Source organism: Streptomyces peucetius (genome assembly GCF_025854275.1).
Classification (GTDB): Bacteria; Actinomycetota; Actinomycetes; order Streptomycetales; family Streptomycetaceae; genus Streptomyces; species Streptomyces peucetius_A.
On the sequence record NZ_CP107567.1, the window covers coordinates 2215407 to 2676779 of the forward strand.

390 protein-coding genes, 9 tRNA genes, 14 pseudogenes and 2 riboswitches (2 of these 415 running past the window's edge) are annotated in these 461373 nt (G+C 71.3%); of the genes and pseudogenes, 188 read left to right on the forward strand and 225 right to left on the reverse strand.

Annotated features, from left to right (window positions below):
- The 3 genes from OGH68_RS10175 to OGH68_RS10185 form a co-directional block, all read right to left on the reverse strand.
- On the reverse strand, positions 1-450 hold the 5' portion of the coding sequence (locus OGH68_RS10175; RefSeq protein WP_264243048.1) for a thiolase C-terminal domain-containing protein. 741 nt of this gene lie to the left of the window's left edge; the window shows 450 of its 1191 coding nt (coding positions 1-450); the start codon lies at positions 448-450; its stop codon lies off the left edge, out of view.
- A 97-nt stretch (positions 451-547) separates the two neighbouring features.
- Positions 548-1726 carry a hypothetical protein gene (locus OGH68_RS10180; RefSeq protein WP_264243050.1) on the reverse strand — a complete coding sequence of 393 codons (1179 nt, stop codon included), beginning with the start codon at positions 1724-1726 and terminating at the stop codon, positions 548-550.
- On the reverse strand, positions 1723-2787 hold the full coding sequence (locus tag OGH68_RS10185) for a hypothetical protein (RefSeq protein WP_264243051.1): 1065 nt from the start codon (positions 2785-2787) through the stop codon (positions 1723-1725). Before OGH68_RS10185 ends, OGH68_RS10180 begins: the two co-directional genes overlap by 4 nt.
- Before the next feature lie 259 nt (positions 2788-3046).
- Here OGH68_RS10185 and OGH68_RS10190 point away from each other — a divergent pair, with 259 nt between their 5' ends.
- The 3 genes from OGH68_RS10190 to OGH68_RS10200 all read left to right on the forward strand — a co-directional run bounded on the left by OGH68_RS10190 (position 3047) and on the right by OGH68_RS10200 (position 5671).
- Complete coding sequence (locus tag OGH68_RS10190) at positions 3047-3700, forward strand: class I SAM-dependent methyltransferase (RefSeq protein ID WP_264249997.1); 654 nt, start codon at positions 3047-3049, stop codon at positions 3698-3700.
- Positions 3701-3739: 39 nt separating this feature from the next.
- Entirely contained in the window at positions 3740-4681 is a 942-nt protein-coding gene (locus OGH68_RS10195; protein ID WP_264243052.1) for an N-acetylmuramoyl-L-alanine amidase, read from the forward strand.
- A gap of 150 nt (positions 4682-4831) precedes the next feature.
- A complete protein-coding gene (locus tag OGH68_RS10200; protein WP_264243053.1) occupies positions 4832-5671 on the forward strand; it encodes a DUF5336 domain-containing protein in 840 nt (279 codons plus the stop codon).
- A 60-nt stretch (positions 5672-5731) separates the two neighbouring features.
- Here the strand turns inward: OGH68_RS10200 and OGH68_RS10205 are convergent, their stop codons facing one another.
- Complete coding sequence (locus OGH68_RS10205; protein WP_264243054.1) at positions 5732-7402, reverse strand: IS1182 family transposase; 1671 nt, start codon at positions 7400-7402, stop codon at positions 5732-5734.
- A 157-nt stretch (positions 7403-7559) separates the two neighbouring features.
- Here OGH68_RS10205 and OGH68_RS10210 point away from each other — a divergent pair, with 157 nt between their 5' ends.
- Positions 7560-8570 (forward strand): LLM class F420-dependent oxidoreductase, encoded by a 1011-nt coding sequence (locus OGH68_RS10210; protein ID WP_264243055.1) that lies wholly within the window; start codon positions 7560-7562, stop codon positions 8568-8570.
- Positions 8571-8623: 53 nt separating this feature from the next.
- Complete coding sequence (locus OGH68_RS10215; RefSeq protein ID WP_264243057.1) at positions 8624-8914, forward strand: hypothetical protein; 291 nt, start codon at positions 8624-8626, stop codon at positions 8912-8914.
- A gap of 399 nt (positions 8915-9313) precedes the next feature.
- Here the strand turns inward: OGH68_RS10215 and OGH68_RS10220 are convergent, their stop codons facing one another.
- From OGH68_RS10220 to OGH68_RS10230, 3 genes are read right to left on the reverse strand one after another with little or no spacing between them, the layout of a single operon-like run.
- A complete protein-coding gene (locus OGH68_RS10220; RefSeq protein ID WP_264243058.1) occupies positions 9314-10393 on the reverse strand; it encodes a prenyltransferase in 1080 nt (359 codons plus the stop codon).
- A complete protein-coding gene (locus OGH68_RS10225; RefSeq protein WP_264243059.1) occupies positions 10390-11133 on the reverse strand; it encodes a class I SAM-dependent methyltransferase in 744 nt (247 codons plus the stop codon). Before OGH68_RS10225 ends, OGH68_RS10220 begins: the two co-directional genes overlap by 4 nt.
- A 39-nt stretch (positions 11134-11172) precedes the next feature.
- Positions 11173-12498, reverse strand: a complete 1326-nt coding sequence (locus tag OGH68_RS10230) for a glycosyltransferase family 4 protein (RefSeq protein WP_264243060.1) — start codon at positions 12496-12498, stop codon at positions 11173-11175.
- 178 nt (positions 12499-12676) lie between these two features.
- On the opposite strand from OGH68_RS10230, the gene OGH68_RS10235 reads away from it, so the two are divergent.
- Positions 12677-13381 (forward strand): TetR family transcriptional regulator, encoded by a 705-nt coding sequence (locus tag OGH68_RS10235; RefSeq protein WP_264243061.1) that lies wholly within the window; start codon positions 12677-12679, stop codon positions 13379-13381.
- 171 nt (positions 13382-13552) lie between these two features.
- Here the strand turns inward: OGH68_RS10235 and OGH68_RS10240 are convergent, their stop codons facing one another.
- Positions 13553-13786, reverse strand: coding sequence for a ferredoxin (locus tag OGH68_RS10240; RefSeq protein WP_264243062.1), 234 nt, complete (start codon positions 13784-13786; stop codon positions 13553-13555).
- Positions 13786-15246 carry an aldehyde dehydrogenase gene (locus tag OGH68_RS10245; protein WP_264243064.1) on the reverse strand — a complete coding sequence of 487 codons (1461 nt, stop codon included), beginning with the start codon at positions 15244-15246 and terminating at the stop codon, positions 13786-13788. The genes OGH68_RS10240 and OGH68_RS10245 overlap by 1 nt, the downstream gene beginning before the upstream one ends.
- 80 nt (positions 15247-15326) lie before the next feature.
- On the opposite strand from OGH68_RS10245, the gene OGH68_RS10250 reads away from it, so the two are divergent.
- The 6 genes from OGH68_RS10250 to OGH68_RS10275 all read left to right on the forward strand — a co-directional run bounded on the left by OGH68_RS10250 (position 15327) and on the right by OGH68_RS10275 (position 22544).
- The gene (locus OGH68_RS10250) at positions 15327-16391 is read left to right on the forward strand and encodes an MBL fold metallo-hydrolase (protein WP_264243065.1); all 1065 of its coding nucleotides are present in this window, start codon (positions 15327-15329) and stop codon (positions 16389-16391) included.
- A 68-nt stretch (positions 16392-16459) separates the two neighbouring features.
- A riboswitch (cobalamin riboswitch) is annotated at positions 16460-16534 on the forward strand.
- A gap of 143 nt (positions 16535-16677) precedes the next feature.
- Positions 16678-17910 carry a prenyltransferase/squalene oxidase repeat-containing protein gene (locus tag OGH68_RS10255; RefSeq protein WP_264243066.1) on the forward strand — a complete coding sequence of 411 codons (1233 nt, stop codon included), beginning with the start codon at positions 16678-16680 and terminating at the stop codon, positions 17908-17910.
- On the forward strand, positions 17910-18548 hold the full coding sequence (locus OGH68_RS10260) for an SCO2322 family protein (protein ID WP_264243067.1): 639 nt from the start codon (positions 17910-17912) through the stop codon (positions 18546-18548). The genes OGH68_RS10255 and OGH68_RS10260 overlap by 1 nt, the downstream gene beginning before the upstream one ends.
- Entirely contained in the window at positions 18521-19843 is a 1323-nt protein-coding gene (locus tag OGH68_RS10265) for an energy-coupling factor transporter transmembrane protein EcfT (protein ID WP_413471100.1), read from the forward strand. The genes OGH68_RS10260 and OGH68_RS10265 overlap by 28 nt, the downstream gene beginning before the upstream one ends.
- Positions 19840-21705: an ABC transporter ATP-binding protein gene (locus OGH68_RS10270; RefSeq protein ID WP_264243069.1), complete on the forward strand. Its 1866-nt coding sequence runs from the start codon at positions 19840-19842 to the stop codon at positions 21703-21705. The genes OGH68_RS10265 and OGH68_RS10270 overlap by 4 nt, the downstream gene beginning before the upstream one ends.
- Positions 21702-22544: an ECF transporter S component gene (locus OGH68_RS10275; RefSeq protein WP_264243070.1), complete on the forward strand. Its 843-nt coding sequence runs from the start codon at positions 21702-21704 to the stop codon at positions 22542-22544. The genes OGH68_RS10270 and OGH68_RS10275 overlap by 4 nt, the downstream gene beginning before the upstream one ends.
- 207 nt (positions 22545-22751) lie before the next feature.
- Here OGH68_RS10275 and OGH68_RS10280 read toward each other — a convergent pair whose 3' ends face one another.
- Positions 22752-23921 carry a steroid 3-ketoacyl-CoA thiolase gene (locus tag OGH68_RS10280; RefSeq protein WP_264243072.1) on the reverse strand — a complete coding sequence of 390 codons (1170 nt, stop codon included), beginning with the start codon at positions 23919-23921 and terminating at the stop codon, positions 22752-22754.
- 328 nt (positions 23922-24249) lie between these two features.
- Between OGH68_RS10280 and OGH68_RS10285 the strand changes: the two genes are divergently transcribed.
- Complete coding sequence (locus tag OGH68_RS10285; protein WP_264243073.1) at positions 24250-25494, forward strand: cytochrome P450; 1245 nt, start codon at positions 24250-24252, stop codon at positions 25492-25494.
- Between the two features lie 160 nt (positions 25495-25654).
- Here OGH68_RS10285 and OGH68_RS10290 read toward each other — a convergent pair whose 3' ends face one another.
- On the reverse strand, positions 25655-25906 hold the full coding sequence (locus OGH68_RS10290; RefSeq protein ID WP_264243075.1) for a DUF397 domain-containing protein: 252 nt from the start codon (positions 25904-25906) through the stop codon (positions 25655-25657).
- Positions 25878-26723 (reverse strand): helix-turn-helix domain-containing protein, encoded by an 846-nt coding sequence (locus OGH68_RS10295; protein ID WP_413470958.1) that lies wholly within the window; start codon positions 26721-26723, stop codon positions 25878-25880. The genes OGH68_RS10290 and OGH68_RS10295 overlap by 29 nt, the downstream gene beginning before the upstream one ends.
- A gap of 91 nt (positions 26724-26814) precedes the next feature.
- Between OGH68_RS10295 and OGH68_RS10300 the strand changes: the two genes are divergently transcribed.
- Positions 26815-27240, forward strand: a complete 426-nt coding sequence (locus OGH68_RS10300; RefSeq protein WP_264243076.1) for an ATP-binding protein — start codon at positions 26815-26817, stop codon at positions 27238-27240.
- Positions 27241-27294: 54 nt separating this feature from the next.
- Here the strand turns inward: OGH68_RS10300 and OGH68_RS10305 are convergent, their stop codons facing one another.
- Positions 27295-29331 (reverse strand): bifunctional glycosyltransferase 87/phosphatase PAP2 family protein, encoded by a 2037-nt coding sequence (locus OGH68_RS10305; protein WP_264243077.1) that lies wholly within the window; start codon positions 29329-29331, stop codon positions 27295-27297.
- Positions 29332-29783: 452 nt separating this feature from the next.
- On the opposite strand from OGH68_RS10305, the gene OGH68_RS10310 reads away from it, so the two are divergent.
- The 3 genes from OGH68_RS10310 (at position 29784) to OGH68_RS10320 (ending at position 33075) form a co-directional block, all read left to right on the forward strand.
- Positions 29784-30455: an O-methyltransferase gene (locus tag OGH68_RS10310; RefSeq protein WP_264243078.1), complete on the forward strand. Its 672-nt coding sequence runs from the start codon at positions 29784-29786 to the stop codon at positions 30453-30455.
- A gap of 555 nt (positions 30456-31010) precedes the next feature.
- Positions 31011-32681 (forward strand): IS1182 family transposase, encoded by a 1671-nt coding sequence (locus tag OGH68_RS10315; RefSeq protein ID WP_264243054.1) that lies wholly within the window; start codon positions 31011-31013, stop codon positions 32679-32681.
- 61 nt (positions 32682-32742) lie between these two features.
- Positions 32743-33075, forward strand: a complete 333-nt coding sequence (locus OGH68_RS10320; protein ID WP_264243079.1) for an antibiotic biosynthesis monooxygenase family protein — start codon at positions 32743-32745, stop codon at positions 33073-33075.
- Between the two features lie 23 nt (positions 33076-33098).
- Here OGH68_RS10320 and OGH68_RS10325 read toward each other — a convergent pair whose 3' ends face one another.
- Both OGH68_RS10325 and OGH68_RS10330 read right to left on the reverse strand, forming a co-directional pair.
- Positions 33099-33584, reverse strand: coding sequence for a hypothetical protein (locus tag OGH68_RS10325; RefSeq protein WP_264243080.1), 486 nt, complete (start codon positions 33582-33584; stop codon positions 33099-33101).
- The gene (locus tag OGH68_RS10330; protein ID WP_264243081.1) at positions 33584-34231 is read right to left on the reverse strand and encodes a hypothetical protein; all 648 of its coding nucleotides are present in this window, start codon (positions 34229-34231) and stop codon (positions 33584-33586) included. The genes OGH68_RS10325 and OGH68_RS10330 overlap by 1 nt, the downstream gene beginning before the upstream one ends.
- A 116-nt stretch (positions 34232-34347) precedes the next feature.
- Here OGH68_RS10330 and OGH68_RS10335 point away from each other — a divergent pair, with 116 nt between their 5' ends.
- A complete protein-coding gene (locus tag OGH68_RS10335; RefSeq protein ID WP_264243082.1) occupies positions 34348-34836 on the forward strand; it encodes a GNAT family N-acetyltransferase in 489 nt (162 codons plus the stop codon).
- A gap of 53 nt (positions 34837-34889) precedes the next feature.
- On the opposite strand, the gene OGH68_RS10340 is transcribed toward OGH68_RS10335, so the two are convergent.
- The gene (locus OGH68_RS10340) at positions 34890-36959 is read right to left on the reverse strand and encodes an MDR family MFS transporter (protein WP_264243083.1); all 2070 of its coding nucleotides are present in this window, start codon (positions 36957-36959) and stop codon (positions 34890-34892) included.
- A gap of 158 nt (positions 36960-37117) precedes the next feature.
- Here OGH68_RS10340 and OGH68_RS10345 point away from each other — a divergent pair, with 158 nt between their 5' ends.
- Complete coding sequence (locus OGH68_RS10345) at positions 37118-38419, forward strand: peptidoglycan-binding protein (RefSeq protein ID WP_264243084.1); 1302 nt, start codon at positions 37118-37120, stop codon at positions 38417-38419.
- A 119-nt stretch (positions 38420-38538) separates the two neighbouring features.
- The gene (locus tag OGH68_RS10350) at positions 38539-39195 is read left to right on the forward strand and encodes an HAD-IA family hydrolase (protein ID WP_264243085.1); all 657 of its coding nucleotides are present in this window, start codon (positions 38539-38541) and stop codon (positions 39193-39195) included.
- 49 nt (positions 39196-39244) lie between these two features.
- Here OGH68_RS10350 and OGH68_RS10355 read toward each other — a convergent pair whose 3' ends face one another.
- Positions 39245-39829, reverse strand: coding sequence for a TMEM165/GDT1 family protein (locus OGH68_RS10355; protein WP_264243086.1), 585 nt, complete (start codon positions 39827-39829; stop codon positions 39245-39247).
- Positions 39830-40079: 250 nt separating this feature from the next.
- Complete coding sequence (locus OGH68_RS10360) at positions 40080-40832, reverse strand: ABC transporter permease (protein ID WP_264243087.1); 753 nt, start codon at positions 40830-40832, stop codon at positions 40080-40082.
- 166 nt (positions 40833-40998) lie between these two features.
- Between OGH68_RS10360 and OGH68_RS10365 the strand changes: the two genes are divergently transcribed.
- The 4 genes from OGH68_RS10365 to OGH68_RS10380 all read left to right on the forward strand — a co-directional run bounded on the left by OGH68_RS10365 (position 40999) and on the right by OGH68_RS10380 (position 45718).
- On the forward strand, positions 40999-41685 hold the full coding sequence (locus OGH68_RS10365) for an HNH endonuclease family protein (RefSeq protein ID WP_264243088.1): 687 nt from the start codon (positions 40999-41001) through the stop codon (positions 41683-41685).
- 570 nt (positions 41686-42255) lie between these two features.
- On the forward strand, positions 42256-43983 hold the full coding sequence (locus OGH68_RS10370) for an alkaline phosphatase D family protein (RefSeq protein ID WP_264243089.1): 1728 nt from the start codon (positions 42256-42258) through the stop codon (positions 43981-43983).
- A 375-nt stretch (positions 43984-44358) separates the two neighbouring features.
- Positions 44359-44826 carry a DoxX family protein gene (locus OGH68_RS10375; protein WP_264243090.1) on the forward strand — a complete coding sequence of 156 codons (468 nt, stop codon included), beginning with the start codon at positions 44359-44361 and terminating at the stop codon, positions 44824-44826.
- Positions 44827-45052: 226 nt separating this feature from the next.
- Positions 45053-45718 (forward strand): DedA family protein, encoded by a 666-nt coding sequence (locus OGH68_RS10380; RefSeq protein ID WP_264243091.1) that lies wholly within the window; start codon positions 45053-45055, stop codon positions 45716-45718.
- Here OGH68_RS10380 and OGH68_RS10385 read toward each other — a convergent pair.
- Positions 45672-45992 (reverse strand): DUF2277 domain-containing protein, encoded by a 321-nt coding sequence (locus OGH68_RS10385; protein ID WP_264243092.1) that lies wholly within the window; start codon positions 45990-45992, stop codon positions 45672-45674. The genes OGH68_RS10380 and OGH68_RS10385 overlap by 47 nt on opposite strands.
- Before the next feature lie 189 nt (positions 45993-46181).
- Here OGH68_RS10385 and cbiE point away from each other — a divergent pair, with 189 nt between their 5' ends.
- The 3 genes and pseudogenes from cbiE to OGH68_RS36145 form a co-directional block, all read left to right on the forward strand.
- Positions 46182-47420, forward strand: coding sequence for a precorrin-6y C5,15-methyltransferase (decarboxylating) subunit CbiE (gene cbiE, locus OGH68_RS10390; RefSeq protein ID WP_264243093.1), 1239 nt, complete (start codon positions 46182-46184; stop codon positions 47418-47420).
- On the forward strand, positions 47417-48169 hold the full coding sequence (cobM, locus tag OGH68_RS10395; RefSeq protein WP_264243094.1) for a precorrin-4 C(11)-methyltransferase: 753 nt from the start codon (positions 47417-47419) through the stop codon (positions 48167-48169). Before cbiE ends, cobM begins: the two co-directional genes overlap by 4 nt.
- A 93-nt stretch (positions 48170-48262) precedes the next feature.
- Positions 48263-48466 (forward strand): annotated as a pseudogene (locus OGH68_RS36145) (DoxX family membrane protein); the annotation flags it as partial.
- 229 nt (positions 48467-48695) lie between these two features.
- Here OGH68_RS36145 and OGH68_RS10405 read toward each other — a convergent pair.
- A complete protein-coding gene (locus OGH68_RS10405; RefSeq protein ID WP_264243095.1) occupies positions 48696-49820 on the reverse strand; it encodes a cobalt-precorrin-5B (C(1))-methyltransferase in 1125 nt (374 codons plus the stop codon).
- 12 nt (positions 49821-49832) lie between these two features.
- Between OGH68_RS10405 and OGH68_RS10410 the strand changes: the two genes are divergently transcribed.
- Positions 49833-50573, forward strand: a complete 741-nt coding sequence (locus tag OGH68_RS10410) for a cobalt-precorrin-6A reductase (RefSeq protein WP_264250000.1) — start codon at positions 49833-49835, stop codon at positions 50571-50573.
- On the opposite strand, the gene OGH68_RS10415 is transcribed toward OGH68_RS10410, so the two are convergent.
- From OGH68_RS10415 to cobG, 3 genes are read right to left on the reverse strand one after another with little or no spacing between them, the layout of a single operon-like run.
- On the reverse strand, positions 50561-52057 hold the full coding sequence (locus tag OGH68_RS10415; protein ID WP_264243096.1) for a precorrin-2 C(20)-methyltransferase: 1497 nt from the start codon (positions 52055-52057) through the stop codon (positions 50561-50563). The genes OGH68_RS10410 and OGH68_RS10415 overlap by 13 nt on opposite strands.
- The gene (locus tag OGH68_RS10420; protein WP_264250002.1) at positions 52054-52680 is read right to left on the reverse strand and encodes a precorrin-8X methylmutase; all 627 of its coding nucleotides are present in this window, start codon (positions 52678-52680) and stop codon (positions 52054-52056) included. The genes OGH68_RS10415 and OGH68_RS10420 overlap by 4 nt, the downstream gene beginning before the upstream one ends.
- Positions 52681-52691: 11 nt before the next feature.
- Positions 52692-54014, reverse strand: a complete 1323-nt coding sequence (cobG, locus tag OGH68_RS10425; RefSeq protein WP_413470959.1) for a precorrin-3B synthase — start codon at positions 54012-54014, stop codon at positions 52692-52694.
- A 136-nt stretch (positions 54015-54150) separates the two neighbouring features.
- Positions 54151-54223: riboswitch (cobalamin riboswitch) on the forward strand.
- A gap of 55 nt (positions 54224-54278) precedes the next feature.
- Between cobG and cobN the strand changes: the two genes are divergently transcribed.
- Entirely contained in the window at positions 54279-57917 is a 3639-nt protein-coding gene (gene cobN / locus OGH68_RS10430) for a cobaltochelatase subunit CobN (RefSeq protein WP_264243098.1), read from the forward strand.
- Between the two features lie 18 nt (positions 57918-57935).
- On the opposite strand, the gene OGH68_RS10435 is transcribed toward cobN, so the two are convergent.
- Entirely contained in the window at positions 57936-58238 is a 303-nt protein-coding gene (locus OGH68_RS10435; RefSeq protein WP_264243099.1) for a hypothetical protein, read from the reverse strand.
- 84 nt (positions 58239-58322) lie between these two features.
- The gene (locus OGH68_RS10440) at positions 58323-58994 is read right to left on the reverse strand and encodes a hypothetical protein (RefSeq protein WP_264243100.1); all 672 of its coding nucleotides are present in this window, start codon (positions 58992-58994) and stop codon (positions 58323-58325) included.
- Positions 58995-59218: 224 nt separating this feature from the next.
- Here OGH68_RS10440 and OGH68_RS10445 point away from each other — a divergent pair, with 224 nt between their 5' ends.
- From OGH68_RS10445 to OGH68_RS10460, 4 genes are all read left to right on the forward strand, one after another.
- Positions 59219-59854: an NADPH-dependent F420 reductase gene (locus OGH68_RS10445; RefSeq protein ID WP_319020192.1), complete on the forward strand. Its 636-nt coding sequence runs from the start codon at positions 59219-59221 to the stop codon at positions 59852-59854.
- A gap of 116 nt (positions 59855-59970) precedes the next feature.
- On the forward strand, positions 59971-60381 hold the full coding sequence (locus OGH68_RS10450; RefSeq protein ID WP_264250005.1) for a four-helix bundle copper-binding protein: 411 nt from the start codon (positions 59971-59973) through the stop codon (positions 60379-60381).
- Positions 60382-60502: 121 nt separating this feature from the next.
- Positions 60503-61330 carry an SAM-dependent methyltransferase gene (locus OGH68_RS10455; RefSeq protein WP_264243101.1) on the forward strand — a complete coding sequence of 276 codons (828 nt, stop codon included), beginning with the start codon at positions 60503-60505 and terminating at the stop codon, positions 61328-61330.
- 345 nt (positions 61331-61675) lie between these two features.
- Positions 61676-62428, forward strand: a complete 753-nt coding sequence (locus OGH68_RS10460) for a class I SAM-dependent methyltransferase (protein WP_264243102.1) — start codon at positions 61676-61678, stop codon at positions 62426-62428.
- A gap of 34 nt (positions 62429-62462) precedes the next feature.
- Here OGH68_RS10460 and OGH68_RS10465 read toward each other — a convergent pair whose 3' ends face one another.
- Positions 62463-62828 (reverse strand): PH domain-containing protein, encoded by a 366-nt coding sequence (locus OGH68_RS10465; protein ID WP_264243103.1) that lies wholly within the window; start codon positions 62826-62828, stop codon positions 62463-62465.
- 215 nt (positions 62829-63043) lie between these two features.
- Between OGH68_RS10465 and OGH68_RS10470 the strand changes: the two genes are divergently transcribed.
- Positions 63044-63385, forward strand: a complete 342-nt coding sequence (locus OGH68_RS10470; protein WP_264243104.1) for a hypothetical protein — start codon at positions 63044-63046, stop codon at positions 63383-63385.
- 34 nt (positions 63386-63419) lie between these two features.
- On the opposite strand, the gene OGH68_RS10475 is transcribed toward OGH68_RS10470, so the two are convergent.
- The gene (locus OGH68_RS10475) at positions 63420-64223 is read right to left on the reverse strand and encodes a maleylpyruvate isomerase family mycothiol-dependent enzyme (protein WP_264243105.1); all 804 of its coding nucleotides are present in this window, start codon (positions 64221-64223) and stop codon (positions 63420-63422) included.
- Positions 64224-64488: 265 nt separating this feature from the next.
- Between OGH68_RS10475 and OGH68_RS10480 the strand changes: the two genes are divergently transcribed.
- Positions 64489-65097, forward strand: coding sequence for a maleylpyruvate isomerase family mycothiol-dependent enzyme (locus OGH68_RS10480; RefSeq protein ID WP_264250006.1), 609 nt, complete (start codon positions 64489-64491; stop codon positions 65095-65097).
- A 49-nt stretch (positions 65098-65146) separates the two neighbouring features.
- Here OGH68_RS10480 and OGH68_RS10485 read toward each other — a convergent pair whose 3' ends face one another.
- Positions 65147-65806, reverse strand: coding sequence for a class I SAM-dependent methyltransferase (locus OGH68_RS10485; RefSeq protein ID WP_264243106.1), 660 nt, complete (start codon positions 65804-65806; stop codon positions 65147-65149).
- 115 nt (positions 65807-65921) lie between these two features.
- Positions 65922-67247, reverse strand: coding sequence for a phosphatase PAP2 family protein (locus tag OGH68_RS10490; protein ID WP_264243107.1), 1326 nt, complete (start codon positions 67245-67247; stop codon positions 65922-65924).
- A gap of 945 nt (positions 67248-68192) precedes the next feature.
- Between OGH68_RS10490 and OGH68_RS10495 the strand changes: the two are divergent.
- The 4 genes and pseudogenes from OGH68_RS10495 to OGH68_RS10510 form a co-directional block, all read left to right on the forward strand.
- Positions 68193-68428 (forward strand): annotated as a pseudogene (locus tag OGH68_RS10495) (bifunctional DNA primase/polymerase); the annotation flags it as partial.
- 395 nt (positions 68429-68823) lie between these two features.
- On the forward strand, positions 68824-69429 hold the full coding sequence (locus OGH68_RS10500; RefSeq protein ID WP_264243108.1) for a hypothetical protein: 606 nt from the start codon (positions 68824-68826) through the stop codon (positions 69427-69429).
- 390 nt (positions 69430-69819) lie between these two features.
- Positions 69820-70374, forward strand: coding sequence for a hypothetical protein (locus tag OGH68_RS10505; protein ID WP_264243109.1), 555 nt, complete (start codon positions 69820-69822; stop codon positions 70372-70374).
- Between the two features lie 1116 nt (positions 70375-71490).
- On the forward strand, positions 71491-73095 hold the full coding sequence (locus tag OGH68_RS10510) for an IS1182 family transposase (protein ID WP_264243110.1): 1605 nt from the start codon (positions 71491-71493) through the stop codon (positions 73093-73095).
- 549 nt (positions 73096-73644) lie between these two features.
- On the opposite strand, the gene OGH68_RS10515 is transcribed toward OGH68_RS10510, so the two are convergent.
- Entirely contained in the window at positions 73645-73809 is a 165-nt protein-coding gene (locus OGH68_RS10515; protein WP_264243111.1) for a DUF4265 domain-containing protein, read from the reverse strand.
- An 828-nt stretch (positions 73810-74637) separates the two neighbouring features.
- Between OGH68_RS10515 and OGH68_RS10520 the strand changes: the two genes are divergently transcribed.
- Positions 74638-75381, forward strand: a complete 744-nt coding sequence (locus OGH68_RS10520) for a transposase family protein (RefSeq protein ID WP_413471087.1) — start codon at positions 74638-74640, stop codon at positions 75379-75381.
- Positions 75382-75959: 578 nt separating this feature from the next.
- On the opposite strand, the gene OGH68_RS10525 is transcribed toward OGH68_RS10520, so the two are convergent.
- Both OGH68_RS10525 and OGH68_RS10530 read right to left on the reverse strand, forming a co-directional pair.
- Positions 75960-76235 (reverse strand): hypothetical protein, encoded by a 276-nt coding sequence (locus OGH68_RS10525; protein WP_264243112.1) that lies wholly within the window; start codon positions 76233-76235, stop codon positions 75960-75962.
- Between the two features lie 45 nt (positions 76236-76280).
- A complete protein-coding gene (locus OGH68_RS10530; RefSeq protein WP_264243113.1) occupies positions 76281-77483 on the reverse strand; it encodes an IS110 family transposase in 1203 nt (400 codons plus the stop codon).
- Positions 77484-78148: 665 nt separating this feature from the next.
- Here OGH68_RS10530 and OGH68_RS10535 point away from each other — a divergent pair.
- The gene (locus OGH68_RS10535; RefSeq protein ID WP_413470960.1) at positions 78149-79957 is read left to right on the forward strand and encodes an IS481 family transposase; all 1809 of its coding nucleotides are present in this window, start codon (positions 78149-78151) and stop codon (positions 79955-79957) included.
- Between the two features lie 86 nt (positions 79958-80043).
- Positions 80044-80493 carry a nuclear transport factor 2 family protein gene (locus OGH68_RS10540; RefSeq protein ID WP_264243114.1) on the forward strand — a complete coding sequence of 150 codons (450 nt, stop codon included), beginning with the start codon at positions 80044-80046 and terminating at the stop codon, positions 80491-80493.
- A gap of 22 nt (positions 80494-80515) precedes the next feature.
- Here OGH68_RS10540 and OGH68_RS10545 read toward each other — a convergent pair.
- Positions 80516-81394, reverse strand: a pseudogene (locus OGH68_RS10545) (IS5 family transposase).
- Between the two features lie 667 nt (positions 81395-82061).
- On the opposite strand from OGH68_RS10545, the gene OGH68_RS10550 reads away from it, so the two are divergent.
- Complete coding sequence (locus tag OGH68_RS10550; RefSeq protein WP_264243115.1) at positions 82062-83201, forward strand: hypothetical protein; 1140 nt, start codon at positions 82062-82064, stop codon at positions 83199-83201.
- Between the two features lie 445 nt (positions 83202-83646).
- Positions 83647-84207: an HD domain-containing protein gene (locus OGH68_RS10555; RefSeq protein ID WP_264243116.1), complete on the forward strand. Its 561-nt coding sequence runs from the start codon at positions 83647-83649 to the stop codon at positions 84205-84207.
- On the opposite strand, the gene OGH68_RS10560 is transcribed toward OGH68_RS10555, so the two are convergent.
- Together OGH68_RS10560 and OGH68_RS10565 are read right to left on the reverse strand one after the other, a co-directional pair.
- A complete protein-coding gene (locus OGH68_RS10560; protein ID WP_264243117.1) occupies positions 84195-84665 on the reverse strand; it encodes an NUDIX hydrolase in 471 nt (156 codons plus the stop codon). The two genes, OGH68_RS10555 and OGH68_RS10560, sit on opposite strands and share 13 nt — an antisense overlap.
- A gap of 34 nt (positions 84666-84699) precedes the next feature.
- Entirely contained in the window at positions 84700-85431 is a 732-nt protein-coding gene (locus tag OGH68_RS10565) for a helix-turn-helix domain-containing protein (protein WP_264243118.1), read from the reverse strand.
- A 165-nt stretch (positions 85432-85596) separates the two neighbouring features.
- Between OGH68_RS10565 and OGH68_RS10570 the strand changes: the two genes are divergently transcribed.
- From OGH68_RS10570 to OGH68_RS10620, 11 genes are all read left to right on the forward strand, one after another.
- Positions 85597-85953, forward strand: coding sequence for a hypothetical protein (locus tag OGH68_RS10570; protein ID WP_264243119.1), 357 nt, complete (start codon positions 85597-85599; stop codon positions 85951-85953).
- Positions 85954-85955: 2 nt separating this feature from the next.
- Positions 85956-87311 carry an FtsK/SpoIIIE domain-containing protein gene (locus tag OGH68_RS10575; RefSeq protein ID WP_264243120.1) on the forward strand — a complete coding sequence of 452 codons (1356 nt, stop codon included), beginning with the start codon at positions 85956-85958 and terminating at the stop codon, positions 87309-87311.
- A gap of 88 nt (positions 87312-87399) precedes the next feature.
- On the forward strand, positions 87400-88062 hold the full coding sequence (locus tag OGH68_RS10580) for a DUF2637 domain-containing protein (RefSeq protein ID WP_264243121.1): 663 nt from the start codon (positions 87400-87402) through the stop codon (positions 88060-88062).
- 19 nt (positions 88063-88081) lie between these two features.
- A complete protein-coding gene (locus tag OGH68_RS10585; protein WP_177150014.1) occupies positions 88082-88273 on the forward strand; it encodes a mobile element transfer protein in 192 nt (63 codons plus the stop codon).
- 14 nt (positions 88274-88287) lie between these two features.
- Positions 88288-88482 carry a hypothetical protein gene (locus OGH68_RS10590; RefSeq protein WP_159692395.1) on the forward strand — a complete coding sequence of 65 codons (195 nt, stop codon included), beginning with the start codon at positions 88288-88290 and terminating at the stop codon, positions 88480-88482.
- Between the two features lie 16 nt (positions 88483-88498).
- Entirely contained in the window at positions 88499-88840 is a 342-nt protein-coding gene (locus OGH68_RS10595) for a SpdD-like protein (RefSeq protein WP_264243122.1), read from the forward strand.
- A gap of 89 nt (positions 88841-88929) precedes the next feature.
- The gene (locus OGH68_RS10600) at positions 88930-89118 is read left to right on the forward strand and encodes a hypothetical protein (RefSeq protein WP_264243123.1); all 189 of its coding nucleotides are present in this window, start codon (positions 88930-88932) and stop codon (positions 89116-89118) included.
- Complete coding sequence (locus OGH68_RS10605; protein WP_264243124.1) at positions 89115-89342, forward strand: hypothetical protein; 228 nt, start codon at positions 89115-89117, stop codon at positions 89340-89342. Before OGH68_RS10600 ends, OGH68_RS10605 begins: the two co-directional genes overlap by 4 nt.
- Entirely contained in the window at positions 89339-90718 is a 1380-nt protein-coding gene (gene repSA / locus OGH68_RS10610) for a replication initiator protein RepSA (protein ID WP_264243125.1), read from the forward strand. The genes OGH68_RS10605 and repSA overlap by 4 nt, the downstream gene beginning before the upstream one ends.
- Positions 90715-90903: a helix-turn-helix domain-containing protein gene (locus tag OGH68_RS10615; RefSeq protein ID WP_264243126.1), complete on the forward strand. Its 189-nt coding sequence runs from the start codon at positions 90715-90717 to the stop codon at positions 90901-90903. Before repSA ends, OGH68_RS10615 begins: the two co-directional genes overlap by 4 nt.
- Entirely contained in the window at positions 90903-92057 is a 1155-nt protein-coding gene (locus OGH68_RS10620) for a tyrosine-type recombinase/integrase (protein ID WP_264243127.1), read from the forward strand. Before OGH68_RS10615 ends, OGH68_RS10620 begins: the two co-directional genes overlap by 1 nt.
- 68 nt (positions 92058-92125) lie before the next feature.
- Here OGH68_RS10620 and OGH68_RS10625 read toward each other — a convergent pair.
- Positions 92126-92200: transfer RNA gene (locus OGH68_RS10625), tRNA-Val, on the reverse strand.
- 200 nt (positions 92201-92400) lie between these two features.
- Between OGH68_RS10625 and OGH68_RS10630 the strand changes: the two genes are divergently transcribed.
- The 4 genes from OGH68_RS10630 (at position 92401) to OGH68_RS10645 (ending at position 95951) form a co-directional block, all read left to right on the forward strand.
- Positions 92401-93189 (forward strand): DUF4097 domain-containing protein, encoded by a 789-nt coding sequence (locus tag OGH68_RS10630; RefSeq protein ID WP_264243128.1) that lies wholly within the window; start codon positions 92401-92403, stop codon positions 93187-93189.
- A gap of 227 nt (positions 93190-93416) precedes the next feature.
- Positions 93417-94751, forward strand: coding sequence for a hypothetical protein (locus OGH68_RS10635; protein WP_264250008.1), 1335 nt, complete (start codon positions 93417-93419; stop codon positions 94749-94751).
- Between the two features lie 203 nt (positions 94752-94954).
- The gene (locus tag OGH68_RS10640; protein ID WP_264243129.1) at positions 94955-95722 is read left to right on the forward strand and encodes a DUF4383 domain-containing protein; all 768 of its coding nucleotides are present in this window, start codon (positions 94955-94957) and stop codon (positions 95720-95722) included.
- Between the two features lie 10 nt (positions 95723-95732).
- On the forward strand, positions 95733-95951 hold the full coding sequence (locus OGH68_RS10645; protein ID WP_264243130.1) for an FmdB family zinc ribbon protein: 219 nt from the start codon (positions 95733-95735) through the stop codon (positions 95949-95951).
- 58 nt (positions 95952-96009) lie between these two features.
- Here the strand turns inward: OGH68_RS10645 and OGH68_RS10650 are convergent, their stop codons facing one another.
- On the reverse strand, positions 96010-96654 hold the full coding sequence (locus OGH68_RS10650) for a response regulator transcription factor (protein ID WP_264243131.1): 645 nt from the start codon (positions 96652-96654) through the stop codon (positions 96010-96012).
- Positions 96645-97895, reverse strand: coding sequence for a sensor histidine kinase (locus tag OGH68_RS10655; protein WP_264243132.1), 1251 nt, complete (start codon positions 97893-97895; stop codon positions 96645-96647). Before OGH68_RS10655 ends, OGH68_RS10650 begins: the two co-directional genes overlap by 10 nt.
- Before the next feature lie 109 nt (positions 97896-98004).
- On the opposite strand from OGH68_RS10655, the gene OGH68_RS10660 reads away from it, so the two are divergent.
- A complete protein-coding gene (locus OGH68_RS10660; RefSeq protein ID WP_264243133.1) occupies positions 98005-98640 on the forward strand; it encodes a DedA family protein in 636 nt (211 codons plus the stop codon).
- A gap of 125 nt (positions 98641-98765) precedes the next feature.
- On the opposite strand, the gene OGH68_RS10665 is transcribed toward OGH68_RS10660, so the two are convergent.
- From OGH68_RS10665 to OGH68_RS10675, 3 genes are read right to left on the reverse strand one after another with little or no spacing between them, the layout of a single operon-like run.
- Complete coding sequence (locus OGH68_RS10665; protein WP_264243135.1) at positions 98766-99623, reverse strand: HAD family hydrolase; 858 nt, start codon at positions 99621-99623, stop codon at positions 98766-98768.
- Positions 99620-102082 (reverse strand): phosphoribosyltransferase, encoded by a 2463-nt coding sequence (locus OGH68_RS10670; RefSeq protein WP_264243136.1) that lies wholly within the window; start codon positions 102080-102082, stop codon positions 99620-99622. Before OGH68_RS10670 ends, OGH68_RS10665 begins: the two co-directional genes overlap by 4 nt.
- Positions 102083-102140: 58 nt before the next feature.
- Positions 102141-103304, reverse strand: a complete 1164-nt coding sequence (locus OGH68_RS10675) for an HpcH/HpaI aldolase/citrate lyase family protein (protein ID WP_264243137.1) — start codon at positions 103302-103304, stop codon at positions 102141-102143.
- Between the two features lie 202 nt (positions 103305-103506).
- On the opposite strand from OGH68_RS10675, the gene OGH68_RS10680 reads away from it, so the two are divergent.
- Entirely contained in the window at positions 103507-104289 is a 783-nt protein-coding gene (locus OGH68_RS10680) for a TerD family protein (protein WP_264243138.1), read from the forward strand.
- A 66-nt stretch (positions 104290-104355) separates the two neighbouring features.
- Here OGH68_RS10680 and OGH68_RS10685 read toward each other — a convergent pair whose 3' ends face one another.
- From OGH68_RS10685 to OGH68_RS10710, 6 genes are all read right to left on the reverse strand, one after another.
- Positions 104356-105099, reverse strand: a complete 744-nt coding sequence (locus tag OGH68_RS10685) for a TerD family protein (protein WP_264243139.1) — start codon at positions 105097-105099, stop codon at positions 104356-104358.
- A 99-nt stretch (positions 105100-105198) separates the two neighbouring features.
- Positions 105199-106344, reverse strand: coding sequence for a DUF475 domain-containing protein (locus OGH68_RS10690; protein ID WP_264243140.1), 1146 nt, complete (start codon positions 106342-106344; stop codon positions 105199-105201).
- A 69-nt stretch (positions 106345-106413) separates the two neighbouring features.
- Entirely contained in the window at positions 106414-106989 is a 576-nt protein-coding gene (locus tag OGH68_RS10695; RefSeq protein WP_264243141.1) for a TerD family protein, read from the reverse strand.
- Positions 106990-107112: 123 nt separating this feature from the next.
- A complete protein-coding gene (locus tag OGH68_RS10700) occupies positions 107113-107688 on the reverse strand; it encodes a TerD family protein (protein ID WP_264243142.1) in 576 nt (191 codons plus the stop codon).
- Between the two features lie 135 nt (positions 107689-107823).
- Positions 107824-108282: a peroxiredoxin gene (locus OGH68_RS10705; RefSeq protein WP_264243143.1), complete on the reverse strand. Its 459-nt coding sequence runs from the start codon at positions 108280-108282 to the stop codon at positions 107824-107826.
- Between the two features lie 136 nt (positions 108283-108418).
- Entirely contained in the window at positions 108419-108859 is a 441-nt protein-coding gene (locus OGH68_RS10710) for a DUF3052 domain-containing protein (RefSeq protein ID WP_264243144.1), read from the reverse strand.
- Positions 108860-109300: 441 nt separating this feature from the next.
- On the opposite strand from OGH68_RS10710, the gene aceE reads away from it, so the two are divergent.
- The 3 genes and pseudogenes from aceE (at position 109301) to OGH68_RS10725 (ending at position 113485) form a co-directional block, all read left to right on the forward strand.
- Positions 109301-112033, forward strand: a complete 2733-nt coding sequence (gene aceE / locus OGH68_RS10715; protein ID WP_264243145.1) for a pyruvate dehydrogenase (acetyl-transferring), homodimeric type — start codon at positions 109301-109303, stop codon at positions 112031-112033.
- Between the two features lie 93 nt (positions 112034-112126).
- On the forward strand, positions 112127-112894 hold the full coding sequence (locus OGH68_RS10720) for a potassium channel family protein (protein ID WP_413470961.1): 768 nt from the start codon (positions 112127-112129) through the stop codon (positions 112892-112894).
- A 68-nt stretch (positions 112895-112962) separates the two neighbouring features.
- Positions 112963-113485: pseudogene (locus tag OGH68_RS10725) on the forward strand (GNAT family N-acetyltransferase).
- 46 nt (positions 113486-113531) lie between these two features.
- On the opposite strand, the gene OGH68_RS10730 reads toward OGH68_RS10725, so the two are convergent.
- Both OGH68_RS10730 and OGH68_RS10735 read right to left on the reverse strand, forming a co-directional pair.
- The gene (locus OGH68_RS10730; RefSeq protein ID WP_413470962.1) at positions 113532-113918 is read right to left on the reverse strand and encodes a peptidase inhibitor family I36 protein; all 387 of its coding nucleotides are present in this window, start codon (positions 113916-113918) and stop codon (positions 113532-113534) included.
- Positions 113919-114067: 149 nt separating this feature from the next.
- Positions 114068-115678: an MFS transporter gene (locus OGH68_RS10735; RefSeq protein ID WP_264243147.1), complete on the reverse strand. Its 1611-nt coding sequence runs from the start codon at positions 115676-115678 to the stop codon at positions 114068-114070.
- Positions 115679-115792: 114 nt separating this feature from the next.
- On the opposite strand from OGH68_RS10735, the gene OGH68_RS10740 reads away from it, so the two are divergent.
- The 7 genes from OGH68_RS10740 (at position 115793) to OGH68_RS10770 (ending at position 123419) form a co-directional block, all read left to right on the forward strand.
- Positions 115793-116443 carry a TetR family transcriptional regulator gene (locus OGH68_RS10740; RefSeq protein ID WP_264243148.1) on the forward strand — a complete coding sequence of 217 codons (651 nt, stop codon included), beginning with the start codon at positions 115793-115795 and terminating at the stop codon, positions 116441-116443.
- A 185-nt stretch (positions 116444-116628) separates the two neighbouring features.
- A complete protein-coding gene (locus tag OGH68_RS10745) occupies positions 116629-117831 on the forward strand; it encodes an alpha/beta hydrolase family protein (protein WP_264243149.1) in 1203 nt (400 codons plus the stop codon).
- An 84-nt stretch (positions 117832-117915) separates the two neighbouring features.
- Positions 117916-118803, forward strand: a complete 888-nt coding sequence (locus tag OGH68_RS10750) for a DUF4429 domain-containing protein (RefSeq protein ID WP_264243150.1) — start codon at positions 117916-117918, stop codon at positions 118801-118803.
- Positions 118804-119033: 230 nt separating this feature from the next.
- A complete protein-coding gene (locus OGH68_RS10755; protein WP_413470963.1) occupies positions 119034-120389 on the forward strand; it encodes a sensor histidine kinase in 1356 nt (451 codons plus the stop codon).
- A complete protein-coding gene (locus tag OGH68_RS10760; protein ID WP_264243152.1) occupies positions 120386-121069 on the forward strand; it encodes a response regulator in 684 nt (227 codons plus the stop codon). Before OGH68_RS10755 ends, OGH68_RS10760 begins: the two co-directional genes overlap by 4 nt.
- 134 nt (positions 121070-121203) lie before the next feature.
- Positions 121204-122232 (forward strand): alpha/beta hydrolase family protein, encoded by a 1029-nt coding sequence (locus tag OGH68_RS10765; RefSeq protein ID WP_264243153.1) that lies wholly within the window; start codon positions 121204-121206, stop codon positions 122230-122232.
- Positions 122229-123419 (forward strand): acyltransferase family protein, encoded by a 1191-nt coding sequence (locus OGH68_RS10770; protein ID WP_264243155.1) that lies wholly within the window; start codon positions 122229-122231, stop codon positions 123417-123419. The genes OGH68_RS10765 and OGH68_RS10770 overlap by 4 nt, the downstream gene beginning before the upstream one ends.
- Before the next feature lie 332 nt (positions 123420-123751).
- Here OGH68_RS10770 and OGH68_RS10775 read toward each other — a convergent pair whose 3' ends face one another.
- Positions 123752-124765 (reverse strand): aldo/keto reductase, encoded by a 1014-nt coding sequence (locus tag OGH68_RS10775; RefSeq protein WP_264243156.1) that lies wholly within the window; start codon positions 124763-124765, stop codon positions 123752-123754.
- A 7-nt stretch (positions 124766-124772) separates the two neighbouring features.
- The gene (locus OGH68_RS10780; RefSeq protein WP_264243157.1) at positions 124773-125228 is read right to left on the reverse strand and encodes a MerR family transcriptional regulator; all 456 of its coding nucleotides are present in this window, start codon (positions 125226-125228) and stop codon (positions 124773-124775) included.
- A gap of 87 nt (positions 125229-125315) precedes the next feature.
- Here OGH68_RS10780 and OGH68_RS10785 point away from each other — a divergent pair, with 87 nt between their 5' ends.
- Together OGH68_RS10785 and OGH68_RS10790 are read left to right on the forward strand one after the other, a co-directional pair.
- Positions 125316-125801, forward strand: a complete 486-nt coding sequence (locus tag OGH68_RS10785; protein ID WP_264243158.1) for a GNAT family N-acetyltransferase — start codon at positions 125316-125318, stop codon at positions 125799-125801.
- Positions 125802-125821: 20 nt separating this feature from the next.
- Positions 125822-126637: a serine hydrolase domain-containing protein gene (locus tag OGH68_RS10790; RefSeq protein ID WP_264243159.1), complete on the forward strand. Its 816-nt coding sequence runs from the start codon at positions 125822-125824 to the stop codon at positions 126635-126637.
- Here the strand turns inward: OGH68_RS10790 and OGH68_RS10795 are convergent.
- From OGH68_RS10795 to OGH68_RS10815, 5 genes are all read right to left on the reverse strand, one after another.
- Positions 126634-127275 carry a hypothetical protein gene (locus OGH68_RS10795; RefSeq protein WP_264243160.1) on the reverse strand — a complete coding sequence of 214 codons (642 nt, stop codon included), beginning with the start codon at positions 127273-127275 and terminating at the stop codon, positions 126634-126636. The two genes, OGH68_RS10790 and OGH68_RS10795, sit on opposite strands and share 4 nt — an antisense overlap.
- Positions 127272-128750, reverse strand: a complete 1479-nt coding sequence (locus OGH68_RS10800) for a sensor histidine kinase (RefSeq protein ID WP_264243161.1) — start codon at positions 128748-128750, stop codon at positions 127272-127274. The genes OGH68_RS10795 and OGH68_RS10800 overlap by 4 nt, the downstream gene beginning before the upstream one ends.
- Entirely contained in the window at positions 128747-129430 is a 684-nt protein-coding gene (locus OGH68_RS10805; protein WP_264243162.1) for a response regulator transcription factor, read from the reverse strand. Before OGH68_RS10805 ends, OGH68_RS10800 begins: the two co-directional genes overlap by 4 nt.
- Before the next feature lie 44 nt (positions 129431-129474).
- Positions 129475-131058, reverse strand: a complete 1584-nt coding sequence (gene murJ / locus OGH68_RS10810) for a murein biosynthesis integral membrane protein MurJ (protein ID WP_413471101.1) — start codon at positions 131056-131058, stop codon at positions 129475-129477.
- 83 nt (positions 131059-131141) lie between these two features.
- The gene (locus OGH68_RS10815; protein WP_413470964.1) at positions 131142-132314 is read right to left on the reverse strand and encodes a lipid II:glycine glycyltransferase FemX; all 1173 of its coding nucleotides are present in this window, start codon (positions 132312-132314) and stop codon (positions 131142-131144) included.
- Between the two features lie 186 nt (positions 132315-132500).
- On the opposite strand from OGH68_RS10815, the gene OGH68_RS10820 reads away from it, so the two are divergent.
- Positions 132501-133691 carry a L,D-transpeptidase gene (locus OGH68_RS10820; protein ID WP_264243164.1) on the forward strand — a complete coding sequence of 397 codons (1191 nt, stop codon included), beginning with the start codon at positions 132501-132503 and terminating at the stop codon, positions 133689-133691.
- A 42-nt stretch (positions 133692-133733) separates the two neighbouring features.
- Here OGH68_RS10820 and OGH68_RS10825 read toward each other — a convergent pair whose 3' ends face one another.
- The 3 genes from OGH68_RS10825 to OGH68_RS10835 form a co-directional block, all read right to left on the reverse strand.
- A complete protein-coding gene (locus OGH68_RS10825; protein WP_264243165.1) occupies positions 133734-133892 on the reverse strand; it encodes a hypothetical protein in 159 nt (52 codons plus the stop codon).
- Positions 133893-133936: 44 nt separating this feature from the next.
- On the reverse strand, positions 133937-134671 hold the full coding sequence (locus OGH68_RS10830; protein ID WP_264243166.1) for a hyaluronoglucosaminidase: 735 nt from the start codon (positions 134669-134671) through the stop codon (positions 133937-133939).
- Between the two features lie 93 nt (positions 134672-134764).
- Positions 134765-135067 (reverse strand): ATP-binding protein, encoded by a 303-nt coding sequence (locus OGH68_RS10835; RefSeq protein ID WP_264243167.1) that lies wholly within the window; start codon positions 135065-135067, stop codon positions 134765-134767.
- Between OGH68_RS10835 and OGH68_RS10840 the strand changes: the two are divergent.
- A pseudogene (locus tag OGH68_RS10840) lies at positions 135054-135158 on the forward strand (XRE family transcriptional regulator); the annotation flags it as partial. The gene OGH68_RS10835 and the pseudogene OGH68_RS10840 sit on opposite strands and share 14 nt — an antisense overlap.
- Before the next feature lie 224 nt (positions 135159-135382).
- Here OGH68_RS10840 and OGH68_RS10845 read toward each other — a convergent pair.
- Positions 135383-139630, reverse strand: coding sequence for a ricin-type beta-trefoil lectin domain protein (locus OGH68_RS10845; RefSeq protein ID WP_264243168.1), 4248 nt, complete (start codon positions 139628-139630; stop codon positions 135383-135385).
- Between the two features lie 477 nt (positions 139631-140107).
- On the opposite strand from OGH68_RS10845, the gene OGH68_RS10850 reads away from it, so the two are divergent.
- On the forward strand, positions 140108-140830 hold the full coding sequence (locus OGH68_RS10850) for a VOC family protein (protein ID WP_264243169.1): 723 nt from the start codon (positions 140108-140110) through the stop codon (positions 140828-140830).
- A gap of 95 nt (positions 140831-140925) precedes the next feature.
- On the opposite strand, the gene OGH68_RS10855 is transcribed toward OGH68_RS10850, so the two are convergent.
- Positions 140926-141612 carry a TetR/AcrR family transcriptional regulator gene (locus OGH68_RS10855; protein WP_264243170.1) on the reverse strand — a complete coding sequence of 229 codons (687 nt, stop codon included), beginning with the start codon at positions 141610-141612 and terminating at the stop codon, positions 140926-140928.
- A gap of 91 nt (positions 141613-141703) precedes the next feature.
- On the opposite strand from OGH68_RS10855, the gene OGH68_RS10860 reads away from it, so the two are divergent.
- Together OGH68_RS10860 and OGH68_RS10865 are read left to right on the forward strand one after the other, a co-directional pair.
- Positions 141704-142420: an NAD(P)-dependent oxidoreductase gene (locus OGH68_RS10860; RefSeq protein ID WP_264243171.1), complete on the forward strand. Its 717-nt coding sequence runs from the start codon at positions 141704-141706 to the stop codon at positions 142418-142420.
- A gap of 190 nt (positions 142421-142610) precedes the next feature.
- On the forward strand, positions 142611-142919 hold the full coding sequence (locus OGH68_RS10865; protein WP_264243173.1) for an SMI1/KNR4 family protein: 309 nt from the start codon (positions 142611-142613) through the stop codon (positions 142917-142919).
- A 147-nt stretch (positions 142920-143066) separates the two neighbouring features.
- Here OGH68_RS10865 and OGH68_RS10870 read toward each other — a convergent pair whose 3' ends face one another.
- Complete coding sequence (locus OGH68_RS10870; RefSeq protein WP_264243174.1) at positions 143067-143726, reverse strand: pirin family protein; 660 nt, start codon at positions 143724-143726, stop codon at positions 143067-143069.
- A gap of 93 nt (positions 143727-143819) precedes the next feature.
- Between OGH68_RS10870 and OGH68_RS10875 the strand changes: the two genes are divergently transcribed.
- The 5 genes from OGH68_RS10875 (at position 143820) to OGH68_RS10895 (ending at position 148715) form a co-directional block, all read left to right on the forward strand.
- Complete coding sequence (locus OGH68_RS10875) at positions 143820-145004, forward strand: PucR family transcriptional regulator (protein WP_264243175.1); 1185 nt, start codon at positions 143820-143822, stop codon at positions 145002-145004.
- Between the two features lie 89 nt (positions 145005-145093).
- Entirely contained in the window at positions 145094-146011 is a 918-nt protein-coding gene (locus OGH68_RS10880) for an ACP S-malonyltransferase (RefSeq protein WP_264243176.1), read from the forward strand.
- Positions 146012-146027: 16 nt separating this feature from the next.
- Positions 146028-147059: a ketoacyl-ACP synthase III gene (locus OGH68_RS10885; protein ID WP_264243177.1), complete on the forward strand. Its 1032-nt coding sequence runs from the start codon at positions 146028-146030 to the stop codon at positions 147057-147059.
- A 65-nt stretch (positions 147060-147124) separates the two neighbouring features.
- Entirely contained in the window at positions 147125-147373 is a 249-nt protein-coding gene (locus OGH68_RS10890; protein WP_010987188.1) for an acyl carrier protein, read from the forward strand.
- 79 nt (positions 147374-147452) lie between these two features.
- The gene (locus OGH68_RS10895) at positions 147453-148715 is read left to right on the forward strand and encodes a beta-ketoacyl-[acyl-carrier-protein] synthase family protein (RefSeq protein WP_264243178.1); all 1263 of its coding nucleotides are present in this window, start codon (positions 147453-147455) and stop codon (positions 148713-148715) included.
- 356 nt (positions 148716-149071) lie between these two features.
- Here OGH68_RS10895 and OGH68_RS10900 read toward each other — a convergent pair whose 3' ends face one another.
- Positions 149072-149566: a DUF3145 domain-containing protein gene (locus OGH68_RS10900; RefSeq protein ID WP_264243179.1), complete on the reverse strand. Its 495-nt coding sequence runs from the start codon at positions 149564-149566 to the stop codon at positions 149072-149074.
- A 264-nt stretch (positions 149567-149830) separates the two neighbouring features.
- Here OGH68_RS10900 and OGH68_RS10905 point away from each other — a divergent pair, with 264 nt between their 5' ends.
- From OGH68_RS10905 to bla, 4 genes are all read left to right on the forward strand, one after another.
- A complete protein-coding gene (locus OGH68_RS10905; RefSeq protein ID WP_413471102.1) occupies positions 149831-150751 on the forward strand; it encodes an SGNH/GDSL hydrolase family protein in 921 nt (306 codons plus the stop codon).
- A gap of 123 nt (positions 150752-150874) precedes the next feature.
- Positions 150875-152182 carry a pyroglutamyl peptidase gene (locus OGH68_RS10910; protein ID WP_264243181.1) on the forward strand — a complete coding sequence of 436 codons (1308 nt, stop codon included), beginning with the start codon at positions 150875-150877 and terminating at the stop codon, positions 152180-152182.
- A 7-nt stretch (positions 152183-152189) separates the two neighbouring features.
- Positions 152190-152957 (forward strand): carbon-nitrogen hydrolase family protein, encoded by a 768-nt coding sequence (locus OGH68_RS10915; RefSeq protein WP_264243182.1) that lies wholly within the window; start codon positions 152190-152192, stop codon positions 152955-152957.
- Between the two features lie 95 nt (positions 152958-153052).
- The gene (bla, locus tag OGH68_RS10920; RefSeq protein WP_264243183.1) at positions 153053-154003 is read left to right on the forward strand and encodes a class A beta-lactamase; all 951 of its coding nucleotides are present in this window, start codon (positions 153053-153055) and stop codon (positions 154001-154003) included.
- Positions 154004-154106: 103 nt separating this feature from the next.
- Here the strand turns inward: bla and OGH68_RS10925 are convergent, their stop codons facing one another.
- Positions 154107-154910 (reverse strand): EI24 domain-containing protein, encoded by an 804-nt coding sequence (locus OGH68_RS10925; protein WP_264243184.1) that lies wholly within the window; start codon positions 154908-154910, stop codon positions 154107-154109.
- Positions 154911-155040: 130 nt separating this feature from the next.
- Here OGH68_RS10925 and OGH68_RS10930 point away from each other — a divergent pair, with 130 nt between their 5' ends.
- Positions 155041-157587, forward strand: a complete 2547-nt coding sequence (locus tag OGH68_RS10930) for a M14 family zinc carboxypeptidase (protein ID WP_264243185.1) — start codon at positions 155041-155043, stop codon at positions 157585-157587.
- Between the two features lie 97 nt (positions 157588-157684).
- Here the strand turns inward: OGH68_RS10930 and OGH68_RS10935 are convergent, their stop codons facing one another.
- Both OGH68_RS10935 and OGH68_RS10940 read right to left on the reverse strand, forming a co-directional pair.
- A complete protein-coding gene (locus OGH68_RS10935; RefSeq protein ID WP_264243186.1) occupies positions 157685-158107 on the reverse strand; it encodes an organic hydroperoxide resistance protein in 423 nt (140 codons plus the stop codon).
- Positions 158108-158185: 78 nt separating this feature from the next.
- A complete protein-coding gene (locus OGH68_RS10940; protein WP_264243187.1) occupies positions 158186-159202 on the reverse strand; it encodes an NADP-dependent oxidoreductase in 1017 nt (338 codons plus the stop codon).
- A gap of 89 nt (positions 159203-159291) precedes the next feature.
- Between OGH68_RS10940 and OGH68_RS10945 the strand changes: the two genes are divergently transcribed.
- The gene (locus OGH68_RS10945) at positions 159292-159744 is read left to right on the forward strand and encodes a MarR family winged helix-turn-helix transcriptional regulator (protein WP_264243188.1); all 453 of its coding nucleotides are present in this window, start codon (positions 159292-159294) and stop codon (positions 159742-159744) included.
- A 21-nt stretch (positions 159745-159765) separates the two neighbouring features.
- On the opposite strand, the gene OGH68_RS10950 is transcribed toward OGH68_RS10945, so the two are convergent.
- Together OGH68_RS10950 and OGH68_RS10955 are read right to left on the reverse strand one after the other, a co-directional pair.
- On the reverse strand, positions 159766-161436 hold the full coding sequence (locus OGH68_RS10950; RefSeq protein WP_264243054.1) for an IS1182 family transposase: 1671 nt from the start codon (positions 161434-161436) through the stop codon (positions 159766-159768).
- A gap of 534 nt (positions 161437-161970) precedes the next feature.
- The gene (locus OGH68_RS10955) at positions 161971-162729 is read right to left on the reverse strand and encodes a hypothetical protein (RefSeq protein WP_264243189.1); all 759 of its coding nucleotides are present in this window, start codon (positions 162727-162729) and stop codon (positions 161971-161973) included.
- 131 nt (positions 162730-162860) lie between these two features.
- On the opposite strand from OGH68_RS10955, the gene OGH68_RS10960 reads away from it, so the two are divergent.
- The 6 genes and pseudogenes from OGH68_RS10960 (at position 162861) to OGH68_RS10985 (ending at position 169561) form a co-directional block, all read left to right on the forward strand.
- On the forward strand, positions 162861-163421 hold the full coding sequence (locus OGH68_RS10960; RefSeq protein WP_264243190.1) for a hypothetical protein: 561 nt from the start codon (positions 162861-162863) through the stop codon (positions 163419-163421).
- A 106-nt stretch (positions 163422-163527) separates the two neighbouring features.
- The gene (locus OGH68_RS10965) at positions 163528-164571 is read left to right on the forward strand and encodes a rod shape-determining protein (protein WP_264243191.1); all 1044 of its coding nucleotides are present in this window, start codon (positions 163528-163530) and stop codon (positions 164569-164571) included.
- Between the two features lie 185 nt (positions 164572-164756).
- Positions 164757-165519, forward strand: a pseudogene (locus OGH68_RS10970) (GAF domain-containing protein); the annotation flags it as partial.
- Between the two features lie 275 nt (positions 165520-165794).
- A complete protein-coding gene (locus tag OGH68_RS10975; RefSeq protein WP_264243193.1) occupies positions 165795-166436 on the forward strand; it encodes a LysE family transporter in 642 nt (213 codons plus the stop codon).
- Between the two features lie 307 nt (positions 166437-166743).
- A complete protein-coding gene (locus OGH68_RS10980; protein ID WP_264243195.1) occupies positions 166744-168189 on the forward strand; it encodes an acyl-CoA synthetase in 1446 nt (481 codons plus the stop codon).
- Positions 168182-169561, forward strand: coding sequence for a carboxyl transferase domain-containing protein (locus OGH68_RS10985; RefSeq protein WP_264243196.1), 1380 nt, complete (start codon positions 168182-168184; stop codon positions 169559-169561). The genes OGH68_RS10980 and OGH68_RS10985 overlap by 8 nt, the downstream gene beginning before the upstream one ends.
- A gap of 58 nt (positions 169562-169619) precedes the next feature.
- Here OGH68_RS10985 and OGH68_RS10990 read toward each other — a convergent pair whose 3' ends face one another.
- The gene (locus OGH68_RS10990; RefSeq protein WP_264243197.1) at positions 169620-170015 is read right to left on the reverse strand and encodes a hypothetical protein; all 396 of its coding nucleotides are present in this window, start codon (positions 170013-170015) and stop codon (positions 169620-169622) included.
- Positions 170016-170476: 461 nt separating this feature from the next.
- Between OGH68_RS10990 and OGH68_RS10995 the strand changes: the two genes are divergently transcribed.
- Positions 170477-171265 (forward strand): VOC family protein, encoded by a 789-nt coding sequence (locus tag OGH68_RS10995; RefSeq protein WP_264243198.1) that lies wholly within the window; start codon positions 170477-170479, stop codon positions 171263-171265.
- On the opposite strand, the gene OGH68_RS11000 is transcribed toward OGH68_RS10995, so the two are convergent.
- On the reverse strand, positions 171258-173234 hold the full coding sequence (locus OGH68_RS11000) for a ricin-type beta-trefoil lectin domain protein (RefSeq protein ID WP_264243199.1): 1977 nt from the start codon (positions 173232-173234) through the stop codon (positions 171258-171260). The two genes, OGH68_RS10995 and OGH68_RS11000, sit on opposite strands and share 8 nt — an antisense overlap.
- Before the next feature lie 432 nt (positions 173235-173666).
- Between OGH68_RS11000 and OGH68_RS11005 the strand changes: the two are divergent.
- From OGH68_RS11005 to OGH68_RS11020, 4 genes and pseudogenes are all read left to right on the forward strand, one after another.
- Positions 173667-173765: pseudogene (locus OGH68_RS11005) on the forward strand (VOC family protein); the annotation flags it as partial.
- A gap of 138 nt (positions 173766-173903) precedes the next feature.
- Complete coding sequence (locus tag OGH68_RS11010; protein ID WP_413471087.1) at positions 173904-174647, forward strand: transposase family protein; 744 nt, start codon at positions 173904-173906, stop codon at positions 174645-174647.
- Between the two features lie 7 nt (positions 174648-174654).
- Positions 174655-174978: pseudogene (locus tag OGH68_RS11015) on the forward strand (VOC family protein); the annotation flags it as partial.
- Positions 174979-175309: 331 nt separating this feature from the next.
- Positions 175310-176233 carry a histone deacetylase gene (locus tag OGH68_RS11020; RefSeq protein WP_319020193.1) on the forward strand — a complete coding sequence of 308 codons (924 nt, stop codon included), beginning with the start codon at positions 175310-175312 and terminating at the stop codon, positions 176231-176233.
- Positions 176234-176433: 200 nt separating this feature from the next.
- On the opposite strand, the gene OGH68_RS11025 is transcribed toward OGH68_RS11020, so the two are convergent.
- The 3 genes and pseudogenes from OGH68_RS11025 to OGH68_RS11035 all read right to left on the reverse strand — a co-directional run bounded on the left by OGH68_RS11025 (position 176434) and on the right by OGH68_RS11035 (position 179349).
- Positions 176434-177885, reverse strand: a complete 1452-nt coding sequence (locus OGH68_RS11025) for an MFS transporter (protein ID WP_264243200.1) — start codon at positions 177883-177885, stop codon at positions 176434-176436.
- Positions 177886-178010: 125 nt separating this feature from the next.
- Positions 178011-178517: a nuclear transport factor 2 family protein gene (locus tag OGH68_RS11030; protein ID WP_264243201.1), complete on the reverse strand. Its 507-nt coding sequence runs from the start codon at positions 178515-178517 to the stop codon at positions 178011-178013.
- A gap of 391 nt (positions 178518-178908) precedes the next feature.
- A pseudogene (locus OGH68_RS11035) lies at positions 178909-179349 on the reverse strand (LLM class flavin-dependent oxidoreductase).
- 342 nt (positions 179350-179691) lie between these two features.
- On the opposite strand from OGH68_RS11035, the gene OGH68_RS11040 reads away from it, so the two are divergent.
- Together OGH68_RS11040 and OGH68_RS11045 are read left to right on the forward strand one after the other, a co-directional pair.
- The gene (locus OGH68_RS11040; RefSeq protein ID WP_264243202.1) at positions 179692-180099 is read left to right on the forward strand and encodes a nuclear transport factor 2 family protein; all 408 of its coding nucleotides are present in this window, start codon (positions 179692-179694) and stop codon (positions 180097-180099) included.
- A 113-nt stretch (positions 180100-180212) separates the two neighbouring features.
- The gene (locus tag OGH68_RS11045; RefSeq protein ID WP_264243203.1) at positions 180213-180713 is read left to right on the forward strand and encodes a MarR family winged helix-turn-helix transcriptional regulator; all 501 of its coding nucleotides are present in this window, start codon (positions 180213-180215) and stop codon (positions 180711-180713) included.
- A 436-nt stretch (positions 180714-181149) separates the two neighbouring features.
- On the opposite strand, the gene OGH68_RS11050 is transcribed toward OGH68_RS11045, so the two are convergent.
- Both OGH68_RS11050 and OGH68_RS11055 read right to left on the reverse strand, forming a co-directional pair.
- A complete protein-coding gene (locus tag OGH68_RS11050; RefSeq protein WP_264243204.1) occupies positions 181150-181287 on the reverse strand; it encodes a hypothetical protein in 138 nt (45 codons plus the stop codon).
- 248 nt (positions 181288-181535) lie between these two features.
- A complete protein-coding gene (locus OGH68_RS11055) occupies positions 181536-182180 on the reverse strand; it encodes an isochorismatase family protein (RefSeq protein ID WP_264243205.1) in 645 nt (214 codons plus the stop codon).
- A 186-nt stretch (positions 182181-182366) separates the two neighbouring features.
- Here OGH68_RS11055 and OGH68_RS36390 point away from each other — a divergent pair, with 186 nt between their 5' ends.
- The gene (locus OGH68_RS36390; protein WP_413470965.1) at positions 182367-182936 is read left to right on the forward strand and encodes a VIT1/CCC1 transporter family protein; all 570 of its coding nucleotides are present in this window, start codon (positions 182367-182369) and stop codon (positions 182934-182936) included.
- 58 nt (positions 182937-182994) lie between these two features.
- Here the strand turns inward: OGH68_RS36390 and OGH68_RS11060 are convergent, their stop codons facing one another.
- From OGH68_RS11060 to OGH68_RS11100, 10 genes and pseudogenes are all read right to left on the reverse strand, one after another.
- Positions 182995-184881: an AMP-dependent synthetase/ligase gene (locus OGH68_RS11060; RefSeq protein ID WP_264250013.1), complete on the reverse strand. Its 1887-nt coding sequence runs from the start codon at positions 184879-184881 to the stop codon at positions 182995-182997.
- A 361-nt stretch (positions 184882-185242) separates the two neighbouring features.
- Positions 185243-185500: pseudogene (locus OGH68_RS36395) on the reverse strand (zinc-binding dehydrogenase); the annotation flags it as partial.
- 355 nt (positions 185501-185855) lie between these two features.
- Positions 185856-186419: an SUKH-4 family immunity protein gene (locus OGH68_RS11065; protein ID WP_264243206.1), complete on the reverse strand. Its 564-nt coding sequence runs from the start codon at positions 186417-186419 to the stop codon at positions 185856-185858.
- Between the two features lies 1 nt (position 186420).
- Positions 186421-187371 (reverse strand): hypothetical protein, encoded by a 951-nt coding sequence (locus OGH68_RS11070; RefSeq protein ID WP_264243207.1) that lies wholly within the window; start codon positions 187369-187371, stop codon positions 186421-186423.
- Between the two features lie 125 nt (positions 187372-187496).
- Complete coding sequence (locus tag OGH68_RS11075) at positions 187497-188240, reverse strand: hypothetical protein (RefSeq protein WP_264243208.1); 744 nt, start codon at positions 188238-188240, stop codon at positions 187497-187499.
- A 344-nt stretch (positions 188241-188584) separates the two neighbouring features.
- Positions 188585-188992, reverse strand: coding sequence for a hypothetical protein (locus OGH68_RS11080; RefSeq protein WP_264243209.1), 408 nt, complete (start codon positions 188990-188992; stop codon positions 188585-188587).
- A gap of 155 nt (positions 188993-189147) precedes the next feature.
- A complete protein-coding gene (locus OGH68_RS36400; RefSeq protein ID WP_413471103.1) occupies positions 189148-189507 on the reverse strand; it encodes a nucleic acid/nucleotide deaminase domain-containing protein in 360 nt (119 codons plus the stop codon).
- Between the two features lie 48 nt (positions 189508-189555).
- Positions 189556-190081: pseudogene (locus OGH68_RS36405) on the reverse strand (SUKH-4 family immunity protein); the annotation flags it as partial.
- Between the two features lie 64 nt (positions 190082-190145).
- Positions 190146-191200, reverse strand: a pseudogene (locus OGH68_RS36410) (hypothetical protein).
- 140 nt (positions 191201-191340) lie between these two features.
- Positions 191341-191414 (reverse strand) — tRNA-Gly (locus OGH68_RS11100).
- Positions 191415-191631: 217 nt separating this feature from the next.
- On the opposite strand from OGH68_RS11100, the pseudogene OGH68_RS11105 reads away from it, so the two are divergent.
- A pseudogene (locus tag OGH68_RS11105) lies at positions 191632-192224 on the forward strand (transposase).
- A 1203-nt stretch (positions 192225-193427) separates the two neighbouring features.
- On the opposite strand, the gene OGH68_RS11110 reads toward OGH68_RS11105, so the two are convergent.
- Complete coding sequence (locus tag OGH68_RS11110; RefSeq protein ID WP_413470966.1) at positions 193428-194831, reverse strand: IS1380 family transposase; 1404 nt, start codon at positions 194829-194831, stop codon at positions 193428-193430.
- Positions 194832-194964: 133 nt separating this feature from the next.
- Positions 194965-196155: an IS110 family transposase gene (locus OGH68_RS11115; RefSeq protein ID WP_264241780.1), complete on the reverse strand. Its 1191-nt coding sequence runs from the start codon at positions 196153-196155 to the stop codon at positions 194965-194967.
- A gap of 366 nt (positions 196156-196521) precedes the next feature.
- Between OGH68_RS11115 and OGH68_RS36150 the strand changes: the two genes are divergently transcribed.
- Positions 196522-197445 carry a hypothetical protein gene (locus tag OGH68_RS36150; RefSeq protein ID WP_319020195.1) on the forward strand — a complete coding sequence of 308 codons (924 nt, stop codon included), beginning with the start codon at positions 196522-196524 and terminating at the stop codon, positions 197443-197445.
- Between the two features lie 9 nt (positions 197446-197454).
- Entirely contained in the window at positions 197455-197784 is a 330-nt protein-coding gene (locus OGH68_RS11125) for a hypothetical protein (protein WP_264243212.1), read from the forward strand.
- 492 nt (positions 197785-198276) lie between these two features.
- Here OGH68_RS11125 and OGH68_RS11130 read toward each other — a convergent pair whose 3' ends face one another.
- Genes OGH68_RS11130 through OGH68_RS11145 form a run of 4 tightly spaced genes read right to left on the reverse strand, consistent with a single transcriptional unit; the run spans position 198277 to position 206525 of the window.
- Positions 198277-199539 (reverse strand): TIGR02679 family protein, encoded by a 1263-nt coding sequence (locus tag OGH68_RS11130; protein ID WP_264243213.1) that lies wholly within the window; start codon positions 199537-199539, stop codon positions 198277-198279.
- Positions 199540-199564: 25 nt separating this feature from the next.
- Positions 199565-203698 (reverse strand): TIGR02680 family protein, encoded by a 4134-nt coding sequence (locus tag OGH68_RS11135; protein WP_264243214.1) that lies wholly within the window; start codon positions 203696-203698, stop codon positions 199565-199567.
- Positions 203695-204924, reverse strand: coding sequence for a TIGR02678 family protein (locus OGH68_RS11140; protein ID WP_264243215.1), 1230 nt, complete (start codon positions 204922-204924; stop codon positions 203695-203697). Before OGH68_RS11140 ends, OGH68_RS11135 begins: the two co-directional genes overlap by 4 nt.
- Positions 204921-206525, reverse strand: coding sequence for a TIGR02677 family protein (locus OGH68_RS11145; RefSeq protein ID WP_264243216.1), 1605 nt, complete (start codon positions 206523-206525; stop codon positions 204921-204923). Before OGH68_RS11145 ends, OGH68_RS11140 begins: the two co-directional genes overlap by 4 nt.
- A 164-nt stretch (positions 206526-206689) precedes the next feature.
- Between OGH68_RS11145 and OGH68_RS11150 the strand changes: the two genes are divergently transcribed.
- Together OGH68_RS11150 and OGH68_RS11155 are read left to right on the forward strand one after the other, a co-directional pair.
- Complete coding sequence (locus tag OGH68_RS11150) at positions 206690-206947, forward strand: type II toxin-antitoxin system VapB family antitoxin (RefSeq protein ID WP_264243217.1); 258 nt, start codon at positions 206690-206692, stop codon at positions 206945-206947.
- Complete coding sequence (locus OGH68_RS11155; protein WP_264243218.1) at positions 206944-207357, forward strand: PIN domain nuclease; 414 nt, start codon at positions 206944-206946, stop codon at positions 207355-207357. The genes OGH68_RS11150 and OGH68_RS11155 overlap by 4 nt, the downstream gene beginning before the upstream one ends.
- 47 nt (positions 207358-207404) lie before the next feature.
- Here OGH68_RS11155 and OGH68_RS11160 read toward each other — a convergent pair whose 3' ends face one another.
- From OGH68_RS11160 to OGH68_RS11175, 4 genes are all read right to left on the reverse strand, one after another.
- Positions 207405-209087: an SWIM zinc finger family protein gene (locus OGH68_RS11160; protein WP_413470967.1), complete on the reverse strand. Its 1683-nt coding sequence runs from the start codon at positions 209085-209087 to the stop codon at positions 207405-207407.
- A gap of 500 nt (positions 209088-209587) precedes the next feature.
- A tRNA-Ile gene (locus tag OGH68_RS11165) sits at positions 209588-209661 on the reverse strand.
- A gap of 200 nt (positions 209662-209861) precedes the next feature.
- Positions 209862-209934, reverse strand: a tRNA-Asn gene (locus OGH68_RS11170).
- A gap of 5 nt (positions 209935-209939) precedes the next feature.
- Positions 209940-210012 (reverse strand) — tRNA-Asn (locus tag OGH68_RS11175).
- A 173-nt stretch (positions 210013-210185) separates the two neighbouring features.
- On the opposite strand from OGH68_RS11175, the gene OGH68_RS11180 reads away from it, so the two are divergent.
- From OGH68_RS11180 to OGH68_RS11195, 4 genes are all read left to right on the forward strand, one after another.
- Complete coding sequence (locus OGH68_RS11180) at positions 210186-210485, forward strand: YtxH domain-containing protein (protein WP_264243220.1); 300 nt, start codon at positions 210186-210188, stop codon at positions 210483-210485.
- A 64-nt stretch (positions 210486-210549) separates the two neighbouring features.
- On the forward strand, positions 210550-211995 hold the full coding sequence (locus tag OGH68_RS11185) for an FGGY family carbohydrate kinase (protein WP_264243221.1): 1446 nt from the start codon (positions 210550-210552) through the stop codon (positions 211993-211995).
- A gap of 119 nt (positions 211996-212114) precedes the next feature.
- Positions 212115-213848: an ABC transporter ATP-binding protein gene (locus OGH68_RS11190; RefSeq protein WP_264243223.1), complete on the forward strand. Its 1734-nt coding sequence runs from the start codon at positions 212115-212117 to the stop codon at positions 213846-213848.
- Entirely contained in the window at positions 213845-215767 is a 1923-nt protein-coding gene (locus OGH68_RS11195) for an ABC transporter ATP-binding protein (RefSeq protein WP_264243224.1), read from the forward strand. Before OGH68_RS11190 ends, OGH68_RS11195 begins: the two co-directional genes overlap by 4 nt.
- 462 nt (positions 215768-216229) lie before the next feature.
- On the opposite strand, the gene OGH68_RS11200 is transcribed toward OGH68_RS11195, so the two are convergent.
- The 6 genes from OGH68_RS11200 to OGH68_RS11225 all read right to left on the reverse strand — a co-directional run bounded on the left by OGH68_RS11200 (position 216230) and on the right by OGH68_RS11225 (position 224492).
- A complete protein-coding gene (locus tag OGH68_RS11200) occupies positions 216230-217408 on the reverse strand; it encodes an RNA polymerase sigma factor (protein ID WP_264243225.1) in 1179 nt (392 codons plus the stop codon).
- Positions 217409-217801: 393 nt separating this feature from the next.
- Positions 217802-219712: a DNA primase gene (dnaG, locus tag OGH68_RS11205; RefSeq protein ID WP_264243226.1), complete on the reverse strand. Its 1911-nt coding sequence runs from the start codon at positions 219710-219712 to the stop codon at positions 217802-217804.
- A 34-nt stretch (positions 219713-219746) separates the two neighbouring features.
- Positions 219747-221027 (reverse strand): NAD(P)/FAD-dependent oxidoreductase, encoded by a 1281-nt coding sequence (locus OGH68_RS11210; RefSeq protein WP_264243227.1) that lies wholly within the window; start codon positions 221025-221027, stop codon positions 219747-219749.
- Positions 221028-221164: 137 nt separating this feature from the next.
- A complete protein-coding gene (locus tag OGH68_RS11215; RefSeq protein WP_264243228.1) occupies positions 221165-222496 on the reverse strand; it encodes a deoxyguanosinetriphosphate triphosphohydrolase in 1332 nt (443 codons plus the stop codon).
- Positions 222497-222567: 71 nt separating this feature from the next.
- Positions 222568-223338 carry a sirohydrochlorin chelatase gene (locus OGH68_RS11220; protein WP_264243229.1) on the reverse strand — a complete coding sequence of 257 codons (771 nt, stop codon included), beginning with the start codon at positions 223336-223338 and terminating at the stop codon, positions 222568-222570.
- A 434-nt stretch (positions 223339-223772) separates the two neighbouring features.
- Positions 223773-224492 (reverse strand): hypothetical protein, encoded by a 720-nt coding sequence (locus tag OGH68_RS11225; RefSeq protein ID WP_264243230.1) that lies wholly within the window; start codon positions 224490-224492, stop codon positions 223773-223775.
- Between the two features lie 68 nt (positions 224493-224560).
- On the opposite strand from OGH68_RS11225, the gene OGH68_RS11230 reads away from it, so the two are divergent.
- The 3 genes from OGH68_RS11230 (at position 224561) to OGH68_RS11240 (ending at position 228109) form a co-directional block, all read left to right on the forward strand.
- The gene (locus tag OGH68_RS11230) at positions 224561-225217 is read left to right on the forward strand and encodes a vancomycin high temperature exclusion protein (protein ID WP_264243231.1); all 657 of its coding nucleotides are present in this window, start codon (positions 224561-224563) and stop codon (positions 225215-225217) included.
- A 62-nt stretch (positions 225218-225279) separates the two neighbouring features.
- Positions 225280-225861, forward strand: coding sequence for a TIGR03086 family metal-binding protein (locus tag OGH68_RS11235; protein ID WP_264243232.1), 582 nt, complete (start codon positions 225280-225282; stop codon positions 225859-225861).
- A 121-nt stretch (positions 225862-225982) separates the two neighbouring features.
- Positions 225983-228109, forward strand: coding sequence for a molybdopterin oxidoreductase family protein (locus OGH68_RS11240; RefSeq protein WP_264243233.1), 2127 nt, complete (start codon positions 225983-225985; stop codon positions 228107-228109).
- Here OGH68_RS11240 and OGH68_RS11245 read toward each other — a convergent pair.
- The 5 genes from OGH68_RS11245 to OGH68_RS11265 form a co-directional block, all read right to left on the reverse strand.
- Positions 228057-228539, reverse strand: a complete 483-nt coding sequence (locus OGH68_RS11245; RefSeq protein WP_264243234.1) for a gamma-glutamylcyclotransferase family protein — start codon at positions 228537-228539, stop codon at positions 228057-228059. The genes OGH68_RS11240 and OGH68_RS11245 overlap by 53 nt on opposite strands.
- A complete protein-coding gene (gene cutA / locus OGH68_RS11250) occupies positions 228536-228838 on the reverse strand; it encodes a divalent-cation tolerance protein CutA (protein ID WP_264250016.1) in 303 nt (100 codons plus the stop codon). The genes OGH68_RS11245 and cutA overlap by 4 nt, the downstream gene beginning before the upstream one ends.
- Positions 228839-228995: 157 nt before the next feature.
- Positions 228996-230861, reverse strand: coding sequence for an ABC transporter ATP-binding protein (locus OGH68_RS11255; protein ID WP_264243235.1), 1866 nt, complete (start codon positions 230859-230861; stop codon positions 228996-228998).
- On the reverse strand, positions 230858-232591 hold the full coding sequence (locus OGH68_RS11260; RefSeq protein WP_264243237.1) for an ABC transporter ATP-binding protein: 1734 nt from the start codon (positions 232589-232591) through the stop codon (positions 230858-230860). The genes OGH68_RS11255 and OGH68_RS11260 overlap by 4 nt, the downstream gene beginning before the upstream one ends.
- An 8-nt stretch (positions 232592-232599) precedes the next feature.
- Complete coding sequence (locus tag OGH68_RS11265; RefSeq protein ID WP_264243238.1) at positions 232600-233202, reverse strand: NADPH-dependent FMN reductase; 603 nt, start codon at positions 233200-233202, stop codon at positions 232600-232602.
- 188 nt (positions 233203-233390) lie between these two features.
- Here OGH68_RS11265 and OGH68_RS11270 point away from each other — a divergent pair, with 188 nt between their 5' ends.
- The 5 genes from OGH68_RS11270 (at position 233391) to OGH68_RS11290 (ending at position 236695) form a co-directional block, all read left to right on the forward strand.
- A complete protein-coding gene (locus OGH68_RS11270; protein WP_319020196.1) occupies positions 233391-233996 on the forward strand; it encodes a Uma2 family endonuclease in 606 nt (201 codons plus the stop codon).
- Between the two features lie 328 nt (positions 233997-234324).
- Complete coding sequence (locus tag OGH68_RS11275; RefSeq protein ID WP_264243242.1) at positions 234325-234828, forward strand: hypothetical protein; 504 nt, start codon at positions 234325-234327, stop codon at positions 234826-234828.
- A 201-nt stretch (positions 234829-235029) separates the two neighbouring features.
- A complete protein-coding gene (locus OGH68_RS11280) occupies positions 235030-235722 on the forward strand; it encodes a class F sortase (RefSeq protein ID WP_264243243.1) in 693 nt (230 codons plus the stop codon).
- Positions 235719-236222 carry a MarR family winged helix-turn-helix transcriptional regulator gene (locus OGH68_RS11285; RefSeq protein ID WP_264243244.1) on the forward strand — a complete coding sequence of 168 codons (504 nt, stop codon included), beginning with the start codon at positions 235719-235721 and terminating at the stop codon, positions 236220-236222. Before OGH68_RS11280 ends, OGH68_RS11285 begins: the two co-directional genes overlap by 4 nt.
- A gap of 2 nt (positions 236223-236224) precedes the next feature.
- Positions 236225-236695 (forward strand): hypothetical protein, encoded by a 471-nt coding sequence (locus tag OGH68_RS11290; RefSeq protein WP_264243245.1) that lies wholly within the window; start codon positions 236225-236227, stop codon positions 236693-236695.
- Positions 236696-236701: 6 nt separating this feature from the next.
- Here the strand turns inward: OGH68_RS11290 and OGH68_RS11295 are convergent, their stop codons facing one another.
- Entirely contained in the window at positions 236702-237490 is a 789-nt protein-coding gene (locus OGH68_RS11295; RefSeq protein ID WP_264243246.1) for a sulfite exporter TauE/SafE family protein, read from the reverse strand.
- 801 nt (positions 237491-238291) lie between these two features.
- Here OGH68_RS11295 and OGH68_RS11300 point away from each other — a divergent pair.
- Genes OGH68_RS11300 through nirD form a run of 3 tightly spaced genes read left to right on the forward strand, consistent with a single transcriptional unit; the run spans position 238292 to position 242446 of the window.
- Complete coding sequence (locus OGH68_RS11300; RefSeq protein ID WP_264243247.1) at positions 238292-239488, forward strand: NAD(P)/FAD-dependent oxidoreductase; 1197 nt, start codon at positions 238292-238294, stop codon at positions 239486-239488.
- 10 nt (positions 239489-239498) lie between these two features.
- On the forward strand, positions 239499-242090 hold the full coding sequence (gene nirB / locus OGH68_RS11305) for a nitrite reductase large subunit NirB (protein ID WP_264250017.1): 2592 nt from the start codon (positions 239499-239501) through the stop codon (positions 242088-242090).
- The gene (gene nirD / locus OGH68_RS11310; protein ID WP_264243248.1) at positions 242087-242446 is read left to right on the forward strand and encodes a nitrite reductase small subunit NirD; all 360 of its coding nucleotides are present in this window, start codon (positions 242087-242089) and stop codon (positions 242444-242446) included. The genes nirB and nirD overlap by 4 nt, the downstream gene beginning before the upstream one ends.
- Positions 242447-242579: 133 nt before the next feature.
- Here the strand turns inward: nirD and OGH68_RS11315 are convergent, their stop codons facing one another.
- On the reverse strand, positions 242580-243002 hold the full coding sequence (locus OGH68_RS11315; RefSeq protein WP_264243249.1) for a VOC family protein: 423 nt from the start codon (positions 243000-243002) through the stop codon (positions 242580-242582).
- A 254-nt stretch (positions 243003-243256) separates the two neighbouring features.
- Between OGH68_RS11315 and OGH68_RS11320 the strand changes: the two genes are divergently transcribed.
- The gene (locus OGH68_RS11320) at positions 243257-244417 is read left to right on the forward strand and encodes a PhoX family protein (protein ID WP_264243250.1); all 1161 of its coding nucleotides are present in this window, start codon (positions 243257-243259) and stop codon (positions 244415-244417) included.
- Here OGH68_RS11320 and OGH68_RS11325 read toward each other — a convergent pair.
- The 4 genes from OGH68_RS11325 to OGH68_RS11340 all read right to left on the reverse strand — a co-directional run bounded on the left by OGH68_RS11325 (position 244383) and on the right by OGH68_RS11340 (position 250971).
- Positions 244383-245408, reverse strand: coding sequence for an ArsR/SmtB family transcription factor (locus OGH68_RS11325; protein ID WP_264243251.1), 1026 nt, complete (start codon positions 245406-245408; stop codon positions 244383-244385). The two genes, OGH68_RS11320 and OGH68_RS11325, sit on opposite strands and share 35 nt — an antisense overlap.
- 775 nt (positions 245409-246183) lie before the next feature.
- Positions 246184-248892: a pyruvate, phosphate dikinase gene (ppdK, locus tag OGH68_RS11330; protein WP_264243252.1), complete on the reverse strand. Its 2709-nt coding sequence runs from the start codon at positions 248890-248892 to the stop codon at positions 246184-246186.
- Positions 248893-249356: 464 nt separating this feature from the next.
- Positions 249357-250511: a tRNA dihydrouridine synthase DusB gene (gene dusB, locus OGH68_RS11335; RefSeq protein WP_264243253.1), complete on the reverse strand. Its 1155-nt coding sequence runs from the start codon at positions 250509-250511 to the stop codon at positions 249357-249359.
- Positions 250512-250743: 232 nt separating this feature from the next.
- Positions 250744-250971: a DUF6243 family protein gene (locus OGH68_RS11340; protein ID WP_264243254.1), complete on the reverse strand. Its 228-nt coding sequence runs from the start codon at positions 250969-250971 to the stop codon at positions 250744-250746.
- A gap of 290 nt (positions 250972-251261) precedes the next feature.
- On the opposite strand from OGH68_RS11340, the gene OGH68_RS11345 reads away from it, so the two are divergent.
- On the forward strand, positions 251262-252281 hold the full coding sequence (locus tag OGH68_RS11345) for an aldo/keto reductase (RefSeq protein ID WP_264243255.1): 1020 nt from the start codon (positions 251262-251264) through the stop codon (positions 252279-252281).
- 53 nt (positions 252282-252334) lie between these two features.
- A complete protein-coding gene (locus OGH68_RS11350; RefSeq protein WP_264243256.1) occupies positions 252335-252943 on the forward strand; it encodes a TetR family transcriptional regulator in 609 nt (202 codons plus the stop codon).
- A 96-nt stretch (positions 252944-253039) separates the two neighbouring features.
- Here the strand turns inward: OGH68_RS11350 and OGH68_RS11355 are convergent, their stop codons facing one another.
- Together OGH68_RS11355 and OGH68_RS11360 are read right to left on the reverse strand one after the other, a co-directional pair.
- On the reverse strand, positions 253040-253252 hold the full coding sequence (locus tag OGH68_RS11355; RefSeq protein WP_264243257.1) for a hypothetical protein: 213 nt from the start codon (positions 253250-253252) through the stop codon (positions 253040-253042).
- Between the two features lie 112 nt (positions 253253-253364).
- Positions 253365-254747, reverse strand: a complete 1383-nt coding sequence (locus tag OGH68_RS11360) for a glycine--tRNA ligase (protein WP_264243258.1) — start codon at positions 254745-254747, stop codon at positions 253365-253367.
- A gap of 141 nt (positions 254748-254888) precedes the next feature.
- On the opposite strand from OGH68_RS11360, the gene OGH68_RS11365 reads away from it, so the two are divergent.
- From OGH68_RS11365 to OGH68_RS11380, 4 genes are all read left to right on the forward strand, one after another.
- Positions 254889-255872, forward strand: coding sequence for a metal ABC transporter substrate-binding protein (locus OGH68_RS11365; RefSeq protein WP_264243259.1), 984 nt, complete (start codon positions 254889-254891; stop codon positions 255870-255872).
- 29 nt (positions 255873-255901) lie between these two features.
- Complete coding sequence (locus tag OGH68_RS11370) at positions 255902-256666, forward strand: metal ABC transporter ATP-binding protein (protein WP_264243260.1); 765 nt, start codon at positions 255902-255904, stop codon at positions 256664-256666.
- On the forward strand, positions 256663-257580 hold the full coding sequence (locus OGH68_RS11375) for a metal ABC transporter permease (protein WP_413470968.1): 918 nt from the start codon (positions 256663-256665) through the stop codon (positions 257578-257580). Before OGH68_RS11370 ends, OGH68_RS11375 begins: the two co-directional genes overlap by 4 nt.
- A 92-nt stretch (positions 257581-257672) precedes the next feature.
- The gene (locus OGH68_RS11380; RefSeq protein ID WP_100107081.1) at positions 257673-258104 is read left to right on the forward strand and encodes a Fur family transcriptional regulator; all 432 of its coding nucleotides are present in this window, start codon (positions 257673-257675) and stop codon (positions 258102-258104) included.
- Between the two features lie 103 nt (positions 258105-258207).
- On the opposite strand, the gene OGH68_RS11385 is transcribed toward OGH68_RS11380, so the two are convergent.
- From OGH68_RS11385 to recO, 3 genes are all read right to left on the reverse strand, one after another.
- Positions 258208-258750, reverse strand: a complete 543-nt coding sequence (locus tag OGH68_RS11385) for a YcxB family protein (protein WP_264243261.1) — start codon at positions 258748-258750, stop codon at positions 258208-258210.
- 103 nt (positions 258751-258853) lie between these two features.
- Positions 258854-259699: an isoprenyl transferase gene (locus tag OGH68_RS11390; protein ID WP_264243262.1), complete on the reverse strand. Its 846-nt coding sequence runs from the start codon at positions 259697-259699 to the stop codon at positions 258854-258856.
- 22 nt (positions 259700-259721) lie between these two features.
- A complete protein-coding gene (gene recO, locus OGH68_RS11395) occupies positions 259722-260468 on the reverse strand; it encodes a DNA repair protein RecO (RefSeq protein ID WP_264243263.1) in 747 nt (248 codons plus the stop codon).
- A gap of 116 nt (positions 260469-260584) precedes the next feature.
- Between recO and OGH68_RS11400 the strand changes: the two genes are divergently transcribed.
- Positions 260585-260842, forward strand: coding sequence for a type II toxin-antitoxin system VapB family antitoxin (locus OGH68_RS11400; protein WP_264243264.1), 258 nt, complete (start codon positions 260585-260587; stop codon positions 260840-260842).
- Entirely contained in the window at positions 260843-261256 is a 414-nt protein-coding gene (locus OGH68_RS11405) for a PIN domain nuclease (protein ID WP_264243265.1), read from the forward strand. It abuts the gene before it with no gap.
- A 3-nt stretch (positions 261257-261259) separates the two neighbouring features.
- On the opposite strand, the gene OGH68_RS11410 is transcribed toward OGH68_RS11405, so the two are convergent.
- Together OGH68_RS11410 and OGH68_RS11415 are read right to left on the reverse strand one after the other, a co-directional pair.
- Complete coding sequence (locus tag OGH68_RS11410; RefSeq protein ID WP_264243266.1) at positions 261260-261481, reverse strand: hypothetical protein; 222 nt, start codon at positions 261479-261481, stop codon at positions 261260-261262.
- On the reverse strand, positions 261478-261720 hold the full coding sequence (locus OGH68_RS11415) for a hypothetical protein (RefSeq protein ID WP_264243267.1): 243 nt from the start codon (positions 261718-261720) through the stop codon (positions 261478-261480). Before OGH68_RS11415 ends, OGH68_RS11410 begins: the two co-directional genes overlap by 4 nt.
- A gap of 114 nt (positions 261721-261834) precedes the next feature.
- Here OGH68_RS11415 and OGH68_RS11420 point away from each other — a divergent pair, with 114 nt between their 5' ends.
- From OGH68_RS11420 to OGH68_RS11430, 3 genes are all read left to right on the forward strand, one after another.
- On the forward strand, positions 261835-262668 hold the full coding sequence (locus OGH68_RS11420; RefSeq protein ID WP_264243268.1) for a helix-turn-helix domain-containing protein: 834 nt from the start codon (positions 261835-261837) through the stop codon (positions 262666-262668).
- A complete protein-coding gene (locus OGH68_RS11425) occupies positions 262650-262850 on the forward strand; it encodes a DUF397 domain-containing protein (RefSeq protein ID WP_264243269.1) in 201 nt (66 codons plus the stop codon). Before OGH68_RS11420 ends, OGH68_RS11425 begins: the two co-directional genes overlap by 19 nt.
- Positions 262851-262953: 103 nt before the next feature.
- Positions 262954-264321 carry an FAD-dependent oxidoreductase gene (locus OGH68_RS11430; RefSeq protein WP_264243270.1) on the forward strand — a complete coding sequence of 456 codons (1368 nt, stop codon included), beginning with the start codon at positions 262954-262956 and terminating at the stop codon, positions 264319-264321.
- 87 nt (positions 264322-264408) lie between these two features.
- Here OGH68_RS11430 and OGH68_RS11435 read toward each other — a convergent pair whose 3' ends face one another.
- From OGH68_RS11435 to leuA, 5 genes are all read right to left on the reverse strand, one after another.
- Positions 264409-265083 (reverse strand): response regulator, encoded by a 675-nt coding sequence (locus tag OGH68_RS11435; RefSeq protein ID WP_264243271.1) that lies wholly within the window; start codon positions 265081-265083, stop codon positions 264409-264411.
- Positions 265080-266321 carry a sensor histidine kinase gene (locus tag OGH68_RS11440; RefSeq protein ID WP_264243272.1) on the reverse strand — a complete coding sequence of 414 codons (1242 nt, stop codon included), beginning with the start codon at positions 266319-266321 and terminating at the stop codon, positions 265080-265082. Before OGH68_RS11440 ends, OGH68_RS11435 begins: the two co-directional genes overlap by 4 nt.
- 61 nt (positions 266322-266382) lie before the next feature.
- Entirely contained in the window at positions 266383-268461 is a 2079-nt protein-coding gene (locus OGH68_RS11445) for an MMPL family transporter (RefSeq protein WP_264243273.1), read from the reverse strand.
- Positions 268462-268635: 174 nt separating this feature from the next.
- The gene (locus OGH68_RS11450) at positions 268636-269310 is read right to left on the reverse strand and encodes a TerB family tellurite resistance protein (protein ID WP_264243274.1); all 675 of its coding nucleotides are present in this window, start codon (positions 269308-269310) and stop codon (positions 268636-268638) included.
- Positions 269311-269532: 222 nt separating this feature from the next.
- On the reverse strand, positions 269533-271296 hold the full coding sequence (gene leuA / locus OGH68_RS11455) for a 2-isopropylmalate synthase (RefSeq protein WP_264243275.1): 1764 nt from the start codon (positions 271294-271296) through the stop codon (positions 269533-269535).
- Positions 271297-271588: 292 nt separating this feature from the next.
- Between leuA and OGH68_RS11460 the strand changes: the two genes are divergently transcribed.
- Together OGH68_RS11460 and OGH68_RS11465 are read left to right on the forward strand one after the other, a co-directional pair.
- Entirely contained in the window at positions 271589-272644 is a 1056-nt protein-coding gene (locus tag OGH68_RS11460; protein WP_264243276.1) for a M4 family metallopeptidase, read from the forward strand.
- Between the two features lie 59 nt (positions 272645-272703).
- On the forward strand, positions 272704-272970 hold the full coding sequence (locus tag OGH68_RS11465; RefSeq protein ID WP_264243277.1) for a protealysin inhibitor emfourin: 267 nt from the start codon (positions 272704-272706) through the stop codon (positions 272968-272970).
- Positions 272971-273003: 33 nt separating this feature from the next.
- Here the strand turns inward: OGH68_RS11465 and era are convergent, their stop codons facing one another.
- From era to OGH68_RS11490, 5 genes are all read right to left on the reverse strand, one after another.
- Positions 273004-273945 carry a GTPase Era gene (gene era, locus OGH68_RS11470; protein WP_264243278.1) on the reverse strand — a complete coding sequence of 314 codons (942 nt, stop codon included), beginning with the start codon at positions 273943-273945 and terminating at the stop codon, positions 273004-273006.
- Between the two features lie 172 nt (positions 273946-274117).
- A complete protein-coding gene (locus OGH68_RS11475; protein WP_264243279.1) occupies positions 274118-274378 on the reverse strand; it encodes a hypothetical protein in 261 nt (86 codons plus the stop codon).
- A gap of 139 nt (positions 274379-274517) precedes the next feature.
- On the reverse strand, positions 274518-274751 hold the full coding sequence (locus OGH68_RS11480; RefSeq protein ID WP_264243280.1) for a hypothetical protein: 234 nt from the start codon (positions 274749-274751) through the stop codon (positions 274518-274520).
- A gap of 262 nt (positions 274752-275013) precedes the next feature.
- Positions 275014-275370 carry a cytidine deaminase gene (locus OGH68_RS11485; RefSeq protein WP_264243281.1) on the reverse strand — a complete coding sequence of 119 codons (357 nt, stop codon included), beginning with the start codon at positions 275368-275370 and terminating at the stop codon, positions 275014-275016.
- 26 nt (positions 275371-275396) lie between these two features.
- Positions 275397-276263, reverse strand: a complete 867-nt coding sequence (locus OGH68_RS11490) for a helix-turn-helix transcriptional regulator (protein ID WP_264250019.1) — start codon at positions 276261-276263, stop codon at positions 275397-275399.
- A 138-nt stretch (positions 276264-276401) separates the two neighbouring features.
- Between OGH68_RS11490 and OGH68_RS11495 the strand changes: the two genes are divergently transcribed.
- Positions 276402-277805 carry an MFS transporter gene (locus OGH68_RS11495; RefSeq protein WP_264243282.1) on the forward strand — a complete coding sequence of 468 codons (1404 nt, stop codon included), beginning with the start codon at positions 276402-276404 and terminating at the stop codon, positions 277803-277805.
- A 191-nt stretch (positions 277806-277996) separates the two neighbouring features.
- On the opposite strand, the gene OGH68_RS11500 is transcribed toward OGH68_RS11495, so the two are convergent.
- The 6 genes from OGH68_RS11500 to OGH68_RS11525 all read right to left on the reverse strand — a co-directional run bounded on the left by OGH68_RS11500 (position 277997) and on the right by OGH68_RS11525 (position 284351).
- Positions 277997-278353, reverse strand: a complete 357-nt coding sequence (locus OGH68_RS11500) for an MmcQ/YjbR family DNA-binding protein (RefSeq protein ID WP_264243286.1) — start codon at positions 278351-278353, stop codon at positions 277997-277999.
- Positions 278350-279654 carry a hemolysin family protein gene (locus OGH68_RS11505; RefSeq protein WP_264243287.1) on the reverse strand — a complete coding sequence of 435 codons (1305 nt, stop codon included), beginning with the start codon at positions 279652-279654 and terminating at the stop codon, positions 278350-278352. Before OGH68_RS11505 ends, OGH68_RS11500 begins: the two co-directional genes overlap by 4 nt.
- A complete protein-coding gene (gene ybeY, locus OGH68_RS11510; protein ID WP_264243288.1) occupies positions 279651-280148 on the reverse strand; it encodes an rRNA maturation RNase YbeY in 498 nt (165 codons plus the stop codon). The genes OGH68_RS11505 and ybeY overlap by 4 nt, the downstream gene beginning before the upstream one ends.
- A gap of 12 nt (positions 280149-280160) precedes the next feature.
- A complete protein-coding gene (locus OGH68_RS11515) occupies positions 280161-282263 on the reverse strand; it encodes a PhoH family protein (RefSeq protein WP_264243289.1) in 2103 nt (700 codons plus the stop codon).
- 129 nt (positions 282264-282392) lie between these two features.
- Complete coding sequence (locus OGH68_RS11520) at positions 282393-283442, reverse strand: carbohydrate kinase family protein (protein WP_264250021.1); 1050 nt, start codon at positions 283440-283442, stop codon at positions 282393-282395.
- Positions 283443-283703: 261 nt separating this feature from the next.
- Entirely contained in the window at positions 283704-284351 is a 648-nt protein-coding gene (locus OGH68_RS11525; RefSeq protein ID WP_264243290.1) for a TetR/AcrR family transcriptional regulator, read from the reverse strand.
- A 161-nt stretch (positions 284352-284512) separates the two neighbouring features.
- On the opposite strand from OGH68_RS11525, the gene OGH68_RS11530 reads away from it, so the two are divergent.
- The gene (locus tag OGH68_RS11530; RefSeq protein ID WP_264243291.1) at positions 284513-285775 is read left to right on the forward strand and encodes a YncE family protein; all 1263 of its coding nucleotides are present in this window, start codon (positions 284513-284515) and stop codon (positions 285773-285775) included.
- 76 nt (positions 285776-285851) lie between these two features.
- Here the strand turns inward: OGH68_RS11530 and OGH68_RS11535 are convergent, their stop codons facing one another.
- The 5 genes from OGH68_RS11535 to OGH68_RS11555 form a co-directional block, all read right to left on the reverse strand.
- Positions 285852-286853, reverse strand: a complete 1002-nt coding sequence (locus tag OGH68_RS11535; RefSeq protein WP_264243292.1) for an adenosine deaminase — start codon at positions 286851-286853, stop codon at positions 285852-285854.
- Positions 286854-286933: 80 nt separating this feature from the next.
- Entirely contained in the window at positions 286934-287845 is a 912-nt protein-coding gene (locus tag OGH68_RS11540) for a ribonuclease Z (RefSeq protein ID WP_264243293.1), read from the reverse strand.
- A gap of 16 nt (positions 287846-287861) precedes the next feature.
- The gene (locus OGH68_RS11545; RefSeq protein ID WP_264243295.1) at positions 287862-288221 is read right to left on the reverse strand and encodes a histidine triad nucleotide-binding protein; all 360 of its coding nucleotides are present in this window, start codon (positions 288219-288221) and stop codon (positions 287862-287864) included.
- A 313-nt stretch (positions 288222-288534) separates the two neighbouring features.
- Positions 288535-291738, reverse strand: a complete 3204-nt coding sequence (locus OGH68_RS11550; RefSeq protein ID WP_264243297.1) for a S41 family peptidase — start codon at positions 291736-291738, stop codon at positions 288535-288537.
- A gap of 45 nt (positions 291739-291783) precedes the next feature.
- On the reverse strand, positions 291784-292221 hold the full coding sequence (locus OGH68_RS11555) for a hypothetical protein (protein ID WP_319020197.1): 438 nt from the start codon (positions 292219-292221) through the stop codon (positions 291784-291786).
- Between the two features lie 215 nt (positions 292222-292436).
- Here OGH68_RS11555 and OGH68_RS11560 point away from each other — a divergent pair, with 215 nt between their 5' ends.
- On the forward strand, positions 292437-292829 hold the full coding sequence (locus tag OGH68_RS11560) for a hypothetical protein (RefSeq protein ID WP_264243300.1): 393 nt from the start codon (positions 292437-292439) through the stop codon (positions 292827-292829).
- A 20-nt stretch (positions 292830-292849) separates the two neighbouring features.
- Here OGH68_RS11560 and OGH68_RS11565 read toward each other — a convergent pair whose 3' ends face one another.
- From OGH68_RS11565 to hrcA, 4 genes are all read right to left on the reverse strand, one after another.
- Positions 292850-293593, reverse strand: a complete 744-nt coding sequence (locus OGH68_RS11565; RefSeq protein WP_264243301.1) for a 16S rRNA (uracil(1498)-N(3))-methyltransferase — start codon at positions 293591-293593, stop codon at positions 292850-292852.
- Entirely contained in the window at positions 293593-294666 is a 1074-nt protein-coding gene (locus tag OGH68_RS11570) for a nitronate monooxygenase (protein ID WP_264243302.1), read from the reverse strand. The genes OGH68_RS11565 and OGH68_RS11570 overlap by 1 nt, the downstream gene beginning before the upstream one ends.
- A gap of 639 nt (positions 294667-295305) precedes the next feature.
- A complete protein-coding gene (gene dnaJ / locus OGH68_RS11575; protein WP_264243303.1) occupies positions 295306-296442 on the reverse strand; it encodes a molecular chaperone DnaJ in 1137 nt (378 codons plus the stop codon).
- Positions 296443-297468, reverse strand: a complete 1026-nt coding sequence (gene hrcA / locus OGH68_RS11580; protein WP_264243304.1) for a heat-inducible transcriptional repressor HrcA — start codon at positions 297466-297468, stop codon at positions 296443-296445.
- A 190-nt stretch (positions 297469-297658) separates the two neighbouring features.
- Here hrcA and OGH68_RS11585 point away from each other — a divergent pair, with 190 nt between their 5' ends.
- Together OGH68_RS11585 and OGH68_RS11590 are read left to right on the forward strand one after the other, a co-directional pair.
- The gene (locus tag OGH68_RS11585) at positions 297659-298381 is read left to right on the forward strand and encodes an MBL fold metallo-hydrolase (RefSeq protein WP_264243305.1); all 723 of its coding nucleotides are present in this window, start codon (positions 297659-297661) and stop codon (positions 298379-298381) included.
- A 26-nt stretch (positions 298382-298407) separates the two neighbouring features.
- Positions 298408-299214 (forward strand): DUF3097 domain-containing protein, encoded by an 807-nt coding sequence (locus tag OGH68_RS11590; protein WP_264243306.1) that lies wholly within the window; start codon positions 298408-298410, stop codon positions 299212-299214.
- A gap of 15 nt (positions 299215-299229) precedes the next feature.
- Here the strand turns inward: OGH68_RS11590 and hemW are convergent, their stop codons facing one another.
- From hemW to lepA, 4 genes are all read right to left on the reverse strand, one after another.
- A complete protein-coding gene (hemW, locus tag OGH68_RS11595; RefSeq protein ID WP_264243307.1) occupies positions 299230-300462 on the reverse strand; it encodes a radical SAM family heme chaperone HemW in 1233 nt (410 codons plus the stop codon).
- Between the two features lie 14 nt (positions 300463-300476).
- On the reverse strand, positions 300477-302660 hold the full coding sequence (locus OGH68_RS11600; RefSeq protein ID WP_264250022.1) for a SpoIIE family protein phosphatase: 2184 nt from the start codon (positions 302658-302660) through the stop codon (positions 300477-300479).
- A gap of 249 nt (positions 302661-302909) precedes the next feature.
- A complete protein-coding gene (locus OGH68_RS11605; RefSeq protein WP_264243308.1) occupies positions 302910-304799 on the reverse strand; it encodes an AMP-dependent synthetase/ligase in 1890 nt (629 codons plus the stop codon).
- A 269-nt stretch (positions 304800-305068) separates the two neighbouring features.
- The gene (gene lepA, locus OGH68_RS11610; protein WP_264243309.1) at positions 305069-306934 is read right to left on the reverse strand and encodes a translation elongation factor 4; all 1866 of its coding nucleotides are present in this window, start codon (positions 306932-306934) and stop codon (positions 305069-305071) included.
- Positions 306935-307191: 257 nt separating this feature from the next.
- Here lepA and rpsT point away from each other — a divergent pair, with 257 nt between their 5' ends.
- The gene (gene rpsT, locus OGH68_RS11615; protein WP_264243310.1) at positions 307192-307458 is read left to right on the forward strand and encodes a 30S ribosomal protein S20; all 267 of its coding nucleotides are present in this window, start codon (positions 307192-307194) and stop codon (positions 307456-307458) included.
- Positions 307459-307835: 377 nt separating this feature from the next.
- Here the strand turns inward: rpsT and holA are convergent, their stop codons facing one another.
- The 3 genes from holA to OGH68_RS11630 form a co-directional block, all read right to left on the reverse strand.
- Positions 307836-308819 carry a DNA polymerase III subunit delta gene (holA, locus tag OGH68_RS11620; RefSeq protein ID WP_264243311.1) on the reverse strand — a complete coding sequence of 328 codons (984 nt, stop codon included), beginning with the start codon at positions 308817-308819 and terminating at the stop codon, positions 307836-307838.
- 134 nt (positions 308820-308953) lie between these two features.
- Entirely contained in the window at positions 308954-309199 is a 246-nt protein-coding gene (locus tag OGH68_RS11625) for a hypothetical protein (RefSeq protein WP_264243312.1), read from the reverse strand.
- Positions 309200-309256: 57 nt separating this feature from the next.
- The gene (locus OGH68_RS11630) at positions 309257-310120 is read right to left on the reverse strand and encodes an arylamine N-acetyltransferase family protein (RefSeq protein WP_264243313.1); all 864 of its coding nucleotides are present in this window, start codon (positions 310118-310120) and stop codon (positions 309257-309259) included.
- 124 nt (positions 310121-310244) lie between these two features.
- Here OGH68_RS11630 and OGH68_RS11635 point away from each other — a divergent pair, with 124 nt between their 5' ends.
- Complete coding sequence (locus OGH68_RS11635; protein WP_264243314.1) at positions 310245-310697, forward strand: pyridoxamine 5'-phosphate oxidase family protein; 453 nt, start codon at positions 310245-310247, stop codon at positions 310695-310697.
- Between the two features lie 62 nt (positions 310698-310759).
- Here OGH68_RS11635 and OGH68_RS11640 read toward each other — a convergent pair whose 3' ends face one another.
- From OGH68_RS11640 to leuS, 5 genes are all read right to left on the reverse strand, one after another.
- Positions 310760-313306, reverse strand: a complete 2547-nt coding sequence (locus OGH68_RS11640; protein ID WP_264243315.1) for a ComEC/Rec2 family competence protein — start codon at positions 313304-313306, stop codon at positions 310760-310762.
- Positions 313303-314076 (reverse strand): ComEA family DNA-binding protein, encoded by a 774-nt coding sequence (locus tag OGH68_RS11645; RefSeq protein WP_319020198.1) that lies wholly within the window; start codon positions 314074-314076, stop codon positions 313303-313305. Before OGH68_RS11645 ends, OGH68_RS11640 begins: the two co-directional genes overlap by 4 nt.
- Before the next feature lie 769 nt (positions 314077-314845).
- Positions 314846-315691 carry a DegV family protein gene (locus OGH68_RS11650; protein ID WP_264243316.1) on the reverse strand — a complete coding sequence of 282 codons (846 nt, stop codon included), beginning with the start codon at positions 315689-315691 and terminating at the stop codon, positions 314846-314848.
- Between the two features lie 211 nt (positions 315692-315902).
- Positions 315903-316670: a hypothetical protein gene (locus OGH68_RS11655; protein ID WP_264250024.1), complete on the reverse strand. Its 768-nt coding sequence runs from the start codon at positions 316668-316670 to the stop codon at positions 315903-315905.
- 124 nt (positions 316671-316794) lie between these two features.
- Positions 316795-319647: a leucine--tRNA ligase gene (leuS, locus tag OGH68_RS11660; protein ID WP_264243317.1), complete on the reverse strand. Its 2853-nt coding sequence runs from the start codon at positions 319645-319647 to the stop codon at positions 316795-316797.
- 541 nt (positions 319648-320188) lie between these two features.
- Between leuS and OGH68_RS11665 the strand changes: the two genes are divergently transcribed.
- Together OGH68_RS11665 and OGH68_RS11670 are read left to right on the forward strand one after the other, a co-directional pair.
- On the forward strand, positions 320189-321727 hold the full coding sequence (locus OGH68_RS11665) for a hypothetical protein (RefSeq protein ID WP_264243318.1): 1539 nt from the start codon (positions 320189-320191) through the stop codon (positions 321725-321727).
- Complete coding sequence (locus tag OGH68_RS11670; RefSeq protein WP_264243319.1) at positions 321724-323319, forward strand: NADH-quinone oxidoreductase subunit NuoF family protein; 1596 nt, start codon at positions 321724-321726, stop codon at positions 323317-323319. Before OGH68_RS11665 ends, OGH68_RS11670 begins: the two co-directional genes overlap by 4 nt.
- A 63-nt stretch (positions 323320-323382) precedes the next feature.
- On the opposite strand, the gene OGH68_RS11675 is transcribed toward OGH68_RS11670, so the two are convergent.
- The 8 genes from OGH68_RS11675 to OGH68_RS11710 all read right to left on the reverse strand — a co-directional run bounded on the left by OGH68_RS11675 (position 323383) and on the right by OGH68_RS11710 (position 328387).
- Positions 323383-323455, reverse strand: a tRNA-Ala gene (locus tag OGH68_RS11675).
- 155 nt (positions 323456-323610) lie between these two features.
- The gene (locus OGH68_RS11680; protein ID WP_264250025.1) at positions 323611-323784 is read right to left on the reverse strand and encodes a hypothetical protein; all 174 of its coding nucleotides are present in this window, start codon (positions 323782-323784) and stop codon (positions 323611-323613) included.
- 410 nt (positions 323785-324194) lie between these two features.
- Positions 324195-324267: transfer RNA gene (locus tag OGH68_RS11685), tRNA-Ala, on the reverse strand.
- A gap of 258 nt (positions 324268-324525) precedes the next feature.
- Positions 324526-325203, reverse strand: a complete 678-nt coding sequence (locus OGH68_RS11690; protein WP_413471104.1) for a histidine phosphatase family protein — start codon at positions 325201-325203, stop codon at positions 324526-324528.
- Positions 325200-325634, reverse strand: a complete 435-nt coding sequence (gene rsfS, locus OGH68_RS11695) for a ribosome silencing factor (RefSeq protein ID WP_264250028.1) — start codon at positions 325632-325634, stop codon at positions 325200-325202. The genes OGH68_RS11690 and rsfS overlap by 4 nt, the downstream gene beginning before the upstream one ends.
- A 95-nt stretch (positions 325635-325729) precedes the next feature.
- On the reverse strand, positions 325730-327532 hold the full coding sequence (locus OGH68_RS11700) for an LCP family protein (protein ID WP_264243320.1): 1803 nt from the start codon (positions 327530-327532) through the stop codon (positions 325730-325732).
- A 19-nt stretch (positions 327533-327551) separates the two neighbouring features.
- Positions 327552-328187 carry a nicotinate-nucleotide adenylyltransferase gene (nadD, locus tag OGH68_RS11705; protein ID WP_264243321.1) on the reverse strand — a complete coding sequence of 212 codons (636 nt, stop codon included), beginning with the start codon at positions 328185-328187 and terminating at the stop codon, positions 327552-327554.
- Between the two features lie 38 nt (positions 328188-328225).
- A complete protein-coding gene (locus tag OGH68_RS11710) occupies positions 328226-328387 on the reverse strand; it encodes a hypothetical protein (protein ID WP_264243322.1) in 162 nt (53 codons plus the stop codon).
- A gap of 221 nt (positions 328388-328608) precedes the next feature.
- On the opposite strand from OGH68_RS11710, the gene OGH68_RS11715 reads away from it, so the two are divergent.
- Positions 328609-329709: a M48 family metallopeptidase gene (locus OGH68_RS11715; protein ID WP_264243323.1), complete on the forward strand. Its 1101-nt coding sequence runs from the start codon at positions 328609-328611 to the stop codon at positions 329707-329709.
- Here the strand turns inward: OGH68_RS11715 and OGH68_RS11720 are convergent.
- The 5 genes from OGH68_RS11720 to proB all read right to left on the reverse strand — a co-directional run bounded on the left by OGH68_RS11720 (position 329694) and on the right by proB (position 334921).
- Positions 329694-330773: a hypothetical protein gene (locus OGH68_RS11720; RefSeq protein WP_264243324.1), complete on the reverse strand. Its 1080-nt coding sequence runs from the start codon at positions 330771-330773 to the stop codon at positions 329694-329696. The two genes, OGH68_RS11715 and OGH68_RS11720, sit on opposite strands and share 16 nt — an antisense overlap.
- A 122-nt stretch (positions 330774-330895) precedes the next feature.
- A complete protein-coding gene (locus OGH68_RS11725; protein WP_264243325.1) occupies positions 330896-331513 on the reverse strand; it encodes a hypothetical protein in 618 nt (205 codons plus the stop codon).
- Between the two features lie 90 nt (positions 331514-331603).
- The gene (locus OGH68_RS11730; protein WP_264243326.1) at positions 331604-332896 is read right to left on the reverse strand and encodes a glutamate-5-semialdehyde dehydrogenase; all 1293 of its coding nucleotides are present in this window, start codon (positions 332894-332896) and stop codon (positions 331604-331606) included.
- Positions 332897-332988: 92 nt separating this feature from the next.
- Complete coding sequence (locus OGH68_RS11735) at positions 332989-333651, reverse strand: hypothetical protein (RefSeq protein WP_413470969.1); 663 nt, start codon at positions 333649-333651, stop codon at positions 332989-332991.
- 148 nt (positions 333652-333799) lie between these two features.
- Complete coding sequence (gene proB, locus OGH68_RS11740; protein WP_264243327.1) at positions 333800-334921, reverse strand: glutamate 5-kinase; 1122 nt, start codon at positions 334919-334921, stop codon at positions 333800-333802.
- Positions 334922-335265: 344 nt separating this feature from the next.
- On the opposite strand from proB, the gene OGH68_RS11745 reads away from it, so the two are divergent.
- Positions 335266-337341: a glycosyltransferase family 2 protein gene (locus OGH68_RS11745; RefSeq protein ID WP_264243328.1), complete on the forward strand. Its 2076-nt coding sequence runs from the start codon at positions 335266-335268 to the stop codon at positions 337339-337341.
- 25 nt (positions 337342-337366) lie between these two features.
- Here the strand turns inward: OGH68_RS11745 and rfbC are convergent, their stop codons facing one another.
- The 18 genes from rfbC to OGH68_RS11835 form a co-directional block, all read right to left on the reverse strand.
- Positions 337367-337963, reverse strand: a complete 597-nt coding sequence (gene rfbC, locus OGH68_RS11750; RefSeq protein ID WP_264243329.1) for a dTDP-4-dehydrorhamnose 3,5-epimerase — start codon at positions 337961-337963, stop codon at positions 337367-337369.
- Between the two features lie 31 nt (positions 337964-337994).
- Complete coding sequence (locus OGH68_RS11755; RefSeq protein ID WP_264243330.1) at positions 337995-339998, reverse strand: glycosyltransferase family 2 protein; 2004 nt, start codon at positions 339996-339998, stop codon at positions 337995-337997.
- A gap of 149 nt (positions 339999-340147) precedes the next feature.
- The gene (locus OGH68_RS11760; protein ID WP_264243331.1) at positions 340148-340942 is read right to left on the reverse strand and encodes a class I SAM-dependent methyltransferase; all 795 of its coding nucleotides are present in this window, start codon (positions 340940-340942) and stop codon (positions 340148-340150) included.
- Between the two features lie 82 nt (positions 340943-341024).
- Complete coding sequence (gene rfbD / locus OGH68_RS11765) at positions 341025-341897, reverse strand: dTDP-4-dehydrorhamnose reductase (RefSeq protein ID WP_413471105.1); 873 nt, start codon at positions 341895-341897, stop codon at positions 341025-341027.
- A gap of 29 nt (positions 341898-341926) precedes the next feature.
- Complete coding sequence (gene rfbB, locus OGH68_RS11770) at positions 341927-342913, reverse strand: dTDP-glucose 4,6-dehydratase (RefSeq protein ID WP_264243333.1); 987 nt, start codon at positions 342911-342913, stop codon at positions 341927-341929.
- Positions 342910-343977, reverse strand: a complete 1068-nt coding sequence (locus OGH68_RS11775) for a glucose-1-phosphate thymidylyltransferase (protein WP_264243334.1) — start codon at positions 343975-343977, stop codon at positions 342910-342912. The genes rfbB and OGH68_RS11775 overlap by 4 nt, the downstream gene beginning before the upstream one ends.
- A gap of 70 nt (positions 343978-344047) precedes the next feature.
- The gene (locus OGH68_RS11780) at positions 344048-345280 is read right to left on the reverse strand and encodes a glycosyltransferase family 2 protein (RefSeq protein ID WP_264243335.1); all 1233 of its coding nucleotides are present in this window, start codon (positions 345278-345280) and stop codon (positions 344048-344050) included.
- Between the two features lie 196 nt (positions 345281-345476).
- A complete protein-coding gene (locus tag OGH68_RS11785; RefSeq protein WP_264243336.1) occupies positions 345477-347555 on the reverse strand; it encodes a hypothetical protein in 2079 nt (692 codons plus the stop codon).
- Between the two features lie 137 nt (positions 347556-347692).
- Complete coding sequence (locus OGH68_RS11790) at positions 347693-349192, reverse strand: bifunctional cytidylyltransferase/SDR family oxidoreductase (protein ID WP_264243337.1); 1500 nt, start codon at positions 349190-349192, stop codon at positions 347693-347695.
- A 200-nt stretch (positions 349193-349392) separates the two neighbouring features.
- Entirely contained in the window at positions 349393-351423 is a 2031-nt protein-coding gene (locus OGH68_RS11795; RefSeq protein ID WP_264243338.1) for a glycosyltransferase family 4 protein, read from the reverse strand.
- 223 nt (positions 351424-351646) lie between these two features.
- The gene (gene obgE, locus OGH68_RS11800) at positions 351647-353083 is read right to left on the reverse strand and encodes a GTPase ObgE (RefSeq protein ID WP_264243339.1); all 1437 of its coding nucleotides are present in this window, start codon (positions 353081-353083) and stop codon (positions 351647-351649) included.
- Positions 353084-353202: 119 nt separating this feature from the next.
- The gene (gene rpmA / locus OGH68_RS11805; protein WP_100107140.1) at positions 353203-353457 is read right to left on the reverse strand and encodes a 50S ribosomal protein L27; all 255 of its coding nucleotides are present in this window, start codon (positions 353455-353457) and stop codon (positions 353203-353205) included.
- A 14-nt stretch (positions 353458-353471) separates the two neighbouring features.
- Positions 353472-353792 carry a 50S ribosomal protein L21 gene (gene rplU / locus OGH68_RS11810; protein WP_256523109.1) on the reverse strand — a complete coding sequence of 107 codons (321 nt, stop codon included), beginning with the start codon at positions 353790-353792 and terminating at the stop codon, positions 353472-353474.
- Between the two features lie 549 nt (positions 353793-354341).
- The gene (locus OGH68_RS11815) at positions 354342-358529 is read right to left on the reverse strand and encodes an Rne/Rng family ribonuclease (protein ID WP_264243340.1); all 4188 of its coding nucleotides are present in this window, start codon (positions 358527-358529) and stop codon (positions 354342-354344) included.
- 232 nt (positions 358530-358761) lie between these two features.
- Positions 358762-359541 carry a TIGR03936 family radical SAM-associated protein gene (locus OGH68_RS11820; protein ID WP_264243341.1) on the reverse strand — a complete coding sequence of 260 codons (780 nt, stop codon included), beginning with the start codon at positions 359539-359541 and terminating at the stop codon, positions 358762-358764.
- A gap of 123 nt (positions 359542-359664) precedes the next feature.
- Positions 359665-360843 carry a hypothetical protein gene (locus tag OGH68_RS11825; RefSeq protein WP_264243342.1) on the reverse strand — a complete coding sequence of 393 codons (1179 nt, stop codon included), beginning with the start codon at positions 360841-360843 and terminating at the stop codon, positions 359665-359667.
- A gap of 242 nt (positions 360844-361085) precedes the next feature.
- Positions 361086-362351 carry an aldehyde dehydrogenase (NADP(+)) gene (locus OGH68_RS11830; RefSeq protein ID WP_264243343.1) on the reverse strand — a complete coding sequence of 422 codons (1266 nt, stop codon included), beginning with the start codon at positions 362349-362351 and terminating at the stop codon, positions 361086-361088.
- Positions 362352-362540: 189 nt separating this feature from the next.
- The gene (locus tag OGH68_RS11835; protein ID WP_319020199.1) at positions 362541-363203 is read right to left on the reverse strand and encodes a 5-dehydro-4-deoxyglucarate dehydratase; all 663 of its coding nucleotides are present in this window, start codon (positions 363201-363203) and stop codon (positions 362541-362543) included.
- On the opposite strand from OGH68_RS11835, the gene OGH68_RS11840 reads away from it, so the two are divergent.
- From OGH68_RS11840 to gudD, 3 genes are all read left to right on the forward strand, one after another.
- Complete coding sequence (locus OGH68_RS11840) at positions 363183-363464, forward strand: LysR substrate-binding domain-containing protein (RefSeq protein WP_264243344.1); 282 nt, start codon at positions 363183-363185, stop codon at positions 363462-363464. The two genes, OGH68_RS11835 and OGH68_RS11840, sit on opposite strands and share 21 nt — an antisense overlap.
- Before the next feature lie 225 nt (positions 363465-363689).
- Entirely contained in the window at positions 363690-364601 is a 912-nt protein-coding gene (locus OGH68_RS11845; protein WP_264243345.1) for an MFS transporter, read from the forward strand.
- Positions 364598-365944: a glucarate dehydratase gene (gene gudD, locus OGH68_RS11850; protein ID WP_264243346.1), complete on the forward strand. Its 1347-nt coding sequence runs from the start codon at positions 364598-364600 to the stop codon at positions 365942-365944. The genes OGH68_RS11845 and gudD overlap by 4 nt, the downstream gene beginning before the upstream one ends.
- A gap of 65 nt (positions 365945-366009) precedes the next feature.
- On the opposite strand, the gene OGH68_RS11855 is transcribed toward gudD, so the two are convergent.
- From OGH68_RS11855 to OGH68_RS11905, 11 genes are all read right to left on the reverse strand, one after another.
- Positions 366010-367935, reverse strand: coding sequence for a TIGR03960 family B12-binding radical SAM protein (locus OGH68_RS11855; RefSeq protein ID WP_264243347.1), 1926 nt, complete (start codon positions 367933-367935; stop codon positions 366010-366012).
- Positions 367936-367986: 51 nt separating this feature from the next.
- On the reverse strand, positions 367987-369504 hold the full coding sequence (locus tag OGH68_RS11860) for a CYTH and CHAD domain-containing protein (RefSeq protein WP_264243348.1): 1518 nt from the start codon (positions 369502-369504) through the stop codon (positions 367987-367989).
- 131 nt (positions 369505-369635) lie between these two features.
- Complete coding sequence (gene rodA, locus OGH68_RS11865; protein ID WP_264243349.1) at positions 369636-370835, reverse strand: rod shape-determining protein RodA; 1200 nt, start codon at positions 370833-370835, stop codon at positions 369636-369638.
- A 3-nt stretch (positions 370836-370838) separates the two neighbouring features.
- A complete protein-coding gene (mrdA, locus tag OGH68_RS11870; RefSeq protein ID WP_264243350.1) occupies positions 370839-373004 on the reverse strand; it encodes a penicillin-binding protein 2 in 2166 nt (721 codons plus the stop codon).
- A 16-nt stretch (positions 373005-373020) separates the two neighbouring features.
- Complete coding sequence (gene mreD / locus OGH68_RS11875) at positions 373021-373692, reverse strand: rod shape-determining protein MreD (RefSeq protein WP_264243351.1); 672 nt, start codon at positions 373690-373692, stop codon at positions 373021-373023.
- Between the two features lie 13 nt (positions 373693-373705).
- A complete protein-coding gene (gene mreC, locus OGH68_RS11880) occupies positions 373706-374746 on the reverse strand; it encodes a rod shape-determining protein MreC (protein ID WP_264243352.1) in 1041 nt (346 codons plus the stop codon).
- Positions 374747-374895: 149 nt separating this feature from the next.
- Positions 374896-375915 (reverse strand): rod shape-determining protein, encoded by a 1020-nt coding sequence (locus OGH68_RS11885; RefSeq protein ID WP_264250030.1) that lies wholly within the window; start codon positions 375913-375915, stop codon positions 374896-374898.
- 409 nt (positions 375916-376324) lie between these two features.
- Entirely contained in the window at positions 376325-376738 is a 414-nt protein-coding gene (gene ndk / locus OGH68_RS11890; protein WP_264243353.1) for a nucleoside-diphosphate kinase, read from the reverse strand.
- Positions 376739-376844: 106 nt separating this feature from the next.
- Positions 376845-377198, reverse strand: a complete 354-nt coding sequence (locus OGH68_RS11895; protein ID WP_264243354.1) for a DUF4233 domain-containing protein — start codon at positions 377196-377198, stop codon at positions 376845-376847.
- Positions 377199-377205: 7 nt separating this feature from the next.
- Positions 377206-378741 (reverse strand): bifunctional tetrahydrofolate synthase/dihydrofolate synthase, encoded by a 1536-nt coding sequence (gene folC / locus OGH68_RS11900; protein WP_264243355.1) that lies wholly within the window; start codon positions 378739-378741, stop codon positions 377206-377208.
- 128 nt (positions 378742-378869) lie between these two features.
- Entirely contained in the window at positions 378870-381491 is a 2622-nt protein-coding gene (locus tag OGH68_RS11905; protein ID WP_264243356.1) for a valine--tRNA ligase, read from the reverse strand.
- A gap of 137 nt (positions 381492-381628) precedes the next feature.
- On the opposite strand from OGH68_RS11905, the gene OGH68_RS11910 reads away from it, so the two are divergent.
- Entirely contained in the window at positions 381629-382603 is a 975-nt protein-coding gene (locus tag OGH68_RS11910) for a hypothetical protein (RefSeq protein ID WP_264243357.1), read from the forward strand.
- A gap of 68 nt (positions 382604-382671) precedes the next feature.
- Here OGH68_RS11910 and clpX read toward each other — a convergent pair whose 3' ends face one another.
- The 5 genes from clpX to OGH68_RS11935 all read right to left on the reverse strand — a co-directional run bounded on the left by clpX (position 382672) and on the right by OGH68_RS11935 (position 387369).
- Positions 382672-383961, reverse strand: a complete 1290-nt coding sequence (gene clpX, locus OGH68_RS11915) for an ATP-dependent Clp protease ATP-binding subunit ClpX (protein WP_264243358.1) — start codon at positions 383959-383961, stop codon at positions 382672-382674.
- A gap of 149 nt (positions 383962-384110) precedes the next feature.
- Positions 384111-384785, reverse strand: a complete 675-nt coding sequence (locus OGH68_RS11920; RefSeq protein WP_264243359.1) for an ATP-dependent Clp protease proteolytic subunit — start codon at positions 384783-384785, stop codon at positions 384111-384113.
- 47 nt (positions 384786-384832) lie between these two features.
- Positions 384833-385438 (reverse strand): ATP-dependent Clp protease proteolytic subunit, encoded by a 606-nt coding sequence (locus OGH68_RS11925; RefSeq protein ID WP_264250032.1) that lies wholly within the window; start codon positions 385436-385438, stop codon positions 384833-384835.
- A 316-nt stretch (positions 385439-385754) separates the two neighbouring features.
- Positions 385755-387143 carry a trigger factor gene (gene tig, locus OGH68_RS11930; protein WP_264243360.1) on the reverse strand — a complete coding sequence of 463 codons (1389 nt, stop codon included), beginning with the start codon at positions 387141-387143 and terminating at the stop codon, positions 385755-385757.
- Between the two features lie 149 nt (positions 387144-387292).
- Positions 387293-387369: transfer RNA gene (locus OGH68_RS11935), tRNA-Pro, on the reverse strand.
- Between the two features lie 140 nt (positions 387370-387509).
- Here OGH68_RS11935 and OGH68_RS11940 point away from each other — a divergent pair.
- Positions 387510-387583, forward strand: a tRNA-Gly gene (locus OGH68_RS11940).
- Between the two features lie 162 nt (positions 387584-387745).
- Here OGH68_RS11940 and OGH68_RS11945 read toward each other — a convergent pair.
- Positions 387746-387940: a hypothetical protein gene (locus OGH68_RS11945; RefSeq protein WP_264243361.1), complete on the reverse strand. Its 195-nt coding sequence runs from the start codon at positions 387938-387940 to the stop codon at positions 387746-387748.
- Positions 387941-388363: 423 nt separating this feature from the next.
- Here OGH68_RS11945 and OGH68_RS11950 point away from each other — a divergent pair, with 423 nt between their 5' ends.
- Positions 388364-389527 (forward strand): acyltransferase family protein, encoded by a 1164-nt coding sequence (locus tag OGH68_RS11950; RefSeq protein ID WP_264243362.1) that lies wholly within the window; start codon positions 388364-388366, stop codon positions 389525-389527.
- A 113-nt stretch (positions 389528-389640) separates the two neighbouring features.
- Here OGH68_RS11950 and OGH68_RS11955 read toward each other — a convergent pair whose 3' ends face one another.
- Together OGH68_RS11955 and OGH68_RS11960 are read right to left on the reverse strand one after the other, a co-directional pair.
- Positions 389641-390096, reverse strand: a complete 456-nt coding sequence (locus OGH68_RS11955; protein WP_264243363.1) for an HD domain-containing protein — start codon at positions 390094-390096, stop codon at positions 389641-389643.
- Between the two features lie 41 nt (positions 390097-390137).
- The gene (locus tag OGH68_RS11960; protein WP_264243364.1) at positions 390138-391283 is read right to left on the reverse strand and encodes a PP2C family protein-serine/threonine phosphatase; all 1146 of its coding nucleotides are present in this window, start codon (positions 391281-391283) and stop codon (positions 390138-390140) included.
- Positions 391284-391388: 105 nt separating this feature from the next.
- Here OGH68_RS11960 and OGH68_RS11965 point away from each other — a divergent pair, with 105 nt between their 5' ends.
- On the forward strand, positions 391389-392618 hold the full coding sequence (locus tag OGH68_RS11965; RefSeq protein ID WP_264243365.1) for a GNAT family N-acetyltransferase: 1230 nt from the start codon (positions 391389-391391) through the stop codon (positions 392616-392618).
- 202 nt (positions 392619-392820) lie between these two features.
- Here the strand turns inward: OGH68_RS11965 and OGH68_RS11970 are convergent, their stop codons facing one another.
- The 3 genes from OGH68_RS11970 to OGH68_RS11980 form a co-directional block, all read right to left on the reverse strand.
- A complete protein-coding gene (locus tag OGH68_RS11970) occupies positions 392821-393636 on the reverse strand; it encodes an Fpg/Nei family DNA glycosylase (protein WP_264243366.1) in 816 nt (271 codons plus the stop codon).
- Complete coding sequence (locus tag OGH68_RS11975) at positions 393636-394124, reverse strand: ribose-5-phosphate isomerase (RefSeq protein ID WP_264243367.1); 489 nt, start codon at positions 394122-394124, stop codon at positions 393636-393638. Before OGH68_RS11975 ends, OGH68_RS11970 begins: the two co-directional genes overlap by 1 nt.
- Before the next feature lie 141 nt (positions 394125-394265).
- Positions 394266-394850 carry a biotin transporter BioY gene (locus OGH68_RS11980; RefSeq protein ID WP_264243368.1) on the reverse strand — a complete coding sequence of 195 codons (585 nt, stop codon included), beginning with the start codon at positions 394848-394850 and terminating at the stop codon, positions 394266-394268.
- Positions 394851-395321: 471 nt separating this feature from the next.
- Between OGH68_RS11980 and OGH68_RS11985 the strand changes: the two genes are divergently transcribed.
- A complete protein-coding gene (locus tag OGH68_RS11985) occupies positions 395322-396737 on the forward strand; it encodes an amino acid permease (protein WP_264243369.1) in 1416 nt (471 codons plus the stop codon).
- 201 nt (positions 396738-396938) lie between these two features.
- Positions 396939-397574 (forward strand): superoxide dismutase, encoded by a 636-nt coding sequence (locus OGH68_RS11990; RefSeq protein ID WP_264243370.1) that lies wholly within the window; start codon positions 396939-396941, stop codon positions 397572-397574.
- A 123-nt stretch (positions 397575-397697) separates the two neighbouring features.
- Here the strand turns inward: OGH68_RS11990 and OGH68_RS11995 are convergent, their stop codons facing one another.
- Positions 397698-398336 carry a DsbA family protein gene (locus tag OGH68_RS11995; RefSeq protein ID WP_264243371.1) on the reverse strand — a complete coding sequence of 213 codons (639 nt, stop codon included), beginning with the start codon at positions 398334-398336 and terminating at the stop codon, positions 397698-397700.
- A 116-nt stretch (positions 398337-398452) separates the two neighbouring features.
- On the opposite strand from OGH68_RS11995, the gene pepN (OGH68_RS12000) reads away from it, so the two are divergent.
- Both pepN (OGH68_RS12000) and OGH68_RS12005 read left to right on the forward strand, forming a co-directional pair.
- Entirely contained in the window at positions 398453-401014 is a 2562-nt protein-coding gene (gene pepN / locus OGH68_RS12000) for an aminopeptidase N (protein WP_264243372.1), read from the forward strand.
- A 426-nt stretch (positions 401015-401440) separates the two neighbouring features.
- A complete protein-coding gene (locus tag OGH68_RS12005; RefSeq protein ID WP_264243373.1) occupies positions 401441-402481 on the forward strand; it encodes a hypothetical protein in 1041 nt (346 codons plus the stop codon).
- Here OGH68_RS12005 and OGH68_RS12010 read toward each other — a convergent pair.
- The gene (locus tag OGH68_RS12010; protein WP_264243375.1) at positions 402457-402924 is read right to left on the reverse strand and encodes an NUDIX hydrolase; all 468 of its coding nucleotides are present in this window, start codon (positions 402922-402924) and stop codon (positions 402457-402459) included. The two genes, OGH68_RS12005 and OGH68_RS12010, sit on opposite strands and share 25 nt — an antisense overlap.
- 196 nt (positions 402925-403120) lie before the next feature.
- On the opposite strand from OGH68_RS12010, the gene OGH68_RS12015 reads away from it, so the two are divergent.
- On the forward strand, positions 403121-406450 hold the full coding sequence (locus OGH68_RS12015; RefSeq protein WP_264243376.1) for a S8 family serine peptidase: 3330 nt from the start codon (positions 403121-403123) through the stop codon (positions 406448-406450).
- Here OGH68_RS12015 and OGH68_RS12020 read toward each other — a convergent pair.
- A complete protein-coding gene (locus OGH68_RS12020) occupies positions 406440-407084 on the reverse strand; it encodes an MBL fold metallo-hydrolase (protein ID WP_264243377.1) in 645 nt (214 codons plus the stop codon). The two genes, OGH68_RS12015 and OGH68_RS12020, sit on opposite strands and share 11 nt — an antisense overlap.
- A 98-nt stretch (positions 407085-407182) precedes the next feature.
- Between OGH68_RS12020 and OGH68_RS12025 the strand changes: the two are divergent.
- The 9 genes and pseudogenes from OGH68_RS12025 to OGH68_RS12065 form a co-directional block, all read left to right on the forward strand.
- Positions 407183-407809, forward strand: a pseudogene (locus tag OGH68_RS12025) (helix-turn-helix domain-containing protein); the annotation flags it as partial.
- A 174-nt stretch (positions 407810-407983) separates the two neighbouring features.
- Entirely contained in the window at positions 407984-409012 is a 1029-nt protein-coding gene (locus OGH68_RS12030) for an aspartate-semialdehyde dehydrogenase (RefSeq protein ID WP_264250034.1), read from the forward strand.
- A gap of 176 nt (positions 409013-409188) precedes the next feature.
- Positions 409189-411759 (forward strand): aminopeptidase N, encoded by a 2571-nt coding sequence (gene pepN / locus OGH68_RS12035; RefSeq protein WP_264243379.1) that lies wholly within the window; start codon positions 409189-409191, stop codon positions 411757-411759.
- A gap of 750 nt (positions 411760-412509) precedes the next feature.
- Positions 412510-414042, forward strand: coding sequence for a sensor histidine kinase (locus OGH68_RS12040; RefSeq protein ID WP_264243380.1), 1533 nt, complete (start codon positions 412510-412512; stop codon positions 414040-414042).
- A complete protein-coding gene (locus tag OGH68_RS12045) occupies positions 414039-414455 on the forward strand; it encodes a roadblock/LC7 domain-containing protein (protein ID WP_264243381.1) in 417 nt (138 codons plus the stop codon). Before OGH68_RS12040 ends, OGH68_RS12045 begins: the two co-directional genes overlap by 4 nt.
- Complete coding sequence (locus tag OGH68_RS12050; protein ID WP_264243382.1) at positions 414452-414811, forward strand: DUF742 domain-containing protein; 360 nt, start codon at positions 414452-414454, stop codon at positions 414809-414811. Before OGH68_RS12045 ends, OGH68_RS12050 begins: the two co-directional genes overlap by 4 nt.
- Positions 414792-415412, forward strand: a complete 621-nt coding sequence (locus OGH68_RS12055; protein WP_264243383.1) for a GTP-binding protein — start codon at positions 414792-414794, stop codon at positions 415410-415412. Before OGH68_RS12050 ends, OGH68_RS12055 begins: the two co-directional genes overlap by 20 nt.
- 352 nt (positions 415413-415764) lie before the next feature.
- Positions 415765-416859, forward strand: coding sequence for a selina-4(15),7(11)-diene synthase (locus OGH68_RS12060; protein WP_264250035.1), 1095 nt, complete (start codon positions 415765-415767; stop codon positions 416857-416859).
- Between the two features lie 26 nt (positions 416860-416885).
- Positions 416886-418244, forward strand: coding sequence for a cytochrome P450 (locus OGH68_RS12065; RefSeq protein ID WP_264243384.1), 1359 nt, complete (start codon positions 416886-416888; stop codon positions 418242-418244).
- Positions 418245-418257: 13 nt separating this feature from the next.
- Here OGH68_RS12065 and OGH68_RS12070 read toward each other — a convergent pair whose 3' ends face one another.
- The 5 genes from OGH68_RS12070 to OGH68_RS12090 all read right to left on the reverse strand — a co-directional run bounded on the left by OGH68_RS12070 (position 418258) and on the right by OGH68_RS12090 (position 423163).
- A complete protein-coding gene (locus tag OGH68_RS12070) occupies positions 418258-419163 on the reverse strand; it encodes a LysR family transcriptional regulator (protein ID WP_264243385.1) in 906 nt (301 codons plus the stop codon).
- Between the two features lie 10 nt (positions 419164-419173).
- Complete coding sequence (locus OGH68_RS12075) at positions 419174-420163, reverse strand: DMT family transporter (RefSeq protein ID WP_264243386.1); 990 nt, start codon at positions 420161-420163, stop codon at positions 419174-419176.
- Between the two features lie 224 nt (positions 420164-420387).
- Positions 420388-420618 (reverse strand): hypothetical protein, encoded by a 231-nt coding sequence (locus OGH68_RS12080; protein ID WP_264243387.1) that lies wholly within the window; start codon positions 420616-420618, stop codon positions 420388-420390.
- Positions 420619-420639: 21 nt separating this feature from the next.
- Positions 420640-422871: a 4-alpha-glucanotransferase gene (gene malQ, locus OGH68_RS12085; RefSeq protein ID WP_264243388.1), complete on the reverse strand. Its 2232-nt coding sequence runs from the start codon at positions 422869-422871 to the stop codon at positions 420640-420642.
- A gap of 10 nt (positions 422872-422881) precedes the next feature.
- Complete coding sequence (locus OGH68_RS12090; RefSeq protein ID WP_264243389.1) at positions 422882-423163, reverse strand: hypothetical protein; 282 nt, start codon at positions 423161-423163, stop codon at positions 422882-422884.
- 242 nt (positions 423164-423405) lie between these two features.
- Between OGH68_RS12090 and OGH68_RS12095 the strand changes: the two genes are divergently transcribed.
- Positions 423406-426360, forward strand: a complete 2955-nt coding sequence (locus OGH68_RS12095; RefSeq protein WP_264243390.1) for a beta-N-acetylglucosaminidase domain-containing protein — start codon at positions 423406-423408, stop codon at positions 426358-426360.
- A 246-nt stretch (positions 426361-426606) separates the two neighbouring features.
- Here OGH68_RS12095 and OGH68_RS12100 read toward each other — a convergent pair whose 3' ends face one another.
- A complete protein-coding gene (locus OGH68_RS12100; RefSeq protein WP_100107195.1) occupies positions 426607-427143 on the reverse strand; it encodes an HNH endonuclease in 537 nt (178 codons plus the stop codon).
- A gap of 211 nt (positions 427144-427354) precedes the next feature.
- Between OGH68_RS12100 and OGH68_RS12105 the strand changes: the two genes are divergently transcribed.
- The 14 genes from OGH68_RS12105 (at position 427355) to OGH68_RS12170 (ending at position 446873) form a co-directional block, all read left to right on the forward strand.
- Complete coding sequence (locus OGH68_RS12105; protein ID WP_413470970.1) at positions 427355-428473, forward strand: mechanosensitive ion channel family protein; 1119 nt, start codon at positions 427355-427357, stop codon at positions 428471-428473.
- A 289-nt stretch (positions 428474-428762) separates the two neighbouring features.
- Positions 428763-429971 (forward strand): ROK family transcriptional regulator, encoded by a 1209-nt coding sequence (locus OGH68_RS12110; protein ID WP_264243392.1) that lies wholly within the window; start codon positions 428763-428765, stop codon positions 429969-429971.
- Positions 429972-430167: 196 nt separating this feature from the next.
- Entirely contained in the window at positions 430168-431505 is a 1338-nt protein-coding gene (locus tag OGH68_RS12115; RefSeq protein WP_264243393.1) for an ABC transporter substrate-binding protein, read from the forward strand.
- A complete protein-coding gene (locus OGH68_RS12120; protein WP_264243394.1) occupies positions 431505-432467 on the forward strand; it encodes a carbohydrate ABC transporter permease in 963 nt (320 codons plus the stop codon). The genes OGH68_RS12115 and OGH68_RS12120 overlap by 1 nt, the downstream gene beginning before the upstream one ends.
- A gap of 12 nt (positions 432468-432479) precedes the next feature.
- Positions 432480-433385 carry a carbohydrate ABC transporter permease gene (locus OGH68_RS12125; RefSeq protein WP_264250037.1) on the forward strand — a complete coding sequence of 302 codons (906 nt, stop codon included), beginning with the start codon at positions 432480-432482 and terminating at the stop codon, positions 433383-433385.
- 12 nt (positions 433386-433397) lie between these two features.
- Positions 433398-434663, forward strand: coding sequence for a 6-phospho-beta-glucosidase (locus tag OGH68_RS12130; protein ID WP_264243395.1), 1266 nt, complete (start codon positions 433398-433400; stop codon positions 434661-434663).
- A complete protein-coding gene (locus tag OGH68_RS12135) occupies positions 434654-435658 on the forward strand; it encodes an N-acetylglucosamine kinase (protein WP_264243396.1) in 1005 nt (334 codons plus the stop codon). The genes OGH68_RS12130 and OGH68_RS12135 overlap by 10 nt, the downstream gene beginning before the upstream one ends.
- Before the next feature lie 323 nt (positions 435659-435981).
- Positions 435982-437364 carry a hypothetical protein gene (locus OGH68_RS12140; protein ID WP_413470971.1) on the forward strand — a complete coding sequence of 461 codons (1383 nt, stop codon included), beginning with the start codon at positions 435982-435984 and terminating at the stop codon, positions 437362-437364.
- 11 nt (positions 437365-437375) lie between these two features.
- Positions 437376-438431, forward strand: a complete 1056-nt coding sequence (locus OGH68_RS12145) for a glutamate ABC transporter substrate-binding protein (protein ID WP_413470972.1) — start codon at positions 437376-437378, stop codon at positions 438429-438431.
- 60 nt (positions 438432-438491) lie between these two features.
- Entirely contained in the window at positions 438492-439835 is a 1344-nt protein-coding gene (locus OGH68_RS12150) for a hypothetical protein (protein WP_264243397.1), read from the forward strand.
- Positions 439832-442492: a serine/threonine-protein kinase gene (locus OGH68_RS12155; protein WP_264243399.1), complete on the forward strand. Its 2661-nt coding sequence runs from the start codon at positions 439832-439834 to the stop codon at positions 442490-442492. Before OGH68_RS12150 ends, OGH68_RS12155 begins: the two co-directional genes overlap by 4 nt.
- Positions 442493-442495: 3 nt before the next feature.
- The gene (locus OGH68_RS12160) at positions 442496-444061 is read left to right on the forward strand and encodes a PP2C family serine/threonine-protein phosphatase (RefSeq protein ID WP_264243400.1); all 1566 of its coding nucleotides are present in this window, start codon (positions 442496-442498) and stop codon (positions 444059-444061) included.
- 162 nt (positions 444062-444223) lie between these two features.
- Positions 444224-445582 (forward strand): vWA domain-containing protein, encoded by a 1359-nt coding sequence (locus OGH68_RS12165; protein ID WP_264243401.1) that lies wholly within the window; start codon positions 444224-444226, stop codon positions 445580-445582.
- Positions 445583-445643: 61 nt separating this feature from the next.
- A complete protein-coding gene (locus OGH68_RS12170; RefSeq protein ID WP_264243402.1) occupies positions 445644-446873 on the forward strand; it encodes an FHA domain-containing protein in 1230 nt (409 codons plus the stop codon).
- A gap of 67 nt (positions 446874-446940) precedes the next feature.
- On the opposite strand, the gene OGH68_RS12175 is transcribed toward OGH68_RS12170, so the two are convergent.
- Entirely contained in the window at positions 446941-447927 is a 987-nt protein-coding gene (locus OGH68_RS12175; protein WP_264243403.1) for a methyltransferase domain-containing protein, read from the reverse strand.
- Between the two features lie 107 nt (positions 447928-448034).
- On the opposite strand from OGH68_RS12175, the gene OGH68_RS12180 reads away from it, so the two are divergent.
- The 4 genes from OGH68_RS12180 to OGH68_RS12195 all read left to right on the forward strand — a co-directional run bounded on the left by OGH68_RS12180 (position 448035) and on the right by OGH68_RS12195 (position 455731).
- Entirely contained in the window at positions 448035-448439 is a 405-nt protein-coding gene (locus tag OGH68_RS12180; RefSeq protein ID WP_264243404.1) for a globin, read from the forward strand.
- A 191-nt stretch (positions 448440-448630) separates the two neighbouring features.
- Positions 448631-451990, forward strand: coding sequence for an ABC transporter permease (locus tag OGH68_RS12185; RefSeq protein WP_264243405.1), 3360 nt, complete (start codon positions 448631-448633; stop codon positions 451988-451990).
- 1 nt (position 451991) lies between these two features.
- Positions 451992-454787, forward strand: coding sequence for an ABC transporter permease (locus OGH68_RS12190; protein ID WP_264243406.1), 2796 nt, complete (start codon positions 451992-451994; stop codon positions 454785-454787).
- Positions 454784-455731 (forward strand): ABC transporter ATP-binding protein, encoded by a 948-nt coding sequence (locus OGH68_RS12195; RefSeq protein WP_264243408.1) that lies wholly within the window; start codon positions 454784-454786, stop codon positions 455729-455731. Before OGH68_RS12190 ends, OGH68_RS12195 begins: the two co-directional genes overlap by 4 nt.
- 216 nt (positions 455732-455947) lie before the next feature.
- Here the strand turns inward: OGH68_RS12195 and OGH68_RS12200 are convergent, their stop codons facing one another.
- The 6 genes from OGH68_RS12200 to OGH68_RS12225 form a co-directional block, all read right to left on the reverse strand.
- A complete protein-coding gene (locus OGH68_RS12200; RefSeq protein WP_264250041.1) occupies positions 455948-456631 on the reverse strand; it encodes a hypothetical protein in 684 nt (227 codons plus the stop codon).
- Positions 456632-456639: 8 nt separating this feature from the next.
- The gene (locus OGH68_RS12205) at positions 456640-457089 is read right to left on the reverse strand and encodes an acyl-CoA thioesterase (RefSeq protein ID WP_264243409.1); all 450 of its coding nucleotides are present in this window, start codon (positions 457087-457089) and stop codon (positions 456640-456642) included.
- Between the two features lie 8 nt (positions 457090-457097).
- On the reverse strand, positions 457098-458762 hold the full coding sequence (gene ettA / locus OGH68_RS12210; RefSeq protein ID WP_264243410.1) for an energy-dependent translational throttle protein EttA: 1665 nt from the start codon (positions 458760-458762) through the stop codon (positions 457098-457100).
- Positions 458763-458988: 226 nt separating this feature from the next.
- Positions 458989-460326, reverse strand: a complete 1338-nt coding sequence (locus OGH68_RS12215) for an LAETG motif-containing sortase-dependent surface protein (RefSeq protein WP_264250042.1) — start codon at positions 460324-460326, stop codon at positions 458989-458991.
- Positions 460327-460658: 332 nt separating this feature from the next.
- Positions 460659-461102 carry a single-stranded DNA-binding protein gene (locus tag OGH68_RS12220; protein WP_264243411.1) on the reverse strand — a complete coding sequence of 148 codons (444 nt, stop codon included), beginning with the start codon at positions 461100-461102 and terminating at the stop codon, positions 460659-460661.
- Positions 461103-461237: 135 nt separating this feature from the next.
- A protein-coding gene (locus tag OGH68_RS12225; RefSeq protein ID WP_264243412.1) for a GTP-binding protein crosses the window boundary here: on the reverse strand, positions 461238-461373 show its 3' portion. It continues 1673 nt past the right edge of the window; the window shows 136 of its 1809 coding nt (coding positions 1674-1809); the start codon falls outside the window, past its right edge — the gene reads right to left on this strand; its stop codon occupies positions 461238-461240.

A 461373-nucleotide genomic window follows, 5' to 3' on the forward strand; every position in this document is an offset into this window, starting at 1 on the left:
CGCGGTCGGCGGGGTCTCGGCGAAGCCGTGCCGGGCGGCCATGACCCCGTAGTGGCGGGCGACGGGCGAGGCGGCGAAGTCGCCCTGCCCGGCGTCGCCGCCGAGCGCGCCACGGGTCATCTTCTCGAAGCCCAGCGCCAGTACGCAGTCGCCGGCGCCGCCCTCGACGAACTGCCGGGCCAGCATCAGCGCGGTCGCACCGGTGGCGCAGTTGTTGCTGACGTTGTAGACGGGCACACCGGTGAGCCCGAGCTCGTACGCGGCCCGCTGCCCGGCGGTGGACGCCTGAAAGCAGTACCCGACGGGCACCTGCTCGACCTGCTCGTACGCGACACCCGCGTCGTCGAGCGCGGCGGCGCCGGCCTCCCGGGCCATGTCCCAGTACTGCCACTCGCGGGTCCCGGGCTTCTCGAACTTGGTGGTGCCGACGCCGACGATGTACGCCTTCATCTCTGGCACTCCTTCCGTCTCGCGGGCAGGGCCGAGGAAGCGCGTGCCAGAGTAGAACACGTTCCATTCTGACGGAAGGTCAGGAGGCACGGTCCGGTCAGGAAGCCGCCGGTGTCACCTTCACCGGGCCGCAGCCGATGCGCTCGGACTCCGCCTCGACATAGGCGGGCAGCAGGTCCCGGACGAAGTTCACGTCGCTGCGCAGCAGATCGATGTCCTCCACCACCATGACCACCGGCCCCGTCTGGCACGAGAGCCGGTACACGGCGCGGGTCGGACCGATCATCCCGCCCCCCTTCGTCCCCTTGACGCGGGCGCCGCCCTTGCGCAGCTCCAGTGAGTAGACCTCGGCCACCGCGGGATCGACGACCGTCGACATCCGTATCCCCCGGTAGCCGTCACGGCCCGAGTCGCACGTCCGGGCCGCCCCGCCCTCGCCGCCGAGGCGGTTCAGCTCCAGGCTCTTGCGGTACGCGGCGGGGAGTTCGAGGCCCTTCACCCCGCAGAAGGCGTCCGGCCGCACCTTCTCCCACTCGGGAAGAGCCGGCAGTTCCTCCGGCGCCCGGTAGGTGCCGGTGCAGCCCAGCTCGCGGATCACACCGTTGGCCGCGTCGACGACCACGCGGGTCATGGCGTCACGGTTTTCCCCGTCGTATTCGCTCTGCGTGTCGAAGTCGTGCTCGCCCAGGGCCACATCGACGACGGTGGCGCCCTCCGACAGGCCGGGGCGACCCACGCAGCTCTGCGGCAGGGCGAGCCACGCGCGGGAGGCGGACACCATGCCGGGCAGCCCGTCGCCCAGCGCGACCATGCGGCTGGAGAGGAACTCGGCCGGCCAACGCCGGCCGTCGTTGCCGTACAGACCGTCCAGGGAGTGCACCCGCACGACCGCCTGCCGGCGCGCCTCCTCGCCCTTGAAGCTGGTGATCCGGCACTGCCCGTACGAGAGGGACGCGGTGCTCGGGTCGCGTCGCAGCGCCTGCTCGTCGACCTCGAGCCGGCGGTCGCCGAACAGCGCGGAGACGCTGGAGTCGCGCAGCGAGTCCCAGCAGGGGTCGGGCTTCAGCAGCGGGAGCGTGTCCGTCCGCCAGGCCACCGTCCCCGCCCCGAGCAGCACGCCGACGAGCCCTGCGGCGGTCGCGGCGAGGACGGTGCGGTTACGGAGGAGACGGCGCAGCGGCGACGGCCTCGCGGGACCGGGCGAGGTGTCACGTGTCGTGCCGGGCGGCACCGGCGGACCGAACTCCCCGGGCCTTCCTTCGTTGTCCGTGGTCATGCCCTGCCCCCTGTCCCGCACCCGATGCGGTTGCCCACGGACGCGACGAAGTTCTTGAACGACCGCTCGGCAGCGGCCTTGTCGGCAGCGAGTCCGCCCCGGACGTGCCCGTAGAACACGGTCGGCCGGCCGTCGCACACGGCGCGGGACAGGCCCTGGCCGGCCCCCTCGGGCAGCCCTGCGAACAGCGCGACCGTACGCGGCTCACCGGCCATCACGTACTGCGCGGCCGGCTCGTCCGGCTCCCCGCGGGACTTCCACACCACCGAGCAGGTCTGCAGTCGTGGCGTCACGGCGCCCACCTGCTGCTCGTAACGGGCGCCGTCGCCGAAGGCGAAGCGCACGCCGGGTATCCGGCAGAGCGGGTCGCCGGCGCTCTCCTGGGCCTCGGCGACGGTGACGAGCGGCGACGTGGTGCGCAGCGGCTCGTCCGGGGCGCACCCCGCCTTCTCCATGCCCATGTTGGCCACCTCCAGCAGCATCCGGGTGACACCCGAGTACGTGGCGATGGTGAACGGCATGGCCAGCTTGCCCAGGTGGCCGTCGCCCCAGCCCTCGCTGCGGAGCGTCACCACGGACGGCCGGCCGTCCACGTCGCACGCCTTCGGCAGCACGAGCATCGCCCGGTCGCCCGCGACCAGTCCGTCGAGACCGTCGGGCAGGGGGGCGGCGGAACCGTGGAGGTAGTGGGCCAGCCACGCGCGGCGTTCCTTCGCGGCCTCGGGCACCGGACCGTAGTCGACGACGACCCGCTCGTCGAAGGTCAGCGGCTCGTCGGAGTCGCTGTCCTCGACCGTCGAGGACACCGCGACCGTGCAGGTCGCCTGCGGCCGTTCGGCCGACGGCGGCTTGGACTCGGTTCCGCTGCGGACGGAACCGGACTTCCCGAGTGCTTCCTCACCGAGGAAGGACGGGCCGCTGTTCTCCTGCCACGCTCCCCAGCAGTAGCTGTCGCGGAACGGCGGACTGTCCGTGGCGTACAGCCCGATACCGGTCGCGAACACCGCCCCCGCCAGCAACCCACCGACCACACCGAGGCGTTTCCGCCCTCCGCCGGCCATGACTTTCCCCCTTGCGAACTCGCCAAGTCAGAGCAAACGCACCGATGCTACGTGCCGAACTCGCAGGTTCGGCGGGGTGGGGTCGGAGCCGGTCGCCGGACAAGGCGACCGCCCCGTTCGCGAACATCTCCCAGCCCGCCGTGATCAGCCCGCCGCGTTCCGGTGAGGTGGATCACGCAATCGGCCTCGGCCGAGGGAAGCCGCTCGCGCGTAGGGCACGATGGCCCCCACCAGCACGTCCGCCCAGGAGGACCCGCCCATGGCCGCCACCGCCCCCGAGCCGGAGACCCTCGCAGCCTTCGAGGCCGCCAAAGGCTTCATGCCCGTGAACGAGGGTCTCGCCCTCTACGCGGCCGCTGTCGAGGCGGGCGCGCTCGGGCTGCCGCTGCTGGAGGTGGGGACGTACTGCGGGCGCTCGACGATCCTGCTGGCCGACGCGGCGCGCGAGGCCGGCACGGTCGCCGTGACCGTGGACCACCACCGGGGCAGCGAGGAGCAGCAGCCCGGCTGGGACTACCACGACCCTCAGACGGTGGATCCCGAGGTCGGCCTGATGGACACGCTGCCCTCCTTCCGCCGCACCCTGCACAAGGCGGGCCTGGAGGACCACGTCATCGCGGTCGTGGGACGGTCACCGCAGGTGGCGAAGGTGTGGGGCGGGCCGGCCGGCCTGGTGTTCATCGACGGGGGCCACACCGACGAGCACGCGACCAACGACTACGAGGGCTGGGCCCCGCACGTCGCCGAGGGCGGCCTGCTCGTGATCCACGACGTCTTCCCGGACCCGCTCGACGAGTGGACCGGCCAGGCCCCGTACCGCATCTATCTGCGAGCGCTGGCGTCCGGCGCGTTCACCGAGGTCTCGGCCACGGACTCCCTCCGCGTACTGCGCCGCACGGGTCCCGGCATCTGATCCCCGGGCCGACCGCCCGCGGGCGCTAGCATCGCGACCGTGTCGTACGACGAGAACCAGCACCACGATCCCCGGCCGCACCGCTCCCGTCGCGGCCTTGTCGCCGCCGTCACGGCCGCGGCACTGGTCGTGGGGGGAGCGGGCGGGTGGCTGGCCTGGCAGGCGGACGGTTCCGACGGCGGCACCCCCGCCGGCAGCGCCACGACGGCGGGCAAGCCGGGTGACTCCCCCACTCCCACCCCGTCGGCGGCCGCCTCTCCGCCCGCCACGTCGAAGCCCCCGGCGACGACCCCCTCCAAGAAGTCAGGACCACTGACAGGCAAGGTCGTCGTCGTGGACCCGGGGCACAACCCGGGGAACTTCTCGCACACCCGCGAGATCAACCGGCAGGTGGACATCGGCACCAAGCGCAAGGAATGCGACACGACGGGTACGGCGACCGACGCCGGCTACCGGGAAGCCGATTTCACCCTCGATGTTTCACGACGTCTTCGCACACTGCTCGAAAAGCAGGGCGCACAGGTCGAATTCACCCAGGACGCCGATCGCCCGTTCGGTCCGTGCATCGACGAACGGGCACGGTTCGGCAACGAAGCGAATGCCGACGCGGTCATCTCGATCCACGCGGACGGCTCCGCGGTCGGCAACCGCGGGTTCCATGTGATCCTCCCCGGTCGGGTAAAGGCGGGCGCCGCCGACACCTCGGAGATCGTGGGCCCTTCGCGCGAGCTCGGCGAGCGCATCGCCGGCAAGTTCCTGCGCGCCACCGGAAGCTCCCCCTCCAATTACGTGGGCGACGGCACCGGACTGGACGTTCGCAGCGATCTGGGCGGGCTCAACCTTTCGACCGTGCCCAAAGTCTTCATCGAATGCGGCAATATGCGGGATCCTGAGGACGTCGCTCTGCTCACCAGCGCGAGCTGGCGGCAGAAGGCAGCCCAGGGAATGGCGGACGGCATCAGCAGCTACCTCCAGCGGTGAGTGCGATACCGGGCGGACGTCCGGAACCGGCAGACGATAGATTCACCTCTACGATGGGGAGTCACCCCCGAGCTCCGCGTCAGCGCACACCGCCGAACAGGCGGCGGCGAAGACCGCCCCGATGATGAGACGACGACGAAGGATTTTTACGTGAACATCCGCTCCCTCACTCGAGGCGACGGCGTGGTGATCGGAGCAGCGGTGGTGCTGTTCATCGCCTCGTTCCTCAACTTCGTGAGCACCGACTGCCCCAGCGGCGTCGAGTGCAGCACCTACAACGCCTGGGACTCACTTTCCACGGTGATGTCCATCTACGTCGCCGGGATCATCGGCGCGGGGCTGCTGGTCCTCAGCCGCTCCATGCCGGGCCGCAAGGTCGTCGGTCTCGAGCTCGGCCAGTTCGGTGTGGCCCTCACGATCTTCGCCCTCTGGACGATGTTCTGGACGATCATCGACATGAACAGCGCGGGCGCCGGCGCCATCCTCGGTCTCCTGGGCACCATCGCCCTGGCCGGCGGCGCCATCGCCACGCCACTGGTCCCGGCACTCAAGGCCCCGCTCGTCGGCGCCCCCAGGCCGGCCCCGGCCGTCGGTCAGCCGTACGGCATGCAGCCCCAGCCGCAGGGTGGTTACGGCTACCCGGGCGCCGGCGCCCAGCAGCCGTCGTACGGTGGCCAGCCGGGTCAGCCCCAGCCCTACGGCGCCCAGCAGGGTGTGCCGCAGCCGCAGGATGCCGGCCAGCCGGCCGCGGCCGCGGCTCCGGCCGACGCCTCGCAGGGCGGCGCGGCGTCGGACTTCGCCCCGTTCTGGTTCGCCGTGCCGGTGGCCCGTCCGCTGTACGGCGAGGACGGTTCGCCGACGCCGATCGCCGAACTGGCGCCCGGCACCTGGTACCTGGCGGTCGAGCAGCGCGGTCCGGGTCTGGTGGCGCAGACGCAGGACGGGCGTCGTGGTGTCCTGCAGGACACCACGGGCATCCAGCGCGGCTGACCTCTCCGCACAGCGCACAGCGCACCGCACGGCCCCTCGCCCTTCCTGGGATGCCGTTGGCTAATTCGCCCCGTTGAGCTTGTGCTCGGCGGGGCGAAGTGCTGTCAGGTGGGAGGTGCGGGTTCGGGCTCGGGGCCTGTTGGTGCTCCAGGCGTCCATGCGTGCGAGGTTGATCGCGGTCGCGGTGAGTTGGTGCTGGAGCCGGGTCTTGGCGAGCCCGTGGTAGCGGCATTGGCGCAGGCCGGTGACTCGGACGGCGTGGGAGATGGTGCCCTCGATGCCGTTGCGGGCCGCGTAGCGTTCCCGCCACTCGGGGGTTCCCTCTGCGGCGCGGGCCTGCCGGATTGCTTCGTGTTCGGCGCGGGGCCGGAGCGTGATCTCCCGGTGGGGCCGGGTGGTTGAGTTGATGCACTGGGGCCGGGAGGGGCAGGAGCGGCAGTCCTTGGGTGAGAACTGGATCCGGATGACAGGGGTGCCGCGGTGCGAGAGCGCGTCACGCCACTGGCTGGTGGTCATGCCGTTCGGGCAGGTCACGGTCTTGTTGTCCCAGTCCACGGTGAACGCATCCTGCCCGTAGGGTCCGGCGGCCTGGGCGGTGGTGTTGCCTGCGATGGGGCCGGTCAGGGTGACGTCGTGCCGGGTCTGGGCGGTGACGATGCGGGGACCGTCGAGGTAGCCCGCGTCCAGCAGGTGTTCGCCGGGCAACAGGTCTTTGTCGGCGAGACTGTCGTGGACGGTGTCGGTGGCCTTGATGTCGGGGACGGTGGCGTCGCTGGTCAGCACGTTCGTGATCAGGTGAACAGTGTCCGGGTCGCAGGTCTCGGTGAGATGGACTTTGAACCCGTCCCATTTGATGTCGCGCTTCACGCTCGCGCGGGCCTCGGTGTCATAGGGACTGACCAGGCGCAAAGCGCCCGGCGGGCACTCTTTTGGGTCCCGCCACCTCACCTCGCCCTCCATGTCGACCGCGTACTGCTGCACCCACGCGCGACGCAGAATCTGGACGGCGGGCAGCTCGCGCAGCCAGCAGGGCGCGTGAGCGGCGTGCACGTTGGTGAGCAGGCGCATTCCGTCCCGGCCGGTCTGTTCCGCCAGCTCAGTGCGCCTGCCGCGGCCCGAGGGCAGCCAGTAGTCCTCCGGCCGGGCGGCATACCGGTCGAACCATGCCGGATCGGCATGGCCGGTCAGCCACTCAGGGGCGGCTGCCGCGACCGCGTTGAGCGCCGCCCGCAGTGTCTCGATGACGAACTCCAGCCGGTTCAGCGACCGGATCGCGGCCAGCACATGCGTGGAGTCCGTCCGCGCTCGCCCCGGCGGCTTCAGCACACCCGCCTGCCGGGCGGCGTCCAGGACCCGGTCGAAGACCATTTGCCCGGCCTCGGCCTCGACCAGCCGGGCACGGAACTCGCACAGCACGGAGTAGTCGAACCCCGCATCGGTCAGTTCCAGGCCCAGGGCGTACTTCCAATCGATCCGGGCCCGCACCGCCAAGGCCGCCTGCCGGTCGGGCAGGCCCTCGGCGAACTGGAGCACCGACACCAGCGCCAGCCGGCCCGGCGACACCGCGGGCTTCCCCCGGGCCGGGAACAGACCGGCGAACTGCTCATCGGTGAACAGCACCCCCAGCTCGTCCCGGAGCCGGATCGCCAGACTCCCCTTCGGGAATGCCGCCCGAGCCACCCGCACCGTCTCCGCCGGAACATCCCCCGGCTCCTCCGGCTGCATCGACATCGACACCCTCCCCAAACGACAACGTCGGCCTTCAAGACCACAACCAGGTTTTGAAGGCCGACGTCACGCCCGGCCCCGGATTAGCCAACGGCATCCCCTTCCTGGCGGGGGGCCGTTGGCGTACCCTGACGCCCCGTCAGACAACCGGGAGGCAGGCATGCGGCTCGGACTCGCCCTCGGCTACTGGGGCCGCGGCCCCGACCCCGGCCACCTGGAACTGGCCCGCGAGGCCGAACGGCTCGGCTACGACTCGGTGTGGACGGCGGAGGCGTGGGGGTCGGACGCGTTCACCCCGCTCACCTGGATCGCGGCGCACACCTCCCGCATCCGGCTGGGCACGGCGGTGGCGCAGATGGCCGCGCGCACGCCGACGGCGACGGCGATGCACGCCCTCACGCTGGACCATCTCTCCGGCGGCCGGATGATGCTGGGCCTCGGCCTGTCCGGGCCGCAGGTGGTGGAGGGATGGTACGGCCGCCCCTTCCCCGGGAGCCCGCTCACCGCGACGCGCGAGTACGTCGACGTCGTCCGGCAGGTCATGGCCCGCAAGGGGCCGGTGGAACTGGCGGGCCGCTTCCACTCCCACCCGTACGCGGGCGGCGACGGCACCGGCACCGGCAAGCCCCTCAAGCCGATCACTCACCCGCTCCGGGCGGACCTCCCGCTCCTCCTCGGCGCGGAGGGGCCGAAGAACATCGCGCAGACGACCCGTATCGCCGACGGCTGGCTCCCGCTGTACTGGTCGCCGCTGCGGACGGACGTGTACGAGGCGTCCCTCGCGGACCTCCGGGAGGGCTTCATGGTCGCCCCGATGGCCCGCGCGCAGGTCTGCGACGACATCGCGGAGGGGCTGCTGCCGGTGAAGGCGATGCTCGGCTTCTACATCGGCGGCATGGGCCGCGCGGTCCGCAACTTCCACGCCGAACTGATGGCCCGGATGGGCTTCGAGGCCGAGGCCCGCCGGATCCAGAATCTGTTCCTGGCGGGCCGCCGGGAAGAGGCCGTACGTGCCGTGCCGGACGACTTCGCGGACGAGATCTCGCTCGTCGGACCGCCCGAACGCATCGCGGAACGGCTGGAACTGTGGCGCACCGGACCGGTGACGGACCTGCTGGTCACCGCGCCCGACATGCGTACGCTGCGGGTGCTGGCGGAGCTGAACGCATAACGCGGCGGGGCATCGCAGGGTTTCACACGTGCACAAGCGGCAAGACGCCGTACATGACAACACGCGCGAGCAACACCACCACCGCGGCGAGGATCATCGCCGTCGTCGCGGACGTCATCGCCTTCGTCATCGGCCTGTGGATCCTGATGTACCTGCTGGAGGCCAACCGCGCGAACGAACTCGTGGAGTTCGTCCGCGAGTCGGCACGGTGGCTGGCGGGCTGGTCGCACGACTTGTTCACGTTCGAGGAGGAGTGGGCGAGGGTCGTGTCCGGCTACGGTCTGGCGGCGGTCGTCTACCTCTTCGCGGGGCATGCGGCGGCGGGCGCGCTGCGGCGCCGCTGACGCGTGCGGCGGGTCCGCTGCGCGGAGCCCACCCCGCCCCTTCCCGAAACCGGGCTCCGCCCGGACCCGTTTCCGGGGGCTCCGCCCCCGTACCCCCGCGCCTCAAACGCCGGCGAGGCTGGATGTGGCCGCCAAGGGCTGGTGTGCCGCGCAGCGGCACACCAGCCCGGCCGCCGATTGAGGCCACCGCGCGAAGCGCGGTACCGGGGCCCGGGGCGGAGCCCCGAACACCGCCCGGAGGGCGGACCGCCGGCCCAGGGCGCAGCCCCAAACGGGGCCCGAGGCCGAGCCCGGTACCCGGGGCCCGGGGCGGAGCCCCGAACACTGCCCGGAGGGCGGGCCGGGGTCCGGGGCGGGGCCCCGGTTTCGGGGAGGGGCGGGGTGGGGGAACGGCCCGCGTCAGTGGGTGCCGCAGCAGTCCGGGGCCAAGCCCCTCGGCAGCCGCTCTCCCCCGAAGACCGCCACCGTCGCCTCCTCGCCGCCCAGCGCCGCCACCGCCAGCAGCAGTGAGCCCGCCGTCCAGGTCGTCAGTTCCTCGGGCCACACCGCCCGCTCGCCCTCGAAGACGTAGCCGGTCCAGTACAGCCCGCCGTCGGCGCGCAGGTGCTGGACGGACTGCAGGATCTCCAGGGCGCGGTCCGACTCGCCCGTCGCCCAGAGCGCGAGCGCCAGCTCGCAGCTCTCGCCGCCCGTGACCCACGGGTTGGGCAGCACGCACCGCACTCCCAGCCCCGGCACCACGAACTCGTCCCAGCGGGACTCGATACGCGCCTTGGCGTCCACGCCGGTCACCGCGCCGCCCAGGACCGGGTAGTACCAGTCCATGGAGTAGCGGTCCTTGTCGAGGAAGCGCTCCGGGTGGTGGCGGACGGCGTGCGCCAGTGCGCCCGCGGCGAGTTCCCAGTCCGGCTGGGGCTCCTCGCGTTCCTCCGCGACGGCCAGCGCGCAGCGCAAGGCGTGGTGGATGGAGGAACTCCCGGTCAGCAGCGCGTCGTTCACCGCCGTCCCGTCCGGCTCGCGCTTCCAGCCGATCTGCCCGCCGGGCTGCTGCAGCGCGAGGACGAACTCGATCGCCGCGTACACCACGGGCCACATCCGGTCGAGGAAGATCTCGTCCCCGGTGGCGAGGTAGTGGTGCCACACGCCGACCGCGACGTAGGCGCAGAAGTTGGTCTCCCGGCCGTGGTCGGTCACGGCGTCCGCGTCGCCGTCGTGGTAGGCGGCGTACCAGGAGCCGTCTCCGTTCTGGTGCCGGGCCAGCCACTCGTAGGCCCGGGCCGCGGCGTCGTGTTCGCCGGCGGCGTCGAGGGCCATCGCGGCTTCCGTGTGGTCCCATGGGTCGAGGTGGTGACCCCGGAACCAGGGGATCGCGCCGTCGGCGCGCTGCGCGGCGAGGATCCCGGCGACGGTCTCCGCGGCCTGCTCGGCGCTCAGGACCCCGGGCAGGACAAGGTGCTCTGTACGTCCCGGCAACGTCACTTGGCTGCGTCCACGGCGTCGGAGGGCAGGTGCGGCTTGGTCGCGTACGCCACGAAGCTCTTGCCGATCAGCGGGTTGAGCGCCTGCTCGGCGACCCGGGTGGCCAACGGCTTCTTCATGATGTCCCAGACCAGGAGCTTGTGGTACGCCTTGACCGGCAGGGCCTTGTCGTTGTCGACCCCGAAGGCGCACTTGAGCCACCAGTACGGCGAGTGCAGTGCGTGCGCGTGGTGAGTGCCGTAGGGCCGCAGGCCCGCCTGCTTCATCTTGGCGAGCAGTTCGTCGGCCCGGTAGATGCGGATGTGGCCGCCCTCGACTTCGTGGTACGCGTCGCTGAGGGCCCAGCAGATCTTCTCGGGGCCGTAGCGCGGGACGGTGACGGCGATACGGCCGCCGGGCCGCAGCACGCGCACCATCTCGGCGAGCACACCCTTGTCGTCGGGGATGTGCTCCATCACCTCGGAGATGATGACGACGTCGAACGACTCGTCGGGGAAGGGCAGGTTGAGAGCGTCGCCCTCCATCGCGGTGGCCGTCGCGCCCGCCGGGGCCTCGCCGGCCTCCTTCATCGCGGCGAACCACTTGGCGACCTCGCGGATCTCCTCACCGTTCTGGTCCAGGGCCACGACCTGGGCGCCGCGCCGGTAGCACTCGAACGCGTGCCGGCCTGCGCCGCAGCCCAGATCGAGCACGCGGTCGCCCGGGGCGAGCGGGAAGCGGGAGAAGTCGACGGTCAGCACGGGGGTCTGCCTTCCTGGGGGGCGGGGCGAAGAGGGGTTTCAGGAGGTACGTACCGAGGCGCGGGACGCCGCGATCGCCTCGCGGTAGCGCTCGGCGGTGCCGATGGCGGCCTGCTTCCAGGTGAAGCGCGCCAGCACCCGGGCACGGCCCGCGTCGCCGAGGCGGGCCCGCAGGCCGGCGTCGCCGAAGAGCCGGCGCAGTGCGGCGGCCAGCGCCTCCGCGTCGCCGGGCGGCACGGCCAGGCAGGTCTCGCCGTCGGGGCCCGCGACTTCGGGGATCGCGCCCCCGGTGGTGGCGACCAGCGGGGTGCCGGTGGCCATGGCCTCGGCGGCGGGCAGCGAGAAGCCTTCGTACAGCGAGGGCACGCAGGCGATCTGGGCGCTGCGCACGAGGTCGACGAGTTCGGCGTCGGTGATGCCCTTGACGAACTCGACCGCGTCCCGGAGTCCGTAGCGCTCGATCAGCTGCGCCACCGGGCCGTCCTCGGCGCGCTTGCCGACGACGACGAGGTGGGCGTCCGGGTTCTCGGTGCGGAGCTTGGCGAGCGCTTCGACGAGGTGGACGAGGCCCTTGAGAGGGACGTCCGCGCTGGAGGTGGTGACGATCCGGCCGGGGACCTCGGCGACCGACGGGTCGGGCGAGAAGAGGTCGGTGTCGGCGCCGATGTGGACGACGTGGACCCGGTCGCGCCGTACGCCGAGGTGGTCGACGATCTCCTGCTGCGAGGAGCCGGAGACGGTGAGCACGGACGGCAGCCGGCGGGCGACGCGCTTCTGCATGCGGGTGAAGCCGTACCAGCGGCGTACGGACGCGCGGCGCTTCCAGTCGCCGGCGGCGTCGAGGTCGAGCTGCCGGTCGACGGTGATGGGGTGGTGGATGGTGGTGACCAGCGGCGCGCCGATGTCGCCGAGGAGGCCGTAGCCGAGGGTCTGGTTGTCGTGGACGACGTCGAACTCGCCGCGCCGGGCCCGCAGGTGGCGACGCGCGCGCAGCGAGAACGTCAGCGGCTCGGGAAAGCCGCCGGTCCACATGGTGGCGACCTCGAGCGCGTCGACCCAGTCGCGGTACTCGTCGCGCTTCGGCGTGCGGAACGGGTCGGGGCTGCGGTACAGGTCGAGGCTGGCCAGTTCGGTCAGCGGCACGCCCTCGTCGAGGACCGGGTAGGGCTGGGCGCCGATCACCTCGACGTGGTGGCCGAGGCGGGCGAGTTCGCGTGACAGATGGCGTACGTAGACACCCTGGCCGCCGCAGAACGGGTTCCCTTTGTACGTCAGGAGAGCGATCCGCAGCGGAGCGTCACCACCGCCGCCGGACGTGCCGGACGTGCCCGCACGGGGGCCGGCCTCTATGGCCTCTGCGGTCACCCGGGGCCCCCTTCTCACTGCGTTTCGGCGGAGCGTAATCGGTCGCGCTAATCTAGAACAAGTTTCAGACTTGATCGTTCAAGGAGCTTCGAATCTACCGGGCGGTAGCGCAACTGTGACCGGCGGATCAGGTGATTCCCGCCACGGCGGGCACGTGAAGGAACGGACTACGGGACTGATGACAGCGGAAGCCGGGCCGGCGATCCCCCCGACGCCGCCCCTCACGGAGCGGCAGGAGGCGCGCCGCCGGCGCATCCTCCACGCGAGCGCACGCCTCGCGAGCCGGGGCGGATTCGACGCGGTACAGATGCGCGAGGTCGCCGAGTCGTCGAGCGTCGCGCTCGGGACGCTGTACCGCTACTTCCCCTCCAAGATCCATCTGCTGGTCGCCACCATGCAGGACCAGCTCCAGCACATGCACGCGACGCTGCGCAAACGCCCGCCGGGCGGCGACAGCGCCGGGGAGCGGGTCGCGGAGACACTGATGCGGGCCTTCCGCGCATTGCAGCGCGAGCCGCATCTGGCGGACGCGATGGTGCGGGCGCTGACGTTCGCGGACCGCAGCGTGAGCCCGGAGGTGGACACGGTCTCACGGCAGACGACGGCGATCATCCTGGACGCGATGGGCATCGAGCGCCCGACGCCGGAACAGCTGTCGGCGGTCCGAGTGATCGAGCACACCTGGCACTCGGCGCTGATCACCTGGCTGTCGGGGCGGGCGTCGATCGCACAGGTGAAGATCGACATCGAGACGGTCTGCCGCCTGATCGACCTGACGGCCGCGGACGCCACGGACGCTGCCCCGACCCCGGAGCCGGGCGCCGCGGACGCCGCGCCGCGTCCGGCCGCGCGCGGGAAGGGACGCGGCCGGACGCGGGCGTGACACCTGCGCGATCGACCAAGACGCCTCGCACGTGACCTGTCGACGGCGTTCGCAACGGCTCGTCCCCGGCCGGCCCTTCGGCCGGTCCAGGCTGGTCCTTCGGCCGGTCCAGGCTGATCCGCGGCTGGTCCAGGCTGATCCGCGGCTGGTCCTCCGAGGGAGGAAACCGCACTAGTCCTCCGGGGGAAAGACCGTCTCGCCGCTGTCCGCCAGCCTCAGCGTGATCGCCTCGACCGGGCAGTTCTCCGCCGCCGCGAGCAGCTTCTCGTTCGCGTCGGCCGTCGTGGCCCGCGCGTGCGACTGGCGGGCGGAGTCGAGGTCGAAGCCGTCGGGGGCGTGGCCCACGCACATGCCGGAGCCGATGCAGATGCTGCGGTCGACCTCGATGTGCCAGCGGTCTCCCATCAGTTGCTCCCGTGGCCGGCGGGCAGGTGGATCATCTTGTGCTCGAAGTACTCGCCGTAGCCCTCGGGGCCGAACTCCCGGCCCATGCCGCTGTTCTTGTAGCCGCCGAAGGGGCCGAGCATGTCGAGGCTGAAGGTGTTCACGTTGTAGGTGCCGGTCCGCACGCGGCGGGCGAAGTCGATGCCGTGCTCGACGTCGGCGGTCCAGACGCTTCCGCTGAGGCCGTAGTCGGAATCGTTCGCGATCGCGGCGGCCTCGGCCTCGTCGCCGTACGGCAGCAGGCAGACGACCGGGCCGAAGATCTCCTCACGGGCGATCCGCATCACGTTGTCGACACCGCCGAAGAGGGTCGGTTCGACGTACCAGCCGTGCTCCTGGGCGGCCGGGCGGCCTCCGCCGCACAGGACCTTGGCGCCCTCCTCCTGGCCGATGCGGATGTAGTCGAGCGAGCGCCGCTGCTGGCGCTCCGCGACGAGGGGACCGACCTGGGTGGCCGCGTCGAGCGGATCGCCGACGACGAGCGCGGAGGCCGCGGCGGCGAGGGCCTCGGCGACCTCCTCGTAGCGACCGCGCGGCGCGAGGACCCGCGTCTGAGCCACGCACGCCTGGCCGTTGTTCATCCAGGCGGCGGGAACGATCCCGGCGACGGCGGTCTCCAGGTCGGCGTCCGGGAGGATCACGGCCGCCGACTTGCCGCCCAGTTCCAGCGTCACGCGGGTGAGATGGCGGGACGCGACCTCCATGACCCGGCGGCCCGCCGCGACCGAGCCGGTGAAGGAGACCTTGTCGACGCCGGGGTGCCCGACCAGGTATTCGCTGACCTCCCGGCCCGCGGGCAGGATCGACAGCACCCCCTCCGGCAGCCCCGCCTCGCGCGCCATCTCGCCGAGGAGGTACGCGTCGAGGGGCGTCTCCGGCGACGGTTTGAGGATCACCGCGCAGCCCGCGAGCAGCGCGGGTCCGAGCTTGGCGGCGGCGGTGAACTGGGGGACGTTCCACGGCACGACGGCCGCGACGACACCCACCGGCTCGCGCCGCACGAGGATCGGGCCGAGGACGCCGTCGCGCCGCTCCTCGTACGTGAAGTCACGGGCGACGGCGATGGCCGAGTCCCACACCATCATCGCGCCGAGCGCCTGCGCGAGGACGCTCCACGAGTACGGGGAGCCGTTCTGCGCGCTGATGGTGCGGGCGATCTCCTCGTGCCGGACGGCGATCGCGTCCTTGATCCGGGTGACGACCGCGATCCGTTCGTCGAGCGTCATACGCGGCCAGGGGCCTTCGTCGAAGGCCCGGCGCGCGGCGGCCACGGCGCGGTCGACGTCCGCCGGTGAGGCGTGCGGGACCCGGCCGACGACCTGCTCGCTGTGCGGGGAGATCACCTCGATCACGTCCGTGCCCAGCGGAGCTGTCAACTCGCCCCCGATGAACAGTTCTCCGTGTTCCACGAGCTCGGTCATGACTGCTGCCTCCCGCCGGGGCGTACTGTCTGACACAGTTTCAGAACTGATACCAGTTCTAGTTATAGGGGGCAATGGGCATGACGCCGACGACAGACGAGGCCTCGGTCCCGCTCGCCCACGACCACGGCGGCGGTGTCCACTCCCTGCGCGTCCCGATCCCGGACAACCCGCTCGGCCACACCCTGGTCCATCTGCTCGACACCGACCGCGGGCCGGTCCTCGTCGACACCGGCTGGGACGACCCCACCGCCTGGGAGGCGCTCACCGCGGGCCTGGCCGCCTGCGGCACCTCGCCCGCCGAGATCCACGGCGTCGTCGTCACCCACCACCATCCGGACCACCACGGCCTGTCCGGCCGGGTCCGCGAGGCGTCCGGCGCGTGGATCGCGATGCACGCCGCCGACGCCGGCGTCGTACGCCGCACCCGCGACGCAGAACCGGGCCTGTGGCTCGACTACCTCGCCGGCAAACTCCAGCGCGCCGGGGCACCCGAGGCACACATCGCCCCGCTGTGCGCCGCACGCGCCGCGGGCAGCACCGGCGGACTGCCCGGACTGCGCCCCGCCCTCCCCGACCGGGACATCGTCCCCGGCGAACTGCTCGACCTGGCGGGCCGCCTGCTGCGCGCCGTGTGGACACCCGGCCACACCCCCGGCCACGTCTGCCTCCATCTGGAAGAGACCCACCCGGCGGGCCGCCCCGGCAACGGCCGCCTCTTCTCCGGCGACCACCTGCTGCCCGGCATCACCCCGCACATCGGCCTCTACGAGGACCCCGACGACGCCACCGTCACCGACCCCCTCGGCGACTACCTCGACTCCCTGGAACGCGTCGGCCGTCTCGCCCCCGCCGAGGTGCTCCCCGCCCACCAGCACGCCTTCACCGGCGCCGCCGGCCGGGTACGGGAACTGCTCGCCCACCACGAGCAGCGCCTCACCGGACTGCTGGCGCTGCTGGCCGAGCCGCTCACCCCGTGGCAGGTGGCGGAGCGCATGGAGTGGAACAGGCCCTGGGAGCAGATTCCGTACGGCTCGCGCAACATCGCGGTCTCGGAGGCGGAGTCGCATCTGCGGCGGCTGGTGAAGCTGGGCCGGGCGGAGCCCGCGGCCGGCGGGGAGCCCACCCGGTACGTCGCCGTGTGACCAGCGCCCCACGTTCACGTCTGCGACCGGCCGGTAGAGTGGCGCCGTCGTCATCATTACCCGTACGGGGGGAAGCCGGTGCGAATCCGGCACTGATCCCGCAACCGTGAGCCGCCCGTCGAGGGCGGTGAGTCGGAATGCCCCGTACGCGGTCGTGACCGGCTCGTGTCACCGGCAGCCCGCCGGTGACCGGCACCGTCGAGGCATACGGAGCCGGAGCCCAGGTGCCAGAGCGTGCCCGTGCCCGGTTCCCGCCGGGAGTACCGCAGGAGAGGCACCGCCCGCCATGACCACCGTTCGCCGCTGCGCAGCCGCGCTCGTCGCCTCGGCCGTGCTCGGCCTCACCGCCGCACCCGCCGCCCTCGCGGCCCCCTCCCCGTCGCCGTCCGCCGACCTGCCCACCGGTCTGTACGGCACCGGTGACCCGACGTACGACGGCGTCTGGCGGCAGTCCCTCGCGCTGCTCGCCCAGGACACGGCCGATGTGCGGCCCGCGAAGTCGGCCGTCGGCTTCCTGACGGGGCAGCAGTGCGCGAGCGGAGGCTTCCCGTCGTACCGCGCCGACACGGCGAAGGACTGCGACGCCGAGCTGCCGCTGGACACCAACGCCAGTGCCGCCGCCGTGCAGGCGCTCGCCGCGCTCGGCGGGCAGGACGCCGTCGTGAAGAAGACCGTCGACTGGCTGAAGTCCGTCCAGAACAAGGACGGCGGCTGGGGCTACAACCCCGGCGGCGCGAGCGACGCGAACTCCACGTCCGTCGTCATCGGCGCGCTCGCCGCGGCCGGCGGGCGCCCCGCCGACGCGAAGTCCGAGGCGGGCAGGACCCCGTACGACGCACTGTTGACGTTCGCGAAGCCGTGCGGCGGCAAGGACGGCGGCGCGTTCGTCTACCAGGTCGGGACTCCCGGCATCGTCGCCGACTCCACGGCCGCCGCCGTGCTCGCCGCCCACGGCAAGGGACTGGCGGCGACCGGCGACGATGCCACGGACGCCAAGGGAACGGCCTGCGAGAAGACCACGAGCCTCGAGGGCGCGGCCCACAACGGCGCCGCCCACCTGGCGAACGGCCTGGCGAAGACCGGCCACTTCGACACCCCGCCGATGCCCGGCGCCGACGACACCTCTCCCAAGCCCGACTTCGGCAACACCGCCGACGCCGTCGTGGCACTGTCCGTGCAGGGCCTCACCGAGCAGGCAAAGAAGCCGCTGGAGTGGCTGCGGAAGAACTCGGCCGCCTGGGCGAAGGAGAACGGCCCCGCCGCCTACGCCCAGCTGATCTTCGCCGCGCGGGCCGCCGGCGCCGACCCGAAGGACTTCGGCGGCACGGACCTGGTCACGGCGCTGTCCGCGACCGGCCCGGCGCCGCAGGCGGCGGCGACCGCGTCCCGGGCCGCGGAGGACGAGAAGAAGGCGGACGACTCGTCCTCCTTCAGCACCTGGTGGATCGTGGCCGTGTTCTTCGTCGCCGCCATGGGCGCGGGCTTCCTGCTCAGCGGCCGCAGGAAGAACCAGAGCTGATGCGGCGCACCCGCTTCCTCGTCCTCCTCGGCCTCGGCACCCTGCTCACCGTGCTGGTCGCGGTTCCCGCCCAGGCGGCGGGCTACCGCTACTGGTCGTTCTGGCAGAGCGGCGACGGCCGGTGGACGTACGCCACCGAGGGCCCGGCCACCGCACGCCCCGCCGACGGGTCCGTGCACGGCTTCCGCTTCTCGGTGAGCGAGAACAGCGGGGACGCCGCGAAGCCGCGCAGGGCACCCGACTTCGCGGCGATATGCGCGAAGACGCCCGCGAAGGACGGCACGAAGCGGGTCGCCCTCGTCATCGATCCCGGTACGGTGAAGGACGCCCCCCAGGGCGAGACCCCGCCGGCCCTGCGCACCGCATGCGCGCAGGTCGCCGGGACGGCGACGACGGCGGAAGCCCTGGCGCAGGTGGCGAAGCCGCTGCGCTACAACAGCCAGGCCCTGCTGTGCGCGATCTCGGGCTACCCGAAGTCGGGCTGCGGCGAACAGCTCTCCGGCCCGGCGGCGAAGCCGGACCCCGCCGAGGCGAGGACGGACGACGACGGCCCGTCCCTGGGCGTCTACGCGGGCGTCGCGGCGATCCTGACCCTGGCCGCGGCAACGCTCTGGCAGTCCCGCCGCCGCAAGCGATGACCCACGACGACGCGACGCAGCCGGCGGAGGCGACTCCAGCCCCGCCGGCGTTTGAGGCGCGGGGTACCGGGGCGGAGCCCCGTAGAACGGGGCCCGGGGCGGAGCCCCGGTTTCGGGAAGGGGCGGGGAGGGGAACAGCTCCGCGCAGCGGCCCCGCCCCCACCCCGGCCGCCCCCACCCCACGCCTGCGCGCCCTCCACCCACCCCCCGCCACCCGCAGCAACGCCCTCCCCGCCGCCGCCTGGTGGCTCTGGGCCCTCGGTCTCGCGGTCGCCGCTTCCCGCACCACCAACCCTCTCCTCCTCGGCCTGCTCGTCGGTGTCGCCGGTTACGTCGTCGCCGCCCGCCGCACCGACGCGCCCTGGGCCCGCTCCTACGGCGCGTTCGTGAAGCTCGGGCTTCTCGTCATCGCCGTACGCGTCGTCTTCTCCGTCGCTCTCGGCTCCTCCATCGCCGGGACGCACGTCCTGTTCGCGCTGCCCGAAGTGCCGATGCCCGGCTGGGCGGACGGGATACGGATCGGCGGGCGGGTGTTCGCCGAGCAGGTCGTCTTCGCCCTGTACGACGGCGCGAAACTCGCGACGCTCCTCATCTGCGTCGGCGCCGCCAACGCGCTCGCGAACCCGGCGCGGCTCCTCAAGTCGCTGCCCGGCGCGCTGTACGAGGCGGGCGTGGCCGTCGTCGTCGCGATGACCTTCGCGCCGAACATGGTCGCGGACGTCCTCCGGCTGCGCACGGCCCGCCGGCTGCGCGGCCGCCCGACCGGCGGCGTGCGGGCCGTCGCGCAGATCGGACTGCCGGTGCTGGAGGGCGCGTTGGAGCGGTCGGTCGCGGTCGCCGCGTCCATGGACGCCCGCGGTTACGGGCGCACCGCCCAGGTCCCGCCCGCCGTGCGCCGCACCACGAACGTGCTCACCCTCGGCGGCCTGCTGGGCGTGTGCGCGGGGTCGTACGGGCTGCTCGCCGCCCAGGGCGCCGAGTACGGCCTGCCGCTGCTGGGCGCGGGCCTCGTCGCGGCGGCCGGTGGGCTGTGGTTGGGCGGCCGGCGTTCCGTCCGCACCCGTTACCGTCCCGACCGCTGGGGCGGCCGGGCCTGGCTGGTGGCCGGTTCCGGCGTGGCGGTCGCCGGGCTGATGATCCGGGCCGCCGTGTACGGGGGTGAGGCGCTGCACCCCGGGGTCGTACCGCTGACGGCGCCCACCCTGCCGCTGTGGCCCGCGCTGTCCGTGCTGATCGGCCTGCTTCCGGCGTTCGTCGCGCCGGTCCCCGTAGGAGCCAAGGAGTCGACCCGGTGATCCGCTTCGAGAACGTCTCCGTGACGTACGGCGACGGCGACGGCGACGGCGACGCCACCGCGCCCACGCTGGAGAACGTGGACCTCACCGTCCCCGAGGGCGAACTGGTGCTGCTCGTCGGCCCGTCCGGGGTCGGCAAGTCGACACTGCTGGGTGCGGTGTCCGGGCTCGTGCCGCACTTCACGGGCGGCACGCTGCGCGGCCGTGTCACGGTCGACGGCCGTGACACGCGGACGCACAAGCCGCGTGAACTGGCCGACCTGGTCGGCACGGTGGGCCAGGACCCGCTCGCCCACTTCGTCACCGACACCGTCGAGGACGAGCTGGCGTACGGCATGGAGTCGCTCGGCCTCGCCCCGGACGTGATGCGCCGCCGGGTCGAGGAGACGCTCGACCTGCTGGGCCTGGCGGAACTGCGGGACCGGCCGATCGCGACGCTGTCGGGCGGCCAGCAGCAGCGGGTCGCGATCGGCTCGGTGCTCACCCCGCACCCGAAGGTGCTGGTCCTCGACGAGCCGACGTCCGCGCTGGACCCGGCGGCGGCCGAGGAGGTGCTGGCGGTGCTGCAACGGCTCGTCCACGACCTCGGGACGACGGTCCTGATGGCGGAGCACCGCCTGGAACGGGTCGTGCAGTACGCGGACCGGGTCGTTCTCCTGCCGGCGCGCGGCGCGCGTCCGGTCGTCGGTGATCCGGCGACGGTCATGGCCGGTTCCCCGGTCCATCCGCCGGTGGTGGCGCTGGCACGGGCGGCCGGCTGGGCGGCGCCGCTGCCGCTGTCCGTACGGGACGCCCGTCGGCGCGCGGGTGCGTTGCGTGAACGGCTGGAGGGCCTTTCCCCCATCCCGCCCGGCACCGAAACCGGGACGCCGCCCCGGACGTCGTCGGCACCCGAGCCACCCGGCCCTCACCGGGCCCCGTCGGCGCTCGGGGCGCGGGAGGCGGGGGTCGGCGCCCCTGAATCGGGGTCTGGGGCGACGCCCCGGTCTCGGGATGGAGCACCCCCGCACAGCGGCCACGGCCCCGCCCGCCGCCTGCTCGCCCGCCTCCGCCGCAGCGCCCCCGCCACCGCACACGCCCCGGCGCCCGCAGACGCCACCGGCACCGTTGCCACCACCACCCGCCTCACCGTCCGCCGCGCCCGTGTCGAAGCGCTCCGGGGGGTGGGCCTGACCGTCGCCCCGGGCGAGACCGTCGCCCTGATGGGCCGTAACGGCGCCGGCAAGTCGACCCTGCTCTCCACCTTGGTCGGCATGGTCGAGCCCACGAGCGGCACGGTGCAGATCAGCGGCCGCGCCCCCCACCGCACCGACCCCCGCGACCTGATCCGCCACGTCGGTCTCGTCCCCCAGGAGCCGCGCGACCTGCTCTACGCGGACACGGTCGCCGCCGAGTGCGCTGCGGCGGACAGCGACGCGCAGGCGGCGCCCGGCACCTGCCGCGCGCTCGTCGGCGACCTGCTCCCCGGCGTGCCGGACGGCACCCATCCCCGTGATCTGTCCGAAGGCCAGCGGCTGGCTCTCGCGCTGGCGATCGTGCTCACCGGCCGGCCGCCGCTGCTGCTCCTCGACGAGCCGACCCGTGGCCTGGACTACGCGGCGAAGGCCCGGCTCGTGGCGATCCTGCGGGGCCTCGCCCGCAACGGGCACGCGATCGTCATGGCCACCCACGACGTGGAACTCGCGGCCGAGCTGGCGCACCGGGTGGTGATCCTCGCCGACGGCGAGGTCGTCGCCGACGGCCCGACGGCCGAGGTCGTGGTCTCCTCCCCCGCGTTCGCCCCGCAGGTCGCCAAGGTCCTCGCGCCGCAGCAGTGGCTGACCGTCTCCCAGGTCGAGGCGGCCCTGGGGGCCGGGCGATGAGGAAGCCGACCGGCACCGACCGCCCGGTCCGCCTGGGGCCCCGTTCCGTCGCCGCGCTCGTTCTGATCAGCGGGATCGGTGCCGTCTTCTTCGGCTGGCCGCTGCTCGCCGACGCGCAGTCGGGGCTGGCCGCGCACGCCGGTGACGCGCCGTGGCTGTTCGGTGCCCTGCTCCCGCTCCTCGTGGCGGTCGTCGTCGCGACGATCGCCGACACCGGGATGGACGCGAAGGCCGTGGCCATGCTGGGCGTGCTGGCCGCGGTCGGGGCGGCACTGCGGCCGCTGGGCGCGGGCACGGCCGGGCTGGAGCCCATGTTCTTCCTCATGGTGCTCAGCGGGCGGGTCCTCGGCCCGGGCTTCGGGTTCGTGCTCGGGGCGGTGACCATGTTCGCGTCCGCGCTGCTCACGGGCGGCGTCGGACCGTGGATGCCGTTCCAGATGCTCTCGATGGGCTGGTTCACGATGGGCGCGGGCCTGCTGCCCGGGCCCGACCGGATCCGCGGACGGGCCGAGCTGCTGATGCTCGCCGCGTACGGGGCTTTCGCGGCGTTCGCCTACGGCACGGTGATGAACCTGCACGGCTGGACGCTCATCACGGGCATGTCGTCGGGGATCTCGTTCCACCCCGGGGACGCGCTCCACGAGAACTTGGTGCGCTTCGTCGCGTACTGCGCGGCGACCTCCCTCGGCTGGGACCTCGGCCGTGCGGTGCTGACCGTGGTGCTGACGCTCACCCTGGGGGCGACGCTCCTGAAGGCACTGCGGCGGGCGACGCGGCGGGCGGCCTTCGACGCACCGGTCGCCTTCGAGGGCAATCGGGACCAGGCACAAACTCCATGAGGACGAACGAACCCTGCGTGCGTCAGTCCACGGAGCAACAGCCGGAATCCGAGGTCCGGATCGCCGTCAGCCGCTTCCTTCACCGCTTCGCCCACCGCCGATGTGGCAGCGGCGGGGGTGAAGGAGGGGTCGTCGCGCCGGAACCTGCCGGTACGGATGTCCGCGATCCGGCGCAACGAAGCTTCCCCCGCACCGCCTCCCCCGGTCTCAGATCCGCTGAATGATCGTGCCGGTCGCCTGCGCGCCCCCCGCGCACATGGCGATCAGCGCGAACTCCTTGTCCCGGCGCTCCAGCTCGTGGAGCGCCGTCGTGATGAGCCGGGCGCCCGTCGCTCCGACCGGGTGGCCGAGCGCTATCCCGCCGCCGTTGACGTTGACCTTCTCCAGATCCTGGTCGAAGACCTGCGCCCAGCTCAGCACCACGGACGCGAACGCCTCATTGATCTCCACCAGGTCGATGTCCTTGACCGACATGCCCGCCCTGCCGAGCACCGCCCGGGTCGCGTCGATCGGGCCGTCCAGGTGGTAGTGCGGGTCCGCGCCGACGAGCGCCTGGGCGACGATCCGGGCGCGCGGCTTGAGCTTGAGGGCCCGCGCCATGCGCTTGGACGCCCACATGACGGCAGCCGCGCCGTCCGAGATCTGCGACGAGTTGCCGGCGGTGTGGATCGCCGTCGGCATGACCGGTTTCAGTCCCGCGAGCGCCTCCGCGGAGGTGTCGCGGAGCCCTTCGTCCCGGTCGACGAGCCGCCACATCCCCTGCCCCGCGGCCTGCTCCTCCTCCGTCGTCGGCACCTGCACGGCGTACGTCTCCCGTTTGAAGCGCTCCTCGCTCCACGCGGTCTGCGCCCGCTGCTGGGACAGCAGCCCGAGCCGGTCCGCGTCCTCGCGCGTCAGCCCGCGGCGGCGCGCGATGCGCTCCGCGGCCTCGAACTGGTTGGGCAGGTCGACGTTCCACTCCTCGGGGAACGGCTTGCCCGGCCCGTGCTTGGACCCGCTGCCGAGCGGCACCCGCGACATGGCCTCGACGCCGCAGCTGATGCCGATGTCGATGACCCCGGCCGAGATCATGTTGGCGACCATGTGGCTCGCCTGCTGCGAGGAGCCGCACTGGCAGTCCACGGTCGTCGCGGCCGTCTCGTACGGCAGGCCCACCGTCAGCCAGGCGGTGCGTGCGGGGTTCATGGACTGCTCGCCGGCGTGGGTGACGGTGCCGCCGACGATCTGTTCGACGCAGTCGGCGTGGAGGCCGGTCCGGCCGAGGAGTTCACGATAGGTCTCGCCCAGCAGATAGGCGGGGTGGAGGTTGGCGAGCAGCCCTCCCCGCCTCCCGATGGGGGTGCGTACGGCTTCGACGATGACGGGTTCCGCGGCCATGAGCTCGTCCTCTCTGGCGGGCCGTACGGGCGTCCCGGCGCCCTTACGGGCCGAACTCTGGAGACACTCGAACTAGTACGCGTTCTAGTTCTGCCAGAAGTCTTATGAGTGCTACCGCCGGTACGCAAGGGTCTTGCACGCCTCTTACTGGGACCTCCACAGGCAACAGTTCCCGCTGTGGGCCTTGCCACTTGTAGAACCCGTTACTACCTTTCGGCCACTTACTGATGACTCGTCAGGTCATCGGGGCAACACTCCGACCCGCACCGAAACCCCCGCACCGGAATCCCACACCCGTCCGCGACCGAAGCTGAAGCGGGAGCTGCCGATGTCCTGCCCCCATCTCCCCCAAGGGTTCGACTTCACCGACCCCGACCTCCTCCAGGCCCGCGTCCCCCACCCCGAGTTCGCCGAGATGCGGCGCACCGCGCCCGTGTGGTGGTGCGAACAGCCCGCCGGCATCTCCGGCTTCGACGACGAGGGCTACTGGGCCGTCACCCGGCACGCGGACGTACGGCACGTCTCCACTCACCCCGAGCTCTTCTCGTCCAACACCAACACCGCCGTCATCCGCTTCAACGAGTCGATCAGCCGTGACCAGATCGAGGTCCAAAAACTCATCATGCTCAACATGGACCCGCCCGAGCACACCCGGGTCCGCCAGATCGTCCAACGCGGTTTCACTCCGCGTGCGGTGCGCTCCCTGGAGGCCGCGCTGCGCCGCCGCGCACGCTCGATCGTCGAGACGGCCGTGGCCGGCGCGGAGCCCGACGGCAGCTTCGACTTCGTCACCGAGATCGCGGTCGAACTCCCCCTCCAGGCCATCGCCGAACTCATCGGCGTCCCCCAGGAGGACCGGTCCAAGATCTTCGACTGGTCCAACAAGATGGCCGCGTACGACGACCCCGAGTACGCCATCACGGAGGAGGTCGGCACCGAGGCGGCGATGGAGATCGTCTCGTACGCGATGAACCTCGCGGCGGCGCGCAAGCAGTGCCCGGCCGCGGACATCGTCAGCCAGCTGGTCGCGGCCGAGGGCGAAGGGAACCTGTCCTTTGACGAGTTCGGCTTCTTCGTCATCCTGCTCGCGGTCGCCGGCAACGAGACCACCCGCAACGCGATCAGCCACGGCATGCACGCGTTCCTCACCCACCCCGATCAGTGGGAGCTCTACAAGCGGCTGCGACCCCAGACGACGGCCGAAGAGATCGTGCGCTGGGCCACCCCGGTCGTCTCCTTCCAGCGCACCGCGACCCAGGACGTGGTCCTGGGCGGCGCCCGCATCAAGAAGGGCGACCGGGTCGGCCTCTTCTACTCCTCCGCCAACAACGACCCCACGGTCTTCGACCACCCCGAGCGCTTCGACATCACCCGCGACCCCAACCCCCACCTCGGCTTCGGTGGCGGCGGCCCGCACTTCTGCCTCGGCAAGTCCCTGGCGGTCATGGAGATCAACCTGATCTTCGACGCCATGGCAGACGCCCTCCCCGACCTCCGCCTCACCGGCGAACCACGCCGCCTGCGCTCGGCCTGGCTGAACGGCATCAAGGAACTCCGGGTCAGGAGGGCTTGAACCCGACAGCCGGGAGGGGCGGGGGCAGGCCGGGGCCGTTGGTGCGGCGCCGACGCTCCTCCGCCTGCCCGGTTGTTTCGCTTGGCGTGGGGCCGCCCCACACCTGCTCGAACGGTTCGGCTGCGCGGCGCCTTCGCCCCCGTCCGAAAAAGGCCGCGTATCACCGCAGCGAGTCGACGAAGACGGCGAAGGCCGGGCGGGAGACGTGGAGGGCGGGGCGGGTGGTTTCCTTGGAGTCGCGGACGGCGACCGCGTGGGTCACCTCGGCGCACTCGACGCAGTCGCCGCCCTGGTCACCGCTGTAGCTGGACTTCCGCCAGGCGGCGCCGCCGAGCGGGGCGCACTCGACGCAGTCGCCACCCTGATCACTGCTGTAGCTCGACTTACGCCACTGTGTCGTGCTGCTCTCCATAGCGCTCCTCCAGGACGTCTCGGATCAGCTGCGCCGAGTCCTTGATCGAGAGGGCTGCGGCCTGCAGGTGATCGTAACGGAGCGAACAGTCCTTGACCGTGGCCGGGTTGGCCGTCGGATGCCCCGTCCCGTAGCCCTCGGTGTAGAGGATCGTCGGGTCGCTCGCAAAGCGGTAGAGGTTGAAGGAGCCAGTCAGCCCCGCATGTGCGCCGGCCCGGTACGGGAGTACCTGGACGTTCACCCGGGGGTCCTCCTCGTAGGCCAACAGGCGCTCCAGTTGAGCGCGCATCACGCCCGGCCCGCCGACCTCCTGGCGCAGCGCCGCCTCTCCCAGGATGGCCCACAGCACCGGCGGCTCCTCCTTCTCCAGGATGCGCTGGCGAGCGAGGCGCACCGCCGTGCGGTCGTCGAGACCGGCGGGGTCCAGTGTGCCGAGCACCGCTCGGGCGTAGCCCGCGGTCTGCAACAGCCCGTGCACCATGTGCGTCTGGAACGTCGAGATCTCCGTCGCCCGCGCCTCCAGCTCCGCGACCTGCTGGAACCACGCCGGGAGTTGGCTCCTGAGCACCAGCCCCAGCAGCCGTGACAGCATCCCGCCCGTCCCCAGCGCCGCGTCCACGCGCTCGCTGAACTCCGCCGTCGGCAGCTTGCGCGCCGTCTCGACCTGGCCCACCAGCGAGCCCGTGTAGTTGACGATCGCGCCGAGCTGTTTCTGCGTCAGGCCGGCCGTCTCGCGGTACCGGCGCAGCTCGTAACCGTAGTAGTCGAGCGGTGAAGCGCTCGGGTCCAGTGCGTTGATGTGTCTGATGTCGGCCATGGAGGGAGCCTCTCGTTCAACTCCGGAAACTCCACAGCACGTTGCGTACGTTCGGTGGCCGAGCGTAGTCGCCGCACGTCACGCTCGTGGCGTGAACGAAGACATTCCCCAGTACGGTATGCGCTTCACCGCAGGCGCCCACTCCGCGCGGCACGTCCGGCGGATCGTCCGCTGCTGTCTGATCCTCTGGAAACTGCGGGAGCTGACCGACGCCGTCGAGCTGGCGGTCACCGAGCTACTGGCCAACGTCGTGCGTCATGTACCGGGCGGGCGTTGCGGGTTGCTGATCCTGCGGCATCCGCAGGGCGTGCGCGTAGAGGTGTCGGACGGGTCCGCCGACCTGCCCGTACCGCAACAGGCGGGCCCCCGCGACGAGTCCGGGCGGGGGCTGGCCCTGCTGGACGCCGTCGTCGACAAGTGGGGCGTGGACCTCGGCGACGGCGACGCGCCGGGCAAGACGGTCTGGTTCGAGGTCGCCCGAATGGCGGGACCACCGGACCTGACGGACCATGAATGAACGCGACGATCCACCCCGGTGGGCGCGGGCGCAGACGCCCGCACCCACTGGGGCTCATGTGCGGGTGTCCGCCACTTCCTTGTTCGGCGCGTCCGTGTGTGACCTCGCCGCCGGCACCGACTTCGCCGGGACGAGCAGTTGCCTGCGCCCTGCCAGCAGGTGGGTGAGGCCGAAGCCCGCGCCGACGACCGCCGCGCCGCCCACCGCGTCGAGGACCCAGTGGTTCGCGGTGGCGACGATCGCGCAGACCGTGAACAGCGGGTGCAGCAGCCCCACCAGCTTCATCCAGAGCTTCGGCGCGAGCAGCAGCACCACCAGTCCGCACCACAGCGACCAGCCGAAGTGCAGGGACGGCATGGCCGCGTACTGGTTGGTGACGGCCGTCATCGCCCCGTAGTCGGGGTTGGCGAGGTCCTGCGGACCGTGGACCGTGTCGACGAAGCCCATGCCGGGCATCAGGCGCGGCGGTGCCAGCGGATAGAGCCAGAACCCGAGGAGCGCGAGCAGCGTCGCGAAGGCGAGCGACGTGCGCGCCCAGCGGTAGTCGGACGGCCGGCGCACGTACAGGACGCCGAGGACGGCCAGCGGGACCACGAAGTGGAACGACGTGTAGTAGAAGTCGAAGAAGGCCTGTGCCCACTCCGCCTTCACCACCGCCTGGTTGACCCAGTGCTCGATGTCGATGCCGAGTGCGCCCTCGAGGGAGTGGATCTGCCGGCCGTGTTCCTCCGCCGCGCCCACGCTGCCGGTCGCGGCGACGCGGATGTGGGAGTAGACGGAGTAGCCGACCCGTATGACCAGCAGTTCCAGGAGCAGGTTCGGGCGGCTGAGGACGCGCCGCCAGAACGGCAGCAGCGGTACGCGGCCCCAGCGGGCCGGCACGGGTGCGAAGTGGCCGGTCGGGACGGGGCGGCGGAAGTGCGGTGAGGCGAGCGGCAGGAAGGGCACCGCGCAGGCCGCCGCGAGGGCGGCGACGAGGAGGACGTTGTCCCGCACCGGGTGCAGGACCGTGATGTTGGGCAGCAGCATCCTGCCCGGCAGCGTGATCGCGAGGACGACGAGCACCGGCCACAGCATCCGGTCGGAGGCGCGTCTGCCGACGCGGCCGACGACGGCGAGCAGTACCCACAGGAGCTGGTGCTGCCAGGCGGTCGGTGAGACGGCGACGGCGACGCAGCCGGTGACGGCGACCGCGAGCAGCAGCTGCCCGTCGTGGGCGTAGCGGACGGCACGGCGCAGACCGAAGAAGACGACGACGGAGGCGAGGAGCAGATAGACGGCGATCTCGACGGCGCCGTGCAGCCCGAAGCGCAGGAGCGCGCCGTGCAGGGACTGGTTGCCGAGGCTGTCGGGGCTCTCGCCGAGCCCGGCGCCCGCGACGTGGTGCACCCAGTACGCCCACGAGTCGCCGGGCATCGCCGCCCAGCCGAGCGCCGACAGGGCGGCGAAGGCGCCGGCGGAGGTGACGGCGGCCCGGCGGCGGCCGGTGAACCACAGCAGCGGCGCGAACAGCAGCACGGTCGGCTGGAGGGCGGCGCCGATACCGAGGAGCAGCCCCGCGGGTCTCTGGCCGCGCACGGCGAGGCAGCCGAGGAGGACCAGCAGGACCGGGATGACGCTGGTCTGACCCAGGTGGAAACTGTTGCGGACGGGCAGCGACAGCATCAGCAGGCTGATCGCCACCGGCGCGGCCAGCAGGGTGCTGCGACGGGACACGGGGATCGGCAGCGCGCGGGCGGCGACCAGTCCGACCAGCACCACGAGCAGCAGCGTTCCGAAGGTCCACGCGACGCCGAGACCCTGCTCGGCGGAGTTGGCGAGGGGTCTGAGGACGAGCCCGGTGAACGGGGTGCCGGTGAACCTGCCCTCGTCGTAGAGGGAGCCGGGGACGTGCAGGACGCCGTGCTCCCCGGTCCACGTCCCCAGGTCGATGAGCCGCTCACCCGGCGGCAGGGTCAGCACGGCTGCCGTCTGCCGTACGGCGAGGACCGCCGCGAAGAGCCACAGCGCGGCCCTGGCCGTGCCGATCCGCGCGTCCGCCGTCGCTGTCGCCGCCGCACCGCTTCGCGGGTTGTGTTCCGCGTTCGCCACGTCGCGCCGAGCCTCCCCACAGTTCCATTCGTCCTGTTGTGTGCGGTTCCGGTGTCCACAGGGCGTCCGCAGAGCGTCGCACCGCCCCATGGGGAAGACCCACGCAACCCTCTGTTCGCCTGACTGTCACCCCCTCCGTCCACGCGCAACGGCCGAAATGTGCCGTGCCGGTCGTGTGGGGAACGGCTCCGTCCGGGCCGGGACCGCTGCTGTTCACGGTGCCGTCACAGAAGGTATGCGGGGGAACATACAAGAATTCGGGTCACGCGCGCGGCTGGTCACGGCGGCGCCGACGGCGCTGATGCTCCGGATCGGTTCACCGGTCGGCCCGGCCCGTGCCGGTGCATGGGGAGCGCCGGAGGTGGTCGTCGTGGCTCTGCCGGTGTGATGCGAACGGGTGAGACGACTCGGGCAGGTACCGGTGGCCGCGCCGTGAACGTAGGTTGCACGGTATGACCAACGATCAATGGCAGGCCGTCGACGGCTACATCAGCGATCTCCTCGTTCCCCAGGACGAGGCCCTGACCGAAGCCCTCGCCGCGAGCGACGCGGCGGGGCTGCCCGCGATCAGTGTGGCGCCCAACCAGGGCAAGCTGCTGCATCTGCTGGCCCGTACGCAAGGCGCGCGCACGGCGCTGGAGATCGGCACGCTGGGCGGCTACAGCACGATCTGGCTGGCGCGGGCGCTGCCGGCCGACGGGCGGCTGATCTCGCTCGAGTACGACCCGGCCCACGCGGACGTCGCCCGCGCGAACATCGCGCGGGCCGGCCTGGACAAGGTCGCCGAGGTCCGCACCGGCGCGGCCCTCGACACCCTGCCCCGCATCGCCGCGGAACCCGGCGCCGGCCCCTTCGACCTCGTCTTCATCGACGCGGACAAACGCAACAACCCGCGTTACGTGGAGTGGGCGCTGCGCCTGACCAGCCCCGGCAGTCTGATCATCGTCGACAACGTGGTGCGCGGCGGGGCCGTCGTCGACGGCTCCAGCGAGGACCCGTCGATCGTCGGGACGCGGGAGATGTTCGAACTCGTGGCGCGTGAGCCGAGGCTGGACGCGACGGCGGTGCAGACGGTGGGGGTGAAGGGGTACGACGGGTTGCTGGTGGCGCGGGTCATCGCGTGACGGGCGCGGGGGCGGGGCCTGGGCCTGGACGCCTGCGGCGGTCTCTGTCCCCCCACCCCCCGCCCCTTCCCGAACGGAGGCTCCGCCGCGGACCCCGGCCGGTGGGCCGATGGCCCGGCCCCCAGGGCGCGGCACCGTGACCCGTTCGGCCTGGCTGCCGTGCGCGTGCCGCTGCACGGCAATCCCGCCCGCCCGACCGTCGGAAACCGATCAGGCCACGCCGACGATCGAGCGCCGCGCGGAGCGCGGCCCGGCGTCCGGGTGGCACAGGGCGACGCCACGCCGGGGCTCGGGAGCGCCGGGTGGCACAGGACTCGGGCGTGGCCCGGGGCAGGGAGGACCCGTGGTCCGGGACGGCACGGATCCGAACGGTCCTCGTGGCACAAGGCACCGGGCCGGGAACGGGGTTCGGGGCGGGGTCCGACGCACCAAGGACACGCGCGGCCCCCGTCCGGGGAGGGATGCCGTTGGCTAATCCGGGGCCGGGCGTGACGTCGGCCTTCAAAACCTGGTTGTGGTCTTGAAGGCCGACGTTGTCGTTTGGGGAGGGTGTCGATGTCGATGCAGCCGGAGGAGCCGGGGGATGTTCCGGCGGAGACGGTGCGGGTGGCTCGGGCGGCATTCCCGAAGGGGAGTCTGGCGATCCGGCTCCGGGACGAGCTGGGGGTGCTGTTCACCGATGAGCAGTTCGCCGGTCTGTTCCCGGCCCGGGGGAAGCCCGCGGTGTCGCCGGGCCGGCTGGCGCTGGTGTCGGTGCTCCAGTTCGCCGAGGGCCTGCCCGACCGGCAGGCGGCCTTGGCGGTGCGGGCCCGGATCGATTGGAAGTACGCCCTGGGCCTGGAACTGACCGATGCGGGGTTCGACTACTCCGTGCTGTGCGAGTTCCGTGCCCGGCTGGTCGAGGCCGAGGCCGGGCAAATGGTCTTCGACCGGGTCCTGGACGCCGCCCGGCAGGCGGGTGTGCTGAAGCCGCCGGGGCGAGCGCGGACGGACTCCACGCATGTGCTGGCCGCGATCCGGTCGCTGAACCGGCTGGAGTTCGTCATCGAGACACTGCGGGCGGCGCTCAACGCGGTCGCGGCAGCCGCCCCTGAGTGGCTGACCGGCCATGCCGATCCGGCATGGTTCGACCGGTATGCCGCCCGGCCGGAGGACTACTGGCTGCCCTCGGGCCGCGGCAGGCGCACTGAGCTGGCGGAACAGACCGGCCGGGACGGAATGCGCCTGCTCACCAACGTGCACGCCGCTCACGCGCCCTGCTGGCTGCGCGAGCTGCCCGCCGTCCAGATTCTGCGTCGCGCGTGGGTGCAGCAGTACGCGGTCGACATGGAGGGCGAGGTGAGGTGGCGGGACCCAAAAGAGTGCCCGCCGGGCGCTTTGCGCCTGGTCAGTCCCTATGACACCGAGGCCCGCGCGAGCGTGAAGCGCGACATCAAATGGGACGGGTTCAAAGTCCATCTCACCGAGACCTGCGACCCGGACACTGTTCACCTGATCACGAACGTGCTGACCAGCGACGCCACCGTCCCCGACATCAAGGCCACCGACACCGTCCACGACAGTCTCGCCGACAAAGACCTGTTGCCCGGCGAACACCTGCTGGACGCGGGCTACCTCGACGGTCCCCGCATCGTCACCGCCCAGACCCGGCACGACGTCACCCTGACCGGCCCCATCGCAGGCAACACCACCGCCCAGGCCGCCGGACCCTACGGGCAGGATGCGTTCACCGTGGACTGGGACAACAAGACCGTGACCTGCCCGAACGGCATGACCACCAGCCAGTGGCGTGACGCGCTCTCGCACCGCGGCACCCCTGTCATCCGGATCCAGTTCTCACCCAAGGACTGCCGCTCCTGCCCCTCCCGGCCCCAGTGCATCAACTCAACCACCCGGCCCCACCGGGAGATCACGCTCCGGCCCCGCGCCGAACACGAAGCAATCCGGCAGGCCCGCGCCGCAGAGGGAACCCCCGAGTGGCGGGAACGCTACGCGGCCCGCAACGGCATCGAGGGCACCATCTCCCACGCCGTCCGAGTCACCGGCCTGCGCCAATGCCGCTACCACGGGCTCGCCAAGACCCGGCTCCAGCACCAACTCACCGCGACCGCGATCAACCTCGCACGCATGGACGCCTGGAGCACCAACAGGCCCCGAGCCCGAACCCGCACCTCCCACCTGACAGCACTTCGCCCCGCCGAGCACAAGCTCAACGGGGCGAATTAGCCAACGGCATCCCGGGGAGGGGCGAGGCAGGAGGGAGGGCTGCTTGCGGGAAGATGGGCGCATGAGCATCGTGAAGATCAACGTCCTGACCGTCCCCGACGAACAGCGTGACGTCCTCGAGAAGCGTTTCGCCTCCCGCGCCGGCGCCGTCGAGAGTTCCGACGGGTTCGAGTGGTTCGAGCTGCTGCGGCCCGTCGAGGGGACCGACCAGTACCTGGTCTACACGCGCTGGCGCGACGAGGCCTCGTTCCAGGCGTGGATGGAGGGGCCGATGAAGGCCGCCCACCAGGGCGGCGGCGCGCAGGGCGGTGGCGGCGAGCGTCCCAAGCCCGCCGCCACCGGGTCCACCGTGTGGTCGTTCGAGGTCGTGCAGCAGGCCGCGCCCAAGGCGTGAAGGCATGACCGGCCGGCTGCCCGTCAGGTCCGCAGCAGCCGCTCGGTCACCTCGCGATACCTGCGCAGCGCGATCCGCAGCTCCTCCGTGTCCTCCGCGGCCGTGGACGCCCGCAGCGCCCGCCGGCGTTCCGCGAGGGACTCGGTGAGCCGGTCGCCGGTGTCGTCGAGGATGTCGGCCGCCTCGGCGACGGCGCGACGCGGATCGTCGACGAAGCCGGCCTGCGCGTGGTGAAGGCGCTGTTCGATCCGGTCGCGCTCGTCCGTGGGCAGCAGCCCCGGGCCGGGGGCGGTGGCCGGGGTGTCCCCGCCCGGTTCGAGGACGGGCTTCAGCGGCTCGTCCACGGGGCCGGGCCGGGCCGTGTGGGACGCGGTGCGTTCGCTGCGGTCTGCGGACTGCCTGCCGTCCCGCCCGCTCGGCGCGGCGGGGACGTGGGTTTCACCCGCGTCGCCGAGGGGGCCGGGCGGAACGGCAGTCGGAGGCAGGTCCTCGCGGTGCTGGTGTCGCATCACGCGCCACTCCCCCTCGGCCGCAGCAGGTGCCCTCGCCCGTGGCCGCGGCCCTGGCTCTGCCCGTGGCCGGGCCGGTGGCGGCCGTGGTCCACGGCACGGTCCGCGACCAGGTCGTCGAAGAGTTCACGCGCGTCCACCATCGCCTCGCGCAGCCCCTCCGTGCTCGCGCCGGAGTCGGCGCGTGCGGCACGGTGCACTTCGCGGTAGCCCTCGATGTGGCGGGGGTGGTGGACGGAGAGCGCGGCGAGTTGGTCCTCGTAGCGGCCGGCGTCCGGGAAGCCGCGGTCGGCGGCGAGGCGGCCGAGGAGCTGGTCGGCGTCGGCGACGGCCCTGCGCGGGGAGTCGACGAAGCGTTCCTGCACGGCGGCCCATTCGGCGTCGTACTGTTCCCGCACTCCGGGCGCGAGCGGCCGGGGCGTGAGGTCTCCGTGGCGCCGTACGCGGTCCTGCAGTTCGCGGTCCGTCGCCTTGGCGTCGCCGTCGTGGCGGGCGAGGACCCGGTCGTACTCGGGTCCGAAGCGCCGGTGCAGCGCCCGGCGGCCGCCGCCGTGTGCACTGCGGCGGCGTGCGTAGAGCGCACCGGCGATGATCAGGAGAACGGCGACCACCGCGACGACGATCAGAACTGAGGTCAGTGTTGACATGAGTCACCTTCCGGGTCTGACCCTTGGGCGGACGCTCGCTGTTCGCGAGCGTGCATAGCTGCGAGTAACCGGGAAATGGTTGGCCAAACAACGACCGCCCGGGATACAGAAGTCGCATGACCCTCTGGACCCTGGCCGCCGAGCCGTTCGACTCCCCCGACGCCACCGCGCTGCGGCGCGCGTACTACCACGATGTGGCGAGCCGATACTGGGGCCGGCCCGCGACCACCGAAGAGGTCGACGACGGGCTCACGGGCGACGGCGCCGAGCAGCTGACACCGCCCACGGGCCGGTTCGTCGTCGGCCGGTACGGCGGCGAGGCGGCGGCCTGCGGCGGGGTGCTGATGCTGGACGACGAACGCGCCGAACTCACGCGGGTGTTCCTGCGGCACGACTTCCGCGGCCGGGGCGGCGCCGGTCTGCTGATGGAGAGGCTCGAGCACGAGGCCCGCGTGCTCGGCGCCCGCCGGATGGTGCTCAACACCCGCCTGGATCTGGTCGAGGCCCGCGCGCTGTACGTCCGGCACGGCTACGCGGAGATACCGGCGTACTGCACCGGCCCGTACATGGAAATCTGGTACGGCAAGGAGCTCAAGGATCTCTGAGCCCGGTACGAGCGGGGTGCGGGCCGGGTGCGAGCCGAGCGTGGGCCGAGAGGTCAGACGACCGGGTGGCCTCGGTGCGGGGCCTCGTGGTCGCGGCGCGGCTCGGGGCTGTGCGGCCGCTCGTCGTCGGAGCCGCACAGTTCCAAGTTCAGCTCGTGGACCAGCTGTACGAGGTCGGTCGGCCGGTCCGGGCCCCACCAGTCGCCGAGCAGTTCGGCGAGCGAGTCCTCACGCGCCTGCGCCAGGCGCACGGCCGCCTCCGCTCCCCGGTCGGTGAGCATCAGCTCGAGGCCCTCGCGGCGGGCGAGGCCACTCCCCTCGACCTGGCGGGCGGCCTCCGTGATGGCCCGCAGCGGCACCGGCGTGGCCTCGGCGAGCAGGGCCGGTTCGACGACGCCGTGGCGCTTCATGCGCAGCAGCAGCCAGCTCGAGGCGGGCAGCAGGTCGTAACCGGCCCGTTCGGTGATCTTCTCGTAGATGTGCCGCCGGCCCTCGCGGGAGCCGAGCAGCGACAGGGCCCGCGCGACCTCGTCGTGGGAGGAGCGCTCGACGGGGTTGGAGGCCAGCGTCTCCGTCGGGTCGGGTGCGGTCACCGAGGCGCGCAGCTTGTCCTCCTTGAGGAACCAGGCGATGAGGAAGGCGAGCACGACGACCGGCACGGCGTACAGGAAGACGTCGGTGATGGACGTGGAGTACGCGTGCAGCACCGACGGACGCAGGTCGGCCGGCAGCTCCGCGATGGCACGCGGGTCGGCGGCCAGCTCAGCGGGCCCGGCGCCGGGCGGGACCGGGCGGCCAGCGAGGGCGTCGGTGAGCTTGTGCTCCAGCCGGTTGGTGAAGATCGTGCCGAAGATCGCGACGCCGAACGAGGCACCGATGGAACGGAAGAACGTCGCACCGGACGTGGCGACGCCGAGGTCCTCGTAACCGACGGCGTTCTGCACGACGAGGACGAGGACCTGCATGACGAGGCCGAGTCCGGCGCCGAAGACGAAGAAGAACAGGCTCGTCTGCCAGGTGGAGCTGGACTCCCGGAGCTGGTGGAGCAGCAGCAGTCCGAGGGCCGTGACCGCCGTGCCCAGGATGGGGAAGACCTTCCAGCGGCCGGTACGGCTGACGATCTGCCCGGACGCGGTCGAGGTGATCAGCAGGCCGAACACCATCGGCAGCATGTGCACGCCGGACATGGTCGGTGAGATGCCCTGGACGACTTGGAGGAACGTCGGCAGGTACGTCATCGCGCCGAACATCGCGAAGCCGATCACGAAGCTGATGACGGCGACGAGCGTGAAGGTCCTGATCCGGAACAGCTTCAGCGGCAGGACCGGTTCGGCCGCGTTGCGTTCGACGGCGACGAACACGGCGAGGAGCACGGCTCCGAGGACGGCGAGAGCGATGATCTGCGCCGAGCCCCAGGCCCAGGTCGTGCCGCCGAGGGAGGCGACGAGGACGAGGCAGGTGGCGGCGGAGGCGATGAGGAAGGTGCCGAGGTAGTCGATGGTGTGACGGGTCTTCCGTACCGGGATGTGCAGCATGGCGGCGATGACGAGCAGGGCGACGACGCCGATGGGCAGATTGATGTAGAAGACCCAGCGCCAGGTGAGGTGTTCGGTGAAGAAGCCGCCGAGGAGTGGCCCGAGGACGCTCGTGGCCCCGAAGACCGCGCCGAACAGCCCCTGGTACTTGCCGCGTTCACGGGGCGGTACGAGGTCCCCGACGATGGCCATCGACAACACCATCAGCCCGCCGCCGCCAAGGCCCTGGACCGCGCGGAAGACGATCAGCTGGGGCATGTCCTGGGCGATGCCGCACAGGGCGGAGCCGATCAGGAAGATGACGATGGCCGTCTGGAACAGCTTCTTGCGGCCGTACTGGTCGCCGAGCTTTCCCCACAGCGGAGTGGCGGCGGTCGCGGCGAGCATGTAGGCCGTGACCACCCATGAGAGATGGTCCATGCCGCCGAGTTCGCTGACGATCGTCGGCAGCGCGGTGGCGACGATCGTCTGGTCGAGGGCGGCAAGCAGCATTCCCAGCAGCAGCGCGCCGATGGCGACGAGGACCGTCCGCCGTGCCTGCCCCTCGGGGGCGGGCCCCACCTGAGCGGTGCTCACTTCCTGGGCCATGCCGTTCTCCTCGGTCCGGTGACGCTGCGTTCCCTCCCCATCGTGGTGGGTCTGCCCGCTTATGGCCCGCCGAGAGGCGCGCGGAGGCCGGTGGGGCGTTGGGTGCCGCATGGGACGGCTGCATAATCGGCGGCATTCGAAGGGGAGGGGAACCGGCAATGACCGGAAACAGATGCCCGAAGTGCGCCAGACCGCGGAACCCGGACGGCAGCGCCGGGCCCGGCTGCGACTGCTCCGAGCGCGCGGGGGCGGCGCTCCGTGCGGAGCGGGAGGCGGAGATCGCGGCGGCGGAGGACTTCGACCCGCTGCGGATCAGGCCGTACGTGACACTGGAGAGCCTCCAGGCGGACCCGCCACCGGCCGCGGGGGCGCAGGGCATGGGGGACGGTCCGGCGCCGGGCGCGCCGGTCACGGGAGCGGAGGGATACGCGCCGACCGCCGACGGCGCGCCGCGTCCGGCGCAGCCGGCAGGCGCACCGGACGGGTACGGGGCGGGGCCCGTGGCGGGGCACGGGCCGGGCGCCGAGACGGTGGCGCCTCCGCCGACGGCGCATCCGGGCGGTCGGGGGCCGCATGCGGACGCCGGGACGGCGGCCGGCGCGGTGTCCGGGTCCGGCACGGACGCGAGGCCGGCGGCCGGGGCGGCGGCCGGCGCCCATGGGCACGACCGGGCCGGGGCGGGCGCCGTGCCCGGGGCCGGGCACCCGGACGGCGCGTCTCGGCGCGCCGATGACGACACCGCGGTGCTGCGGGTCGTCGGCCCGGGGCCGATGCCCGAGGCCGTGGGGGACACCACGGAGCCGCTGGACCTCTACGTCGCCGGCTCCGCCGCGCAGCCGCCTCCCCGGCGACGCCGCGCGCTCGCGGGGATCGTCGTCGGGGCGGCGGCCGTCGCCGTGGTGGGGACGGCGGCGTTCGCCGGCGGGCTGTTCTCCGGCGACGACGAACGGGACCGCGCCCTGCCGCCGGACACCCGCAGCAGCGCCCCGAGCGGCAGCGCCGAGCCGGACGCGCCGTCCGAGTCGGTCTCCCCCAGCGCGTCGGCGTCCGCGTCGCCCTCGGCGTCCCCGTCGGTTTCGGCGTCCCCGTCGACCTCCGCCTCGGCGAGCGCCACGCCGACGCCGACGGCTTCGCCCACGACGGCTTCCGCGGCCCCGCCGCCGCCCTCCATGCCGACGTCCACGGCGCGGGAGAACGGCACGGTGTCCGAGTCACCGAGGAGCAGGCCGGACGACGTGGGCACGCTGCGCCGGGGCGACAGCGGACCAGCCGTCACGGAGCTTCAGTTGCGACTCGCCCAGGTGGGGCTCTTTCGGGAGGAGGACGCGGACGGCCGGTACGACGGCGACGTCGAGGAAGCCGTGCGGCGCTTCCAGTGGTGGAAGGGCCAGAACAACCCGGACGGCGTGTACGACCCCCCTACCCGCCGCGCGCTGGAGGCCGAGACGCGCGAACCGTGAGCCGGGGTTGGCGTCTCGGCCCCTGTTTTTGTATCGTGAAGGAACAAAGTGGTTCCGCCCGTACTCCCTGACCGGCGGGCGGAGCCACTTGTTCCCTTTCGTCGCGCTCTGGAGCCCGTATGACGACCGCCCTGACCGCTCGCGCCCTCCTGCTGGACATGGACGGCACCCTCGTCAACTCGGACGCCGTGGTGGAGCGTGTCTGGCGGAACTGGGCGACCGAGCACGGGCTGGACGCCGACGAGGCGCTCAAGGTCGTCCACGGCCGGCAGGGCTGGGCCACGATGGCGGCGCTGCTCCCGGACCGCCCCATGGAGCAGAACCGCGCCGACAACCTCGTACTGCTCGCCCAGGAGACGTCCGACACCGACGGTGTGATCCCCGTCGCCGGCGCCCCCGCCTTCATGGCCGCCGTCGCCCGCCTGCCGCACGCCCTGGTCACCTCGGCCGACCTCGCGCTGGCCACGGCCCGCATGAACGCGGCCGGGCTGCCGATGCCGCAGGTGCGCGTGACGGCCGAGTGCGTCGGTGCGAGCAAGCCGGATCCCGAGGGCTTCCTCAAGGGCGCGGCCGAACTGGGCTTCTCTCCTGCGGACTGTGTGGCGTTCGAGGACTCGGAGGCCGGCATCACGGCCGCCCGCGCTGCGGGCATGCGCGTGGTCGGTGTGGGGCCCCGCGCGCTGGCGATGGCACCGGACCTCCACGTACCGGACCTCACACACCTCGCCGTGACCGCGCACGCGGACGGCACGATCACACTGAGCGCCACCGCCTGAGACGCGCCGGCCGGGCCGTCGCGGCCCGGCCCCGTCCGCCGTCGCGGCACTAGCCGGCGATCGCCTCGAAGAGGCTGAAGCCCGCCAGCGCCAGCATCAGGCACGCCCCGACCCTGGTGATCAGCTTCAGCGGTACGTACTTCATCAGCGTGCGGCCGCCCACGATTCCGATGCCCGCGACCGCCCAGAGCGCCAGTACCGCGCCGATGCCGACCGAGACGGGGTTGTCGTAACGGGCGGCGAGATTGGCGGTCATGATCTGGGTGAGGTCGCCGAACTCCGCGACGAGGATCAGCATGAAGCCCGCTCCGGAGACCTTCCAGAAGGACTGGTCGGCCGGGGCCTTGATGGTCTCCTCGTCATCGTCGTCCTTCTTCAGCAGCAGCATCAGTGCGCCCGCCAGGAAGAGGAGACCCACCACGGCCTGCACCAGGCGGTGCGGCAGCAGGGTCAGCACGCTGCCCGCGGCGATGGCGAGCGCGACATGGACGGCGAACGCGGCCGCGACGCCGGCGAAGACGTAGGAGGCGCGGTAGCGGGTGCCCAGCATCAGACCGGCGAGCGCGGTCTTGTCGGGCAGTTCGGCGAGGAACAAGACGCCGAAGGTGATCGCCATGACGGTGAAGCTGATCACGGGGTGAACCTCAATCGGTCGGGCGCGGCCCTGCCGAGAGTCCTGAGCGTTTCAGGGGTCGCTTCGGCACGGCAGCACCATGAATACGTCCATGCATGGGCACTGCGGCCGAAGGTCTCGCTGGCCGTCCTCCGATCGAGGCGGCCTCCGGGCGCCGGCCGGGCACGAGGCCCAGCAGTGTGTCGACGGTCCGGCGAAGAGCTACTCCCCTTCTGCACCACACAGCCTACGCGATGCCCCCGTACGGCCGTCAGGGCCCTTGGTCCCGGGACGAACGGTGCAGACGTCCCCTCGCCACCAGCTCCAGGACCAGCGACACGGCGACCGCCTGCACCGCCATCAGCGCGACCAGCACGAACAGCTGGACGGCGCCCGCCTCCACCGGTGACGCGCCGCCCAGGAGCATGCCGACGAACGCGCCCGGAAGAGTGACGAGGCCCACGGTCCTGGTCTGGTCGAGGCCGGGGAGCATCGCGTCGGAGGCGGGCTTCCGGGCGACCTCCAGGCGGGCGTCGCGGTCGGCGAGTCCGAGGGCCAGGCCCGCCTCCACCTCGCCGCGGCGCTGCTCCAGCTCGTCCAGCGCCCGCCGGCCGCCGACCGCCGTCACGGTCAGGGCCCCGCCGATGAGGATGCCGGTCACGGGGATGAGCGTGATGCCCTTCACCGGTACGAGTCCGGTGAGCAGCAACGCGGTCACGACGGGCAGCACGCCCGCGGCGATCGGCAGTCCGGCCCACCACCAGGTGCCGTTGGCGGTGATGCGCCGGCCGGCGGTCCGGACGGCGACCGCGTACATGAGGACGAGGAAGGCGAGCAGCAGCGGTACGGAGCGGACGACCCAGCCGATCACCGCGGAGACGGCGGCGAGTTGGACCGCGGCGCGCACGCCCGCGACGACGATCTCGCGCGAACGCCCGAGGTGGGCAAGAGCCGCCACGGTCGCCGCGGCGGCCAGCAGGACGGCCAGTACGGCCCCGAGGGTGAGGTTGACCGGCAGGAGCACGCGGCAACCCTACGACGCCGCACGTGCCGTGCTGGTGCGTCAGAACCCTTGATGTGACGTGTTCATGTCGCCACTCTGTTACCTGGCGCCCATCCCCAGGCAACCCTGCGCCGCCAGCATGGCCATGCCCGCACGGCCAAGCTCCCCCCACCTCAGAGGAGTTCACATGTCAGGTGTCTACGCGCGTCGAAGCCGCGGCGCCGGTGCCGGTTCCGGTTCCGCCGCCCGCCGAATAGGCGTGCTCGCCGCCGCCTCGGCCCTCGCCACGACCGGCCTGCTGGCCACCGCCCCCACCGCGCAGGCCGCACCGCCCACCCCCGTCAGTGCCTCCACCGCCCGCAGCTACCTCAGCCAGCTGACCGTGTCGGCGGAGGGCTCCTCCTCCGGCTACAGCCGTGACCTCTTCCCGCACTGGATCACCCAGTCGGGCTCCTGCAACACCCGCGAGGTCGTCCTCGAGCGCGACGGCACGAACGTCGTCCAGAGCTCCACCTGCGCGGCGACCAGCGGCCGTTGGTACTCCCCCTACGACGGCGCCACCTGGTACGCGGCCTCCGACGTCGACATCGACCACATCGTCCCGCTGGCGGAGGCCTGGCGCTCCGGCGCGAGCAGCTGGACCACGTCCAAGCGCCAGCAGTTCGCCAACGACCTGACCCGCCCTCAGCTCATCGCCGTCACGGACAACGTCAACCAGTCCAAGGGCGACCAGGACCCGGCGGAGTGGATGCCGCCGCGGAGCTCGTACCACTGCTTCTACGCGCGGATGTGGGTGCACACGAAGTACTACTGGAAGCTGAAGGTCGACTCGGCGGAGAAGAGTGCGCTGCAGTCGGTCCTGAACGGCTGCTGACCCCGCCCGGGGCGCCGCCCCCGGGCCCCCGCGCCTCGATTGGGGCCACCGCGCGAAGCGCCGCCCCGGGGTCCGGGGCGGCGCGCGGCACGGGCCCGCGGGCGGAGCGCCGAACACCGCCCCGAGGGCGGATCGGGGCGGAGCCCCAGCACCGCACCCGAGCGCGTACCGGAGTCCGGGGCGGAGCCCCAGCACCGCACGCGGAGCGCGGTGCCGGGGTCCGGGGCTTGCCCCGCCACGCGGCGGAGGCGCCAGCGCGCACGCGGAGCGCGTACCGGGGCCCGGGGCGGAGCCGCCAGCCCCGCACCCGAGCGCGTACCGGAGTCCGGGGCGGAGCCCCAGCACCGCACGCGGAGCGCGGTACCGGGGTCAGGGGCTTGCCCCGCCACGCGGCGGAGGCGCACATCGGTACAGCGGGGAGGGGCAGGGTGGGGGACAAGCCCGCCGCAGGCGCCACGCACCCGCACCCGCGCCGCCCACCCCCACCCGCAAGGACACGCGCATCCCGCGGAACCCCTCCACCCCCCTGGCTCGTTCCGTACCGTACGGGGCGACAGGAAGGGGCACGACATGACCCGGCTGCGCCTGGGACCACTGCTGCGGCACGTCGACTGGGAGACGGGGACCGCCGCGACCGTCTGGGTCGAGGCCGACCGCGCCTGCACCGCCGAGGTCCGCTGCGACCAGGGCGGATCGGGCTCGGCGCGCACGTTCCTGATCGCCGGGCACCACTACGCCCTGGTCCCGGTGACGGGCCTGACACCGGGCTCCTCGACCGCGTACGAGGTGCTGCTCGACGGCGAGCGCGTCTGGCCGCCGGAGGACTCCGCGCTCCCGCCGAGCACGATCCGCACCCCGGCCCCGGCCCCGGACGCTGACACCGTGCGCGTCACCTTCGGCTCCTGCCGCTGGGCGGCACGCCCCGCCCGCGGGCACGACCCGGTGGGACCGGACGCCCTCGACACGCTCGCGGTACGTCTCGCCGCCGCGCCGGAGGGCGAGCGCCCGGACGTGCTGCTCCTGCTCGGCGACCAGGTGTACGCGGACGAGACGTCCGACGCGACCGGCGCCCGGCTGGCCGCCCGGCGCGACCTCGACGTGCCGCCGGGCAGCGGGGTGGCCGACTACGAGGAGTACACCTGGCTGTACGACGAGTCCTGGCGCGACCCGGACGTCCGCTGGCTGCTCTCCACCGTGCCCAGCTGCATGATCTTCGACGACCACGACGTCATCGACGACTGGAACACCAGCACGGCGTGGCTCGCCGACATGCGGGCGACTCCTTGGTGGCAGGAACGGATCGTCAGCGCGCTGATGTCGTACTGGGTGTATCAGCACCTGGGCAACCTCTCCCCGACCGAGCTCGCGGCCGACCCGCTGTACGAGGCGGTGCGGTCGGTGCCGGACGGCACCGCGATCCTGCGGGCCTTCGCGGAGAAGGCCGACCGTGACGCGACCTCCGTGCGCTGGAGCTACCGCCGTGACTTCGGCCGCACCCGGCTGCTGATGATCGACACCAGGGCCGCCCGGGTGCTGGACGAGCAGAGCAGGTCGATGCTCGACCCGGGCGAGGCCCAGTGGCTGCGAGAACAGGCGCTGGACGCACCGGGCTCGTTCGACCATCTCCTCATCGGCACCTCGCTGCCCTGGCTGCTGCCGCCCCTGGTGCACCATGCGGAGGCCTGGAACGCGGCCCTGTGCCGCGGCGCGAGGGGCGAGCGGTGGGCGCGCTTCGGCGAGCAGCTGCGCCGCCATGCGGATCTGGAGCACTGGTCGGCGTTCCCGTCCTCCTTCGAGAGACTGACGCGGCTGATCACGAAGGTGGGCAGCGGCCCCGACGCGCCGGCGACGGTGTGCGTGCTGTCGGGCGACGTCCATCACGCGTACGTGGCGGAGCCGGACTGGGTGCACGGGCCCGATCGCCCCGATTCCGTGGCCCGGCCGGACGCGCGAGTGCTCCAGCTGACGTGCTCGCCCGTGCACAACTCCATCCCCCGCCCGGTGAGGCTCGGCTTCCGGTTCGGCTGGAGCGGTGTGGGGCGGCGCCTCGGGCGCGTCTTCGCCCGGCACGGGCGCACCGGCATGCCTCTCGTGCGCTGGCGCCGTACGGGCGGGCCGTGGTTCGGCAACCAGCTGATGACGCTGACGCTGCGCGGGCGTTCGGCGTCACTGCGTCTGGAGCAGGCACGCGCGGAGCGCGGGGACGGCAGCCGCGGCCGGCTGACGACTCTCTTCGAACGCCCGCTGACGGAGACGGACGGCACCCAGACGACAGACCGGCCGACGGACGGCTCCTGACGTCCCGCGCCGCCCGTACGGACCGCGCCTCCCAGCCCCCGGCGAACCGGCCGGGCGGGCGGCCGGCCTCACACGTAAGCGCCGGTTTCCCGCCAAAACACGGTGCCCTTGGCCAAGGCGGCCCCCTGGGCGACGTGCCCGATATTCCGTGGGCCGAGGTCACGAAACCCGGAGAACACCGGATCACCCCACGTCGTGGGCCGTGCCGTGCCGGGCCCGGCCCGCCGGTACGGCCGGAACACGAGATGACGAAAAGGAGAAGCCGCGGCCGGAATCAGCCGACCAGGAGATGTTGAACTTGCAAGTAATGATAAGGTCTGCCTAACCTGTAGCTCCCCTCATCGGTTCTGTCCCCGAAACCGAAGGAGCCACGACGTGGCCACCCCCACCCTTCCGACCCGCCTGAACCAGGCCCAGCCGTATGCGCTCGGCCTGTTCCGTGCCGTCGTCGGCCTGCTGTTCCTCTGCCACGGAGCCGCGTCCCTGTTCGGCGTCCTCGGCGGCGCCATGGGCGGCGGCACCGTACCGGCCGGCACGTGGCCCGGCTGGTACGCCGCGGTGATCCAGCTGGTCGCCGGCGCCCTGGTGATGCTCGGCCTCGGCACCCGCAGCGCGGCGTTCGTCGCCTCGGGTTCGATGGCGTACGCGTACTTCAAGGTGCACCAGCCCGAGTCGCTGTTCCCGCTCCAGAACGGCGGCGAGGCGTCGGCGATGTTCTGCTGGGCGTTCCTGCTGCTGGTCTTCACCGGCCCCGGCGCCCTGGCGCTGGACCGGCTGCTGACGCCGCGCGGCGCGGGCCGCCCGGCCGAGCAGTCCGAGGAGCGGGCGACCGCCGCCGCCTGATCCGTGGACACGCCCTGACGCCCGGCCCCGTCGTCTTTCCGCAAGGGGCCGGGCGTCGGCGTGTCACGCCACGGTCCGTCCGTACGAGCGGTTTCGGCCCGGTGAGGGGCCGGTGAACGCCCTCTGCCGATCTCCCCCGGCGTCCGGGCGTACGCTGTACAGCTGTCCGGCAGCCCAGCCGCTCTCCGCGAGAGCCGTGGCCCTGCGACGAACGGGGAGAGTGAAGGTGCTCGAGAGTATTGGGTCGCTGACCGGCAGCCCATGGATCTACGCCGTCGTGGCGTTGTCCGTGCTCCTCGACGTCTTCCTGCCGGTACTGCCCAGCGGAGTGCTGGTGATCACCGCCGCCACGGCGGCCGCCGCCGGATCGACCGCCGAGGCGGCAGGCACCGCCGCGGTCGCGGGTGCGGCCGGCCAGGTGCCGCGCGAGGTCCCCTCGCTGCTCGTCCTGGTGCTGTGCGCGGCGACCGCCTCCGTGCTCGGCGATCTCGTCGCCTACCGGCTCGCCTGGCGGGGTGGGGACCGGCTCGACCGCGCCATCGCCCGCTCACGCCGGCTGACCCGGGCGCAGGAACGTCTCGGCGCCGCCCTCAGCCGCGGCGGCGGCGCCCTGGTCGTCATCGCACGCTTCGCGCCGGCCGGCCGTTCCGTCGTCTCCCTGGGCGCGGGCGCCGCGCACCGCAAGGTGAAGGACTTTCTGCCGTGGTCGGCCCTGGCCGGTGTCGCCTGGGCCGGATACGCCGTCGGGCTCGGCTGGTTCGGCGGGCAGTGGCTCGGCGCGAGCTGGACGGGCGCGGCCGTCTCCGTGCTCGCGCTGTTCGGTGCGGGGTCCCTCGCCGCCTATGTCATGCGGCGTCCGGCCGATGCACCGGCTCCCGAGCCGGCCGCTTGACGGCGTCCGGGGCGGCGGCCTGCCGCGCCTCGCCGGGGCGGGCGGCCTGCCCGGAGCGCCCGCCCGAGCCGCGCACCTCGAGTCCGTCGAGGAGTCTGCGGGTCGCCTCCGCGATCTCGTCGACGGCCTGCTCGAAGACCTCGCGGTTGTGCGCGGCGGGGGCGCGGAAGCCCGAGACCTTGCGCACGTACTGCAGGGCGGCGGCCCGGACGTCCTCCTCCGTGGCCTCTTCGGGAAGGACGGGTGGACGGAGAGTCTTGATGCTGCGGCACATGCCTCCAGTGTGCCGCGCGCCACTGACACACGGACGGTCCGGCACCGACGGGCGGCGAGCGACAACCACGCGGCAGCCACCCGGCAGCGTGCGGCACCGCCGGTAACCCGGGGGCCCGGAAGGGCCGCGCCGGGCGGCCAGTAGAGTGCGGCTCCGTCCCCTGCCGTTCCGTCGACGAGGTACCGCTCAGTGACCCGCGCACCACGCTCACCAGCAGTAACCGTCGTCGGGATCGGCGCGGACGGCTGGCCCGGACTGTCTCCCGGCGCGCAGGACGCGCTGCGGGACGCGGACGCCGTCATCGGCGCCGCCCGGCAGTTGGAGCTGCTGCCCGCCGGCTGCCCCGCCGAGCGCGTGACCTGGCCCAGCCCGCTGCGCCCCGCCGTCGCCGGCCTGCTCGCCGCGCACGAGGGCCGCAGGCTCGCGGTACTGGCCAGCGGCGACCCGATGTTCTACGGCATCGGCCGGGCGCTGGCCGAGGAACTCGGCCCGGACTCCCTCCGCGTCCTCCCGCACCCTTCCTCCGTCTCGTACGCCTGCGCCCGGCTCGGCTGGCCCGTCGAGGACACCGCGACGGTCACGCTCGTCGGCCGCCCCGCCGGGCAGTTGACCGCCGCGCTGCACGACGGCCGCCGGCTGCTGGTGCTCAGCGCCGGCGCGGACACGCCCGCCGAGGTGGCGGCACTGCTGCGGGACCGCGGCTTCGGCCCGACCCGGATGCGCGTCCTCGAACAACTCGGCGCGCCCGCCGAACGCGCCGTGGACGGCCACGCGGCGACATGGACCGCGCCGCCCGGCGACCCGCTGAACGTCATCGCCCTCGAATGCCGCCGCGACGAAGGCGCGTTGCGGCTGTCCGGCGTACCCGGACTGCCCGACGAGGCGTACGAGCACGACGGGCAGCTCACCAAGCGTCACGTCCGGGCCGCGACGCTCGCCGCGCTCGCCCCTGCCCCCGGCGAACTGCTGTGGGACATCGGCGGCGGCTCCGGCTCCGTCGCCGTCGAGTGGATGCGCACCCACCCCTCCTGCCGGGCCGTCACCGTCGAACGCGACCCGGCGAGGGCCGCGCGCATCGCCCGCAACGCCGACACCCTGGGCGTCCCCGCGCTGCGTGTCGTCACCGGCGCGGCGCCAAACGCGCTGACCGGCCTGCCCACGCCCGACGCGGTGTTCATCGGCGGTGGGCTCACCGCACCGGGGCTGCTGGACGCCTGCTGGGACGCGCTGCCGGCCGGGGGCCGTCTCGTCGCCAACACGGTCACCCTCGAGTCCGAGGCGCTGCTGGCCCGCCGGTACGCACGCCACGGCGGCGAACTCGTCCGCCTGGCCGTCTCGCACGCCGTGCCCGTCGGCGGCTTCACCGGCTGGCGCCAGGCCATGCCCGTCACCCAATGGTCCGTCACCAAAGCAGGAGAGCCCACATGACCGTGTACTTCATCGGGGCGGGCCCCGGCGCCGCCGACCTGATCACCGTCCGCGGGGCGCGCACCCTCGCGTCGTGCGGCGTCTGCCTCTACGCCGGCTCCCTCGTCCCGCGCGAACTCCTCGCCGAGTGCCCGCCGGACGCCCGCCTGGTCGACACCGCCCGGCTCGACCTGGACGCCATCACCGCGGAGGTCGTCCGCGCCCACGAGGAGGGCCACGACGTGGCCCGGCTGCACTCGGGCGACCCGTCGGTCTTCAGCGCCGTCGCCGAGCAGATGCGGCGCCTGGACGCGGCGGGCGTGCCGTACGAGATCGTGCCGGGCGTCCCGGCCTTCGCGGCGGCGGCAGCGGCGCTCAAGCGGGAGCTCACGGTCCCGACCGTCGGCCAGACCGTGATCCTCACCCGCATCGCCCAGCAGGCCACGCCCATGCCGGACGGCGAGGACCTGGCCACCCTCGGCCGCAGCGGCGCGCTCCTCGTCCTCCACCTCGGCGCGCGCTACGTCGACCGGATCGTGTCCGAGCTCGTCCCCCACTACGGCGCCGACTGCCCGGCCGCCGTGGTGGCGATGGCCAGCCGCCCGGACGAGCTCGTCCTGCGCGGAACCCTCGAGGACATCGCGGCCCAGGTGAAGTCGGCGGGCATCACCCGCACCGCGGTCATCCTCGTCGGCCGCGTCCTGGCGGCGACCGGCTTCCGCGACAGCCACCTCTACTCCCCGGAACGCGACCGCCACGAGTGCGCCTGAGACCGGGACCGGACCCGCCGGAGGGGCGGGCCCGGTCCCGCGCAGTAGCCTGAAAGAGGCCATGCGGTGTCAACCCCCGGCCGGACGTCGCTCATGGACGTCCTGGTCCTGATCGGACGCATCCTCTTCGTGGTTCTCTTCCTCGGCTCGGCCCTCAACCACCTCACGCACACGAAACAGACGGCCGGCTACGCCGAAAGCCGCGGCGTCCCCGCCACGCCGGCCGCCCCGCTCACGCTCGCCACCGGCCTGCTGCTGCTGGCCGGCGCGCTGAGCGTGCTGCTCGGCATCTGGGCCGACCTCGGGGCGCTGCTGCTCGCGGTGTTCCTACTGCCGACGCCGTTCGTCATGCACGCGTTCTGGAGGGAGGAGGCGACGCCAGGAGGCGGAGATGCTCCACTTCATGAAGGATCTCGCCCTGTCCGGTGCGGCGTTGATGCTGCTCGCCTTCTTCTCGTACACGGGTCACGAACTGGGCCTGACGCTCACCGGCCCTCTGTTCGGCATCTCCTGGCCTGCCGTCGGCTCACGCTCCCCGCGGCTCCGCCTGCCCCACCACCGTCCCGCCGCGGTCGATGCACACCACGTCCACCGCCACCGGCGCACCCCGCAGCACCGCCAGCGCCTGGTCGCGCGCGGCCGCCGCCACCAGGTCGCCGAGCGGGACGCCGGCCGCACGGCACATCTGCAGCGCCGCCAGCCCCGTGTTGGCGACCGCCACCTCCGCCGCCAGCGCCTCGTCCGCGCCACCCTGCCGGGCCAGCTCGGCCAGGAACGACTTGTCGACCTGGGAGCGGCCGGAGTGCAGGTCCAGATGGCCGGCGGCGAGCTTGGAGAGCTTGGCGAATCCGCCACAGACGGTGAGGCGTTCCACAGGGTGGCGGCGTACGTACTTGAGCACCGCGCCCGCGAAGTCGCCCATGTCGAGCAGCGCGTCCTCCGGCAGCCCGTACAGGGCCACGACGGTCTTCTCGGACGTGGAGCCGGTGCAGCCGGCGAGATGGGTGCGGCCCGCCGCGCGGGCGACGTCCACGCCGCGCCGGATGGAGTCGATCCAGGCCGAGCACGAGTAGGGGACGACGATCCCGGTCGTGCCGAGGACGGAGAGCCCGCCCAGGATGCCGAGCCGGGGGTTCCACGTGGAGCGGGCGATCTCCTCGCCGTGGTCGACGGAGACGGTGATCTCGACGTCCGAGCCACCGCCGTGCCGCGCGGCGACGGCGGCCACGTGGTCACGCATCATCTGCCGCGGTACGGGGTTGATCGCGGGCTCGCCGACGTCGAGGGGCAGCCCGGGCCGGGTGACCGTGCCGACCCCCGGCCCCGCGCGGAAGACGACGCCGGACCCGGCCGGCAGCGGCCGTACCGTCGCGCGGACCAGCGCGCCGTGGGTGACGTCCGGGTCGTCGCCGGCGTCCTTGACGACGCCGGCCATGGCGGAGCCGCCGGTCAGGGACTCGGCGGCCAGCGCGAAGGCCGGGGTCTGCCCCTTGGGCAGGGTGATCGTCACCGGGTCGGGGAAGTCGCCGGTCAGCAGCGCCGTGTACGCCGCGGTCGTCGCCGCCGTCGCGCAGGCACCGGTGGTCCAGCCGGGCCGCAGACCGGTGTGCTTGAGTTGGGCGTCACGCCCGCCACCTGTTCCCGAGCTCATGGACGGACTCCGATGCACGTACTGATCCTCGGCGGTACGACCGAGGCCCGGCGTCTCGCGGAGTCGCTGCACGCCACCTCCGGCGTACGCGTCACGAGCAGCCTCGCCGGCCGGGTCGCCACTCCCAGGATGCCTCCCGGCGAGGTCCGGGTGGGCGGCTTCGGCGGGGCCGGGGGCCTGGCGCGATGGCTGTGCGAGCACGAGGTCGGCGCGGTCATCGACGCCACCCATCCTTTCGCCGGAACGATCAGTTTCAACGCGGCCCGGGCCGCGGCCGACGCCCATGTTCCCCTGCTGGCGCTGCGCCGCCCCGGCTGGGTCCCGGCCGACGGGGACGACTGGCACCCGGCCGGCTCCCTGGAGGAGGCCGCGGAGGCGGCCCGCACGCTCGGCCGCAGGGTGTTCCTGACCACCGGCCGCATGGGCCTCGCCTCCTTCGCGCACATCGACGACGTCTGGTTCCTGGTGAGGTCCGTCGACGCCCCCGACGGCCCGTGCCCGCCGCGGCTGGAGGTGCTGCTGGACCGGGGGCCGTTCACCCTCGACGGCGAGCGGGACCTGCTGCGCCGCCACCGGATCGACGTGCTCGTCACCAAGGACAGCGGCGGCGCGGCGACCGCGCCGAAGCTGACGGCCGCGCGGGAGGCGGGCGTGCCCGTGGTGATCGTGCGCCGCCCGCCGGTCCCGGACGGGGTGCCGGTCGCGGCCGGCCCCGAGGAGGCCGCCGCCTGGCTGGCGGCCTACTCCGGGTAGCGCCGCGGCGTCCAGACGATCTCCTCGCCGTCACCCCTGCGCACCACCTGCGTCTGCGAGGATCCGATCAGCAGGATCGTGCGCATGTCGACCTGCGCCGGATCGAGTTCGCCGAGCCGTACGATCCGTACGCTCTCCTCCGGCCCGCCGATGTCCCGGCCGAGCACGACGGGAGTGTCGGGCGCCCGGTGCCCGAGGAGCAGTTCGCGGGCCTTGCCGACCTGCCAGGTGCGGCTGCGGGAGCCGGGATTGTAGAGGGCGAGGACCAGATCGGCGGCGGCCGCGGCGGCCAGCCGTTCCGCGATGACCTCCCACGGCTTGAGCCGGTCGGACAGGGAGACGACCGCGTAGTCGTGGCCGAGCGGCGCACCGGCCTTCGCGGCGGCGGCGTTGGCGGCGGTGACGCCGGGGAGCACCCGTACGGGCACGTCCTTGTACGCGTCCTGGGACGCCACTTCCAGCACGGCGGTGGCCATGGCGAAGACGCCCGGGTCGCCGCCGGAGACGACCGCGACGCGCCTCCCGCGCCTGGCGAGGTCGAGCGCGAACTCGGCACGCTCGGACTCGACCTTGTTGTCGGAGCCGTGCCGGATCTGTCCGGGCCGCTGCGGCACCCGGTCCACGTAGGTGGTGTAGCCGACGAGTTCGTCCGCGTCGGCGAGCGCGCGCCGGGTCTCGGGGGTGAGCCACAGGGGGCCCGCGGGCCCGGTGCCGACGACCACGACCTCGCCGCGGCCGGCGGCCGGGCGGGGGTTGGCGATACGGCTGGGCACGACGGCCACGGAGAAGTAGGGAACCGACTCCGGGTCGATGTCCGCGAGTTGCCCGGTGCGCTCGCCGCTCATGGTGGCGCGTTCGACGTAACGGGCCTCTTCGAGGCGTCCGGACGTCTCCATCGCCCGGCGGACGGCGGGGAAGGTGCGGCCGAGTTTCATCACCACCGCCGAGTCGGTCGCGGCGAGGCGAGCGGTCAGCTCCTCCTCCGGCAGGGTGCCGGGGATGATCGTCAGCACCTCCTCCGCCTCGCACAGCGGCGTACCGAGCCGGGCCGCCGCGGCGCTCACGGAGGTGACGCCGGGGACGACCTCGGTCGGGTAGCGGTGTGCGAGCCGCTTGTGCATGTGCTGGTACGAGCCGTAGAAGAACGGGTCTCCCTCGGCGAGGACGGCGACCGTACGGCCGGCGTCGAGGTGTGCCGCCAGCCGGGCGGCGGCCTGCTCGTAGAAGTCGTCGAGCGCGCCTCGGTACCCGCCGGGGTGGTCGGTGGTCTCGACCGTGATCGGGTACATCAGGCGCTCCTCGATGTGCTCGGGGCGCAGATGCGGGGCGGCGATCGACCGGGCGATGGACCGGCCGTGGCGGGCGCAGTGGTACGCGATCACGTCGGCCTCCGCGATGACGCGTGCCGCGCGCAGGGTCATCAGCTCCGGGTCGCCGGGGCCGAGCCCGACGCCGTACAGCCGGCCTGTCTTCTGCTCGCTCATTCCGCCTCGCTCGCGATCGCGTTGACTGCGGCGGCGGCCATCGCGCTGCCGCCGCGGCGTCCGCGCACCACCAGGTGCTCGAGGCCGGACGGGTGCGCGGCGAGCGCCTCCTTGGACTCGGCGGCGCCGATGAAGCCGACGGGCACTCCGATGACCGCCGCCGGGCGCGGTGCGCCCTCCTCGATCATCTCCAGCAGCCGGAACAGCGCGGTGGGCGCGTTGCCGACGGCGACCACGGAGCCTTCGAGACGGTCGCGCCACAGTTCGAGGGCGGCGGCGGACCGGGTGGTGCCCAGCTTCGCCGCCAGGTCCGGCACGGACGGGTCGGACAGCGTGCAGATCACATCGTTGTCTGCGGGCAGCCGCTTGCGGGTGACGCCGCTGGCGACCATCTGCGCGTCGCACAGGATCGGCGCGCCGGAGCGCAGGGCGGCGCGGGCGCGGAGGACGACGTCCGGGCTGTGGGCGAGGTCGCGGACGAGATCGACCATTCCGCAGGCGTGGATCATGCGGACCGCGACCTGCGAGACCTCGGCCGGGAGCCCGGCGAGGTCCGCCTCCGCGCGGATCGTGGCAAAGGACTGGCGGTAGATGGCCGCGCCGTCCTTCTCGTACTCGAACACGGTGCTCTCGCTCACTTCGTCGGGGTCTTCGTGGTGGTCTTCGTCGGGGTGGTGGTGCGCGCCGCCGCGAGGGCGCCGGCGAGTTCGGGGAGGGGGACGGTACGGGGCGGCGCGCCGGGCGCGGACACCTCGTAGTGGCCGTCGCCGGTCGCGACGACGTCGGCCCAGTCGCCGCGGGGGTGGCCGCAGCGGCGTTCGCAGCCGGACCAGTGGACGGGCAGGCCGCCGGCGCCGGCGGTGAGGAGGGCGGTGGCGTCGGCGCGTACGTCCGCGAGGGACTTGGCGCAGCCGGGGCGCCCGGTGCAGGCGCCGACGCCGAGCCACGGCGAGTCAGGACCGGTGACGAGCCCCGCGTCGGCGAGCGCGGCCGCCTGCTGCCGGCCCGCGCCGGCCACGACGACGCCGCGCCAGGGCGTGACGCGCAACTCCCCGGTGCCGTGCGCGTCCGCGGTGGCGGCGACGAGCCGCCACTGGGCGGCGGTCAGCCGTCCGAGAGGTGCGACCGCGTAGACCCAGCCGGTGCCTGCCCCGGGTGCGGGCGGGCGCTCTCCGCCACCGGCCCGGTCCGCCCCTGGCAGCGCCCCGGCGGGAAACGTCTCGATACCGGCCGACGCGATCCGGCCGACCAGGTCCGCGGTCGACAGCGCGTGCGCCGCCGGGAGTTCGCGGACCCGCCACGCACGCGTGGCACTCGCGGCCGCCGCGTCGAGGAAGGCGTCGGCCGCAAGCAGCATGGCGCGGGGGCCGTCGCCGGCCCGGACACGTACCGCCGCGTCGCCGGCGTCGACCCGCACCCACGCACCGTCCGGTTCTGCGAGCAACATCACATCGGCCGCGAACTCGGCCATGTCCCCCCGGCCGTCGTCCAGGGCGAACAGGAAGCGGCCCGAGAGCTCCGGCGCACGCTCGCTCGCGCACAGCAGCGCGTCCAGTTCCCGCACGAGCGGCTGCACGTCCGGGTGGCCCCGGCCGTCGAGACCGGACAGCGGGGAGGCGACGACATTGCGCACCCGTTCGTGGCGGGGTGCGGGCAGCAGGCCGCAGGCGTCCAGCAGCCGCGCCAACTCCCCTCCGCAGCCCGCTTCGAGGCCCCGCAGCTGAAGGTTGCCCCGGGAGGTGATGTCGAGTGCGCCGTCGCCCAGGCGCTCGGCGGCGTCGGCGAGCACATACGCCTGCGCCGCGCTCAGGACGCCCGCCGGGATGCGGACGCGCGCCAGCGCACCGTCGTCCGCGGTATGCAGACGCAGTGCGCCGGGGCAGGCATCACTGCGGTCCCGGACGGGAGTTACGGGCGTTTCGTCCGTGTCCGGGCGGTTCGAGGGGGCCGGAGGCATGGCGGCGAGCATACCGACCATCACACAGGCCGCCCTCGGCCCCGGCCTGCTCGGGCGCCCTACCCGGCAGGTGACCGCCCCTACTATGCTGCTCGACGGGTCGAACGGCCCACCACCGCCGAAGACGGCGTCAGGGGAGGAAGCCCGGTGAGATTCCGGCGCGGTCCCGCCACTGTGAGCCCGGCACCTGTCGGGTGAGTCAGGAACTCCCGCCGTCCTCCACCAGCCCGGGGCGCGGAAACCCCGAGGAAGGCCAGACGCCGCATGTCGCACCCGTCCGAGGGACGCCCCGCACAGCCCAGCCCCAGCGTCCTGCTCCTGTCGACGTCCGACACCGATCTGCTGAGCGCACGCGCCGCGACCGGCCCGGTCCCGTACCGCTTCGCGAACCCCACCCGCCTGGCGCTCGAGGATCTGCCGGCCCTGCTGGAGGGCACGGACCTCGTCGTCGTCCGCCTCCTCGGCGGACTGCGCGCCTGGCAGGACGGCATCGACCTGCTGCTCGCGCAGGACCGCCCCGTCGTCGTCCTCACCGGCGAACAGGCCCCCGACGCCCAGCTGATGGAGGCCTCCACGGTCCCGATCGGCATCGCCGCGGAGGCCCACGCCTACCTCGCGCACGGCGGCCCGGCGAACCTGGAGCAGCTGGCCCGCTTCCTGTCGGACACCGTGCTGCTCACCGGTCACGGCTTCGAGCCACCGGCCGCCGCCCCCACCTGGGGCCGGCTCCCCCGCACGCCCCGCTCCGAGAACCCCGGCGGCCCGCTGATCGCGGTGCTCTACTACCGGGCCCACCACATGAGCGGCAACACCGCCTTCGTGGACGCCCTGTGCGGCGCGATCGAGGACGCCGGCGGCCGCGCACTGCCGCTGTACGTGGCGTCCCTGCGCGCCCCCGAGCCGGAGCTGCTGGAGCAGCTGCGGGAGGCCGACGCCCTGGTGACCACGGTGCTCGCCGCGGGCGGCACCCGCCCGGCGGACGCGAGCGCCGGCGGCGACGACGAGTCGTGGGACGCGGGCGCGCTCGCCGCCCTCGACGTACCCGTCCTGCAGGCGCTGTGCCTGACCGGGTCGCGTGCGGCGTGGGAGGAGAACGACGAGGGCCTGTCCCCGCTGGACGCGGCGAGCCAGGTGGCCGTGCCCGAGTTCGACGGCCGGCTCATCACCGTCCCGTTCTCCTTCAAGGAGATCGACGAGGACGGCCTCCCGTCGTACGTCGCCGATGCCGAGCGCGCCGCCCGCGTCGCCGGGACCGCGGTCCGCCACGCCCGGCTGCGCCACATCCCGAACAGCGACAAGCGCCTCGCGCTGGTGCTGTCGGCGTACCCGACCAAGCACTCCCGCATCGGCAACGCGGTCGGCCTGGACACCCCCGCCTCCGCGGTGTCGCTGCTGCGCCGCCTGCGCGAGGAGGGCTACGACTTCGGGCACGAGCCGGTCCCCGGACTCGAGTCCGGTGACGGCGACGAGCTGATCTACGCGCTCATCGAGGCCGGCGGCCACGACCAGGAGTGGCTGACGGAGGAGCAGCTCGCCCGCAACCCGGTCCGTATCCCGGCCGCCGACTACAGGCGCTGGTACGCGACGCTCCCCGAGGAGCTGCGCTCGGGCGTCGAGCGGCACTGGGGCCCGCCGCCCGGCGAGATGTTCCTCGACCGTTCCCGCAATCCCGAGGGCGACATCGTGCTCGCCGCGCTGCGGCGCGGGAACCTGCTGATCCTGATCCAGCCGCCGCGCGGCTTCGGCGAGAACCCGATCGCGATCTACCACGACCCCGATCTGCCGCCCTCGCACCACTACCTGGCCGCCTACCGCTGGATCGCCGCGTCGGCGGACGACGGCGGTTTCGGCGCCGACGCGATGATCCACCTGGGCAAGCACGGCAACCTGGAGTGGCTGCCCGGCAAGAACGCCGGCCTGTCCGCGGCCTGCGGGCCCGACGCCGCGCTCGGCGACCTGCCGCTGATCTACCCGTTCCTCGTCAACGACCCGGGCGAGGGCACCCAGGCCAAGCGCCGCGCGCACGCGACGCTCGTCGACCACCTGGTGCCGCCGATGGCGCGCGCCGAGTCGTACGGCGACATCGCGCGCCTGGAGCAGCTGCTGGACGAGTACGCGCAGATCTCGTCCATGGACCCGTCCAAGCTGCCCGCGATCCGCGCCCAGATCTGGACCCTGATCCAGGCCGCGCGGCTCGACCACGACCTGGGCCTGGACGACCGCCCCGACGACGACGGCTTCGACGACTTCCTGCTGCACGTCGACGGCTGGTTGTGCGAGGTCAAGGACGCGCAGATCCGTGACGGACTGCATGTGCTGGGCGGCGCGCCGACCGGCCCCGAGCGGGTCAACCTGGTGCTGTCCATCCTGCGCGCCCGGCAGATCTGGGGCGGCTCGCAGTCCCTGCCCGGCCTGCGTGAGGCGCTGGGCCTCGACGAGTCCGCGGCGACCCGTACGAGCGCCGACGAGGCGGAGGCCACGGCCCGTGCGCTCGTCGAGGCGATGGAGGCGGCGGACTGGGACCCGGACGCGGTGCCGCACTCGCACGGCCGGGACGTCGCGGCGATCCTGCGTTTCGCGGCGACGGAGGTCGTGCCGCGGCTGGCCCGCACCACCGACGAGATCGACCACGCGGTGCACGCCCTGAACGGCGGTTTCGTCCCCGCCGGTCCGTCGGGCTCTCCGCTGCGCGGGCTGGTCAACGTCCTGCCGACGGGCCGCAACTTCTACTCCGTCGACCCGAAGGCCGTCCCCTCGCGGCTCGCCTGGGAGACCGGCCAGGCCCTCGCGGACTCGCTCCTCGAGCGCTACCGCGCCGACAACGGCGCCTGGCCGACCTCCGTCGGCCTGTCCCTGTGGGGCACCAGCGCCATGCGCACGGCCGGCGACGACGTCGCCGAGGCGCTGGCACTGCTCGGTGTCCGCCCCGTGTGGGACGACGCCTCCCGCCGGGTGACCGGCCTGGAGCCCGTACCGCTCGCGGAGCTGGGCCGCCCCCGGATCGACGTCACCCTGCGCATCTCGGGCTTCTTCCGTGACGCGTTCCCGCACACGATCGGTCTCCTGGACGACGCGGTCCGCCTCGCGGCCTCGCTCGACGAGCCGGCGGCCGACAACCTCGTCCGCGCCCACGCGCAGGCCGACCTGGCGGAGCACGGCGACGAGCGCCGGGCCACGACCCGAATCTTCGGCTCCCGGCCGGGTACGTACGGCGCGGGCCTGCTCCAGCTGATCGACAGCCGCGACTGGCGCACGGACGCGGACCTGGCCGAGGTCTACACGGTGTGGGGCGGGTACGCGTACGGCCGCGGTCTGGAGGGCCGCCCGGCGCGCGCCGAGATGGAGAGCGCGTACAAGCGGATCGCCGTCGCCGCGAAGAACACGGACACCCGCGAGCACGACATCGCCGACTCCGACGACTACTTCCAGTACCACGGCGGCATGGTCGCCACCGTCCGCGCGCTGCGCGGCACGGCCCCCGAGGCGTACATCGGCGACTCCACCCGCCCGCAGACGGTCCGCACCCGCACGCTGGTCGAGGAGACCTCCCGCGTCTTCCGCGCCCGAGTGGTCAACCCGCGCTGGATCGAGGCGATGCGCCGCCACGGCTACAAGGGCGCCTTCGAGCTGGCGGCCACGGTCGACTACCTCTTCGGGTACGACGCGACGACGGGCGTCGTCGCGGACTGGATGTACGACAAGCTCACCGAGACGTACGTCCTGGACCCGGAGAACCGCGCGTTCCTCCAGCAGGCCAACCCGTGGGCGCTGCACGGCATCGCGGAGAGGCTGCTGGAGGCGGAGTCCCGGGGCATGTGGGCGAAGCCGGACGCGGCGGTGCTGGAGCAGCTGCGGCAGGTCTTCCTCGAGACCGAGGGCGCCCTGGAGGACGACGAGGCGTAGCGGGCCGGGCGGGCCGCGTCAGCGGGCGGCGGCGCGGGCCGGCCGCTGCGCGGCCCAGATCATGCCGGGCGCCACCAGCATCACGGCGAGGCCCGCGAACCGTACGTACCCCTGGGCCGCCGGGTCCGTGACCAGGACCACGGCGGCCACCTGCAACGCGAGCCCGGCGGCGACGAGCAGCTGCGCCCAGCCGAACAGCCGCGGGCGCACGACGTGCTTCCGCTGCGCCGGCAGCAGCCACCCGGTGCGTACGGCGACGACTCCCAGGGCGGCCACGACCAGGGCGAGAACGCCGACCGGGATTCCCACGTACACGTTCATCGCCACCCCTGCTGTGCTGCCGGCGGTCCGCCGCGGACCGAAGTCAGCAGATCATGCCACAGCGCACCGGCCGCCCCGCGGCCCCTACGGCTCGGTCAGGGTCAGAGTCCAGTCGCCTTCCGAGGTCACGTTGACGTAGTACGGACCCTCTCCCGGCATCCTGGCGACGGCCGATCCCTCGAAGTCCCGGATCTCGTTGAAGACCAGGTCCTGGGCCCTGCCCCGCGCGTCGATGACCGCGACGACGAAGTTGCTGTCCCCGGTGTGGTTCGCCGTCACGGTGACCACCTGGTCCGCGGCGAAGGGCCCTTCGAGGCGGTCCCCGTTCCCCGACCAGGTCTGCGGCAGCCGGGCGGCCGACGGCTGGTTCCCCGGCTGCGTGATCTCGACGGTCCAGGGAGCGTTCGCGTTCACCTGGAGCACATGGTCCCCCGCGCTCACCCCGACACCCTTGGTGCCCTCGTACGACCCGACCCGGTTGACGACGAGGTCCTTGACCTGGCGTTGGTCGTCGAGAAGCTCGACGATGAAGTTCTCCGTGCACGAGGCGCACTCCGACCGTACGACGGCCAGCCCGCCGGTCAGCGCGAACTCCTCGGTCACCTCCTGCCCGGTACCGCTGAGCGTGATCGGCGGTACGGACGGCGTCGGCTGCCGGACGCCCGCAGTCGCCCCGCCCTGCCAGGCGGTCAGCGCCACGACCAGCAGCACCACGACGGCGACCACGCCCCGTACATTCCTGCGGCGTTCGGCCATGCCCCGGCTCCCTTCCACTCCCCGGCGCCGGCCCGCACCGGCCCGCACCGGCAACCGGCACCACCTCCACCATCCGCCCCCCACGGCCCCTCGCAACTCGGCCCTCCCCCGGTGCCCGGCCGACCCGGCCACACCGTCGTTTCCGCGTCGGCGGCCCGGGCACTCGTCGCTGCGCGGCCCCGGTCGGGACGACGGCTCAGGAGCGTTGCGAGAAGGAGACCCTCATGAAGATCGGCATCATCGGCGCAGGTCACATCGGCTCCACCCTGGCCCGCCACTTCGTGCGCATCGGCCATGGCGTGGTCATCAGCAACTCCAGGGGGCCGGACACGCTGGCCGGGCTCGTGGAGGAGATCGGCGGCGGGCTGCGTGCGGTCACCGTGCGGGAGGCGGCCGGGTTCGGCCAGGTCGTCGTGGTGAGCATTCCGTACGGGCGTTACAAGGAGCTGCCGGCGGACGCCCTCAAGGACAAGGTCCTGATCGACACCTGCAACTACTCTCCCGAGCGCGACGGGCACGACCCCGACCTGGACGACGACAGCACCACCTCCAGCGAGAAGATCAGGGCCCACACGGACGCCGACCTCGTGAAGGCGTTCAACGCGATCCACTGGCAGAACCTTCGCGACCGGGGCCGCGGCAAGGGCGAACCGGGCCGGCTGGCCATTCCCGTCTCCGGGACCGACACGGAGGCCAAGGCCGTGGTCGCGGGACTCATCCGGGACATCGGCTTCGACCCGGTGGACGCCGGCGACATCGGCCACGGTGGCCGCAGCCATCAGCCGGGGTCGCGCCTGTACGGGGCCGAGATGTCCGCACAGGAGATGAACGACCTGCTCCGGGCCGGCGCCGCGGCGTGAAGCCGGGCCGACGCCCTCCTGTCCTGTTTGGAGACGCCCGCACCGTGCTACCCGTCCCGCGCGCCGTTGCCCCGGCGCGCCGTCCGACGAGCACGAACCAGGAGGTCACCATGGCCATGACCACGTCCGTGAAGGACATGCTGAACACCTACCCCGCCGACCTCGGCGGCGTCGACCGGGAGGCCCTCGCCCGGTGCATCGAGGAGTGCGTCGCCTGCGCCCAGGCGTGCACCGCCTGCGCGGACGCCTGTCTGTCGGAGGGCATGGTGGGCGATCTGACGAAGTGCATCCGCACCGACATGGACTGCGCCGACATCTGCGCCGCCACCGCCGCCGTCCTCTCCCGCCACACCGGCTACGACGCCAACATCACCCGCGCGATCGTGCAGGCGTGCGCCACCACCTGCAAGGCGTGCGCCGACGAGTGCGAGAGCCACGCCGACATGCACGAGCACTGCCGCGTCTGCGCCGAGGCGTGCCGGAGCTGTGAGCAGGCGTGCAACGAGCTCCTGGCGTCCCTGGGGTGAGACGGGGCAAAACCACTGGCCGGCACACGAGTTGAACCGCCGCGGCACAAGCCTCGCCGAGCCTGCTTGGTCTAGGTTGGGAGCCAGGTCGAGGAATCGTTCGTGCCCAGGAGGCCCTCTCGTGTCTGAACACGCCCACCAACTCGCCGCCACCGAGGACATACGCGCCCGGATCGACACGACCAAGCCGCACTCCGCCCGCTTCTGGAACTACTTCGTGGGCGGCAAGGACCATTACGAGATCGACCGTGAGACCGGCGACCACATCAAGGCGATCTTCCCCGGTCTGGTCGACGTCGCGCGCACGAGCCGCCAGTTCCTCGGCCGTGCCGTCCGGCACCTGGCCGGCGAGCAGGGCATCCGCCAGTTCCTCGACGTGGGCACCGGCCTGCCCACCGCCGACAACACCCACGAGGTGGCGCAGCGCGTCGCCCCGGACGCGCGCATCGTCTACGTCGACAGCGACCCGCTCGTACTCACCCACGCGCGGGCCCTGCTCACCAGCACCCCCGCGGGCAGGACGGCGTACCTGGACGCCGATCTGTACGACCCGGAGAGCATCATCAAGGCCGCCGGGGGGACGCTGGATCTGTCGCAGCCCGTCGCGCTGATGATCCTCAACACCCTCGGCCACGTCGCCGAGTACGACCGGGCCAAGGAGCTCGTGGGCCGGCTCATGGCGGGCCTGCCGTCGGGCAGTTACCTGGTGATCAGCGACAGCACCGCGACCAGCGAGGGCATGATCGCCGCCTCCGCCGCGTACAACTCCAGTGGCGCGGTGCCGTACTACGTGCGCGGCGTCGACGAGATCGCCGGGTTCTTCGACGGCCTGGACCTGGTGGAGCCGGGCGTCGTCCAGGTCACCCGGTGGCGCCCGGAGACTGACGACCCGTCGGCGGCCGAGGCGCCCGCGGTGGACGCGTACGGAGCGGTGGGCCGCAAGCCGTAGGCGTGGGCGGGACAACGGTCCGGGGGCGGTCCGGGCGACAACGGCGCTCGCCCCCGGGCCGGTTCGGGCCGACGGCCCCCGGTCGGCGGGCGTGCGGAGCCCGGTCGGCGGGCTGCGGGGCCGTACGGAAACCAGCACGGAAACCGGTCCCGGCGCCGCCCGGAAAGCTTCCGCGACGGCCCTCGGCGCCGCCTTGCGGCGTAGTGCGCGCGACGCGTGGGGTGAGACCCCGCCCGCTGCCGTCAGAGCCTCGCCATCGGGCGCCTGCACCCTCGCCGCACCTGCTCTGAGCTGGGCTTTCACCCTTTCCGACCGTATCGTTGCGGTGACGCGGAAGGGGCCCGGATGCACCGGAACATACGCACGGTCGACGACGTACTGAAGCTCATGGACGAGTTGTTCGCGCCTGAGGCCGACCGCTGGACGGCCGGGGGATCCACCTGGTGGGACGACTTCTACACCGACCGCACCAAGCCGGTGCCGTTCTTCGTGGACAAGGCGGACGAGAGCCTGGCCGCGAACCTCGAACGGGGCCTGATCAGGCCCGGCCGGGCGCTCGACCTGGGGTGCGGTCCCGGGCGCAACGCCGTGCACCTGGCGGCGGCCGGTTTCGACGTGGACGCCGTCGACCTCTCACCGACGGCCCTCGGCTGGGCCGAGGAACGCGCCCGTGAGGCAGGGGCGGACGTCCGTTTCCACTGCGGCGACGCCTTCGAGCTCACCGCCGCGGAACTCGGCGGCCCGTACGACCTGATCCACGACTCGGGGTGCTTCCACCATCTGCCGCCCCACCGCCGGGTCAGCTACCTCGCCCTGCTCGACCGGGTCCTCGCACCCGGCGGCCACTTCTCGCTCACCTGCTTCGCGTCCGGCGCGATGGGCAGCGAGCTCCCCGACGCGGACTTTTACCGCGGCGGCCGCCCCGGCCTCCACGGCGGCCTCGCCTACACGCCGGAGTCGCTGCGCCGGATCTTCTCCGGCCTGACGGAGGTCGAACTGCGCCGTATGCGCGACGAGGCGCCCGGCTCCGAGTACTTCGGCGAGCCCTTCCTGTGGACGGCCCTGTTCCGCCGCGACGACGCCCCGGCCACCGGGTAGCCGGCCGGGGCGTCCGGTGGACGCGTACGGGCGGCTAACGTGCCACGAACTGCGTCAGGATGGCCTGCACCTCGTAGATGTCGACGCCCTTGGTGAACGTCTTCTCGATGGGCACCGAGTTGCCGGAGATCCAGATCTTAAGTTCCGCGTCGAGGTCGAACGTACCGGCGGTCTCGACGGCGAAGTGCGTGATGCTGCGGTACGGGACCGAGTGGTACTCGACCTTCCGGCCGGTGATTCCCTGCTTGTCCACGAGGATCAGCCGGCGGTCGGTGAACAGGATCGTGTCGCGTATGAGCATGTACGCGGCCTGCACGCGCTCGCCCTGCCCCAGGAGTCGCGCGTACTCCTGCTGCGCCTGCCCCGGATCGATCGTGTGCGCGTTCCCGAAAAGTGCCACGAAGGCCCCCACCCGTTGAAGTTGCAAGATTTTCACACTGTATAGCCGAGTCCGCCACAAGTGGGCCACCATGGCCCCCCGTTCCGGCTGCCGGGCTCACGGCGTCCCATGGGGCCGGCGTTACCCCGCCCGGCCGCTCCCCGGATGCCCTGGCCCGGACGAAGCGGCAAGGTGGCCTTCGCCAGGACCCTTACCGACCGGACGAGGAGCACCCCATGTCCGTGACCCCCTACCGGCATGCCGCCGTCGCCGCGGGGACCGTGCTCCTCGCCCTCACCGCCGCGGGCTGTTCGGGCCTCGACCGGACCGCCGTGGGGACGATCGTCTACGAGGGCGAGCACGGGCACCACACGACGGTGACGAGCCCCCGGATCACGGGCTGCCACCATTTCGAGTCCCCCGGCGCGGTCGCGGTCGAGAACAGCACGGAGGCCGACGCCCTCGTCTACCCGACGGACGACTGCTCCGGCGACGAGTCGATCTACGTACCGTCGGGGACGTCCGACGTCCCGGCCCCCGGAGCGGGCCCCTGGCTCAGCTACAGCTTCGTCCACTGACCGCGGGCGGCCCTCGCGGAACGCGGAACACCGCTCAGAACAGGACGCGTGCCGTGACGAGCGCCGCCACCCCGTCCTCGTCGCCCTCGTACCGCAACTCGCCGCGCGGCTGCCGCCCGGACAGGTGCCGGGCGAAGTCCACCGCGTCCGCGCGCAGGGTGGCGACCGGCGGGCCGCTCCCGAGCCGGTGGCGTCCCCCGGCCGGACCCGACAGCTCCAGCAGGCAGGGCGGGCCGGTCCAGTCGAGCGCCAGGTCCAGCACGACCTGGTTCATGATCTCGCGGTCGTGCTCGTCGAGCACCAGCTCGACGCCGGTGGCGTCGCTGATGTCCACCCGGTGCATCCAGGTGTCGCGGGCGACGAGGACACTGTTCAAGTACTCCATGGAGTCTTCCGGCAGCTCCTTCCCTTCGGGAAAGATCATGCTGAGCCTCATCCGCCGCCGCATCGGAGCGGGCATCCGCCGCAGCGACCGGGCGCCCCGGGGGGCCAGCCGCGCGAACTCCTGGACCAGCTCGGGGCCGGACGTCCAGCCCCGTTCCTCGACCTGGGTCTCGTTGTGCCCGTCGAGCGCCCCGAGCCCCGGATGCGTCCGCCGGGCATGCCGGACACGGCTGACCATCAGCCACGGCTTGGGCAACTCCTCGTACTGCCCGACCTCGTGGGCGACCATGTCGCGCACGGTCCAGCCCGTACACGCGGTGGGCTTGGACCACGCGTCGGCGCCCAGCGACCCCATGATCGCGAGCGAGGCGCGGATCTCCGCCTCGTTGACCTCGCGCGCCCGCGCGGCGGAGGTCCGGGGAATGTCACGCGCGGCGACGGTCGGCGTGCCCATGCTGCAGCCTCCTCACGCCCCCCGTAACGCCCCGTCTCTCAGGCTACGCCGGGCTCCGGGACGCTCAACCGGGCCGAATGCCGCCCACGGCAGCCGGCGGCCCATGGACTCCGCCGCCGGCGCAGCGCAGTCCGTGCCCGGCCCGGTCGCGCGAGCGAGCGCTGTCCGGCTCACAGTAGCGATGAGTTCGGACCGTGCCGCGAGTCTCGCCTTGCGGACCGTGCCGTCGGGCGAAGGAGGAGCCGTGAAGGACGATGTCTGGTCGATGGTGCACGCGGAGCGCGCGGCGCTGATCGACGACCTCGCCCACCTCGATGACGAGCAGTGGGAGAAGCCGTCACTGTGTGAGGGGTGGACCGTGCACTGCGTGGTCGCCCATCTGATCGACACGGCGAAGACGACGCGCCTCGGTTTCGCGGCCGGCCTCGTCCGGGCGGGGTTCGACTTCCACCGTCAGAACACACGCGGTGTGGAGCGGGAGCGCTGCGCCTCACCGCAGGAGACGTTGGAGCGGCTTCGTCGGGTGGCCTCCCGGCGGTCGACGCCTCCGGCGCCCCTCGACAGCCGACTCGTCGAGGAGGTCGTGCACGGTGAGGACATCCGTCGGCCCTTGGGTCTCACCCGCTCCTACCGGCAGGAGGCCGTGGCCAGAGCGCTCCGCCTGCAGACTCGCACGCCGGCGTCGTTCGGCGGGGCCAAGGAGCTGATGACCCGCGTACGGCTGACGGCAACGGACGTCGACCTGTCGGTCGGAGCCGGTCCGGAGGTGAGCGGAACCGCGCTCTCGCTGCTCCTGGCCGTATCCGGACGACGGGTCGCGCTGAACGAACTCGACGGGCCGGGAGTCACGACGCTAACGACGACGCCTGCCTGACGTCTCTGCGGTCAGGGCTGGTCGTACCCGCCGAACGCTACGGCTGAGCTCACGGCTCTTCAGGTCTGCGCGCCAGAAAGGTGGCGGCAGTCCTCCTGCTTCCCTCGTCGGGCGCCTGCACGAGTCGCGCGGTGACGACGAGTCCGGCGCGTTCCAACAGCTCGGCGATCCGATCCGGCGACAGCAAGTGGGACTCGTAGGACACCGGGTGGCCGCCGTACGCCCGGGTCGGGCGGAGATGCTCGTCGTCCCCCACATGGCCGGCCAGCATCAGATGGCCGCCGGGGGCGAGCGTGCGACGGAATTCGGCGAACACGACCGGCAACAGCTCCGGCGGCGTGTGGTGGGCGGAGTAGTAGGCCAGGATGCCGCCGAGCTCGTTGTCCCGGATCTCCAGCCCGGTCATCGACCCCACTGCGAAGCTCAGGCCCGGATACGCCTTCCGGGCCAGCTCGATCATCTTCGGGGACAGGTCGATGCCGAAGGCGGACACCCCCAGCTCCGCCAGATGCGCCGTGATCTTGCCCGGCCCGCACCCCAGGTCCGCGACCGGCCCGCGTCCGGACACCTGCACGACCTCGGCGAACGCGGCCAGCATCGCCCGGGACACAGGGTCCAGCTCTCCCGGGTTCTTGACCAGTTCCGCGTAGTCGGCGGCAACGGTGTCGTACGACTCCCGGACCGCGGCGAGGTAGGAGGGCTCAGTCACGCGGGCGACTCTAGAGCAGGCCGGCGCCGTGCCGACCGTCCCCCTCCATGGCGTGCGGACCGCGCCCCGAGTCGCGCACGGCAGCGACTTGCAGCCGCCACCAGATGGTCGCGCCCTAGCCGACTCGGTCGGCGGTGACTGTACCGGCCCCGCTCGACTCGACCGGTTCGGGCTGCGGTTCGCGTCGCGGTCCCGGCAGATGCACCGACGCGCCCTCCCGTTCCCACCGCTTGGTGGTCCGTACGTAGCCGTAGACCACTGAGGCGGTCGCCAGGACGAGCAGCGGCCCGAACACCCACGGCTGTCCGGCCATCTCCACCGGCAGATAGCGGTACGACACCAGGAGTGCGATGAACACCGCGGTGCCGTGGACCACCAAGCGGACACCCGACCGGTCCCAGCCGCGGTCCATCGCGCGCAGCGCCGTCTCGATCGTGAGCGTGAAGACCACACCGGCGATGATGTCCGCGCCGTAGTGGTAGCCGAAGCCCAGCGTTGCGCCGAGCGTGGCGGTCAGCCAGAACGTGCCCAGGAAGCGCAGAGCCCACGGGCCCTTGAGGGAGTGGATGAAGATCGCGGTGGCCCACGCCGTGTGGAGACTGGGCATGCAATTGCGTGGGGTGATCCCGTCGAAGGGCATCGGGAGCGGGGTGCCGACCGGCGGCGGCGTGTTCGGCCACAGGTCGGCCAGCGCCCACTGGCCCCCGTCGGCACCGTAGGCGTAGATCGGTCCGACCACCGGGAAGATCATGTAGATGCCCGGCCCGAGCAGGCCGATGACCAGAAACGTGCGCACCAGATGATGGCCCGGGAAGCGGCGCTCGACCGCCACGTTCCGCAACTGGTACAGCGCGACGACGACCGCGCCCACCGCGAGCTGGATGTAGACCCAGTCGAGGACGTGGGCGCCGACCGACCCGGTGGCCTCGACGATCCGGCCCACCACCCACGACGGGTCGCCCAACGCGTGATCGGCGGTTGCCACGTACTGGTCGAGCACCGTCGGGCGCGTCTCCGACGTGATCAGAAGCCAGGTGTAGCCGGTCTTGCGGCCGGCCACCAGCAGCAGGGCCAGTCCGACGCCTTTCAGCAGCAGGACGCGCTCACGCCCGGTGCGCCGTGTGACGGCGATGACGGCACAGGCCAGCGTCACCCACAACGCGCCGTTGCCCATCATCATCTCGGCGCCGACAGCCCACCGCACAAGCCAGAACACGCCGTCGATGCCGAGCGCGGCGCCGAGCGCGATGATCCGCTGCCGCCAGGTGAGCACCACCATCATCAGGGCCATGCTGACGTACAGCACGGTCCCCGACATGGGGGCGAATATCAGCTCTCGCGCCTGGTCGGTGATCGGCCCGCGCTCGCCGTACCGACGCGCGGCGATCTCCAGTGCGACGAGGAATGCGAGGCCCACCGCACTCACCGCGACCCACAGCATGACGCGTGGTTGCCGCCATGCAGCCGACCGAGGGCTGCCGTCTTGCCGCGAAGACCCTCGCGTCAGTGTGGATGTCATTATTTTCAGCCGATTTGTGATTTTTCAATATGACCGTCGATAGCTCGAACACCCTAGCGGACGGGCAGGCTTCGCTGACCACGGGTAGGTCAAACCGGACGCTCGACTCCCTCCTTCGCCCCGGGCACGACCACGTCGGTCACGTAGCGCCCCGCGGCCCCGGTCCGGGGCGTGGCGGGCGGCTCCACGCGTGCGGAGTGGGGCTTGATCAGCAACACGGGAGCGACTCCATCACCCGGTACAGAGCTTTTGCATCAGGGCCGTAGGCGTAGGTCCCAACCTCACCGCCACCGAACTCAACCCGTAGTTCTCCGCCGTGGAAGACCCATGGAGAGCATGCGGAAGTGGGGGGTGGGGCCATGGATCCCCATTCCAGTCCCGAGCTGGATGCCGGGGACATTCCTACCCACCCCCCATGGCCGCGAGTCCCTACCGATCTCCGTCCGGCCGAGCGTTTCGCACAGTAGCCGAGCCACCGACAAGCCCTGCGGCCTGACCGTCTGTCGCTTGTGGCGTCGGCCACAAGCAGGGCGGCCCTGGGTGGCCCAATGAGGGCCGGCCGGCTTGTGACCTGAAAGGCGACCAGCGACAAGACAAGGGGTCTGCCGCACGACAAGGCAGACGGGGAGCGACACGACAAGCAGGGCACCGGGCAGCACCCGGTGCTGCCCGCCGTCGTTGAAGGGACCCCGTTGTCCACTCCCAGCCCCCGTACGAGATCACCACCGTCCCCCAGACGCCGACCACAGCGCAGGAGGAGATGCTGCCGCACGAACTGCCACCCGGCGTCCGACTCGTCACCCTGCCCGGGAGGATTCGGACCCTCACCCACACCCGGCCCACACGACCGCGTCCGCGCCGCAGCCGGTGCCCGTCCTGCCCCTGCGGCTCGGCGGCAAGCGCCCCACACTGCACGGAGAGCCCGCCTGCACTCGCACCGGCCAGTGCGCCGGCGGGCACGTGAAACGGGAGCAGCGCGCCACCACCGACCCCGACCGCATCCGCGCCGCACGGCCCACGGGCGCGTTCAACGTCGGCATCGCCACCGGCCCGCCGGGCTGCTCGTGGCCGACCTCGACAAGCCCAAGACCAACAGCAGTTCGGAGTAAGTTCGATCAGAGGGGCGTAACGGCACTCAGGGACGCGGGACGCACGGTCGTCGGGGGTCGCTCTTGGCTGCTGGCGACTGGCGTCGTTGATGTCAAGCCTGGATGTCAGGGCGAGGCTGGAGCCTCGGATATCGCCAAGTGGTAAAGTCCCGCTCTTCGCCAGTTCCCCTGTGCGGAGTCCCCTCGGCAGGTCGTACCATGTCCGATCTCCTTGACCCCGATCCGTACACGATGTGGCGGCACGCGCTGGCCGAGGCTGATCGGGTCTTCGCGTACCTCCCGAGATTGACCGCCCGGTGGACGGCTGCACTTACTGCACCCCGGAGTCGGAGCTGCGCATTCTTGGTGGCGATCCCGCTGCCGTACCAGACGATCTCCTGGGGCATTTCATGCGTGAGGTCGTCAGCCACTGGGAAGCGGACCAGTACCCCGTCCTGTGGCGTCGTCTCATGCCCCGTGCGCTGCGCTACTGGGGGCCGGAGGGCCATGGCGCCGATCCGTCTGGGGAACTCAGTCATCTCGACCAGCACGGGGCCAAGTTCGTGGACCGGCCTGCACCCGAACGTGCCGTTGTAGAACAAGCCTTCCGAGCCCTGCTGGCGATCGCTCTGGTTGACGGTCGGCCCCCTTCTGATATCACCGACCTTTTGGAAGGAATCGCCCACGCAACGGGTGGTATGGAGCCGTGGCTGGAGCACATTGGTGGGCTTGCCGGCCCCGAGGCGGACGCCGGGCTCGTCCGCCTCGCCCTCGACTGGGCAACCGACCTTCTCTGGGAGGAACTCCAGTTCACGTGGTGGTATGGCGGCGACCCCCAGGTGATCGCCGCCTGGCTGCCCACCCAGCGAGCCCGCATCGCCACCTTTGCCACGCGGCATCCGCGCTGCAAGACCGCGGCCGACGCGCTGATCGCGGTGGACCGACTCCAAGCCGGTGGCCTCAGCCCATGGCTGTACCCGTACGGCATGAACGAGTTCCTCAGGCTGGCCCCATGAGCAGACTGAAGTGTCGTCGGCGGTCAGCACCGGTCGATTTTTCCTGACACAGACGACATCAGCCGCGCGTATGCCCTCTTCATCGATGGGCCGACGCGCTCATCGTCACGGCGGGCGCCCTGTTCTCACAAGTGCGCGCTAGCCACGGCAGGCGACGCCTCATGGTCACGTCCAAGTGTCGGCACAACGGACTTGGAGCCCTAGTTTGGAAGACGCCGTATGCGGATGGCGGCTGAGCTGCGGATGGCTTTGTCCACGAGGTTGGACAGCGCATTGACACCGATTCTGGAGGCAGCAAGCCCATGAGACCGGAGCGCAATGTTCACGAGATTCGACAGCACCAAGGGGCGGTTGGGTCGGCGCTCCGGGCCCTGACGTACGTTCGGGCCTATGACGCACCCTGAAATCCCGGCTGGTGGCCCAGTGAGCAGCTGGTGGGCCTACCTGGAGGAACGGACCTGTCGGGAGGTCGACGCCGACGTGCTGCGGGATCGTCGACTGTCGGCGGTCAAGTGCGTCTGGGAGGCATTGCGTCCGCTGGGGGTAGGCCTGCACGAGGCCGAGCGGGTGGTTCACGCGCGATACGAGGCCCTCGGCGACCGAGTGCAGCGCACACCGCCCGATCCGCTCGACCTTGCGTCACTCGCAGCGCGCGCCGCAGCCCTCCCGGGCCGTGTGGTGGCGGTGGAGGCGTTTTGGGACGGCGATACCGTGCACGACTGGTTCGTGCTCCTGGTCGCGGTCCTGGACTCCCCAGACGGGGAGAGCCACCTGGCGACCGTCTACCACCACCCTGACGGCTCTCCGCCTGGCGTTGCCGTCGCCAAGGCAGGCCGGGCGCTGGCCGACCATCTTGATGTGCCGTTTCACTTCGCCTCCCCGGACGTCCCGGATGACGAGGCACCACGCTGGCGGACAATCCGGCGGCTGGCGGAAGGGCCGTGACCCCGGAGCGAAGGGTCAATCACGGTGGCTCAACGAGGCCGGACTTTCCGGTGCCTCCCGTTCTCATGAACATCGCCTCAGGGCGCATCTGGGTGCCTCCCGAGACGGTGAACAACTGCTGTCGATACTCGTGAACAAAGCCATGCGGATGAGCCGACCTGGGCGTGTGTGTCGGTGACCCTGCACTTCCCCGCCCGTCAACCGGCCGATCGGGCACGCCTCGGGCACGAGAGTTACATCAAGGCAAAGGCGACTTGGCCAACCATCACGGCGCTGAGTACGCCGCATGTGAGCTGGACAGTGATCGGAGTGAACATGCGACTCACTCCGACAGTGTTGGCGAAGAACCCATGCACGCGCCACGCGGAGTCCCGGACGTTGCAGGCCACCGCCAGCAGTGCCGCCCCTACGACTAGATCGAACCCCACTGCTGCCCAGCTCATCCCAGCCCCATCCGCTTACGTCGGCTCGTTGTGTCCTGAGGCGTGACCGCCTGAGCTGGCGCACTGAGGTCGGTGGAGTCTTAAAGCCTGCCTAAAACCGGCTAAAGCCGTGGAGCCGACCGGGCCCAGCCACAGCGGGCTACCGTCCACTGCATCGGGTGTGCTCGCTCCAGCCGCGCGGCCGGCGGAGCCGGGGCCGGGAGCAGGGCGGAGACAGGGGCGTCGGGGCCCGGCGCTGGAGCCGGGGCCGCGCGCGGCGAGCGGAGCGAGCCGCCTTGAACCTCACTGCCCCGCCGCCGGCGGCCACTCCCCATCACGCCTACCCCGATACACCTGCACCGGCAGATGTCGGCGGGGTACTCATCGAGATCGAACTTCGCATGCCTGGCGAGCTCAGAAGCCGCAAGGGGCTTTCCTGCCGCAGCGCCACCGATGCCTTGTGACATGGAAATGGCACGCGAAGGGGCCGACCGTGTCTGACGCTGACTCTGTCGGGGATCTTGAGGATCCCCGGCGGGGCAGCGTGATCAACGGGCATGCTCGGCTCTGTTCAAGGACCGATGCAGTTGTCGAGGTGCCCGTTGTCGCTCCGTGCCCGTTCTGGTGAGCAAGTCCCTTCTCTGACCGTGCGGATGCACGAGCGAGCAACCCGGGCGGTACGACGGCGATGTGGGTGAGAGACCGCCTGGGCGGGCTGTGGCGGGACGAGGACTTCGCCGACTGGTATCCGCGCGGTGGTCGTCCGGGGCTCTCGCCCGCCCAGCTTGCCACCGTCTGCGTGCTGCAGTTCCTGCTCGGTCTGTCGGACCGGCAGGCGGCCGAGGCGGTCCGCTGCCGCATCGATTTCAAGTACGCGCCGGCCATGGAACTGGACGATCCCGGCTTCCACCACAGCGTGCCGGCCGACTTCCGCGAGCGTCTCACCGAGGGCGGCCGAGCCGACCGCCTCCTCGACCTCGCGCTCGCGCGCCTGAAGGACGCCGGTCTCGTTGGCGAGCGCACCACCCAGCGCACGGACTCCACCCACGTCCTGGCCGCGGTGCGCGAACTGACCCGGCTGGTACTGGTCACCGAGGCCGTCCGCGCCGCGCTGGAAGAGCTGGCCGGCACAGCTCCGCATCTGCTGGCCGCTCTGGTCGACGAGGAGTGGGGGCGCCGCTACGGCCGTCCGGTCCGTCTGGGCAAGAACCCCACCCGCCCCAAGACCAGGATCCTTGCCACAGGCGGCGACGCCGTCCGGCTGCTGGAGCACGTCGGGGAGCACGGGGCGGATCGCCTGTCCGGTCTCCGGGTCCAGGCCCTGCGGCGGATCATGGTGCAGAACCACTACCGCGACGGGGCCGGCCGCCTGCGCTGGCGCACCACCGAGGACGGCGGGCTGCCGCCTTCGGCCGTCACAGTCGTCTCGCCCTACGACACGACGGCCCGCTACGCGCGCCGCCGACATGTCACCCGTTGGACAGGGTTCGTCGCACATCTCACCGAGACCTGTGATCCTGACGGCGTCAACGTGATCACCGATGTGGCCACCACCGACGCCACCGGCTACGACGCGAAGGCGCTGCCCGGCATCCACACCCGGCTCAAGCGCCGCGGGCTGCTGCCTACCGAGCAGCTGGTCGACGGCGGCTACACCTCCCTGGCCCATCTGGAACAGGCAGCCCGCGAACACCAGGTCACGATCACCGGACCGCTGCCGGTCAACTCCACCCGCCAGCACCGCAGGAACGACGGCTTCGGCCGCGACGACTTCCACATCGACTTCGACCGCCGGCAGGTCACCTGCCCGCAGGGCGAGACCAGCGCGGGATGGCACGGCCCCTATCCGACCTCCTCACCCACCGCGGCACCTCTGATCGTGGCACGGTTCACCAAGAGCCAGTGCCTTCCCTGCCCGGCCCGCACCCGCTGCACGACCACCACCGACAGCGCCCGAACCGTGGGCTTTCCCCCGCGAGAACTCCGTGACCTGCAACTCCGAGTCCGCGCCGAGCAACAGACACCCGAATGGCAGGCCCGCTCCGCGGTCCGCTCCGGAGTGGAAGGCACCATCAACGAACTCGCCCACGGACACGGCATGCGCCGCTGCCGCTACCGGGGACAGCACAAAACCCACCTACAGCACGTGTTCACAGCCATCGCCGCGAACATCGAGCGCCTCAGCCGACGGCCGCCGACCAGAGAAGCACCTTCGTCCCGGCCACCGACCGCCTTCCAGAACTACCTGGACCAGCACGGAATCACCCGGCCGAGGTCTTGGCGGTCCGCCAGAAACTGAGCAGACCGCCAAGATCCCCGACAGAGTCAGCGTCGTGTCGGTCGGGCCCCTTCGGCTGGTGGGCGCGGACGGTTTCGAACCGCCGACATCTGCTTTGTGAGTTCGATCAGCCGGGCTTGGCGACACATGGATGTACATGAGACTGGGTCGTTGTCGACTGCTCGTTGCCGCTGCTGTCCGCCGTCGTTGATGTCAGGGGTGGATGTCAGGCAGGACGGTGAACAGGGCTGCCGAAGAGTTTCGGAGCCAGCGACGGTAGCTAGCCGTTAGGTCCGCGTGCATGGGTGCCGCCACAGCTGCCATGGTCACTGCCATCGTCGGAGTACTTGGCACGCCTTGGAACCTCTAACAGAATGATCGGCTGGTCTACGAGTCGACCTCCCAGAAGAGAGCGCCTTGCCTCCGCGGATCCTTGAGTTTCGGTCAGAGGATCCGGGTCTGTTCCGGGCGGGAGGTCGACGGCGAGATAGGTGCCCTGCAGCCATTCGTGGGCCAGGCCCAAGGCGACACCGTGTAGCCGCTCGTGAAGCTGATCAAATTGAGGGGTGGTCACGAGCCCGACTTCGTGACCACGATGCTGACCATGTGCTGGTCGTCGATGGTCACGACATCTCGATGGCAGATGCCGTAGGTGAAGAACGGCAGGCAGGCGCTTTCGAACGACCCTCCGTTTGTCCTGCTGCCTCCATGACCGCCGTTGTTCTCTTCCAGCACCTGCCTGCCGGCAGCATCAGCTCAATGTGGCGCACTCCGCGACGGCGAAGAAGGCGGCGTCATCTTCGCCTTCGATGGTCACTTGCCACGAGTCGCCAGGGCCCCTCTGGGTCTCAATGAGCTGGTATGCGACATCGGTCCCCGGCTCGTTAACGACGACGAACCCGCCGCCTGTGACGACACTTCCGGCGGGACACGTCGCGGTGGATGTCGCCGTGCCGCCGCCGCCCTCAGCTACTACGACCGTTCCCTCCACCTGGACGGTGGTGAGAACGCCGGTCGCACCCTGAGCCCCCTGAGCACCCTGAGCACCCTGAGCCCCCTGAGGACCCTGGGGGCCTTCAGCACCCTGAGCCCCCTGAGGACCCTGGGGGCCTTCAGCGCCCTGAGGACCCTGGGGACCCTGGGGACCTTCAGCACCCTGAGGACCCTGGGGACCTTCAGCACCCTGGGGGCCCCGCTTGCCCTGCGGGCCGCGCTTGTCACGGTCCCTGTCCTTGTCGCGGTCGGCACTCACGGCGCCGTTCGGACCCGGCAGTCCCAGGGTGTGGTCGCTGCCGGACCGGTGGATCGCGTCGGCGATGGCCGTAGTGCTCGAGACGACGTTGAGCACTACCGCGAGCGTGCCCACCGAAACGAGCGTGGCCGCTTTCACGCCGTACCTACGGATGGTTTTATTGCTCACTGAACGCTTCTCATCCTGTGGTTCGCGGGTGATGACGGCTGGCGGTCGGGGGCCGTAACGCGGCAGGGCTCCTGGTCGTTTCGGCTGGTGATCTCACTCGCCAACGTCTCGACACAGGAGCCCTGTTGGTCCCGCATCGTGCCATGCTCGACGTCCCGCACGAGGTCGTGGAGCACGTTTCCTGGCTCATCTACGCCCGAAGGTGTGAGCTGAACTCCCGCTGGCGCAGGCTGGGCTGCTTCCGGCAGGCCCTGCTTGTCCTGGTGCACCTGCGCAAGAACGAGACTCTGGCCCAGGTCGCAGCGGGGTTCGGCGTCTCCACCGCGACCGCCGGCCGCTACGTGAGCGAAACGGTCGACATCCTCGCCGAGCGCGCCCCGAGCCTGCACGAGGCCCTGCGCGAGTTGCCGCCGGAGGGGTTCGTCATCCTCGACGGCACCCTGATCGCCACCGACCGCATCGCGGCGGACGAGCCGTACTACTCGATGAAGCACCGCCGTCACGGGATGAACGTGCAGGTCGTGGCCGCGCCGGACGGGACACCGCTGTGGTTCTCGCGAGCGTTGCCCGGCCGCACGCACGACCTGACCGCAGCCCGCGCACACGGTGTGATCCAAGCCTGTCTGTCCCGTCAGCTCCTCGTCCTTGCCGACCGGGCCTACCGCGGAGCCGGAGCCACCGTCCGCACCCCCTACTACGGCCGAGACCTTCCCGAGAAGTACGCCCAGTTCAACCGGGACCACGCCCGGCTGCGGGCGCCGGGCGAACGTGCCTTTGCGCGCCTCAAGCAATGGCGGATCCTCCGCAAAGCCCGCTGCAGCACCAACCGCATCGGCCGCACGGTCGCCGCCGTTCACGCCATCGAGATCGCCTGGAGCTCAGGATGAGAAGCGTTCACTGGAGAACCTTTCCTCATGGAACCTCGAGTGACCACACCGCAAGCGCGCGCATGCCATGAGCACACTAAACTCACGTGCGCATCGTCGCTGGTAGCCGGAGGGGGATTGTTCACTCTTCGCCTTGAGGTAACTACGAGATAACCCCAGCAGCAAGCCGGAGATCGCCTGGACGGCGGCAATTACTGGAAATCTGATCGAAGATGGGATTCGAATGCGTTCGCGATGCGGTCGCTGTGACCCTTCCCCGAACGTTTCCTTCCGGGCCCTCCAGGCCCTTACGACGCACGACCGTGAGCAGTAGACGGCGTTCGAAGGCCTGCCCACCCCCGCCACCCAAGTGGCCCCGCACTCTGGTCACTCGGCCGGCCGACACCGCTCAACTCCGCGGCACCCGCTTGTGCACCCGCTGCTCCCAGCGCCACTGCCTGAAACGACATGCCGCCGAGCCGCTGATGTCACACGCCTTCGGTCGCCTCTGCTTCCTCGTCCTCGTTGCCACCCACGGCGTCGAGGGCGGTGGAGTCTTAATGACCGAGTCAAGGGGGCTGAGGACGGCCCCGATGCTGTCAGAGGTCTTCGCTAGCGGCCCCCAGGCCCTCCATGACCTGGTTGTGGAAGTCGCGCTCGGCCTGGCGGCAGGGGGCGGTGAAGAACATGCGTCCTGCCTCGGCAAGTCCGCAGTGCAAGAGACCCATGGTGACGAGCACGGCATCGGCCCCGTGGCAGTTGTGGTCCTTCAGCCACTGCTGCAGCGAGTCGGCGTCGTGCGTTGCCTCCCAGACTGATCGGGCCGATTCGACCGTGGCTGCGATGCGGGCTGATCGTTCTGGTCCGACGGTCACTGGCTTTGGCCTCCTGGGTCGACCGCAGCTTACTGAGGCCCCTTGTCAGGCCGGGCGGACGGATGGTGGCTGCATGGAGAAGGGCCGTCCGTCCCGGAGTAGGGCCCAGCGAACGTTGACGCGTCGGCGGGCGAGGGCGATCACGGCTTGGACGTGTTTGCAGCCCTCGGCTCGCTTCTTCAAGTAGTAGTCGCGGTTGGGGCCTTCGCGGATGATGCTGGTCTGGGCGGACAGGTAGAAGACCCGGCGCAGGCGTCGGCTGTAGCGCTTTGGGCGGTGGAGGTTGCCGCTTCGTCGACCGGAGTCCCTGGGAACGGGGACGAGGCCGGCGGCAGAGGCGAGGTGGCCGGCGTCGGGGTAGGCGGCCAGGTCGCCCGCGGCGACGATGAACTCGGCGCCGAGGATGGGGCCCATGCCCGGCAGGGACTCGATGATCTCGGCGTGAGGGTGAGTGCGGAAGGTCTGCCGTATCTGCTGGTCGATGTGCTTGAGCCGATCGTCCAGGGCCAGGATTTGCTCGGCGATGTCCGCGACGATTTTGGCGGCGAGGTCCTGGCCAGGCAGCTCGGTGTGCTGAGCCTTAGCGGCTTGCATTGCGGTGGTGGCGACCGCGTCGGCGTTGCGCACGTTCCGGCCTGAGAGCCAGGCGGCGAGGCGGGTCTGGCCGCGGCGGCGTATGGCTGCCGGGGTTTGGTAGCCGGTCAGCAGGATCAATGCGCCTTTGTGGTCGGCGTAGTCGAAGGCGCGTTCCAGCGCGGGAAAGATGCCGGTGAGCACGTCGCGGAGGCGGTTGAGCATGCGGACCCGGTCGGCGATCAGGTCAGATCTGTGGGCGGTCAGCAGGGCCAGGTCGGCGGCGAGCTGGGCGGGCACCTCGATGGAGGTGAAGTCTCGCCGCAGGCGCGCGGTGTCGGCGATCACGTAGGCGTCGCGAGCGTCGGTCTTGGCTTCACCACGGTAGGCGCCGGACATGCGGTTGACCGTGCGACCGGGAACGTAGACGGCCTGTTGGCCATGGGCGGCGAGTAGGGCCAGCAGCAGCGCGGACGCGGTGCCGGCAATATCCACGGCCCAGTGCACCTCGTCCGCAAGGGCGAGGATCTCGCCGAGCGCGGTCAGAATCGCGCTCTCGTCGTTGTGAACCTTCCGGCTCCATGCCGTCGCCCCGCTGTCGTCGCCCGCGACCAGCCAGTGATGGGCCTTACCTGCATCGATCCCGACCCAGAGCTGGGTCAAATGCTCGGCCATGTGCGTCTCCTCGGTTCAGGCAGCATGCCGTTCGGTCCGAGGAACACCCGCCGTCAGCTCCGTAAACAGCGACTAATGCGCACATCTCAATCAGCGGCCAGGGCGTCCCGGAGAGCCGGGCGGCCACTCCACCGGAGCCATCTGCGGCAAGCGGTTTTAGAGCCACACCCGACTCTCCCGGACCGCCGAACAACTTACGGAGCGGCTTTGGGCGGGAGCTGCCATGGGGCGAGAGATCATGGCCCGTACGCTGGTCAGCTATCGGGCAGTCTGTGGACCTGCCCGGTAAAGCACGACGTTGGGGCCATGATCTTCGAGGCTCGCCCCATGGCGGCTGCCTAAAGCCGTGGAGCCGACCGGCCCCAGCCACAGCGGGCTACCGTCCACCGCATCAGGTGTGCTCGCTCCAGCCGCGCGGCCGGCGGAGCCGGGGCCCGGAGCGGGGCGGAGACAGGAGCGTCGGGGCCCGGCGCTGGAGCCGGGGCCGCGCGCGGCGAGCGGAGCGAGCCGCCTTGAACCCGTAGAGAAACTCTTACCGCGCTGATCCCACGGCCTGCTGTCCGATCCCGGGAGATGCTTGACACTTCGGTCCCAGCTGATGGTTGACAGTGGCCGTGTTCGGCTTTTCTGTGCACGTCGTTGCGGCGTGTGGCGGGAGGCCGGGATTGGCGCTGGTGGAGTTGTCGGTTGTCGAGCAGAGATACCGGGCTGTCCTGGCCGTGCTGGCGGGTGCGACGGTGACGGAGGTCGCCGCTTCGCTGGGGGTGTCGCGGCAGACGGTCAGCGGGTGGAAGTCCCGGTATGCGGCCTCGGGCCTGGCGGGTCTGGCGGACCGGTCGCGTCGGCCGGCGTCGTGTCCGTATCAGGCCTCTGCCGAGGTGGAGGCGGCCGTGTGCGAGCTTCGACGTCAGCATCCTCGGTGGGGTCCGCGGCGGATCGCTCATGTGCTGGAGCGGTCCGGGGCAGTCACGCCGGTGCCGTCGCGGATGACCGTGTATCGGATCCTGGTCCGCCATGGGCTGGCGGAACCTGGGGTCCGGCGCCGGAAGCGGTCGGAGTACAAGCGCTGGCAGCGGGACCGTGCGATGCAGCTGTGGCAGATGGACATCGTCGGCGGCGTGATGCTGGTCAACCCGGTAACGGGTGAGTTGTCCGAGGCAAAGATTGTGACCGGTGTGGACGATCATTCCCGGTACTGCGTGATCGCGTCGGTGGTTGAGCGGGCGACCGGGCGGGCGGTCTGCGCAGCCTTCGCCCGGGCCTTGCAGGCGTTCGGGGTGCCGGAGGAGGTGCTGACGGACAACGGCAAGCAGTTCACCGACCGGTTCGGGCACGGTGGTGAGGTGCTGTTCGACCGGATCTGCCGGGAGAACGGGGTCGCTCACCGGCTCACCCAGCCGGCGTCGCCGACCACGATGGGCAAGGTCGAGCGGTTCCATCAGACGCTGAGGCGCGAACTCCTCGACGACTGCGGTGCGTTCGAGAGCATCGAGGCGGCTCAGGCGGCGCTGGATCGTTGGGTGGAGGAGTACAACTCCGTGCGGCCGCACCAGGCGCTGGACATGCAGTCGCCGGGCGATCGGTTCACGCCGGTTCCCGAGGAGGAGCGGGATGTTCTGGGGCTGAGGGTGCCGGGGGTGCTCGCGCTGGTGCCGCAGCAGCGGGCTTCCCCTGCGGCGCCGGATCCGGCCGAAGCGACGTCGGCTCCTGTCCCTCTTCCCGAGGCGGTGCAGGTGGACGAGGGCGGGCCGGTGGAGTTCGAGCGGGTGGTGCCTGCGAGTGGGAATCTGCAGGTCGCGGGCAAGCAGTTCTGGCTCGGTCCGGCCCGCTCAGGCCTGACGGTGACGTTCTGGGCCGACACTTCTGTGATTCATCTGCTGATCGCCGGAACGCGGATCAAGAGCGTGCGTTCGCACCTGTCCGTGGCGGACCTGGGACAGCTGGCCGCCCGCGGTGGACGTGCTGCCGGGCCGCCGCCGCTGCCTGCCGGGGACGGAGCCGCGTTCGAGGTGGACCGGGTGGTGAACAACAGCGGCCTGGTGGGCCTGGGCGGGCATCAGGTGCTGGCGGCGAAGATCCTGGGCGGTCGTGCGGTGAGTATCCGGATCGACGACGAGACGCTGTCGTTCTTCGATCCGTCGTCGCGGAAGCTGCTGAGGGTGCGGCCCAACCCGCTGACCAGCGAGGAAGTCAGTCGGCTGCGGGGCCTGCGTCCGGCTGGCCCGCCGCCGCGGCCGGGCGTCGAGCCGGTGCGGGTGCAGCGGCGGGTCAGTGCGGTGGGCACGGTCATGGTCTGCCGTCAGGTCGTGTCCCTCAGGCGCCCCTACGCAGGTCAAACGGTGACAGTGCACGTCTCGGACACGACGATCAGCGTCGAGCTGGACGGCCAGGTCCGCGTCATCCGGCGCACCACCGACATTCCCGTCCGCCACGTGAAAGCGAACAAGCCCTACAAGGTTTCCGATGTGGTCTAGGGCGTGTTGCGGAAGTGCCGACCGTGCAGCACAACGATGTCTGATTACCGCCAGCAAGGTCCTGCTGTGGTCCTCATGCTGGCGGCATGACGATGTCATCCACTACGGAGTCAGCAACAGTTCTCACCGGCATGTATGCGGCTGAGGCGGAGTACCTGGCGGCGGGAGGCCCTGGCGAGGCTTCGTTCGACCTCCTCGCCCCCTTCTTTGCGCCGGATGTCGAGCTGCATCAAGCAGATGCCCTGCCCTACGGAGGCACTTGGCGTGGGCACAACGGCATGACGCAGTTCTTCCTCATGATGGGAGAGGTGTGGGAGTCGTTCGAGATGGTGGAACAGGAGTTCCTGGCCACCGGTGAGACTGCGGTCGTGCTCACAAAGGTCCGTGCTCGCGCTCGCGCGACCGGCCGTGAACTCAGCTTCCCCATTCTGCAAGCGATCACGGTCAAGGACGGGCGGATCACCGAGGTCCGTCCGTTCTACTGGGACACGCGGGCTATCGCCGATGCCTGCGCCGTGCCGACACCGACAGACTGAGGTCGACGGCAAAACCCACTGGTCACAGCCACTCGTTGAGGAGGACTGCCACCAGCACGGTCGCCTCGTAACGGACGGCAAGCTTGTCGTATCTCGTGGCCACGGCCCGGTGGCGCTTGAGGCGGTTGATCCCGCGTTCGACCGCGTGGCGCTCGCGGTAGTCGGTCTTGTCGAACTTCGGCGGCCGACCGCCTCGGGAGCCGAGTTTCTGGCGGTTGCGAACTCGGTCCGCCGGGACCGGGATGGTCGCCTTGATACCGCGTCTTCGCAGGTAGGCCCGGTTGCGGCGGGAGTCGTACGCCTTGTCGGCCCGCACACGGTCCGGTCGCTTACGGGGTCGACCAGGACCGATCCGCGGCACCCGGATCGCGTCCAGGACGGACTCGAACTGCGGAGAGTCGCCTCGCTGCCCGGCCGCGATCAGCACCGACAGAGGCTTCTGCCCCCTGCTCGACGGCAAGGTGGATCTTGGTCGTCAGACCGCCTCGGGAGCGTCCGAGGCCGTGGTCGGCCGGCTCGACGGCAATGCCGCCGGGCGGCTCCTTTTGCAGGTCCCCCTTTTCGCCGCCCCGGCCGCGTGCTGGTGGGCCCGGCAGACGGTGGAGTCGACGTTCACGTCCCAGGTGATCAGGCCCTTCGCATCCGCCTCGGCCTGGAGGAGGGTGACGATCCTGGCCCAGGTGCCATCCCGCTGCCAGCGGCGGAACAGGTCATAGACCCGGTCCCAGGGCCCGTAGCGTTCCGGCACATCGCGCCAGGGAGCACCTGTCCGGGTCCGCCACCGTATGCCGTCTATCAGCTGCCGCCGCGTCCACACCGGCGGACGGCCCGGCTTGATGCCCTGCGGCAACAACGGCTCCAGCCGGGCCCACTGGCCATTCGTCAGATCACCACGTCCCACAGAGCGTGATCATCAACGAACAAGATCCACTTTCGCAACAGACCCTAGGCCCACCGTCAAGCATCAGCTGAGACCCGAACGTCAAACATCACGTGGGACTAGACACAGCCAGCTGCTATCACCGAGTCTGAGGGACTGCCGTCAAGACCTACCGTCAACGCCCCCGCAGCGGCTCGCTGCGGGGGCGTTTCGGCTGGTGGGCGCGGACGGTTTCGAACCGCCGACATCTGCTTTGTAAGTTCGCCCGGGCCGCCGTCGCACCTGGGCGAGTCACAGGCAACGGCGCTGCTGATAGCCGCTCGATGTTGCTGCTGTCCACTGCCGTTGATGTCAGCTATGGATGTCAGGCGCCCCCTCGATGCGAACTATCGGCGGGGCGGTCTCTTCTCTGAGGTCTGCGAGGCTGCACGGCCAGCGCCTCAGGTGCCCTGAAGGTCTACTACGGTCGGCGTGGTTGCTGTACTCCGCTGATGTACAACACGTCTGCTGACCACCGCGCCCTCTACCTCAGGTAGCGCAGATCTCCGCTGGTGGATGGCCGCAGGTGAGATTCACCCGAATGGAGTAACCGAGTTGGTGAACAGTAGAGTCAGGCGCCCACCATGAGTAACAGGCGACCGCGCAGAGATCTCTCTTCATTCGCAATACACGGGACGAGGCGATCCGCATGGTTGAGATAGCTGTCCCCATCATCGCTGCCCTCCTCGGTGGTACAGCAGCATTCTGGCTGACAACGTGGTGGAATCGCCCGCGACTAGACCTCACCCTTGTATCGATCGCAAAGGATCGAGACCCGGATGATCAAATAGAGATCAGCCCTCGAACCAAGGAAATATCGGATTCTTTTCTCGTAGGCCCGAGTCTCCAAAATATATCACCCTGTTCCGACGTTACAGAGACACGTAACCAGTCTGAGCAACTTCGAGACGGGGCCTCATCTCAAATTGAGCTGGCGAAGGAATTCAAGAGAAGACTTCGCAATTGCCACAATAAGGAGGAAAAGGTTGAATTCATTGAGGAATTGCTCAGTCCGCCAAGCTCCCTCATCTATATGGAGATTCGGTCAGGCCTCCGCCGTCGCGCACTTTCACCCTCGCCGGGACAGGCGCGAGAGCGGGAGCCGCTCTTCGACTTGCATGAGAAGGAGATGAGTGATCGCAGCATCATGTATCTGGAGCTACCGAATTTCTATCACCCCATATCGTACGACTCGCCGATAGGTGACGTGGACCTACAGAGGATTAGGCCGCTGGTTGAGGCGATGAGGTTCTTCGATCGCGATGCGCTGCGTGAGTGCCTAGAATTTGCCATTCAGGGGATCAGGGCCGACCAGGCCAGGGCGGACACACTAGTTACGAAGCTAGGGGATGCCCTTGAATCTGGCCCCTACAGGATATCCATGATTGTTGTAAATAAGGGGGCGCACACCGCGCTGTTGAGCCCCTACGGGGCCCTCAAAACGAGTGGCGCAACATTTGCGTTGGAGCCACTGCCGCTACGGGCCACAAAAATGATTGACGGGAAGGGCAATTGTCACCGCATCTCCGAGTCTTCGTATGTTTCCCTCGAACCGAAGTCGGCGAATACGGTGATTCTGGAGTCCGATCCGATGGATGGGGCGTCACCGCTAGGTGCAGCTTTTAACAAGAGACTTCTGAACTGCTCGGCCGTCGTCGTTCAGATAAAGAGGGGGATTCGGGGTAAACCTAAGAAGAAGACAATTTGGACCACGACTAAGGAATTTGGCGCCAACCTTTCCGGGGAACTTCGGCAGCACGCCATGGAAGTCGCGAAGCCATCCTCCTAGATCCCTTCCACGCGGAAGAGAGATCCTCTAGGTCGGCGGGAGCGGCTTTGGGCGGGAGCTGCCATGGGGCGAGAGATCGGGGCCCGTACGCTGGTCAGCGAAATCGGGCAGTCTGTGGACCTGCCCGGTAATGGCCCGATGTGGGCCCCGATCTTCGAGGCTCGCCCCATGGTGGCTGCCTAAAGCCGTGGAGCCGACCGCCCCAGCCCCGTACCGGCCTCGTTCTCACCTCGGGCAAGACGTCTCGCTCTAGCCGCGCGGCCGGCGGAGCCGGGGCCCGGAGCGGGGCGGAGACAGGAGCGTCGGGGCCCGGCGCTGGAGCCGGGGCCGCGCGCGGCGAGCGGAGCGAGCCGCCTTGATCGAGTAGAGAAACTCTTACCGCGCTGCTCCCATGGCCTGCGGTCGGTCTGTCGGCCTGTCCGTCTGCTGCGTTACGGTGCTGGTCATGCCTTCTGCGCTGGATACGCCCCAGGGAGCGGCCGAGCTGGCCGAGTCGTTGTTGCCACCGCTCGGGAACCGTTGGCTGCACACTCAGGCGGTCGCAGCTCGGGCTGTCGAAGCCTCGCAGGCTCTGCCCGAGAACGAACGGGACCTCCTCGTCGCGGCGGCCTGGCTCCATGACATCGGGTATGCACCCGAGCTGCGTGACACCGGATTCCACCCGCTTGACGGTGCCCGGCATCTGGCCTCGCTCGGTGCGCCTGATCGTCTGGTTCGGCTCGTTGCCCATCACTCCGGTGCTGTGTACGAAGCAGAGCAACGTGGGCTCTCGGCTGAGCTGGCCGTGTACGAGCGGGAAGACTCCCCGGTCCTGGACGCGCTGATCTTCGCCGACATGACCACCGGCCCCGCCGGGCAGCGCTTCGACTTCGATAAGCGCATCGACGAGATCCTGGTGCGCTACGAGCCCGGCAGCGAAGTGCACAACGCGATCAGCAAGGCTCGGCCCTACCTCGGGGGCGCTGTCGAGCGGACTCTCGCGCGGCTCGGCGATCAGCCGATGTAGGGCGTCGTTTCGCCGGAGAGTCCGCGATCGATCCGCATCCGCATCGACGGATGGATATTCAGCTCGTCGAGCCGGTCCGGCCGGACGAAGGCGACTTCCTTGCTCTCGCTGCTGGTGCGCAATTCTCCGCCGGTGATCTTCGCTGTGAAGCAGATCGAGAACTGTTGCCGTACCTCGCCGTCGTCGTACGCCATGACGTGCGCCGGGTTGGTGTACAGGCCGACCAGACCGATCACCTCGACCTCGAACCCGGTCTCTTCCTTCGTCTCACGTACCGCGGCGTCTGCGGCAGACTCGCCGACATCGACGCCGCCGCCGGGCAGGGCCCACAGATCGTTGTCGGTCTTGTGGATCAGTAGCACTTCGCCAGCCTCATTGCGGGCAACGGCGGTGACGGACGGGACGATGCTGTTCGCCTTCGGAGCGTTCGGATCGTTGAAGTAGTCGATGCGGGCCATGACTCCAGCGTCGCATGCCCGTCGCCGACTGCGGTTACGACGGGGTGCCCTGCTCCCACGCATAGTCGAAGCTCTTCATGTAGTGGCGGAACGTCCGGGCCCCGGGGATGTACCGGAAGTGCAGCACCGGGTTCTGTCCGGCCGGTGCGCCGAGAACGTGTGGGTTCACCAGGACGTCGTCGTCGAACCGGTAGATGGAGTTGTAGAGGATCGTGTCGTGGAGCCGGACCTCGACGCCCGGTGTCCTGGTTGCTGGTTCGAGGTAGCGGCGGGTGATCCGTGCTCGGGCGGCAAGGTCGCTACCGATGCCCTCTTCCTCGCCACGCTGGCGGACCATGTCCGACTCGGGGTCACCAAGGAGTACCCGGACCTGGGCTCCTGCCTTGGCCTTGTCCGTGAGCTGGTCCGGCAGGTCGGGGTGGCTGTCGAAGAGGAACAGGCCCGCGTACACGAGGATCTCGACGTGGCTGGACGCCTGCTCGATCAGCGATGACCAGAGGGTGGCCGGCACTGCTCCGCGATGCGGGTAGTACGTCACCAGTTCCGAAGTGCTGGCCGTCTCCGCCTGCTTCGTCACCGCGGGCCAGAGGTAGACCTCGTCCACGCCGAGGAAGCTGGACGCCTTCCATCGGTGACCTCGGTGTGGCGTGCGGTCCGTCGTGATCCAACGCTCGACGCTCTTGGGGTCCACTCCGACGTGCTGCGCGACCGACTGAACGGTCTCGCCCTTCGCCGAAATCGTCGCGCGCAGACGCTCGTTCGCCATCTCGGTACCGCCCTCACCTGGGGGACGCTAGGGACGTTTTGACGATAGCTCAGACGTCCCCAAACGTCCATACGGGCCGTGATGTGTCCATCCCTTCCTGCGGTCTCCTGATCTCACCGCCCGATACGGCGGCCCGAATCACCCTCAACCACAGGAGACAAGACGATGCGTCAGATTCCCGTCGACACCACCGGCGCCGTCGTGATGGTGGCCCAGCCCCCGCAGCCGAAGATTGCCAACCGTCAGACCGGAGAGGTCGCCACTGACCGGGACACCGGTGCACCGCTGATGACGGTCGACGTCATGTTCGTCATGAACGGCAACGCCGAAATCCTGAGCCTGACCGTTCCGGAGACCGGGTTCACCGGCGAGCTGACCACCGGCACCCCGGTCGGCCTCACTGGCGTGGTGGCCCGGCCATGGGAGAACGAGTTCAACGGCCAGAAGCGCCACGGCATCAGCTTCCGCGCGATCGCCGTCACCTCCCTGGCCGCGGACGCCGGCAAGCCGAAGGCGGCCTGATCGTGACCGGGACAGCGATCGGCCTGCTGGCCGTCGTCGGGCTGGCGCTGCTGCTCAAGTGGCGCCGCCCCGCCTGGTACTGGCTCGCCTTCGGCATCGCCCTCGCTGCCGTTCGGGTCCTGATCCGGTACTCCTCGGTCATGGACGCCTGCGGGCTCACGGTCCCGCCGTCCCGGCTGCGGTTGGCCTGGGCCCGCATCGCCCACCGGCCCATCCCGGCCCCCCGGCCGCCGCGCATCCTGGCCATGCGCCCGACCCGCACCGGATTGGTGCTGCGGCTGGGTCTCCGGCCCGGTCAGGACGCCTTCGACTTCGCCGCCTCCACCGACCGGCTGCGGCACTCGCTCACCATGCAGGGTGTCACCTCCCGCGAGATCAAGTCGGGTGTCGTCGAGCTGCGGATGACCGGATACGACGTGCTCAAGCGGGTGCAGATGCCCGCGAGGGTCGAGCGTGAGGGCCTACGCATCCCCGTCGCCCTGCGGGAGGACGGGGAGGTTCACTACCGCGACTACCGCCAGGTCCCGCACGCCCTCAACGTCGGTGCCACCGAGTCCGGAAAGTCCGTCTACCAGCGGCAGTTGGTCAAGGAACTCGCTGCACTCGACGTCGCCCTGGTCGGCATCGACTGCAAGGAAGGAGTAGAGCTCTACCCGCTCGCCCGACGCTTCTCGGCGCTTGCCGACAATGCCGACGATGCTGCCGACCTGCTCGACGTCCTCGTGGAGAGGATGGCTGCGACGTACCGGATCGTCCGTCGCGAGCAGCGCATCAGCTCGGACGTCCCGGACGCAGAGATCACCGCCGACATCTGGGGCCTGCCCGACCACCTTCGTCCCGTCCCTATCGTGCTCCTGGTCGACGAGGTCGCCGAACTGTCGCTGTTCGCCAACGCGGCAGAGAAGAAGCGCCGCGAACGGATCGTCACTGCACTGGTCCGGCTCGTCCAGCTCGGCCGCGCTGCCGGCATCTACGTCGAAATCTGCGGCCAGCGCTTCGGCTCCGAACTCGGCGACGGAATCACCATGCTCCGCGCCCAGCTCACCGGCCGTACGGCACACCGGGTCAACGATGAAGCCTCCGCCAAGATGGCGTTCGGCGACATCTCCCCCGATGCAGTATTCGCCGCCACCCAGATCCCCGCGAACCGCCCCGGCACCGCCGTCGCCGGTGACTCGACCGGCGGCTGGGTCCGCATCCGCACCCCGTTCACCTCGCTGCGCCAGGCCGTGAACGTCTGCAACGCCAACGCACACCGCACGCCGGACCTGCCGGAGCTGGCTCCGTTCCGGCCGCTGCCCCCCACGGTCTCGCTCGCCAAAGTGCCGGCCCAGGCAGAGGCACCCGCCTCCGTCTGACCCGCCCCCGCATCCCGGTCGGCGCGACCGCCTCGTGCCAGCTCCCTACCCCTGCCATGCCCAAACGCCCTGCAAAGGAGGTGAAGACATGACCCGCAAGCTGCGCGTCGACGCCGTCCTGGTGCAAGCCGTGATCGCCGGGGCCCTGTCCTTCGCCCACCTGCACGACCTCGCCGCCGCTGCCGGACAGACCGGATGGAAGGCATGGGCCTATCCCGTCTCGGTCGACCTGCTCCTGGTCGCCGCCTGGCGTCGGCTGCGCAACGACGGCCCGTCCAGGCTCGCCTGGTGCTGGTTCCTGATCGCCCTGGTGGCCTCGCTCGGCGCGAACGTCGCCACCGCCGGATTCCTCGACCTCCAGCACCCGCCCGCCTGGCTGCGCTTCGGCATCGCCGGATGGCCCGCACTCGCTTTCCTCGGCGGCACACTCCTCGCCCACTCACCCGCCGCGACCGACCCCGCCCATGAGTCGGAGCCGGAGCCTGAGCCGGTCGAGGTTGTGCCGGCCGAACCCGCCCCCGCCTCTGAGCCCGAGCCGGTCGAACCTTCGGACCCTGCTCCGGCCCTGCCCGCCGCTGAGCCTGCTGCCGCTCCGGCTCCGCCGGTCCCGGCCGCGCTAGTCGACCACGCCCGCAAGGTCGCCGACGACCACCACGCCCGTACTGGCACACCGATCGACATCGACACCCTGCGAGCCCGCCTCGGCGTCCCGGCCCCCATGGCCGACGCCATCGCCGCCCAACTTGCCTGATCAGAAAGGACAACCCGTCATGTCTGCCCGCGACTTCTTCCACTCCGTGATGCGGATCGGCCCGGTACAGGTCGGCACCCACCGCGACCGGCACGGCCGCACCAAGCACGCCGCCGTCTGCACCGCCGACCGCTGCGGCTGGTCCTCGGACTACACCAGCCGCTCGGCCGCCACCCTCGCCGCGCGCACCCACCGCTGCCGCATCGCCTGACAGGAGACCAACCGATGAACGTCGAACTCCCGCTGATCCTCGTCATCGCCGTCTTCGGCTACTTCGGCATCCGGCTCTTCCGCCCGCCGACCTGGCTGATCGTCGTGTTACTCCTCGGCGGCTTCCTCCTCGCCGACACCTTCCTGGCACCCGCCATCGAGTCCGGCACCCGCACGGGCGTCGACGTCGTCAACGAAACCCAGAAGTAAGCGAAGGGAGACCGTCATGCTCCGCCCGCGCATCCCCACCATGCCGACCCCGACCGGCATCGTCACACCGCTCGCCGTCCAACCGACCCGCATCGAGCAGCAGCATTCCGCTCCGGCCTGCACCTGCCAGCACACCCCGCCCGCTGCTCACGTGCCTGCGCCCGTCCCGGCTCGGCCCGCCGTCCAGATGACTCCGGGCACCCTCCTCGCCCTGATCGCCGGTGGTGCCGGAGTCGTGCTCGTCGTCGGCGCGGTCCTGGTCTCGATGCTCCTGGCGGTCGCCGTCACTGCGGCCTCGGTCGCGGTCTGCGCGCTCGTCGTCCGCTCACTGCTCAACAACCCGCGCAAGCGCTTCTGACCAGCTCCGGGGCGGTCGTCAACCGCCAAGTCACCGCCGCCCCGGAGCCGCACCCAACCCATCCCGAAGGACAGGAAGGAACACCCATCATGACCGACCGCATCACCGCCCCCGCGCGGGTCTGCTCGAACTGCGACGGCTTCCCCACCGTCCGCGTCACCCTCGGCGGCCGCGACCGACACGGAAACCTGCGCACCATCACCGTCCACTGCCCCGCCTGCCACGGCACCGGCACCCGCCCCGTCCGCACCGCCCAGCTGGTCGGGGGCCGGGCATGAACGACATCACCGTCACCGCGCACCTGACCACCGACACCCGCACGCGCGTCGTCGTCTTCGCGGACCACGAATTCGTGAGCCTCCGGATCGGCGGCGGCCCCGTCGACATCGCGCTCATCGCCCCCGCCGGCACCGCCGACATCCTGCGCGCCATCTCCGCCGCAGCCGACCAGGCCGCCCGCGAACTCGACGCCCTGCCGAACCTCGACGAGGAGAGCGCGTGACCGACACCGCCACTGCGGCGGGCCTGGACCCGGCCACCCTGGACGATGTCCTCCGGGTGGCCGGGTCCCCCGGCTTCGACCGCTGGAAAGACCAGGTGCACCGCACCGGCGGCTGCTCCGACCCGATCCACCTGACCGGCTGGACTCTCGCCAAGGACAAGACCACCGGCGAGACGCTGCGCCGCTACTCCACCGACACCGAACCGGACGGACGGCTCCGCGTCGCCTGCGGCAACCGCCGCGCCTCCCGCTGCCCCACCTGCGCCTACACCTACGCAGGCGACACCTACCACCTCATCCGCGCGGGCCTGGCAGGCGACGAGTCCAAAGACATCCCCACCACCGTCCGCGACCACCCCCGCGTCTTCGCCACCCTCACCGCGCCCTCGTTCGGCCCGGTCCACAACCGGCCCGACCGTGGCGTCTGCCGCTGCGGCGCCCGCCACCCCGAGGACGACCCCGCCCTGGGCACCGCCCTCGACCCGACCACCTACGACTACGCCGGGACGGTCCTGTTCAACAACCACGCCGGACAGCTCTGGCAGCGCTTCACCACCCGGCTCCGCCGAGAGATCGCCGCCCGCGCCGGACTCACCCAGCGCGAGCTGAAAGGCGTGCTGCGCCTCTCGTACGGGAAGGTCGCCGAGTTTCAGAAGCGGGGCGCGATCCACTTCCATGCCGTGATCCGCCTCGACGGGCCAGACGGCCCCGATACGGCCCCGCCGTCCTGGGCGAGCGTGCAGCTGCTCGAGGACGCTATTCGCGCCGCGGTCGCCCACTCGTACACGACGATCACGGTCCCGGCCGCCGGAGACCAGCCCTGCCGGCCTTTCCGCTGGGGCCGCCAGCTCGACATCCGCCCGGTCAAAGCCTTCGGTGACGGCTCCGACATCACCGAGAAGGCGGTGGCCTCCTACGTGGCCAAGTACGCGACCAAGGCGGCCGAGTCGACAGGCAGCCTCGACCGCCGGATCGGGAACCGAGAAGTGCTCGACCTCCTGGACGTGCCCGACCACCCCCGCCGCCTCATCGAGGCCTGCCTCGACCTCGCACCCCTCTACCCCGACCGGAAGCTGGGCGCCTGGGCGCACATGCTCGGCTTCCGCGGCCACTTCTCCACCAAGTCCCGCCGCTACTCCACCACCCTCGGCGCCTTGCGCCAGATCCGCGCCGACTACCGCGCCGCCCAAAACCACGACGCCCTCGGCGACCCGGACACGGTGCTGGTTCTCGCCTCCTGGGAGTACGCGGGGCACGGCCACACCCCCGGTGAGTCCGCCCTCGCCGCCTCGATCGCCCGAGACATCCAACTCAACCGCGAAACCGCCCGCGAAGCACTGCAAGACCAACTCGCCCTGGAAGGAGCCGCAGCATGACCACCGCCCCCGCCGAACTGCTGACCGTGCCCGAGGTCATGGCGCGGCTCAAGCTAGGACGCTCCACGGTCTACGACCTCATCCGATCGCGCCGCTTGACCTCCATCACCATCGGACGAGCACGGCGCGTACCGGCCGACGCTGTACGGGACTTCATCACCCGCGAGATCGAGGAGGCTGCCTGATGGCCTCCCAGCGCAAGCGCAACCCCAACGGCGCGGGCACCATCACCAAGCGCAAGGACGGCCGCTATCAGGCTGCCGTCTACGTCCTCCAGCCGGACGGCACCCGCGCCCGCAAGTTCGCCTACGGCAAGACCTGGGCCGAGTGCGACGCCAAGCGCCGCGAACTCCTCGACAAGGTCGCCCAGGGCGTGCCCGTGCCCACCAAGTCGGCCAAGCTCTCCGAGTGGCTGCCGTACTGGCTGGACAACATCATCAAGCCGCGCAGGAAGCGCACGACGTTTGCCAAGTACGAAGTACACGTGCGGCTGTACCTGGTCCCGATGCTCGGCTCCAAGCGGCTCGAATCGCTGAGCGTCGCCGACGTCCGACGCTTCCTCGTCCAGCTGGAGAAGAAGACCACCGCCGCGACCGCCAAGGAGTCGCACCGCGTGCTGCGGACCGCCCTGACGGCTGCCTGCCGCGAGGAACTGGTGACGAGGAACGTGGCGACGCTCGTCGAGCCGCCCTCGGTCGACGCCCGCGACTTGTCGCCGTGGTCGTTGGACGAGACGTTGGGCTTCCTGGCCGCTGCTCGTACCGACCCGCTTTATGCGGCTTTCGTGCTCGCCATCGCGCTCGGATTCCGGCGTGGCGAGATCGTCGGTCTTCGCTGGGAGAACCTCGACCTCGACAATCGGGAGATCCGCGTACGCACCCAGCGTCAGAGGGTCCGCGGGGAGGTGTACGAGGACGATCCCAAGGGACGCCGGCGGAAGCAGACTCTGCCCCTCCCCGCCATCTGTGTTGCTCCCCTGCGCTGGCAGCGTCTGCGGCAGGCTGCTCAACGGGAGCGCGCCGGTGCCGACTGGCAGGAGACCGGTTACGTCTTCACCACACGGACCGGGCAGCCGATCGAGCCGCGGAACCTGTACCGCTCCTTCACCCGCGTCGCCGATTCGGCCGGCATCCGCGTCATCCGGCTGCACGATGCCCGGCACGGCTGCGCGACCCTGCTGACCGCGGCCGGGGTCGCTCCCCGCGTCGTGATGGAGATCCTCGGGCACAGCCAGATCGCGGTGACGATGAACGTCTACACGCACGTCGTCCAGGACACGCAGCGCGAGGCTGTCAGCCACATGGACCGGATGCTCAAGAGGCGGCCCGGCCGTGAGTGAACGCCACCGTTGATGTCAGAAGTAGATGTCAAAGGCCCCCAGCCATGATCGGCTGGGGGCCTTTGCACTGGTGGGCGCGGACGGTTTCGAACCGCCGACATCTGCTTTGTAAGAGCAGCGCTCTACCCCTGAGCTACGCACCCGTGGATGAGGCAACAGCGTACATGGCGTACAGCGTGCAGCTCCAAACCGTTCCGCCGGTGCCGTTGCCGTCGGCGGCCCTCGTGGCGGTGTACGGGGGATAGCCCCAGCCGGGAGACGGTGGGCGGCCGGATCGATCGGGGCCGGGTGCGCTCGTAGTGTGAAGGGACATCACAGAGAGCTACCTGGGGGAACGATCGCCATGACCAGCAGACTCCGTCGCCATCACCGCCGTGCCGTACGGGGCGGGCTCGCCGCGTCCGGGGTTCTGCTGCTCGGGGTGGGTCTCGCCGGGTGCGGGAGTGCGGACGCGAGCGAGGCACCCGTGGAGAAGAAGTCCTTCCCGCTCAGTGGCAAGGCCCTGACCATCGACTCCGACAACTCGGACATCGAGCTGGTGCCGGCCGATGTCGAGGAGGTGGAGGTGACCCGGCAGGTCGACGGGTGGGTGTTCCTCGGGAACGGGCCGGACGCCACGTGGAGGATGAAGGACGGGACGCTCACGCTGAAGGTGAAGTGCGACGCCATCGCCAGTGACTGCGTGGCGCAACACATCGTGAAGGTGCCGCGGGGTACCGCTGTGACCGTGGACGACGACAACGGGAGCGTGCGGGCGAGCGGGTTCGGCACCCCGCTGAAGCTGCGGTCGGACAACGGCAGCGTGAAGGTCACCGACTCCAGCGGGGCGCTCGAGCTGGACAGCGAGAACGGCAGCATCGTCGCGGAGCGGGTGACCGGGAAGAGTGTCGTGGCCAAGTCGGACAACGGGTCGGTGCGGCTCGAACTGGCCGGGGTGCCGGATCTGGTGGACACGGTGAGTGACAACGACCGGGTCGAGATCCGGCTGCCCGCCGCCGGGGCGCCGTACGCGGTGGACGCCAGGAGCGACAACGGGGACGTGGATGTCGCCGTGCCGACCGACGCCGCCAGCGACCACGTCGTCAAGGCCGTCAGCGACAACGGCGAAGTCGTCGTGCGCAGCGCGAACTAACGGACCCGTGTGTTCGTCCTTACCTGGTGGGAGAATTAACCGCACCGGGACCGGGCAGGGCGGACACAGCACGGGAGAGGGATGTGACGGCGAGAGACGCACGGCCGCGCCATGAGGCACGAGCGATCGCCGTCCGGGGTGTTTCCCTGACTGTGCCCAGGGGCCCCTGGGATGCGACGAGGCGTGCCAGGCGCGCGAGGAGCGTTGCCGGGGGTGTTCGCCGCGACCTGCGGGCCGTTGTGGCGCTGATGCTCGTCCCGGTGCCGGTGTTCGTCGCCGCAGCGGCGCTGCTGCCGGCCGCGTTCGCCGGAGGTGGAGGGACGCGACGCTGGTTCGGCGGACGGGGCGAGAGCCAGCGGGCGGACGCGCAGGCCGCCAAGGACGCCGCCGCGGCGGCGTTCTACGAGCTGGACACGGCGCAGCGGGATCTGCGGATCTCCATCGAGACGATCACGGCCGTGGACAGTTCGCCGGGGGCGCGCCGCGCCGTTGAGGATTTCGCCGCTCTGGGGCGGCGGATCGACGAGGTGAGCCACGCCTACATCTCCGCCGTCGACGCGCATGACCTGGACCGGGACGACCTGGAAGCATCGGTCGCGGCTCAGGCGCGTACGCAGTTGACCCGGGCCAGGGACGACCTGGTGCGGGTCAAGGGGGATCTTGACCGGTTCGAGCAGGGGCTGGGGCCGCTGCTCGACAAGGCGGAGACGCAGCTGGCCAGGCTGGCGCCGGCGGTGGAACGGGCGCGACAGGCGCTCCTTTCCGCGAGCAATGCTCTCGATTCGGTCCGGGGTTCCGGCTTGAGAGCGGACGATCTCGCCGCCCGCCTCGCCGCCCTCGGCCCCGAGCTGACCAAGCTCAACGAAGGCGCCGGCCGGCACGGCGTCCCCGAGACCCTCCAGCGCGCCGACCGCGTGCTGCGCGACGCCGAAGCCGTACGGGCGGAGGCGGAACGGCTGCCCGAACGCGCCGCCGAGATCGACAAGCGCCTGGTGTCGCTCCGTACCCGCGCGCAGGCGCTCACCAACCGGTCCGCGCAGGTCGAGCCGGTGCTCAGCGAACTGCGTCGCCGGTTCACCGCCGCCTGCTGGCAGGACCTCCAGCCCGTCCCCGAGCAGGCGGCGCTCGCCGTCCGCCAGGCCGAGGAGAAACTGGCGGAGGCAGGCAAGGCCCGCGAGGAGCAGCGCTGGCCGGACGCGACGGCGCTGCTGAGCACGGTACGCGCGCTGCTGAACTCGACGGACGAGGCGGTCTCCGCGGCCGGTGACCGGCTACGGCGCCTCAACGCCGTCGCCAAGGACCCGCAGCAGGAGATCGAGCGGACCCGGTTCGCCATCCGCGACGCCCAGCGCCTCGCGATGGCCGGCCGCAACACCCCGGACCCGCGTCACGCCCGCCCTCTGGACGACTCGGTGGCCCGGCTGGACCGTGCCGTCGCCGGACTCGAGGGCAGGCACCCCGACTACTGGCATTTCCTCACCGAGACCGAGGGTGTGCGGCGGACGGTGGCGGGCGTGGTCGAGCAGATCCGCGAGGACCGGGGCGCCGCCGGCGGCGGCTGACCGGGCGAGCCGCTGTCCACCGCGCCCGGGCACCCGCGCGCGACTCGGCAAGTCGGCGACAGGTGTGCCCCGGCCGACCGGCGACTCGGGTGCACCCGGCACCCCCGCGGACGCCGTCCGTCCGCGCGCCGGTTGTACCGCCGCGGCGTCGGGCGGATCCTGAGATCTCCGGGGTGTACGCGCACGTACGAAGGAGGCCGGCGATGGCCGCACACGTACTGCACTCGAGGAGAACGGACCGGGGCGGCGAAGGGCACGGCCGACGTCATGGCCCGGCCCGGCGCCGTATCAGGCTGGACGAGCACCTGCCCGTCGACCACCGGCTCAGCCGCTTCTACCGCGTCGGCGCCGGGCTGATGGGGCTGGTCCTGGTCGCGTTCGGAATCCTCGGGCTCATCGACCGGATCGGCTTCTTCGACACCCGCGGCGACACCGTCGCAGGGCTGAACACCAACGGCGCGCTGAGCGTGCTGTCCATCGCCGTCGGTCTGCTGCTCTTCGTCGGCATGGTGATCGGCGGCAACTTCGCCTCGACGGTGAACATGGTGCTCGGCATCCTGTTCATCCTCAGCGGCTTCGTGAACCTGGCCCTGCTCGACCGCAGCTTCAACCCGCTCGCGTTCCGCATCCAGAACGTGATGTTCAGCTTCGTGGTGGGCGTGATGCTGATGTTCTTCGGTATGTACGGGCGGGTCAGCGCGACCCTGCCGCACGACAACCCGTACTGGAAGGCCCGCCACCCCGAGGAGGCCGAGCGGGAGCAGCGCGCGAGCAGGCGCCGCGCGGACCTCGCGGCAGGCCAGCCGCTCGCCCGGCCGCCGTCCTCCGCAACCACGGCCCGGCGCTCCCCGGAGGCCGCGGCCGGACCCGCGGGCCACACCGCCGCCGAACCCGCCGCCGGACCCCCCGCCGGTACGAGCCGGAGGACCGGCCGACGGCTGCTCTCCCGCAAGCCGCGCGCACGCCGCTAGCCTTACCGGCATGCCTCGTTACGAATTCCGCTGCCGGACCTGCGGCGACACCTTCGAAGTGAACCGCCCGATGGCCGAGTCCTCCGCCCCCGCGAACTGTCCCGAGGGCCACGGCGACACCGTCAAGCTGCTCTCCGCCGTCGCCGTCGGCGGCACGGCGTCCGCCGCGCCCGCACCGAGCGGTGGCGGTGGCGGCGGGGGCTGCTGCGGAGGCGGCTGCTGCGGCTGACCCGACCGGGCCCTGGCCGCGGCCCCACCCCGGACCGGGCGCCCCCGGTCGGCCCGCCTCACGTACCCAGGTAGCGCAGCACCGCCAGCACCCGCCGCGAGTAACCGGCCGTCCCCGTGAGCTCCAGTTTGTCGAAGATCGCGTTGATGTGTTTCTCGACCGCGCTCAGCGAGACATGGAGACGGCCGGCGACGGCCGCGTTCGTGTGGCCCTCCGCCATCTCCGCCAGTACGTCGCGTTCCCGTGGCGTCAGCCGCGCCAGCGGGTCGGTGCGCGTGCTGCGGGCCAGGAGTTGTCGTACGACCTCCGGGTCGAACGCGGCCTGCCCCCGTCCGACGCGTTCCAGCGCGTCGAGGAACTCGTCGACCTGTACGACACGGTCCTTGAGCAGATAGCCCACGCCCCCGCTGTCGGCGGTGAGCAGTTCGGTCGCGTACCGCTTCTCGACGTACTGGGACAGCACCAGTACGCCCACCTCCGGCCGGTCCCGCCGGATCTCGACGGCGGCGCGCAGTCCTTCGTCGGTGTGCGTGGGCGGCATGCGCACGTCCGCGACGACGACGTCGGGCGGCGACGCGTCCACGGCGGCCAGCAGCGCGGCGGCGTCGCCGACGGCGGCGAGCACTTCATGGCCCTCCTCCGCGAGGAGCCGTACGAGGCCCTCCCGCAGCAGGGTCGAGTCCTCGGCGATGATCAGGCGCACGGCAGCTCCGCGGTGACGACGGTCGGACCGCCGGCCGGGCTGTCCACCCGGAAGCGGCCGTCGAGAGCGGCGACCCGGCTCGCCAGTCCGGTCAGTCCGCCGCCTGCCGGGTCGGCGCCGCCCGCCCCGTCGTCCTCGACGCGTACGACGAGCGTCGGGCCGTCGCGGCGTACGGCGACGTTGATACGGGTGGCGCCCGAGTGCTTCACGACATTGGTGACGGCCTCGGAGACGACGAAGTACGCGACCGTCCCGACCTGCCGGGAAGCGGGCGGCCCGTCCACGGTGAAGGCGAGGTGCACGGGCAGCGGCGTGCGCTCGGCGACGGTCTCGAGGGCGGCGCACAGCCCGGCCTCGTCGAGGACGGTCGGGTAGATGCGCCAGGCGACCTCCCGCAGTTCGGCGAGGGCGCGGCGGCTCTCCTCGTGGGCCTGGAGCAGGAGCCGGCCGGCCCGGTCCGCGTCCCGGCTGCGGCGGGCGCGGCCGAGGAGCATGCCGAGGGCGACGAGTCGCTGCTGCACGCCGTCGTGGAGGTCGCGTTCGATACGGCGGCGTTCGCCGTCGACGGCGTCCATCATTCCGGCGCGGGTGGTGGCGAGCTGGGCGATGCGCCGCTCGAGGTCCTCGTGGTGACCGGGGCCGAGGAGCCGGCGGGCCACGTGCCCTTCGAGCAGGGCGATCCCGAAGACACTCTGGCCCGCGAGGAAGACCAGGAACAGGCCGAGGAGACCGGTCCCGGCGACTGCCCAGGGGTACTCGATCTCGTGGACGGTCCAGCCGAGCGCGGCGTATCCGACGTACAGCAGGCCGACGAGCACGCAGAAGATCACGAGCCCGCCGAGCAGCCCCAGCGGCCAGCGGGCCGCGACGTACCGTGCGGCACGCTCGTTCCCGTACGAGCCGTACGAGCCGTACGAGCCGTACGACGCGGACGACGCGGACGACGCGGACGAGGAGGACGAGGAGTGCGGGGAGGACGAGGAGGACGAGGAGGACGAGGAGGACGCGGCGGAGACGCGCGTTCCGAGGAAGCGGCCGAGCCTGCGCCGCTCGAGGCCCGCAAGGCGAGCGGCGACAGCGCCCAGCGGCCCCTGCACGGCGCGCCGGCCCCGTGGCCAGCCGAGCACCGGCAGCAGAGCCAGCCCGCCGAGCAGCGTGAAGAGCAGCCCTGCCACGGCGGTCACGGTCCCGAGCACGAGACCCACCGCGTAACGGGCGCCCTGCGCCGCGATCCCCTTCATGATCCGCCACGCTAGCCGCTGACGTCCGCCCGGCACACTGCGGAAAACCGCAGGAAGGTGTGCGGCTGCCCTCAGGGTGGCTTCAGCTGCGGTTGTCCAGCATGGGGCCATGAATTCCGCGATTGAAAGCAGCGCCCCGGGCTGGGTCAACAGCCTCATGGAGACCTTCGGCGCACCGGGTGCCGGTGTCGCCATCGCCCTGGAGAACCTCTTTCCGCCGCTGCCGAGCGAGGTCATCCTTCCGCTGGCCGGCTTCGCCGCGAGTACCGGGCAGTTGGGCCTGCTCGCGGTGCTGCTGTGGACGACGGCCGGTTCGGTGGCCGGCGCGCTGGCGCTCTACGGGATCGGGGCGGTGCTCGGCCGCGACCGTACGGTGGCGATCGCGGCCCGGCTGCCGCTGCTGAAGGTCGCGGACATCGAGCGCACGGAGGCATGGTTCGCCCGGCACGGGGCGAAGGCGGTGTTCTTCGGGCGGATGATCCCGGTCTTCCGGTCGCTGATCTCCGTCCCGGCCGGTGTGGAGCGGATGCCGCTGCCCCTGTTCCTGACGCTCACCACACTCGGCAGTGCGATCTGGAACACGGCCTTCGTCCTCGCCGGTCACACGCTGGGCGAGCGGTGGGAGGACGTGACCGGCTACGTCTCGGCGTACTCGAAGGCGGTGCTGGTGGCTGCGGTGATCGCGGTGTTGGTGTTCGCCGCCGCCCGGCTGCTCAGGCCGGGGGCGGGATCACGACGGGGCTGACGCGCCCACGGGCCCGGCAGCGCACGCCGGGCGACGGCGACGGGCGGCCGAGGGACCTGTCGGCCCGCTGCCCCACGGCTCCGCTGCCGCTGCCCGCGCCCCACTGCCCCCGCCCCGCTGCCGCCTCACGCCAGGGGCGGGATCACGACCGAACTGATGCCCTGCCGCTCACGGCGGAACCGGCGCGCCTCCTGCCGCAGCAGCCGCAGGATCTCCTCGCCCGCCGCCACACCCATCTGCGGCAGCGCGACGACGTGCGGCGCCTGCCAGGCGGCCTCGGCGAGCTCGCCGTGGCCGGGCCGCCAGGCACGGTCGGCGTCGAGCAGCAGGTCGGCGTCGAGGAGCGAGTCGCCCGCCGCCAGGGTCAGCGCGGCGCCGGTGCGGCGGGCGACCTCCCGTACGGCGGCGCTCTTCGTCAGCGGCTTCGGCACCGCGTAGATCTTGCGGCCCTGGAGCGAGACGGTCCAGCCCCGGGGCTCCGCCCATCCGGCGAGTTCCTTGACCCAGTCGTCCGGCAGCAGCGAACGCTCGACGACGAGGTACGCGAAGAGGTCCTCCGCGACCCGTTCCTTGCGCAGCCAGGCCGGGTCGGCGGTCCTGTTGAGATGGGCGCGGACCTCACCGAGGGGCGCGCACTCGGCGGCGAGCCGGTGCGCGACGGCTTCGCGCCAGTCGCCATCGCTGACGCCGTCGACGAGCAGATGCCCGCCGTTGGCGCAGATCGCGTACTTGGGCGGCAGGCCGGGCAGGCTGATGCGCTGGTACTGCTTGCGGGTGCGGGTCGTCGTCGGGACGAAGACCGTGTCCTGGGCGAGCTTGGTGAGCAGTCCGGCGGCGCGCTCGGTCATGTACGACAGGGGTTTGTGCTCGTGCACCTCGACGCACAGCAGCCGGGGGGCGACGGCGTCGGGCATGCCGAGACCGAGCGCCGCGTTCGAGTAGATGAGCGTGCGGTCGAGGTCGCTGGCGACGAGAACGGTCACTGGGACACCGCCCTGCCGTCGGCGCCGGTGGCGCCGCGGGTGTACTTGGGGTGGATCAACCCGACGCAGCTGTAGGGGAGTTCGTCGACCTCCTCGACCGGCACGCCGCGCTGCTCGGCCAGCAGCCTCACGTGGTCGAGGTCGGCTCCGGCGCCGCGGCTCGCGAGGATCTTCCACGGGACGCGGCGCAGCAGGACGCGGGTCGTCTCGCCGACGCCGGGCTTGACGAGGTTGACGTCGTGGATGCCGTAGTCCTCGCTGATCCGCTCCACCGCGCCCCAGCCCTCCCAGGTGGGGGTGCGGTCGGCGGACAGCAGTTCCTTGACGTCGGCGTCGACGGCCGAGGTGACCTCGTCGAAGCGGGCGGCGACGGTGTCGAGGAAGTGGCGGGACACGTCGGAGCCGGCGAGTTCGCGGTAGAACTTCGCGCCGTGGAAGTCGTCGGGGCCGACCAGGTCGGCGCGCAGGACGGTACGGGATATCAGGCCGGAGACCGTGGAGTTGAGGCAGGCGGAGGGGATGAGGAAGTCCTCGCGGGTGCCGTAGGTGCGCACGCAGCCGCCGGGGTCGGCGAGGACGGCGATCTCCGGGTCGAAGCCGGGGAAGTCCCGCAGCGCCTCGGCGAGTTCGCGGGTGATGGCGCCCTTGCCGGTCCAGCCGTCGACGAAGACGACGTCGGCCGGGTCGTGGTTCTCGGCGAGCCAGCGCAAAGCGTTGGCGTCGATGCCGCGGCCGCGCACGATGGAGACGGCGTAGTGGGACAGGTCCAGGCCGTGCCGGTGCCGGGCCCAGCGGCGCATCAGCACGCCGACGGGCGTGCCGGCCCGGGCCAGCGAGACGAGCACGGGGCGCGGTGTCCGTTCGGCGAGGACGGTGTCGGTGACGGTTCCGACGGCGCGGGCGATACGGGCGGCCGACGCCGTGAGCGCGGTCTCGAAGAGCTGCTGGTACTGCTCGCTCGGCTGGTACTCGACGGGCAGCGACTCCGCGTAGTGCGCGCCGCCGCTCTGGATGGCTTCCTCGCGCTCCTCCGTGGGTGCCTCGAGCTCCACCTCCGAGAAATCCTGGAGCAGCCAGCCGACCTCCTCCGGCGCGTAGGAGGAGAAGTCGGGTCCGCGGAGCGGCTGGGGCAGCATGGAGGGCCTTTCAGGTCCTTCGGGCGCGTGGTTTTCCGGCGCGTGGCCGGGGAGTGCCGGTACGTAGCTGGGGACGACGGCGAGCACGACGCGGCCGGTGTGGGCGGCGAGCCTCGCCAGCAGGCCGTCGGGCGCGTGCAGTTCCGGGGTGTCCGCGGCCGAGTCGACGACGGCGACGACGGCGTCGAAACCGGCGCCCGCCACGTTGTAGGCGTAGCGCTCGCCGGGGCCGTCTGCCGGGTCGTCGTGGGCGGGGAACACCAGCCGGGTGCGTATCGCGTAGCCGGGGTCGTCGACGGCGAGGACGGGCGAGCGGGTGGTGGTGGAGTAGTACACCTCCGGAACGGCGCCGGCCTCCTCCATGGCGAGGGCGAGGCGCAGGGGCGCGTACATCAGCTCCTCGCAGCCGAGGACGAGCACCCGGCGGGCCTCGCCCACGGCGTCGGCGACCTGGGCGGCCATGCCGGGCAGCGCGGCCTCCAGGGCGGCGCGGTGGGCCGGGCCGAAGCCGTGCCGCCCGCCGTCGGGGACGCCCGCGGGCCAGTCGAGGCCGACCCGGACATGGCGGGGTTCAGCGGCCGAGGGCGTGTCCCAGGCCGCCTGCTCGTGGTGTGCGACCAGTGCCCGGCCCTTCTCCAGGACACCGTCCGGCAGGCTGACCGTGCCGGACGCCAGGGCCACCAGGTCGACGCGGGCGCCGATCTCCTTGGCGAAGGCGTCCAGCCGGCCGAGGTCGGCCGCGGAGCGCATGTCGACCAGGGCCACCACCACATAACGGTCGCGCGGGTAGCGCTCGTGCAGGTCCCGGATGGTGTTGAGGACCGTGTTGCCCGTGGAGAACTCGTCGTCGACGAGCACCAGCGGGCCCGTCCCGGACAGCAGTGCCGGGTCCTCGGGAAGCAGGAGATGGGAGGTGGCGTGCGAGTGGGACTCCTCGAAGCCGCCCGCGGGGGTCACGCCGTCGACCGGGCGGCGCGTGGAGTGCAGATAGGGCGCGAGCCCGATGCCGTCCGCCACCGAGTGGCCGAGTCCGGTCGCGGTCTCGGCGTACCCGAGGACGACCGCGCGCCGGCACTCGTCCGCGCCGAGCAGGTCACGAACGCGTGCGCCGAGGTCGTAGCCGGCCTGCCGGACGACCGCCGGCCGCTGCGGGACATGCTTGCCCAGGACGTTCGACACCAGCAGATGCGCCCGCTTGGGGTTGCGGCGCAGGGCCAGGCCCAGCAGCTCCCGGAGCCCCTCGTCGCCGACGAGTGCGACTCCGAGCCGCTCCGCGACCCAGCTTCCCGACCACACCACGTTCTCTTCGCCCCTTGTCGTCATCGGTCGTCCGCCGTCACCGGTCGTCCGCCGTCATCGGTCCGCCGCCGGTTGGCCGTCATCAGTCGGTCAGCCCGGCCGCGAGCAGTTCCACGAAACCGACATCCTCCTTGGCCACGCCGAAGACGTCGGCCCGCAGCAGTGTCCGCTCCGCCCAGGCGCGGTGCGGCTTCACCTCGTTCATCTTGTTCGTGTACGACGAGCGCAGCACTCCGCCGCCGTCGCGCTCCGGCCGCAGGATGTCCTGTGCGTCGCTGAACTCCTCGTGGCTGACGACGGACAGTGCGTGCACCGGCAGCACGTGGGAGGGGTGGATGCAGGTCTTGCCCATCAGGCCGTTGGCCCGGTCCAGCTCGATCTCGCGGAGCAGACCGTCCAGGTCGTGCGCGATCAGCGCGGTGCGCAGTTCCTCCGCCCGGCCCTCCAGGAAGGGGCTGCGGCGCAGCTGCGGTTTGAACATGCGCTCCTGGGACCTGAAGTACTCCCACACCGGTCCGGTGATCGTGAAGCCCGTACCGTCGGAGCGGCCGAGCACATTCACCACGTCGGCGATGACGGACGTCACGATCCGTACGTCGTAGGCCGTCATGTCGGGCGAGCGGCGCAGCCCGTACGCGGAGCAGAAGTCGGTGACGCCGAGGCGCAGGGCGAGGACCCGGTCACGGTACTTGTCGACGGTGCGGGCGATGCCGGTGAGCGCCTCGGTCCTGGTCTCCAGGTGCAGCAGCTCGGGCGACTCGAGGACGGGCATGGCGAACAGCCGCCTCCCGCCGGCGGCCTCCGCCGTGGCCGCCGCCTCGAGGAAGGGCACGCCGCGCTCCTCGGTGAACTTCGGCAGTACGAATCCGGACAGCAGGCGTCCCGACGGTCCCAGGCGCCTCACGAGATCCGGAATCTGCTCGGGGGTGCGGACCCTGATGAAGAGCAGCGGTGCTTCCACGCCACGCGCGTCGAGCTCGACGAACTGCCGGACGAGGTTCTCCTCGGCGTCGACCACCTCGGCGTCGTCGATGGAATCCTCCAGGCACAGCACCATGGAGACGACCCCGCGGGCAGCCTGCTTGAGCACGTCGTCGGCCAGCCGGGGCCGGGTGGCCGGGCTGTAGAGGGTGGCTCCCAGGGCGGCGGCCAGCGTCCTGGCAGCCGAGTCGGCACCGAAGTCGCACGGCTCCTGGTGGAACAGCCTCGCCCGGTCAGCGGGCGGGATGTGCCCGAAATGACGCATAAGAATCCCCTGTACTGCCGGTTAGGGCCTGACAACATGTGGCCGGTAATAGTACGTAAGCACAGGTGTCAAGAGTTCCCCAACTGCATGAAATCGAGGTAACTCGTCCGCTTCTCGCCCGTGCCCCCGACGTGGCCGGGCGAGGGACGCCACGGCCCGGAACTGGGCCCCACGTTGTCCCGGCGCCCCTCGTACAGGCAGGATGACGGGCATGACGCACGCGATGCTGAAGGGCTCGAACGTCCCTCTTGATGCCACGGCGGTACGGGCCGTGCTGCGCTGGACGCCGGGCGCGGGAGTGCCGGATGTCGACGCCTCCGCCCTGCTGCTCGGCAGCGACGGCCGCGTGCGCTCCGACGAGGACTTCGTCTTCTACAACCAGCCGCGCCACCCCTCCGGGCTGGTGCGGCGGCTCCCTAAGAAGCGCGTCGCCGAGCATCTGACCGACACCGTCGAGGCCGACCTGGCGACGCTGGACGCGTCGGTCGACCAGGTGGTGATCGCGGCGTCCTCGGACGGCGGCACCTTCGAGCACGTGCACGACCTGCGGATACTGCTGCACGACACCGGTGCGGCGGACGGCGAGCCGCTGGCCGTCTTCGACGTGAAGCCGGAGACCGGCGAGGAGACGGCCATCATCTGCGGCGAGCTGTACCGGCGCGGTGACGGCTGGAAGTTCCGTGCCGTGGCGCAGGGCTACCCGACGGGGCTGGTGGGGCTGGCGACGGCGTTCGGCATCTCGGTCGAGGAAGCGGGAGCGCCCGAGGCGCCCGCGGCCCCGGACGCGCAGCCCGCACCGGACGCGCAGCCCGCACCGGCGTACGGCTACCCGCCCTCGGACGTGACACAGCCCGCGCCCGCGCCGTCGTACGCCCCGGCGGCGCCGCCGGCCTACGGCTACCCGCAGCCGGCCGCGGCTGCGGCGTACGCCCCCGATCCCGCCTTCCGGCTCCCCCCGATGGGCCCACAGTTCCAGCGGCCGTAGCAGCCCCCGTCCCCCGCCGGGCCGCACCCGGAAACCCGACGGCGCCCCGATGGCAGCCGCCCGGGGCTATGCGCGGGACTGGGACTTGTAGCCGCGGCCCCACTGGAGGCCCCAGCCGTACAGCCGGTCCAGTTCCGCCTGGAAGCCGTAGACGAACTTCACCTCACGGCGCACGATCAGGTCTCCCTTGACGTTGTCGACCGAGAACACCGCGCAGGAGCGGGCCTGCGGTGCCCGTTCGTCGAGTTCTATCTCCACGCGGGGGCCGTTGCTCGGATAGAGCGTGACGTGTGCGTGGGTGCGGTCGAAGGCCGGGGTCTGGTCGTAGATGTAGACGAAGAACAGCAGGCGCTTGATCGACTCGCGGTGGTCGAGGTTGACGAAGATCGTCTCGCCGGACGGTGCGCCGAAGCGGTCGTCACCGCTGAGCTTCACGAACGGCGGGCCGTTCAGGTCGCCGAAGAAGCTGCCCAGCGGCTGTACCACGCCCTTGCTGCCGTCGGTCAGCTCGTACAGACAGCCGAGGTCCAGATCGACGTTGACCACACCCTGCGTGTGGGCCTGGACCACGTCCGGCTGGAAGAGCTTCATCGGGTTGCGCAGCAGCCGGCCGCTCTGGCGCGAGCGGCCCTCGATGTCGGAGGTGCGCATCCGCCAGGACAGGTTGACGCGCAGGTTGCCGGTGGCCGCGCCCTGTTTGGTGAGCGAGACGGACGGGTTCCGCCTGGTCAGCGCGATGGAATTGGTCGCGGCACTGCCCGAGTCGAACTGCGCCGCACTGCCCCGCCACAGGTTGTCCCAGAAGGCCATGCCCCACCCCTAGTCGTCCGTTGTGCTCCGTGCACACGCCACGGGGCGGCCGGGAGCACCCGGCCGCCCCGTCAGAAGCGTTCCTCAATGGTGGGGGCGTCACACCCCGGAGGAGACCCCTGCCTTCTCCTCAGGGCCGCCCCCCGCTTTTCCCTCTGCTTCGATCGCCTTGTTGCGGCGGACCGAGGCCAGGAAGGACGCGGCGATCAGGAACACACCGACGAGTCCGGTGATGATCTCGCTGATCTCGTGCTGGATGGTGATGAGCAGGATGACGGCCAGCGCACCGATCGCGTAGTGGGCGCCGTGCTCCAGGTAGACGTAGTCGTCCAGAGTGCCCTGGCGGACCAGGTAGACCGTGAGGGACCGGACGTACATGGCGCCGATACCGAGGCCGAGCGCCATCCAGAAGATGTGGTTGGTGATGGCGAACGCGCCGATGACGCCGTCGAACGAGAACGACGCGTCGAGCACCTCGAGGTACAGGAAGAGGAAGAACGCCGCCTTGCCGGCGAGGCCGACCGCGGAGACGGGCTTGCCCTCCTTCTTGGCCTGCTCCTCCTCCTCGTGCTCGCGCTCCTCCTCTTCCTCGAGCTTGTCCTCGAAGTAGCCGGAGAGACCGCCGACGACGAGATACGTGATCAGACCCGCGACGCCGGAGAGCAGAACGGTGGCCGACTTGTCGGCGTGGCCGGTGCTGGTGTGCGCGTTGGTGGCGAAGGTGATCGCGGTGACGAGCAGGACGATCAGTGCGGTGCAGACCGACAGCATGTCGATCTTGCCGAGCTTGGCCAGCGGCCGCTCCAGCCAGGCGAGCCACTTGTGCTCGCGCTCCTCGAAGATGAAGTCCAGGAAGATCATCAACAGGAACATGCCGCCGAACGCCGCGATCGCGGGATGCGCGTCGGTGACCAGGGCCTCGTACTGCTCCGGCTGGTCCATGGCCAGCTCGACGGCCTCGATGGGCCCGACCTTGGCGCTGATGGCGACGATGACGACGGGGAAGACCAGCCTCATGCCGAAGACAGCGATCAGAATGCCGATCGTCAGGAAGATCTTCTGCCAGAAGGCGTTCATCTTCTTGAGGATTCCGGCGTTGACGACCGCGTTGTCGAACGACAGCGAGATCTCGAGGATCGACAGGATCAGTACGATCCCGAACGCCTCCCAGCCCCATTGCCAGGCGGCGAATGCTAGGCCGGCCGCCGTGACGGCGAACGACCAGCCGAAGGTTTTCAGAACCACTGGCTACCCAATCGTGTAATTGTCCCCCGGGTGATGCCTGGGGGAACCTCCCCCGCACCGCACGCGGCTTTACGAAACGTTGACTCCGAAGTCTAGAGCGATGCCCCGCAGCCCCGACGCGTACCCCTGCCCCACGGCGCGGAACTTCCACTCGCCGCCGTAGCGGTAGAGCTCACCGAAGATCATCGCGGTCTCCGTGGACGCGTCCTCGCTCAGGTCGTAACGGGCGAGTTCCTGGCCGTCCGCCTGGTTGACCACACGGATGAAAGCGTTGCTGACCTGGCCGAAAGTCTGGCCGCGGTTGTCAGCCTCATGGATGGAGACGGGAAAGACGATCTTGTCCACATGGGCGGGCACCTTGGCGAGATCCACGAGCAGGGACTCGTCGTCGCCGTCACCCTCGCCGGTGAGGTTGTCACCGGTGTGCTCGACGGAGCCGTCAGGGCTCTTGAGCTGGTTGTAGAAGATGAACCACTCGTCGCCGAGCACCCGCCCGTTCTGGCAGAGCAGCGCGCTGGCGTCGAGGTCGAAGGGTGCGCCGGTGGTGGAGCGCGCGTCCCAGCCGAGCCCTACGAGCACCTGAGTGAGATTGGGTGCGGCCTTGGAGAGGGAGACATTGCCTCCCTTGGCGAGCGTGACGCCCATGTTGGTGAGTCCTCCCCTGGTGGCTTTGTGCCGAGGGCCCGGTAGGGGCCCAGGCGCGTCCGGCGCCGCACGGAGAGTGCGGCGCCGGACGCGGAGACTGCTGCCTGTGTCAGACGTTCATGGTCAGACGTTCACGCCGAAGTCCTGCGCGATGCCACGCAGGCCCGAGGCGTAACCCTGGCCGACGGCACGGAACTTCCACTCCGCGCCGTTGCGGTACAGCTCGCCGAAGACCATGGCGGTCTCCGTGGAGGCGTCCTCGCTCAGGTCGTAGCGGGCAAGTTCGCTGTTGTCGGCCTGGTTGACGACGCGGATGAAGGCGTTGCGCACCTGGCCGAAGGACTGCTGGCGGCTCTCGGCCTCGTAGATCGAGACCGGGAAGACGATCTTGTCGACGTCGGCCGGGACCGAGGCCAGGTTGACCTTGATCTGCTCGTCGTCGCCCTCGCCCTCGCCGGTGAGGTTGTCACCGGTGTGCTCGACGGAGCCGTCAGGGCTCTTGAGGTTGTTGAAGAAGACGAAGTTTCCGTCGTTGGTGACCTTGCCCTCGGTGTTCGCCAGCAGGGCGCTGGCGTCGAGGTCGAAGTCGGTACCTGTGGTGGTCCGGACGTCCCAGCCCAGGCCCACGGTCACCGCGGTCAGGTTCGGCGCGGCCTTGGTCAGCGAGACGTTGCCGCCCTTGCTGAGGCTGACTCCCACGAGTCCCTCCATTGGTTTCAAGGGGCAGCGCCCCCGTAGTGCGTGGTTATTCGGATCAACGAACGGATCCTAGTGACCGGTTCCCGCTCGCCGTGTCATTTCCGGGGGACAACCGCTGAAACCCCACGTGGGGGATCAGAGGGAGTCCAGCGCCTTGACGTAGTCGTTCAGGTCGCGGGCGTCGGGCAGACCGTTGACGACGGTCCAGCGCACGACGCCCTCCTTGTCGATGATGAAGGTGCCGCGCACCGCGCAGCCCTTCTCCTCGTCGAAGACGCCGTAGGCGCGCGAGGTCTCGCCGTGCGGCCAGAAGTCGGAGAGCAGCGGGTACTCGAGGCGCTCCTGCTCCCCGAAGACGCGCAGGGTGTGGATCGAGTCGCTGGAGACGGCCAGCAGCTGGGTGTCGTCGTTGACGAACTTCGGCAGCTCGTCGCGCAGCGCGCACAGCTCGCCGGTGCACACGCCGGTGAAGGCGAAGGGGTAGAAGAGGAGCACGACGTTCTTCTCGCCGCGGTAGTCCGCGAGCGAGACGGTGCGTCCGTGGTTGTCCTTGAGCTCGAACTCCGGCGCCTTGTCGCCGACCTCGATCGCCATGGAGAGCGTTTCCCTTCTGTAGCCCTGTGAGTCTGCAGCCCTGTGAGCCGTTGCGGTGCGGGAACAGCCTACGCAGAAGGCCCCCGCCGGCTCGCGCCGGTGGGGGCCTGGTGCCTGCTCTTCGCGGCTCGGCGGCTCAGCGCTTCCCCGACTTGGCCCCCTTGGGGGTGACCAGCCGGCTGCCACTCCAGTCCTTGCCGGCGGTGATGCTCTTGGTCTGGGAGAGACCCGCTGTCTGGGCGGCCTCATTGATGTCGCTGGGCTCGACATAGCCGTCACGGCCGGTCTTGGGAGTCATCAGCCAGACGACCCCGCCCTCGTCGATCAGACCGATGGCGTCCACCAGTGCGTCGGTGAGGTCCCCGTCCTCGTCGCGGAACCACAGCACGACGACGTCTGCGACGTCGTCGTAGTCCTCGTCGACGAGTTCCTGGCCGGTGACGGCCTCGATGCCCTCACGGAGTTCCTGCTCGACGTCGTCGTCGTAGCCGATCTCCTGGACCACTTGTCCGGGCTCGAACCCCAGCCTTGCCGCCGGGTTGGTCCGCTCCTCCGCGTGGTCCGCGGTCGCGCTCACGGCTTGCCTCCTGATCGTTTTCGACAAATGCTTCGGCCGCGCGCGTACGCGCGGCATTGGCCGTAGTCCACACGGGCGGGGCGGATCGCGCAAGTACCCGGCCGTACAGACCGCCGAAACGGTGACGTTTGCGGCTGTCTCGACGCAACTCCAGGCAAGCGACGGGTCCCCGCCACAACGGTGGCCACACCCTTCGGCCGCCTACGCGGCATTCCTACCCTTTCACATCCTCATCGGAACCGAACGACCGAACGAAACGCATGGACGGCTCGGGCGTAAGGTTGCGATTCGGTGCGGTCCGTACGCCGGGTACGCGCCGGATGTCGCTCAGACACAAGGGTTACCTCCGGGTAGAGATGACGTCAGCCTCCCCGCGGTACACGATGGGAGGCGGTGCGACAGCTCTGCCGACCGAGTGCCCCCGAACAGCGAAGGAACAGCGTGGCTTCCGGATCAGATCGCAACCCGATCATCATTGGCGGCCTTCCCAGCCAGGTCCCGGACTTCGATCCTGAAGAGACCCAGGAGTGGCTGGACTCCCTCGACGCCGCCGTCGACGAGCGGGGCCGGGAGCGGGCCCGCTACCTGATGCTCCGCCTGATCGAGCGGGCGCGCGAGAAGCGCGTCGCCGTGCCCGAGATGCGCAGCACGGACTACGTCAACACCATCGCCACCAAGGACGAGCCGTTCTTCCCCGGCAACGAGGAGATCGAGCGCAAGATCCTCAACGCGACCAGGTGGAACGCCGCGGTCATGGTCTCGCGCGCGCAGCGCCCCGGCATCGGCGTCGGCGGGCACATCGCCACCTTCGCCTCCTCCGCCTCCCTGTACGACGTGGGCTTCAACCACTTCTTCCGCGGCAAGGACGACGGCAGGGGCGGCGACCAGATCTTCTTCCAGGGGCACGCCTCCCCCGGTATCTACGCCCGCGCCTTCCTGCTCGACCGGCTCAGCGAGCAGCAGCTCGACGGCTTCCGCCAGGAGAAGTCTAAGGAGCCGTACGGGCTCTCCAGCTACCCGCACCCCCGGTCCATGCCGGACTTCTGGGAGTTCCCGACGGTCTCCATGGGCCTCGGCCCGCTCGGCGCCATCTACCAGGCGCGCATGAACCGCTACATGGAGGCGCGCGGTATCGCGGACACCTCCGACTCGCACGTGTGGGCGTTCCTCGGCGACGGCGAGATGGACGAGCCCGAGTCGCTGGGCCAGCTGTCCATCGCCGCGCGTGAGGGCCTGGACAATCTGACCTTCGTGGTCAACTGCAACCTCCAGCGCCTCGACGGCCCGGTCCGCGGCAACGGCAAGATCATCCAGGAGCTGGAGTCGCAGTTCCGCGGCGCCGGCTGGAACGTGATCAAGCTGGTCTGGGACCGCTCCTGGGACCCGCTGCTCGCCCAGGACCGCGACGGCGTGCTGGTGAACAAGCTGAACACCACCCCCGACGGCCAGTTCCAGACGTACGCCACGGAGACCGGCGCGTACATCCGCGAGCACTTCTTCGGCGGCGACCAGCGGCTGCGCAAGATGGTCGAGAACATGACCGACGACCAGATCCTGCACCTGGGCCGCGGCGGACACGACCACCGCAAGGTCTTCGCCGCGTACACGGCGGCCAAGGCGCACAAGGGCCAGCCGACGGTGATCCTCGCCCAGACCATCAAGGGCTGGACGCTGGGGCCGAACTTCGAGGGCCGCAACGCCACGCACCAGATGAAGAAGCTGACGGTCGACGACCTGAAGCGCTTCCGGGACCGGCTCCACCTGCCGATCACCGACCAGCAGCTCGAGAGCGGCCCGCCGCCGTACTACCACCCCGGGCGGGACTCCGAAGAGATCCAGTACATGCACGACCACCGCAAGTCCTGCGGCGGATACGTGCCGACCCGGGTGGTGCGGGCGAAGCCGCTGGCGCTGCCCGAGGACAAGACGTACGCAGCGGTGAAGAAGGGCTCCGGTCAGCAGTCGATCGCCACCACCATGGCGTTCGTCCGACTGCTGAAGGACCTCATGCGGGACAAGGAGATCGGCAAGCGGTTCGTGCTGATCGCGCCCGACGAGTACCGCACCTTCGGCATGGACTCGTTCTTCCCGAGTGCGAAGATCTACAACCCGCTGGGCCAGCAGTACGAGGCCGTGGACCGTGAGCTGCTGCTCGCGTACAAGGAGTCGCCGACCGGTCAGATGCTGCACGACGGCATCTCGGAGGCCGGCTGCACCGCCTCGCTGATCGCCGCCGGTTCGGCGTACGCCACGCACGGCGAGCCGCTGATCCCGGTGTACGTCTTCTACTCGATGTTCGGCTTCCAGCGCACCGGCGACCAGTTCTGGCAGATGGCCGACCAGCTGGCACGCGGCTTCGTGCTCGGCGCCACCGCCGGGCGGACGACGCTGACCGGCGAGGGCCTCCAGCACGCGGACGGCCACTCGCAGCTGCTCGCCTCGACGAACCCGGCGTGTGTCGCCTACGACCCGGCGTTCGGCTTCGAGATCGCGCACATCGTCCAGGACGGTCTGCGCCGGATGTACGGCCCCGACGCCGAGGACGTCTTCTACTACCTCACCGTCTACAACGAGCCCATCCAGCACCCGGCGGAGCCCGCCGACGTGGACGTCGAGGGCATCCTCAAGGGCATCCACCGCTTCAAGCAGGGCGAGCAGGGCTCCATCCCCGCGCAGATCATGGCGTCCGGCGTGGCCGTGCCGTGGGCCGTCGAGGCGCAGCGCATCCTCGCCGAGGAGTGGAACGTACGCGCCGACGTGTGGTCGGCGACGTCGTGGAACGAGCTGCGCCGCGAGGCGGTCGAGGTGGAGCGGCACAATCTGCTGCACCCCGAGGAGGAGCAGCGCGTCCCGTACGTGACGCGCAAGCTGTCCGGCTCCGAGGGCCCGTTCGTCGCGGTGTCCGACTGGATGCGAGGGGTGCCCGACCAGATCGCCCGCTGGGTGCCCGGCACCTACCAGTCGCTGGGCGCCGACGGCTTCGGCTTCGCGGACACGCGTGGCGCGGCCCGTCGCTTCTTCCACATCGACGCCCAGTCGATCGTGCTGGGGGTGCTGACCGAGCTGGCCCGCGAGGGCAAGGTCGACCGCAGCGCCCTGAAGCAGGCGGTGGACCGCTACCAGCTGCTGGACGTGGCGGCGGCCGACCCGGGGGCGGCCGGCGGCGACGCGTGACGGCCTCGGCCGGCCGAGTCACGGCTACGGCCCGGTAAAGGGCGGCGGACCCGACGGGTCCGCCGCCCTCGCCGTTTCCTTACGATGCATGCCATGAAGCAGCAAACCGCCCAGGTCCGCTGGGAGCAGCGCCTGCAGACGCCTCTGCTGTCGCTCTCCCTCGTCTTCGCGGTCGCCTACGCGGTGCAGATCGTCACCCCGGGCGCGCCGGACTGGGTGCACAAGACGTGCCAGGTGGCCGAGTGGGTCGTCTGGGGCGCGTTCGCCGTCGACTACGTCGTACGGCTGGCGCTGGCACCCGGGAAGTGGCTGTTCGTGCGCAGCCACCCGCTCGATCTGGTCGCGGTGCTGCTGCCGCTGGTGCAGCCGCTGCGACTGCTGCGGCTGGTGTCCACGCTGCTGCTGGTCGGCCGGCGGGCCCGGATGGCGCCGCAGATCACGCTGACCACCTATGTCGGCGGCGCGGTCGTCGGGCTGATGATGTTCGGTTCGCTGGCGGTGCTCCAGGTGGAGCGGGACGCTCCCGGCGGGAACATCAAGACGCTCGGCGACGCGGTGTGGTGGTCGTTCACGACGATGACGACGGTCGGGTACGGCGACCTCTCGCCGACGACGGGACTGGGCCGGGTGCTCGCGGTCGGGCTGATGATCTCCGGCATCGCGCTCCTCGGTGTCGTGACCGCCAACATCGCGGCCTGGTTCATCTCCCGCTTCGAGCGGGACGACGCGGCGGAACGGCGGCAGACGGCGCTGCTGGAGGCGCTGACGGCCGAGGTGCGGGAGCTGCGGGCGGAGGTGGCCCGGCTGTCGGACACGCAGGGCACCGCCGCCGTGCCCGAGGCGCCCGCGCCGAGGGTGTGAAGGGCGGGCGGTGACCGCCCGGAGCGTGAGGGGCGGGCGGGTGACCGCCCGGAGGAAAGGTGTGGCTCATGGGGAACGGGACGGGCCCGGACCTGGCGGGGCCGGCGCGAACGACGTCGGCGCACGGCGCGGGATGGACGCTGCGTTCCGCGGTGGCGGCGGACATCGAGCCGATCGCGGAGTTGCGGGCCAGGGTCATGCGCGCGGACCTGGAGCGCCTCGGGCGCTACGACGAGCACCGGGTGCGGCAGCGGCTGCGCGACTCCTTCTCCGCACGGCACACCTCGGTCATCATGATCGACCGCGAACTCGCGGGATGCGTCACGGTCCGGCCCTGCGAAGGCAGGCAGTGGCTGGAGCACTTCTACCTCGATCCGCGTCATCAGGGCCGCGGGCTGGGATCAGCCGTCCTGCGCACGGTGCTGCGGCGGACCGACGCAGGGGACGACCGTGGGTCTGAACGTCCTGCAGGGCAGTGCCGCCCGCCGGCTCTACGAGCGCCACGGATTCGTCGTGGAGGCCCAGGACCCGGTCGACGTCTTCATGGTGCGCCCACCGGCCACAGCGGCGGGCACCGCTGCGAACGCCTGACCCGCCCCGGGCAGGGCGGGCCCGTGCCCGTGGCACGGGCCGGGTCCTAGTTCTCCCAGATCTTGAACGCCCTCGCCCGGTAGGGCGACCTGGGCACCCACGTACCGCCGCCCGGGTAGGTCTCGAACTCGCCGGTCTCCGCGCACTCCCGCGACTGGTAGGTCGTGACCGGCCTGCCGGTGCGGTTGGCCAGGGCCTGCGCCGAGGTGCCGGAGGGCAGCGGCACACAGCTCTCGATGTCGGTCCCGGCGAGCTCATGGGTCTGGCGTGCGCCGCTGAAGTCGGTCCCGGCCCACAGGCACAGCTCGCCGGCCGCGCACTCCCCGAGGCGCGGTGGCGCCGCGGCGGACGCGGTGGCGGTCGGGAGCGGCTGCAGCAGCATCGGCAGCAGTACGGCGGCGGCGGTCAGGGTCGCGGCGGTGGTCCTGCGCATGAATGGTCCCCGTGGGTCGTACGAAGCGGTCGACCGCAGCCTGACCTGCGGTGTCCCGGTCGCGGAAGGGGCGGCGGGGCGAATCATCCGGATAGGCGACAGCCCCGTCGCGGGGTGCCCGGCGGGGCTGTCGGTGCGGGTGGTTGACGTCAGATGTGGGCCGCGCCCGCACCGGCCTCCGCGTTCTCGCCGCGCTTGGTGAGCAGGGCGACCAGCGCGGCGACGACCGCCACGATCCCGGCGACGGTGAACGCCATGCCCATGCCGGACATGAACGTGTCGTGGATGACGTCACCGATCCTGGTGACGAGATCGGGCGTCATACCGGGTGCCTGGGCCAGCTCGCCGGGCACGGCGCCGAACTCGGCGGCCTGCTCCAGCCGGGGGTCCGGCGGGACCGGGATGCCGGCGTCCTGCCAGTTGCCCGCGAAGTCGGCGTTGACCTTGGAGGTCATCACCGCGCCGAGGACGGCCGTGCCGAGCGCGCCGCCGACCTGCATCGCGGCCTGCTGGAGACCGCCCGCGACGCCGGAGAGCTCCAGCGGGGCGTTGCCCACGATGACCTCGGTGGCGCCGACCATGACCGGCGCGAGGCCGAGGCCGAGCAGGGCGAACCACAGGGACATCGCGAGGGTGCCGGTGTCCTCGGTGAGCGTGGTCATGCCGAACATGGCGGTGGCGGTGCAGACCATGCCGCCAACGAGCGGGACACGCGGCCCGAACTTGGTGATCAGCACACCGGCCAGCGGCGAGGAGACGATCATCATGCCCGTCAGCGGCAGCAGCCGCAGGCCACTGTCGACGGGGCTCATCTCCTGGACGCCCTGGAGGAAGAACGTCACGAAGAACAGGCCGCCCATGAACGCGAAGGCCATCAGGACCATCAGGACGGTGCCCGCGCTGAGCGGGACGGAGCGGAACATCGCGAGCGGGACCAGCGGCTCGGCGACCTTGGTCTCCCAGACGGCGAACAGCAGGAAGAGGACCACTGCCGCGACCAGCCAGCCGACGGTGCTCGCGGAGCCCCAGCCCCACTCACCGGCCTTGATCAGCGGCCAGACGGTGCTGAACATCGCGCCCGACAGCAGCACGATGCCGAGGATGTCGAACGACTTCGGCGCGTTCTCGGCCCGGTGGTCCTTCAGGATGACCAGTCCGAGGACCAGGGCGAGGATGCCGACGGGCACGTTGATGAAGAACACCGACTGCCAGCTGACGTGCTCGACGAGCACACCACCGAGGATGGGGCCGCCGGCCGTGGACGCTCCGATGACCATGCCCCAGATGCCGATCGCCATGTTCAGCTTCTCGGCGGGGAAGGTGGCGCGCAGGAGGCCCAGCGCAGCCGGCATCAGCAGGGCGCCGAAGAGGCCCTGCAGCACGCGGAAGACGATCACCAGGGCGATCGAGTCGGACAGGCCGATGGCCGCGGAGGCAGCGCCGAAGCCCGCGATGCCGATCAGGAAGGTCTGGCGGTGGCCGAAGCGGTCACCGAGCTTGCCCGCCGTGATCAGTGCGACGGCCAGGGCGAGCAGATAACCGTTGGTGATCCACTGCACGTCGGCGAGCGAGGCGCCGAGGTCCTTCTGGATCGCGGGGTTGGCGATCGCGACGATCGTGCCGTCCAGCGCGACCATCATCACGCCGATGGCCACGGAGAACAGGGTCAGCCAGGGGTGGCCGCGAAGCCCCTTGACCGGTGCCGGAGCGGAATCCCGGGGATCCCTCGGCGCCTTTTCGACGGTGGTCTGACTAGTCATACGAGGAGGTTAATGTCAGCCACTGACAGTTGACAAACGAGTTCACTAGTCGGTAAGTGTCACGTGACTCGGCGATAGCCTGAGCAGGCAAAGCGCCGAAAAGAGGACGATGAAGTGACGACGGCAGAGCCGACCGGGCTGCGCGCCCGCAAGAAACAGCGCACCCGTGACGCCCTGGTGCGCGTCGCCCTCGAGCTGTTCACCACCCGGGGGTACGAACGGACCACCGTCGACGAGATCGCGGACGCGGTCGAGGTGTCCCAGCGCACCTTCTTCCGGTATTTCGCCTCCAAGGAAGAAGTCGCCTTCGCCGTCCAGGAGATCGTGGAGTCGCACTATGTAGCGGCCCTGCGCGGGCGGCCCGCGGAGGAAGGCCCGCTCGAAGCGCTCCGCAACGCCGTGTTCGAGGCATGGGACACCATCGGAGAAGCCGTCGAGGAGATCGTCCCCCTCGACCTCCACATGCGCAGCTTCCAGATGATCGAGTCCACCCCGGCACTGCTCGCCGCGCACCTGCGACGCTCCACCGTGATGGAGGAGGCCCTCGCCCGGCTCGTCGCCGAACGGGAGGGGCTCGACGTGAACGCCGACGCCCGGCCACGGGTCGCGGTGGCCGCGTTCAGCGGCGTGATGCGGGCCACGGGGCGGCTGTGGGGCCAGGGACAGGACCCCAGTTTGGAGGCGATCCGCTCGCTCACGGAGACGTTCCTCGACCAGCTCGGCCCCGCGCTCGCACAGAACTGGCGCACCCCGGCCGGACCATGAGACGCGGGTGACAGGACAGACGTCCAACAGGGCCCGTACGCACCGGAAATGCGCCGGCATGACACCGGCGGACGTACGCGACGCGCACGGAACGTCACCCTCCTCCCCCGCGATCCGCCGTCCGACACGTGATCTGCCTCACGCTGATCGTCTGCACCCGCGCCCTTCTCCTAGGGTGTCCCGCAGTGACTTCCTTCGACACCTCCCCCACCTCGACCGCGTGGCGCGCCGTGCTGGCCCTCGCGGTGGTGTTCGTGATGCTGGCGACCACCGGCTGGACCGCCGTACGGCATCAGCGCGGGCCACGCGACGTGCTCGAGGCCGAACTGGCCGGCTGGAACAAGGCGCGGGTCGGGGCCCGGGAGCTGCCCGGTCTGAACACTCCACCGCATGAACTGGCCGCGTTCTTCGAGTGGCTCGGCAGCGCACGCAGCGCCCGGCTCGCCGAGAAGTACCCGCACATCGTGGGCAACCTCAACGGCGCACCCGTCACGCTCCGTTATCAGGCCAACCGCGTGGCGCTGGCCGCCTCCCTGGTGCGTGAGCGCCAAAGGGTCGCCGGACCCGGTCTGACCGCCGCCGGTCACCACCAGGCCGTGCGCCGGATGCACCGGTTCCAGTCGCTGATGAACCCCGACCGGCAGATCCTCGCCTTCGACCCGTCCGGCTCCGGCCGGGTGGCCGAGGTCTTCGGCGACCTGGACCGGGCCCAGCGCGTCTCGGTGATCGTGCCCGGCGTCGACACCAACCTGCTCACTTTCCAGCGCACCGCCCGCAAGTACACGGCCCCGGTCGGGATGGCCCAGTCCCTGTACGCGGCGCAGCGGGCGGCCGCACCCCGGCTCCGTACGGCGGTCATCGCCTGGGCCGACTACACCTCCCCCGTCGGCATCGGCATGGAGTCCGCCATCGGGCGGCTCGCGGAGAACGGCGCGGTACGGCTGGTCGCGCTCACCCGGGCGCTGCCCGGCCGCTCACCCGTCTCGCTGTTCTGCCACAGCTACGGCTCCGTGGTGTGCGGGGTCGCCGCGCGGCAACTTCCCTCACGGGTCCGTGACGTGGCCGTCGCCGGCAGCCCCGGCATGCGCGCCGAGAGCGTCGCCGGACTGCACACGACCGCGCGCGTCTGGGCCATGCGCGACGCCGACGACTGGATCGAGGACGTCCCCCACCTGGAGGTCGGCGGACTCGGCCACGGCGAGGACCCGGTGATACCGGAGTTCGGTGCGCGACTGCTCTCGGCGAAGGGCGCCGTCGGCCATACCGGCTATTTCGAGCCGGAAACCGAGAGCGTCCACAACTTCGCCGACATAGGCGTCGGCGCATATGCCAACGTGAGCTGCGCAGCCGGTACCGACACCTGCCGAAGTGGTATTTCCGGTGCCTGAGCGGGCTGACGCGCGTAGAGCCCGGTCAAAAGGGACGGCCGCCGAGGGGCGACGCGCGGGCCCGAGCCGCATACGATGAGGCACATGGGTGATGTGCTGGCCGGAATTCAAGCCACCTGGGAGTTCGAGACCGACTCCGTGCTCATCCGCTTCGAACGGGGGATCCGCACGCCGAAGCTTCTCTCCTCGCTGCGCGAACGACGCGTTCCGCACGAGGCGTTGGCATCGGTGACGCTCACCCCGGGCAAGCGCGGCACGGTGGTGCTGCATGCTGTTCCCAGACCCGGCGCGGATCCGCTGATGGAGGCGGCCGCCGGGCAGCTCAAGGAAGGGTGCGATCCGTACCGGCTGGTACTGCCGGCGGAGCGGGAGACGCTCGCCGAGTACTACGCCGACGAGCTGCGCGCCGCGCTCGGCCCGGACGCCGGGCGGCCCGCGGAGCGCTATCTCGTCTCCGCGCCCCAGGCGCCGATCGGCTTCAAGGCGTACGACGGCAAGGCGTCCTTCGACGGCTCGAGCGTGGCGTTCCGGTGGTTCTGGACCGGTGCGTCGTCCGCCAAGTGGAAGGCCGGCGATCAGACCTTCGCCGTGTCGGAGCTGAGCGGCGTCGAATGGCGTTCGCCGGAGGTCTTCGACGGCTATCTGAGGCTGCTGCGGCGCGGCGACGCGGATCCCACCGGCCCGGCGGCGGCTGCTGCCGCGGTGGCCGCGGCGCAGGCGGACCAGGACCCGGCGGCGGTCGTCTTCGGGCTCGGGTACGGGCCGGTGCACGAGTCCCTGCCGTTCGCGGCGGCGGTCCTCGAGTCGATCCGCACGCAGACCCCGGCCCCGGCCCTGACGGCCCCCGCGACCCGCCGCGACCCGGCGGACATCGCGGACCGGATACGGCACCTGGGGGACCTGCATCTGGCGGGGCTCGTGACGGACGAGGAATTCACGCGCAAGAAGGCGGAGCTCCTGGCGGAGCTGTGACGGCCTCGCGGCGCGGGCGCGTACCCGCTGCGCGGGGCCGTTCCCCTACCCGCCCCTCGCCGAAACCGGGGGCTCCTCCCCCTAGGCCTGGCGGCCTGGGGGACCCCCACGGACCCCCGGTACCGCGCTTCGCGCGGTGGCCTCAATCGCCGGCCGGGCTGACTGTGTCAGCCCCGCCGGCGCCGCGCACCCGTCGCACCACGGTACGACCCACCACCCCCGCCCCCGGTATGACGCGCACGACCGCCCACCCCACCTACGCTGACCCCGTCATGCCTCGAACCCCCGCCCCCCACCACCCCCTCGCCACCGCCGCCAAGCGCGGTGCCCGGCTGATCGCCGACGAACTCAGGACGCCGTCCCGGTCCACCGCCCCCCTCCTCGGCCGCGCCGGAAAGCGGTGGCTGCGCATGCTGCCGTACACCATCGTGTTCGGCTTCGTCGCGACGCTGCTGCCGGTCACGGCCACCGTGCTGATTCAGGACTACCGGCTCGGCGGCGCCCTCGCCGGTGCGCTGGCGACCGCGCAGACCGCGCCGCTGCTGCTCGCCGTGACGCGGCCGCTGCAGGCCTGGTGGATCGTGTTCACCGCCGACTTCGCGGGCGCCCTCGCGCTGATGGGCGCGGCGGGCACGGCCGGCCGGAGCTGGCCGTGGACCCCGATGGTCGTCGTCGGTTACCTGCTGCTCATGGCGTGTCTCGGCCTGCGCGAACCGCGCCGCAAGCTCGTCGCCGTGTGGTTGACGACCGGCGCGGCGGGGCTGCTGTTCGAGCTGGTCCCGCGAGACCGCGGCGACGGCGTGCATCTGCTGCTGTTCGTGCTGAGCGGCGTCGTACTGGTCGTCACCGGCGCACTGCGCGAACGGGGCGACGCCCAGCGGCGGCTGGTCGTGCAGGAGACCATCAGCGAGGCGGAGCGTGCCCAGCGCACCCTGCTCGAGGAACGCGCCCGGATCGCCCGTGAACTGCACGACGTCGTGGCGCACCACATGTCGGTGATCACCGTGCAGGCGGACTCGGCTCCGTACCGGATCGAGGGACTGCCCGACGCCGCCCGCGACGAGTTCGGCTCGATCGCGGCGAGCGCGCGCGAGTCGCTGACCGAGATGCGGCGGCTGCTCTCGGTGCTGCGGAGCGACGGCACGGAGGGCGAGCGGGCCCCGCAGCCGGGGCTGGACCGGGTGCAGCAGCTGGTGGAGGCGACGGTACGGGCCGGTGTGCCGGCCGAGGTGTCGCTCGCCGCCGATCTCGGCGAGGTGCCGCAGACCGTGGACCTTTCCGCGTACCGGATCGTGCAGGAGGCCCTGGCGAACGTCGTACGGCACGCGCCCGGCGCGGCCACCCGGGTCTCCGTGACGTCCGACGACGGCCATCTGACCGTGCTGGTCGTCAACGGCCCCGCCGGGGAACGCACATCACCGCTGGAGACCACCGGTACCGGACACGGCCTGGTCGGCATGCGGGAACGCGTACGGTTGACCGGCGGCACGCTCGACACCGGGCCGCTGCCCGACGGCGGCTTCCGTGTCGCGGCCCGCCTTCCCCTGACGACACAGCCCACCGAGAGTGCCGAGGACCCGAGTTGACCATTCGCGTGATCATCGTCGACGACCAGGCCATGGTGCGCGCCGGGTTCGCCGCGCTGCTCGCGGCGCAGAGCGACATCGACGTGGTGGGCGAGGCACCGGACGGCCGCAGGGGCGTCGAGGTGAGCCGCGCCGCGCACCCGGACGTGGTGCTGATGGACGTACGGATGCCGGAGATGGACGGCCTCGCGGCGGCGCGCGAGCTGCTGAACCCTCCGGTGGGTATCGTGCACCGGCCCAAGGTGCTGATGCTGACCACGTTCGACGTGGACGACTACGTGTACGAGGCGCTGCGCGCCGGTGCGTCCGGCTTCCTGCTCAAGGACGCGCCGCCCGCGGACCTGATCGCCGCCGTACGCATCGTCGCCGCCGGCGAGGCGCTGCTCGCGCCGTCGGTGACCCGCCGGCTGATCGCGGACTTCGCCGCGCAGCGGCCCGCCCCGCGCAAGGATCCGTCGCTGCGGCGCAGTGGGCTCACCCCGCGCGAGACCGAGGTCCTGGAACTGATCGCCCGCGGCCTGTCCAACCAGGAGATCGCCGGGCACCTGGTGCTGGCGGAGCAGACGGTCAAGACGCACATCGGCCGTGTGCTGGCCAAACTCGACCTGCGTGACCGGGCACAGGCCGTGATCTTCGCGTACGAGTCGGGCCTCGTGCGCCCCGGGGACGCCGCGAGCTGACCCCCGGGGACTCGTCCCGGTGATACCCCGGTACGACACCGGAGTTGGCCCCCCGGTGTGACGTGCCGTCACCCGTCCTCTTCCTACCTTCCTCTCCGCCACAGCAACGGAGTGAGAGAGAGGGAGGCGGGCGGATGCGCCGCTTCAAGAGGACCCTGGTCGCCGTCGCGCTCGCGACGACCGTGGCCGCGGGGACCACCGGCTGGGCCTCGGGGAACACCCAGCGCCCGGTGACCGGCCCCCCGCCGGGCAGCGCCGCCTGGGTGGCGGACACCTCGCTGGGGCGGGCGCTTCCCGACTCGGCCGTCGCGACGCCCGCCGAAGTCGCGGCCTTCTTCGGCTCGTTGAGCGACCGCGAGCGGCGAGATCTCGTCCGCCGCCACCCGCTCGTCGTCGGCAATCTCGACGGCGCCCCGGTGGCCCTGCGGTACCGGGCCAACGCCCTTGCCCTGCACGGCACTCCGTACGAGCATCTGGTCGGCCGGCAGATCCTGGCCTTCGACCCGCGCGGCCGCGGGCAGGTCGCGGAGGTGTACGGAGACCTGGAGCGGGCCCGGGAGGTGTCCGTCGTCGTCCCCGGCTCCGACATCGACGCCGCGACCTTCGACCGGGCGAACGACCCGTACGGCACCCCGGCCGGCATGGCGAAGTCCCTGCGGGCCGCGACCGGCACCGGCACGGCCGTCGTCGCCTGGGCCGGTTACACCACCCCGGTCGGTGTCGGCCTCGACGCCGCTACAGGCGACCTCGCGGAGGCGGGCGCGGACCGGCTGACCCGGTTCACCGAGGGGCTCGCCGCCACCGGCACGGCGAAGCCCGCGCTGTTCTGCCACAGCTACGGCTCCGTCGTGTGCGGTCTCGCCGCCGACAGCGTCGACGCCCGCGACATCGTCGTCCTCGCCTCGCCGGGCATGCGCGCGGAGAACGTGCGCGACCTGGGCACGGACGCGCGGGTGTGGGCCGCGAAGAACCCCTCGGACTGGATCTCCAAGGTCCCCCATGTGCGCTTCGCGGGCCTCGGGCACGGCGCCGACCCGGCCGACCCGTCCTTCGGCGCGCGCCGCGTCCCCGCGGAGCTCGCCGAGGGCCACACCGGCTACTTCGCGCCCGGTACGGACTCGCTGCGCGCCTTCGCCGCCATCGCGGAAGGACACGTCCGATGAGACTCGCGGAGCTGATCGAGGCACGCACCCCGGCCCACCGCGACCGGGCCGTCGACGGGCTGCGGGCGGTCGCGCTGCTCGCCGTGCCCACGGGGCACTGGCTGCTCGGCGGGTTCACCCTCGACGCGGACGGCGCGCTGCACAACGCCAGCCCGCTGTCGGCGTTCGGCTTCTTCGCGCCGGTCAGCTGGGTGCTCCAGATGCTGGGGATCTTCTTCCTGGTCGGCGGGTACGCCTCCGTGCTCTCGTACCACCGCCGTACGGGCACCACCGGCGCCTGGCTCCGGCAGCGCGTCACCCGTCTCGGCCGGCCCGTGCTCGGCGTGACGGCCGTCTGGGCGGTGCTGATCCCGGTGCTGTGGTGGCTCGGCGTTCCCGACGACACGCTGCGCACCGGTTCGACGCTGGTGGTGCAGCCGCTGTGGTTCGTGGGCGTCTACACGCTGGTCACCGTCCTGACCCCGTACTGCGTCCGGGCCGCGCGCCGGCTGGGCGCGTGGGCGGCCGCGCCGCTGCTCGGCGCGGTGGCAGTGGTCGACCTGCTGCGCTACGGCCCGTACGCCGACGTCGTGCCGGCGTGGGTCGGCGTCGTCAACATCCTGCCCGGGTGGCTGTTCGCCTATCAGCTCGGCGTGAGCTGGGGCGAGGGGCGCGTCGGCCGCCGGCCGGCGTGGGTGCTGCTGGTGGGCGGGGGCGCGCTGTTCGCGGCGCTGCTGCTCCTCTTCGGCTACCCGGCGTCGATGGTCGGTGTCCCCGGCGAGGCCCGCACCAACTCCCATCCGCCGTCCCTGCTGGTCCTGGCGCTCGCCGCCGCGCAGAGCGGCGCGGCGATCCTGCTCCGGGAACGGCTCGGCCGGCTGCTGACGCGGCGGCCCGCGGTGTGGGCGCCGGTCGTCGTGATCAACCTGTCGGCGATGACGATCCTGTGCTGGCACCAGACGGCGATGCTCACGGCCGCCGTGCCCGCGGGCCTTCTGGGTGAGGTCCCCGGACTGACGACAGCACCGGACTCGCTGGGCTGGGTCGCGGCGAGGGTGGCGTGGTTGCCGGTGTTCGCGGGACTGCTGATGCTGATCGCGCGGCGTGTGCGGGGGTTCGAGGAGCCGTGGCCACGGAGGGCGGGGGCGCGGGTGGTGGCGGGGGTGCTGGCGGTGGGGTTCGCGGTGTACGCGTTCGGCTTGGCGTGAGCGTCGGGCGGGGGCGGGCGAGCGGGCCGCTGCGCGGAGCCTGTTCCCCACCCCGCCCTTCCCGAACCGGGCTCTGCCCGGACCCGTACCGCGCTGCGCGCGGTGTCCTCAATCGCCGGACGGGCTGGATTTCGCTCCGCGAAATCAGCCTCGCTGGGGGTACTCCCCCTGCGCCTGGCGGCGTGGGAGGTACTCCCACGCCGCCAGGCGCAGGGGGAGTTTGCGGCGCGGGGTTCGGTGGGGGTCCCCCAGGGCCGCCAGGCCCAGGGGGAGGAGCCCCCGGTTCGGGAAGGGGCGGGGTGGGGTGGGGAAACGCGTCCCACGGGTGGGAGCTACTCGCGGACCGTCGACGTCGACGACATGTCCGGGTAGCGGTCGCCCGCGACCCGCCCCGCGATCGGCTCCAGCGTCGCCAGCTCACCGTCCGTCAGGACGACCCGTGTCGCCGCCAGATTCTCCCGCAGCCGCGTCACCTTCCGCGTGCCCGGGATCGGGACGACCGTCAGCCCGTGGACGCCGGCCCGCTGCTGGACCCACGCCAGGGCAACCTGCGCCGCCGTCGCGCCGTGCGCTGCCGCGATCTTGTGGACGGGCTCCAGGAGCGCCGCGTTCGCCCGGGCGTTCTCGCCCGTGAAGCGGGGCTGGTACCGGCGGAAGTCGCTCTCGGACAGGTCCTTGGCCGCGTCGGTGAACGCGCCCGTCAAAAAGCCGCGGCCGAGCGGCGAGTACGGCACCAGCGCGACGCCTAGTTCCACCGCCGCGCCGACCGCGCTGCGTTCCACGTCGCGGCTGAAGAGGGACCACTCCGACTGCAGGGCCGCGATGGGGTGCACGGCATGCGCCTCGCGCAGTTCCGCGCCCGTCACCTCGCTCAGACCCAGGTGCTTGACGAGTCCTCGCTCGACGAGTTCCGCCATCGCGCCGACGGACTCGGCGAGGGGCACGGCCGGGTCGCGGCGGTGCATGTAGTAGAGGTCGACGACGTCGACGCCGAGCCGACGCAGGCTGCCCTCCACTGCCCGGCGGATGTACGCGGGGTCGTTGCGCACACCCCGGTAGTGCGGGTCGTCGGTCCGCTCGATGGCGAACTTGGTGGCGAGTGTGATCTCGTCCCGGTGCGCTCGGACGAACGGCGCGAGGAACTCCTCGTTGGCGCCCCGCCCGTACACGTCGGCGGTGTCGAAGAGGGTGACGCCCTCCGCGAGCGCGACCTCCAGCGTCTCGCGTGCCGCGGCCTCGTCGGTGTCGCCGTAGAACTCGCTCATGCCCATGCAGCCGAGGCCCTGTACCCCGACGAGCGGGCCTTCCGTGCCGAGGCGCACCTGTGCGATCTTGCTGTTGCTCATCAGGGTTTCAGGCCCTCTCCGGCGCCCGGCGGGCGTCCGCATAGAATTCGATCTTGTGGTCCAGCACCGCGAGGGTGTCCTGGAGTTCGGCGATCCGGTCGAGCACGTCGCGCCGGGTGCGCTGCAGCAGTTCGGCGCGCGCCTCGAAGGTGTGCTCGCCCTCGCGGACCAGCTCGGCGTATCTGACCATGTCGGCGACGGGCATCCCGGTCAGCCGCAGTTTGCCGACGAAGCCGAGCCAGTCGAGGTCGCGGTTGCTGAACCGCCGCTGGCCGGTGTGCGACCGGTCGACGTGCGGCATCAGACCGATCCGCTCGTACCAGCGCAGGGTGTGGGCGCTGAGCCCGGTGAAGGCGGCGACCTCGCTGATCGTGTAGCGGTCCTGTCCTTCGGGGCGCGGGTGGGCGCGGGGAGCGGCCTTGCAGAGATCGGTCCTGGCCGAACTGCTCTCGATCACCGTCATGCGTTCCACGCTAAAACGTTGGAGTGCACTCCAAGCAAGCTCTATCGGCTGGCTTTTCCGCAGAGCCCGGAATTAGCCTGACCGATCATGAGCATCTCCCGCCGCGCCACCCCCGCCGACGCCGAAGAACTGGTCCGCCTGCGCAAGGTCATGGCGGATTCCGTCGCCGGGCCGAACCCCGACCTCAGCTGGCAGCCCGCCGCGGTGGCGACCTTGCGCGACCGTCTCGGGGACCCGGCCGGCAGTCTGACGGCGTACGTGGTCGACCGGCCGGCCGCAGGGCCCGGCGCCGGGCCCGCCGGGCTCGCCGCGTGTGCGGTCGGCACCATCGAGTACCGGCTCGGCAGCCCGGGGAACCCGGAGGGCACCTGCGGCTATGTGTTCAGCGTCGCCACGGACGAGGACATGCGCCGCCAAGGCCACTCGCGCGCGTGCCTGGAGGGACTGCTCGGCTGGTTCCGTGAGCGTGGCGTCCGCAGGATCGATCTGCGGGCCTCCCCGGAGGGCGAGCCGCTGTACACGTCCCTGGGCTTCGTCCGCACCCCCGACCCGGCGATGCGGCTGCGCCTCTAGCACCGTTTAGGCTCGTAGCCATGCAGAGCCTGGCGTTGATCGAGAACTGGCCGGTACCGACCGCGGCGGCCGCCGTCGTACGAGCGGACGGCACGGTCGCCGGTTCGTACGGCCCGGCGGATCACCGCTTCCCCCTGGCCTCCGTCACCAAGCCGCTCGCCGCCTACGCGGCGCTCGTCGCGTACGAGGAGGGGGCCGTCGAGCTGGACGAACCGGCGGGGCCGGAGGGCTCCACGGTGCGGCACCTGCTCGCCCACACCTCCGGTCTGGCCTTCGACGAGCACCGCGCCACGGCGGCGCCGGGCACCCGCCGGCTGTACTCGAACGCGGGCTTCGAGGTGCTCGGCGACCACATCGCCAAGGCGACCGACATCCCGTTCGCCGAATATCTCCACCAGGCCGTGCTGGAGCCGCTCGGCATGACCGCGACGACGCTCGACGGCTCCCCCGCCAAGGACGGCGTCTCGACGGTCGCCGATCTGGTCCGCTTCGCCGCCGAGGTGCAGGCGCCGCGGCTGCTGGACGGGCGTACGGTCCTCGACGCGATGTCCGTCGTGCACCCGGGCCTGTCCGGGATACTGCCGGGCTACGGCAACCAGAAGCCCAACGACTGGGGCCTCGGCTTCGAGATCCGCGACTCCAAGTCGCCGCACTGGACGGGTGCTTCGTCCTCACCCCGCACGTTCGGCCACTTCGGCCAGTCGGGCACCTTCCTGTGGATCGACCCGGACGCCCGTGCCGCGTGCGTGGCGCTCACCGACCGGGACTTCGGCCCGTGGGCGATCGAGGCGTGGCCGCGGTTCACGGACGCGGTGCTGGCGGAGCTGCGCGGCTAGGGGCTCTCGTCGGCGGGCTGCGGTCCGGATCCGGCGGACGGTCCGTTGCCGCCCGCCGGGCTGCTCGCGGCCGGCACGGTGGTCGGGCGCGGCAGGCGGCCGAGGTCGATGTCGGCGTCGCAGACCGCCTGCTCGAGCACCGTGTCGGTGCCCCGCAGGCGTACCGGCGTGCGGCCCTCGGTGTCCTCGGTGAACGCGACCGTGCAGACCAGCTGCCGCACCGCCAGGTGGTCGAGGTCGCCGAGGACGATCGGCAGCGTCACCTCCACGCCGCCCTGCGGGTCCGGCACGACCCGGACGAGGCCGCCTCGGGGCAGTTCGGGCAGGCCGTCGGTGAGTCCGGCCGTGCGCTCGTTCTCGACGGGCCCGGCGAACAGCGCCGTGACGGTTTCGGGGGTCGACGCGCCGGGCGACTCCGGCGACTCGGGCGACTCGAACCCGCTGTCCAGGAAGCGGATCACGGGCATCAGTTCCCCGTCCGGCGAGCGGAAGAAGAGCACCAGCCCGTTCGAGCTCACCGGGAACACCTGGACGGTGGCGGGCCCGCCCGCTGCGATGACGTCCGTCTCCGGGACGCCGCAGCCGCCGAGCAGCAGCGCGGCGAGGCCCGCGAGGACCGCCACCGGGTGTCGTCTCATGCCGTCGCCTCCAACCCGCGCAGGGGCATCTCGACGGTGAAGACCGTGCCGGCGCCGTCGGGGCCGTTCGCGGCGCGGAGGGTGCCGCCGTGCAGCCGGACGTTCTCCAGGGTGATGGCCAGCCCCAGGCCGCTGCCGGCCGATCGGGTGCGGGCCGCGTCGGCCTTGTAGAAGCGGTCGAAGATGTGCGGGAGCACGTCGGGCCGGATGCCGGGCCCGCGGTCGGCGACCTCGGTCACCAGCAGGGCCGTCCCGTCCGGCGCGGCGGCGGTGCGCAGCCGTACGGTGACGGGCGCGTCGCCGTGCCGCAGCGCGTTGCCCACCAGGTTGGCGACGACGATGTCGAAGCGGCGCGGGTCGAGGCGGGCCCGGATGCCGTCCGGCAGGTCGGCGCCGACCAGGTCGGTCCAGCGCCGGTGCTCCAGCGTCTTGCGTATGGTCTCCGCCGTGTCGACCTCGTCGGTGTTGAGTTCGGCGGCACGTGCGTCGAAGCGGGAGATCTCCATCAGGTCCTCCACGAGCACCGCGAGCTTGCCGGTCTCCGCGCTGATCAGCCGGACCGCACGCGCGGTGTCGGCGTCGAGGCGGTCCGCGTCCTCGTCGAGGACCTCCGTGACGGCGAGCATCCCGGCGAGCGGGGTGCGCAGTTCGTGCGAGACGTCGGACGCGAAGCGGCGGGCGCGCGCCTCCGCCTGCCGGAGCTCGTCCACGGAACGCTCGAGCTCGCCGGCCGACTCGTTGAACGTACGGGCGAGGTCGGCGAGTTCGTCACTTCCTCTGACCTGGATACGGGCGTCGAGCCGGCCGCTGCCCATGGAGCGGGCGGCCTTGCGCAGCTCGCGGACCGGACGCAGCACGCTGCGCGCGGCGATCAGGGCCGGCACCAGCGCGACGGCGAGGCCGGGCAGGGCGCCGTCCCTGGCGGCGGCGACCAGCGCCTCGACGTTCGCCCGCTCCTCTGACATCGGCATCACCGCGAACAGGACGAGCCCGGTCGGCAGGACTCCGTTCGCACCGACCTTGAACACGACGGGCATACCGATGGTCAGGTACGGCACTCCGCCCTTGACGACCCGCTCGAAACTGCCGTGCGGATTCGACTTGGCCCGGCGGCGCAGTTCGGGCGTGATCACGGTGGAGGTGGGCTGGTCCGCGGAGGAGACGCGAACCGAGCCGTACTCGGCGTAGACGTACCACGGGTGCGGTTTGCCCTTGCGGGCGATGCCGCGCAGCGCCTCCGGCAGTTGGGCCGGATCCACGGGCAGGACGAGCCCGAGCTGCTGCACCTGCTCACGGAACGAGGCGACAGCGGTGTCCTGCGCAGTGCCGAGGACCGCGTTGCGGGCCTCGCGGAACGTGAGCGCGGCGGTCGTGCCGGCACTGACGGCGGCCACCAGCAGGAACGCGAGGACGAGCCGGGTGCGCAGCCCGAAGGGACGGCGGCGCCGCTCGCCGGCGGCCCCGCGGAGCCTCACAGCGGTCCGAAGCGGTAACCGAAGCCCCGCAGGGTCTGTATGTAGCGCGGACTGCCCGGAGTGTCCTCGATCTTGTTGCGCAGCCGCCGTACGCACGCGTCGACGAGCCGTGCGTCGCCGTGGTAGCTGTGCTCCCACACGTGCTCCAGCAGCTGCTGCCGGCTGAAGACCTGCTCCGGTGCGGCGGTCAGGTGCAGAAGGAGTTTCATCTCGGAGGGCGCGAGGGCGAGGCGTTCGCCGTTCTTGGCGACGGTGAGCCCGGCCCGGTCGACGGCGAGTTCGCCGTGGAACTCGACGGCGGGCCGGCCGCTCCCGGGCTCCTCGATCCTGCGCAGTACGGCGCGGATGCGCGCCTCGATGACCTCGGTACGGGCCGGTTTGACGATGTAGTCGTCGGCACCCGCCTCGAGGCCGATGACGACGTCGAAGTCGTCGCCGCGTGCGGTGAGCATGATGATCGGCAGCTGGCTGTTCTCGCGTACCCGGTGGCACACCTGCACGCCGTTCATGCCGGGCAGCATCAGGTCGAGCAGCAGCAGATCGGGACGGAACTCGCTCAGCGCGGCGAGTCCGGCCTCACCGGTGGCGGCGGTCCGCACTTCGTGGCCGCGGCGGCGCAGGCCGAGTTCGACGCCCTCGCGCACGGAGGGGTCGTCTTCGATGAGGAGCACGCGAGGCATGTGCGCAGTATCCCCTGGAGGTCTGAGGCGGATGGTCGGCCGGGTCAGGAACGGCGGCGCAATCGAGCGGTCGCGCCGCCGACGAGGGCCTGCACCTCGGTGAGCCGCAGGGGCCGGGCGAGGAGCACGAAGACGGCGGCGATCACCAGTGCCCCGGCCGCGGCCGCCGCGGCGGCCCCGCCGGGCGCGGCCCAGCGTGCGGCGGCGTACCCGATCAGCGTCGCCGGGACGGCGGCGAGCAGCAGCCGGGCCTGCGCGGCGGCCGTGGCGGAACGCCACACTCCGGGTGCTCGTGCGTTCCGCGCCGCGAGGCGGCGGTTCAGCACGAGCGCGGTGACGGCCCAGCCCGCGAAGAGCGCCAGCGAGTACGCGCCGGCGATACCCGTCACCGCCCAGCGCGCAGGCAGCAGCACGTACGCGGTGACGGACAGGCCCGCGTTGAGGCCCGCGATCACCAGGTTGAGAAGGAAGGGGGTGCGGGTGTCGGACAGCGCGTAGAAGGTGCGGGAGAGGACGTACTGCCCGCTGAAGGCGATCAGTCCGGGCGCGAAGGCCATCAGCGTGCCCGCCATGACGGCGACGTGTTCCGCGTCCGTCTCGCCGTACTGGAAGACGAGCGCCATCACCGGCTGTGCGAGGGCGAACAGCACGCACGCCGCCGGGACGACGGCCGCCGCGCTGTTGCGCAGCGCGTACGACACGTCGTGCCGTATCCCGGCGGTGTCGGCGTCGGCGGCCGCCTCGCTCATCCGGGGCATCAGGGCGGTCATCAGCGACACGGTGATGATGCCGTGCGGAACGGCCCACAGCAGATAGGCGTTGTTGTACGCGCTGAAGCCGGCGCCGCCGTCGACGCCGTCCGCCTCGGCGTGCAGGCCCGCCGCCGTGGCGAGCCGGGTCGTCACCCAGTACGCCGCCTGGTTGGTGAGCACCAGCAGCACCAGCCATCCGGCGTTCCGCAGCGGGCGGGTGAGGCCGCTGCCGCGCCAGTCGAAGCGGGGGTGGTAGCGGAAGCGGGCCGCGCGCAGCGAGGGCAGCAGAGCGAGGGCCTGGACGGCGATGCCGGCGGAGGTGCCCCAGCCGAGCAGCGCGGTCTCGGCGGCGGTGAGCGAGCCGCCGTCGCCGGTGGCGAGGTAGAGGCCGAACACGGCGACGACGACGACGTTGTTGAGGACGGGAGTCCACATCATCGCGCCGAACCGGCCCCGGGCGTTGAGTACCTGGCCGAGCAGCGTGAACAGCCCGAGGAAGAAGATCTGCGGCAGGCAGTAGCGGGCGAACGCGACCGTCATGGCGGTCTGCCCGGGCGGGTAGTCGGTGTACGCGTCGATGATCGCGGGCGCCGCCCAGACCGCGCCGGCGGTGAGCACGAGCAGGGCGAGGACGCAGACGGTGAGCAGCCGGTCGGTGTACGCGGCGCCGCCGTCCCGGTGCTCCTTGGCGGCCTTGACGAGCTCGGGCACGAAGACGGCGTTGAGCGCGCCGCCGAGCAGCAGCATGTAGACGATGGTGGGTACGGAGTTGCCGACGGCGTACCCGTCGGCAACCGCGCCGACCCCGATCGCGGCGGCGACGACTGCGGACCGCACGAACCCCGTCGCCCGCGACACGACGGACCCGGCGGCCATGACGGCCCCGCTGCGCAGCACGGACGGTCCCCGCGGCGGTGACGTCTCGCCGGAGGGTGTGACCGTCGTGGTGGGTCCCGGCGTCACCGGCGTGCCAGATACGTCTGGAACGCGCGGTACAGCGCGTGGTTGGCCGTGCCGTCCAAAGGTCTCTCCCATTCCCCCAGCGTCTCGACGACCTCGCCTCCGGTGCCGAGCTTCCAGCGCAGCAGCCCGTACGGGCGGTCGTCGGGGTCGAGGGTGGAGGGTACTCCCCTCATGTCGTAGACGTCGGCGCCGAGCGCGTGGGCGTCGAGCAGCATGCGCCACTGCAGCAGGTTCGAGGGGCGGACCTCGCGGCGGTGGTCGGCGGAGGCGCCCGTCTGGTACCAGACGCGGCGGCCCACGTGGATCATGGTGTGGGCGGCGAGGACCTCGCCGCCGTGGCGGGCGAGGTAGAGCTTCATCCGGCCGTGTTCCTCGGCGTTGAGCGCCGCGTACTGACGCTCGTAGTACTCCAGCGACCGGCCCAGCCGGAAACCGTCGCGCTCCTCCGTGATCCTCAGCAGCCGGTAGAACTCGGGCAGTTCCGCCGCGCTGCCGACCACCACCTCGACCCCGGACTTCTTCGCGCGCCGCACATTGCGCCGCCACTCCTGGTTGAGCCCGGACCACAGGTCGTCCGGGGTGCGGCCGGTGAGCGGGACCTGGAAGACGTGCCGCGGCTGCGCGTCCCCGTCCTCCTCGCCGCCGCACCGCTGCCAGCCGCGGGCCCGCAGCCGTTCGGCGACGGCCGTGCCCAGCGGGTCCACCTCGCTCGCGAGGACGTCCGCCAGCCGCCGCCCCGGCCCGGCCGCCGACTTGAGCCGGGCCGCGCTCCAGCGGCGGTACGCGGGCGAGGGCCCGATCCGTACGGCGAACGCCCCGGCCGCGCGCAGATGACGCAGCAGCGGGCCGAGCCAGCCGTCGATGGCCGGGTCTGCCCAGTCGGCGACCGGCCCTTCCGGCAGGTAGGCGAAGTACTTGCGTGTTCCCGGCAGTTGCCGCAGCAGCACCAGCGCGACACCCGACAGTCTTCCGGCCTCCGGGTCCGGCCCCCAGCCGACGAGCCGGCCGCGCCAGCCGTCCTTGACCTGCGCCCAGGACGGACACTGCAGGAATCCGGCACCGAGTGCCGCACCGTCGCCGGACTCGAGGAACCGGCGGTAGGCGGCAGCGGTGATGACCGCCGGCGGTCTTTCCTGGCCGCGGTCGGCCGTCGCGAGCAGCGCAGACACGGGGGAGCCTCTCTCTGGGGAACGCCGAGGATGCTCACAGCCGCCCGTGACCGCTGCGCGCGGCGAATGTGACCGGACGATGACCGTTCCCCTTCAGTCGCTGTCACATCGCCGCAGCGCCGCTCACCTGCGTTTTCCCGGTTCTACAGTCGCCTGCACAACCACTACTCGTGACGGGGGAATCCGTTGAGCCACATACGTGTGCGCATCGCGGCGGTCGCGGTGCTGCTGGCGCCGCTCGCCGCCTGTTCGTCCGGAACCGGCGCCGGAGGCCGGGCGCCGGAGGCGGACGCGGGGACGCGTGCGGCGGAGGACCGCCCCGCGACCGTGACCGTGTCGCCGAAGGGCAAGGGCGTACGGGCCGGCGAACCGGTCAAGGTCACCGCGACCGGCGGCACGATCACCTCGGTCACCGTCACGGACGCCGATGGCCGCACCCTCGCGGGCAAGGTCGCTGCCGGCGGGACGAGTTGGGTCTCGGAGCGCAGGGCGGTCCCCGGCACCTCGTACACGGTCACGGCGCTGACGACCACGAAGGCCGGCACCAACAGCACCACGAGTTCCGCGTTCACCACCGCCGAGGCCGACAAGGTCAACAAGGTCGACTGGCGGCCCGGCGCGAACTCGGTCGTCGGCATCGCCCAGCCCGTCTCCCTGGTCTTCGACCACCCGGTCACCGACAAGGCCGCCGTCGAGCGGCAGTTGAAGCTCACCACCTCGAACGGCACCGAGGGGGCGTGGGCCTGGCTGGAGGACTATTCCGGCCGCGACAGGATCGACTGGCGGCCCAAGGAGTACTGGAAGCCCGGCACGAAGGTCACCCTCGACGCCGAGCTGAACGGCACCGACTCGGGCGACGGGGGCTGGTTCGTCCGCGACTACTCGACCACGTTCACGGTCGGCACGGCTCAGGTCGTCGAGGTCGACCTCGACCGCAAGCAGCTCACCCTGGAACGTGACGGGCGGGCGGTCCGTACGATCCCGGTCTCCGGCGGCACCCCCGGCGGCGACAAGCGCTCCTGGCGCGGCACGGCGGTGCTGATGGCCAAGGAGGGCACGATCAACATGAACTCCGAGACCGTCGGCCTCGGCGACGCCTACGACAAGATGGTCGACAAGTCGATGCGGCTGACCTGGTCGGGGATGTACGCGCACGCCGCGCCGTGGAACGACAAGTGGTTCGGCAGGGCCAACATGAGCTCCGGCTGCATCGGCATGAGCGACGCGAACGCCGCCTGGTTCTACGACCAGGTGCGTCCCGGCGACCCGTTCGAGATCAAGGGCAAGGACACCAAGGGCGTCGTCGCGCCGGGCAACGGCTTCGGAGCGTGGAACGTCCCGTGGGCGGACTGGCAGGCCAAGAGCGCGCTGCGCTGACGCCGGAGGTGCGGGCCGCGCCGGAAGGCGCGGTCCGCCTGCTCAGACCGTGGCGTCCGCCGGTTCCTCCGCCTGTTCCGTCAGGCGGGCACGCAACACGGCGTTCTCCGCCTCCAGGATCGCGATGCGCTTACGCGCGAAGTACAGCTCCGTGACCGCGTCGCGGAACTCCGCGACCAGTTCCTCGGGGGTCAACTCCATGGGGGTGCGTCCTCTCGGGGCATGCGTGCGTGTGTGCCTGCGGCTCAGGCGGGAGCGATGGTGGTGACCGTGTTGTCGGAGCCGCGCCACTTCAGGGCACCGTTCTCGGCGTACAGCACGCCGCCGCCGCGCGAGTCGACGCCCACGGGCGCGGACGCCACGTCCACGACCCGTACCAGTCCCTCGACCATCAACGCGGAGTCGGTGCCCGGCTGCTGGACGACGTGGAGCTGCGACCAGGGGTTGCTCCCCACGCCCATGCCGATGCCGACCCGCCCGCTGCCTTTGACGACGAAGTCGTCACGCGCGTTGTTGCGCAGGCAGATGAGGTTGCCGGTGGTGGGGCCGTTGCCCGCCTTCAGGAAGATGCCCTGGGCGGCCGTCCCCGCCGTCAGCAGGTCGATCGAGAGAGCGGACGCCTTTGCGTCCGAGCCGTCCGCGTGCCCCGTGTGCGAGATCTTCAGCGTGCCGTGCGCCTTCTCCGTGCCACTCAGATACATGGCCGAGTCACCCGGGTTCTTCGATGTGACGTTCAGGGCCACACCGCTGCCGGACGTCGCCGCCTGGTAGGCCGTCACCGCGTGCTCGGTCGTCGACGTCGTCTTGAAGAAGGCGGAATTGACGGTGGACTCCGTCCTGAAGCTCTCCGCCACCACCGGCCCGTCGAACGTCGTGGTCGGGCCCTCCGCGGCCGCCGCCGGCGTCGCGGCGGCGCCCGCCGCCACGGTCACCGCCCCCGCGGTGAACCCTCCCAGGAACAACCTCCGTGACACGGACATCTGTACGCCTTTCTCCCGAGTTGTGCGCGCCTTCTCCCGGCGCACCCGGCAGAAGGACCATGACAAGGCCCGTTTGGTTGTAGCAACCGAGCGTCACGAGCCGTCCTCGGTCTTGGACCGGCACTCGAACCACACGGTCTTGCCCTGTCCGCCGGGGCGCGCCTCCCCACACCACGCGTCGGTGACCGCGTCCATTAGCAGCAACCCACGACCGCCGTCGGCCAGTTCGTCGCGGTCAGGCATTCGCGGAAGGACCGGGTGGCCGTCCGACACCTCCACCCGTACACCTGCGGGCCGGAACTCGATCAGCGTGCGGCAGTGGCGGCCGGGCACATGCCCCACGACGTTCGCGACCAGCTCGGTCAGCGCCGGCTCGGCGGCGTCGGCGCTCGGCACGGACGGCGTCTTCTCACGCCTGGTGGGCCTGGTCCTGCGAAGCCAACTACCCAACTGGTTCCGGCCGTACGCGGAGATGGAGGCGAAGGCGGGAGGAGCACGCGCGGGCGGTGCTGTCTGCGGACAAGCCCCGTGGAGGACCTCCGTCTCACCTCCTCGTGCGCGCATTCGGCGGCGATCGCGGCTCGCATGCACCAGGCCCGGCGTGGTCGGATCACGACGGGAGGGCGGGCAACCGGTCGTCGATGTGGTCGTCGCTGTAACCGAGCTGTTCGCCGATGGCCTTGTAGCGTGCGCGCCGGGCCTCGGTGATCGTCACTTCACACGCATTCGGTCTCCCGCGCGCAGGTCGGAGACCGTGATCCAACCGCGGTCGACGACGAAGAACCGGTGGCCGGTCGTACTGCTCAGCACTCCGCCGGCCACGTTGATGTCCACAAGGCGTTCAGCGTTGTGACGGAAGGTGTCCGTCACCTTCTCCGCCCGCACTTGCCCGGTCTCGGGATCGGCAGCCATGACAAGGTCACCCTCGCGCACGTCGCGGATCGCTCTGTGCGACCTGTCCGCCATGAGGACCTGTGTATTGCCAGGGAAGCTGTTGATCCTGCACGAGGAGACCACGTCCTCGTAGGCGTTGACCGTGTCCCCGAGCTTGGCCAGCGTCGCCGGGTCCACGTCCAGGGCCTTCAGGGCCTTGAACGCGTCGGTGACGCCGACGCCGGTCTTCATGGCGGCGTCCAGGGCCCGGATTCCTTCGGCGATCTTGGCGAAGGCCTTGCCGGGGATGAAGTTGGACGCGGCCCAGGCGCAGCCGCTGGCGCTGCCGTGCCAGCAGTCGACGAAGTCCTGGACCAGGACCGCCTTCAACAGCTGGTACACGACGGTCTGCTGGATGAGTTCCAGCTTGGTGAAGTACCGGGTGGCCTCCTTCTTCAGGCCCGTGAGGTGCTGGGTGTCCAGAAGCAGCGTGGCTTCCGACGGGCAGCCGGACGCCGTGGCCGGCACGTCCGAGTCGGTGCACAGGAAGAACTCGACCGTGGCGCTGAACGTCACGTCGAAGGTGACGGTGCAGCCCTCGAAGCCGATCTCGATGACGCAGTCGTTCAGTTGCTTGGCGCCGGTGACCTTGACGCTGTCCTCGTCGACGACGTACCAGGTGCCGCCGATGCCGGTGCCGGCTCCGGTCGAGATCTGCTGGTTGGCCGCCTTGCGCTCGGCTGATTCCGCTGCTTGCTGGGCGGATTCGGCGTACTTCTGAGCGTCCTTCGCCGCTCGTTCGGCCGCGGTGGCGGCGGCGTCGGCGCGGGTGGCCGCGGCGCGGGCGTCCTTGGCGGCCTGTTCGGCCGTGGCCGCGGCCTCGCGGGCGGCCTGGGCGTCGAGCGCGGCCGCGTCGGCAGATGCGCGGGCGTCGGCGGCGTAGCCCTCGGCGCGGCCGGCTGCCTGGTCGGCGGCAGCGGCGTCCGCGGTGGCCTTGCGGTCGTACTCGATGGTGCGGGCCAGTGACGCCGCGGCCTTGGACGCCGCTGTGGCGGCGCCGGCAGCGTGGCCGAGGGCCTCCTTGGAGTAGGTACGGGCACGGGCCGCGTGGCCGGCGGCGTTCGCGGCGTGCTGGTAGGCGATCTTCACGTCACCCTGAGCCTGGGCGGCGAGGTCCTTGGCTGCGGCTGCTTCGGCCTGGGCGTTCTTGGCGTGGGCGTCGGCGACGGCCTTCTGCTGCTCGGCGATCGACTTCGACGCCTGTCCGGTCAGCACGACCAGGCTCGCGGCCGAGTCGGTGGTGACGTACGGGGAGCCGAGCTGGATGGCGTCGTTGGCGGGCTTGGCGACCTGCGCGGCCGCGTTCCCGGCGTCGACGGCGGCCTGGGCTGTGACGTGGGCGAAGCCCGCGGCCTTCGCCGCTGCCGCCAGTGCCTTGCCGGCCTCCTTGTTCGCCGTATCGGCGTGGGCCTTGGCGGCCTTCGCCTCCTTCTCCGCCTCGTCGGCCAGCTTGACCGCCGCCGCGGCTTCCGCGGAGGCGTGCTCTGAAGCGTCGATGGCGTCCGCGGCCGCGCTGGTCGCGGTCCGCACCGCGGCGTCCGCCTTCAGCTTCGCCGCCTGCGCCGCATCCGCGTCGGAACGGGCCCGCTTGGCTGCCGCCTCCGCGCGGGTGGCCGCGGCGTCCGCGTCGGCCGCCGCCTGGGTCGCGGCGTTCGCGGCCGTACGAGCCCGCCCGGCGGCCGCCTCGGCGTCGTCCGCGTGTGCCGCGGCCGCGTCGGCCGCCGCCCGGGACTCCTTGGCGTTCGCGTCGGACTCGTGGGCCTGTGCGAACGCCTCCTTGGCCGCGGCCTTCGCGCGCGCGGCGTTAGCCTTCTGCTCGGCGTCCCACGCGTCGTCCCGCAGGTCGCGCGCCTTGTCACGCGCCTTCTCCGCCGCGTTCTTCTTCGCGACGGCCGTACCTTCGGCCGACTCCGCCTTCTCCTTGGCCGACTGCGCCTTCGACGCCTCGGCCTCGGCGGTCCTGCGGTGCTGCGCTGCCTCGGCCTGCTTGGCCGCCGCGGTCGCCTTCTCCGCCTTGGCCGTCTTCTCCTCGGCTTCGGCCGCGAGCCGCTTGGCATGCGCCTTGGCGGCAGCCGCCTTCGCGTCGGCTTCCGCCTTCAGCGTGACGGCGAGCTTCGCCTCCGCCGTCTCCTTGTCCTTCTTGGCGTTGTCCCGGTGCAGCTTGGCCGCGTCCGCTGCTGCCTTCGCCTGCAACTCGGCCTTGTGCGCGGCCTCCTTGCGGAACTCGGCGTTGACCTGCGCGGCCTGAGCCAGCGCACGCTGCGCGATGGTCTTGCTGTCACCGGCGGCGGCACGGGTGGCGGCCTCGGCGGTCGCGCCTGCCTTCACCATCGCCGTCAGCGCGGCCACCGAGCCCTTGGTGACCTGCGCCTTCTGCTGACCGACCAGAAGACCACGGCCCCGCGGCGCACCAGCGGCATCCACGATCCCGTACGCGGCCTGCTCGGCGGCGTCCGACGTGCCGGCCGACTTCTTGGCGCTCTCCAGCTGGGTCTTGAGCACGGCCAGGTGCTTCTTCGCCGCCGCCTGGGCGGCGGTGATGCTCTTCTTCGCCCGGTCGAACTGCGCCTTCTCCGGGTACGAAAGGCTGTCGGTGCCCTTGTGGCCGGACGGCTTGATCAGGAACTTCTGCGCACTCGCGTCCGTGCAGTCCCACAGCCGCGCGTCCGTGCTCTTGGTGAAGGCGCGCAGATCCAGGCACTTGCCCGTGGAGACGCTCTTCAGGGGCGAGGTCGCGCGGACGTCGCCCTTCCACGACTGGCCCTTGGACTTGTAGCAGTCCGAGATCTGGATCTTCGTGCCGTTCGCCGACGCGTTCCCCGCCACGTCCAGGCACTTCTGCGAGCCGACGTTGCGCAGGTGAAGGTCGTCCTCGCTGCCCTCGAGCGTCCACTGCTGCGCAGCACTGTTGTTGCACGTGTAGATCTGGACCGGCGTACCGTTGACCTTGCCGCCACCCGCGACATCGAGGCAGCTGCCCTTCGCGCCAGGCACCTGGATCGTCACGTAGCTGTCGCCGATCCAGCCCACACCGCCGGGTGACCAGTAGTCCTGCCAGCGGGTGTGGTAGTCCGCGAGCCACGACTGGCCGACGATCTGCCCCAGGGTGTACGTGCCGTCCTGCAAGGCCTTCGTGGCGGTGGCACTGGAAGCGAGGATCTGCTGGCGCTGCGTTGCCTGCGCGGCGATCTCCTGCTGCCACTCGGCGGACGCCTGCGCCACCTCCTTGCCGAGGCCCCGGTTCGGGTCGATCGGATCGTGCCACGCACACGACGCGAAGCGGGACTTCAGGTCCTCGACCGCGATGCGGAACTCCGGCGTGCCCGGGGCCGGTGCCGTCCGCGGGAAGCCACCCGAGGCGAGGAAGATCCGCGCGTCATCGGCGAACACCCGGGGAACGAAAAACTGATTGGGCTCGACCTTCCCGGAGTTCTTCTTCCACAGCTTCCACGCCTCCTGTTCCTTCGGCGTCCCTCCGGTGGTGTACAGCGGGTCACCGATCGCGAGCGCGGCGGCCTTCGTCTTGTCGTCAGCCGTGGGCGACGGGTCCCAGAACGGGTTGAGGACCCCCTCCACCGCATTGAAGTACGACTGCCACAGCCACGGCAACAGCCCGATCCGGTCGTAGATCTTGTTCGCGTCACGCGGTTCGCCGGGGTAGGACTCCAGGCCACTTGTGGCACTCGACCACGCGTACCCCTGCTTCTGGACCTTGTCGACCCACTGGTCCGTACGCGCGCTGTCCGCCCTGTAGGCCGTATGCAACGGGGTCTTGTCGCTGAAGATGTCCCGTTCGAGCTTCTTGTGAAGCTGGTCTGGCGGCAGCGCGATGGCTTCCTGCGCGAGGGCGAACATGCTGGGTCCGCCCGTACGCAGGGCTTCCCCGGCCAGGCACTGGTCCTCGCGCAGCCGTTCAGCCGCTTTGGCGTCATAGCCGTCGTACGAATCACCCACGGTGGCCATGCGCGGTTCGGCGTCCCCGCCGGACTGGCCGGGCTGAACAGCCAGGCCACCGAGCACAGCCAAGGCGGTGACGGATGTGACGGCAGAGGTGAACGTCGCGGATATGCGGGATCTGGGGTTGAACAACCCCGGTCTGAGACGCAAAGGATCATCCTTTGTAAACGGGCGAGGGCAGGCAGGGGAACCGCCCCGAGAGGCGGTGGCGAAACGCGCGGATCAGCCCTCTGATCCGGCGCGGGAACAGGGGCAGCGGGCAGCAGCCACCAGAGCGGCGTTCACGGTGAGCACGTATCGCGGCATGACGAACCGTCCCTCCCCCATGGCGGCACCGTTCCCCCGGCCGCCGAATGACGTACGCGCGTCACGGCCGGGTGGTCTACTGGCAGGACTGAACTCCAGGGGCGAGCAGACGGAGGCCACGTCCGTAATCGACTCGCCCGAGAGCCCGGCCGCGGCCACGATGGCCGCAATCGACCGCGACACGACGCCCGGCAGTTCGTGGGGACAGCGGTCACTCGGCGGATCGGAAATGTACAGGTAATGACGTCACAACTGTTCGCGGTGTGCTTCGATGCGAGCCGGCCGCTGGATCTCGCGGGGTTCTGGTCCGGGTTCCTGGGGTGGGAGACGGCCGACGACCCGCACGACGGCGTCACGCTCCTGCCCAGTGATGACACCGGGTTCCGGATCCGTTTCCTTCCGGCCCAGGAGCAGAAGGCCGGTCAGAACCGGATGCACTTCGATCTGACGAGTACCTCCCTGGAGGACCAGCAGCAGACGGTGGACAGGGCGCTGGATCTCGGCGCGCGGCACATCGACATCGGCCAACGCCCGGAAGAGGGCCATGTGGTGCTCGCCGACCCCGAAGGCAACGAGTTCTGTGTCATCGAGCCCGGCAACAAGTTCCTCGCCGACTGTGGCTTCATCGGAGCACTGGCCTGCGACGGTTCGCAGGAGGTCGGTTACTTCTGGAGCGAAGCGCTGGGTTGGCCGCTGGTGTGGGACCAGGACCAGGAGACCGCGATCCGCTCGCCGCTCGGTGGTCCGAAGATCACCTGGGGCGGTCCACCGCTGATGCCGAGGACAGGCAAGGACCGGCTGAGTTTCGAGGTCGCTCCACCGGTCCACGGTGACCGGCAGGCAGAGGTCGACCGTCTGCTCTCCCTGGGGGCGAACCGAGTCGACACCGGCCGGGGCGGGGCCGGCCGGATGACGATGGCCGACCCCGACGGCAACGAGTTCTGCGTGCTGACACCCCGGTAGCGCGGCCGGGCCCGGCCGCCGAGTCCACCGTCCGCGCCATGGACCACGTGCAGTTCATCCGGCTCACCGGAGGACGCGGTCTGTCTCCACGCGCTTCACCGACCGCCCCCGCCCTCGTCCGGGCGGAGGGCGTCGAGGATGAGGGTGAGGCCGAAGGTGAACTCGTCGGCGTAGTCGTAGCCGGGCTTGAGGGCGTGTTCGGTGACGAGTTCTGCGAGGTGGGGGTAGGCGTCGGCGGGCATCTCGCGCATGATGGCGCCCGCGACCTCGTCCAGCTCCGCCTGGCCGCTGAACGGCAGGCTCAGTTCCTGCATCACGAAGCCGTACAGGTAGCTGTCGATCAGCGAGAAGGCGTGCGCGGCCATCGGGACGGAGAACCCCCCGCCGCGCAACGCGCCGAGGACGGCGTCGTGGTGGCGCAGGGTCGCCGGGCCCGGCCGTGAGCGGGAGTCCATCAGGGCGACGGCCCACGGATGGCGCCGGAGCGCGGCGCGGGCGGATTCCGCGCGGTGGCGCATGGCGCTCTTCCAGTCCCTGTCGAGCGGCGGCAGGTCGATCTCGCCGAACACCGCGTCCACCATGCCGTCGAGGATGTCCTCCCTGCCCGCGACGTGGTGGTAGAGCGACATCGCCTCGACACCCAGCGGTTCGGCGACGGCCCGCATCGTGAGCGCGGCCGAGCCCTTCTCGTCCGCCACCGCCACCGCCGCGCGGATCACGCGCTCGCGACTGAGCGGGGTACGCGCCGACGCCCTGCGCCGGCCCTTGCCTCCCTCGCGCATTCGCCCCTCCTTTCCACCCCTTGACTGCCTTACAGCATAAGGCTAGCGTACCTTACAACATAAGGTCGACATTCCGGCGAAGGGCTGCGCCATGGGCACGGATCGCGTGAAGAAGGTCTGCATCGTCGGAGCTTCGGGGAAGCTCGGGCAGTACATGGTCCGGCACGCGCTGGACCGCGGCTACGAGGTGGTCGGCGTGTGCCGGGAGCGCAGCGTGCAGAAGCTGGCCGGGTTCGAGGGCCGGATGACCGTCGTCCCCGGGGACACGAACGACCCGGAAGTGATCCGGCGGGCCGTCGAGGGGTGCCACGGAGTGCTGACCGTACTGGTGCCCTGGGGTGTGCGGCAGTACGCGTCGGGCACGGCGCAGGCGGTGCTCGACCACGCACGGCCCGGCGCGCGCCTGGTCTTCTCCTGCGGCTGGCACATCACACGCGACGGCAAGGACACCTACTCGTGGACGTTCAGGGCCGCCGTCCGGGTCGCCGCGTGGCTGGGCAAGCTCGTCCGCGCCGTCGAGATCGACGACCAGGTGGAGGCGTGCCGCCGGGTGTTCGCCAGTGACACCCGGTGGACCGTGGTGCGCGGAAGCAGCCTGGAGGAGGGCGAGAGCCAGGGCCTGCCCGTGTGGAGCCGGCACGTGGGCGACCCGGTACTGGCCGGCAACCTGACGCGCCGCGTGGACTTCGCACTGTTCATGGTGGAGGCGCTCACCGACGACGCCCTCGTCCAGGAGGCCCCGGCGATCGTCGGCCGCCTCACCCCCGGCGCCCTCGCCCACGCGGGCGTCCGCGACGACCACCCCTGACCAGTCGCCGCGGCGCCGGCGGCCGGTGTTCGTCGACGGAATGCGGTTGGTCCTGTCGGCAGACGGCCCGCAGCCCGCTGGGGCGTACGGACGTTACTCTTCCACCGGCAGGACTGACACCCTCGGCAGCCGGCCGGCCACCACTCCCCCGGCCCCGCGCGAGCCGGCGGACCGGCCCTAGGGTCGCCGCATGACACACGCGCACACCCTCAGGGACGCGGTCGCGGCGGTCGGCGACGCCGACGGGGCCATGCGGTTCGTCACGTGGTTCACGACGCGATGGACCCGTCCGCCGGCCCGGGGTGACGAGTTCGGGCCGGAGGAGATCGCTGCGGCCGAGCAGCGTCTCGGCCTGCGGCTTCCGGGCGCCCTGGCGAGGCTCTACGAGCGGGTGGGGCGCCATGAACCGACGAACCGGCAGGATCGACTGCTGTCTCCCGACCGGTTGGTGACCGACGACGGCGTGCTGGTCTTCCGGGTCGAGAACCAGCACTGGTGACCAGGCTGCTGACGGTCACGTTGCCCTGGCTGTCGCAGAAGTGCGACGTGCAGTCGCCGCTCGTCTCGTCGTAAAGCCCGGGGGCCGCGATCACTACCTCCGACGTCTACGAGTGGCATGCTCACCCGTCCCCACCGGCGACAGGGCCTACCCGGCGGCCATCTCCCACAGCAGCACTTCCGCCGTCCCCCGTGCTCGCAGCTCCAGCCCCTGCGCGTCCGTGATCCGCGCCGCGTCCCCCGGCCCCAACTCGTCGTCGGGCAGAGCCACCTCACCCCTCACCACGTGCACGTACACGAACGGCGCGTCCGGCACCGCCGTCCGCTCGCCCGCCGCGAGACGTCGCGCGTGCAGCATCGCGGCCGCCTCCGGGAGGGCGTACGGCGTCGAGTCGGCGATGCCGCGCACGATCTCGTACGACGGCTCCCCGCCCGGCTCCAGCGGGGCGAGCCACATCTGTACGAAGACCAGGGGGACGTCCGCGTCGTTGCGTTCCACGTGCCGCACCCCGCCCGCCGAGCTGAGGCGCTGGACGTCGCCGGGGCGGACGACGGTGGCGTGGCCGGCCGAGTCGCGGTGGGTGAGTTCGCCCTCGACGACCCAGGTGACGATCTCGGTGTGGCTGTGCGGATGCTCGTCGAACCCGGCGCCGGGCGCGAGCCGCTCCTCGTTGCAGGCGAGTATCGCGCCGAAGCGCAGGTTGTCCGGGTCGTAGTGCCGCCCGAAGGAGAACGCGTGCAGGGACTCGATGCCGGCCGCGAGGTCGCCGCCGCTGTAGCGCTCGCCGGCGCGCCGAACGGATATCACGCCTCCACGTTAGCGGGGAGGGAGCACGTCCCGTCGCGGTGAACAAGAACCCCGGGATACGGACCGCCCGTCCCGATAAGGCACTCTTGTCCCGTGCCCGAACCTGCAGCGAACTCCTCCCACCCGCACTCCGCGACCCTGCGCCGCCTCGAGCAGTCGTCCGGCCGGCTCGCGGCGAACGCCATCGCCCGCATGGACGAGTCACTGCCCTGGTACCGGGCGATGCCACCGGAGAACCGGTCGTGGATCGGGCTGGTCGCCCAGGCCGGTATCGCCGCGTTCACCGAGTGGTTCCGGCACCCGGAGACCCCGCAGGCGATCTCGACCGACGTCTTCGGCACCGCCCCGCGCGAGCTGACCCGGGCGATCACCCTGCGGCAGACCGTCGAGATGGTGCGCACCACCATCGAGGTCATGGAGACGGCGATCGAGGAGGTCGCCGCACCCGGCGACGAGTCCGTGCTGCGCGAGGCGCTGCTCGTCTACGCCCGGGAGATCGCCTTCGCCACCGCCCAGGTGTACGCGCAGGCCGCCGAGGCACGCGGCGCGTGGGACGCCCGCCTCGAGTCGCTCGTCGTGAACGCGGTGCTGTCGGGCGAGGCCGACGAGGGCGCGGTGTCGCGGGCCGCCGCGCTCGGCTGGAACTCGCCGGAGCATGTGTGCGTGATTCTCGGCACAGCGCCGGACGGCGACAGCGAGCTGACCGTCGAGGCGATCCGCCGCGCCGCCCGGCACGCCAAGCTGCAGGTGCTGACGGGGGTGCTCGGCAACCGTCTCGTCGTCATCGCCGGCGGCAGCGACAATCCGCTCCAGGTCGCCAAGGCCCTCATCGGCCCGTACGCGGCGGGGCCGGTCGTAGCCGGACCGATCGTGCCCGACCTGCTGGCCGCGACACGGTCCGCGCAGGCCGCCGCGGCGGGGCTGAAGGCGTGTTCGGCGTGGCAGGACGCGCCGCGGCCGGTGCTGGCGGACGATCTGCTGCCGGAGCGCGCCATCGCCTCCGACCCTGCGGCGCGTGAACAGTTGGTGGAGGAGATCTACAGACCACTGGAGGAGGCGGGCTCGGCTCTTCTGGAAACTCTGAGTGTCTATCTGGAGCAGGCGAGCAGCCTGGAAGGCGCGGCGCGAATGCTCTTCGTTCACCCCAACACCGTGCGCTACCGGCTGCGACGTGTGACAGACGTCACCGGATGGTCACCTTCCGATGTACGCTCCGCCTTCACGCTGCGAATCGCCCTGATCCTCGGGCGCCTGGCCGACGGGGATGCACAGCCCTAGACTTTTGTGGGACACCAACAATTCCCCCGACGGTTCTTCGTCCCTGTCCTCACGGGCGTGCCGGGCCGTCCACAAGAGAGAGTGTGAGGGTGCTCGTACTCGTCGCTCCCGGCCAAGGCGCTCAGACGCCCGGCTTCCTGACTCCCTGGCTCGACCTCCCCGGCGCCGCCGACCGCATCGCGGCCTGGTCCGACGCCATCGGGCTCGACCTTGCCCACTACGGCACCAAGGCCGACGCGGACGAGATCCGCGACACGGCCGTCGCCCAGCCGCTGCTCGTCGCCGCCGGACTGCTGTCCGCGTCGGCGCTCGGTGAGGTGGCTCCCGGCGCGGTCGCCGGCCACAGCGTCGGCGAGATCACGGCCGCCGCGTTCGCCGGTGTCGTCGACGACACTGCCGCGCTGAAGCTCGTACGGGCGCGGGGGCTGGCGATGGCCGAGGCCGCCGCGGTCACCGAGACCGGCATGGCGGCCGTCCTCGGCGGCGAGGCCGACACGGTCGTCGCCCATCTCGAGAAGCTCGGCCTGACCCCGGCGAACGTGAACGGCGCCGGTCAGATCGTCGCCGCCGGTACCGCGGAGCAGCTCGCCGCGCTCGCGGAGGACAAGCCGGAAGGCGTCCGGCGGGTCATGCCGCTGCAGGTCGCCGGCGCGTTCCACACGCACCACATGGCGCCCGCCGTCGCGAAGCTCGAGGAGGCCGCGAAGGCCCTCGACGCCTCGGACCCGGCCGTCCCGTACGTTTCGAACAAGGACGGGCAGATCGTCGCCGACGGCGCCGACGTCATCTCCCGTCTGGTCGGTCAGGTCGCCAACCCGGTCCGCTGGGACCTGTGCATGGAGACCTTCAAGGAGCGGGGCGTCACCGCCCTCATCGAGGTCTGCCCCGGCGGCACGCTCACCGGCCTGGCCAAGCGCGCGCTTCCGGGTGTGCGGACGCTGGCGCTGAAGACTCCCGACGACCTCGATGCGGCCCGCACGCTCGTCGCCGAGCTTTCAGCAGCCTGACAAGGAGCCGTAGAGCATGTCGAAGATCAAGCCCAGCAAGGGCGCCCCGTACGCACGGATCCTGGGGGTCGGCGGCTACCGTCCCACCCGGGTCGTGCCCAACGAGGTGATCCTCGAGAAGATCGACTCCTCCGACGAGTGGATCCGCTCCCGCTCCGGCATCGCGACCCGCCACTGGGCCTCGCCCGAGGAGACCGTGACCGCGATGTCGGTCGAGGCCTCCGGGAAGGCGATCGCCGAGGCCGGGATCACCGCGGAGCAGATCGACGCCGTCGTCGTCTCCACCGTGTCCCACTTCAAGCAGACCCCGGCCGTGGCCACCGAGATCGCCGACAAGGTCGGTGCCGGCAAGCCGGCCGCGTTCGACATCTCCGCCGGGTGCGCGGGCTTCGGCTACGGGCTGACCCTCGCCAAGGGCATGGTCGTCGAGGGCTCGGCCGAGTACGTCCTCGTCATCGGCGTCGAGCGGCTGAGCGACCTGACCGACCTGGAGGACCGTGCGACGGCCTTCCTGTTCGGCGACGGCGCCGGCGCGGTCGTCGTCGGCCCCTCCGAGGAACCGCACATCGGTCCCACGGTCTGGGGTTCGGAGGGCGACAAGTCCGAGACGATCAAGCAGACCGTGCCGTGGAACGACTTCCACCTCGGCGATGTCTCGAAGCTGCCGCTCAACGAGCGCGGCGAGGTCAAGTTCCCCGCCATCACGCAGGAGGGCCAGGCGGTGTTCCGCTGGGCCGTCTTCGAGATGGCGAAGGTCGCCCAGCAGGCGCTCGACGCCGCCGGAATCACCGCGGCCGACCTGGACGTCTTCATCCCGCACCAGGCCAACATGCGGATCATCGACTCGATGGTGAAGACGCTGAAGCTGCCGGAGCACGTCACGGTCGCCCGTGACGTCGAGACCACCGGCAACACCTCGGCCGCCTCGATCCCGCTCGCGATGGAGCGGCTCCTGGCGACCGGACAGGCGAAGAGCGGCGACACCGCGCTCGTCATCGGCTTCGGGGCGGGTCTCGTCTACGCCGCGACGGTCGTTACCCTCCCCTAGGCACCGTACGGATCTTCCGGACGGCTACTGCCACACCCTCTGATAACCACCGAAGGAGCGCCACCATGGCCGCCACGCAGGAAGAGATCGTCGAAGGTCTCGCCGAGATCGTCAACGAGATCGCCGGTATCCCGACCGAGGACGTCCAGCTGGACAAGTCCTTCACGGACGACCTGGACGTCGACTCGCTGTCCATGGTCGAGGTCGTCGTCGCCGCCGAAGAGCGCTTCGACGTCAAGATCCCGGACGAGGACGTCAAGAACCTGAAGACCGTCGGCGACGCCGCGGACTACATCCTCAAGCACCAGGCCTGAGTCTTCAGTCGCGTTTGTCGCCACCCTCCGGTGGCGCCGTGAAAATTCAGCACCCTCTAATCGTGGAGAAAGAATTCCTGTGAACTCGACCAATCGCACCGTGGTCGTCACCGGTATCGGCGCAACCACACCGTTGGGTGGCGACAGCGCATCGACCTGGGAAGGTCTCATCGCCGGACGCTCCGGTGTGAAGCTGCTCGAGGGCGAGCGCTTCGCCGACCTTCCGGTGAGGATCGCGGCGCCCGCCGCGGTCGACCCGGGCGAGGTCCTGCCGCGCCCGCTGGCCCGCAAGCTGGACCGCTCGGCGCAGTTCGCCGTGATCGCGGCCCGTGAGGCGTGGGCCGACGCCGGCTACACCGCACCCGCCGGTGAGGACGAGGCCGTCGCCCCCGCCCGGCTGGGCACCGTCATCGCCTCCGGCATCGGCGGCGTGACCACTCTGCTCGACCAGTACGACGTGCTCAAGGAGAAGGGCGTACGCCGCGTCTCCCCGCACACCGTGCCCATGCTGATGCCCAACGGCCCCTCCGCCAACGTCGGACTCGAGGTGAACGCCCAGGCGGGCGTGCACACTCCGGTCTCCGCGTGCGCGTCCGGCGCCGAGGCGATCGGCTACGCCGTCGAGATGATCCGCACCGGCCGTGCCGACGTGGTCGTCGCCGGCGGCACCGAGGCGGCGATCCACCCGCTGCCGATCGCGGCCTTCGCCAACATGATGGCGATGTCCAAGAACAACGACGAGCCCGAGAAGGCCTCGCGCCCCTACGACACCGCCCGCGACGGCTTCGTCCTCGGCGAGGGCGCGGGTGTCGTGATCCTGGAGTCGGCCGAGCACGCCGCCGCGCGTGGCGCGAAGGTCTACTGCGAGGTGCTGGGTCAGGGTCTGTCCGCGGACAGCCACCACATCGCACAGCCGGAGCCCACGGGCCGCGGTATCGCGGCGGCGCTGCGGCACCTGCTGGAGACCACGGACCTCAAGCCGGCCGAGGTCGTGCACCTCAACGCGCACGCGACGTCGACGCCGCAGGGTGACGTCGCCGAGATCAAGGCGCTGCGCGCCGTGCTCGGCGAGGACCTGGACCATGTCGCGGTCTCCGCGACCAAGTCGATGACGGGTCACCTGCTGGGCGGCGCGGGCGGCATCGAGACGGTGGCGACGGTGCTGGCGCTGCACCACCGCACGGCCCCGCCGACGATCAACGTCGACGACCTCGACGAGACGGTCGACGCGGACATCGTCCGCGGCGAGCCGCGGACGCTGCCGGAAGGCACGATCGCAGCGATCAACAACTCGTTCGGCTTCGGCGGCCACAACGTGGTGCTGGCGTTCCGCACGGTCTGACCCACCGGCCCGCCCGGCACGGCCCGCGCCCCCTCCGGGGGGTGCGGGCCGTTGCTTGTTCCCCTCCCCGCCCCTTCCCGAAACCGGGGGCTCTGCCCCGTACCCCCGCGCCTCAATCGCCGGCGGGGCTGCTGTGCAGCCCGGCTGGGGTACGCCCGCTACGCCTGGCGGCGTGGGAGGGACCCCCACCCACGGCCGCCAGGCCGTAGGGGGAGATTGAGGACACCGCGCGAAGCGCGGTACCGGGTCCGGGGCTTGCCCCGCCACGCGGCGGAGCCGCACATCGGTGCAGCGGGAAGGAGCGGGGAGGGGAACAGCCCGCCGCAGGCGCCACCCGCGCCCGCCGCAAAGCCGCGTCACACCACCTGGTGGAGCCACCGCACCGGCGCTCCCTCCCCCGCGTACCGGAACGGCTCCAGCTCGTCGTCCCACGGCTTCCCGAGCAGCTTCGCGATCTCCGCCTCGAGGTCCGTCTCGCCCTGCACGGACCGCGCCAGCGCCGCCCGCAGCCGGTCCTCGGGGACGAGGATGTCGCCGTGGATGCCGGTCACGGCGTGGAAGATGCCGAGGTCGGGCGTGGCGCTGTAGCGCTCGCCCTCTGCCGCGGCGGACGGCTCCGCGGTCACCTCGAAGCGCAGGAGGTGCCAACCCCGCAGCGCGGACGCCAGCTTGGACGCCGTTCCCGCCTCGCCCTTCCAGGAGAACTCCGCTCTCCACGTGCCGGGCGATGCGGGCTGCCGGATCCAGTCCAGCTGGACCCGGACGCCGAGCACACCCGCGACCGCCCATTCGACATGCGGGCACAGCGCGCGCGGTGCGGAGTGAACGTACAGAACGCCACGTGTCGTCACCGGGACCTCCAGTGTGGGACGAGGTTCGCCTTCCCAGCGGCCTCAGTAAACAGCATCGGGAACAAGTCTCCGCAAAAGGGACGGCATGTGACGTGATGTAATTTACCGGCGCCGATGGGCGAGGTGGGCCTCTGGGTCGACGAGGCAAAAGTTACCGTGCGGAACGCGCCGAGGGGTGACGTAATGTCGGTCCTGGGGCCCGTACGCACCAAGCTTTCACTCGGCAGGAGGTCGGATGCCGGGTTTGTGGAGGGGGAAGTGACCTTGCGCCAGCGCCGCCGGACACTCCGCGCACGCACCAAGGTCGCCGCCGCACTCGCGGTCGCGGCCCTGGCGGCCGGAGGGCTGGCCGCATGTGACTTCTCGTCAGGGGCTACCGCCGGCCGGCCGTCCGCCACGTCCGCGCGCCCGTCCCCCAGCCCGAGCCCGACCCCTGAGTGGGACCGCAGTCCGCGGTCGCTCGCGGCGGTCGGCGACTCCATCACCCGCGGGTTCGACGCGTGCACGGTGCTGTCGGACTGTCCGGAGGTCTCGTGGGCGACCGGCACGGACCCCGGGGTGAACAGTCTCGCCCTGCGTCTGCTGGGGCCCTCGGGGGCGGCGAAGCGCAGCTGGAACGTCGCCCGTTCCGGCGCCGACGCGTCGGACCTGCCGGAGCAGATGGCCCGGGCGGCGGCCCACCGGCCGGAGCTGGTGACGGTGATGATCGGCGCGAACGACGCGTGCGCGGACACCGTGGACCGTATGACTCCCGTCGAGGACTTCCGCGCGTCGTTCGAGGCCGCACTGGCCCGCCTGCGGAAGGGCGCGCCGAAGGCGCAGGTCTACGTCTCCAGCGTGCCGGACCTGAAGCGGCTGTGGTCGGTGGGCCGCGGCGACGCACTGGGCAGCCGGATATGGGAACTGGGCATCTGCGCGACGATGCTCGGCGGCGCGCAGGACGTGAGCGTCCAGGCCCAGCAGCGCCGCGACACCGTCCAGGAGCGGGTAGTGGCGTACAACGGCGTGCTGGAGGATGTCTGCGGGAAGGACGACCGCTGCCGGTACGACGGCGGGGCCGTCTTCGACTACCGCTTCACCCAGGCGCAGTTGAGCCGCTGGGACTGGTTCCACCCGGGCAGGGACGGCCAGCGGCGGATCGCGGAGATCGCGTACCGCAATGTCACGGCGGCGCAGGCCCCATGACCTGACCCCGGCGCCGGCCCGTCCGGTCCGGGTGCCGGCCCCGTCCCGTCCGGGTACCGGCGCGGCCTTCCGTCCGCCGCCGCGTCGCCGCGATACTGCGAGCCGGCCGACGAAAGGAATCCCGTGCCCCGGATACGTCCCCGTGTGAGCGTGCTCGCTGTCGCCCTGCTCGCCTCCGCCGCCCTCACCGTCACCGCGTCCCCGCTCGCGTCGGCGGCGCCCGCCGTCTCCGACGCCCTCACCGTCACCGCGTCCCCGCTCGCGTCGGCGGCGCCCGCCGTCTCCGACGCCCCGCTCACCGTGGAGGAGCAGCGGCTCGAACGGGCCGTGCCCCAGGAGATCCTGCGGCGCAGCGGCTTCGACCCGGTGGCGCCGGACTTCGTACGGACGCTGGAGAGCGCGACGTCGTACCGGCAGGCGGAACGTGCCGTGGCACGTCACGGGACGGCACTGTGGGAGCGGGCCGTGGACCGGGCCCAGGGCAGGGGCGCGCTGCGGGGCGATCTGAGCCGGGACGACGACCGGCCGCTGTACTGGGCGCGGCTCGGCATGACCGCCGGTCTGCGGCAGTGGCAGCCCGCGTTCGACGTGACAGCGGCGCAGCGGGCGCGGCTGATGGACCGTCTGGAGCGTTCCTCGCGCGGCCAGGACTCGATGGACCTGCCGCCCGGCAAGGGCGTCAAGCGCATTGTGATGACCGGTTTCGATCCGTTCACGCTGGACCGGGACATCCGCATCAGCAATCCGTCCGGCGCCGCGGCGCTCGCCCTCGACGGCACGTGGATCCGCACCGCGGACGGCCCCGCCAGGATCGAGACGGCGGTGTTCCCCGTGCGCTGGCAGGACTTCGCGGACGGCACGGTCGAACGGACCCTCGAGCGGCAGCTGCCGAAGGCGGACCTGTTCACCACGGTCAGCCAGGGCCGCGTGGGCCGCGTCGACATCGAGCGCTTCAACGGCGCCTGGCGCGGTGGCTTCCCCGACAACGACAACGTCTCCCGTACGGAGACGGTGCCGGTGCCCGACCCCGCCTCCCAGCCGCAGTGGACCGTCACCTCGCTGCCGTACGAGGCGATCACGGCCGCGGACACGGGCCGCTTCCCGGTGTACGACAACACGTCCGTGACCGAGATCCCGGCCGGTGGGAGCGCCCCGGTGGTCCGGCCCGGCGGCCCGACGCCGGGTTCCACCGCACGCGCCGGGGGCGGCGGCGACTATCTGTCCAACGAGATCGCCTACCGCGCCACGCTTCTGCGCGACCGCCTCGGCCTGGACGTCCCCGGCGGCCATGTGCACACCCCGGTGCTGCAGTTCGCGGCGGGCAACACGACGGAGATCACCGACCCCGAGTTCGTACGCAACCGGCTGGACATCATCGACCAGACACGGGAGATCATCCGGGTGGCCGCGGGGAACGGCGGGACACGATGATGGCCGCATGAGGATCGCGGCAGCGCAGTTCACGTCCGTACCGGGCGACATCGGGGCGAATGTCCACAGCATGCAGGCACTCGTACGGGAGGCGGCCGGACAGGGCGCCCGGCTGGTCGCCTTCTGCGAACTGGCGGCCACCGGTTACGACCTCGGGGCACTCGCCAGGGACCCGGGGCTGTGGCTGGCCGAGGACGACGCACGGCTGGAGCCGCTGCGGGAGGCGTGCCGTACGACGTCGACCGCGGCGCTGGTGGGCTGCGCCGTGCGTACGCCGGCCAGCCGCCCGGCCCTCTCCGCCCTGGTGATCGGCCCGGACGGCAAGCTGCTCGCCCGCTACGACAAGACGCATCTGTACGGCGGGGAGCGGGACGTCTTCACCGCCGGTGCCGAGGACGGCCGCTTCACCCTCGACGGGGTCCGGTTCGCGGTGGCGGTCTGCTACGACAACCGGTTCCCGGAGGTCGCGGAGCGGGCGGCGGCCGACGGCTGCCGGGTGTACTTGGCGAGTTCTGTGCTCGAGGAGGGCAACGACTCGTTCGAGGCGGTCTATCCGGTCCGGGCGCGCGACAACGGCCTGCCGGTGGTGCTCGCCAACGCGGTCGGTCCGTGCGGTGTCGGCGACTGCCGGGGCGGCAGCGCGGTCTGGGGTCCAAACGGCGCCCTGCTGGCCACCGCCGGCACGGCCGCGCCGGGCCTCGCGGTGGCGCGGGTCGAGACCGGCAGCGGACCCGGCGCGTGCCGTACCGGCCCCGGAGCCGGCGTCAGGGCATGATCGATGCCGTCCCGGTGCTCATGACGACGCACCGGGGCCGCCGTGTCGCTTCATTCCCAGATGCGCCATGAGGGGCGCCCCGGAGGTTCTCGACCATGCAGCACACCCAGGCCCGGCGCACTGTTCTCGGTGCGCTCGCCACGCTCGTCCTCGTCCCGCTCGCGGCCTGCGGCCAGGGCGGGTCCCCGGTGTCGTCGTCTCCTTCCGCCACGGCGACGAGGCCGGGTGCGGAAGCGGGCGCGACGGCTGATGCCGCCGCGAAGCCGGTCACCCGGGACTTCAAGGAGCTCGAGCGCAAGTTCGACGCGCGACTGGGCGTCTACGCCGTCGACACCGGCACCGGACGCGAGATCGTCCACAACGACCGCGAGCGGTTCCCCTACGCCTCCACGTTCAAGGCGCTGGCCGCCGGTGCGGTGCTGCGCCAGTACTCGCTGAGCGGGACGGACAAGGTGATCACGTACTCCAGGGAGGATCTGATCGCGTACTCACCCGTGACCGAGAAGCACGTCGAGACCGGGATGAGCCTGCGCGACCTGTGCGAGGCCGCCGTCCGCTACAGCGACAACACCGCGGCCAACCTGCTGTTCGACACCCTCGGCGGACCGAAGGGACTGGACGCCGTCCTCGGGGAACTGGGTGACGACGTCACCCGCATGGAGCGGCGCGAGCCCGAGCTGGGCCAGTGGTCACCGGGCGACACACGGGACACCTCCACGCCGCGGGCGCTGGCCACCGATCTGCGCGCGTTCGTCCTCGGTGACGTCCTCGGCAAGCCCGAACGGGCACAGCTCACGCAGTGGCTGCGGACCAACACCACCGGCGACGAGCTCATCAGGGCCGGAGTCCCCAAGGGCTGGGTCGTCGGCGACAAGACCGGCACCGGCAGCAGCTACGGCGCCCGCAACGACATCGCCGTGGTGTGGCCGCCCGACGGCGCCCCCATCGTCATGGCGATCATGTCGAACCGGTCCGAGGAGGACGCCGACCACGACAACAAGCTGATCGCGCAGGCCGCGTCCGTGGTCGCCGACGCGCTGTCGTAGCGGCCGCGCGGCCCGTGGGCCCGGGCGGTTCGGGCGTCGACCGCCGGGGGCCGCACAGTGCCGCCGCGCCGACGCCACCGCGCGGATGCCGCCGCCGGGCCGGCTAGTCGGGCTTGCGCAGGCTGTGCGGGCCCGGCCGGGCGGACCCGGCGGACGGCTTCGCGTGCTCCGCGTCCGGGACCAGGTCGCGGGCCATGAGCGTCGCACCGGCGACCGCGCCCGGCATCAGGAAGACCGCGACGAACGGCACCAGGAACGCCAGCGTCAGCGGTACGCCGAAACCCAGGGTGCGCAGCCGACGGCCCTTCAGCAGGGCGAGACGTTCCTTCAGTTGGACCCCGCGCCGCTGGAGGGCCACGGCGGTCAGCTCCTCCGCGAGGAAGAATCCGGAGACGCAGAAGGCGACCACCGGGACCACCGTCTGGCCGACGACCGGGATGAAACCGCAGGCGAAGAGCAGCACACCGTAGAAGACGACGCGCAGCACGACCCGCAGCGAATCCCTGGCGGAGATCCACAGTTCGCGCCAGAGCGGCAGATCCGAGTGCGGCACCTCGCCGCCCTCGGAGCGTTCCACCTGCTCGGAGAGGTTCTCGTAGAAGGGCTGGCCGACCAGGAGCGTCACGGCGGTGAAGGTGATGACCGCGAGGAACAGCCCGAAGGCGAACAGCAGAGCCGTCAGCGTGCCGCGGAAGATGCCGAGCCACGGCGAGGACCAGTCGTCGGCGAACGGCGTCGCCCAGGCCGTCACGTCGTCCGCGACGAACACGAGGCCGGCGATCGCCGCCGCGTACAGCACCAGGGTCACCAGGCCGGGCAGCAGGCCGAAACCGAACCACCGGCCGTGGCCGGCGACCCAGCGCTGGCCCTTCATCAAGTAGCCGAAGCCGACGCCGAGATCACGCATGCGCACACCCTATCGGGGTGCCTCTTGTCGTTCGGCGGCCGAACCGGTAGACCCGGCGTACTGATCGTCACGGCGGGCGTCGTGGCGATCGCCGTGACGATTTCTTCCGACAACGGAGGCTCGTAACCGCATGGGCTCATCCCGATCCGTACTGATCACCGCAACTCTTTCCGCCGCGCTCGCCGGCGTTCTGCTCGCCCCGCTGCCCGGTGCCGCGGCGGCTCCGGCGGCGGACCGGCCGCATCCGGTGAGGGAGAGGGACGCTTCCCGGGAGGCGTCCGCGGCCGCCACGGCGCCCTTCTCCACCACCGCGAAGGCGCTCGGCTCCCGCACCCCGGACCTCGGCCGGACGGCCGGCTATCCCCGCAGGACCGAACTCGAACCACCACCGGTGAACCCGGCCGACAAGTCGATAAAGCTGGGTCTCGCGCCGTACCACTCGCTCGCTCCGCGCCTCAACGACCTCCAGGAGCTGAGCGACCGGGTCAGCGTCGAGGTCGCCGGTCACTCGGCCGGCGGGCACGAGCTGTATCTGGTCACCGTCACCGCGCCCGAGACCGCGGGCGAGGCGCGCGAGCAGGAGCGGATGCGGGAGCGGATCGAGAACCACCCGGCCGCGGCGGCCGAGGACCGGCGCATCAAGGCGGCGTACAAGACGCCCGTGTTCATCAACAACAACATCCACGGCAACGAGTGGGAGGGCACGGACGCCGCCCTGAAACTCATCGAGGAGCTGGCCCGGGCCGCGGACGCGAAGACGGCGGACCTGCTGGCGAAGACCCGCATCCATCTCAATGTCACGGCCAACCCCGACGGCCGGATCGCGGGCACCCGTGCCAACGCCGGCGGCTTCGACCTCAACCGGGACTTCATCACCGCCACCCAGCCGGAGACGCGCGCGATCCGGCAGATCGCCATCGACAAGCAGCCCGCGGTCATGCTCGACCTGCACGGTTATGTCAACGGCACGCTGATCGAGCCGACGACCCCGCCGCACGGCGAGAACTACGAGTACGACCTGTTCCTCAAGAACGCGTACGCGAACGCGCTCGGCATGGAGAAGGCGGTCAACGGACTCGGCTACACCGCCGAGAAGGACGGGGTCCGGCCCGCCGTGATCCCGTTCCGGGACCAGAAGGAGGGCTGGGACGACTGGCCGCCCGTCTTCACCCCGCAGTACATGCCCTTCCAGGGCGCCGTCGCGTCGCACACCATCGAGTTCCCGATGGTCGTCAACAACAACGCGTACAACACGCTGCCGGTCGAGGAGCTGCGCCGCCGGGCGGCGATCAACACCGACATCGCGGGCGCGGCGATGCGCGCGACGCTCGACTACACGCTCCGGCACCGCACGTCGGTCATGGCCGACCAGATCGAGACCTTCCGGCGGGGCGCCGCCGGCGAGGCCCAGCGGCCGGTCTCGGAGGAGACCGTTCCGGGTGTGCCGGGCATCGGCCCCGAGGACGTCTACACCACGACGTTCCCCCGGGCGTATGTCATCCCCGCGGGGCGGTCCCAGCGGTCGGCCACCGCGGCGGCCCGGCTGGTCGACCACCTGGTCGCCAACGACGTCCGGGTGGAACGGGCGGTGACCTCGTTCCGGCTCGCGGGCCGCTCGTACCGCGCCGGGTCGTACCTGGTCGACATGCACCAGCCCAAGCGCGGTGTCGCCAACGTGATCCTGGCGGACGGCCGGGACATCAGCGCGGACGTCGGGACGATGTACGACATCTCCGGCTGGAGCCTCGGTCTGCTGTGGGGCGCGGACGTGGACGCCGTCACCTCGGGCGAGCTCCGGGTCCGTACCCGGACCGTGCACGCCGCCGCGCCGACCGGACACGTCGCCCCGGACGGTGACCTGCGGCTGCGTCTGGACGACCCGAAGGAGCTCGCGGCACTCAACTCCCTGCTGAAGCAGGGTGTCGAGGTCAGGCGCGCGCAGGACGGCTCGGCGATCGTCCCGGGCTCCGCACGGGACCGTGCCGCCGTCCTCGCCGACCGGCTGGGGGTCGCCTTCCGCGCCACGGACGAGAAGGGCAGGTCCGCGATGCGCCCGACCCGGGTGGCGGCGGCCGTCTCGGCGGGCGAGCTGTTCGCGCTGCGGGAGATGGGCTTCGACGTGGTGCCGGTGTCGACGGCCGTGCTGAACGCGGGCTTCGACTGGTCGCAGGCCGACGTGCTGTACGTGTCGAGCGGGCTGGACCACGCGAAGCTGACTCCTGCCGCCCGCGCCGCGTTCGACCGGAGCGGCGTCGGGGTGGTCGGGCTCGGCGATCAGGGCGCCGCGTTCAACCAGGCGGCCGGCCTGCTCGACGTCACGGCGGTGGCGGGCAACGACGACGCCAACGGTGTGGTGCGGGTGACCAACAAGGGCAGCGCCATCACGGGCGGCGCCCCGGCGCACACCTTCGTGTACTCGCCGCTGTGGTTCACCGCCCTCGGTGACGGGGTGCAGGTGGACCAGTCGTACGGCACGGGCAACCCGCTGGTCTCGGGCCACTGGAGGGCCACGGAGAAGGGCACCGGGGGGCCGGGCGACGCCGCGGGCCACGCCTCGGTGGTCTCCGGCACGTCGCGGGCCGGTGCGCCGGTGGCGCTGTTCGGCACCGAGCCGCTGTTCCGGGCGCACCCGAAGGGCGTCTTCGCGCAGATCGGCAGGGCGCTGCTGACCCGCTGAGACACGCGGAGGGCCGCACCCGTGGGGGTGCGGCCCTCTGCCGTGCGGATGCGGCCCTCGGTCGTGCCGGACGCCGGGACCGCGAGGCCGGCCGTCGTCAGACCGCCAGGTCGACCGTGATGTTGCCACGGGTCGCCTTCGAGTACGGGCAGACCTGGTGGGCCTTCTCGATCAGGTCCCTGGCGGTCGCGGCGTCCACGTTCGGGATGCGCGCGGAGATCTTGACGATGAGGCCGAAGCCGTCGTCGTTCTTGCCGAGACCGACCTCCGCGGTGACCGTCGAGCCGGAGATGTCGGCCTTCTCCTGGCGGGAGACGACGACGAGGGCCTGCTGGAAGCAGGCGCTGTAACCGGCGGCGAACAGCTGCTCCGGGTTGGTACCGGCGCCACTGCCACCCATCGACTTGGGCGGCGTCACCACGAAGTCGAGGGTGCCGTCATCCGTGGCGACGCGGCCGTCACGGCCGTTCTCCGCGGTGGCGACAGCGGTGTAGAGCACCTCGGACTGCTGGATCGACATGAAGTCTTCCTCCTGCTGGTTCGCCGCGACTCGCGCCCACGATCGCGACGGCTGGGGAAGAGCCTAACGGGTGAACCGTCAGCCGAGTGAAACGATCATCTTGCCGGTGTTCTCGCCCCGGAGAAGTCCGGTGAACGCGTCGTACCCGTGCTCGATGCCCTCGACGACCGTCTCGTCGTACTTGAGCTCCCCGGAGGCGATCCAGCCCGCCACGTCCTGGACGAACTGCGACTGGAGCGCGCGGTGGTCGTTGACCAGCATGCCCTGCAGGCGCAGCCGCTTGCCGATGACGAGTGCCAGGTTGCGCGGGGCGGGAGTGGGCTCGGTCGCGTTGTACTGAGCGATCATTCCGCAGATGGTGGCGCGGCCGCCGACGTTGAACGAGGAGATCGCGGCCTCGAGGTGATCGCCGCCGACGTTGTCGAAGTAGACGTCGATACCGTCGGGCGCGGCCTGGTTCAGCTGCTCCGCGACCGGGCCGTCCTTGTAGTTGAACGCCGCGTCGAAGCCGTACTCCTCGACGAGGAGCTTGACCTTCTCGTCGGAACCGGCAGAGCCGATCACCCGCGAGGCGCCCTTGATCCGCGCCATCTGACCGACCTGGCTGCCGACGGCACCCGCGGCGCCGGAGACGAACACGGCGTCGCCCTCCTTGAAGGAGGCGACCTCGAACAGGCCCGCGTAGGCCGTGAGGCCGGTCATGCCGAGGACACCGAGATAGGCGGAGAGCGGGGCGAGGGACGCGTCGACCCTGGTCGCGTGCTCGGCGGGCACCTCCGCGTACTCCCGCCAGCCGAGGCCGTGCAGTACGTGGTCGCCGACGGCGAAGCCCTCCGCGTTCGACGCGATCACCTCGCCGACCGCGCCGCCGTCCATGGGGCGGTCGAGCTGGAAGGGCGGAACGTACGACTTCACGTCGTTCATCCTGCCCCGCATGTACGGGTCGACGGAGAAGTACAGGGTGCGCACGAGGACGCGGCCTTGCGCCGGCTCGGCGACGGGCGCCTCCCGCAGCGCGAAGTCCTCGGCCTCGGGCCAGCCGTGCGGACGGGCGACCAGGTGCCATTCACGGCCGGACGTGGGGAGTGCGGACATACTGCTGCCTCCTAGAAAAGCTTCATTACCTGAAACAACCATGCGCCTGAATATTTCATGATGTCAAGTATCGGGGTATCCTGATGCGTATGGCCGCCCAGCGCACAGACCCCCTGACCCTCGAGGTCGTCGAGCTCATCGGCACCGTCGTGGCCCGCTACCACGCCGAGTACGAGCAGGCAGCCGCCGAGCACGCCCTCACCGGGGCCCAGGCGCGGGTGCTGGGGCTGCTGTCCATGGAGCCCACCCCGATGCGGCGCATAGCGCAGAAGCTCAGGTGCGAGCCGTCGAACGTCACCGGGATCGTGGACCGCCTGGAAGCCCGCGGCCTGGTGGAGCGCCGGCCGGACCCGGCCGACCGCAGGGTCAAGCTGGCCGCGGCCACACAGGAGGGCCGCAGCACGGCACGCCGGCTGCGCGAGTCCCTGGAGTTCGCGCGCGAGCCGCTGGCCCAGCTCACGGAGGTCGAGCGCACGGTGCTGCGGGACCTCCTCAGACGGATGCTCGGCGAGGACCCGGCCGAGCCTTCACCCGGCCCCTGATCCCGGCGGAGATGCCGTTGGCTAATTCGCCCCGTTGAGCTTGTGCTCGGCGGGGCGAAGTGCTGTCAGGTGGGAGGTGCGGGTTCGGGCTCGGGGCCTGTTGGTGCTCCAGGCGTCCATGCGTGCGAGGTTGATCGCGGTCGCGGTGAGTTGGTGCTGGAGCCGGGTCTTGGCGAGCCCGTGGTAGCGGCATTGGCGCAGGCCGGTGACTCGGACGGCGTGGGAGATGGTGCCCTCGATGCCGTTGCGGGCCGCGTAGCGTTCCCGCCACTCGGGGGTTCCCTCTGCGGCGCGGGCCTGCCGGATTGCTTCGTGTTCGGCGCGGGGCCGGAGCGTGATCTCCCGGTGGGGCCGGGTGGTTGAGTTGATGCACTGGGGCCGGGAGGGGCAGGAGCGGCAGTCCTTGGGTGAGAACTGGATCCGGATGACAGGGGTGCCGCGGTGCGAGAGCGCGTCACGCCACTGGCTGGTGGTCATGCCGTTCGGGCAGGTCACGGTCTTGTTGTCCCAGTCCACGGTGAACGCATCCTGCCCGTAGGGTCCGGCGGCCTGGGCGGTGGTGTTGCCTGCGATGGGGCCGGTCAGGGTGACGTCGTGCCGGGTCTGGGCGGTGACGATGCGGGGACCGTCGAGGTAGCCCGCGTCCAGCAGGTGTTCGCCGGGCAACAGGTCTTTGTCGGCGAGACTGTCGTGGACGGTGTCGGTGGCCTTGATGTCGGGGACGGTGGCGTCGCTGGTCAGCACGTTCGTGATCAGGTGAACAGTGTCCGGGTCGCAGGTCTCGGTGAGATGGACTTTGAACCCGTCCCATTTGATGTCGCGCTTCACGCTCGCGCGGGCCTCGGTGTCATAGGGACTGACCAGGCGCAAAGCGCCCGGCGGGCACTCTTTTGGGTCCCGCCACCTCACCTCGCCCTCCATGTCGACCGCGTACTGCTGCACCCACGCGCGACGCAGAATCTGGACGGCGGGCAGCTCGCGCAGCCAGCAGGGCGCGTGAGCGGCGTGCACGTTGGTGAGCAGGCGCATTCCGTCCCGGCCGGTCTGTTCCGCCAGCTCAGTGCGCCTGCCGCGGCCCGAGGGCAGCCAGTAGTCCTCCGGCCGGGCGGCATACCGGTCGAACCATGCCGGATCGGCATGGCCGGTCAGCCACTCAGGGGCGGCTGCCGCGACCGCGTTGAGCGCCGCCCGCAGTGTCTCGATGACGAACTCCAGCCGGTTCAGCGACCGGATCGCGGCCAGCACATGCGTGGAGTCCGTCCGCGCTCGCCCCGGCGGCTTCAGCACACCCGCCTGCCGGGCGGCGTCCAGGACCCGGTCGAAGACCATTTGCCCGGCCTCGGCCTCGACCAGCCGGGCACGGAACTCGCACAGCACGGAGTAGTCGAACCCCGCATCGGTCAGTTCCAGGCCCAGGGCGTACTTCCAATCGATCCGGGCCCGCACCGCCAAGGCCGCCTGCCGGTCGGGCAGGCCCTCGGCGAACTGGAGCACCGACACCAGCGCCAGCCGGCCCGGCGACACCGCGGGCTTCCCCCGGGCCGGGAACAGACCGGCGAACTGCTCATCGGTGAACAGCACCCCCAGCTCGTCCCGGAGCCGGATCGCCAGACTCCCCTTCGGGAATGCCGCCCGAGCCACCCGCACCGTCTCCGCCGGAACATCCCCCGGCTCCTCCGGCTGCATCGACATCGACACCCTCCCCAAACGACAACGTCGGCCTTCAAGACCACAACCAGGTTTTGAAGGCCGACGTCACGCCCGGCCCCGGATTAGCCAACGGCATCTCCCGGCGGACTCGGGGCCGCGCCCCGTCGTCCGCGCCGCCGTTACGCCGCTCGCACCGCGAGCCGTCGTGGGGTCGCCCACGCGCCCAGAGCAGGTGGGCCGAGGGGAAGTGCAGGGCCAGGAAGACTGCGAAGTCAGCCGGCGCCGTGCAGCGAGTGCGCGAGCAGGGCGGCCAGAGCACGAACACCAGGTCGAAGAACAGCTCCAGCCACACGGCGTGCCCGCTGCGTTCCGCCCGAGCGGGCGCGGGGGCCCTGTGAGCGGATTCGGACCCCTTCACAAGGTGACATACCAACACAATGGCGGTGTCGCGACCACCACTCCGCCCCTTCGACGCCAGGGCGTCCGGCCCGTCCACGCAACGGCGGAGGCGGCCGTGCGGCGCCGGGCGATGCGGGCCGGCCGCACCGGCACGGCGCCGGGCTCACCGGCGCCGCGCTAGATGCACCAGAAGAGCCAGCGCTCACATGTTTCCGTCGGCTCCGGCTCCGGCTCCGGAGGCGGTGGCGGGTCCTGCTGGTCGGGCGGCTCGGCGCCGCCCGACTCCCCCGGGGACTCGTCAGGGCCGCCGGGTTCCCCCGAGGCCGCGGGGTCGTCCGAGGACGACGGCGACGGGGAGCCGTCACCCGCGGACGCGGACGCCGACGGCTCCGCACCGTCGCCCTCACCGTCCGTGGCCTCGCCGCCCTCCGGACCCTCACCGCTTTCGCCGTCCCCGCCAGCCGTGCGGGACGACCCCGGTCGCGGCGAGCCGGACTTCGTGACGGCGGTTTCACTCACCCCGTCCGGGGCCTCCGGCGACTCGTCGGAGGCCGTCGGCTCCGGCTCCGTCGTCTCCGCGACCCGCCTCTCCCGGACCGTCGTCGCCGCGCCGTCGTCGCCCGCGCTCTCGACGGCGAGCTCCGCCAGACTCAGCGCCCCCGCCGCCAGCACCAGCCCGAGCGTCCCGAGCAGCACCGTGCGCCCGCGCCGCTTGCGGGCGCGACGCCCCGCGGACCGGCGCCGCGGCGCGGCCTGCCGGGGCGAACGCCGCGACCCATGACTGTCCGCCGGCTCGGGCGTCACGACCAGTTCGTGGACATGATCCGGCTCGGCGGCGGTGGGGCTGTGGTGACGGAGCTCCTCGACGGGTGTGCCGCACCCGGCACAGGCCAGGGCGCCGTTGAGATGCCGTCCGCACGGGTGGCAATAATCCATGGCGCCCGCAGGCTATTCGGCCCCCGCGCACCTGAGGTGGCTCTACCTGTGCAGATCCTGTGTGGAATTCTCACTTCCACGGCGAGTCGACTCACCACCGCCCGCACCGCCGACCGGGCAGGATGTCGGCCATGAGCCATGACGTCCCGTTCGGACCGCTCGATTTCCAACTGGTGCTGCTGCGCCGTATGGCCGACTTCCAGCCCGGTCGCGTCGAGGACGCGCGGCATCGGCTCGGTGTCTCGGTCGCGCAGATGCGGGAGGCCAATCGGCGCTGGCAGGCGAAGGTACGCGCCCCGCGCTCGCGCGGGGCGCTCTCGCGCTACCGCTCGGTCCTCGGCGAGCCGGAGTCCGTCCGGCGCCGGCGCATCGGCGACATGGAGTGCGACGCCCTGCTGTGGCCCGTACCGCTCTGGCCGGACCTTCGCTTCGAGGTACTCGCCACCGACGGCGGCGCCGTGTGGAACGAGTGGCTGGTCCGCGCCCCCGGGGCGGCCGGCCCCGAGCTGCGCACGGTGGACGATCTGGTGCCCTGGTCGTGCACCGTGGAGGAGGTGGCGAAGGCCTTCCCGCCGGCCCGCCCCATGGAGGGCTCCGCACCGACCAGATGGCGGCTCGCGTTCACCCTGTCCGGCGGCGAGGTGCGGATCGCGGAGTTCACCTGGGGCCTGCTGCAACGGCTCACGGACTGATCTGTCGGCCCGTCAGCTCCGTACCCCCGACCGGCGCAGCCCAGCGCGCGCCCGGCCCGCGGCGATCGCACGATGCGAACACGTACCGCACTCGGGAGGACCTGCCGTGACCGTCAGCCTTGAACAGTTGCGACGCTGCCATGTGGCCGTCGATCTGGGCGCCGCCAGAACCCGCGTCTTCGTGAAGGGCGTCGGCCTCGTCGTCGACGAACCGAGCGTGGCCGCCGTGAACACCCGGACCGGAGCGCTGATCGCGGTCGGGACGCTCGCCGAGAAGATGACCGGCCGCACCCCCGGCTACATCCGGGTCGCCCGGCCCGTCTCCGGCGGCACCGTCGTCGACATCGACATGGCCCAGCGGATGCTGCGTCACCTGCTGGGCGAGAAGCTCCGCCGCCAGCTGCGCCGCAAGCCCCGGCTCCGTGCGGCCGCCAGCACCCCGCACGACAGCGACCCGCTCGCCCAGCGGGCCACCGTGGAGACGCTGGTCGGACTGGGCGCCCGCCGGGTCGAGCTGGTGGACACCCTCATCGCGGCGGCCGTCGGCTGCGGCCTTCCCGTGGAACAGCCCAGCGCCACCATGATCATGGTTTGCGGGGCGGCGACCACGCAGATCGCCGTCCTGTCCCTCGGCGCGATCGTCACCGCGACCCGTATCCCCATCGGCGGCAACGCCATCGACCACGCGGTGATCCAGCATCTGCGCCACCGGCACGAGCTGATGCTGCCCAGCCAGTCCGTGCGCCCGCTCCAAGTCGCCCTGCACGGCAACGGTCTGACCCAGCAGGGCCCGTCGTCGACCGAGGTCCACGGCCGTGACGTCGCCACCGGCCTGGCCCGCTCCGTCCGCGTCGACACGGCGGCCGTGCGCGAGGCGATCCACACCCCGCTCACGTCGGTGCTCGACGGGATCGGCAAGGTGCTCCGTGACTGCCCGCCGGACCTGGTCGCCGACCTCGTCGACCGCGGCATCATGATGGTCGGCGGCAGCGCGCTGCTGCCGGGCCTCGACGAGATGCTGCACAAGGCGACCGGGATGACGGTCAATATCGCCGAACGGCCCGACACCTGCACGGTGCAGGGCCTGGGCGCGATGCTCGAGGGCCGGATCCAGCCCCTGGTGCTCGACCCGCTGGCAGAGGCCGACTGACGGTGGTTCACGGCCCCCCGGGCGACCCCGACGAGCCCGCCGCGGACACACCGGCCGCGACTGACGCCGTGGACGCACCACAGGCCGTGAACCACCGGCGGCCGAGAACCAGCGGACGCCGTGGCGCACCGGACCGCGCCGGTCGCCCCGACGGCCCCGGGACCGGTTCTCCCCGGCTCGCGTCACTGCTGGAGGCGGCGATCGTCATCGGCACCGACCTCGATCTGCGGACCATCCCGCAGCGGCTCGTGGACACCGCCACCGAACTGACCGGCGTCCGGTACACCGCGCTCGGCGTGATCGACCCCGAACGCGGCCGCGTCACGAAAGAGTTCACGGCAACGGCGGACGCGGCCGGGCAACAGCGGCCCGGCGCCCTGTCCGCAGGCCCGGCGACAGCGGCGGCACCGGCGGCACCGGCGGACACACCCGCGTCGGCCGCCGAACCGCTGCGCATCCCGATCACGGTGGACACCGAGGTCTTCGGCGAGCTGCGGCTGATACCGCGCCACAGGGCAGGCGCTTCACCGAGGAGGACCGGGCACTGCTGCGGGTGCTCGCCGCGCAGGCCGGCATCGCCGTCGGCAACGCCCGGCTGTACGAGACCGCCAGGCAGCGCGAACGCTGGATCGAGGGCGCGGCGGCGGTCACCACCGCGCTGCTCTCCGGCCGGAGCGCCGACGACGCGCTGATGACCGTGGCAGAACAGGCCCGGATCCTCGCCGACGCCTCGGCAGGTGTGGTGCTCCAGCCGACCGCGGAGGGCGGCATGGAGATCGTCGCGGCCTCCACACTGGACGCCCCCGGGGACATCGTCGGCACCACCGTCCGGTCCGGCTCCCCGGTGCTCGTCCAACTCCTCGGCGGGGAGTCGGCGTTCATCGAGGACTCGGCGACCGACCCCCGGATGACCACCCCGTCCGCAGCCGCTTCGGGCCGAGCCCGATGCACCGCCACGGCGACGTCTCGTCGATCGACGTGGACATCGACACGACTCTGCGGCTGCCGGACGGACGGTAGGGCGTACGGCTCACGGTCACGGACCACGGCGTGTCCGACGACGGCGAGCAGGGCACCACGATGACCTGGTACCACGCATTGGGAGCGCCCGGCGCGTGACGCCGGTGCTCGGACCCGTGCGGGGGCGGGGCCCGACGCCGCGCGTGACGCCGGCGCGTAAATAGGTCGCGCGGCGGGCGGACCGCCGCCGACAGTGGTGCGCCATGAGCGAACTGTGGACGACGGCGACCGCCGGTGCGGTCGCCGGACTGGGTGTGGCGGTGCCCGTCGGAGCGATCGGCGTGCTGCTGGTCCAGCAGAGCATGCGCGACCGCCGCGGGGCTGTGGCCGCGGCGACCGCGGTGGCGGTCGTCGACATGGCGTACGCGGCGGTGGCAACGGCCCTCGGTCCTCTGGTCGCGTCCGCGCTCTCCGGTGTGGAGGCGTGGGTGCGGCTCGCCTCCGCGGCCGTCCTCGCGGGCATCGCGGCGCACGGGCTGCTCTCCTCGCGTACGAGGGCCCTGCCCGGCGCGCAGCCGGGGACCGCGTCCGCCGGCGCGGCGGCGGACGGCGGGGCCGTGCGGGTGTTCACGCGGTTCGCCGCGCTCACCCTCATCAACCCGACCACAGCCCTGTACTTCGCCGCCCTCACCACCGCCCAGGGGGCCGCGCTCAGCGGCGGCGCGGCCGGGACCGTTTTCGTCGCCGGTGTGTTCGTCGCCTCGTTCGTGTGGCAGCAGTTGCTGGTGGCGGCCGGCGGTTTCGCCGGGGCCCGCATCTCGGACACGGCACGCGCGTGGACATTCCGTGTCGGCTACGGACTCGTCGCCGTGTACGCGGTGAAGGTCGCGCTGCCACTGCCCTAGACGTCCGCCGCGGGCCCGCCGCGCCCGTCGGGGCAACAGCGTCACCGGGTCGCCGGACGGTGGCGCGGGTCCCAACGGCCTGGTCGCCCTCCCCCGTGGACGACCGACCGGACCGCGGCTCTGCCCCCGTCCCCCGTCCCCCCGTTCCCCGTTCTCCCCCGTGGACCCGATCTTGCCGCGCCCGCCGGATCCGGCGCATCGTTCACCGGGAGGAGCCGCCCGCTGCGGCTCCGTCGCACGGGGGAGACAATGACGGCCGCGGGAGACCATGCCGAGCGCGGCACGCGAGACCACCAGGAGGTCACGAGTGAGTTCCCTCTTCCCAGCGCTGACGGCCCCGGCCGGCGGCGCCGACAGGGTCGCCCTCCGTTTCGGGGAACGGTCCCTGACCTACGGGCAGCTGCGCGGCGCGGCCGGTGCACTGGCGCTGCGGATCGGCGGGGCGGGGCGGGTGGCGCTGTGGGCGACGCCCACGCTGGAGACGGCGGTGGGCACGGTGGCGGCCCTGCTGGCCGGCGTACCGGTGGTGCCGCTGAACCCGCGGACCGGTGAGCGCGAGCTGGCGCACATCGTCGCCGACAGCGCAGCGGACGTGGTGCTGGCCGGGCCGGGTGACGAACTGCCGGACGCATTGGGCACGTTGGAGCGCGTCGACGTCACCACCACGGGCTCCGCCGGTGAACTGCCGCCGGAGGCGGCGGCCGACGCCCCCGCGCTGATCGTCTACACCTCGGGCACCACCGGCCCGCCCAAGGGAGCGGTGCTGCCGCGCCGAGCGGTCGCCACCACGCTCGACGCGCTGCGGGACGCCTGGCGGTGGAGCGGAGACGACGTCCTGGTGCACGCCCTGCCGCTGTTCCATGTGCACGGGCTGATCCTCGGCGTCCTCGGCCCGCTGCGCCGTGGCGGCGAAGTGCGCCATCTGGGCCGCTTCACCCCACAGGGCGTGGGACGGGAGCTGACCTCCGGCGGCACCATGCTTTTCGGGGTGCCCACGATGTACCACCGGCTGGCCGAAGCGCTCGACGGCGACGCCGAGTTGACGAAGGCGCTGGCCGGGGCACGGCTGCTGGTGTCCGGCTCGGCGGCCCTGCCGCTGCCCGACCACGAGCGCATCGCCGCGGCGACCGGGCGCCGGGTCGTCGAGCGGTACGGGATGACCGAGACCCTGATGAACACCAGTGTCCGCGTCGACGGCGAGGCCCGTGCGGGCACCGTCGGCGTGCCGCTGCCGGGCGTCTCGCTGCGGCTCGTCGAGGAGGACGGCACGGAGATCACGGCCTGGGACGGCGAGACGATCGGCGAGATCCAGGTACGCGGCGACAATCTGTTCACGGAGTATCTGAACCGTCCTGACGCGACGGCGGCGGCCTTCGACGGGGACTGGTTCCGCACCGGCGACATGGCTGTGCGCGAGCCGGACGGATACGTGCGCATCGTCGGCAGGAAGGCCACCGACCTGATCAAGAGCGGCGGCTACAAGATCGGGGCGGGTGAGATCGAGAACGTGCTCCTCGACCACCCGGCCGTCCGGGAGGCCGCGGTGACGGGCGAGCCCGACGCGGACCTGGGTGAGCGCGTGGTCGCCTGGATCGTCGCCGCGGACCCGCAGGTGCCGCCGTCCCCGGAGGAACTGGCCGGCCATGTCGCGGCCCAGCTCGCCCCGCACAAACGGCCGCGGACGGTCCGGTTCCTGGACGCCCTGCCGCGCAACGACATGGGCAAGGTCATGAAGCGGGCGCTCCATGGCTGAGCGTGTGTCCGCCCGCGAGGCGATCGCGCTGGTCTGCGACGTCTTCACCGAACAGGAACCGGCCGAGCTGCCCGACACGGGCGACGGGCCGCTCGGCTGGGAGGGCTACGGCGCGCAGCGGACCCGCGCGTCGCGCCGCACGGGCTCCGCGGAGTCCGTCGTCCACGGCACGGCCACGGTCGGCGGCACCGCGTGCGTGCTGATCTCCTTCGAGTTCGGCTTCCTCGGCGGCTCCCTGAGCGAACGCGCCGGGGACCGGCTGGAGGCCGCGTACACGCTGGCCCGGGAGCGCCGGCTGCCGCTGGTCTCACTGATCGCGACGGGCGGCAGCCGGATGCAGGAGGGCATGGTCGCGCTGTCCCAGCTGCAACGGGTGGCGCGCGCGTCCGCGCTGCTGCGCGAGGCACGGGTCGGGCACATAGCGGTGCTGCGGGACCCGACCACGGGCGGCGGATGGGCCACCCTCGGCGCGGGCGCGGACGTCATCCTGGCCCTGCCCGGCGCCCAGGTCGGCTTCGCCGGGTCCCGCGTGCGCCCGGCGGACGCGGACCCGGCGGCGTACACGGCCGAGGGCCAGCTGGCCGCCGGGCAGATCGACGCGATCGTCCCGCCGGAGGCGCTGCGCGACACGCTGGCGTTCTGGGTGACCGCCCTGGGCGGGGCCGCGGGCTCCGGCGCTGCCGAGGGCTCCGGGCCGGGCGGAAGCCTGCCACATGCGGTGGCGCCGCCGCGGGCGCTCGGTGCGGGCGGGGCCTGGCCGCAGTGCGGTTGGGATGCCGTATGGCAGGCGCGCGCGGCAGAGCGGCCGCGGGCCCGGGCGTACCTCGACGACTACTTCACACGGCGTCAGCCGCTGCGCGGTGACCGGTGCGGCGGCCACGACCCGGGGATGCTGTGCGGCGTCGGCCTCAGGGAGGGCCGGCCCGTGGTGTACGCCGCGCAGTGCGGGACGGCGACGACGCCCGCCGGATACCGTACGGCGGCCCGCGTGGTCCGCCTCGCAGACCGGCTGGGGCTGCCCGTGCTGACGCTCGTCGACACGCCAGGCGCCGCGAACGGCGCGGACGCCGAGCGCCACGGCGCGGGCGCCGCCATCGCGGAGCTCTTCGGGGCCGTCGCCGCCGCACGGACGCCGCTGACCAGCCTGCTCATCGGCGAGGGCGGCTCGGGAGGCGCGCTCGCGCTGGCCGCGCCCGGCAACACCTGGGCCACGCCGGACAGCTACTTCTCCGTCATCGCGCCCGAGCTCGCCGCCGCGATCCTCAAGCGCTCTCCCGACCAGGTGCCGCACACCGCCGACCAGTTGCGGCTGCGCCCGCAGGACCTGGTGGAGCTGGGCGTCGTACGCGGCATCGTCGAAGCCGCCGGCTAGGACACGGACGAGGCCCGGTTCGGCGCGCGCCGTACCGGGCCTCCCCTTTGCCGGCGGGCTACTTCACACCCACCGCACGGATGATTTTCTGCGTGACCGAACCGCTCTTGTCGTCCTTCGCGGAGGCCCGGGCCGAGAGGTACCGCGCGTCGGCGGGGACACGTACCGTGCCCTCCCAGGCGGCGGACTTCCCGCGCACACCGTCAAGCGCCACGGCCGTCCACGTCGCGCCGTCGTCGAACGAGACCTCCAGCGTCCCGCCGCCGATCCGGCCGGTGTCCGCCGCGGCCTCGATGTACTCGTACGCGGCAGCCACGGCGAGGAGTTCCTCGGTCTCGGCTTCCTCACCGACCCGGAGATCACGCTCGACCGGGACCGCGAGATCACCCTCGACGGGCGCGGACTGCGCGAGGTCAAGGCCACCGTCTTCGTGACCGGCTCGTTCTCCTCGCACGGGTGACGGTCACCTTGTCGCCGGTGACGAGGGTGATGGTGTGCGCGGCCCGAGCGGTGCGGGCGGCGGTGGTGCCCGCCGCGGCGGGCGCCGGATCGCGGTCCGCGCCGACGGCGACGGCCTGTCCGGCCGGGAGCAGTACGAGCGACAGCCCGGCGGCCGCCAGCCGGACCTGCGTCTCACGGGTGCTCTGGTCATGGATGCCTCTCCTCGGGGCGCCCGGTGGAAGGGTGGCTCCGGACGCTGCGACGAGTCTCGGGGCGACCGGGCCGCTTGGGCACCGGAGTTGCCTGGCGGGTAGGTGCCATGGCGGCCAACCGCCGGTGGCCCGCCCACTGCCGGGAAGCGCCCGGCCGCCGCGCCTGGCGTGCGGCGGGGTGCCGGGACGCCTGGCGTGCGGCGGGGTGCCGGGACGCCTAGCGTGCCAAGGAGAGACCGACGGGCAAGGAGGCTGGGAGACGATGGCAGCGCACCCCGAAGGCACGCCCTGCTGGGCCGATGCGATGTTCCCTGACGTGGAGGCCGCGAAGCGGTTCTACGGCGAGCTGCTCGGCTGGACGTTCGACGAGGGGTCGCCGGAGTTCGGCGGCTACACGCAGGCGTTCTCCGGCGACCGGGCCGTGGCGGCGCTCGTGCCGCGGATGCCGGAGACCGGCGGGCCGCCGGCCTGGAACCTGTACCTCGCCTCCGCCGACGTCGCGGCCACCGCCGGGCGGATCCAGGACAACGGCGGCGCCCTGCTGATGGATCCGATGCCGGTCGGCTCCTTCGGCACCATGGTCACGGCGGAGGACCCCAGCGGGGTGTTCTTCAGTGTGTGGCAGCCCGGCAGTCACGCCGGTTTCGGCACGACCGGCGGGCCCGGTGCGTACTGCTGGGCGGAGGTCACCACCCGGGATGTGGAGAGGGCCGACCACTTCTTCCCGGCGGTCTTCGGTTACGAGACGAAGCGGATGCGGAACGAGTCGGCGGACTTCAGCCTGTGGCAGCTCGGCGGCGAGCCGGTCGCGGGCCGGCTGCGCATGACGGAGGACTTCCCGCCCGACGTCCATCCGTACGTGAATCTCTACTTCGGTGTCGAGGACTGCGACGCGGCGATCGCCACGGTCACCAGGCTGGGCGGCACCGTGCGACGGGGTCCGCTGGACAGCCCCTTCGGGCGGTACGCGTCGGTCGTGGACCCGCAGGGCGCCGCGTTCTCCGTCATCGACCCCGCCACGACCGTCGGTGAGCCGCCCGAGTTCACCTGACCGGCCCTGCCGGCCCCACCGGAACCGGACGGTGCTCCTGGGCGGCGGGCTTTTCGGGCGCGCCGACCAGGGTCCGGCTCACGACGGCGGTCACCACGGGCGGACGGCTGTGCTGGGCGCCGGGGCCGGGGCCGGGTGGCGTGTCGTCGGCCCGGCGCGGACTGGCCTCGACCGCGTCCGGTGTCGCGTCCGGCCTCGCATCCGGCCTCGCGTCCCGTGTGGCGCCGGGAAAGTCCCGGCCGCCGGCGCCGGGGGCGTCCGGCCGCTCGGGGCAGGTCTCCGGAACACAGTCGTCCGCCCCCGCGGGCGGGACGTTGACCTCTTCCGCGTAGGGCTCTGTGCCGTGGGCGCCCGACTGCTGCTGCGGACCCCTGGGTGCGGTGTCCGTCTGCCAGACCTGGGCGGGTGATTCGTCGCGGATCTTGACCACCACGGAGGTGCCCGGCCCGGGCGACACCGGCACCAGGGCGAGCCGGTCGTCCCAGCGCGGGATCACCTGCCCCTGGATGGTCAGGTCGTAGCGGACGTCCACGGCGTCGGGAGCGCTGCGGATCGTGCAGCCGTCCAGGACAACGATGCCGTCGAGCTCGTGGGAGTTCAGGCAGAGGGTGGGCGCGGCGGAGCTGCGGAGCCGCCCGTCGGTCTCGTACACCCACTGCTGGCCGGGCGCCGACGAGCAGGCCGCCAGGGTCACTTCGGAGCCGGCCGCCGGCTCGGGGTCGGCAAGGTCGAGACAGAGGCCGGCCTCGACGTTGCGGAGCCGGGTGGTCAGCGGCCCGGCCGGGACGTTGGCCGAGGTGGCGGACGGGGCGGGCGCGGACGGCGAGGGTGCGGGTGTCCCGGCGCCGGAGGCGGGAGGCGCGGTGCCCGTGACGGCGCCGCTGGGCACGACCCGGCCTGCGTGGTCGTCGTCCTCGGGCCAGAGGGCCGACGCGAGGGTGATGACGAGAAGTCCGGTCACGGCCACCGCGGCGCCGACGGCGAGGGCTCCGGGTGCGACGCCGACCGCCGCCATCCGCCTGCCCCGCAGGGCGAGGCCGCGCAGAGTGCGGGGTCCGGTGCCGCGTGAATGTCGGCCGCCGCCGCGGAGGCTCACGGCCCCGCTCCCTGCCCCCGCCGGGGCCGCGGCCCCGCCCTGGGCGCGGGCCTTGCGCCGCCGCCCCGGGCGCGAGCCGAGGTACTGCTCGGCCGCACCGCCGAGCAGCGCCTCCGCGAGCAGCACGGCGAGCCGCCCGTCGGTCTGCCGGAGCTGGTCGGCGGTGTACCGGCAGTACGCGCACTCGGAGAGATGCACCTGGATGTCCGGGATCAGCGCTCCGCCGCGGCGCAGCGAGATGTCGAGGAGGCGGTTGTAGTGCCGGCACTCCGCGGTCGGGGCGTACTCCCGGTGGACGCGTACGCAGGTCTGCCGGAACTGTTCGCGCGCCTGATCGAGTTGGCCGGAGGCGGTAAGGGGATCAATACCCAGCAAACCAGACGGTATGGATATACCTTCGGCCTCGACCTCGGCATGCCAGAGCAGAACCTGGGCGGTCATCGGCATTGCGTGAAAAGCACGCGACACCAACTGCCTATTCTCCTGAGGCCCTTCCGGATTGACGAGACCGGTCACCACGGCCGCGACCCGCTGGTCTCCCGTCCACGCCTTGGCGATATGACGGACGGTCACCAGGAGAAGGGGCCGCAGGGCGCCGACGGCGCCGTTGCGCGCCAGATTCTCGAGCAGTTGCGCGAAAGCGGCGGTGGTCATCATGGAAGCAGTTTTGTTCGAGGCCGCGCATATCGCGGCATAGTCGAACACGGACTGCCAGTGCCGGGCGAGCAGCGTGGCCACAGGCTGGACTTCCTGGGCCCCGCCACCGGCCTGCACAGCGGCGGCGAGGTCCCCGTCGGACACACCGGCGGCGCGGCCGGGCCGGGAGGAGGGGGAGGGGGAGGGGGAGGATCCTGGCGTGCGCGGATGTTGCATCGACGTCTTTCCATCCATGGCAAAGCGGTGGGGGGTTGCGGTGTGCGGTCGAAAGGAGTGCGCCAGGGTTGGTACATACCTTCGAGCAAGCGGTTCGACGCTCTTTTGGAGTTGACCACCGCAGAAGAATTCGAACGGTTGATCCGGGCAGTGCCTGTTCGGTCGAGTGGGGGCTTACCCTTGCACAACTCGCCTGCCAGTAACAAGAGTTCCGGAACTCCGACCATTCGCCGACGCACCGGTCAAGACATCTTCCGGGCGGGGACACCGCTTTCTGGAACTTGAGTAAGTACAACAATGCAGAAGCATTGTGACGCCCCTGGTTGACGAAGCCGCCGCACACGTCCGACCACGGCTGCGTGTGGGGCACCGGCGAGCAAGCCCCGGGCATTTACGCTGCGGGAACCGGTCCCCGAACAAAAGGATCAGAACATGCCATCTCGCCTCAACCCCTACATCAGCTTCGACGGCAATGCCCGGGAGGCCATGGAGTTCTACAAGAGCGTCCTCGGCGGCAGCCTGCGACTGAACGCTTCTCATCCTGTGGTTCGCGGGTGATGACGGCTGGCGGTCGGGGGCCGTAACGCGGCAGGGCTCCTGGTCGTTTCGGCTGGTGATCTCACTCGCCAACGTCTCGACACAGGAGCCCTGTTGGTCCCGCATCGTGCCATGCTCGACGTCCCGCACGAGGTCGTGGAGCACGTTTCCTGGCTCATCTACGCCCGAAGGTGTGAGCTGAACTCCCGCTGGCGCAGGCTGGGCTGCTTCCGGCAGGCCCTGCTTGTCCTGGTGCACCTGCGCAAGAACGAGACTCTGGCCCAGGTCGCAGCGGGGTTCGGCGTCTCCACCGCGACCGCCGGCCGCTACGTGAGCGAAACGGTCGACATCCTCGCCGAGCGCGCCCCGAGCCTGCACGAGGCCCTGCGCGAGTTGCCGCCGGAGGGGTTCGTCATCCTCGACGGCACCCTGATCGCCACCGACCGCATCGCGGCGGACGAGCCGTACTACTCGATGAAGCACCGCCGTCACGGGATGAACGTGCAGGTCGTGGCCGCGCCGGACGGGACACCGCTGTGGTTCTCGCGAGCGTTGCCCGGCCGCACGCACGACCTGACCGCAGCCCGCGCACACGGTGTGATCCAAGCCTGTCTGTCCCGTCAGCTCCTCGTCCTTGCCGACCGGGCCTACCGCGGAGCCGGAGCCACCGTCCGCACCCCCTACTACGGCCGAGACCTTCCCGAGAAGTACGCCCAGTTCAACCGGGACCACGCCCGGCTGCGGGCGCCGGGCGAACGTGCCTTTGCGCGCCTCAAGCAATGGCGGATCCTCCGCAAAGCCCGCTGCAGCACCAACCGCATCGGCCGCACGGTCGCCGCCGTTCACGCCATCGAGATCGCCTGGAGCTCAGGATGAGAAGCGTTCACTGAACACCTTCGGCGAATTCGGCGGGCAGGAGCCCGGCGAGGCGGACAAGATCATGCACAGCATGCTCGAGACCGACCGCGGCTTCACCCTGATGGGAGCCGACACCCCGCCCGGCATGGAGTACAAGCCCGGCAACAACTTCGCCGTCAGCCTCAGCGGCGAGGACGCCGCCGAGCTCCGCGGCTACTGGGAGAAGCTCTCGGCCGACGGCACGGTGGACGTCCCGCTGGAGAAGCAGATGTGGGGCGACACGTTCGGCATGTGCGTGGACCGGTTCGGTGTCTCCTGGATGGTCAACATCAGCGAGACCCAGCCCTGAGCCGGCCGCCCGTCGGCCGGGACCGCCCCGCGCACGCCCGGCCGGCGGCCTCCTTCACGACTCGGTCACCCCGCCCGGCGGCATTCACACGAATGCGCCACGATTTCCGACCCGGCCATTCGGGAGAACCGATTGGCGAATTTCCCGCCCACCGCCCAGGAGACCTGTCACCGGCGTCGCCGACCACGCCTTCCGTCCCGGCGACACGGCCGCCCGCCCCGCCGCCTCGCCCCGGTGGGCGCGACGACCTCCCTGTCTCCTTGTCCCGCACGGCCTGCGATTTCCGTGGGCCGCCCGCCCCGGCGTGCTCTCGAGAGCCGGGCCGTGCGGCATGCCCCGCCCCGACCACGAACGCCGCCCGCTGACCGGCCGCCGGCTCCTGCGCCGTCTTCCGGGCCGCCCCGCGACGGCGGCCCTCGGCGGGACGGTCCCGCGGTCCCTCCCGCGGTGGTACTCATGGGTGTACGCCCCGGCCATGCCGCCGCGCCCCTCGCCGTCGCTTGCCCCCACCGTCCCCGACCGTCCCTCCCCGTCCCCGAACGAACGCAGCGGAGCCGTCCCCGTGGCCACCGTCCACCGCCTCACCCACCCACCGCCCGGGCACCTGCTCCCCCCGGACCGGATCTGGTACGCGTCGTACGGCTCGAACATGGACGCCGCCCGCCTGCGGTACTACCTGCGCGGCGGCAGACCGCCCGGCGCCGCGCGGACCTACCCCGGCTGCCGCGACCGGCGCCCGCCGCTGCGCTCGGAGGCGATCGAGTTCCCGGGCCGTTTGTACTTCGCCACCGAGTCGCCCGTCTGGCGCGGCGGCCGGGCCTTCTACGACTGGGCCGCCGACGGCAGCGTCTGGGGACGGGCCCACCTCATCACTGCCGGGCAGTTCTCCGACATCGCCACCCAGGAGATGTACGAAGCCCCGGGAGCGGACCTCGACTTCACCGAGGTACTCGCCGACGGCAGGTCGGTGCTCGGCCCGGGCCGCTACGAGACCCTGGTGCTCCTCGGACATCTCGACGACGTGCCGGTGCTCACGTTCACCGCGCCGTGGCATCTGACGGAGGTGCCCTTGACCAGGCCTTCGGGCCCGTACCTGCTGTATCTGGCCCGAGGACTGCTCACGGACGGAGTCCGGGACGCCGCCGCCGTGGCGCTCTATCTCTCGCGCTGCCCCGGTGCCGCCGACGCCTGGTCGCTCGACGAGCTCGCCGGCTTGATCGCGGAGCTCGGACCGGGCCCCGCACGGAGTAGCTGATCGCACCGCCTGTCCGCCGCATCGGCCTCGTTGAGCAGCCGGCCGAGGTCGGCGTCCTGGGCGGCACACCCGGCGGCACGCCGGCCGCCCCAGCTCGCCGAGCAACTCCTCGACGCGCGGCAGCCCGTCGGCCGGTGAGCCTGCCGAGCCGGCGCAGCCCCCGTACGAGAGGCGGGACCCAGCCGGTTCGGCCAGTGCTTTCACCGGCGGGCGGCGGCTCGAGGCAGGAGCAGGACCACCACGACACCGACCGCCGCGAACAGGGAGCCGAGCACGAACACGACAGTGAAGGCGCGCCCGCCCGGCAGTGCCGAGCCGGTAACCGAGTGGGCGCTGAGGATCGCGATGGCGACCTGGGTCCCGATGACACCGCCGACCGTACGGACGACGGTGTTGAGGCCGTTGGCGGTGGCTACTGCATGTCCAGGGGCGAAGCGGACCACGAGCGACGGCAGTGCCGCAAAGCTGAGGGCGGCGCCCGTTCCCAACAGCAGGGAGTCGGCGAGCACCTGCACCGGCGTAGCGTGCCAGAGTGCCAGCGCCAGGCTGCCCGCAAGCACCAGTGACAGCCCTCCGAGCAAGGGGGCGCGGTGGCCGAGTGTCCGCTCGAGCGCCGGTACGAGCGGCGCCACCAGAACCTGCAGCAGCGCCGAGGGGAGCATGAGAAGGCCGGCGCCGGTCACGGTGAAGCCGAATCCCTGTGCGGCGCCTTCCGGCCCGTTCGTCGGCAGTTGGGCGAGCGTCGGCACAAGGAGGAAGAAGATCAGGGCCGCGGCGTAGAAGAGCGCCGCGGCGCAGTGGGTCAGCAGCATCGGCCGGTCGAGGAAGACGCGCGGTTCGAGCAGCGGGTGCGGCGTGCGCTTCTCGGCCACCGCCAGGGCGGTCAGGAACGCGGCAGCGGTGATGAAGAGGCCGAGCACGGGGGCGGACAGCCACCCCGCCTGTGAGCCCTGGGTGATCGCGATGAGCAGGGCCACCAGGCCGAGCGAGAGCAGGATGGTGCCCAGTGCGTCCTGGGGTTCGTACCGGCGCCCCGTGTCGCTGGGAATCCACCGGGCCACCAGCAGAAAGGCCACCGCGATGACGCCGGCGAGTACGGCGAACATCCACCTCCATGACGCGTGGTCCACCAGGAGGCCGCCGACGACGAAGCCCAGGCCGGTCCCCGCGCCGATCATCGAGGACACGATCCCGAGGCCATGGCCGATCCGCCGCGGGGGAAGCAGGGCGCTGACGAGGCCGAAGGACAGGGGAAGCGCGGCCGCACCGGCCCCCTGCGCCGCGCGCGCCAGCAGCAGGACGGGGAAGCTCCAGGCGAGGGCGGCCAGCACGGTCCCTGCTCCGAAGACCGCGAGGGAGGCGAGCAGGACGCGGCGCTTGCCGCGCCGGTCCCCGAGGCGGGCGAGCACGGGCGTCAGTACGGCGCCGGACAGCAGATAGAGGGTGAATATCCACGCGGCCCAGTCGCCGCTCACCTGGAAGTGACGCTTGAAGGTCGGCAGGGCCGGAGCGACCAGGGTCTGCAGCAGCCCGTAGGCCAGCACCGCGACCGAGAGAGCGGCGACCACACAGCCGGCGGGCGGGCCGTTGTCCGGGTGGCGGCCCGCGGGCGAGACGGTGGACAGTGCGGTGATTCGGTCTTCCTGGGGCATGACGACCTCTGGTGGGGACGCGCGACCGGCAGAACCGTCACCGCGCCGAGGAGAGCGCGGCGCGGTGACGGCATACGGCTCCGCGAGAGGGAGGGGTTGCAGAGCTGCCTGAATGACGGGCCGAGTTACTGGCTCTCTGAGGCGAGTTCGTCCAGTGTCTGCACGCGCTGGACGATCTCCCACTTGCCGTCCGCCTTGCGGAGCTTGTCGGTGTAGGTGCCGGTGGCGTAGACGGCATGCTCCTTCTCGGTCTCCGCGACCCAGTACCAGGAACGGGCGGTGGCGGTGGCGCCGTTGACCTCGATCACGGCGGGCCCGGTCATGTGCCGCTTGCCCTTGGTGAAGCCCTTCTCGGCCAGGTCGACGAACATGGCCTTGATCTCGTCCCGGCCGTCGGCGGAGCCGAACGGGCTCCGGTAACGGCCGTCCTCGGTGTACAGGTTCGCGTAGCTGTCGGCGTCCCTGAGATCGATGTACATCTGGTGACGGTCGATCACCTCACGGATCGCGAAGCGGTCGTTGGGGCGGTCGCTCTGGGTGGCGGTGGCGTGCCCGCCCGTGAATACAGCGGCGGCCACGACACCGGTCAGGACGGCTGTGACAGGGGCGGCGATTCTCCGGACGGCCTTCATGTCGACTCCTAAACATTGGTCATTTCTTTGACAGTCACAACTTTGACTAGCTTGATAGTATTCCCCTCCGGGGAGAGACGTCCAGCACCCAAGGAGCCGAAGGCGTCGGTCAGGGCGAAGCTGCGGGACGGGCGCCCCGTTCACGAGCGACGCGCTCTCGGCGGCGGGTACCACCTCTTCGGCGAACAGCGACAGCTGACGGTCGACGGGGCCCGTGGGCAAGAACACGAAGGTGTCCATGCCGCCGTCGATGACGAGGCCGGTCAGCTCCTCCACCCACCGCTCGACCGGCCCGACGAGAAAGCCCTGCCCGGGACCGTCGGCGATCAGACCGTTGACGTTGTACAGGCGCCGGATGTCCTGCGGCCGCCGGGCCGCCGCCTCGGCGGCGTCATCGATGCGTGCGTGAGCCTCCGGCAGCCGAAGCGGCGGGAGAAACGGCGACGAGGGAACCCAGCCGTCCGGTCAGTTCGAGCGAGCGCGGCCCGAGGGCACCGAGCCAGATACCCATGTCATGGGCGGGCAGCGGACCGGGGTGTGCACCCCGCAGCGAGTAGAACCGGCCGTCCCACCGCACCGATCGCCGCTCGCTCCAGAGCAGCCGGATGACCGCGATCGCCTCCTCGAGCGCGCTCACCGCCTCGCCCGCCGTACGCCGCTCACCGCCGTACGCCTCGACCGCCTCTCAGGCGCCGCCCGCACCGAGCCCCAGATCGAACCGGCCGCCGCTGATGACGTCGAGGGTCGCGGCCGATTTGGCGATCAGTGGAGGGTGCCGCAGAGGCAGGTTGTATACGTCGGGGAAGAAGCGGATCCGCTCCGTGCGGGCCACCGGAGCACTCAGCAACGTCCATGTGTCCAGGAACTCCCCTGATAGGGATGGTCCTGGATGCCCACCAGGTCAAGTCCCAGCCGCTCGGCCAGCAGGACCGACTCCAATACCTCACCGTACCGCCCGGGCTCGGTGGAGTACCCGAACTCCAGCCGCCTGCCGCAATCCGCCACTACGCCTCCATTTCCGGCACCGGACCGACCGGCACCTCGGTGTACACACTCCGACCCTGGTGGCGGAATACGCGCCATCGCCGCACAGTGATCCAAGGACCGCACAGACACCCGGGAAACATAAAGTCAGTAATCTTGACTATCGACCATGAGACGAAAGTGCTGCGCCATGGACACGACCGACGACATCATCCAGATCACCGAAGTGCTCAACCGCCACCAGGTCTACATCGACCTGCGGGAGGCCGACGGCTATGCCGACCTCTACGCCGAGGACGGCCACTACGAGAGTCCCTTCACATCGGCGACGGGGCGCGCGCAGATCAGGCAGATGTTCATCGACCTGCGCGACCAGGGGTTCACGGCCGGCAAGCGCCATATGACGGGCCCGGTCGTGATCGATGTCAACGGCACCCTCGCGACCGCCCGGTCCTGGTACTGGGTCGCCGAGACCGAGCAGACACCCGCCGTCTACGCCACCGGCACCTACACTGACCGGCTTCAGAAGATCGACGGCAAATGGAAGATCACTCACCGCGTACAGACGCTGGATCCGGGTGCGACCCGCAACCAGTGACGCCGTGGGGCCCGTACCGGACAGGCCTCATGGCAGCACAGCCCTGACCACGTCACCGCGCCCACTATTATGACGAAAGGTGACAGTCAGTAATCTGGACGAGGAGAGTGTTCGTGCGTCGCAGCGAACGGAAGCAAAGAGATCCGGACCTCGGAACCCTCTCCACGCGGTTGCTCTTCTCGATTCAGAAGGAGCTCTTCGACACGTTGGCGGAGCAGGGACACCCCGAACTCCGGCCCCAGCACGGCGCCGTGCTGGGCTTCCTCGACGAGGAAGGCAGCCGCGCAACCGACTTGTCACGCCAGTCGGGCACCCACAAGCAGGTCATCGGCAACCTGATCGACGAGCTGGAGAAACTGCAGTACGTCGAGCGCCGGCCCGACCCGAGCGACCGGCGAGCCAAGCTGATCGTCCCCACCAGCCGGGGCCGGGACCAGATGGAGAAGTCGGACGCGATCATGGCCGACATCGAGCAGCGGCACGCCGAGGCGATCGGCGCGCGGAAGTACGCGACCTTCAAGGGCGCCTTCCGGGAGATCGCCGCCCAGCAGCTGGCGCAGTTCGACGAGGCCGCGGCCAGCAGGCGGGAGCCACAGAAGGGCACTGGCCACTGATCCCGGCCACAGCGACTTAGGCCATGAGTTCGGCAGTCGCGATCCCTGCCGTATACGGCTTCGGTCGAGCCCTGGGTCCGGCCCCCGGCACCCCCATACCCCGGCACGGCGGGGTATGGGAACGGAGGCGGCTTCCGCATGACGGCGACTGTCGCCGGCTTCGGCATGACGACTCCTTCTGGTACTCCGGGGGCGGCCGACCCAGCCTATTAGTAAGATTCTTGACCGTCAAGATTCGGAACATACCTGCTGGTCCAACGACCCCTCGAGCCCGTCTCCGTACAGGGACGGGAAGACTGCCTCCACGGCATCGAGATCGCGCCCGAAACGGACCAAGGGGACTTGTGGGCCCAGCCGCTCGTTCGGCCTCGTCCCGCAGGTGGCGGTGAATGCCGAGGGATCGATGACGGCACCCCGGCGGTGCCGGACGGCGTCGTCACCGGCGGCAACGGGGAACCACTTGCCGCACCGCGTCGACGTTGCGCCGCGCCTGGGCGACCCACGTCCGGGTGCCGCGCACTTCCTCGTTGCCCACGGTGCGCAGGGTGGGCACGGTGACGTCCCACAAGGCCATGACTGCGACTGCTCCTGAGCCGGGGGGGGGAGCGCCCTGGGTGAGGGTTGGGGCCGGGGGTGGGGGGGGGGGGGGGGGGGGGGCGGGGGGGGGGGGGGGGGGGGGGGGGGGGGGGGGGGGGGGGCGCGCGGGGGGGGGGGGGGGGGGGGGGGGGGGGGGGCGGGGGGGGCCGCCCCCGACACCCGGAGAGCTCTCGCGGTGCGGTCACGGGGTGGTGCTCCGCGGAAGCGGCTCGGCGGCTGGGCGGGTCAGCCGTTCTTTGCGTAAGCGGTGGACAGCTGACCGACCAGCGTCGCGAACGGCATGTCCAGGGCCGAGTAGACCTCGTAGCCCTTGGGGTGGGAGTTGTCGGCGAGGATCTCGACCATCGTGGTGGCGTAGTCGGTGACGATGACGCCTGCCTGCTGCATCCGCAGAAGCCCCGCCGTGCGCTTGGTCTCGCTGAAGGTGCCGGAGGCATCAATGGCCGCGTACGCGTCATAGCCGGCGGCCGTGGCGGAGATCGCCGGGAAGGCGAGGCAGACCTCGATGGAGACACCCGCGATGATGAGCTTCTTGCGGCCGGTGGCCTCCACGGCCCGGCGCACGCGGTCGTCGTCCCAGGCGTTGACCGTGCTGCGGTCGATCACCTCGAGGCCTGCGGGGAGCACCTCGGCGAGCTCCGGTACGAGCGGGCCCCACATGCCGTCCGCCATGGTGGTGGTCACCACGGTGGGGATTTCGAGCACCTGAGCGGCCTTCGCCAGGGCGGACACGTTGTGCTTCAGCGTGGCGACTTCGATGTCACGCACTCCGGTGAACAGGCCGATCTGGTGGTCGACCAGCAGCAGGGCGGCGTTCTCGCCGGTCAGCGGCGTGTGGAAGCGGCTGCTTCCGGGGAGGTTCTCACTCACGGGGTTTCTCCATGGTCAGGGGCGGTCAACCGCCCGGCAGCTTCGTCAGGAACTTGATAGTCAAGAACACTGACTAGATGCAGCCTATTCCTGTCTCGGTCGGACGGACAAGATCACGCCGTAGGAGACCTCCAGCGCCGACGCCGCTCGGCAGCCGGCGGACGCTGCTGGGTACCATCCGGCGCGGTGCAACCGTCGGCGGGGCCAGGGCGGCACCCGAGCCGCGGTGCTCGGCGGAACGATGGGCCGGCCATCCACCTGTGTCCGCTGCTCGGGCTCATGGGAGCGAGCGCGTCACCGAAGGCCGTCCGGTTCACCGGCCTCACCAGCCTGGTCGCCGGTGCGTTCTCCATGGCGGCCGGGAGTGGGCAGTGGCGTGCCGGGGGCGATACGGGAGCCTGCGGCGCGGGCTCGAACACCCGGCTGGGTCCGTCGCTTTCGTCTCGCCGACGTCGAACGCCTGAGGGCTCAGGGGTCCGACCAACGTCAGCAAGACGTCGAGGACGGCAAGGGGTACGCAGCGATGTCCGTCAGGACACCGAGGAACGTGTGCCGCGCAGCGCGCAAGGAGCAACGTGGTACAGCAGATCTCGGCGGGCCCCCGCCATCGACAGCTGTGCGGTGCCGCGGGTGCTGTTGGTCCTCCGCGTCGCCTGGCCGGGGCAACTCTCCGGCTGTGCAGGCCTGCCGGCCATGGCCGCCGCTGCCTACCGGACGACCGCCTTGGTGTCCGGCGAGCCGAATACCCTCCTCTGACAGGTGAGCCCAATGCCCGGCACGGCTGTGGGAAGGTGCCGTACCGGGCAGATGGAGATCAGGCCTCGCGGGAACCCTCGTACATTCCCTCGATGACCTCGGCGTACTCGCGCTCCACGACAGGCCGCTTGACCTTGAGGCTCGGGGTGAGTTCACCGTGCTCGATGTCGAGGTCCCGCGACAGCACCGAGAACTTCTTGATTGTCTGCCACCGTTGCAGGTCGCCGTTGACCCGCTGGACGAAGCCGTCGATCAGTTCGTGGACCTGCGGCGAGGAGACGACCTCGGCGTAGCTGCGGCCGCCGAGGTCGTGAGACGCCGCCCAGGGCATGATCACGGTCTCGTCCAGGGTGATCAGGGCGGTGCAGAAGTTACGGCCGTTGCCGATGACGAGGATGTTGCTGACGAACGGGCAGATGGCCTTGAAGCGGCCTTCGATCTCGGTGGGCGCCACGTACTTGCCGCCGGAGGTCTTGAACACGTCCTTCTTGCGGTCGGTGATCCGGACGAAGCCGTCCTTGTTCATCTCGCCGATGTCGCCGGTGTGGAACCAGCCGTCGCTCTCCAGTACCTCCGCGGTCTTGTCGGGGAGGTTGTGGTAGCCGCGCATGACGCCGGGGCCTCTCAAGAGGATCTCTCCGTCCTCGGCGATGCGGACCTCGGTGCCGGGGAGTGGTTTGCCGACCGTGCCGACCCGGTAGTCGTCGGCGGGGTTGACGATGCAGCCGGCGCTGGTCTCGGTCAGGCCGTAGCCCTCGATGACGTGCACGCCGGCGCCGGAGAAGAAGTAGCCGATGTCGGGGGCGAGGGCGGCGCTGCCGGAAACGCTGGCGCGCAGATTGCCTCCGAAGGCTGCGCGGATCTTGCCGTACACCAGCCTGTCTGCGACGGCGTGCTGCACGAGGAGCGGCAGGGGCACCTGACGTCTTCCGGTTGCCGCCATGCTCTCCTGCCCGGCCCTTGCGTAGTCGCGGGCGACCTTCGCCGCCCAGAGGAAGATCTTGTATTTCGCGCCACCCTCGGCTCTCGCTCTGCCCGCGATGCCGTTGTAGACCTTCTCGAAGATCCGCGGCGCGGACGCCATCAGCGTGGGCCGGACGGCGGGCAGGTTGGTGATGATGCGGTCGACCCGTCCATCCACCGCCATGACATGGCCGGTCTTGATCTGACCGGAGATCAGGGCCTTGCCGAAGACGTGGGACAGCGGCAGCCACAGAAACTGGACATCGTCGGAGCGCAGCAAACCTCCGGCCTCCTGCGCCACGGCCTGGTACGACCAGCAGTCGTGCACCAGGCGCACGCCCTTGGGTCGGCCGGTCGTGCCGGAGGTGTAGATCAGGGTGGCGAGTTGCTCCCGCTCGATTGTCCGGACCGTGTCCTCGATCGCGTCCGGGTGCTCTTCCAGATACGCCGTCCCCTGTTTCTCAAGCTCAGCAAGGGAGAGTACCTCCAGCCCCGTCGCCTGAGGAAGGTCCGCCTGAGGGTCGAAGAGGATCGCGTGGCGGAGCTCGGGCAGACGTTCGGCGTGGGCGACGACCTTGGCCAGTTGGGCGGCGTTCTCGACGAAGATCGCCCGGCTGCCGGAGTCGGAGAGTATGTACACCGTCTCATCGGCATTGGTACTGGGGTAGACGGCGGTGGCGGCGGCGCCCGCGCACATCGCGCCGAGGTCGGCCAGGATCCACTCCACCCTCGTGGAGGAGGAGATCGCCACCCGCTCCTCAGGCCGCACACCGAGGGCGAGCAGGCCGGCCGCGATCGCCTTGACGCGCTCGGCGGTCTGCGCCCATGTCAGCGAGCGCCACTGCTCAATGCCAGAAGCGCCGTCGTCGGCCGGCGCGGGGTAGCGGTAGGCCTCCCGGTCGGGGGTGGCCCCGACTCTTGAGAGAAAGAGGTGCGCCACGGAAACCGGGCGGCTTTCAAGAAGGGACTGCGCGGAACTCACATCAACCTCCGGGCCCGGTGCGCCCATCAACGAATTGTTAACTGGCAGGTAACTTGCAAGCAAGCTCAGACTAGAGGCAAGCCCGCCGACGCGTAAGGGAGGAACGTGCTGAACAAATCCGCCCAATCGATCTCTCGGCACACCAAACGGAGGCTCCCCGCCAGGGCCCCGGCCTCGGCGGCGATGCGGGTGGTACTCGGGTGGCAGTCAAGTCCCGGGCGATGACACCATCCGGCGACAGCTGGCCCGGCATCGACAGATCGGTCCTCCGGATACACACCCCCGGCCGCCCTTCGTACGCCTTGAGAACCCGCTCCCGGCGCGTCGGCGACCACTGTCCAACTCGTGCGGGACATCTCCGTCACAGGGCGGGCCCGAGTCTGCCGCGTACCTTGCCGGTCTTGCTGGTCCGGTGCGCTTCGGCCGCCTTGTGCAGGGGCAGGACGTCCTGGACTTCCACAGGACGACCCCGGCGTCGATGAGCGTGCTGATGCGGTGAGCGCCTCGCCGCCCGGAGTGACGATCACGCGCCTCCCCTTGATTCCCGGCACACGGTGCGCCTCGTCGACGGGTTCCGGCAGGGTGATGAGGACCCGCCCGGTCGCAGCAGAGGCCACGATTCCACGAGGGAGAAGGTCCCGACGAGGGACTCGTTGACGGAGCGCAGGAATGAGCTGCGCCCTCCCGCGTCGATGCCCGAGGCGAGGACGGCCTCCATGTCCGCCACCCCGGTGGAGAGGGACTCCGCTCCTCCTCGTAGCGAGGTGAGGGGCCGGGAGGGTGAAAGTGAGTCCAGAGAAACTTGCGCGCTTGATAAAATGCTTCCCCTGCCGGCGTCGGAGGGCGGCCGAAACGGGCATAAAGGAAGAAGAAAAGCTTTCCGCAAAACGCACCGATAGACGGATAAGGACTCTACATTCCGTCTGCGAGCTCGACGAGGCGGCGGTCCGACCCACAGTTGCGGGGATTTTGTCTCACCACATTCCGTGTTCCAGTTCCTCCAGTGACAGATTCCACTGTGAGTCCTCGTCGACGAAAGGAGTTGGGTCGAAGGCGCCGACCACTCGCTTGAAACGCGCTGACAGTTCCTCCGGGTCAACATCGTTGTCGTGATCGACCTCGAGTTTGCGGAACTCGATGAGCGCGTACACCAGGGATTCGGCATCTCGGTGGAGTTCGATGTAGCCGGCGGATCCTTCCGGGAAGGCGTACACCTTTCCGGACTTCGGGTCGATGGCCACCAGGGAGGTGAACAAGTAACCGAGCATCCACCATGACCGACTCTCCGCCGGGCAGGGCATGCCGTAGTGATCGAAACGGCTTCCGAGGCTGATCGCGTCCAGATCGGCGGGGTAGGGATCCTCAACGTCTTCCCGGGAGGTGAACACCTCGGAATGGGGAAGCCCTACAGAGCTCAAGAAGTTCGCCGAACGCGGTTCGAACTCAACAGTCCCGCTCTGCGGGAAGTACACGACGTTGTCCAGACCGTAGGCCTGCGTCAACTGGACTGGAGATACAGAGAAGTTCACGTTCAACATCCTAGAGCAGATAGGTTCGGACGTCGTCATCGTCGGTGTCGACCTTGCACTTATCAATTTCCTCCTTCTGGTGTTTGTCTCCGGCTTTATGATCCTTCTTGCTCTTGTCGATCTTGCCGCCGTGACCTTCAAGGGTCTTGACCATTTCGTCGGCCTTCTTGTCGACCGCGTCCTCAGCCTTGTCCATGACGGCAGCGAGTTTGTAGAACCGACTGTCCTTCTTCACGGACGACTTGCGCTGGAGGCCACCACCCTTGAAGGAACCTTTCTTCTTGTCGAAGTTGGTAGCCGTCTTGCGGTAGTCACCCGCAGCGCGTTCAAACTCGTCGAACTCGATGACCAGGTCCTGCGCCATGTGCGCGCTTCCCGAGGCCATGACGTCGTATGTGCTGCCCCCGCCGAGGTGATCGGAGAACAGCTTCTCGATCTCGGCGAGAACCTTCGCCTCGATCTTGTCGGTGACGATCGAGGTGATCTGATCGATGGCGTAGTCGATGGCTTCCTGGATGATTATTCGTGCCGCGCCGATGGCTGCTGCCGACAGCAGACCGCTGAGGCCGGCGGTGAAGAACATGCCGACGACTCCGGCGGTGGCGGTGGCGGCGGTGGCGGTCAGCTTGGTGATGATGGCGACTTTGCAGGTGAGGATGAGACCGGCGCACTCGTCGAGCGCGTCGGCCAAGTCGTCACACCTCTTGGCGAACGTGGCCAGGTCTCTGGTGGTCAGCTTGCCCCAGCGGCGGTCGATGGCCGTGACGGTCGCGCCCTTGCTCTTCCCCGCGACGATGTGTGAGCAGGCACTATTGCCCTCTTTCACCGCGTCGCGGATGCCTTCGGCCAGGTTCCGATAGTCCGTGGCCGAGGACTTGACCTCGTCCTCGTCGATCTGCGGCCAGTCGATGCCGACCAAGTCCAGGACTTCGACCAGGTCGTCGGGCAGCTGCTTCCCCATGCGTTACTCCCGTTGATGCCCGAACTGACCTACTCTCCAACCTTGGTGATGGGCCGTCAACTTCGTAAATGTGAGGCGGCTGTGAAACCGATCAGATCTGGCCCTCGCCTCCGCGTGAGGCCGAGTCAGGGGGCGATCTCTTGGGGCGTGACGCAGGTCAGAGCCTCGCCCATCCCGATCAGGACACGGCCATCTGCGGTGAGAGCGACCGAGCGGACGGGCGGACCGGGGCGGAAGGTCCGCTGCGCTCCTGTGTCACCGTGGATCCAGTCCACCGCACCGTCTGCCCAAGCCACCGCGACAATCGGCCCGTTCACTGTGACCGCGGCTCCGAGGGACACCACGGGGCAGCGTCGCTTGACCACAGGCTCGGGCATCGGGGAGTGCCCGGGGGCCCAGGCGCGCACCGTCCCGTCCGCTCCGCCGCTGTAGAGGACAGGCACCGCCTCACCGCCCTCACGCGACAGGCCCAGCCCGGCGACAGCGGTCACCGTCCCTTTGTGTAGGACAGCATCTGCCGTCATGTGCCCGTACACCGCCACCCTGCCCGCAGCATCACCCAGCACCACCGATCCAGCGACCGGACCCGAGACGGTTGCGAGAGCGGTGGCAGTGCGGCGCTTCAAGGCTGCGAGGAGGCGCTCCACGTCAGTCGGTCCCTGATCGAGCAGGCTCTCGATGCCGGACGTCGCCGGTCGAGCAGCCCACGTCATATCCGCGTGGAGGTGGCCGCCTTGGTCGAGAAGCAACAGCGTGCCGTCCTGCATCACGGACAGCGCCCTGGGCGGCCCGGCCTGTGTGGAGAGACGCCCCTGGGGCGTCGCATTGCTGACGCTCACGACCCGCACTGCGTCCTGCTGGCCGGCCACGAGCAGGCTGCCGGCCAGTGGTCCTGCTCCTGCGGCCAGCACGTGGCCCGGGCCGGGCCAGGGGGCGTCACATCCCCGCGAACACGACTCCATTCATGACGCCATGGCGCCTCCGACGCCAGATCGGCCAGTGCCGGGGCAATGCGTGGGTCGGCGCTGTCCCCCAGAACGGCCGAGAGTATCAGCGCCCGTGACGCAGGTGACTGCTCTTGGCACAGTGCCTGTCCCGCCTACAACCACGCGGAGCGCAAGCCACCATGGTCCCGATCGTCCCGCTCATAGCCGAGAGTGACCAGCCACGGATCTGCTTCGCACACAGCGAGCGGGTCGGACAGATCCACCCACTAATCCGCGAAACGGGGCGCCGCTGCCAGGACAGGTTCAGGTGTGGATGCCAGCCACTGCTCGTATCGCTGCTGGTCTCTCCACTGATCGTGGTCCAGATCCAGTTCCGCACACTCAACGCGGCCGAGGACCTGATGAGCAGGACTCGCCGTACGGGACTCCACGATCAGCCGAAGATGCGGCAGCCGAACCAAGTCAAGCACCAGGTCAACGACGGATCCCGAGTGAACGTCCGGCAGGACAATCACCGTCCGGCGGGCATTGCTCCCCAGCGCCTCGATCAGCTCGTCCGCAGAACGCGCCACCACCCCGAGCTGGTCCGCCAAAGACCACACGTTGCCATGCAGACTCTGTCCCGCGAACGGAACGACGGCGTGAACAGCACGCTCCACGGGATTGCCACCCATCGTCCCGTGGTGAACCAACCACGCAAGCAGAGCAGACTTCCCGCACCCCGACGCCCCGATAACCAGGCATAGACCAGGCGCATGCAAATCGGCCAGCCAGCCCAACAAAGCGGCAGCCGCAGGCTCACGGCCCGCAGCGGGTCGATCCCACCGCATCAGCCGCGCCTCGCCTGCTCCGCGGCATGCGTAATCAGACCCTCAAGCCCTTCTTCACGGGACTCCGCACTCTCTCCGTAGCCGAAGCTATGAGTGAACTCCGCCTGAGGAAACGCGGCCTGCATCCACACCGCACAGTAGTGCCCCGGCATGACACAAGGCTCAAGCTCGCAGTAAACACGCCTTACCTGGCTCGCCTCCACGCCGTCAGCGGACAGTCGCCGCCAGATGATCTCCTCGGGATGCAGCTGCCCAGGCCCCGTCGCTTCAGTCACCACCTGCTTGGCACCAGATGCATCCACATACTCAAACGCGGCCGAGAACGGAAAGTCCAGCGTGTGCCGAATATCGTCGAGCACCCGCGGCCACCACGACTCCAGCTCCTCAAAGGCCGCTGCGTCGATGCGCCGCAGCTCCGCATTCAAGTCGCGGAAAACGGCGGCGGCCTCCGCCAAACTGGTGGACGACGCAACGCTGGGCTGGGCACGGTCCAGGGCAAGCAGTGATGCATTGAGTGCCGAGATGTCCGTGTTGACGAACATGTCATCCGCCACGTGCCCCAGTACCACGGCCTGGACAGCGCCATCAGGGCGCAAGACCGTCGAAGCCGATGCGCGGCCACGACGCCATGGCATCCGGCACACGGACATTCGACGACCTTGCTGCGACAACGACCAGGGGCACCGGGTCGTCGGCGGCAGGGGCCTGAAAGTAGGGCGGAACCACGCGTGGCACGCCGACCTCTGTGAGCAGTCCCCGAGCTACTGCCGGCAGGCGGGCTCCCATGAGGCTGCCCCCATCCAGCCGACGAAGTCCCTCGCGGCCGAAGTGCTGCACCAACTTGTCAGAGTGTTCTGAGGTGGGGGAAGACATGACTACCTCGCTGGAAAGAGTGCCTATACCGCCACGACCATAGCCAACATGGCCGGCCATGACTTACTGATCGTTTCAGAATGACGATGTTGCTGAAGGGAACGAGGGCGGTTCTGCGTATCAGTTACGGGAGGCTGAGTGCTTCAGCCCAGACGCTGCCGCCGTCGGCCCAGGTCCACAGCCATTGCCGCAGTGACGCGGTCGCGTGGCGCAGGCCGTCATGGGGGTCCTCGCCCCAGCTCGGCACCCAGCCGTCCGCGTCATAGAGCAGGACGGGGTTGTCGACTGCGAGTAGCGAGAGATGCCACTGCATCGAGCAGCCGCCCGACGTCAGGTACAGCCATGATGCGGGCAGCCCCGCCGCACGGTCGCGTTCGTGCTCGATGACCGAACAGGGCCAGTCGATCAGGTCCCCCGGCGCGCGCCGACCGTCGGGGAGCGAGGCCAGACCGCCATCGGGCCCGAAGCCGCCGTCGCCGACCTCGGTGTGGATGCGCCGAAGGAGTGCCGGCAGCGGGCGCCCGAGCACCCAGTTGGGCCGGTCCTGGACCTGCTCGGTGATCCGTTCCTTGCCGTCCTCGGTCAGCTCGTCGAAGCTCGGCGGCGGCCAGTCGAACGCGGCGTCGATGCTCGCGAACTGCGCCTGATAGTCCACCGCGTAGAACGGGGGGACATCACGACGGGGGCCTCGGGCGGGACCTGGTCGAGGTAGTCCCGGACGTCGCCGGCGAAGAACGAGCCGAGGCGGGTCTCCAGGGCCTTGAGCTTCGTGGCCGTCTTCTCGTGCATCCTCGGCCACTGGTCGCGGGTGGCGGCCGTCATCCGCCGGTAGTCCACGCCTTCCTTGCCGACGTACTGAAGGAAGCGGGTGCCGAGCATGAGCGTGGCCAGCAGGTCGGAGCGGTCTTCGAGGTACGGGGCCAGCCAGCCCAGTTCCTCTTCGTGGTCCTCGCGCAGGGTGAACGGCAGCGGGTCACCGGCCAGATACCAGCCCAGGGCGCACGAGTACGCCTGGATGTCGTTGCCGTGGACCGGCCGGGAGTTCCCGCACCGCGAGTGCAGTACCCGCTCGATGGTGAAGTTCCCGGAGCAGCCGACGTAGATGTCGGTCTCGGGCCAGGCGCCGGCGTGCTCGTAGATGATCGACCGGAGGGGCGCGGGAATCGAGCCGTGGAACATGGGCCGCTCCTGTGACGGTTCCCGCTGAAACGGGCGGCGATGGTAGCCGACCCGACCAGGTCACCTCTGGGCATCGGCGCAGGCCAGGGCGGTACGGCAAAAAGCCCCCGAGCGGCCGGGGCCGATCGGGGGCTTCGAGGTGGAGCGCCAGCCTGGATTTGAACCAAGACCTCCCACCCGGAAGGTGGGTGTGCTGCTGTTGCACTACCGGCGCATCGGTCGACTGCGCCGCCGCTCAGGACAGCCGACCACGGAGCGGGATGATACAGGCACCCTGAGTGCCCTCCCCGACGTTGGAGATGCCACCTGATCCGATCACAGGCGGGGTGTGGGCGGGCCTGTGGCCGCCTCGTTGCTGCCTCTTGGGGGGTGGGGAGCTGGGGGCCGTCAACGACTTAGAGGTCATCTCATTTGGCTGGCTCGGTCGGCTGTTGGTCGTGGTGGGGATCGTTGAGCGGCTGGTGCCGGATGAGTTGTGGGAGCTGTTTCAGCGGGTGGTGCCGGAGGCTCCCTCGCGGCCTCAGGGTGGCGGCCGGCGTCGGCATGGTGACCGGGAGGTGCTGGCCGCGATCGTGTTCGTGGCCATGTCAGGCTGCGCATGGCAGCAGTTGCCGTCCGCGTCGTTCGGACCCTCGGGGGCGACGGCCCATCGGCGCTTTTCCGAGTGGACGAAAGCCAGAGTGTGGGGCAAGCTCCACCGTCTGGTCCTCCACGAGCTTGGATCCCGCGGCGAGTTGGACTGGTCCCGCTGCGCGATCGACTCGGTGAACATGCGGGCCCTGAAAAAGGGGACCTGACGGGCTGTCGATCGGGGCAAGTACGGCTCGAAGATCCACTTGATCACCGAGCGGACCGGTCTGCCCCTGTCTGTCGAAATCCGCCACCGCTGGACCATCGAACGCACCATGGCCTGGCTCGCCGGCTGCCGACGCCGCCACCGACGCTACGAACGCAAAGCCGAGCACTTCCTCGCCTTCACAGCATCGGCTGCACCCTCATCTGCTACCGCCGACTCGCCAAATGAGATGGCTTGTTAGTTTGTAGCACATGTAGCCCGTGCCTGGACCTCGTTGGCGGGTCCGGATGTCGCGTACCAGCCGTCCGGGTTGAGGGTGCCGTCAGGCGCCGGTGCACCACCTAGGGCCGGCCCGCTCTCGTCGATGTCTTGGTCCGCGACGGTGACGAAGCCTCCGCCAGTGGCAACGGGGTGGGTGGCCGGGCAAGAGGCGATAGAAGTCCCTGTTGCCTGATCACCATAGACGACGATGACAGACGAGAAACCTCCCTGGACACCCTGGGCACCCTGCGGACCCTGGGCACCCTGGGCACCCGTAGCACCCTGGACACCCTGCGGGCCCTGGGCACCCTGGGCACCCTGCGGACCCTGGGCACCCTGGGCACCCGTAGCACCCTGGACACCCTGCGGACCCTGGGCACCCGTAGCACCCTGGACACCATCGGCGCCCTGAGGTCCTGCCGGGCCCTCAGGGCCCTCGGGTCCTTCAGGTCCTTCAGGTCCTGCAGGACCCTCGGGTCCTGCAGGACCTTGCGGGCCCTGCGGACCCCTCTTGCCTCGGTCTCCCTTCGGCCCGCGGTGCTTGTCCTTGTCACGATCGCTGTCAGCGGTCGTGACGCCGTTGGGGCCGGGGAGGCCCAGCGTGTGCTCGGTACCAGACCTTTGGACCGCGTCCGCAAAAGCGGCCGTGGTCGGGACCACATTAAGCACAACAGCAATCGTGCCCGCTGAAACACAAGTGGCGGCTCTTACACGAGAGGTACGGATGGTTTTACGACTCACCAGAAGACCTTTCCTCACGGGGCTTGGAGCGAGCACATCGCATTACACCTGCACTGTGAGTGCGTGGACTCGCATGCGTGTCACGCCCCCCATAGGGACGGACAATGTGACTATCCGGGCCCGTTCAATTGATGACCACGAGGTGGCCCGTGTCGCGGTCGAAGATCACCCAAGCGGCGTGACGGCTGCGGCCCCGGCCCAGTCCCTATGGCGTGCCCCTTCCGATGGTCAGACGCCCAAGCGGTCAACCCGGATTGGCTGCCACCTCCTAGCCTCCCCCTTTCGCTTCGAGTGGTTGAGCTGGGGTGATGGCGGAGGACTGGTGCTGTCGGGCCCTGGTCGGTGAGTGGGCATGGCTTGGGCCCGACGCTCGGGCCGGGCTCTCCAACGGGTTCCTTGGTGGTGGGCGGGCAGGGACAGTGCAGCAGGTCAGGTGGCTGGTCGCGGTAGTGCCGTGAGGCGCGCGAAGGCGTTGATGAGTTCGTGCCGCCAGGGCCAGGCCGCGGCGATCCGCAGGCGAAGGCGGCGGCCGCCGCGAGTGATGCGGGCGGCTGCGTGCAGCAGCCGGTAGCGCAGCTTCTTCGGCTCGGCGGTGGCCAACTCTCCTTCCAGCAGCAGGGTCTGGGCCCAGGCGAGCAGGTCGGTGGCGGCCAGTGACAGCTCCAGCCACGCTTGGTTGAGGGTGAAGTGGCGGGAGGGAAAGCGGCCGAAGCCGGTGGTCTTTCCGCAGCGGATGCGGTCCTCGACGCGTGCGTGCGCTCGGTGGCGGACCTCCAGGTGTTGCAGCGAGCCTTCGCCGTAGGGGGTGTCGGTCAGGAAGACCTGGTGGCGCATGCCCTCGTCGAGGTCGAACACGGACAGTTGGGCGCCGGGGTGCGGGCGCTCGCGGCGGACGATGATCCGGGTGCCATCGGGGTAGCCGTCCAGGTCGACCATGCCGGTCAGCTCGGCGACCTCGGCGCCGGTGCGCAGGGTGCCGTCTTGCTCCAGCGCGGGGTGCCAGACCTCATCGGGCAGGGCGCGGATCGCGCGGCGGACCGGTTCGGTGACGGGATGTCCGACCGAGAAGGATGTGTGGACGCCTCGGGCGCGCAGGGCCCGCAGGTGGGCCAGGAACGCTTTGGCTCCTCCGGCGCTGTCGGTGCGGACGAGGATGGGGGTGCCGTGGCGGCGGTCGTCGGGGATCTGGGCGAGCGCCGCATCGAGGACGGTGATGTGGTCGGCGGCGGTGTTGGCGCCGGCGTTTCCTGGCCGCAGCAGTCCGGCCAGGGCTTCGCCGGTGTTGTCCAGGAAGCACAACAGCGGGTGGTAGCCGAAGCCCCGCTTGTAGGTGGCTGCGGCCTGCTCTTTCTCGGAGTGGCAGGTGACCAGGGTGGCATCCATATCAATGACCAGCCCGGGCAGGTCCCGCCCGCCGGCCTGGGCCGCGGGTATGCCGCTGTCTGTCTCGGCGGCCTGCAGCCAGGCGACCTCGCGCGCTGCAGCTCGGGCCGTGCGCAGCGCTGCCAGTGCCGTGTGGTCGATGCCGGCCAGGAGGCGCCAGGCGGTCGGGGTAGAGGCCACCGGGCCGAACACCTCGGCCTGGTCACGCAGTAGGGCCAAGTCGGCGATGGCTTCGCCGCCGTCCGCGAGCATCACCGCCACGTCTACCGCGATCCTGCCCGGGTTGTGTCCGGTGCCGCGTGGCCGCAGGCGGCGCAGCGCGTCGGTGAACGCGTCGGTCAGGCCGGTGGCGTCAGCGAGATCGGCCAGCAGACGGGAACCGGCATGGGCGACCACCCCGTGGCCGTCGGCCGAGACGACGAGCTTGGGGCGCGACCCGGTAGTGTGCACGCAGAAAGTGCCTTCCTGCTGGGATGACAGAGACCTTCGACAAGCCTCATCTTCCCAGCTCAGAGGGCACTTTCGCGTTTCCGGTCAAGATCCGGACACGGCGGCAAGTGAAACGCGCAGGCTAATGATGTTGTCAAGCCGGGACTGTGACCGGGAGTTCGCGTTGGAAACACCGTCCGTCACGGATCAGGGCCCACAGGACGTTGACCCGTCGGCGGGCCAGGGCGAGGACCGCCTGCGTATGCCGCTTGCCTTCGGAGCGTTTGCGTTCGTAGAAGCGGCGGGACGCGTCGCAGTTGCGGATGCTGATCAGCGCGGAGGTGTAGAAGACGCGCTGCAGGCCGCGGTGGTAACGCCGGGGGCGATGCAGGTTGCCGCTGACGTTGCCGGAGTCCCGGGGCACCGGAGCCACGCCTCCGAAGCTGGCCAGGCGGTCGGAGCTGCCGAAGCGGCTCATGTCGCCCGCGGTGGCGGCAAGGAACTCGGCGCCCAGGAGGGGGCCGATGCCGGGCATGCTGGAGATCACTTCGGCGAGCTCGTGTTCGCGAAACCGGGCCGCAATGAGCTTGTCGATCTCGGCGATCTGCTCGTTGAGGCTCATCACCTCCTTCGCCAGGGTGTGGATCACCTGGGCGGTGATCTTCTCCCCGGGGACGGCGGTGTGCTGGCGCCCGGCAGCTTCGAGGGCGGCCTCGGCGAGGGCTTCGGCGCTGCGGACCTTGCGGTTCCTGAGCCAGGTCTCCAGTCGGCTGCGGCCGGTTCGGCGCAGGGCGGCCGGGGTCTGGTAGCCGGTCAGGAGGATCAGCGGGCCGACGTTGCCGAGATCCAGTACGCGTTCCAACGCCGGGAAAATGCTGGTGAGTTGGCCACGAAGGCGGTTGATCCGGCGGGTGCGGTCCGCGTTGAGGTCGGCGCGGCGGTCCGTGAGGATCCGCAGTTCGACGGCCCGTTCGTCGTCCGGCCGCAGGATCGTCAGGTCCCGTCGCATCCGGGCCTGGTCGGCGATGACGGTCGCGTCCTTGGCGTCAGTCTTGCCCACGCCCCGGTAGCCGGCGGATGCCCGGTTGACCGCCAGGCCGGGTATGTAGACGAGCTGCTGCCCGTGGTTGAGCAACACGTTGATCAGCAGAGTGGCCATGCCGTCGGCGACGTCGACCGCCCACACCACGTCCTCGTCGATCGCCAGCACATCGGCGAGCAGAGCCAGCAGCTCCGGCTCGTCGTTCAGCACCCGCCGCGACAGCAGCCGCTTGCCCTCGGCGTCAAGGACCACGCAGTGATGGTGCGTCTTGCCGATGTCCGTACCCGCCCAGATCTGGGCCACCTGTTCCTCCGGTCGTTCGATATGCGTTGTCCTCCCGGACGACCTCGCCAGCGTGGTCCTACTCAGCGATGCACCCGCAGGGGCTCGCAGCTCCTAATCAGCGGCCGAGTCGTCGTGAGACACCGGGCGGCCAGGTGGCGGGAACCATCGAGGGCAACCCCCTGAAAGCCACACCCGGTGTCTCTGGGCCTCTGGACCTTACGACGGCCCGTCCAACCCACGAACAACGTAGGACCCCCTGAGAAGCCGTTGTCTTTCCGAATGTGATCGCTGCGTTTTCGCTGCTCAGGCATGATGCCGACGGTTCTGCGGCAGGGACGACACGTCGTGTTGTTTCGTCGGGGAGGTATGCAGGTGCCGTCGGTGATGGGGATGTTGGAGGCTCGGGAGTCGGCTGCCCGGGTGCGGGTGGAGGAACTGCGCGCTGAGGCGGACCGGGTTCGGGCCGAGCTGGCAGAGGCGGAAGCGGTGCTGGAACGGCGGGTCGTCGCGCTCAGGGAACTGGCCGAGGCTCTGGCCGCGGGTGCTGTGCCGCAGGAGCCGGTCCGGCCGGCACCGGTTCCGGCCCAGGTGAAGGAGCCCGTGGCCGGTTCGGTGGTACCCGAGCGACGCGAGGGTGTCACGGCTCAGGTGCTTGCTCCCGAGTACCGGAGGCTGCTGGCCGTGCTGGAGGCCGGCAGCGCCGGGGCGGGGCTGCGGGCGAAGGACCTGGCTGCCCGGTTGGGCCTGGAGCTGGTGCCGGCGAAGGTCGAGGGTGTGCGGGTCAAGGCAAAGCGGCTGGTCGCGCGGGGCTGGCTGGTCGAGGACCGGCCGGGCCTGTTCAAGGTAGCGTCGCACACGCTCGGCACGGTCGGCCGCGTTGCCGTACACGTGCGCGAGGCAATCACACGGCCGGGCGGGCGAGTTGGACGCAGCAAGCAACGACACGGAAGACTGCTGCACCAGGGCCTCCTGCTGCTCATGGACTTCGACACCCACGAGCTGTGCAGGAGGCCCTGCCTCCATGCCCGGCAAGCATCGGAGGAAGAAGATCCGGAGCCGATCCGCCCTGAGCGGCACCTCGCCCTATATATGGGCGGTGGTATCGCCGCCTTCCTCGCCTCGCTCGGCGGACGAGGACGCCACGCCGTCCGAAAGCACCGCACGGCCACCGTCACCATGACAGCCGCGGCCTCCGTCGCTGTCGTCGGCGCCTTCGCCCTGACGTCTGGTCAGGGCGCAGCCCCGACCACCGTCCCCTCCACCACCGCCGGACGTGCCCCAGGCCGACAGGGGCCCGGAGGGGGTTAGGACGACAACGTGGGCAAGGACGAGGGTCCGGCCTACGACCCGGCCGACGAAGGGCCCCTCATCGGCGCAGGGACGGCCGGTGCCACCGGCCACCCGCTCGGCTCTCGCCCCGAAGAGGAATCCGCCAAGGCGTCGCCGGCGCCCAGCACCAGCAGCTCGGCGTCCTCCGACGACGGCGAGGGCGACCAGGAACCTGGCAACGGCACCTCTCCGGAGGAGGGCAGTGCTCCCGCCCCCGGCTCTTCGACCCCCGGAGCCCCGGCCCCGAGCAAGCCGCCGACGGCTCCCGCGCCGACCCCCACGAAGCAGGAGCCGACGCCCCCCTCAGAAGCCGGATGACGGCGGCACTGCCTGTGTCCACCTGCCGCCGCTCCTGGACCTGTGCCTGCTGTAGCTCAAGACGCCCGGGGTGAGCGTCAGTGCGAACGAGACCTCCCGCACCCGGCGAGGACGCCGCTGGCACTTCGGGCGAGCATCGGGCGAGCTAACGATCATGAGGAAAGCAAAAAGGCCCCCGCCGACACGGGGCCCGCCTGTTGTTGCAGGTCATATGGGTGAACCTGCGGCGTGTCACTGTGGGGCGGGTGGGACTCGAACCCACGGCCGACGGATTATGAGTCCTTTTCGGATCTTCCGATCCGTCCCCGCTCTTACCTCGATCTTCCTATAACCACAGGTCAGGGGGACTTGGTTGTTCTGGCTCTGTGCCGGTCTTCCTGATCCTTCCGGGTCCTTCCGTCCCCTGCGTGTCCCCTGAAGGTCCGCGAGCCTTCCCGTGGGAGGAGCCTGGGACACACGGTGGGACGGCTACGGCGCCGTAGCCGCCCCCGCTCACTGGCCGAGGTCTGCCAGCAGGTCGTCGAGTACCGTCTCCTCCTCGATGCGCACGCCGAGTTCGGTGAGGGCCGCGGGCAGGTCCGGGTCCCACCCGGCGGTGGTCGACGTGCCGGTCAGGGGCGAGGCCAGTGGGGTGGCGGTGACCGCGGTGCGGTAGTCAGTGGCACGGTAGCGCCAGGGGTGCCAGGGGACGTGGCGCAGCAGGGCGGAGGCGATACGCAGGCCGCCCCAGTCGAAGTCGCCGTGATAGCGCAGTGTGGTTCCGTGGGCGTGCAGGTGGCGCAGCAGGGTGAGGGCGGCGGCCGAGGGCTGACCCTGGAGGCAGACCAGCGGCGGGCAGGCGGCGCCCAGGGTGTCGGCCGCGGTGGCCAGGACGGCCGGGTTCTCGCAGACGCGGACGACGGCGGGCGCCGTGCGCGGCGGGTGCCGGGTGAGCTGCCGTAGCGTCAGGACCGCCGGTTCGCCCTCGTCCGCCGACCAGTCGAGGGCGGGGGAGCCGCGCAGGCACAGGGTCAGGACCGTGGCGGACAGGGCGTCCTTGAGGAGCCCCGCCGACGCCCATGCCTCGCGGCGCCACTCGGCTCCGCTGCCGTCCGGGAAGCCGGTCAGCGCGCGGACGCCGGACAGGACGAGGGTGGCGAGCGGGGTGCCGTCGTCGAGGGCGTGCGCGTCGCCGAAGGTGCTGGCGGCGAAGGCGGGCAGGGACACGGCGGGCTCGGCCGGCAGCCGGCGCAGGGCCTCGGCCGTGTCGCCCAGCAGGCTCTTCGCCGCCTGCGGGGTGCGGGCGAGCCGGCGGGCGAGGCCGTCCCCGCGCAGCCGCTCGGCCCAGTCGGCCAGTTCGGGCCTGTGGGTGGGGATGAGCTCGTCGAGCGGGTCGAACGCGTCCCGCCAGGCGCGCTCCTCCCGCTCGCGTACGTCGGCCAGCCGGGCGACGGGGCCGGTGAGGGCGGTGACGGCCGCTGCCAGACCGTCGGGGCTGACGCCGGAGCGGCGCAGGACGGCGTCCACGGCGTCGAGACGGACGTTCAGCGCGCGTCCGGCGCCGGGGGCGCGGCCCAGCAGCCCTTCGACGGCGGCCCGTTGCCCGGAGGTGGGGGCACCCAGGGTGACCGGGCCGGTGAGGGGTTCGTCCCGCGCCATACGTCGGCGGACGCGATCCACCAGCCAGGCGAGGTCGGGGCCGCCGAGCAGCCGGGTCAGGCGGTCGCGATCGACGGGGGCCGCGGGCTGTCGGTGGGTGCCGGTGTGCTCACTCATGTCGCCCTCGCTCAGGCCCTCTCGCTCATGGCCACAGGCCGTCCTGTGCGTCAGCCGCGGCCTGCGCTGTCTGCGGGCCGGTCTGCCTGTCGGACCGCGAGCCGGTCTGCGCGGGGATGCCTCCCGTCAGGCGACTCGGTTCCCTGCCCCTGACCCGTGCGGTGCCGTCCCACTCCCAGCGGGTCACCAGGACGGCCGGGATCTCGTCGACGCGGGAGAGCTGGGCGATGGCGATGCCGGGGACCTGTGGGTAGCAGGCCCATTCGCGTTCGGAGGTCATCACCACGTCCAGATCGAAGGCGTGCAGCAGGCCAAGGCACTTGGCGCGGGAGTCGTCGTCGACCCCGGCGAACGCCTCATCCAGGGTGACCAGCCGCGGGGCGTTGGGCGCGGCCGTGGCGTAGTGGGAGGAGGCCGCGGCGAACAGCGGCACGCTCACGGCCAGGACGCGCTCGCCGCCGGAGGCCGGCCCGGTGGCGGGAACCCATTTGCCGTGCTGGTGGCGTTCGATGCCGAACTCGTGCCAGGCCCGGTAGTCGAGGGCCGCGGTGAGCACCTCCAGCCAGCTGCCCGCGGTGTCGTCGGCCTGACGGCGGGCGATCTCGGCCTGCAGGAACTCGCCGACCGCGGCCCGGTCCTCGGCCGTCCAGGCGTCGGCGGACTGGCGCAGCCGCTCGCGGGCCTGCGCAAGCCCGGTCGGCGCCTTGCGCGAGGGGCGCCACAGGAGCCGCAGTCTCATGCCGGTGGAGGTGGGCCGCTCCCGCAGTTCGGCGTTCATGGCCCGCACCTGGCGCTCGGCGGCGCCGATCAGCTCCTGCAGGGTGCCGGCGGCCTCGGTCAGCAGGTGGGTCTCGAGGATCTCCCGCTCGTGCGCGGACAGGATGCGGGTCAGCTCGGCGACTTCCGCGGCGAGGGCCTCGGCGAGGTCGGGGACGGCACGCGTACGGCCCTGGTAGACGATCTCGACGACCATGGCGTCCTCGGTCATCCGGGCCGAGGCGCTGTGGCCGCCCCGGGAGAGCGCGTCCTGGAGCTTCTTGTACTCCTCGCTGAGCCGCTTCTGCACGCGCTCCCAGGCGCCGTCGGAGTCGTCGGTGCCGGACAGGTCGCTCTCGATCGCGCGGGCGAGCGCGATGGCCGGGGTGGCGGCCCAGGGCCCGGCGGCCATGTCGGGCAGGGTCACCTCGGGCAGGGCGACGGCGAGCAGCCCGGTGGCCGCGAACCGCTGGAGTGCGGCGATGGCCTCGGCGCGGGCCGCGGTGGCCTCGCGGACGTCCACTTCCAGGCGTTCGATGTGACCGAGTGCCAGGTGGGCGCGCCGGTCTGCGGCCGTGTGGTCCTCGCGTGCCCGGCGCTGCTCGCGGTCGCAAGCGGTGAGCGCGTCAGCGGTGTCGGCCAGGCGCCGCTCCAGTTCTGCCACCGCGGCGCCCACGGTGGAGCGCAGGGTGGCGTGGCGCTCGTCGGCAGCTGCCGCACAACGGGACGTCTCCTCGGCCCGCTGGGCCAGCTCCGCCACCCTTTCCCCGGCCCGCTCGGCTTCCGTGCGCTCGTCGGCCAGGGCCCGTGCCGCCTCGGTGCGCTCACGCAGCGCGGGCCACAGGCCGGCCAGAACGGCGGTGTGGTCGGCCAGGGCCTGGCGGACGGCGGCGAGGTCTGCCCGGCTCGCGGGCAGGTTCACCGCAGCGGCGGTGTCGGCGAGTTCGGTGGCGGCCTCGGCCTCCTGCCGGGACGACTCAGTGAGTTCGGCGGCGCGTTCATCGCGGCGGGCCCGGGCCCGGTGGGCGGCGTCCGAGGCCGCGGCGGCGAGGGCGTGCGCGTGGCGCAGGGCGGCGTCGTCGGGGACGCCGGTCAGTTCGGCGTCCAGGGTGCCGCGCCGCCGGGCGACCGTGGCGCGTTCGGCGTCAAGGCGTGCCATGTCCGCGGCTGATGCGGCGAGTTCACCGTGCAGGGCGGTGATCCGGGCGCGGCGGGCCTCCTCGCGGGCGCCCTCGCCGACGTACACGGCGACCTGCTTCGTCCAGGTGCCGGTCAACGCGCCGACGCGGAAGCGGCCGTCCGCGCTCACCCAGGTGTCACCGCCCGAGCCGAGGCCCACTCCGGAGAGGAGGTGGGCGACGGTCTGCTCGCCCACCGCCGCGGCCTGGGGATCGCCGTGGTCCACGGCCGGGCGGAGCACGTCGGCGAGCGTGTTCCCTGCGAGCGGGCCGGCGGGAGACAGCAATACGTCGTGCCCGTCTGCGCGCAGGGCGGTACCGTCCGGGCGCACCCAGGCGTCCAGGAGCCCGGACGCCTCCAGCGCGGCCTCCAGACCGGCCCGTTCACTGGCAGTGACATGGTCCCGGAACTCCACCAGCCGCCACAGGGGCGCGCCCGAGACCTGCTCGCGCAGCCCGGGGGTACGGGTGTGCGGCGCCGCCGGCCCGCGCTGGCCACCCGCCTCCAGCTCGGCCAGCTCCCGCTCGGCCTCGGTGCGCCGGGCCTGCAGACCGGCCAGTTCCTGCCCGAGGACGGCTGCCTGGTCGGCCAGGTGCGCCGCCCGTGCGCGATGGGCCTGACCGGCTGCCTCCCGTGCCGGGTATGAGCCTTGGCAGTGGGTCACCCAGTCCTGCAGTGCGTCGAGCAGCCCGGCGGGGTCCGGGACGGCGAGTTCGTCGCAGGCGTCCAGGTGGGCGCGGACGCGGGCGACGAGGTCCGCGCCCGCCGCCTCGGCGGCTTCCTCCGCCTCGGCCTGCCGCCGGGCGGTGTGACCGGCCTCGGTCTCGGCCTCGTCTAGCCGGCGGGCGGCGGCGCGCCGCTCGGCGGCGGCCCGGTCGGCGCGGTCCGCCAGCTCCTCCACGTGGTCGATGGTGCGCCGCCTGCGGTCCACCGACTCCTCGGCGACACGCCGCAGTTCGGCCTCCGGCACCCCGTCGGTGCGCGGCGTGCCGTCGAGGCGGGCCGCCGTGGCCGTGTCCCGGGCGCGCCGGACCATGTCGGCGACGCTCGCCTCGGCCGCCGCGAGGCGCCGCTCGGCCGTGCCGAGGCGCCCCAGGGCCCGGGTGTGCGCCTGGGCCGCGTCCTGACGGTCGGACTCGGCTCGCCTCAGTTCCTCGGCGGTACGGCGCGCCTCGGCCGCCGCCTGCTCAAGCTCCCGGGCACTGCGCATCTCGGGACCCTCGCGCAGCGCGGCCTGCTGTGCCTTCAGCCGCGTGGCGGTCTCCTCCAGTTCCGCGATCCGCCCGGCCGCCGCCTCCCGGTCCGCCTCGGCCTGCTCCCGCTCGGCCCGGGCCTGGGCCAGGTCGCGGTGCAGCTGCTCGTAGCGGGCGTGCTCGCTGCGGGGCAGCCGGGCGCGGCGGCGGGCGGCGGCACGGGCGTAGCGCCGGTAGTGGTCCAGGAAGGCGGAGGCGGCCCGCTCGGCCTCGCTCGCCGCCCGCAGTTCCTCCTTCTCCTCGTCCAGGGAGCGGAACGCCTCGGCCACGTCGGCGATCACGGCCTGGTCCATGGGCGGCAGCGCCTCGGTCAGGGCGCGGGACAGGGCGGCCTCGTTGGGCCGTTTCGACAGCTGCGGCTGGCGCAGCTGGATGAGCAGGTCGACCAGGGCGGCGTAGCGTCGCTCGCCGAGGCCGAACAGCACCTCGTCGACCGCGCGGCGGTACGCCGTGGCCGTGTCGTACACCATGCCGTGCCCGGCGACGGCCTCGGCGAGCCGGTCTCGCGACAGGGCGGTGCCGGTCGCGTCGAGCAGGCTCAGGTCCCGGCCGATGCGCTGGTCGGTGACCACGTACCAGTGACGGGCGATGCCGCGGCCCGCCACCGCCTTCAGCCCGCAGGCGAGGGTGCGGAAGTGGCTCTGTCCGGTGTCCTCCTCGACGCGGCCGAACTCGATCCAGGCGTAGCCGAGCCGCTCGGGGTAGGGGTGCTCACCGCCGAGCAGCAGGTTCCACTCCATGCGCTTGCCCGGGTCGGCGTCCGGCTCCACCCGGCGGGCCGACAGGTCGCCGTCCAGCAGGAACGGGAGCGTGAGGGCGAGGACCTTGGACTTGCCGGTGCCGTTGTTGCCGCGCAGCAGCAGGCGGCCGTCGCGGAACCAGAACTCCTCGGTGTCGTAGTAGAAGAGGTCGACCAGGCCGATGCGCAGCGGCCGCCACCGGCCGGGCACGGGGCGGGGCAGGGCCGTCACGGTTGCTGTGCCTTTCGCTGGGAAGTGCGGTGTGCGGGTTCCACGACAACGGTCTCGCCGACCGCGTACCGGGCGAGCGCGGGCAGCGCGGCCACACCGGCGGGTGTGCGCTTCACCAGGCCGAGCGCGGTCAGTCTGGCCAGCGCCTGCTCGACCAGTTCCCCCTCCGTGCCCGGCTGCTTGGCGCTCTTGGACCAGAACGCGCCGTGGACGGCGGCCAGTTCCCGCACCCGGTGCTCCAATGCACCCCGGCTGACCTCGCCGTCCGCGGCGGCGAGGTGCTCGGCGAGCAGCAGGGTGATGTGCCCGTGGGTGCCCTGTTCGGGCATGCGTACGTCGGTGAGGTCGTCGTGGGGATCGACCATGGCGACGCCCTCGGCCCGCACCTCCGCCACCAGGCCGGTCAGCTCATTGACGCGGGCGGTGAGGAAGGCGCGCTGGCGGGTCAGGTAGGCCAGCTCCTCGTCGGTCAGCTCGGCGTAGTACAGCACCGGGTCGTCGAGGAGACGGCGGGTCAGCTTCTGACGGATCGCGCGGAACCGCAGCTCGTCGCTGTCCAGGGCGCTCTCCGCGGTGAGTGCGTCCAGCCGCTCCTCGAAGCCGTCCGCGTCGATCAGTGACGGGCCGTGGCGGGCGGCCAGCAGTCCGGCCAGGACGCGGCGCTCCACGTCGTAGAGGACGTCGCCCGCGCCGCTGACGTAGGCGTCCTCGTCGCCGGCCACCCGGCGCAGGACCCCGTACCGCAGCAGCAGCCGTACCACGGCGGCGAGGTCCAGGCGCTCCTCGCGCCGCTCGAGTGTGAACCCCACGCCAGCAGCCTCCAGTTGTGGGTCGGCGGCATCGAGCACGACCTGTTCGGCGAGGCGGCCGAGCGCGATCTGGGCCTCCCCGCGTTCCAGCGCGGCCAGCGCCAGGCACAGCAGCACATAGCGGCGGCGGGTGAACGGCACACCGGCGCGGGACACCTCGCGCGCCGGGTGGGTCGCGTCGGCCAGGGTGCCGGGCGTCCTGCGCAGCCGGGCGGACTCCGCGTCCACCCGCAGCGACCAGCCGGTGTTGCGGTCGAACCAGTCGCGTAGTTCGGCGGCGTACCGGCGGACCAGGCGGTAGGCGTCGGCGCTCGGGCCGCGGGCGAGCAGCAGCGGCTCCTTCAGCAGGGCACGGGCGGCCTTGTGGAACTCGGCGGTGCGCCGGTTGTCCAGCACCTCACCCAGGGATGTGCTCATCGCGCCTCCTGCGCCGCCGTGTTCCGCGTGAGGTCGGTGATCTCGACGGTGTGGTCAGGCCCCCGGAACACCCCGCCCGGCGTACGGATCTCGGCCGTCGTACCGTGGCCGAGGGCGGTGAGGCGGATCTCCATCGTGCCGTCGTTGCTGGTCGCCACGGTGGTGGTCGTGCCGGGCCGCCAGGTGGCCAGGGCGTCGCCGAGCAGCCGGAGGAACAGCCCGAAGGCCGCCGGGTCCAGCTCGCCGAGCGCGGACAGGCGGGTGGTGCCGTCCGTCGCCAGCCGGGCGCGGGCGGCCGCGATCTCCTCCGCCTGTTTCGCGGCGAGCTCGGCCAGTTGCCGCCGCTGCTCGGACCGGCCCTGCACTCTGCGGGGCTTGCCGCGCCGCTCGTAGCTTCCGGTACGGCGCAGCTGCGGGCTGATCCGCAGTGGTTCAGCCTCAGCCCAGGGGGTGGAAGGGGCCACCGGACGCGCCGCGCGTTCGGCGAGGGTGTCGGCGTCGACGGTGAGATGACGGGCGGGGTAGAGGCCGAAGGCGGCGCGCCACAGCCGGTGCCGCGCACCGTCGTCGGGGGCTTCGGCGAACCAGCGGGCCAGGGTGCGGAAGTCCGCCGACCGGTCCGAGCGCCCGGCCCGCCGCTCGTTCAACTGCCGTACCACTGCAAGAAGTTGCGGGATCGCGCCGAGTGCGCGTCCGCGCAGCAGGCGGGCCTGGGACTCGCGGCCGTCCGCGGACACGAACCAGGCGGCGAGTCCGGCCCAGCGCCCCGCCCACCGCTCGTACGCCTGCGTCTCGGCGGTGTCGGCCTCGTCCGGAGCGGCATCGGCCGCCTCCCGCGCGGCTGCCAGCCGCAGCAGCAGGCCCACCCGGCCCTGGTCCTGAAGTTCCCCGATGAGCAGAGCGATCCGCCCGCCGAGAGTGATCAGGTCCTGGATGAACCGCTCCAGGTACTGGATCAGCCGGTCCTTGTAGGCGAGGAACACCTCCACCTCGACGCCGTGCAGGTCGATGGTGCGCTGCAGCGACCCCATGAACGCCCGCGCGTTCTCCGCCAGCGCCTCGAACCGGCTCGTCAGCGCGGACAGCGCGAGGTGTGCCTTGGCCGCGTCCGGTTCGTCCTCGGCGGCGATCACGAGCAGCGCCCGCAGGTGCGTGACGATGTCGTGCAGGGCCACCGCCTGAAGTGCTCCGCGCCGCCCCAGCGCCTCGTCGTACACGGACAGCGCCTGCTCGGTGGCTTCGCCGGCCCGGGTGAGCTGGTAGATGAAGCGTTTGCGGTAGAAGTCCTCGACCGCGGTGACCCGGGAGGTGTCCGGATCCGCCCGCAGATTGCCCCACCCGACGAGGCTGTCCAGCGCCTTGACGACGGCGTCCGGGCCGGCGGGGCGGTGCTCCGGCGGCAGCGCGGCGTGCACGTCCTCGGGCCGCAGATGCACCGCGAACCGTTCCTTGGCCGTCAGGAACACGCGCATCACCTGGCGGTAGAGGGCGGCGTTGGGTGCGGTGAGGTGGGCGAAGGGGGCGTACGGGGTCTCCGTGGAGGAGTCCGCGGATGTGGCGGCCTCGGCGGGGCCGACCGGTTGGGCAGGGCGTGACGTCATCGTCCTGACATTCTTCCCGATGAGGCCCCTCCAGCGGCAATCCCGGCCACGTCCTTCGCTGGGCTGCTAGGCGCAGGCAACTCGGAACGAGTGATACCCACCCGCCCCCAGGCATACCGGATCATATATATTGACACATGAGGCCGTATATACAAAGGGGTGTCATGAGCCGCACTGTGATCGATCTCGACGACGAGGCGCTGGAGGCCGCCGCCAAGGAGCTCGGCACCACGACCAAGCGCGACACCATCAACACCGCCCTGCGGGAGGTCACCGCCCGCTACCGGCGACTGCGCGCTCTCGGAGAAGCCCGCGAGCTGGTCGCCGAAGGCGCCCTGGATATCGACATCCTTCTCGACAAGAGCAAGTACCGGCCCACCGGCGGGCCGGACGGTGTCCGCGACGCAGGAGCGGATGAGTGACCGTCGCCGACTACCTGATCGACACCTCCGCCCTCGCGCGCGTCCTCCTCGGCCGGACCACGGCCGAGTGGGACGACAGGATCGGTGCGGGACTCGTCGCCCTGTGCGACATCACCGAACTGGAAGTCCTTTACTCAGCACGCTCGGCTGCGGACCGGGAGCGCGTCAAGCGCACGTTGAACGCCCACTACACCTGGTGCCCTATGCCCGACGGCATCTACCGGCGCGCACGCGTCGTCCAGGAACTGTTCACCGCCAAGGGCGAGCATCGCAGTGCCGGCCCCGTCGACCTGCTCGTCGCCGCTGCCGCGGAAGAGGCAGGGCTGACGCTGCTGCACTACGACCGCGACTTCGAGTCGATCGCCCGTGCGACCGGGCAGCCAGTACGCATGATCGACCTCAGGAACTGAGAAGCGCCGCCCGGCACGCAGTCAGCGGGCACCGGGCCCGCACCCCCTCACAGCCCATACCGGTCGAGGATGCTCATCAGCTTGCGCCGGCGTTTCAGTTCCGCCCGCAGGCCAGCGAGACAGTCGGTGAACGCCTCCTGCGTCCCCAGCGCACGATGGCAGTCACGGGCACCCAGCAGCAGTCGCGCCAAGTGCTCGTAGGCACGGTCGCCGGTCGGCTCCTTCAGCCGCTCGACCAGCCGCAGGTAGACCGTGAGCGCCTCGGTCGGGTGCGTCTCGCGTGACAGGTCGGCGAGGCGTTCCCACTGCCGGTCGTCGGCGAGGCCGGCGGCCTCGCGCCAGGCCGCGTCCACATCGCCGTCATCAAGCAGCGCGTCGATTAGCACGGGCCCGCCATACCAGCCGCCGCGCTCACGGCGGGCGTCCTCCCTCAGAGCGACCAGCGCGGCTACGCGCTCAGCCTCCCAGCACTCCGCCGCCTCAGCGGCAGAGCGCAGCTGCCGGTAGGCGGCCAGGGACCGCTCGACACGGAACCGGTCCCGCCGCACCGCGACCGCGTCGGCCGCACGCCCCGCCTTCGCGTAACCGGCACACACGTAGTCGACCATGCGGCCATCGATGTGCATCTCGGCGGCGCAATCCCGCAGTCCGCGCTCCGCCCAGGCGAGCGCCTCGTCCGCGCGACCCGCCGATTCCAGCTCCTCGGCGATACGCAGATGGGTGGCACCGGACGGGTCGAGGTCCTGCGCGTACAGGGCGACCAGCGCGTCGACGTCGCCCTCCGCCTTGACCAGGCGCTCCATCAGATACCGCTCCGCCCACCCGGACGGCCTGCGCCGCCACGCCTCGGCCGCCAGCTGCCGCATGCGGGCCAGCCCACTCGGCCCCAGCACCTCGGCGTAGTCGAGCAGGTCCAGGTCCGTCACGTCGTTGCTGTCACCGAGCACCTGGCCGACCAGCCACTCGGCCAGGTGCTCGGGATCGGTGCGCGCGACTCCGCACGCTTCCAGATGGACCTCGGCCACCGCGGCGGCGGCCTGCCCCACCACACCGTCGGAGTCGTCGATCTCCCCGTACGCCTCCCCCAGCACCCGGATCGCCTCCTCGGCCAGACCGACCGCCTGCGCCGCCCGACCGTCGGCGGTCAGTGCGCGAAGCGCGTCCGCCGCCTCTGCCACCTGCTGTGCATAGCCGGGGGCATCGGCGTACTCGACGTACCCGTACCGGGCGAAAGGCCGCGGATCGATCAGCGCCAGGATCCGGTCCCGGACCGTACCGAGGTCGGAGCGAGCGGCTGCGGCCCGCAGCTCCAGGCGTCGGCGCAGCCGGCGGTCCTCGGCAAGCTGCTCCCGCACCAGCGCCAGGAGTTCGTCCCGAGACAGCGCCGTGAGCCACGCTTCCAGGCCGGAGGCTCGTGCCCGTGCGGCGGCCCGCTGATGCGGGATCGACTTCGCCCGCCGCAGCACGCTGAGCCCGACCGCCACACAGTGCTTGCAGAAGTTGCCCTCCTGCCCGTACGGGCAGTCACACCACCCCGTGATCCCGTCGCCCCCGCCAAGGGTGAGCTCCACCTCATAGACATCCGTACCGTGCACCACGGCGGTGACCGAGCCCTCCCCCACCTCCAGACCGCTCACCGCGTCCAGGTACCCCAGCCCCCGCTCGTAGGACCGAGCCCCGGCCAGCGCCCTCAGATCGTCCTCGCCGAACCCCACAACTTTCCGTGCCACACCGGACATTCAACCGCGGATCGGCAGCTGTCGGAGGCCCGACGGCCCCCTGCCATCCACACGTGCGCGACCGCATACGACAGCGCGGCCACCATCGACTACGTCGCCACCACGAACACAGGGGTGCCGGTGTCTCGTCCCGAACGGCGGTCTCAGCACCCTTCTCATGGGCACCGGCGGCTTCGGACGGACCTGGTGCCGTCGCTCACCGTCCACAGTGACCGCATCAACGCGGTCACCGTCGCCGACCCGACGCGCAGGCCCTCGCATCGCAGTTCCGGAACCTCGTGTCCCCTGAGTGCCCCCTGGACGCGACTCGGCCCCGGGCCGCCACACCTCCAGTCACTGCATCACCGCAGGTCACAACCCGAAGGACAACACAGACCCATGCGTTTACCGAAGTAACGACGAACGGAGTCGATCCGTTGGGCCAGAGTCCCGACCACGAGGGTTTGAAAAAACGTTTCGGCAGGTCAGAACGTTTCTTGGCCTGCTTTTTGTGGGGCGGGTGGGACTCGAACCCACGGCCGACGGATTATGAGTCCGCTGCTCTAACCGGCTGAGCTACCGCCCCTAACGGCGCGTCGCGCACATTTGTGCGCGCCGTCTGCCGCAGCATAGCCGGTCATACGATCTCTTGCTCCGCATGGTCGGCAACGCCTGACCATGAGGACTGCGCTGCCGCGCGCGCGGTTCCGGGTGTAGCGCAGAACACATGAAAGTCACACGAACCGCATACAGAAAAAGGGCCCCGAAGGGCCCTCTTCCGCTCTGCTCCCCCGGCTGGACTCGAACCAGCAACCCTCCGGTTAACAGCCGAATGCTCTGCCAATTGAGCTACAGGGGACCGCGCTCCCCCGACTGGACTCGAACCAGTAACCTGCCGGTTAACAGCCGGCTGCTCTGCCAATTGAGCTACAGGGGATTGCTGCATGTGCACCGAACGTACCTGCCCGGGGCATCCCGGGGGGCGTGCGCTCGCTGCGACACATACATTAGCGCAAGCAGGGGGGTGCTCCGCCAATCGGTTCCGCGCCGGGTGATCACAGCTCCCGACGGGTAGGCGGGCAGCACCGACGCAACGGAAGGGTGTCACCCATGCGGTACAAGCTCACGTTCGTCGCCGGACTGGCCATCGGCTTCGTGCTCGGGACACGGGCCGGGCGCGAGCGCTACGAACAGCTCAAGAAGTCCGCGCGTCAGATCTCCCAGAACCCCGCTGTCCGCAACGCGGCCGAATCCGCCGCTCAGGGCAGCCGCGAGGCGGCGGGCAAGGCCTACCACGCCGTCAGCGACAAGGTCGGCGACCGGGTGCCCGAGTCCGTGGCGGGCCGGGTGCGGGCGCTCCGGGAGCGCGGCACGGGAGCGGAGGACGACTGGGGAACCAGTAACACCTGAGGCGCCGGTCCCGACTCGGCAGGCGTGACATCACCCACCGCCCGCGTACGGCAGAATTCCGGACATGGGGATAGTCGCCGGGTTGGACAGTTCGTCTGGGTTCACACGCATCGTCGTCTGCGACGCGGACACGGGCGCGGTACTGCGCCAGGGGTACGCGCCGCACCCCGTCGAGCCCAGGACGACCGAGATCGATCCGCAGGCGTGGCTGCTCTCCCTCGGGGAGGCGGCCACCGGCGGTCTGCTGGAGGGCGTGCAGGCCATCGGCGTGTCCGCGCAGCAGCACGGCCTGATCACGCTGGACGCCCAGGACGCTCTGGTACGGCCGGCGCTGCTCGGCAACGACAAGCGCGCGCAGGTGGCCGCCGCCGACCTGATCGATGCGCTCGGCGGCCGTCAGGCCTGGGCGGAGGCGGTCGGATCCGTGCCGCAGTCCGGGCAGCCGGTGGCGAAGCTCCGCTGGCTCGCCCGCGCCGAGCCGGAAGCGGCCCGGCAGGTCGCCGCGGTGCTGCAGCCGCACGACTGGCTGGTGTGGCAGCTGCTGGGCCGGCCCGCCCGCAAGACCACGGACCGCGGCGGCGCGTCGGGTACGGGCTACTGGTCGGCGGGCACGGGGGCGTACCGCCCGGACCTCGTGGAGCTGGCGCTGGGGCAGCAGTGCACTCTGCCCGACGTGCTCGGCCCGGCGGAGGCGGCGGGCACCACACCTGAAGGGCTGCTGATCTCCGCGGGTACCGGCGAGACCATGGCGGCCGCCTTCGGCCTCGGCGTGGCCGTCGGAGACGCGGTGGTGTCCCTGGGGGCGTCGGGTTCCGTGACGGCGGTGCACCACGAGGCGCTGGCCGACCCGAGCGGGATGATCACGTCGTTCGCCGACGCGACCGGCATGCACCTGCCGGTGGTGCACACGCTCAACGCCGTACGGGCACTGCGCGGCAGCGCCGAGCTGCTGGGTGCCGCCGGCCTCCAGGAGCTCTCGGCGCTGGCGATGAAGTCGACGCCCGGCTCGTCCGGACTGGTGCTGCTGCCGTACCTCGAGGGCGAGCGGACCCCGCAGCTGCCGCACACGGCGGGAACGCTGACCGGCCTGCGGCGCGAGTCGATGAAGCCGGAGCACCTGGCGCGGGCCTCGTTCGAGGGCATGCTCTGCTCGCTCGCGGACGCGATGGATGTGCTGCGCGGGCGCGGTGTGGAGGTGCGCCGGGTGTTCCTGCTCGGGGCGGCCGCCGACCTGTCGGCGGTGCAGGCGCTGGCGCCGGCGATCTTCGGGGCGCAGGTGATCGTGCCGCAGTCGGCGGACTACGCGGCCCTCGGCGCGGCCCGGCAGGCCGCTTGGGCGCTGGGCGCCGCGCAGGGCACGCTCTCGCCGCAGGCGCCGCCGGCCTGGCAGGAAGCGTCGGCGCAGGTGTTCGAACCGGGTGAGGAACTGGCGGTCGGTCAGGCGGTGCGTCAGCAGTACGGCGCGACGCGGGACCAGATCCATCCGGGAGCGTTCACGGCCGGACCGTGAGGTCCGACAGTCGTACAAGCTGTTCTTGACCGGTGCTTGGGGAAAACCCTTCGGGTTTTGCCGACCGGGTGTCGGAAGATGGGGTGACCCCCGATCTTGCCGAGCCCGAGAGACAGCGCGTGCTGATACGACTGCTGCGGACCTATCTCAGTCCGTACAAGAAACCCATTGGCTTCCTGGTGGCGCTGCAACTGCTGCAGACCAGCGCCACCCTTTATCTGCCCACCCTCAACGCGGACATCATCGACAACGGTGTCGTGAAGGGCGACACGGGCTACATCCTGGCTCTCGGCGCCCTGATGATCGGCGTCAGCGTCGTCCAGGTGCTGTGCAACATCGGAGCGGTGTTCTACGGCGCTCGGACGGCGGCCGCGCTCGGCCGCGACGTCCGGGCCGACGTCTTCGGACGGGTGCAGAGCTTCTCCGCCCGCGAGGTCGGCCAGTTCGGGGCGCCGTCGCTCATCACCCGCACCACCAACGACGTTCAGCAGGTCCAGATGCTGGTGCTGATGGCGTTCACGCTGATGGTGTCGGCGCCGATCATGTGCGTCGGCGGCATCGTCATGGCACTCGGCCAGGACGTGCCGCTGTCGGCGGTGCTGCTGGCGGTCGTGCCGGTGCTCGGTATCAGCGTCTCGCTGATCGTGCGGAGGATGCGGCCGCTGTTCCGCACCATGCAGGAGCGGCTCGACACGGTGAACCGCGTACTGCGCGAGCAGATCACCGGCAACCGCGTGATCCGCGCCTTCGTACGGGACGGATACGAGAAGCAGCGCTTCCGCGGGGCGAACGAAGAGCTGACCGACGTTTCGCTGTCCACCGGCCGGCTGATGGCGCTGATGTTCCCGACCGTGATGACGGTCGTGAACGTCTCCTCCGTTGCCGTCGTCTGGTTCGGTGCCCACCGCATCGACAGCGGCGCCATACAGATCGGTGCGCTCACCGCCTTCCTCGCGTATCTGATGCAGATCGTGATGGCGGTGATGATGGCCACCTTCATGTTCATGATGGTGCCGCGCGCCGAGGTGTGCGCCGAGCGCATCCAGGAGGTGCTGGACACCGACTCGAGCGTGGTCCCGCCGCTCGCGCCCGTGACGGAGCTGCGCAGCCGAGGGCAGCTGGAGGTGCGGGGGGTCGACTTCCGCTACCCCGGTGCGGAGGAGCCGGTGCTGCACGGCATCGACCTGGTGGCGCGCCCGGGTGAGACGACCGCGATCATCGGCTCGACGGGCAGCGGCAAGTCGACGCTGCTCGGCCTGGTGCCCCGGCTGTTCGACGTGACGAGCGGCGAGGTCCTCGTCGACGGGGTCGATGTGCGGGACCTGGACCCGGCGCTGATGGCGCGGACCGTGAGCCTCGTGCCGCAGAAGCCGTACCTCTTCTCCGGGACCGTGGCGACCAATCTGCGCTACGGGAAACCCGACGCCGACGAGGACGAGCTGTGGCAGGCGCTCGAAGTGGCGCAGGCGGCCGACTTCGTACGCGGGCTGGAGGGCGGCCTGAACGCCCCGATCGCCCAGGGCGGCACCAACGTCTCCGGCGGGCAGCGCCAGCGGCTCGCCATCGCGAGGACCCTGGTGCGGCGGCCGGAGATCTATCTGTTCGACGACTCCTTCTCCGCGCTCGACTACGCCACGGACGCGGCACTGCGCGAGGCGCTGGCCCGCGAGACCGCCGAGGCGACCGTGGTCATCGTCGCCCAGCGGGTGTCGACCATCCGTGACGCGGACCGGATCGTGGTCCTCGACGAGGGAAGGATCGTGGGGGCGGGCAGCCACCAGGAACTGATGCTGAGCAATGAGACGTACCGGGAGATCGTGCTCTCGCAGCTGACGGAGGCTGAGGCCGCATGAGCGGGCCGGGTGGACGCATGATGACGGGGCCCGTCGAACGGTCGATGGACTTCAAGGGCTCGGGCAAGCGGCTGCTGCGGCAGCTCGCGCCGGAGCGGGCGACGCTGTGGGTGATGCTCGCCGCCGGTGTGCTGAGCGTGGCCTTCGCGGTGGTCGGCCCGAAGATCCTCGGCCGGGCGACCGACCTGATCTTCGCGGGGGTCGTCGGCCGGGAGATGCCGGAGGGCACCACCAAGGAGCAGGCCGTGGAGGGCCTGCGGCAGGACGGCGACGGCGGCCTCGCCGACATGCTGTCCGGGGTGGACTTCGTCCCCGGCCACGGCATCGACTTCGGCGCCGTGGGCGACGTGCTGCTGCTGGCGCTGGCCGTGTACGTGGCGGCCGGGCTGACGATGCTGGTGGCGACACGCCTGTCGATCAAGGTGATCAACCGGACCGTGTACCGGATGCGCGAGGACGTGCAGGCGAAGCTGTCGCGGCTCCCGCTGTCGTACTTCGACACGTCGAAGCGCGGCGAGGTGCTGAGCCGGGCCACGAACGACATCGACAACATCTCGCAGACCCTGCAGCAGACGATGGGGCAGATGATCAACTCGCTGCTGACCATCGTCGGCGTGCTGGCGATGATGTTCTGGATCTCGCCCCTGCTGGCGCTGGTCGCGCTGGTGACGGTGCCGGTGTCGGTGTTCGTGGCGGCCAGGGTCGGCAAGCGGTCGCAGCCTCAGTTCGTGGCCCAGTGGAAGTCGACAGGCACGCTCAACGCGCACATCGAGGAGATGTACACCGGGCACTCGCTGGTGAAGGTCTTCGGCCGCCAGGAGGAGTCCGCGAAGGCGTTCGCGGAACAGAACGAGGCGCTGTACGAGGCCGGGTTCAAGGCACAGTTCAACAGCGGCATGATGCAGCCGCTGATGTTCTTCGTCTCGAACCTGAACTATGTGCTGGTGGCGGTCGTCGGCGGTCTGCGGGTGGCGTCCGGTTCGCTGTCCATCGGTGACGTGCAGGCCTTCATCCAGTACTCCCGGCAGTTCTCGATGCCCCTGACCCAGGTCGCCTCGATGGCGAACCTGGTCCAGTCGGGTGTCGCCTCCGCCGAGCGGATCTTCGAACTCCTCGACGCGGAGGAGCAGGAGGCGGACGCGCCGTCCGCGGAGCGGCTCGAACGGCCGCGGGGGCGGGTGTCCCTGGAGCGGGTCTCCTTCCGCTACGAGCCGGACAAGCCGCTCATCGAGGACCTGTCGCTGACCGTGGAGCCCGGCCACACGGTCGCCATCGTCGGCCCGACCGGCGCGGGCAAGACCACGCTGGTCAATCTGCTGATGCGGTTCTACGAGGTGACCGGCGGACGGATCGCGCTCGACGGGGTCGACGTCGCGAAGATGTCCCGCGAGGACCTGCGCTCCGGCATCGGCATGGTCCTTCAGGACACCTGGCTGTTCGGCGGCACGATCGCGGAGAACATCGCGTACGGCGCGTCCCGCGAGGTCGCGCGCGAGGAGATCGAGGAGGCGGCGCGGGCCGCGCACGCGGACCGCTTCATCCGCACGCTGCCCGACGGCTACGACACCGTCATCGACGACGAGGGCTCGGGCGTCAGCGCGGGCGAGAAGCAGCTGATCACGATCGCGCGGGCGTTCCTGTCCGACCCGGTGATCCTGGTGCTGGACGAGGCGACGAGCTCGGTCGACACCCGTACGGAGGTGCTGATCCAGAAGGCGATGGCCCGGCTCTCGCACGGCCGCACGAGCTTCGTGATCGCGCACCGGCTCTCCACGATCCGGGACGCGGACGTGATCCTGGTGATGGAGAACGGTTCGATCGTCGAACAGGGAACGCACGACGAGCTGTTGGCGGCGGAGGGGTCGTATGCGCGGCTGTACTCGGCGCAGTTCGCGCAGGCGGTGGTCGAAGTCGAGTAACGCCCTTGCCGGCCCGGCCCCGGCGGGAGCGTTTCCCCTCCCCGCCCCTTCCCGAAACCGGGGGCTCCGCCCCCGAACCCCGCTCCGCCCGGGGCCCGAACGGGGCCCGAACGGGGCCCGTTCGGGGCTCCGCCCCGGCTCCGGTACCGCGCTGCGCGCGGTGGCCTCACTCTCCCCCTACGACCTGGCGACCGTGGGTGGGAGGGTACCCCCAGCCGGCTGGACATGCCGCGCTGCGCGGCAACCAGCCCGCCGGTCACATCCAGCCTCGCCGGCGATTGAGGCTCGGGGCGGAGCCCCGACAAGACGGCCAAGTTCCAGCCCCGCCGGCGATTGAGGCGCCGGGGTACGGGGGCGGAGCCCCCGACAACGCCGTGCGGAGCGCGGTGCGGCGGTCCGGGCGGAGCCCGGTTCGGGAAGGGGCGGGGTGGGGGACGAGCCCGCCGCAGGCGGAGGCAGCGGTCAGTCCAGGTAGCCGCGGAGTTGGTCCGCGAACGCGTGATCGCGGAGTTTGTTCAGCGTCTTCGACTCGATCTGGCGGATGCGTTCGCGCGTCACACCGAAGAGCCGGCCGATCTCCTCCAGCGTGCGCGGCCGGCCGTCGTCGAGGCCGTAACGCAGCTGGACGACCTTGCGTTCACGCTCGCCGAGCGTGGACAGCACCGCGTCCAGGTGCTCGCGCAGCAGCAGGAACGCCGCGGACTCGACGGGTGACGCGGCGTCGCCGTCCTCGATGAGGTCGCCGAGGGCGACGTCGTCCTCCTCGCCCACCGGCGCGTGCAGGGACACCGGCTCCTGCGCCAGTCGCAGCACCTCGCTGACCCGCTCCGAGGTCAGTTCGAGGTGGGCCGCGACCTCCTCGGGCGTGGGTTCGTAGCCGCGCTCCTGGAGCATGCGGCGCTGGACCCGGACCACCCGGTTGATCAGTTCGACGACGTGCACGGGCACCCGGATGGTGCGGGCCTGGTCCGCGAGGGCGCGGGACATGGCCTGGCGGATCCACCAGGTCGCGTACGTCGAGAACTTGTAGCCCCGGGCGTAGTCGAACTTCTCGACCGCTCTGATCAGGCCGAGGTTTCCCTCCTGGACCAGGTCGAGCATGGTCAGTCCCCGGCCGACGTACCGCTTGGCCACGGACACGACGAGCCGCAGGTTCGCCTCGATCAGGCGCCGCTTGGCCATCCGGCCCATGACGACCAGCCGGTCGAGGTCGACGGCGAGCTGCGAGTCGGGGTCGGTGGTGTTCGCGAGCTTCTCCTCCGCGAAGAGCCCCGCCTCGACCCGGCGGGCGAGTTCCACCTCCTCCGCGGCGGAGAGCAGGGGGATGCGCCCGATCTCCCGCAGATACTGGCGGAAGAGATCGGAGGACGGGCCGCTTTCGGTGTTCCGCCCCTTGGGCCGCGGCGGCTCGGGAGGCTCCGGCTCCATCACTTCCGCGACCGCGTTCCCCGGCAGGGCTTCGGGATGCCCCGCGGGCAGGACCTGCGCGGGCACCTGCTCGACGGCGGTCGCGAGGACGGCGGCGACGGCGTCGGTATGGGTCTCGGTCAGGGTCTGGGTCTGCACGGGGGCGACCTCCAGGGTGATCGCTGCCGGTCGGGGGGCCCTACGCACCGCACCCCAGTGTGGGGTACGACACATCGCTGCCACGAGGGGCGTGCGACGACTTTTTGAGACCCGTGCGTGACCGGCCGGTTACCCGTGTGCCTGTCGTACATGTGTCTCGGAGAACCTGCCGGTGCGCGAGAGCTGCCAGTACGAGATCCATGTGACCGTGCGTTGCGACGACGGGCCGGCCCGGAACCCGCCCTGCCGACGGTGCACCAGCTGCTGCACGCGGTGTTCCGGCTGTCCGGCGAGTGGCCGTGCGCGCAGCGCGCCGGAGGTCGGCGTCGCAGAACTCGAGCAGGCGGCCGGGCAGTTGGAGGGGAAGCACTTCGCCGCTGACCACCCGCAGTTCGCCGACGAGGAGCAGCTCCACGCATGCCGGCTGCCCGGCCGCGCCGGAGCCGGCGCTCGCCCGCTGACGCGGGTCTAGAGCGCCGCCGCGCCCTGGTTGCGCAGGGACTGCGCGTACTGCTGGAGCACCCACAGTTCGTTCGCCACCGCCGCGTACCGCTCCGGGTCCGCGGTGCCGCCCAGGCGGGCCATGGTGCCCTGGACCTCGCGGATGCGGCGGTCGACGGCGCGCAGGCGGACCTGGACGAGCTGGACGCCCGCGTACACCTCGTCGACCGTGCGGGCGTGCACCGCTTCCACGGCGAGCTCGGTGACCAGCGCGCGCACCGTGTCGTCGGGGGCGGCGTCGCGGACGCGGGCCAGATAGCCGGAGGTGTCCTGGGTGCCCTGCTCGGCGCCGCCCGCCTCGTCGATGGTGCGGCGCACCGCTGCGTACGGCGGGGCGGTGAACTCGTCGACGCCGTACGCGTCGAAGGCCGGTGAGACCAGCCCGGGGTGTTGGAGGGCCAGCTTGAGCAGTTCGCGCTCGGTGCGGTGGGCGGGGCTGCGCAGATTGAGCGCCGGGCCCGACGGTCCGGTCGGCGCGGACGCGGCCGGCGCCGGCTGCGGTGCCCTCGCGGGGCCGCCGCCGCGGCCTCCGCGGTCGGAGCCGCGGTCACGGGCCCACCGGGCGAGCTGGGCGACCCGCTTGACGACGAACTGGGTGTCGAGGATGCCGAGGATCCCGGCGAGCTGCACGGCCGACTCGTGCTGGATGGCGACGTTCTTGATGCCGGCGACGATCGGGGCCGCCTCGTCGAGAGCGGCGGCACGCCCGGCCGGGGTCTCCAGGTTATGCCGGGAGACCATCTGACGGATCGCGAACTCGAAGAGCGGGGTGCGCGACTCGACGAGCTTCTTGACCGACTCGTCGCCCTCGGCGAGCCGCAGGTCGCACGGGTCCATGCCACCCGGGGTGATCGCGATCGAGGTCTCGGCGGCGAACTTCTGGTCGTCCTCGAAGGCGCGCAGCGCCGCTTTCTGGCCGGCCGCGTCGCCGTCGAAGGTGAAGATCACCTCGGCGGTGGCGTTGTCCATCAGCAGCCGCCGGAGGATCTTGATGTGGTCGCCGCCGAACGCCGTGCCGCAGGTGGCGATGGCGGTGGTGACGCCCGCGAGGTGGCAGGCCATGACGTCGGTGTAGCCCTCGACGACGACCGCCGTGGTGGTGCGGGCGATCTCCTTCTTGGCGAGGTCGATCCCGTACAGCACCTGCGACTTCTTGTAGATCGCCGTCTCGGGCGTGTTCAGGTACTTCGGGCCGTTGTCGTCGTCGCGGAGTTTGCGTGCGCCGAAGCCGACGACCTCCCCGGTGATGTCCCGGATGGGCCACATCAGCCGGCCCCGGAAGCGGTCGATGGGGCCGCGGCGGCCCTCCTGCGACAGGCCGGACAGGGTCAGCTCCTTGTCGCTGAAGCCCTTGCCGCGCAGATAACGGGTGAGGTGGTCCCAGCCGGCCGGGCTGTACCCGACGCCGAAGTGCTGGGCGGCGGCCTGGTCGAATCCGCGCTCCGCCAGGAACTTCCGGCCGATCTCCGCCTCGGGGCCGTCGAGCTGCTCCGCGTAGAACTGTGCGGCGATCTTGTGTGCCTCGACCAGCCTGATCCGCTCGCCGCGCTGATGGGCGGGGTTGTACCCGCCCTCCTCGTAGCGCAGGGTGATGCCCGCCTGCGCGGCGAGGCGCTCGACCGTCTCGGAGAACGAGAGGTGGTCGATTTTCATCACGAAGGAGATCGTGTCGCCGCCTTCCTGGCAGCCGAAGCAGTGGAAGAGCCCTCTGCTGGGGCTGACCTGGAAGGAAGGGGACTTCTCGTCGTGGAACGGGCACAGGCCCTTGAGGTTCCCGCCGCCGGCGTTGCGCAGCTGGAGGTACTCGGAAACGACGGCGTCGATCGGGACCGCGTCCCGGACCGCCTTCACGTCGTCATCGTTGATCCTGCCTGCCACGCGTGAATTCTACGGGGGCGCTGCGACACTCCGGTCAGCCGGCGATCTCCCCGGCCCCGGTGAGGTCGGTGAGCGCCACGGTCGGATCGCCGAGGGTCTGCGGATCCACCTCCGTCCGGGACCGGATCAGCTGCTGGACCGGCGCGGTGACGTCCCACACATTGACGTTCATCCCGGCCAGCACCCGGCGGTCCTTCAGCCAGAAGGCGATGAACTCCCGCTTGCCCACGTCGCCGCGGAGCACCACCTGGTCGTACGAACCGGGCGGGGCCCAGCCCGAGTACTCCATGCCCAGGTCGTACTGGTCGGAGAAGAAGTAGGGGACGCGGTCGTAGGTGACGTCCTGGCCGAGCATGGCGCGGGCGGCGGCCGGGCCGCCGTTCAACGCGTTCGCCCAGTGCTCCACCCGCACCGGGACACCGAGCAGCGGGTGCCGTACGGAGGCGACGTCGCCCGCGGCGTGGATGTCGGGGTCGCAGGTGCGCAGGCTCTCGTCCACGGCGATGCCGCCGCCGTACTCCCGGCCGGCGAGGTCCAGGCCCGCCGCGTCGGCCAGGGCGGTGCGCGGGGCCGCGCCGATCGCGGCCAGGACCCGGTGGGCGGGGTGCTCCTCGCCGTCGTCGGTACGGGCGGCCAGCACCATGCCGTCCTGGCCGGTGATCTCGGTGAGACGCGCGCCGAAGTGGAAGCGGACGCCGTGGTCGCGGTGCAGCTCGGCGAAGAACTGGCCGAGCTCCGGCCCGATGGCCTGGTGGAGCGGGGTGGCCTCGGCCTCGACGACGGTCACCTCCGCGCCGTAACCGCGGGCCGCGGCCGCGACTTCGAGGCCGATCCAGCCGGCGCCGGCGATGACCAGGTGGCCGTTGTCGCGGCCGAGGGCGGCCAGCACGTGGCGCAGCCGGTCGGCGTGGGCGAGGCGGCGCAGATGGTGCACGCCGGCCAGGCCGGTGCCCGGGATGTCCAGCCGGCGGGGCTCCGCGCCGGTGGCGAGCAGCAGCTTGTCGTAGTGGAGGACGGTGCCGTCACCGAGGCGCACCGAGCGGGTCTCGCGGTCGATGGACACGACCGTCTGCCCGAGGTGCAGTTCGATGTCGGCCTGGGCGTACCAGCCGGGTTCATGGACGAAGACGCTGTCGCGTTCGTCCTTGCCGGTCAGATACGCCTTGGACAGTGGCGGACGTTCGTAGGGGTGCTCGCGTTCGTCGCCGATGAGGATCACTCGCCCGGTGAATCCTTCGGCACGGAGGGTCTCGGCGGCCTTGGCCCCCGCCAGCCCACCGCCGACGATGACGAATGTCCGATGTGCGTCGACCACGTGATGCCTCCTCGTTGCTTCTACGCAGCGCAGCCTTCAGCGAGCGTCCCGCACGGAGCGTTATGGCGGAAGAGGGAGTGACCCCCGGGCGTGTCAAAAAGGGACGAACCGCCCACTCCGGGATGGGTGCGCGATGTTCAGCGGCGTCTTGTGAGCCGGGCGTGCAGGGTGCGGGCCGATGCGTCCGTGAGGTTCGCGATCTGATCGACGATCACCCGCTTGCGGGCCCGGTCGTCGGCCGCGGCCTCGAACATGGCACGGAACTGCGGTTCGAGCGCCTCGGGAGCGCGGGCGGTGAGCGCCTGAGCCAGTTCCGCCAGCACAATGCGCTGGTCCGCGCGGAGCGCCTCCTGCTCGGCGCGTTGCATCACATAGCGGTCGGCGACGGCCTTGAGCACCGCGCACTCGTTGCGCGTGGCGCGGGGGACGACGAGCTCCGCCGCGTAACGCGTGAGTCTGCCTTCCCCGTACGCCTGGCGGGTGGCGGCCTCGGCGGCCAGCGCGAACCGGCCGATGAGCTGGCTGGTGGCGTCCTTCAGGCGGGCCTGGGCCACCGCCGATCCGTCGTAGTGGTGGGGCCACCACGCCTGGTCGACGAGCCGGTCGAGCGCGTCGGAGAGCTCCTCGGGATCGGTGTCGTGCGGTACGTACCGGCCGATCGCCACGGACCAGATGCCCGCGCGCTCGGTCTCGGAGAGGAGGCAGTTGGGGTCGACGTGGCCGGCGTGCAGACCGTCCTCGAAGTCGTGCACCGAATACGCGACGTCGTCGGACCAGTCCATCACCTGCGCCTCGAGGCACTTGCGGTACGCGGGCGCACCGAGACGGGCCCACTCGAAGACCGGCAGGTCGTCCTCGTACACCCCGAACTTGCCCGAGCCCGGCTCGGTGGGGTGGCCGCCGCGCGGCCAGGGGTACTTGGTCGCGGCGTCGAGGGTGGCCCGGGTCAGGTTGAGACCGACGCTGACGGGCTCGCCCGTCTCCGGCGCGTGCACGAAACGCTTCGGCTCGATCCGGGTGAGCAGCCGCAGCGACTGGGCGTTGCCCTCGAAACCGCCGCAGTCGCGCGCGAACTCGTTCAGCGCCTGCTCGCCGTTGTGGCCGAACGGCGGGTGCCCCATGTCGTGCGCGAGGCACGCCGCCTCGACGAGATCGGGGTCGCAGCCCAGCGCCGCGCCCAGCTCCCGCCCCACCTGCGCGCACTCCAGCGAGTGCGTCAGCCGGGTGCGGGGGCTGGCGTCCCAGGCGTGGCTGCGGGTGCCGGGGGTGACGACCTGCGTCTTGCCCGCAAGGCGGCGCAGCGCCGAGGAGTGCAGCACCCGGGCACGGTCGCGCTGGAAGGCGGTGCGGCCGGGGCGCTTGTCGGGCTCGGCCGCCCAGCGCTCGGCGGCGGAGTCGTCGTAGCCGTCGGAACCGCTGCTGGTGCCGGTGCCGTTGCCGTTGCCGTAGGTGCTGGTGGTGCCGTCCATGCACCGAAGGTAACCGGAGCGGCCGACAGTGCGGCCGCGAGCGGCGATTGTGCGGGTGATTACGCGGACGATTACGCGGCGGAGAGCTCCAGCCGCCGGGCCGCCCGCGCGGTGCTCGGGACGGAACGCGCCTCGTCGTAGCGGTGCAGCAGCAGCCGGGCCAGAGCGGGGTGGGTGCCGAGCGGTTCCGCCGCGATGCCGGGCGCGGCGGCGGCGCTGCGGGTCGCGAACAGGCCGGGCGCGGCGAAGTACGAGGCGACCGCGATGCGGTGGCGGCCACGCGCCTCCAGCGCCTCGACGGCCGCGGGGACGGTGGGCGCGAGAGCCGAGGCGTACGCGGGGACCACCGGCACTCCGCCGAGCCGCTCCGCGAGCATGCGGGCCATCCGCCGGGTGTCCTCGGCGGACCGGGGATCGCGCGAGCCGGCGGAGGCGAGGACGACACCGGCGCTGCCGCTCGTGCCGTCCTCGGGCCGCCAGCCCGCCTCGGCGAGGCGGTCCGCGAGCGCCTCGCCGAGGAGGGGGTGCGGGCCGAGCGGGCGCGCGATACGGATGTCGGTGTTCGGCAGCGCCGCGGCGGCCCGCGGAAGGTCGTGCGCGACGTGGTAGCCGCGGCTGAGCAGCAGCGGCACGAGTACGGCGGACGTGCCGTCGGGCAGGGCGGCGAGCGTGTCGCCCAGCAGCGGCTCGTTCAGCTCGATGTGGCCGAGACGGATGTCGAGACCCGGCCGCAGTTCACGGACCCGGTCGAGGAGCGCGGTGACGGTACGCACGGCGCGCGGGTCACGGCTGCCGTGGGCGACGGCGACGAGGGCGGGTCGGGTGGCGGCGGTGGAGACCATGCGGGGCGGGTTCCGTTCAGTCGGACGTGACTCAGCTGGGTGCCGAGCTGAGCGGTGATACGCGTGAGCAGGTCGGCGGTGGTGTCGAACTGCGCGGCGGGGCCGACTGCGGTGTCGACGACGCTCGGGAGGGGCGGGGGCGGGGACTCGCGAAGGTGTTCCGGCTCCGTCATGGATCGATGGTGGCGGGCGCAGGTTGCGGGGTTGTTGCGTGAGGGTGACGGGTGTTTGCGCGGGCCTCACGGGTGGGGGCGGGCCGCTGCGCGGGGCCGTCCCCTCCCCGCCCCTTCCCGAACCGGCCTCCGCCCGGACCCGACCACCGCGCTCCGCGCGGTGTTTCAGGGGCTCCGCCCCCGGTACCCCCGCGCCTCGGACGCCGGCGGGGCTGCAAAGCAGCCCGGCCGGCGGTTGAGGCCACCGCACGGAGCGCTGCGTCAGGGCGCCAGCCACACCCGCAGCGGCCCCACCACCCCGCACCCGTACCGCACCGCCGCCGCCAGGTCGTCGCCGTGCTCGTAGCCGACGACCGGTGTGCCCGGCCACTGCCTGCCCATGGCGGACAGGCAGCCCGCCCACGCGCCGTCGGTGTCGCCGTCCGTGGCGAACACGTTCGAGAGGCCCGCCGCTCCCCCGCCCAGGCTCACCACCGCGCCCGCCGCCACGCGGCCGTCCGGGTCCCGGCCGGCGAGGAAGGTGACGGCCGGGTCGGCCAGGAGTTCCGGGCGGAACAGGGCCGCCAGGCCCTGGCCCGCGTCCCAGGCCGTGGCCCATTCGGCCAGGTCGGCGGGTGTGGTGAGCGGGGCCCATGCCACACCGGGCGGCGCGACGGGCGCGGGCGTGCCCGCCGGCCGGTGCAGCCACCGCGCTTCGAAGAGGACGTCGAACCCCGCCCCGGACAGGTCCAGCGACGCGAAGCTGTCCTTGACCGAGCAGCCACCGCCCGCGGTGTCGGTCGCGGTGTCGATCGCGGCCAGCACGTCGTCCTCCGTCGCGTCCGCGCTCAGCGTCACCGCGTCGGGGTACAGCAGCGGTGTGCGGCGCGGATTGGTCCAGGCGCGGGGACCGAAGTCACCGGGAAGCCCGTGTGCGCGGCACACGGCCTCGCACCATTCGGCGTTGTTACGGGCGGCCGTACTCGCCCTGTCGTCGATCACGCCGGGATCCTGACGCAACGGCTCGGCGCCGGGCGAACCGTTTTTGCACGCCGGGCGTCTGACAGTGCGTGAGAGCGACGAGAAGACGGCGGCGGGTCGTGCAGACGGTCATGCTGGGGTGTGTGCTCGGGCTCGTGCCCGCGACCTGGATGCACGCCGTCGCCGACAGCCGGGTCGGTACGGTCGCGGACGCCCCGCCGCGGAATGTCGCCGTCGTCTTCGGGGCCGGGCTGTGGGAGGGCCGGCCCTCCCCGTATCTGGCGCACCGGCTGGACGCCGCCGCGGAGCTCTACCGGACGGGCAGGGCCAAGGTGGTGCTGGTCACCGGGGACAACAGCCGGTCGGAGTACGACGAGCCGGACGCCATGCGGACGTATCTGACCGGGCGCGGTGTGCCGGACGACCGGATCGTCAGCGACTACGCCGGGTTCGACACCTGGGACTCGTGCGTACGCGCCAAGAAGATCTTCGGGGTGGAGCGCGCGCTGCTGGTGAGCCAGGGCTTCCACATCCGCCGGGCCGTCGCGCTGTGCCGGTCGGCCGGCGTCGACGCGTACGGCGTCGGGGTCGCGGAGCCCCATGACGCGACCTGGTACTACGGCGGGGTGCGCGAGATGTTCGCGGCGGGGAAGGCATCGCTGGACGCCGTGTTCCGGCCGGATCCCCGCTTCCTTGGCGCACAGGAGCCCGGTGTCCACGAGGCCCTCGCGGACACCGGTCGCTGACCGGCCCGGCACGCGGTCCGGCAAGCTCGCGTCCGGGCCGCCGGCAGGGAACAGTGGGACGCATGAACAAAGACGTGGCAACCCTGCTGAGCCGGCACACCGAGGCGCTCGCCCTGTTCACCGACCGGGTGCACGCCGTACGCGACGGCCAGTGGGACGACCCGACGCCGTGCACCGAGTGGTCCGTGCGCGACCTCGTCAACCATCTCACCGCCGAGCAGCTGTGGGTCCCGGACCTGGTGACCGACGGGGCGACGATCGAGGACGTCGGCGACGCGTACGACGGTGACGTCCTCGGCGAGCGTCCGCGCCATGCCTGGGACTCGGCCGCGCACGCCGCCCGCAAGGCGTTCTCCGACGAGGGGGCGCTGGAGGGAACGGTCCAGCTGTCGTACGGGGAGACGCCGACCACCGCGTACTGCTCGCAGATGATCAGTGACGCGGTGGTGCACACCTGGGACCTGTCGCGGGCGATCGGCGCCGAGGAGCGGCTGCCGGACGCGCTGGTGGCCTTCACCCTGGACGAGGTCGCGCCCTACGCGTCGGAGCTGTCGAAGTCCGGACTGTTCGCCCCGCCGATCGAGCCGCCGCCGGGCGACGACCCGCAGACCCGGCTGCTGGCGATGCTGGGCCGCCGCGCCTGAGCCGGGGCCCGTACGCGGGCCGTCTCCTCACGCCGCCGTGCGGTGGCGGCGGAGCCAGGCGTACCTCGCCTGTAATGCGCCACGTCAGCCCGTGTAACACGGATGTTCCACGCTGGGCGTCATGCACGAGACGACCATCCCGACCCACTGTCCCTACTGCGCCCTGCAGTGCGGCATGAATCTGCGCGGCGTCCCGCAGCCGGACGCGGACGCCGGGACGGCCGTCGAGGTGGTGGAGCGTCCCGACTTCCCCGTCAACCGGGGCGCCCTGTGCGGCAAGGGCCGTACGTCGCCCTCCCTTCTCTCCTCCCGGGTGCGCCTGACCGGGCCGCTCGTCAGAAGCCACGCCACAGGCCGGCTCGAGCCGGCCACCTGGGAGGAGGCACTGCGTACGATCGCCGACCGGCTGCGGCGTACGCGCGAGACGCACGGCGCGGACGCGGTGGGCGTCTTCGGCGGCGGCGGGCTGACCAACGAGAAGGCGTACACCCTCGGCAAGTTCGCCCGGGTCGTGCTCGGCACCTCTCAGATCGACTACAACGGCCGCTTCTGCATGTCGTCGGCGGCGGCCGCCCACACGAAGGCGTTCGGTCTGGACCGCGGGCTGCCGTTCCCGCTCGAGGACGTCCCGAGGACCGGATGCGTGATCCTCGTCGGCTCGAACCTCGCGGAGACCATGCCGCCCGCGCTGCGCTATCTGATGGAGCTGAAGGAGAACGGCGGGAAGCTGATCGTCGTCGACCCCCGGCGGACGAAGACGGCCGAACAGGCCGACCTGCATCTGGCGCCCCGGCCCGGCACCGATCTGGCGCTCGCCCTGGGCCTGCTGCACGAGGTGGTGGCGCAGGGACGCACCGACGAGGAGTTCATCGCCGCCCGTACGAGCGGCTGGGCGGACGCCCGGGCCGCGGCCATGGCGCACTGGCCGGAGCTGGTCGAGCGGATCACGGGCGTGGGGGTGCCCGCGCTGCGCGAGGCGGTGCGGCTGTTCTGCGACGCGCCGTCCGCGATGGTGCTCACGGCACGCGGGCCCGAGCAGCAGTCCAAGGGGACGGACACGGTGAGCGCCTGGATCAATCTGTGCCTGGCGACTGGCCGGGCCGGCCGGCCGTTGTCCGGCTACGGCTGTCTGACCGGGCAGGGCAACGGGCAGGGCGGCCGTGAGCACGGCCAGAAGGCCGACCAGCTGCCCGGCTACCGCAAACTGGACGACCCGGCGGCGCGGGAGCATGTCGCCCGGGTGTGGGGTGTCGCCCCCGAGTCGCTGCCCGGGCCGGGCCGCAGCGCCTACGAGCTGCTGGACGCGCTGGGCGGGGACGTGAAGTCGCTGCTGCTGATGGGCTCGAACCCGGTGGTGTCCGCGCCGCGCGCGGCGCACGTCGAGGAGCGGATCAGGTCGCTGGACTTCCTGGCCGTCGCGGACGTGGTGCTCTCGGAGACGGCGGCGCTCGCGGACGTGGTGCTGCCGGTGACGCAGTGGGCGGAGGAGTCGGGCACGACGACCAACCTGGAGGGCCGGGTGCTGCTGCGGCGCAAGGCGGTCGACGCCCCGGCCGGGGTCCGCAGCGACCTGGAGGTACTGGGTGCGCTGGCCGGGCTGCTCGGGCACGAGAAAGGCTTCCCCGCCGATCCGGAGGAGGTGTTCGAGGAGCTGCGGCGCGCGTCGGCGGGCGGCCTCGCCGACTACTCGGGCATCACGTACCGCAGGATCGCGGAGGAGGACGGCGTCTTCTGGCCCTGCCCGGAAGGGGACGAACAGGACGCGGACCCGCATCCGGGGACGCCGCGGCTGTTCCTCGACCGGTTCGCCACAGCCGACGGGCTGGCCCGGTTCGTTCCCGTGGGGCACCGGCCGGCCGCGGAGGAGCCCGACGCCGAATACCCGGTGCTGCTGACGACCGGGCGGGTGGTGGCCCAGTACCAGTCGGGGGCGCAGACGAGGCGGGTCGACGAGCTGAACGCCGCCGCGCCCGGCCCGTTCGTCGAGCTGCATCCGCAGCTGGCGGAGCGGCTCGGTGTCGGAGAGGGCGAGCCGCTGGCCGTGGTGTCCCGGCGGGGACGGGCGACCGGGCCCGCGCGGATCACCACCGGGATCCGGCCGGACACGGTCTTCATGCCCTTCCACTGGCCGGGCGAGGGCCGGGTCAACACGGTCACGAACCCGGCGCTCGACCCGACCTCGCGGATGCCCGAGTTCAAGGTGTGCGCGGTACGGCTGGAGCCGGCCGGCCCGGGTGCCGGAGCCTGACCGCCCTGCGCCAGTCGCCGCTGTCGACGGGTGTGCCGCCGGCCTTCAGTTCGCGGGCCACGCGCTCGGCGGCGACGTACACCCAGGCGGTGACGGCCGTGCCGTCGTCGAGGAGGACCTTGCGGGCGGTCCGCTCGTACAGATTCTCCGGACGGCCCGGCATGCCGGTGTACTCCTCCAGCCGGTCGAGGACGCCGAGCAGCCGCCCGTACTCCTCGGGTGCCGCCCACACCGCCTCGCCGGTGACCGTGCACGGCCCGCCGGGGTCGTCGACGGCGTACGGATAGCCGGGGCCCTGGTAGAGCCGTGCGCTGCAGAGCACGGCGGGCCGCTCACTCGTCGTGCGGCCGCGGAGGAACAGGTCGTGATTGCGTTCCCCGGGGCGCAGGGTGCCGTAGACGAAGAACGGAAGCCGCTGCCGCCCGTTCATCGTGCCTCGGTCTCGGCCCGTACCCAGCCGGCGTAGGCCGCGCCGGCGCGCACCACCGGAATGGCGATGATCTCCGGGGTGTCGTAGTCGTGGGCGGCGGTCAGGTGGGCCTCGAGGGCGTCGTAGCAGGCCGGTGTGGTCTTGAAGAGCACCTGCCACTCCTCGGCGGTCTCGACGGCGTTCTGCCAGTGGTAGACCGAGGTCACCGGCGCGGAGATCTGTGCGCAGGCCGCGAGCCGGGCCTCGACGGCGCCCTGCGCCAGTTGCTGTGCCTTCTCCGCGCTGTCGGTCGTGGTCATCACGGCGAGCAGCGGCGGCGCGGCGGGGGTCTGTTCCACGGCACGGGCTCCTTGTCGGTCGTCGGCTGTCGAGGGGCGCACGGGCGGGGCCTGGTGCGCCCCACCCGGCCACCGTACGCACCGGTGACCACGCCTCGGCCACCGCACGCACCGCGGACTACACCTCGGCCGCCGCCGTCGCGAACTGCGCCGTGTGGAGGCGGGCGTACGCGCCGCCCAGGGCCAGCAGTTCGTCGTGCGTGCCCTGCTCCACGATCCGCCCGGCCTCCATCACCAGGATCACGTCGGCGTCCCGGATCGTGGAGAGCCGGTGGGCGATGACGAAGCTGGTGCGTCCCCGGCGCAGGGAGGACATGGCGCGCTGGATGAGGACCTCGGTGCGGGTGTCGACGGAGCTGGTGGCCTCGTCGAGCAGGAGGATCGAGGGTTCGGTGAGGAAGGCGCGCGCGATGGTGAGGAGCTGCTTCTCGCCGGCGCTCAAACCCGCGCCCTCCTCGTCGACGACCGTGTCGTAGCCGTCGGGCAGGGTGCGGATGAACCGGTCGGCGTGGGTGGCGATCGCCGCGGCGACGACTTGTTCCCTCGACACGTCCCCGGCGACGCCGTAGGCGATGTTCTCCGCGATCGTGCCGCCGAACAGCCAGGTGTCCTGGAGCACCATCCCGATCCCGGAGCGCAGTTCCTCGCGGGACATGGTGGCGATGTCGGTGCCGTCGAGCAGGATGCGTCCGCCGGTGACGTCGTAGAAGCGCATCAGCAGATTGACGAGCGTGGTCTTGCCGGCGCCGGTCGGGCCGACGATCGCGACGGTCCGGCCGGGCTCGACGTCGAGCGACAGGTCCTCGATCAGCGGCCGGGCTGGGTCGTAGCGGAAGGCCGCCTTCTCGAACGTCACGTGCCCGGCGGTCCGGCCGTCCTTCGGCAGCGGGCGCGGCGGCCCTGCGGGTGCCGCGGGCTCTTCCTCGGCGTCCAGCAGGTCGAAGACCCGCTCGGCGGAGGCCACGCCCGACTGGAGGAGGTTGGCCATGGCGGCGACCTGGTTGATCGGGCCGTTGAACTCGTACGAGTACTGCACGAAGGCCTGGATGTCGCCGATCGACAACGAACCCGAGGCCACCCGCAGTCCGCCGACGACCGCGATCAGCACGTAGTTGAGGTTGCCGACGAAGCCGAGGGCTGGCTGGATGAAGCCCGACATGACCTGGGCGCGCAGGCTCGACGCGTACAACTGCTCGCCGAGTTCGTCGAAGGCCGCCACGGCCTGATCACGGCGTCCGAAGGCGCGGACCTCCGTGTGGCCGGTGATCATCTCCTCCACGTGGGCGCCCAGCTTGCCCGTCACGGACCACTGCCGGACGAACTGCGGCTGGGCCCGCCTGCCGATGAGAGCCGCCACGTACACGGACAGCGGCACGGTCGCGAGCGCGACCAGGGCCAGCAGCGGCGAGATCCAGAACATCATCACCAGGACCCCGGCGATGGTGAGCAGGGCCCGCACCATCTGGCTGAAGGCCTGCTGCATGGTCTGCGTGATGTTGTCGATGTCGTTGGTGGCGCGGCTGAGCACCTCGCCGCGCGGCTGCTTGTCGAAGTACGTCAACGGCAGCCGCGACAGCTTCGTCTCCGCCTGCTCCCGCAGCCGGTGGCCGATCCGCTGGACGATGGTCATGGCCAGCCGCATCTGGATCAGCGTCAGCCCGGAGGAGACGGCGACCAGGCCGAGGACCAGCGCCAGGACCTCGGCGACGGCGCGGAAGTCGACACCGTCGGGGCCGGCCGCGCCGTCGACGACGAGGTCGGTGGCGTGGCCGAGGAGCTTGGGGGCGAGCACGGCGAGGGCGACGGCGGCCGCGCCGGCGACCAGGACGCCCACGAGCAGTGGGCGTTCGGGGGCGGTCATGCGCAGCAGCCGCAGACCGGAGGCGCGGAAGTGCAGGGAGCGTTCCAGCGAGGGCGAGCCGATTCCGCCGGGGCCGCGCTGTTGCGCGCCCGGCCCGCGGCGCTGGGGTGCGGTGGCGCTCATGCGGCTTCCTCCTCGGTGAGCTGGGAGAGGACGATCTCCCGGTAGGTGGTGCTGTCCCGCATGAGTTCGTCGTGGGTCCCGGTGCCGACGACACGGCCCTCGTCGAGGACGACGATCCGGTCGGCGCCGCGGATGGTGGAGACGCGCTGGGCGACGATGACGACGGTCGCGTCGGCGGTCTCGGCGGCCAGGGCCCGGCGCAGCGCCGCGTCGGTGGCGTGGTCGAGGGCGGAGAAGGAGTCGTCGAAGAGGTACACGTCGGGCCGGGCCACCAGCACGCGGGCGATGGCGAGGCGCTGGCGCTGACCGCCGGAGAGGTTGGCCCCGCCCTGGGAGACGGGCGCCTCGAGACCGGCGTCGAGCCCGCGTACGAAGTCGGCCGCCTGGGCAACCTCGAGGGCGTGCCAGAGCTCTTCGTCGGTCGCCTCCGGCCTTCCGTACCGGAGGTTGGAAGCGACGGTTCCGGAGAAGAGGTACGGCTTCTGGGCGACGAGTACGACCGTGCGCGCGAGGACCGCCGGGTCCAGGTCCCTGACGTCCGTCCCCCCGACGGTGACCTCACCGCCGGTGGTGTCGAACAGCCGTGCCGCCAGGCTCAACAGGGTGGTCTTGCCGCTGCCGGTGGAGCCGATGACGGCGGTGACGCCGCCGGGGCGCGCGGTGAGGTCCACGCCCTTGAGGACGGGCTCCTCCGCGCCCGGGTAGCTGAAGCCGACGTCCCGCAGCCGCAGCACGCCCGGTTCGTGCAGCCGGTGCACGGGGGCGACGGGCGGGGTGACGCCCGGCTCGGTGCCGAGCACCTCCCGGATGCGTTCGGCGCTGACCTCGGCACGCGGCAGGTGCATCATCAGGAACAGGCACATCATCACGGCCATCAGGATCTGCGTCAGATAGCCGAGGAAGGCCACGATCGAACCGGCCTGGAGGGACCCGGAGTCGAGCCGGTGCCCGCCGGCCCAGATGACGGCGACGGTGGCGATCTCCCAGACGATCAGCACGGTCGGGAACATCAGGGTCTGCAGCCGCCCGGCGCGCAGCCCGGCGGCGAGCAGCGCGTCGTTGGCCTCGCCGAAGCGGCGCTGCTCGTGGCGGTCGCGGACGAAGGCGCGGATGACTCGGATGCCGGTGATCTGCTCGCGCATCACCCGGTTGACCCGGTCGATCCGCTCCTGCATGCCGCGGAAGACGGGCGGCAGGCGGCGCACGACGACCCCGACGGACAGCGCGAGGACGGGGACGAACAGCAGCAGGAGCATGGCCAGCGGCACGTCCTGGGACAGCGCCATCGCGATGCCGCCGAGGCACATCAGGGGCGCCGCGACCAGCATGGTCAGGACGAGCAGGGCGAACGTCTGCACCTGCTGGACGTCGTTGGTGGTGCGGGTGATCAGGGACGAGGCGCCGAAGCGTCCCACGTCGCGCACGGACAGGTCCTGTACGTGGCGGAAGACGGCGGAGCGCAGATCGCGTCCGATGCCCATGGCGATCCGGGCGGCGCAGACGACCGCGGCCCCGGCGGCGGCGACCTGGAGGACGGTGACCGCCATCATCAGGCCGCCGGCGGACAGGACATGGCCGGTGTCGCCGCGGAGCACACCGTTGTTGATGATGTCGGCGTTCAGCGTGGGCAGGCAGAGGGTGGCGAGGGACTGGGTCAGCTGGAGGACGACGACCAGCGCGATCGTCCGCCGGTAGGGGCCCAGAAGGGCGAGGAGCAGTCTCAGCAGCACGGCAGGCCTCAGCCGGCGTACGGGCTGACGGACTTGGCGGACCTGAGTGCCTCGGCCCACCAGGCGAGCTGGTCGAGCATGGTCTTGGCGGCGGCGTCCGGACCGGCGGGGTCGCGGTGGTTGCCCTCGTCGTCGAAGTGAGCGCCCGCGTTGTGGAAGGAGACCGTGTCGCGGACGGTGACGGCGTGCAGCTCGGCGAAGACCTGCCGCAGCTGCTCGACCGCACGCAGCCCGCCGGAGATCCCGCCGTAGGAGACGAAGCCGACGGGCTTGGCCTGCCATTCGGCGAAGTGCCAGTCGACGAGGTTCTTGAGGGCGGCTGGGAAGGAGTGGTTGTACTCGGGGGTGATGACCACGAAGGCGTCGGCGCCGGCCAGCTTCGGGGTGACCTTGCCGAGCTCCGTGCGCACGTCGGGCGAGGGGTTGAAGGAGAGCGCGGTGGGCAGATCGGCGTGGGCCAGGTCGACGACCTCGACGTCGAAGTCCTCGCGCGCCGCGGCCCGGGAGAGGAACCAGCGGGCGACGGTGGGCCCGAAGCGGCCGTCTCGGTTGCTGCCGATGATGACAGCGAGCTTCAAAGGGGACGTGTGGTCAGGCGTGTTGATGTCCATGCAGAGGAGCTTGATACCTCAAGTTTGATTGAGGTCAAGTCGATGCCGGAAGGATCGGCCTTCATACGAAGGATTAGCCTTCATACGAACGAGCGAACCGCTTCGACAACCAGGCCCGGCCCGGGGCATGCCCACTACGGTGAACGAACCAGCACAGCCGGGGGCGGGCGGAGGACACGGTGACGATCATGATCGAACGACCGGCGTCGGCGGACGCTCCGGCGTCCGAGGACTTCGACAGCCTGCTCGGAATCGTGGAGGAGCTGGACACACCTGACGGCTACAAGGCCGAGCTCATCCGGGGGAAGATCGTCGTGTCACCGTGGTCGAAGCTTCGCTTCAAGAAGCCCATGAAGTTGCTGCGGCAGCAGCTCGGAGCGCATGCGCCGGAGGGGCACGACGCCGATGTCGCCCCCTTCCTCTTCCGCTTCGCCGACTCCGACCGTGCTTACGGACCGGACTTGCATGTCGCCGACGAAGCGGCCTTCGAAGCCGACGGCCGACACGCCGACGGTGGAGCCCTGTCCCTCGTCGCCGAGCTGACGTCCGTCTCCACGAAGGACGCCGACTGGCAGGACAAGCTCGAGGTCTATGGCCGCCAGGTCCCCGTGTACCTGGTCCTCGACATGCAGAGCGAGGAAATCACCGCCTTCTGGGACCCGTCGCCCAAGGGGTACCGGTCCCGCACCACCGTCCCCTTCGGCAAGCCCCTGCATGTGCCGGCTCCGTTCGACTTCGACCTGGACACGACGGAGTTCGCGCCCCGGCACGCGGAGCAGTCGCCCGAGGCATGACCGGGACCGGCGCCCCCGGGCCGCTTGACCGCGGTGCCCACGAGCACCGCCTCCACCTCCTGGACACCGAGCAGCGCCGTACGGGCTGCCCGCCGGACGGGGCGACGCGGGTCGGCGCCCGTGCCGCATCACCCATTCGGCACCGGCACGCCCGGCGACCGCGCCTGAGTCAGCGTCATCCGGTTTGACCTGCGGGAACGCGATCTGTCCAGTGCGACACACCACTCCGGACGAGGGAACCTGAGGGCCCATCAGGAGGCGTGCCGGGCGGCGGGGCTCTTACCTCGAAGAAGACGAGACACCGCATCGCGTGCTTCCGGAGGACCCCATGCGCACCACCGCCCGCCTGCTGACCGGCACCGCGATGGCGCTCGCCACGATAGGGCTCGGTGCCCACGGCGCGTACGCCGGGGACTTCGGAGAACTCGAGCTGCACCCGTCGCCCGCCACCCCCGGCACGAAGATCACGGTGAACACCACGGCCTGCGGCAAGGACGGCCACGGCGTCGGCGACGCCCGGTCGCTCGGCGCCGGTGAGTTCAAGCTGTGGCCGGGCACGCACAAGGAGGTCGTCGTGGGACACTTCACGGTCCCCGAGGACACCAAGCCGGGAACGTACGGCATCGAGGTGCGCTGCAAGAACGGCAAGGAGGCCGCCGGTGACCTCGAGGTGCACCACAAGCAGCCGAGCGGGCACGTCAGAACCGGGGTCGGCGGCAGCGTGGGCCCCGACACCACCCAGATCGCGGCGGGCGCGGCGGTACTGACCGCGGCCGCTGTGGGCGGGACTCTCCTCCTGCGCCGCCGGGCGAGCGGCGGCCAGACAGGCTGAATGAACGGACCGGTGTCCCGACCGTTCCTCGTCCCGCCGGATCCCCCGCTCCCGTCAGGCCCCGAGCCGACGGGGGCGGGGCGACGTTTCCGGCCGGCCCGCCCGTGCACGGCCGAGCGCCCCCGGCCGGGCGCCGGGCCCGCGGACGGCCACGAACGACGCGGCCCTCGACGCGACCTTCGACGCGACCCTGGAGGACCGATGACCGCCCCGGACACCACCCGGCGCAGGGCCAAGGGGTGGGGCATAGCCGTCGCCGTCTGCGTCGGGCTGTGGCTGGTCCAGAACGGCACCCGTGACGTCACCCCGCCGGTCCCGTCCGCCGCCCAGGCCTTCGCGGCCGGTCCCGACCAGCACACGGACGCGGCGGCCGAGCCGCTGCCGCCCTCCGAACCGGTACGGCTGCGCATCCCCCGGATCGACGTCGACGCCCCCGTCATGGGCCTCGGACTGGACGACGAGGGCAGTCTCGAGGTCCCGCCGGCCGCCGAACGCAATCTGGCCGGCTGGTACGAGGACGGCACCACCCCGGGCGCCGAGGGCACCGCGATCGTCGCCGGTCATGTCGACAACGCGCAGGGCCCGTCCGTCTTCTACGCTCTCGGCGCCCTGGAGAAGGGTCACCGGATCGAGGTGCTCCGCGCGGACGGCAGGACCGCCGTCTTCACGATCGACGCGATCGAGGTCTACGAGGCCGACGACTTCCCCGACAAGAAGGTGTACGGCGCCGGCGAGCGGGCCGAACTCCGGGTCATCACCTGCGGCGGCGGCTTCTCGGAGAAGACCGGCTACCGGGGCAACGTCGTTGCGTACGCGCACCTGATCGGGGTACGGGGCAGCGGCGAGCGAAACAATAGCCATGGACATAGTATCCATGTACCGTATCTCCCATGAGTTCAGCACCCGAGGGCCCCACGCCCGGCTACCTGGTCTGGCGTCTGTCGACGAAGTGGCGCGTCGCGGTCGATCGCGCGCTCGCCCCCCTCGGACTGACGCACGCGCAGTACACAGTGATCGCCTCGCTGCACGGCATCTGGCGGGGCGGCCACCACCCCAGCCAGCGGCAACTCGCCGACCACACGGGCCTGGAGCCGCTCTACGTCTCGAAGCTCGCCCGCAGCCTCGAGTCGTCGGGGCTCGTGCGGCGCACGCCCGACCCCGCCGACACCAGGGCCGTACAGCTCTCGCTCACCCCGGAGGGGCAGGAGAAGGCCCGCCACGCCATCGCGGCGGTCCACACGCTGCTCGACCGGCTGCTGACGCCGCTCGGCGGGCTCGGCGCGCCACGCACACAGGCGCTCACGCGTGAGCTGCGGCTGCTGCTCGACACACCTCTTGACGCACCCAGCGACACCTTCGAGGACACGTCCACGCAACCCGCACCCGAGGAGTAACCATGTCCGCCACCACGCCGATCCTGCTCAACAGCCAGATCATCGGCCGGGCCCACTACGCGGCCCGTGCCCTGCTCGACCGCGAGCTGCGCCGCACCGGCACCACCTTCCACCAGTCCATGGCGCTGAACGCGGCCGCCGCCGAGGGAGGCACCGCCCAGACCGGCCGGATCGTGGAGGCGGTGACCTCCGCACTGAAGATCGACGAGGCGACGGCCCGGGACACCGTGTCCGAGCTGCTGGCCACAGAACTGTTCGAGTCGCTGGAAGCACTGCCGGGCCAGGAGCCGCGTGTCGGCCTGACCGACGCCGGCCGCACCGAGCAGAGCCGGCTGGCCGCGGTCGCCGCGGAGTTCGGCCCGCGGGTCTACGGCGGGATCCCGGCGGAGGACCTGGCCGTCGCGGGCCGCGTGCTGACCGAGGTCATCGCGCGGGCGGACGCCGCGTACGCGGAGACCGCCGACCGGTACTGACCGCCGTCACGCCGTCCACTGGTCGAAGCCCAGCTTCGCGACGAGCGAGAAGACGACGACGAGCAGCACCCCTCTGACGAACTCGCTGCCCTTCCGCAGTGCCATGCGCGCCCCGAGCATGGCGCCGGCCAGGTTGAAGACCGCCATCAGCGCGGCCAGCTGCCAGAGCACCGTGCCCTGGTAGGCGAACATCGCCAGCGCGCCGGCGTTGGTGCACACGTTCACGATCTTGGCGGTGGCGGAGGCCGTCACCAGATCCAGATGCAGCACCGCGGTGAGCGCCAGTACGAGGAACGTGCCGGTGCCCGGCCCGAACAGACCGTCGTAGAAGCCGATGCCGCCGCCGACGAGCACGATCGCGAGGACGGTACGGGTTCGGGTGACACGGCGCCCGCCGGCATCGGCGGTGGCCGTGCCGAACGAAGGGCGCAGCATCACGAAGGCGGCGACGCCGAGCAGCACGACCATGATCACCGGGCGCAGCAGCTCGCTGCTGATGCCCGCCGCGAAGAACGCGCCGCCCATCGAGCCGGCGAGCGCGGCGAGTCCGATGCGCACGGCGGTCTTCACCTGCACCGGGGCCTTGCGCACATAGGTGATCGCCGCGCCCGACGTGCCGACGATGGCGACCGCCTTGTTCGTACCGAGGATGTGGGCGGCCGGGACCTGCGGCATCCCGAGCAGCAGCGCGGGCAGCAACAGCAGCCCGCCGCCGCCGACGACGGCGTCGATCCAGCCGGCCGCGGCGGCGGCGAGGCAGAGGAAGACGATGGTGGTGAGGGATATGTCGGGCACGGCGTGAGCCTATGGAGGGGGTGCGTGTGCCGTCCAACGATCGCGGAAGTCTTGAGGCTGACCTGAGGTTGGGCGGTGGCGTGGCGGGCCGCTGCGCGGAGCGTGTCCCCTCCCCGCCCCTTCCCGAACCGGGCTCCGCCCGGACCCGCACCGCGCTCCGCGCGGTGTTTCGGGGGCTCCGCCCCCGTACCCCCGCGCCTCAAACGCCGGCGGGGCTGCAATGCAGCCCGGCCGGAGGCACCTCCCACGGCCGCCAGGCCGTAGGGGCAGTTTGAGGCCACCGCGCGAAGCGCGGTACCGGAGCCCGGAACCGCCCGCAGGGCGGTACGGCCGGGCGGAGCCCCGAACCGGGGGCACGCGGGCGGAGCCCGGGGCGGGGGCGCGGGGACGGAGCCCGGGGCGGGGGCGCGGGGACGGAGCCCGGGGCGGGGGCGCGGGGGCGGAACCCGGGGCGGGGGCGCGGGGCGAAGCCCCGAACCGGGGGCGGGGGCGCGGGGCGAAGCCCCGAACCGGGGGCACGCAGGGCAGAGCCCCGAACCGGGGGCGCGCGGGGCAGAGCCCCGAACGGGGCCCAGGGCGAAGCCCCGAACGGGGCCCAGGGCGAAGCCCCGAACCGGGGGCCGGGGGCGGAGCCCCCGGTTTCGGGAAGGGGCGGGGAGGGGGACAGCCCGCCGCAGGCGCCACGCACCCGCACGGGATACCGCCGCCTCACACCCCCCGCCCCCCGCCGCTGAGCGCAAGGTTCCCCGCGGGAAACAGAAGGGAACCTGCCGGGTAACACCCACGACGCACGCTGCATGCATGACTTCGGAGATCGTGGTGATCGGCGGCGGGACGGCAGGCGTGCGGCTTGCGCGTCAGCTCGGCGCGGACGCCCGCGTCACGGTCCTCGGCGAGGAGACGCACGCGCCGTACAACCGGGTGCTGCTCGCGGAGGTGCTCGCGGGCCGGTACGGGCCGGAGGTGATCGCACTGCCGGACGTCCCGGTCCGGCGCGGGGTGCGGGCGACGTCGGTCGACCGCGACCGGCGGCTCGTGCACTGCGCGGACGGCACGACCGTCGGCTACGACCGCCTCGTGCTCGCGACCGGCTCCAACCCGGTGCTGCCGCCGCTCCGCGGCATCGGCCCCGGGCTCCCGGACGGCGTCCACCCCTTCCGCACGCTGGACGACTGCGCGGCCCTGTCGGACGCCGTCCGCCCCGGCACACGCGCGGTGGTCGTCGGCGGCGGGCTGCTCGGTGTGTCGGCGGCCCGCGCACTGGCGGTCCGCGGCGCGAAAGTGGTGCTGGCCCAGCAGGGCGAGCACCTCATGGAGCGCCAGCTGGACGTCTCCGCGTCCGGGCTGCTCCGCGCGCATCTGGAGCTGCTCGGCGTCGAGGTGCACACCGAGTGCCGTGTCCGTGGCCTGCGGACCACCCCGGAGGGGGCGGTCTGTGCCGTGGTCCTCGCGGACGGCTTCGCGCTGGACGCGGAGATCGTGGTGCTGGCCTGCGGCGTGCGGCCCCGTGTGGGCCTGGCGGTCGACGCGGGGCTCGAGGTGCGCCGCGGTGTCGTCGTCGACGACGAGCTGCGCACCTCCGACCCGTACATCCACGCCATCGGCGACTGCGCGGAGCACGACGGTGTCGTGCAGGGCCTGGCGGGCCCGGCGCTGGAACAGGCGGACGTGCTCGCGTCCGTGCTGAACGGCGACGGCGCCCGCTACTCGGGCACCCGCGCGCTGACCCGGCTCACCCTGGCCTCAGCGACGAGCCCGCTGGACCTGGCCGCGTTCGGCGATCCGACCCCCCGCCCGGGGGACGACGTCGTCCAGCTCGCCGACGCCACCCGGGGCGCGTACCGCAAGGTCGTCGTCCGGGGGGACCGGCTCGTCGGCGGCGTACTGCTCGGGGATCTCGCGTCGGTCGGCGCGCTCGCCCGGGCCTGGGAGGGCGACGAGGCCCTGCCGGACTCCCTCCCCCTGCTCCACCTGCTCACCAATGATGGAGGCCTCTGACATGGCTGCGATGTCCCCTTCGGCGACCACTCCCACGATCGTGGTCGTCGGCCACGGAATGGTCGGCCAGCGGTTCCTGGAGGCCCTCGCCGAGCGTGGCGTCACCGAGCGGGCGCGGATCGTCGTGCTGTGCGAGGAACCCCGTCCCGCGTACGACCGGGTGCGTCTGACCTCGTACTTCTCCGGGAACACGCCCGACGACCTGTCGATGGTCGAGGACGGCTTCATGGAGCGGCACGGCATCGAGCTGCATCTGGACGACCCGGCGGAGCGCATCGACACCGCCGCGCGCACGGTCACCTCGCGCGCCGGACTGACTCTCGCGTACGACACGCTGGTGCTGGCCACGGGCTCGTATCCGTTCGTGCCGCCGGTGCCGGGCAAGGACGCCGAGGGCTGTTTCGTCTACCGCACCATCGAGGACCTGCTCGCGATCGAGGAGTACGCGAAGACGGCCCGTGTCGGCGCGGTCGTCGGCGGCGGGCTGCTCGGTCTGGAGGCGGCGGGTGCGCTGAAGGGCCTGGGGCTGGAGACCCACATCGTGGAGTTCGCGCCGCGGCTGATGCCCGTGCAGGTCGACGAGGGCGGCGGCGCGGCACTGCTGCGCACCATCGAGGGCATGGGGCTGAGCGTCCACACCGGTGTCGGCACCCAGGAGGTCACCGCTCGCCAGGACGGCACCGTCAACGGCATGGCGCTGTCCGACGGTTCGGTGCTCGAGGCGGACCTCGTGGTCTTCTCGGCGGGGGTACGGCCCCGGGACCAGCTCGCCCGGGACGCGGGCCTCGCGGTAGGCGAGCGCGGCGGCATCGTCGTGGACGAGCAGTGCCGCACGTCGGACCCGGCGGTCTTCGCGATCGGCGAGTGCGCGCTGGCGTCGGACGGCCGCGTGTACGGGCTGGTGGCGCCCGGTTACGAGATGGCGGAGGCGGCGGCCGCGGCCCTGGACGGCCAGGCACAGACCTTCACCGGCGCGGACACCTCGACCAAGCTGAAGCTCCTCGGTGTGGACGTGGCCTCGTTCGGCGACGCGCACGGCGCGGCCGACGGCTGCCTCGACGTCGTGTACTCCGACTCCCGCGCCGGGGTCTACAAGAAGCTGGTCGTCGGCGCCGGGGGCGAGCTGCTGGGCGGCATCCTCGTCGGCGACGCCGAGTCGTACGGCACGCTGCGGGCCTTCACCGGCACTGTGCCGCCGATGGCCCCCGAACAGCTGGTGCTGCCGGCCGGCGCCGGTGCGCCGGTCGCGCTCGGTCCCGCGGCGCTGCCCGACGAGGCGGTGATCTGCTCCTGCCACAACGTCACCAAGGGCACCATCCGCGGCGCGGTCACCGACCATCAGTGCACGACAGTCCCCGAGGTCAAGAAGTGCACCAAGGCCGGTACCGGCTGCGGCAGCTGCGTCAAGGTCCTCGGCCAGCTGGTCAATGCCGAGCTGGAGGCGTCGGGCGTCGAGGTCGACAAGGGCCTCTGCGGCTGCTTCGGACAGACCCGCCAGGAGCTGTACGAGATCGTGCGCGCCCTGCGCATCACGTCGTACCGGCAGCTGCTCGACGCGCACGGCCGGGAGGCGGCGCGCGGCGGGGACGGCTGCGAAATCTGCAAGCCGGCCGTCGGTTCCATCATCGCCTCGCTGGCTCCCACGATCGGCGCCCCGGGCTATGTGCTGGAGGGCGAGCAGGCGGCGCTGCAGGACACCAACGACCACTTCCTCGCCAATATGCAGAAGAACGGCTCGTACTCGATCGTGCCGCGCATCCCCGGCGGGGAGATCACTCCGGAGAAACTGATCGTCATCGGTGAGGTGGCCCGCGACTTCGGCCTCTACACGAAGATCACCGGAGGTCAGCGGATCGACATGTTCGGCGCCCGCGTCGACCAGCTGCCACAGATCTGGGCACGCCTGGTGGACGCCGGCTTCGAGTCCGGGCACGCGTACGGAAAGGCGCTGCGCACCGTCAAGTCCTGCGTGGGGCAGACCTGGTGCCGCTACGGGGTGCAGGACTCGGTCCGCATGGCCATCGATCTGGAGCTGCGCTACCGCGGCCTGCGCTCGCCGCACAAACTGAAGTCGGCGGTCTCCGGCTGCCAGCGGGAATGCGCGGAGGCCCAGTCCAAGGACTTCGGCGTGATCGCGACGGCGAACGGCTGGAACCTGTACGTCGGCGGCAACGGCGGCGCGACCCCGCGCCACGCGGACCTGCTGGCCCAGGACCTCTCCGACGCCGAACTGGTCCGCCTCATCGACCGGTTCCTGATGTTCTACATCCGCACCGCCGACCGGCTGGAGCGGACCTCGACCTGGCTGGAGCGCATCGAGGGCGGCCTGGAGCACGTACGGGACGTCGTCGTGAACGACTCGCTCGGCATCTGCGCGGAGCTGGAGTCGCTGATGGCCGACCATGTGGCCGGCTACCGCGACGAGTGGGCCGAGACGCTGAACGACCCCGAGCGGCTGCTGCGGTTCGTGTCCTTCGTCAACGCGCCCGACGTCCCGGACCCGACGGTGAAGTTCGTGCCCGAGCGCGACCAGGTCAAGCCCGATCTGCCCCTGCTGTCCATCCGTTCGTATCACCAGACCCTGGAAGGTGCCGCCCGATGACCGCGACGACCCTCGCCCCCGCCACGACGGACGTCCAGATCCAGCTGAGGCTGGGTGAGGACTGGGTCGCGCTGTGCCCGCTGTCCCGGCTGACTCCGGGACGGGGCGTGGCCGCCCTGCTGCCCGACGGCCGTCAGGCCGCGGTGTTCCTCGACCGTGAGGGCCGGCCCTACGCCATCGACAACCGCGACCCGTTCAGCGGCGCGCAGGTTCTGGCGCGCGGCCTGGTCGGCTCGGCGGCCGGCCGGCCGTTCGTCGCCTCGCCGCTGCTGAAGCAGCGGTTCGACCTCGGGAGCGGGCGCTGCCTGGACGACGACGCGGTGTCGGTGACCGCGTACGACGTACGGCTGCGCTGACCCGCCGTACCCGCCGTACCCGCCGTACCCGCCGGGGAATGCTCCGCTCACGCGTCGTCTGTCACTGCCCTGACCCTTCGCGACGCGTGAGCGGCACCCCCGAGGCCGGCGGGCCCGTTCTGTGCCCGCGGGCTCACTCGCCCTCGGCCATCGCCTGCTGCATGGCCTCGACGTCCATCCACGCGACCTCCCACATGTGGTGGTCGGGGTCCTGGAACGAACGGTTGTACATGAACCCGTAGTCCATCGGGTCGTTGGCGGGCGAACCACCGGCGGCGAGGGCGGCGTCCACCAGTTCGTCGACCTTCTCCCGACTCTCCGCGCTCAGGGCGAGGATGGTCTCCGTGGTGGTGGCGGCGTCCGCGATGTCCTTCTTGGTGAAGTCCTTGAAGCGCGCCTCGGTCAGCAGCATGGCGAAGATCGTGTCGCTGAAGACGAGGCACGCCGCGTTCTCGTCGGTGAACTGCGGGTTGAAGGAGTATCCGAGCTTGGACCAGAACGCCTTGCTGGTCTCCAGGTCCTTGACGGGCAGGTTGACGAAGATCATCTGAGCCATGGTGGTCTCTCTCCTGAGGGGCGCCGCGGTGTGTGTGCGATGCGTGTGCGGTGCCGTGTGCGGTGTGTTCGAAGGGGTAGACGTACGGCCTGCCCCGGACTCATCGGTGGCCGCGAAATTCTTCACAAACCACGACCTCTGCGGGTCACCCTCCGTTGAAGTGGGCGCAACTCACCGCTTCTAGGTTCCGGGAGCGCGCGACCCCGCGGCACCGACCGGCGCCGCGGGGCGGTCATCCCACCCTGGAGTGACAAGTGGAACGTCGCAGCTTCCTGCGCGGAGCGGTCGTCGGCACCTCGGCCGCCGCCTTCGGCTTCACCCTGTGGCAGGGCGCCGCCTCCGCGGCGCCCGCCCAGCCCGGCTCCGGCCCCTACGGGGCGCTCCGCCCGGCGGACGCGAACGGCATCCTGCTGCCGGCGGGCTTCACCAGCCGGGTCATCGCCCGGTCGGGCCAGAAAGTCGGCTCCACCTCGTACACGTGGCACAACGCCCCGGACGGCGGCGCCTCCTTCGCGGACGGCAGCGGCTGGATCTACGTCTCCAACTCGGAGATCTCCTCCACCGGCGGCGCGAGCGCCGTGAAGTTCTCCTCGACCGGCGCGATCACCGGCGCCTACCGCATCCTGTCCGGCACCAACCGCAACTGCGCCGGCGGCGCCACCCCGTGGAACACCTGGCTCTCCTGCGAGGAGGTCAGCACCGGCTACGTCTACGAGACGGACCCGTGGGGTGTGAAGGCCGCCGTACGCCGGTCCGCCATGGGGCGCTTCAACCACGAGGCCGCCGCGGCCGACCCGGTGCGCAAGGCGATCTACCTGACCGAGGACGCGTCGGACGGCTGCCTCTACCGGTTCGTGCCCACCATCTGGGGCGACCTGTCCTCCGGCACCCTCCAGGTGCTCAAGGCTGGCACGGCCACCTCCGGCTCCTTCACCTGGGCGACCGTGCCGGACCCCGACGGTTCCCCGACCCCCACCCGCGACCAGGTGTCCGGCGCCAAGCTGTTCAACGGCGGCGAGGGCTGCCACTACGCCAACGACACCGTGTGGTTCACCACCAAGGGCGACAACCGCCTGTGGCAGCTGAACCTGGGGAGCAGCACGTACGAACTGGCCTACGACGACTCCCTCGTCGCCGGCGGCGGCGCACCGCTGACCGGTGTCGACAACGTGACCGGCGCCGCCTCCGGCGACCTGTTCGTGGCGGAGGACGGCGGCAACATGGAGATCTGCGTGATCACCCCGGACGACGTCGTCGCGCCGTTCCTGCGCATCTCCGGCCAGTCGTCGTCGGAGATCTGCGGCCCCGCCTTCTCCCCCGACGGCAGCCGGCTGTACTTCTCCAGCCAGCGCGGCACGAGCGGCAGCTCGTCGGGCGGCATCACCTACGAAGTGACCGGCCCGTTCCGGGCATAGCGAGTTCGGGCTCCGGGGTGGCGCCGCCGCGCAGCAGGGCGGCGCCCAGCGGGGTGAGTGAGTGCAGCACCGCGTTGCCGTGACGGAGGGTCACCACCAGACCCGCCTCGCGCAGCACGGCGGCGTGCTGGCTCGCGGAGGCCAGGGACACCCCTGCCCTGCGGGCCAGTTCGCTCGTCGTGCAGCCGCCGCGGATGGCCTGGAGCACCGCGGAGCGCGTATGGCCCACCAGGCGGCCCAGCGAGACGCCCCCGCCGTCGCCGGCGGGCTGCTCGCTGGGGTGCGAGACCGGGTAGACCAGCACCGGGGGCAGCGACGTGTCGCGGTAGACCACCGGGGTGCCTCGGCAGAAGAACGACGGCTGGAGCAGCAGGCCGCGCCCGTTCAGGTGCAGTTCGCGCTCGACGGGATAGTCGGCTTCCAGCACCGGGGCGCGCCAGCGCAGCACCGGCGGCAGGGAGGCGAGCAGTTCCCCGGCACCGCCGTCCAGCAGCGCCCGGCCGCGCACGGCGCGGTCCGCCTCCACCCGGCCCTGCACATGGGCCCAGTACGGCTCGATGGCCGCGCGGTAGTAGGCGCGCAGAGCCTCCACGAGCCGGGCCACCGACTCGGCCCTGCCCTCGGCGAGGGAGAGCAGCCGGCCGGGCAGCGAGCGCAGGGGCGAGCGATGGGCGGCGGCGAGGGCGACCTCGGTGTGCAGGCGCGCCGGGGTCGTGGCCCGGAGCGCCTCGAGGCCCGCGTCGAGTCCGTCGGAAGCCTCCGGCGGCGTGAGAAAGTCCGGGAAATAGCCGCGCTGGGGGACCAGGGCGGAGAGCAGTCGTGTTTCACTTTTCAACCGCGTTCGCGCTTCGGATCGCCATTCGCCGAAGACCAGAGCACCCCTTCGGTCGCGCAATCGATGAAAACTGAGAATGGATTCCCACAACGCGTCGGGCCTGGCCGCCATCCTCACACGCGCCAGGTCGTCCGCGTTGAAATGAATACGAAGCACCGAACCCCCACTGTTGCACCCGCTATCGCCCCCACCACTGAGTATGCATGCAATCACAGGTTGTTACCACGGTGTTTCAGCCACAGTTGAAACGCCTCGCGGGCCGTGGGGGCGAACCGAAAAGCTGTACGACGTCGGGCATGAAACCTACTTCACCGAAGTGACGCAGCGAGGACCGTGGGGGGCTTTGCGCGTCCGGCGGCGGTGACGAAGGTTGCGGCTCCGTGTCCGGCACGGGAAATGGAGCGCGGTCGGCGGGTGGGGATCCGCAGGCCGCGCTCCGTCCCTTGTACGGCGTGACGAGCGGCAGGAATTCGACCATTGTTAAGCCGCCCGAACCGCGAATTGATCCGGAATTCAACTGACTCGGCATTCAACAGGAACCCTGCGAATTCCGGGCGAGCCGGCACGGCGGACAGCGACGCGGACCGGTCGGATCGGGGCGATACGGGCGGACAGAGGCGCGATGCGCCGGGGGGCCGGGGGATGGTCTCCGGCGCGCTCGTGGGCCGGAGACTTGCCGCCGACGGCGGGGGCCGCCTCGGGGGGCGCGGCAGGCGCGCGGCACAGGCGGGGCCCAGCGGCGGCGGGCAGGCGGCACAGGTGCGCTGCGCCGCCCCCGCCGCCCAGGCATGCGGAAGGGGCGGGCGCCCCGCACAGGCGCCCGCCCCTTCCCGGGTGAACCGGAGCCGCCACCGGGTGGCCGGTGAGGGTCGGGGTACCGGGCTCCGGGTTTCGTGCCCCGGACCCGGTGACAGCTCCGGGGTCTTCGGTCCTACCGGGAGTCGCTGCCGGTCGACTGGGCCGCCGCGCGGCCCGCTTCCAGCCGCGCCACCGGGATACGGAACGGCGAGCAGGAGACGTAGTCCAGGCCCACCTCGTGGAAGAAGTGCACGGACTCCGGGTCACCGCCGTGCTCGCCGCAGACGCCGAGCTTGAGGTCGGGCCGCGTGGCCCGGCCGGCCTCCACCGCGCTCCGGACGAGGGAGCCGACGCCGTCCTTGTCGATCGTCTCGAACGGCGAGACCCCGAAGATGCCCTTCTCCAGGTACGCGGTGAAGAAGCTGGCCTCCACGTCGTCGCGGGAGAAGCCCCACACGGTCTGGGTGAGGTCGTTGGTGCCGAAGGAGAAGAACTCCGCGGCCTCCGCGATCTGACCGGCGGTCAGCGCGGCACGCGGCAGCTCGATCATCGTGCCGAGGGCCAGCTTCAGCTCGACGCCGGTCCGCTGCTGCACCTCCGCGATGACCTGCTCGGCCTCCTCGCGGACGATCTCCAGCTCCTGCACGGTGCCGACCAGCGGGATCATGATCTCGGCCCGCGGGTCGCCCTTGGCCTCGATGCGCTGCGCGGCGGCCTCGGCGATCGCCCGTACCTGCATGGTGAACAGGCCGGGGATGACGAGCCCGAGGCGCACACCGCGCAGACCCAGCATCGGGTTCTGCTCGTGCAGCCGGTGCACGGCCTGAAGCAGGCGCAGGTCGTTCTCGTTGTGGTCCTTGCGGGCCTCGGCGAGGGCGACGCGCACCGAGAGCTCGGTGATGTCGGGCAGGAACTCGTGCAGCGGCGGGTCGAGCAGACGCACCGTCACCGGCAGTCCGTCCATCGCCTCGAACAGCTCGACAAAATCCTGCTTCTGCTGCGGAAGCAGCGCCTTCAGCGCCTCTTCGCGCTCGTCGTCGGTGTCCGCGAGGATCAGCTTCTCGACCATCTCGCGGCGCTCGCCGAGGAACATGTGCTCGGTACGGCACAGGCCGATGCCCTGGGCACCGAAGCGGCGGGCGCGCAGCGCGTCCTCGGCGTTGTCGGCGTTGGCCCGTACTCGCAGGCGGCGCACCCGGTCCGCGTAGGCCATGATCCGGTGGACGGCCTGGACGAGCTCGTCGGCGTCGTCGGCGCCGGCGTGCATGCGGCCCTCGAAGTACTCGACCACCGGCGACGGCACGACGGGGACCTCACCGAGGTACACCTTGCCGGTGGAGCCGTCGATGGAGACGACGTCGCCCTCCTCGATGACCGTCCCGCCCACCGTCAGACGGCGGCGCTTGGTGTCGACCTCGAGCTCCTCGGCGCCGCATACGCAGGTCTTGCCCATGCCGCGGGCGACGACGGCGGCGTGTGAGGTCTTGCCGCCGCGGGAGGTCAGGATGCCCTCGGCGGCGATCATGCCGTCCAGATCGTCCGGGTTGGTCTCACGGCGGATCAGGATGACCTTCTCGCCGGAACGCGACCACTTGACCGCGGTGTAGGAGTCGAAGACGGCCTTGCCGACGGCCGCACCCGGGGAGGCGGCGATACCGCGCCCCAGCAGTTCGGTCTTCGCCTTCTCGTCGAAGCGCGGGAACATCAGCTGGGCGAGCTGGGCGCCGTTGACGCGCTGGAGCGCCTCGGCCTCGTCGATCAGGCCCTGGTCCACGAGCTGGGTGGCGATGCGGAAGGCGGCACCGGCGGTGCGCTTGCCGACGCGGGTCTGCAGCATCCACAGCTGGCCGCGCTCGATGGTGAACTCGATGTCGCAGAGATCCTTGTAGTGGTTCTCCAGCGTCTCCATGATCTGCATCAGCTGGTCGTACGACTTCTTGTCGATGGACTCGAGGTCGGCCAGCGGCACGGTGTTGCGGATGCCGGCGACGACGTCCTCGCCCTGCGCGTTCTGCAGGTAGTCGCCGTAGACGCCCTGGTGGCCGGAGGCGGGGTCGCGGGTGAAGGCGACACCGGTGCCGGAGTCGGGGCCGAGGTTGCCGAAGACCATGGAGCAGATGTTGACGGCCGTGCCGAGGTCGCCGGGGATGCGCTCCTGACGGCGGTAGAGCTTGGCGCGGTCGGTGTTCCAGGACTCGAAAACCGAGCAGATCGCGAGGTCCATCTGCTCGCGCGGGTCCTGCGGGAAGTCGCGGCCGGCCTCGGCCTTGACGATCTTCTTGAACTGCTTGACCAGCTTCTTGAGGTCCGCGGCGTCGAGGTCGGTGTCGACGGTGACCTTCTTGGCCGTCTTGGCCTCCTCGAGGGCTTCCTCGAAGAGCTCGCCGTCGACGCCCAGCACGGTCTTGCCGAACATCTGGATGAGGCGGCGGTAGGAGTCCCAGGCGAAGCGCTCGTCACCGGCCTGCTGGGCCAGGCCCTCGACGGACTTGTCGGAGAGTCCGATGTTGAGGACGGTGTCCATCATGCCCGGCATGGAGAACTTGGCACCGGAGCGGACGGAGACCAGAAGCGGACTGTCGGCCTGACCCAGCTTCTTGCCCATCGTCTTCTCGAGGGCGTCGAGGTGCGCACTCACCTCGTCGCGCAGCGCGAGCGGCTCGGCGCCGCTCTCGAGGTAGACCTTGCACGCCTCGGTCGTGATGGTGAAGCCGGGAGGGACCGGCAGACCGAGGTTGGTCATCTCGGCGAGGTTCGCACCCTTCCCGCCGAGCAGGTCCTTGAGCTCTTTGTTGCCCTCGGTGAAGTCGTAGACGAACTTCTGATCTTTGTTTTCCGACACGGGTCTCGACTCCTCGAGGACTCGGTGGCTGCCCTGACGGCGAGGAACATACCCAGATCGAAGGCGTCTGGGTACGTCCACTTGCGCGTCATACGGCCTTAACCACTCGTCCGCCACCAGATCTAAAGTGCTGCACGGATCCGGAGGCATAGACCACTAAGTTCAACTCTTGAAGAGATGATCGCGCAGTGCAGCCAAGATCGCACGGCCCTTACACAGAGGGTCACATGTCACCCCATGCCTCGAAGGCCAAAAGAGTGGCACTGAGTGCCACCCTTTGAGAGATGCAGTCGTCCGCATTTCGCTCATCTGAGCGGGACCCCTATCAGGGGTGGCGAGAATCACGCTCCTTCGAGCGCCCGAATCCCGTCATCCGGACGGCGCGCGACACGCTCCGCGAGAAGATCCGCCACCCTCCGGTTCCGGTGTGCGATGCCCGCTGACCCCTGGTCACTCGCCCGGGGTCAGCCGCCGGACGTGTCCAGCTCGGCGTCCGCACTCACGCCGGCGCAGTCGTACGGGTCCTTGAGCCAGCCGTCGGGGAGAACGACCCGGTTGTTCCCCGAGGTCCGCCCGCGCGGGCCGTCCGCGCCCACCGGCCACGACTGGTCCAGATCCAGCGCGCTCAACTGAGCGCCCAGCTCGTCCAGCGACGAGGTGACCGCCAGCTTCTTGCGCATCTCCGAACCGACCGCGAAGCCCTTCAGGTACCAGGCCACGTGCTTGCGGAAGTCGATGACCCCGCGCGACTCGTCGCCGATCCACTCCCCCAGCAGCGTCGCGTGCCGCAGCATCACGTCCGCGACCTCGCGCAGCGTCGGCCGCCCGTAGTCGCCCGGACGCCCCTCGAAGGCCGCCACCAAGTCGCCGAAGAGCCACGGCCGCCCCAGACAGCCGCGGCCCACGACCACACCGTCACAGCCCGTCTCGCGCATCATCCGCACGGCGTCGTCCGCCGACCAGATGTCGCCGTTGCCCAGCACGGGGATCTCCGGGACGTGCTCCTTGAGGCGGGCGATGGCGTCCCAGTCCGCCGTGCCGCCGTAGTGCTGGGCCGCGGTGCGTCCGTGCAGGGCGATGGCCGTGACACCCTCCTCGACGGCGATGCGGCCCGCGTCGAGGTAGGTGATGTGGTCGTCGTCGATGCCCTTGCGCATCTTCATGGTGACTGGCAGGTCACCGGCGTTCGTCACCGCTTCGCTGAGGATCGCCCGCAGCAGCGGCCGCTTGTACGGGAGGGCGGAGCCGCCGCCCTTGCGGGTGACCTTGGGGACCGGGCAGCCGAAGTTCAGGTCGATGTGGTCGGCCAGGCCCTCGTCCACGATCATGCGCACCGCCTTGCCGACGGTGACCGGGTCCACCCCGTAGAGCTGGATCGAGCGCGGAGTCTCGGTCTCGTCGAAGTGGATGAGCTGCATGGTCTTCTCGTTGCGCTCGACTAGCGCCCGGGTGGTGATCATCTCGCTGACGAACAGGCCCTTGCCGCCCGAGAACTCCCTGCACAGGGTGCGGAAGGGCGCGTTGGTGATGCCGGCCATGGGCGCGAGGACCACCGGCGGCTGCACGGTGTGCGGGCCGATCCGGAGCGTGTTCGTGGAGGCGGGGGCGAGCGTGGTCATTCGCCCATTGTCGCGCACTGCCGGAGCAGCCGACCGGGACGCCGGACCTCCGGTCCGTACGCAGTTCGCGCAGGGGTTCGCGCATGGACACGGGGCGCGGCACGGACGGGGCGAGCGGCACGAACCCGGTGCGCCGGTCCGGGCGCGGGACGCCGGTCCGGGCGCGGGAAGCCGGTCCGGGCGCGAGCAGGGGCCCGGACCGCGTGGTGCGGTCCGGGCCCCTGCGTACGGATCAGGCCTTGCCCTGGCTCTCCTGCGGCCCCACCGCGTCCTCGGTCTGCGGCTCGGTCTCCGACGTGGACCCGGCGCGCTCACGCATCTTGCGGAGCAGTTCCTGCTTCTGGTCGGCCGCCGCCTTGCGGTCGGCGTCGCGGGTGAGGCCGCCCGCCTGCTGTTCGGCGCGGGACGGCTTCTTGCGCTGTCCGCCGACACCGAGGAGGTTGTTCCGGCTCTTGGCCATGGGGTTCTCCCATCGTGGGTGAGAAGTGACTCGGGAAACGTCTGACGGGGGCGGGTGACCGCCGCCCTCTCACTCGTAGATCTGGAAGAACGAAGACATGGCCGTGACGGTATCGCCTCGGCGACGCGGTCGGCATCCGGTTTTCGGCTGCGGGCGCCCCGTCCTCACTCACTCATCCACTCACCGGCTCACCCACTCGAAAACTTTGACGGATGACAGATATTGCAATCTGTCATCCGTCATGCCATAGTCGTCAGTGTCACCCGACAACCACAATCTGGGAGATCCCGATGACCACCACCGCACCCGCTTTCCGCGCCCTCGGCTCCACCGGCCCGAGGGTCTTCCCGCTCGGCCTCGGCTGCATGGGCATGTCCGCTCTGTACGGCAGCGCCGACCGCGCCGAATCCGTCGCGACCGTCCACGCCGCGCTCGACGCGGGCGTCACGCTGCTCGACACGGGCGACTTCTACGGCATGGGACACAACGAGCTGTTGATCAACGAGGCGCTGCGCACCGCACCCGCGGCCGCTCGCGACCGGGCCCTGGTCAGCGTGAAGTTCGGTGCGCTGCGCACCGTCGAGGGCGGCTTCACCGGGATCGACGGCCGGCCCGCCGCGGTCAAGAACTTCGCCGCCTACAGCCTCCAGCGGCTCGGCACGGACCACATCGATGTCTATCGGCTCGCCCGCCTAGACCCCGACGTCCCCATCGAGGAGACGGTGGGCGCCATCGCCGAGCTGATCGAGGCGGGCCATGTCCGTCACATCGGCCTGTCGGAGGTCGGCGCGGAGACGATCCGCCGCGCGGCGTCCGTCGCCCCGATCGCCGACCTCCAGATCGAGTACTCCCTGATATCGCGCGGCATCGAGAAGGAGATCCTGCCCACCGTCCGCGAGCTCGGCATAGGCATCACCGCGTACGGGGTGCTGTCGCGCGGTCTGATCAGCGGCCACTTCTCCCGCGACCGAGAGCTCGGTCCCGGTGACTTCCGCGGTATGAGCCCCCGCTTCCAGGGCGACAATCTCCACCACAACCTGGATCTGGTCGACCGGCTGCGCGCCGTGGCCGACGACAAGGGGATCAGCGTCGCGCAGACCGCGATCGCCTGGGTGCTCTCGCGTGGTGAGGACATCGTGCCGCTGATCGGCGCCCGCAGCCGCACTCGTCTCGACGAGGCGCTCGGCGCCCTGGAGGTGACACTGACCGACGCCGACCTGGCAGCGATCGAGGACGCCGTTCCCGCCGACGCGGCGGCCGGCGAGCGTTACCCGGCAGCACAGATGGCCCACCTGGACAGCGAGAACTGAACCGCGCGGTACCGTCTCGGTGCCCCCTGTTCAGCGAAAGGCAGCCAGACGCCATGACGCCCGAAGCACTGACCCCCGAGCGCATCCTCGAAGCCACCGAGGACGTGCTGCGCCGGTACGGCCCGGCGAAGGCCACGGTCGTGGACGTGGCGCGGGCGCTGGGCGTGAGCCACGGCAGTGTCTACCGGCACTTCCGCACCAAGGCCGCGCTGCGGGAGGCGGTCACCGAGCGCTGGCTGCAGCGGACGGTGGACGAGCTGGCGGAGATCACCGGAGGATCGCAGCGGCCCGCGCCGGAGAAGCTGCGCCAGTGGCTGTCGGCGCTCTTCGAGGCGAAGCGGCGCAAGGCCGGTGCCGATCCCGAGCTGTTCGAGACCTTCGGTGTACTGATCGGCGGGAACAGCACCGTGGTCGAGGAGCACATCGCCGAGCTCGTCGGGCAGTTGAGCGAGATCGTCGAAGAGGGCGTGCAGGCACACGAGTTCGTGCCGGTGGAGCCCCAGGGAGCGGCGCGGGCGGTGTTCGACGCGACGACCCGCTTCCACGATCCGGCCTATGCGCCCGAGTGGTCGAAGCCCGGGATCGACGCCGAGTTCGCGGCGGTCGCGGATCTCTGTCTGCGCGGGCTCACGGCCCGGCCGGCCGACGAGTCCGCGGGCTGAAGGCGCCCGCCGACCGAAGGTAACCGCCGGCGGAGGCGAGGGTCCGCACGGGCCCCGAGGCACACGACCCCACGGCCCGCAGGGCCGTGCGGAAGCTCAGCCTTCCCCGGCCGTGGGGTCCACGGTCGCCTGGTGCTCCTGTGCCAGGTGCTCCTCGGCCTTGAGCCACGGCAGGAACTGCGCGCTCTTGCGCCAGTCGCAGGTTCCGCAGCTCAACTGCCGCTGGATCCCCGACTTCTCCACCCGTACCACGTGCTCCCGTCCGTGCTGGTCCCATCTGCGGACCTTGCTGGTCGTCATGGACGGCATCTGTGCCTCCTGTGGCTGACTGCCTGTGGGGATGCGCGCGGGCACCAGTGTGCACGAAGCCCCCGGTTCCGTACCCGGAACCGGGGGCTTCGAACGCGTCGGGCGCCAGGCGTCAGCAGCCCAGCAGACGGCTGCCCAAGTAGCCCTGGATCTGGTCGAGGGAGACACGCTCCTGCTTCATCGTGTCGCGCTCACGCACGGTCACCGCGTTGTCGTCGAGGGTGTCGAAGTCGACGGTCACACAGAACGGGGTGCCGATCTCGTCCTGGCGGCGGTAGCGGCGGCCGATGGCGCCCGCGTCGTCGAACTCGATGTTCCAGTTCTTGCGCAGGTCCGCGGCGAGACCCTTGGCCTTCGGCGAGAGCTGCGGGTTGCGGCTCAGCGGCAGGACGGCGACCTTCACCGGCGCGAGGCGCGGGTCGAGCCGCATCACGGTGCGCTTCTCCATGACGCCCTTGGCGTTCGGGGCCTCGTCCTCGTTGTACGCGTCGAGGAGGAAGGCGAGCATGGCGCGGCCGACACCGGCCGCCGGCTCGATGACGTACGGCGTCCAGCGCTCGCCGGCCTCCTGGTCGAAGTACGACAGGTCGGTGCCGGACGCCTTGGAGTGCGCGGAGAGGTCGTAGTCGGTGCGGTTGGCGACGCCCTCGAGCTCGCCCCACTCGCTGCCGCCGAACTGGAAGCGGTACTCGATGTCGGCGGTGCGCTTCGAGTAGTGGGAGAGCTTCTCCTGGGGGTGCTCGTACCAGCGCATGTTCTCCTCACGGAGACCCAGGTCGCGGTACCAGTTCCAGCGCTGGTCCATCCAGTACTGCTGCCACTCCTCGTCCTCGCCCGGCTTGACGAAGAACTCCATCTCCATCTGCTCGAACTCACGGGTGCGGAAGATGAAGTTGCCCGGAGTGATCTCGTTCCGGAAGGACTTGCCCATCTGCGCGATGCCGAACGGCGGCTTCTTGCGCGAGGTCTGCTGCACCTGGCCGAAGTTGGTGAAGATGCCCTGGGCGGTCTCGGGGCGCAGGTAGGCGACCGAGCCGGAGTCCTGGGTGGGGCCGAGGTGCGTGGCGAGCAGGCCGGAGAACTGCTTGGGCTCGGTGAAGGTGCCCTTGTTCCCGCAGTTCGGGCAGTTCAGGTCGGCGAGGCCGTTCTCCGGGAGACGGCCGTGCTTCTCCTCGTACGCCTCCTCCAGGTGGTCGGCGCGGAAGCGCTTGTGGCAGGAGGTGCACTCGGTGAGGGGGTCCGTGAAGGTCGCGACGTGACCGGAGGCCTCCCAGACCTCGGTCGCAAGGATCACCGACGAGTCGATACCGACGACGTCCTCGCGCGAGGTGACCATGTAGCGCCACCACTGGCGCTTGATGTTCTCCTTGAGCTCGACACCCAGCGGTCCGTAGTCCCAGGCGGCGCGCTGTCCGCCGTAGATCTCGCTGCAGGGGTAGACAAAGCCACGGCGCTTGCTCAGGTTGACGATCGTATCGATCTTGTCGGCGGCCACGGTGCTCTCTTCATTACGACGACGAACGGAGAATGACTCAGGTTACCGGCGGCGGCACCCCCCGGATCAAATCGGATCGTACGGAGGTGAGGGCCGGAGGTTTATTGACAATCGTTTCCGTTTTTGTTGAAAATGAGTGTCATGAACGTACGACGCCTCATACCCACCGCCGCCACCGCCGGAGCAGTCGCGCTCGGCCTCCTGGCCGTCTCCGCCTGCTCCACCTCCGACGCCGCCGGCGACGGAAACAGCGACGGCAAGCTGAAGGTCGCCGCATCGTTCTACCCCATGCAGTATCTCGCGGAGCAGATCGGTGGCGACAACGTCTCCGTCACCACGCTCACCAAGCCGGGCGTCGAGCCGCACGACCTGGAGCTCAAGCCCCGCCAGACCGCCGAGCTGAACGACGCCGGTCTGATCCTCTACCTCAAGGGCGTCCAGCCCGCCGTCGACAAGGCCATCGCCCAGACGAGCGTGAAGTACAAGGTGGACGCCACCACACTCACACAGCTCGAGAACTTCGACACCTCCGGCGGCCACGACCACGGTCACGAGGAAGCCGGGCACGAGGAGGCCGGGCACGAGGAGCACGAGGCCGAGGCCGGCGCCGACCCGCACATCTGGCTCGACCCGGTGAAGTACGCCGAGGTCGCCAAGGGCGTCGGCGCCCAGATGGAGAAGGCCGACCCGGACCACGCCGCGGACTACAAGAAGAACACCGACGCGCTGGTCGCGAAGCTCACAGCCCTCCACACCGACTTCGAGCAGGGCCTCAAGAACTCGGCCACGAAGACGTTCATCACCACCCACTCCGCGTTCGGCTACCTCGCCGAGCGCTACGGCTTGGAGCAGGAGGGCATCTCGGGCGTCGACCCCGAGTCCGAGCCCAGCCCGGCCCGTATCAAGGAGCTCCAGACGATCGCGAAGGAAGACAAGGTCACGACCGTCTTCTTCGAGACGCTGGCCAGCGACAAGACCGCGAAGACCCTCGCCAAGGACACCGGCCTGAAGACCGACGTCCTCGACCCGCTCGAGGGAATCACCGACCGGTCGAAGGGCGATGACTACATCGAGGTCATGCGCGCCAACTTGGCCGCCCTGCAGAAGGCCCTCGGCGCGAAGTGACGCAGTACCACCAGGAGAGGCGGCCCCCCATGAGCACCGAGCCGGTCATTTCCGTCCGCGGAGCCCGGGCGACGCTCGGCTCGCGCCCCGTCCTGCGCGGCATCGACCTCACCGTCGATCGCGGTGAGGTCGTCGCCCTGCTCGGCGCCAACGGCTCCGGCAAGTCCACCGCCGTGCGTTCCGTGATCGGCCAGGTGCCGCTCACCGACGGCCGGATCGACCTGTTCGGCACGGAGCTGCGCCGTTTCCGGCAGTGGGCGCGGGTCGGTTACGTCCCACAGCGCACGACCGCCGCGAGCGGTGTGCCCGCGACCATCCGCGAGGTCGTCGCCGCCGGCAGGCTCTCGCGGTCCCGCTTCGGCCTCCCCTCGCGCGGTGACAAGGCGGCCGTGCAGCGCGCCATCGAGCTGGTGGGCCTGGGCGACCGCGCCCGGGACTCCGTGAGCGCCCTGTCCGGCGGCCAGCACCAGCGCGTGCTGATCGCGCGGGCGCTCGCCGCCGAACCCGAGCTGCTGATCATGGACGAGCCGATGGCCGGTGTGGACCTGGCCAGCCAGGAGGTGCTGGCCGGGACGCTGCGCCGGCAGGTCGCCGCCGGTACGACGGTGCTCCTGGTGCTGCACGAGCTGGGCCCGCTGGAGCCGCTGATCGACCGCGCCGTGGTCCTGCGCGACGGCTGCGTCGTCCACGACGGGCCGCCCCCGGAGGCCGTCGGCCAGCACGCCCTGCCCGGCCACGACCACGTACATCCGCACGCGGCCGACGAGCCGCTCCGCACGGGACTGCTCACATGATCATGGAAATGCTCGAATCCGCGTTCATGCAGCGCGCACTGCTCGCGGCCCTGCTGGTCGGCATCACCGCCCCGGCCGTCGGCATCTACCTGGTGCAGCGCCGACAGGCCCTGATGGGCGACGGAATCGGCCATGTCGCGATGACGGGTGTGGGCCTCGGATTCCTGATGTCGACCAACCCCATCTGGATGGCGACGCTCGTCGCGGTCGTCGGCGCGGTGCTGATGGAACTCATCCGCATCTACGGCCGCACCCGTGGCGACATCGCGCTGGCGATGCTGTTCTACGGAGGCATGGCGGGCGGTGTCCTGCTGATCGAACTCTCGGACACCGGGTCTGCGGCCAACCTCACCACGTATTTGTTCGGCTCCCTCTCGACCGTCTCCGACCAGGACGTCGTCGCGATCATGCTGCTCGCGGCCTTCGTCGTACTGGTCTCGCTGGGCCTGCGGCGGCAGCTGTTCGCCGTCAGCCAGGACGAGGAGTTCGCCCGGGTCACGGGGCTACCGGTGCGGGCGCTGAACCTGCTGGTCGCCGTCACCGCGGCGGTCACGGTCAGCGTCGCCATGCGGGTGGTCGGCCTGCTGCTGGTGAGCGCCCTGATGGTGGTCCCGGTGGCCGCCGCCCAGCAGATCTCGCGCTCCTTCAAGGCGACGTACGCCTTGGCTGTCACCATCGGAGTGACGGTCGCCCTGGCCGGAACCACCACCTCCTACTACCAGGACGTGCCGCCGGGCGCGACCATCGTGATGCTCGCCATCGCCGTGTTCGTCGTGTTGACCACGCTGGCCGCGCCCCTGGCACGGCGGCGGGCGAAGGCGATGGAGGCGAGCGGCGCCGGCGGCGCGGTCGGAGCCGAGTGCACCGTCGACGTTCCGGGTACGCGAAGCCCGGGCGACGACGTCAAGGTCTGAGCCCGGCAGGGGCGCGCCCCTGCCGGAACGGGCCCGCGCGCGGGCCTGGCACAATGGCCCGACGTATGTGCGGGCGAAGCGAGGAGGCACCTGTGACCACGGCGCCAACCGGCGGGAACACCGCCCCGGTGCGAGGCCGGTCGACCCGGCAACGGGCCGCGGTGGCGGCGGCGCTCGACGAGGTCGACGAGTTCCGCAGCGCACAGGAGCTGCACGACATGCTCAAGCACCGCGGCGACTCGGTGGGCCTGACGACGGTCTACCGCACGCTGCAGTCGCTCGCCGACGCGGGCGAGGTCGACGTGCTGCGCACCAGCGAGGGCGAGTCGGTGTACCGGCGTTGCTCCACCGACGACCACCACCACCATCTGGTGTGCCGGATGTGCGGCAAGGCGGTCGAGGTCGAGGGCCCCGCGGTGGAGCAGTGGGCGGAGACGATCGCGGCACAGCACGGCTATGTGAACGTGGCGCACACGGTCGAGATCTTCGGCACCTGCGCGGAGTGCGCGGCGAAGGCCGGCTGACCGGTACTCGGTACGGCTGTGGCCCGCACCCCGGTCCGTCCGGGGTGCGGGCCACAGCCGTGCGCGGCCTGTGCAGCGGCCTCAGACATCGGACCGCGTGCGTTCAGGCCTTCCCCAGATGCGTCGTGAGCAGGGTCCGCAGCCGTTCGACAGCGGCCGTGTCCGCCGCACCGCGCTTGGGCAGGACCATCAGACCGACGCCGTGCTTGTCGCCGGTGAGGAGGACGAACACGTCGTCGGTCTCGGCGTAGCGCGAGTACATCCCCCACTTGCTGGTGGCGTCGCCGTCCCGGGACGTCAGCCGGATGCCGCCGTCGTCGACCACGGCACGGAACTCGCCCTGCCGGGCCGCCATCTGGTGCAGCTGACGCGCCTGGATCTGCGGCAGCAGATACAGGCAGCCGAAGGCGACGAGCCCGAGGCCCAGCAGGAACCACAGCCGCCAGGTCATCGCGTCCACCAGCACGAGCAGCGCGAAGCAGGAGATGCCCAGCCCGCCGGCGATGTGCAGCAGGCGTCGGGTGCGGCGTCCGGCGGGGGTGGCACGCATGCGGGCGCTCAGGGCGGACGCCATGTCACGGACGGTGGGCTCGTAGACGAGCACCACCGCCCCGCTGTCCTGCTGTGGCCGCCCCTCTTGTGTCATGGCCCCTCCCAGTGGCGGTGATGAGCCGTGATCGTAGCGACCGAAGACGACGTCCGGGCCGGACGGCCGCGCACACCGCGGGCCGGGCCGGGGGAAGGCCGGGTCAGACCGCCGGGCCCTCGGGGCGGCCGCGCATCGCCTCGAGCTCCTCGTTCGGGATCGCACCACCGAAGCGGCGGTCGCGCTGCGCGTACTCGAGGCAGGCGCGCCACAGGTCACGGCGGTCGAAGTCCGGCCACAGCACGTCCTGGAACACCATCTCAGCGTAACTGGACTGCCAGATCAGGTAGTTCGAGATGCGCTGCTCACCGCTGGGGCGCAGGAACAGGTCGACGTCCGGCATGTCCGGGTAGTAGAGGTACTTCTGGAACGTCTTCTCGTTGACCTTCGACGGGTCCAGCCTGCCCGCCGCCACATCGCGCGCGATGGCCTGCGCCGCGTCCGCGACCTCGGCCCGGCCGCCGTAGTTGACGCAGAAGTACAGGGTCATCGCATCGTTGTCGACCGTCTGCTCCTGGGCGACCTGGAGCTCCTGGACGACCGACTTCCACATCTTCGGCATGCGGCCGACCCAGCGGATCCGGATGCCGAGCTCGTTCATCTCGTCACGGCGGCGGCGGATGACGTCCCGGTTGAAGTTCATCAGGAAGCGCACCTCGTCGGGCGACCGCTTCCAGTTCTCGGTGGAGAAGGCGTAGAGGGACAGGTTCTTGACGCCCATCTCCAGGCAGCCCTTGAGCACGTCCAGCACGACACCCTCGCCGACCTTGTGGCCCTCGGTGCGGGGCAGGCCCCGCTCCTTGGCCCAGCGGCCGTTGCCGTCCATGACGCACGCCACGTGGTTCGGCACCAGCTCGGCCGGGATCCTGGGCGGACGAGCGCCGGAGGGGTGCGGCTCGGGGACCTTGTACTCGCGGCGGGACCGGCCCAGGATTCCGCGTCGTGCCATGCGGTTCACATCTCCTATTTCGCTACTTCTCTACGTACCTCAGGGAGCGCAGGCCGCGCTCCAGGTGCCAGTGCAGATAGGCGGACACCAGTCCGCTGCCCTCCCTGACATGGCGCGCCTCGCACGCGTCCGCCGTCGGCCAGTCGCCGGTCAGCAGCGCGCTGAGCAGCCCGATGGCCTCCGCAGAGGGTACGACGCTGCCGGGCACCCGGCAGTCGCCGCATATGACGCCGCCCGCGGCGACGGAGAAGAACCGGTTGGGCCCGGGAAGCCCGCAGCGGGCGCAGTCGTCGAAGCTGGGGGCGTAGCCGTTGACGGCGAGGGAGCGCAGCAGGAAGGCGTCGAGCACCAGGTTCGGCGCGTGCTCGCCCCGCGAGAGGGTGCGCAGCCCACCGACGAGCAGCAGATACTGCTGCACGGCCGGCTCGCCCTCGTGGTCGGTGAACCGCTCGGCGGTCTCCAGCATGGCGGTGCCGGCCGTGTAGCGGGCGTAATCGGTGACGATGCCGCCGCCGTACGGAGCAATGGTCTCCGACTGGGTGCACAGCGGCAGCCCGCGCCCCACCAGCTCGCTGCCGCGTGCGAAGAACTGCACGTCGACGTGGGAGAACGGCTCAAGCCTGGCCCCGAACTTCGACTTGGTCCGCCGCACCCCGCGCGCCACGGCGCGTACGCGGCCGTGACCGCGCGTGAGCAGGGTGATGACGCGGTCCGCCTCACCCAGCTTCTGGGTGCGCAGGACGACACCGTCGTCACGGAACAGGCTCATGGCCCCATTCTCCCGTACGAGCGGCGGCGTCCGGTCACGGGTTGCGCGGAAACCAGAGAATATACATGCGAAGCGATATACTGATACACGTTGCCATATACACAGGAGGTTACCCAGTGAGCCGCACCGTGATCGACCTTGACGACGAAGCCCTCGCTGCCGCTGCCATGGAGCTCGGCACCACCACCAAGCGCGACACCATCAACACCGCGCTTCGCGAGGTGACCGCACGGTACCGGCGACTGCGTGCGCTGGAGGATTCCCGCAAGCACGTCGCCGACGGTGGCGTGGACATCGACATCCTCCTGGACAAGCGCAAGTACCGGGGCGGCGCCCGGGACGACGAGCCCACCGAGTCACGAAAGAGCGCGTGAGTGAACGTCGCCGACTACCTCATCGACACCTCGGCACTGGCCCGTGTCATGCTCGGTCAAGTCGCCACCGAGTGGGACGGCAGGATCGGCGCCGGTCTCGTCGCGATCTGTGACTTCACCGAGCTGGAGGCTCTGTTCTCGGCCAAGTCGACCGCAGATCGCGAGCGGCTGAAGCGCAACCTCGACACCTACTACGCCTGGTGCCCGCTCCCGGACGGCGTCTACCGGCGGGCCCGCGTCGTCCAGGAGCTGCTCACCGCGAAGGGCGAGCATCGCAGCGCGGGCCCGGTCGATCTTCTCGTGGCCGCAGTCGCCGAGGAGGCGGGCCTCACACTGCTCCACTACGACCGGGACTTCGAGACCATCGCCCGCACCACAGGACAGCCGACCCGCATGATCGATCTCCGGAACTGACCGTCAGGGCAGTTCGCCCCGGCTGCGGGCGTTCACGTACGCCGTCGTCGCGCTGATCCGCTCGGCGGCGGTGGCCGGGCGCACGCTGTCCGGGGCGCACTCCCACTCCCGGCCGCCGCCGACGGGTCTGAGCGACAGGAACGGCCCCGCCTCGCCCATGAGCCGGCCCACGCGACCAGTACGGGTGTCGACGACGTACGAGCCGATCGGCGGGATCTGCGTCATGGGGCCTCGTCCAGACCCCTGGGCAGGGCGGCGGCGATCAGGCGGACCGTGTCGACGTTGCAGCGGCCCAATTCGACAAGCGGGCAGGGAACGTCCCGGGCGTACGAAGCGGGGTCGATACGCAGGGACGGGAGAGTGATCCCGGACCGTTTCAGAGCAACGCGCAATGTGTTCACGGCTTCCTCCGCCTCCGACATGCACGCCACGGGGTGACGCGGCGCCTTTTCGTTGCTCGACATGATTTCCCTTCCATGGTCCGCTTTACGAATCGCATTACGACGGTGACGCTCCGCGAGTACCCTGATCAAGGGTTTGCCCGCTACAACTGGGCAGCTGAGCAAGGGGGTTGATCCATGGCCAAAGCTCCACGTCAGGCGGCTTGGGAATTCTTCGGCGCCGAACTCAAACGGCGGCGGGAGGTCGCGGAACTCACCCAGGAGGAACTGGGCGCGCGGGTGTTCGTATCGGGCGGATACATCGGCCAGTTCGAACAGGCGATTAGGAAGCCGCAGTCGGATGTGGCACAGAGGATCGACGAGATACTGCAAACCGACGGTATTTTCGAGCGCATGTGCCGCAAGCTCGTCAATGACTCGCGGTACGCCGAGTACTTCGCCGCCGCGGCGGAGCTGGAGGCGCTGGCGATGCACATCTGCGAGTTCGAGCCGTCTGTGGTCCCAGGGCTCTTGCAGACTGGCGAATACGCCACCGCGGTGACCCTGGCGAGCAACTCGCTCGCACCCGCAGACTTCATCGAGGCGACAGTCAAGGCGCGGCTCGACCGCGCACAGATCATCGAGGCCGCTGAGCGGCCCACGTACTGGGGAATCCTGCACGAGACGGTGCTGCGTGTGCCGGTGGGCGGCCCGATCACCATGGCCCGCCAACTGGACCATGTGGCGGCGCTCAGCCGCGACCGGAAGGCACTCATCCAGGTGCTGCCGTACTCAGCGGGCGCCTACGCCCAGATGGGCAAGACGCTCAAGCTGATGGAGTTCGACGACGCACCGCCAACTGCCTATACAGAAGCCGTGTATTCGGGGAACCTGCTGGACGATCCGGCCCTGGTGAAGCGTGCACAGGCAACTTACGATCTGCTCAGGGCCGCCGCTCTGTCGCCGGAGGCGTCCCTGACCCTGATCGAATCGGCGGCGGAGGACTTCAGACGATGCGCGAGTACGACCTGAGCAGGGCCCGGTGGCGCAAGAGCTCGTACAGCGACGGGGACGGCGGCAACTGCCTCGAGATCGTCGACGACATCCCCGGCGTCGTGCCCGTGCGGGACAGCAAGGTCCCCGCCGGGCCCGTTCTCCTCGTCACCGCCGCCGCCTGGGACGCCTTCATCAAGCAGACCTTTAAGAGGGCATAAGTCCGCCTTATGAGGTCATAGGGCTGGGCCGAGTACTGACTTAGGCTTGCCTTTGTTTAGGGTTACCGGCGAGCCAGTTGTCGCCGCTCGAAGGGAACCTGTCATGCCCCGCCCCCTGCGGGTAGCCATCGTCGGAGCCGGCCCCGCCGGGATCTACGCCGCTGATGCGCTGCTGAAGTCCGAGGTGGCTGCTGCCGACCCCGGCGTGTCCATCGATCTCTTCGAGCGTATGCCCGCTCCCTTCGGCCTGATCCGTTACGGCGTCGCCCCCGACCACCCGCGGATCAAGGGCATCATCACGGCCCTGCACCAGGTGCTCGACAAGCCGCAGATCCGCCTCTTCGGCAATGTCGACTACGGCAACGACCTCAGCCTGGACGATCTCCGCACCTTCTACGACGCGGTAATCTTCTCGACCGGCGCGACCGCCGACCGGGCGCTCGACATACCCGGGATCGAGCTGGACGGCTCGTACGGCGCGGCCGACTTCGTTTCCTGGTACGACGGGCACCCGGACTGGCCCCGCACCTGGTCGCTGGAGGCGGAGAAGGTCGCCGTGCTCGGCGTCGGCAACGTCGCGCTCGACGTGGCGCGCATCCTCGCGAAGACGGCGGACGAGCTGCTGCCGACCGAGATCCCGCCGAACGTCCACGACGGCCTGAAGGCGAACAGGGCCAAGGAGATCCACGTCTTCGGGCGTCGCGGCCCCGCGCAGGCGAAGTTCAGCCCGATGGAGCTCCGCGAGCTGGACCACTCCCCCAACATCGAGGTCATCGTCGACCCCGAGGACATCGACTACGACGCCGGCTCGATCGAGACCCGCCGCGGGAACAAGCAGGCCGACATGGTCGCAAAGACCCTGGAGAACTGGGCGATCCGCGACGTCGGGACGCGGCCGCACAAGCTGTTCCTGCACTTCTTCGAGTCCCCGTCCGAGATCCTCGGCGAGGACGGCCGGGTCGTGGGCCTGCGCACCGAGCGCACCGCGCTCGACGGCACGGGCAACGTGAAGGGCACTGGCGAGTTCAAGGACTGGGACGTCCAGGCCGTCTACCGCGCCGTGGGCTACCTCTCCGACGAGCTGCCGAAGCTCCCCTGGGACGTCGCGACGGGCACGGTCCCCGACGAGGGCGGCCGTGTGCTGGAGGAGTCCGGCGAGCACCTGGACTCGACGTACGTCACCGGCTGGATCCGGCGCGGCCCGGTCGGTCTCATCGGCCACACCAAGGGTGACGCGAACGAGACGGTGTCCAACCTGCTCGCCGACCACGCGAACGGCCGCCTCCAGACCCCGGCCTCGCCCGAGCCGGAGGCGGTGGAAGCCTTCCTCACGGAGCGGAACGTCCGCTGGACGTCCTGGGAGGGCTGGTACAAGCTCGACGCCGCCGAGAAGGCGCTGGGCGAGCCTCAGGGCCGCGAGCGCGTGAAGATCGTCGAGCGCGAGGACATGCTCGAGGCGAGCGGCGCGTAAAGCCGATACGAGAGGGGCCCGGCGGCCGTGACCGCCGGGGCCCTCTCGTGTGTTCGTGGTGCGCGCCGAACCGGCCGGCGCGCCCGCTCAGCCCTCCCCGGGCGTCACCAGCCCCGATTCGTAGGCGATGATGACCAGTTGGGCCCGGTCGCGGGCGGCCAGCTTGCTCATGATGCGGCTGACGTGCGTCTTGGCCGTCAGCGGGCTCAGCCCCAGCGACTCGGCGATCTCGGTGTTGTTCATGCCGCGGGCGACCAGCGCGAGGACCTGGCGTTCGCGGTCCGTGAGGCCGTCCGGGCCGCCGGACCTGGGGAGTTGAGGAGCGGAGAGGACGCGCGCGATCAGTCGGGACGTCGGACCCGGCGAGAGAAGGGCCTCGCCGGCCGCGACCGTGCGGATCGCCGCCAGCAGGTCGGCCGGCTTGGTGTCCTTCACCAGGAACCCCGACGCGCCGGCCCGCAGCGCCTCCATGATGTGCTCGTCGGTGTCGTACGTGGTCAGGACGAGGACCTTGACGCCCGCGAGGTCGTCGTCCGCGGCGATGAGGCGGGTGGCCGCGATGCCGTCGAGTTCGGGCATGCGGATGTCCATGACCACCAGGTCGGCCCGTTCACTGCGGGCGAGTTCGACGGCCTCCGCGCCCGTGCCGGCCTGGCCGACGACCTCCATGTCACGGGCGGATTCCACCAGCATCGCGAACGCCGCCCGTACCAGGGTCTGGTCGTCGGCGAGCAGGACGCGGATCGGGTTCACGGCGTTCATACGGCGGCCTCCGACGGCTGCAGGGGCAAGGTCGCGGCGACTTCGAAACCGGGTACGTCCCCGCGCGGGCCGGCCGCCAGCGTGCCGCCCACGCTGCGCGCCCGCTCCCGCATCCCGAGGATGCCGAAGCCGGAGCCGTGGACCGGCGCCGGGGCGTTCCCGTCGTCGGTGACCTCGACCCGCAGGGCGTCCCCGTCGCGGACCACCGTCACCGTGATACGTACCCCCGACCCGCCGTGCCGCACCGCGTTCGTCAGCGACTCCTGCACGATCCGGTACGCGGCCGCCGCCACGGCGGGCGTCAGCGGCGCGTCCCCGGTGCGCAGGTTCAGCTCCGCGCCCGCCGTCCGTACCAGTTGCGGAAGCGCCGCGAGGTCCGGCAGCGGGCCGTCGCAGTCCGGGCCGTCGGCGCGCAGCACCTCGAGCGTCGTGCGCAGTTCGCCGCGCGCGGTACGGCAGGTCTCCGCGATGTCGTCCAGTGCCTTGGCGATCGCGGCCCGGTCGAGGCGGTCGGGGTCGACGCTCAGGACGTGGGAGGCGACGGAGGTCTGGACGCCGATGAGGGTGATGGAGTGCGCGAGGAGGTCGTGCAGATCGCGGGCGATCCGCAGCCGTTCCTCGGCGACACGGCGGGCTGCCTCCTCCTCACGGGTGCGCTCGGCCCGCTCGGCACGGCCCACCACGGAGGCGATGTAGCGGCGGTAGGTGCGTACGTCGACGCCGCAGACCAGTACGGCGAGGATCCAGCCGGAGGTGCGCAGCGACTCCAGGCCCTCGTGGGTGCCGACGTTGAACATGATCGTCAGGGTGACGCCGATGACGAGACAGCCGACGAAGAACGTGTACAGGGGGCGTGCGGTGACCGCCACGGTGTAGAGGGCGAGCAGGGACGCCGGTACGGGCGCGGCGTGGGTGTTGTCCAGCGCGTGGTACGGCCCGACGCAGGCCACCACGGCGAGGAGTACGGGCCCGGGGTACGCCCGCCGCCACACCAGGGGCACGACGCTTCCCGCGAGGAGCACCCACCCCAGGGCGTCCGGCCTGCGGCCGTGGTCGACGAGAAGCGCGAGCGCGAGGGAGAGGGCGCCGAAGGCCGCGGCGATGAAGGCGTCGTTGCGGGTGCGGTGGGGGACGGTGAGGGGGTCGCGGCTGATCGCGTCGATCACGCGCTCGCCGAAGCGGGGGCGGGTGGGGGCGAGTGTGTGCGGCACGGGTCCATCCTGAGCCAGTAGTTGCATTTCCCCCACCCCGCCCTTCCCCGCTGTGGGAAGGGCGGGGTCGGGGGCGGGGCCCCGCGGGCTACGGGCGGCGGCTGAGCCGGCCGGGCCACCACACGCGTCGTCCCAGCAGCAGACTCGCCGACGTCACCAGGTACGTACGCACCAGGAAGGTGTCCAGCAGCACGCCCACCGCCACCAGGAAGCCCATCTCGAAGAGCGGCACCAGCGGCAGGTTCATCAGGACGGTGAACGTGGCGGCGAGCACGATGCCCGCCGAGGCGATCACGCCGCCGGTCGTGCGCAGCGCGGTGAGCGCCGCCGCCGCGGGCTCCGCGCCCGCCAGGGCCTCCTCGCGCATCCGATGCATCAGGAAGATGCCGTAGTCGACGCCGAGGGCGACGAGGAAGACGAAGGAGAGCAGCGGCATGCTCGGGTCGAGCCCTTCGAAGCCGAAGACCGGTTCGAAGAGGAGTCCGCCGAGCCCCATGACGGCTCCCCACACGGCCACCACGGCGGCGGTGAGCATCAGCGGTGCGACGATGCTGCGCAGCAGGACCATGAGGATCAGCAGCACCGCGGCGAGCACGAGCGGGATCACGATCTTCTGATCACGGGCGTTGGTGTCGGCCAGATCCATTTGCTGGGCGCTCGGCCCGCCGACGTGGCTGCCTTCGAGGCCGGCGCGCAGTGCCTTGATGGTGGCGCTCTCGCCCGCCGTCTCCGGCGCGTCCTTCGCGAAGACGGTGATCTCGGTCCAGCCGCCGCCGGAGCGGCCGGCTCGCGCCGAAGCCACGCCTTCGGTGCCCTGTGCCTCGGCCAGGGCCTCGGCGGCGCGGCCGGTGGGTGTGACGACGGTGATGGGCTGGGTGCCCTGTCCCGGGTAGGCCTCGGTGAGGACCTTCATCGCGGCCACGGACTCGGGCTGCTGCGTGAAGCTGTCCTCCTGTGCGAGGTTGCCGGGCAGGTTGAACGCGCCGAGGGCGAGCGCGCCGAGCAGCAGCACACCGGAGACGAGGACGGCGGCCGGACGGCGGCCGGCGGAGCTGCCCATGGCGGCGAAGACCGAGCGGCGCTGCTTGGGCTCGGAACCGTACGCGGGCACCAGCGGCCAGAAGACGCGGCGCCCGAGCAGCACGAGCACGGCGGGCAGCAGGGTCAGCATGGCGGCCAGGGCGCACACGACGCCGACGGCGCCGACCGGTCCGAGGCCGCTGGCGCTGTTCAGGTCGGCGGCGAGCAGGCACAGCAGGCCCGCCGCGACCGTGCCCGACGAGGCGAGGACGGCGGGGCCGCAGCCGCGCAGGGCGGCGAGCATGGCGTCGTACGGCCGCTCGATGCGCCGCAGTTCCTCGCGGTAGCGGGCGACGAGCAGCAGGGCGTAGTCGGTGCCCGCGCCGAAGACCAGGACGGTCATGACGGCGGCGCTCTGACTGGTGACGGTCAGGTCGAAGCCCTGGATGAGCCCGTAGACGAGTGCCTGCGAGGCGACGGCGGCGGCGCCGACGACGGTGAGGGGCACGAGCCACAGGAAGGGGCTGCGGTAGGTGAGGATCAGCAGCACGGCGACGACGAGGACGGTCGCCAGCATGAGCGTGCCGTCGATGGTCTCGAAGACCTTCTCCATGTCGGTCATCAGGGCGCCGGGCCCGCCGAGGGCGGCGTCGAGCCCTTCGACGGGTGCGGCGTCCAGCCGTTCCCGCACGTCGTCGACGAGGGCGATGCGCGCGTCGTTGTCGGTGCCGGGCTCGGTGGTCGACATCGGGTACATCAGGGTGGTGCCGTCCTCGGACGGGATGCCCTGCGGCGGGGGGCCGTCGAACGCGTGGGCGCCGGTGATCAGGTCGATCTGCTCCTGCGCGTGGGAGCGGTCGGCGGCGGTGAGGCCGCCGTCCCGGTGGTAGACGACGACCAGTTCCGTCGACTCCCCGCCGGGGAGGGCCTGTTCGATCCTGGCGACCTGTGTGGAGTCGGCACTCGCCGGCAGGTAGTCGACGACGTTGTCCCGCTGGGCGTCGGCGAGTTGGCCGGCGAAGGGCAGGGCGAGCGCGATGACCGCGGCCCACAGTGCCACCACGGCCCACGGCACGGCACGCCGACCGCCCGGGCGGGCGGGTGGCTTCGCCGGTGGTGTCTCGCGTGCGGTCAGTACGGGCCCCATGGGCGTCTCCCCTTCGTACGGGCGTCCGGTGACTGGATGCGTCACCAGCGTCCCGTCGCGGGGAGGCGGATTCGTCGCGCGCGAGGGCGAGATGGCCCGTACTCCGCGGGGCGGCATGCCGGCGGCCGTACTCCCCGTGGAGTACGCGGCCGTTCAGGGGGCGGACCGGTCGGGTCAGAAGGGGGCGCGGGCCGTCTCCATCAGGCGCACCGTGTCGTCCTCGTCCAGTTGCAGCGCCGCGCCCACGGTGGTGAGGACCTCGCGCTCGGCCTGGGTGTAGGGCCCGTCGGCGAGGGCGATCCGTGCGCCCTGGAGCAGGATCGACTCGCGTCCGGCGGGGGCCAGGTGCGGGGCGAGCGGTTCGAGCGCCTCGTGGAGTTCGATGGCGAGCGCCGCGCCGTAGGGGCCGGCATCCGCGATGTACCGGCCGGTGTCGGCGGCGAGCGCCTCGATCAGGGAGGTGAGCTGGTCCTCGGTGCAGTCGTCGAGCCCGGCGGCGCGCACGGTGTGGACCGCGGTCTCGCGGACGCTGCGGGAGGAGGTGCCGCCGGAGGCGAGCACGGCGAGGGCGACGGTGTGCACCGCGTCCCTGAGCATCGCCGAGAAGCGGCTGGTGGTGGGGTGGTCGAGGGCGTCCGTACTGAAGTGGCCGTGGCAGGCGGCGCATTCGACGACGGGTCCGGCGAGGCCGCGCGGCAGCAGCGGAACGCCGAGGACCGCGAAGCGGCGGCGGCCGGTGCGGCGGCGGTAGTTGCGGTCGCCTCCGCAGTCGGGACAGAAGAACTCGCCGTCGCCGACGGTGTTCCAGGACGTGTGAATGCCGCATACCCGCAGTTTTCGGACGGACATTCCCCGGGCTGGCAGCACCTCGCACCTCCATCACGCTGCGGCAGCGCTGCCGCGTTGACGTGATGTTAGCCACATGAACGATGTCGCGTCAGCACCCCGGAGGAGGTGTGAATCGACATGGCTGATTCCGCTCCCCGGCACAACTGCGTGCACAGCAGCGCAAAACGCCGGACCTGCTCACGATCGAGCAGGCCCGGCGTCCGGGACCGAAGTGCGGGTGTGTCAGCGCGCCGCGCGGTTGACGGCCGAGACGACCGCCTTCAGCGAGGCGCGCGTGGTGTTGGCGTCGATGCCGATGCCCCACAGCACCTGGCCGTCGATCGCGCACTCGATGTAGGAGGCTGCCTGCGCGGACGCGCCCTCGCTCATCGTGTGCTCCTGGTAGTCCAGCAGGCGTACGTCGACGCCGATGCCGTTCAGCGCCTCGAAGAACGCGGAGATCGGGCCGTTGCCGGAGCCGGTCAGCACGGTGTCCGCACCGTCGACGACCGCCTCGACGGTCAGCGTGTCGACGCCGTCCGTGTCGGTGGTGGTCTGACCGGAACGGATCTGGATGCGCCCCCACGGGTTCTCGGGGTTCGGCAGGTACTCGTCCTGGAAGACGGACCAGATCGCGGACGGGGTGACCTCGCCGCCCTCGGTGTCGGTCTTGGCCTGGATGATCTTCGAGAACTCGATCTGCATCCGGCGCGGCAGGTCCAGCTTGTGGTCGTTCTTCAGGACGTAGGCGATACCGCCCTTGCCGGACTGCGAGTTGACGCGGATGACGGCCTCGTAGGAGCGGCCGACGTCCTTGGGGTCGATGGGCAGGTACGGCACGGCCCACTCGATGTCGTCCACGCTCCTGCCGGCGGCGGCCGCGTCGGCCTCCATGGCGTCGAAGCCCTTCTTGATGGCGTCCTGGTGGGAGCCGGAGAAGGCGGTGTAGACCAGATCGCCCGCGTAGGGGTGGCGCGGGTGGATCTCCATCTGGTTGCAGTACTCGCTGGTGCGGCGGATCTCGTCGATCTGCGAGAAGTCGATCTGCGGGTCGACGCCCTGGGAGAACAGGTTCATGCCCAGGGTGACCAGGTCGACGTTGCCGGTGCGCTCGCCCTGCCCGAACAGGCAGCCCTCGATACGGTCCGCGCCCGCCATGATCGCCAGTTCGGCGGCGGCGACGGCGGTGCCGCGGTCGTTGTGCGGGTGGACGGACAGGCAGACGTGCTCGCGGCGGGTCAGGTGCCGCGACATCCACTCGAAGCGGTCGGCGTGCGTGGAGGGCGTGGAACGCTCCACGGTGGCGGGCAGGTTCAGGATGATCTCGCGGCCGGGGCCGGGCTGCCACACGTCGCAGACCGCCTCGCAGACCTCCAGGGCGAAGTCCAGCTCGGTGTCGGTGAAGATCTCGGGGCTGTACTGGTAGCCGAAGGCGGTCTCGTCGCCCAGCAGCTTCTCCGCGTACTCCATCACCAGCCGGGTGCCGTCGACCGCGATCTGCTTGATGTCGTCCTTCGAGCCGCGGAACACCACGCGGCGGAAGGTGGGAGCGGTGGCGTTGTACAGGTGGACCGTGGCGCGCCTGGCGCCGACCAGGGACTCGACGGTCCGCTCGATCAGGTCCTCACGGGCCTGCGTCAGCACCGAGATGGTGACGTCGTCGGGGATCGCGCCCTCTTCGATGATGGAGCGCACGAAGTTGAAGTCGGTCTCGCCGGAGGAGGGGAAACCGACCTCGATCTCCTTGTAGCCCATGCGTACCAGCAGGTCGAACATCTCGCGCTTGCGCGCGGGGCTCATGGGGTCGATCAGCGCCTGGTTGCCGTCCCGCAGGTCGGTGGACAGCCAGCGCGGGGCCTTGGTGATCCGCTGCTCGGGCCAGGTGCGGTCCGGGATCTCGACGGCCTCGTACCGGCCGTACTTGTGGATCGGCATCCCGGACGGCTTCTGCATGTGCGTCGTGTTGGTGATCGGGGTGGGACGGCCGATCCACTGCGACTGGGACATGACGTGGGGCTCCTCTGATCCTGCGGGAAGGGGGCCGACTGGGTCGAAGCAGCACCAGACTCCGCGGGGAGGGGGTCGGCCTACGACTACAAGCCCTCGCCGCGGCAGCTAAGGAGAAGCAGCCCGAAACGCATGATGCGAAGAAGACTAGCCGAGCCTCAGCGTGAGCGTGGGGTCTGTTTCAGTATGCGGGACGACCGGCCAGTAACGGTCAAATGTTGCCTATCACTCCATTTCATTAACCACTCTCGCTTTCCGCGACAGACCCATCACGTACTGCCACATTCGCTTCATGGACATTCGCACCCCGGTCTTCTGCGGCATCGTGCCGCCGCACATCCTCGACAAGCTCGCCCGCGCCGACGACCCGGCCGTCTCCGGACCCGCCCGGCGCACCCTCCAGGCCGACGCCGCGCACCGCACCGGGCGCCGGCTGACCACCGTGATCGGTGCCGCCGCACGCGCCGTCGCCGCACCGGCCGACGGGCCGCGACGCACCGTGTACGACGCGCGGAACGGCACCGCGCTGCCGGGCACCCGGGTGCGCGGCGAGGGCGAAGAGGTGGTCAAGGACGCCACCGTCAACCGTGCGTACGCGGGCCTCGGCGCGACCTTCGAGCTGCTGACCGCCTACGGACGCAGCTCCGTCGACGGGGCCGGCCTGCCGCTGGACGCGACCGTCCACTACGACGAGCAGTACTCGAACGCCTTCTGGAACGGTGAGCAGATGGTGTTCGGTGACGGTGACGGCGAGGTGTTCCTCGACTTCACCGTCGCGGTCGACGTCATCGCGCACGAGCTGGCCCACGGCCTGACCCAGTACACGGCGAATCTGAGCTACTTCGGCCAGCCCGGCGCTCTCAACGAGTCGGTGTCCGACGTGCTGGGCTCACTCGTCAAGCAGCGGACCCTGGGCCAGAGCGCCGACGAGGCCGACTGGCTGATCGGCGCGGGGCTGCTCGCGCCCCGGGTCGAGGGCGTCGCACTGCGTTCGATGAAGGCGCCGGGGACCGCGTACGACGACGACGTGCTCGGCAAGGACCCGCAGCCCGCCACGATGGAGGACTACGTCCGGACGGGCCGCGACAACGGCGGTGTCCACATCAACTCCGGCATCCCCAACCACGCCTTCTACCTGCTCGCCACCCGGCTCGGCGGGCGGGCCTGGGAGCGGGCGGGGCAGATCTGGTTCGACGTGCTCACCGGGGGCGAACTGCCGGTGGACGCCGACTTCGGGAGCTTCGCCCGGCTGACGACGGCCGCCGCGAAGGCGCGCTACGGCGACGGCGAGGAACTGGAGGCCGTGCTCAAGGCATGGTCGCAGGTCGGCGTGAAGACGTCCGAATGACCACCCGGGCCGGGCGGCCCGGCTGTCGCCCGGCCCCGCTGTGTACTAGAACGGGAACCATGCGTATCCAGGTAAGGCGTACGGGCGGCTTCGCCGGCATCGAGCGTCACGCCGAGGTCGACACCTCGGAGCGGGACGACGCGGGCGAGGTGCACGCCCTGGCGGAACAGGCGGTGGCGGACGGCCGGGACACCCCGCCCATCGGGGTCCCCGACGGATTCAGCTACCAGCTCACGGTTGACGGGCGCACGGTCTACTGCTCCGATCCCCGGCTGACCGACGCACAGCGGCAGCTGATCTCGCTGGTGCTCAAGGAAGGGTCCTGACCCTCGCCCTGGGGCCCCGGCCCCGCCCCTCGCTCAGAAGCCCAGCTTCCGCAGCTGCTTCGGATCGCGCTGCCAGTCCTTGGCGACCTTCACATGCAGGTCCAGGAAGACGGGCGTGCCCAGCAGCGCCTCGATGTGCTTGCGGGACTTCATGCCGACCTCCTTCAGGCGCTTGCCCTTCGGGCCGATGATGATGCCCTTCTGGCTGGGTCGCTCGATGTAGACGTTGGCGTGGATGTCCAGCAGCGGACGGTCCGCGGGGCGGTCCTCACGCGGCAGCATCTCCTCGACGACCACCGCGATCGAGTGCGGAAGCTCGTCCCGCACGCCCTCCAGCGCGGCCTCGCGGATCAGCTCGGCGACCATCACCTGCTCGGGCTCGTCCGTGAGGTCGCCCTCCGGGTAGAGCGGCGGGCTCTCCGGGAGCAGCGGGATCAGCAGGTCGGCGACCAGCTGCACCTGCTTGTCGCCCACGGCGGAGACCGGCACGATCTCGGCCCACTCGAGACCGAGCTCCTTGCCGAGCATGTCGATCGCGAGAAGCTGCTCGGCGAGCGTCTTGGAGTCGACGAGGTCGGTCTTGGTGACGATCGCGACCTTGGGGGTCTTCTTGATCCCGGCGAGTTCCTTGGCGATGAAGCGGTCGCCGGGGCCGATCTTCTGGTCGGCGGGCAGACAGAAGCCGATCGCGTCCACCTCGGCCCACGTGGTGCGCACCACGTCGTTGAGGCGCTCCCCGAGCAGGGTCCGCGGCTTGTGCAGCCCCGGGGTGTCGACCAGGATCAGCTGCGCGTCCGGACGGTGCACGATGCCGCGCACCGTGTGCCGGGTGGTCTGCGGCCGGCTCGAGGTGATCGCCACCTTCTGGCCGACCAGAGCGTTCGTGAGGGTGGACTTGCCCGCGTTGGGGCGGCCGACGAAGCAGGCGAAGCCGGCCCGATGGGGGGCTTCGGAAGACTGGGTACGAGCGCTCATGGCGCCCATTGTCCCTGATGTCACGGGCCCCCGGTCACGCGCGCCCGCCTCCGGCGCCTCCGGCCGGGCCACCGCCCCCTCTCCCCGGAACAAAGCCGGCCGGCGTCCCCCGGTGCGCGGGGCGCCGGCCGGCGTCCTGTTCAGGGACGGGGAGCCGAACCGGGCGGCTCACTCATCCGCCGGTGCTCCACAGGACGTCACCGTCCTCGAAGGCGCCTTCGGACCCGAACGGGTCCTCACCGCCGCGCAGCGCGCTCACCTTTCTGCACAACACCGTTCCCGAACCGCTTTCCGAGCGGAGGGAAACGACGAGAAAGCGGTCCTCCCATTTCGGATCCAGCCCGGAGAATTCCAGAATCCGGTCCGCTTCCTCCGCAATCGCGGACATCAGCTCGACCGATGCGTACCGGGTGACGAGCTGCATGGCGCTCACGCCCTCGAAGAGAATATCGAGGCACCTGTTCTCCGTGTCGTCCGGAACGGACCGGAGAAGCAGCTGGGAATGGCCCACCCCATAACGCCAGACCTTGAAAACACGGTCCGAGCGGAACAGGACCCGCGCGCCGGGGGCGTCACTTGAAGGGGTTGTCAACCACCACACCTCCTCGGTACCAGGTGATCCTATCCCAGGCGTGCGACGACTGACTGATCTGATAGAGCTCCCAGTTCGTCAGTCCTTCGAATCCGCTCGAGTCGACCGTCCTACCGGCCTTCGCCGAGGCCACCGGGTCGGTGAAGCCGTCCAGATCGAACGACATGCGCGTGGTGGAACCCTCCGCGAGATACGCCTGGAATTTCTTGTACAAAGGCGCCGTTTCCGGGCCAGTCGTGATAGGTGGTCGCCCCGCGCTCCATACCGAACGCGTCCAGCGCCATCGGATTTCCGTCGGCCTCCTGAAGGCCGAGGGCGATGTGGTCGCAGATAACGAGCCGCATGTCAGCGGCATTTGGGGCCGGTTTCCGCGGGATCGCGCACTGGTGGGTCGCGCTTCAGGCGCCCGGTGCCTCAGGCGCGCCGGTGCGTCCGTGCGCACCGGCGCGTCCGTGCGTCAGGCGCCCGCCGGTGTGTCAGGCGCCCGCGGGCGTGGACGACGTGAGGGAGCCGTCCGGGGCGGCGAGCAGGACCGGGGTGTCCGGACCGCCGAGGTCGCGCACGGCGGCCCGGTCCTCGTCGGCCGGGGCGCCGGCCTCCGAGACGACAGCCGCCGCCTCCAGGGACTGCGCACCGCTGGCGACCGCCATGGCGACGGCGGTCTGCAGCGCGCTGAGCTTCAGCGAGTCCAGGGCCACGGTCCCGGCGACATAGGTACGGCCGGTCTCGTCGCGCACGGCCGCGCCCTCGGGCACACCGTTGCGGGCCCGGGCGCTGCGCGCCAGCGTGATGATCTTGCGGTCCTCGGGGCCGAGGTCGGAACTCTGCGTCATGCCCCGAGCATAGATCGGCGCCCCGGTCAGCCCGCCACGGGATACACCGAGCCGCGCCGGCCCTCGGGGCCCGCCAGCCAGGCCAGCTTCGCCGCCGTGTCCGTCGTCCCGTCGGGCACCGGCGTGTGCATCACGATGACCAGGTCGGGGCGGGCCGGCACCCTCAGCTGCGTCGACTCCAGGACCAGCCGGCCCGTCAGCGGATGCTCCAGTTCCTTGCGGATCTGCCCGCCGGGCGCGATGTCACGACGCTCCCACAGCTCGGTGAACTCGGCACTGGCCGCCTTCGCCTCCGCGACCACCGCCCGGAAGCCCTCGTCGTCCGGGCATTCCGAGCAGGCGGCCCGGAACTGCGCGACGACCTGCGGCGCGATCGTGTCCCAACCGGAGCTGCGGGCACGGTAGATCGGGTCCGTGAAGTACGCGATCAGGCAGTTCTGCACGATGTCGGGACGCATCCCGAGGACCGCCGCCGCCGCGTCGTTGTACATGACGATGTTCCAGTACCCGTCCATGATGTGCGCCGGGTACGGCATCCACGCGTCGATCAGCCGCCGCAGCCCGGCGCACATGTCCCGGTCGTCCGGATCCACCTCCGGCGCCGGCGGGTTGAGGCCCGCGAGGACGTACAGATGGCGGCGCTCCGCGCTGCTGAGCCTGAGCACCCGGCCGACCGAGTCCAGTACCTGCGGCGAGACGGTGATGTCGCGGCCCTGCTCCAGCCACTGGTACCAGGAGACACCGACGCCCGCGAGGACCGCGACCTCCTCCCGGCGCAACCCCGGCGTACGACGCCGGGCGCCGCCGTCCGGGAGACCCGCCTCCGCCGGGGTGATCCGGGCGCGCCGGCTCATCAGGAACTCGCGCAACTCCCCCAGACGGTGCGCCTTCATGGCGTCCGCCGTGCCCTGCTCGACCGACGTGGCCACGTACTCCCCCTGCTCGTATGCCCGTTCGTCTGCGTGGTGGTCCGGCCAACAGGATAAGTTGCCGCTCCCCACGGACGCTCCGGCCGCCGGAGTGTGATGCGAATGGCTACCGACATCTCCCCGCCCACCGCCGGTACGGGCGCGCCGCCCCGGCTCGACGGACGCTCCCGGCTGGTCCTGTTCGTGCTGTGCGCCGCCCAGTTCATGGTCGCGCTCGACTTCTCCGTACTGAACGTGGCGCTTCCCGTCCTCGGCCGGGACCTCGGGATGAACCCGTCGTCCCTGCAGTGGGCGGTCACCGCCTTCGCCCTGCCGTCCGGCGGCTTTCTGCTGCTGTTCGGCCGGATCGCCGACCTCTACGGGCGGCGCCGGCTGTTCCTCAGCGGCCTGGCCGTCTTCGGCGCGGCCTCGCTCCTCGCGACGTTCGCCTGGGACCCCGCGTCGTTCCTCACCGGCCGGGCGCTCCAGGGCGTCGGCGCGGCCGTCATCGTGCCCACCGGCATGTCGCTGCTCACCACCACCTTCCCCGAGGGGCCGCAGCGCGACCGGGCGCTGGGCATCAGCGGCACACTGCTCTCGCTGGGCTTCACGATCGGCATGGTGCTGGGCGGGGTCGTGACGGACACCCTGGGCTGGCGCTCGACGATGGGTCTGCTGGCGCTCTTCACCCTGATCGTCCTGCCGCTCGCACCCGGGCTGCTGCCCGAGTCCCGCACCCCGCTGCGGCCACGGCTCGACGTGCCGGGCGCGGTCACCGTCACCGGCGGGCTCCTCGCCGTGATCTACGCACTGTCCACGGCGGCCGAACGCGGCTTCGGCGGCGCCGATGTGGTCGTGACGCTCGTCGGGGGCGTCGCCCTGCTGATCGTCTTCGCCGTCGTCGAGACGCGCAGCCCCGCGCCACTGGTCTCGCTGCCGATGCTGCGGCGGCGGACGGTGGCCCTCGGCAACCTGGGCGGGCTCGTCACGTTCGCGATGATGAGCACGGTCGTGTTCGTCCTCACGCTGTACCTCCAGGAGACGCTGCGCCTGTCGGCGTTCCGCACCGGCCTGGTCTTCGGCGTGCAGGGCGTCCTCTCCGTGATCGCCGGCGTCCTCGCCCCGAAGGTCATCGGCCGTTTCGGGGCACGCCGCGTGCTGGCGTCCTGCCTCGCCGGCCAGGGCCTGTTCACCGCCGCGCTGCTGGGCCTCGGCGCCGAGTCCGGCGCGCTGCTCGCCACGGCCGGGGTCTCGCTGGCGAGCGTGTGCCACCTCGGGGCGATCATCTCGTACGGCCTGACGGTGACGTCGGGCGTGCCGGACGGGGAACAGGGCCTGGCGACGGGCCTGGTCACGACGACGCAGCAGGTGGGCATCACCGTGGGCATCCCCCTGCTGGGGGTGCTGGCGACGACGGGGCCGTCCCTCTTCGACGGGGTACGGGTGGTGCTGGCCGCGGACGCGGCGATCGTGCTTGCGGCGGCGGCGACGGTTGGGGTGGGGCTGCGGGGGCGACGGGGTCGCTGAGCGGGGGGGCGGGGGTGGGGGCCGCTGCGGGTGGGGCCGCTGCGCGGGGCCGTTCCTCCACCCCGCCCCTTCCCGAAACCGGGCTCCGCCCGGACCCCGGTACCGCGCTTCGCGCGGGTGGCCTCAATCGCCGGCCGGGCTGCTTTGCAGCCCCGCCGGCGATTGAGGCGCCGCGGCCGGGGGCGGGGGCGTCAGGGGCGGTTCAGGCGGAGGCGGTCCGCTCGGGGGAGCCCCGCCACCACGAGGTCGTAGGAGTCCTCCACCAGCTCCCTGACCATCCGGTCCGGCAGCGCCGCCACCGTCACCGTGTTCCAGTGGCGCTTGTTCATGTGCCAGCCGGGGACGATCACGCCCGGGTGGTCCGCGCGCAGGCGGACCGCGAGGTCCGGCTCGCACTTGAGGTTGGCCGTCAGCGGGGTGGCGTCCAGCGCGCTGAGGGCGAACATCTTGCCGAGGACCTTGAAGACCGAGGTCTCGGGGCCGAAGGGGAATTCCTCCACCGCGGCGTTGAATTCCAGGCAGAACGCCCGCAGTTCCTCCGGTGTCACCCCACCGCCCCTTCCGCCGCAGGCTGCTCCACCGGCTCGGAGAGCACCGTCACGATCTTGTTGCGCCGGCCCGCCGGGGACTCCGCGGTCAGCCGGAGCGCCCGGCCGTCCGGGAGGTCCACGACCGCCTCCGCGCCCGCGATCGGGACCCGGCCGAGCGCCTTGGCCAGCAGGCCGCCGACGGTTTCCACGTCCTCGTCGTCGAGCTCGTCCGCCCCGAGGCCGTACAGCTCGCCGAGGTCGCCGATGTCGAGCCGGGCCGTGACCCGGAAACGGCCGCCGCCCAGTTCCTCGACGGGCGGCAGTTCGCGGTCGTACTCGTCGGTGATCTCGCCGACGATCTCCTCGAGGATGTCCTCGATGGTGACGATGCCCGCCGTGCCGCCGTACTCGTCGATGACGACGGCGACGTGGTTGCGCTTCTGCTGCATCTCCCGCAGCAGGTCTCCCGCGTTCTTCGTGTCGGGTACGAAGACGGCCGGCCGCATCGCGGTGGAGACCAGGTCCGCCTCCGCGTCGCGGTTGATGTGCGTCTTGCGGACCAGGTCCTTGAGGTAGACGACTCCGACGATGTCGTCCTCGTTCTCGCCGGTGACCGGGATACGGGAGAAGCCGGAGCGCAGTGCCAGCGTCAGCGCCTGCCGGACGGTCTTGTAACGCTCGATGGAGACGAGGTCGGTGCGCGGCACCATCACCTCGCGGACCAGGGTGTCGCCGAGTTCGAAGACGGAGTGCACCATGCGGCGCTCCTCGTCCTCGATCAGCGACTCCTGCTCCGCCAGGTCGACCATCGCCCGCAGCTCGGCCTCGGAGGCGAACGGCCCCTTGCGGAACCCCTTCCCGGGGGTCAGGGCGTTGCCGATGAGGATCAGGAGCTGCGGGACGGGGCCCATGACGCGGGCCAGCGGCAGCAGCACGTACGCGGAGGCGGTGGCGGTGTTGAGCGGGTGCTGACGGCCGATGGTGCGCGGGGAGACGCCGACGGCGACGTAACTCACCAGCACCATCACGGCGATGGCGACGAGCAGCGCCGACCACGTCTCCGCGAACTCCTCGAGGCAGACGTAGGTGACGAGCACTCCGGCGGCCATCTCGCAGGCCACCCGCACCAGCAGGGCGACGTTGAGATAGCGGGTCGGGTCGGCGGCGACCTGCTCCAGCTTCTCGGCGCCGCGCCGCCCGGACCGTACGGCCTCCGCGGCGCGGAAGCTGGAGACGCGGGCGATGCCGGCCTCTGCGCAGGCGGCGAGCCAGGCGACGACGACGAGCGCGACGGCACCGGCGAGTAGTTGGCCGGTCATGAGACGGTCGGCGCCGGGGAGGGCCCGGTGAGACCCTTCTCCGACCGCCAGCCGTCGACGATCGCGGCCTGCAGACCGAACATCTCGGCCTTCTCGTCCGGCTCCTCGTGGTCGTAGCCGAGCAGGTGCAGCACCCCGTGGACGGTCAGGAGCTGGAGCTCCTCGTCCATGGAGTGCTGCGTGGGCGCGTCCTCGCCCTGCTTCTTCGCGACCTCGGGGCAGAGCACGATGTCACCGAGGAGCCCCTGCGGAGGCTCCTCGTCGTCCTTGCCCGGCGGACGGAGCTCGTCCATCGGGAAGGACATGACATCGGTCGGTCCCGGCAGGTCCATCCACTGGATGTGCAGCTGCTCCATGGCCTCGGCGTCCACGACGATCACCGAGAGCTCGGAGAGCGGGTGGATACGCATCCGCGCGAGGGCGTAGCGGGCGATGTCGAGGATCGCCTGCTCGTCGACCTCGGTTCCGGACTCGTTGTTGACGTCGATCGACATGGTGCGGCTGTTCTACTTCCCGTTGCGGCTGTCGTACTGCTCGTACGCGTCGACGATACGGCCGACGAGCTTGTGCCGTACGACATCCTGCGAGGTGAGCAGGGAGAAGTGCACGTCGTCGACGCCGTCCAGGATGTCCCGGACCTGGCGCAGACCGCTCTTGGTGCCGCCCGGCAGGTCGACCTGAGTCACGTCACCGGTGATCACGATCTTCGAGTCGAAGCCCAGCCGGGTGAGGAACATCTTCATCTGCTCGGGGTTCGTGTTCTGCGCCTCGTCGAGGATGATGAACGCGTCGTTGAGCGTGTTGTGAGTCAGCAGATGGTCCTCCGTGACGTACAGCGAGTCCTCAGCTGCCACCTGGATGCACACGGCTTCTTCACGGCCGGCGGGCTCGATGCTGTCGATGAAGCGCATCGGGCGTCCACCGCCGCCGGCCGCGTGGTACGTGGCACGTTTGCGAGCCAGGCGGAACGGCTCGATGTTCTCGGGAAGCCGGATGTCGACGACATGTGCGTCGTAGCGGTACGGGACGTCACGCCCCTTCGCCCTACCGGGTGCACGGCCCTCGGCCGGACGCCTACGGGTGTAGGCGACACCGCCCAGCGACTGGACGAGCCTGACCACGTCGTCCTGCAGGAGGATCGAGGTGGTCGAGTACTGCACGCGACAGCTCTGCCCGTCCTGAGCCACGGGACCGCCGTCCGCGTCCAGCAGGCCCTGGAGCAGCGCCAGCCTGACCTCTGCCGAGTTCTGAAGGTAGAGCTCCGGAACGAACTTCGAGTGCGAGCGGGTGCCGAGCAGGTCCAGCGCGCGCAGCACGCCGGTCACAGGGTTCTCCAGGGTGATCACGTCGCCCTGTGCTCTCACCCTGTTCAGGACGTAGTCCACGTGGGACTTGCGACGGACCACGACGCCGGGCAGTGCCGCGTCGAGCGCCTCGGCGAGCTCCGGGTCGTCCGTGGCGAAGGAAGGAGTGGTGCTGCCCGTCAGGCAGCCGTCGCCGAGCAGCAGGCCGAGAGCGTAGGGGTCCATCGGGACCTCACGCTCTGGGAGGCACACCGGAGCCGTCAGGAGCGGCAATTCGTACCGCCTGGCGTGTGCCGCGCGGAGGTTGCCGATCATCTCCTTCGTCTCGAGGACCCGCCAGGGCTTGTCCCGGCGACGGTCGGAAGCGGTCCGAACCGTCCAGAGGTGATCAGCGCAGCAGAGAGTCGAGGAACCATCCTGCGCCGTGAGGCGGTAGATGTCCTTCTCACCTTGCGGGTAGACGCCGAGGACGGGGGTCGGCTCACCGCTGGACCCGATGACCAGGTCTCCGACTTGAAGGTCCCCAATGGGACGGAATCCGTCCGGCGTCAGAACCTTGGTGAAGACCGGCTGCGCGCGCCCGCGCATGTACGCCAGGGGCGCGACCTCGATCGTGCCCGCCGCCATCAGGCGCGGGATGGAGTCGGGGTCGAGCATGTCGTGCAGCGCGTCGTACAGCGGCCGCAGATACGGGTCGATCTTCTCGTACAGCGTGCCGGGCAGGAAGCCGAGGCGCTCACCGGCCTCGACCGCGGGGCGGGTCAGGATGATGCGGTTGACCTGCTTGGACTGCAGTGCCTGCACGGCTTTGGCCATGGCGAGGTACGTCTTGCCGGTGCCCGCCGGGCCGATGCCGAAGACGACCGTGTGCTTGTCGATCGCGTCGACGTACCGCTTCTGGTTGAGCGTCTTGGGGCGGATGGTGCGGCCACGGCTGGAGAGGATGTTCTGGGTGAGGACCTCGGCCGGGGTCTCGGCCACGGCCTCGCCGGAGCCGTCGTCGGCCGCCCTAAGCATGGCGATCGAGCGTTCCACTGCGTCCTCCGTCATCGGCTGCCCGGTGCGGAGCACGAGCATCATCTCGTCGAACAGGCGCTGGATCAGGGCTACTTCCCGAGCGTCCCCGACCGCGCTCACCTGATTGCCCCGGACATGGATGTCGGCCGCCGGGAAGGCCTTCTCGATCACGCGCAGCAGGGCGTCACCCGAGCCGAGAACCGTCACCATCGGGTGCTTGGCCGGGACCGTGAAGTGGGCTCGCGCCTGGCCCGGCGCTGGGGTCTGGTCTGTGGGTGTCTGAGTCATGGGCCGGCTCTGTGGCCTGCACATACCTCCCGTTGCAGGGTTCTCGCTGCTCGACAACCTCTGGAACATCCAGAGTACGACGTGCCACTGACAAGGCCGAAGGCTTTTACCGAGCCGGTCGGCGCCGCCTCAGGCAGAGCGGCCGAAGCCGATCGTGGGGACCGCACGGCGCAGCGGCCCCGGCCTGGCAGGAGCCGGCAGCAGCCGCTCGAGGAAACCGTACCGGCGCAGGGCTGCCGGGTCCTGGTCCCGCAGGGCCCGGACGGACCCCCACCAGGCCGCGACCTCCGACCAGCCGGGAGCGGACAGCGACCCGCCGAACTCCTGCACCGACAGGGCCGCGGTCAGCCCGGCGAAGGCGAGCCGGTCGGCGAGCGGCCAGCCCGCCAGCGTGCCGGTGACGAATCCCGCCACGAACACGTCCCCGGCGCCCGTCGGGTCCAGCGCCTCGACCTGGATGGCGGGGACCTCCGCGCTCTCGCCGGTGGAGCCGTCCACGGCATAGGCGCCTTCCGCGCCGAGCGTGACGACGGCGAGCGGCACCCGCTCGGTCAGGGCCCTGGCGGCGGCGCGCGGGCAGTCGGTGCGGGTGTAGCGCATCGCCTCGGCCGCGTTCGGCAGGAAGGCCTCGCAGTGCTCCAGGTCGGCCAGGTCGTCCGGGTTCCAGCGTCCCGACTCGTCCCAGCCGACGTCGGCGAAGACCCGGGTGCCCTTGCGGGCGGCCTGGGCGATCCAGTCCGCCCGGATGCCCGGGGTGAGGGAGGCGACCGCGGCACGGGCGGGCGGCGGGCAGTCGGGGGCGGGTTCGGGCGGCGGGGCCTCGTGGCCGTGGGAGACCATGGTGCGCTCGCCCTCGTACGCCATGGAGACGGTGACCGGGGAGTGCCAGCCGGGGACGGTCCGGGACAGGGTCAGGTCGATGCCCTCGCCCTCCTCGAGGGCGTCCCAGCAGTACTCGCCGTAGTGGTCGTCCCCGAAGGCGGCGGCGAGGGACGTGCGCAGCCCGAGACGGGCCAGGGCGGTGGCCATGTTGGCGACGCCGCCGGGGCTGGACCCCATCCCGCGGGCCCATGACTCGGTGCCGCGCACAGGGGCGGAGTCGAGGCCGGTGAAGATGATGTCGAGGAAGACATTGCCGGTCAGATACACGTCGCAGTCGGGATCGCCCGGCGTCCGCAGTGCCGCGAGGGGGTCGAAGCACGCGGCCGCGGAGGCCGCGGGTCGGGCGGCCGCGAGGGGGCCGGGGCCGGCCGGCCGCGACAATTGCTTTCCGTTACGAGTCGTCACCGTGGGCACTCCCGTACATGGTGCAGTTTCAGCCAGTCTGCCCGACGCCACCGACACCGGGCCGGAAGACGGGCGCGGAGACGCGGCTGCGCGATCGGCGGCCGGGTCTTCCCCGAGGACGCCGGCCGGTCCCTCCGGCCGGTCGGCAAGGGCCTACAGGGCCACCGGACGCAGGATGCCGAGCAGCATCCGGACCAGTTCGTCGACGAGTTCGTCCAGCGTCGCGTCCACCCATCCGACCGCCCAGTCGTGGAGCAGTCCGTTGACGCTGCCGATGAAAGCCGCCGCGGCGACCCGGTAGTCACGCGGCTCGGCCTCCCCGCGCTCGACGGCGCGCGCCGCCTCGGCGCAGATAAAGTCCACCCAGCGGGCCCGGCGCGCCAGCCGCTGCCGCTCCATCTGCGGACTGACCCCGACGATCTCGAGGAAAGTGATCCGGATACGCCGCGGATCGCCCGTCACGTTCGCCGCGTAGGCGCGGAAGACCTCCGTCGCCCGCTCCGCCACCGGCAGTTCCACGGCCCGGGCGAGGGCCGCGAGCGCCGCCTCCTCGGCCCAGTCGTTGACCTGGAGGTGCAGGGCGGCGAGCACGTCCTCGAGGGTGCGGAACTCCTCGTAGAACTGCCGGGTCGAGAGCCCGGCCGCCTCGCTCAGCGCCGCGACGGTGGTCGCGCGGTAGCCCGGCGCGTCACCGAACAGCTCGAGGCCCGCGTCGAGGAACCGCCGGCGGCGGTCCGCCCGGCGCTCCTCGGCCGACCTGCCTCCGTATCGGCCGGTCGCCGGCCGGACCCTGCCTGCCACGGGCACCTCCCTCGTCGTTCGCGGACTCATTTTGGTGTTCGGCGTGTCCGAAGTCTTGTGAAGCCCCGCATTGCTCGTTACTTTCCAGTAGCTCAATCTGAACGGTTCCGTTTTCAGACTGCGCCCGGACCACTGGGGCCGCCTCCGTGGAAGGAACGACGATGTCTCTGTCCAGCACCAGGCGGGCCGTCGGCGCGGCCGTCGCCGCCCTGGCTCTGACCGCCACCGCTTCGGTGACCGCGAACGCCGCGGCCCCCGCGGCCCCGGACGCGGGGGCCCTTCGGGAGGCGATGTTCGTCGGCAACAACTGGGACGGCACCGCCGATGTCATCGAGGCCCGCGGCGACTTCGCGAGGATCGGCCGGATCGACGTCATCCCCGACAAGAACGAGCGGCTGAGGGAGATCTACCTCAACCCGGTGAAACTGGCCTTCTTCCTCGGCATCCGCCAGGGCCCCGGCGAAGGCCACGACCAGTTCGTCGACGACATGTACGCGACCCCCGACGGGTCCGCCATGGTCGTCTCCCGCCCCAGCTTCGCCGACGTCGTCTCGATCGACCTCGCCACCGGGAAGATCAACTGGCGTTTCCCCGTCTCCGGTTTCCGCTCCGACCACATGGCCGTCTCCCCCGACGGCAAGCGCGTCGCCGTCTCCGCCTCCACGTCGAACACCGTGCACGTCCTCGACATCGAGACCGGCGAACAGGCCGGTTCGTTCACGACCGGCGACAAGCCGCACGAGAACGTCTTCACCGACGACGGCCGCTACCTGTGGAACATGTCCATCGGCGAGGTGAACACCGCGCTCGACGCGCCCTGGCTCGACTGGACCAAGGGAGACCGCCGTATCACCGTCGTCGACACGCGGACCTTTCAGCAGGTGAAGGTCATCGACATGCGCGAACGGCTCGACGCCTTCGGCCGCAAGGACCTCTCCGACTCCATCCGGCCCGTCGCCTTCACCCCTGACGAGTCCAAGCTCTACTTCCAGGTGTCGTTCTTCAACGGGTTCGTCGAGTACGACGTCGCGACGGACAGCATCACGCGGGTGAAGACGCTCCCGAAGAACCCGGCGACCAGCGAGGACCGCACCACCTGGGTCAACGACTCCCGTCATCACGGCATGTCCATGAACCCGAGGGGCGACAAGCTCTGCGTCGCCGGCACCATGGACGACTACGCCACCGTCGTCGACCGGGACACCCTGCAGGAGGGCCCGCTGGTGCCCGCCGCCAAGCCCTACTGGGCCACCGTCAGCGGCGACGGCAAATCCTGCGTCATCTCCGAGAGCGGCGCCGACGCGGTCACCGCGATCGACTTCGCCACCGGCAGGAAGGTCGCCACCGTCGCCGTCGGCGACCACCCGCAGCGGGTGCGCATCGCGCACGTACCGGCCGGCTGGACCGGCCCCGCGGGGGACTGAGCCGCCGGGCAGGCCGGACGCGCGCGCCGCGCCGGGCCCGGCCTGCCCTGCTCTGCTGCTCTGCCCTGCGCTGCGCCTAGCCGGCGTGCTCGAACTCGTACGCCTCCACCTCGGCCAGATACCGGGCGCGGCGCTCCTCGTCGTCGTCCAGGAACGACGCCAGGAACGAGTTGCGGGCCAGCTCCCGCAGCTGCTCGTCCTCCAGACCCAGCGCCTCGTGCACGGCGTGGAAGGTGTCGCCGACGTAGCCGCCGAAGTACGCCGGGTCGTCGGAGTTGACCGTGCACATCAGGCCGGCCTCCATCATCCGCGCCAGCGGATGGTCCTCCAGCACGTCGACGGCGCGCAGGCGTACGTTCGACAGCGGACAGAGCGTCAGCGGGATCCGCTCGCCCGCCAGCCGTGTCACCAGCTCCGCGTCCTCCATGCAGCGCAGCCCGTGGTCGATCCGCTCGACGCCGAGAACGTCCAGGGCCTCCCGGATGTACGCCGGTGGTCCCTCCTCGCCCGCGTGCGCGACCCTGCGCAGACCGAGCGCCGCGGCCGCCTCGTACACCGCGCGGAACTTCGACGGCGGGTGGCCGGTCTCCGCGGAGTCGAGGCCCACGCCGGTGATCCGGTGCAGATACGGCTTCGCCGCCTCCAGGGTCGCGAGCGCCGACTCGGCCGGCTCGTCCCGAAGAAAGCACATGATCAGGCGGGTGGAGACGCCGTGGCGCTCCTCGGCCCGGTCGAGGGAGCGCGCCAGACCCTCCACGACCGTGCCGATAGGGACGCCGCGAGCGGTGTGCGCCTGCGGGTCGAAGAAGATCTCCGCGTGCCGCACGCCCTGCGCGGCGGCACGCTCCAGGTAGGCATCGGCCAGATCCGCGAAGTCCTCCTCGGTGCGCAACACCGCCATCAGCCCGTAGTAGAGGTCGAGGAAGGACTGCAGATCCTTGAACAGATAGGCGTGGCGCAGCGCTTCGGCGTCCGCGAAGGGCAGCTCGACGCCGTTGCGCGCCGCGAGCGCGAAGGCGAGTTCGGGTTCCAGGGTTCCTTCGATGTGAAGGTGGAGTTCGGCCTTGGGGAGGGGCATGATCACATCCTAGGCGGTGCCACCTCGGGACCACGGGGCACGGGCGCGGGGGCGCGCGCAGCCGGCCCGGAGCGGGGAGCTCAGGCCCGCTTCGGCACGGGGACGCGCCAGAGGTCCCTGGCGACGGTCACCTCGCCGTCGAAGCCGGCGGCCGCCCTGGCCTGCCGCTCGAACTCGGCGGCGGCGTCCGTGTACCGCTGCGAGAAGTGCGTCAATACCAGGTGGCGGACGCCCGCCTCCTGCGCCACCCGACCCGCCTGGCCAGCCGTCAGGTGGCCATGGTCGGCGGCGAGTTGTTCGTCCTCGTCGAGGAACGTCGACTCGATCACGAGCATGTCGCAGCCCTCCGCGAGCGCCTGCACGCCGTCGCAGAGCCGGGTGTCCATCACGAACGCGAACCGCTGCCCCCGGCGGACCTCGCTCACCTCGTCGAGGGTGACCCCGTCGAGCACACCCTCACGCTGGATCCGGCCCACGTCCGGGCCCTTGATGCCGTGCGCCGCCAGCCTCTCCGGCAGCATCCGGCGGCCGTCCGGCTCGACGAGCCGGTAGCCGTAGGACTCGACGGGGTGCGACAGCTTGTGCGCGTGCAGGGTGTAGCCCGCCGTGCTCGCGACGACTCCGTCGGCCGAGACCGGGGCCTCTTTGAGCTTCACCGTCTCGCGGTACGCCGTCGCGTACCGCAGCCGGTCGAAGAACCGCTGCCCGCTCTTCGGGTAGTGCGCGGACACCGGGTGCGGGACCTGGTCCAGATTGATCCGCTGGATCACCCCGGCGACGCCGAGGGAATGGTCGCCGTGGAAGTGCGTGACGCAGATCCGGTTGATGTCGTGCGCCGACACACCGGCGCGCAGCATCTGGCGCTGTGTGCCCTCCCCCGGGTCGAAGAGCAGCCCCTCACCGTCCCAGCGCAGCAGGTAGCCGTTGTGGTTGCGGTGCCGGGTCGGGACCTGGCTGGCCGTGCCCAGCACCACGAGTTCACGTACGGACAAGGTGTGTCGCTTCCGTCTACCCGGGCGGCCACTCGAGGCCGCGGCCTGCGAGCACGTGCGCGTGGGCGTGGAAGACGGTCTGGCCGGCGCCGGAACCGGTGTTGAAGACGACGCGGTAGCCGCTCTCCTCCGCCTTCTCGTCGGCGGCGACCTGTCCTGCCTCACGCAGCACGTCCGCGGCGAGCTGCGGAGCTCCCGCGGCGAGCGCGGCGGCGTCCGCGTAGTGCGCCTTGGGGATCACGAGGACGTGGGTCGGGGCCTGGGGGTTTATGTCACGGAAGGCGACGGTGGTCTCCGTCTCACGCACGACCGTGGCGGGCACCTCCCCGGCGACGATCTTGCAGAACAGACAGTCCGCCTGCGGTTCTCCGGCCATGCCGCGGTCCCTCCTGACGCTCCGACGACTTGCAGGAGCATCGTATCGGCCGGTGCCGGGCCCGTGGTTGGCGCCGTGACCGGAGGCCGGCAGGGCATGCCAGCGGCAGCTGGGAGCGGGCCGTTCTGCTGCACCCGGGCCCCGGCTGTACGTGCCTGCGGGCCGGGGGCGCCCCACGGCACGGGGCCAGGAGACCCGGGGCCCCGGCTTCCGGGCGAGCGGGGGGCTCCCACGGCACCGGGCCAGAAGCCCAGGCCCTGGTTCCGGGGCGGCTGCTCCCCACGGCCACCGGGTCGTGAGGAGCGGCCCCGGGCTACGGGAGCGACGGCGGTTGCTTCGGCGGGATCTCCGCGAGGGAGGACAGGGCCAGGCGGATCGCCTCGTCCAGTTGCGGGTCACGCCCCGCCGCCTGGTCCTGAGGCGTGGCGACGACCTCGACGTCCGGGTCGACGCCCCGGTTCTCCACGTCCCAGCCGTAACCCTCCAGCCAGAAGGCGTACTTCGGCTGGGTGACCAGCGTGCCGTCCACGAGGGAGTAGCGGCTGTCGATGCCGACGACGCCGCCCCAGGTGCGCGTGCCGACGACGGGCCCGATGCCGAGCGCCTTGATCGCCGCGTTGACGATGTCGCCGTCGGAGCCGGAGAACTCGTTGGCGACGGCGACGACCGGACCGCGTGGCGCGTCCAGCGGATAGCTGGACGGCTGCATGCCGCGCGGCAGGTCCCAGCCGACGATACGGCGGGCCAGCTTCTCGACGACGAGCTGCGACGTGTGACCGCCCCGGTTCTCCCGCACGTCCACGACCAGGCCGTCCTTCGCCACCTCGACCCGCAGGTCGCGGTGGATCTGGGCCCAGCCGGGCGCCTGCATGTCGGGAACGTGCAGATATCCGAGGCGGCCGCCGGACTTCTCGTGGACGTAGGCACGCCGGTCGGCGACCCACGCGTGGTAGCGCAGCGGCTCCTCGTCGGCCAGTGGGACGACGACGGCGTGCCGCGGGTCACCGCCGCCGGCCGGGGAGACGGTCAGTTCGACGGGCTTGCCCGCCGCACCGACGAGCAGCGGCCCCGGGCCCCTGACCGGGTCGACGGGCCGGCCGTCCACGGCGAGCAGGGTGTCGCCGGCGCGCAGGGCCACACCGGGTGCGGCGAGCGGGGAGTGCGCATGGGGGTCGGAAATCTCGGACGGCAGGATGCGGTCGATGCGCCAGGTGCCGTCGTCCGTACGGGAGATGTCCGCGCCCAGCAGGCCCTGCCGGGTGGACGCGTCGCCGTGGCCGCCGTGCGGCATGACGTACGCGTGCGAGGTGCCCAGCTCCCCTTGGACCTCCCACAGCAGGTCGACGAGGTCGTCGTGGGTCGCGACCCGGTCGAGGACGGGCCGGTATCGGTCGAGCACACCGTCCCAGTCGACCCCGCCGAGGTCGGGACGCCAGAAGTGGTCGCGCATGAGGCGCCCGGCCTCGTCGTACATCTGCCGCCATTCGGCGCCCGGTTCGACGGTGCGGCGCACCCGGGACAAGTCGACGGTGACGCTCGCGGCGTTGTCGTTGGCGTCGTCGTCGTGGGAGGCCTCGCGGTCGCTGGGGACGACCTTGAGCTTGTCGCCGGTGTACAGCAGGACCCGCTTGCCGTCGCCGCTGACGCGGAAGTAGGAGGCGTCGGAGGAGAGTTCCTCGACGCGCTGCTTGCCGGTGTCGTACCGCTCGAGGGTCGTCCTCGGCTCCGGGTCCTCGGGCGTGGCGCGGGTGGCGCCGAGGACGCCGCGCAGCGGGTGGCGCAGCCACAGCAGCCCGTCCTTGGCGGCGCGCAGCGTGGAGTAGCTGGCGGCCTCCACGGGGAACGGCACTATGCGGTCGGCGAGTCCGTCGAGGTCGATACGGGTGACGGGCTCCGCGCTCTCGTCCTGGTCCAAAGAGCCGTCCTTGTCCGACTCGAAGGGCCGGCCGTGCCGCTGAGGCCCGAACGGCGACGGGGTGGTCGCCGCCAGTGTGATCAGGTGCGGCCGGCATCCGCCGACGAAGGCCAGGTCGAAGACGTGGGCGTCGTAGACCGGGTCGAAGGCGCGCTCGGAGAGGAACGCGAGGTGCTTGCCGTCGAGGGTGAAGGCAGGCTGGAAGTCGGCGAAGCGCAGCGGCGTCGCCTCGGAGACGGTCAGGTCACCCGTGTTGGCAAGTTTGATCTGCCGCAGTGGGCTGGGGCCGGGGTGCGACCAGGCGATCCAGGCCGAGTCGGGCGAGAAGACCAGGCCGTCGGCGTCGCCGTGTTCGCTGCGGTCGACCTCGCGCACCTCGCCGGTCTCGCGCTCGACGAGCAGCACCCGGCCGTCGTGCGAGGCGACGGCGGCTCGGCTCCCGTCGGGAGCGACGGCCAGGCTCAGTACGCGGCCGAGCCGACCGGCGGCGAGCCTGCGCGGCGTGGCGCCGGCGGCGGTACCGGTGGCGGGCGCGAACTCGAGCGCGTCGTCGCCCTCCGCGTCGGTCACCCAGACGACGTACTGCTCGCCGTCGACGCGGAACGTGCGCGGCATCCGGGCCCGTACACCGGGCTCGACGGCCAGCGAACGAGCCGGCCCCTCGCGGTGGGTGACCCAGTGGATGCCGCCGCGGATCTCGACGGCGCTGCCGCGCCCGGTGTGGTCGGGGGCGGCGCCGCCGAGGTGGTCGGCGGCATCGACGGGCCGTGGCTGGAGATCGGTGCGCTGTCCGCCGAGCCGGAGATCCAGACGACGCGGTTCGGCACCGTCCAGGTCGTCGAGGAGCCACAGTTCACCGGCGCTCGCATAGGCGACGCGGGTGCCGTCGGTCGCGGCGTGGCGGGCGTAGAAGCCGTCGAGGCCGGTGTGGCGGCGCAGGTCGGAGCCGTCGGGCAGCGACGAGTACAGGGCGCCGACGCCCTCGTGGTCGGAGAGGAAGGCGATGCGGCCCCCCACCCAGAGCGGGTACTCGATATTCCCGTCGATGTCCTCGTGGAGGCGTACGAACTCCCCGTCGTCGTCGCGGTCGAGCCACAACTTGCCCGCCGTGCCGCCGCGGTAGCGCTTCCAGGCAGCCGCCTCGCGCCCCATGGTGGCCGACAGCAGCAGCGTGCGCGGACCGTACGCGACACCGCCGACCGGCCCGTAGGGGAGCCGGGTGGCCAGGCCGCCGTCGAGCGGCACCGCGTGCGCCCAGCTGCGGCGCAGGGACGCCTGGCCGTGGGTGGTGAGCGCCAGCACGCGGCCGTCCGGTGTCCAGCCCCGTACGGAGGTCCGGTAGCTCCCCCAGTGGGTGAGCCGCTCCGACGGGCCGCCGTCGACGGGGGCGACATGCACCTCGGGCAGACCGTCGCGGTACGAGGTCCAGGCGATACGGGTGCCGTCGGGCGAGATCCTCGGATGGTTCACGGGCATGTTGTCTGCGCTCACGCGCCACGCCCGGCCGCCGTCGAGCGGCGCGACCCAGACGTCGTCCTCGGCGGTGAAGGCGATCAGCTCACCGTGCAGATGCGGATACCGGAGGTAGGCAGGGTGCGTCACACCGTCACCCTAGGCAGGTGGCAGCCCCAGGGGCAGGGTTTTCGATCACTTGGCCGGAACAGAGGTCACGGTTTCCGTCACGGTCACGGTGACCGTGGGCCGCGGCGGCCCGGGAACGGCGGGAGTGCCGCCCGGCGCGGAGGTGCTGCTCGGGGCCGTGGTGCAGTCCCCGAGCATCGTCGCCCGGAACACGATCTTCTTCTCGACCCGGGCGGTCAGATCTCCGTGGACACACCTGCCCGAACGCTCCTCCGTCACCGTGCCGTTGACGGTGATGTCCTGACCGGAACGGGTCTCCCCCCGGCAGTCCACGGTGGCCCGGCCCGGCGGAGACGGGGACGGGGGCGGTTCCGGGGACGGGGACGCGGCACCGCTCGCGGTCGCCGTCCCCCGGTCGGCCTGCGCGGTGCAGCTGAGCCAGGCCACGTCGAACGTCAGACGCTCGAGGGTGCTGGTCGCGGTCCGGTCCGTGGTGACGGCCACGGCGGCGGAGTTCAGCCCGCCGGCGGTCGGTTCGCAGGCGGCCAGGGCGCCGACTGCCGCTGCTGCTGCGGCGGTTGCGGCAATGACGCGCCGCGCTCTTGTCCGGGGGTTCCGGGGGTTCCGGGGGTTCCGGGCGGGCATGACGCCAGAGTGCCATCGTGGGTACGCGCGGAAAAGAGTGGTTGCGGCCATGTGAGGCCCCGTACGGTCGTGCCATGACCAGGAAGCCCCACCGAGTGCGCCGCCTGGTGGTCGACGCGGAGACCGCCTGGGTCTGGTCCGTACGGCACAGGCACACCCGTGGGCCGGAGGGCGTCGGCGACTGCCGTACGACGCTGTCCTTCCGGCGCGAGGGCACGCAGCGGCGGCTGGCGATCGTCTTCCGGCAGGGGCCGGGGCGCGTCGTCTCCGGCGGCTGGTGGCAGTCCGGCACCGTGGCCGCCGGCGACGCATGGCTGAATCTGCACGAACCGGGCGCGGCGAGGCGGCTGTTGGACACGGCGGCGGCCGCCGGGCTGCTGCCGTCCCGGGCGGGGACCACGGAGGTCGACGGATGGCCGCTGCTCGACGCGGCGGCCGCCAAAGGCCCGGGCGGCACGGGACGCTGAAGCCTCCCGTGGCGCCTGTGTCAGGACCAGCGGCCGGTGCGGCCCAGCAGGAGGGCTGTCGCCGCCGTACCGGCCGTGGAGGTGCGCAGGACGGTGCGGCCCAGCCGGTACGGTTTCGCGCCCGCCTGTGCGAACAGCGCCAGCTCCTCCGGGGACACGCCGCCCTCGGGGCCGACGACCAGCACGATCGAGCCCGTAGTGGGGAGTTCCGCCGTCGCCAGCGGTTCCGCGCCCTCCTCGTGGAGCACGGCCGCGAAGTCCGCCGCCGCCAGAAGTGCCGCGATCTGCTTGGTGGTTGCGCCTTCCGCGACCTCGGGGAAGCGCAGCCGGCGTGACTGTTTGCCGGCCTCACGGGCCGTCGCCCGCCACTTCGCCAGCGACTTGGCCCCGCGCTCGCCCCTCCACTGGGTGATGCAGCGCGCCGCGGCCCACGGCACGACCGCGTCCACGCCGGTCTCCGTCATGGTCTCCACGGCCAGTTCACCGCGGTCACCCTTCGGGAGGGCCTGCACGACCGTGATACGGGGCGCCGGCTCCGGCTCCTCGGGGCACTCGCGCACCTCGACGACCAGGCGGTCCTTGCCCTCGGTGGAGACGACGGAGCCGGCGGCCCCGCGTCCGTGGCCGTCCGTGAGGACGATCTCCTCACCCGGCGCCAGCCTGCGCACGGAGACCGCGTGCCGGCCCTCGGGTCCGTCGAGGGTGACGGACGCGCCCGGCGCGACCCCTTCGAGCGACTCGACGAGAAAGACAGGAGCGGTCATCACATACCACCTCCGTGCGCGAACGCGGCGCGTGCCGTGTCCGTCTCCGCTGCGAGCACCCCCACCAGCTGGGCGGCGGGCATCTCGCGCGCCAGCCGGTGCCCCTGGCCGGCCCACAGCGCCATGCCCTGCGCGTCACCGGCCTTCGCCGCGGCCTTGCGCAGACCGCTCGTCAGGTGGTGCACATCGGGGTAGGCGGCGGGCGCGTACGGCCCGTGCTCCCTCATGAACCGGTTGACCAGGCCCCGCGCGGGCCGCCCGGAGAACGCCCGGGTCAACTCGGTGCGGACGAACAGCGGGTTGGTCATCGCCTGCTTGTGCAGCGCGTGCGCGCCCGACTCCGGGCACACCAGGAAGGCCGTACCGAGCTGCGCGGCGCTCGCGCCCGCCGCCAGGACGGCGGCGATCTGACCGCCGCGCATCAGGCCGCCGGTGGCGATGAGGGGCAACTCCACGGTCTCCTTCACCAGTTGGAGAAGCGTCAGCAGCCCGTAGCCGGAGCCGTCGGACGCGGGGTCGTCGCGATGGGTGCCCTGGTGGCCGCCCGCCTCGACGCCCTGCACGCACACGGCGTCGGCCCCCGCCCACTGGGCCGCCTGCGCCTCCTCCGGGGTGGTGACGGTCACGATCGTGTACGTGCCAGCCCTGGAGAAGGACTCCAGCACATTGCGCGTGGGGCAGCCGAAGGTGAACGAGACCACGGGGACCGGGTCGTCGAGCAGTATCGCGAGCTTCGCCTCGTAGCCGTCGTCCCGCCCGCTGTCCGGGTCGCCGAGCGGCGTCTCGTACCAGGCGGACTCACCGGCCAGCTGATGCCGGTAGACGCCCACGGCGGCGGGGTCGGCGGTGCCGGGCTGCGGCATGAACAGGTTGACGCCGAAGGGGCGGGCGGTGAGCCCCCGGACCTGCTGGACCTCCTGGTACATCCCGTCCGCCGTCTTGTACCCGGCGGCCAGGAACCCCAGCCCGCCGGTCTCGGACACGGCCGCCGCGAGCTGCGGACAGGAAGCGCCGCCGGCCATGGGGGCCTGCACGATTGGGTGACGGCAGAGATCGGTCAGCGCGGAGGACATGCAGGCATCGTGCCACGTCCCCGCGACGCTGCCGAATCCCCCGTTCCGCCCCGCGCACGGGCCGCTGCGCGGGGCCGTTCCTCCTTCCCGCCCCTTCCCGGAACCGGGTGCTCCGCCCCCGGACCCCCGCGCCTCAAACTCTCCCTACGGCCCGGCGGCCGCGGGAGGTACCCCCAGCGGGGCTGGAACTTGCCCGTCTCGTCGGGGCTCCGCCCCGAACCCCGCGCCTCAAACTCTCCCTACGGCCTGGCGCCGTGGGAGATGCTCCCAGCGGGCTGGGTGTGCCCGGCGGGCCGGTTCGCCGCGCAGCGGCACATCCAGCCCGGCTTGGGGGGCACTCCCCTACGGCCTGGCGGCGTGGGGGAGACACCCCACCCACGGCCGCCAGGCCGTAGGGAGAGACTGAGGCCACCGCGCGAAGCGCGGTACCGGGTCCCGGGGCGGAGCCCCGAACGGGGTCCCGAGGGGCGGGCCTGGGGTCCGGGGCGCGGCAGGGGTCCCGGGGCGCAGGCCCGAACGGGGTCCCGAGGGGCGGGCCCGGGTTCCGGAGGCGCAGCCCCGAACGGGGTCCGGGGGCGGAGCCCCCGGTTTCGGGAAGGGGAACACGCCCGCCGCAGGCGCCACGCACCCCCACACGGGCTACCGCCCGTTGAACGCGTCCTTCAGGCGCGAGAACAGCCCCTGCTGACCCGGCTGGAACTGCCCCGTCGGCCGCTCCTCGCCCCGCAGCTTCGCCAGGTCCCTCAGCAGCCGCTCCTGCTCCACGTCCAGCTTCGTCGGGGTCGTCACCTCGACGTGGACGATCAGGTCGCCCCGGCCGCCGCCGCGCAGGTGCGTGACGCCGCGCCCGTGCAGCGGGATCGACTGGCCGGACTGCGTGCCGGGCCGGATGTCGACCTCCTCCATGCCGTCGAGCGTCTCGAGCGGGCACTTCGTGCCCAGGGCCGCCGCCGTCATGGGGATGGTCACCGTGCAGTGCAGGTCGTCGCCGCGCCGCTGGAAGACCGGGTGGGCGACCTCGTGGATCTCGACGTACAGGTCACCGGCGGGGCCGCCGCCCGGGCCGACCTCGCCCTCGCCCGCGAGCTGGATCCGGGTGCCGTTGTCGACACCGGCCGGGATCTTCACGGTCAGGGTGCGCCGCGAGCGCACCCGGCCGTCGCCGGCGCACTCGGGGCACGGCGTCGGCACGACCGTGCCGAAGCCCTGGCACTGCGGACAGGGCCGCGAGGTCATGACCTGGCCCAGGAAGGACCGCGTCACCTGCGAGACCTCACCGCGACCGCGGCACATGTCACACGTCTGCGCCGACGTGCCGGGCGCCGCGCCCTCGCCGGAGCAGGTGGTGCACACGACGGCCGTGTCGACCTGGATGTCCTTCGTGGTGCCGAAGGCGGCCTCGGCCAGCTCGATCTCCAGCCGGATCATCGCGTCCTGGCCGCGGCGCGTACGCGAGCGCGGTCCGCGCTGCGACGCCGTGCCGAAGAACGCGTCCATGATGTCCGAGAAGTTGCCGAAACCGCCCGCGCCGAAGCCGCCCGCGCCGCCGCCTCCGGCCTGCGAGAGCGGGTCTCCGCCGAGGTCGTAGACCTGCTTCTTCTGCGGGTCGGAGAGCACCTCGTACGCGGCGTTGATCTCCTTGAAGCGCTCCTGCGTCTTCGGGTCCGGATTCACGTCCGGGTGGAGTTCGCGCGCGAGGCGGCGGAAGGCCTTCTTGATCTCGTCCTGCGATGCGTCGCGGCGCACGCCGAGTACGGCGTAGTAGTCCGTGGCCACTTACGACTCCGCCAGGATCTGTCCGACGTAACGTGCCACTGCGCGTACCGCTCCCATCGTTCCGGGGTAGTCCATGCGGGTCGGTCCGACCACGCCGAGTTTGGCGACTGCCTCGTCGCCCGAACCGTAGCCGACCGAGACCACGGACGTGGAGTTGAGTCCTTCGTGGGCGTTCTCATGACCGATTCGTACGGTCATGCCCATGCCGCCCGACTCGTTCGCCTCCCCGAGCAGCTTGAGCAGCACCACATGCTCCTCGAGCGCCTCCAGCACCGGCCGGATGGTCAGCGGGAAGTCGTGCCCGAAGCGGGTCAGATTGGCGGTGCCGCCGATCACGAGCCGCTCCTCGGTCTCCTCGACCAGGGTCTCGAGCAGGGTGGACAGCACCGTGGAAACGGTACCTCGGTCCTCGTGCTCGAAGGATTCGGGAAGGTCCTGCACCAGCTTCGGCACATCCGCGAAGCGGCGTCCCACGACCCGGCTGTTGAGCCGGGCCCGCAGGTCCGCGAGCGAGGTGTCACCGAACGGCGCGGGGCAGTCGATCATGCGCTGCTCCACCCGGCCGGTGTCCGTGATCAGCACGAGCATCAGACGGGCGGGAGCGAGGGAGAGGAGTTCCACGTGCCGGACCGTGGACCGGGTCAGCGAGGGGTACTGGACGACGGCGACCTGCCGTGTCAGCTGCGCCAGCAGCCGGACCGTGCGTCCCACCACGTCGTCGAGGTCGACCGCCCCGTCCAGGAAGTTCTGGATGGCGCGGCGCTCGGGCGACGACAGCGGCTTGACGCCGGCCAGCCGGTCGACGAACAGCCGGTACCCCTTGTCGGTGGGGATCCGCCCGGCGCTCGTGTGGGGCTGGGCGATGAACCCCTCCTCCTCCAGCACGGCCATGTCGTTGCGGACGGTGGCCGGGGAGACGCCGAGCTTGTGCCGCTCGGTGAGGGCCTTGGAGCCGACGGGCTCCTCGGTGCCGACGTAGTCCTGGACGATGGCGCGCAGCACCTCGAGCCTGCGTTCGCTGAGCATTCGCGCACCTCCAGCTGTGGTTCCTCGGTGTGTGGTCTGGCACTCTGCGTGTCCGAGTGCCAGCATTCCCCGGGCCAGTGTACGGCTGCGGGGTACACGGGTAGCAAGGGTGGCAGACCATGCGGTCGGACGCGCTGCCGGGCGCGGCCCGCACATGTCGGTGCGGAGGTGATGCGGATAGCGTCGCCGTATGGACGTCAGTTGGGAAGACTTCGGCTGGGAGCGACTTGCCGAAGGTGTCGGCCGCCGCCGTCTGCCGGTCTGGGACGCGACCGTCGGCCTGGTGGTCGGCGCGGACGCCGCGCTCCTGTACGACACCGGCTCGACGCTCCGCGAGGGCGCGGAGCTACGGGCCCAGGCGCAGGCGCTGCTGGGCGGGCGCAGGGTGACGCACATCGCACTGAGCCATCCCCACTTCGACCATGTGCTGGGCACGGCCGCCTTCGCCGGTGCGGAGGTCTACGGGGCGGTGGGCCTGGACGCCCTGTTCCACCGCGAACGGGACGAGATCCGGGCCTCCGCGGTCCGGCTCGGGGTCGCGGCCGACGAGGCGGCCGAGGCGGCGGACCTGCTGGTGGCCCCGCACCACCCGGTGTGCGGCGAGTGGACGCTCGATCTCGGCGGCCGCCAGGTCCTGCTGGCCAATGTGGGACCGGGCCACTCGGGCCACGACTTGGCGCTGCTGGTGCCGGGCGAGCCGGAGGTGGTGTTCTGCGGCGACCTGGTGGAGGAGTCCGGCGAGCCGCAGGCCGGCCCGGACGCCATCACCTCCCGGTGGCCCGCCGCGCTCGACCGGCTGCTGGAGCTCGGCGGCGAGGACGCACTGTACGTCCCGGGACACGGCGCGGCCGTGGACGCGGCGTTCGTGCGGGCCCAGCGCGGCGAGCTGGCGGCGCGTTTCGGTGTGTCGTAGCGGCGGGCGGCCGTATCGTCGTGCGAATGCGCAGCTACAGCCCTGATTTCACACCGCCGTGGAAGCGGTCGAAGCCCGTCCCCGAGGTGCCGGCGGAGCCGGATCTGGTGGTCGAGGAGGTGTCGACCGGCTTCTGCGGTGCGGTGATCCGCTGCGAGGCCGGGACGGTGACCCTGGAGGACCGCTTCGGCAAGCACCGCGTCTTCCCGCTGGAGCCGCGCGGCTTCCTGCTGGAGGGCAGGGTCGTCACCCTGGTCCGCCCCGCCCCGGCAGCCCCGTCCCGGCCGTCCCGCACGGCCTCCGGCTCTCTCGCCGTGCCCGGCGCACGGGCGAGGGTCGCCCGGGCCGGCCGGATCTATGTGGAGGGCCGGCACGACGCGGAACTCGTGGAGCGGGTGTGGGGCGACGACCTGAGGATCGAGGGCGTGGTGGTCGAGTACCTGGAGGGCGTCGACGACCTGCCGGCGATCGTCGCCGACTTCGCCCCCGGCCCGGACGCCCGCCTCGGCGTGCTGGTGGACCACCTGGTCGAGGGCTCCAAGGAGTCCCGTATCGCGGCGTCGGTGACCGATCCGCACGTGCTGGTGGTGGGCCATCCCTACATCGACGTGTGGGAGGCGGTGAAGCCGTCGTCCGTGGGCATCCGCGCCTGGCCCACGGTCCCGCGGGGCCAGGACTGGAAGACGGGCGTGTGCCGGGCCCTGGGCTGGCCGGACAACACGGGCGCCGCCTGGCAGCACATCCTGTCGAAGGTGACGAGCTACAAGGACCTGGAGCCCGCGCTGCTGGGGCGGGTGGAGGAGCTGATCGACTTCGTGACGGTGCCCGGCTAGCCGGGGCGTCCGGGATCAGTCCACCAGGTCCCGCACCACCCCGTCCGCCAGCAGCCGCCCCCGCAGCGTCAGGACCGCGCGGCCCTCCTCGTACGGCGCGGGCTCCAGCAGGCCGTCGGCGAGCGCGCGGCCGGCCGCTGCCAGGCCGGCCTCGCCCAGCAGGGACAGGGGCACGCCCTCGCGCAGCCGCAGCTCCAACAGGATCCGCTCGACGCGGCGGTCCTCGTCCGCGAGGAGCTCGCGGCCCGCGCCCGGCGAGCGGCCCTGCGCCAGTGCCGCCGCGTACGCGCCGGGGTGCTTCACGTTCCACCAGCGCACGCCGCCCACATGGCTGTGCGCCCCGGGGCCCGCGCCCCACCAGTCCGCGCCGCGCCAGTACAGCTCGTTGTGCAGGCAGCGGCCTTCGGGCGAGGTGGCCCAGTTGGAGACCTCGTACCAGTCGAAGCCCGCCGCGCCGAGCACCTCGTCGGCGATCAGATAGCGGTCGGCGTGGACGTCGTCGTCGGTCATGGGGACCTCGCCGCGCCGGATGCGGCGCGCGAGCTGTGTGCCCTCCTCCACGATCAGCGCGTACGCCGACACATGGTCCGGTCCGGCGCCGACCGCCGCCTCCAGCGAGGCCCGCCAGTCGTCGTCGCTCTCGCCGGGCGTGCCGTAGATCAGGTCGAGGTTCACATGGTCGAAGCCCGCCGCCCGCGCCTCGCCGACGCATGCCTCCGGCCGACCCGGGGTGTGGGTGCGGTCGAGCACCTTCAGCACGTGCTGCCGGGCGCTCTGCATACCGAACGAGACCCGGTTGAAGCCGCCCTCGCGCAGCGCCGCCAGATACGCCGGGTCGACGGACTCCGGGTTCGCCTCCGTCGTGATCTCCGCGTCGTCGGCCAGACCGAACTCCTGCCGGACCACGTCCAGCATCCGTACGAGATCGTCCGCCGCCAGCAGCGTCGGCGTGCCGCCGCCGACGAACACCGTGCTCACCGGCCGCGGGTCGTCGCCGAGGACCTTGCGGGCGAGGCGGACCTCGTCCGCGAGGGTCTGGGCGTAGTTGTCGCGGGAGGCGAGCACTCCGCCGGAGCCCCGCAGCTCGGTGGCCGTGTAGGTGTTGAAGTCGCAGTACCCGCAGCGCGTCGCGCAGTACGGCACGTGCAGATAGAAGGCCAGCGGCCGGGCTTCGGCCCCGAGCAGGGCGGACGCGGGCAGCGCGCCGTCCTCGGGCATGGGCTCGCCGTCAGGCAGTACGGAAGGCATGCCCCCATTGTCCGTCACTCACAAGGCCACCCCGCCTGGAGCACCAGCAGCGCCAGATCGTCCCCCGGCGGCGGCCCGAACGCGTGCACCGCCGCCCTGATCCGCTCGGCGACGCCCTGCGCCGTGAGGCCGGCGCACTCGGACAGGGCCGCCGCCAGGCCGTCCTCGTCGTCGAACATCCGGGAGCCGGAGCGCCGCTCGGTCACCCCGTCGGTGACGCACAGCAGCGTGTCACCGGGCTCGAGGTCGAAGGTGTGGCTCCGGTACGCGACGTCGTCGACGACGCCGAGCAGCACCTGCGGCTCGGCGTGGACGCGGACGGTGCCGTCGGGGCGGAGCAGCAGGGGCAGCGGATGCCCGGCGCTGGCCAGGGTGCAGCGGGCACCGCCGTCGCCGCCCGGCGAGGGGACCACCTCGCCGTACAGCAGCGAGAGGAAACGGGAGTGCTGGCCTTCCGGCGGGACGGGTCCGTGACCGCCCGTGACGAGCAGGGCCGTCGCCTCCGCCGCCTCCATCGCGTCGTCGAGCAGCAGGCCGTTGAGCCGGTCGAGGACCTGGCCGACCTCGTAGCCCTCGCGGGCGAGCAGTCGCAGCCAGGGCCTGGCGAGACCGGTGACGACGGCGGCCTCGGGCCCGCTGCCCTGGACGTCGCCGAGCATGAAGCACCAGCGGCCCCCGGACCCGGCGGGGAAGACGTCGTAGAAGTCACCGCCGGCGACCCCGTCGTCGCTGGGCTCGTAGACCAGGTACGTGTCGACGCCGGGGATCTGCCCCACCCGGCTGGGGAGCAGGCCGCGCTGCAGGACCCGGCTGATGGTGGCCTGGCGGGCGTACCGGCGCGCGGCGCCGACGGCCAGGGCGACTCTGCGGGCGAAGTCCTCGACGAGGGCGGCGACGTCGGCGGCCACGTGTTCGCGGCCGTTCTGGGCGACGAGCAGCACCCCGAACCGGCGGCCTCCGGCGCTCAGCGGGTACGCCAGGGCGGTGGCGGCGTCCGCGCCCTGTTCGGACGGGCACGCCGGCTCCCCGGCGCCGGGGAGGAACGGACCCCGCTCGGCGTCCGCGGCCGGCTCCCCGGTGTCGGGGAGCGCGCCCCGCTCGCGGGCGGCGTCCGCGGCGGACGCCCGGGCGCGCGGCGCGTTGCCGCCTACGGCGGACACACCGCCCTCCACTGTCCGCAGGCCGTGCCGGACGGGGCGCTCGACGCGGACGGCTGCGCCGGCCGGGCCGGTCCCGTCAGCGGACGACGCGTCGGCGGACGCGTCCGCCGACGTACGGTCCGGCCACACCACCCGCACCGGACCGGCACCCGTCGGCGCGTCCGGGAACGTCGGCGGTCCCTCACCCAGCGCCTCGCGCAGCGGCCCCACTCGCGACTCGTCGCTGTGCCACACGCCCACGAGCCGCGACGCGGCTCCGCCCCGGCCGCTCCCGCCGCCGTGGCCCTTGCTCTCGCCGTCCAGCCAGATCGCGCACCGGTCGGCGAGCCGCGGCACCAGCAGCTGACCGGCCAGCGCCGCCACCATGTCCTCGTCGAGCTGGCCTGCGAGCAGGTCGGACGCCTCGGCGAGGAAGGCCGGAGCGCCGCGGCCGGCCCACTCCAGGTCGTCCCGCCCGGCGCGCGTCCGCGTGGACGGCTCCGCGCCGTCCCTGCCCCGGCGTGCGGACGGGATCGGTGGCGCGGCGACGGGCGGGCGGATGTCACGGCCGTCGAGCGGCAGACGGGCCCACACCGTCTTCAGCGCGGCGTGGAAGGTGACACCCCAGCGTTCCGCGAGGGAGGCGACGAGGTGGAGTCCGCGGCCGTACTCGGGGGTGCCCGACTGGTCGGCGCTGTGCGTACCTCCGGTCACGCCGCTGGCGGGGTGGTGGTCGGAGACCTCGACCACCAGGGCGGCCGGTTCCCCCTGCGCCGGTTCCTCGAAGCGGCAGAGCAGTTCCGCCACGGTACCGGCGTGCACGACGGCGTTGGTGACGAGCTCGCTGACGACGACGGCCGCGTCGTCGGCGAGCCGGTCCGCGCAGCGGCCGCCCGCCAGGAACCCCAGGCCGGTCCACTCGGCGAGGGCGTCGCGCACGAAGCGGCGCCCTGCGGCCGGGGCGAGGAGGTTGCCGGGCAGGCTGGTTCGCGCGACCAGCCCGGCGTCGGACCGTGCCGGCCACACGGGAAGCGATTCGTTGCCGGTTTCGCGCTGCATCGGAATGGACCCCACCTGCGGCTCCTGATCGGTGCTGGCGTGCGCCGCTTATGACACCGACAGAGTGACAGACCGAGGGCGCCCATAAGCGCCGAGTCACGGAAGTGGGGGGAACGAAACGGCCCGGAGGGCGTAAGTGCCCGACGGATCCGGCCATGACGAGCGGCCCGACGGGCCGGACGTGGTCCGGTCCGTCGGGCCGCTTCCGTGCGTGCCCCGCGCCCGCCGCTCTCCGCGACGTCGCCAGGACTACGCCTCGCGGGAACCCGCGTACATATCGTCGATCAGGTTCTTGTACTCGCGCTCCACGACGGGGCGCTTCAGCTTGAGGCTGGGCGTCAGCTCGCCGTGCTCGATGTCCAGGTCGCGCGGCAGCAGCCGGAACTTCTTGATGGTCTGCCAGCGCTGCAGGCCCTCGTTGAGGCGCTGCACATAGCCCTCGATGAGCTGCTCGACCTGCGGGGAGGCGACGACCTCGGCGTAGCTCTTGCCGCCCAGGCCGTTCTCCTGGGCCCAGCCGAGGATCGTCGGCTCGTCCAGGGCGATCAGCGCCGTGCAGAAGTTACGGTCCGCGCCGTGCACGAGGATGTTCGAGACGAACGGGCACACCGCCTTGAACTGGCCCTCGACCTCGGCCGGCGCGATGTACTTGCCGCCGGAGGTCTTGATCAGGTCCTTCTTGCGGTCGGTGATCCGCAGATAGCCGTCGGCGGACAGCTCTCCGATGTCGCCGGTGTGGAACCAGCCGTCGGACTCGAGGACCTCGGCCGTCTTCTCGGGCAGCTTGTGGTAGCCCTCCATGATGCCGGGGCCGCGCAGCAGGATCTCGCCGTCGTCGGCGATGCGCACCTCGCAGCCGGGCAGCGGCTTGCCGACCGTGCCGGTGCGGTAGGCCTCGCCCGGGTTGACGAAGGAGGCCGCGCTCGACTCGGTGAGGCCGTAACCCTCCAGGATGTGGATGCCGGCACCGGCGAAGAAGTAGCCGATGTCGGGTGCGAGCGCGGCGGAGCCGGAGACCGCGGCGCGCAGCCGGCCGCCGAACGCCTCGCGGAGCTTGGAGTAGACGAGCGTGTCGGCGACCTTGCGCTTGGCGCTCAGGCCGAAGGGCGCGGTGGCGTTGCCGGTGCGGCGGAAGTTGTCCTGCGTGACCTTGGCGTACTCGCGGGCGACGCCGGCCGCCCACTGGAAGATCTTGTACTTGGCGCCGCCACCTGCCCGGGCCTTGGCCGCGACCCCGTTGTAGACCTTCTCGAAGATGCGGGGCACGGCCGCCATGTAGGTCGGCTGGACGACCGGCAGATTCTCGATGATCTTGTCGACGCGACCGTCGACGGCGGTGACGTGGCCGACCTCGATCTGTCCTGAGGTCAGCACCTTGCCGAAGACGTGGGCGAGCGGCAGCCAGAGGTACTGCACGTCGTCCTTGGTGACGAGGCCGGTCGCGGCGATGGCCTTGGCCATGTAGGACCAGTTGTCGTGCGGCAGCCGTACGCCCTTGGGGCGCCCGGTGGTGCCCGAGGTGTAGATGAGCGTCGCCAGCTGGTCGGCGGTGATCGCCGCGACCCGCTCCTTGACGGCGTCCGGGTTCTTGGCGAGGTGCTTGGCGCCGCGCGCCTCGAGGTCGGCCAGGGTGAGGAGCCAGCCCTCCGGGTCCTCGGCGTCCGGCTCCACGCCCGCGGAGTCGATGACTACCACGTGCCTCAGCTCGGTCAGTTCGGCACGCTTCTCACGCGCCTTGGCCAGCTGGGAGGCGTCCTCCGCGATCAGCACCCGGCTCTCGGAGTCGGAGAGGATGTACGCCGACTCCTCGGCGTTGGTGGACGGGTAGACCGTGGTCGTGGCGCCTCCGGCGCACATCACGCCGAGGTCGGCGAGGATCCACTCGACCCGGGTGGAGGAGGCGAGCGCGACCCGCTCCTCGGGGTTCACCCCGAGGTCGATCAGTCCGGCCGCGATGGCGTACACCCGCTCGGCGGCCTGGCCCCAGCTCAGGGACTTCCAGTCGTCGGGCCCCGAGCCGGTGGCGGACGGCACCGGATAACGGTAGGCCTCGCCGTCCGGCGTGGCTGCCACGCGCTCGGTGAAGAGGGTGGCCACCGAGGGCGGCCGGTTCTCGATCAGGGTCTGGGTTTCGCTCACGACGTCCTCCGGGCCGGCGGCAGCACTGCACGACTGGCTGGTTGTTTAACTGGCGAGTAACCATCGAGCCGTGCTCAGAGTAGAGCCCGTTCGACCGGCGCGTAAGAGCTCGAGGGCTGCCGCTTGATAACGAACGGAACGCGGATCCACCGGTTGGCGCAACTGATCGATGTAACAAGCATGCATTCGGGACGAAGGTTCCGGAAGGCCGAAAGGCGCCCCTCCCGGTACGGGACGGACGCCTTTCTCGCAGCACGCGGACGTGGTGGCTACTTCTTGCTCTTGCCGCCCTCGTCGCTGGACAGCACCGCGATGAAGGCCTCCTGCGGCACCTCCACGGAACCGACCATCTTCATCCGCTTCTTGCCTTCCTTCTGCTTCTCCAGCAGCTTCCGCTTACGGGAGATGTCACCGCCGTAGCACTTGGCGAGGACGTCCTTGCGGATGGCGCGGATGGTTTCACGGGCGATGACCCGGGAGCCGATCGCGGCCTGGATCGGCACCTCGAACGCCTGCCGCGGGATGAGCTCGCGCAGCTTGGCGACGAGCCGCACACCGTAGGCGTAGGCGGCGTCCTTGTGGGTGATGGCGGAGAAGGCGTCGACCTTGTCGCCGTGCAGCAGGATGTCGACCTTGACGAGGCTGGACGCCTGCTCGCCGGTGGGCTCGTAGTCGAGGGACGCGTAACCGCGCGTCTTGGACTTCAGCTGGTCGAAGAAGTCGAAGACGATCTCCGCGAGGGGCAGGGTGTAGCGGATCTCGACCCGGTCCTCGGAGAGGTAGTCCATCCCCAGGAGCGTGCCGCGGCGGGTCTGGCAGAGCTCCATGATCGAGCCGATGAACTCGCTGGGCGCGAGGATCGTGGCCCGCACGACCGGCTCGTGGACATCGGCGATCTTGCCCTCGGGGAACTCGCTCGGGTTGGTCACCGTGTGCTCGGTGCCGTCCTCCATCGTCACGCGGTAGACCACGTTCGGAGCGGTGGCAATCAGGTCCAGACCGAACTCGCGCTCGAGACGCTCGCGGATCACGTCCAGGTGCAGCAGGCCGAGGAAGCCCACGCGGAAACCGAAGCCCAGCGCCGCCGAGGTCTCCGGCTCGTACACCAGGGCGGCGTCGTTGAGCTGGAGCTTGTCGAGGGCGTCACGCAGCTCGGGGTAGTCGGAACCGTCCAGCGGATACAGACCCGAGAAGACCATCGGCTTCGGGTCCTTGTAGCCGCCGAGCGCTTCGGTGGCGCCCTTGTGCAGGGTGGTGATGGTGTCACCGACCTTGGACTGGCGGACGTCCTTCACGCCGGTGATGAGGTAGCCCACCTCGCCGACGCCGAGACCGTCGGCCGGCAGCATCTCCGGCGAGTTGGTGCCGATCTCCAGCAGCTCGTGGGTGGCGTTGGTGGACATCATCCGGATGCGCTCGCGCTTGTTGAGCTGTCCGTCGATCACTCGTACGTACGTCACGACACCGCGGTACGAGTCGTAGACCGAGTCGAAGATCATCGCGCGGGCGGGCGCGTCGGCCACGCCGACCGGGGCCGGGACCTCACGGACGACGCGGTCGAGCAGCGCCTCGACGCCGAGACCGGTCTTGGCGGAGACCCTGAGCACGTCGTCCGGGTCGCAGCCGACCAGGTTTGCGAGCTCCTCGGCGAACTTCTCCGGCTGGGCGGCCGGCAGGTCGATCTTGTTGAGGACCGGGACGATCGCGAGGTCGTTCTCCATCGCCAGATAGAGGTTGGCGAGGGTCTGCGCCTCGATGCCCTGGGCCGCGTCGACCAGCAGGACCGTGCCCTCGCACGCCGCCAGGGACCGGGACACCTCATAGGTGAAGTCGACGTGCCCCGGGGTGTCGATCATGTTGAGGATGTGGGTCCTGCCCTCGTCCTCGCCCTCGGTGGGGGCCCAGGGCAGACGGACCGCCTGGGACTTGATCGTGATGCCACGCTCGCGCTCGATGTCCATCCGGTCGAGGTACTGGGCGCGCATCTGCCGCTGTTCGACCACACCCGTCAGCTGGAGCATCCGGTCGGCAAGCGTCGACTTGCCGTGGTCGATGTGCGCGATGATGCAGAAGTTGCGGATCAGAGCCGGGTCGGTACGGCTCGGCTCGGGCACGTTGGTAGGAGTCGCGGGCACGCAGGGTCCTGATTCTTTGGCAGACGCCGGGTCGGTGAGCTCGACTCGGGCGCGGCTCGGGTCGCTGTCGGATCGATACGTAGGCTCCATGGTCCCACGCGCACGGGACTGTGCCCGGTTTGGGCCGCCCGAGGGGCGACTGGTAGCCTGAGCAGCTGTGTCTCGTGCCCTCCCTCTCTGGGCACTCCTCACGCGCCCGAAGGGCCGTGGGGAAGGGACACGAACTCGAAGATCATCGATCCTGAAAAGGCTCTTTCGTGGCGAACATCAAGTCCCAGATCAAGCGGAACAAGACGAACGAGAAGGCGCGCCTGCGCAACAAGGCCGTCAAGTCCTCGCTCAAGACCGCGATCCGCAAGGCCCGTGAGGCTGTCGCCACCGGCGACGTCGAGCAGGCGACCGTGGCGGCCCGTGCCGCCTCCCGTCAGCTGGACAAGGCCGTCTCCAAGGGCGTCATCCACAAGAACGCCGCCGCCAACAAGAAGTCGGCGCTGGCTTCCAAGGTTGCCACCCTCCAGGGCTGAGCACACTGATGTGATAGCCGGAAGGGATCCAGCGGGCCCTCTCATCCGCTCCTGACCGGCACCCCAAGCGCCGCACGCGGCCTGCGTTCGCCACGCGGGTGCGGCGCACCGAGCTTCACACGAAGGCCCCGAGCCACCGCCCTTCCCCAGGGCGGCCGGCCGGGGCCTTCGTCGTACGCGCACAACTTCCCGACGCAGGCTCGCTCGCGCCGACGGGACGCCCACGGCGGGGCCGCGGGAGCGACGGGGCCGGGGCGTGGACGGCGTTGGCAGGGGCGGCGGCCCCGGTCCCGTGGCGCGACCCGGCAGTGGCCGCCGGACCGGAACCGCCCGGCGGGGGTGTGCCGGGCGGGGACGGGCTGCCGGGCCCGGAGGGCTCAGCGGCGGGAGCGGGCCGCCATCGCGATCGTCACGACCGCCTTCTCCAACGCGTACTCCGCGTCGTCGCCGCCGCCCTTGACGCCCGCATCGGCCTCCGCCACGGCCCGCAGGGCCACCGCCACACCGTCGGGGGTCCAGCCGCGCATCTGCTGGCGGACCCGGTCGATCTTCCACGGCGGCATGCCCAGCTCCCGGGCCAGATCGGCAGGCCGGCCGCCGCGCGCGGAGGACAGCTTGCCGATCGCGCGCACGCCCTGCGCGAGCGCGCTGGTGATCAGCACGGGCGCGACACCGGTCGACAGGGACCAGCGCAGCGCCTCCAGCGCCTCCGCCGCCCGGCCCTCGACCGCCCGGTCGGCGACGTTGAAACTCGACGCCTCCGCACGGCCCGTGTAGTAGCGACCGACGATCGCCTCGTCGATCGTGCCCTCAACGTCCGCGGTCAGCTGCGACACCGCGGAGGCCAGCTCCCGCAGATCGCTGCCGATGGCGTCGACCAGGGCCTGGCACGCCTCCGGAGTGGCGGACCTGCCCGATGCCCGGAACTCGGACCGCACGAAGGTCAGCCGTTCCGCGGGCTTGGTCGTCTTGGGACAGGCGACCTCGCGCGCCCCCGCCTTGCGGGCCGCGTCCAGCAGGCCCTTGCCCTTGGCGCCACCGGGGTGCAGCAGGACGAGGGTGATCTCCTCGACGGGGGCGACGAGATACGCCTTGACGTCCTTGATCGTGTCGGCGGAGAGGTCCTGCGCATTGCGCACGATCACCACCTTGCGCTCGGCGAAGAGCGAAGGGCTGGTCAGCTCGGCGAGGGTGCCGGGCTGCAGCTGGTCGGCGGTGAGGTCCCGTACGTCCGTGTCCGCGTCGGCGGCCCGCGCCGCCGCCACGACCTGCTGGACGGCGCGGTCGAGAAGCAGATCCTCCTGGCCCACGGCGAGCGTGACGGGAGCGAGCGGATCGTCGGTCGAATTCTTGGTGGCCATCGCGCTCCAGCATCCCACGCGCCACCGACAGTCCTGTCGGTCCCCGCAGCTCTCCGTCCCGTCACCGCGTCACCGCGCCACCGCGTCACCGCGTCACCGCGTCACCGCGTCACCGGCGGACGGTCAGCGGACGGTCAGTGCGCCTCGCGCCAGCCGTCCCAGGCGGCGACGAACCCGTCGAGCTCGGCGGCGTCCAGCTGGCCGTCCGGGTCCTCGACGACCACCAGCCACTGCGCGTCCTCGGCATCGTCCTCACCGGCCAGCGCGTCCCGTACCAGCTGGGGCTCCTCCGGCACCGTGAACCGGTCGCGGATCGTCTCCGCCACCTCCTCGGCGGCATCGCGGTCGGGCAGCACCAGCACATGTCTCACATCGCTCACGGCCATATTGTGCCGGTGCGGTCAGCCGCGCCGCCGTGCCCCCTGGGACTCCGGACCTCAGGCCGAGGCCTGACGCACCTCCGGCACCCGGTCGAGATCGAGGCCGAAGTGCTTCCGGTAGGCGGCGAGCACCTCGTCGTCGGTCTCCAGCGGCCGCTCCTGGCGCTCCCCGTCGACCGTGGTGACGAGCTTGCGGCCGGTCAGGGTGATCCTCCCGTCCGCGGTGAGCAGGGAGCACACCAGCGACTTGGTGAAGTGGGAGGCGGGCGAGGTGCGGTGCCACCAGGCACCCGCCTCGAAGTCGGCGAGCTCACGCGGCCTGGTGTCCAGGCGGAACTGCGGCTTGCCGTCCCGGAGCACGTCGAGGTCCCCGTCACCCGCCTCGACGACACGGAAGGTCCCCGCCGGATCGGCCTGGTCGCCTCGCTCGCCGAAGAGGAGGGGATGGTGGCTGTGGTCACCAAACCCGACGTCGGCCAGCCAGGGCCCCGTACCGTCCTGGGTCTCCACGCGCAGCGCCAGATGGTCGTACGGGATGCCCAGCCGCCCGCCGTCGCCGAACACCCTGGCCTGGAGCAGCGTCACTCCGAAGCCGAGACCGCGCAGCAACGCGGCGAAGGCCCCGTTGAGTTCGTAGCAGAATCCGCCTCGGCGGCCGCCGACGACCTTTTCGATCAGCGGGCCGTCCGCCAGTACGACGGGCTCGCCGAGATGGACCGACAGATTCTCGAAGGGCACGGACAGCAGGTGCCGCAGTTGCAGCTCCCGAAGCGCCGCGGCGTCGGCGCGCTCGGGCCGTCCGGCGCCGATGCGCGCGAGGTACGCGTCGACGGCCTGCCGCGACGGCACCGGCGGCGCCGGTGTGGAGGGGCCCGGCCGTGAGGAGTCCGGCTGGGAGCGGGTCGGCGGAGGCGTGCTCATACATGCAGTCTGCCCACTCGCTTCGCCGCCCCGCCAGACGTCGCTGGTCCTGGTCCTGAGGGCGGAGGCCTCTCCGCCCTGCGCCCGAAGCGGCCCCACCCCACGGCCGAATAGCGTGCCGCCCATGACAACTCAGAGAGCTGCGCGCAGCCGGGAAGAACGGCGTCGGCACACCCTCGACCGGCTCGCAGCGGACAACGACGCCTGGGTCGCCACAGCGTCCGCCGACGGAACCCCGTGTCTGATGCCTCTGTCGTTCGTCTGGGACGGCGCTTCTCTTCTGATGTGCACCCGGCGCACCAATCCCACGGCGCGTGTGACACCACGGGGCGAGGCCGTGGTGACCCTTGGCCACACCCGGGACGTCGTGCATGTCGAGGGCCGGGCCGAGGTCGTCGAGGGGTCGGCCCTGGCCGCGGAGACCGCGGATGCCTTCGCCGCGAAGCTGAACTGGGATCCCCGGGACCGGCGACCCTGGGTGTATCTGCGCATCACCCCCCGTGTCGTCAAGGTGTGGCGTGAGGAGAACGAGCTCAAGGACCGGTTGATCATGGTGGACGGCCGCTGGCTGGACTGACCTGCAAACGCGGGAGCAGTGGCCCTCAGCGGATCGGCGGCTCGGTGGCTCGGTGCTTCCGGTCAGCCGGCGCCGCGTGCCACGGCCCGGAGGCCGGTGCCGGCTCCCGTGACCGCGATCGCGCCGTCTCGATCCGTGCGCAGCACGAGTGCACCCTGTGCGCGCAGCGCGCCGACCGTGCGGGGTGCCGGATGTCCGTACGGGTTGTCCCTGCCGCAGGAGATCAGTGCCAGCCGGGGCCTGGCCCCGGCCAGCAGGCCGGGGTCCTGGTAGGCCGATCCGTGGTGGGCGACCTTGAGCACGTCTACCGACGGCAGCGCGGGGTGGGACCGTATCAGCCGCCGCTGGGACGGTGGTTCGAGGTCTCCGAGGAGCAGCATCGACAGGCCGCCCGCCGCCCGCACCAGCAGTGCGACGCTGGCGTCGTTCGGGCCTTCCGGGGCGGTGCCCCGCGAGAGGTCGGGCCACAGGACCTGCCAGCTGAGTCTCCCTGCCCTGCGCCGTTCCCCCGGTATCGCATGGATCACCGGCACCCCGACCACGGCCGCGGTACGCCGTACGAACTCGGCCTGCCATCGCGGCTCTTCGAAGGTGGTCGTCTGGATCGCGCCGACCGCCCGGCCGCGCAGCGCCCCGGCGAGACCGGCGACATGGTCGGCGTGGAAGTGGGTGACGAGCAGCAACGGCACCTTTGTGACACCCAGTTCGCTCAGGCACCGGTCGGTGAGGTGAGGGTCGGGCCCTGCGTCGACGACCACGGCCGCGCCGTCACCGGCCGCGAGCACCATGGCATCTCCCTGTCCCACGTCGCACATCACGAGTGCCCAGTCGGGAGGCGGCCAGCCGGTGAGCCTCGCGGTGAGCGGGGCCGGGCGCACCACGGCGAGCACGAGCAGGAGCGCGCAGAGCGCCGCCGCCCACGGATGCCGCGTCAGCCGGCGGACGACGAGGAGTACCGCCGCGGTGAGTGCCGCGAGCAGCAGTCCGCCGCGCCAGCCGCCCGGCCAGTCGATCTGGGCGCCCGGCAGGGCCGCCCCGGCGCGTGCCACGGATGCGATCCAGCCGGCCGGCCAGCCGGCACAGCGGGCGAGCAGTTCGGCGACCGGCATGGCGAAGGGCGCCGCGGCCAACGCCGCGAATCCGAGGAGCGTCGCCGGGGCCACTGCCAGTTCGGCGGCCAGGTTGCAGGGGATCGCGACCAGGCTGACCCTGGCGGCGAACGCGGCCACCACCGGGGCGCAGACAGCCTGCGCGGCGGCGGCCGCGGCCAGTGCCTCGGCGAGCCTGGGAGGCACCCGGCGCCGCTGGAGCGCCGCGCTCCACCGCGGGCCGATGGTGAGCAGGGCTCCGGTGGCCAGGACGGAAAGCAGGAAGCCGTAACTCCGAGCCAGCCAGGGGTCGTACAACAGGAGCAGCAGGGCGGCGGCGGCCAGCGCCGGGACGAGTGATCTGCGCCGGCCGGTGCCGATGGCCAGCAGGGTGATCAGTCCGCAGGCCGCCGCCCGCAGCACGCTCGGCTCGGGTCGGCAGACGAGCACGAAGGCGAGCGTGAGCGCGCCGCCCAGAAGCGCCGTTCCGCGCAGGGTGATGCCCAGCCGGGGTGCCAGGCCGCGCCGTTCGGCGAGCAGCGCCGTGCCGGGCGGCCCGATCAGCAGGATGAGGACGACTGTGAGGTTGCTGCCGCTCACGGCGAGAAGGTGGGTCAGGTCCGTCGCCTCGAACGCGTCCTGCAGGTCGGCTGGGATGCGTGTGGTGTCCCCGACCACCAGACCCGGCAGGAGTGCGCGGGCGTCGGGGGCCAGCTCGTCCGTCGCCTCACGCAGGCCGGCGCGCAGGTCACCGGCTGTGCGCTGCAGGGCGGTCGGCCGGCCGATGGTCCGCGGAGGGCCGTTGTCGGCCCGCAGCACGGCCGCGAACGGGTCGTCGCTGCGCAGCGGCGGGGCGAGGCGTCCGCCCACCCTCAGCCGTGTGGAGGGCAGCAGTCGCTCCCAGGTGCTGTCCTCCTCCCCGGGGGACACGAGGAGAAGGACGGGCGTGCGGGTGGCGGTGACGGGGCCGCCGGGCGCGGTGACGCGCGTCGCCTCCGCGTTCAGGACGAGGGCCGCGGGGGCCGTCCGGTCGCCCACGACCTTGGGGCTGGTCGGCCTCGGGTCGGAAGTCACCGTCAGTTCGACGGTGACACGCGCGTGCCGGTCGGCCAGTCCGGGCAGCGGCCCGCGGCGCAGATCCGCCCCGTGCAGCCCGGCGGATACGGCACCGGCAGCCGCGCACACCAACGCAGCGGCGAGGGCCGTGGCACCCGGAAGCCACCGCCGCGGGCGCCCCGCCGGGGCACGCGCCGTCGTATGAGAGCCGGCTGCCGCCACGGGGTCCCGGCCGGCCCGGCGCCGTCGGGCAGCCGCCCACAGCGGCAGCAGTGCCGCGGCGGCGAGGCAGGCTGCCGCACCGGCCGCCGTCCAACGGCCCGGCGCCCCAAGGGCGAGAGCCGACGCCGCCCAGGTGGCCAGCAGGGGCGGGACGAGCCTCAGATCGGTGGGGCCGCTTTCCTGGTGCGGGTCGGCCGCGTCCGGCCGGTGTCCCGCCGGGGCGTGGACGGCGACCCTGGTCACGGCCGCACCAGATCGCGCAGGTCCTCGAACCGGCGGTCGCCGATCCCGTTGACGTCGCGCAGTTCGTCGACCGACCGGAAGCCCCCGTTCTGCAGGCGGTGGTCGAGGATGTGCTGCGCGAGCACGGGACCCACGCCGGGCAGTGTCTCCAACTGCTCCGCCGTGGCCGAGTTGAGGCTGATCGGCCCTGCCTGGGTGCCGGCACCGGCCGGGCCTGTGCCGGCACCGCCCGGTACCGGCGGGGCGGGGCCGCCCACGACGACCTGTTCGCCGTCCGTCAGCACCCGCGCGCGATTGAGCCCTGTCAGGTCGGTACCTTTCTCGGCGCCTCCCGCCGCCGCGAGAGCGTCGGCCACCCTCGATCCGGCGGGCAGTTCGAGGACTCCGGGCCGCCGTACCTTGCCGCTCACGTCGACGACGATCGGGGCGGCCTGCCCCGGGCCGGCGACAGTGGATCCCGGCGAGGGGGACGGTTCCGCGGCGGGCCCGGACCGCGGCTGGGCGGAGCCGTGCTGTACCAGCGCCGGGGCGCGTAAGGGCTGCGGCCTGCCCACCCAGAAGTGCTGCGCGGCGAAGACAGCCGCCGCCACGAGGACCACGGCGAGGGCGGCGAGCGTCTTCGGTTCGAGCCCGCATCTGAGCTGGACCCACACCGGCAGCCGGTCACGCAGAGCGAGCCGTAGACGCGGCGGCGTCCTGTCCTCTGGGGTCTCCGTGTCGCTGCCGGGCCGGGTGGCTCCTGCCCTGCGCCCGTTGTCGCCGCCGGGCATGAGCGGTGGCGCTGTCCCGCCGGCCGTTCCCGGTGGCCGGCCCGATCCGGCCGCCCGTACCCGGCCGCCGGGGCTGCCTCGCCCCGGGCCGGTGCCCGCACCCGCCCCTCGTGCGCCGGAGTCCGTGCCCGGTGGCCCGAGCGGGGCGGGGCCAGGCGTCGGAAGCGGACCCGGGCGCGGCCCGGACGGTGGTACAGGTACAGGAACAGATGCGGGTGGCGGTGGGAACGGCGCAGGCGGTCCGGGCGGCGCACCCGCTGCCTCCTCGCTCGCGGCCCGGGGCAAGGCCCCGAACAGGGCGTCCGCCCGTCGGCGCGAGGCGGCTGTCTCCGCCGCCTGTGCGCGTCCGCCGCGCAGACGCAGGGGCCGCGAGCGAGGCGCGTCCACACCGGCACCGCGACCGGGACGGCCCCCTTCACCGACGCCTTGCACCACCCCATGCGGCGGCCCGTGCGGCGGCCCGTGAGCCGGTCCTTGACCCGCCCCACGCCCCGGCCCGTGCAGGGACCCGTACGCGGGTCCGTACACGGGTCCGTACACGGGTCCCTGCCGGCGGACACGGGCGTGCCCGTGTCCGTGGCGAACACGGCTGTCGGAGGCCGGGGCGCGGCCCGGGCCACTGGTTGCGGAACGTGATCGAAGAGCCATGACACAGGACGGTAGGCACAAGTGCCAGAACCTGCCGAGGGCGCCCGATTCCAGTGGAGAACCGCCCCGTTGTGGACAACTCGGCCACCCTGACGGGTGAGTGGGCACAGCGCCGCTCTCCTCAGCGCGCGGATACCACGACCCCCAGCAGCCCCGGGCCGGTGTGCGCCCCGATCACCGCGCCGACCTCGCTGACGTGCAGGTCGGCCAGTCCCGTCACCCGTGCGCGCAGCCGGTCCGCAAGTGCCGCTGCCCGCTCCGGAGCCGCCAGGTGGTGGACCGCGATGTCGACCGGAGCCGTGCCGGCGCGTTCGGCGGCGATCTCCTCGAGCCGGGCGATGGCTCGCGACGCCGTACGCACGCGTTCCAGCATGTCGATGCGGCCCTCGGCCAGTTGGAGCAGGGGCTTCACGGCGAGCGCGGAGCCGAGCAGCGCCTGTGCGGCACCGATGCGGCCCCCGCGGCGCAGGTAGTCGAGTGTGTCGACGTAGAAGTACGCGGACGTGCCCTCCGCCCGCTTCTCCGCCGCGGCCACCGCCTCGTCCAGCGAGCCGCCCGTCTCCGACACCTCCGCGGCCGCGAGCGCGCAGAACCCCAGGGCCATGGCGATCATTCCGGTGTCGACGACGCGCACCGGCACGGGGGCGTCCTTGGCGGCCAGCACGGCCGCGTCGTAGGTTCCCGACAGTTCGGCGGAGAGGTGCAGCGAGACGATTCCCGTGGCTCCGGCGTCGGCGGCGGCGCGGTAGGCCCGGCTGAACATTTCCGGGCCGGGCCGGGACGTGGTCACCGAGTGCCGCTTCTGCAGGGCGGTCGCGAGCGAGCGGGCCGAGATCTCGGTGCCCTCCTCCAGCGCCTGGTCACCGAGCACGACGGTGAGCGGCACGGCGGTGATGGAGTGTCGCTCCATCGCCGGTGGCGGCAAGTAGGCCGTTGAATCGGTGACGATCGCGACATGGCGGGACATGAGCGGGAGGTTACCCGCAGGCGACGCCGTACGGCAGCCCGGCCCTGCCCCCACACGATCTCCGTACAGCAGCCCGACCTTGCATCCACAGGAAGCCGCGCAGCGCAGCCGGACGCCGCCCCCACGCGATGCGGCGCAGGGCAGGCCCTACCGCCCGCGCGCTGTCCATGCCGCCCCGTGCTGTGCAAAGACTCCGCCGGCCCGCGCCGCGTCAGTTCGTGGTTTCCGGCCGGGCGGCCTTCTGCCACGGGTAGGCCGTCGGCTGCCGCGGGTCCCGAGCGGTGATCGCCTGCTGCCGCCCCGGTGCCCCCGCCTCCGAGTCCGGCGCCGACGCCGTCGGCCATGACGCGGTACCGGTACCCGCATTGCCCCTGTCGGTCGCGTCGGTCGCGTCGCTCGTATGCGCCGCATCGCCCACGTCGGTCGAGCTGTCCGTGTTCGACCAGTGCCGCAGCGCCCCCGCCTCCATGTCGATCTGGGCGCTCAGCGCGTCCAGGTCGCCCTCGGCGAACTTCTGCGCCCTGTCCCGTGCCGCCCAGCGCAGCGACTCCGCGGAGTGCGTGATCCGTTCCGTACGCTCGCGCAGACCGGGCATCAGCGAGGAGAGCATGGCCCGGTCCGGCTCGCGCTCAAGACGCCTGAGCTCGTCGTCCAGCTCGCGGCCGTGGGCGCTGAGCCGCTGGAAGAGGGCCAGCGACTCGGAGAGCGAGGCATCCTCCGCCACCCCGGCGTTCAGCGTGTCCTGGGTCGCCCGCATCGACGTACGCAGCTTCAGCCGCAGCTGGGCGAGCTCGCCGGCGACGCCTGTCTGCCCGTAGCTCTTGGCGCGCAGTGCGGTCTCCTCGACCGTGCGCCGCGCCTGGGTGACGGTGCGCTCGACCCCGCGCTTCGCGGCTCGCACGGCCTTCACACCCACGTACACCCCCAGCGCCACGAACGCGAAGAACAGCACCGCGAGAATCGTGACCACGGCTTCCACGGCTTCCATGTGCGCCCTCCGGCGTCGTCTGTGTCCTTCCACCGTAAACGGAACGGGCAGGCCGTAGGTTCCGATGGAACCCCCAACCTGCCCGTAGGGGAAAACCCTCCGGCCGCTTTCTTTGTTACGCGGGCACGATGTTGACCAGTTTCGGAGCCCGCACGATCACCTTGCGGATCCCCGCGCCGCCCAGAGCTGCGACAACGGCCTCGGCCCCCAGCGCCAGCGCCTCCAGCTCCTCGTCCGTGATGGACGGGGCGACCTCCAGGCGGGCCTTGACCTTGCCCTTGATCTGCACGACGCAGGTGACGCTCTCGTCCACCACGTACGCCGGGTCGGCGACCGGGAAGTCCTGGTGGACGACCGACTCGGTGTGGCCCAGCCTGCGCCACAGCTCCTCGGCGATGTGCGGGGCCAGCGGCGCCACAAGCAGCACCAGGCGCTCGGCCACGGGCCGCGGCACCGGGCCGCCCGTCTTCGTCAGGTGGTTGTTCAGCTCGGTGATCTTGGCGATGGCGGTGTTGAAGCGCATCGCCGCCATGTCCTGGGAGACGCCGTCGATCGCCTTGTGCAGAGCGCGCAGCGTGGCCTCGTCCGGCTCGGTGTCGACGACCGTGACCTCGCCGGTCGCCTCGTCGACGACGTTGCGCCACAGCCGCTGCAGCAGCCGGTACTGGCCGACGACGGCGCGGGTGTCCCACGGCCGGGAGACGTCCAGGGGGCCCATCGCCATCTCGTACAGACGCAGGGTGTCCGCCCCGTACTCGGCGCAGATCTCGTCCGGGGTGACGGCGTTCTTCAGGGACTTGCCCATCTTGCCCAGCTCGCGCCTGACCTGCTCGCCCTCGAAGAAGAACTTCCCGTCACGCTCCTCCACCTCGGCGGCGGCGACCGGGAAGCCGCGCTCGTCCCGGTAGACGTACGCCTGGATCATGCCCTGGTTGTACAGCTTGTGGAACGGCTCCACGGAGGAGACGTGCCCCAGGTCGAACAGCACCTTGGACCAGAAGCGGGCGTACAGCAGGTGCAGCACGGCGTGCTCGGCGCCGCCGACGTACAGGTCGACGCCGCCGTGCGGCTGTCCCTCGCGCGGCCCCATCCAGTACTGCTCGATGTCCGGGGCGACCAGCTGCTCGTTGTTGTGCGGGTCCAGGTAGCGCAGCTCGTACCAGCACGAACCGGCCCAGTTGGGCATGGTGTTGGTCTCGCGGCGGTAGCGCTTCGGGCCGTCGCCCAGGTCCAGCTCGACGTTGACCCAGTCCTCGTTGCGGGACAGCGGCGTCTCGGGCTGGGTGTCCGCGTCGTCGGGGTCGAAGGTGCGCGGCGAGTAGTCGTCGACCTCCGGCAGCTCCAGCGGCAGCATCGACTCGGGCAGCGCGTGCGCGACGCCGTCCTCGTCGTAGACGATCGGGAAGGGCTCGCCCCAGTAGCGCTGGCGGCTGAACAGCCAGTCGCGCAGCCGGAAGTTGACCGTGCCCTCGCCGATGCCCCTGTCCGTCAGCCAGGCGGTGATCCTGGCCTTGGCCTCGTCGACGTCCAGCCCGTTCAGGGAGATCTCGTCGTTGGCGGAGTTGATGGCGGGGCCCTGACCGGTGAACGCCTCGCCCTCCCAGCCCTCCGGCGGCTGCACGGTGCGGACGATGGGCAGTTCGAAGGCCTCCGCGAACTCCCAGTCACGCTCGTCCTGTCCGGGGACGGCCATGATGGCGCCGGTGCCGTAGCCCATCAGGACGTAGTCGGCGACGAAGACCGGGATCCGCTCGCCGGTGACCGGGTTCAGGGCGTACGAGCCGGTGAAGACCCCGGTCTTGTCCTTGTGCTCGGTCTGCCGCTCGACGTCGCTCTTCGTCTGGGCCTGCTTGCGGTAGGCGGCGACAGCCTCCGCGGGGGTCGCGGCGCCGCCGGTCCATGCCTCCTTGACGCCCTCGGGCCACTCGGCCGGGACGATGGAGTCGATCAGGCCGTGCTCGGGCGCCAGCACCATGTACGTGGCGCCGAACAGGGTGTCGGGCCGGGTGGTGAAGACGGTGATCCGCGCGCCGTCGTGACCGTCGACCGAGAAGTCGACGCGGGCGCCCTCGGAGCGGCCGATCCAGTTGCGCTGCTGCAGCTTGATGGCCTCGGGCCAGTCCAGCGCGTCCAGGTCGTCCAGCAGCCGGTCGGCGTAGGCGGTGATGCGCATGTTCCACTGGCGCAGCTTGGCCTTGAAGACGGGGAAGTTGCCCCGCTCGGAGCGGCCGTCGGAGGTCACCTCCTCATTGGCCAGGACGGTGCCCAGGCCGGGGCACCAGTTGACGGGCGCGTCGGAGGCGTACGCCAGGCGGTACTCGCCCAGGACGCCGGCGCGCTCGACGGCGTTCAGCTCGCTCCAGGCGCGGTCGCCGGGCACCTCGCGGGACCCGCTCTCGAACTGTGCGACCAGCTCGTCGATCGGGCGGGCCTTCCTGGCCTCGTCGTCGTACCAGGAGTTGAAGATCTGCAGGAAGATCCACTGGGTCCACTTGTAGTAGTCCGGGTCGATCGTCGCGAACGACCTGCGGTTGTCGTGGCCCAGGCCCAGCCGGCGCAGCTGCGCCTTCATGTTCCCGATGTTCGCCTCGGTCGACACACGCGGGTGCGTGCCGGTCTGCACGGCGTACTGCTCGGCCGGCAGGCCGAAGGCGTCGAAGCCCAGGGTGTGCAGGACGTTGTGCCCGCTCATGCGCTGGTGACGGGCGAAGACGTCGGTCGCGATGTACCCCAGGGGGTGACCGACGTGCAGTCCCGCACCCGAGGGGTACGGGAACATGTCCATGATGAACTTCTTGGGCTTCGCGACCTGGGCGGGGTCCCCCGCCAGGTCCCCGCTCGGGTTGGGCGCCTCATAGGTGCCCTCCGCGTCCCAGAAGTCCTGCCAGCGTGCCTCGATGTCGGCCGCCATGGCGGCCGTGTAACGATGCGGGGCTGCTGCCTCGGCAGCCGAGTTCATCTCGCTCATGATCCTTAAAGCTCCATCGATCGTCTTCGCCGACTGCCAGCCGATTCACGTACCAGGGGAAATGAAAAATCCCCTCGCACAGGAGGGGACGCCGCGCCGATTCCGACCGGATTTCTCATCCGTCGGGACTGATCAGCGCGGCTCGCTAAGCAGAAGGCGTACGGCACGCATGGCGTCAGGGTACCGCAGCGGAGGAACAGACCGCATGAGTGTCCCCGCGGGACCGCTTTGCGACTGCCTTGGACGGCTCCGGGCCGATCACCGGCGCCGTGGTGACGTGATTCGGCCGCCTCGGGTGATCAAGCCTTACGGGTTACTCCGCGTATCGACCCCTTCCAGGGCAACCCCTGAGTCAGTTGCGCTCACTTCACCGCTATAAACCTCGAAAGCCCGTACTGCTTGGTATGGGTCGACCTAGAGTGCGTCAACGGGACAGCCTTCCCGCACCATTCGGAGTCGCCCCATGAACCCTCGTCTCAAGATGCGTTTGCCGTCCGGTCCGGACCGCGGAGTCAGCCGCCAGGTGCAAGGCGGCGTTTCCATGGCCGCGTTGGTGCTCATACCCCTGATCGCCGTCGGAGGAAGCGACAGTTTCCGCGCCACGCTCGACTTCACCACCGGGGTCCTCTCCCTGGTGTCACTCACCGCGTCCGTCGCGTGGGGCCTCATCGCCACCGACCGACTGCTGCTCTTCCCGCGCCACCGTCTGCTCGCCCAGGCCATCCACCGGGCGACCGCCATCGCCTCCCTCGGCTTCCTCCTCCTGCATGCCACGGTGAAGGTGTCACTCGGGCACGTGTCGCTGCTCGGAGCACTGATCCCCTTCGGACTGGGCGTCACCGGCACGGAGGCGCTGATCGGCTTCGGCTCACTGGCCGGGTTCCTGATGGTGGTCGCCGGCACGACCGGTGCCCTCCGCAGTGCCCTGGCCGGCAACATCAAGGTCGCCGGCCGCTGGCGGCCGCTCCACATGCTGGCGTACCCGGCCTGGTGCTTCGCCCTGGTCCACGGCCTCTACACCGGTCGGCCGGCCGCGACCTGGGTCGTGACCATGTACTGCCTGGCCCTCGCTGGAGTCGCCGCCGCGCTCTCCGTCCGCCTGATGCCACGCCCGGTGCAGCGACGGATCGCAGCACGGATCATGCAGCTGACCGGCGGTGACGGAGCCGACGGGCCCGCGGCCGCGGACGAGCAGGCCAGGCGTGACCTCACCACCGCACCGCTCCCGGGCACCAGTGCGATGAACGGGACGGGCCGCCCGGCCGTACCCGCAGGCATGGACCGCATGGACCGTATGGAGCGCATGACCGGCGGCGCGAACGGCGTCCCGTCGCAGCGCCCGTACGAGCAGGACTTCCCGACGCCCCTCGGCCGGGCCCGCGCCCAGCCCCCGAGGCTCACCGCCCCTTCCCCGCAGCTCTACGAGGCACCCCGGCCGCAGGAGGACGAGCCGGCCGTCGTGCCGGACAGCGGCGCCGCCACCGGCGGCCGAGGCACCGGCATGGCCGCCGCCTACCGCGCCGTCAAGCTGGCCGGCGAGTCGACGCCCCCGCTCGCCGAGCGCGTGCCGATGACCGAGGAGATACCCGTGGTGCCGGAGACGGGACCGCGGGCGGGCAGCTGGCCGACGCCTTCGCCTCCACCGCCGGCGCAGTCCGTACGGCCCGACCCGGCGGCGCCGCTCTACGGCACCCCTCCCCCGCCGCTCTTCGACGCCGCCCCCTCGTACGACACGCCTGCGGAGCCGTACACCGCGCCGCCCTCCCCCTACGACTACGACACCGGCACGGTCCCTCCGTACGACACCGGCGGCGTCTCCGCGTACGACACGGGAGGCGTCCCCGCGTACGACAGCTCCGTATACGACGCCGCCGGCGCCCCAGGCGCCCCCGGTCCCTCCACGGCCTACGACACCGCCTACGACACCTCACCGACCGACCCCCTGGCCCCTTACGACGACCGGTCCCCGTACGGCACGGGCGCCGTCCCCGCGTACGAAGAGACAGCACCACTGCCCGGCCCGCTCTTCCAGCCCCCGGCCGGAGAGCCCTGGCACGCACCAGCAGGAGAACGACCGTGAACGCGCCCCTCCCCGACGTCCCCGAGGTCCGCGTCGTCGGCCTTCCCCAGCTGACGCAGGGTTTCGACCTGGTCGAACGCCTCGACCTCCCCATGCACCTGAAGGTGCACGGACCGCTGGAACCCGTGAGCGGCGAACGGCTGGCACAGCTCGCGGAGGACATATCCCTCACCGGCCGAGGCGGCGCGGGTTTCCCCTTCGGCAAGAAGCTGCGGGCCGTCGCCAAGTCCGCCATCGGGCGCGGCATACGGCCGGTGGTCGTCGTCAACGGCAGCGAGGGTGAACCCGCCTGCCGCAAGGACACGGTGCTGCTCAACCGCGCACCGCATCTGATCCTCGACGGCGCGCTGCTCGCCGCGGAGGCGCTCGGCGCACGGACGCTCGTGGTCGCGGTCACCCGCAACTCCACCGAGATCTCCATGCGTGCCGCGCTCGCCGAGCGCGGTCTCTCAGACCGTCGCGGCCAGGCCATGCGGGCCAGGGTGGTCCGCACCCCGGAGCGCATGGTCTCCGGCGAGGCGTCCTCGGTCATCCGGGCCGTCAACGGCGGTCCGGCCCTGCCGCCCGGCCGCCGGGTGCGCGCCGCTGAGACCGGGGTCGGCGGAGCTCCGACGCTGCTGTCCAACGCGGAGACGTTCGCCCAGCTCGCCGTCGCCGCCCGGATCGGCGCCCGCCGCTACAGCCACACGGGCCTCGACTCCGAGCCGGGCACGGTCATGCTGACGATCTCCGGGGCGGTCGCCCGCCCGATGGTCGTCGAGGTCCCGACCGGCGTACCGCTGCGGTACGTGCTCCAGTTGGCGGGCGCGCCGCCCGAGCCGCAGGGCGTGCTGACGGGCGGCTACCACGGCAACTGGATCGACGCGGCCGCCGTCCACGAAGCGGTGGTGTCCAAGGAGTCCCTGGCCTCCGTGGGCGGTGCGCTGGGAGCCGGTGCGATCCTGCCGATCGGTCCGGAGACCTGTCCGCTGGGCGAGGCGCTGCGAGTGGCGAACTGGCTGGCCGCGGAGACCGCCGGCCAGTGCGGCCCCTGCAAGCTCGGTCTGCCCGCCGCGGCCGGCGGACTGGCCGATGTGATGAACGGCGGCGGGCCCGCGGCTCTTGAGGCGCTGCGCGAGGTCACCCAGGCGGTCAAGGGCCGTGGCGCGTGCAAGCACCCGGACGGCTCCGCCCGCTTCTTCGCGTCGACGCTGTCCGCGTTCACCGACGACCTCGCCGCGCATGTTCTGCACGGCGGCTGCGGGCGCGACACGACGGGTGTACTGCCGCTGCCGCTGCCCGGTTACGAGGAGGCCGAGGAGTCGATCCCGAGCGGCGAGAAGATCTTCGTCGACTGGACGCTCTGTCAGGGCCACGGGCTGTGCGCGGACATCATCCCGGAACTCATTCGGCTCAACCCCGACGGCTACCCGTCGGTGGCCGACGCGATGGTTCCCGTGCACATGCAGGGACGCGCGCAGCGGGCCGTGCGCCGCTGCCCCGCGCTCGCGATGCGGATCGAGCAGGTCGCCTCGCCGGGCCCGACGCCGCCGCCGGCGCGCCCCGCGCTGCCGGGCAGCAGCCGCAAGGCCCTGGGCAGCGGCCGCGGTTGACGTCAGGCACGCCAAAAGTGAAGCGGGCCACCCGATCCGGGTGGCCCGCTTCACTGTCTTCTGTGGAGCTAAGGAGAATTGAACTCCTGACCTCCTGCATGCCATGCAGGCGCTCTACCAACTGAGCTATAGCCCCTTGTTGTGTGCCGCCCCGTTTCCGGGTCTCCCCCGCGGCGACGTAGAGAACATTAACGCGCCCGCCGCCGCATCTCCAAATCGTTTCCCCGCCCCCACGCACCGCCTCGCAGGACCCCTTCGCCGGCCGGGCGGCGCCGGTCGCCGGACGGGCCGTCAGGCGGTTGCGAACGAGTAGAAACGTTTGAGTGTGCAGTGCTCGTCGAGAAGCCGGCCGTAGATCGGCTCCCCCTCGAGCTCGCGGTACGTCTCGATCGGGTCGCCTTTTATGATCAGCGCCCGCGCGCACTCCTCGCACCAGTACTGGAACTCGGGATTGACCGGGTCCATGTCCCGGACGATCGGCGTACCGCTGCCGCACCAGTCGCATTTCCGCCTGTGGGCACCCATCACTCAGCTCCAGCTGTGGCCGCAGGCCGTGCACACGTAGGAAACGCCGCCGTTGTCCCCGAGGACCTGGGCGACATGGGCAGAACCGCAGGAAGGACAGCTGAGGCGCGCACCGGCCTCCGCCGTGGCAAGCAGGTCATCGGCAGCCTCCCCGGCTTCCTCGCCGCTGGCGGACATCGTGCGCTCCCTCCCGTACCGCCGGTGTCCCCTCCGGCCGTCCGATTCTGCCATGACCGCGCACAGCGGTCAGCGGCGTTCGCGCACGAGATCGGCCACGGCACCGCGGGGGCGGGCCGTCCCGGGGGAGTACGAAGAATCCCGCCCCCTCGAAGGGGACGGGATCCGGTTTGTGGAGCTAAGGAGAATTGAACTCCTGACCTCCTGCATGCCATGCAGGCGCTCTACCAACTGAGCTATAGCCCCGCGTGTTCTTCGCGCTCCGCGCTGCGAACAAGAAGAACTCTAGCCTGCGACCTGCCGGAAAGTGAAATCCGGGTCCGGGGCCCCTTCCCGCCGGCTCCGCCCTCGTGTCCCCGGGGACGCGCTCCGCCGGCGTGCCGTCGCCGGGGACCGGCTCCGTCCGGGAGGGTGCCGGCGCCACAGACCCGGCTCGGCTCAGGCGTCGTCGCCGCGAAGCCCCGGCTCGGGTCAGGCGTCGCCACAGACCCGGCCCGGCTCGGCTCAGGTGTCGTCGCCGAGGACCGGCTCCGGGAGGGTTCCGGCGTTGTGCTCGAGCAGGCGCCAGCCCCGCGCCCCTTCGCCCACGACCGACCAGCAGCAGTTGGTGAGGCCGCCGAGGCTCTCCCAGTGGTGCGCCTCGAGACCCAGCAGCCGGCCGATGGTGGTGCGGATGGTGCCACCGTGGCTGACGACGACGAGCGTGCCGTCGTCCGGCAGCTTCTCGGCGTGGTGCAGCACCACGGGAGCGGCCCGGTCGGCGACCTCGGTCTCGAGCTCCCCGCCGCCGCGCCGGACCGGCTCACCGCGCTTCCAGGCCGCGTACTGCTCGCCGTACCGCTCGACGATCTCCTCGTGGGTCAGCCCCTGCCAGGCGCCCGCGTAGGTCTCGCGCAGGGCGGCGTCGTACGAGACGTCGATGCCGGTGACGGCGGCCAGCTCGCCCGCCGTCGCCGCCGCGCGCTTCAGGTCGGACGCGACGATCGCGTCCGGGTTCAGCGAGGCGAGCAGCCGGGCGGCACGGCGCGCCTGGGCGCGACCGGCCTCGGTCAGCTCGATGTCCGTGGAGCCCTGGAAGCGGCGCTCCAGATTCCACGCGGTCTGGCCGTGGCGCCACAGGACGATGCGCCGGCCACGGGCCGGCCGCCTGCCCGTCCCGGCGCCGGTGGCGATGCCGTTCAGCGCTGCTCCCCTTCCGTGTCACCGCCGGTGAGCTTCGCGTGCTCCTCCGCCTTGCCGCGGGTCTTCTGCGCGTCCTCCGGGAGCGTGAGCTCGGGGCAGTCCTTCCAGAGCCGCTCGAGGGCGTAGAAGACACGCTCCTCGCTGTGCTGCACGTGCACCACGATGTCCACGTAGTCGAGCAGGATCCAGCGGGCGTCGCGGTCCCCCTCGCGGCGCACCGGCTTGGCGCCGAGCTGCTTGTTCAGCCGCTCCTCGATCTCGTCGACGATCGACTTGACCTGGCGGTCGTTGGGCGCGGAGGCGAGCAGGAAGGCATCGGTGATGGAGAGCACATCACTGACGTCGTACGCGATGATGTCGTGCGCGAGCCGGTCGGCGGCCGCCTGAGCGGCGGCGTTGACGAGCTCGATGGAGCGATCCGTGGCGGTCACAAGCAGGCTTTCGTCGGCGGTCAAGAACTCTTCAAGGGTCTCACGGACCGCCGACACTCCACGCAGCCTTTACTCGTGGCGCTGCCACCGCCCGGTCACTGCGGGTCCTCGGTCTTGAAATCGGGTCCGAGTACGACCGAGATGTCGGCGTTGCTGGCGGCCTTGCCCTTCTGCACCGCACCGGCCGGCAGTCCGAGCGTCTTGGCGACCTCCTGCGCCTTCGCCTTCTGCGCGTCGTCGCTGTAGATGATCTGCGAGGCGTCGACGGAATCGGCCGTGCCGCCGCTCACGACGCTGTAGCCGCCGTTGATCAGGGTGACCCGGGCCTTCTCCAGGGCGTCCTCGTCCCCGCTGCCGTTCCTGATGCCCACGCGGAGCGTGTCGCCGGGCTCGGGCGCGCTGACGGAGCCGCCCAGGACGTCCTTGACCACACTGTTCACGGCCTGGTCACTGAGCGTGCCGTCCTGCTGGACGGGCAGTACCGCGGTCCGGTAGTCGCCGCCTTTGGCACGCTCGGCGAGCTTGGCGAGGGAGGCGCCGAGGTCCCGTTCCTTCAGCGAGGGGTCGAGGATCTGCCCGAGTGTCTCGACGACGACCGTCGCCGACTTCGGGTCGTCAGGGAGCTTCTTGAGCACGCCCTGCATGACCTGACCGAAGCGCATCAACTGCTTCTCCCCGGCCTCGTCGGGCCCGAGGTGGGTGGCGTAGGCGACGGCCGCCCGCCCGTTGAGGGTCTGGTTCTCCCCCTTCTTCACCAGCGGCGGGTCGCCCTTCTTCTCGCCGGGCACCTCGGTGTCGGTGGTCAGGTCGATCGTTCCCACCAGCTCGACGAGGTTCTCCAGGAAGGGCGTGTCGAGCCGCCAGGTGCCGGAGATCTTCGCACCGAACAGGGTGCCGATGGCCTCCCGCGTACCGGTGGATCCGTCGTCCTCGACGGACTTCCCGAGGGTGGTGGCCGTGCCGTCGTCGTTGGCGACGGAGAGGGTGTTGGGGAGCAGGACCGTGGTGCCCTGCCCGGTGGTGGCGTTGTCGACGAGAAGGGCGGTGGAGGTGCCCTCCTTCTTGGTGTTGTGCAGATGCACCACGATGACGTCGCGCTTCTGCGGTCCGGCCGCCGTGCCGCTCTTGGTGTCGGAGCTGGACAGACCGGGCAGCTTGCCGGCGTACCAGAGGTAACCGACGCCGCCGACGAGCACGAGCGCGAGCGTGACCAGGAGGGCGACGACGCGGTGACGACCGCGGCGTTTGGCCTCCTCGCGCCGCTCCGAGCGGCTCTCGGTGAACTTCAGCCAGTCGATGACGTCTTCAGAGTCCTCGTCGGGCTCCTCGATGAACGAGAACTGCTCGGTCCGGTAGGGGCGTTCCGTGCCGCTCTCCGGCCGGCGCTGCCCCGGCACCGCGGTCGGCTCGGCAGCCGCCGCCGGGGCGGGACGCCGCGGAGCCTGCGGGGGCTGCTGCTCCTGGTGGTGCTGCTGCGGGGGCTGCGCGGACTGCTGCTGCGGGATGTTCCACTGCCCGGTGGTGTCGACGGCGGGCTGGGTCCCGGTGTCGTAGCCGTAACCGGCCTGGCTGCCGTACGGGTCGTACTGCCCGGCCGGCTGCTGGGGCGCGTACTGGTCGTAGCCGTACCCGTCCGGCCGGCCGTATCCCGGCTGCGCGCCGTATCCCTGTTCCCCGACGTAGCCCTGTTCCCCGCCGTAGCCCTGGTCGGCGGCATGCCCCTGCCCGAGGTCGTGGCCCTGCGGGGCCTGGCCGCCGTGCTGCTGAGTGTGGCCGTCCTGCTGCTGTGCGTAGGGGTCGTACTGCTGGGGCTGCTGATAGACCGGCTGCCCGTACTCGTCGTAGCCGACGATCTGCGGCTGGTAGTACGGGTCGTACGGATTCTGCTGGTCGTTCAACGGTGCCCCTCTCCGCGGCTCAGTCGCCGCGGTACAGCTGGCGCTTGTCGATGTAGCGCACCACACCGTCCGGCACCAGGTACCAGACCGGGTCCCCCTGGGCGACCCGCTTCCGGCAGTCGGTCGACGAGATCGCCAGAGCCGGCACCTCCACCAGGGAGACCCCGCCCTCGGGCAGCCCGTCGTCCGTCAGGTCATGGCCCGGCCGGGTCACCCCGATGAAGTGGGCGAGTGAGAACAGTTCCTCGGCGTTCCGCCAGCCGAGGATCTGGGAAAGCGCGTCGGCCCCCGTGATGAAGTACAGGTCCGAGTCCTCGTTGAGGGCATGCAGGTCCCGCAGCGTGTCGATCGTGTACGTCGGGCCGCCGCGGTCGATGTCGATCCGGCTCACCGAGAACTGCGGGTTCGACGCCGTGGCGATGACCGTCATCAGATAGCGGTCCTCGGCCGGGGACACGTTCTTGTGGCTCTTCTGCCACGGCTGCCCGGTCGGTACGAACACCACCTCGTCGAGGTGGAAGAGGGCGGCCACCTCGCTGGCGGCCACCAGGTGTCCGTGGTGGATCGGGTCGAATGTCCCGCCCATCACGCCGAGTCGGCGCTTGCCCGCACCGGAGCCGGTGCCGGAGCCCGCGGCCGCTATCTGCTCTCCCATGCGTGCAGAGCCTACTGGCACCGGGCGCCGGCCACGGCTCAGCGGTCGCGGTTGAAGCGGGTGGTGATCCACAGCAGCAGCATCAGCGCGACGAAGGCGCCGATGCCAGTGACGTACGGGTTGAGGCTTGCGTGGTTGCCGCCGTGCTCGGCGCCTTCGGCGAGAGTGACCAGGTTGGCGGCGGTGCCGGTGAGGCTCATCTTCAACAGAACCTATCGATCGGGAACGGGAGCGGAGACTTCGCGCACATCGTATGCGGGCCGTCCGGGCACGCTCACGCCGACTCAGTCGTTGTGCATCCGCAGACGCCGTCACAGGGGTATCCGGAGTTGTCCACAGGCCCCACCGTGCCGCGGCCCCAGCACCTACGCTGGTGTCCGTCAGGGGGACGAGCGAGGACTCGCACGACACAGGGGGCACGATGACCAACAGCCACGAGCAGGTTCCGAGCAGGCAGCGCAGGCGCTTCCCGGGGATCTCCTCACGCGCGTACGAACACCCCGCGGACCGCTCGGCGCTCGTCGCGCTGCGCAGGCTCAGCGGCTTCGACACCGTCTTCAAGACGCTCAGCGCGCTGCTTCCGGAGCGGAGCTTGCGACTGCTGTTCCTCTCCGACTCGGTCCGGGTGAGCGACGCCCAGTTCGCACACCTCAACGACATGCTGCGCGACGCCTGCTACATCCTGGACCTGGAAAAGGTCCCCGCGATGTATGTGACGCAGGATCCCCGTCCCAACGCCATGTGCATCGGCCTGGACGAGCCGATCATCGTCCTCACCACCGGGCTCGTGGAGCTCCTCGACGAGGAGGAGATGCGCGCGGTCGTGGGCCACGAGGTGGGCCACGCCCTCTCGGGCCACTCCGTCTACCGCACGGTTCTGCTCTTCCTCACCAGCCTGGCGTTGAAGGTGGCCTGGATCCCGCTGGGCAATGTGGCGATCATGGCGATCGTCACGGCGCTGCGCGAGTGGTTCCGCAAGTCGGAGCTGTCCGCCGACCGGGCGGGGCTGCTGGTGGGCCAGGACCTGCAGGCGTCGATGCGCGGGCTGATGAAGATCGCCGGCGGCAACCACCTGCACGAGATGAACGTGGACGCGTTCCTCAAGCAGGCGGAGGAGTACGAGGCCGGTGGCGACCTGCGCGACTCGGTGCTGAAGATTCTGAACGTGCTTCCCCGCTCCCACCCGTTCACCACGGTGCGCGCCGCCGAGCTGAAGCTGTGGGCGGAGAGCCGCGACCACCAGCGGATCATGGACGGCCACTACCCGCGCCGTGACGAGGACAAGGACACCTCGGTGAGCGACTCCTTCCGTGAGTCCGCCTCGCATTACGCCGACTCGGTGCGTACCAGCAAGGATCCGCTGATGAAGCTGGTCGGCGACATAGCGGGCGGCGCCGGAGACCTCGGCGGCAAGCTGCGGGACAAGTTCATGGGCAACGGCGGCGCGGGCAACGGCACGGGCGCGGCAGCGGGAGGCACTGCTGACGGTGGCTCTGCGGGCGGTGCTCAGGGCGAGGGCTGAGCACCAGGGGCGAGCGATCCGCACAGCGCCGCGTTGGGCCGGCCCGTCGCGTACGGGTCGGTCGCGGCCGGGCCGCCGGAGTCCGGCCGCTGCCCGGCCAGCAGCGGACGCAGGACGCCCGACGCTTCGGCGGAGCAGGACTGGGGCCCGGCCTGCACATGGCTGGACCGCACCTCCAGGCGGTGGTGCGACACGTCCTCCCGGTCGACGCGGAACAGCAGCTCGCGGCGGACGGTGAAGAGCGAGGCCTCGCCGGAGGCCGGCCGCCCGACGCCGTCGGCCCGCCGCAGCGCGTAGACGAAGGTGTGGACGGAGGTGATCTCGAGCGTGCCCGGCGTTGGCTCCAGCACCTCCAGCGTGCCCCGTACCCGCACCTCGGGGTCGGCCAGCGCGACCTTCGCCGGGTCGAAGCGCACCAGCCAGCCGATCGCCGCGTGACGGCCGTCGGCGGCCGGTGAGGTGACGCTCCGGTCGAATTGCGCCATCTGGTCCGGGTGCAGCAGCAGGCGCACGGGCTGCGCGGTGTCCCCGGTGAGGACGTCCGGGTCGAGCGAGGACGCCACCAGGTAGTCCTTGACCGTCGTCAGCGCCGTCATCACCTGTCCCTCGGTGAAGTGCTGGGTCCGGCGGACCGGGGGCATGGTGATCCCGGCGGCGCCGGCGCGGAACTGTTCCGCCGGGCTGCGCGCGTACAGCTCGGCGGGGGTTCCGCCCGGCACGGGGCCCGGCGGCGCGAGCGGGACCACCGTGATGCGCAGCCGCTCCGCCTTCCTGTCGGGAGCGGGCTGATAGGGGTGCCGTACGCCGAGGAAGACCGCGGTGCCGAAGGCGATGACGACCAGGAGGACGAGCACCAGGATCTGTGCGGGTGCCCGCTTGGTGTTCCAGGCGGGCAGGGACCGTACGGCGGGCGCGTGCTCGCCCATCCGCTCCGCGGCGGAGAACTCCTGGACGCGGGCAGCGCGGACGAAGGACTCGTCGAAGACGACCGATCCGTACTCGTCCTCTCCACCGCCGGGGAGCCCCTCGGGAGTCCCCTCGGGCGGGTCTCCACGCCCAGCCATACTTTCAGGGTAGGTCCGGCGGATGAACCATAAACGCCCTGGTACACGACAACTTCGACGAGTTCTCACCAAGTTGCGCGCCCGCCGCTCCGGGGTTACGAGCGGGTTCGCGCGGCCGCCGCTCAGCGGGCGGGCGGGGCCGTGGAGACCCGTGAGGGAGAGCGCTCGAAGGGGGTTGCGGGGCCGCTGCCGTGTCCGCTGACGGTGGCGCCCGTCGGGGGCGCGTCGACACCCGTCCGCGCGGGCTGCGGCACCGGGTCCCGGCGGTTGTTGTCGGAGGCACCGCGGTAGACGGCCGTGAAGGCGAGGGCGACCATCCCGATGCCCATCAGCAGGGCCAGGATCCAGGCCACGGGCCGGTGCCAGCGCGTGCTGCCCCGGTAGGGACGCAGGGCGCCGCCGTGCGGTCCGTAGGGTCCGGCCCAGTCGCCGTCGGGGCCGCTGTCGTCGTCCTCGTACTCTTCGTCGTGGTCGTGACCGCGGCGGCGGTGCCCAGTGGTGTGAAGGTCGTCGTCGGCCGCGTGTCCCCGCAGGCCCGAGCGGGCCGCGTCGGCCTCCGCGCGCGCCTCGGCCGCAGCGAGCAGACGCTCCACCGCGGTCGGTTCGTGGATCTTGGCGGCCCGTACGAAGTCCTCATCGAACACCACGGTGGCGAAGTCCTCGTCCGCGCCTCCGCGGTCGACAGAGTCCTCGGGGTCCCCGCCGTCCTGGAACGGCTTGCCCCCCACGTCGTCCGGCACGCCTTCAGGGTAGACCGGGGGGACCGGTTTGGGCAGGGAGAGCGCAAACTCTCCCCGCCCGGGTGACACGGGGCAGAGCCCCGCTGACGGTCACCGTGTGTGGCCGTCGCCCGTCACGATGTACTTCGTGGAAGTCAGCTCCGGCAGCCCCATCGGGCCGCGCGCGTGCAGCTTCTGCGTCGAGATCCCGATCTCGGCGCCGAAACCGAACTGCCCACCGTCGGTGAAACGCGTGGACGCGTTCACGGCGACCGTAGTGGAGTCCACCAGCTGGGTGAAGCGCCGGGCCGCGGCCTGCGAGGTCGTGACGATCGCCTCGGTGTGCCCCGAGGACCAGAGCCGGATGTGGGCGACGGCCGACTCCAGCGACTCGACGACGGCTGCCGCGATGTCGTACGAGAGGTACTCCGTCTCCCAGTCCTCTGCGGTGGCGGGCACGATCGTCGCCTTGGTGGCGTCCGCGTACTCGACGACACGCTCGTCGCCGTGCACGGTCACCCCCGCGTCGGCGAGGGCGTCCAGGGCGCGGGGCAGGAAGGCGGCCGCGATGTCCTTGTGGACGAGCAGCGTCTCCGCGGCGTTGCAGACGCTCGGACGCTGGGCCTTGGAGTTGAGCAGGATCTCCACGGCCATGTCGATGTCGGTCTCCGCGTCCACGTAGACGTGGCAGTTCCCGGTGCCCGTCTCGATGACGGGCACGGTGGACTCCTCGACGACCGTGCGGATCAGGGAGGCGCCGCCCCGCGGGATCAGTACGTCGACCATGCCGCGGGCCCGCATCAGCTCCCGTACAGAGTCCCGGCTCTCGCCGGGCACCAGCTGCACGGCGTCGGCGGGCAGACCGGAGCCGCCGACCGCGTCCCGCAGCACCCGCACCAGGGCGGTGTTGGAGGAGTACGCGGAGGACGAGCCGCGCAGCAGCACCGCGTTGCCCGACTTCAGGCACAGTGCGGCGGCGTCCACGGTGACGTTCGGCCGGGCCTCGTAGATGATGCCGACGACACCGAGCGGAACGCGCACCTGCCGCAGGTCGATGCCGTTGGGCAGGGTCCCGCCGCGCACGACCTCGCCGACCGGGTCCGGCAGCGCGGCGACGTCACGCACATCGGCCGCGATAACCCGCACCCGTTCGGGGGTGAGCGTGAGCCGGTCGATGATGGCCTCGCTGGTCCCCGCCTCGCGGGCGCGGGCGACGTCCTCGGCGTTGGCCTCGACGATCTCGCTCGTGCGGACCTCGAGGGCGTCCGCCATCGCCAGCAGCGCGTCGTCCTTGGCCGACCTCGGCAGTGGCGCGAGGTCGGCGGCGGCGGCGCGGGCCCGGTAGGCCGCCTGGGCGACCGGGGACATGTTGTCGTACGGCGAGACCGAAGAGAGCGACGTCATATGTGCAGCGTAATGCGCCGTTGGCGGGCATCCGGCACGTATCCCGCAGTACGAGACGGCCGGGACCGGCCCGCGGCCGGCCCCCGGGCCGGTCAGAAGGGGTGCACCCCCACGCGGGCGGCGGGCGGCGGGCCGTAGCCCTCGGCGACGCGCTGGTGATAGGTCTGCCGGTCGATGACCTCCAGACCGACGATCTCCCACGGCGGCAGCTTGGCCGTGGACCGGTGCTCGCCCCACAGCCTGAGCGCGACGGCGGCCGCGTCGTGCAGGTCGCGCGCCTCCTCCCAGTAGCGGATCTCGGCATGGTCGCCCGCGTACCGGCTGGTGAGGAGGAAGGGATGGTCGTGGGCCAGTTGCTCGAGGCCCCGGCGGACGTCCGTCAGCGGGGCCTCGGGGCCGGAGACGCTGAGCGTGACGTGCCACAGGCGGGAAAGCACCCGCTCCTCGTCGCCGCCCGCCGGCCGCGGCCCGGCGGCCGGGCCGCGGCCCCCGGCCCCGGCCGTACCACCGCCGGACTCGCCGGGGGCCTCGCGGCGCACGGCGCCGACCGCGTCGGCCGGTCCGTCAGCGGCCCCGGCGGCGCGTTCTTCCGCGGTGCGCTCGCCGAGCCCGTCGCAGCCTCCGTCGCCGGGTCCCTCTCCGAAGTCGGCGCCCGCCCCGACGCTGGTCAGGGCCCGCTCCTCGCCCACCGCCCGGCGGGCGTGGGGCAGCCTCCCGTTCCCTCGGGGCGCATCCCCTGGGCGCGCTCGTCTCACCGGCGGCCTCCCTGTTGCTGCGTCATGCTTCGTGGTGCTTGGTCGTCGAGCCGGTCTCCGTCCCCCGCAACAAAGTTGACCAGCCCACGGCGGGCCGTGGGGCGGTTTTGGTAAAGGTCTGTGCCGGAGGGCGGGACTTTCCGCCTTTTCAGGACTGGAGGACGACGAGATCGTCCCTGTGTACGACTTCCCGCTCGTACTCGGGACCGAGGTCCTTCGCCAGCTCCTTGGTGGAGCGCCCGAGCAGTTGCGGGATCTCCTTGGCGTCGAAGTTGACCAGTCCGCGGGCCACCGCCCGGCCGGCGAGGTCACGCAGCTCCACCGGGTCGCCGGCGCTGAACTCGCCGTCCACGGCGGCGATGCCGGCGGGCAGCAGCGACTTCCTGCCCACCACCACGGCCCGTACGGCTCCGTCGTCGAGCGTCAGGGAGCCCTGCGGGGCCGAGGCGTGCGCCAGCCACAGGAGACGGTCGGCCGACCGACGGCCGGTGGCGTGGAAGTACGTGCCCGTCGCGCGGCCGGAGAGGGCGTCGGCCGCACGGCTCGCCGAGGTGAGGACCACGGGCACACCGGCGGCGGCGGCGATCCTGGCCGCCTCGACCTTGGTGACCATGCCGCCTGTGCCGACGCCCGCCTTGCCCGCGCTGCCGATCTGCACATGGGCGATGTCCTCGGGGCCGTGCACCTCGTCGATGCGGGAGCTGCCGGGCACGGACGGGTCCCCGTCGTAGAGGCCGTCGACGTCCGAGAGCAGGACCAGCAGGTCGGCCCGTACGAGGTGGGCGACGAGGGCGGCGAGCCGGTCGTTGTCGCCGAAGCGGATCTCGTCGGTGGCGACGGTGTCGTTCTCGTTGACGACCGGGACCGCGCCCATGGCGAGCAGCTGGTCCAGGGTCCGGTAGGCGTTGCGGTAGTGGGCGCGGCGGCTGGTGTCGTCGCCGGTGAGCAGCACCTGACCGACGCGGACGCCGTAGCGGGCGAAGGAGGCCGTGTAACGGGCGACGAGCAGCCCCTGGCCGACGCTGGCGGCGGCCTGCTGGCGCGCCAGGTCCTTGGGGCGGCGGGCCAGGCCCAGCGGTGCCAGTCCGGCGGCGATGGCGCCCGAGGAGACGAGCACTATCTCCTTCTCGCCGCCGCTGCGGATCTTGGCGAGGACGTCGACGAGGGCGTCCACCCGGTCCGCGTCGAGCCCGCCGGCGGCGGTGGTCAGGGACGACGAGCCGACCTTGACGACGATCCTGCAGGCCTTGGTGACCTGCTCCCTCGCCACGGCCGGCGCTCCTGTTGCCGGCCGCGGGTTGCCCGGACCCCGCGGGACCGGGTGCCCTGCCGGGTGCTCCGCCGTCCGCTGCTCCGCAGCCTGTCCTGCCACGCTCTGCCTCGCCTCTGTCACAAGGCCGAATGTATGCCAGCACCCTCACCGCATGCGCGCCTGTTCCGTTCGCTGGACAGCGGACGCGACCCACCGGACCAGCTTGCAATCCACTCGAACCGGACAGCCGCTACTGTGCTGGATGGGCGGTGGCCCCGGCCCCGCAGCGGCCCGTGCACGCGTCGGCCCCCGCCTGCGAGTCCGGTTCCCACACGAGTTCCCACACGAGACGGGGCACAGCTGTGTCGGTCAAAGTGAGCGTCGTCATCCCGGTTTACAACCCCGGGAAATACATCGACCCCTGCATCGACTCCTTGCTCGGCCAGACCCTTCCCGCACAGGACTTCGAGGTGCTGTTCGTCGACGACGGGTCCACCGACGACACGCCGGAGCGCCTCGACGCACTGGCCGCACGTCACCCACACTTCCGGGTGATCCACATCCCGAACTCCGGCTGGCCCGGCAAGCCACGGAACATCGGGGTCGCCGAGGCGCGGGGCGAGTACGTCCAGTTCCTCGACCAGGACGACCACCTCGGCACGGACGCACTGCGCCGCCTCTACGCCATGGGGCACCGCAACGGCTCGGACATCGTCATCGGCAAGGTGGCCAGCAACTTCCGCGGCGTGCCCCACGGAGTCTTCCGTACGAACCGCGAGAAGTGCACGCTGCGCAACGCTCCGCTGTACGACAGCCTCACGCCGCACAAGATGTTCCGCACCGAGTTCCTGCGCGAGCACGGCATCGCCTATCCCGAGGGCAAGCGCCGGCTCGAGGACCAGCTGTACATGATGAAGGCGTACTTCCCCGCCGAGGTCGTCTCGATCCTCGGCACGTACACCTGCTACCACTACTCGAAGCGTGACGACGGGAAGAACGCGGGGTCGGCCAAGCTCGTCCCCGCGGGCTACTACGCGAACCTCCGCGAGGTTCTCGACGTCGTGGTCGCCAACACCGAGCCGGGCCCCTTCCGGGACCGGGTGCTGCGCCGCTTCTACCGCGTGGAGATGCTGGGACGCCTCAGTGAACCGGCGGTGCTGAAGTACGACGCCGACTACCTGCGCGAGATGGTGGACGCCGTGCGGCCCCTCGCCCTGGAGTTCATGGGCGACTCCGTGCACGACGGGATGGGTCCGCTGCTGCGCATGCGGTCGACCCTGCTCCGCGACGGCGACGGGGAAGGCCTCGTCCGCCTCGCGCGCCTCGCCTCCTCCATCAAGGGAGCCGTCCGGCTGGAGGACCTGGCGTGGGAGGCCGGGGGCGACCGGATCGAGGTCCGTCTCGCCGCGCGGTTCGTGCACGGCGAACAGCGAGTTCCGCTCAAGCTGCTGCGGCGCGACGGACGGCTGTACCTGCACCCGGACGTCACCGTCGGCTTCGTGCCCGCAGGTGCGCTCGTCGAGATCACCGACGACCTCGAAGGGTTCAGGGCCGAACTGGCGTTGCGCGACCGTGAGAAGGCGGTCGAGTGGTCCTGCCCGACGCGACTCGAGACGCGGGTCGAGGAGCTGGACGAGGAGGGCGAGACATGCGAGCTCGTGCTCCGTGGCACGGGCCGGCTGGTACCCGAGAGCGGAGGCAAGGGCTACAGCGGCCTCCCGCGTGGCTTCTGGGACGCCTGGGTCTCGGTCCGCGGCCTCGGCCTCGTGCGAAAGGTGCGGCTGGGCCACGACCGGGCGGAGCACGTCGACGGCATGATGCTGCCCGCGCTGGTGTCCTCACCGCCCCGCCCGGTGATCCCCTACTTCACCAACCCGCACAGCAATCTCACCCTCGATGTCGCTCGCCGCGGGAAGAAGGTCGGCCCGCACCTCGAAGGGCGTCCCGTACTGCGCATGCCGGGACGGAAACCCCAGCTGCGGCTGGATCTGGTCACCACCACCGCCACCGGTCCGGCCGCGGTGGAGCTCGTCCTGAGCAAGTTGTCCGAGGCCACTGATCCGGAGGAGGTCGCCGAGACGTCGGTGGTGCACTCGTGCGCGAGCACCCTGCGCCCCGCGCAGAGCCGTGCGCATCTGGAGGTGCCGGCACGGATGGAGGGCGCTCCTGCGGGCACCTGGCAGCTCGGGGTGCGGCTCGACGGTGACAAGGCCCGCGCACTGCAGCTGTGCACTGCCGACGTGGACGACACCGGCCGTGTCCGACTGGACGACGAACTCCCCGTGCCGGACCACCAGCTGATGCGCAAGCTCGCCTCGGCACGCCGCAGAGCAAGGCTGCGGCGTGCCGTACGCGCCGTCGTGGGCCCGGTCGTCCGGCGCCTGCCGCCCGCCGGGCGCAAGAAGCTGCGCCGGCTGGCGTCACGTGTCCTCGGCTGAGGCGCCCGCTTCGCCGGTCCGCTGATCAGCGGGTGCGCAGCTGCTCGCGGAAGGAGACGCAGTCCGCATAGGAGGGCAGCAGGCCCTGCCGCTCGGCCTCCGCCAGTGACGGAGCCTGCTCGTCCTTCGGCGAGAGCAGCGGCTGGACGTCGGCCGGCCAGGCGATGCCGAGATCCGGATCGAGCGGGTGGATCCCGTGCTCGCGTTCGGGTGCGTAGCCCTCTGAGCACAGGTAGACGACGGTGGCATCGTCGGTGAGAGCCAGGAAAGCGTGGCCGAGGCCCTCGGACAGATAGACGGCGTGGTGCTTCTCGTCGTCCAGCCGGACGATCTCCCACTGCTTGTAGGTGGGGGAGCCGGTGCGGATGTCGACGATGACGTCCAGCACGGCGCCGCGTACGCACTTCACGTACTTGGCCTGGCTCGGCGGCACGTCGGCGAAGTGGATGCCGCGCAGGGTGCCGCGCCGGGAGACGGAGCAGTTGGCCTGGACGAGGCTGAGGTCCTGGCCGGTGGCCTCGCGGAAGTCGTTGCCCCGGAACCACTCGTGGAAGCTGCCCCGATCGTCGGGGAACACCTTCGGCTCGTGCACCCAGGCGCCTTCGATGGACAGAGGTCGCATGTTTGTCGCTTTCCGTTCTTGCTCGCGTTGGTTACTTCGACAGGGCGCGGCGGACGCGCCCGGCCACGCGGCGCAGCAGGGACCGGTTGGAGGCCTTCGCCGCCGCGGCCTTCGCTGCCGCGGCCTTGGCCGCCTTGATCTCGGCGGCGGCCTCGGCCGCGTGCCGGACCCGGGGAGCCCCGTCGGAGTCGACGCCGAGCACAAGAGGAAGAGCGGTCCAGCGGGGCACACCCCGCTTGGCGGACGGCAGACCGAGTTCGATGCGCTGCTGGGCGCCAGCGGTCAGCTCGGGCGGCAGGAGTGCGGAGAGGACGGTTCCGTCCGGGCCGGCCGACAGGGTCGCCGCGGTCTCGAAGGCAGCGGCGCCGCCCGATGCCTTGTAGCGGAGCGACGCCTGCTCCTCGCCGGTCACCGCCAGCCGCAGCGGCAGTTCGATCCGGCCGTCGGACAGCACGGCGTCCTTGGCGGTGATCGGGGCGACGTCCCGGTCGAACTTGCTCGTGGCGTGGTCGACGTCGAGAGAGAGGTTGCTGTGGGGCTCGGTCCAGTACGGCAGGACCAGGCGCCGCGGCGAACCGCTGAGGGCGCCCTCGCGCCCGTCCTCCACGTCGTCCGCGCGCAGCGCCCCGAGGCGCGTCTCCTTCGTCCAACCGCAGGAGGTGATCCGTATGAGCACGTCCCAGATCCCGGCCCCGAGCGGGGCGCCGTTGGCGGCGCCCTCGATGTCGACCGACGACTTCGCCATCAGCACCGAGCGGAAGGTGCCGTCCGTGTCCGGCAGCCGCTCACGGGTGAACTCGACGGGCTGGAAGAACTCGGCCGCGGTGGCGCGCTCGCGCACCACGAGGTCGACCTTCGCCCGGTCGAGGGTGGCCAGGGGCTCGACGCCCGTCTCCTTGACCGTCGCCAGGGTGCTGTCCGACAGCGGCAGGTTCAGCATGTCCTTGCCGTTCACCGTACGGAAGGTCATCGGCCGGCCGTCGACCTCGTACTCGGCGGTGAAGGCGACCTGGAGCTCTCCGTCCTCCCAGGCCAGGCTCTCCAGCAGACCGGTCGGCTTGATCCCCGCCTCCCAGCGGGCGAGCTCCTCGACCTCGGCGAGGCGGTCGGCGGCGATGAGCGCGGCGACCAGCTGCTGAATCGGCTGCATTCCCGCCGCGACACCCGGGCCGAAGCGCTCCGTGACCACCGAGTGGATCTCGGCGAACAGCTCCTTGCGGTAGTCCTCCGGCAGGGCCAGCAGACGCTTGCCGCGCAGCCGCTCCACCATTTCGTTGCGCAGCCACCGGCGGAACAGCTTGTCGCGCAGCGGACCGGGCTCGGTGTGGCGCTCGACGACGTCGAGGGCCTCGCGGAGGTTCTTGAAGTAGCCGACCGGGTCGAAGCGCTGGAAGCCGGCGTTGGACGCGTCCTCACGCTTGACGTGGTAGTAGCACAGGTAGTCGCTGAGGACGGCGACGTTGGACGCCCGCAGGTACGCCTCGGCGACGAAGACGTGGTCCTCGAGACGGCGGCGGCCCTCCATGAAGCGAAGCTTGCTGCTGTCGAGGAAGTCCTTGCGGACCATCTTGTGCGGGGTCAGGCTGTCGATCAGCGGGGCGTTCTCGACGGAGGCCCGCGGCCGGTTCACACGGAACAGCTCCAGCGGCACGGGGCGGCCCTTGCCGGCCATCTTGCCGATCACGACGTCGGCCTTGTTGACGACGCCGTACTCGTACATGCGCTCCAGGGCTTCGTCCCCGAGCCAGTCGTCGTTGTCGACGAACATCACGTACTCGCCGCGTGCGGCCTCGATGCCGACATTGCGAGGCTTGCCGGACCAGCCGGATCCCTCCTGGTGGATCACGTGCATGTGCGGGTGCTCGGCCGCGAGCCGGTCGAGCCGCTCAGGGGTTCCGTCGGTCGAGCCGTCGTTGACGAAGATGGCTTCGTACTCGTCGTCCGGCAGGCTCTGCCGCAGCAGCGATGCTATGCAGTCCTCTATGTACTCGCCGGGGTTGTAGACGGGAATGACCACACTGACCTTGACCGACATGCAGAAGCTCCCAATGACCTCACAAAGCTCCGGCATCCTGCTTTGCGGGAGCATGAATGGGACAGACTACCTGCCCCGCGAAGACCCGTTCTCTATGGGCGCAGGCAGCCGCCGGACCGCGGCGGCTGCCTGGAGAGCGGCTAGATCGGCTAAGAGGCCGAGCCGGGGATCCGGGCGCGCAGCCCGGACAAGGCGGACCTGGGCCGGCGGAGATTCCGGGCACGCACCAGGTCGGACCAGAAGGACGCCTCGAGGAACGCCTCGGGCTGCACCGCCTTCTTGCGGACCAGGACCTCCTCGGGGACGTCCTGGGGGTCGGGGACGACGTACTCCTTGATGATGTCGTCGTACGACCGCTTGAGCACGGTGTTCTCCGGGTCCGCGCCGAAGATCACGACGACACCGGTGGGCTGGGTGTCCACCTCGACCACCACGAGGTCGGGGCGGTACCGGCGCAGCACCGTCGCGACCTTGTAGACGTCACCGGTCCAGGCACCGGTGTGCCGGTCACGGGCTGCCTCGTCGACGTTGCGAGGCAGCATGTCGTCGAGAACGATCACGCTCGACCAGCGGGAATACTCCTCGACGTTCATGAAATCGCGCAGCGCGAACTCGAAAAGATGCATGCCGTCGATGAACGCCAGCTCGAGCTTGGGATCGGCGCCCATCAGGTTGAACGGATCCTTGCGGGCGAGCGCGCGGAACGGATTGCGGCCGTTGCGCAGGTGCAGCAGGGGATCCCGGCGCGCGAAGAAGTCGTCACTCGTGGCCCTGACGAGGTGAACGTCACAGCTGAGTTCCGTGACGACCCGGAATGCCGGGTCGACCGCGACGGAGGGAACTCGGGAGAGGGTCAGGCTGCGTCCGTCGTTGACCCCGATCTCCAGGTAGTTCCGGGGCTTGTAGACGCGGTGCAGCTGACGCAGAAAACCGTGGCGGTCCACTTCGGGGTTGCCCTTCGCTGGGAATCAACTTGATTGATTCCCAGCGAAGTTAGCCGGTACGTGGCCTGCCGGTAAACATCTACTAGCGGGTAATGTCGGGCGTGTCGCCCCCGCGCTCCGCCGCGACCAGTGAGGGGAACGCCTCTGCGAGCGCCTCGCGCCAGTCGCGGATGGGTTCGATGCCCGTGTCCCGCCATCCCTCGTGGCCCAGCACGCTGTACGAGGGCCGGGGTGCGGGCCGGACGAAGGCCGCGCTGGTCGTCGGGCGCACCCGCTCGGGGTCCGCGCCCAGCAGCCGGAAGATCTCCCGGGTGAACCCGAACCAGGTCGTCTCACCACTGCTGGTGCCGTGGTGGACGCCCGCCTTGACGGTGCCCGCCAGCGCGCCCCGGCCGAGCCGGACCAGCCGGTCGGCGAGATCGGCGGTCCAGGTGGGCTGGCCCCGCTGGTCGTCAACGACGTCGAGGGTGTCCTTGACGGCTTCCAGCTTGATCATGGTGCGGACGAAGTTGCCACCGCCCGCGCCGTACAGCCACGCCGTGCGGACCACGTGGCCCGTGTCCGGGAGCACGTCCAGCACGGCCTGCTCGCCCGCCAGCTTGGTGCGCCCGTAGGCGCTGCGCGGGCCGGTGGGGGCCTCCTCGGCGTAGGGCTCGGTCCCGTCGCCGGCGAAGACGTAGTCCGTGGAGACGTGGAGCAGTACCGCCCCTGCCTCCTTGCAGGCCTCGGCGAGCACCCGGGGGCCGGTGCCGTTGACCGCGAGGGCCGCTTCCTCCTGGCTCTCCGCGCCGTCGACATCCGTCCAAGCGGCGCAGTTGACGACGGCGACCGGCCGGTGCGCGGCCATGGCCGCGCGGACCGACTCCGGGTCGGTGATGTCCAGGTCGGCCCGGCCGGCGCCGACGGCCTCGATGCCGTCGGCCGCCAGCCGCTCCAGGACGTCAGGGGCCAGCATGCCGCCGGCACCGGTCACGAGCCATACGCTCACAGCGCCGCACGCTCCTTCAGGGGCTCCCACCAGGCGCGGTTGTCGCGGTACCACTGGACCGTCTCCGCGAGGCCCTTGGCGAAGTCCTTGCGGGGCTCGTAGCCGAGCTCCTCACGGATCTTGGCGCAGTCGACCGAGTAACGGCGGTCGTGGCCCTTGCGGTCGGTGACGTACTCGACGCTGGTGTCCCAGTCGGCCCCGCACGCCTCGAGCAGCAGCCCGGTGAGCTCCTTGTTGGAGAGCTCGGTGCCGCCGCCGATGTTGTAGACCTCGCCCGCGCGGCCCTTGGTGCGGACCAGCTCGATGCCCTGGACGTGGTCGTCGATGTGCAGCCAGTCGCGCACGTTGCCGCCGTCGCCGTACAGCGGGACCTTCTTGCCGTCCAGCAGGTTCGTGATGAACAGCGGGATGACCTTCTCGGGGAAGTGGTGGTGCCCGTAGTTGTTGGAGCACCGGGTCACCCGCACGTCCAGCCCGTGGGTGCGGTGGTACGACAGGGCGATCAGGTCGCTGGACGCCTTGGCGGAGGAGTACGGGGAGTTGGGCTCCAGCGGGTGCGTCTCAGGCCAGGAACCCTCGTCGATCGAGCCGTAGACCTCGTCGGTGGAGATGTGCACGAAGGTCTTGACGCCCGCGCGGTGCGCGGCGTCGATCAGCGTGTGGGTGCCCACCACGTTGGTACGGACGAACTCGGCGCCGCCGTCGATGGACCGGTCCACGTGCGACTCGGCCGCGAAGTGCACCACCTGGTCGTGCTCGGCCATGAGCTTGCCGACGAGCTCGGGGTCGCAGATGTCGCCCTGCACGAAGGAGAAGCCGGGGTGGTCGCGGACCTCGTCGAGGTTGGCCGGGTTGCCCGCGTACGTCAGCTTGTCCAGCACGGTGACGGCGATGTCACCGGGGCCCTCGGGGCCGAGGACGGTACGGACGTAGTGGGAGCCGATGAAGCCGGCGCCGCCGGTCACCAGGATCTTCGTGGTCATGAGGAGATCTGCACCTTGCTGTGGTCACCGAGCACGAGCCGGTGGGCGGACGGGTTACGGGGAGCGGGCGTGACTTGGACGTCACGGCCGATGAGGGACGCCTCCACACGGCGCACGCCGGTGATCGAGGCGCCGCGCAGCACGATCGAGTACTCGATCTCGCTGTCCTCGATCCGGCAGCCCTCGGAGACCGAGGTGAACGGGCCGACGTAGGCGTCGCTGATCACGGTGCCGGCACCGATGATCGCAGGGCCGACGATCCGGCTGCCGCTGACCTTGGCACCCGCCTCGATCCGCACCCGGCCGATGATCTCGCTGCTCTCGTCGACCGTACCCTCGGCGACGGGCTCGACGCCCTCCAGCACCGAGCGGTTGACCTCCAGCATGTCGGTGACGTTGCCGGTGTCCTTCCAGTAGCCCGCGATCGTCGTGGAGCGGACGTCGCGCTGCTGATCGATGAGCCACTGGATGGCGTGCGTGATCTCCAGCTCACCGCGCCAGGACGGCTCGATGGAGCGCACCGCTTCGTGAATGGCTGGCGTGAACAGGTAGACGCCGACCAGGGCGAGGTCGCTCTTGGGCTGCTTCGGCTTCTCCTCGAGCCCTACGACGCGCCCGGTGCCGTCCAGCTCGGCGACACCGAAAGAGGTCGGGTTGGGGACCTTGGTGAGAAGGATCTGGGCGTCCGGGCGCTCGGCGCGGAACTCGTCGACCAGACCGCTGATGCCGCCGACGATGAAGTTGTCGCCGAGGTACATCACGAAGTCGTCGTCGCCGAGGAAGTCCTGGGCGATCAGCACGGCGTGCGCGAGACCGAGCGGCTGGTCCTGCGGGATGTACGTGACCTTGATCCCGAACTGGGAACCGTCGCCGACGGCTTCGCGGATCTCTTCGGCGGTGTCGCCCACGATCACGCCGACCTCGGTGATCCCGGCCTCGGCGATCGCCTCCAGGCCGTAGAACAGCACCGGCTTGTTTGCGACGGGCACCAGCTGCTTGGCCGAGGTGTGCGTGATGGGGCGCAGACGTGTGCCCGCTCCACCGGAGAGTACGAGTGCCTTCACGATTTCTGTCCTCGATTGGGGGTTTGTTTCCCGAGCGGCTATCGCTCCGGCCGCTCGATTTTACCCAATGTCAAGCTTGCCCCGCCGACCGCGGGTGCCGTTCGGCGCGCAGCTTCCGCAGGCGTCTGCGCGACCAGCGCACGGTTCGCCGGACAAGTGAAGGAACAGTGTTCGGCGGCAGCACACGCACACTGCCCGACCAGTCCGGCACAGTGATCTCGTAGGCGGACCGGGGGATGCCGCTCTGTTTGTTCCCGAAGTGCGGATACGCGAGGTACAGCCTGCGCCCGCGCCCCTCGGTCACCACCCTCGGGACCTGCTTGGTCCGGACGAATTCGAGCACGTCCACCAGGACGTCGAGGCGGCCCGCCGCCACACAGGCGAGCACCAGCCGCTCCCCGACCTTGATCCGGTCCGCGACGCTCTTGGACCAGTACTTGATGACGGGGGCCGCCAACTCCAGTTTGTGCCGCCGCACTTCCTCCGTCTCCTTGAGCAGCACGGGGCCGAACTGCTGCAGCAGCCCGACGGTGAACGGCCGCAGAAGCAGCTGGTCCCGCTTCGGTCCGGCCGGTTCGAGCCGGACGATCAGCTCCGTCAGTGCCGTGATGGCCGCGAAGCGGGGCGGATAACTGCCCCTGCGGGTCGCGTGCTTTCCGTCGTCCCTGGCGACGAGGTGGTAGCAGTCGTAGTCCGCCACGACCGAGACACCGTTCCCCTGCAGATACGCCTCCATGGTGAACAGCGCGTCCTCGCCGGTGGGGAGCGTCTCGTCGAATTCGAGACCCAGCCGGGACAGCAGCTCGCGCCGGAACAGCTTCTGCGCGCTCAGCGCGAAGATGACGCGCGAGGAGTACACGTCCACCCGCTCCTCGGTACGCGCGAACATCGAGGTCCCGACCTTGCGGCCGACCCCCTTGAGGCGGCCGAGGACCACGTCGGTGCCGGCCCGGTCCGCCATCGCGACCAGGCGTTCCAGCGCCTCGTCGCCGAAGAAGTCGTCGGCGTCGAGGAAGAAGACGAACCGGCCCCGGGCCAGCCGAAGACCTACGTTGCGGGGGCCGCTGGGACCGCCCGAGTTGGCCTGGTGGATCACCCGGGTCGGCACTTTCGAACGGGCGGCGAACTCGTCCAGGTACTCACCGGTTCCGTCGGTCGAGCCGTCGTCGACGGCGACGATCTCGATCCGGTCGGCGCCCAGGGTCTGGCTCTCCACCGACTCCAGGCAACGGATGAGATAGGGCATGGCTTCGTAAGCGCCGACCACGACGGTGACGTCGGGCACGAAAGGTTTGTCGTTCATCGACTCCAAGACAACCGGAGTCGTGCCCAGGTTGCCCGGAACGACACAACCCGTATGGATCTGTTCGCACATGCAGTTCGACCCGGCGGCCGCCCCCCCCCCCCCCCCCCGCCCCCCCGGCCCCCCCCCCCCCCCCCCGCCGCCCGCCCCCCCCCCCCCCCGGGGGCGCCCCCCGCCGGGTCGGACGATTCTGCGGTCAGCCGCCCACGGGCGTGTCGTTGCGGCCGGGCGTCTGCTCCGTCTCGGCCATCCGCTTCTCGACACCCACGTTGCGGGCCTGCGACTTCGCGGCCAGGCTCTGCACAGCGGCGTCGAACTGCTCCATCGACGTCGGCTCGTCCGGCCCGAGCAGGTACTCCTTGAGCACGCGGCGCTCCTCGGCGAGGGCGTCCGCGGCGGGGTCGGCGACGGCGGCGAGCAGCTCGTCGAGCTCCTCCGCGCTGTTGGAGAGGATCACCGCGGCCCGTACCGCCGTGTTCTGCCGCTTGAACTCGTCCTCGCCGAGGCCGGCCGAGTCGGTGACCGCGTACGGCTTGCCGCTGGCGATGAAGTCCGACACGACACTGGAGATGTCGGAGACCATGGCGTCCGACTCGTTGAAGCAGTCGTACAGCCGCGGAGCCGGCCCGGTGATGACCTTGTGCTCCCACCAGCCGAAGGAACGCCAGTACGCCGTGTTCCACTCGTCCCGCAGCCGGGCCGTCTCCGCCTCGCGCGCCGGGTCCGGCAGCGAGTCACGGGAGACCTCCGCCTCGTCCCGGCCTTCTCCGGCGCCGCCGGACAGCTCCGCCAGCCGGGCCTCGATGCGCTGCAGCTCGGCAGCCGCCTCCGTCTGCTCCGCGAGGTGCGAGGAGGCTTCCTTCGCCCAGCGGGGTTCGGCGGCGCGCGCTGCCGCGGCCTTCTCGATCATCGCGACGATCCGGTCGTGGGCGGCCTTGGCCTTGACGCTCCGGGTGCCGGTGAAGGGGTGGGGCTTGTAGACGACCCGCACCGGCTCCGGTGCCTCGAGGAGCTTCCTGACGATGTTCTCGCCCGCCAGCAGCAGGGAGGTGTTGCCGGGGTTGTCGTCCCAGCCCTCCCAGGTGGGCGCGTAGAGCACGGTCGGGATGGGGTTCCCGGTCCTCGAGTTGCCCGTCTTGATGGGGGCGAGCTGGGGGCGGCCCACCTCGACGATGTCCTCGCTGCGCACACCGACGTCGGCCAGCGCGTACCGGTCGCGTCCCGCGCGGCCGGCGGTCCACACCTCGTCGTAGGCCTTGCTGAACGGGTTGACGCTGGCGAGCTTGTCGCTGTCGCCGTGGCCGATGAAGACGTGCTTCATGGTCGGCACACGGAGCATGTGGATGTTCTTGCCGACGTTGGCGGCGTACAGCGCGACCCGCACGGAGGACAGGTCCAGGTTCATCAGATGCACACTGCCCGGCACGCACACCACCGGCACCGACGTCGGGCCGAGCTGGGGCACGATGTTGCGTTCACGCAGGAAGATGACCGGCCGGCCCTCGAGCTGGGACATCGTCTCCAGCCACATGTTGACCTGGTAGGCGGAGTCGGCCGAACCGGAGAAGTACATCATCACGGTCGGCTTGTAGTCGGTCAGCCATGCGTCGATGCCCTCGAGGACCTTTTCCGGCGGCGGCACCAGCTTGCTGGGCCGCAGATGCGGCATCAGCAGGAACACATACCCGACGGCGAGGGCGAGGGTGAGCCCCAGACCCGCGTAGGCGAACCAGGGGGTGTCGGCCTCGATCGCGGCCAGCACACCCAGCAGGGCGAACACGTCCAGGTGGAGCATCTTCTCCGCGGGCCGGTCGAGCAGCCGCCGCGGAGGCGCGTCGGGGATGCGTACGTACCCCGAGAGATCGATGTTGCGGGTGACGACCGGCAGCTTGCGACGCAGCCGGAGCAGCATGACCATCGCACCGTGCGGCGCCTGGAGGCCGTAGAAGGCCAGCAGACAGGCGACGGTCACATAGAAGACCATCTGGTCCGCGAGCCCCGTCCGGGCCATCAGCAGAACGAGCAGCAGCTGGCGCACCAGGAACCTGATCGACAGACCCGCGCGCACCTTGGCGAGACGATTGACCAGATAGCTGGAGCGCTGGTGCAGAAACCGGTCGGACAGGTAGGTCACTGCCACGGCCACCGCGAAGAACCAGAGGTTGGGAATTATCGCGGCGAGCATGACGCATGGGAATCCCAGCACCAGAAGAAGTGCGGCTGCCAGCTCGGATCCGCTACCCACGCGAGCCAAGCGAATGGCTTTCGAAATCACGAAGCACCTGCTCCTGGGGGTACCGACGGTTTTGCCTTGCAAAGAAGATGTGAAGGCGAGGCTTCACGAACTCGGGCCTCCGCAGTGCGCGAAAGGCGGCAACTACAGAGGCCCAGAGAATTGATTGTCAGGAATTATTACACATCTTCCTGGCGGTCCAGCACGGAGGCCAGGGCCTGCTCGAAGCCGGACGCCTCGGAAGCCCCACGGGTGGGATCCTGCTGGCGGACGTCGATGACGTGCCCGGTCAGCTCGGAGAGCAGCACGTCGAGCGAGGTCCGCGCGACAGCCTCCGACGACAGCAGGGAACCGGCCGGCTCGTCGCCGAACGCCTTGGTGCGCATGGGAGTCGCGGTGCGCTCCGGGTTCACGCAGTTCACCCGGATGCCGTCGGCGGCCCACTCGTCCGACAGTGCCTGGGTGAGATTCACCATCGCGGCCTTCGTGGAGGAGTACAGGCTGTACTCGGCGCGGCCGCGGGTGTAGCTGCTGGAGGTGTAGAGCAGCAGCTGCCCCTGGGTCTCCGCGAGGTACTTGTGCGACGCCCGGGCGATCTGAACGGGCGCCAGGTAATTGACGTTCAGCGCTTCCTGGATGGCCGCGTTGTCCGTCTCCGCGAGCTTTCCGATGCGCAGCACGCCCGCGGTGTTGATCACGTAGTCGATGCGGCCGCTCTCGGCGTACGCCGTGGAGAGGGCCTCGTCGACGTGCTCCGGGTTCTCGACGTGCGTGCCCGTGGTGGAACGGCCCAGCGCGTACACCTTGGCGCCGTAGGACTCGGCGAGCTTCGCGATGTCGGCGCCGATCCCGTAGGAGCCGCCGAAGACGACGAGGGTCTTGCCGGCGAGCAGTTCGCGGTAGGCGGCCGCGTCGGCCTGGCGCGGAGCCGCGGTGGAGGCCAGCTGGAAGAGCTTGTCCGCGATGAAGACGTCGACCGGCTGGGTGACCTTCATGTTGTACTCGTCGCCCGCGACGACGTAGATCGGCACGTCGGGCAGGTACTTCAGCACGACCGAGCAGTCGTCGGTGGCCTGGAAGTTCGGGTCGCCGGCGGCGACCTCGTACGCCCTGCGGATCGTGGACAGCTTGAACGCCTGGGGCGTCTGGCCGCGGCGCAGCCGGGAGCGGTCCGGGACGTCGGTGATGAACTCGCCGTCCTCGCCGTGCGTCCGGGTCACGATGATCGTGTCCGCGGAGGGGATGGCGACGTCGACGGCCTGGTAGCGGTCGAGCGCGTCGACGCAGTCCTTGATGACCCGTTCGGAGAGCAGCGGGCGCACGGCGTCGTGGAACAGGACGTTGCGGTCCTCGCCCTCGGCCAGGCCCTCACCCAGTGCCGCGATGGCCCGCTCGGTGGTCTCGTTGCGCGTCGAGCCGCCCTCGATGACCTTGACGACCTTGGTCAGCCCGGCCTTGGCGACGATCTTCTCGACGTCCGGCACGTACCCGGGGGCCATCAGCACCATGACGTCGTCGATCGAGTCGGCCCGCTCGAAGATCGACAGTGTGTGCTCGATGACAGCCTTGCCTGCGATCTTCAGCAGCTGCTTGGGGATGGACAGACCCACGCGCTGACCGGTTCCACCGGCGAGCACGACTGCTGTGGTTCGGGGTTTGGCTATGTGCTGCACAGACACAGACGACCTACCTTGCGAGGGCTGGGGAACAAAACTGATGGTTGCACCCTCCGTTACCGAACCGCAAGGCGGGTGACGCCCGTGCAACCGCTCCGATAAACCTCCTGTTCACCGGTGATCAGGGGAATTGACCCGACCCGACGGCAACCCCGACGTGATCGACACCACACATCTGAGTGGCATGAATCACCCTGAGCGGGTCATGGGAGGTCGACAACGTTCAGCGCCAGGTCGTTGGTGAGGGTGTAGTAGACCCGCACCCGCACCTTGGGCCGCGGTCTGCGCAGGAGCCGCTTGGCCATGGCCCGCGCGAGACTCTCCGTCCGCCTCTTGGCGATGACGCTCTGCGGATAGACGAAGACGTCCTTCTTCTGCACCACATCGTCCAGCACCCGGCCCATTTTCACCGGCTTCTCATCCGGCGCGTAACGCACATAGGCGTCCCACACGTCGTGCGGGGTGGTCTGCGAGGCGGCGGGCACGGACGAGGAGAAGGTGAAACGGAAACCCCTGGTGCCCCGCCGCTCACCGGTGAAGGTGATCTCGTCCTTCGGCCTGCCGCGGCGGCGCAGCACGAGCACCGGCGCACCGGAGGCAGCGGCCCGGCCGTGAAGGGTGCCGGCCAGGGTCACCCGCGTGCCGTCCACCTCGACGACGTCGGCCTCCGCGTGGACCGGCCGCGACCAGGCCCGCAGCATCAGGGCTCCGCCCTTGGCGGTGTCCTTGTACGGGATCAGGTTGCGGACGGTCTCGTCGGGCGCGAGCCGTCCGGCGACGCCGACAGCGCCGCGCTGGTCGACGGTCCGTGCGGTGACACGTCCGCGCACACCGGAGTCCACCAGCTCCACATAGGCGTTCCACAGCCCCTCCGCGAACGCCGCGTCGGCCGGGACCTTCACGCCCCCGGCGGCGTCGAAGTCGAAGGTCCGCGCACCGTCGGCGTCGTCGGTGCGCGTGCAAACCAGGCGCACACCGCCCCGGGCCCCCTTCGGCAGCGGGGCGGCGAGCGTGAGGCTGAGGGAGCCGTCCGGCTCGACCACGCAGTCCGCGGCGGGGTTGATCCCGGGGAGCTCCGTCCGTCGTGCGGCCTGCGCGGCGAGTTCGCCGAAGAGCGTCTCGTACTGCTTGGTGACGACCGCGGGATCGAACCGGCGGGCGTTGCGCACGGCTGCCGCGCCCATCCGTCTGCGCAGGTCCTCGTCCTCGATCAGCCGCAGCAGTGCGGCGGCGACGGCGTCCGTGTCGCCCACCGGCACCAGGATTCCGTCCTCGCCGTCGCGGATGATCTCGCGCGGCCCGTAGTCGCAGTCCGTGCTGACCATGGGCACGCCGCAGCGCATCGCCTCCACCACGGTCATACCGAAGGACTCGTGGCGTGAAGTGGACGCCGCGACGGCACCCTTGACCCACTCCGGCTCGATCGGCGAACGCGGACCCATGAGATAGGCGCTGTTGTAGAGGCCGAGTGCGTCGATCCGCGCCCGCAGCCTCTCCCGCTGGTCACCGGAGCCGTAGATGCGCAGCACCCAGTCGGGGTGGACGGCGACGACCTTCGCGAACGCATCGAGGAGCACGTGGTACTGCTTCCCCGCGGCCAGCCGGCCGGCGGCGACGATCGTCCTGCCCGCCGTGTCGGACGGGGCGACGGGCGGCTCCGGGACGCTGTTCGGGATGGCGAGGACCCTGGTGGTCGGCAGCGGCGTCTTCTCCCGCCACACCGCCGCGTCGCCCTCGGAGACGGTGACGAACGCGTCGACGGCGTCGAGGTGTTCGTACATCTCCTCGCGCAGCGCCGCACTGTGGTGATGGTGCGTCATGTGCTCCTGCCCGATCCGTACGGCGGTGGGAGCGGCGAACCGGGCGACGTACGCGGTGAGACCGGGCCGGGTTCCGATGACGACGTCCGCGTCGCAGACGGCGTAGTGCTCGCGGACCCGTTCGTCGGTGAGCCTGCTGTACTCCTTGTAGCGCGCCTCGGCGCGGGGGAAGACCGTGGCGGGCTCGCTGAAACGGGGGTCCCCGCGGTCGCTCGCCGGGGAGTCCTTGCGGATGTCGAGCAGCGGTACGACGGTGATGCGCGGGTCGATGGCGAAGGCCGCCTCGTCGCGGTGGCGGAAGACGGACACGATCTCGACCTCGTGGCGGTTCGCCAGCTCCTCGGCCAGATTCAGCGTCGTGCGGATGGTGCCGCCGATGCCGTAAATGGTGTGGATGAGGAAAGAGATCTTCATCTGCGCTCCGTTCGGTTCCCCTCCGGGACGAAGGGGACGTGCATCACATCGATTTTGCCCTTCCGGTCTTGATTTTCACCATTGATGCCCTTTCGGCCCGCCTTCACCCGGGGAGACGGAGAAGCGACGCAGAGGGTTGCGTACGAAATCGGCCCGGAGACGGTCTCCGGGCCGATTTCAGGGGAACGACCGTATGAATCCGGCCATGGTCCCGTACGGAAGGCTAGAAGGGGTCGAAGCCCTCGTACTCCTTCAGGGCCTCGTCGCGCTCCGCGTCGCGGTCCCGCCGTCGCTGTGCCGCCGGACGCGGCGCCTCGAAGCGGTGGTCCTCGCCGCGGCGGCCCAGCATCTCCGCACCCGCCATGACCGTCGGCTCCCAGTCGAAGACGACCGCGTTGTCCTCGGGGCCGATGGCCACGCCGTCGCCCGCGCGGGCACCGGCCTTCATCAGCTCCTCCTCGACACCGAGGCGGGCCAGCCGGTCGGCGAGGTAGCCGACGGCCTCGTCGTTGTTGAAGTCCGTCTGGCGCACCCAGCGCTCCGGCTTCTCGCCGCGCACGCGGAAGAGGCCCTCCTCCTCCTGCCGGACCGTGAAGCCGGCGTCGTCGACCGCCTTGGGGCGGATGACGATCCGGGTCGCCTCCTCCACCGGCCTGGCCGCCCTCGCCTCCGCGACGATCTCGGCGAGCGCGAAGGACAGCTCCTTGAGGCCCTTGTGCGCCACCGCCGACACCTCGAACACGCGGTAGCCGCGCGCTTCGAGGTCCGGGCGGATCATGTCCGCGAGGTCCTGGCCGTCCGGGATGTCGACCTTGTTGAGCACGACGATGCGCGGCCGGTCCTCCAGGCCGCCGTACTGCCGCAGCTCCTCCTCGATGACGTCGAGGTCGGAGACCGGGTCCCGGTCGGACTCCAGCGTCGCGGTGTCCAGGACGTGCACCAGCACCGAGCAGCGCTCGACGTGGCGCAGGAACTCCAGACCCAGCCCGCGGCCCTGGCTGGCGCCGGGGATCAGCCCGGGGACGTCCGCGACGGTGTACACGGTCGAGCCCGCTGTGACGACGCCGAGGTTCGGCACGAGCGTGGTGAAGGGGTAGTCCGCGATCTTCGGCTTGGCGGCGCTGAGCACGGAGATCAGCGACGACTTGCCGGCGCTCGGGTAGCCGACGAGCGCGACGTCGGCGACGGTCTTGAGCTCCAGCACCACGTCCCCGGCCTGCCCGGGCACGCCGAGCAGCGCGAATCCGGGGGCCTTGCGGCGCGCGGACGCGAGCGCCGCGTTGCCGAGGCCGCCGCGGCCGCCCTCCGCCGCCACATAGGTGGTGCCCTGGCCGACCATGTCGGCGAGGACGTTGCCCTGGTTGTCGAGGACGACGGTGCCGTCGGGGACCGGCAGGACCAGGTCCTGGCCGTCCTTGCCGGAGCGGTTGCCGCCCTCGCCGGGCTTGCCGTTGGTGGCCTTGCGGTGCGGGCTGTGGTGGTAGTCCAGAAGCGTGGTGACCGACTGGTCGACGACCAGGATCACATCGCCGCCGCGGCCGCCGTTGCCGCCGTCGGGGCCGCCGAGCGGCTTGAACTTCTCTCGGTGCACGGAGGCACAGCCGTGCCCTCCGTTACCCGCGGCGACGTGCAGCTCGACGCGGTCCACGAAGGTGGTCATGGAAGTGCCTCCAGTGATGACGGGGGTCGTACGTACGTAAATGTCTGTCTCTCAACACACGAAAGGCGGACCCGCTTCCCGTACGGGAAGTGAGGTCCGCCCCTCGGATGCGTTTCCGGTCAGGCGACCGGAACGATGTTCACGACCTTGCGGCCACGGTGGGAACCGAACTCCACCGCACCCGGCTGGAGCGCGAACAGCGTGTCGTCGCCGCCGCGGCCGACGCCGGTGCCGGGGTGGAAGTGGGTGCCGCGCTGGCGGACCAGGATCTCACCCGCGAGGACGACCTGACCGCCGAAGCGCTTCACGCCGAGCCGCTGGGCATTGGAGTCGCGACCGTTCCGGGTGGACGATGCGCCCTTCTTGTGTGCCATCTCTCCTCAGTCCCTTACTTCGCAGCCGTGGGGATGCCGGTGACCTTGATCGCCGTGTACTGCTGACGGTGACCCTGGCGGCGGCGGTAGCCGGTCTTGTTCTTGTAGCGAAGGATGTCGATCTTCGCGCCCTTGTGGTGGTCCACGACCTCGGCCGTGACCTTGATACCGGCCAGCACCCACGGGTCACTGGTCACGGCGTCGCCGTCGACAACGAGCAGGGTCGAGAGCTCGACCGTGTCGCCAACCTGGGCAGTGGAAATCTTGTCAACCTCAACGATGTCGCCGACAGCAACCTTGTGCTGGCGACCACCGCTGCGCACGATGGCGTACACGCGGATCTCTCTCTCGCTCGGAACGAAACCCCTGATGCCAGCCGCTCCAACGGGCCGGGGCCCGTGTGATCCGAATGGACGAGCGGCCTCTCCCGGCGGGCCGGGAGGGAGGTGCTCAGAGGTGGGCGCATATAAGGAAACACGCCGAGGGACAAGGTTACGGACCGCGCCCCGGCGGGTCAAACCGGCCCTGCCCGCACCGCAGGAGGCCCGGTCACACCCGGCCCCCGGACCCCGTCAGCGCGCGTCGTGGGATCCACCCCGACGGTCACCGATCGTCCACATCGTCAGCACTCGGGGTTCCTGTCCGCCCTTGGTCCCGCAGGGGATCGCGGTCCGCCACCGCGCGGGCCGCAGGCCGCCCCCTCGCCGACCGGCTCGAGCCGGATGTCGAGTGCACCCACCGGGAACCACCGGCGGACGCCGTCGGCCTCGGGTTCGAGGCTCAGCACCTCGCCCTCGCCGACCCGATGGAGCACCTCCGCGACTGAAACGCCACCGGCGGTGGGCCCCTCCCTCAGGGGCTCACCGCCGGTGGTGCTGCTGGTCCTACGCCTCCGACGTACTCGACGAGATGCCCGGAGCCGACGTCTGCTCGGCGGCGACGGCCTTCTTGGAGGCCTTCTTCGCCGTCGTCTTCTTCGCAGTCGTCTTCTTCGCAGTCGTCTTCTTGGCCGCGGTCTTCTTCGCCGCCGCCTTCTTCGCAGTGGCCTTCTTGGCGGTCTTGCGGGCCGCCTTCTTGGCCGCCGGGGCCGGAGCCTCGGTCTCCTCGGCCTTCGAGGCCTCCGCCTCAGGCTCCGCCGCCTTGGGCTCGGCAGCCTTCGGCTCGGTGGCGACCACGACGACCGCGGCCTCCTCGGCGCCCGACGGCGAACCGGCGGGAGCCGTCACCTTGCGGGTCACCCGGCGGCGCGCACGCGGCGGGGCCGCGACCGGCGCCTCCTCGGCGGCGGGGGCCGCCACCGGCTCGGGCTGCGGCTCGGCCGGCGCGGTGACGGTCGTCTCCACGACGGTCGGCTCGGACGTCACGGGCGGGCCCGCCGGAGCGGACACCTTCCGCGTCGCCCTGCGGCGGGTACGGCCCGCGGGGGCCGCCTCCTGAGCCGGCGCGGCCGGCTCAGGCTCGGCCACCGGCTCGACGGGCGCGGGAGTCGCGGCCGGCACCTCGACGGCCTGCGGCTCCGCGGCCTTCGGCGCGCCGGCCGGGGCCGACACCTTGCGGGTGGCCCGGCGGCGGCCACGGATGGGCGTACCTCCCGTGCCCTTGGGGCCACGGGGGAGGGTCGCTGCCGCCTCGGCCTCCGCCGCGCTGCTGTACAGCTCCTCGTCCGGAACGAACTCCGGCTCGGCGAGCGCCACCGGCGCCGCCACCTCGGCGGCGACCTCGGCCTCGGTCTCGGTCTCCGTGCCCGTGATCTCCGGCTGCGGCTCCGCCTGCTCCTGCGCGCCGCCACGGCCGCGCTTCTTCGAGCGCTTGCCGCCGCCACCGCCGCCGACGGACGTCGGCTGCTCCATGTGCACGATCACGCCGCGCCCGTTGCAGTGGACACAGGTCTCGGAGAAGGACTCCAGCAGGCCCTGGCCGACCCGCTTACGGGTCATCTGGACCAGACCCAACGACGTCACCTCGGCGACCTGGTGCTTGGTGCGGTCGCGGCCCAGGCACTCCAGGAGCCGCCGCATGACCAGGTCCCGGTTGGACTCCAGCACCATGTCGATGAAGTCGACGACGACGATGCCGCCCAGGTCGCGCAGCCGCAGCTGTCGCACGATCTCCTCGGCCGCCTCCAGGTTGTTCCTGGTGACGGTCTCCTCGAGGTTGCCGCCCTGACCGGTGAACTTCCCGGTGTTGACGTCGACCACGATCATGGCCTCGGTCTTGTCGATCACCAGCGAGCCGCCGCTCGGCAGCCAGACCTTGCGGTCCAGCGCCTTCATCAGCTGTTCGTCGATCCGGTGGACCGCGAAGACGTCGGTCTCGCTGGTCCAGCGCTGCAGCCGGTCGGCGAGGTCGGGCGCCACGTGCGACACGTAGCCGTGGATGGTCTCCCACGCCTCGTCACCGCTGACGACGACCTTGGAGAAGTCCTCGTTGAAGATGTCGCGGACGACCCGGACGGTCATGTCCGGCTCGCCGTAGAGCAGCGTCGGCGCGTTGCCGTTCTTCGCCTTCTTCTGGATGTCCTCCCACTGGGCCTGCAGACGCTCGACGTCGCGGCGCAGCTCGTCCTCGCTCGCTCCCTCGGCGGCGGTGCGCACGATGACGCCCGCGTCCTCGGGAACGATCTTCTTGAGGATGGTCTTCAGCCGGGCGCGCTCGGTGTCGGGCAGCTTGCGGCTGATGCCGGTCATCGAGCCCTCGGGCACGTAGACCAGGTAGCGGCCGGGCAGGGACACCTGGCTGGTGAGGCGGGCGCCCTTGTGGCCGATCGGGTCCTTGGTCACCTGGACGAGGACCGACTGGCCGGACTTGAGGGCGGCCTCGATACGGCGCGGACCACCCGCCATGCCCAGGGCCTCGAAGTTCACCTCACCGGCGTACAGGACCGCGTTGCGGCCCTTGCCGATGTCGACGAACGCGGCCTCCATGGACGGCAGGACGTTCTGGACCTTGCCCAGGTAGACGTTGCCGACGTAGCTGGTGGCCTGCTCCTTGTTGACGTAGTGCTCGACGAGCACGTTGTCCTCGAGGACGCCGATCTGGGTGCGCTCACCGCTCTGGCGGACGACCATCACCCGCTCGACGGCCTCACGGCGCGCCAGGAACTCGGCCTCCGTGATGATCGGCACCCGGCGGCGGCCCTGCTCGCGGCCTTCGCGGCGGCGCTGCTTCTTCGCCTCCAGGCGGGTCGAGCCCTTGATGGACTGGACCTCGTCCGCGCCTGAACCGGCCTCTTCCTTCTTACGGGGCTCGCGGACCTTGACGACCGTGCGCTCGGGGTCGTCGGTGCCCGTCTCGGCCTCCGTGCCGGCGCCGTCACCGCTGCGACGGCGGCGACGACGACGGCGACGGCTGCTGCTGGTGCCGGCGGCCGACGGGGTCTCGGTCTCGTCCTCGTCCTCTTCCTCGCCCTCTTCGTGGGCGGCCTCGGTCTCGGCGCCGGTCTCCTCGGCGCGCTCCTCCGCGGTCTCGTCCGCCTCGGCGGTCTCACCACGGCGGCGGCGACGGCCTCCGCGACGGCGACGGCGCGACGGACGGTCCTCGTACTCGTCCTGCTCCTCGCCCTCCGCGGCCTCCGCCTGCTCGGGCTCCGCCTCTTCCTCGGCCGGGGCGGCCTCTGCGGCGGGCGCCTCGACGGGCTCCGCGGGCTCGCCGCGACGGCGGCGACGACGACGGCCTGCCGGCTCGGGCGCGGCCGCCTCGACGTGCTCCTCTTCCTCCTGCGGCTCCGGCTCGCCCGCAGCGGCGGCAGCCGCGGCGGCGGCCGTCTCCGGAGTCTGGAACATCGGCTCGGTGAAGACGGGCGCCTGGAAGGTGGGCACGGCCGGCCGTGCGGCGCGACCGCCACGGGCGGACGTCTCCTCGGCCTCCTCGGCGGGCTGCGCGGTGAACTGCGGCGAGGCCGCGCGGCGGCGCGTACGGCCACGGGTCGCGGCCTTCTCCGCGGCGGCGACCTCTGTCCCTTCGGCGGCGATCTGGGCGACGGCGCTCTCGGGCAGGCTCTCGCCCGCGTCTGCCGCGTCCTCGTCGGCCGCCTTGGGCGCGCCTGCGGCGGCGGTGGCCTTACGGGCGGCCCGGCGGCGGGTGCGCGGGGCGGGCGCCTCCTCCTCTTCGGCCTCGGCAGGCTCGGCGGCGACGGCCTCGGCCTCGGCGGGCTGGACCTCGTCGGCGCCGGTCCTGGGGGCACCGGCGGGCGCGGAAGCACGTCGGCGCGTGCGGCGGCGCGCGGGCGCCTCCTCGGCGGCCGCGGCTTCGGGCTCTTCGCTGACAGCGGCCACTGCGGCCTCCTCCTCGTCGGCCTCGGTGACCTCGGCCTCGATGACCGGCTCGGTGACCTCGGGCGCGACGGCCTTCGGCGCACCGGCCGGGGCGGACGCGCGGCGACGGGTGCGGCGGGTGGCTGCAGTCTCCGTCGTGGCGGCTGCGGGGGTCTCTTCGGCGGGCGCGGCGACTTCGCCGGCCTCGGCCTCGGCGGCTTCCGCGACCTGCGGCGAACCGGCCGGAGCCGTCGCCTTCCGCGTCGCACGACGACGGGCACGCGGCGCAGGCACCTCTTCGGCAGCCTCCTCCGCAACCGCCTCGGACGCCGCCGACTCCACGGTCCCGGCGGCAGCCGGCGCACCCGCAGGAGCGGACGCCCGGCGACGACGGCGCGGCGCGGCAGCCTCAGCGGCAACCGGCTCACCGGCCTCAGCAGCCTCCGCCTCGGCGGCCTCCGCCACCTGCGGCGAACCGGCCGGAGCCGTCGCCTTCCGCGTCGCACGACGACGGGCACGCGGCGCTTCGGTCACGGCCTGCGCCACCTGGGCCGCCTCTGCGGCATCGGGCTCGGCGGATGCCTCGTCGGCAGCGTCGCCGGAGCCCTCCACCACGGCGCCCACTGCGGCGACGGCCGGGATCACGGCCTCGGCGGCCTGCACCTGGTCTGCGCTCTCCGCGGCCTCGGCCGTCTGCGGCGCGCCCGCCGGACGCGACGCGGCGCGGCGCCTGCGGCGCGGCGGCAGCGTGTCGCTGGGGCTGTTGTTGTTGTCTTCGTTGTTGTTACCGGCGGTGCCGGTTTCGTTCGGCTCGAGCATGCGGGCGGTTCTCCCGTCACGCTCCCGGGCGCCGCGCCTGGTCCGGTCCGGCCGCGGCCCGCGTGATGTGCGCGGTGCCGCCGTCCGGGGCGCGGGCGCCGCACGGGAGCTGATGTCTGGCTCGCCGGTTCCGTACGCGATGTACGCACGGCCTGGCGAAAGTCTCCTGTGTCATCGCGCGGCCCGACCCTGGTGGCTCCCGAGTGCAAGAGCCGCGCTACGACGACCGTCCTTACGCGGCGGGACCTTCCGGCGCCGTCGCAGAAGCGGTCCCGGCGGCCGTGGATGGAACGGCCGGGGCTGCCTCGCGGTCGGGCGCGAGCGGGTCGGTCACCGTGCCGGACTCCTCGTCGAAGAGCCCCTGCGCCAGCCTGGTCACCGCTGCGGGGACCGGCGGCGCCAGGTCGGCCACAGCTCGGAGACCGGACAGGACGTCGTCGGGTCGCACGGCAGGTGTCACGTGCCGAACAACCAGGCGCAGTATCGCACAGGGCCCGTCCCCGCTCCTATCGGACGCCGCGTGGCCGGCCTCGAGGCCGGCCACGGCGCCGCGTGCGTCGAACGTGCGCATGCCGTTCTTCGTCTTCCGCTGGACCTCGACGGTCTCCGCGGCGAGGAAGGCGGCCACGGCACTCTCGGCGTCCCGGGGCTCGACACCCTCCAGACGCAGCTCCCACACGGAGGCGGTGAGCCGGTCGGCGAGCCCGGAGGTCCGGGCCTCGACGGCGTCGGTGATGTCGAGACCGGCCGGCAGCGACTCGTCGAGCAGCTCGCGCAGCTTGTCCGGGTCGCGCCGGTCGGTGAGGGCGATCTCCAGGTATTCGGCCTCGCTGCCCGTGCCGGTGGGGGCGGCATTGGCGTACGACACCTTGGGGTGCGGGGTGAAGCCCGCCGAGTACGCCATGGGCACCTCGGCGCGCCGCAGCGCCCGCTCGAAGGCGCGCTGGAAGTCACGGTGGCTGGTGAACCGGAGGCGGCCGCGCTTGGTGTAGCGCAGTCGGATGCGCTGCACCGCAGGTGCGGGCGGCGGGCCTTCGGGCTGTCGCTTGCCCAGTGGTTCTTCTCCTCGGTGTGGAGCGGGCGCGGGTGGCGCGCCGCCCTCAACGTGTGGGGTGCTCCCCGGGGGCCGACCGGTTCACCCCTGCTTGTGCAGGGAGATCTCGGGCTCGGCCGCCGCGCCGGGAACGGTCTGTGTTTGTTGTCTGCCACCCAGGTTACGCGCCTGACCGGCCGTACCCACCACGGGCTGCGGCTCGCGGGGCGTGCCGATCAGCGCCCGCCAGGCGTCGCGCCGTGCCCGGCGCACTGTTTCCCGGGCCGACGCGAGCGCCGCCCGGGTAGCACGGCCGGCCTGCACGGCGGCCTCGGCGACCGGCCGCCACACGGCGTCGCGCACGAAGTGCCCGACGGGCGTGCACACACTGCGGTGGAACCAGCGCGCCGGGCGGCCCACCAGGTTCCACGCGAGCCACTTCAGGCCGCGGCCGACCGCACGCGAGATGTAGCCGGCGATCCGCCAGGCCACGGCGAGCGCCGCCGCGATCTCACGGCCGACGGGGGCGAGGACGTACCGGTACAGCCACACCACGGGGACCACCAGCAGCGTCCGCACGAGCCATACGAAGCCCCGGCCGAGGGCGTGCAGGAGCCAGGCGATGCCGTGGCCGAGCGGGGTCAGCAGCTGCCGGTACACCCACACCACGGGCACCACCAGTACGTACGTCACCACCGGCACCACCACATACCGCCACAGCGCCACCCACGGCCAGTAGAACAACGCCTTGCCGAGCCAGGTCAGCACGGCCGCGAGCCCGTGGCCGAGCGGGGTGAGGAGCGTGCGACCGATCCACCGCGCCGGCGCGAGAAGCAAGTGCTCCACGAGCCAGGCGATGCCGTGGCCGAGCGGGGTCAGCAACTGGCGGTACACCCACACCACGGGCACCACCAGCCCGCACGTCACCACCGGCACCACCACATACCGCCACAGCGCCACCCACGGCCAGTAGAACAACGCCTTGGCAATCACGGTGGCCACCCACCCCACGGCACGCGCCACAGGGTTGATCACCTTCTCGAAGACCCAGGCCAGCGCCCGCCCGAGCGGTCTCAGCAGCACCCGATCCACGGCCCGGCCGCACAGGACGAGGACGTCCCACACCATCCGCACGGGGACGACGACGAGCAGCACCACGACGCGCACCGGGATCCGGACGACCTGAGCAAGGCAGCCGTCGCCCGGCTCGTAGTCCTTCGGGGCCATGTGCGCGCCGTGGCGCTGCGGGGCGGTCCCCTGCGACGGCTTCTCCAAGTCCATGACAGAGATGACGCGGCGGAGACCTGTTCGGATCCATTACCAGCGGTTTTTCCCGCTCACGCGGGGCGGGTGGCTCCGTCGACACGGCGCGGGACGTGCAGCGGGTTGTCGTCGCGCAGCTCCGGCGGCAACAGCGCCGCCGGAACTCTGGTAACTGACGGGCCGCAGGAAGCGTTCGAGGGCACCGGTGCCGACCGAGGTGGTCGCCGGGGCGGAGGTGGCGGGGCAGGGACCTCCATGGATCACGGCGTGACCGACCTCCACGCCGGTGGGCCAGCCGTTGAAGACGACGCGCCGGCCAGGAGTTCCAGGGTGTCGAGGAGACGGGAGGCGGTGGGGAGGTCGGCGTCCGTGGCGTGGACGGTCGCGGTGAGCTGGCCTTCGAGGGCCGCGGCGAGGTTCTCCATGCCGGTGGCCGCGGGCACCCCTACGACGAGGGAGGCCGGGCCGAAGACCTCTGCCCGCAGTGCGGGAGTGGCGAGGAAGGTCTCGGCGTCCGTGACGAGGACGGCCGCCCGGCCGGGGGTGGCCACCTCGTCGTTCTCCCCGCCGCGGGCACGGACCGTGACCCCTTCGACGGCCTCGAGACCGGCCAGTCCCTGTGTGCAGTTGCCGTGGATGCCGGGCGAAAGCATGGGTGTTGCCGTGTAGTGACGGACCGCGGCTGCCGCGGCCCGTACGAAGCGCTCCAGGTCTTCGCCCTCGTGGGCGAAGACGAGCCCCGGGCTGGTGCACATCTGCCCCGTCGAGCTGGTCATGGAGGCGATGAAGGCGCGGCCGAGGCCGTCCGGGTCCCGGCGCAGGGCGTTTGGCAGCAGGAAGACCGGGTCGACGCTGGACATCTCGGCGAACACGGGTATCGGCTCGGGCCTGCGTGAGGCGGTCTCACAGAGCGCGAGTCCGCCCCGGCGGGATCCCGTGAATCCCACGGCCTTGATAGGCGGATCGGTGACCAGCGCACGACCGAGGTCGGGGCCGGGGCCGGGGCCGGGGCCGTGGAGCAGCGAGAAGGTGCCTTCCGGCAGGCCGTGTTCGCGAACCGCCGCCCGGACGGCGCGGCCGACGAGTTCGCTGGTGCCCGGGTGGGAGGGGTGCGCCTTGACGACCACGGGAGCGCCGGCGGCCAGGGCGGAGGCGGTGTCGCCGCCGGCGACGGAGAAGGCGAGCGGGAAGTTGCTCGCGGTGAAGACCACGACGGGGCCGAGCGGGATGCGGCGGCGGCGCAGGTCGGGGCGCGGCACGGGGGTCCGCCCGGGCAGAGCGGGGTCGATGTGCGCGTCCAGCCAGCCGCCCTCGCGGACGACGGCCGCGAACATGCGCAGTCGGCCGGTCGTGCGGTCGCGTTCGCTCTCGACGCGTGCGGCGGGCAACCCGGTCTCGTCGCGTACGCGCTCCAGCAGCGTGGGGCCGAGGTCCTCGATGTGCCGCGCGATGCTCTCGAGGAAGGCGGCCCTCGCTTCCAGGGACGTGTGGCGGTAGCCGTGGAACGCCTGTTGGGCCAGGCGCACGGCGAGTTCGGCCTCGTCGCGGGTGGCGGCGGTGAAGAGGGGCCCGTCGGAGCGCCCGTGCGGGGGTCGGTGGCCCGGAAAGCGGGGCCGGAGCCCGTCACGTCGTCGACGCCGATGAGCTGCGCCCCGGTGAGCCCGGTCGGGTCGGGGACGGCGGTCTGCCGTGCGGCGGATGCGGTTCCCATGGCGTCAGACCGCCTTCCTGACGAGGTCGGCCAGTTCCGCGGTCTCGGTTTCGGTGAGGTCGGTCAGCGGCGTGCGGACCGGCCCCGCGGGGTGGCCTACGACCCTCATGCCGGCCTTGACGATGCTGACCGCGTAGCCGGGGCGGCGGCTGCGGAGCGCGCAGTACGGCAGGACGAAGTCGTTCAGGCGCCGGCGGACCCCGGCGCTGTCGTGCGCGCGCACCGCTTCGTAGAAGTCGAGGGCGAACTGCGGCAGGAAGTTGAAGACGGCGGACGAGTAGGTGCTGACGCCGAGCTCCAGATAGGGCACCGCGAACATCTCGGCGGTGGGCAGTCCGCCGACGTAGACGAGACGGTCGCCGAGCCGGGCGTGGATCCGCGTCATCAGCTCCAGGTCGCCGACGCCGTCCTTGAAGCCGATGAGGTTGGGGCAGGAGTCGGCGAGCTCCGCGACCGTGCTGTCGTCGTAGACGGCATCGGCCCGGCTGTAGACGATGACGCCGAGACGGGTCGCCCGGCACACGGCCTTCACATGCGCGGCAAGTCCCTCCTGCGACGCCTCCGTCAGATAGGGAGGCAGCAGGAGGATCGCGTCGGCGCCGTCGTTCTCGGCCTGCCGGGCGAGTTCCACGGCGGTGGCTCGCCGGTGGAGGCGCGCTACTTCCACGAACTCCTGATCAGCGTCTTCCGCGCGGCCCGGATCACCCCGGTCTTCTCCCAGTACCTCAGCCAGGTCCACAGCATCCTGGCACTGGTCAACGGCGGCTGGGGAGTGGCGCTGGTGCCCGAGACCGCTGCCCTGCTGCGCTACGCCGGCGTCGTCTTCCGACCCGTACGGCTGAGCGCCCCGGCCCCCGTCGAGCTCACGCTCGCGTGGCGGACCAACAACCACAACCCCGCCCTGAGCGCTCTCCTCGAACATCTGTGAGGCCCATAGGAGGCCTCGCCGTCCGATTCCTTTTCGGCATCACAGGATACGAAACAAGTGTTGGACCTGTATCCGTGCGTCTCCCAGCTTCCTCTGTAGCGAGAGTCCGCCGGAGCCTCACCAGGGGCAGGTGCTCCTTCCGGCGACAACATTCACCTCTTGCCCTGGTCCGTCGAGGACCGGGTTGAGCCGCACCCGCAGGTGCCTGAGGAGAAGGGGCGCTCCATGCCCTCCGCTCGTGACACCCCCACTGCCTCCCCCCTGGACAGTGCCGTCACCAAAGTCTTCCGCCGTGTGGTACCCCTCTTCATCGTCATGCTGGTCTGCAATCAGCTGAACCGCTCCAACATCGGATACGCCCAGGTCCATCTGGAGGCGGACGTCGGCATCGGCGCCGCCGCCTACGGATTCGGCGCCGGCCCGTTCTTCGTCGCGTACGCCATCTTCGAACTCCCCAGCAACGTACTGATGGAGCGCTACGGCCCCAAGGTCTGGCTGACCCGCATCATGGTCAGCTGGGGCCTGGTGTCCGCAGCGATGGCGTTCGTCAACGGCCCCGTCATGTTCTACGTGCTGCGCTTCCTGCTCGGGGTGGCGGAAGCGGGCTTCTTCCCCGCCAGCATCTTCTATTTCTCCCGCTGGCTGCCCGGGTCGCACCGGGGCCGCGCCACCGCCATGTTCGTCGCCGGATCCTCCATCGCCGCCGCGATCTCCGGCCCGGTCTCCGGGCCTCTGCTCTCACTCGACGGAGCGGGCGGGATCACGGGCTGGCAGTGGCTGTTCGGCATCGAGGGCATGCTGTCCGTCGTCGTGGGCTGCGTCGCCTACCGCCTGCTCGACTCGAAGATCAAGGACGCCCGCTGGCTGAGCGGTGCCGAACAGCGGGCTCTGACCGACAGCGTGGAACGCGAGGACGAGGCCAGGCGCCGCGAGGCCGGCGCCGGGGCGGGAACCACGTCCCGCTGGAAGCTCCTGCTCAACCCCCAGGTGCTGGTCTTCTGCGGCATCTACCCCCCGCCCCCCGTCCGGCGACCTGACGGCCCTGGCCCCGAGACACCGCACCCGCCTCCCGTCCCGGGACCGGCCACGCCGTCGCTCCTCCCCCGCCCCGTACCTCCGACCCAAGGACTCCCATGAGCGCCGCGCCCCTCGGCACCCCCCAGCCAGTCGTCACTTCGATGCGCGTCATCCCCGTCGCGGGCCAGGACAGCATGCTGCTGAACCTCAGCGGCGCCCACGCCCCCTACTTCACCCGTAATCTCGTCGTCCTGACCGACTCCGAGGGGCGCACCGGGGTGGGCGAGGTCCCTGGTGGCGAGAAGATCCGCTCCACGCTGCAGGAGGCCGAGGACCTGGTGGCCGGGCAGCCCCTCGGCCAGTACCACGCGGTCCTGCGCGCGGTCCGCGAGCGCTTCGGGGACCGGGACACCGGCGGGCGGGGCTCGCAGACCTTCGACCTGCGGATCACGGTGCATGCCGTCACCGCCCTGGAGTCCGCCCTGCTCGACCTTCTCGGACAGCATCTGGGTGTGCCCGTGAGCGCGCTGCTGGGTGAGGGGCGGCAGCGGGACCGCGTGCCTGTGCTCGGCTACCTCTTCTACATCGGCGACCGCGGGCGCACCGACCTGCCCTACCGCAGCGAGCCGGACGCCCAGGACGACTGGCTGCGACTGCGGAACGAGGAGGCGCTCACCCCCGCCGCTGTCGTCGCCCTCGCGGAGGCTGCCCAGCGGCGTTACGGGTTCCAGGACTTCAAGCTCAAGGGTGGTGTCCTGGAGGGCCGGCAGGAGGCCGAGGCGGTCCGGGCCCTCGCCGAGCGCTTCCCCGGGGCCCGGATCACGCTGGACCCCAACGGCGCCTGGCCGGTGGAGGAAGCCGTCGCGCTGGGCCGCGAGCTGGCCGGCGTCCTCGCCTACGCGGAGGACCCGTGCGGCCCGGAGGGCGGCTACTCCGGCCGCGAGACGATGGCCGAGTTCCGGCGCGCCACCGGGCTGCGGACCGCCACCAACATGATCGCCACCGACTGGCGGCAGCTCAGCCACGCCGTTCGCGCCGACGCGGTCGACATCCCGCTGGCCGACCCCCACTTCTGGACCATGCAGGGCTCCGTACGGGTCGCCCAGCTCTGCGAGGCGTGGGGGCTGACCTGGGGCTCGCACTCCAACAACCACTTCGACGTGTCGCTGGCCATGTTCACCCATGTCGCCGCCGCGGCCCCCGGTGAGATCACGGCCATCGACACCCACTGGATCTGGCAGGACGGCCAGCGGCTCACCACCGAACCCTTCGAGATCAGAGACGGCATGCTCGATGTGCCCGTATGCCCGGGTCTGGGCGTCACTCTCGACATGGAGCAGGTGGAGGCGGCCCACGAGCTCTACCGCAGCCTGGGGCTCGGGTCCCGGGACGACGCGACCGCCATGCGTCACCTGGTGCCCGGCTGGGAGTTCGACAGCAAGCGGCCCGCGCTGGTGCGGTGAGCACGGGAAAGGGCCCGGCCGCAGGTTTCCCCACGGCCGGGCCCTTTCCGGTTGTCCCGGCGGCGCTACTTCACGACGGTCAGCGGGAGCAGCTTCTTGCCCGTCGGGCCGACCTGGATGTGGGTGTCCATCTGCGGGCACACGCCGCAGTCGAAGCACGGCGTCCAGCGGCAGTCCTCGACCTCGGTCTCGTCGAGGGCGTCCTGCCAGTCCTCCCAGAGCCAGTCCTTGTCGAGACCGGAGTCCAGGTGGTCCCAGGGCAGGACCTCCTCGTACGTGCGCTCACGGGTCGTGTACCAGTCGACGTCGACGCCGAAGTCCGGCAGCGTCTTCTCGGCGCACGCCATCCAGCGGTCGTACGAGAAGTGCTCGCGCCAGCCGTCGAAGCGGCCGCCGTCCTCGTACACGGCGCGGATGACCGCGCCGACACGGCGGTCGCCGCGCGAGAGCAGGCCCTCGACGATGCCGGGCTTGCCGTCGTGGTAGCGGAAGCCGATCGAGCGGCCGTACTTCTTGTCGCCGCGGATCTTGTCGCGCAGCTTCTCCAGGCGCGCGTCGGTCTCCTCGGCGCTCAGCTGCGGCGCCCACTGGAACGGGGTGTGCGGCTTGGGCACGAACCCGCCGATGGACACCGTGCAGCGGATGTCGTTCTGTCCGGAGACCTTGCGGCCCTCGGCGATGACCTTGACGGCCATGTCGCCGATCTGGAGGACGTCCTCGTCGGTCTCCGTCGGCAGACCGCACATGAAGTACAGCTTCACCTGCCGCCAGCCGTTGCCGTACGCGGTGGAGACCGTACGGATCAGGTCCTCCTCCGAGACCATCTTGTTGATGACCTTGCGCATGCGCTCGGAGCCGCCCTCGGGGGCGAAGGTCAGGCCGGAGCGGCGGCCGTTCCTGGTGAGCTCGTTGGCGAGATCGACGTTGAACGCGTCGACCCGCGTCGACGGCAGGGAGAGACCGATCTTGTCCTCCTCGTACCGGTCGGCCAGGCCCTTCGCGATGTCGCCGATCTCGCTGTGGTCCGCGGAGGACAGCGACAGCAGGCCGACCTCCTCGAAGCCGGTCGCCTTGAGACCCTTGTCGACCATGTCGCCGATGCCGGTGATGCTTCGCTCCCGCACGGGGCGCGTGATCATGCCGGCCTGGCAGAAACGGCAGCCGCGGGTGCAGCCGCGGAAGATCTCGACGGACATCCGCTCGTGGACGGTCTCCGCGAGCGGGACCAGCGGCTGCTTCGGGTAGGGCCACTCGTCGAGGTCCATGACGGTGTGCTTGGACACTCGCCACGGCACACCCGACTTGTTGGGCACGACGCGGCCGATGCGGCCGTCGGGCAGGTACTCCACGTCGTAGAAGCGCGGCACGTACACGTTGCCGGTCTTCGCGAGACGGAACAGGACCTCCTCGCGCCCGCCCGGGCGGCCCTCCGCCTTCCAGGCGCGGATGATCTCGGTCATGTCGAGAACGGCCTGCTCGCCGTCGCCGATGACCGCGCAGTCGATGAAGTCCGCGATCGGCTCGGGGTTGAACGCGGCGTGACCGCCGGCCAGCACGATCGGATGATCGACCGTGCGGTCCCTGGACTCCAGCGGGATGCCCGCGAGGTCCAGCGCCGTGAGCATGTTGGTGTAGCCGAGCTCGGTGGAGAAGCTGAGCCCGAACACGTCGAACGCGCCGACGGGCCGGTGGCTGTCCACGGTGAACTGCGGCACCTTGTGCTCGCGCATCAGTTCCTCGAGGTCCGGCCACACGCTGTAGGTGCGCTCCGCGAGCACGCCCTCGCGTTCGTTCAGCACCTCGTAGAGGATCATGACGCCCTGGTTGGGCAGACCGACCTCGTAGGCGTCCGGGTACATGAGGGCCCAGCGCACGTCGCAGGACTCCCAGGGCTTGACGGTGGAGTTCAGCTCACCGCCGACGTACTGGATGGGCTTCTGCACATGCGGAAGCAGCGCTTCGAGCTGTGGGAAGACCGACTCGGCAGACATGGAAACCTATCTGGGCTGACAAGGGGGCGACTCTCAAGCGTACCCGCCCGCTCAGCCGTCCAGCGCCGCCCTGATCCCGGGGGCCGAGGCCTCGTCCCACACCGCCGGCAGCTCCGCCTCGCGTTGCGCCGCGCGGGCCTCCTCCCTGCCGAACAGCAACCCCCAGACGAAGGCGCTCTCGCCCGCCGCGTGGGCCCGGACCGCGAGCTCCCGCAGGGCTTCCCGTGCGACGACGCTGTCCTGGTGGTCGCCGAGGACCTTCTGCACCGCCTTCATGCGCTTCCCGAAGCGCTTCGCCGCCCCGCCGAGCGCGGGCCGCGCCACCTCGGCCGCGTACCGGGCGCGTTTGGCGGCCTTGCGGGCGTCGTGCATGGCGAGGTCCCGCTCCTCACCGGCGGGCAGCGACAGGGCCTTGTCCATCCGGGCGGCCAGCCGGTCGTACTCCTTGAGCACCGCCTTGGCGAGCACGGCACCGGGCGCCCGGCCGGCGGCCTTCAGCAACGGCGGTTCGGCGCGCAGCGCGTCCAGCGAGTCGAGCAGCGCCAGGTAGCGGTCGCTGTCGAGCGCGGCGACCGCGGTGCTTCGCGCCCCCGCCGCTCCGGCGACGGACCACTGCCGCAGCCGGGCGGCGACCGGGCCGAGCAGCAGCGTCCCCGGTACGGCGTCGACCCGGCCGCGCAGCCGCTCGGCGAGCACCTCCTGGTCACGGGCGACGCCCAGCTCCCCCGCGAGCCACTTGAGCTCGTCGATCACCGGCTGTGTGGCTTCGCGGTCGAGGACCTTGCGGTACGTCCGCAGTGCACTGCGCAGCCGCCGGGTGGCGACCCGCATCTGGTGCACGGTGTCGGGCAGGTCGCGGCGCACGCCTGCGTCGTACGCGACAATCGCGGCCGTCTGCTCGCTCACGTAGGCGAGCACTTGGTCGCCCGCCGTACGGGACCCGGACGGCTCCGGCGGGCGCGCCGGGCCGGCGCCGGTCTCGGTCAGCGCCCTGGCGAGCTTCGACGGCGCGGCTGCCGCGCGCACCCCGGCCTTGCGGAGCCGCTTGTCGACGGCGTCGAGGAAGGCGGGGTCGCCGCCGTCCGCCAGCTCCACCTCGATCTCGTCCCACTGTGCGGTGCCCTCGCCGCCGTCGAGCCGCTCGGCGACCACGGCGTCCCGGCTGAGCTCGGCGAGGAGCGTGCTGTCGGCGTCGACGAGATGGTGCACGTCCCGGGAGGACAGCAGCCGCACGACGGGGGCGAGGTCCTCGTTGCGGGTGTACGCCCGCACCAGGGCGGCCAGGCCGGCCGGCACCTCGTCGGACAGCGGTGCGGTGATCTCGTCCCGTACCCCGGGCGACACCGGAAGCTTCAGATGCCACCCGGCGTCCGCGCCGCCGGTCCTGCGGCGCAGTGTGATGGACGCGGCGGCCAGCCGCAGGCCGGGCGTGTCGTAGTACACGGCGTCCAGCTCGGCGACCCCCTTCCCCACGACGTCGGCCACACCGGGCACTTCTCTCAGGTCGGGCATCGGGGAGTCGGGGGTGGCTTCGTACTTACGCTCGATCTCGCGCTTGGTGTCCGCCATGTCTTCGAATCTAGCCCGCCGGCCCCGCGGGCGGCAGTCCGCCGAACGCTGGCGGTCCGGCGCGCGCGGCGACCGGGCGGCGCGCTCCGAAAGGGCGACGGCCCGGGCCGGGAACGCCGCCCGCCTGAGGGCTATGCGCTGACCGGCCGCTGGACCCGGATGGACTGCAGCAGCCCGATCGCGATCCACACCGCGAACATCGACGTGCCTCCGTACGACACGAACGGCAGCGGCAGGCCCGCGACCGGCATGATGCCGAGGGTCATGCCGATGTTCTCGAACGACTGGAAGGCGAACCAGGCGATTATCCCGGCGGCCACGATCGTGCCGTACAGCTCCGTCGTCTCGCGTGCGATCCGGCACGCGCGCCACAGCACCACACCCAGCAGGGCGATGATCAGCCCCGCCCCCAGGAAACCGAGCTCCTCGCCGGCGACGGTGAAGATGAAGTCGGTCTGCTGTTCGGGCACGAACTGGCCCGTGGTCTGGTGGCCGTTGAACAGACCCTCGCCATACAGCCCGCCGGAGCCGATCGCGATCCGCGCCTGGTTGGTGTTGTAACCGACGCCGGAGGGGTCGAGTTCGGGGTTGGCGAAGGCGGCGAAGCGGTTGAGCTGGTACTCGTCGAGCAGTCCGAGCGCGGCGACCGCCGCCGCGCCCAGCGCGCCGGCGCCGATGAGTCCGAACACCCAGCGGTTGGACGCGCCGGAGGCGAGCAGCACGCCGAGGACGATCACCACCATGACCATGACCGAGCCCAGGTCCGGCATCATCATGACGATGACCATCGGCACGACGGCGAGCACCAGGGCCTTGGCGACGGTGCGGTGGTCGGGATGCACCTGGTCGCCGGCGTCGACCCGGGCCGCGAGCAGCATCGCCATCCCGATGATGATCGTGATCTTCACGAACTCGGAGGGCTGCAGGGAGAATCCGCCACCGAGCTGGATCCATGCGTGCGCGCCGTTGATGGTGGCGCCCAGCGGGGTGAGGACGAGCAGCACGAGCACCACGGACAGCCCGTACAACACCGGGACCGCGCCCCGCAGGGTGCGGTGTCCGAGCCAGATCGTGCCGATCATCAGCACGACGCCGATGCCGGTGTTGAGCAGGTGGCGGACGAGGAAGTAGTACGGGTCGCCCTGGTTGAGCTCGGTGCGCCCGCGGGTCGCGGACCACACCAGCAGGGCGCCGAGCAGGGACAGCGCGATCGAGGAGAACAGAATCGGCCAGTCGAGTCTGCGCACCACCGAGTCACGGGCGGTGAGCCTGCTCCACAACCCGCCGCGTTCGGGTCCGTACCCGGAGACGGAGAAGCCGCCGGTGGTCATGGCTCAGTCCCTCCGCGCGGGCGGGCCCGCAAGCACTTGTTCGGTGTCCTTCGGCTTCGGAGGCACGTAGGGCTTGATCTCCGGGGTCTCGATCGAGCCGTCCGGAAGGATCTTGGGCAGCCTCTTCTGCGGCTCGGGGAGCAGGGCCCGCTTCAGGTCCTGGTTGCCCTCCTCGTCGAGCCCGTACATCGCTTCGTAGATGTTGCGCACGGCGGGACCGGAGGCACCGGAGCCGGTACCACCCTGGGAGATCGTCATGACGATCGTGTAGTCGTCGGTGTAGGTGGCGAACCACGAGGTGGTCTGCTTGCCGTAGACCTGCGCGGTGCCGGTCTTGGCCCGCATCGGGATCTTGTCCTGCGGCCAGCCGCCGAACCGCCAGGAGGCGGTGCCGCCGGGCCCGACGACGGAGCGCAGGCCCTTGTCGAGGTCCTTGATGGTCTCTGCCTTTATGGGCAGCTTGCCGTGGGACTTGGGCTCGATCTCCTCGATCCGCTTGCCGTCGGGGCTGATGACGGCCTTGCCGACGATCGGGTCGTAGAGGGTGCCGCCGTTGCTGATGGCCGCGTACGCGGTCGCCATCTGGATGGGGGTGACGAGGACGTCTCCCTGGCCGATGGCGAAGTTGATGCTGTCGTAGGCGTGGAGCTTGTTGCCTTCGAGGCAGCTCTCGTAGGCGATCTGCTCGACGTACGAGCCGCCCTTCTTGCCCTGCTTGCACCAGGCGTCCTTGTTGGCCTCCCAGAACTCCTGCTTCCACTCCCGGTCGGGGATCCGGCCGGTGACCTCGTTCGGCAGGTCGATGCCGGTCCTCGAACCGAGTCCGAAGTCGTGGGCGGTCCGGTAGAACCAGTCCTTGGTGTCCTTCTTGGGCGTGATGCCGCCGTCCCGCTTCCACTCCTCGTGGCCCAGGCGGTAGAAGACGGTGTTGCAGGAGTACTTGAGCGCCTCGCCGAGGGTGATGGGGCCGTGTCCCTGGGACTCGAAGTTGGCGAAGCTGCGGCTGCCGATGCTGTAGGAGCTGCTGCAGTTGTAGCGGTCGTCGAAGGGGTGGCCGCCCCGGACCGCCGCGCTCGCCGACACCACCTTGAAGATGGAGCCGGGGGCGGCCTGCCCCTGGATCGCCCGGTTGAGCAACGGGAAGTTGGAGTCCTTGCCGGTCAGCTTGGCGTAGTCCTTGCCGGAGATGCCGCCGACCCAGGCGTTGGGGTCGTAGTCCGGCTGGGAAGCCATGGCGACGACCCTGCCGGTCTTGGACTCCATGACGACGACGGCGCCGGCGTCGGCCTCGTACGGGCGGCCGGTGACCTTGTCGGTCTCTTTGCGTGCGGTCTTCATCGCCTGGTGGAGCTCGTACTCGGCGACGGCCTGGACGCGGGCGTCGATGCTGGTCACGAGGTGGGAGCCGGGCACGCCCGGGTCCGCCTCGCTCTGGCCCATGACCCGGCCGAGCTTGTCCACCTCGTACGAGGTGACCCCCGCCTTGCCGCGCAGTGCCTTGTCGTAGCTGCGCTCCAGGCCCGAACGGCCGACCTGGTCGGAGCGCAGATAGGGCGAGGCACTGTCCTTGGCCTTCTGGATCTCCTCGTCGGTGACGGGGGACAGATAGCCGAGTACCTGCGCGGTCCGTGCCTTGCCGGGCGCCGGGTAGCGGCGGACGGCGGTGGGCTCCGCGGTGATGCCGGGGAAGTCCTCCGCCTGTTCGCGGATCTTCAGCGCCTGCTGGGTGGTGGCCTCGTCGGTGACCGGGATCGGCTGGTACGGGGAGCCGTTCCAGCAGGGCTGGGGTGTCTGCGAGTCGCAGAGCCGCACCTTGTCCATGACGTCCTTCGGCTTCATGCCGAGGACGCCTGCGAGCCGGGTGAGGACGGCCTTGCCGTCGTCCTTCATCTTCATCAGCTCGGTGCGGGAGGCGGAAACCACGAGGCGGGTCTCGTTGTCGGCGAGCGGCACACCGCGGGCGTCGAGGATCGAGCCGCGGACGGCGGGCTGGACGACCCGCTGCACATGGTTGCTCTTCGCCTCGTCGGTGTACTCCTCACCGTTGCGGATCTGGAGGTACCAGAGACGGCCACCGAGGGTGAAGAGGAGAGAGAAGACGAGTACCTGGATGATGACGAGCCGGATCTGGACCCGGGGGGTCCGCCCGGTCTCCGGAATGTTGCTCACGCCGCTGCCCCCTCGGTCACAGTCGCTTCACTCCCTTGATGCGGCCGGCCCGTGCGGCGCGGGTCTTCGCCGCCTTGAGCCGCAGGCCGCCGCGCTGACTGCCGATGCGCAGTCCGGTGCCCGAGACGAGCCAGCCGGCGGCCACGTCCGTGCCACCGGAACCGGGACTCTCGGCGAGCGGATCGTTGTCGCTGCGTCTGGCGAGCCACATGATCAGCGGGACCGTGAACGGCGCGAGGATCAGGTCGTAGACCACGGCCGTGAACAACAGGCCGGTCAGGCCCACGTGACGGGCGGCGGTGTCGCCCACGAGGGCGCCGACCAGCGCGTACAGCAGGGTGGAGCCGATGGCCGCCGCGACGACCACGGCCATCGGTCCCGTGGCCGACCGCAGCGGCTTGCCGTTCTCCGGGCGGACCAGGCCGGCGAGATAGCCGATGACGCACAGCACGAGGGCGTAGCGGCCGGCGGCGTGGTCGGCGGGCGGGGCGAGGTCGGCGAGCAGCCCGGCGCCGAACCCGATGAACGCGCCGGCCACATGCCCGTACACCATCGCCAGTCCGAGCACCGTGAGGAGCATCAGGTCGGGCACGGCACCGGGGAGTTGGAGCCGGGAGAGGACGGAGACCTGGAGGACGAGGGCGACCACGACCAGTGCCGTGGAGAGCAGCATCCGGTTGAAACGCATGACGGATCAGCTCCTACTCGTCGTCGTTCTGGCCTGTGGCGTCGCCGCCGTCGCCCGCGCCGGGATCAAGGCCGCCGTCCTGCGGCTGCCCGTCCTGCGCCTGGCCGTTGTCCTGCGCCTGACCGTCGCCCTCGGGCGGGGTCGCCCCCGGGGTGACCGTCACCGTGACCGTGGGCGTGGGCCGCGGTGCGGCCGGCTTCGGCGGGAGGACGGTGTCGCGCGGATCGGCACGCGGGGCCTGGACGACGACACCGACGATGTCGAGCTTGCTGAAGCCGACGTAAGGGCGCACGTAGACGTTACGGGTGAGGTCACCACGGGCGGGGTCCACCCGGACGACCTCGCCGACCGGGACACCCGGCACGAACGGCTTGTTGCCCTGCGACCCGAAGGTGACGAGCCGGTCGCCGTTCTTGACCTTCGACTTGCCGTTGAGGAGCTGGACCAGCAGCGGCCGGTCGCCCTGGCCGGTCGCGAAGCCCAGTTCGTCGGTCTTCTCCATGCGCGTGCCGACGGTGAAGTCCGGGTCGTTGGCGAGCAGCACGGTCGAGGTGTTCGGGCCGACAGTGGTCACCCGGCCGACGAGCCCGTCGTTGTTGATGACGGTCATGTCCCGCTGGACGCCGTCGTCGGAACCGATGTCGATGGTCACCGTCCACGAGAAGCCCTGGGCGGCTCCTATGGCGATGACCTCCGCACCCTTGATGCCGTACTGCCCGGCGGCGGCCGTTCTGATCAGGCCGTCCAGCTGGCGCAGTCTGCTCTCCCTGCGCTCGTCGCTGCCGAGCCGCTGCTTCAGCTGCGCGTTCTCGAGCTCGAGCTGCTTGATGCGGTCGTGACGGTCACCGGAGCCCCGGACCGCCCCGATCGCGTTGCCGATCGGATCGACGGCCGCCGCGACACCGTTCTCGACGGGGCCGAAGACCGACGCCGCGGCCTGTCGGGCACCGTCGACCGGTGACTCCTCACCGCCGCGGATGTCCACCGTGATCAAGGCGAACGCGATGGCGATCAACAGCACCAGGAGCAGCCGGCTCTCCTTTGTGTCCCTCACGTGCGGCGGCCGTGCCTTCCTCGTAGGAATGGTCGTGTCGTGTGGAGCAACGATCCTTCCGCCTCTAACGGGGCGGGGAGGACCCCATGTGGGGGCTGCCGACCCCCGTACGGCGCATGGTCCGACCGTCTGCCGACCGGTCCGGCCTGCTAACGACGCGGCTGGGCGTCCAGCACCTGCTGGAGCGCCTCGAATTCCTCGACGCACTTGCCGGATCCCAGCGCCACCGAGTCCAGCGGGTCCTCCGCGATGTGGATCGGCATGCCCGTCTCGCGGCGCAGCCGCTCGTCCAGGCCGCGCAGCAGCGCGCCGCCGCCGGTGAGGACGATGCCCCGGTCCATGACATCGCCGGACAGCTCGGGGGGGCACTTGTCGAGCGTGGTCTTCACGGCGTCGACGATCGCGTTCACCGGTTCCTCGATGGCCTTGCGGACCTCGGCGGCCGAGATGACCACGGTCTTGGGCAGACCGGACACGAGGTCGCGGCCGCGGATCTCGGTGTGCTCCTCCTTGTCCATCTCGTACGCGGAGCCGATGGTGATCTTGATGCTCTCGGCGGTCCGCTCACCGAGGAGGAGCGAGTACTCCTTCTTGATGTGCTGGATGATCGCGTTGTCCAGTTCGTCGCCGGCGACACGGATGGACTGTGCCGTGACGATTCCTCCGAGGGAGATCACGGCGACCTCGGTGGTGCCGCCGCCGATGTCGACGACCATGTTGCCGGTGGCCTCGTGGACGGGGAGTCCGGAGCCGATGGCGGCGGCCATGGGCTCTTCGATGATGTGCACCTGCCGCGCACCCGCCTGCGTCGACGCCTCGATGACGGCGCGGCGCTCGACCCCGGTGATGCCGGAGGGCACGCAGACCACGACACGGGGCCGGGCGAGGTACCGGCGCTTGTGGATCTTCAGGATGAAGTAGCGGAGCATCCGCTCGGTGATCTCGAAGTCGGCGATCACGCCGTCCTTCAGCGGCCGGACGGCAACGATGTTGCCCGGAGTCCGGCCGATCATCTTCTTCGCCTCGGCGCCGACCGCGAGAATGCCGCCCGTGTTGGTGTTGATGGCGACGACGGACGGCTCGTTGAGAACGATCCCCCGGCCTCTGACGTACACCAGCGTGTTGGCGGTCCCGAGGTCGACAGCCATGTCACGGCCGATGAACGACATGTTGTTCCCCATGAGGATGCGTCTGGCCTTCCCAAATCGAGCGTTGATGGCTTTTCAGGATGGCGAGGTGGGTGCGTGTGGCGTGGAGGCTTACATCGTAGTGCCGCCTGCAGCGACACCGCGCGGTGGTCCACCTCTTGTTTATGGTGACGATGCGTTGAGGCGATGCGTTCCCGCAATGCCCGTGCGTATGCCGAAGGGCGACCGAAATTCCATCGGTCGCCCCAGGGCAAGGCCCTGTACGGGCTATCTGTGAGGATCCGTCCGCCGGCGTAGTCTCCCCTGCCGCATGCCCGAGGGCTGCGGGGAGAGACACCGTGACCGGGAGCCGTCCGGACGAAGGCGGCGAAAGCCCGAGGCCGGAAAGGAACGCCCGGAAGGCCTTGGGGGCCGTATGACTGATGCCCAGTCAGGAAAGGCCGGGGAAGAAAATCTTCAGTTCCCGAATGGCGGACTCCTCGGAGTCCGAGGCGTGGATCAGATTCTCCCGGACGATTGTGCCGAAGTCGCCCCGAATGGACCCGGGGGCGGCCGCGATCGGGTCCGTCGGACCCGCCAGTTGGCGTACACCCTCGATGACACGCTCACCGTCGACGACCATCACGACGACCGGACCGGACAGCATGAACTCCACCAGCGGCTCGTAGAACGGCCGGCCGACGTGCTCGGCGTAGTGCTGCTCCAGGGTGGCGCGGTCGAGCTGCCGCAGCTCCAGCGCGGCGATCTTCCAGTCGGCCTTGCGTTCGATGCGGCCGATGACCTCGCCCACGAGTCCGCGACGGACAGTGTCCGGCTTGAGCAGGACGAGGGTGCGCTGAGTCATGGTGTGCGGCTCCTTGCAGGCCAGGAAGTAAGCGGTTGGGGCGAGGTTACCGGGTGTGACGCCCGGGCGGTCACCCGCCCCGGGGCCCGGCGACCGCCCGCCCCGCCTATGGCGTCCCGGAGCCCGCCTCGGCCTGCGCCGCCCACTTCGCCTTCGCCTCGTCGACCTTGCGGCCGAAGTGGACCGACGCCCACCACAGACCGGCGAAGAGCACTCCCAGGAAGAACATCGCCGGCACCACGAAACCGCTGGCGATCAGCGCGATCTGCAGCGCCCAGCCGAGCTGCACACCACCGGGCCGGGTGATCATGCCGCACAGCAGCAGCGACAGCAGCATCAGGACGCCGCAGACCGTCCAGACCGCCGCCATGGACACGTCGTCCGACTTCATCGCGACCAGACCGGCGAAGCCGATCACGAAGAACTCGCCGATCAGGGTCGATGCACAGAGCGTACGCACGTCGATGTCAGCCCTTCCCCAGCAGCAGCCGGGCCTCGCCGACCGTGATCACCGAACCGGTCACCAGCACACCCGCGCCGGCGAACTCGGACTCCTCCTCGGCGAGCGTGATCGCCGCCTCCAGCGCGTCGTCCAGCCTCGGCTCGACAACCACGCGCTCGTCGCCGAAGACCTCCACGGCGACGGCGGCGAGCTCGTCCGCGTCCATCGCGCGGTGGCTGGAGTTCTGCGTCACCACGATCTCCGCGAAGATCGGCTCGAACGCCTCGAGGAAGCCGCGGACGTCCTTGTCACCGCTGGCTCCCACCACGCCGATGAGGCGCGAGAAGCCGAACGACTCCGTGACGGCGGCCGCCGCCGCCCGCGCGCCGGCCGGATTGTGCGCGGCGTCCAGCACGACGGTGGGACTGCGGCGCACGACCTCCAGACGGCCGGGCGAGGACACGGCGGCGAACGCCGTACGAATCGTGTCCACGTCCAGGGTGCGGGACTCCGCCGCGCCCACGCCGAAGAACGCCTCCACCGCGGCGAGCGCCACCGCGGCATTGTGCGCCTGGTGCGCGCCGTAGAGCGGGAGGAAGATCTGGTCGTACTCGCCGCCCAGGCCGCGCAGCGTCAGCAACTGCCCGCCGACCGCGACCTCGCGCGAGGCCACACCGAACTCCATGCCCTCGCGGGCGACGGTCGCGTCGAGCTCGACGGCCTTCTTCAGCATCACCTGCGCGGCGTCGACCGGCTGCTGCGCCAGCACGACCGTCGCGCCCTGCTTGATGATCCCGGCCTTCTCCACCGCGATCTCGGCGGGTGTGGAGCCCAGCCGGTCGGTGTGGTCGAGGTCGATGGGGGTGACCACGGCGACCGAGCCGTCGATCACGTTCGTCGCGTCCCAGCTGCCGCCCATGCCGACCTCGACGACCGCCACGTCCACCGGCGCGTCGGCGAAGGCGGCGTACGCCATGCCGGTGAGCACCTCGAAGAAGGAGAGCCGGTAGTCCTGGCTCGCGTCGACCATCTCGACGTACGGCTTGATGTCGCGGTAGGTCTCGATGAACCGCTCCGCCCCGATGGGCGCGCCGTCCAGGCTGATCCGCTCGGTGACCGACTGCACGTGCGGCGAGGTGTACCGGCCGGTGCGCAGGTCGAACGCGGAGAGCAGGGCCTCGATCATCCGGGCCGTGGACGTCTTGCCGTTCGTCCCCGTGATGTGGATCGACGGGTACGCGCGCTGGGGCTCGCCCAGCACGTCCATCAGCGCCTCGATCCGGGCGACGGAGGGCTCCAGCTTCGTCTCGCCCCAGCGCGTCGCCAGATCGGCCTCGACCTCGCGCAGCGCCTTGTCCACCTCCGGGTCCGCGGGCCGGGCCGGCACATGATCGGCCTGCGGCGTCCCGGCCTGCGTACGCAGCGTGCGGCTGCCGGCCTCGATCACCGCCAGGTCGGGATCGCGGTCGGTCTCCGCGTCGACGATCTTGTCGAAGGTGTCGGACTCGTCGGACGCGTCGTAGGGGTCGGACTCGTCGAAGGGATCGGGGTGCTCGCTCACGGGTCCAGTCTACGGACGGCCACCGACGGAGACGGCCGAGGCCCCGGGGGCTCCCCCGGGGCCTCGTCCGCTGCTGCTCGTCGGCTCCCGGTCCGATCGGCTCCCGAACGGACCGGCTCGCGGGCGGATCAGCTCGCGGGCAGATTGCCGAGCTGGCTGTTGATCCGCGCGATGTCCTCCTCGGCCTTGGCGAGCCGGGTCCGGATCTTGTCGACCACCTGGTCCGGTGCCTTGGCGAGGAACGCCTCGTTGCCGAGCTTGGCGGTCGCCTGCGCGACCTCCTTCTGCGCCGCGCCCAGGTCCTTCGTCAGACGCTTGCGCTCCGCCTCGACGTCGATCGTGCCGGACAGGTCGAGCGCGACGGTCGCGCCGGCGACCGGCAGGGAGGCGGTGGCGTGGAAGCCCTCGCCCTCCGGCTGGAGGCGCAGCAGCTGACGGATCGCGGGCTCGTGCGGGGCGAGCGCCGTGCCGTCCAGGGTGAGCCGGGCCGGGACCTTCTGGCCGGGCTGGAGCCCCTGGTCGCTGCGGAAGCGGCGGACCTCGGTGACGACCCGCTGGACCAGCTCGATCTCGCGCTCCGCGGCCTCGTCGCGGAACCCGCTGTCGGTCGGCCAGTCGGCGATGACCAGCGACTCCCCGCCGGTCAGCGTCGTCCACAGCGTGTCGGTGACGAACGGGACGACCGGGTGCAGCAGTCGCAGCATCACGTCCAGGACCTCGCCGAGGACCCGGCCGGACACCTTCGCCTGCTCGCCGCCCGCGAAGAACGTCGTCTTGGACAGCTCGACGTACCAGTCGAAGACCTCGTCCCAGGCGAAGTGGAACAGCGCCTCGGACAGCTTGGCGAACTGGAAGTCCTCGTAGTTCGCGTCCACCTCCGCGACCGTCTTGTTCAGCCGCGACAGGATCCAGCGGTCGGTGGAGGACATCTCCTCGGGCGAGGGCAGCGGGCCCTCGACGGTGGCGCCGTTCATCAGCGCGAAGCGGGTGGCGTTCCAGATCTTGTTCGCGAAGTTCCGCGAGCCCTGGACCCAGTCCTCGCCGATCGGGACGTCGACACCCGGGTTGGCGCCGCGCGCCAGGGTGAAGCGCAGGGCGTCTGAGCCGTACTTGTCCATCCAGTCCAGCGGGTTGACCGCGTTGCCGAAGGACTTGGACATCTTCTTGCCGAACTGGTCGCGGACCATGCCGTGCAGGGCGATGGTGTGGAACGGCGGCGTGCCGTCCATCGCGTACAGCCCGAACATCATCATCCGGGCGACCCAGAAGAAGAGGATGTCGTAGCCGGTGACCAGGACGGAGTTCGGATAGAACTTCGCGAGGCTCTCGGTCTGCTCGGGCCAGCCGAGCGTGGAGAACGGCCACAGGCCGGAGGAGAACCAGGTGTCGAGGACATCGGTCTCCTGGTGCCAGCCCTCGCCCGTGGGCGGCTGCTCGTCGGGGCCGACGCAGACGATCTCGCCGTTCGGTCCGTACCAGACCGGGATGCGGTGACCCCACCACAGCTGCCGCGAGATGCACCAGTCGTGGAGGTTGTCGACCCAGTCGAAGTACCGCTTCTCCATCTCCTGCGGGTGGATCTTGACCCGGCCGTCGCGGACGGCGTCCCCCGCTGCCTTCGCCAGCGGGCCGACCTTGACCCACCACTGCAGGGACAGACGCGGCTCGATGGTGGTCTTGCAGCGCGAGCAGTGGCCGACGGAGTGGACGTACGGGCGCTTCTCGGCGACGATCCGGCCCTCGGCGCGCAGGGCGCCGACGATGGCGCTGCGCGCCTCCAGCCGGTCCAGGCCCTCGAACGGGCCGTGAGCCGTGATGACGGCCCGCTCGTCCATGACGGCGATCGACGGCAGGTCGTGCCGCTGCCCGATCTCGAAGTCGTTCGGGTCGTGGGCGGGCGTCACCTTGACGGCTCCGGTGCCGAACTCCGGGTCGACATGCGTGTCCGCGACGACGGGGATCGTACGGTCGGTCAGCGGCAGCTTGATCCGCTTGCCGACCAGGTGCCGGTAGCGCTCGTCGTCGGGGTGGACGGCGACGGCGGTGTCACCGAGCATCGTCTCGGCACGGGTCGTGGCGACGACGATGGTCTCGTCGCCCTCGCCGTACCGCATGGAGACGAGCTCACCGTCGTCGTCCTGGTACTCCACCTCGATGTCCGAGATGGCGGTCAGACAGCGGGGGCACCAGTTGATGATGCGCTCGGCGCGGTAGATCAGCTCGTCGTCGTAGAGCTTCTTGAAGATGGTCTGGACGGCCTGCGACAGACCCTCGTCCATGGTGAAGCGCTCACGCGACCAGGCGACGCCGTCGCCGAGGCGGCGCATCTGGCCGGAGATCTGTCCGCCCGACTCGCCCTTCCACCGCCAGACCCGCTCGATGAACGCCTCACGGCCCAGATCGTGGCGGGACTTGCCCTCCTTGCCGAGCTCGCGCTCGACGACGTTCTGGGTGGCGATACCGGCGTGGTCCATGCCCGGCTGCCACAGCGTCTCGTGACCCTGCATCCGCTTGCGGCGGGTGAGGGCGTCGATCAGCGTGTGCTCGAAGGCGTGGCCCAGGTGGAGGCTGCCCGTGACGTTCGGCGGCGGAATGACGACCGTGAACGGAGGCTTGTCGCTCTTCGCGTCCGCCTCGAAGTAACCCCGTTCTACCCAGCGCTCGTACAGCGGCCCCTCTACCTCGGCCGGCGCGTACTGGGTCGGCAGTTCGGAAGGGGGCGCTGTCTGCTGCTGAGTGTTCTCGGTCACCGGGCCAGTTTAGAGGTGTCACAGCGCCGTACTGAAACCCGATTCTTCGGTAACGGTGTGGCCCCCGCCGCCCCCGGGGACGCGGGCTTGGGCCAGGATGTCCGCAACACATAAACATCACGAGGGGAACACCCGTAATGAGCTACAACCAGCCGGGCCCGTACGGCGGGCAGCAGCCGCAGCAGCCCGGACCGTACGGCCAGCCGGGGCCCTACGGCCAGCAGCCGCAGGGCCAGCCGGGCCCTTACGGCCAGCAGCCGCAGGCCCCGCAGCCCGGTTACGGGTACCCGCAGCAGGCGCCGCAGGGCGTCCCGCAGCAGCAGCCGTACGGCTACCCCCAGCAGCCCGGCCAGCCCGGCCCCTACGGTCAGCAGCCGCAGTACGGCGCGCAGCAGCCGGGCGGCTACCCGCCCCCGCCGCCGGCCCAGGGTGGCGGCGGCAAGAAGACCGGCCTCATCATCGGCGCCGCGGTCGTGGCGGTCGCCGTGCTCGCCGGCGGCGGTTACTTCCTCCTGGGCGGCGGTGGCGGCCTGGAGGACGACGGCCCGCACAAGCTGACGACGCCAGCGACGGTCCTCAAGGACTACAACCGCATGGGTGAGGATCAGAAGCCCGCGAAGGCGGACGACGACCTGGCCAAGCAGCTCGCGGTCGCGGGGGTGACCGACGCGATGTCGGTCGGCACCGGCTACGCGGTCCTCGACCCCGGCAAGCTGGATTCGAGCGATCCGGACTCCTTCGCCAAGATGCAGCAGGCGAAGGCACTTTCCTACAACGGCCTCTACGGCAAGATCTCCGACCCGGAGAGGGCCCTGGACACGTTCTTCGCGGCGTTGAAGGCCGAGGCCGACAAGGACGGTTCCCCGTCCGCCTTCGTCGGTTCCCCCGAATCCGTCGAGCCCGACGGCCTCGACGGGGCGCTGATGAAGTGCCAGATGGTCGAAGGCACCAACGCCGAAACGAAGGAGAAGGTCTCTCAGGCGATGTGCGTCTGGGCGGACTACAGCACCATCGCGGTGGTCCTGGCCAAGGACAAGGGCGTCGGCAAGGGGATCGACGAGACGGCGTCGATCGCGGCGAAAGTCCGCAACGAGGTCCGCGTCAAGGCCTGACGGCCGACCACAGCGAAGGGGTGCCCGGTCAGTGACCGGGCACCCCTTCCGCGTTCACGCGGCGAGCGCTACGCCGACTTCTCGTGGCGGCCGTTGCCCTCGTCCTTGACGATCCTCGGGACCAGCGTCGGGTTGACGTTGTTGTGGACGACGTCCTCGGTGATGACCACGCGGGCCACGTCCTTGCGGGACGGGACCTCGTACATCACCGACATCAGGACCTCTTCCATGATCGCGCGCAGGCCGCGCGCACCGGTGCCGCGGAGGATCGCCTGGTCGGCGATGGCTTCCAGGGCCGGGAGGTCGAAGTCCAGCTCGACGCCGTCGAGTTCGAACAGGCGCTGGTACTGCTTGACCAGCGCGTTGCGCGGCTCGACGAGGATCTTGAGAAGGGCCTCGCGGTCCAGGTTGTGGACCGAGGTGATGACGGGGAGGCGGCCGATGAACTCGGGGATCATGCCGAACTTGACCAGGTCCTCCGGCATGACCTCCTGGAACTGGTCGCTCGCCTCGATCTCACGCTTGGAGCGAATCGTCGCGCCGAAGCCGATGCCCTTCGCCCCCGCGCGCGACTCGATGATCTTCTCGAGGCCGGCGAAGGCGCCGCCCACGATGAAGAGCACGTTCGTCGTGTCGATCTGGATGAACTCCTGGTGCGGGTGCTTGCGACCGCCCTGCGGGGGGACCGAAGCGGTGGTTCCCTCAAGGATCTTGAGGAGAGCCTGCTGCACGCCTTCGCCGGAGACGTCCCGGGTGATCGACGGATTTTCGCTCTTACGGGCGACCTTGTCGATCTCGTCGATGTAGATGATCCCGGTCTCGGCCTTCTTGACGTCGTAGTCGGCCGCCTGGATCAGCTTGAGCAGGATGTTCTCGACGTCCTCGCCGACGTAGCCGGCCTCCGTGAGCGCCGTCGCGTCGGCGATGGCGAACGGGACGTTCAGCATGCGGGCGAGAGTCTGCGCGAGGAGTGTCTTGCCGGAGCCCGTGGGGCCCAGCAGAAGGATGTTGGACTTGGCGAGCTCGATCGCGTCGTCCCGGCCCTGCGCTCCGCCGTTCTCGCCGGCCTGGACGCGCTTGTAGTGGTTGTACACCGCGACCGAGAGGGCCTTCTTCGCGGGCTCCTGCCCGACGACGTACCCCTCGAGGAACTCGTAGATCTCGCGCGGCTTGGGGAGCTCCTCCCACCGCACCTCGGAGGTCTCGGCGAGCTCCTCCTCGATGATCTCGTTGCAGAGGTCGATGCACTCGTCGCAGATGTACACCCCGGGGCCTGCGATGAGCTTCTTCACCTGCTTCTGGCTCTTTCCGCAGAACGAGCACTTGAGCAGGTCGCCGCCATCACCGATGCGTGCCACGAGGTGCTTCCCCAATCGCCTGGGAGCGGCTTGGTTCAGCCGGCTCCTGGTGCCTCATATTCGACGGTACCTTGCCGAGCCCTCCGTTCGGGCCCCCCTTGGCGCGGTTCACACATTGTCGTGTACCGCGCCAAGGGCCGTCGTACCGGTCAGGCGGCCGCTCCGGCCGTGCTCTTACGGGTGGAGACGATCTGGTCCACCAGGCCGTACTCGAGCGCGCCGTCGGCGGTGAGGATCTTGTCCCGCTCGATGTCGTCCCGGATCTTCTCCAGCGGCGTGGTGGAGTGCTTGGCCAGCATCTCCTCCAGTTGCTCACGCATGCGCAGGATCTCGTTGGCCGCGATCTCCAGGTCGGAGAGCTGCTCGCGGCCGGTCTGCGACGACGGCTGGTGGATCAGGACGCGCGCGTGCGGCAGGGCCATCCGCTTGCCGGGGGTGCCGGCGGCGAGCAGCACGGCCGCGGCGGAGGCCGCCTGCCCCATGCAGACCGTCTGGATGTCCGGCTTCACGAACTGCATGGTGTCGTAGATCGCGGTCAGCGCGGTGAAGGAGCCACCGGGGCTGTTGATGTAGATCGAGATGTCACGGTCCGGGTCCATCGACTCCAGGCACAGCAGCTGCGCCATCACGTCGTTGGCGGAGGCGTCGTCGATCTGCACGCCGAGGAAGATCACGCGCTCCTCGAAGAGCTTCGCGTACGGGTCGTACTCACGCACGCCCTGGGAGGTGCGCTCGACGAAACGCGGGACGACGTAGCGGCTGTCCGGCTGGGGGCCGGTGTAGAGACCGCTCGCGGAGAAGTTGCTCATGTGGGTGTTCACCATCCTGGTGGCGTTCTGCGGGCTCGGGCGGGGGCTCGGTGCGGTGCGGCTCAGGCGCCGGTGCCGCCACCGCCCGGGACGCCCGAGGCGGCGGAGATGATCTCGTCGATGAGGCCGTATTCCTTGGCCTCGTCGGCGGTGAACCAGCGGTCGCGGTCGCCGTCGCGGATGATCGTCTCGACGGTCTGGCCGGAGTGCTGGGCGGTGATCTCCGCCATGCGCTTCTTCGTACGGAGCAGGTACTCGGCCTGGATCTTGATGTCCGAGGCGGTGCCGCCGAGGCCGGCCGAACCCTGGTGCATGAGGATGTCGGTGTTCGGCAGCGCGAACCGCTTGCCGGGGGCACCGCCGGTCAGCAGGAACTGGCCCATGGAGGCGGCCATGCCCATGCCGATCGTCACCACGTCGTTCGGGATGTACTGCATGGTGTCGTAGACCGCCATGCCGGCCGTCACCGAACCACCGGGGCTGTTGATGTAGAGGTAGATGTCCTTGTCCGGGTCCGCGGCAAGGAGCAGCATCTGCGCGGTGATCTTGTTGGCGATGTCGTCGTCGACCTGCTGGCCCAGGAAGATGATGCGTTCGCCGAGCAGCCGGCTGTAGACCTGGTCGCCGAGGCCACCACCGATGGAGGGCTCGCCGGCGGCTGTAGGCATCAGATTCGTCACGTATCCACCTGCTCGTCTCTGACGGCTTCGGCCGTCTCAGCGTCTTCGTACCGGGGGCGGGGACTCCCCTGCCCTCGTATTCATGGACCCTAACGCGCAGGTCGGACAGAGCCATCCCGCTTCCCGAACTGTTCGCTCGGAGCGCAAGGTCCACGCCGCCTCCCGGCCCGCCCCGCGCCGGGGCGTCCCACGCCGACGGGCCGCGCCGGCGGGCCCGGGACGGGCCTGGCAGAGGGCGGGAGTACGCGTACGGGCTCCGGGCGCACGGTGGCGTCCGGAGCCCGTAGCAGGGTCAGCGCGAGGCTCAGGCCTCGGTCTTCTCCTCGCCGTCACCCTCGACGGCGGCCTCGACCGTCTCGGCGGCGGTCTCGGTCTCGTCCTCTTCGTCCTCGAGGTCGACGGCCTCACCGTTGGTGTCGACGACCTTGGCGGCCTCGACGACCACGGCCAGCGCCTTGCCGCGGGCGACCTCGCCGACGAGCATCGGCACCTGGCCGCCCTCGACGACGGCCTGGGCGAACTGGTCCGGGCTCATGCCGGAGGACTGCGCACGCCGCATGAGGTGCTCGGTGAGCTCCTCCTGGTTGACGTTCAGCTTCTCCTTGTTGACCAGCTCGTCCAGGACGAACTGGGTCTTGATGCCCTTGACCGCCTGCTCCTTGGTCTCGGCATCGAACTCTTCCTCGGTCTTGCCCTGGATCTCCAGGTACTTGGCGAGGTCGAGGCCCATCTGGCCCAGCTGGTGGTTGACCAGGTTGTGCTTGCGCGTGTTGACCTCGTCCTCGAGCAGCTTCTCGGGGACGGGGACGTCGACCAGCTCGAGCAGCTTCTCCAGGACGCGCTCCTGGGCCTGCGTGGCCTGGTCGTACTGCTTCATGTTCGCGAGGCGCTTGCGGCTGTCGGCCTTCAGCTCCTCGAGGGTGTCGAACTCGCTCGCCATCTGGGCGAAGTCGTCGTCCAGCTCGGGGAGCTCCTTGGCCGCCACGGCGGTGACCTTGACGGTGACCTCGGCGTCCTTGCCCTCGGCGGAGCCGCCCTTCAGCTGCGAGGTGAAGGTGGCCTCGCCGCCGGCCTCCAGGCCGGTGACGGCCTCGTCGATGCCGTCGAGGAGCTCGCCGGAACCGATCGTGTACGAGACACCCTCGGCGACACCGTCGGGCAGGACCTCGCCGTCGACCTTGGCCTCGAGGTCGATCGTGACGACGTCACCGTCGGCGGCGGCGCGCTCGACCGGGTTGGTGGAGGAGAAGCGCTCACGCAGCTGCTCCACCGACTTGTCGACGTCCTCGTCGGTGACCTCGACGGCGTCGACCGTGACCTCGATGCCGGAGTAGTCCGGGATCGTGATCTCGGGGCGGACGTCCACCTCGGCGGTGAAGGCCAGCGTCTCGCCGTCCTTCAGCTCGGTGATGTCCACCTCGGGCTGGCCGAGCGGGTTCAGCTCGGCCTCGTTGACCGCCTCGGTGTAGAGCTTGGGAAGCGCGTCGTTGACCGCCTCCTCCAGCACCGCACCCCGGCCGAACCGCTGGTCGATCACTCGGGCAGGGATCTTGCCCTTACGGAAGCCCTTGACCGTGACCTGCTGGTTGATCTTCTTGTACGCCGCGTCGAGGCTGTCCTTGAGCTCCTCGAAGGGCACCTCGACAGTGAGCCGAACCCGGGTCGGGTTCAGGGTCTCCACGGCGCTCTTCACGGTTCGGTCTCCTTGGTGGCTGACATCTTGGGTACTGCTGGCGCCGGACTCGGCGATTCAGCGGATCGGGCCCGGCACATCAGACACACGGGCACGCAGCTTGCATAGTAACGGCAAGCGGGAGGCGCCTCACAACGCGATCTTGCTGGTGGTCGGGGTGGCCGGATTCGAACCGACGACCTTCCGCTCCCAAAGCGGACGCGCTACCAAGCTGCGCCACACCCCGTCGGTGCGAACCGTAGGGTACATGCCCGGCGGGCGGGCACCGCGCCTTTTACGGCGTGACGAACGGGGTGTGCGTCGAGCGCCCCGGACCCGCTACGATGCTTCTCGTGCCGCGGCCCACGTGACCTGCGGTGCGAGCTTGCGGGCGTAGCTCAATGGTAGAGCCCTAGTCTTCCAAACTAGCTACGCGGGTTCGATTCCCGTCGCCCGCTCCACACGGCTCAGGGCCAGGTGGGAGGTTCATCCTCCGACCTGGCCCTGATGCGTTGCGCGCGAGCCGTCTCCTGATCGTCGCGATCGTCGCGACGCCGCGGAGCGTCTGCGGGTCGTCCGCGGGGCGATCGGCGCCGGGCGGGTCGCCGGCGTCGCGACCGCCCTCAGAAGCTGATCTGGTTGATCGTCTCGGCTATCGAGTTCATGAATCTCTCGATCGACGGAGCCATGCCCGTCGAGGCGAGGAAGAAGCCGAAGAGGGCCGCCACGATGGCGGGTCCCGCCTTGATGGAGCCGCCGCGGATCAGCACCACGAGGACGATCGCCAACAGAAGCACCACTGACAGTGAAATGGCCACAACTGATCACACCCTCGGTCGGTCCGCCTTGCCGGCCCGGGAGCGCGCGGCCCAGCACACTCCCGCCCCGCACCATCGTGCCATCAACCCCCTTGCCCCTGCTGCCCCGTGGCGAATCGTCGTGGACAAGATCACGCCACCCCGGATGCGGGAGCACGAGGACGGCGGCACACCGGCGGAGCCGACCGGGTGAAACACGAGAAGGAATTCCCTGTGATCGTTTCACTGTCCCCACACTTCACGCACGAGAAATTCGAAGTTGTTCCGTGAGGTAATTCACGCCGCCGCAGAGCGAGGACGATTTGCCCTGTTCAAGGGGGATCTATCGGGTCATACTTCCTCCTCGGCGAGGGCGTTGGATTCGAATGGGCCAGCTGTACAGCGCTTTTTGCGCATCGAATAGGTGCGGCTAGGGTGCCTTGAATGTTCCACGCTGCGCATGGATACGAGAGGGCTTCCGGACCTGAGGTCAAGGAGCCCGGGACCACCCCCGAGAACCGGGTGGCGACCGCTGTCGCCCCGGCCACGAGTGACCTGAAGTCCGCCGCTCGGGCGGCTGGGAAGGCCACCGGCCGGGACGCCTACTTCGACAACGCGAAGTATCTGGCCATCGTGCTGGTGGCGGTGGCGCACGCCTGGGAGCCGGTCATGGAGGGCAGCAGGGCAACGCGTGCCCTGTACATGGTGATCTACACCTTCCACATGCCGGCCTTCATCATCATCTCCGGATACTTCTCCCGGAGTTACCGGGGCAAGCCCCATCAGCTGAGAAGACTGCTCACCGGCATCGCTCTGCCGTACGTCGTCTTCGAGGTGGCCTACTCGCTGTTCGCCCGGTACGCCGATGATCCGTCGAAGCCGATCAGCCTGCTCGACCCGTTCTATCTGACCTGGTTCCTGGCCGCGTTGTTCGTCTGGCGGCTGACCACGCCGCTGTGGCAGACCGTGCGGTGGCCGATGTCCATCGCGCTCGCCATCTGTGTGCTGGCGTCGCTCACCCCGGACATCGGGGCGGACTTCAACCTCGCGCGGGTACTGCAGTTCCTGCCGTTCTTCGTGCTGGGCCTGTGTCTGAAGCCGGAGCACTTCCAGATGCTGCGGCGGCGCGAAGTACGGCTGCTCGCCGTGCCCGTCATCGCCGGGGCGCTGCTCTTCGCGTACTGGGCGGCGCCCCGCGTCAACCTGAGCTGGTTCTACCGCTCCCGCAGCGTGCAGGAGCGCGGCTGGCCGTGGTGGTCGGGGCTGGTCGTGGTCCTCGTGCTCCTCGCGTGCGCGCTGGTGCTGAGCGCCGCGTTCCTCGCGCTGGTGCCGGCCCGCCGGGCCTGGTTCACGATGCTGGGCGCCGGGACCATCTGCGGCTACCTGCTGCACGGCTTCGCCGTCAGGGCCGGTGACTACTCGGGCCTGTTCGAGAGTCAGGAGTGGCTCGGCGGTCCGGCGGGCCTGGTGGTGCTGACACTGGCCACGGCCGGCATGGTGACCCTGATGTGTACGCCACCGGTGCGCCGTGCCCTGCGGTTCGTCACGGAGCCCGATATGAAGTGGGCGTTCCGCCAGGACCCCGCCGAACGGGGCCCGCGCCGCTGAGCACCCGCCCGGACCCGCTCCGGCCGACGGTCGGGTCGGCGAGTCCGCTCCGGCCGGCGGCCGGGTCGGCAGGTCCGCTCCGGCCGGTGGTCTTACGGGCGCAGGAGCCCGCTCTAGTCGGCGGTCAGGCCCAGCAGTTCGCGGGTCCTGGCGTACTTGGCGGCCAGCCTGCCGCGCGTCGCCCCGTCGAGCAGGGCGAGGCGCGCGGGGTCGGCGTTGTGGGCCAGGTCGGCCTGCTTGACCAGCAGCGCGCCGGGCGTGTCCAGGATGCGCCGCGTGTACGCCTCGAGGTCCTCGTCCTCCCCTTTGGTGAGGGCGAGGACCATGTCCTTCACGGACTGCGGCAGTGCGGCGCCTTCGAGCCACGCACGGCTGAGCACACCGTCCTCGACCGTGTCGTGCAGCCAGCCCGCGGCGATCTGCTCGTCGCTCCCGCCCCGGGCGCGCACGCCCTCGGCGACGGCCGCGATGTGCTCCGCGTACGGGCGGCCCGCCTTGTCCCGCTGCGCCGCGTGCGCCTCGCGGGCGATCGCCTCGACCTCGGCCAGGGTCAGCATCTGCTCCGGCATGGGACGACTCTACGCGTCCTGCGCGCTCGGTCGCGGCTGTCTCACACCTGGCGGCACAGCAGCAGCAGCGCGCGGTCGTCGTTGACGTCCTTGGCGACCGCCTCGATCAGATGCCAGGCCGCGCCCTCGAACCCCGAGGCCACATAACGGTCGGCCTCGCCGGAGAGCCGGTCGATGCCCTCGCTGATGTCACGGCCGGACGCCTCGACCAGGCCGTCGGTGAAGAGCATCAGCACGTCGCCGGGGCGCAGGGAGCCCTTGACCGGGTCGAACTGTGCCTGGTCGTAGACGCCGAGGAGCGGGCCCTCCGCGCCCTTCTCCTCCCAGCGCCCGCTGCCCGCGTGAAGCTGGAGTGCGGGCAGATGCCCTGCGGAGAACAGCTCGTAGTCGCCCGAGTCGAGGTCGAGCACGAGATGGATGGACGTGGCGAAGCCCTCGTCCCAGTCCTGCCGCAGCAGATAGCCGTTGGCCGCGGGCAGGAAGCCGTGCGGCGGCAGCGAGCCCAGCAGCCCGCCGAACGCCCCGGACAGCAGCAGTGCCCGCGACGCCGCGTCCATCCCCTTGCCGGAGACGTCCGTGAGGACGACCTCCAGGGTGCGCCCGCCGTTGGTACGGGCGGCGACCGTGAAGTCGCCGGAGAAGGACTGGCCGCCGGCCGGGCGGAGCGCCATCTCCTGGTGCCAGCCCTGCGGCAGCCGGGGCAGGGCGCTCTGCACCCGGATGCGTTCACGCAGGTCGAAGAGCATGGTGCCGCCGCGCCGCCAGGGCACGCCGACCCTCGCCCTGAACTGGGCGATGAGCAGACCGAAGAGACCGCACGCCGCGACGACGAGGACCGTGCCGGGGGTGACTCTGGCAGGGCCCTCCAGATACGGGCCGAGGACGATGGACTCGACGATCAGGGCAGCCGCGGCGGCCGCGTAGAGACCGAGCAGGCTCGCCGGCCGCAACAGCAGCCCGCCCGCCACGATCGGCAGGACCAGCGCCACCGGTGAGCACCACACCGGCGCCGCGGTCGTCCCCAGGGTGATCGCGGGGACGGTCAGCAGCAGCCCGGCCAGGGCGAGCCGGTCGGATCCGTCGCCGCGAAAGTAGTCGACGGCGGATCGGCGCAGCGTCGTGCGGGCCCGGTGCACGGCTTTGCGCGTCCGGGCCGTGAACGAGTCTGCTGCAGAGCCGTGGGCCATTGCCGGGACCCTATCCACCCGCCGCCTCGGCGTGCAGGGGGACCCCACGACATTGTGTTCGAAAACGGCTCGCTAGGGGCCGTGAGCGGCTGGTAGGGATGGCATATGACGACAGATCTGAGGGTGCTGCGGCAGTCCGAATGGGACCGGTGGTACGGAAGTCTGGAACGCGCCTTCGGTGGTGTCGCGGAGACCGGCCCGGAGCGCGAGCTGTGGGCGGCGCTGACGGAGACCGAGCGCTCGATCGGCGTCTGGGACGGCGACGACTGCGTCGGCACCGCGGGGGCGTTCACCTTCTCCGTGTCCGCGCCGGGCGGCACGTTCGTACCGGCGGCCGGAGTGACCATGGTCAGCGTCGCGGCCACCCACCGGCGGCGCGGAATCCTGACATCGATGATGCGCCGTCAGCTCGACGACGTCCGATCCTGGGGCGAGCCGCTCGCCGTGCTGACGGCCTCCGAGCCCGAGATCTACGGCCGGTTCGGCTACGGCATCGCCACCCACCAGTTGTCCGTCGCGATCGACTCCTCGCGGGTGCGCATCGCCGTGCCGCCGGGCGGCGAGAACGTCCGGCTGCGGTTCGTGCCGGTCGCCGAAGGCGCAGAGGCGTGCGAGGAGGTGTACCGGCGCACGATCGGGGCGCGGCCGGGGATGCTCGCGCGCCGGCCGGGCTGGGAGCGGCTGCCGCTGCTCGACCCTCCGAGCGAGCGACAGGGCGGGTCCCCCATGCAGTGCGTGCTCGCCGAACGGGACGGGCAGGTCGTGGGCTACGCCCGCTTCCACAACAAACCCGACTGGACCGCGGCCGGTCCCGAAGGCTCGATCTCGGTACGCCACGTCGACGCGCTGGACCCGGTGGCGTACGCGGTGCTGTGGCGGTTCCTGTGCGAGATCGACCTGACGTCTGCCGTACGGTCCCGCAACCGTCCGGTCGACGACCCGCTGCTGCACCTCGTCAGCGACATCCGCCGTTGCGAGGTGCGGGTACGGGACTCGCTGCACGTACGGCTGGTCGACGTGGGTGCGGCGCTGGAGGCCCGGCGGTACGCGGCGCCGGTGGACGTGGTGTTCGACGTCGACGACGCGTTCTGCCCCTGGAACACGGGGCGCTGGCGCCTGACCGGGGACGCGAAGGGCGCGACGTGCGTACGGACGCGCGACGCGGCGGAACTGGAACTGACGGTACGGGAGTTGGGGGCGGCGTACCTGGGAGGCGTGTCGCTGTCGTCCCTCGCCGGGGCGGGGCGGATACGGGAGTTGCGAACGGGGGCGCTGGGGGAGGCGTCGGTCGCGTTCGCGTCGGATGTGGCGCCGTGGTTGCCGCACGGGTTCTAGCGGAGGGGGTGGTTGGGGGGCTGCGGGTGCGTGGCGCCTGCGGCGGGCCGTTCCCACACCCGCCCCTTCCCGAAACCGGGGCTCCGCCCCGGGCCCCGTACCGCGCTCCGCGCGGTGGCCTCAATCGCCGGCCGGGCTGGATATGCCGCTGCGCGGCACACCGGCCCCGACGGCACCTCCAGCCCCGACAAGAGGGCAAGTGTCAGGCGGTGGAGGGCTGGCAGGTCGGGCACCAGAAGAGGTTGCGCGCGGCAAGCGCCACCGTGCGGATCTCGGCGTCGCAGACGTGGCAGGGCAGGTTCGCCCGGCGGTAGACGTAGACCTCGCCGCCGTGGTCGTCGACGCGCGGCGGGCGGCCCATCGCCTCCGGCATGTGCTCCGGGCGGACGGTGTCGATGCGGTTGTTGCGCACGCCCTCGCGCATCAGACCGGCCAAGTCGTCCCAGATCGCGTCCCATTGGCGCCGCGTGAGGTCCCGGCCGGTCCGGTACGGGTCGATGCCGTGCCGGAAGAGGACCTCGGCGCGGTAGACGTTGCCGACGCCCGCGATGATCTTCTGGTCCATCAGCAGCGCGGCGATCGTCGTGCGGGAACGGGAGATCCTCGCCCAGGCCCGGTCCGGGTCGTCGGACGGTCTGAGCGGGTCGGGGCCGAGCCGGTCGTGTATCGCCTGCTTCTCGGCGTCGGTGAGCAGCGCGCAGGCCGTGGGGCCGCGCAGGTCGACGTAGGACGACGCGTCGGCCAGGCGCAGCCGCACCGTGTCGGTGGGCGGCGGCGCCGGCGCGTCACCGAAGTCGACCTTGCCGAACAGGCCGAGGTGGATGTGGACCCAGCCGAGCGGCCCGAACCCGAGGAAGAGGTGCTTGCCGTGCGCTTCGGCGTGCTCGAGCACCTGGCCGTCGATCAGCGCCGCGCTGTCGGAGAACTTTCCCTGCGGGCTCGTCGCACGCACGGACCGGCCGCCGAACCTCTCGAAGTGGTCGGCGGCCAGTCGGTGGATCGTGTGCCCCTCGGGCATCAGCCCTGCTGCGGGTGGTGCGCGGGGATCGGGGGGAGCTCGCCGGTGGTCTCGTACGCGGAGAGCATGTCGATGCGGCGGGTGTGACGCTCTTCACCGGAGTACGGCGTGTTCAGGAAGATCTCGACGAACTTCGTCGACTCCTCCAGGGAGTGCATCCGGCCGCCGATCGCCACGACGTTGGCGTTGTTGTGCTCGCGGCCGAGGGCCGCGGTCTGCTCGCTCCAGGCGAGCGCCGCCCGTACGCCCTTGACCTTGTTGGCGGCGATCTGCTCGCCGTTGCCGGAGCCGCCGATCACGATGCCGAGGCTGCTCTCGTCCGCGGCCGTCCGCTCGGCGGCACGCAGGCAGAACGGCGGGTAGTCGTCCTGGGCGTCGTAGATGTGGGGACCGCAGTCCACGGGCTCGTGGCCATGGGCCTTGAGCCACTCGACGAGGTGGTTCTTGAGTTCGAAGCCGGCATGGTCGGAGCCGAGGTACACGCGCATGGTCCGAGTGTGGCATGCGGGACGGGGACGGTCCGGCGCGGGGCCGCGTGAAACCGCCGCAGGGGTGACGGCCATGAGCGTCGGCCCGGTGCCGGTGACGCGGCTGTCCCGGCGAGCCTCTTCCACGATGGGAGCCGGGTGTCAGCCGCGGCGGCCGAGGAGCTTCCAGGCGGTGGGCAGCGCGCCCATCGCCAGGGCGGCCTTCAGCGCGTCACCGATCAGGAACGGCACCAGGCCCGCTGCGACCGCCTGGCCGAGGGACATGCCGGTGGCCAGCGCCAGGTAGGGCACGCCGACCGCGTAGATGATCGCGGAGCCGGCCGCCATCGTGCCCGCCATGCGCAGCACCGAACGGTCGCCGCCGCGGCGGGCGAGGTGGCCGACGACGGTCGCGGCGAGCAGCATCCCGAGGATGTAGCCGAAGGACGGCATCGCATAGCCGGAGGCGCCCTGGGCGAACCACGGCATCCCGGCCATGCCGGCAACCGCGTAGAGGACGAGGGACAGCATGCCCCGGCGGGCGCCGAGCGCGGTGCCCACGAGGAGGGCTGCGAACGTCTGGCCGGAGACGGGCACCGGGGAGCCCGGGACCGGGACGGCGATCTGTGCCGCGATGCCCGTGAGGGCGGCGCCGCCGACGACCAGGGTGATGTCCCGTACGCGGGAAGCGGGCAGCAGGTCGGCGAGGACGAGCCCCGGTCGGACGGGGGCGGCAGCAGTGCTCATCGGGACTCCGCGTGGTGAGGGCAGTTCGGGACAGGCCGACCGTAGCCCACAGGAATCGCTCGATCACGAGCAGCCGCCCACAAAGCCGTGGTTGACCGCTTGGTGGGGTTCACACAAAGAAGCTCGGCCATGCATGTGATGACGTGACGCTCGTCACTGAGGTCCGGAGGCACGGGGGGCGTTTTGCGCAGGTGGCGCGGACTCGGCAAGACTGTAGGGACTCCATAACTCGCACCGAGTGAGCCAAGAGCAACGCACGGCCTGCGGCCGGGCGGCGCGACCGCAGGTGTCCGGCCGGTTGCGGTCGCGGGAGAGGTGCGTGACCTGCGTCACCGGAACGTGGAGTTCCTGTGCGCGGACCTTGACCATGTGTGAGCATCGTGCCCGTATAGCGGACATCAGTTCCTTGTGAGCGGTGCTCATGACCAGACTGGGCCGCTCCCCCGTCTCAGCTATGAACAGGGCACGCCCATGTCTCGGACCACCGCGCCCGCGCAGGTCGACCAGAAGGCCGACGCCACGGCGGACGTCGCGCTCACGCACGGCCTCAAACAACGCCATCTGTCGATGATCGCCCTCGGCGGTGTCATCGGCGCGGGGCTCTTCGTCGGTTCCGGGGCCGGAATCGCCGCGGCCGGACCGTCGATCGTCGTGGCCTATTCGCTCTCCGGTCTGCTCGTCATGCTGGTGATGCGCATGCTGGGCGAGATGTCGGCCGCGAACCCCGCCTCCGGCTCCTTCTCGGTGCACGCCGAGCGCGCGATCGGACCGTGGGCGGGATTCACCGCCGGCTGGGCGTTCTGGTTCCTGCTGTGCGTGGCCGTCGGCCTGGAGGCGATCGGCGCCGCCGGCATCATGACGGACTGGTTCCCGGGCACGCCCGAATGGGCCTGGGTGGCGCTGTTCATGGTGGTGTTCTGCGGCACCAACCTGGCGGCGGTGAAGAACTTCGGCGAGTTCGAGTTCTGGTTCGCCGCACTCAAGGTCGGCGCGATCGTGCTCTTCCTCGGCATCGGTGTGCTCGCCATCGTCGGCGTCCTGCCGGATGCCCAGGCCCCGGGCACCGCCAATCTCACCGGCGACGGCGGCTTCATGCCCAACGGCACCGAAGGTCTGATCGTGGGCCTGCTCGCCTCCGTCTTCGCCTACGGCGGCCTGGAGACGGTCACCATCGCCGCCGCCGAGTCCGAGCACCCGGTGCAGGGCGTCGCGAAGGCCGTGCGCACCGCGATGTGGCGGATCGCCGTGTTCTACATCGGTTCCATGGCAGTCATCGTCACGCTGGTGCCGTGGCACGACGAGGCGGTCGTGGACAAGGGCCCGTACGTCGCGACCCTGGACCACCTGGGCATCCCCGCCGCGGGCCAGATCATGAACGTCGTCGTGCTGGTCGCCCTGCTGTCGGCGATGAACGCCAACATCTACGGCGCGTCCCGGATGGCCTGCTCGCTGGTCGCCCGCGAGCAGGGCCCGAAGGTGCTGGGCCGGATCTTCGGCGGCGTGCCGCGCGTCGCCGTCACCGTCTCCTCGGCCTTCGGCTTCCTGTGCGTGCTGCTGTCCTACTGGCGGCCGAACGACGTCTTCATGTGGCTGCTGAACACGATCGGCGCGATCATCCTGGTCGTCTGGTTCTTCATCGCCGTCTCCCAGTTGATCCTGCGACGCCGCACCGAGCGTGAGGCCCCCGAGAAGCTGGTCGTGAAGATGTGGCTGTTCCCGGCCCTGACCTGGATGTCACTGGTGGGCATGGCGGCCGTGTTCGTGCTGATGGCCCGTGAGGAGGGCACCCGGGTCCAGCTGCTGTGGACGGGCGGGCTGACGGTGATCCTGGCGGCGGTCGGCTATGTGATCCAGCGGGTGCGCGGCTCCCGCGCCCCCATCGACTGACCTGCACCGTACGACGCCAGAGGGACCCCCGGCCGGGAGGGCCGGGGGTCCCTCTGTCATGGGGTGCGACCGCCGTCGCCACCTCGCGGACCGGACATCGGCCGTGACCCGGACCTGATCAACTTCCCACTCTCTTGCTGGTAGCATGTAGTTGCATAGAATGTGCAATAAGTCGTTGGCAGTCGGAGGGACCATCGGACCATGGCCATCTACACGCTTCCTGAACTTCCGTACGACTACGCGGCCCTCGAGCCCGTCATCCACCCGCAGATCGTCGAGCTGCACCACGACAAGCACCACGCCGCGTACGTGAAGGGCGCCAACGACACGCTCGAGCAGCTGGAGGAGGCCCGCGACAAGGAGGCCTGGGCAGCGATCAACGGCCTGGAGAAGAACCTCGCGTTCCACCTCTCGGGGCACATCCTCCACAGCATCTACTGGCACAATATGACGGGCGACGGCGGCGGTGAGCCGCTGGAGAAGGACGGTGTCGGCGAGCTGGCCGACGCCATCGCGGAATCGTTCGGCTCCTTCGCCAAATTCAAGTCCCAGCTGTCCAAGGCGTCCGCGACCACCCAGGGCTCGGGCTGGGGCGTGCTGGCGTACGAGCCGGTCAGCGGCCGGCTGATCGTCGAGCAGGTCTACGACCACCAGGGCAATGTCGGCCAGGGCACCGTGCCGATCCTGGTCTTCGACGCCTGGGAGCACGCCTTCTATCTGCAGTACAAGAACCAGAAGGCCGACTTCATCGAGGCCATGTGGCAGGTCGTGAACTGGCAGGACGTGGCGAAGCGCTACGCCGGCGCGAAGGACCGCACGCCCCTGATCGCCCCCTGACCCGGCAGCCCCGGACGTCCTGCTCGTGATCGTCTTCTCAGCCTTCACCGGGCAGGCGGCAGAACGAAAGGCCCCCGCGACGACAGGAGTCTCGCGGGGGCCTTTCGCCGTGCGGGGAACCGTTCAGTCGAAGATCGGGCCCTGGGTGCGGGTCCGCTTGATCTCGTAGAAGCCCGGGATCGAGGCGACCATCAGCGTGCCGTCCCAGAGCTTGGCCGCCTCCTCGCCCTTGGGCGCGGGGGTGACGACCGGACCGAAGAAGGCGATCTGCTCGCCGTCGGCCCCCGGGACCGCGATGACCGGTGTGCCGACGTCCTGGCCGACCTTCTCGATGCCCTCCTTGTGGGAGGCGCGAAGCTGGGCGTCGTACGTGTCCTTGTCCGCGAAGTCGGCGAGGGAGGCCGGCAGACCGACCTCCTCGAGCGCCGCGACGACGGCCTCCCGCACGGGACCCCGGCCCTCGTTGTGGAAGCGGGTGCCGAGGGCGGTGTAGAGCTTGCCGACCACCTCGTCGCCGTGCTCCTGCTGGGCTGCGACGACGACCCGCACCGGGCCCCACGCCTTGTTCTCCAGCATGTCCCGGTACTCCTCGGGGAGCTCGTCGAGCCTGTCCTCGTTGAGCACGGCGAGGCTCATCACATGCCAACGCACCTCCACGTCACGGACCTTCTCGACCTCGAGCATCCAGCGTGAGGTCATCCAGGCCCACGGGCACAGCGGGTCGAACCAGAAGTCCACGGGCGTCCTGCCGTTGTGCGACATATCACTCCTCGAAAAGGGCCGGCGCCCTGCGCGCCTCCTCGGGCAACGCCGCCGAGGGCCGCGCGGATTCCCGTGGGAGGATCACTTCTGTTCGAACGAGACACGAAGGAGTGCTTGTGCCCGGTGAGAATCTGTCCCGCGACGAGGCCCGGTCCCGGGCCGGACTGCTGTCCGTCGACGGGTACGAGGTGGCCCTCGACGTGCGTTCCGCGGTCGGGGAGCCCGAGAACTCCGCCGGGCCGCGCACGTACCGGTCGGTGACCACGATCCGTTTCCGCGCCGGGGAGCCGGGCGCCTCGACGTTCGTGGACCTGGTGGCCCCCGCCGTTACGGCCGTCACCCTCAATGGAGAGGACCTGGACCCCGCCGCCGTCTTCGACGGCTCGCGGATCACACTCGACGGCCTGGCCGCGGAGAACGTACTGGTCGTCGACGCCCAGTGCGCCTACAGCCGCACCGGCGAGGGCCTGCACCGCTTCGTCGACCCCGAGGACGGCGAGGTCTACCTCTACACCCAGTACGAGCCGGCCGACGCGCGCCGGGTCTTCGCCAACTTCGAGCAGCCGGACCTCAAGGCTCCGTTCCGCTTCGAGGTGACGGCCCCCGAGGGCTGGACGGTGTGGAGCAATCGCGAGGGTGCGCGCGCAGAGGACGGCACGTGGCGGTTCGCCGAGACCGCGCCGATCTCGACGTACATCACCGCGATCGTCGCCGGGCCGTACCACTACGAGACCGATGTGTACGAGCGCGAGCTGCCCGACGGCACGGTGCTGCGGATCCCGCTGGGCGCGATGTGCCGCAAGGGGCTCGCCCGGCACTTCGACGCCGACGACATCTTCCTCGTCACCAAGCAGGGCCTCGACTTCTTCCACGAGCACTTCGACTACCCGTACCCCTTCGGGAAGTACGACCAGGCGTTCGTGCCCGAGTACAACATCGGCGCCATGGAGAACCCGGGCTGTGTCACCTTCCGCGAGGAGTTCGTCTTCCGCGGCAAGGTGACACAGGCGTCGTACGAGCGCCGGGCCAACGTCATCCTGCACGAGATGGCGCACATGTGGTTCGGCGACCTGGTCACCATGCAGTGGTGGGACGACCTGTGGCTCAAGGAGTCCTTCGCGGACTTCATGGGCTCGTTCTCGATGGTCGAGGCGACCCGCTTCACCAACGGCTGGGTCACCTTCGCCAACAACCGCAAGGCGTGGGCCTACCGGGCCGACCAGCTGCCGTCGACCCACCCGATCACGGCCGACATCCGTGACCTCGAGGACGCCAAGCTCAACTTCGACGGCATCACGTACGCCAAGGGCGCGTCCGTGCTCAAGCAGCTCGTGGCCTACGTCGGGCGGGACGCGTTCCTCGAAGGCGCGCGGCGCTACTTCAAACGTCACGCGTACGGGAACACCCGGCTCGGCGACCTGCTCTCCGTGCTGGAGGAGACCTCCGGCCGCGACATGAAGACGTGGTCGCGGTCCTGGCTGGAGACGTCCGGCGTCAACTCGCTGACCCCCGAGCTCGTCCGCGGCGAGGACGGCCGGATCACGGAGCTGGCGATCGCCCAGGACGGCGAGACGCTGCGGCCGCACCGGGTGGCGGTCGGCCTGTACCGGGTCGAGGGCGGGGAACTGGTGCGGTACGCGCAGGCCGGCGTGGACGTCGCCGGGGCGCGGACCCTCGTCCCCGAACTCGCGGGCCAGGAAGCACCGGGCCTGGTGCTCGTCAACGACGAGGACCTGACCTACTGCAAGGTCCGCTTCGACGAAGGGTCGCTGGAGACGCTGCGGGCGTCCCTCGGCGACATCACCGACCCGCTGGCGCGGGCGCTGTGCTGGTCGGCGCTGTGGAACCTGACGCGCGACGCGCTGATGCCGGCCCGGGACTTCGTGGGCCTGGTGCTGAGGTTCGCCGGCCGCGAGACCGACATCGGTGTGCTGCAGATGCTGCACGCGTGGACCCGGTCGGCCCTCGTCCACTACGTGGCACCGGGCTGGCGCGAGGAGGGCGGCCGGCTGACCGCGGAGGGCGCGCTGCGGGAGCTGCGGGCCGCGGAGCCGGGCAGCCAGCACCAGCTGACCTGGGCGCGGTTCTTCGCGTCGGTCGCCGCGTCCGACGAGGACCTGCAACTGCTGGGCGGTCTGCTGGACGGCACCGCGAAGATCGACGGACTGGACGTCGACCAGGAGCTGCGCTGGTCGTTCCTGGAGCCGCTGGCCGCGCACGGCGCCGCCGACGAGTCCGCGATCGCCGCGGAACTGGCGCGCGACGACACTGCGTCGGGCAAGCGGCACGAGGTGCGCTGCCTGGCGTCCCGGCCGTCGGCGGCGGTCAAGGACCAGGCGTGGGCGGCGGTCGTCGAGTCCGACACCCTGTCCAACGCGCTCGTCGAGGCGACGATCTCGGGCTTCGTCCAGCCGTCGCAGCGGGCGCTCGTCGCGCCGTACGCCTCGAAGTACTTCGAGGCGATCGAGCGGGTGTGGGCGGAGCGGTCGATCCAGATCGGGATGGACGTGGTGCGGGGCCTGTACCCGGCGCTGCAGGACTCCCCCGCGACGCTCGCCGCGACGGACGAGTGGCTCGCCGCGCATACGGCGGCGGCGCCGGCGCTGCGGCGGCTGGTGTCGGAGGCGCGGGACGACTTGGCGCGGGCGCTGAAGGTGCAGGAGCGGGACGCGAGCTGAGGCGGGCGGGGCCGCGGGGCTTGTCCCCTCCCCGCCCCTTCCCGAAACCGGGGGCTCCGCCCCGGACCCCGGTCCGCCCTCCGGGCGGTGTTCGGGGCTCCGCCCCGGACCCCGGTACCGCGCTTCGCGCGGTGGCCTCAATCGCCGGCCGGGCTGGAATTGCCGCTTCGCGGCAATCCAGCACCGGCGGCGTGGCCAGCCCCGCCGGCGTTTGAGGCGCCGGGCTCGGGGCGGAGCCCCGACAAGACCGGCAAGTTCCAGCCCCGCAGGGGGAGGCGCGGGGGTGTGGGGGCGGAGGCTGCGGCGCAGCGGGGGTGTGGGTGGTCGGCAGTCGAACGGGCGTACTTTAGGGCAGGGTCGTCCCGAAATGTCGACGAACTTGTAACAGCGGTTAGGCCGGTCCGGCGACGCGGGCATCTCATCGGCATGAGCCAGCCCGACGTTTCCCTCTCTCCCCTCCCCTCCACCGCCCTCCGCGTCATGTCCGGCACGCAGTTGCGGACGCACGGCGTTCCACCGTCGCGGGTCGCGGAGCAGTGCCGCCCCGGTGGGGCGTGGCAGATGCTGCTGCCGGGGGTGTATCTGCTGCATCCGGGGCCACCCACCGGCATCGAGCGGCTGCACGCCGTACTGCTGTACGCCGGCCGGCCCGTTCTGCCGGCCCAGCGGCAGGATTCGGCGCCGTACGGCGAGGCCATGGTCACCGGGCTCGCCGCACTCGCTCTGCACGGGTTCTCCGTCGCGCCGTCGCTGACCGCGCTCGAGGTGATCGACGTGCTGGTGCCGCGGACGCGGCGGCTGCGGTCGACGGGCTGGGCCCGGCTGGTGCGGGGGCACACCTTGCCGCCGGCAGAGGAGATCACCGGCCTGCCGGTCGCTCCCGCGGCCCGCGCGGTCGCCGACACCGTCGCCCGGTACGACGACGCACAGCTGATCGGCCGGCTGCTGGCCGAGGCCCTTCGTGGCGGGCACTGCGACCCCGGCGCGCTGGTCAGGGAGTTGAACGACGCCCGGCTGCTGGACCGGCCGCACGTCGTCAGTGCCGTCGACGACCTGCTCGCGGAGCGCCGTGCGCTGGCCGAGGGGCGGCTGTACCGGCTCGTGCGCGACGGCGACCTGCCCGATCCCCTGTGGAACGTGGACCTCCGCCTCCCCGGTGGACCGCATCTCGGCGGGGTCGACGCGTACTGGCCCGAGCAGGCCGTCGCCGTGGAACTGGACACTCTCCCCCGGCACTCCGCCCTCGGGCGCGGCGGGCCCCACCGGGACGAGGGGGACGAGGACGCGGAGTGGTCGCGCTGCGCCCGCAAGCGGGAGCACTTGGAGCGCCTCGGCATCACCGTCGTGCATCTGACGCCGCGCAAGCTGCGCGACTCTCCTGAGCAGCAGGCGACCGTGGTGCGTACGGCGCTGATGGCCGCCGCGGACCGCGAGCCCCCCGCCTATGTGGTCGTGCTGCCCCGCTGAGCGGCCCGGCCGAGTGCGGGTCTGGAGTGCCACAGCTCCAGGCCGACGTCGACGAGTTCCACGCGTTCGAGGCCCGGCACCGCCGTCAGGGGATGCCAGGCGGCCAGGTCTGTCGATCCGTCGACCTCGTTGCGCAGTTCGCCGCCGGTGATCCGGCCCTCGTACACGATCCGCAGGCCCTGGAAGTCGGCGAACGCGCCGAGTCTGCGCGGGTAGCGGCGGCGTACCGAGTCGAGGCCGAGCAGGGCCGTCATCTCGGAGCGGTATCCGGTCTCCTCCGTGACCTCCCGCACGACGGTGTCGAGAGGGTCCTCGCCGTGGTCCATGCCGCCGCCGGGCAGCGTCCACTTCCTCGTTCCGTCGCGCGCGACCCAGCGGGCCAGGAGGATCTGTTCGTCCCGTACGCACACGGCGTACGCCGCCACCCTCAACTCCTTGTTCATCCGCTGAGATTACCGGCGCGCCCGGCAACCGAGGGCGGTACGCACCGATTCGTTCCTCATGGCGCAGACTTCGCGATGGCGGATGTACGCCATGCGCATATCTGCCTCGATCAACCCTCCACAAACCCCTGTCATTTGCGAAAGGCTGAGCGGTCATCCGGCACCGTATTCCGGACCCTCTCTTTCACGAACAGGGATGCTGATGACCCCCGAACCCGAGAGCTCCACGACAGGGCGTTCCGCGCCCGGTCACAGACGCGTGGCACGCGTCGCGGCCGCGGCCTCGATGGTGGCCGCGCTCGTCGCCGCCGGCGTCGCACCGGCCGTCGCCTCCGCGCCCGCCGACGACCCGGTCGGCACCAAGCAGGTCAAGGCCGCCAAGTCCTCCTCGGACAAGATCGGTACGGCCGACGAGGAACTCCTCGCAGAGGCCGAGGCCAAGGGCGAGAAGAACGTCACCGTCATGGTGGCCACCGAGCCCGGCAGGACCGAGCAGGTCACCGGCCAGCTCGACGACGTGAAGGGCGCCGTCGTGGGACGGACCTTCGACGAGCTCGGCTACGTCAGTGTCACGCTGCCGACGGACAAGGCGAAGGAGGCCCTCAAGTCGGCCGCCAAGCTGTCCAGCGTGCACGGCATCGACCTCAAGCACGAGATCGAGCTGGACGACCCGACCCCGGCCGCGGACACCGTCACGTCCGCCGGAACCGCCGAGGCGCAGGTCGAGCAGTACCCGGCGCCCGGGGAGGGGACGCCGGCCAAGAACCCGTACAACCCGTCTTTCGAGACCGGTGCGGTGGACTTCGTCAAGAAGCACCCGAAGGCCGACGGCCGCGGCGTGACCATCGGCATCCTGGACTCGGGTGTCGACCTCGGCCACCCGGCGCTGCAGAAGACCACCACCGGCGAGCGCAAGATCGTCGACTGGGTCACGGCGACGGACCCGGTCTCCGACGGCGACCGAACCTGGCTGCGGATGAACACGGCCGTCTCCGGCCCGACGTTCGCCGTGAACGGCCGCACCTACACCGCCCCCGCCGGCGCCCACCGCTTCAACCTGTTCGCCGAGGCCGCCACCAAGGGCGGCGACATGGCCGGCGACCTGAACCGGGACGGCGACACCACCGACGTCTGGGCGGTCCTCTACGACGAGGGCACCCGTACGGCGCGCGTCGACCTGGACAACGACGCCGACTTCACCAATGACACCCTGATGAAGCCGTACAAGAACGGCTTCCAGGTGGGTTACTTCGGCCAGGACGACCCGAAGACCGCGATCGCCGAGCGCATCCCGTTCGTCATCGAGGTCCGTACTGACGTCGTCTACAACAGCGCGGGCGCCACGGCCGACTACGTCAACATCGGCGTCATCGAGGGCTCGCACGGCACCCACGTCGCCGGTATCACCGCCGCCAACAGCCTCTTCGGCGGCCGGATGAACGGTGCCGCGCCCGGCGCGAAGATAGTGTCCTCCCGCGCCTGCACATGGAGCGGCGGCTGCACCAACATCGCGCTCACCGAGGGCATGGCCGACCTGGTCATCAACCGCGGCGTGGACATCGTCAACATGTCCATCGGCGGTCTGCCCGCGCTGAACGACGGCAACAACGCGCGCGCCGAGCTCTACAACCGGCTCATCGACACCTACGGCGTCCAGCTGGTGATCTCCGCCGGCAACTCTGGTCCGGGCACCAACACCCTCGGTGACCCGGCCGTCGCCGACAAGGTGATCTCCGTCGGCGCGTCCATCTCCAAGGAGACCTGGGCCGCCAACTACGGCTCCGGCGTCGAGAAGACGTACGCGATGCTGCCCTTCTCCTCGCGCGGCCCGCGTGAGGACGGCGGCTTCACGCCGACGCTCACCGCGCCCGGTGCGTCGATCAACACCACCCAGACGTGGGCGGCCGGCGGCCCGGTCAAGGAGGCCGGTTACCAGCTGCCGCCCGGCTACTCGATGCTGCAGGGCACCTCGATGTCCTCGCCGCAGGCCGCCGGCGCGGCCGCGCTGCTGCTCTCCGCGGCGAAGCAGCGCGACATCGAGCTGACCCCGGCGCAGCTGCGCACCGCCCTCACGAGCACCGCCGACCGCATCAGCGGTGTGCTGGCGCACGAGCAGGGCGCGGGCCTGATCAACGTGGTGGACGCCTGGAAGCAGATCCGGCGCGGCGTCGCCGCCCACGAGTACACGGTCAAGGCACCGGTCGACACCGCGATCGACTTCGCGCTGAAGACCCCGGGCTTCGGCACCGGCCTCTACGACCGTGAGGGCGGGCTGAAGGCCGGCAAGAGCCGGACGTACGACATCACCGTCACCCGCACGACCGGCCCGAAGAGGGCGGTTGAGCACAAGCTGCGCTGGAAGAACAACGACGGCACCTTCCGTCTGCTCGGCGGCTCCAAGGTCCGGCTCCCGCTGAACCAGCCGGTCACCGTCACCGTCCAGGCCCGGCCGAAGACGGCCGGCGTGCACAGCGCGATCCTCGAGGCGGACGACCGCCGCACCGTCGGCACGGACAAGCAGATCCTGGCCACCGTGGTCGCCGCCGACGAGCTCGCGAAACCCGGGTACACCGTCTCGAAGTCGGGCTCGGTGCAGCGCAACAGCCACACCTCGTACTTCGTCACCGTCCCCGAGGGCGCCAAGAACCTCGAGGTCGCGCTCGGCGGACTCGACGAGGGCAGCCAGACCCGGTTCATCGGCATCCACCCGTACGGTCTGCCGGTCGACCCGACGTCGACGATCAACTGCTACCCGAACTACGACAACCCGGCGAACACCTGCCGCCCGGACCTCCGCTCCTACGAGGAGCCGGCACCGGGCGTCTGGGAGATCGAGGTCGAGTCGCGCCGTACGTCCCCGCTGCTGGACAACCCGTACCAGCTGGACGTGACGGTACTGGGCGCCGACTTCGATCCGGCCGTCAAGACGCTCCCCGAGGCGAAGATCGGCACGCCGGCGGCCGTCGAGTGGAACGTCACCAACGGCTTCGGCGCCATCGACGGCAAGCTGGCCGGCGGTTCGCTGGGCTCGGCGAAGGTCGCCCGTCCGACGATCGCGGACGGTGAGTCGCAGCGGTCCACGGTCACCATCGGCGAGGGCGTGGAGCGCCTCGACGTGGCGATCGGCTCGACCTCCGACAACGGCGCCGACCTGGACCTGGTGGTCCTCAAGGACGGCGCGGTCGTGGGCCAGGCCGCGGACGGCGACTCCGAGGAGGCGGTGAGCCTGATCAAGCCGGCCGCCGGCACCTACACGATCGTGGTCGACGGCTACTCGGTCCCGGCCGGGACCACCGAGTACGACTACCGCGACGTGTTCTTCTCCTCGTCGCTCGGCACGGTGAACGTCGACGACGGCAAGGCGGTCAAGCTCGCCAACGGCGCGTCGGCGCTGGTCGGCGCCGAGGTCGTGGTGAGCGGCGCGGCTCCCGAGGGACGTCAGTTCTTCGGTGAGGTGCAGCTGCTGAACAGCCGCGGCACGGTCGCGGGCGCGGGCAGCGTGGTGATCGGCAAGGTCATCGAGTAGCAGCAGGGCGGTACCGAGCGGGGCGGGGATCCGGTGACGGGTCCCCGCCCCTTCTCATGCGCCTTCCGGCGCCGACGGGCGCCGGAAGGCCCTCCCGCGCGTCCACGAACGCCCGTCGCAGGTGGGCCGTCGCCAGCAGGGCACCCCGCTCCCCCGCCTCCTCCAGCAGCCGGCGGCGGCTGCGGGCGGCCGTCGCGGGGTCGGCCTCGTAGTGGTAGGCGACCGCGGGATCGGCCAGCTGTACGGCGTGGACCAGGACGTCACCGGTGATCACGACGTCCCGGGTGCCGGATTCTGCCAGCACGGACTGGTGGCCCGGGGTGTGGCCGGGGGTCGGCACGAGTGTCAGGCTCCCCGCCCGCCCGTATGGGATCCGCCGCCGCCCGTCGATCTGCCGCAGCAGCCCCGCCTCACGCAGCGGCCGGACCACATGGGTCGTCGCCGTGTCCTCCTCGCCCAGGGCGTCCGTCTCCCGGCGCTGCACCAGATGGTCCGCGTCGGGGAACACCGGCGCTCCGTCCGCGGTGACCCTCCAGCCGTTGTGGTCCTCGTGCAGATGTGTCAGGACCACGGTGTCCACGTCACCGGCGCCGATCCCCGCCCGCGCCGGCAGTTCCGGAAGGTGCCCGGGCACGGGAGCCCAGTCGGCCGCGGCGTCCCGCCGAGGTGTTCGGGCTGGTCATGGTCCGCAGAGGGCTCGTACGGGCCCGGGTGAACGGCGTCGGGCAGCTCATGGACCCGACGACGGTGTTCGTGGAGCGGCCCGGTATCGAGCAGCGGTTCTCCCATCCGCTGGGCGCCGACGTCCACACCGAGATCGTCGTCTCGGAACCGCTGACCGCGGCGCTGCTGGGGGGCGACCCGGCCGTACCGGAGGGCTTCGTCCCGGTCGGCCCGCGGCCGGCGCTCGCCCACCGGATACTCCTCGCGGACGCACGGCACCGGCCCGACGCGTTCCGGCTCGCGGAGCGCGCCGTCACGTTCACCGGCGATGTGCTGGCGGGGCTCGCCCCGGCCCGTGCCGCGAGCGCGGCCGCGACCGGGGCCCGGCGGGGCGGGAGCGCCCGGATCCGGCTGGCCAACGACGCCCGGGAGGCCCTGGCGGCGGACGGGGGTCTCGGGCTCGGCCTCGCCGAGCTGGCCCGGCTGCTGCACTGCTCGCCGTACCATGTCAGCCGGGTCTTCCGGGCGGTCACCGGCGGGACGCTCAGCGGCTACCGGGGCCGGCTGCGGACCGCACGCGCCCTGGACCGGCTCGAGGCGGGTGAGCGCGATCTCGCCGCACTCGCCTCGGACCTCGGTTTCTTCGACCAGGCACACATGACCCATGTGCTGCGCGCCCACACCGGGCTGTCACCGGGACGGCTGCGGGACCTGCTGGGGCCGCCCGGGTCCGGGCAGGACCGCAACCGGCCGGGTCGCATGGCGCGTCTCACACGTCCCGCCCCTCGGACAACCGATTGGACAAGCCGAGTGGGGACATACGCATCATGGAGCGGCACCAGGGCCGCAAGTACGTACGGAGGAGTCCCCGTGAAGGTCGGAATCGTCGGAGCCACCGGGCAGGTCGGCACGGTCATGCGCAAGATCCTTGCCGAGCGGAAGTTCCCGGTGGACGAGCTGCGGCTGTTCGCCTCGGCCCGGTCCGCGGGTTCCACCATCGAGTGGGAGGGCCGGGAGATCACGGTCGAGGACGCCTCCACCGCCGACTACACCGGCCTGGACATCGCGCTCTTCTCCGCCGGCGGCGCGACCTCCCGGGCGCTCGCCGAGAAGGTCGCCTCGCAGGGCGTCGTCGTGATCGACAACTCGTCCGCCTGGCGCCGTGACCCCGAGGTGCCGCTCGTGGTCTCCGAGGTCAACCCGCACGCGGTCAAGGACCGCCCCAAGGGGATCATCGCCAACCCGAACTGCACCACGATGGCCGCCATGCCGGTCCTGAAGCCGCTGCACCAGGAGGCGGGTCTCCTCTCGCTGGTCGCCACCACGTACCAGGCCGTCTCCGGCTCGGGCCTCGCGGGCGTCGCCGAGCTGGACGGCCAGGTCAAGGCGGTGGCGGAGCGTGCCAAGGAGCTCACCCACGACGGTGAGGCCGTGGCCTTCCCCGAGCCCGGTGTCTACCAGCGCACCATCGCGTTCAACGTGCTCCCGCTCGCGGGCAACCTCGTCGACGACGGCTCCCACGAGACCGACGAGGAGCAGAAGCTCCGCAACGAGTCCCGCAAGATCCTCGAGATCCCCGAGCTCAAGGTCTCCGGCACCTGTGTCCGCGTCCCGGTCTTCTCCGGCCACTCGCTCCAGGTCAACGCCCGCTTCGCGAACCCGCTCGCGGTGGAGCGCGCCTACGAGCTGCTGAAGGACGCCCCGGGCGTGGAGCTCTCCGAGATCCCGACCCCGCTGCAGGCGGCCGGCAAGGACGCCTCGTACGTGGGCCGCATCCGCGTGGACGAGACCGTGGACAACGGCCTGGCGCTGTTCGTCTCCAACGACAACCTGCGCAAGGGCGCGGCGCTGAACGCGGTGCAGATCGCGGAGCTCGTCGCGGAGGAGCTGCGCGGCTGAGCGCGATCCCCGCGGCTGAGCGGGATCCCTGGGGGCGGGTGCCGGTGCGGCACCCGCCTTCGGCGTGTCCCGGCGATGCCCGTGGGCGGGGCCGGGACGCACGATTCTCCCGGGCGGGCGGCACATCCCGCGTGGAAGGATGTCCCGCAAACATCACATACCGAGGAGATGACCGGGTGCCTGGCACAAACCTGACCCGTGAAGAGGCGCAGCAGCGTGCGCGCCTGCTCACCGTTGACTCGTACGAGATCGATCTCGATCTCTCCGGGGCGCAGGAGGGCGGGACCTACCGGTCCGAGACCACCGTGCGTTTCGCGTCCGCCGAGGCGAACGCGGAGACGTTCATCGACCTCGTCGCACCGGCCGTGCACGAGGTCGTGCTGAACGGCAAGCCGCTGGACGTCGCCGCGGTCTTCAGGGACTCGCGGATCGCGCTCAAGCATCTGCGCGAGGGGGGCAACGAGCTGAAGGTCGTCGCCGACTGCTCGTACACCAACACCGGTGAGGGCCTGCACCGCTTCGTGGACCCGGTGGACGAGCAGGCCTATCTGTACACGCAGTTCGAGGTGCCGGACGCGCGGCGGGTCTTCGCCAGCTTCGAGCAGCCCGACCTGAAGGCGGCGTTCACCTTCACCGTGAAGGCCCCGGAGGGCTGGACGGTCGTCTCCAACTCCCCGACGCCGGAGCCGGAGGACAACGTCTGGCGCTTCGAGCCGACGCCCCGGATGTCCACGTACGTCACGGCACTGATCGTGGGTCCGTACCACAGCGTCCACAGCTCGTACGAGAAGGACGGGCAGACCGTCCCGCTCGGCATCTACTGCCGCCCGTCGCTGGCGGAGTTCCTGGACGCGGACGCGATCTTCGACGTCACCCGGCAGGGCTTCGACTGGTTCCAGGAGAAGTTCGACTACGCGTACCCGTTCGCCAAGTACGACCAGCTCTTCGTGCCGGAGTTCAACGCGGGCGCGATGGAGAACGCCGGCGCCGTCACCATTCGCGACCAGTACGTCTTCCGTTCGAAGGTGACGGACGCGGCCTACGAGGTGCGGGCCGAGACGATCCTGCACGAGCTCGCGCACATGTGGTTCGGCGACCTCGTCACCATGGAGTGGTGGAACGACCTGTGGCTGAACGAGTCGTTCGCCACCTACACGTCGATCGCCTGCCAAGCGTACGCGCCGGGCTCGAAGTGGCCGCACTCGTGGACCACGTTCGCCAACTCGATGAAGACCTGGGCGTACCGGCAGGACCAGCTGCCGTCGACGCACCCGATCATGGCCGAGATCCGTGACCTCGACGATGTTCTCGTGAACTTCGACGGCATCACGTACGCCAAGGGCGCGTCGGTCCTCAAGCAGCTCGTCGCCTATGTCGGCATGGACGAGTTCTTCCGCGGTGTGCAGGCGTACTTCAAGGCGCACGCCTTCGGGAACACCCGGCTGTCCGACCTCCTCGGCGCACTGGAGGAGACGAGCGGACGGGATCTGAAGACCTGGTCCAAGGCGTGGCTGGAAACTGCCGGCATCAACATCCTCCGGCCCGAGATCACCACGGACGACTCCGGTGCCGTCACCGCCTTCGCGGTGCGGCAGGAGGCGCCGGCGCTTCCCGCGGGCGCCAAGGGCGAGCCGGTGCTCCGCCCGCACCGGATCGCGATCGGCCTGTACGACCTGGACGAGTCCGGCAAGCTGGTGCGCCGCGAGCGGGTCGAGCTGGACGTCGAGGGAGAGCTGACGGACGTCCCGCAGCTGGTGGGCACGGCGCGGCCGGCGGTCGTCCTGCTCAACGACGACGACCTGTCGTACGCGAAGGTCCGCCTCGACGAGGTCTCGCTGCGGAACGTCACCCAGCACCTGGGCGACTTCACCGAGTCCCTGCCGCGCGCGCTGTGCTGGGCCTCCGCCTGGGACATGACCCGCGACGGCGAGCTCGCCACCCGCGACTACCTGGCGCTGGTCCTGTCCGGGATCGGCAAGGAGTCCGACATCGGTGTGGTCCAGTCGCTGCACCGCCAGGTCAAGCTCGCCCTCGACCTGTACGCGGCGCCGGCCTGGCGCGAGGCGGGCCTCACCCAGTGGACGGACGCGACGCTGGCGCACCTGCGGGCGGCCGAGCCGGGCAGCGACCACCAGCTGGCCTGGGCGCGCGCGTTCGCCGCGACCGCGCGCACCCCGCAGCAGCTCGACCTGCTGCAGGCGCTGCTGGACGGTACCCAGGCGATCGAGGGCCTGGCCGTCGACACCGAGCTGCGCTGGGCGTTCGTCGAGCGGCTCGCCGCGACGGGCGTCCTCGACGAGGACGACATCGCGGGCGAGTACGAGCGCGACAGGACGGCGGCCGGCGAGCGCCACGCGGCGACCGCGCGCGCCGCGCGCCCGACGGCGGAGGCGAAGGCCGACGCGTGGGCCTCCGTCGTCGAGAGCGACAAGCTCCCGAACGCCGTGCAGGAATCGGTGATCGCGGGCTTCGTCCAGACCGACCAGCGCGAGCTGCTCGCGCCGTACGCGGAGAAGTACTTCGCCGCCGTGAAGGGCGTCTGGGAGTCGCGCAGCCACGAGATGGCACAGCAGGTGGCGATCGGCCTGTACCCGGCGCTGCTCGTCTCCCAGGAGACGCTGGACGCGACGGACGCATGGCTCGCCTCCGCGGACCCGAACGCGGCCCTGCGCCGCCTCGTCTCCGAGTCCCGCGCGGGCGTCGAGCGCGCCCTGAAGGCCCAAGCGGCGGACGCTGCCGCGGGCTGACGGGGGCCCGGGTCCACCCGGGGCCGACCCATTCGGGTTGCCCGGGCGGGCCGGGCCCGGGCTGCCTCGCCGGGGACCGGCCCCCGGAGCCGCCTCGTCCCGGCCGCCTCGCCCCGGGGCTTGGCCGAGGCGGCCCCCCGGCAGCTGAACCCCGCGTCCCGGGCCACCCGCCCTCGGGCGGGGTGGCCCGGCACCGTCTGCCGCCGTTCTGCAGCCCGACCGGTCTGTGCGGGCCACGCCCGGGCAACCCGCCGCGGGTCGCGCGGTACGGGCCAGCCGCTGTGCGTCCCGTCCGTTGCCAGGCGTCGGCGGACCCGTAGCGCAGGCGCACGCGCGCCACCCACGGGGGCGAGCCCCTGGTCGTCCGGCCATGGGCACACCCCACAGCCGGCCTGCCGGCATGCGCCGGGCACAGCGCACGGGCCGGTCGCGGGCGCGGGGCAACGCCCCGCTGAAACCCCGTACACCGGCCACGGTTCCGCGCCGGTGGCCGTGGCCGAAGGCGCCCGCGGGCGCAAGGTCCCGTCAGGGTTCGGGAAGGGGCGGAGTGGGGGAAATGGCACCGGAGCCCCGGAAGGCGGCATCGAGCGGTACGTCAACGTTCTTCCGGTGAACGCGGCGCGCCGGTTTGCCAAGTGCGCCGCATACATCACGGCATCTTCATGACCCTCCGTCAAACTCGTTGGCAGCGCCGGGATATGCTCCCGCCCGTCGTCTTATGATCTTCCCCGTTCGATTCTGAGGATGCCGATGGTTCGACAGGAAACGTCGACCGGAAGTCCGCGGCCCCCGGCCGGCCGCATCTGGCAGCTGCCGGTGGCCGCGACTTTCGCGGCCTCGGTCGCGGCAGTGGTCCTGGCCCCCGCCTCGGCCCGCACCCCCGTGGCCGTGATCGGTGTGGTCGCGGTCGTCGCGGTCGCCGCCGCCTGCGCCGAGGTCATGCGGCGCGGCAGAGTGGTGACCCGGCTGCGCCGCACCGTCGCGGAACAGGACGCGGCCCTCGCTCGGCAGGCGGCCGAGACCACCCGTCTCGCCGGCGAGCTGCTGCCGCAGGTGGTGGAGCAGCTCCGCAAGGGCGAGTTCCCGGAGGACGTCCTCGCTTCGATCGACGCCCCGGCCGAGCACCAGGCGGTGCTCCGCTCGGTCGTCGAGGCGGTCAGCGCGGAGGAGGATCTGCGCGAGTCCGCCCAGCGGGCGTTCGTGAACATCGCCCGCCGCGTGCAGGCCATCGTCCACCAGCAGGCGCAGGAGCTGCGCGAGATGGAGGACCGGCACGGCCAGACCCCCAGCGTCTTCGGCGATCTGCTGCGGATCGACCACGGCACCGCGCTGATCGGCCGTCTCGCGGACTCGATCGCCGTGCTCGGCGGCGCCCGCCCGGGACGCCAGTGGAGCCGGGCGGTACCGCTGTACAGCGTGATGCGCGGCGCCATGTCCCGGATCCTGGACTACCAGCGGGTGGAGCTGCACTCGGTCTCCGAGGTCGCCGTCGTCGGCACGGCCGTCGAGCCGCTGATCCACGCGCTGTCCGAACTGCTCGACAACGCCACCCGCTATTCCCCGCCGCAGACCAAGGTCCATCTGACCGCGGTCGACGTGCAGTCGGGGATCGCGATCGAGATCGAGGACGGCGGCGTCAGCATGAGCGAGGAGGCTCGTCTGCGGGCCGAGCGCATGCTCCGCCAGGCGCAGCAGGGCATCGATGTCAACGACCTGGGCGAGACCCCCCGGCTGGGCCTCGCGGTGGTCGGCCGGCTGTCGCAGGCGTACGGCTTCCAGGTCTCGCTGCGCTCGTCGGCGTACGGCGGTGTGCGGGCGGTGCTCGTCGTACCGCAGGACCTGATCACCACGGCGTCCTCCGCGACCGGTCTCGCGCACGGCATCGGTACCGCTTCCGGTCCCCGCGCGGCCGGTTCGGACACCCACGAGCGGCTGCCGAGGCCGGTCACCGGTCCGACGGCCTCGGTCCCGGCGGCTGCCACGGCGGCCCCGGCGCCCGCCCCGGCCGACGACGTGCCGGTGGTGACCGAGCGGACCCCGACCGGCCTGCCGCAGCGGCGCCGCAAGTCCCGCGTGACCGCGCCCGCCGCGCCGGCCGCGCCCGCCACTTTGACCACGCAGGCCGTGTCCGGCACCGGCGAGGCGGCCTCCGCGACGGACTCCGCGACCGCCGCCGGGACGGCGTCCGCACCTGCGGTGCAGCCCGGGATGTGGCTGGCCGCGTTCCAGAGCGGCCTGTCCGGTGACACCACCCAGCCAAGCAAGGGGAACAAGCAGCCATGATTCAGCGGCAGTCCAACCAGACCAACATGGACTGGATGCTCAAGGACCTGGCGGAGGGCGTTCCGCAGACCCGTAACGTCGTCGTCCTGTCCGCCGACGGTCTGCGCATGGCCCAGTACGGCGCGGACACCGACACCGCCGACCGGCTGGCCGCCGCCTGCGCGGGGCTGCAGAGCCTGGCGGCCGCGGTGGCCTCCGAACTCCCGCACGGCGACGGCCGGATGCGCCTGGTCGTGATCGAGATGGACGGCGGATTCTTCTATCTGATGGCGGCGGGCGAGGGCGCGTACCTGGCCGTGCTGGCCGACGAGGGAGTCGACGCCGGGCTGATGGGCCAGCGGATGCGCGACCTCGTGCTGCGGATCGGCGAGCACCTGAGCACGCCGCCGCGGCACGAGGGGCAGACCGCGTGAACGACGCGGGCGGGGACTGGGAGGAGAGCAGTCCCGAGCGGCTCTACGTCATCACTGGCGGCCGCAGCGGCTCGTCCGCGCCCGCCACGCTCGACCTGGTCACGCTGATCGTGGCCAGGTCGGGTCCCGCGCCCGGCATGCAGCCGGAGCACGCGGCGATCATCCGTATCTGCCGGGCCCCGCTGTCGGTGGCCGAGATCTCCGCCTATCTGGGCCTCCCGGTGAGCGTCGTGACCGTGCTGCTCAGCGACCTTCTGGCCGAGGACAAGGTGCTGGCACGCGCACCGGTCCAGGCCGCCCGTCTCCCCGACCGCGCTTTGATTGAGGCAGTGATCGATGGACTTCAAAAGCTCTGAGCGGCCCGTCGGGCCGCGGAGCGAGGACGTGCTGCCCGGAACCGCCACGGCCGCCGTCAAGGTGGTCGTCGTGGGTGGTTTCGGCGTCGGCAAGACGACACTGGTCGGCTCGGTGAGCGAGATCAGGCCGCTGACCACCGAGGAGACGATGACCCAGGCCGGGGTCGGCGTCGACGACACCCAGGGCGTGGAGCGCAAGACCTCCACGACCGTCGCGATGGACTTCGGCCGCATCAGCATCAACGAGGAGCTGGTGCTGTACCTGTTCGGCACCCCGGGGCAGGAGCGTTTCTGGTTCCTGTGGCGCGGCCTGTTCGAGGGCGCGCTGGGGGCCGTGGTGCTCGTCGACACCCGCCGGCTCGAGGTCAGCTTCGACGTGATCGGGCGGCTCGAGGAGCGCGGCGTACCGTTCGTGGTCGCCGTCAACACCTTCCCCGACGCGCCCCAGCACTCCCTGGAGGAGCTGCGCGGGGCGCTGGATCTGCCGGCGTCGGTGCCGCTCGTGCTGTGCGACGCGCGGCAGCGTGCCTCCAGCCGGGACGTCCTGATGACGCTGATGCGCTATCTCCAGACCCTCGCCACGACGCAGGAGGCGTCATGACCGCCCCCTGACCATCCCCGGCCCGGCCGGCTCCGCGGACCCGGGCTCGGCCCCGGGCCCGTGACGGGCCGGCCCGGCACGGCACGGCACGGCGTCGCCGGACGCGCCGCGTCGGCATTGCGGGGCCGAGGCGCGTCCGGGGGGCCACGGGGCGTGCGCCGTGGTGGAAGTCACTGTTCCGGTGCTGAACCGACCGCACAGGCCCCGATGTGGCTGATTTGCAGGGAGATCATCCTATTGGATCAGCCATCGCGGCTGAGTACGATGCGCGATAGTTGATCAATCCGGGGTGCAAGTGGCGCGTGTGACACAGGTGTTGTCACACGGCACCGACATCGAGAGGCAGGCCTCAGTGGAGCCCGAGCTGTCCGTTCCGCCGATCTTCTCTCCGATCCCGCCGGCGATCCATCCTCACCACGCCGACATCGATGTCCAGACGGCGGCCTGGGCCGAAACGTTTCGTATCGGTTCGGACGAACTGCGCGGCAAACTCGTCACCCAGGAGATCGGCACCTTCTCCGCACGGATCCTGCCCGAAGGGCGGGCGGAAGTGGTCTCGCTGCTCGCGGACTTCGTCCTGTGGCTCTTCGGCGTCGACGACGGGCACTGCGAGGAGGGAGAGCTCGGACACAGACCGGGTGATCTGGCAGGACTGCTGCACCGCCTGATCCGCGTCGCGCAGAACCCCGAGGCACCGATGATGCAGGACGACCCACTGGCCGCCGGTCTGCGTGACCTGCGGCTGAGGATCGACCGCTACGGCACCGCCGGGCAACGGGCCCGCTGGGTCGACGCCCTGCGCGAGTACTTCTTCTCCGTCGTGTGGGAGGCCGCGCACCGGCGTGCGGGCACGGTCCCCGACCTCAACGACTACACCCTGATGCGCCTCTACGACGGCGCCACATCCGTGGTCCTGCCGATGCTGGAGATGGGGTACGGCTACGAACTGCAGCCCCATGAGCGCGACCGTACGGCGGTGCGCGCCGCCGCCGAGATGGCGTCGTTCATCATCACCTGGGACAACGACATCTTCTCCCACCACAAGGAGCGCAGGTCCCCGGGCTACTACCTCAACGCCCTGCGGGTGCTGGAGCAGGGCGGGTTGTCGCCCCAGGAGGCGCTGGACGTGGCGATAGCCCAGCGCGACCGGGTGATGTGCCTCTACACACGCCTGACCGAGCAGTTGTCCGCCGAGGGCAGTCCGCAGCTCCGGCAGTACCTGAACAGTCTCTCGAGCTTCATCCGCGGCGCGCAGGACTGGGGCATCAGCTCCGTCCGCTACACCACGCCGGACGACCCCGCGAACCTGCCCCCGGTCTTCTGCGACACCCCCACGGACGACCGGCACGAACCGCTCGACATCCCGGCCGTGGCCTGGTGGTGGGAGCTCGTTCCGGCTCCCGCCGGGCAAACCACCACCCGCCGTCGGGTCGAGCAGACCGCGTAGACCTGCCCCGAGCAAAGGATGGTCCGGTGTCAGTCGGTACGCAGCCAGCCGCGCCGCAGTCGGTGCCCGTCGCCCCCGGTGCGGTACCGCTCCTCGGCCACGCCCTGAAGCTGTGGCGTGACCCGCTCGGCTTCCTCAAGTCCCTGCGGGAGAGCGGCGACCTGGTCCGGGTGAACCTGGGCACGATGCCGATGTACGTCGCCACCTCGGCGGAACTGATCCACGAGGTCACCGTCCGCCAGGCCCGCAGCTTCGAGAAGGGCCGCTTCTTCGACCGGCTGCGTCCGCTCGCGGGTGACGGCCTCGCCACCGCCAACGGCGAGCTGCACCGCAGGCACCGCCGGCTCATCCAGCCGATGTTCCATCCTCGGCGGATCAGCGTGTACGCGGAGGCGATGAGTTCCAACGCGCGTGCTCTCGCGGACTCCTGGACGGCGGGCCAGGAGATCGAGATGGAACACGCGATGGCGCAGTTCGCCATCGAGACGCTGGCGACGACGCTGTTCTCCACGGACATCGGGCAGCCCGCGGTGGTCGCGATCCGTGAGAACCTGCCCGTCGTCCTGCAGAACCTGCTGGTACGGGCGGCGTCCCCGAGGTTCCTGGACCGCTTCCCGATCCGCCCCAATCGCGAGTTCGACGCCGCGGCCGCCAGGCTGCGCTCGGTGATCGACGAGGTCGTCGCGACCACCCGCAGCGCGGGTACGGGTGAGCACAACGACCTGCTCTCCGTCCTGCTCGACGCCAGGGACTCGGAGACGGGCGAGTCCCTCTCCGACCGGGAGGTGCGGGACGAGCTGAGCACCATACTCTTCGCCGGTGCGGAGACCACGGCATCCACGCTCTCCTGGACCTTCCACCAACTCGCCGAGCACCCGCACGCCGAGGCCGAGCTGGTGGCCGAGATCAAGGACGTCGTCGGCGACCGTCCGGTCACCGTCGAGGACGTGCCGAAGCTGGAGGCGGTGCGCCGCGTCCTCGACGAGGTGATCCGCCTGCACGGTGTCACCATGCTGATGCGCCGCACCACGGCGCCCGTCGAACTGGGCGGCCACCTGCTGCCCGTGGGCACGGAGGTCGGCTTCAGCCTCTACGCGATGCACCGGGACCCGGCACTGTACGCCGACCCCGACCGTTTCGATCCCGGCCGCTGGCTGCCGGAACGCCGTGGCGACATCACGCGCCAGGCGTACATCCCCTTCGGGGCGGGCAACCGGAAGTGCATCGGCGACGCCTTCGTGTGGACGGAGGCGACCATCGCCCTCGCGACGGTCCTGGCCCGCTGGCAGCTCCGTCCCGTCCCCGGCCACACGCCGAAGGAGGTCGCCTCCGCGGTGGCCCATCCGGACCGGATGCCCATGACGGTCCTCCCCCGGGAGCCCTGACCGGGCAGCCTTCTCACCCCTCCCGTTCCGCCGCCGCCTCCCGCAAGGCGGCCAGCACCCGGGAGACTCCGGGCGCCGACTCCGAGCCGCGCCGGACCGCCGCCACCACATGGCGGCGGGGCCGGTCGGCCCCCAGGGCCCGCATCACCACCCCGGACCGCCGCTCGGCCGCCATGCGGGGCACCAGTGCCACTCCCATCCCGGCCTCCACCATCGCCAGGATCGCCGTCCAGCCCGCGGCGGAGTGCGCCTGCTCGGGTACGAAGCCGGCCGCCTCGCAGGCCGCGAGGGTGATCTCGGACCACGGCCCGCTGCCGCCGAAGATCCACGGCTCGCCGGACAGCTCCGCCAGCCGCAGGTCCTGGGACCCGGCCAGCCGGTGGCCGGCCGGCAGCGCCACGTCCAACGGGTCGGCCAGCAGCGGCACCAGGGCGAACCGCGGGTCGCAGGCCGTCGGGGCGTGCGCCGCGAGGGACAGGGCCAGGTGCACCTGCCCCGACGACAGCAGTTCGTACGCCTGTGCCGCCTCCGCCTCCCGGACGCGGACCTCGAGGCCCGGGTGGCCGGACCGCAGGCGCCGCAGGGCCGGTACGACGAGCGCGGGGACGGCCGTCGAGAACGCCCCGACCCGCACGAGGCCCACCTCTCCCCGTACGTACTGCGTCAGCTCCGCCTCCGCGCGCTCCAGTTGGGCGAACACGGCCTCCGCGTGCCGCAGCACCAGATGGGCCGCGTCCGTGAGCCGCACCCGCCGGCCATGGGCCTCCAGCAGCGGCACGCCGAGCTGCCCGGCAAGATTCGACAGCTGCTGGGAGACGGCCGACGGGGTCATCAGCAGCGCCTCGCCCGCGGCCGTCACGGTCCCGTGCTCGGCGAGAGCACGGAGGACCCGGAGCTTCTTGATGTCCCAGTCGGTCATGGGCCGCACGCTATCCGGCGGACCTCCCGGTCGACGCCGAGGGCCCGTCACGGCCGGTCCGCGGGACGGATGCCAGAGCCACCCCGCCCAGGATCAGCGTCATGCACACGACCTGGGCCACGCCCATCGTCTCGCCCAGCAGCGCGTAGGAGAGCAGCGCGACGCACACGGGCTGCAGGTAGTACACGATCCCGGCCCTCGCCGCGCCGATCAGGGCGATCGCCCTGTTCCAGGCGAAGAACGCGAGCGCCGAGGAGAACACGCCGACGTACACCAGCGGTCCCACGGTGCCGGCCGTCGGCCGGAAACCGCCCTGCACCGCCACGCTGACCAGATGCGCGGGCAGCAGCATCAGCGCCCCGAGCAGGAACGTGGTGAGCAGCAGGACCGGCCCCTCGAGACCGGCGGGACGGCGGCGCAGCAGCGCGCTGTACGAGGCGAAGCTGAAGGCCGCGGCGAACATCCACAGGTCGCCGGGGCCGAAGTCGAACGTCGGGGACCCGTCGCCGACGAGAAGCAGGACACCGCAGCAGGCGACGGCGGTGCCGAAGGTGCGGCGCATCCCCAGCCGGGTGCCGCCCAGCCGCGCGTACAGTGCCATCACGACGGGTGAGGCAGCCATGATCATGCCCATGTTGCCGGCGGAGGTGGTGAGACCGGCCTGGTTGACGAGGGTGTTGTAGACGGTGACGCCGAGGAGGGACGCGGCGGCCAGGAACCCGAGGTGGCGGCGGATCAGTGCCCGCTGCCGCCAGGCCTGCCGCAGGGCGAAGGGGGCGACGGCGGCGATCGCGACGATCCAGCGCCAGAACGCCGCCTGCACGGGCGGTACGGAGTCGTGCAGCGCGCGGGAGGTGACGAAGCTCCCCGACCAGACGACGGTCGCGACGGCGGCGAGCAGCAGCCCGGGGCCCACCGCCCCGCGTGCCCAGGCCCTCCCCCGCCGCTGCCCCCGTTCTTCGGCCCGGTCCGCGCCGTGCGCCTTCGCCGCCAGGGCCATTCTGTGTCTCCTCCGCCCTCAGTGGGCCTCGCCGGTGGTCGGATCAAACCGTCACACGACAGGGCTCATCAGGTCCATCGAATGTTTTCGACAGATCTTTGAAGGAGAACTGAATGGTTGGGAGGCGACACGGAACGGGCTGATTCCCGGAGGACCGGGCATGACAAAGGCGCCCCGGGTGCGTCGTGCACCCCGGGCGCCCTCAGGGCGGGATCAGCCCTGTGTCAGCTCTGCTTCCTGGACTTGTCGAGCACCATCACCAGGCCGGCGATCACCACGAAGAGGACGATCGGCGCCGCCACGTACAGGCCGAGGGTCTCGGCCACGCTCAGGCCGGGACCCGGGTCGTCGCCGTCGTCCGGGGTGAGCGCAAGCGCCGGGGACGACATGAGCAGCATCATCAGCGTCGTACCGGCCGCGACAGCGCCGGCGCGCAAGGCGTTCTTCTTGTCCACGCTGAACAACGTAGCGAACCGCTATGACGGCCGCGCGCCCGGGGGTGCCGTACGGGCCGGGAAGACGTCCAGCAGACGGTGCAGCCGGGGCGAGGCGGCCAGCTCCTCCAGGCTCGTCGGACGCCCCTCCGCGTCGGAGACGGGAAGCCGCCAGTTCGGGTACTGGTCCCAGGTGCCCGGCAGGTTCTGCGGGCGGCGGTCGCCCACGGCGTCGGGCAGCCAGATGCCGACCATCCGGGCCGGTGTGCGCAGCAGATACCGGTAGACGGCCCGGATTCCGCCCTCCTCGTCGTCCGCGCCCTCCGGCAGCAGACCGAGAGCGCCGAGCAGGCCGAGCCACTCGGCGACGTCGGCCGTGTCCTCGGTGCGCTCCTCCTCCAGCGGGCGGGCCAGCAGACCTAGCCGGTGACGCAGCTCCACATGGCCGCCGGTCAGCCGGGCCGCCGTGGACGGCAGATCGTGGGTGGTGGCGGTGGCGACGCAGCCTTCTCGCCACTCGGCGGGCGCCAGCGGGCGCCCGTCGCCGTCCCAGTCCCGTTCGAACCAGAGCACGGACGTGCCGAGCACGCCCCGCCGGGAAAGCGCCTCCCGCACGCCGGGCTCGACGGTGCCGAGGTCCTCCCCGACAACGACGGCGCCCGCGCGGTGCGCTTCGAGGACGAGGACCGCGAGCATCGCCTCGGCGTCGTACCGGACGTAGGCGCCCTCGGTGGGCGGGCTGCCGGCCGGCACCCACCAGAGCCGGAACAGGCCCATCACATGGTCGATGCGCAGTGCGCCGGCGTTGCGCAGGATGCCGCGCAGCAGGCCCCGGTACGGGGCGTAGCCCGACACGGCCAACGCATCCGGCCGCCAGGGCGGCAGCCCCCAGTCCTGGCCGTGCGCGTTGAACGCGTCGGGCGGGGCGCCGACCGACATCCCCGCGGCGAACGCGTCCTGCTGCGCCCAGGCGTCGGCACCGCCGGGGTGTACTCCGACGGCGAGGTCGTGCACGATCCCGACCTCCATGCCGGCCTGCCGCGCCGCACGGCCGGCGGCGGCCAGCTGCTCGTCCGTCAGCCAGACCAGCCGGCTGTGGAAGTCGATCCGGTCGGTCAGCTCCGTCCTGGCCGCCGCGGTGAGCGGTGAACGGGGGTCGCGCAGCGCAGCCGGCCACGCGTGCCACTCGGAGCCGTGCACCTCGGCGAGCGCGCACCAGGTGGCGTGGTCCTCCAGTGCCTGGCCCTGTTCGGCGAGGAAGGCGCAGTAGGCGGCATGGCGCCCGGGGCCGAGGGGGACGCGGTGCAGGATCTCCAGCGCCTCGCGCTTGAGCTCCCAGACGGCGTCCCGGTCGATCAACGCGCCCTTGGCGAGCACCGACTCGCGCAGCTCGGCCGCCTTGTCGCGCAGTGCCTCCAGGCGCCGCCGGGCCGCCGGGTCGGCGTACGCGTACTCGGGCACGTCCTCGATGCGCAGATGGACGGGGTCGGGGAAGCGCCGGGAGGAGGGGCGGTAGGGGGACGGGTCGGTGGGGGCGCCCGGCACGCCCGCGTGCAACGGATTCACCTGGACGAACGACGCACCGAGGGAGCGCCCCGACCAGGCGGCCAGCTCGGCGAGATCACCGAGATCGCCCATGCCCCAGGAACGGGCGGAGAGGAGCGAGTAGAGCTGCACCAGGAAGCCGTGGGAGCGCGCGCCCGGTCCCGGCGCGTGGTCCGGGGCGACGACGAGGGTGGCGCGGTCTTCGCGCCCGTCGGGAGCCCGGGCGTGCAACCGGTGTACGCCGAGGGGCAGTTGCGGCCACCTCGCGGGGTCCGGGCCGTCGGCGGGCCCGGCGGAGCCGGCCCCTCGCGCGGGTGCGGCGGCCGTCCGGGCGGCGCCCGGTGGGGCCGGGGGCGCGGAGACCTCGGCGGCCGTGGGGGTCACGGAGGTCATGGAAGCCGGGGGGGCGGTCCAGTCGAGCTCCTGGCCCGACTCCAGGGCCAGACGGAGCTGCGTGCCGGCCGGGAGGCCGGTCAGTGCCGGTGGGATCCCTGGCCGTCCGCCGTCGGCGCCCCGCCACACGACCACCGTCGGCGGCAGCAGCCGCTCCGCGGCGGCCCGCTCGGCGCGCTCCAGCGCGGCGCGCACCGCCTCGGGTGTGGACGCGTCGATGCCGAGCGCGGCGAGGACAGCCACGACGGTGGCATCCGGAACTGCGACGGTGACGCCCCTGGCGGGCGAGAACGCGGTGGCGACTCCGTGCAGCTCGGCAAGCCGGGCAAGGCCCATGCGGACTCCTTCAGGCCCCTGGCGACTCCGCACCGCCTGCCGTGCCGTGGGCGGTCGGCTCGCTCGTGAGGGGCGCGATGTCGGCGAGCGGGGGCTCGCTGGTGAGGGGGGCGGCGTGAGCGAGCGGCGGCTCGCTCGTGAGAGGGACGTCATAGGCGAGCGGGGGCTCGCTGGTGAGCGGCACCTCGTGGGCGAGCGGGCAGGCGCTCGGTGCCGGTTTCGACGGGCCAGGAACCTGTCCCGGAACCTGTTTGGACAGGGCGGAGAGCAGCAGGTGCGCGGATGCGGCCACGGTGATCACTCCAAGCGGTCATGAGGGGTCACAGCAGCCCTACCCAGCGGGCGGAACCGCAGACGTACACAATCGGTCGACGTGTTCCGTGTCACAATCCGCTCCTCGTCCGGCAGTTGTCTCCGATCATTCACCACAACAGGCAAAAGACGCACAACGGCCACGCACATTGACACTCCGACGGTGGTGGTGGTGGGCTCGAAACCGACCGGAACGGCGGGGACGAGCGAAGGGAGAAAGCCGTGCGGCTCGGGGCCAGGAGACGTACAGCGGCAGCCGTCGCTGTCGCGGTCATCGGCGGGCTGCTCGGCGGGGCGGGAGCGGCACACGGCGCGACCCTCCAGCCGCAGGAGCCCGGTTCCCCCGCCGGCACCGCGCAGGACCCCCAGGACACCGCCGCACCCCCGACCGTGTGGCCGCGCCCGCAGTCGCTGCGCGCCCAGGGAGAGGCGGTACGGCTCGGCGACGAGGTGACCGTCGCCGCCGGTCCCTCCGCCGACCCGCACGCGGTCGCGCTGGTGAAGGAACTGCTGCTCGCCGCAGGCGTGCGGACCGTGCACACCGCGCTGCCGGGACGCGGCCCCGTGGTGCATCTCGGCGGCGTCGAAGCCGCGTCGGCGCTGCGTGCCCTGCGCGCGCCCGAGCGCGCCGACCTCCCCTCCGGCGGCTACCGCCTCGCCGTCGGCCGCGTCGCGGGCCGTGACACCGTCGCCCTCGACGGCGTCGGGGACGACGGTCTCTTCCACGGCGTGCAGACCCTGCGCCAGCTCATCGACGGCGGAACCGTCGCGGGAGTGGTGGTGCGCGACTGGCCGGGAACCGCCGTGCGCGGCACCACGGAGGGTTTCTACGGGCAGCCCTGGGACCATGAGCAGCGGCTGGCGCAGCTCGACTTCATGGGGCGCACCAAGCAGAACCGCTACCTCTACGCCCCCGGCGACGACCCGTTCCGGCAGGTCCGCTGGCGCGACCCGTACCCGGCGGCCCAGCGGGCGCACTTCCGTGAACTGGCCGACCGGGCGCGTCGTAACCATGTCACCCTCGCCTGGGCCGTCGCGCCCGCGCAGTCGATGTGCCTGGCCGACGAGGCCGACGTGAAGGCGCTCAACCGCAAGATCGACGCCATGTGGGCGCTCGGCGTCCGCGCCTTCCAGCTGCAGTTCCAGGACGTCAGCTACAGCGAGTGGCACTGCTCCAAGGACGCGGAGACCTTCGGCTCCGGCCCGCAGGCGGCGGCCAGGGCGCACGCGCGGGTCGCGGGACAGGTGGCACGGCACCTGGCGGAGCGCCACCCGGAGGCGGAGCCGCTGTCCGTGATGCCGACGGAGTTCTACCAGGAGGGCGCCACCGACTACCGGCGCGCACTCGCCGGGCAGTTGGACGGCGCCGTCAGCGTGGCGTGGACCGGGGTCGGTGTCGTGCCGCGCACCATCACCGGCCGTGAACTGGCGGGCGCGCGGGACGTTTTCGGGCACCCGCTGGTCACCATGGACAACTACCCGGTCAACGACTACGCGCAGGACCGGGTATTCCTCGGCCCCTACACCGGCCGCGAGCCCGCAGTGGCCACCGGTTCCGCCGGGCTGCTCGCCAACGCGATGGAACAGGCCGCGGCCTCCCGTATCCCGCTGTTCACTGCCGCCGACTACGCCTGGAACCCGAAGGGTTACCGGCCGGACCAGTCCTGGCAGGCCGCGCTGGACGACCTGTCCGCCGGCGACGCGAAGGCCCGGGAGGCGCTGCACGCCCTCGCGGGCAACGACGCGTCGTCGATTCTGAACCCTGACGACGAGTCGGCGTACCTGCGGCCGCTGCTGGACGAGTTCTGGCGGTCCCGCGCCGCGGCCGACCCCGGGGCGAGGGACCGTGCCGCGGCCGCCCTGCGTGCGGCCTTCACCGTGATGCGTCAGGCGCCGGACCGGCTGGCGGACACGGCGGACGGCCGGCTGGCGGCGGAAGTACGGCCGTGGCTCAACCAGTTGGCCCGCTACGGGCGGTCCGGTGAACTGGCGGTCGACATGCTCCAGGCGCAGAGCCGGGGCGACGGCGAGGCCGCCTGGCGCGCCTCGCTGGCTCTGGAGCCGCTGCGCGCGGAAGCGGCGGCCGGCCGGGCCACGGTCGGCAAGGGCGTGCTGGCGCCCTTCCTGGACCGGGCGGTGAAGGAGTCGCAGGCCTGGACGGGCGCCGGCCAGGCAGCGGCCGGCAAGCCCGGCGAGCACGTCGTGCGCCTGGAACGGCCCCGGCCGCTCACCGCCGTCACCGCGATGACCGCGCCCGTCAGCGGCTCGTCCCGGTCCGCCGAGTCGGCCGGCCGGCTGGAGGTGCACGTCCCCGGCGAGGGATGGCGTTCGCTCGGTCCACTGTCGGCGGGCGGCTGGACGCAGGCCGACGCCAAGGGGCTGCGGGTGGACGCCGTACGCGTCGCGGCGGGCGGCGGCGAGCAGCCGGCCGTGCGCTCCCTGGTGCCCTGGTTCGCCGACGAACCGGCGGCCGGACTCGACCTGGTCCGCGACACGACCAGCGCCGAGATCGGCGGCAAGCCGCAGCGCGCGGAGGTCCGGCTGACGGCGCAGCGCCCGGCCGAGGTGCGCGGCGAGCTCACCGCGGAGGCGCCGGCGGGCATCAAGGTGACGGTTCCCGGGCGGACCACGGTGCCGCGGGGGCAGCGCACCACGGTGCCCGTCGAGGTCACCGTGCCCAAGGACACGCCCGCGGGCGAGTACCGGGTGCCGGTCTCCTTCGCCGGACAGGAGCGCACGCTGACCGTGCGCGCCTTCCCGCCGACCTCGGGCGACGACCTGGCGCGCCAGGCGGGCGCGAAGGCGTCCTCGTCCGGTGACGAGACGCCCGACTTCCCCGCCGCCGACGCGATCGACGGCGACGCCGGGAGCCGCTGGTCGTCACCGGCCGGCCCGAGCGCCTGGTGGCAGGTGGAACTTCCCCGCCCGGCCCGGGTGGGTCAGGTCACACTGCACTGGCAGGAGGCGTACGCGACGCGGTACCGCATACAGGTCTCGGCCGACGGCAAGGTCTGGCGCACCGCGGCGACGATCACGGACGGCAGGGGCGGGCGCGAGTCGGTCGGCATGGACGCGAAGGACACGCGGTTCATCCGGGTGCAGGGGGACGAGCGGGCGACGGAGTTCGGGTACTCGCTGTTCTCGGTGGAGGCGTACGCGGTGACACCGCCGGCCTGACCGCTGCGCGGCGCGCTTCCCCTGCCCGCCCCTTCCCGAAACGGGCTGCGCCCGGGCCCGGTACGGCCTTCGTACGCCGGGCGGGCTGATTTTCGCTGCGCGACATCAGGCCCGCCCGGCGACTGAGGCGCGGGGGTCCGGTGGGGCTCCCCCCAGGCCGCCAGACCTAGGGGGAGGAGCCCCCGGTCCGGGAAGGGGCGGGATGGGGAACACGCCCGCCGCAGTCGCCACGCGCCCCCACCACCGTCACGCGGAGATGCCGTCGATGCGGGTGATCGCGTCGTCCGCCCCGTACGGCTGCAGATACGGCAGCCACCGCGGGTCCCGGTGCCCCGTCCCGATGATGCGCCACGCGAGTCCGCTCGGCGGAGCCGGCTGGTGGCGCAGCCGCCAGCCGAGTTCCCGCAGGTGACGGTCGGCCTTGACATGGTTGCAGCGGCGGCACGCGGCCACCACGTTGTCCCAGGCGTGCTGCCCTCCGCGGCTGCGCGGTACGACGTGGTCGACGCTGGTTGCGATGCCACCGCAGTACATGCAACGCCCGCCGTCGCGGGCGAAGAGCGCTTTGCGGGTAAGAGGAACGGGCCCCCGGTAGGGGACCCGCACGAAACGTTTGAGTCGCACGACGCTGGGCGCAGCGATGACGCGGGTCGCGCTATGCATGAAGGCGCCGGACTCCTCGAGGCAGAGAGCCTTGTTCTCCAGGACGAGGACGAGCGCGCGGCGGAGCGGTACGACGCCGAGGGGCTCGTACGACGCGTTGAGGACCAGGACGTGCGGCACGGTGGATGCCTCCTTGTACGCCGGCGGCGCGTGGCTCGCGCCGGGACGATCTGCCATCAGTTTCTACTCATCGCCGCTTTCTGCGCCACCACGTATGCGTAACGGGCTCGAGGTGTTTTCCGCCACAGGGGCGGCGCGTCGCCTCGACAGGCGGTGGTGAGCCGCGTCTCTCCGGTCCGGAAGACGCCGGAGGAGCCCGGATGCCCGGTTAATGTTATTGGTCTGTCACCGCAAGCTGGAGGTTCCTCCCGTGTCCGCCTTCTGGTCCTCCTGGTCGTCCGCTCTGCTGGAGACCGACCCCTCGCCGAGCCCCGTCACGCTGGACGAGGCGGCGAAGCGCGCGGAGAGCGCGGCCGGCTGGGTGGAGGAGAACTGGTCCACGTGGCTGAACACCGGACTGCGCATCGCGCTGATCCTCGTCGTGGCCCTGGTGCTGCGGATGCTGGTGCGCCGGGCGCTGACGAAGCTGATAGCGCGGATGAACCGCTCCGCGCAGACCGCACAGGGCACCGGGCTGGGGGGCCTGCTGGTCAACGCGGAGCGGCGGCGTCAGCGTTCCGAGGCCATCGGGTCCGTGCTCCGTTCGACCGCTTCGTTCCTGATCCTCGGCACCGCGGCTCTGATGATTCTCGGCGCCTTCCAGATCGATCTGGCGCCGCTGCTCGCCTCCGCGGGTGTGGCGGGTGTCGCGATCGGTTTCGGCGCGCGCAACCTGGTCACCGACTTCCTCTCCGGCGTCTTCATGATCATGGAGGACCAGTACGGGGTCGGGGACTCGATCGACGCCGGTGTCGCCTCGGGAGAGGTGATCGAGGTGGGTCTGCGGGTCACGAAGCTGCGGGGCGACAACGGCGAGATCTGGTACGTGCGCAACGGTGAGATCAAGCGGATCGGCAACCTGAGCCAGGGCTGGGCGACGGCGGCCGTCGACATCACGGTCCGCCCCACGGAGGACCTCGACCACGTCAAGTCGGTCATCGCCGACGTCGCGGACGGCCTGGCGAAGGACGAGCCGTGGAACGAGCAGATGTGGGGCCCCCTGGAGACGCTGGGCCTGACCGAGGTGCTGCTCGAGTCCATGACGTTCCGTGTCTCCGCGAAGACGATGCCGGGCAAGGCGCTCGGCGTGGAGCGGGAGGTCCGCTGGCGGATCAAGCGCGCGTTCGACGCGGCGGGAATCCGTATCGTCGGCGGGCTGCCGCAGCAGGCCGAGGAGTCCGCGGCGGACCCGACCGCCGGCATGGCGGCGCCGTCCGTCTTCGCGTCGGAGCGGTCGCCGCAGTCGATCGCCGCCTCGCCGATAACTCCGCCCGCCAACCTCTCGAAGTGAGCCCGGGCCGTCGCCGGCGCGGCGGCCTCACCGGCCGGCCGCCCTCGCCCGCCGCTCGCCTTCGCGGGCCCATGCGCCTTCGCGGGCCGTTGCCGTCGCTGCCGGTTGCAGGATCAGGACGCTGACCCACCCCGCCCCCTCGGGTAACGCTTTGGTTGCCCGAGGGGGCGTTTGTCATTCCTGCCATTGACGGGCGCCCGGCGTGCGGCTTACTTTCGTTCCGGGAGAATAGGAAACTTTCCTAACAGTGCAGTTCGAGTGGCCGATCCGAGAGGCAGGTGCAACCGTCGTGGCCGGAACCACGCCCGGTACCCCGCGCGTACTGCGCGCCATGAACGACCGTGCCGCGCTCGATCTGCTGCTGGAGCACGGCCCGCTCTCCCGGACCAGGATCGGCAAGCTGACCGGCCTGTCCAAACCGACCGCCTCCCAGCTGCTGGCCAGGCTGGAGGCGGCGGGTCTCGTCGTCGTGACGGGCACCACGGAAGGCCGGCCGGGCCCCAGCGCCCAGCTGTACGCGGTCAACGGCAGCGTGGCCCACGCCGCGGGCCTGGACGTCACCCCCGAGCGCATCCGCGCCGCCGTCGCCGACATCGCCGGCGCGACCGTCGGAGAGTTCGAGCTGCCCACCCCGGGGCGGCGCGCCGACAGCGTCGTACGGCAGGTGACCGACGCGCTCGACGGGGTGGTCAAGGCCGCGGGTCTGACCCGCGCGGACGTCCACCGTCTCGTCATCGGCACTCCGGGCGCCTTCGACCCGTCCACCGGACGTCTGCGGTACGCGTCCCATCTGCCCGGCTGGCACTCCCCCACCCTGCTCGACGAACTGGCGGCCGCCCTGCCGATGCCCGTCGAGTACGAGAACGACGTCAACCTCGCCGCCGTCGCCGAGCAGCGTCTCGGAGCCGCTCAGGGCCACGAGAACTTCGTCCTGCTGTGGAACGAGGAAGGGCTCGGCGCCGCTGTCGTCATCAACGGCAGGCTCCACCGCGGTTTCACCGGCGGTGCCGGTGAGGTCGGCTTCCTGCCCGTACCCGGTGCCCCGCTGGTGCGCCAGGTGACCAAGGCGAACAGCGGCGGCTTCCAGGAACTGGCAGGCGCCCAGGCACTGCCCCGGCTCGCCCGCGACCTCGGCCTCGCCCCCGAGGACATGGGCAGCGGCGCCCACGCCGAGGTCGCGACCGCGCTGGTGGCCAGGGCCGCGGAGACCGACTCCGGGGCGTACGGGCAGCTGCTCGACGTGTACGCGACCGGGCTCGCGACCGGTCTGGCCTCCATGGTCGCCGTGCTCGACCCGGAACTGGTCGTGCTGTCCGGCGAGGCCATCGCCGCGGGCGGCGAGCCGCTGCGGGCGCGCGTCCAGTCGGAGCTGGCCGAGCTGGCCGCGCCCCGGCCGCGCCTCGTGCTCGGGTCCGTACGCCGGCAGCCGGTGCTGCGCGGCGCGCTGGAGAACGCACTGGCCACCACCCGCGACGAGGTCTTCGACACCTCCCGCTGAACCGACGGCCTCACCGGCACACCGCCACCGCTCGGCGTGCCGGCACACCGCCACCGCTCGCTGGCACACCGCCACCCGCTCGATGTGCCGGCGCACCGGCTCCCCACCCGGCCGCCGCACCGCATCCCACCTCCCCCGCAACGCACCCTGTTTCTCCCCTTCCCCCGACCCGTCCTTGTCACAGGGAGACATCGTCATGCCCAGGAACAACCGGACCGCGGGTGTCGCGCTGGCCGCGACCACCGCGATATCGCTTCTTGCCACGGCCTGCACGGGAGCCGCCGACAGCGGCGCCACGGACGATCCGAACGCGCGGACCACGCTCACCTTCTGGCACGGCTGGTCCGCGCCCGGCGAGGTCGAGGCGATCGAGACGAACATCGCGTCGTTCGAGAAGAAGCACCCGAACATCAAGGTCAAGGTCGTCAAGGGCATCACGGACGACAAGCTCAACCAGGCGCTGCGGGCCGGCGGTTCGAACGCGCCGGACGTGGTCTCCTCCTTCTCCACCGACAACGTGGGCCGGTTCTGCACCACGGGCGCGCTCGCCGACCTGAAGCCGTTCCTGGCGAAGTCGGGGATCGACCCGGCCAAGACCTTCCTGCCGCGGATGGCCGAGTACACCGAGCACGAAGGCAAGCGGTGCGCGGTGCCGCTGCTGGGCGACGCGTACGGCCTCTACTACAACAAGAAGGCCTTCGAGGAGGCCGGGATCACCGCGCCGCCGAAGACGCTGTCCGAGTTCGACAAGGTCGCCGAGAAACTCACCGAGGCCAAGGGCGGCAGCTACGAACAGCTCGGCTTCATGCCCAACTTCCGGGGCTACGAGACGACCTTCGAACACTACGCCGCGCAGTTCGGCGTCCGGTACTTCGACGACCGGGGCAGGTCCGCCCTGGCGAAGGACCCCGCCGCGAAGGCCCTGTTCACCTGGCAGAAGAACCTGGCCGACAAGCTCGGCGGCTACGAGAAGCTGGAGAAGTTCCGCACCGGCCTCGGCGACGAGTGGGGCCCCAAGCACCCCTTCCACACCGGCCAGGTCGCCATGCAGCTCGACGGCGAGTGGCGCGGCAAGATGGCCAAGGACGCCGGCCTGGACTTCGAGATCGGTGCGGCGCCGTTCCCGGTCCCCGACGACCAGGCCGCCGACTACGGCAAGGGCTACCTGTCCGGCACGATCCTCGGTATCGCGGGCGTCAGCAAGAAGCAGAACGCGGCCTGGGAGCTGGTGAAGTACCTCTCCACCGACACCGACGCGGTCGTCTCGTTCGCCAACGCCATCCACAACGTCCCGTCCACCGTGGCGGCGCTGAAGTCGCCGAAGCTGAACGACGACCCGCTGTACCGCACGTTCGTGGACATCGCGCAGCACCCGAAGAGCGCCCACGCCCCGTCGTCGGTCAACGGCGGGGCGTTCCTGCTGACCGCGCAGGACCTCGGCGTGCGCTACGAGGCAGGCCGTGAGAAGGACCTCGACGCCGGCCTGCGGAAGACCGACGCCCAGGTCGACAAGGACAACGAGCAGGCCCGCTGATGGCCGCCACCGCCCTCCACCCGGCCGGCCGCGCGCTGCGGTCCAAGCACCGCAGGTCGGCGCTGCGGACGCTCGGCTTCCTCTCCCCCTGGCTGATCGGCTTCGCGGTCTTCTTCGTCTACCCGCTCGTCTCGACCGTCTACTTCTCCTTCATGAAGTACGACGGGTTCGCCCCGCCGACGTGGGTGGGCCTGAAGAACTGGTCGTACGTCTTGGGCGACTACCCCTTCTTCTGGCCGGCGCTGCGCAACACCCTGTGGCTGGTCGCCGTCATGGTGTCGCTGCGGGTCCTGTTCGGCCTCGGCATCGGGCTGCTGATCACGAAGGTCAAGACGGGGGCCGGGGTCTTCCGGACGCTGTTCTACCTGCCGTACCTGGCCCCGCCCGTCGCCGCCACCATGTCGTTCGTCTTCCTGCTCAACCCCGGTACGGGACCGGCGAACACGATCCTGGAGGGGATCGGACTGCCGGCCCCCGGCTGGTTCACCGACCCGGCCTGGTCCAAGCCGTCCCTGACGATCCTGGCCCTGTGGGGCATCGGCGACCTGATGGTGATCTTCATGGCCGCGCTGCTGGACGTACCGAAGGAGCAGTACGAGGCGGCGGAGCTGGACGGCGCCCGGGCGTGGCAGCGCTTCCGTTACGTCACGCTGCCGAACATCTCGCCCATCGTGCTCTTCGCAGTGGTCACAGGGGTGATCGCGACGATGCAGTACTACACGGAGCCACTGGTGGCGGCGAAGGTCGCGAGCGGGGTGATCGGCGGCTCGGGGCAGCAGTTCGAGCCCGGTTACCCGGACAGGACGACGCTCACCGTCCCGCAGACCGTCTACAACCTCGGCTTCCAGCGCTTCGACACCGGCGCGGCCTGTGTGGTGGCCCTGGTGCTGTTCGCACTGGCCATGGCGTTCACGGCGTTCCTGATGCGGCGGCGCTCCGGCTTCATGTCCACGGAGGACTGAACGATGAGCACCATGACACCGACCCCGGCCCCGGCCGCCGCCCGCACGGCGGCCGCCTCCGGCCGGAGCACCGGAGCGCGGCGGGCGGCACGGCGGCGTGCTGCCCTGGAGTGGATCGCGGTCCACTCGCTGGCGATCGCCGCCGCGCTGTTCTTCCTGCTGCCGTTCGTCTTCGTGTTCCTGACGGCGGTGATGAGCGACGACCAGGCCCTCACGCGGGACCTGTGGCCGCACACCTGGGAATGGGGCAACTTCGCCACCGTGTGGAACACACCCGGGTTCCTGACCTGGTGGCGCAACACCCTGCTCTACGCGGGGCTGGGCACCGTCCTCGCCGTCGGCTCCAGCATCCCGGTGGCGTACGCGCTGGCCAAGTTCCGCTTCCGCGGCCGGAATCTGGCGATGATGCTCGTCATCGCGACGATGATGCTGCCGCCGCAGGTCGTCATCGTACCGATGTACCTCTTCTGGGCGAAGCAGCTGGATCTCGCGGGCACGCTGTGGCCGCTGATCATCCCGTTCGCCTTCGGCAACGCGTTCACGATCTTCCTGCTGCGCCAGTTCCTGCTGACCGTCCCCAAGGAGTACACGGAGGCGGCAAGGATCGACGGCTGCGGAGAGTTCCGCACGATGGTGCGGATCGTGCTGCCGATGGCCAGGCCGGCCATCGCGGCCGTGGCCCTCTTCCACTTCTTCTACTGCTGGAACGACTACTTCGGCCCACAGATCTACGCCTCGGAGAACCCGGCCGCCTGGACGCTGAGCTACGGCCTGGAGTCCTTCAAGGGCGCGCATCAGACCGACTGGAACCTGACCATGGCCGCCACGGTGATGATCATGGCTCCGGTGATCGTGGTCTTCTTCTTCGCGCAAAAGGCCTTCATCGAAGGCGTCACACTGACCGGAGTGAAGGGCTAGAAAGGCCAGTTCATGAAGCTCGCTGTCGTGGGGGGCGGTTCCACCTACACCCCCGAACTCATCGATGGTTTCGCGCGGATGCGCGACACCCTGCCGATCGAGGAACTCGTCCTCGTCGACCCCGCGGCCGGCCGGCTGGAGCTGGTCGGCGGCCTCGCCCGGCGGATCTTCGCCAAGCAGGGCCACCCGGGGAAGATCGTCACCACGTCGGACGTCGACTCCGGCGTCGCGGGGGCCGACGCCGTCCTGCTGCAGCTGCGCGTGGGCGGGCAGGCCGCCCGAGAGCAGGACGAGACCTGGCCGCTGGAGTGCGGCTGCGTCGGCCAGGAGACCACCGGGGCGGGCGGTCTCGCCAAGGCGCTGCGAACCGTGCCGGTCGTCCTCGACATCGCGGAGCGGGTACGCCGCACCAACCCGGACGCGTGGATCATCGACTTCACCAACCCGGTGGGCATCGTCACCCGTGCGCTGCTGCAGGCCGGGTACAAGGCCGTCGGGCTGTGCAACGTCGCCATCGGCTTCCAGCGGAAGTTCGCCCGTCTGCTGGACGTGGTGCCGTCCGAGGTCCATCTGGACCATGTCGGGCTCAACCACCTCACCTGGGAGACCGCCGTCCGGCTCGGCGGCCCGGAGGGCGAGGACGTCCTGCCGCGGCTGCTCGCCGAGCACGGTGACGCCGTCGCCGGCGATCTGCGCATGCCGCGGGAGCTGATCGAGCGTCTCGGCGTCGTCCCCTCGTACTACCTGCGGTACTTCTACGGCCACGACGAGGTCGTACGGGAACTGCGGACCAAGCCGTCCCGGGCCGCCGAGGTCGCGGAGATGGAGAAGCGGCTGCTGGAGATGTACGGCGACCCGCAGCTCGACGAGAAGCCGGAGCTGCTCGCCAAACGGGGAGGCGCCTTCTACTCGGAGGCGGCCGTGGACCTCGCCGCCTCGATGCTGAGCGGTGCCGGCTCCCCGTACCAGGTGGTGAACACGTACAACAACGGCACGCTCTCCTTCCTGCCGGACGACGCCGTCATCGAGGTGCAGGCCGCCGTCGGCACCAAGGGAACGGCACCCCTGCCGGTGGGCGGACCCGACCCGCTGTACGCGGGGCTGATCGCGAACGTGACGGCCTACGAGGACCTGGCACTGGAGGCCGCACTGCGCGGCGGGCGCGAACGGGTCTTCCGGGCGCTGCTGTCACATCCGCTGGTCGGGCAGTACGAGTACGCCGAGAAGCTCACCGACCGGCTGATCGCGCACAACCGGGAGCACCTCGCGTGGGCGTGACCGAGTCCTCCGGGGTAGACCGCGCGGGGGCCCGTGCGGCCGTGCTCGCCATCGATGCGGGGAACAGCAAGACCGACGTGGCCTTCGTCGGCGCCGACGGCTCCGTGCTCGCCTCGAGCCGGGGGCCCGGCTTCCAGCCGCCGAAGACCGGTGTCACGGCGGCGGTCGACACCCTCGCCGCCACGGTCGAGGAGGCCAGGACCAAAGGCGGGATCACCGGTGTGGTCGAGCACGTCTCCGCGTGTCTCGCCAACGCCGACCTGCCCGTGGAGGAGCGGCAGTTGACCGCCGCCCTGCACGAACTGGGCTGGGGACGCACCACCCAGGTGCGCAACGACACCTTCGCGATACTGCGGGCCGGGGTGGACGAGCCCCGGGGCGTGGCCGTCGTGTGCGGGGCGGGCATCAACTGCGTCGGCATGCTGCCCGACGGCCGCACCGCCCGCTTCCCCGCACTCGGCAGGATCTCCGGGGACTGGGGCGGCGGCGGGGGCCTCGCGGACGAGGCCCTGTGGCATGCGGCACGGGCCGAGGACGGTCGCGGGGAACCGACGGCACTGGCCGCCGCCCTGCCCGGACACTTCGGTCTCGACTCGATGTACGCGCTGATCGAGGCACTGCACCTCGGTCGCATCGCGGCGGCACGGCGGCACGAGCTGGCGCCGGTGCTCTTCGCGACGAGCGCGGCGGGCGACCCGGTGGCCCGGTCGCTGGTGCACCGGCAGGCGGAGGAGGTCGTGGCGATGGCGACCGTCGCGCTCGAGCGCCTCGGACTCCTCGACGAGGAGGTGCCGGTGCTGCTCGGAGGCAGTGTGCTGGCCGCCCGCCATCGCCAGTTGGACGGGCGCATCCGCGAACTGCTTGCCCTCCGGGCGCCGAAGGCGGTCGTCGAGGTGGTGACGGCAGCGCCGGTGCTGGGGGCGGCGCTGCTGGGATTGGACCGTATCGGGGCTCCGTCGGAGGCGGGGGCGGCGCTGCGGGAGCACTACGCGTGAGGGTGCGCGCTGCGGGACGGCGCCCGCCTGTGCCCTCCCGGGCGCGGGCGGCGCCGTGCCGTTGCCCGGTCGTGGCCCGTGTACGTGGCGTGCGGGCGTCACCCCGGCGTGGTGGGAGGGAACCGATCAAGGCCGGGAAGCGTATTCATGGTGGGGACACAGTGGGGAAGTTGCGAAGAGGGCGACGTCCGGCGTTCGCGGACCAGTAGCAAGATCGCGTCAATTGTGGTGTGAGACAGTCCCCTGCGGCCATACTTCTGGCCGGGAGCAGTACCAGGACCCGCCGGGGGCGGGCCGACGTCAGCGACCAAGGGGGAGGTCACGTGACACACCCGACGAATGTGCGCACAGCGCCTCAGCCGGCGCCGCCCGCGCAGCCGCCGGCCCAGCCGCCCGCGGCGCGTGGCGCCTGGGCCGAGGGCCGTCGGCGGCTGCTCGCCGCGGCGACGACGGAGCCCGGGCGGCTGCGGATCATCGGTGCCGTCCTCGCGGCGCTGGTGGTGGCGCTCGGCGCGGTGACGGCCTTCGAGATCTCCGCCCGCGCGGACGCCGCGGACGACGTGGTGAGCCGCAGTCAGCCGCTGAGCGCCGACGCCGCCTCCATCTACCGCTCGCTCGCCGACGCGGACACGGCGGCGTCCAGTGGCTTTCTGGCCGGCATCGAGGAGCCGCCCGGTGTGGCACAGAGGTACGACGGCGACATCGCCCTGGCGTCCCGACTGCTCGTCAAGGCGGCGACGAACACCGACGGTTCGAGTGATTCCGGCCGACAGATAGCCCTGCTGAACGAGGCCCTGCCGTACTACACGGGACTGATCGAGACCGCCAGGGCCAACAACCGGCTCGGCCGGCCGCTGGGCGGCGCCTATCTCCGGTTCGCCAACGACCAGATGTCCAGGGAGCTGCTGCCCGCCGCCCAGAAGCTGTACGACGCGGAGACGGCGCGGCTCGAGCAGGACGACGACGACGCCCGGTTCTGGCCCGTCCTCTCGTTGGCCGCCGGCGTGGTGGCGATCGGAGCCCTGGTGTGGGCGCAGCGGCGCAACTACCGCAGCACGAACCGCGTCCTCAATCCCGGCCTGGTGGCGGCCACCGCGGCCTCCACGGTCCTGCTGCTCTGGCTCGCGGTGGGGCACACGGTGGCCCGCGCCCAGTTGAACGACGCCGATCTGCACGGCCAGCAGTCCCTCAAGGTCCTGGGTGACGCCCGGATCAACTCCCTCAAGGCCCGGGCCAACGAGAACCTGACCGTGGTGGCCCGCGGCGCGGTTCTCACCAACGACGGCAAGAGCGACAAGTACGAGACGGACTACACCACGGGCATGAAGCAGCTCGGTGAGCAACTGCACCGGGCGGAGTTGCTCGCCGACGACGGCGAGGGCCGCGAGCCGGTCAAGGCCGCGATCGCGGCCGTCGCCGAGTGGCAGGAGCGGCACAAGGACGTCGCCAGGACCGACCGGGCCGGCGACTACGACGGCGTGGTCCGCAAGGTCATCGGCGCCGAGGGATCCACCGGCGAGTCCTTCGACAAGGTCGACGCCGCTCTGAAGAAGGCGCTGGCGCACGAGCAGCGAGAGTTCACCGCGGCGGCGAAGGACGGCCGCGGGGCGCTGACCGGGCTGCCGGTCGGGGCCGTCGTACTGGGCGTGCTCGGCGCGGCGGGCGCCGTGCTGGGGATCAACCGCAGGCTGTCGGAGTACCGGTGAGAGGGGGAACGATGACGGACACGAAGGCACCTCCGAGCGACAGGCGCACCCGGCTCGGCCTGCGCGCTCCGCGCGGCCTGCGCGGCTGGGGCGGCGTCGCCGGAATGGCCGCCGCCTGTGCGCTGACCGCCGCCGTGACACTGTTGCCGCTGTCCCACGGCGGCGCGAACGCCCTGACCGAGGGCAGCCCCGGCCAGGCCGTCACCTCGGCCGTGTCCGCCAAGGCCGACAGCTGCGAGGACCCCGAGGCGTCGCTCACCCCGTCGGGCGCCGACGGGCCCACCATCGACGCCATCAAGGAGCGGGGCAAGCTGATCGTCGGTGTCGACCAGAACAGCTACCGCTGGGGCTACCGCGACCCGGTCAGCGGGGGCCTCGAGGGCTTCGACATCGATCTCGCCCGTGCCATCGCCGAGGAGATCGTCGGCAGCCGGGACGCCGTCATCTTCCGTGCCATACCCACCAACCAGCGCATCCCCGCCCTGGAGAACGGCACGGTCGACATCGTGGTGCGCACGATGACGATCAGCTGCAGCCGTATCGAGCAGGTCGCCTACTCCACGGCGTACTTCCAGGCGGGCCAGCAGGTGCTGGCCCCGAAGAGCTCGCCGATCACCGGGTACGACAAGTCGCTCACGGGCAGGCGGATCTGCTCGGCGGAGGGCTCGACGGCGTACGAGGCGCTGGAGAAGAACAGCTTCGGCGCGACGTTCAGGGACAAGCACGACGGCCGGCCCGAGGACGAGGACCTGTACACGGTGCCCAACCAGCTGGACTGCCTGGTCAGGCTCCAGCAGGGACTGGTCGACGCGATCGTCACCGACAACGCCCTGGCCGCCGGACAGGCCGCCCAGGACCCGGCGGTGGAGCTCAAGGGCGACAAGCCCTTCACCACCGAGTACTACGGCGTGGCCACCAAACTCGGCAACGACGACCTGGTGCGCCGGATCAACCAGGTTCTGGTGGACTACCGCAAGGGCCCCTGGAAGAAGGCGTACGACACGTGGCTCGCCGCGGATCTGCCGGGCATAACCGGGCCTCCGCAGCCCAAGTACCGGACCCATTAGGCAGCCAGGCACCGTACCGACCGGATGACATGCAGAACGAGTGGAACGGAGAGGTGATCGATGGGCGTCGCGGGACCCTTCCCCGGCTCGGCGGGGAGACCGCACGGGCCGGTGATGGACCGGGACGAGGTGGACCGTGCGCTGGCACGGCTCGGCGCCGAGCACGAAGCGGTGGAGACCTCGCTGCTGGCGCTCCAGGACCACGCGGGCCGCAGGCTGCTCGAGGGCGCCGAGCTGACCGGTGTGACCAAGGACCGCTGGGCCACCGCGGACCAGCAGATCACCCTGCTTTGGTTCTACTTCGACGCCTACACCGCCGCGTTGACCGGGATCCGCGAGCTCCGCGCCCGTAGGCGCTGGTCCAGCCGCGAGGACCTGGCCGAGCTGACCGAGCGGCTGCGCGGCCGCAGCGTCACCGTGGCGAGCCCGGCCGCCGACCCCGCGTCGCGGACCGCCGGACCGGCAAAGCTGGCAGAGGAGTTCACCCTCGAGGAACTCGTCGCCCGGATGAACGATCTTTACGCGTCGTCCCTCGACATGGTGGTGGCCGCCGACGCGGTGTGGTCGGCGCTTCCCGCCCGCATCGACCTGCTCTCCGCCGAACTGCGGCGCACCCGCTCGCTCGCGCACTCCGTGGGCGTGCGGCCCGGGGAGCACCCCTCCGGCGACGAGCTGGAGTCCATCACCCACGAGCTGTCCACGCTGCGCGAGCAGGTGATCTCGGACCCGCTCGCGTTCTGGCGGCCGGGGCCGGGGAGTTCCGCGCCCGGCGGCGGCCGGCCGGACACGGACCGCTACGACCGGGCGGCGCGCGCCCTGGAGGACGTACGCCGCGAGATCGAGGCGGTGCTCCAGGTGCGGCAGGACTCGGAGAAGCGGCTGATACGGCTGCGCGACCTGCTCTCCCGTGCCGACCGGACGCTCACGGAGGCCCGCACGGCACGCGGCGAGGTACTCGCGAAGATCGCCGCGTCGGAGGTGCCCGCCGTCAGCGGCCCGCCGACCGCGCTGCACGAGCGTCTCGCCACGGCCGCCGAGTACCGCAGGCACGCCCAGTGGCACCGGCTCTCGCCGCTGCTCGAGTCCCTGGAGGAGGAGGCCGAGGACGAACTCCGGCGCGCCCGCGAATCGTTGACGGCCGTCACCGCACCCCTCGCGGTCCGCGCCGAGCTGCGCGGCCGGCTGGACGCCTACAAGGCAAAGGTCGCACGGCACGGCATGGCGGAGGACCCCCTGCTCATCGAACGGTACGACGCGGCGCGCCGGATGCTGTGGAGCGCGCCGTGCGATCTGCGCGCCGCCGAGCAGGCCGTCCTGCGCTACCAGCACGCCGCGGCGGAAGTCCTGGTGCCGGGGCGGGCCGCACCGGAGCCGGGGCCCACCGACCGCGGAGAGGGTTCATGAGCGAGAACAGAAACTGCCAGCGCCCCGGTTGTGAGGGCTCGTACGAGGACATGGGCGGCGGCGAGCTGTACTGCGGCATCTGCGGCCTCGCCCCGGTGGTGTCGCCCACCGGCATGGTCTCCTCACCGCCCACCGGCATCGCCGGCGGCGGCGGCCGGGACTCCTCGTCCGCACGCAGCAGTTCAGGCTCCTCCCGGGCCTCCGCACGTTCGTCGTCGTCGCGCCGGTCGGTGTCGGGGCGGTTGTCGCGGTCGCTGACCGGCAGCAGCACGTCCGCGCGGTCGGTCTCGGTCCGCAGCTCCGGCTCGTCGACGGGGTCGTCGGCGCGCAACCGGCTGGGCGCCGGGCTGGTGACCGTGCCGGACGTCCCGCGGCCCGACCCGCGCTCCGCCGTCATGGCAAACCCGGAGGTCCCCGAGCGCAAGCGGTTCTGCTCGCGCTCGGACTGCGGGGCTCCCGTGGGGCGGGCGCGCGGCGACCGGCCCGGACGCACGGAGGGTTTCTGCACCAAGTGCGGCCACCCCTACTCGTTCGTGCCGAAGCTGAACGGCGGCGACATCGTCCACGGCCAGTACGAGGTGGTGGGCTGTCTGGCCCACGGCGGTCTGGGCTGGGTGTACCTGGCCGTGGACCGGGCGGTCTCCGACCGGTGGGTGGTGCTCAAGGGCCTGCTGGACACGGGCGACCAGGACGCGATGGCGGCCGCGATCTCCGAGCGGCGGTTCCTCGCCGAGATCGAGCACTCCAACATCGTCCGGATCTACAACTTCGTCGAGCATCTCGACCAGCGCACCGGCTCCCTCGACGGGTACATCGTCATGGAGTACGTGGGCGGCAAGTCGCTCAAGGAGATCGCCAACGAGCGGCGCGGCCCGGACGGGCGCCGCGACCCGCTCCCCGTCGAGCAGGCCTGCGCGTACGGCATCGAGGCACTGGAGGCGCTCGGGCATCTGCACAGCAGAAACCTGCTGTACTGCGACTTCAAGGTCGACAACGCCATCCAGCAGCAGGACCAGCTCAAGCTGATCGACATGGGTGCGGTCCGCAGGATGGACGACGACGAGTCCGCCATCTACGGCACGGTCGGCTATCAGGCACCGGAGGTCGCCGAGACCGGTCCCTCCGTGGCCTCCGACCTCTACACGGTGGCGCGGACCCTCGCCGTGCTGACGTTCGACTTCCAGGGCTACACGAACGTGTTCGTGGACTGCCTGCCGGACCCCGAGAACATCGAGGTGCTGCGGACGTACGAGTCGTTCTACCGGTTCCTGGTGCGGGCCACCGACCCCGACCCGGGACGGCGGTTCGCCTCCGCGCAGGAGATGGCGGAGCAGCTGACGGGCGTGCTCAGGGAAGTCGTCGCCATGCATACGGGCCGCCCGCGCCCGGCCGTGTCGACGCTGTTCGGACCGGAGCTGCGAGTGACGGACACCGAGCTGTTCGCCGAGCAGGCGGGAGAGGTCTCCCGGCTCGGTACGCGGGCGAGCGCGGCGAGTGGCAGGCGCTCCTCCCGGGGTGCGTCCGCCGCCGCTCCGGGGACATCGCCGGCCGCCGCGCCGTACGCGTCGGTTCCCGCGCCCCGTTCGTCCCCGGCCCCCACACCGTCCGCGCCTGTCGCACCGTCCGCGCCGGTCGCACCGCCCGCCTCGTCCGCGCTGTCCGCGCTCGTCATGCCGTCCGCGCCCGTCGCGCCGCCGGCGGTCCCCGCGCCCGCCCCGTACCTCGCCGTGCTCGACACGCGGGCGGGCGCGCTGGCGCTGCCCCTCCCCCGCGTCGACCCGAACGACCCGAACGCGGGCTTTCTGGCCGGGCTGATGGCCGCGGCACCCGCCGAACTGATCAGCGCACTCCACACGGCGGCCGCGAGCTCCCCGGAGATCCGGCTGAGCGAACTGCGCGCCCGTCTGGAGACCGGCGACCTGCTGGCCGCGACGACCGCGCTGGCCACCATGGAGACACAGCAGCCCGACGACTGGCGGGTGGTCTGGTACCGGGGCGTCACCTCTCTGGTGACCGGCGACCACGCGGCGGCGGCCCTGTCCTTCGACGCGGTCTACGACGCGTTTCCCGGCGAGCCCGTGCCCAAGCTGGCCCTGGGCCTGTGCGCGGAGGTGCTCGGCCAGCTGGACAACGCGGCGGACTACTACCGCCTGGTGTGGACGACCGACCCGAGCCATGTGAGCGCGGCGTTCGGTCTCGCCCGGGTCCAGCTCGCGGCGGGCGACCGCACCGGAGCCGTACGGACTTTGGAGTCGGTGCCGGAGTCCTCGATCCATTACACGGCCGCACGGGTGGCCGCCGTGAGGGCGAGACTGCGGCGACGCGCCGCGGACGAGCCGCTGCTGGAGGACCTGACGGCGGCTGCCGCGCAGGTGGCCGCCCTGCAGGAGCTCGGTCTCGACGCGGTGCGGCGTGAGCAGTTGTCCACAGAGGTACTCGGCACCGCGCTGGACTGGGTACTCTCCGGAAGTCCCGGAAGCGGGCCGTCCGTTCCGCCCGCCCCGAGCACACTGCTCGGGAGCGCGCTGGACGAACGCGGTCTGCGCTTCGGGCTGGAACGCTCCTTCCGGGTGCTCGCCCGGCTCGCCCAGCGCGGCGAGGAGCGCATAGAGCTGGTGGAGCGGGCCAACCGCTACCGCCCCCGGACGTGGGTGTGATTGATGGCGCAACAGCACCAGCCGGCTGCCGGATCGACCTGCCCCGGCTGCGACGAACCTCTGGAGCCCGGTGACCGGTTCTGCGGGGCGTGCGGGTACGACCTGTCGGCCGTGCCCGCCGCGGCGCTGGACCGCCCCACCGTGGCCATCGGCACCCCGGTCGAATGGCCGACGGCCACCGGCACCGACACGATGGGCACCCCCACCCCGACGCAGCGCGCCGCCGACGTGCCCGGCACGGATTCCGACGGCGAAGACCTGCTCCCGCCCACCGGGCCACTCGCCGGGACGGCCTCCGCCGGTCACGCCGGTCACGAGCGCCCCCGCCCCGGCGGAAGCGACGCCGAACCGATCCCGGCGCAGGGACAGGCCCCGGGCCCGGTGGGCCACGGCGGCCATGAGCGTGCCGACGAGAGCATGACCGCGGGCGACGGCGCGGCCGCTCCCGACAGCCCCGGCGGGGGCCACCCGCCCGCCTCGGCCGTACGGTTCGACACCCTGCCCTCCGGTGACTTCGAGCTCGCCGCTCCCGCGCCCGCCCCCACCGCCGCTCCCGCTCCTGCCCCGGCCCCCGCCTCGGCTCCCGCCGACCCGCGTACGGCGGCTGCCACCGGGCCCGCCGCCGCGCCGACCGCGGCCAAGCTCTGCGTGGCCTGCCGGGCCGGCCGGGTCGACACCGACGGCTACTGCGAGAACTGCGGCCACGCCCAGCCCCGTGAACGCGACCACATGGAGGAGGAGCTCGGTCCGGTCGCCGCGGTCAGCGACCGGGGCCTGCGCCACCACCGCAACGAGGACGCGTTCGCCGTCTCGTCCACCGCCCTGCCGGACGGCTCACCCGCCGTTGTCGCCGTGGTCTGCGACGGAGTGTCGTCGGCGACCCGCCCCGACGAGGCGTCGGCCGCCGCGGCGAGCGCCGCCAACGAGCTGCTGCTGGAGGTGCTGCCCCGCGGCACGCACCCGCAGCAGGCCATGCACGAGGCGATCGTCGCCGCCTCCGAGGCGGTCAACGCCCTGGCGGAGGAGCCGGAACACGGCCCCGGCGACGAACCCCACCGGCACCAGAACGCGCCCGCCTGCACGATCGTCGGTGCGGTGGCGGCCGGCGGGCTGCTGATCGTCGGCTGGGTCGGCGACAGCCGCGCCTACTGGGTCCCCGACGACCGTTCCGGCCCGCCGGCGCGGCTGACCGAGGACGACTCGTGGGCGGCGCAGATGGTCGCGGCCGGCCTGATGAACGAGGCCGAGGCGTACGCGGACGAGCGGGCCCACGCGATCACGGGCTGGCTCGGTGCCGACGCGTACGAACTGGAACCGCACACCGCCGCGTTCAAGCCGGACCGCTCCGGCGTGGTCGTGGTCTGCACGGACGGGCTGTGGAACTACGCGGAGGCGGCGGAGGAGATGGCTCGGGCCATCCCGGCGGACGCGTCCGAACGGCCCTTGCACAGCGCGCAGATGCTGGTCGGTCACGCCCTCGACGGTGGCGGCCACGACAACGTGACAGTGGCGGTGCTGCCGTTCGCCGTGGCGCCGCAAGGGGCAGGATCGGCCTACGACATGGCCTGACCCGGCTGCTCCGCCGGCCGTCGGCCGCTCCGTCCGGCCCGGCCGCCTCGTCCAGCACCCGCCCCGCCCACTCCGCCAACCCTGCCAGCCCCGCCCACCCTGCCAGCCCCGCCCGCGCAGCCGTCTCCCGCTGCCCGGGCGGAGTCACAAGGAGCCGATCGGATGGCCGTTTTCTCCAAGTCCCAGGTACCGCAGTTTTCGGTCGAGGTGTACCAGAACGAATACCTCCCGGAGGGCGGCCGCGAGGTCAACGCGATCGTCACGGTCACCTCGACCGGCGGCGGCACGACCGGCGGGGTGCCGCTGCGGGAAGCGCCGGCGCCGCACGCCACCGCGCCGGACCGGGGACCGTCCGCCGGCGTGGTGATCATGGTCGACTGCTCCGGCTCGATGGACTACCCGCCGACGAAGCTGCGCAACGCCCGGGAGGCGACAGCCGCGGCGGTCGACACCCTGCGGGACGGGGTCGCCTTCGCCGTGGTCGCCGGCACGCACAAGGCGCTCGAGGTGTACCCGGGCGGCGGCCGGCTCGCCGTCGCGGACCCCGCCACCCGTGCCGGCGCCAAGGAAGCGCTGCGGTCGCTCACGGCCGGCGGCGGCACCGCGATCGGCACCTGGCTGCGCCTGGCCGACCGGCTGCTGTCCTCCGCCGACCTGGCGATCCGGCACGGCATCCTGCTCACCGACGGGCGCAACGAGCACGAGTCGCCCGAGGAACTGCGGGCCGCCCTCGACGCGTGCGCGGGCCGTTTCACCTGTGACGCGCGCGGGGTCGGCACCGACTGGGAGGTGAAAGAAGTCACAGGCATCGCCTCGGCGCTCCTCGGCACGGCCGACATCGTCGCCGATCCGGGCGGCCTCTCCGCCGACTTCACGCGGATGATGGAGAACGCGATGGGCAAGGAGGTCGCGGATGTCTCGCTGCGGCTGTGGACACCGGTCGGTGTGGACATCGCCTTCGTCAAGCAGGTGGCGCCGACCGTCGAGGACCTGACTGGGCGGCGCACGGAGGCCGGCCCGCGCGCCGGCGACTATCCGACCGGCTCCTGGGGCGACGAGTCCCGGGACTACCACATATGTGTGCACGTGCCGCAGGCCGGAATCGGTCAGGAGATGCTGGCGGCGAGGGTCTCGCTGATCGTCCCCGCCGCTGACGGCGGCGCTCCCGAGGTCCTGTCGCAGGGGCTCGTACGGGCGGTGTGGACGAACGACGCGGCCGCCTCGACCTCGATCAATCCGCAGGTGGCGCACTACACGGGCCAGGCGGAGCTGGCCCGGATGATCCAGCAGGGTCTCGAGGCCCGGAAGTCCGGTGATCTCGGCGGGGCGACCGCGAAACTGGGCCGCGCGGTGCAGCTGGCGGCGCGTTCCGGAAACGAGGACACTGCGAAACTGCTTTCGAAGGTGGTGGACGTCGTCGATGCGGCGACGGGTACTGTGCGACTGAAGGCGAAGGTCGCGGACGCGGACAAGATGACTCTCGAAACGCGCTCCACCAAGACCGTTCGCGTCAAGAAATAACCACGCACGAACACGTAGTGAGCGGCCCTCGGGCCGGACGAGGAGAGGGGGAAGCGCCGACATGCCGACCTGCCCGAACGGACACCAGTCGGGTTCCGACGACTGGTGCGAGGTCTGCGGCCACCGCATGGCTCCTCCCGGCGCTCCCTCGGGTGCCGTACCGCCGCCCCCGCCACCGCCGCCCGGGTACGGCTATCCCGGCCCGGCCGATCCGGGACCGACGGCCCAGACGGAGCTCTGCCCGCAGTGCCGCACGCCGCGCGAGGCCATGGCCCCGTTCTGCGAGGAGTGCCGGTACAACTTCCTCACGCACACCGCGACGTCGTACACGCCGGTGGCGCCGCCCCAGCCGCAGGGCGGGCTTAACCTCCCGCCGGGCTTCCAGTCGCAGCCGGGTCCGCCCGCTCCGCCGGCGCAGCAGGGCCCCCCGCCGCCTCCGCAGCAGCAGCAGCAGCAGCAGCAGCAGCAGCGTGATCCTTTCGACTACCAGGGCTCGCGGCCCTCGCAGATGAACCGGCCCGCGGAGCCGCTGGGACAGGACCGGCCGGGCGATCACCACCAGCAGCAGCCCGGGGCGTTCCAGCCGCAGGGCGGCCCGCCGCCTCCACCGTCCCCGTTCCAGCAGCAGCCCGGACCTCCGGCCCCGCCGGCGTTCCAGCCGCCCGCGCCGCCCGCGCCGTCGCGGCCCCAGCAGACAGGTGGCGGCGACGACTGGATGCTGCCCCCTCCCTCCCGTCCCCAGTCGCCCCCACCCCCGCCGGGGCCGCAGGGCCATCAGGGACCGCAGGGAAACCAGGGCCCGCCGCCGTTCCCGCAGCAGCAGGGCGCGGGCACGCAGGGCACGCACCCCGGTCAGCCGCCGGCACCCCGGCCCGGCGCCGCGCCGGCGGGCTGGTCGGCCGTGATCGGGCCGGACCGCGAGTACTTCATGGCGATGATGCAGCGCAGCGGCCCCGAGGCCACCGGGCTGAACCTGCCCGCCTACTCTCCCGAGCAGCATCTGCCGCTCACCGGGGGACAGATCACCATCGGACGCCGCCGCCAGTCGACGGGCCAGTCCCCCGACATCGACCTGTCGGTGCCTCCGGAGGACCCGGGTGTCTCGCACCAGCACGCGGTGCTCGTGCAGCAGCCCGACGGATCATGGGCCGTCGTCGACCAGAACTCGACCAACGGCACCACGCTCAACGGCGCCGAGGAGCCGATCCAGCCGTATGTCCCCGTCCCGTTGAACGACGGCGACCGGGTGCACGTCGGCGCCTGGACGACGATCACCGTCCGCCGCGGCTGACTGCCGGCCGCGGCGGCGGCCATCCTGCTGCCGACAACCATGGATACGCGGCGCGCGGCGCGCGCGTTCAGCCGCCGGACGACCCGAGGGGCCAGACGTAGGGCCCCTCGGGATCGTCCAGCCATGCCCACTGGTGTTCACCGCTCACCGTGACCCCGAAGCGGTCGCGCTCGGGGCGGTGTTCCCGCTCCCACAGGGCGAGCGCCTCGCGCGGGTCGAGTGAGCCCGCGGTCAGGCTCAGAAGGAAGCGGAAGAGGTCGTTCTCGATCGCGCGCCGGGGCAGGCCCCCGGTCCTCGCCTGCTCGGGCGGAGCCGCGCCGCGCAGCGGCACGAAGTACGCCGACGTCCGCAGGAAGCGTCCCTCGGCGACGCGGCCGCCCGCGCCGTGGCCGACCCGCAGGACGATGATCCCGGTGGACAGGGGCGCGACGATCCGCGCGCCGTCGTCGCACTGGGCGGGCCACGCGGACGGCACCGACGTCAGGGTGCACGTCGCGATGACGCAGTCGAAGGGGGCGCGCTCCAGGCAGCCGCGCGCCCCGTCGCCGGTGACCACGGCGGGGTGGTGGCCGGCGGCCGCCAGGTGCACACGGGCGGACTCGGTGATGTCGGGGTCCAGATCGACGGTGGTGACGGCCTCGTCGCCGAGCCGGTGCGCCAGCAGCGCCGCGTTGTAGCCGGTGCCCGCGCCGATCTCGAGGACACGGTCCCCGCCGGTGACCTCGAGCGCGTCCAGCATCAGGGCCATGAGGGAGGGCTGACTGCTGGAGGAGACGAGATCGCCGTCGCGCAGCCGTGTGGCCAGCGGCTCGTCCGAGTACGCACCGCGCAGCCAGCGGGCACGGCGCCCGGGGTCGGGGTCCTCGCACCACAGGCGCTCGTACGCGCCGGCCCGGACGGTGAAGTAGTACGGCACGAACAGATGCCGCGGCACCTCCTCGAACGCCGCCCGCCAGGCCGGATCGGTCAGCCCTCCCCCGGCCACGATCTCGCGCACCATCGACCGCCGCGCCTCGGCGGCCGGCTCGGCGAAGCGATCCACGACCTGGCCCATATGTCCACTTTCCCGCCCGGTCGTCCCGGAAGCGAGCCACCGTGCCGTGCCGGACGGGGAGTCCTAGGCCCTCCGTCCTCGGCCGGTGTGTCTGAGAGCATGGGGGCGTGAATGAGATTCCGCGCGGGACGCTTCAGGAGCAGACCTTCTACGAGCAGGTCGGCGGCGAGGAGACCTTCCGGCGCCTCGTCCACCGCTTCTACGAGGGCGTCGCGGAGGACCCGCTGCTGCGGCCGATGTACCCGGAGGAGGACCTGGGCCCGGCCGAGGAGCGGCTCGTGCTCTTCCTGATGCAGTACTGGGGCGGTCCGCGCACCTACAGCGACCGCCGTGGGCACCCCCGGCTCCGGATGCGCCACGGTCCCTTCACCGTCGACCGTGCCGCCCACGACGCCTGGCTGCGGCACATGCGCACGGCACTGGACGAGCTGGGTCTCGCCGAGGAGCACGAGCGGCAGCTGTGGGACTACCTCACGTATGCCGCCGCCTCGATGGTGAACACACCGGACTGACAACACCCGACTGACACGCCTCAGCCCCCATCGGCGCGGCAAACGCCGCGGAATGCGGGAATCCGTCGCCGGATAACGGTCACGATCGGGTCAAGGTCGAGCCGCAAGCGGTTTCCACGAACGGGTGTGCTCTGAAAGCATCCGGGGACAGTGGGGCGTCGGGGGACGCCCGGGGTCCGGGTGGGGGACGGGTGACGGGGTTCGTACTACTGCGCGTCAGAGCGCACCGGCTGCTGCTCGCCGCGGCCCTTCTCGCCGTGCTCCTCACCACGTGCGTGCTCGCCTCGCTCGCCGCGTTCTCCGGTTCCGTCGGGGACGCCGCGCTGCGGCACACCCTGAACGGCCGGGACGCGGCCGCCGCCGCGCTCACGGTCACCGCCCAGGTCCCGGAGGAGCGCCGCGACGCGGCGGAGGACGCCGTCGTCCGAGGAGCCGAACGGTCCTTCGGCGGGCTGCCCGTGACGGTCCGCAGCCTCGAACGCTCAGGGCCGTACGCCCTGCCGCGCACCCTGCAGGACCCGGAGGCCCGCAAGGGCAAGCCCGACCTCACCCACTTCGCCGCTCTCGACGAGACCCGGATCGCGATGGTGTCCGGTACCCGGCCGGGCCCTGCCACCGCCGGTGCGGTGCCGGTCGCGCTGCCGGAGAGCGCCGCACAGCAGCTGGGCCTGGAGCCCGGCGCCCGTCTCACCCTCACCGACCGGCTCTCCGACAAGCCGATCACCGTCCGTCTGACCGGCCTCTACCGGCCCGTGGACACCACCCATCCGTACTGGCAGCTCGACAGCCTCGGCGGTCGTGGCGTGCGGACGGTCGTCTTCACCACGTACGGCCCGCTCCTCGCCCACCCCTCGGTCCTCGCCTCCGGCCGGGTGGCCGCCGGCAGCTCGGCGTGGCTGGCCACCGCCGACTTCGGCACCGTCACCACCGACCGTGTCGGCGCCCTGCGCGCCTCGGCGGCCGGCGGCCCGAAGGCCCTCGGCAAGGACCCGGCCTTCGCCGGCGGCGTGACCGTGCACACCTCGCTGCCCACTGTGCTCGCCCAGAGCGAGCGGGCGCTGCTGGTCGCCCGGTCCACCCTGCTGATCGTCGCCGTGCAGCTGGTGCTGCTCGCCGCGTACGCGCTGCTGCTGGTGGCGCGGCTCCTCAGTACGGAACGGGCCGGCGAGACGGACCTGCTGCGCGCCCGCGGCGCGTCACGCCGGCGCATCGTCTCCCTCGCCGCCGTCGAGGCGCTGCTGCTCGCCCTCCCGGCGGCGCTCTGCGCGCCTCTGCTGTCGGGGCCGTTGACCCGTCTGCTCGCCGAGCACTCGACGCTCGCCAGGAGCGGTCTGCGGCTGGGTGAGGCGCCGACGGCGCAGGTGTGGCTGGTGGCCGCGGGGGTCGCGGTGTGCTGCGCGGCAGCCGTCGTGGCCCCGGCGCTGGCCGCGACGTCGGGCGCGCTGCGGCTGCGGCGCGGCCGTGGCGGCACGCTGCCCGCGTCGGTACGTGCCGGTGCCGACGTGGGGCTGCTCGCCGTCGCCGCCGTCGCCTACTGGCAGTTGGACCGGCAGACCGGTGCCGCCGGCGGCGGGGCCATCAGCGGCGACCGCGAGGGCGACCTGGGCATCGACCCGCTGCTGGTCGCCGCGCCCGCCCTGGCGCTGCTGGCCGGCACGGTCCTGACGCTGCGTCTGCTGCCGCCCGCCGCCCGGCTCGCCGAACGCCGCGCCGCCGGCGGCCGGGGGCTGCCCGCCGCCCTCGCGGGCTGGCAGTTCAGCCGCCGGCCGCTGCGCGGCGCCGGCCCGGTGCTGCTGCTGGTGCTCGCGGTGGCCATGGGCATGCTCGCGATCGGGCAGAGCGCCTCCTGGGACCGGTCGCAGAGCGACCAGGCCGACTTCAGGGCCGGCGCGTCGGTGCGGGTCACGGACAGCGGTGCCGGCCGGCCAGGAGACACCGGCCTGTACGCGTCCGTCCCCGGCGTACGGCAAGCCGCCCCCGCCCACCGCGCCGACCTGGGGCTCTCCGGCAACCGGACCGCGACCGTGCTCGCGCTCGACACCGCACGCGCCGACGAGCAACTCCTGCTGAGGGACGACCTCACGGACGAGCCGCCCGGCTCGCTGCTCGGCACGGACACCGCCGTGAAGAAGGCCCGCCCCGGTGTGCTGCTGCCCGACGACGCCCGCCGCCTCACCCTCGACCTGCGGATCGCCGACGAGAAGGCCCCCTCCGGGCTCGCACCGCAGGTCACCGTCATCGTCGAGGACCGCTACGGCCTGGCGTACCGGATGTCCGCCGGGAAGGTGGCCGCCGACGGCCGCGTCCATCCGGTGACCGTCACCCTCGACGAGTCCTCCTCCACAGGACACACCGCACCCGCCGGCCCGCGGTCCCTGACCGGACTGCGTCTCGACGGCGAGATCCCGGACGGCCCCGCCGCGACGCACCGCCTGACCATCGAGCGGCTGCGCACCACCGGCGCCGACGGGACCGCCCGTACCGTCCCGGCACCGGGTCCCCCGCGCTGGCAGGCCGGCTACACCGAGCTCAGGGCCGGTGAACCGCAGACTCCGGAGCCGCTCCGCCCCGCCGCCTCCGGCTCCCGGCCGCTGGACCTCCGTTACGGCATCGGCCCGGACCCCATGGCGGTCAACGCGTGGGGCGATTACGTCCGCTCGGACTTCAGCGTCGTCGTCACCGCAGCCCGCCCCGCCCCGCCCCGGCAGATCCCGGCCGTCGCCACGGACGAGTTCCTGCGCGCGTCGGGAGCGAAGCGCGGCGACGTCATCGATGTGACGCTGACGGGCGAGACGCTGAGGGTCGAGATCGTCGGGACCGCGCGAGCCCTGCCGACGACCGGGCCGGGTGCCACCGCCGCGGCAGTGCCCGCGGACGGCGAAGGAGCCGCAACCGACCGGCAGAACGCCGACGGCGGCGCGCTCCTCCTGGACCTGCCCACGGTCAACACCGTGATCGCCGCCCGGGGAGGTTCGTCGCTCAGGCCCACGGAATGGTGGCTGAGCACCGACCCGGGCCGGGCCGAAGAGGTCGCGCAGGCCCTGCGCGGGCGCCCCGACGCCGACCCGGGTCAGGTCCTCGTGCGCGACGAGGCCGCGGACGAACTGCTCGGCGATCCGCTCGGCGCGGGGCCCCGCTCCGCGCTGATGGCGGTGGCGCTGGCCGCGGCGGCGCTCGCCGCGGTCGGCTTCGCCGTCAGCGCGGCCGCTTCGCTGCGGGAACGGTCCGCCGAACTCGCCGTACTGCGCGCCCTGGGAGCACCGCGCCGCCAGCTCGCCCGGCTGGTCGCGGCGGAGCAGAGTCTGCTGATCGCCATCGCGCTGATGGTGGGCATCGCCCTGGGCGCCGTACTGACCCGGGCCGTGGTGCCGCTGATCGTCCTCACCGGGCAGGCCACCCGGCCCGTACCGCATGTGCTGATCGAACTGCCCGTGGACCAGGTGGGTCTGCTTCTCGCGGGTGTCGCCGCGCTGCCGCTTCTGATCGTCGCCGTCATCGCCCTGCGTCGCGCGGACCCCGCGGTGACTCTGCGCCACCGGGGGGAAAACTGACATGAATCCGCGCTCCAGCCGCACCGACAGGCACGCCCGCACGGTGGCCCCGTGGGTCAGGACCCGGCTGCGCACGGCGCCCGCGGCCGCCGTCGCGTTCGGTGTGCTCGTCCTGCTCACCGCCTTCCTCGCGGCCGGGTTCCCCCGCGCCGTCGACGCGTACGAGAACCACGGCCTGCGATACGACCTGACCGACGCCTCGCCGTCCCGCAGCGTGCTGGAGGTGACCACACCGCAGCCACCGCTCCAAATGCCGGAGCCCGCGCGGGAAAAGTCGCTTCGCCCCAAGCGCCTCGCCAACGTCCACCGAGTCGTCACCGGACTGCTGCCGGAGCCGCTGCGCGTGGACGCCGCGCAGTCCGCGTACGGCGTGGAGACCGCCAAGCCCCTGGAAGGGCTGGACCCCTGGCTGCCGCGCCCACAGGGCGCCTCGCCGGAGTTCTCACTCGTGGCGCAGAGCGACCTGGCGACCCACTCCGCCGTGCGGGAGGGCCGGCTGCCGAAGACGGACGGCCGTGTCACCTCCGCCACCAAGGAACTGGAGGCCGCGGTCACCGCGGAGACCGCGAAGACTCTGGGCATCAAGAGAGGCTCCGTACTGCGTCTCGGGCAGGCCCCGGTGCTGTCCGTTCGGATCACCGGCATCGTGGAACCGTCCGATCCGCAGGCTAGTTACTGGTCCGCCGAGCCGGGGCTGCGTACCCCGAGGCTTCTCGTGGCCCCCGGGATCAGCCCTCCGGTGGTCTACTGGAACGCGTCCCTGCTGATCGCCCCCGAGGCCGCTCCTGCGCTGCTCGGCACCCTCGGCGAACCCCAGCCGTACTGGCGCTTCGCCCCGGTCGCCGGTCACCTCACCACCCACGACGTGCCCGCGCTCACCGACCGGATCGCGTCCCTCGAAGGCGGCCCGGGGCTGCTCGGGATCAAGGGCGCCGTCGACGAGAACGCCTCGCTCGCCACCGACTTGGACGGCATCCTCGCCTCCTACACGACGATGCGCGACGCCATCACGCCGGTCGTCGCCGTCGCCGCCTTCGGGATCGGCACCGTCGCCGCCGTCGTGATGGCGATGACGGGCGGGCTGTTCGCTGCCCGGCGCCGGGCAGAGCTGGCCCTGCTGCGCTCCCGCGGCGGCTCGTTGCGCGGCATCGGCGGCCGGCTGCTCGCCGAGACCGCCGTCGTCGCCCTGCCCGCCGCGGCGACCGGGCTGCTTCTCGCGGTCCTCGTCGTCGACGACGACGCGAGACTCTGGCCCGCCGTGGCCGGAGCGGGCGCCGTCGCGGTCATGGCCTGTGCCACGCTGCCGGTGCGCGCGGTGACGCAGCACCGCAGCCCCCATGTGCCCGGAGACCGCGACGACGTCGTGCTCGCCCGGCCGTCCAGGCGCCGCACGGTCGCCGAACTCACGCTGCTGGTGCTGGCAGTCGGCGCGGTCGTGGCACTGCGGCGGCGCGGCACCTCCGACGGCGCCGACCATCTCGTCAGCGCCGCGCCCGTGCTGGTGGGCCTGATCGCCGCACTCGTCCTCGTACGGCTCTATCCGCTGCCGCTGCGCTGGGCCGCGCGGCCGGTCGGCCGGCTGCGCGGCGCGGTCGGATTCCTCTCACTCGCCCGCACCGGGCGCGCGTCCGCCGCCGGCGCCCTGCCACTGCTGGCCCTGCTGGTCGCGCTCACCACCGCCGCGTTCGGCGGTTCGGTCCTGGCGGGCGTCGCCGACGCGCGGGACCGGGCGGCGCTGCTGGCGACGGGCGCCGACGCCCGAGTCTTCGGCCCCGGCGACGCGGTGGCGCTGCCGGAGGGCGCGGAACGGGCCGTGGCCGGCGTGCCCGGCGTACGGGACGTGACGGCCGTGCAGATCGAGCACGCGCTGACGCTGCCCGCCCGGGACCAGGCGGACCGGTCCGACCCGCTCGCCGTCTCCCTCGTCGGCGCCGACCCCGGCGCATACGCCCGGCTGGCTCGTGACTCGGGGCTCGGGGGCTTCCCGGCGGACGCGCTCAGAACCGCACCGGGCGACGATTCCGGGAGCGGGCCCGTTCTGCACGCCGTCGCCTCACCCGGTGTCGCGGAACAGCTCGGCAAAAAGACCCACCGGATCGACTCGATCGCCGGTGCCTTCACCGTGAGGGTCGCCGCCGTACGGTCCCGGACCCCGGCCGTGTCGTCCCGTGAGTTCCTCGTCGTCGACGGCTCACGGCTCACCCACCGGGCACCGACCGCGCTGCTGGCCACGGGCTCCGGCATCGACGGCAAGGCCCTGCGTGCGGCCGTCCACGGCATGGACGACGACCTCACCGTACGGCTGCGCGACGAGGCGCGGGCGGCCTTCACCGACTCGCCGCTGCAGTCCGGCGCCGAGCGGATCTACGTGGCCGCCATCGCCGCCGGTGCGGGCTACGCCGTACTCGCCCTGCTGCTGTCGCTCATGCAGGCCGCCCCGGAACGCGCCACCCTCCTGGCCCGACTGCGCACCATGGGCCTCACCACGCGGCAGGGCGGGCAGCTGCTCGGCCTCGAAGCGCTCCCGCAGGCGCTGCTCGCCGCGGGGGGCGGCGTGTTCGTCGGCTGGGCCACGATCCAGCTCCTCGCACCCGGAGTGGACCTGGTGCGCCTCGCGCTGGCGGCCGCTCCCGACCTCGCGCCCGTGGACAGCGCGTCGCTGCGGGCCGACCCGTGGTCCCTGGCGGTCCCCGCGGCCGCCGTGGTGCTGCTCGCGGGAGCCGTCGTCGCCGTACAGGCCTGGTGGGCGGGGCGCCGCGGATCGATCACCGAACTCAGGGCAGGAGACACGCGATGACCGACACCACCCTGGAGCAACTGGAGAAACGCGCCGCTGCCCACCGCGACCGGCCCTCCTACGGGCACGACGCGCTGATCACCTGCGACCGTCTCGTGCGGATCTTCGCCTCCGACGGGGTCGAGGTGCAGGCCCTGCAGGGCCTCGACCTCCTCGTCAAGGACGGCGAACTGATGGCCCTCGTCGGCGCGTCCGGCAGCGGCAAGTCGACCCTGATGAACATCCTGGCCGGCCTGGACGTCCCCTCGGCGGGCGCCGCCAGGGTCGCCGGGTGCGACCTGCTCGCCATGGACGCCAAGGCGCGGCTGCGTTACCGCCGCGAGGTCGTCGGCTTCGTCTGGCAGCAGACCGCCCGCAACCTGCTGCCGTACCTGACAGCCGCACAGAACGTCGCGCTGCCCATGCAGTTGCGCGGCGGCGTCAGCCGCAGGCGCAAGGCCGAGCGCGTGCAGGAGCTGCTCTCCATGCTCGGCGTCGCCGACTGCGAGGGCCGGCGCCCCCACCAGATGTCCGGCGGCCAGCAGCAGCGCACCGCCATCGCCGTCGCCCTCGCCAACTCCCCGGCGGTACTGCTCGCCGACGAGCCGACGGGTGAACTGGACTCGGCGACCGGCGAGCAGGTCTTCGCCGCCTTCCGCCGCGCCAACGAGGAACTCGGCACGACCATCGTGATCGTCACCCACGACCAGGCGGTCGCCGGCGAGGTCCGCCGCACGGTCGCCATCCGCGACGGCCGCACCTCCTCCGAGGTACTGCGGCGCACCGAGGTCGACGCCGAGGGCCAGGAGTCGGTGGTGGCCCGCGAGTACGCGATGCTGGACCGGGCCGGGCGACTCCAGCTGCCCGCCGACTACACGGCGGCGCTGGGCATGGAACACCGCGTGATGCTGGAGCTCGAACAGGACCACATCGTCGTCCGGCCGGACGACGGACCTGACGACTGAAACGCCCCCGGGCCCGCCGGCGGGAGCGAAACGGCCGCCACTGGGCAGGGGGACGCGCAGGGGGTGTCCAGGGCGTAAGCGTCGCACCTCGCGCGAAGCGCGGTGAGGACGGCCGGTCCCGGAGACGCCCCGGAGCGGCCTCGGCCGCCGGGCAAACGGACCGGGCCGAGCCCGGCGGACGCCCCCGAAACGGAACCGGGCCACGCCCGCGACGCGTTACCCGGTGTGCCGCCCGCCCAAGGGCCCCGTCGGGGTGAGGGGAAGGCCGCCGATCCCGCCCGTACGGACCGCGACCGACCCGAAAGGCGTGCGCAGTCTCAGCCACGCGCCCGTCGACAGCAGCTCCACCGGCACACCCGGCCGGAGGAACCCGAGCGACTGCGCCGCGTGCACGGCACGCAACGGCAGGCCCGTCCCGGCGACCGTGCGCGACCAGATCTCGCGGCCGATCCGGTCGCGTTCGGCACGTGTGCGCCGCTCCGCGGGGAGCGCCTCGTCCCGCCCGCGGAACTCGGCGACGGCCGCCGCGAGCGCGCCCCGCATCGTGGCCACGTCCGGCAGCCCGGGCAGTTCCCGCCAGCCGCCGCGCGGCGGCAGGACGCCCGCCCACGGCGGGCCGGTGACGGCAGCCGGTACGGCGAACTCCGCACCGCCGAGCGACTCCAGCAGTTCGCCGGCGGAGACGGTCACGTCGAGGTGGACCGGCTCCGCGAGCCGTGCCGTGCGGATGGCGAGCACCTCGAACGACGGCGGCCGCCCGAAGACCGCGAGCGCACCTCCGCCCGCCTGCAGCCTGACCGCGGCGGCGCGGTCGTAGTGGATCAGCCGGGCGAGGAAGGCGGAGAGGTCCTCCGCCTCCCTCTCGTCGGCGAGCCGCAGACTCTGCACGGGTACGGACATGGGTGCGCTCATGCGACGAGGGCGCCCTCGGCGGCCTTGCCCGCGTCGTCGAGGTACTTCTCGAGGAAGGACTTCTCCTCGGCGGTGATCCGCCGGGGACGCTGCGCCTCGAGGTCGAACGGCACGACGACGGTCGAGGCCCGCACGTACACCTTCGTGGGATCGTCCGCTTCCTTGACCTCGTACGCGATGGTCAGGGACGCGGCGTTGATCTTCGTCACCCACGACTCGATGATCACCGGCTCGTGCCGGTGGACCAGCGGCCGCACGTAGTCGATCTCGTGCCGGGCGACCACGGAGCCGCCGGAGAACGACGGCGAGCCGTCCCCCGGCGCCAGCCGGAACATGAAGTCGATCCGCGCCTCTTCCAGATAACGCAGGAAGACGACGTTGTTGACGTGCCCGAAGGCGTCCATGTCCGACCAGCGGAGCGGGCAGTGGTAGATGTGACGGGCCATGCGCGGCATCAGCCCCGGGTGAGCTTCTTGTACGTGGCGCGGTGCGGGCGGGCCGCGTCCGGGCCGAGACGGTCGACCTTGTTCTTCTCGTACGACTCGAAGTTGCCCTCGAACCAGTACCACTTGGAGTCGCCCTCGTACGCCAGGATGTGCGTGGCGACCCGGTCGAGGAACCAGCGGTCGTGGGAGATGACCACGGCCGCGCCGGGGAACTCGAGCAGCGCGTTCTCCAGCGAGGACAGCGTCTCGACGTCGAGGTCGTTGGTGGGCTCGTCGAGGAGCAGCAGGTTGCCGCCCTCCTTGAGCGTCAGGGCGAGGTTGAGGCGGTTGCGCTCACCGCCGGAGAGGACACCGGCCGGCTTCTGCTGGTCCGGGCCCTTGAAGCCGAACGCGGAGACGTAGGCGCGGGACGGCATCTCGACCTGGCCGACGTTGATGTAGTCCAGCTCGTCCGACACGACGGCCCAGAGCGTCTTCTTGGGGTCGATGTTGGCGCGGCTCTGGTCGACGTAGGAGATCTTGACCGTGTCACCGATCTTGATCTTGCCGGAGTCCGGCTCCTCCAGGCCCTGGATCATCTTGAACAGCGTGGTCTTGCCCGCGCCGTTCGGGCCGATGATGCCGACGATGCCGTTGCGGGGCAGCGTGAAGGACAGGTCGTCGACGAGGACCTTGTCGCCGAAGGCCTTGCTCAGGTTCTCGACCTCGACGACGACCGAGCCCAGACGCGGGCCCGGCGGGATCTGGATCTCCTCGAAGTCCAGCTTCCGCATCTTGTCCGCCTCGGCGGCCATCTCCTCGTACCGGGCGAGACGCGCCTTGGACTTGGACTGGCGGCCCTTGGCGTTGGAGCGGACCCACTCCAGCTCTTCCTTGAGGCGCTTGGCGCGCTTCTCGTCCTTGCGGCCCTCGACCTTGAGGCGGGCGGCCTTCTTGTCGAGGTACGTGGAGTAGTTGCCCTCGTAGGGGAGCGCGCGGCCGCGGTCCAGCTCGAGGATCCACTCGGCGACGTTGTTCAGGAAGTACCGGTCGTGAGTGACGGCGACGACGGCGCCCGCATACTTCGACAGGTGCTGCTCCAGCCAGTTCACCGACTCGGCGTCGAGGTGGTTGGTGGGCTCGTCGAGGAGGAGCAGGTCGGGGGCCTCGATCAGCAGCTTGCAGAGCGCGACGCGGCGCTTCTCGCCACCGGAGAGGTTGACGACCGGCCAGTCGCCGGGCGGGCAGCCCAGGGCGTCCATGGCCTGCTCGAGCTGGGCGTCGAGGTCCCACGCGCCCGCGTGGTCCAGGTCCTCCTGGAGCTTGCCCATCTCTTCCATGAGCGCGTCCGAGTAGTCGGTCGCCATGAGCTCCGCGACCTCGTTGAAGCGCTTGAGCTTGCCCATGATTTCGGCGGCGCCGTCCTGGACGTTCTCCAGCACGGTCTTCGACTCGTCCAGCTTCGGCTCCTGCATGAGGATGCCGACGCTGAAGCCGGGCGTCAGGAACGCGTCGCCGTTGGAGGGCTGCTCCAGTCCGGCCATGATCTTCAGCACGGTGGACTTACCGGCGCCGTTGGGGCCGACCACACCGATCTTCGCACCGGGCAGGAAGCTCAGCGTCACGTCATCGAGGATGACCTTGTCGCCGTGCGCCTTGCGCGTCTTGCGCATCGTGTAGATGTACTCAGCCAAGAGAAACCGTCCGGCAGGAAGTGGGTGGGCAGATACACCCATCTTGCCGTACGCCGCCCCCCGGACGGAAACCGCGCCCGCTGCCCGTCGGTGCCCGCCTCCGGTACGGCCCCGGCTGCGGGACGCGTGGACGCCCGTGGTCCCTCCCCGGGCACGGAAAAGAGCCCGGCACGTCCCCGTGCCGGGCCCTCTCCTCATACTGCTGTCACTGTGCGCAGCAGGGCTGTCACTCGCCGGCGGTCGCCTTCTTCTTACGGAGGAAGAAGACCGCGCCGCCGCCCGCCAGCACCAGCGCTATCGCGATGCCCGCGATCATCGGGGTGGCGCTGGAGCCGCCCGTCTCGGCGAGGTCGCCCTCGAGGCCCGCGGAGGTGCCGCCCGCCGAAGCGGGGCTCGGCTGCGAAGAGGGGGTCTCGGTGCCCGGCTGCGCGGGCGCGCTCGCCGTCTTGCAGTCGAGTACACCCTTGAAGTTCTTCTTGAAGCCGCCCGGCCCGGTGATCGTGAAGTCGTAGGCCTGGTCCTCGGCGACCGGCACCGTCACGGTCCGGGACTCCCCGGCCTCGATGGTGTGCTCGTAACCGGCCAGCGAGAAGGTGAACGGCTCGTCGCCCTTGTTGCCTGCCGTGATGTCCACGCCGCCCTTGGCGCAGTTCTTCTTCGCCGACAGGGACGGGATGGCTCCCGCCTTCGCCCAGGTCGCCGTGGCCTTCGCGGAGACCGTGGACTCGCTGGATCCGGCGAGGATCTGCGTCTGGCTCTTGGTGGCGCTGGCGAAGGCCCGTCCCACCGGCACGGACATGGTCGCCTGGACGCTGAGTTCGGCCGTCCCGTCCGCGGCGTCCTCAGGGACGTCGAAGTACAGCTCGGTGCCGTCGGCCGCGGAGGCGACCGGCTTCCCGGCCTTGTCCGTGACCTTGACGCCGCTCGCCGCCGCGTCGGCCGGCGGGGTCACCGTGACCTGACCGGCGTCGGTGCGGACGGTCACCGGGCCCAGCCGGCTGCCCGGCTTGCCGGAGACGGCGTTCGGCTCGAGGCTCAGCGACGCCTTGGGCTCGCCGAGGTCCTTGGCGGACTTCTCGAGCCAGTCGGCGAGCTGCTCCGCCGCCGGGTCGGACGCGGTCACGTCCGCCTTGTCGGAGAAGCGCCAGATCGCCACCTGCGTTCCCGCGGCCGCGGTCTTGTCCGTCAGCGGTCCGTCGAGGTCCGCGCTCTCGGCCAGGGCCGCGAGATCGTTGACCTGAGGGTAGGAGTTCTGCAGGATCCAGCGGATCTTGCCCGCGTCCTGGTTCTTGTTCAGTGACGTCTGGTCCCAGGACGTCTCCACATACTTGGCCTGGTCCTGGGTCGGGTTGTGGATGTCGATGCAGTAGGTCTGCAGCTGACCGCCACCGTCGACCGTCATTTCGAAGAGACCCGCGAGGATCTCCTGGTCCTTGCCGTTGGTGTGCAGTACCGCCTGGTCATACGTCTGCAACCCGTCGAGCGTGGCAAGCGCACCGCCCTGGTGCTGGACGGCATCGTCGGCGACGGCCGCACCGGCACCGGCTACGGCGCCGGCGGCCATCAGACCGGATGCCACCGCCACCGCGGTGAGACGTCGTGCGGTGCGCCGCCGGCGTACGGCAGACGCAGAGAACACAGCAAACACAGCAGAATTCCCCTCCGGGCGAGACCTTTCGCGTGTGACGCGTGGGGGAAGTGCCTCGCCAGCAGACTCAAGTGCCCCGTGAGTACTCGGGAATCCTATGGACGGCGCGCACCCCGATCCCCGGTCATGCCGTCAGATAACCATTCCGACTCAGAATCGTTATCCCGACCGGTCGGTTCACCCCCGATCGCCGCTTTCACACCCGTTCCCGGCCGGCGGCGGAATCACCCGGCTCTGCCCAACTCCCCTCAATGGGCGGCCCCTACGGGCTCACGAGGCGCCCCCACCCCATCGCCGTCGGCCGGTGAACCCCGCTCCGGCGCGTTCGGCCGGTTCCTGGCCACCCGCCGGAACGCCGAGGTCCCGCGCGTGAGGTCGTGTCCCACCGCTAGTGCGTCGATGTCCACGAACGTCCGCCGTCTGCCGTCCGTTTCCTCCTCACGCACCTTCAACCGGCCGTGCACGAGAAGTGGTTCCCCCACTGAGACGGAACCGGTGAGATTCTGCGCGAGCGAACGCCAGGCGAAGACCGTGTAGAAGCTCGTCGGCCCGTCGGTCCAGTTACCGCTCCGGCGGTCCCAGCGTCGCGACGGCACCGCGAAACGGAATCGCGCCATCCCTCCCGTGGCCGTTTCCCGGTACTCCACATTCGTGGCGACATTCCCCACCACCGTCACCATGGTGTCGTTCATGACGGTCACCTCCCCGTCCGGCTGCGTGTTCCCGGTCGTTGACGACCCGATTGCCGTCGACCGGACTCCATGCTGGACCGGACGGAAGGATCCCGCAGGGGCCTGTGGACGAGCACGCCTCTGTGGACAACCCCGTCACCCGATACGGCTACGCACCCTTCCCGGCAGGGTTCCGGGCCCCGGTTTCGCCGAACCGGAGACCGCCGCGTACTGCTCCCGCACCTCCCGGTACCGCATGAGCTCCGCCGCGATCGGATCGAGCACCTTGGCC

What these genes read in the sequence shown, in the direction of transcription:
- OGH68_RS10405 (WP_264243095.1), bottom strand. Translation starts at nt 49,820, where the DNA reads ATGAGCTCGGGAACAGGTGGCGGGCGTGACGCCCAACTCAAGCACACC.
- OGH68_RS10340 (WP_264243083.1), bottom strand. Translation starts at nt 36,959, where the DNA reads ATGGCCCAGGAAGTGAGCACCGCTCAGGTGGGGCCCGCCCCCGAGGGG.
- OGH68_RS11630 (WP_264243313.1), bottom strand. Translation starts at nt 310,120, where the DNA reads ATGAGCACGCCTCCGCCGACCCGCTCCCAGCCGGACTCCTCACGGCCG.
- OGH68_RS10490 (WP_264243107.1), bottom strand. Translation starts at nt 67,247, where the DNA reads ATGCTGTGGGTCGCGGTGAGTGCGGTGGGCCTCGCATTCCTCGTCGCA.
- OGH68_RS11050 (WP_264243204.1), bottom strand. Translation starts at nt 181,287, where the DNA reads ATGGCCTTGTGGGACGTCACCGTGCCCACCCTGCGCACCGTGGGCAAC.
- OGH68_RS10445 (WP_319020192.1), top strand. Translation starts at nt 59,219, where the DNA reads ATGAAGATCGGCATCATCGGCGCAGGTCACATCGGCTCCACCCTGGCC.
- OGH68_RS11650 (WP_264243316.1), bottom strand. Translation starts at nt 315,691, where the DNA reads ATGTCCCGCCATGTCGCGATCGTCACCGATTCAACGGCCTACTTGCCG.
- OGH68_RS10280 (WP_264243072.1), bottom strand. Translation starts at nt 23,921, where the DNA reads ATGGCCGCGGAACCCGTCATCGTCGAAGCCGTACGCACCCCCATCGGG.
- OGH68_RS11710 (WP_264243322.1), bottom strand. Translation starts at nt 328,387, where the DNA reads ATGAGCCTCACCGGCACCGCCGCCAACCTGGTCACTCTCGCCGAAGGC.
- OGH68_RS10255 (WP_264243066.1), top strand. Translation starts at nt 16,678, where the DNA reads ATGACCACCGTTCGCCGCTGCGCAGCCGCGCTCGTCGCCTCGGCCGTG.
- OGH68_RS11465 (WP_264243277.1), top strand. Translation starts at nt 272,704, where the DNA reads ATGCGTATCCAGGTAAGGCGTACGGGCGGCTTCGCCGGCATCGAGCGT.
- OGH68_RS12010 (WP_264243375.1), bottom strand. Translation starts at nt 402,924, where the DNA reads ATGAACAAGGAGTTGAGGGTGGCGGCGTACGCCGTGTGCGTACGGGAC.
- OGH68_RS12165 (WP_264243401.1), top strand. Translation starts at nt 444,224, where the DNA reads ATGGCCGTTTTCTCCAAGTCCCAGGTACCGCAGTTTTCGGTCGAGGTG.
- OGH68_RS11420 (WP_264243268.1), top strand. Translation starts at nt 261,835, where the DNA reads ATGGCCAAAGCTCCACGTCAGGCGGCTTGGGAATTCTTCGGCGCCGAA.
- OGH68_RS12040 (WP_264243380.1), top strand. Translation starts at nt 412,510, where the DNA reads ATGGTTCGACAGGAAACGTCGACCGGAAGTCCGCGGCCCCCGGCCGGC.
- OGH68_RS11635 (WP_264243314.1), top strand. Translation starts at nt 310,245, where the DNA reads ATGACAACTCAGAGAGCTGCGCGCAGCCGGGAAGAACGGCGTCGGCAC.
- OGH68_RS10645 (WP_264243130.1), top strand. Translation starts at nt 95,733, where the DNA reads ATGCCTCGTTACGAATTCCGCTGCCGGACCTGCGGCGACACCTTCGAA.
- OGH68_RS11485 (WP_264243281.1), bottom strand. Translation starts at nt 275,370, where the DNA reads ATGACGCAGAGTTCCGACCTCGGCCCCGAGGACCGCAAGATCATCACG.
- OGH68_RS12045 (WP_264243381.1), top strand. Translation starts at nt 414,039, where the DNA reads ATGATTCAGCGGCAGTCCAACCAGACCAACATGGACTGGATGCTCAAG.
- OGH68_RS11845 (WP_264243345.1), top strand. Translation starts at nt 363,690, where the DNA reads ATGCCCTCCGCTCGTGACACCCCCACTGCCTCCCCCCTGGACAGTGCC.
- OGH68_RS10480 (WP_264250006.1), top strand. Translation starts at nt 64,489, where the DNA reads ATGGTGCACGCGGAGCGCGCGGCGCTGATCGACGACCTCGCCCACCTC.
- OGH68_RS11515 (WP_264243289.1), bottom strand. Translation starts at nt 282,263, where the DNA reads ATGACTCAGACACCCACAGACCAGACCCCAGCGCCGGGCCAGGCGCGA.
- OGH68_RS11570 (WP_264243302.1), bottom strand. Translation starts at nt 294,666, where the DNA reads ATGTCCTCCGCGCTGACCGATCTCTGCCGTCACCCAATCGTGCAGGCC.
- OGH68_RS11505 (WP_264243287.1), bottom strand. Translation starts at nt 279,654, where the DNA reads ATGACCGGCCAACTACTCGCCGGTGCCGTCGCGCTCGTCGTCGTCGCC.
- OGH68_RS10950 (WP_264243054.1), bottom strand. Translation starts at nt 161,436, where the DNA reads ATGTCGATGCAGCCGGAGGAGCCGGGGGATGTTCCGGCGGAGACGGTG.
- OGH68_RS10945 (WP_264243188.1), top strand. Translation starts at nt 159,292, where the DNA reads ATGGCCGCCCAGCGCACAGACCCCCTGACCCTCGAGGTCGTCGAGCTC.
- OGH68_RS12015 (WP_264243376.1), top strand. Translation starts at nt 403,121, where the DNA reads ATGCTGATGACCCCCGAACCCGAGAGCTCCACGACAGGGCGTTCCGCG.
- OGH68_RS11590 (WP_264243306.1), top strand. Translation starts at nt 298,408, where the DNA reads ATGCGCAGCTACAGCCCTGATTTCACACCGCCGTGGAAGCGGTCGAAG.
- OGH68_RS10325 (WP_264243080.1), bottom strand. Translation starts at nt 33,584, where the DNA reads ATGCGACACCAGCACCGCGAGGACCTGCCTCCGACTGCCGTTCCGCCC.
- OGH68_RS10685 (WP_264243139.1), bottom strand. Translation starts at nt 105,099, where the DNA reads ATGGCCTTCTGGGACAACCTGTGGCGGGGCAGTGCGGCGCAGTTCGAC.
- cobG (WP_413470959.1), bottom strand. Translation starts at nt 54,014, where the DNA reads ATGCCTCCGGCCCCCTCGAACCGCCCGGACACGGACGAAACGCCCGTA.
- OGH68_RS11980 (WP_264243368.1), bottom strand. Translation starts at nt 394,850, where the DNA reads ATGAGCACTGCTGCCGCCCCCGTCCGACCGGGGCTCGTCCTCGCCGAC.
- OGH68_RS10240 (WP_264243062.1), bottom strand. Translation starts at nt 13,786, where the DNA reads ATGGGAGACCGCTGGCACATCGAGGTCGACCGCAGCATCTGCATCGGC.
- OGH68_RS11355 (WP_264243257.1), bottom strand. Translation starts at nt 253,252, where the DNA reads ATGCCGTCCATGACGACCAGCAAGGTCCGCAGATGGGACCAGCACGGA.
- OGH68_RS11645 (WP_319020198.1), bottom strand. Translation starts at nt 314,076, where the DNA reads ATGCCCGGCGGCGACAACGGGCGCAGGGCAGGAGCCACCCGGCCCGGC.
- OGH68_RS10930 (WP_264243185.1), top strand. Translation starts at nt 155,041, where the DNA reads ATGGGCTCATCCCGATCCGTACTGATCACCGCAACTCTTTCCGCCGCG.
- OGH68_RS11315 (WP_264243249.1), bottom strand. Translation starts at nt 243,002, where the DNA reads ATGGCTCAGATGATCTTCGTCAACCTGCCCGTCAAGGACCTGGAGACC.
- OGH68_RS11445 (WP_264243273.1), bottom strand. Translation starts at nt 268,461, where the DNA reads ATGGGGCCCGTACTGACCGCACGCGAGACACCACCGGCGAAGCCACCC.
- OGH68_RS10860 (WP_264243171.1), top strand. Translation starts at nt 141,704, where the DNA reads ATGGGCACGGATCGCGTGAAGAAGGTCTGCATCGTCGGAGCTTCGGGG.
- dusB (WP_264243253.1), bottom strand. Translation starts at nt 250,511, where the DNA reads ATGACCACGCTCGCCCCCGCCTCCACGAACACGCTCCGGATCGGCCCG.
- OGH68_RS11530 (WP_264243291.1), top strand. Translation starts at nt 284,513, where the DNA reads ATGTCTCTGTCCAGCACCAGGCGGGCCGTCGGCGCGGCCGTCGCCGCC.
- OGH68_RS10285 (WP_264243073.1), top strand. Translation starts at nt 24,250, where the DNA reads ATGTCCTGCCCCCATCTCCCCCAAGGGTTCGACTTCACCGACCCCGAC.
- OGH68_RS11460 (WP_264243276.1), top strand. Translation starts at nt 271,589, where the DNA reads ATGGACATTCGCACCCCGGTCTTCTGCGGCATCGTGCCGCCGCACATC.
- OGH68_RS11270 (WP_319020196.1), top strand. Translation starts at nt 233,391, where the DNA reads ATGATCGAACGACCGGCGTCGGCGGACGCTCCGGCGTCCGAGGACTTC.
- OGH68_RS11390 (WP_264243262.1), bottom strand. Translation starts at nt 259,699, where the DNA reads ATGGCACGACGCGGAATCCTGGGCCGGTCCCGCCGCGAGTACAAGGTC.
- OGH68_RS12125 (WP_264250037.1), top strand. Translation starts at nt 432,480, where the DNA reads ATGACACCGACCCCGGCCCCGGCCGCCGCCCGCACGGCGGCCGCCTCC.
- OGH68_RS10470 (WP_264243104.1), top strand. Translation starts at nt 63,044, where the DNA reads ATGTCCGTGACCCCCTACCGGCATGCCGCCGTCGCCGCGGGGACCGTG.
- OGH68_RS11440 (WP_264243272.1), bottom strand. Translation starts at nt 266,321, where the DNA reads ATGCAACTACTGGCTCAGGATGGACCCGTGCCGCACACACTCGCCCCC.
- OGH68_RS11490 (WP_264250019.1), bottom strand. Translation starts at nt 276,263, where the DNA reads ATGAAGGCGCACCGTCTGGGGGAGTTGCGCGAGTTCCTGATGAGCCGG.
- OGH68_RS12105 (WP_413470970.1), top strand. Translation starts at nt 427,355, where the DNA reads ATGTTATTGGTCTGTCACCGCAAGCTGGAGGTTCCTCCCGTGTCCGCC.
- OGH68_RS10580 (WP_264243121.1), top strand. Translation starts at nt 87,400, where the DNA reads ATGACCCGCAAGCTGCGCGTCGACGCCGTCCTGGTGCAAGCCGTGATC.
- OGH68_RS12170 (WP_264243402.1), top strand. Translation starts at nt 445,644, where the DNA reads ATGCCGACCTGCCCGAACGGACACCAGTCGGGTTCCGACGACTGGTGC.
- OGH68_RS10680 (WP_264243138.1), top strand. Translation starts at nt 103,507, where the DNA reads ATGACGGGCATGACGCACGCGATGCTGAAGGGCTCGAACGTCCCTCTT.
- OGH68_RS11385 (WP_264243261.1), bottom strand. Translation starts at nt 258,750, where the DNA reads ATGACACAAGAGGGGCGGCCACAGCAGGACAGCGGGGCGGTGGTGCTC.
- OGH68_RS12155 (WP_264243399.1), top strand. Translation starts at nt 439,832, where the DNA reads ATGAGCGAGAACAGAAACTGCCAGCGCCCCGGTTGTGAGGGCTCGTAC.
- rfbC (WP_264243329.1), bottom strand. Translation starts at nt 337,963, where the DNA reads ATGCGACCTCTGTCCATCGAAGGCGCCTGGGTGCACGAGCCGAAGGTG.
- OGH68_RS12205 (WP_264243409.1), bottom strand. Translation starts at nt 457,089, where the DNA reads ATGGCCCGTCACATCTACCACTGCCCGCTCCGCTGGTCGGACATGGAC.
- murJ (WP_413471101.1), bottom strand. Translation starts at nt 131,058, where the DNA reads ATGGCCGCCGGGTCCGTCGTGTCGCGGGCGACGGGGTTCGTGCGGTCC.
- nirB (WP_264250017.1), top strand. Translation starts at nt 239,499, where the DNA reads ATGTCCCCTTCGGCGACCACTCCCACGATCGTGGTCGTCGGCCACGGA.
- OGH68_RS10415 (WP_264243096.1), bottom strand. Translation starts at nt 52,057, where the DNA reads ATGAGCGAGCAGAAGACAGGCCGGCTGTACGGCGTCGGGCTCGGCCCC.
- OGH68_RS10985 (WP_264243196.1), top strand. Translation starts at nt 168,182, where the DNA reads ATGGCTGAGCGTGTGTCCGCCCGCGAGGCGATCGCGCTGGTCTGCGAC.
- OGH68_RS11010 (WP_413471087.1), top strand. Translation starts at nt 173,904, where the DNA reads ATGCTCGACGTCCCGCACGAGGTCGTGGAGCACGTTTCCTGGCTCATC.
- OGH68_RS11275 (WP_264243242.1), top strand. Translation starts at nt 234,325, where the DNA reads ATGCGCACCACCGCCCGCCTGCTGACCGGCACCGCGATGGCGCTCGCC.
- OGH68_RS11815 (WP_264243340.1), bottom strand. Translation starts at nt 358,529, where the DNA reads ATGCTCGAGCCGAACGAAACCGGCACCGCCGGTAACAACAACGAAGAC.
- OGH68_RS10215 (WP_264243057.1), top strand. Translation starts at nt 8,624, where the DNA reads ATGACAACACGCGCGAGCAACACCACCACCGCGGCGAGGATCATCGCC.
- OGH68_RS12055 (WP_264243383.1), top strand. Translation starts at nt 414,792, where the DNA reads ATGGACTTCAAAAGCTCTGAGCGGCCCGTCGGGCCGCGGAGCGAGGAC.
- OGH68_RS10720 (WP_413470961.1), top strand. Translation starts at nt 112,127, where the DNA reads ATGAAGCAGCAAACCGCCCAGGTCCGCTGGGAGCAGCGCCTGCAGACG.
- OGH68_RS11370 (WP_264243260.1), top strand. Translation starts at nt 255,902, where the DNA reads ATGAGCACCGAGCCGGTCATTTCCGTCCGCGGAGCCCGGGCGACGCTC.
- nadD (WP_264243321.1), bottom strand. Translation starts at nt 328,187, where the DNA reads ATGGGAGAGCAGATAGCGGCCGCGGGCTCCGGCACCGGCTCCGGTGCG.
- OGH68_RS10780 (WP_264243157.1), bottom strand. Translation starts at nt 125,228, where the DNA reads ATGACGGTGATCGAGAGCAGTTCGGCCAGGACCGATCTCTGCAAGGCC.
- OGH68_RS10660 (WP_264243133.1), top strand. Translation starts at nt 98,005, where the DNA reads ATGAATTCCGCGATTGAAAGCAGCGCCCCGGGCTGGGTCAACAGCCTC.
- OGH68_RS11780 (WP_264243335.1), bottom strand. Translation starts at nt 345,280, where the DNA reads ATGAACGACAAACCTTTCGTGCCCGACGTCACCGTCGTGGTCGGCGCT.
- OGH68_RS10570 (WP_264243119.1), top strand. Translation starts at nt 85,597, where the DNA reads ATGCGTCAGATTCCCGTCGACACCACCGGCGCCGTCGTGATGGTGGCC.
- OGH68_RS11185 (WP_264243221.1), top strand. Translation starts at nt 210,550, where the DNA reads ATGGGGATAGTCGCCGGGTTGGACAGTTCGTCTGGGTTCACACGCATC.
- OGH68_RS10655 (WP_264243132.1), bottom strand. Translation starts at nt 97,895, where the DNA reads ATGAAGGGGATCGCGGCGCAGGGCGCCCGTTACGCGGTGGGTCTCGTG.
- OGH68_RS10520 (WP_413471087.1), top strand. Translation starts at nt 74,638, where the DNA reads ATGCTCGACGTCCCGCACGAGGTCGTGGAGCACGTTTCCTGGCTCATC.
- OGH68_RS10955 (WP_264243189.1), bottom strand. Translation starts at nt 162,729, where the DNA reads ATGGATTATTGCCACCCGTGCGGACGGCATCTCAACGGCGCCCTGGCC.
- OGH68_RS12120 (WP_264243394.1), top strand. Translation starts at nt 431,505, where the DNA reads ATGGCCGCCACCGCCCTCCACCCGGCCGGCCGCGCGCTGCGGTCCAAG.
- recO (WP_264243263.1), bottom strand. Translation starts at nt 260,468, where the DNA reads ATGAGCCTGTTCCGTGACGACGGTGTCGTCCTGCGCACCCAGAAGCTG.
- rfbB (WP_264243333.1), bottom strand. Translation starts at nt 342,913, where the DNA reads ATGACCACGAAGATCCTGGTGACCGGCGGCGCCGGCTTCATCGGCTCC.
- OGH68_RS10450 (WP_264250005.1), top strand. Translation starts at nt 59,971, where the DNA reads ATGACCACGTCCGTGAAGGACATGCTGAACACCTACCCCGCCGACCTC.
- rodA (WP_264243349.1), bottom strand. Translation starts at nt 370,835, where the DNA reads ATGACCACCGGCGGCTTCTCCGTCTCCGGGTACGGACCCGAACGCGGC.
- OGH68_RS11140 (WP_264243215.1), bottom strand. Translation starts at nt 204,924, where the DNA reads ATGAGCACATCCCTGGGTGAGGTGCTGGACAACCGGCGCACCGCCGAG.
- OGH68_RS10885 (WP_264243177.1), top strand. Translation starts at nt 146,028, where the DNA reads ATGTCGAAGATCAAGCCCAGCAAGGGCGCCCCGTACGCACGGATCCTG.
- OGH68_RS11960 (WP_264243364.1), bottom strand. Translation starts at nt 391,283, where the DNA reads ATGGCCCACGGCTCTGCAGCAGACTCGTTCACGGCCCGGACGCGCAAA.
- OGH68_RS12195 (WP_264243408.1), top strand. Translation starts at nt 454,784, where the DNA reads ATGACCGACACCACCCTGGAGCAACTGGAGAAACGCGCCGCTGCCCAC.
- OGH68_RS10735 (WP_264243147.1), bottom strand. Translation starts at nt 115,678, where the DNA reads ATGACTAGTCAGACCACCGTCGAAAAGGCGCCGAGGGATCCCCGGGAT.
- OGH68_RS11280 (WP_264243243.1), top strand. Translation starts at nt 235,030, where the DNA reads ATGACCGCCCCGGACACCACCCGGCGCAGGGCCAAGGGGTGGGGCATA.
- gudD (WP_264243346.1), top strand. Translation starts at nt 364,598, where the DNA reads ATGAGCGCCGCGCCCCTCGGCACCCCCCAGCCAGTCGTCACTTCGATG.
- OGH68_RS10890 (WP_010987188.1), top strand. Translation starts at nt 147,125, where the DNA reads ATGGCCGCCACGCAGGAAGAGATCGTCGAAGGTCTCGCCGAGATCGTC.
- OGH68_RS11975 (WP_264243367.1), bottom strand. Translation starts at nt 394,124, where the DNA reads ATGCGCGTGTACCTCGGCTCCGACCATGCCGGCTTCGAACTCAAGAAC.
- OGH68_RS11030 (WP_264243201.1), bottom strand. Translation starts at nt 178,517, where the DNA reads ATGAAGGCCGTCCGGAGAATCGCCGCCCCTGTCACAGCCGTCCTGACC.
- OGH68_RS10365 (WP_264243088.1), top strand. Translation starts at nt 40,999, where the DNA reads ATGTCAGGTGTCTACGCGCGTCGAAGCCGCGGCGCCGGTGCCGGTTCC.
- OGH68_RS10310 (WP_264243078.1), top strand. Translation starts at nt 29,784, where the DNA reads ATGACCAACGATCAATGGCAGGCCGTCGACGGCTACATCAGCGATCTC.
- OGH68_RS11040 (WP_264243202.1), top strand. Translation starts at nt 179,692, where the DNA reads ATGGACACGACCGACGACATCATCCAGATCACCGAAGTGCTCAACCGC.
- OGH68_RS11130 (WP_264243213.1), bottom strand. Translation starts at nt 199,539, where the DNA reads ATGAGTGAGCACACCGGCACCCACCGACAGCCCGCGGCCCCCGTCGAT.
- OGH68_RS10805 (WP_264243162.1), bottom strand. Translation starts at nt 129,430, where the DNA reads ATGCCTCGCGTGCTCCTCATCGAAGACGACCCCTCCGTGCGCGAGGGC.
- OGH68_RS10475 (WP_264243105.1), bottom strand. Translation starts at nt 64,223, where the DNA reads ATGGGCACGCCGACCGTCGCCGCGCGTGACATTCCCCGGACCTCCGCC.
- OGH68_RS11545 (WP_264243295.1), bottom strand. Translation starts at nt 288,221, where the DNA reads ATGGCCGGAGAACCGCAGGCGGACTGTCTGTTCTGCAAGATCGTCGCC.
- OGH68_RS10750 (WP_264243150.1), top strand. Translation starts at nt 117,916, where the DNA reads ATGGGTGATGTGCTGGCCGGAATTCAAGCCACCTGGGAGTTCGAGACC.
- rpmA (WP_100107140.1), bottom strand. Translation starts at nt 353,457, where the DNA reads ATGGCACACAAGAAGGGCGCATCGTCCACCCGGAACGGTCGCGACTCC.
- OGH68_RS10315 (WP_264243054.1), top strand. Translation starts at nt 31,011, where the DNA reads ATGTCGATGCAGCCGGAGGAGCCGGGGGATGTTCCGGCGGAGACGGTG.
- OGH68_RS10385 (WP_264243092.1), bottom strand. Translation starts at nt 45,992, where the DNA reads ATGTGCCGCAGCATCAAGACTCTCCGTCCACCCGTCCTTCCCGAAGAG.
- OGH68_RS10775 (WP_264243156.1), bottom strand. Translation starts at nt 124,765, where the DNA reads ATGAGCAACAGCAAGATCGCACAGGTGCGCCTCGGCACGGAAGGCCCG.
- OGH68_RS10235 (WP_264243061.1), top strand. Translation starts at nt 12,677, where the DNA reads ATGACAGCGGAAGCCGGGCCGGCGATCCCCCCGACGCCGCCCCTCACG.
- OGH68_RS10555 (WP_264243116.1), top strand. Translation starts at nt 83,647, where the DNA reads ATGCCTTCTGCGCTGGATACGCCCCAGGGAGCGGCCGAGCTGGCCGAG.
- OGH68_RS11965 (WP_264243365.1), top strand. Translation starts at nt 391,389, where the DNA reads ATGACGACAGATCTGAGGGTGCTGCGGCAGTCCGAATGGGACCGGTGG.
- OGH68_RS11345 (WP_264243255.1), top strand. Translation starts at nt 251,262, where the DNA reads ATGACCACCACCGCACCCGCTTTCCGCGCCCTCGGCTCCACCGGCCCG.
- OGH68_RS10320 (WP_264243079.1), top strand. Translation starts at nt 32,743, where the DNA reads ATGAGCATCGTGAAGATCAACGTCCTGACCGTCCCCGACGAACAGCGT.
- leuS (WP_264243317.1), bottom strand. Translation starts at nt 319,647, where the DNA reads ATGAGCGAGATGAACTCGGCTGCCGAGGCAGCAGCCCCGCATCGTTAC.
- OGH68_RS11755 (WP_264243330.1), bottom strand. Translation starts at nt 339,998, where the DNA reads ATGTCGGTCAAGGTCAGTGTGGTCATTCCCGTCTACAACCCCGGCGAG.
- OGH68_RS12145 (WP_413470972.1), top strand. Translation starts at nt 437,376, where the DNA reads ATGACGGACACGAAGGCACCTCCGAGCGACAGGCGCACCCGGCTCGGC.
- OGH68_RS10530 (WP_264243113.1), bottom strand. Translation starts at nt 77,483, where the DNA reads ATGGCCGAGCATTTGACCCAGCTCTGGGTCGGGATCGATGCAGGTAAG.
- OGH68_RS10830 (WP_264243166.1), bottom strand. Translation starts at nt 134,671, where the DNA reads ATGTCCGTGTCACGGAGGTTGTTCCTGGGAGGGTTCACCGCGGGGGCG.
- cobN (WP_264243098.1), top strand. Translation starts at nt 54,279, where the DNA reads ATGTCGCACCCGTCCGAGGGACGCCCCGCACAGCCCAGCCCCAGCGTC.
- OGH68_RS11350 (WP_264243256.1), top strand. Translation starts at nt 252,335, where the DNA reads ATGACGCCCGAAGCACTGACCCCCGAGCGCATCCTCGAAGCCACCGAG.
- OGH68_RS10865 (WP_264243173.1), top strand. Translation starts at nt 142,611, where the DNA reads ATGACACACGCGCACACCCTCAGGGACGCGGTCGCGGCGGTCGGCGAC.
- OGH68_RS10440 (WP_264243100.1), bottom strand. Translation starts at nt 58,994, where the DNA reads ATGGCCGAACGCCGCAGGAATGTACGGGGCGTGGTCGCCGTCGTGGTG.
- era (WP_264243278.1), bottom strand. Translation starts at nt 273,945, where the DNA reads ATGAGCGCTCGTACCCAGTCTTCCGAAGCCCCCCATCGGGCCGGCTTC.
- OGH68_RS11415 (WP_264243267.1), bottom strand. Translation starts at nt 261,720, where the DNA reads ATGTCGAGCAACGAAAAGGCGCCGCGTCACCCCGTGGCGTGCATGTCG.
- OGH68_RS11795 (WP_264243338.1), bottom strand. Translation starts at nt 351,423, where the DNA reads ATGAAGATCTCTTTCCTCATCCACACCATTTACGGCATCGGCGGCACC.
- OGH68_RS11285 (WP_264243244.1), top strand. Translation starts at nt 235,719, where the DNA reads ATGAGTTCAGCACCCGAGGGCCCCACGCCCGGCTACCTGGTCTGGCGT.
- OGH68_RS10600 (WP_264243123.1), top strand. Translation starts at nt 88,930, where the DNA reads ATGACCGACCGCATCACCGCCCCCGCGCGGGTCTGCTCGAACTGCGAC.
- ybeY (WP_264243288.1), bottom strand. Translation starts at nt 280,148, where the DNA reads ATGTCGATCGACGTCAACAACGAGTCCGGAACCGAGGTCGACGAGCAG.
- OGH68_RS10330 (WP_264243081.1), bottom strand. Translation starts at nt 34,231, where the DNA reads ATGTCAACACTGACCTCAGTTCTGATCGTCGTCGCGGTGGTCGCCGTT.
- OGH68_RS11680 (WP_264250025.1), bottom strand. Translation starts at nt 323,784, where the DNA reads ATGGACCCGGTCAATCCCGAGTTCCAGTACTGGTGCGAGGAGTGCGCG.
- OGH68_RS10770 (WP_264243155.1), top strand. Translation starts at nt 122,229, where the DNA reads ATGAGACTCGCGGAGCTGATCGAGGCACGCACCCCGGCCCACCGCGAC.
- OGH68_RS10410 (WP_264250000.1), top strand. Translation starts at nt 49,833, where the DNA reads ATGCACGTACTGATCCTCGGCGGTACGACCGAGGCCCGGCGTCTCGCG.
- OGH68_RS10855 (WP_264243170.1), bottom strand. Translation starts at nt 141,612, where the DNA reads ATGCGCGAGGGAGGCAAGGGCCGGCGCAGGGCGTCGGCGCGTACCCCG.
- OGH68_RS12220 (WP_264243411.1), bottom strand. Translation starts at nt 461,102, where the DNA reads ATGAACGACACCATGGTGACGGTGGTGGGGAATGTCGCCACGAATGTG.
- OGH68_RS10790 (WP_264243159.1), top strand. Translation starts at nt 125,822, where the DNA reads ATGCAGAGCCTGGCGTTGATCGAGAACTGGCCGGTACCGACCGCGGCG.
- mreD (WP_264243351.1), bottom strand. Translation starts at nt 373,692, where the DNA reads ATGCGTTTCAACCGGATGCTGCTCTCCACGGCACTGGTCGTGGTCGCC.
- OGH68_RS11245 (WP_264243234.1), bottom strand. Translation starts at nt 228,539, where the DNA reads ATGAACGGGCGGCAGCGGCTTCCGTTCTTCGTCTACGGCACCCTGCGC.
- OGH68_RS11730 (WP_264243326.1), bottom strand. Translation starts at nt 332,896, where the DNA reads ATGACGTCGCTCTCTTCGGTCTCGCCGTACGACAACATGTCCCCGGTC.
- OGH68_RS11255 (WP_264243235.1), bottom strand. Translation starts at nt 230,861, where the DNA reads ATGAGCGCCACCGCACCCCAGCGCCGCGGGCCGGGCGCGCAACAGCGC.
- OGH68_RS11860 (WP_264243348.1), bottom strand. Translation starts at nt 369,504, where the DNA reads ATGGCGGACACCAAGCGCGAGATCGAGCGTAAGTACGAAGCCACCCCC.
- OGH68_RS10185 (WP_264243051.1), bottom strand. Translation starts at nt 2,787, where the DNA reads ATGGCCGGCGGAGGGCGGAAACGCCTCGGTGTGGTCGGTGGGTTGCTG.
- OGH68_RS11235 (WP_264243232.1), top strand. Translation starts at nt 225,280, where the DNA reads ATGAACAAAGACGTGGCAACCCTGCTGAGCCGGCACACCGAGGCGCTC.
- OGH68_RS11855 (WP_264243347.1), bottom strand. Translation starts at nt 367,935, where the DNA reads ATGTCTGCCGAGTCGGTCTTCCCACAGCTCGAAGCGCTGCTTCCGCAT.
- OGH68_RS12005 (WP_264243373.1), top strand. Translation starts at nt 401,441, where the DNA reads ATGAGCCAGCCCGACGTTTCCCTCTCTCCCCTCCCCTCCACCGCCCTC.
- OGH68_RS10180 (WP_264243050.1), bottom strand. Translation starts at nt 1,726, where the DNA reads ATGACCACGGACAACGAAGGAAGGCCCGGGGAGTTCGGTCCGCCGGTG.
- OGH68_RS11220 (WP_264243229.1), bottom strand. Translation starts at nt 223,338, where the DNA reads ATGGTCTCCACCGCCGCCACCCGACCCGCCCTCGTCGCCGTCGCCCAC.
- OGH68_RS10630 (WP_264243128.1), top strand. Translation starts at nt 92,401, where the DNA reads ATGACCAGCAGACTCCGTCGCCATCACCGCCGTGCCGTACGGGGCGGG.
- OGH68_RS11665 (WP_264243318.1), top strand. Translation starts at nt 320,189, where the DNA reads ATGGCCGCGTTGGTGCTCATACCCCTGATCGCCGTCGGAGGAAGCGAC.
- OGH68_RS11985 (WP_264243369.1), top strand. Translation starts at nt 395,322, where the DNA reads ATGTCTCGGACCACCGCGCCCGCGCAGGTCGACCAGAAGGCCGACGCC.
- ndk (WP_264243353.1), bottom strand. Translation starts at nt 376,738, where the DNA reads ATGACTCAGCGCACCCTCGTCCTGCTCAAGCCGGACACTGTCCGTCGC.
- obgE (WP_264243339.1), bottom strand. Translation starts at nt 353,083, where the DNA reads ATGACCACCTTCGTGGACCGCGTCGAGCTGCACGTCGCCGCGGGTAAC.
- OGH68_RS10825 (WP_264243165.1), bottom strand. Translation starts at nt 133,892, where the DNA reads ATGGAGTTGACCCCCGAGGAACTGGTCGCGGAGTTCCGCGACGCGGTC.
- OGH68_RS10435 (WP_264243099.1), bottom strand. Translation starts at nt 58,238, where the DNA reads ATGAACGTGTACGTGGGAATCCCGGTCGGCGTTCTCGCCCTGGTCGTG.
- OGH68_RS11340 (WP_264243254.1), bottom strand. Translation starts at nt 250,971, where the DNA reads ATGGCCAAGAGCCGGAACAACCTCCTCGGTGTCGGCGGACAGCGCAAG.
- OGH68_RS10500 (WP_264243108.1), top strand. Translation starts at nt 68,824, where the DNA reads ATGCGTGAGGTCGTCAGCCACTGGGAAGCGGACCAGTACCCCGTCCTG.
- OGH68_RS12190 (WP_264243406.1), top strand. Translation starts at nt 451,992, where the DNA reads ATGAATCCGCGCTCCAGCCGCACCGACAGGCACGCCCGCACGGTGGCC.
- OGH68_RS11925 (WP_264250032.1), bottom strand. Translation starts at nt 385,438, where the DNA reads ATGCCTACAGCCGCCGGCGAGCCCTCCATCGGTGGTGGCCTCGGCGAC.
- OGH68_RS11885 (WP_264250030.1), bottom strand. Translation starts at nt 375,915, where the DNA reads ATGTCGTTCATCGGCCGTGACATGGCTGTCGACCTCGGGACCGCCAAC.
- OGH68_RS10550 (WP_264243115.1), top strand. Translation starts at nt 82,062, where the DNA reads ATGGTTGAGATAGCTGTCCCCATCATCGCTGCCCTCCTCGGTGGTACA.
- OGH68_RS12070 (WP_264243385.1), bottom strand. Translation starts at nt 419,163, where the DNA reads ATGACCGACTGGGACATCAAGAAGCTCCGGGTCCTCCGTGCTCTCGCC.
- OGH68_RS11435 (WP_264243271.1), bottom strand. Translation starts at nt 265,083, where the DNA reads ATGAACGCCGTGAACCCGATCCGCGTCCTGCTCGCCGACGACCAGACC.
- OGH68_RS12215 (WP_264250042.1), bottom strand. Translation starts at nt 460,326, where the DNA reads ATGGCCGCCGGCGCCGTAGCCGGTGCCGGTGCGGCCGTCGCCGACGAT.
- OGH68_RS10335 (WP_264243082.1), top strand. Translation starts at nt 34,348, where the DNA reads ATGACCCTCTGGACCCTGGCCGCCGAGCCGTTCGACTCCCCCGACGCC.
- OGH68_RS12115 (WP_264243393.1), top strand. Translation starts at nt 430,168, where the DNA reads ATGCCCAGGAACAACCGGACCGCGGGTGTCGCGCTGGCCGCGACCACC.
- hrcA (WP_264243304.1), bottom strand. Translation starts at nt 297,468, where the DNA reads ATGCTCAGCGAACGCAGGCTCGAGGTGCTGCGCGCCATCGTCCAGGAC.
- OGH68_RS11025 (WP_264243200.1), bottom strand. Translation starts at nt 177,885, where the DNA reads ATGCCCCAGGAAGACCGAATCACCGCACTGTCCACCGTCTCGCCCGCG.
- OGH68_RS10755 (WP_413470963.1), top strand. Translation starts at nt 119,034, where the DNA reads ATGACGCGCACGACCGCCCACCCCACCTACGCTGACCCCGTCATGCCT.
- OGH68_RS11560 (WP_264243300.1), top strand. Translation starts at nt 292,437, where the DNA reads ATGACCAGGAAGCCCCACCGAGTGCGCCGCCTGGTGGTCGACGCGGAG.
- OGH68_RS10730 (WP_413470962.1), bottom strand. Translation starts at nt 113,918, where the DNA reads ATGCGCAGGACCACCGCCGCGACCCTGACCGCCGCCGCCGTACTGCTG.
- OGH68_RS10290 (WP_264243075.1), bottom strand. Translation starts at nt 25,906, where the DNA reads ATGGAGAGCAGCACGACACAGTGGCGTAAGTCGAGCTACAGCAGTGAT.
- hemW (WP_264243307.1), bottom strand. Translation starts at nt 300,462, where the DNA reads ATGCCTTCCGTACTGCCTGACGGCGAGCCCATGCCCGAGGACGGCGCG.
- OGH68_RS11600 (WP_264250022.1), bottom strand. Translation starts at nt 302,660, where the DNA reads ATGCAGCGCGAAACCGGCAACGAATCGCTTCCCGTGTGGCCGGCACGG.
- cutA (WP_264250016.1), bottom strand. Translation starts at nt 228,838, where the DNA reads ATGACCACGACCGACAGCGCGGAGAAGGCACAGCAACTGGCGCAGGGC.
- OGH68_RS10975 (WP_264243193.1), top strand. Translation starts at nt 165,795, where the DNA reads ATGAGCGAACTGTGGACGACGGCGACCGCCGGTGCGGTCGCCGGACTG.
- OGH68_RS10275 (WP_264243070.1), top strand. Translation starts at nt 21,702, where the DNA reads ATGAGGAAGCCGACCGGCACCGACCGCCCGGTCCGCCTGGGGCCCCGT.
- OGH68_RS11910 (WP_264243357.1), top strand. Translation starts at nt 381,629, where the DNA reads ATGAGCTACAACCAGCCGGGCCCGTACGGCGGGCAGCAGCCGCAGCAG.
- OGH68_RS10205 (WP_264243054.1), bottom strand. Translation starts at nt 7,402, where the DNA reads ATGTCGATGCAGCCGGAGGAGCCGGGGGATGTTCCGGCGGAGACGGTG.
- OGH68_RS12175 (WP_264243403.1), bottom strand. Translation starts at nt 447,927, where the DNA reads ATGGGCCAGGTCGTGGATCGCTTCGCCGAGCCGGCCGCCGAGGCGCGG.
- OGH68_RS10560 (WP_264243117.1), bottom strand. Translation starts at nt 84,665, where the DNA reads ATGGCCCGCATCGACTACTTCAACGATCCGAACGCTCCGAAGGCGAAC.
- OGH68_RS11365 (WP_264243259.1), top strand. Translation starts at nt 254,889, where the DNA reads ATGAACGTACGACGCCTCATACCCACCGCCGCCACCGCCGGAGCAGTC.
- OGH68_RS10620 (WP_264243127.1), top strand. Translation starts at nt 90,903, where the DNA reads ATGGCCTCCCAGCGCAAGCGCAACCCCAACGGCGCGGGCACCATCACC.
- OGH68_RS10350 (WP_264243085.1), top strand. Translation starts at nt 38,539, where the DNA reads ATGACGACCGCCCTGACCGCTCGCGCCCTCCTGCTGGACATGGACGGC.
- OGH68_RS10605 (WP_264243124.1), top strand. Translation starts at nt 89,115, where the DNA reads ATGAACGACATCACCGTCACCGCGCACCTGACCACCGACACCCGCACG.
- OGH68_RS11565 (WP_264243301.1), bottom strand. Translation starts at nt 293,593, where the DNA reads ATGACCGCTCCTGTCTTTCTCGTCGAGTCGCTCGAAGGGGTCGCGCCG.
- OGH68_RS11290 (WP_264243245.1), top strand. Translation starts at nt 236,225, where the DNA reads ATGTCCGCCACCACGCCGATCCTGCTCAACAGCCAGATCATCGGCCGG.
- leuA (WP_264243275.1), bottom strand. Translation starts at nt 271,296, where the DNA reads ATGTCCCAGTCGCAGTGGATCGGCCGTCCCACCCCGATCACCAACACG.
- OGH68_RS10785 (WP_264243158.1), top strand. Translation starts at nt 125,316, where the DNA reads ATGAGCATCTCCCGCCGCGCCACCCCCGCCGACGCCGAAGAACTGGTC.
- OGH68_RS10190 (WP_264249997.1), top strand. Translation starts at nt 3,047, where the DNA reads ATGGCCGCCACCGCCCCCGAGCCGGAGACCCTCGCAGCCTTCGAGGCC.
- OGH68_RS10925 (WP_264243184.1), bottom strand. Translation starts at nt 154,910, where the DNA reads ATGCGTGATCTCGGCGTCGGCTTCGGCTACTTGATGAAGGGCCAGCGC.
- OGH68_RS10850 (WP_264243169.1), top strand. Translation starts at nt 140,108, where the DNA reads ATGACGTCACAACTGTTCGCGGTGTGCTTCGATGCGAGCCGGCCGCTG.
- OGH68_RS11215 (WP_264243228.1), bottom strand. Translation starts at nt 222,496, where the DNA reads ATGGACGGCACCACCAGCACCTACGGCAACGGCAACGGCACCGGCACC.
- OGH68_RS11200 (WP_264243225.1), bottom strand. Translation starts at nt 217,408, where the DNA reads ATGTGTCGTACCCCACACTGGGGTGCGGTGCGTAGGGCCCCCCGACCG.
- OGH68_RS11495 (WP_264243282.1), top strand. Translation starts at nt 276,402, where the DNA reads ATGGCTACCGACATCTCCCCGCCCACCGCCGGTACGGGCGCGCCGCCC.
- OGH68_RS11425 (WP_264243269.1), top strand. Translation starts at nt 262,650, where the DNA reads ATGCGCGAGTACGACCTGAGCAGGGCCCGGTGGCGCAAGAGCTCGTAC.
- OGH68_RS11145 (WP_264243216.1), bottom strand. Translation starts at nt 206,525, where the DNA reads ATGACGTCACGCCCTGCCCAACCGGTCGGCCCCGCCGAGGCCGCCACA.
- OGH68_RS10705 (WP_264243143.1), bottom strand. Translation starts at nt 108,282, where the DNA reads ATGGCGATCGAGGTCGGCGACAAGGCGCCGGAGTTCGAGCTCAAGGAC.
- OGH68_RS11825 (WP_264243342.1), bottom strand. Translation starts at nt 360,843, where the DNA reads ATGGACTTGGAGAAGCCGTCGCAGGGGACCGCCCCGCAGCGCCACGGC.
- OGH68_RS11410 (WP_264243266.1), bottom strand. Translation starts at nt 261,481, where the DNA reads ATGACGCAGATCCCGCCGATCGGCTCGTACGTCGTCGACACCCGTACT.
- OGH68_RS11920 (WP_264243359.1), bottom strand. Translation starts at nt 384,785, where the DNA reads ATGGTGAACACCCACATGAGCAACTTCTCCGCGAGCGGTCTCTACACC.
- OGH68_RS11150 (WP_264243217.1), top strand. Translation starts at nt 206,690, where the DNA reads ATGAGCCGCACTGTGATCGATCTCGACGACGAGGCGCTGGAGGCCGCC.
- OGH68_RS10640 (WP_264243129.1), top strand. Translation starts at nt 94,955, where the DNA reads ATGGCCGCACACGTACTGCACTCGAGGAGAACGGACCGGGGCGGCGAA.
- OGH68_RS11995 (WP_264243371.1), bottom strand. Translation starts at nt 398,336, where the DNA reads ATGTCGCACAACGGCAGGACGCCCGTGGACTTCTGGTTCGACCCGCTG.
- OGH68_RS11240 (WP_264243233.1), top strand. Translation starts at nt 225,983, where the DNA reads ATGCACGAGACGACCATCCCGACCCACTGTCCCTACTGCGCCCTGCAG.
- cobM (WP_264243094.1), top strand. Translation starts at nt 47,417, where the DNA reads ATGACCGTGTACTTCATCGGGGCGGGCCCCGGCGCCGCCGACCTGATC.
- OGH68_RS11000 (WP_264243199.1), bottom strand. Translation starts at nt 173,234, where the DNA reads ATGCAACATCCGCGCACGCCAGGATCCTCCCCCTCCCCCTCCCCCTCC.
- OGH68_RS11955 (WP_264243363.1), bottom strand. Translation starts at nt 390,096, where the DNA reads ATGCCGGAGCAGATGCTGACCCTGGCCGAGGTCGAGGCGATCGCCCGC.
- malQ (WP_264243388.1), bottom strand. Translation starts at nt 422,871, where the DNA reads ATGGGCCTTGCCCGGCTTGCCGAGCTGCACGGAGTCGCCACCGCGTTC.
- OGH68_RS10345 (WP_264243084.1), top strand. Translation starts at nt 37,118, where the DNA reads ATGACCGGAAACAGATGCCCGAAGTGCGCCAGACCGCGGAACCCGGAC.
- OGH68_RS10245 (WP_264243064.1), bottom strand. Translation starts at nt 15,246, where the DNA reads ATGACCGAGCTCGTGGAACACGGAGAACTGTTCATCGGGGGCGAGTTG.
- OGH68_RS11020 (WP_319020193.1), top strand. Translation starts at nt 175,310, where the DNA reads ATGCCCCGCCCCGACCACGAACGCCGCCCGCTGACCGGCCGCCGGCTC.
- OGH68_RS10675 (WP_264243137.1), bottom strand. Translation starts at nt 103,304, where the DNA reads ATGCGTCATTTCGGGCACATCCCGCCCGCTGACCGGGCGAGGCTGTTC.
- OGH68_RS10595 (WP_264243122.1), top strand. Translation starts at nt 88,499, where the DNA reads ATGCTCCGCCCGCGCATCCCCACCATGCCGACCCCGACCGGCATCGTC.
- OGH68_RS11265 (WP_264243238.1), bottom strand. Translation starts at nt 233,202, where the DNA reads ATGGACATCAACACGCCTGACCACACGTCCCCTTTGAAGCTCGCTGTC.
- OGH68_RS10540 (WP_264243114.1), top strand. Translation starts at nt 80,044, where the DNA reads ATGACGATGTCATCCACTACGGAGTCAGCAACAGTTCTCACCGGCATG.
- OGH68_RS11195 (WP_264243224.1), top strand. Translation starts at nt 213,845, where the DNA reads ATGAGCGGGCCGGGTGGACGCATGATGACGGGGCCCGTCGAACGGTCG.
- OGH68_RS10960 (WP_264243190.1), top strand. Translation starts at nt 162,861, where the DNA reads ATGAGCCATGACGTCCCGTTCGGACCGCTCGATTTCCAACTGGTGCTG.
- OGH68_RS11990 (WP_264243370.1), top strand. Translation starts at nt 396,939, where the DNA reads ATGGCCATCTACACGCTTCCTGAACTTCCGTACGACTACGCGGCCCTC.
- OGH68_RS10210 (WP_264243055.1), top strand. Translation starts at nt 7,560, where the DNA reads ATGCGGCTCGGACTCGCCCTCGGCTACTGGGGCCGCGGCCCCGACCCC.
- OGH68_RS10935 (WP_264243186.1), bottom strand. Translation starts at nt 158,107, where the DNA reads ATGTCGATCCAGCAGTCCGAGGTGCTCTACACCGCTGTCGCCACCGCG.
- OGH68_RS11070 (WP_264243207.1), bottom strand. Translation starts at nt 187,371, where the DNA reads ATGGGGAAGCAGCTGCCCGACGACCTGGTCGAAGTCCTGGACTTGGTC.
- OGH68_RS10695 (WP_264243141.1), bottom strand. Translation starts at nt 106,989, where the DNA reads ATGGGCGTCACGCTCGCCAAGGGAGGCAATGTCTCCCTCTCCAAGGCC.
- OGH68_RS11450 (WP_264243274.1), bottom strand. Translation starts at nt 269,310, where the DNA reads ATGTCCGTCCGAAAACTGCGGGTATGCGGCATTCACACGTCCTGGAAC.
- OGH68_RS12075 (WP_264243386.1), bottom strand. Translation starts at nt 420,163, where the DNA reads ATGGCCCTGGCGGCGAAGGCGCACGGCGCGGACCGGGCCGAAGAACGG.
- OGH68_RS10585 (WP_177150014.1), top strand. Translation starts at nt 88,082, where the DNA reads ATGTCTGCCCGCGACTTCTTCCACTCCGTGATGCGGATCGGCCCGGTA.
- OGH68_RS10995 (WP_264243198.1), top strand. Translation starts at nt 170,477, where the DNA reads ATGGCAGCGCACCCCGAAGGCACGCCCTGCTGGGCCGATGCGATGTTC.
- OGH68_RS12130 (WP_264243395.1), top strand. Translation starts at nt 433,398, where the DNA reads ATGAAGCTCGCTGTCGTGGGGGGCGGTTCCACCTACACCCCCGAACTC.
- OGH68_RS10250 (WP_264243065.1), top strand. Translation starts at nt 15,327, where the DNA reads ATGACGCCGACGACAGACGAGGCCTCGGTCCCGCTCGCCCACGACCAC.
- OGH68_RS10615 (WP_264243126.1), top strand. Translation starts at nt 90,715, where the DNA reads ATGACCACCGCCCCCGCCGAACTGCTGACCGTGCCCGAGGTCATGGCG.
- bla (WP_264243183.1), top strand. Translation starts at nt 153,053, where the DNA reads ATGCAGCACACCCAGGCCCGGCGCACTGTTCTCGGTGCGCTCGCCACG.
- OGH68_RS11080 (WP_264243209.1), bottom strand. Translation starts at nt 188,992, where the DNA reads ATGGGTGGCAATCCCGTGGAGCGTGCTGTTCACGCCGTCGTTCCGTTC.
- OGH68_RS11585 (WP_264243305.1), top strand. Translation starts at nt 297,659, where the DNA reads ATGGACGTCAGTTGGGAAGACTTCGGCTGGGAGCGACTTGCCGAAGGT.
- OGH68_RS10915 (WP_264243182.1), top strand. Translation starts at nt 152,190, where the DNA reads ATGAGGATCGCGGCAGCGCAGTTCACGTCCGTACCGGGCGACATCGGG.
- OGH68_RS11970 (WP_264243366.1), bottom strand. Translation starts at nt 393,636, where the DNA reads ATGCCCGAGGGGCACACGATCCACCGACTGGCCGCCGACCACTTCGAG.
- OGH68_RS10370 (WP_264243089.1), top strand. Translation starts at nt 42,256, where the DNA reads ATGACCCGGCTGCGCCTGGGACCACTGCTGCGGCACGTCGACTGGGAG.
- OGH68_RS10295 (WP_413470958.1), bottom strand. Translation starts at nt 26,723, where the DNA reads ATGGCCGACATCAGACACATCAACGCACTGGACCCGAGCGCTTCACCG.
- OGH68_RS10670 (WP_264243136.1), bottom strand. Translation starts at nt 102,082, where the DNA reads ATGACGACAAGGGGCGAAGAGAACGTGGTGTGGTCGGGAAGCTGGGTC.
- OGH68_RS11300 (WP_264243247.1), top strand. Translation starts at nt 238,292, where the DNA reads ATGACTTCGGAGATCGTGGTGATCGGCGGCGGGACGGCAGGCGTGCGG.
- OGH68_RS11535 (WP_264243292.1), bottom strand. Translation starts at nt 286,853, where the DNA reads ATGCCCCTCCCCAAGGCCGAACTCCACCTTCACATCGAAGGAACCCTG.
- OGH68_RS10460 (WP_264243102.1), top strand. Translation starts at nt 61,676, where the DNA reads ATGCACCGGAACATACGCACGGTCGACGACGTACTGAAGCTCATGGAC.
- OGH68_RS10505 (WP_264243109.1), top strand. Translation starts at nt 69,820, where the DNA reads ATGACGCACCCTGAAATCCCGGCTGGTGGCCCAGTGAGCAGCTGGTGG.
- OGH68_RS11065 (WP_264243206.1), bottom strand. Translation starts at nt 186,419, where the DNA reads ATGTTGAACGTGAACTTCTCTGTATCTCCAGTCCAGTTGACGCAGGCC.
- OGH68_RS10795 (WP_264243160.1), bottom strand. Translation starts at nt 127,275, where the DNA reads ATGAGACGACACCCGGTGGCGGTCCTCGCGGGCCTCGCCGCGCTGCTG.
- OGH68_RS11950 (WP_264243362.1), top strand. Translation starts at nt 388,364, where the DNA reads ATGTTCCACGCTGCGCATGGATACGAGAGGGCTTCCGGACCTGAGGTC.
- OGH68_RS10260 (WP_264243067.1), top strand. Translation starts at nt 17,910, where the DNA reads ATGCGGCGCACCCGCTTCCTCGTCCTCCTCGGCCTCGGCACCCTGCTC.
- holA (WP_264243311.1), bottom strand. Translation starts at nt 308,819, where the DNA reads ATGGCCACCAAGAATTCGACCGACGATCCGCTCGCTCCCGTCACGCTC.
- nirD (WP_264243248.1), top strand. Translation starts at nt 242,087, where the DNA reads ATGACCGCGACGACCCTCGCCCCCGCCACGACGGACGTCCAGATCCAG.
- OGH68_RS12160 (WP_264243400.1), top strand. Translation starts at nt 442,496, where the DNA reads ATGGCGCAACAGCACCAGCCGGCTGCCGGATCGACCTGCCCCGGCTGC.
- OGH68_RS10940 (WP_264243187.1), bottom strand. Translation starts at nt 159,202, where the DNA reads ATGTCCGCACTCCCCACGTCCGGCCGTGAATGGCACCTGGTCGCCCGT.
- OGH68_RS10565 (WP_264243118.1), bottom strand. Translation starts at nt 85,431, where the DNA reads ATGGCGAACGAGCGTCTGCGCGCGACGATTTCGGCGAAGGGCGAGACC.
- OGH68_RS10765 (WP_264243153.1), top strand. Translation starts at nt 121,204, where the DNA reads ATGCGCCGCTTCAAGAGGACCCTGGTCGCCGTCGCGCTCGCGACGACC.
- OGH68_RS12150 (WP_264243397.1), top strand. Translation starts at nt 438,492, where the DNA reads ATGGGCGTCGCGGGACCCTTCCCCGGCTCGGCGGGGAGACCGCACGGG.
- OGH68_RS36150 (WP_319020195.1), top strand. Translation starts at nt 196,522, where the DNA reads ATGGGGATGTTGGAGGCTCGGGAGTCGGCTGCCCGGGTGCGGGTGGAG.
- OGH68_RS11720 (WP_264243324.1), bottom strand. Translation starts at nt 330,773, where the DNA reads ATGGCTGGGCGTGGAGACCCGCCCGAGGGGACTCCCGAGGGGCTCCCC.
- OGH68_RS11375 (WP_413470968.1), top strand. Translation starts at nt 256,663, where the DNA reads ATGATCATGGAAATGCTCGAATCCGCGTTCATGCAGCGCGCACTGCTC.
- OGH68_RS10590 (WP_159692395.1), top strand. Translation starts at nt 88,288, where the DNA reads ATGAACGTCGAACTCCCGCTGATCCTCGTCATCGCCGTCTTCGGCTAC.
- rfbD (WP_413471105.1), bottom strand. Translation starts at nt 341,897, where the DNA reads ATGCTGGCCCCTGACGTCCTGGAGCGGCTGGCGGCCGACGGCATCGAG.
- OGH68_RS12200 (WP_264250041.1), bottom strand. Translation starts at nt 456,631, where the DNA reads ATGTCCGTACCCGTGCAGAGTCTGCGGCTCGCCGACGAGAGGGAGGCG.
- OGH68_RS11180 (WP_264243220.1), top strand. Translation starts at nt 210,186, where the DNA reads ATGCGGTACAAGCTCACGTTCGTCGCCGGACTGGCCATCGGCTTCGTG.
- OGH68_RS11715 (WP_264243323.1), top strand. Translation starts at nt 328,609, where the DNA reads ATGACCAACAGCCACGAGCAGGTTCCGAGCAGGCAGCGCAGGCGCTTC.
- OGH68_RS11430 (WP_264243270.1), top strand. Translation starts at nt 262,954, where the DNA reads ATGCCCCGCCCCCTGCGGGTAGCCATCGTCGGAGCCGGCCCCGCCGGG.